This window comes from Sorangium sp. So ce131 (genome assembly GCF_051519095.1).
Taxonomy (GTDB): domain Bacteria; phylum Myxococcota_A; class Polyangia; order Polyangiales; family Polyangiaceae; genus Sorangium.
Window position 1 is genome coordinate 7,137,229 of record NZ_CP150455.1, and the last position, 461,373, is coordinate 7,598,601.

At 72.5% G+C, this 461,373-nt stretch carries 317 protein-coding genes, 2 tRNA genes and 4 pseudogenes (2 of these 323 cut by a window edge); 167 read left to right on the forward strand and 156 right to left on the reverse strand.

The window, feature by feature from the left end:
• Positions 1-454, forward strand: the 3' end of a protein-coding gene (locus WMF43_RS26030) for a PPC domain-containing protein (protein WP_437668648.1). Its footprint begins 1,064 nt before the window's first position; the window shows 454 of its 1,518 coding nt (coding positions 1,065-1,518); the start codon falls outside the window, past its left edge; its stop codon occupies positions 452-454.
• Between the two features lie 136 nt (positions 455-590).
• Positions 591-2,723, forward strand: a complete 2,133-nt coding sequence (locus WMF43_RS26035; RefSeq protein WP_437668650.1) for a M3 family metallopeptidase — start codon at positions 591-593, stop codon at positions 2,721-2,723.
• A gap of 33 nt (positions 2,724-2,756) precedes the next feature.
• Here the strand turns inward: WMF43_RS26035 and WMF43_RS26040 are convergent, their stop codons facing one another.
• Positions 2,757-5,555 carry a tetratricopeptide repeat protein gene (locus WMF43_RS26040; RefSeq protein ID WP_437668652.1) on the reverse strand — a complete coding sequence of 933 codons (2,799 nt, stop codon included), beginning with the start codon at positions 5,553-5,555 and terminating at the stop codon, positions 2,757-2,759.
• 262 nt (positions 5,556-5,817) lie between these two features.
• Between WMF43_RS26040 and WMF43_RS26045 the strand changes: the two genes are divergently transcribed.
• A complete protein-coding gene (locus WMF43_RS26045) occupies positions 5,818-6,033 on the forward strand; it encodes a hypothetical protein (RefSeq protein ID WP_437668654.1) in 216 nt (71 codons plus the stop codon).
• Positions 6,034-6,046: 13 nt separating this feature from the next.
• On the opposite strand, the gene WMF43_RS26050 is transcribed toward WMF43_RS26045, so the two are convergent.
• Together WMF43_RS26050 and WMF43_RS26055 are read right to left on the reverse strand one after the other, a co-directional pair.
• Positions 6,047-7,426, reverse strand: coding sequence for a serine/threonine-protein kinase (locus tag WMF43_RS26050; protein ID WP_437668656.1), 1,380 nt, complete (start codon positions 7,424-7,426; stop codon positions 6,047-6,049).
• Positions 7,423-8,664 carry an FHA domain-containing protein gene (locus WMF43_RS26055; protein WP_437668658.1) on the reverse strand — a complete coding sequence of 414 codons (1,242 nt, stop codon included), beginning with the start codon at positions 8,662-8,664 and terminating at the stop codon, positions 7,423-7,425. Before WMF43_RS26055 ends, WMF43_RS26050 begins: the two co-directional genes overlap by 4 nt.
• A gap of 102 nt (positions 8,665-8,766) precedes the next feature.
• Here WMF43_RS26055 and pilB point away from each other — a divergent pair, with 102 nt between their 5' ends.
• The 6 genes from pilB (at position 8,767) to WMF43_RS26085 (ending at position 16,040) form a co-directional block, all read left to right on the forward strand.
• Positions 8,767-10,467 carry a type IV-A pilus assembly ATPase PilB gene (gene pilB, locus WMF43_RS26060; protein WP_437668660.1) on the forward strand — a complete coding sequence of 567 codons (1,701 nt, stop codon included), beginning with the start codon at positions 8,767-8,769 and terminating at the stop codon, positions 10,465-10,467.
• Between the two features lie 4 nt (positions 10,468-10,471).
• Complete coding sequence (locus tag WMF43_RS26065) at positions 10,472-11,611, forward strand: type IV pilus twitching motility protein PilT (RefSeq protein ID WP_437668661.1); 1,140 nt, start codon at positions 10,472-10,474, stop codon at positions 11,609-11,611.
• 188 nt (positions 11,612-11,799) lie between these two features.
• Entirely contained in the window at positions 11,800-12,495 is a 696-nt protein-coding gene (lexA, locus tag WMF43_RS26070) for a transcriptional repressor LexA (protein ID WP_437668662.1), read from the forward strand.
• Positions 12,496-12,654: 159 nt separating this feature from the next.
• Positions 12,655-12,981: a DUF4398 domain-containing protein gene (locus WMF43_RS26075; protein ID WP_437668663.1), complete on the forward strand. Its 327-nt coding sequence runs from the start codon at positions 12,655-12,657 to the stop codon at positions 12,979-12,981.
• A gap of 62 nt (positions 12,982-13,043) precedes the next feature.
• Positions 13,044-14,144 carry an OmpA family protein gene (locus WMF43_RS26080; protein WP_437684090.1) on the forward strand — a complete coding sequence of 367 codons (1,101 nt, stop codon included), beginning with the start codon at positions 13,044-13,046 and terminating at the stop codon, positions 14,142-14,144.
• A gap of 240 nt (positions 14,145-14,384) precedes the next feature.
• Positions 14,385-16,040, forward strand: coding sequence for a hypothetical protein (locus WMF43_RS26085; protein ID WP_437668664.1), 1,656 nt, complete (start codon positions 14,385-14,387; stop codon positions 16,038-16,040).
• Between the two features lie 194 nt (positions 16,041-16,234).
• Here the strand turns inward: WMF43_RS26085 and WMF43_RS26090 are convergent, their stop codons facing one another.
• Positions 16,235-16,600, reverse strand: a complete 366-nt coding sequence (locus WMF43_RS26090) for a PilZ domain-containing protein (RefSeq protein WP_437668665.1) — start codon at positions 16,598-16,600, stop codon at positions 16,235-16,237.
• Positions 16,601-16,884: 284 nt separating this feature from the next.
• On the opposite strand from WMF43_RS26090, the gene WMF43_RS26095 reads away from it, so the two are divergent.
• Both WMF43_RS26095 and WMF43_RS26100 read left to right on the forward strand, forming a co-directional pair.
• Complete coding sequence (locus WMF43_RS26095; protein ID WP_437668666.1) at positions 16,885-18,507, forward strand: TIGR02266 family protein; 1,623 nt, start codon at positions 16,885-16,887, stop codon at positions 18,505-18,507.
• Between the two features lie 102 nt (positions 18,508-18,609).
• The gene (locus WMF43_RS26100) at positions 18,610-19,521 is read left to right on the forward strand and encodes a hypothetical protein (RefSeq protein WP_437668667.1); all 912 of its coding nucleotides are present in this window, start codon (positions 18,610-18,612) and stop codon (positions 19,519-19,521) included.
• 141 nt (positions 19,522-19,662) lie between these two features.
• Here WMF43_RS26100 and WMF43_RS26105 read toward each other — a convergent pair.
• From WMF43_RS26105 to WMF43_RS26140, 8 genes are all read right to left on the reverse strand, one after another.
• Positions 19,663-19,734, reverse strand: a tRNA-Val gene (locus WMF43_RS26105).
• A 434-nt stretch (positions 19,735-20,168) separates the two neighbouring features.
• Positions 20,169-21,284: an MlaD family protein gene (locus tag WMF43_RS26110; RefSeq protein WP_437668668.1), complete on the reverse strand. Its 1,116-nt coding sequence runs from the start codon at positions 21,282-21,284 to the stop codon at positions 20,169-20,171.
• A 35-nt stretch (positions 21,285-21,319) separates the two neighbouring features.
• On the reverse strand, positions 21,320-22,099 hold the full coding sequence (locus tag WMF43_RS26115; protein ID WP_437668669.1) for an ABC transporter ATP-binding protein: 780 nt from the start codon (positions 22,097-22,099) through the stop codon (positions 21,320-21,322).
• Positions 22,100-22,139: 40 nt separating this feature from the next.
• Positions 22,140-23,915: a single-stranded-DNA-specific exonuclease RecJ gene (gene recJ, locus WMF43_RS26120; protein WP_437668670.1), complete on the reverse strand. Its 1,776-nt coding sequence runs from the start codon at positions 23,913-23,915 to the stop codon at positions 22,140-22,142.
• 84 nt (positions 23,916-23,999) lie between these two features.
• Positions 24,000-25,247 carry a protein translocase subunit SecF gene (secF, locus tag WMF43_RS26125; protein ID WP_437668671.1) on the reverse strand — a complete coding sequence of 416 codons (1,248 nt, stop codon included), beginning with the start codon at positions 25,245-25,247 and terminating at the stop codon, positions 24,000-24,002.
• A 98-nt stretch (positions 25,248-25,345) separates the two neighbouring features.
• Complete coding sequence (gene secD, locus WMF43_RS26130) at positions 25,346-27,499, reverse strand: protein translocase subunit SecD (RefSeq protein WP_437668672.1); 2,154 nt, start codon at positions 27,497-27,499, stop codon at positions 25,346-25,348.
• A 53-nt stretch (positions 27,500-27,552) separates the two neighbouring features.
• On the reverse strand, positions 27,553-27,993 hold the full coding sequence (yajC, locus tag WMF43_RS26135) for a preprotein translocase subunit YajC (protein WP_437668673.1): 441 nt from the start codon (positions 27,991-27,993) through the stop codon (positions 27,553-27,555).
• Between the two features lie 232 nt (positions 27,994-28,225).
• Positions 28,226-29,368: a transketolase gene (locus tag WMF43_RS26140; protein WP_437668674.1), complete on the reverse strand. Its 1,143-nt coding sequence runs from the start codon at positions 29,366-29,368 to the stop codon at positions 28,226-28,228.
• A gap of 424 nt (positions 29,369-29,792) precedes the next feature.
• Here WMF43_RS26140 and WMF43_RS26145 point away from each other — a divergent pair.
• From WMF43_RS26145 to infC, 3 genes are all read left to right on the forward strand, one after another.
• Positions 29,793-29,864: transfer RNA gene (locus WMF43_RS26145), tRNA-Val, on the forward strand.
• A 33-nt stretch (positions 29,865-29,897) separates the two neighbouring features.
• Complete coding sequence (gene thrS, locus WMF43_RS26150; protein ID WP_437668675.1) at positions 29,898-31,964, forward strand: threonine--tRNA ligase; 2,067 nt, start codon at positions 29,898-29,900, stop codon at positions 31,962-31,964.
• Positions 31,965-32,202: 238 nt separating this feature from the next.
• On the forward strand, positions 32,203-32,922 hold the full coding sequence (gene infC / locus WMF43_RS26155) for a translation initiation factor IF-3 (protein ID WP_437668676.1): 720 nt from the start codon (positions 32,203-32,205) through the stop codon (positions 32,920-32,922).
• A gap of 132 nt (positions 32,923-33,054) precedes the next feature.
• Here infC and WMF43_RS26160 read toward each other — a convergent pair whose 3' ends face one another.
• Together WMF43_RS26160 and WMF43_RS26165 are read right to left on the reverse strand one after the other, a co-directional pair.
• Positions 33,055-34,623 (reverse strand): serine/threonine protein kinase, encoded by a 1,569-nt coding sequence (locus WMF43_RS26160; protein ID WP_437668677.1) that lies wholly within the window; start codon positions 34,621-34,623, stop codon positions 33,055-33,057.
• Between the two features lie 159 nt (positions 34,624-34,782).
• Positions 34,783-35,463 (reverse strand): SMI1/KNR4 family protein, encoded by a 681-nt coding sequence (locus WMF43_RS26165; protein WP_437668678.1) that lies wholly within the window; start codon positions 35,461-35,463, stop codon positions 34,783-34,785.
• A gap of 137 nt (positions 35,464-35,600) precedes the next feature.
• Here WMF43_RS26165 and WMF43_RS26170 point away from each other — a divergent pair, with 137 nt between their 5' ends.
• The 6 genes from WMF43_RS26170 (at position 35,601) to WMF43_RS26195 (ending at position 41,883) form a co-directional block, all read left to right on the forward strand.
• Positions 35,601-35,873 (forward strand): hypothetical protein, encoded by a 273-nt coding sequence (locus tag WMF43_RS26170; protein WP_437668679.1) that lies wholly within the window; start codon positions 35,601-35,603, stop codon positions 35,871-35,873.
• Positions 35,870-37,558 carry a hypothetical protein gene (locus WMF43_RS26175; RefSeq protein WP_437668680.1) on the forward strand — a complete coding sequence of 563 codons (1,689 nt, stop codon included), beginning with the start codon at positions 35,870-35,872 and terminating at the stop codon, positions 37,556-37,558. Before WMF43_RS26170 ends, WMF43_RS26175 begins: the two co-directional genes overlap by 4 nt.
• Before the next feature lie 79 nt (positions 37,559-37,637).
• The gene (locus WMF43_RS26180) at positions 37,638-39,143 is read left to right on the forward strand and encodes a hypothetical protein (protein ID WP_437668681.1); all 1,506 of its coding nucleotides are present in this window, start codon (positions 37,638-37,640) and stop codon (positions 39,141-39,143) included.
• Positions 39,144-39,187: 44 nt separating this feature from the next.
• The gene (locus WMF43_RS26185) at positions 39,188-40,567 is read left to right on the forward strand and encodes a protoporphyrinogen/coproporphyrinogen oxidase (protein WP_437668682.1); all 1,380 of its coding nucleotides are present in this window, start codon (positions 39,188-39,190) and stop codon (positions 40,565-40,567) included.
• A 129-nt stretch (positions 40,568-40,696) separates the two neighbouring features.
• On the forward strand, positions 40,697-41,263 hold the full coding sequence (locus WMF43_RS26190) for an FMN-binding protein (RefSeq protein ID WP_437668683.1): 567 nt from the start codon (positions 40,697-40,699) through the stop codon (positions 41,261-41,263).
• On the forward strand, positions 41,260-41,883 hold the full coding sequence (locus WMF43_RS26195; protein WP_437668684.1) for a hypothetical protein: 624 nt from the start codon (positions 41,260-41,262) through the stop codon (positions 41,881-41,883). The genes WMF43_RS26190 and WMF43_RS26195 overlap by 4 nt, the downstream gene beginning before the upstream one ends.
• A 451-nt stretch (positions 41,884-42,334) precedes the next feature.
• Here the strand turns inward: WMF43_RS26195 and WMF43_RS26200 are convergent, their stop codons facing one another.
• Together WMF43_RS26200 and glgB are read right to left on the reverse strand one after the other, a co-directional pair.
• Positions 42,335-42,943 (reverse strand): response regulator transcription factor, encoded by a 609-nt coding sequence (locus WMF43_RS26200; RefSeq protein ID WP_437668685.1) that lies wholly within the window; start codon positions 42,941-42,943, stop codon positions 42,335-42,337.
• 531 nt (positions 42,944-43,474) lie between these two features.
• Positions 43,475-45,721, reverse strand: a complete 2,247-nt coding sequence (glgB, locus tag WMF43_RS26205; RefSeq protein WP_437668686.1) for a 1,4-alpha-glucan branching protein GlgB — start codon at positions 45,719-45,721, stop codon at positions 43,475-43,477.
• 317 nt (positions 45,722-46,038) lie between these two features.
• Between glgB and WMF43_RS26210 the strand changes: the two genes are divergently transcribed.
• The 3 genes from WMF43_RS26210 (at position 46,039) to WMF43_RS26220 (ending at position 48,114) form a co-directional block, all read left to right on the forward strand.
• A complete protein-coding gene (locus WMF43_RS26210) occupies positions 46,039-47,619 on the forward strand; it encodes an aldehyde dehydrogenase family protein (protein WP_437668687.1) in 1,581 nt (526 codons plus the stop codon).
• Between the two features lie 61 nt (positions 47,620-47,680).
• Complete coding sequence (locus tag WMF43_RS26215; RefSeq protein ID WP_437668688.1) at positions 47,681-47,884, forward strand: hypothetical protein; 204 nt, start codon at positions 47,681-47,683, stop codon at positions 47,882-47,884.
• Positions 47,881-48,114, forward strand: coding sequence for a hypothetical protein (locus WMF43_RS26220; protein ID WP_437668689.1), 234 nt, complete (start codon positions 47,881-47,883; stop codon positions 48,112-48,114). Before WMF43_RS26215 ends, WMF43_RS26220 begins: the two co-directional genes overlap by 4 nt.
• Before the next feature lie 318 nt (positions 48,115-48,432).
• Here WMF43_RS26220 and lon read toward each other — a convergent pair whose 3' ends face one another.
• The 4 genes from lon to WMF43_RS26240 form a co-directional block, all read right to left on the reverse strand.
• Complete coding sequence (gene lon / locus WMF43_RS26225) at positions 48,433-50,826, reverse strand: endopeptidase La (RefSeq protein WP_437668690.1); 2,394 nt, start codon at positions 50,824-50,826, stop codon at positions 48,433-48,435.
• 299 nt (positions 50,827-51,125) lie between these two features.
• On the reverse strand, positions 51,126-52,910 hold the full coding sequence (locus tag WMF43_RS26230) for a hypothetical protein (RefSeq protein WP_437668691.1): 1,785 nt from the start codon (positions 52,908-52,910) through the stop codon (positions 51,126-51,128).
• A gap of 33 nt (positions 52,911-52,943) precedes the next feature.
• On the reverse strand, positions 52,944-53,858 hold the full coding sequence (locus tag WMF43_RS26235) for a tetratricopeptide repeat protein (protein ID WP_437668692.1): 915 nt from the start codon (positions 53,856-53,858) through the stop codon (positions 52,944-52,946).
• On the reverse strand, positions 53,855-54,457 hold the full coding sequence (locus WMF43_RS26240; RefSeq protein ID WP_437668693.1) for an RNA polymerase sigma factor: 603 nt from the start codon (positions 54,455-54,457) through the stop codon (positions 53,855-53,857). Before WMF43_RS26240 ends, WMF43_RS26235 begins: the two co-directional genes overlap by 4 nt.
• Before the next feature lie 516 nt (positions 54,458-54,973).
• Here WMF43_RS26240 and WMF43_RS26245 point away from each other — a divergent pair.
• The gene (locus WMF43_RS26245; RefSeq protein ID WP_437668694.1) at positions 54,974-55,474 is read left to right on the forward strand and encodes a hypothetical protein; all 501 of its coding nucleotides are present in this window, start codon (positions 54,974-54,976) and stop codon (positions 55,472-55,474) included.
• Between the two features lie 103 nt (positions 55,475-55,577).
• Here WMF43_RS26245 and WMF43_RS26250 read toward each other — a convergent pair whose 3' ends face one another.
• The 3 genes from WMF43_RS26250 to WMF43_RS26260 form a co-directional block, all read right to left on the reverse strand.
• A complete protein-coding gene (locus WMF43_RS26250) occupies positions 55,578-56,189 on the reverse strand; it encodes a response regulator (protein WP_437668695.1) in 612 nt (203 codons plus the stop codon).
• A 119-nt stretch (positions 56,190-56,308) separates the two neighbouring features.
• A complete protein-coding gene (locus WMF43_RS26255) occupies positions 56,309-61,831 on the reverse strand; it encodes an AAA family ATPase (protein WP_437668696.1) in 5,523 nt (1,840 codons plus the stop codon).
• Between the two features lie 176 nt (positions 61,832-62,007).
• A complete protein-coding gene (locus WMF43_RS26260; protein ID WP_437668697.1) occupies positions 62,008-62,619 on the reverse strand; it encodes a TetR/AcrR family transcriptional regulator in 612 nt (203 codons plus the stop codon).
• 296 nt (positions 62,620-62,915) lie between these two features.
• On the opposite strand from WMF43_RS26260, the gene WMF43_RS26265 reads away from it, so the two are divergent.
• The 3 genes from WMF43_RS26265 to WMF43_RS26275 all read left to right on the forward strand — a co-directional run bounded on the left by WMF43_RS26265 (position 62,916) and on the right by WMF43_RS26275 (position 66,315).
• The gene (locus WMF43_RS26265) at positions 62,916-64,403 is read left to right on the forward strand and encodes a serine/threonine-protein kinase (protein WP_437668698.1); all 1,488 of its coding nucleotides are present in this window, start codon (positions 62,916-62,918) and stop codon (positions 64,401-64,403) included.
• Entirely contained in the window at positions 64,400-65,473 is a 1,074-nt protein-coding gene (locus tag WMF43_RS26270; protein WP_437668699.1) for a hypothetical protein, read from the forward strand. Before WMF43_RS26265 ends, WMF43_RS26270 begins: the two co-directional genes overlap by 4 nt.
• Positions 65,474-65,676: 203 nt before the next feature.
• The gene (locus WMF43_RS26275; protein ID WP_437668700.1) at positions 65,677-66,315 is read left to right on the forward strand and encodes a hypothetical protein; all 639 of its coding nucleotides are present in this window, start codon (positions 65,677-65,679) and stop codon (positions 66,313-66,315) included.
• Positions 66,316-66,352: 37 nt separating this feature from the next.
• On the opposite strand, the gene WMF43_RS26280 is transcribed toward WMF43_RS26275, so the two are convergent.
• Entirely contained in the window at positions 66,353-67,804 is a 1,452-nt protein-coding gene (locus tag WMF43_RS26280; protein ID WP_437668701.1) for a PQQ-dependent sugar dehydrogenase, read from the reverse strand.
• Positions 67,805-68,064: 260 nt separating this feature from the next.
• Between WMF43_RS26280 and WMF43_RS26285 the strand changes: the two genes are divergently transcribed.
• The 13 genes from WMF43_RS26285 (at position 68,065) to WMF43_RS26345 (ending at position 81,443) form a co-directional block, all read left to right on the forward strand.
• The gene (locus WMF43_RS26285; RefSeq protein ID WP_437668702.1) at positions 68,065-68,715 is read left to right on the forward strand and encodes a cytochrome c3 family protein; all 651 of its coding nucleotides are present in this window, start codon (positions 68,065-68,067) and stop codon (positions 68,713-68,715) included.
• A gap of 108 nt (positions 68,716-68,823) precedes the next feature.
• The gene (locus WMF43_RS26290) at positions 68,824-71,853 is read left to right on the forward strand and encodes a Fe-S-cluster-containing hydrogenase (protein ID WP_437668703.1); all 3,030 of its coding nucleotides are present in this window, start codon (positions 68,824-68,826) and stop codon (positions 71,851-71,853) included.
• Positions 71,850-73,193, forward strand: a complete 1,344-nt coding sequence (nrfD, locus tag WMF43_RS26295; protein ID WP_437668704.1) for an NrfD/PsrC family molybdoenzyme membrane anchor subunit — start codon at positions 71,850-71,852, stop codon at positions 73,191-73,193. Before WMF43_RS26290 ends, nrfD begins: the two co-directional genes overlap by 4 nt.
• Positions 73,193-73,726: a DUF3341 domain-containing protein gene (locus tag WMF43_RS26300; protein ID WP_437668705.1), complete on the forward strand. Its 534-nt coding sequence runs from the start codon at positions 73,193-73,195 to the stop codon at positions 73,724-73,726. The genes nrfD and WMF43_RS26300 overlap by 1 nt, the downstream gene beginning before the upstream one ends.
• Positions 73,726-74,388, forward strand: coding sequence for a c-type cytochrome (locus WMF43_RS26305; protein ID WP_437668706.1), 663 nt, complete (start codon positions 73,726-73,728; stop codon positions 74,386-74,388). The genes WMF43_RS26300 and WMF43_RS26305 overlap by 1 nt, the downstream gene beginning before the upstream one ends.
• On the forward strand, positions 74,385-75,572 hold the full coding sequence (locus tag WMF43_RS26310; protein WP_437668707.1) for a hypothetical protein: 1,188 nt from the start codon (positions 74,385-74,387) through the stop codon (positions 75,570-75,572). Before WMF43_RS26305 ends, WMF43_RS26310 begins: the two co-directional genes overlap by 4 nt.
• A complete protein-coding gene (locus WMF43_RS26315) occupies positions 75,569-75,961 on the forward strand; it encodes a hypothetical protein (protein WP_437668708.1) in 393 nt (130 codons plus the stop codon). Before WMF43_RS26310 ends, WMF43_RS26315 begins: the two co-directional genes overlap by 4 nt.
• On the forward strand, positions 75,958-76,776 hold the full coding sequence (locus tag WMF43_RS26320) for an SCO family protein (RefSeq protein ID WP_437668709.1): 819 nt from the start codon (positions 75,958-75,960) through the stop codon (positions 76,774-76,776). Before WMF43_RS26315 ends, WMF43_RS26320 begins: the two co-directional genes overlap by 4 nt.
• Positions 76,773-77,864, forward strand: a complete 1,092-nt coding sequence (coxB, locus tag WMF43_RS26325) for a cytochrome c oxidase subunit II (RefSeq protein ID WP_437668710.1) — start codon at positions 76,773-76,775, stop codon at positions 77,862-77,864. The genes WMF43_RS26320 and coxB overlap by 4 nt, the downstream gene beginning before the upstream one ends.
• A complete protein-coding gene (locus WMF43_RS26330; RefSeq protein WP_437668711.1) occupies positions 77,861-79,519 on the forward strand; it encodes a cytochrome c oxidase subunit I in 1,659 nt (552 codons plus the stop codon). Before coxB ends, WMF43_RS26330 begins: the two co-directional genes overlap by 4 nt.
• Complete coding sequence (locus WMF43_RS26335; protein WP_437668712.1) at positions 79,494-80,159, forward strand: cytochrome c oxidase subunit 3 family protein; 666 nt, start codon at positions 79,494-79,496, stop codon at positions 80,157-80,159. The genes WMF43_RS26330 and WMF43_RS26335 overlap by 26 nt, the downstream gene beginning before the upstream one ends.
• 15 nt (positions 80,160-80,174) lie before the next feature.
• Positions 80,175-80,510 carry a cytochrome C oxidase subunit IV family protein gene (locus WMF43_RS26340; protein ID WP_437668713.1) on the forward strand — a complete coding sequence of 112 codons (336 nt, stop codon included), beginning with the start codon at positions 80,175-80,177 and terminating at the stop codon, positions 80,508-80,510.
• 237 nt (positions 80,511-80,747) lie between these two features.
• Positions 80,748-81,443, forward strand: coding sequence for a hypothetical protein (locus tag WMF43_RS26345; RefSeq protein WP_437668714.1), 696 nt, complete (start codon positions 80,748-80,750; stop codon positions 81,441-81,443).
• Between the two features lie 9 nt (positions 81,444-81,452).
• On the opposite strand, the gene WMF43_RS26350 is transcribed toward WMF43_RS26345, so the two are convergent.
• The gene (locus WMF43_RS26350) at positions 81,453-82,031 is read right to left on the reverse strand and encodes a hypothetical protein (RefSeq protein WP_437668715.1); all 579 of its coding nucleotides are present in this window, start codon (positions 82,029-82,031) and stop codon (positions 81,453-81,455) included.
• Between the two features lie 661 nt (positions 82,032-82,692).
• Here WMF43_RS26350 and WMF43_RS26355 point away from each other — a divergent pair.
• A complete protein-coding gene (locus tag WMF43_RS26355) occupies positions 82,693-83,286 on the forward strand; it encodes a hypothetical protein (RefSeq protein ID WP_437668716.1) in 594 nt (197 codons plus the stop codon).
• A 783-nt stretch (positions 83,287-84,069) separates the two neighbouring features.
• Here WMF43_RS26355 and WMF43_RS26360 read toward each other — a convergent pair.
• On the reverse strand, positions 84,070-84,897 hold the full coding sequence (locus tag WMF43_RS26360; RefSeq protein WP_437668717.1) for a hypothetical protein: 828 nt from the start codon (positions 84,895-84,897) through the stop codon (positions 84,070-84,072).
• On the opposite strand from WMF43_RS26360, the gene WMF43_RS26365 reads away from it, so the two are divergent.
• Entirely contained in the window at positions 84,896-85,045 is a 150-nt protein-coding gene (locus WMF43_RS26365) for a hypothetical protein (protein WP_437668718.1), read from the forward strand. The two genes, WMF43_RS26360 and WMF43_RS26365, sit on opposite strands and share 2 nt — an antisense overlap.
• A gap of 307 nt (positions 85,046-85,352) precedes the next feature.
• On the opposite strand, the gene WMF43_RS26370 is transcribed toward WMF43_RS26365, so the two are convergent.
• A complete protein-coding gene (locus WMF43_RS26370; protein ID WP_437668719.1) occupies positions 85,353-86,870 on the reverse strand; it encodes a phytoene desaturase family protein in 1,518 nt (505 codons plus the stop codon).
• Positions 86,871-87,003: 133 nt separating this feature from the next.
• On the opposite strand from WMF43_RS26370, the gene WMF43_RS26375 reads away from it, so the two are divergent.
• Together WMF43_RS26375 and WMF43_RS26380 are read left to right on the forward strand one after the other, a co-directional pair.
• A complete protein-coding gene (locus WMF43_RS26375) occupies positions 87,004-88,710 on the forward strand; it encodes a protein kinase domain-containing protein (RefSeq protein WP_437668720.1) in 1,707 nt (568 codons plus the stop codon).
• A 215-nt stretch (positions 88,711-88,925) separates the two neighbouring features.
• Complete coding sequence (locus tag WMF43_RS26380; protein WP_437668721.1) at positions 88,926-93,908, forward strand: translocation/assembly module TamB domain-containing protein; 4,983 nt, start codon at positions 88,926-88,928, stop codon at positions 93,906-93,908.
• Positions 93,909-93,922: 14 nt separating this feature from the next.
• Here the strand turns inward: WMF43_RS26380 and WMF43_RS26385 are convergent, their stop codons facing one another.
• Positions 93,923-94,426, reverse strand: coding sequence for a hypothetical protein (locus WMF43_RS26385; protein WP_437668722.1), 504 nt, complete (start codon positions 94,424-94,426; stop codon positions 93,923-93,925).
• A gap of 38 nt (positions 94,427-94,464) precedes the next feature.
• Between WMF43_RS26385 and WMF43_RS26390 the strand changes: the two genes are divergently transcribed.
• A complete protein-coding gene (locus WMF43_RS26390) occupies positions 94,465-95,223 on the forward strand; it encodes a class I SAM-dependent methyltransferase (protein WP_437668723.1) in 759 nt (252 codons plus the stop codon).
• A 66-nt stretch (positions 95,224-95,289) separates the two neighbouring features.
• On the opposite strand, the gene WMF43_RS26395 is transcribed toward WMF43_RS26390, so the two are convergent.
• The 5 genes from WMF43_RS26395 to rpsO all read right to left on the reverse strand — a co-directional run bounded on the left by WMF43_RS26395 (position 95,290) and on the right by rpsO (position 103,126).
• On the reverse strand, positions 95,290-96,357 hold the full coding sequence (locus tag WMF43_RS26395; protein ID WP_437668724.1) for a hypothetical protein: 1,068 nt from the start codon (positions 96,355-96,357) through the stop codon (positions 95,290-95,292).
• A 150-nt stretch (positions 96,358-96,507) separates the two neighbouring features.
• Positions 96,508-98,415 (reverse strand): protein kinase domain-containing protein, encoded by a 1,908-nt coding sequence (locus tag WMF43_RS26400; protein WP_437668725.1) that lies wholly within the window; start codon positions 98,413-98,415, stop codon positions 96,508-96,510.
• Positions 98,412-99,839 (reverse strand): pyruvate kinase, encoded by a 1,428-nt coding sequence (gene pyk, locus WMF43_RS26405; RefSeq protein ID WP_437668726.1) that lies wholly within the window; start codon positions 99,837-99,839, stop codon positions 98,412-98,414. The genes WMF43_RS26400 and pyk overlap by 4 nt, the downstream gene beginning before the upstream one ends.
• Positions 99,840-100,165: 326 nt before the next feature.
• Positions 100,166-102,445 (reverse strand): polyribonucleotide nucleotidyltransferase, encoded by a 2,280-nt coding sequence (gene pnp / locus WMF43_RS26410; RefSeq protein WP_437668727.1) that lies wholly within the window; start codon positions 102,443-102,445, stop codon positions 100,166-100,168.
• Between the two features lie 414 nt (positions 102,446-102,859).
• Positions 102,860-103,126, reverse strand: coding sequence for a 30S ribosomal protein S15 (gene rpsO, locus WMF43_RS26415; protein WP_061619654.1), 267 nt, complete (start codon positions 103,124-103,126; stop codon positions 102,860-102,862).
• 529 nt (positions 103,127-103,655) lie between these two features.
• Here rpsO and WMF43_RS26420 point away from each other — a divergent pair.
• Entirely contained in the window at positions 103,656-105,215 is a 1,560-nt protein-coding gene (locus WMF43_RS26420) for a serine/threonine-protein kinase (RefSeq protein WP_437668728.1), read from the forward strand.
• A 160-nt stretch (positions 105,216-105,375) separates the two neighbouring features.
• On the opposite strand, the gene ruvX is transcribed toward WMF43_RS26420, so the two are convergent.
• Positions 105,376-105,795, reverse strand: coding sequence for a Holliday junction resolvase RuvX (gene ruvX / locus WMF43_RS26425; protein ID WP_437668729.1), 420 nt, complete (start codon positions 105,793-105,795; stop codon positions 105,376-105,378).
• 137 nt (positions 105,796-105,932) lie between these two features.
• Here ruvX and hisS point away from each other — a divergent pair, with 137 nt between their 5' ends.
• The 3 genes from hisS to WMF43_RS26440 all read left to right on the forward strand — a co-directional run bounded on the left by hisS (position 105,933) and on the right by WMF43_RS26440 (position 109,629).
• The gene (gene hisS / locus WMF43_RS26430) at positions 105,933-107,198 is read left to right on the forward strand and encodes a histidine--tRNA ligase (RefSeq protein WP_437668730.1); all 1,266 of its coding nucleotides are present in this window, start codon (positions 105,933-105,935) and stop codon (positions 107,196-107,198) included.
• 77 nt (positions 107,199-107,275) lie between these two features.
• On the forward strand, positions 107,276-108,982 hold the full coding sequence (locus WMF43_RS26435) for a hypothetical protein (RefSeq protein ID WP_437668731.1): 1,707 nt from the start codon (positions 107,276-107,278) through the stop codon (positions 108,980-108,982).
• Positions 108,983-108,993: 11 nt separating this feature from the next.
• The gene (locus tag WMF43_RS26440) at positions 108,994-109,629 is read left to right on the forward strand and encodes a COMM domain-containing protein (protein WP_437668732.1); all 636 of its coding nucleotides are present in this window, start codon (positions 108,994-108,996) and stop codon (positions 109,627-109,629) included.
• A gap of 10 nt (positions 109,630-109,639) precedes the next feature.
• Here WMF43_RS26440 and WMF43_RS26445 read toward each other — a convergent pair whose 3' ends face one another.
• From WMF43_RS26445 to WMF43_RS26455, 3 genes are all read right to left on the reverse strand, one after another.
• Positions 109,640-111,838 carry a hybrid sensor histidine kinase/response regulator gene (locus tag WMF43_RS26445; RefSeq protein ID WP_437668733.1) on the reverse strand — a complete coding sequence of 733 codons (2,199 nt, stop codon included), beginning with the start codon at positions 111,836-111,838 and terminating at the stop codon, positions 109,640-109,642.
• Positions 111,839-111,885: 47 nt separating this feature from the next.
• The gene (locus tag WMF43_RS26450; protein WP_437668734.1) at positions 111,886-114,354 is read right to left on the reverse strand and encodes a tetratricopeptide repeat protein; all 2,469 of its coding nucleotides are present in this window, start codon (positions 114,352-114,354) and stop codon (positions 111,886-111,888) included.
• Between the two features lie 182 nt (positions 114,355-114,536).
• Positions 114,537-115,562: a hypothetical protein gene (locus tag WMF43_RS26455; RefSeq protein WP_437668735.1), complete on the reverse strand. Its 1,026-nt coding sequence runs from the start codon at positions 115,560-115,562 to the stop codon at positions 114,537-114,539.
• A gap of 211 nt (positions 115,563-115,773) precedes the next feature.
• On the opposite strand from WMF43_RS26455, the gene WMF43_RS26460 reads away from it, so the two are divergent.
• Together WMF43_RS26460 and WMF43_RS26465 are read left to right on the forward strand one after the other, a co-directional pair.
• On the forward strand, positions 115,774-117,021 hold the full coding sequence (locus WMF43_RS26460) for an MFS transporter (protein ID WP_437668736.1): 1,248 nt from the start codon (positions 115,774-115,776) through the stop codon (positions 117,019-117,021).
• 189 nt (positions 117,022-117,210) lie between these two features.
• Positions 117,211-117,639 (forward strand): CBS domain-containing protein, encoded by a 429-nt coding sequence (locus WMF43_RS26465; RefSeq protein WP_437668737.1) that lies wholly within the window; start codon positions 117,211-117,213, stop codon positions 117,637-117,639.
• Positions 117,640-117,705: 66 nt separating this feature from the next.
• Here the strand turns inward: WMF43_RS26465 and WMF43_RS26470 are convergent, their stop codons facing one another.
• Positions 117,706-118,659: an SRPBCC family protein gene (locus WMF43_RS26470; RefSeq protein ID WP_437668738.1), complete on the reverse strand. Its 954-nt coding sequence runs from the start codon at positions 118,657-118,659 to the stop codon at positions 117,706-117,708.
• Between the two features lie 386 nt (positions 118,660-119,045).
• Between WMF43_RS26470 and WMF43_RS26475 the strand changes: the two genes are divergently transcribed.
• Positions 119,046-119,495, forward strand: coding sequence for a hypothetical protein (locus WMF43_RS26475; RefSeq protein WP_437668739.1), 450 nt, complete (start codon positions 119,046-119,048; stop codon positions 119,493-119,495).
• An 84-nt stretch (positions 119,496-119,579) separates the two neighbouring features.
• Here the strand turns inward: WMF43_RS26475 and WMF43_RS26480 are convergent, their stop codons facing one another.
• The 4 genes from WMF43_RS26480 to WMF43_RS26495 all read right to left on the reverse strand — a co-directional run bounded on the left by WMF43_RS26480 (position 119,580) and on the right by WMF43_RS26495 (position 125,856).
• Positions 119,580-122,510, reverse strand: a complete 2,931-nt coding sequence (locus WMF43_RS26480) for a molybdopterin oxidoreductase family protein (protein WP_437668740.1) — start codon at positions 122,508-122,510, stop codon at positions 119,580-119,582.
• A gap of 100 nt (positions 122,511-122,610) precedes the next feature.
• A complete protein-coding gene (locus WMF43_RS26485; RefSeq protein WP_437668741.1) occupies positions 122,611-123,984 on the reverse strand; it encodes a sigma-54-dependent transcriptional regulator in 1,374 nt (457 codons plus the stop codon).
• Positions 123,981-125,495, reverse strand: a complete 1,515-nt coding sequence (locus WMF43_RS26490) for an ATP-binding protein (protein WP_437668742.1) — start codon at positions 125,493-125,495, stop codon at positions 123,981-123,983. The genes WMF43_RS26485 and WMF43_RS26490 overlap by 4 nt, the downstream gene beginning before the upstream one ends.
• A gap of 37 nt (positions 125,496-125,532) precedes the next feature.
• Entirely contained in the window at positions 125,533-125,856 is a 324-nt protein-coding gene (locus tag WMF43_RS26495; protein WP_437668743.1) for a hypothetical protein, read from the reverse strand.
• Positions 125,857-126,299: 443 nt separating this feature from the next.
• Here WMF43_RS26495 and WMF43_RS26500 point away from each other — a divergent pair, with 443 nt between their 5' ends.
• The 10 genes from WMF43_RS26500 to WMF43_RS26545 all read left to right on the forward strand — a co-directional run bounded on the left by WMF43_RS26500 (position 126,300) and on the right by WMF43_RS26545 (position 141,200).
• Positions 126,300-128,483: a bifunctional alpha,alpha-trehalose-phosphate synthase (UDP-forming)/trehalose-phosphatase gene (locus tag WMF43_RS26500; RefSeq protein ID WP_437668744.1), complete on the forward strand. Its 2,184-nt coding sequence runs from the start codon at positions 126,300-126,302 to the stop codon at positions 128,481-128,483.
• Positions 128,484-128,698: 215 nt separating this feature from the next.
• Complete coding sequence (locus tag WMF43_RS26505; protein ID WP_437668745.1) at positions 128,699-129,301, forward strand: carbonic anhydrase; 603 nt, start codon at positions 128,699-128,701, stop codon at positions 129,299-129,301.
• 115 nt (positions 129,302-129,416) lie between these two features.
• The gene (locus WMF43_RS26510; RefSeq protein ID WP_437668746.1) at positions 129,417-129,809 is read left to right on the forward strand and encodes a hypothetical protein; all 393 of its coding nucleotides are present in this window, start codon (positions 129,417-129,419) and stop codon (positions 129,807-129,809) included.
• Positions 129,810-129,973: 164 nt separating this feature from the next.
• Positions 129,974-131,212 (forward strand): TolC family protein, encoded by a 1,239-nt coding sequence (locus tag WMF43_RS26515; RefSeq protein WP_437668747.1) that lies wholly within the window; start codon positions 129,974-129,976, stop codon positions 131,210-131,212.
• The gene (locus WMF43_RS26520; RefSeq protein WP_437668748.1) at positions 131,209-132,525 is read left to right on the forward strand and encodes an efflux RND transporter periplasmic adaptor subunit; all 1,317 of its coding nucleotides are present in this window, start codon (positions 131,209-131,211) and stop codon (positions 132,523-132,525) included. Before WMF43_RS26515 ends, WMF43_RS26520 begins: the two co-directional genes overlap by 4 nt.
• A 10-nt stretch (positions 132,526-132,535) precedes the next feature.
• Entirely contained in the window at positions 132,536-135,724 is a 3,189-nt protein-coding gene (locus WMF43_RS26525) for an efflux RND transporter permease subunit (RefSeq protein WP_437668749.1), read from the forward strand.
• A 17-nt stretch (positions 135,725-135,741) separates the two neighbouring features.
• The gene (locus tag WMF43_RS26530) at positions 135,742-136,113 is read left to right on the forward strand and encodes a hypothetical protein (RefSeq protein WP_437668750.1); all 372 of its coding nucleotides are present in this window, start codon (positions 135,742-135,744) and stop codon (positions 136,111-136,113) included.
• A 1-nt stretch (position 136,114) separates the two neighbouring features.
• Positions 136,115-137,479 carry an efflux RND transporter periplasmic adaptor subunit gene (locus WMF43_RS26535; protein WP_437668751.1) on the forward strand — a complete coding sequence of 455 codons (1,365 nt, stop codon included), beginning with the start codon at positions 136,115-136,117 and terminating at the stop codon, positions 137,477-137,479.
• 10 nt (positions 137,480-137,489) lie between these two features.
• Positions 137,490-140,567 (forward strand): efflux RND transporter permease subunit, encoded by a 3,078-nt coding sequence (locus tag WMF43_RS26540; RefSeq protein ID WP_437668752.1) that lies wholly within the window; start codon positions 137,490-137,492, stop codon positions 140,565-140,567.
• A 9-nt stretch (positions 140,568-140,576) separates the two neighbouring features.
• Positions 140,577-141,200: a methyltransferase family protein gene (locus WMF43_RS26545; RefSeq protein WP_437668753.1), complete on the forward strand. Its 624-nt coding sequence runs from the start codon at positions 140,577-140,579 to the stop codon at positions 141,198-141,200.
• Positions 141,201-141,314: 114 nt separating this feature from the next.
• Here the strand turns inward: WMF43_RS26545 and WMF43_RS26550 are convergent, their stop codons facing one another.
• Positions 141,315-141,974, reverse strand: a complete 660-nt coding sequence (locus tag WMF43_RS26550; RefSeq protein ID WP_437668754.1) for a glutathione S-transferase family protein — start codon at positions 141,972-141,974, stop codon at positions 141,315-141,317.
• A 303-nt stretch (positions 141,975-142,277) separates the two neighbouring features.
• Between WMF43_RS26550 and WMF43_RS26555 the strand changes: the two genes are divergently transcribed.
• A complete protein-coding gene (locus tag WMF43_RS26555) occupies positions 142,278-143,528 on the forward strand; it encodes a serine/threonine-protein kinase (protein WP_437668755.1) in 1,251 nt (416 codons plus the stop codon).
• A gap of 548 nt (positions 143,529-144,076) precedes the next feature.
• On the opposite strand, the gene WMF43_RS26560 is transcribed toward WMF43_RS26555, so the two are convergent.
• Together WMF43_RS26560 and WMF43_RS26565 are read right to left on the reverse strand one after the other, a co-directional pair.
• On the reverse strand, positions 144,077-145,138 hold the full coding sequence (locus tag WMF43_RS26560) for a serine/threonine-protein kinase (RefSeq protein ID WP_437668756.1): 1,062 nt from the start codon (positions 145,136-145,138) through the stop codon (positions 144,077-144,079).
• A 186-nt stretch (positions 145,139-145,324) separates the two neighbouring features.
• Entirely contained in the window at positions 145,325-148,021 is a 2,697-nt protein-coding gene (locus WMF43_RS26565) for a protein kinase domain-containing protein (protein WP_437668757.1), read from the reverse strand.
• 165 nt (positions 148,022-148,186) lie between these two features.
• On the opposite strand from WMF43_RS26565, the gene WMF43_RS26570 reads away from it, so the two are divergent.
• Both WMF43_RS26570 and WMF43_RS26575 read left to right on the forward strand, forming a co-directional pair.
• The gene (locus tag WMF43_RS26570; RefSeq protein ID WP_437668758.1) at positions 148,187-149,698 is read left to right on the forward strand and encodes a protein kinase domain-containing protein; all 1,512 of its coding nucleotides are present in this window, start codon (positions 148,187-148,189) and stop codon (positions 149,696-149,698) included.
• 313 nt (positions 149,699-150,011) lie between these two features.
• Entirely contained in the window at positions 150,012-150,515 is a 504-nt protein-coding gene (locus tag WMF43_RS26575; RefSeq protein ID WP_437668759.1) for a hypothetical protein, read from the forward strand.
• 289 nt (positions 150,516-150,804) lie between these two features.
• Here the strand turns inward: WMF43_RS26575 and WMF43_RS26580 are convergent, their stop codons facing one another.
• Entirely contained in the window at positions 150,805-151,962 is a 1,158-nt protein-coding gene (locus WMF43_RS26580; protein WP_437668760.1) for a hypothetical protein, read from the reverse strand.
• Positions 151,963-152,078: 116 nt separating this feature from the next.
• On the opposite strand from WMF43_RS26580, the gene WMF43_RS26585 reads away from it, so the two are divergent.
• The 4 genes from WMF43_RS26585 (at position 152,079) to WMF43_RS26600 (ending at position 156,774) form a co-directional block, all read left to right on the forward strand.
• Positions 152,079-152,561, forward strand: coding sequence for a peroxiredoxin (locus tag WMF43_RS26585; protein WP_437668761.1), 483 nt, complete (start codon positions 152,079-152,081; stop codon positions 152,559-152,561).
• Between the two features lie 131 nt (positions 152,562-152,692).
• Complete coding sequence (locus WMF43_RS26590) at positions 152,693-154,708, forward strand: DUF4139 domain-containing protein (RefSeq protein WP_437668762.1); 2,016 nt, start codon at positions 152,693-152,695, stop codon at positions 154,706-154,708.
• A gap of 272 nt (positions 154,709-154,980) precedes the next feature.
• A complete protein-coding gene (locus WMF43_RS26595; RefSeq protein WP_437668763.1) occupies positions 154,981-155,841 on the forward strand; it encodes a mechanosensitive ion channel family protein in 861 nt (286 codons plus the stop codon).
• Positions 155,842-155,955: 114 nt separating this feature from the next.
• The gene (locus WMF43_RS26600; protein WP_437668764.1) at positions 155,956-156,774 is read left to right on the forward strand and encodes a mechanosensitive ion channel family protein; all 819 of its coding nucleotides are present in this window, start codon (positions 155,956-155,958) and stop codon (positions 156,772-156,774) included.
• A 246-nt stretch (positions 156,775-157,020) separates the two neighbouring features.
• Here WMF43_RS26600 and WMF43_RS26605 read toward each other — a convergent pair whose 3' ends face one another.
• Entirely contained in the window at positions 157,021-157,155 is a 135-nt protein-coding gene (locus WMF43_RS26605) for a hypothetical protein (protein ID WP_437668765.1), read from the reverse strand.
• Positions 157,156-157,346: 191 nt separating this feature from the next.
• Here WMF43_RS26605 and WMF43_RS26610 point away from each other — a divergent pair, with 191 nt between their 5' ends.
• A complete protein-coding gene (locus tag WMF43_RS26610) occupies positions 157,347-157,943 on the forward strand; it encodes a pyruvoyl-dependent arginine decarboxylase (protein ID WP_437668766.1) in 597 nt (198 codons plus the stop codon).
• Positions 157,944-158,018: 75 nt separating this feature from the next.
• Here the strand turns inward: WMF43_RS26610 and WMF43_RS26615 are convergent, their stop codons facing one another.
• Entirely contained in the window at positions 158,019-159,776 is a 1,758-nt protein-coding gene (locus WMF43_RS26615) for a DUF4041 domain-containing protein (RefSeq protein WP_437668767.1), read from the reverse strand.
• A 431-nt stretch (positions 159,777-160,207) separates the two neighbouring features.
• Between WMF43_RS26615 and WMF43_RS26620 the strand changes: the two genes are divergently transcribed.
• Positions 160,208-160,852, forward strand: a complete 645-nt coding sequence (locus tag WMF43_RS26620) for an HD domain-containing protein (RefSeq protein ID WP_437668768.1) — start codon at positions 160,208-160,210, stop codon at positions 160,850-160,852.
• A gap of 79 nt (positions 160,853-160,931) precedes the next feature.
• On the opposite strand, the gene WMF43_RS26625 is transcribed toward WMF43_RS26620, so the two are convergent.
• Positions 160,932-161,885 carry a diacylglycerol/polyprenol kinase family protein gene (locus WMF43_RS26625; protein ID WP_437668769.1) on the reverse strand — a complete coding sequence of 318 codons (954 nt, stop codon included), beginning with the start codon at positions 161,883-161,885 and terminating at the stop codon, positions 160,932-160,934.
• 720 nt (positions 161,886-162,605) lie between these two features.
• Here WMF43_RS26625 and WMF43_RS26630 point away from each other — a divergent pair.
• Positions 162,606-166,553, forward strand: a complete 3,948-nt coding sequence (locus WMF43_RS26630) for a M36 family metallopeptidase (RefSeq protein WP_437668770.1) — start codon at positions 162,606-162,608, stop codon at positions 166,551-166,553.
• A 288-nt stretch (positions 166,554-166,841) separates the two neighbouring features.
• Here WMF43_RS26630 and WMF43_RS26635 read toward each other — a convergent pair whose 3' ends face one another.
• Entirely contained in the window at positions 166,842-168,191 is a 1,350-nt protein-coding gene (locus WMF43_RS26635) for a hypothetical protein (RefSeq protein ID WP_437668771.1), read from the reverse strand.
• A gap of 185 nt (positions 168,192-168,376) precedes the next feature.
• Between WMF43_RS26635 and WMF43_RS26640 the strand changes: the two genes are divergently transcribed.
• The 3 genes from WMF43_RS26640 to WMF43_RS26650 all read left to right on the forward strand — a co-directional run bounded on the left by WMF43_RS26640 (position 168,377) and on the right by WMF43_RS26650 (position 173,328).
• Entirely contained in the window at positions 168,377-170,236 is a 1,860-nt protein-coding gene (locus WMF43_RS26640) for a DUF885 domain-containing protein (RefSeq protein WP_437668772.1), read from the forward strand.
• Positions 170,237-170,434: 198 nt separating this feature from the next.
• A complete protein-coding gene (locus tag WMF43_RS26645; protein WP_437668773.1) occupies positions 170,435-170,671 on the forward strand; it encodes a hypothetical protein in 237 nt (78 codons plus the stop codon).
• A gap of 1,541 nt (positions 170,672-172,212) precedes the next feature.
• Entirely contained in the window at positions 172,213-173,328 is a 1,116-nt protein-coding gene (locus tag WMF43_RS26650) for a glucuronyl esterase domain-containing protein (RefSeq protein ID WP_437668774.1), read from the forward strand.
• 199 nt (positions 173,329-173,527) lie between these two features.
• Here the strand turns inward: WMF43_RS26650 and WMF43_RS26655 are convergent.
• The 4 genes and pseudogenes from WMF43_RS26655 to WMF43_RS26670 all read right to left on the reverse strand — a co-directional run.
• Positions 173,528-173,956, reverse strand: a pseudogene (locus WMF43_RS26655) (MmyB family transcriptional regulator); the annotation flags it as partial.
• Positions 173,957-174,421: 465 nt separating this feature from the next.
• The gene (istB, locus tag WMF43_RS26660) at positions 174,422-175,210 is read right to left on the reverse strand and encodes an IS21-like element helper ATPase IstB (RefSeq protein ID WP_437668775.1); all 789 of its coding nucleotides are present in this window, start codon (positions 175,208-175,210) and stop codon (positions 174,422-174,424) included.
• A complete protein-coding gene (gene istA / locus WMF43_RS26665) occupies positions 175,207-176,694 on the reverse strand; it encodes an IS21 family transposase (RefSeq protein ID WP_437668776.1) in 1,488 nt (495 codons plus the stop codon). Before istA ends, istB begins: the two co-directional genes overlap by 4 nt.
• 127 nt (positions 176,695-176,821) lie before the next feature.
• Positions 176,822-177,229 (reverse strand): annotated as a pseudogene (locus WMF43_RS26670) (helix-turn-helix domain-containing protein); the annotation flags it as partial.
• A gap of 104 nt (positions 177,230-177,333) precedes the next feature.
• Here WMF43_RS26670 and WMF43_RS26675 point away from each other — a divergent pair.
• Together WMF43_RS26675 and WMF43_RS26680 are read left to right on the forward strand one after the other, a co-directional pair.
• The gene (locus WMF43_RS26675) at positions 177,334-178,215 is read left to right on the forward strand and encodes an SDR family oxidoreductase (protein WP_437668777.1); all 882 of its coding nucleotides are present in this window, start codon (positions 177,334-177,336) and stop codon (positions 178,213-178,215) included.
• A gap of 211 nt (positions 178,216-178,426) precedes the next feature.
• Complete coding sequence (locus tag WMF43_RS26680) at positions 178,427-179,356, forward strand: AraC family transcriptional regulator (RefSeq protein ID WP_437668778.1); 930 nt, start codon at positions 178,427-178,429, stop codon at positions 179,354-179,356.
• Between the two features lie 258 nt (positions 179,357-179,614).
• On the opposite strand, the gene WMF43_RS26685 is transcribed toward WMF43_RS26680, so the two are convergent.
• Positions 179,615-182,356: a kelch repeat-containing protein gene (locus WMF43_RS26685; protein ID WP_437668779.1), complete on the reverse strand. Its 2,742-nt coding sequence runs from the start codon at positions 182,354-182,356 to the stop codon at positions 179,615-179,617.
• Between the two features lie 715 nt (positions 182,357-183,071).
• Positions 183,072-185,825: a Kelch repeat-containing protein gene (locus WMF43_RS26690; protein ID WP_437668780.1), complete on the reverse strand. Its 2,754-nt coding sequence runs from the start codon at positions 185,823-185,825 to the stop codon at positions 183,072-183,074.
• 488 nt (positions 185,826-186,313) lie between these two features.
• Between WMF43_RS26690 and WMF43_RS26695 the strand changes: the two genes are divergently transcribed.
• Positions 186,314-186,940 (forward strand): hypothetical protein, encoded by a 627-nt coding sequence (locus WMF43_RS26695; protein WP_437668781.1) that lies wholly within the window; start codon positions 186,314-186,316, stop codon positions 186,938-186,940.
• A gap of 72 nt (positions 186,941-187,012) precedes the next feature.
• Here WMF43_RS26695 and WMF43_RS26700 read toward each other — a convergent pair whose 3' ends face one another.
• Positions 187,013-187,216, reverse strand: coding sequence for a hypothetical protein (locus WMF43_RS26700; protein WP_437668782.1), 204 nt, complete (start codon positions 187,214-187,216; stop codon positions 187,013-187,015).
• 253 nt (positions 187,217-187,469) lie between these two features.
• Entirely contained in the window at positions 187,470-187,994 is a 525-nt protein-coding gene (locus WMF43_RS26705; protein WP_437668783.1) for a hypothetical protein, read from the reverse strand.
• A gap of 226 nt (positions 187,995-188,220) precedes the next feature.
• On the opposite strand from WMF43_RS26705, the gene WMF43_RS26710 reads away from it, so the two are divergent.
• Positions 188,221-189,159: an alpha/beta hydrolase gene (locus WMF43_RS26710; RefSeq protein ID WP_437668784.1), complete on the forward strand. Its 939-nt coding sequence runs from the start codon at positions 188,221-188,223 to the stop codon at positions 189,157-189,159.
• Between the two features lie 81 nt (positions 189,160-189,240).
• On the opposite strand, the gene WMF43_RS26715 is transcribed toward WMF43_RS26710, so the two are convergent.
• The 3 genes from WMF43_RS26715 to WMF43_RS26725 all read right to left on the reverse strand — a co-directional run bounded on the left by WMF43_RS26715 (position 189,241) and on the right by WMF43_RS26725 (position 190,951).
• The gene (locus WMF43_RS26715) at positions 189,241-189,615 is read right to left on the reverse strand and encodes a type II toxin-antitoxin system VapC family toxin (protein WP_437668785.1); all 375 of its coding nucleotides are present in this window, start codon (positions 189,613-189,615) and stop codon (positions 189,241-189,243) included.
• An 8-nt stretch (positions 189,616-189,623) separates the two neighbouring features.
• Positions 189,624-189,851 (reverse strand): DUF2281 domain-containing protein, encoded by a 228-nt coding sequence (locus WMF43_RS26720; protein ID WP_437684092.1) that lies wholly within the window; start codon positions 189,849-189,851, stop codon positions 189,624-189,626.
• 74 nt (positions 189,852-189,925) lie between these two features.
• Positions 189,926-190,951, reverse strand: a complete 1,026-nt coding sequence (locus WMF43_RS26725; RefSeq protein WP_437668786.1) for an FAD-dependent oxidoreductase — start codon at positions 190,949-190,951, stop codon at positions 189,926-189,928.
• 83 nt (positions 190,952-191,034) lie between these two features.
• On the opposite strand from WMF43_RS26725, the gene WMF43_RS26730 reads away from it, so the two are divergent.
• The 3 genes from WMF43_RS26730 to WMF43_RS26740 all read left to right on the forward strand — a co-directional run bounded on the left by WMF43_RS26730 (position 191,035) and on the right by WMF43_RS26740 (position 195,449).
• Entirely contained in the window at positions 191,035-191,904 is an 870-nt protein-coding gene (locus WMF43_RS26730) for a LysR family transcriptional regulator (RefSeq protein ID WP_437668787.1), read from the forward strand.
• A 313-nt stretch (positions 191,905-192,217) separates the two neighbouring features.
• Positions 192,218-193,795: an ATPase domain-containing protein gene (locus WMF43_RS26735; RefSeq protein WP_437668788.1), complete on the forward strand. Its 1,578-nt coding sequence runs from the start codon at positions 192,218-192,220 to the stop codon at positions 193,793-193,795.
• Positions 193,788-195,449: a hybrid sensor histidine kinase/response regulator gene (locus WMF43_RS26740; RefSeq protein WP_437668789.1), complete on the forward strand. Its 1,662-nt coding sequence runs from the start codon at positions 193,788-193,790 to the stop codon at positions 195,447-195,449. The genes WMF43_RS26735 and WMF43_RS26740 overlap by 8 nt, the downstream gene beginning before the upstream one ends.
• A 51-nt stretch (positions 195,450-195,500) precedes the next feature.
• Here WMF43_RS26740 and WMF43_RS26745 read toward each other — a convergent pair whose 3' ends face one another.
• Positions 195,501-196,796, reverse strand: a complete 1,296-nt coding sequence (locus WMF43_RS26745; RefSeq protein ID WP_437668790.1) for an ABC1 kinase family protein — start codon at positions 196,794-196,796, stop codon at positions 195,501-195,503.
• 32 nt (positions 196,797-196,828) lie between these two features.
• Between WMF43_RS26745 and ybaK the strand changes: the two genes are divergently transcribed.
• The 3 genes from ybaK to WMF43_RS26760 all read left to right on the forward strand — a co-directional run bounded on the left by ybaK (position 196,829) and on the right by WMF43_RS26760 (position 200,234).
• Positions 196,829-197,311, forward strand: coding sequence for a Cys-tRNA(Pro) deacylase (ybaK, locus tag WMF43_RS26750; protein WP_437668791.1), 483 nt, complete (start codon positions 196,829-196,831; stop codon positions 197,309-197,311).
• 137 nt (positions 197,312-197,448) lie between these two features.
• Positions 197,449-198,291, forward strand: coding sequence for a hypothetical protein (locus WMF43_RS26755; protein WP_437668792.1), 843 nt, complete (start codon positions 197,449-197,451; stop codon positions 198,289-198,291).
• Positions 198,292-198,368: 77 nt separating this feature from the next.
• Positions 198,369-200,234 carry a protein kinase domain-containing protein gene (locus WMF43_RS26760; protein ID WP_437668793.1) on the forward strand — a complete coding sequence of 622 codons (1,866 nt, stop codon included), beginning with the start codon at positions 198,369-198,371 and terminating at the stop codon, positions 200,232-200,234.
• On the opposite strand, the gene WMF43_RS26765 is transcribed toward WMF43_RS26760, so the two are convergent.
• Positions 200,223-200,744, reverse strand: a complete 522-nt coding sequence (locus WMF43_RS26765; RefSeq protein WP_437668794.1) for a DUF2243 domain-containing protein — start codon at positions 200,742-200,744, stop codon at positions 200,223-200,225. The two genes, WMF43_RS26760 and WMF43_RS26765, sit on opposite strands and share 12 nt — an antisense overlap.
• A 237-nt stretch (positions 200,745-200,981) precedes the next feature.
• On the opposite strand from WMF43_RS26765, the gene WMF43_RS26770 reads away from it, so the two are divergent.
• The gene (locus WMF43_RS26770; RefSeq protein ID WP_437668795.1) at positions 200,982-201,830 is read left to right on the forward strand and encodes a hypothetical protein; all 849 of its coding nucleotides are present in this window, start codon (positions 200,982-200,984) and stop codon (positions 201,828-201,830) included.
• Between the two features lie 124 nt (positions 201,831-201,954).
• On the opposite strand, the gene WMF43_RS26775 is transcribed toward WMF43_RS26770, so the two are convergent.
• From WMF43_RS26775 to WMF43_RS26855, 17 genes and pseudogenes are all read right to left on the reverse strand, one after another.
• Positions 201,955-202,392: an HNH endonuclease gene (locus WMF43_RS26775; RefSeq protein WP_437668796.1), complete on the reverse strand. Its 438-nt coding sequence runs from the start codon at positions 202,390-202,392 to the stop codon at positions 201,955-201,957.
• Positions 202,389-202,769: a hypothetical protein gene (locus tag WMF43_RS26780; protein ID WP_437668797.1), complete on the reverse strand. Its 381-nt coding sequence runs from the start codon at positions 202,767-202,769 to the stop codon at positions 202,389-202,391. Before WMF43_RS26780 ends, WMF43_RS26775 begins: the two co-directional genes overlap by 4 nt.
• 410 nt (positions 202,770-203,179) lie before the next feature.
• The gene (locus WMF43_RS26785) at positions 203,180-203,542 is read right to left on the reverse strand and encodes a hypothetical protein (RefSeq protein ID WP_437668798.1); all 363 of its coding nucleotides are present in this window, start codon (positions 203,540-203,542) and stop codon (positions 203,180-203,182) included.
• A gap of 114 nt (positions 203,543-203,656) precedes the next feature.
• The gene (locus tag WMF43_RS26790; RefSeq protein WP_437668799.1) at positions 203,657-205,078 is read right to left on the reverse strand and encodes an MFS transporter; all 1,422 of its coding nucleotides are present in this window, start codon (positions 205,076-205,078) and stop codon (positions 203,657-203,659) included.
• Between the two features lie 413 nt (positions 205,079-205,491).
• On the reverse strand, positions 205,492-207,033 hold the full coding sequence (locus WMF43_RS26795) for a hypothetical protein (protein ID WP_437668800.1): 1,542 nt from the start codon (positions 207,031-207,033) through the stop codon (positions 205,492-205,494).
• Between the two features lie 79 nt (positions 207,034-207,112).
• On the reverse strand, positions 207,113-215,017 hold the full coding sequence (locus WMF43_RS26800) for an SDR family NAD(P)-dependent oxidoreductase (protein WP_437668801.1): 7,905 nt from the start codon (positions 215,015-215,017) through the stop codon (positions 207,113-207,115).
• Positions 215,018-215,156: 139 nt separating this feature from the next.
• The gene (locus WMF43_RS26805; RefSeq protein ID WP_437668802.1) at positions 215,157-216,434 is read right to left on the reverse strand and encodes an MFS transporter; all 1,278 of its coding nucleotides are present in this window, start codon (positions 216,432-216,434) and stop codon (positions 215,157-215,159) included.
• Positions 216,435-217,114: 680 nt separating this feature from the next.
• Positions 217,115-218,134 carry an SMP-30/gluconolactonase/LRE family protein gene (locus WMF43_RS26810; protein WP_437668803.1) on the reverse strand — a complete coding sequence of 340 codons (1,020 nt, stop codon included), beginning with the start codon at positions 218,132-218,134 and terminating at the stop codon, positions 217,115-217,117.
• Between the two features lie 151 nt (positions 218,135-218,285).
• Complete coding sequence (locus WMF43_RS26815; RefSeq protein ID WP_437668804.1) at positions 218,286-219,083, reverse strand: hypothetical protein; 798 nt, start codon at positions 219,081-219,083, stop codon at positions 218,286-218,288.
• 23 nt (positions 219,084-219,106) lie between these two features.
• Positions 219,107-221,464 carry a DUF2169 domain-containing protein gene (locus WMF43_RS26820; protein WP_437668805.1) on the reverse strand — a complete coding sequence of 786 codons (2,358 nt, stop codon included), beginning with the start codon at positions 221,462-221,464 and terminating at the stop codon, positions 219,107-219,109.
• Positions 221,461-223,608, reverse strand: a complete 2,148-nt coding sequence (locus WMF43_RS26825) for a type VI secretion system Vgr family protein (protein ID WP_437668806.1) — start codon at positions 223,606-223,608, stop codon at positions 221,461-221,463. Before WMF43_RS26825 ends, WMF43_RS26820 begins: the two co-directional genes overlap by 4 nt.
• Before the next feature lie 90 nt (positions 223,609-223,698).
• On the reverse strand, positions 223,699-224,511 hold the full coding sequence (locus WMF43_RS26830) for a hypothetical protein (RefSeq protein WP_437668807.1): 813 nt from the start codon (positions 224,509-224,511) through the stop codon (positions 223,699-223,701).
• Between the two features lie 121 nt (positions 224,512-224,632).
• Positions 224,633-225,712 carry a hypothetical protein gene (locus tag WMF43_RS26835; RefSeq protein WP_437668808.1) on the reverse strand — a complete coding sequence of 360 codons (1,080 nt, stop codon included), beginning with the start codon at positions 225,710-225,712 and terminating at the stop codon, positions 224,633-224,635.
• Positions 225,696-226,451: a hypothetical protein gene (locus WMF43_RS26840; protein WP_437668809.1), complete on the reverse strand. Its 756-nt coding sequence runs from the start codon at positions 226,449-226,451 to the stop codon at positions 225,696-225,698. Before WMF43_RS26840 ends, WMF43_RS26835 begins: the two co-directional genes overlap by 17 nt.
• A gap of 16 nt (positions 226,452-226,467) precedes the next feature.
• Positions 226,468-227,391, reverse strand: coding sequence for a DUF4123 domain-containing protein (locus WMF43_RS26845; protein WP_437668810.1), 924 nt, complete (start codon positions 227,389-227,391; stop codon positions 226,468-226,470).
• A gap of 83 nt (positions 227,392-227,474) precedes the next feature.
• Positions 227,475-227,762, reverse strand: a pseudogene (locus tag WMF43_RS26850) (PAAR domain-containing protein); the annotation flags it as partial.
• A gap of 20 nt (positions 227,763-227,782) precedes the next feature.
• Positions 227,783-230,002 (reverse strand): type VI secretion system Vgr family protein, encoded by a 2,220-nt coding sequence (locus WMF43_RS26855; RefSeq protein WP_437668811.1) that lies wholly within the window; start codon positions 230,000-230,002, stop codon positions 227,783-227,785.
• A gap of 500 nt (positions 230,003-230,502) precedes the next feature.
• Here WMF43_RS26855 and WMF43_RS26860 point away from each other — a divergent pair, with 500 nt between their 5' ends.
• On the forward strand, positions 230,503-231,300 hold the full coding sequence (locus WMF43_RS26860) for a hypothetical protein (protein ID WP_437668812.1): 798 nt from the start codon (positions 230,503-230,505) through the stop codon (positions 231,298-231,300).
• Between the two features lie 242 nt (positions 231,301-231,542).
• Positions 231,543-232,484, forward strand: coding sequence for a hypothetical protein (locus WMF43_RS26865; RefSeq protein ID WP_437668813.1), 942 nt, complete (start codon positions 231,543-231,545; stop codon positions 232,482-232,484).
• A gap of 143 nt (positions 232,485-232,627) precedes the next feature.
• Here the strand turns inward: WMF43_RS26865 and WMF43_RS26870 are convergent, their stop codons facing one another.
• A complete protein-coding gene (locus WMF43_RS26870; RefSeq protein ID WP_437668814.1) occupies positions 232,628-236,509 on the reverse strand; it encodes a serine/threonine-protein kinase in 3,882 nt (1,293 codons plus the stop codon).
• Between the two features lie 467 nt (positions 236,510-236,976).
• Here WMF43_RS26870 and WMF43_RS26875 point away from each other — a divergent pair, with 467 nt between their 5' ends.
• The 8 genes from WMF43_RS26875 (at position 236,977) to WMF43_RS26910 (ending at position 248,988) form a co-directional block, all read left to right on the forward strand.
• Entirely contained in the window at positions 236,977-237,243 is a 267-nt protein-coding gene (locus tag WMF43_RS26875) for a hypothetical protein (protein ID WP_437668815.1), read from the forward strand.
• Positions 237,240-237,383 carry a hypothetical protein gene (locus WMF43_RS26880; protein ID WP_437668816.1) on the forward strand — a complete coding sequence of 48 codons (144 nt, stop codon included), beginning with the start codon at positions 237,240-237,242 and terminating at the stop codon, positions 237,381-237,383. The genes WMF43_RS26875 and WMF43_RS26880 overlap by 4 nt, the downstream gene beginning before the upstream one ends.
• Before the next feature lie 128 nt (positions 237,384-237,511).
• Entirely contained in the window at positions 237,512-238,345 is an 834-nt protein-coding gene (locus WMF43_RS26885) for an SDR family oxidoreductase (RefSeq protein WP_437668817.1), read from the forward strand.
• Positions 238,346-238,940: 595 nt separating this feature from the next.
• On the forward strand, positions 238,941-240,011 hold the full coding sequence (locus WMF43_RS26890; RefSeq protein WP_437668818.1) for a hypothetical protein: 1,071 nt from the start codon (positions 238,941-238,943) through the stop codon (positions 240,009-240,011).
• Positions 240,012-240,495: 484 nt separating this feature from the next.
• A complete protein-coding gene (locus WMF43_RS26895; protein WP_437668819.1) occupies positions 240,496-241,374 on the forward strand; it encodes a hypothetical protein in 879 nt (292 codons plus the stop codon).
• 191 nt (positions 241,375-241,565) lie between these two features.
• Entirely contained in the window at positions 241,566-248,309 is a 6,744-nt protein-coding gene (locus WMF43_RS26900) for an RHS repeat-associated core domain-containing protein (protein ID WP_437668820.1), read from the forward strand.
• Positions 248,291-248,617, forward strand: a complete 327-nt coding sequence (locus tag WMF43_RS26905) for a DUF7716 domain-containing protein (protein ID WP_437668821.1) — start codon at positions 248,291-248,293, stop codon at positions 248,615-248,617. The genes WMF43_RS26900 and WMF43_RS26905 overlap by 19 nt, the downstream gene beginning before the upstream one ends.
• Positions 248,618-248,619: 2 nt before the next feature.
• Positions 248,620-248,988 (forward strand): hypothetical protein, encoded by a 369-nt coding sequence (locus tag WMF43_RS26910; RefSeq protein WP_437668822.1) that lies wholly within the window; start codon positions 248,620-248,622, stop codon positions 248,986-248,988.
• Between the two features lie 542 nt (positions 248,989-249,530).
• Here WMF43_RS26910 and WMF43_RS26915 read toward each other — a convergent pair.
• On the reverse strand, positions 249,531-249,845 hold the full coding sequence (locus tag WMF43_RS26915) for a putative quinol monooxygenase (RefSeq protein ID WP_437668823.1): 315 nt from the start codon (positions 249,843-249,845) through the stop codon (positions 249,531-249,533).
• Between the two features lie 165 nt (positions 249,846-250,010).
• Between WMF43_RS26915 and WMF43_RS26920 the strand changes: the two genes are divergently transcribed.
• Complete coding sequence (locus WMF43_RS26920; protein ID WP_437668824.1) at positions 250,011-250,934, forward strand: LysR family transcriptional regulator; 924 nt, start codon at positions 250,011-250,013, stop codon at positions 250,932-250,934.
• A 7-nt stretch (positions 250,935-250,941) separates the two neighbouring features.
• Here WMF43_RS26920 and WMF43_RS26925 read toward each other — a convergent pair whose 3' ends face one another.
• The gene (locus WMF43_RS26925) at positions 250,942-251,994 is read right to left on the reverse strand and encodes a hypothetical protein (RefSeq protein WP_437668825.1); all 1,053 of its coding nucleotides are present in this window, start codon (positions 251,992-251,994) and stop codon (positions 250,942-250,944) included.
• Positions 251,960-252,433: a hypothetical protein gene (locus WMF43_RS26930; RefSeq protein WP_437668826.1), complete on the reverse strand. Its 474-nt coding sequence runs from the start codon at positions 252,431-252,433 to the stop codon at positions 251,960-251,962. Before WMF43_RS26930 ends, WMF43_RS26925 begins: the two co-directional genes overlap by 35 nt.
• A gap of 95 nt (positions 252,434-252,528) precedes the next feature.
• On the opposite strand from WMF43_RS26930, the gene WMF43_RS26935 reads away from it, so the two are divergent.
• Both WMF43_RS26935 and WMF43_RS26940 read left to right on the forward strand, forming a co-directional pair.
• Positions 252,529-254,106, forward strand: coding sequence for a serine/threonine protein kinase (locus WMF43_RS26935; RefSeq protein WP_437668827.1), 1,578 nt, complete (start codon positions 252,529-252,531; stop codon positions 254,104-254,106).
• Between the two features lie 53 nt (positions 254,107-254,159).
• The gene (locus WMF43_RS26940) at positions 254,160-256,055 is read left to right on the forward strand and encodes a protein kinase (RefSeq protein ID WP_437668828.1); all 1,896 of its coding nucleotides are present in this window, start codon (positions 254,160-254,162) and stop codon (positions 256,053-256,055) included.
• 68 nt (positions 256,056-256,123) lie between these two features.
• On the opposite strand, the gene WMF43_RS26945 is transcribed toward WMF43_RS26940, so the two are convergent.
• Together WMF43_RS26945 and WMF43_RS26950 are read right to left on the reverse strand one after the other, a co-directional pair.
• On the reverse strand, positions 256,124-256,774 hold the full coding sequence (locus WMF43_RS26945) for a TlpA family protein disulfide reductase (protein WP_437668829.1): 651 nt from the start codon (positions 256,772-256,774) through the stop codon (positions 256,124-256,126).
• Positions 256,775-256,988: 214 nt separating this feature from the next.
• A complete protein-coding gene (locus WMF43_RS26950) occupies positions 256,989-258,302 on the reverse strand; it encodes a glycosyl hydrolase 53 family protein (protein ID WP_437668830.1) in 1,314 nt (437 codons plus the stop codon).
• Between the two features lie 322 nt (positions 258,303-258,624).
• Between WMF43_RS26950 and WMF43_RS26955 the strand changes: the two genes are divergently transcribed.
• Complete coding sequence (locus tag WMF43_RS26955; protein WP_437668831.1) at positions 258,625-258,756, forward strand: hypothetical protein; 132 nt, start codon at positions 258,625-258,627, stop codon at positions 258,754-258,756.
• Positions 258,757-258,804: 48 nt separating this feature from the next.
• Entirely contained in the window at positions 258,805-261,237 is a 2,433-nt protein-coding gene (locus tag WMF43_RS26960; RefSeq protein ID WP_437668832.1) for an ATP-binding cassette domain-containing protein, read from the forward strand.
• Between the two features lie 347 nt (positions 261,238-261,584).
• Here the strand turns inward: WMF43_RS26960 and WMF43_RS26965 are convergent, their stop codons facing one another.
• Complete coding sequence (locus WMF43_RS26965) at positions 261,585-265,547, reverse strand: protein kinase domain-containing protein (RefSeq protein ID WP_437668833.1); 3,963 nt, start codon at positions 265,545-265,547, stop codon at positions 261,585-261,587.
• A gap of 643 nt (positions 265,548-266,190) precedes the next feature.
• Between WMF43_RS26965 and WMF43_RS26970 the strand changes: the two genes are divergently transcribed.
• Positions 266,191-268,578, forward strand: coding sequence for a substrate-binding domain-containing protein (locus WMF43_RS26970; RefSeq protein ID WP_437668834.1), 2,388 nt, complete (start codon positions 266,191-266,193; stop codon positions 268,576-268,578).
• Positions 268,579-268,659: 81 nt separating this feature from the next.
• Here WMF43_RS26970 and WMF43_RS26975 read toward each other — a convergent pair whose 3' ends face one another.
• Positions 268,660-269,430, reverse strand: a complete 771-nt coding sequence (locus tag WMF43_RS26975) for a hypothetical protein (RefSeq protein WP_437668835.1) — start codon at positions 269,428-269,430, stop codon at positions 268,660-268,662.
• Positions 269,431-269,639: 209 nt separating this feature from the next.
• On the opposite strand from WMF43_RS26975, the gene WMF43_RS26980 reads away from it, so the two are divergent.
• Together WMF43_RS26980 and WMF43_RS26985 are read left to right on the forward strand one after the other, a co-directional pair.
• Complete coding sequence (locus WMF43_RS26980) at positions 269,640-271,505, forward strand: serine/threonine protein kinase (protein ID WP_437668836.1); 1,866 nt, start codon at positions 269,640-269,642, stop codon at positions 271,503-271,505.
• A gap of 443 nt (positions 271,506-271,948) precedes the next feature.
• Entirely contained in the window at positions 271,949-273,430 is a 1,482-nt protein-coding gene (locus WMF43_RS26985; protein ID WP_437668837.1) for an ammonium transporter, read from the forward strand.
• Between the two features lie 7 nt (positions 273,431-273,437).
• On the opposite strand, the gene WMF43_RS26990 is transcribed toward WMF43_RS26985, so the two are convergent.
• The 5 genes from WMF43_RS26990 to WMF43_RS27010 all read right to left on the reverse strand — a co-directional run bounded on the left by WMF43_RS26990 (position 273,438) and on the right by WMF43_RS27010 (position 278,832).
• Positions 273,438-274,604, reverse strand: coding sequence for an ABC transporter permease (locus WMF43_RS26990; RefSeq protein WP_437668838.1), 1,167 nt, complete (start codon positions 274,602-274,604; stop codon positions 273,438-273,440).
• Positions 274,605-274,625: 21 nt separating this feature from the next.
• Entirely contained in the window at positions 274,626-275,792 is a 1,167-nt protein-coding gene (locus tag WMF43_RS26995; protein WP_437668839.1) for an ABC transporter permease, read from the reverse strand.
• Positions 275,789-276,487, reverse strand: coding sequence for an ABC transporter ATP-binding protein (locus WMF43_RS27000; RefSeq protein ID WP_437668840.1), 699 nt, complete (start codon positions 276,485-276,487; stop codon positions 275,789-275,791). The genes WMF43_RS26995 and WMF43_RS27000 overlap by 4 nt, the downstream gene beginning before the upstream one ends.
• A complete protein-coding gene (locus tag WMF43_RS27005; protein ID WP_437668841.1) occupies positions 276,487-277,713 on the reverse strand; it encodes an efflux RND transporter periplasmic adaptor subunit in 1,227 nt (408 codons plus the stop codon). The genes WMF43_RS27000 and WMF43_RS27005 overlap by 1 nt, the downstream gene beginning before the upstream one ends.
• 165 nt (positions 277,714-277,878) lie before the next feature.
• Positions 277,879-278,832: a LysR family transcriptional regulator gene (locus WMF43_RS27010; RefSeq protein ID WP_437668842.1), complete on the reverse strand. Its 954-nt coding sequence runs from the start codon at positions 278,830-278,832 to the stop codon at positions 277,879-277,881.
• A gap of 220 nt (positions 278,833-279,052) precedes the next feature.
• Here WMF43_RS27010 and WMF43_RS27015 point away from each other — a divergent pair, with 220 nt between their 5' ends.
• The 4 genes from WMF43_RS27015 (at position 279,053) to WMF43_RS27030 (ending at position 283,809) form a co-directional block, all read left to right on the forward strand.
• Positions 279,053-279,820, forward strand: a complete 768-nt coding sequence (locus tag WMF43_RS27015) for a dioxygenase family protein (RefSeq protein ID WP_437668843.1) — start codon at positions 279,053-279,055, stop codon at positions 279,818-279,820.
• 23 nt (positions 279,821-279,843) lie between these two features.
• Entirely contained in the window at positions 279,844-280,533 is a 690-nt protein-coding gene (locus WMF43_RS27020; RefSeq protein WP_437668844.1) for a YceI family protein, read from the forward strand.
• Positions 280,534-280,756: 223 nt separating this feature from the next.
• Positions 280,757-282,838: a sensor histidine kinase gene (locus tag WMF43_RS27025; RefSeq protein ID WP_437668845.1), complete on the forward strand. Its 2,082-nt coding sequence runs from the start codon at positions 280,757-280,759 to the stop codon at positions 282,836-282,838.
• On the forward strand, positions 282,835-283,809 hold the full coding sequence (locus WMF43_RS27030; protein WP_437668846.1) for a Shedu anti-phage system protein SduA domain-containing protein: 975 nt from the start codon (positions 282,835-282,837) through the stop codon (positions 283,807-283,809). The genes WMF43_RS27025 and WMF43_RS27030 overlap by 4 nt, the downstream gene beginning before the upstream one ends.
• Before the next feature lie 122 nt (positions 283,810-283,931).
• On the opposite strand, the gene WMF43_RS27035 is transcribed toward WMF43_RS27030, so the two are convergent.
• The 3 genes from WMF43_RS27035 to WMF43_RS27045 all read right to left on the reverse strand — a co-directional run bounded on the left by WMF43_RS27035 (position 283,932) and on the right by WMF43_RS27045 (position 287,373).
• Entirely contained in the window at positions 283,932-285,101 is a 1,170-nt protein-coding gene (locus tag WMF43_RS27035; RefSeq protein ID WP_437668847.1) for an acyl-CoA dehydrogenase family protein, read from the reverse strand.
• Positions 285,102-285,271: 170 nt separating this feature from the next.
• Complete coding sequence (locus tag WMF43_RS27040) at positions 285,272-285,952, reverse strand: MmcQ/YjbR family DNA-binding protein (RefSeq protein ID WP_437668848.1); 681 nt, start codon at positions 285,950-285,952, stop codon at positions 285,272-285,274.
• A gap of 116 nt (positions 285,953-286,068) precedes the next feature.
• Positions 286,069-287,373, reverse strand: coding sequence for a hypothetical protein (locus WMF43_RS27045; RefSeq protein WP_437668849.1), 1,305 nt, complete (start codon positions 287,371-287,373; stop codon positions 286,069-286,071).
• Between the two features lie 65 nt (positions 287,374-287,438).
• Between WMF43_RS27045 and manA the strand changes: the two genes are divergently transcribed.
• The 6 genes from manA (at position 287,439) to WMF43_RS27075 (ending at position 296,603) form a co-directional block, all read left to right on the forward strand.
• Positions 287,439-288,644: a mannose-6-phosphate isomerase, class I gene (gene manA / locus WMF43_RS27050; protein WP_437668850.1), complete on the forward strand. Its 1,206-nt coding sequence runs from the start codon at positions 287,439-287,441 to the stop codon at positions 288,642-288,644.
• A gap of 91 nt (positions 288,645-288,735) precedes the next feature.
• Complete coding sequence (locus WMF43_RS27055; RefSeq protein ID WP_437668851.1) at positions 288,736-290,199, forward strand: serine/threonine-protein kinase; 1,464 nt, start codon at positions 288,736-288,738, stop codon at positions 290,197-290,199.
• A 514-nt stretch (positions 290,200-290,713) separates the two neighbouring features.
• On the forward strand, positions 290,714-290,878 hold the full coding sequence (locus WMF43_RS27060) for a hypothetical protein (protein ID WP_437668852.1): 165 nt from the start codon (positions 290,714-290,716) through the stop codon (positions 290,876-290,878).
• Between the two features lie 96 nt (positions 290,879-290,974).
• On the forward strand, positions 290,975-292,759 hold the full coding sequence (locus WMF43_RS27065) for a vitamin K epoxide reductase family protein (RefSeq protein WP_437668853.1): 1,785 nt from the start codon (positions 290,975-290,977) through the stop codon (positions 292,757-292,759).
• Positions 292,756-293,700 (forward strand): ATP-grasp domain-containing protein, encoded by a 945-nt coding sequence (locus tag WMF43_RS27070; protein ID WP_437668854.1) that lies wholly within the window; start codon positions 292,756-292,758, stop codon positions 293,698-293,700. Before WMF43_RS27065 ends, WMF43_RS27070 begins: the two co-directional genes overlap by 4 nt.
• Before the next feature lie 446 nt (positions 293,701-294,146).
• Positions 294,147-296,603 (forward strand): substrate-binding domain-containing protein, encoded by a 2,457-nt coding sequence (locus tag WMF43_RS27075; RefSeq protein ID WP_437668855.1) that lies wholly within the window; start codon positions 294,147-294,149, stop codon positions 296,601-296,603.
• Positions 296,604-296,664: 61 nt separating this feature from the next.
• Here the strand turns inward: WMF43_RS27075 and WMF43_RS27080 are convergent, their stop codons facing one another.
• The 8 genes from WMF43_RS27080 to WMF43_RS27115 all read right to left on the reverse strand — a co-directional run bounded on the left by WMF43_RS27080 (position 296,665) and on the right by WMF43_RS27115 (position 304,843).
• The gene (locus tag WMF43_RS27080; RefSeq protein ID WP_437668856.1) at positions 296,665-296,832 is read right to left on the reverse strand and encodes a hypothetical protein; all 168 of its coding nucleotides are present in this window, start codon (positions 296,830-296,832) and stop codon (positions 296,665-296,667) included.
• Positions 296,829-299,102, reverse strand: coding sequence for a peptidase domain-containing ABC transporter (locus WMF43_RS27085; RefSeq protein WP_437668857.1), 2,274 nt, complete (start codon positions 299,100-299,102; stop codon positions 296,829-296,831). The genes WMF43_RS27080 and WMF43_RS27085 overlap by 4 nt, the downstream gene beginning before the upstream one ends.
• Positions 299,103-299,303: 201 nt before the next feature.
• Positions 299,304-300,284 (reverse strand): hypothetical protein, encoded by a 981-nt coding sequence (locus WMF43_RS27090; RefSeq protein WP_437668858.1) that lies wholly within the window; start codon positions 300,282-300,284, stop codon positions 299,304-299,306.
• Between the two features lie 149 nt (positions 300,285-300,433).
• Positions 300,434-301,951 carry a sensor histidine kinase gene (locus tag WMF43_RS27095; RefSeq protein WP_437668859.1) on the reverse strand — a complete coding sequence of 506 codons (1,518 nt, stop codon included), beginning with the start codon at positions 301,949-301,951 and terminating at the stop codon, positions 300,434-300,436.
• A 12-nt stretch (positions 301,952-301,963) separates the two neighbouring features.
• Positions 301,964-302,662, reverse strand: coding sequence for a response regulator (locus WMF43_RS27100; protein WP_437668860.1), 699 nt, complete (start codon positions 302,660-302,662; stop codon positions 301,964-301,966).
• Positions 302,659-303,348, reverse strand: coding sequence for a hypothetical protein (locus tag WMF43_RS27105; RefSeq protein ID WP_437668861.1), 690 nt, complete (start codon positions 303,346-303,348; stop codon positions 302,659-302,661). The genes WMF43_RS27100 and WMF43_RS27105 overlap by 4 nt, the downstream gene beginning before the upstream one ends.
• On the reverse strand, positions 303,345-304,109 hold the full coding sequence (locus WMF43_RS27110; RefSeq protein WP_437668862.1) for a hypothetical protein: 765 nt from the start codon (positions 304,107-304,109) through the stop codon (positions 303,345-303,347). The genes WMF43_RS27105 and WMF43_RS27110 overlap by 4 nt, the downstream gene beginning before the upstream one ends.
• Positions 304,106-304,843: a hypothetical protein gene (locus WMF43_RS27115; RefSeq protein ID WP_437668863.1), complete on the reverse strand. Its 738-nt coding sequence runs from the start codon at positions 304,841-304,843 to the stop codon at positions 304,106-304,108. The genes WMF43_RS27110 and WMF43_RS27115 overlap by 4 nt, the downstream gene beginning before the upstream one ends.
• Before the next feature lie 396 nt (positions 304,844-305,239).
• Between WMF43_RS27115 and WMF43_RS27120 the strand changes: the two genes are divergently transcribed.
• The 4 genes from WMF43_RS27120 (at position 305,240) to WMF43_RS27135 (ending at position 310,406) form a co-directional block, all read left to right on the forward strand.
• A complete protein-coding gene (locus WMF43_RS27120) occupies positions 305,240-306,895 on the forward strand; it encodes a serine hydrolase domain-containing protein (protein WP_437668864.1) in 1,656 nt (551 codons plus the stop codon).
• 249 nt (positions 306,896-307,144) lie between these two features.
• Positions 307,145-307,816: a hypothetical protein gene (locus WMF43_RS27125; protein ID WP_437668865.1), complete on the forward strand. Its 672-nt coding sequence runs from the start codon at positions 307,145-307,147 to the stop codon at positions 307,814-307,816.
• Positions 307,817-308,052: 236 nt separating this feature from the next.
• The gene (locus WMF43_RS27130; RefSeq protein WP_437668866.1) at positions 308,053-308,718 is read left to right on the forward strand and encodes a hypothetical protein; all 666 of its coding nucleotides are present in this window, start codon (positions 308,053-308,055) and stop codon (positions 308,716-308,718) included.
• 263 nt (positions 308,719-308,981) lie between these two features.
• Complete coding sequence (locus WMF43_RS27135) at positions 308,982-310,406, forward strand: sigma 54-interacting transcriptional regulator (protein WP_437668867.1); 1,425 nt, start codon at positions 308,982-308,984, stop codon at positions 310,404-310,406.
• A gap of 30 nt (positions 310,407-310,436) precedes the next feature.
• On the opposite strand, the gene WMF43_RS27140 is transcribed toward WMF43_RS27135, so the two are convergent.
• Positions 310,437-312,194: a hypothetical protein gene (locus tag WMF43_RS27140; protein ID WP_437668868.1), complete on the reverse strand. Its 1,758-nt coding sequence runs from the start codon at positions 312,192-312,194 to the stop codon at positions 310,437-310,439.
• A 48-nt stretch (positions 312,195-312,242) separates the two neighbouring features.
• The gene (locus WMF43_RS27145; RefSeq protein WP_437668869.1) at positions 312,243-316,595 is read right to left on the reverse strand and encodes a protein kinase domain-containing protein; all 4,353 of its coding nucleotides are present in this window, start codon (positions 316,593-316,595) and stop codon (positions 312,243-312,245) included.
• Between the two features lie 29 nt (positions 316,596-316,624).
• Between WMF43_RS27145 and WMF43_RS27150 the strand changes: the two genes are divergently transcribed.
• From WMF43_RS27150 to WMF43_RS27160, 3 genes are all read left to right on the forward strand, one after another.
• Positions 316,625-318,100 (forward strand): serine/threonine-protein kinase, encoded by a 1,476-nt coding sequence (locus WMF43_RS27150; protein WP_437668870.1) that lies wholly within the window; start codon positions 316,625-316,627, stop codon positions 318,098-318,100.
• Between the two features lie 281 nt (positions 318,101-318,381).
• Positions 318,382-319,083, forward strand: a complete 702-nt coding sequence (locus WMF43_RS27155; protein ID WP_437668871.1) for a hypothetical protein — start codon at positions 318,382-318,384, stop codon at positions 319,081-319,083.
• A gap of 770 nt (positions 319,084-319,853) precedes the next feature.
• Complete coding sequence (locus WMF43_RS27160; RefSeq protein WP_437668872.1) at positions 319,854-320,435, forward strand: hypothetical protein; 582 nt, start codon at positions 319,854-319,856, stop codon at positions 320,433-320,435.
• 82 nt (positions 320,436-320,517) lie between these two features.
• On the opposite strand, the gene WMF43_RS27165 is transcribed toward WMF43_RS27160, so the two are convergent.
• Positions 320,518-321,198: a TetR/AcrR family transcriptional regulator gene (locus WMF43_RS27165; RefSeq protein ID WP_437668873.1), complete on the reverse strand. Its 681-nt coding sequence runs from the start codon at positions 321,196-321,198 to the stop codon at positions 320,518-320,520.
• An 80-nt stretch (positions 321,199-321,278) separates the two neighbouring features.
• Here WMF43_RS27165 and WMF43_RS27170 point away from each other — a divergent pair, with 80 nt between their 5' ends.
• The 3 genes from WMF43_RS27170 to WMF43_RS27180 are packed head-to-tail and all read left to right on the forward strand — an operon-like array spanning position 321,279 to position 323,692.
• Positions 321,279-322,061 (forward strand): TVP38/TMEM64 family protein, encoded by a 783-nt coding sequence (locus tag WMF43_RS27170; RefSeq protein WP_437668874.1) that lies wholly within the window; start codon positions 321,279-321,281, stop codon positions 322,059-322,061.
• Entirely contained in the window at positions 322,058-323,098 is a 1,041-nt protein-coding gene (locus WMF43_RS27175; protein ID WP_437668875.1) for an MBL fold metallo-hydrolase, read from the forward strand. Before WMF43_RS27170 ends, WMF43_RS27175 begins: the two co-directional genes overlap by 4 nt.
• Before the next feature lie 54 nt (positions 323,099-323,152).
• Positions 323,153-323,692: an AAA family ATPase gene (locus WMF43_RS27180; RefSeq protein ID WP_437668876.1), complete on the forward strand. Its 540-nt coding sequence runs from the start codon at positions 323,153-323,155 to the stop codon at positions 323,690-323,692.
• Positions 323,693-323,735: 43 nt separating this feature from the next.
• On the opposite strand, the gene WMF43_RS27185 is transcribed toward WMF43_RS27180, so the two are convergent.
• The 8 genes from WMF43_RS27185 to WMF43_RS27220 all read right to left on the reverse strand — a co-directional run bounded on the left by WMF43_RS27185 (position 323,736) and on the right by WMF43_RS27220 (position 335,353).
• Entirely contained in the window at positions 323,736-325,967 is a 2,232-nt protein-coding gene (locus WMF43_RS27185) for an ATP-binding cassette domain-containing protein (protein ID WP_437668877.1), read from the reverse strand.
• Between the two features lie 246 nt (positions 325,968-326,213).
• Positions 326,214-327,701: a hypothetical protein gene (locus WMF43_RS27190; RefSeq protein ID WP_437668878.1), complete on the reverse strand. Its 1,488-nt coding sequence runs from the start codon at positions 327,699-327,701 to the stop codon at positions 326,214-326,216.
• 351 nt (positions 327,702-328,052) lie between these two features.
• Positions 328,053-330,272, reverse strand: coding sequence for a DUF3160 domain-containing protein (locus WMF43_RS27195; protein ID WP_437668879.1), 2,220 nt, complete (start codon positions 330,270-330,272; stop codon positions 328,053-328,055).
• Positions 330,273-330,493: 221 nt separating this feature from the next.
• On the reverse strand, positions 330,494-331,228 hold the full coding sequence (locus WMF43_RS27200; protein ID WP_437668880.1) for a DUF4832 domain-containing protein: 735 nt from the start codon (positions 331,226-331,228) through the stop codon (positions 330,494-330,496).
• Between the two features lie 232 nt (positions 331,229-331,460).
• Positions 331,461-331,850 carry a VOC family protein gene (locus WMF43_RS27205; RefSeq protein ID WP_437668881.1) on the reverse strand — a complete coding sequence of 130 codons (390 nt, stop codon included), beginning with the start codon at positions 331,848-331,850 and terminating at the stop codon, positions 331,461-331,463.
• Between the two features lie 54 nt (positions 331,851-331,904).
• A complete protein-coding gene (locus WMF43_RS27210; protein ID WP_437668882.1) occupies positions 331,905-332,348 on the reverse strand; it encodes a helix-turn-helix transcriptional regulator in 444 nt (147 codons plus the stop codon).
• A gap of 212 nt (positions 332,349-332,560) precedes the next feature.
• Positions 332,561-333,994: an amidase gene (locus WMF43_RS27215; RefSeq protein WP_437668883.1), complete on the reverse strand. Its 1,434-nt coding sequence runs from the start codon at positions 333,992-333,994 to the stop codon at positions 332,561-332,563.
• A gap of 156 nt (positions 333,995-334,150) precedes the next feature.
• Entirely contained in the window at positions 334,151-335,353 is a 1,203-nt protein-coding gene (locus WMF43_RS27220; RefSeq protein WP_437684094.1) for a serine hydrolase domain-containing protein, read from the reverse strand.
• Positions 335,354-335,583: 230 nt separating this feature from the next.
• On the opposite strand from WMF43_RS27220, the gene WMF43_RS27225 reads away from it, so the two are divergent.
• Positions 335,584-336,093, forward strand: a complete 510-nt coding sequence (locus WMF43_RS27225) for a winged helix-turn-helix transcriptional regulator (RefSeq protein ID WP_437668884.1) — start codon at positions 335,584-335,586, stop codon at positions 336,091-336,093.
• Positions 336,094-336,200: 107 nt separating this feature from the next.
• On the opposite strand, the gene WMF43_RS27230 is transcribed toward WMF43_RS27225, so the two are convergent.
• Both WMF43_RS27230 and WMF43_RS27235 read right to left on the reverse strand, forming a co-directional pair.
• Positions 336,201-337,580 carry an SGNH/GDSL hydrolase family protein gene (locus WMF43_RS27230; RefSeq protein ID WP_437668885.1) on the reverse strand — a complete coding sequence of 460 codons (1,380 nt, stop codon included), beginning with the start codon at positions 337,578-337,580 and terminating at the stop codon, positions 336,201-336,203.
• A 513-nt stretch (positions 337,581-338,093) separates the two neighbouring features.
• Positions 338,094-338,870 carry an SDR family oxidoreductase gene (locus WMF43_RS27235; protein ID WP_437668886.1) on the reverse strand — a complete coding sequence of 259 codons (777 nt, stop codon included), beginning with the start codon at positions 338,868-338,870 and terminating at the stop codon, positions 338,094-338,096.
• A gap of 271 nt (positions 338,871-339,141) precedes the next feature.
• On the opposite strand from WMF43_RS27235, the gene WMF43_RS27240 reads away from it, so the two are divergent.
• Positions 339,142-341,277: a DUF6055 domain-containing protein gene (locus WMF43_RS27240; RefSeq protein WP_437668887.1), complete on the forward strand. Its 2,136-nt coding sequence runs from the start codon at positions 339,142-339,144 to the stop codon at positions 341,275-341,277.
• Between the two features lie 79 nt (positions 341,278-341,356).
• Here WMF43_RS27240 and WMF43_RS27245 read toward each other — a convergent pair whose 3' ends face one another.
• Positions 341,357-342,007: a glutathione S-transferase N-terminal domain-containing protein gene (locus WMF43_RS27245; RefSeq protein WP_437668888.1), complete on the reverse strand. Its 651-nt coding sequence runs from the start codon at positions 342,005-342,007 to the stop codon at positions 341,357-341,359.
• Between the two features lie 621 nt (positions 342,008-342,628).
• On the opposite strand from WMF43_RS27245, the gene WMF43_RS27250 reads away from it, so the two are divergent.
• On the forward strand, positions 342,629-345,106 hold the full coding sequence (locus WMF43_RS27250; RefSeq protein WP_437668889.1) for a SpoIIE family protein phosphatase: 2,478 nt from the start codon (positions 342,629-342,631) through the stop codon (positions 345,104-345,106).
• Between the two features lie 466 nt (positions 345,107-345,572).
• Positions 345,573-348,344 carry a Kelch repeat-containing protein gene (locus tag WMF43_RS27255; RefSeq protein ID WP_437668890.1) on the forward strand — a complete coding sequence of 924 codons (2,772 nt, stop codon included), beginning with the start codon at positions 345,573-345,575 and terminating at the stop codon, positions 348,342-348,344.
• An 81-nt stretch (positions 348,345-348,425) separates the two neighbouring features.
• Here WMF43_RS27255 and WMF43_RS27260 read toward each other — a convergent pair whose 3' ends face one another.
• The 13 genes from WMF43_RS27260 to WMF43_RS27320 form a co-directional block, all read right to left on the reverse strand.
• Complete coding sequence (locus tag WMF43_RS27260; protein WP_437668891.1) at positions 348,426-349,940, reverse strand: dockerin; 1,515 nt, start codon at positions 349,938-349,940, stop codon at positions 348,426-348,428.
• A 260-nt stretch (positions 349,941-350,200) separates the two neighbouring features.
• Positions 350,201-351,547 carry a polysaccharide deacetylase family protein gene (locus WMF43_RS27265; RefSeq protein WP_437668892.1) on the reverse strand — a complete coding sequence of 449 codons (1,347 nt, stop codon included), beginning with the start codon at positions 351,545-351,547 and terminating at the stop codon, positions 350,201-350,203.
• A 149-nt stretch (positions 351,548-351,696) separates the two neighbouring features.
• Positions 351,697-353,046 (reverse strand): MFS transporter, encoded by a 1,350-nt coding sequence (locus tag WMF43_RS27270; RefSeq protein WP_437668893.1) that lies wholly within the window; start codon positions 353,044-353,046, stop codon positions 351,697-351,699.
• A gap of 269 nt (positions 353,047-353,315) precedes the next feature.
• Entirely contained in the window at positions 353,316-354,728 is a 1,413-nt protein-coding gene (locus tag WMF43_RS27275; RefSeq protein WP_437668894.1) for a sigma-54-dependent transcriptional regulator, read from the reverse strand.
• Complete coding sequence (locus tag WMF43_RS27280) at positions 354,725-357,796, reverse strand: ATP-binding protein (RefSeq protein WP_437668895.1); 3,072 nt, start codon at positions 357,794-357,796, stop codon at positions 354,725-354,727. The genes WMF43_RS27275 and WMF43_RS27280 overlap by 4 nt, the downstream gene beginning before the upstream one ends.
• Positions 357,793-358,020, reverse strand: coding sequence for a hypothetical protein (locus tag WMF43_RS27285; protein ID WP_437668896.1), 228 nt, complete (start codon positions 358,018-358,020; stop codon positions 357,793-357,795). Before WMF43_RS27285 ends, WMF43_RS27280 begins: the two co-directional genes overlap by 4 nt.
• A gap of 127 nt (positions 358,021-358,147) precedes the next feature.
• Positions 358,148-359,590: a hypothetical protein gene (locus tag WMF43_RS27290; protein ID WP_437668897.1), complete on the reverse strand. Its 1,443-nt coding sequence runs from the start codon at positions 359,588-359,590 to the stop codon at positions 358,148-358,150.
• Positions 359,587-359,979: a DUF4150 domain-containing protein gene (locus WMF43_RS27295; RefSeq protein ID WP_437668898.1), complete on the reverse strand. Its 393-nt coding sequence runs from the start codon at positions 359,977-359,979 to the stop codon at positions 359,587-359,589. Before WMF43_RS27295 ends, WMF43_RS27290 begins: the two co-directional genes overlap by 4 nt.
• A gap of 52 nt (positions 359,980-360,031) precedes the next feature.
• A complete protein-coding gene (locus WMF43_RS27300; RefSeq protein WP_437668899.1) occupies positions 360,032-360,751 on the reverse strand; it encodes a DUF3540 domain-containing protein in 720 nt (239 codons plus the stop codon).
• A gap of 87 nt (positions 360,752-360,838) precedes the next feature.
• Entirely contained in the window at positions 360,839-361,912 is a 1,074-nt protein-coding gene (locus tag WMF43_RS27305) for a pentapeptide repeat-containing protein (RefSeq protein ID WP_437668900.1), read from the reverse strand.
• The gene (locus tag WMF43_RS27310) at positions 361,909-364,581 is read right to left on the reverse strand and encodes a DUF2169 family type VI secretion system accessory protein (protein ID WP_437668901.1); all 2,673 of its coding nucleotides are present in this window, start codon (positions 364,579-364,581) and stop codon (positions 361,909-361,911) included. Before WMF43_RS27310 ends, WMF43_RS27305 begins: the two co-directional genes overlap by 4 nt.
• A gap of 6 nt (positions 364,582-364,587) precedes the next feature.
• Positions 364,588-367,047 (reverse strand): type VI secretion system Vgr family protein, encoded by a 2,460-nt coding sequence (locus WMF43_RS27315; RefSeq protein WP_437668902.1) that lies wholly within the window; start codon positions 367,045-367,047, stop codon positions 364,588-364,590.
• A gap of 251 nt (positions 367,048-367,298) precedes the next feature.
• Positions 367,299-368,096, reverse strand: a complete 798-nt coding sequence (locus WMF43_RS27320; protein WP_437668903.1) for an N-formylglutamate amidohydrolase — start codon at positions 368,094-368,096, stop codon at positions 367,299-367,301.
• 191 nt (positions 368,097-368,287) lie between these two features.
• Here WMF43_RS27320 and WMF43_RS27325 point away from each other — a divergent pair, with 191 nt between their 5' ends.
• Positions 368,288-369,436, forward strand: a complete 1,149-nt coding sequence (locus WMF43_RS27325; RefSeq protein WP_437668904.1) for a hypothetical protein — start codon at positions 368,288-368,290, stop codon at positions 369,434-369,436.
• A gap of 184 nt (positions 369,437-369,620) precedes the next feature.
• Here the strand turns inward: WMF43_RS27325 and WMF43_RS27330 are convergent, their stop codons facing one another.
• The 5 genes and pseudogenes from WMF43_RS27330 to WMF43_RS27350 all read right to left on the reverse strand — a co-directional run bounded on the left by WMF43_RS27330 (position 369,621) and on the right by WMF43_RS27350 (position 374,356).
• A complete protein-coding gene (locus tag WMF43_RS27330; RefSeq protein WP_437668905.1) occupies positions 369,621-370,706 on the reverse strand; it encodes a TauD/TfdA family dioxygenase in 1,086 nt (361 codons plus the stop codon).
• A 129-nt stretch (positions 370,707-370,835) separates the two neighbouring features.
• Positions 370,836-371,666 (reverse strand): MetQ/NlpA family ABC transporter substrate-binding protein, encoded by an 831-nt coding sequence (locus WMF43_RS27335; RefSeq protein WP_437668906.1) that lies wholly within the window; start codon positions 371,664-371,666, stop codon positions 370,836-370,838.
• Positions 371,667-371,729: 63 nt separating this feature from the next.
• Positions 371,730-372,410: a methionine ABC transporter permease gene (locus WMF43_RS27340; protein ID WP_437668907.1), complete on the reverse strand. Its 681-nt coding sequence runs from the start codon at positions 372,408-372,410 to the stop codon at positions 371,730-371,732.
• Positions 372,403-373,402: pseudogene (locus WMF43_RS27345) on the reverse strand (methionine ABC transporter ATP-binding protein). The gene WMF43_RS27340 and the pseudogene WMF43_RS27345 overlap by 8 nt, the downstream one beginning before the upstream one ends.
• A 180-nt stretch (positions 373,403-373,582) precedes the next feature.
• Entirely contained in the window at positions 373,583-374,356 is a 774-nt protein-coding gene (locus WMF43_RS27350) for a class I SAM-dependent methyltransferase (protein ID WP_437668908.1), read from the reverse strand.
• 203 nt (positions 374,357-374,559) lie between these two features.
• Here WMF43_RS27350 and WMF43_RS27355 point away from each other — a divergent pair, with 203 nt between their 5' ends.
• On the forward strand, positions 374,560-376,569 hold the full coding sequence (locus WMF43_RS27355) for a protein kinase domain-containing protein (RefSeq protein ID WP_437668909.1): 2,010 nt from the start codon (positions 374,560-374,562) through the stop codon (positions 376,567-376,569).
• Here WMF43_RS27355 and WMF43_RS27360 read toward each other — a convergent pair whose 3' ends face one another.
• On the reverse strand, positions 376,570-376,752 hold the full coding sequence (locus tag WMF43_RS27360; RefSeq protein ID WP_437668910.1) for a hypothetical protein: 183 nt from the start codon (positions 376,750-376,752) through the stop codon (positions 376,570-376,572).
• 52 nt (positions 376,753-376,804) lie between these two features.
• Entirely contained in the window at positions 376,805-382,294 is a 5,490-nt protein-coding gene (locus WMF43_RS27365; protein ID WP_437668911.1) for an SIR2 family protein, read from the reverse strand.
• A 55-nt stretch (positions 382,295-382,349) separates the two neighbouring features.
• Between WMF43_RS27365 and WMF43_RS27370 the strand changes: the two genes are divergently transcribed.
• The 4 genes from WMF43_RS27370 to WMF43_RS27385 all read left to right on the forward strand — a co-directional run bounded on the left by WMF43_RS27370 (position 382,350) and on the right by WMF43_RS27385 (position 390,510).
• On the forward strand, positions 382,350-382,988 hold the full coding sequence (locus tag WMF43_RS27370) for an NUDIX hydrolase (protein WP_437668912.1): 639 nt from the start codon (positions 382,350-382,352) through the stop codon (positions 382,986-382,988).
• Positions 382,989-383,213: 225 nt separating this feature from the next.
• The gene (locus tag WMF43_RS27375) at positions 383,214-384,200 is read left to right on the forward strand and encodes an aldo/keto reductase (protein WP_437668913.1); all 987 of its coding nucleotides are present in this window, start codon (positions 383,214-383,216) and stop codon (positions 384,198-384,200) included.
• 110 nt (positions 384,201-384,310) lie between these two features.
• Entirely contained in the window at positions 384,311-388,189 is a 3,879-nt protein-coding gene (locus tag WMF43_RS27380; RefSeq protein WP_437668914.1) for an SIR2 family protein, read from the forward strand.
• A 485-nt stretch (positions 388,190-388,674) separates the two neighbouring features.
• Positions 388,675-390,510, forward strand: a complete 1,836-nt coding sequence (locus WMF43_RS27385) for a glucuronyl esterase domain-containing protein (RefSeq protein WP_437668915.1) — start codon at positions 388,675-388,677, stop codon at positions 390,508-390,510.
• Positions 390,511-390,525: 15 nt separating this feature from the next.
• On the opposite strand, the gene WMF43_RS27390 is transcribed toward WMF43_RS27385, so the two are convergent.
• Positions 390,526-392,532 carry a TonB-dependent receptor plug domain-containing protein gene (locus WMF43_RS27390; RefSeq protein WP_437668916.1) on the reverse strand — a complete coding sequence of 669 codons (2,007 nt, stop codon included), beginning with the start codon at positions 392,530-392,532 and terminating at the stop codon, positions 390,526-390,528.
• A gap of 795 nt (positions 392,533-393,327) precedes the next feature.
• Between WMF43_RS27390 and WMF43_RS27395 the strand changes: the two genes are divergently transcribed.
• The 4 genes from WMF43_RS27395 (at position 393,328) to WMF43_RS27410 (ending at position 400,142) form a co-directional block, all read left to right on the forward strand.
• The gene (locus WMF43_RS27395; RefSeq protein ID WP_437668917.1) at positions 393,328-395,346 is read left to right on the forward strand and encodes an RICIN domain-containing protein; all 2,019 of its coding nucleotides are present in this window, start codon (positions 393,328-393,330) and stop codon (positions 395,344-395,346) included.
• Between the two features lie 275 nt (positions 395,347-395,621).
• Positions 395,622-396,995, forward strand: coding sequence for a sigma 54-interacting transcriptional regulator (locus WMF43_RS27400; protein WP_437668918.1), 1,374 nt, complete (start codon positions 395,622-395,624; stop codon positions 396,993-396,995).
• A gap of 161 nt (positions 396,996-397,156) precedes the next feature.
• Positions 397,157-398,875 (forward strand): hypothetical protein, encoded by a 1,719-nt coding sequence (locus WMF43_RS27405; RefSeq protein ID WP_437668919.1) that lies wholly within the window; start codon positions 397,157-397,159, stop codon positions 398,873-398,875.
• A 298-nt stretch (positions 398,876-399,173) separates the two neighbouring features.
• The gene (locus WMF43_RS27410) at positions 399,174-400,142 is read left to right on the forward strand and encodes a hypothetical protein (protein WP_437668920.1); all 969 of its coding nucleotides are present in this window, start codon (positions 399,174-399,176) and stop codon (positions 400,140-400,142) included.
• A 67-nt stretch (positions 400,143-400,209) separates the two neighbouring features.
• Here the strand turns inward: WMF43_RS27410 and WMF43_RS27415 are convergent, their stop codons facing one another.
• Positions 400,210-404,100 (reverse strand): protein kinase domain-containing protein, encoded by a 3,891-nt coding sequence (locus tag WMF43_RS27415; RefSeq protein WP_437668921.1) that lies wholly within the window; start codon positions 404,098-404,100, stop codon positions 400,210-400,212.
• Positions 404,101-404,231: 131 nt separating this feature from the next.
• Here WMF43_RS27415 and WMF43_RS27420 point away from each other — a divergent pair, with 131 nt between their 5' ends.
• The 3 genes from WMF43_RS27420 (at position 404,232) to WMF43_RS27430 (ending at position 407,207) form a co-directional block, all read left to right on the forward strand.
• Positions 404,232-405,644 (forward strand): serine/threonine-protein kinase, encoded by a 1,413-nt coding sequence (locus WMF43_RS27420; RefSeq protein WP_437668922.1) that lies wholly within the window; start codon positions 404,232-404,234, stop codon positions 405,642-405,644.
• A gap of 241 nt (positions 405,645-405,885) precedes the next feature.
• Entirely contained in the window at positions 405,886-406,503 is a 618-nt protein-coding gene (locus WMF43_RS27425) for a pyridoxamine 5'-phosphate oxidase family protein (protein WP_437668923.1), read from the forward strand.
• Positions 406,504-406,781: 278 nt separating this feature from the next.
• Positions 406,782-407,207: a hypothetical protein gene (locus tag WMF43_RS27430; protein ID WP_437668924.1), complete on the forward strand. Its 426-nt coding sequence runs from the start codon at positions 406,782-406,784 to the stop codon at positions 407,205-407,207.
• 125 nt (positions 407,208-407,332) lie between these two features.
• Here the strand turns inward: WMF43_RS27430 and WMF43_RS27435 are convergent, their stop codons facing one another.
• Together WMF43_RS27435 and WMF43_RS27440 are read right to left on the reverse strand one after the other, a co-directional pair.
• The gene (locus tag WMF43_RS27435) at positions 407,333-407,683 is read right to left on the reverse strand and encodes a hypothetical protein (RefSeq protein ID WP_437668925.1); all 351 of its coding nucleotides are present in this window, start codon (positions 407,681-407,683) and stop codon (positions 407,333-407,335) included.
• 203 nt (positions 407,684-407,886) lie between these two features.
• Positions 407,887-409,089, reverse strand: coding sequence for a DNA glycosylase AlkZ-like family protein (locus WMF43_RS27440; protein WP_437668926.1), 1,203 nt, complete (start codon positions 409,087-409,089; stop codon positions 407,887-407,889).
• A 682-nt stretch (positions 409,090-409,771) separates the two neighbouring features.
• On the opposite strand from WMF43_RS27440, the gene WMF43_RS27445 reads away from it, so the two are divergent.
• From WMF43_RS27445 to WMF43_RS27465, 5 genes are all read left to right on the forward strand, one after another.
• Positions 409,772-410,836, forward strand: coding sequence for a hypothetical protein (locus WMF43_RS27445; protein WP_437668927.1), 1,065 nt, complete (start codon positions 409,772-409,774; stop codon positions 410,834-410,836).
• Positions 410,837-411,081: 245 nt separating this feature from the next.
• On the forward strand, positions 411,082-412,080 hold the full coding sequence (locus WMF43_RS27450; RefSeq protein WP_437668928.1) for a hypothetical protein: 999 nt from the start codon (positions 411,082-411,084) through the stop codon (positions 412,078-412,080).
• Positions 412,081-412,266: 186 nt separating this feature from the next.
• Complete coding sequence (locus WMF43_RS27455; protein WP_437668929.1) at positions 412,267-412,881, forward strand: hypothetical protein; 615 nt, start codon at positions 412,267-412,269, stop codon at positions 412,879-412,881.
• Between the two features lie 245 nt (positions 412,882-413,126).
• Complete coding sequence (locus tag WMF43_RS27460; protein ID WP_437668931.1) at positions 413,127-414,485, forward strand: AAA family ATPase; 1,359 nt, start codon at positions 413,127-413,129, stop codon at positions 414,483-414,485.
• A complete protein-coding gene (locus WMF43_RS27465) occupies positions 414,482-415,831 on the forward strand; it encodes a vWA domain-containing protein (protein WP_437668933.1) in 1,350 nt (449 codons plus the stop codon). The genes WMF43_RS27460 and WMF43_RS27465 overlap by 4 nt, the downstream gene beginning before the upstream one ends.
• A gap of 72 nt (positions 415,832-415,903) precedes the next feature.
• On the opposite strand, the gene WMF43_RS27470 is transcribed toward WMF43_RS27465, so the two are convergent.
• From WMF43_RS27470 to WMF43_RS27480, 3 genes are all read right to left on the reverse strand, one after another.
• On the reverse strand, positions 415,904-416,344 hold the full coding sequence (locus WMF43_RS27470; protein ID WP_437668935.1) for a hypothetical protein: 441 nt from the start codon (positions 416,342-416,344) through the stop codon (positions 415,904-415,906).
• Positions 416,341-417,222 carry a TIGR02587 family membrane protein gene (locus WMF43_RS27475; RefSeq protein ID WP_437668937.1) on the reverse strand — a complete coding sequence of 294 codons (882 nt, stop codon included), beginning with the start codon at positions 417,220-417,222 and terminating at the stop codon, positions 416,341-416,343. The genes WMF43_RS27470 and WMF43_RS27475 overlap by 4 nt, the downstream gene beginning before the upstream one ends.
• 195 nt (positions 417,223-417,417) lie before the next feature.
• Positions 417,418-417,741, reverse strand: coding sequence for a hypothetical protein (locus WMF43_RS27480; RefSeq protein ID WP_437668939.1), 324 nt, complete (start codon positions 417,739-417,741; stop codon positions 417,418-417,420).
• Positions 417,742-417,997: 256 nt separating this feature from the next.
• Here WMF43_RS27480 and WMF43_RS27485 point away from each other — a divergent pair, with 256 nt between their 5' ends.
• Positions 417,998-418,276 (forward strand): hypothetical protein, encoded by a 279-nt coding sequence (locus tag WMF43_RS27485; protein WP_437668941.1) that lies wholly within the window; start codon positions 417,998-418,000, stop codon positions 418,274-418,276.
• A gap of 392 nt (positions 418,277-418,668) precedes the next feature.
• On the opposite strand, the gene WMF43_RS27490 is transcribed toward WMF43_RS27485, so the two are convergent.
• Entirely contained in the window at positions 418,669-419,937 is a 1,269-nt protein-coding gene (locus tag WMF43_RS27490) for a peptidylglycine alpha-amidating monooxygenase (protein WP_437668943.1), read from the reverse strand.
• A 433-nt stretch (positions 419,938-420,370) separates the two neighbouring features.
• Complete coding sequence (locus WMF43_RS27495) at positions 420,371-420,865, reverse strand: hypothetical protein (RefSeq protein WP_437668945.1); 495 nt, start codon at positions 420,863-420,865, stop codon at positions 420,371-420,373.
• A gap of 420 nt (positions 420,866-421,285) precedes the next feature.
• On the opposite strand from WMF43_RS27495, the gene WMF43_RS27500 reads away from it, so the two are divergent.
• The gene (locus WMF43_RS27500; RefSeq protein WP_437668947.1) at positions 421,286-422,029 is read left to right on the forward strand and encodes a hypothetical protein; all 744 of its coding nucleotides are present in this window, start codon (positions 421,286-421,288) and stop codon (positions 422,027-422,029) included.
• Positions 422,030-422,060: 31 nt separating this feature from the next.
• Here WMF43_RS27500 and WMF43_RS27505 read toward each other — a convergent pair whose 3' ends face one another.
• Entirely contained in the window at positions 422,061-423,044 is a 984-nt protein-coding gene (locus tag WMF43_RS27505) for an aldo/keto reductase (RefSeq protein WP_437668948.1), read from the reverse strand.
• Between the two features lie 352 nt (positions 423,045-423,396).
• Between WMF43_RS27505 and WMF43_RS27510 the strand changes: the two genes are divergently transcribed.
• Positions 423,397-423,939, forward strand: a complete 543-nt coding sequence (locus WMF43_RS27510) for an EF-hand domain-containing protein (protein WP_437668949.1) — start codon at positions 423,397-423,399, stop codon at positions 423,937-423,939.
• 66 nt (positions 423,940-424,005) lie between these two features.
• Here WMF43_RS27510 and WMF43_RS27515 read toward each other — a convergent pair whose 3' ends face one another.
• On the reverse strand, positions 424,006-426,339 hold the full coding sequence (locus WMF43_RS27515) for an SdrD B-like domain-containing protein (protein ID WP_437668951.1): 2,334 nt from the start codon (positions 426,337-426,339) through the stop codon (positions 424,006-424,008).
• A gap of 951 nt (positions 426,340-427,290) precedes the next feature.
• Here WMF43_RS27515 and WMF43_RS27520 point away from each other — a divergent pair.
• From WMF43_RS27520 to WMF43_RS27565, 10 genes are all read left to right on the forward strand, one after another.
• Positions 427,291-428,442 carry a penicillin-binding transpeptidase domain-containing protein gene (locus WMF43_RS27520; RefSeq protein WP_437668953.1) on the forward strand — a complete coding sequence of 384 codons (1,152 nt, stop codon included), beginning with the start codon at positions 427,291-427,293 and terminating at the stop codon, positions 428,440-428,442.
• Positions 428,443-428,525: 83 nt separating this feature from the next.
• On the forward strand, positions 428,526-429,158 hold the full coding sequence (nth, locus tag WMF43_RS27525) for an endonuclease III (RefSeq protein ID WP_437668955.1): 633 nt from the start codon (positions 428,526-428,528) through the stop codon (positions 429,156-429,158).
• Between the two features lie 6 nt (positions 429,159-429,164).
• Positions 429,165-429,848 (forward strand): uracil-DNA glycosylase, encoded by a 684-nt coding sequence (gene ung, locus WMF43_RS27530; RefSeq protein ID WP_437668957.1) that lies wholly within the window; start codon positions 429,165-429,167, stop codon positions 429,846-429,848.
• A gap of 7 nt (positions 429,849-429,855) precedes the next feature.
• Positions 429,856-430,623 (forward strand): YkgJ family cysteine cluster protein, encoded by a 768-nt coding sequence (locus WMF43_RS27535; RefSeq protein ID WP_437668959.1) that lies wholly within the window; start codon positions 429,856-429,858, stop codon positions 430,621-430,623.
• A 140-nt stretch (positions 430,624-430,763) separates the two neighbouring features.
• Positions 430,764-431,381, forward strand: coding sequence for a glutathione S-transferase family protein (locus WMF43_RS27540; RefSeq protein ID WP_437668961.1), 618 nt, complete (start codon positions 430,764-430,766; stop codon positions 431,379-431,381).
• 10 nt (positions 431,382-431,391) lie between these two features.
• Positions 431,392-432,564, forward strand: a complete 1,173-nt coding sequence (locus WMF43_RS27545) for an AAA family ATPase (RefSeq protein ID WP_437668963.1) — start codon at positions 431,392-431,394, stop codon at positions 432,562-432,564.
• Complete coding sequence (locus WMF43_RS27550; protein ID WP_437668965.1) at positions 432,561-432,989, forward strand: hypothetical protein; 429 nt, start codon at positions 432,561-432,563, stop codon at positions 432,987-432,989. Before WMF43_RS27545 ends, WMF43_RS27550 begins: the two co-directional genes overlap by 4 nt.
• A complete protein-coding gene (locus WMF43_RS27555; protein ID WP_437668967.1) occupies positions 432,986-434,827 on the forward strand; it encodes a hypothetical protein in 1,842 nt (613 codons plus the stop codon). Before WMF43_RS27550 ends, WMF43_RS27555 begins: the two co-directional genes overlap by 4 nt.
• Complete coding sequence (locus WMF43_RS27560; RefSeq protein ID WP_437668969.1) at positions 434,824-438,387, forward strand: bpX6 domain-containing protein; 3,564 nt, start codon at positions 434,824-434,826, stop codon at positions 438,385-438,387. The genes WMF43_RS27555 and WMF43_RS27560 overlap by 4 nt, the downstream gene beginning before the upstream one ends.
• Positions 438,384-440,297 (forward strand): glycosyltransferase family 39 protein, encoded by a 1,914-nt coding sequence (locus WMF43_RS27565; RefSeq protein ID WP_437668971.1) that lies wholly within the window; start codon positions 438,384-438,386, stop codon positions 440,295-440,297. The genes WMF43_RS27560 and WMF43_RS27565 overlap by 4 nt, the downstream gene beginning before the upstream one ends.
• 31 nt (positions 440,298-440,328) lie before the next feature.
• Here WMF43_RS27565 and WMF43_RS27570 read toward each other — a convergent pair whose 3' ends face one another.
• The 3 genes from WMF43_RS27570 to WMF43_RS27580 all read right to left on the reverse strand — a co-directional run bounded on the left by WMF43_RS27570 (position 440,329) and on the right by WMF43_RS27580 (position 445,420).
• Positions 440,329-441,906 (reverse strand): hypothetical protein, encoded by a 1,578-nt coding sequence (locus WMF43_RS27570; protein WP_437668973.1) that lies wholly within the window; start codon positions 441,904-441,906, stop codon positions 440,329-440,331.
• 80 nt (positions 441,907-441,986) lie between these two features.
• Positions 441,987-443,030 (reverse strand): hypothetical protein, encoded by a 1,044-nt coding sequence (locus tag WMF43_RS27575; protein WP_437668974.1) that lies wholly within the window; start codon positions 443,028-443,030, stop codon positions 441,987-441,989.
• 404 nt (positions 443,031-443,434) lie between these two features.
• Entirely contained in the window at positions 443,435-445,420 is a 1,986-nt protein-coding gene (locus WMF43_RS27580) for a protein kinase domain-containing protein (RefSeq protein ID WP_437668976.1), read from the reverse strand.
• 341 nt (positions 445,421-445,761) lie between these two features.
• On the opposite strand from WMF43_RS27580, the gene WMF43_RS27585 reads away from it, so the two are divergent.
• From WMF43_RS27585 to WMF43_RS27595, 3 genes are all read left to right on the forward strand, one after another.
• Positions 445,762-446,718, forward strand: a complete 957-nt coding sequence (locus WMF43_RS27585) for a hypothetical protein (RefSeq protein ID WP_437668977.1) — start codon at positions 445,762-445,764, stop codon at positions 446,716-446,718.
• Between the two features lie 46 nt (positions 446,719-446,764).
• Positions 446,765-447,064 (forward strand): hypothetical protein, encoded by a 300-nt coding sequence (locus WMF43_RS27590; RefSeq protein WP_437668979.1) that lies wholly within the window; start codon positions 446,765-446,767, stop codon positions 447,062-447,064.
• 3,093 nt (positions 447,065-450,157) lie between these two features.
• Entirely contained in the window at positions 450,158-451,162 is a 1,005-nt protein-coding gene (locus WMF43_RS27595) for a PP2C family protein-serine/threonine phosphatase (RefSeq protein ID WP_437668981.1), read from the forward strand.
• Between the two features lie 239 nt (positions 451,163-451,401).
• Here WMF43_RS27595 and WMF43_RS27600 read toward each other — a convergent pair whose 3' ends face one another.
• Positions 451,402-451,617, reverse strand: coding sequence for a hypothetical protein (locus WMF43_RS27600; protein WP_437668983.1), 216 nt, complete (start codon positions 451,615-451,617; stop codon positions 451,402-451,404).
• Positions 451,618-451,874: 257 nt separating this feature from the next.
• Here WMF43_RS27600 and WMF43_RS27605 point away from each other — a divergent pair, with 257 nt between their 5' ends.
• From WMF43_RS27605 to WMF43_RS27620, 4 genes are all read left to right on the forward strand, one after another.
• Positions 451,875-452,720, forward strand: coding sequence for an aldo/keto reductase (locus WMF43_RS27605; protein WP_437668985.1), 846 nt, complete (start codon positions 451,875-451,877; stop codon positions 452,718-452,720).
• 126 nt (positions 452,721-452,846) lie between these two features.
• The gene (locus tag WMF43_RS27610; protein ID WP_437668987.1) at positions 452,847-453,638 is read left to right on the forward strand and encodes a hypothetical protein; all 792 of its coding nucleotides are present in this window, start codon (positions 452,847-452,849) and stop codon (positions 453,636-453,638) included.
• A 99-nt stretch (positions 453,639-453,737) separates the two neighbouring features.
• Positions 453,738-454,136: a hypothetical protein gene (locus tag WMF43_RS27615; protein WP_437668989.1), complete on the forward strand. Its 399-nt coding sequence runs from the start codon at positions 453,738-453,740 to the stop codon at positions 454,134-454,136.
• A complete protein-coding gene (locus WMF43_RS27620) occupies positions 454,133-456,691 on the forward strand; it encodes an NACHT domain-containing protein (protein WP_437668991.1) in 2,559 nt (852 codons plus the stop codon). Before WMF43_RS27615 ends, WMF43_RS27620 begins: the two co-directional genes overlap by 4 nt.
• A gap of 114 nt (positions 456,692-456,805) precedes the next feature.
• On the opposite strand, the gene WMF43_RS27625 is transcribed toward WMF43_RS27620, so the two are convergent.
• The 3 genes from WMF43_RS27625 to WMF43_RS27635 form a co-directional block, all read right to left on the reverse strand.
• The gene (locus WMF43_RS27625) at positions 456,806-458,293 is read right to left on the reverse strand and encodes a thioredoxin family protein (RefSeq protein WP_437668993.1); all 1,488 of its coding nucleotides are present in this window, start codon (positions 458,291-458,293) and stop codon (positions 456,806-456,808) included.
• Positions 458,294-458,406: 113 nt separating this feature from the next.
• Positions 458,407-458,880, reverse strand: a complete 474-nt coding sequence (locus WMF43_RS27630; RefSeq protein WP_437668994.1) for a hypothetical protein — start codon at positions 458,878-458,880, stop codon at positions 458,407-458,409.
• A 119-nt stretch (positions 458,881-458,999) separates the two neighbouring features.
• Positions 459,000-459,422, reverse strand: a complete 423-nt coding sequence (locus tag WMF43_RS27635; protein WP_437668996.1) for a hypothetical protein — start codon at positions 459,420-459,422, stop codon at positions 459,000-459,002.
• Between the two features lie 394 nt (positions 459,423-459,816).
• Between WMF43_RS27635 and WMF43_RS27640 the strand changes: the two genes are divergently transcribed.
• Positions 459,817-461,373, forward strand: the 5' portion of a protein-coding gene (locus tag WMF43_RS27640) for a caspase family protein (protein WP_437668998.1). The gene runs 168 nt beyond the window's last position; the window shows 1,557 of its 1,725 coding nt (coding positions 1-1,557); its start codon is at positions 459,817-459,819; its stop codon lies beyond the right edge, outside the window.

Here is a 461,373-nt window from a genome sequence, read left to right on the forward strand (position 1 = left end):
CGCGGAGAGCGAGGACGTGGCCAACAACGACGCCGCGACGCCGGAAGGCGACCTGGCCTCCTTCGAGAACCAAGGGCGCGGTACGAGCTACGTGGTGGACGGGCAGCTCGTCACAGACGGGGACACCCCGGATGTCGACTTCTACGAGATCCCGCTGCCCGAGAACGTCGAGGCGGGCTGGACGGTCTCCGCCTTCTGCGGGGCGCAGCGCCACGGCTCCGGGCTCCGCGAGCTCAAGGTCGAGCTGCTGAACGGCGACGGCACGGAGATCGGCGCCGATTACACGTCCACCGAGAGCGATACGGAGGAGGCGCTGATCGACGGGCTCGCGCTCCCGGCGACCGTCGCGGAGAACAGGCTGCTCGCCAAGGTGTCGTCCGGCACGCCCGCCGAGGATGTGACGAGCCGCAGCTACAACTGCCTCTTCGCCTACCTGCCGCCGCAGACGAACTGAAGATCTCGCCCCGCCGGCGCCCGCGCCGAATCGAGGCGCTGGCGCCGCGGCGCGCCGCGATCTCCTCGCGGATCGTCGCTGCCGACGGCGACTCCCGCCCGAGCTTCCCGGTGCCCCGTGGTATAGCCGGAGCGCCATGAGGGTCGGCTTCACGCCCGCGCGCACCGGGCTCCTCTCGCTCCTCCTCCTCTCCTGCAGCGCGGGCGCCCCGAGCGGGCCAGCCTCCCCTGCCCCCGCGCTCGGCAGCGCCGCGCCGGCGCCGGCGCCCCCCGCGACGGCGACGCCGCCGGCGGAGCCCCCGGCGCGCGCGGAGTTCGATCCCGTGGCGCTGGGGAGCACCGTGAGCGGGGTGAAGCAGCTCTGTGACGATCACCTGCGCGCGGCGGAGGAGCACCTCGGCGCGATCAAGGCGCTGAAGGGGGCGCCGCCGGAGCAGCTCACCTACGCCGCCACCCTCGGGCGGTTCGACAGCGCGGTGCTCGAGGTGAACAGCGCCGGCGACTTCCCCTACCTGATGGGCGTCGCCCACCCCGACGCGGCCGTGCGCGAGGCCGCGAGGCTCTGCGAGCCGAAGGTCGACCGGTTCACCACCGCGATGTGGCTGGACGGCGATCTCGCCGCCGTCATCAAGGCGTACGCCGACAAGGGCGACGCCCTGCAAGGAGAGCGCGCCCGGCTCCTCGCCGACGTGCTCCGCGACTTCCGCCGCAACGGGCTCTCGCTCCCGAAGGACCGACAGGAGCGCCTGCGCGACCTGAACGAGCAGATCACCCGGATCGGACAGGAGTTCATGGCGAACCTGTCCGCGTCGACCGGCGCGATCGAGATCGCGCCCGCCTCGCTCGAGGGCCTGCCCAAGGAGTACGCGGCGAAGCACCCGCCCAAGGCGAACGGCAAGGTCGAGATCACGACCGACTACCCCGACTTCTTCCCGTTCGTCACCTACGCGAAGGACCGCAAGGCCGCGCTCGAGCTCTTCGTCCTGTTCACGAACCGCGGCGGCGAGAAGAACCTGAAGCTGCTCGATCGGCTGCTCGCGCTCCGCTCCGAGAAGGCGAAGCTGCTCGGCTACAAGAGCTGGGCCGACTACGCGATCGAGCCGCGGATGGCCAAGGCGAGCGGCGCCGTGCGCGCGTTCCTCGATCAGGTCAGGGCCGCGCTGAAGGAGCCCGCCAGGGCCGAGTTCGCGGAGCTCATGAAGGAGCACGTGCGGCTCGGAGGCAAGCCGACGGACAAGCTCCCGCCCTCCGAGCGCTACTACCTGGAGGACCGCGTCCGCGCGTCGAAGTACCAGTTCAGCTCGCAGGCGCTCTCGGACTACCTCGAGATCGGCGCGGTGAAGCGGGGGCTCATGGACATCACCGCGCGGATGTACGGCCTCGAGTACCAGGAGGTGCCCGCGGACGCCTGGCACCCCGACGTGACCGCGCACGAGGTGCGCTCCGGCGGCAAGGTGATCGGGAAGTTCTACCTCGACCTCTACAGCCGGCCCGACAAGTACAAACACGCGGCGATGTTCGGGGTGCGGACGGCGAAGCGGCTCGACGACGGGTCGTGGCAGACGCCGGTCGCGGCGCTCGAGTGCAACTTCCCGAAGCCCGGGGCGCAGCCGGCGCTCATGTCCCACGAGGACGTGGTGACCTTCTTCCACGAGTTCGGGCACGTGCTGCACCACCTGCTCACGCGCTCGGAGCTGGCCTCCTACTCGGGGACCGCGACCGTGCGCGACTTCGTCGAGGCGCCGAGCCAGATGTTCGAGGAGTGGGCGTGGTCGCGCGAGGTGCTCGACCTGTTCGCGAAGCACCACGCGACGGGCGAGAAGATCCCGGACGATCTCTTCCAGGCGATGACCCGGGCGCGCAGCTTCGGGCGGGCGCTCGCGACGCAGCGGCAGCTCACGCTCGCGTCGATCGATCTGGAGCTCCACGCCCGCGACCCGGGCCTCGACACGACCCAGGTCGTGGAGCAGGCGCAGCGCGCCAACGAGTCGTTCACCTTCGTGAAGGGGACGCACCTCCAGTCGAGCTTCGGGCACCTCATCACCTACGACGCGGGCTACTACGGCTACCAGTGGGCGCTGTCGCTCTCGCGCGACGTGCTCACCCGCTTCAAGCAGGAAGGGCTCCTGAACCCCGCCGTCGCGCGCGACTTCCGCGAGGAGGTGCTCGCCAAGGGCGGCGGCGTCGAGGCGAGCGAGCTCGTCGCCCGCTTCCTCGGCCGCCCGCCGAGCCACGCCGCCTACCTCGCTTACCTCCAGGGCAAGGACTGAGCGGGCCGGACGGGGCCTCCCCCGGAGGCTCCGCTACGGCTCGATCGCGACGCCGAGCTCCTCGCGGAGGGCGTGGTAGGCGTCCGAGACCGTGAACGAGAGGAGGTCGCCGACCTTCTCCTCCGCCGTCAGCACGCCCGGCGCGTCCGCGCGCGAGAGCGACGACGCCGCGACCGAGAGGTCGCCGGTGAGCAGGTAGCCGACCCGGGCGGCGCACCGCTCGACCGAGCCCACCCAGTGGGCGAGATCGAGGGGCGCGCGGATCTCGTAGAGCTCGAAGACCGAGGCCTCGAGCGCGTCGCGCTCGCCGTCGGTCAGGCGCTCGTCGAGCAGGGGCATCAGCGCGAGCACGGCGGCCTCGAGCTCGGCGGGGACAGGCTCCGAGGGGCGCGCCAGCTTGACGGCCGCGGCCAGGCAGACGCCGAGCTCCTCGAGCGTGGGGAAGTAGAGCAGCAGGCGGTGCGAGCCGACGTGGTACGCGACGTGGCTGCCCACCAGGAACGCGAGCTCGGCGGCCGTGCGGCCGCGGAGCGCCTCGCCGCCGACGAGGACGCTCGGCTCCTCCACCAGCACCGCGGCGACCCCGATCGGCGCGTCCTTGCGGAGATAGACCGCCGGCGCGGGCATCCCGAGGCACCGGCTGGCCCAGGAGAACAGCCGCACGACGCCCGCCGCGTTCCGCTCGGCGTCCGCGCGCGCCGCGGGATCGAGCTGCGGGAGCTTCCTCTCTCGCGCGCGCTGGGCCAGCCGCGCGCGGATCGCGGCGCCGGCGACCGACGCGAGCACCTCCTCGAGCGCGCGATCGCGATCGGCCGCGCGGAGGAGCTCCCACGACGCGGGGCTCACCGCGCGCGCGGGCTGCACGACGCCCGCCGGCCGGTGCTCCTCGAAGACGAAGCGCTCACGCGCCTCGGCCGCGCCGAGGTACACGGCCACGCTCGCGGCCGCCCACGACTGGTCGGGGCGCCGGAGCTTCTGGAACGTGTCGAACAGGTCGTGGAACACCTGCACGTTGCCGGGATCCAGCACCGCCGCGGCCTGGAGGTGCGCGGCCGCGCGCTCGAACCGCCCCGCGCTCCGCGCGAGCGACGCCGCGCTGAGCCGCCCCGGGATGTCGTCCGGGCGCTCGGCCACGGCGCCCTCGAACGCGTCCAGCGCGGAGCCCGGATCCTCGAGGTGGTCGCGGAAGAGCAGGCCGAGGCGGCGGCAGACCTCCCAGGTGACATCGCTCCGCGTGCGCGGGTCCGCGATGCGCTGCGCCCGGTCGAGCATGCGCCGGTACACGAGCTCGAGCTCGCCCCACTCCTGCCGCGCGGCCAGCAGGATCGCGATGAGGGCGAGCGGATCGAGCAGCGTGGGGTCGGCGTCGAGCGCTCGCTCGAGCAGGTCGATGCCGGTCTGCTCCCGCGTGATCTCGCTCAAGGTCGCGCGCGCCTCGCCCTGCATCATCGCGCGCGCGAGCTCCAGGAGCGATTGCGCCTTCTGACGTGGATCCTCCACGAGATCGACGAGGCGGCGGCGCACGTCGAGCGCCGCGTCGACGTCCCCAGCCGCCCCGTACAGCCGGTCGAGGCCGCGCAGGACGGCCGCGTCGTCGGGGCGGAGCTCGCGCGCGCGCTCGAGCACCTCGCGCGCGCGCCCCGGATCCCCGGCGATGACCTCCCAGCGCTCGGCGTACTGGACGAGCAGCACGAACCGGTCGTCGTCGCCCTCGACGCGCGAGAGCAGCCGCTCCTCGGCGGTGCGCAGGGCGGCGAAGTCGCGCTCGGCGAGGTGGAGCTCGACCAGCGCCTCGAGCGCGGGCCGGTGCTCGGGCGCGAGCGACAGCGCCTTCTCGAAGCTCGCGATCGCGTCGCGGCGCTTCTCCTGGCGCCACCGCGCGTACCCGATGCGCAGGTGCACCTCCGCGCGCGCGTCCCGGTGCGCGGCGCCCACGAGCGCGAGCGCCTTCTTGTACGCCGTCAGCGCCCCCTCCAGGTCCCAGGCGGCGGCGAGCGTGTCGCCGGCCGCGAGGTACTGCGCGACGGGGTCGTCCGGCGCGGGCGCCGGCGTGGTGGCCATCTCCGCCTCGCCCGAGGCCTCGCTCGGCGGCGCCTCGGCGTCCGACGAGGACGCGCCGGCGCCGCCGTCGCGCGGGGCGAGCACCGCGACGGCGCCCCGCCCGCGCACGCGCGCGAAGCACGGGATGGCGCCGGCGAGCTCGGGGCTCCCCTCGACGCGGCGGAAGATCGCCGCCGCGGTGAGGCCGCGCTCCGGCTCGACCTCGTCGAGGTGCTCGACGAAGGCGCGGGTGAACACCGACGGCACCTCGCTGCCGACCTCTCCGATCGGGTGGGCCGCCACGAGGAGCTCGATCCCCGTCCCCTCGGACGCCACCGCCCGCTCCGCGGCGGCGACCACGTCGCGCGACGCCACCCCGGGCCCGTGGTGGCCCTCGATCACGAAGAGCACCGCGCCGCGGGCGCGATCGCGGAACACCGAAGCGATGTCGCCCAGCGCGTCGCCCATGCCGGGGTTCTCGGGATCGAGGCAGAGGAAGAGCTCTCCTTCGGGCGACAGCGCGACGGCGCTGGAGGCATAGAAGAGGAACAGGGAGGACGCCTCGTCGCGGGCGGCTTCGTCCGCGTCGACCAGGGTCTTCCTCGTCGCCGTGAGCTCGTCGAACAGCGCGTCGAGCTGCTCCGCGAGATCCCGCGCAGGATCGACGTCGACCACCCGGAAGCCCGCGTCGTCGAGCGAGAGGCGGGCCCGGATGAGGTCACCGTCCAGCGAGCCCGGCGCCGGCCTCTGATCGCGGTGAAAGCCGGGCGTGGCGACGATCGCCAGGCGCATCAGATCGCCCTCTCCTCATTGCCTGCGCGCATGTAGGTGAGCAATCTATCAGGGCCGCGCCCGAAGCGAAGCGGGTTGCCGCCCTGCGCGCGACGCCGCCTCGGGTAAGGTCCCCTGCGCGACGTATCACTCCGGGAGAGAAATACCGATGAGCGAAGGCAGGGGTGGTTGGTGGACGGAAGCGCTAGGGCGCTACCGCAGAGCTCGCGCCGCCGGACGCGGGCGCTCGAGGGGCGCGCCCGCCGCGGCGCTCGCGCTGGCGGTGGCCCTCGGATCCGGGTGCGGCGGCGTGTGCGACGAGGCGGAGGATCACATGGAGGAGTGCGGCTACCACGGCAGCGGCCTCTCGGACGAGGCGGCGTGCGAGGGCGCCGCCCGGTGCGCCTCCGCGTGCGCCGCGGAGGTCCCCTGCGGCGCGTTCGACGGGACCGACCAGGCCGCGTTCGAGCGCTACATGAAGTGCTTAGATACCTGCTGAGCCGGCGCGGCGCTCAGCAGGCGGCGCGGACGAGCGCGGCGCCGTCCTGGGGCCGCTCGTGGTCCGGGCCGAGGCACCGCAGCGACAGCTCCTTCCAGGGGGAGAGGTCCTCGGCCCCGACCGGCTCGAGGCGCACGAGGACGTCCTCGAGCACGCGGCCGTAACCGTAGACGTCGTCGCGCGGATCGCTCGGGCGGCCCGCGAGCCGCTCCGGGGACACGTACCCCGGGCTGCCGCCGGCGGACGGCGCGCCGAGCGGCCTCGCCAGCCCGAAGTCGGTGAGCACGGGCTCGCCGAGCTCGCGCAGGAGCACGTTGGCCGGCTTGACGTCGGCGTGGACGTAGCCGCGCTCGTGGATGCGGGCGAGCGCGCGCGCGAGCGGCCGCGCCCACCGCGCGATCGGCGCGAGCGCCGCGGCGTCGCCGGAGCGGAGCACGTCCCGCACGGAGCCGCGTGGGATCCACTCGAGCGCGATCCACCCCTCGTCCGGGTCGGCGTCGAACACGCGCACGATGCCCGGGCCCGCGAGCGCCGCGGCGAGCCGCGCCTCGCGCGTGAGGTGCGACCGGTCGCCGCCCCGCCCGTGGTAGACCTTGAACCCGACGCGCCGGCCGAGCACGTCGTCCTCGGCCTCGTACACGACGCCGGCGCCGCCGCGCGCCACCTCGCGGAGCAGGCGGAACGGGCTCCGGGCCGCCGAGGGCGCGACGACGGTCACGTCGTCCGAGCGGGGCGCGGCCGGCCGCTCCGCGCCGAGCGCCGCCCGCCACCGCTGGTGGCGTTCGCGCGCGCCGGGCGCGCCGATCTCGCGGACGAGGACCCGCTCGATCGCGCCGAGCGCCCGCGGGAGCTGCCCCATCGCGGCGTAGAGGTCGGCCGCGAGGACGAGCCCCGCGGTCGACGACACCGGCTGCGCGCGCGCCGCGCGCGGTCCGCTCACGGCATCGCGCAGCGCGGCGCCCTCGAGCACGCGCAGCGCGCCCTGCTCGTCGCCCCGGGCCGCGAGCAGATCCGCGCACGCCACCCGGACCGGATCCGGGAGCACCCGCTCCTCCATGGCCGCGACGAGCTGCGCCACCGCGTCCGCCTCCCGCAGCGTCCCGCGCGCGCGCCGGAGGATCGCGATCACCTCGTCCGTCGTGGGGCCGGCCCGCGTCCCCGCGCTCCGCAGCCGCGCGACGTCGTCGCCGGCGTCACCGCCGCGCGGCGCGGGCCGGGCGCGCGGGGGCGCGCTCGCGCCGGCGGCCGCGCGCGCGCCCCCGGCCGCCCGCCCGCGCTCGCCTGCGGGCGGCGCGACGTCGTCGCCGGCGCCGCCGCCGCTGCGGCTCGACGGCGCGCCGCCCGGCGCCTTCGCGCCGCCGAGGCGCTCCCTGAGCCGCCGCCACAGGCTCACGCGGGCCCGCCCTCCTTCGGGCGGTCGGGCGGGCGGCCGGGCGGCCGACCCGCCGGCGCCCGGTCCGCGGCCGGCAGCCGGAAGACCGCCGTCCCCCCGCGCGTCGCGGCGACCGCGTCGCCGGCGCAGAGCTCGACCGACGCGGCGAGCTGGTAGTCGCCGAGGAACGGCGGCGGCGCCCCCGGCGGCGTCTTCAGCACGACGAACGCCGAGGCGCCGGCCCGGTCGAGGCCGATCCGCCACGGGCCGACCGGCAGGTCGCCGAGCGGGGCCACGAGGCGCTCGCCCGCGATCTCCACGACGCAGCCGCGCTCCTCCCCGGGCGCGATCGCGCACGGCACCTCGCCGCCGAGCAGGATCTGCACCCCGCGGCCCACCGGCAGCGGCGCCGTGAGCCGCGCGCCCGCCAGCGTGGTGCCGTTGCGCGTCCCGAGATCCTCGACCTCGACCCCGGACGGGCCGCGCCGGATCCGCACGTGGATCCTGCTGACGGCGCGGGACGCGACCGCGATCGTCGCCTCGCCCCGGCCGATCGTGACCTCCTCGCCGAGCGCGCAGCGCAGGAGGGCGCCGCCCTGCTCGATCGAGACGATCGGCCCCGCGAGGAGCCGCGCGCGCAGGCCGCGCAGCGCGTCGGCCACCTGCTCGCTGTCGCGGTTCTCGGCCATCCACGCCTCGGCCACCGAGATCGCCTCGCGGCGCTCCGCCATCCGGTCGAGATCCGCGATCCGCCGCAGCGCCACGTCGAGCGCGCGCTGGCTCCGCTCGGCGGTCATCGAGGCGCGGAGCCGCTCCTCGAGCCGGTCGATCGCGCCCGCCGCGGCGAGCACGCGCGCCTCCGACTCGGCGTCGCCCAGGAGCGCGTACGCGTCCGCCGCCCGCTCGAGCTCGCCCGCCGCCTCGAGCTCGCGCGCGACCGCCAGCACCTCGCCCCGCATCACGCTCGCCCCCCGCGCGCGGACCAGATCGAACGCGAGCAGCGCCTTGCGCCCGAGCGCGGCGCGCCGGAGCTCGGGGCTCTCGGCCGTACGGGACGCCGAGGCGCAGAAGGCGATCCGCTTCTCGACGCTCCGCTCCGCGTCGGCGCGGAGCAGGAGCACCCGGGCCGCGTCGTCCGGCATCCCGGCCTCCAGGTACAGCTCGACCGCCCCTGCGAGATCGCCGGCGAGCTCCTTGGCCTCTGCCGCCCTGCGTCGGCCGTCCCCGCGCTTGAGCCCGAACCACTCAAAGAGACTCACGCCACGCCATCCTCGCCATCCGACATCCTACCCTTGATGCGCGCCCGCCCCAACCGCCAGCGTTGACTCCCCTCCTCCCCGCCCGCAGGATTTGCGGCCTCGATGTCGACCACGAACCGCCTCGGCGAACTGCTCGTCCGCGAAAAGCTCATCAGCCTCCAGCAGCTCCGGCAAGCGCAGGAGGAGCAGCGCAAGACAGGACAGAACCTCGGGTACGCGCTCGCCAAGCTCGGGTACATCTCCGACGGCGAGATCACGACCTTCCTCTCGACGCAGTACCGCGTCCCGGCCGTCGCCCTCGACGAGTACGAGATCGATGCGGAGGTCTCGCGCCTCGTTTCGCGGGAGGTGTGCGAGAAGCACAAGATCATCCCGATCTCCCGCTCGGGCACGGCGCTCGTCGTGGCGATGGCCGATCCGACGAACCTCCACGCGATCGACGACATCAAGTTCCTCACCGGCTTCAACGTCGAGCCGGTCGTCGCGTCCGAGACGGGGATCACGGAGGCGATCGAGCGCGCCTACAACGTCGGCCCCTCCTACGACGAGGTGCTGAGCGAGTTCGAGGAGGAGGAGGTCGGCTTCCAGGTCGAGGGCGACGACGTGAACGTCCTCGAGCTGGAGAAGGCCGCCGAGGGCGCGCCCGTGGTCCGGCTCGTCAACGCCATCCTCCTGAACGCCATCAAGAAGGGCGCGAGCGACATCCACGTCGAGCCCTACGAGAAGAAGCTCCGGGTGCGCTACCGCATCGACGGCGTGCTCATGGAGGAGATGCAGCCGCCGATCAAGCTGAAGAACGCGATCTCGAGCCGCCTCAAGATCATGAGCTCGCTCGACATCGCCGAGCGGCGGCTCCCGCAGGACGGCCGCATCAAGCTGAAGATGGGCAAGGGCCGGGAGATGGACTTCCGCGTCTCCGTGCTCCCGACGATCTGGGGCGAGAAGATCGTCCTCCGCCTGCTCGACAAGTCGAACCTCCAGCTCGACATGGTGAAGCTCGGCTTCGATCCGAAGCCGCTCGCGGACTTCAAGTGGGCGATCAGCCAGCCGTGGGGCATGGTCCTCGTCACCGGCCCGACCGGCTCCGGCAAGACGACGACGCTCTACTCGGCGCTCTCGGAGCTCAACCAGATCGGCTCGAACATCAGCACCGCCGAGGATCCCGTCGAGTACAACCTGCACGGGATCAACCAGGTGCAGATGCACGACGAGATCGGCCTCAACTTCGCGATGTCGCTGCGCTCGTTCCTCCGCCAGGACCCGGACATCATCATGGTCGGCGAGATCCGCGACTTCGAGACGGCCGAGATCGCGGTGAAGGCGGCGCTCACCGGCCACCTCGTGCTCTCGACGCTGCACACGAACGACGCGCCGTCGACGATCTCGCGCCTCCTCAACATGGGCGTCGAGCCGTTCCTCATCACGGCGAGCGTGAACCTCGTGCTCGCCCAGCGCCTCGCGCGCAAGATCTGCCCGGACTGCCGCGTCCCGCTGCGCGTGGAGGCGAAGGTGCTCCTCGACTTCGGCTTCACCGAGCAGCAGGCGGCGCGCGCGGAGCTCGTGCGCGGCGCGGGCTGCAAGACGTGCAACGGCTCGGGCTACAAGGGGCGCGTCGCGCTGTACGAGGTCATGCGCTTCAGCGATCCGCTGAAGGAGATGGTCCTCCAGGGCGCGTCCACGGCGGAGCTCAAGACCGCGGCCATCAAGGGAGGGATGCTCACCCTCCGGATGAGCGGGATCGAGAAGGTGCTCGCGGGCGTCACCACGACCGAGGAGGTCGGCCGCGTGACGATGGGGGACTGAGCGCATGACCACCGAGCTTGGCGCGCCGCAGGAGGGCCTCAGGTACACGCTCCAGCAGCTCCTCCGCGCGATGGTGGAGAAGGGCGCGAGCGACATGCACATCACGAGCGGCACGCCGCCGCTCCTGCGCATCGACGGCACGGTGGTGCCGCTCAAGCTGCCGCCGCTCATGCCGAGCGACACGAAGCAGCTCTGCTACTCGGTGCTGAACGAGGAGCAGATGGCGAAGTTCGAGCAGCGCAACGAGCTCGACCTGTCGTTCGGCATGAAGGGGCTCGCCCGCTTCCGCGCGAACATCTACATGCAGCGCGGCGCCGTGGCGGCCGCGTTCCGGCAGATCCCCTTCCGGATCATGAACTTCGACGAGCTCGGCCTGCCGCCGGTCGTGCTCGACATCACCGCGAAGCCCCGCGGCCTCGTGCTCGTGACCGGCCCGACCGGCTCGGGCAAGACGACGACGCTCGCGAGCATCATCGACAAGATCAACTCCGAGCAGCGGCTCCACATCCTCACGATCGAGGATCCGATCGAGTACCTGCACCCGCACAAGCTCTCGCTCGTGAACCAGCGCGAGATCGGCTCCGACACCGCGTCGTTCAAGGACGCGCTCCGTTACGCCCTGCGTCAGGATCCGGACGTCGTGCTGGTGGGCGAGATGCGCGACCTGGAGACGGTCGAGGCCGCGCTGACGATCGCCGAGACGGGGCACCTCGTGTTCGCCACGCTCCACACGAACTCGGCGATCTCGACGATCAACCGCATCATCGACGTCTTCCCGCCGCACCAGCAGTCCCAGGTGCGCCAGCAGCTCTCGTTCACGCTCGTCGCGGTGATGACGCAGCTGCTCCTGCCGCGCGCGAACGGCCCGGGGCGCGTGATGTCGATGGAGATCATGATCCCGAACGCGGCGATCAGGAACCTCATCCGCGAGGACAAGCTCCACCAGATCTACTCGCAGATGCAGATGGGCCAGGCCGGCAGCGGCATGCAGACGATGGCCCAGTCGCTCGCCGCGCTCTACCAGCGCCGGATGATCACGCCGGAGGAGGCGTTCGCCGCCGCCGCCGATCCCGAAGAGCTGCGGGCGATGCTCGAGCCCCGCGCGGCGATGAGCTCGCGGACGACCCTCGGCAAGCAGCCGTAGGGCCTCCCTCGCGCTGATCACGCGCCGCTGCCCTTCGGTTCACCCTGCACGCTCGACGCGCCCTCGGGCTCACCGCGCGGACGGGCGCCCCGCCGTGCGCCCTGAAAACCGCAGCGAAATCGCGGGCGTGAACGGGGTCCCCCACACTTTTTTGACATCTACCCAACCGTTCAGTAGGTTGCGCGTCGATGCAGGGGCTCACCGACCGACAGCAGCAGGTGCTTCACTATATCCGTCAGTCGATCAGCGAGCGCGGGTATCCGCCGACGCTGCGTGAGATCGGCGCGCATATGGGGATCCGCTCGACGAACGGGGTGAACGATCACCTCCGGGCGCTCGAGCGCAAGGGCTACCTCACGCGCGAGGACATGAAGTCGCGCGCCCTCCGCCCGCGCGACCTCGACGGCGCCGGGGGCGGCGGCGGGAGCGCCGAGCTCCGCGGCGCGCTCGTGGCCGGCGGGAGCGACGCCCCCGCGAACGACCAGGAGGACGATCTCGTCGAGATCGCCGTGGTCGGGCGGATCGCGGCGGGCCTGCCGGTCCTCGCGGAGGAGCACGTGCTCGACACGGTGCGCATCGAGCGGACCCTCGTGCGCGGCGGGCGCGAGGTGTTCGGCCTGCGCGTCACCGGCGACTCGATGATCGAGGCGGGCATCTTCAGCGGCGACTACATCTTCGTGCGGCGGCAGCTCACCGCGCAGCGCGGCGACATCGTGGTGGCGCTGATCGGCGACGAGGCGACCGTGAAGTACTTCTTCCCCGAGAAGGACTACGTGCGGTTCCAGCCCGCGAACGCGGCGATGGCCCCGATCCTGGTGCGGGCGAGCGACTTCAAGCCTGCGATGCTGCTCGGCGTGGTCGTCGGCGTGTACCGGAAGCTGTAGCCGTACGCAAACGGACGCGAACCGACGCGAACCAACGCGAACCGACGCGAACCGACCTTTCCTTTCCCCGAGCCGGTTGACGCGCGCCGAGCGCACTTGGTAGCGTCGCCACGACCGGGCAAACGGTCTAAAGGGGCCCGCTCCAGAAAGAACGCGATCGTGACGACGCACGGGCGGCGATTCGGGACATTGATTTCAGGCGCGGGCATGGTGCTCGCGGCGGCTCTCACGAGCGGCTGCGGCGGCACCATCTACGCATTCACGGCGAACTCGGCCTCGAGCAAGCTCGAGACGGCCGAGGCGCTCGGGGCGGAGAAGTACGCGCCGTACGAGTACTACACCGCGCGAGAGCACCTCTGGAAGGCTCGGGAGGAGGCCGCCGCCGCCGACTACGGCGACGCGATCGACTTCGCCGACGTCGCGGAGGAGTACGCGGACAAGGCGATCAACCTGGCGAAGCAGGCGCACGAGGGCGCGGGTCGATGAGCATCCGGAGGACACATCGCGCTTCTGTCCGCCGAACGGGCCGCGCTGGCGCCGTCGTGATCATGGCGTTCGCGGGCTCGGTCGCCTCGTGCTCGCAGGTGCCGGTGATGCGCGGCGAGATCGAGGGGCTCACGAGCATCGCGAACCAGGCGGAGCGCAACGGCGCGCTGCGCTGCGCGCCGCGCGAGCTGGCCATGGCCAAGTCGCACCTCTCGTTCGCCTCGGTCGAGCTCGATCAGGGCTTCTTCGTGCGCGCGAAGGAGCACCTCGACGTGGCGAAGGCGAACGCCCACGCCGCGTACGACCTCTCGCCGCCGCAGAAGTGCGCCGAGCGCGAGTTCGTCGAGGACGCGCCGCCGCCGAAGCCCGGCGACTGCGACGGCGACGGCCTGCTCGATCCGCAGGACAAGAAGTGCCCCTGCGACGCCGAGAACTGGAACGGCTTCCAGGACGACGACGGCTGCCCCGACGATCCGGACACCGACGGCGACGGCATCACCGACTCCAAGGACAGCTGCGTGCTGTCGCCCGAGGACAAGGACGGCTACCTCGACGAGGACGGCTGCCCCGAGCTCGACAACGATCTCGACACGATCCTCGACGCGAACGACAAGGACACCACGGGCCAGAGCTGCGCGAACGACCCCGAGGATCCCGACGGTTACGAGGACGCCGACGGCTGCCCGGAGCCGGACAACGACAAGGACACGGTGGTCGATCTCGAGGACCAGTGCCCGAACGAGGTCGGCGTGGTCGGCGGCGACAAGCCGGGCTGCCCGAAGAAGCCGAGCCTGGTCATCGTCACCGAGAAGGAGATCAAGATCACGCAGCAGATCCACTTCGAGTTCGACAAGGACAAGATCCGGCCGGAGAGCTTCCCGATCCTCGACGCCGTGGTGGAGGTCCTGCAGCAGAACCCGAAGATCAAGATCGAGATCCAGGGGCATACCGACAACAAGGGCGCCGCGGCGTACAACAAGAAGCTGTCGGATCGCCGCGCGGCCTCGGTGAAGAAGTACCTGGTGGCCAAGGGCATCGACGAGGCCCGGCTGACGTCGAAGGGGTACGGCATGGAGCAGCCGATCGTGCCCAACACGTCCGACCAGAACCGCGCCCTGAACCGGCGCGTGCAGTTCGTCCGCACGGAGGCCGCACCTCAGTAGCCAAGCAGCCGCGAGCGCGCCGCCCGGCGCGCCGGTACGCCGATCTCGACCGCACAACCTGGAGCCTGGAGCGGCTCCGATCCTGAGAAGCAAGAGCCCTTCCCCAGCACTTCCTGGAGGTATGACCCCGTGTTTTTTCGTCGTTCACGCCGCGCTCGCCTCGCGTTCGCTCTGACCTCGTTGTTCGTCCTCGGCGCGCCGGCGGCGGCCGTCGCCGCCGGTGAGCGGGACGCGGAGGCGATGAAGCTGCACGACCAGGCGATGGACGAGGACTATCTCTCGGTCGAGTTCGACAAGGCGGAGAAGAAGCTCAAGGACGCCCTGAAGCGCTGCGAGAAGAACGCCTGCACGAAGCCGGTGATCGGCAAGCTGCACATCGCGCTCGGCACGGTCTACGGCGGCGGCAACAAGCTCGATCAGGCGAAGGCGCAGTTCGTGCTCGCGCTCCAGGCCGACCCGAAGGCGGCGCTCATCGACGCGCTGACGACGCCGGAGCTGGCCCAGGCCTTCAAGGATGCGCAGAAGGAAGCGCAGGCCGGCGGCAAGGCGGGCGCGGAGGCCGCGCCGGGCGAGGGCGGCGGGAAGCCTCCGGCGAAGATCGCGGAGGGCGACGTCTCGCACACGCCGGTGGCGGAGCAGGCGGTGAACACGCCGGTGCCCGTCTACATCGAGATCCCGGAGGAGATCGACGCGTCCAAGGCGACGCTGCGGTACAAGCCGTTCGGCTCGCAGAAGTGGAAGTCGCTCGAGATGGGGCGCGTCGGGGACGGCTTCGGGGTCGAGATCCCGTGCGAGGACGTCACGACGACCGGCGACATCCGGTACTACATCATCCTGCGGGACGAGGCTGGCGACCCCGTGGGCACCGCCGGCTCGCTGAAGGCGCCGCACCGGGTGCCGATCAAGAACGAGATCGAGACGGAGCCGTCGCTGCCGGGGCAGGAGCCGCCGAAGCGGTGCGCCGCGAAAGAGGACTGCCCGCCTGGCCTGCCGGGCTGCCCCGAGGCCGGCGGCGGCAAGCGCGGCGACAAGGGCTGGGGCGCGAGTTGCGACGAGACGACCGAGTGCCAGTCGGGGCTCGTGTGCCTGAACGGGACCTGCGAGCAGGGGGCCGAAGGCGGCGCGCCGGACGGGGCTGCCACGGGCAAGGGCAACCGCAACGTGATCGGCCTCTGGGGCCAGCTCGACCTGCTCCTGATCCGCGGCACCGACTACGTCTGCTCGGGCAGCGACGCGGCGTACGCCTGCTTCTATCCGGGCGGCGATGGCAAGCAGTTCTACGGGGAGCCGATCGACCTTCCCGGGACGAACGGGGTCAAGGGCGGGCTCGGGGCAGCCGGGGGCCGCGTGATGGTCTCGTACGACCGCCAGATCTTCTCGAACCTGCCGCTGCTCGCGGGCGTTCGGCTCGGGTTCGCGTTCGGCGGTTCGCCCACGTCCAAGGATGCGCCGGTGACGTGGGCGGGCGACGAGCGGTCGAACCCTCACCTCCAGGCGCTCAGCTTCATGCCGATCCACGCGGAGCTGCGGGCGACTTACTTCCTGCTGGGGGATCGCATCGTCGAGAAGGGCGGCTTCCGTCCGTACGTGTTCCTGTCGCCCATCGGCCTTGCGCAGGTGAACGCCTCGGTCCCGGTGGACGTCTGCGATCGCCGCAACGAGGAGGGCGGGTTGCAGACCGGCATCGGGAGCAACAGGTGCCCGGCGAGCAGCCGCTTGGTCGAGGACCTGGAGGCTTACCAGATCACCGGCCTGAACTTCTCCGGCGCCGGCGCCGGCGTGACCTACGGCATCACCCCGAACCTCGGCGTCTCGGCCGAGCTGAAGCTGATGCTGATGTGGCCCACGCTAGGCCTCGTCATCGCTCCGACCATCGGCCCGGTCTTCGGCTTCTAGCGACGCCTCGCTCCCCCAAGCAGCGCGGGGGGCGCCCCTCAAGAGCCCTCCCCCACGCCGCCCCCAAGCAGCGCGGGGGGCGCCCGCACAGGAGCCGGGCCCAGATCGGCGTTTTCGGCGCGCAGGCGTACTCCCGTACGCCGAGCACCGAAAACGTCGAGATGGGCCCGGATCCGAAGCGGGCGCCCCCCGCGCTAAAGGTCGAAGTTTTCGGTGCCGAGCAGCTGGTAGAGGGCGTAGAGCGCGCCGGCGTCGTGGTGCTCGAAGCGGACGCCGGCGCGGGCCGGTCGTCCCGCGGCGCCGCGGCGGATCCAGGCGATGCGGCCGCGCAGGCTCAGGGGATCCCACAGGTTCGGCGTGGTGACCTCGAGGGTCACCGGCGCCTCGGGATCGAGGAGCTCCGACGCCAGCTGGGCCTCGGTCAGCTCGATGCCGGCGCCGCCCAGCCCGAGGTCGCGGATCCGAACGCCGTGCTCCTCGATCGACTGCCGATCGCGGAGCGTCGCCCCGAGATCGACGCGGCGCCTCGCATGAGCGCGAAAGTGGTCCCGGACAGCCATCCCGGCGCATTCTCCAGTCGGCGCGAACATATCACGACAGACGCGCGCGGACGTTCGTATCGCCGAGCCCTGCAGCACGAAGGGCGGGGCGCGGGACGCGGTGCACGAACGCGCGCGCGCACACGCGCACGCACGCGCACAGCGCGCTCGCTCGGCGGAAGCCATGGCAGCGTTCGGTAAACCGACCGTCGCGTGTTAGCCTTTGGGCCTCGCGGCGAACCTTGGGTAACATACGAACCACATCCGCAGGAGCGAGTCGCGAAGTAGACCGGAGTTCTACCCTGATGGCCCAGGACACACGCAAAGATCCGCGAGCGAGAGTGCTGCAGATGACCGTCCGCTACAAGAGCGCGACGGTCGACGAGTTCATCGAGCACCACTCGCATGACGTGAGCCGTGGCGGCATCTTCATCAAGACGCCGTCGCCCTTCCCCGCTGGCACGCTGCTCAAGTTCGAGATCCGGCTCCAGGACGAGCAGGCCGTCATCGCCGGCGTCGGCCGCGTCGTGTGGAAGCGCGAGGCCGCGCAGGCGAGCGACGCGCACCCCTCGGGCATGGGGGTGAAGTTCATCAAGATCGATGAGAAGTCCAAGGCGGTGATCACCCGGCTCGTCGACGCGCAGGCGGGCGCCGGCTCGGCGTTCGAGGCCGGGATCACCGACCGCTCCGACCTGGGCGACGATCTCCACGAGAGCGCGGCTGCGGCCACGGCTGCGGCCGCGACCGCGACCGCGAGCGCGCCCCAGGCCGAGCCCGCGGGCCCCAAGGCCGCGCAGGTGAAGCGGGCGTCGACGATGCTCGGGCTCGGCTCGATCGGGGCGAGCCCGAAGGGCGACGCGGGCAAGGGCGAGGCCACGAAGAAGGACGACGTCGCGGAGGGCGGCAGCTTCTTCCCGAAGACCAACCCAGAGAAGGAGATGCCGCCGCCCGACGAGCGGACGATGATGAAGCAGGCGGCCGAGCTGCTGAAGCAGGCGCTCGCGGAGGCCGGCGGCTCGCTGGACGACATCAACGCCTCGAAGGAGCCGCTGATCGACGCTCCTCCGCCCAAGAAGGTCGAGGCCGCGCCGGAGCCGAAGGAGGCGCCGGTGAGGCCGCTGGCCGAGCCCGCGGCCGTGCCGGTCGTGGCGGTGGCGCAGCTGGCCAACGAGAGGGACGCGCGCGCCGAGGCGCCCGTCGAGGAGGCCAAGCCCGCGAAGGCCGCCGCCGCGGCCAGGAAGCCGGCCGAGGCGGCGAGCGTGACGCCGACCGAGGAGCCGGCTGCACGACCGGCTCGCCAGGAGCCGAAGGCGGCCGACGAGCGCTCCAAGCCGAAGCCGGCCGCAGCCAAGCCGAAAGAAGAGAAGGCGGTCGCCGCAAAGTCCGCAGCCAGCACGCCGCTCGCGCAGGAGGAGGAGAGCAGCGGCACGGGGCGGCTGCTCACGATCCTGCTGGTCGCGGCGGCGATCTGCGGCGGGCTCTGGCTCTTCTTCGGGTTCGGGCAGAGCGACCCCAAGCCGGCGTCGCCGGCTGCACCGACCACGCCGGAGCAGCCCGCGGCGGCCCCCGTGGTGCCGGCGGAGCCGCCCAAGCCGCAGGAGCCCGCGCCCGCAGCGACGGACACGGCCCCTCCCGCCGTGACGACGGCGCCCGCGGCGACGACCGAGGCGCCCGCGAGCGCCGCCGCGCCCGCTGCCACGGCCCCGAAGGCGACGGCCGAGCCCGCGGCGCCCACCGCGACGGCCGAGCCCGCGGCGCCCACCGCGACGGCCGAACCCGCGGCGCCCGCCGCGACGGCCGAGCCCGCGGCGCCCACCACGACGGCCGAGCCCGCGGCGCCCAAGACAACGGCCGCGCCCGCGGCGCCCAAGCCGAGGCCGAGGCCGGCCGCGCCGAAGCCGCCGAAGTCGGACGACCCTTACGGCTGATCGCCACGCCGCAGGTTCACCGCGGGAGAGAGCGCTGCGATGAGCGGGTCCGGGAATCACGTCGGTGAATCAGGGCTGAGCCGCCCCAAGGCGGCCGCCCCCATGGCTGCGCTCGGCTTGCTGGCAGCGACCGGCATCGTCTGCGGCGCGGTCGCGCTCCGGAGCCCGGCGGCTGTGACGGCGCTCGAGCGAGACGCCATCGCGGCGCCGGGGCCCGCGACGGCCACCGCGCCGAGCAGCGGCGCCCGCGGCGACAAGGGCGCCGCGTCGGCTCCCGCGCCTGCCGCCGCCGCGTCGGCGCCGGCGGGCGAGGAGCCCGAGCCCCCCGCCAAGGCGGAGCCTGCCCGGGCGCAGCCGGCCGAGATCGAGAAGGCCCAGGCCGCGGGCAGCGCTGCGCTCGGCGCGCTCGCGCAGCGTTATCCGGACGACCCTGCGGTCCTCCGGGAGCTCGCGCTCGCTCAGGCCCGCGAGAAGGCGTCCACGGCCGCGCTGCTCACGGCGAAGCGGCTGTTCGAGGTCGCCCCCGAGGCGACGGAGAACGACGAGCTCAAGCAGTTCATCCTGAGGGCCGCCAACGGCACGCCCGACGTCGCCGTCACCGCGCTCGACCTGATGGCCAAGCACATGGGAAGCCGCGGGCCCGACCTGCTGTACGAGGTCGTCACCGCGCCCAAGTTCGGCGACTACCCCCGAGACAGCGCGAGCAAGCTGCTGCTCGAGGGCAGCGTGCGGCAGCTCGCGTCCCCGGCGCTGGTCATCGCGGACGACCTGCGCCGGCTCACGGAGTGCCCCCCGAAGCCGCTGATCGCCAGGGCGCGCGAGGAGGGCGACCTCCGCGCGCTCCACTACATCAAGCAGCTGCTGACTCCGCAGCGGTGCGGGGTCTTCCGGACGCGGAAGTGCATCAAGTGCGGCGGCCTGCACAAGGATCTGCGCGCCGCCGCCAGCGCCATCGAGAAGCGCAAGAACGACAAGGCGGCAGCGGCGCCGGCCGCCTCGAGCGCCGCCCCCTGACGGCCACGGACGCGGCACGCCCAACACGTGGCGCGCTCGCGATCCGCGCTCGTTCCGCCAAGGATTACCTCGGCGAGCACGCCTGCGAGTTCGATAGAAACGCCGCGCGGCGGAACAGCTCGCCGGAAAGACGGGTCGGGGTGGGCGCAGCAGGACTTGAACCTGCGACTTCGTCCGTGTGAAGGACGCACTCTACCGCTGAGTTATGCGCCCGATACCAGCCGGTTGTCACCCGGCCGTTTCGGAAGACGTGGCGCTTTTAACCCAGAGATCGGCGTTCGACAAGAACAACTCGCTGCCGATGTCGAAACTTCTTCAGAAAGGGCCCGGGCGACCCTGGCAGCGGCGAGCGCTGGACGCGGAGCGAGCCGCTCCCCGCCCGAGGTTCAGCCTCCGAGACACACGCACCCGCCGCTGCGCAGCGGGTTTCCTCGACCGCCGCTGCGCAGCGGGCTCCCTGCGCTTCGGCGAATCGGAGGAGAGAATGCGGGGAACGGGGGCAGCGCGAGGCGTCGTCGTTTCGCGCTTGCGCGGGAGGCCTGGATGTGCCGTGCGCCGTCCGCTCCGCTGGGTGCGTCCCTTTGAGCGCGGGGACGCCGGGAGGTCGCGGCGCGCGCGCTCCGCTGGCGTCGCTCGGACGTGGGGCGCTACGGCGAGGGCGGCGGCGTGGTGCCCCCGACCTGGACAGCAGGCTTCTCCTCGTCCTTCTTGATCGAGTAGCGCACGAGCGCGCGGAGCACGTCGTTGCGCTGCACGTTGCCGAGCAGGCTCTTCATGTCCTCGTAGATCGAGGGATCGACGAGGAGCGCGCCGAGGGTCCCCTTGCCCGCCCTCATGTCGTGCACGATGGCCCGCAGGTCGCCCGTCATCGCCGTCACGTTGGCGAGCGCCTCGGCGCCGTCGCCCTTGCCCCCGTACAGCGCGTCGTGCGCGAGGCTGTCGCTCTCGCGAATGCCCCGCAGGGTCATCGCGACCTCGTCCGCGGCGTTCCCGAACTGCTGGATCTGCTTCTGCGGGCCGTCGCCGTAGATGACGTCGTGCGCAAACCCCGGCCCCTCCTTGACGCGCGAGACGACCCCCCTCACCTCGCGCAGCGTGCCCACGAGCTCCGTGCTCACGCGGTCGAGGCTCGCCACGGCCCGCGAGATGCGCTCGGCCTCCTCGGGATCGGTCAGGAAGCGGCGCGGGTAACCATCACCTTCGGTCACCTGCTTCATCAGCGTGTTCACCGAGGCGACGGTCTCGTGGAGATCTTTGTGCAGCTTCTCGTCGGCGATGCTCTCCGTGACCTTCTGGATGTTGGTCAGCGTCGCCTCGGCCTTCTCGGCCATGCCGCTCACCTGCCCCATCACGTCGGTCGGCACCTCGCCTGGAATATTCCCGCCCGGCGGCAGCGACTCCGTGCTCTGCCCCTTCGTGATCTCCAGCATCTTGTCGCCGAGCAGGCCCTTGTTCGCGATCTGGGCCCTGCTGTCGACCCGGATGCGGCTCGACTCGCTCTCGACGATCTCGAGCTTGACGTAGATCGTGTTGTCCTTCGGGTCGGGGCCGTACCCGACCTCTGCAACGTGGCCGATGTCGATGCCGCCCATGCGGATGGGCGCGCCCGGCTTCAGCCCCTGCACGTCGGCGAAGTTCGTGGTGAACTCAACGGACGAGTCGAAGAGCCGCCGCTCGTCGCCTATCAGGAAAATCACGAGTCCGGAGAGGAAGAGCCCCGCCAGCACAAAGAGTCCGACCTTCAGATCGCGCGCTTTGCCCATGCGGGAGGGCATCTTGAGCTATCTCGGGGAGATCGTCACGCGCCGAGAAGGGTCTGGACGTCTTCGTTCACGGGGGCGGTCCCGGTAATGAAATCGGCGACATGCGGATCTTTGGAGGCACGGAACTCGTCCGGGGTGCCCGTCGCGATGACCTCGCCGCGGTAGATCATCGCCATCCGGTCCGAGATCGAGAACGCGCTCTTCATGTCGTGCGTCACCACGATGCTCGTCACGTTGAGGGCCGCCTTGAGCCCCTTGATGAGGTGGTTGATGCGCTCGGTGTTGATCGGATCCAGGCCGGTCGTCGGCTCGTCGTAGAGCAGCACCTCGGGCTGCACCGCGATGGCGCGGGCGAGGCCGACGCGCTTCTTCATGCCGCCGGACAGGTCGCCCGGGCGCATCTGCTCGATGCCGGGAAGGCCGACGAGGGAGAGCGCCCAGTGCACGCGCTCGGCGATCTGCGCCTCCGTCATCTCCTTGCGGTAATGCTCGTGCAGCCCGTAGGCGACGTTCTCGCCGACCGAGATCGAGTCGAACAGGGCGCCGCCCTGGAAGAGCATCGCGATGCGCTGGCGCACCCCGGCGATGCGCTTCTCGCTCAGGGTCGTGAGCTCCTCGCCGTGGAACGTGATGGATCCGCCGTCGGCGTTGAGCAGGCGGATCAGCAGCTTGAGCATGACGCTCTTGCCGACGCCCGAGCCCCCCATGACGGTGAGCGTCTCGCCCGGGTACACCTCGAGGTTCAGGTCGCGGTAGATGACCTTCGGGCCGAAGGCCTTGCGCACATGCGAGAACCGGATCATCGGCTCAGCCACGCGGAGACGCTAGCACGCCGCCGGGACCCGCCGCGAACGCTCAGTGCGGGCCCGAGATGTGCTCGATCCTGATCTCGACGGCGTCCCCGCCGCGCCAGGCGTCGCGGCGGAGGCGGCCCACCACGTCGACGCGCCCGCCCGCGAAGCGCGTCGCGAGCTCGCCCAGCTCGAAGCCGAAGCACGCGATCTCGCGGCGGGAGACGCTGAGCTCCAGCTTGAGGTGGCCCTTCAGGTTCCTCGCCGAGCGCACGGCCGCGCCCGGCACGAGGACGTAGGCCGGGCGGTTCCCCTCGCCGCACGGCTCCAGGCGCTCGAGGTCGCGCGCCACGGCCGCCGGGTCGTCGCGGTCGTCGAGCCGCGCGTGGGCGGCCGCGAGCGCGCCCGCGGCCGGGAGCTCCTGCTCGCGGAAGGCGTCGCACCACGCCGCCCGGAGCGCCTCGACGCGGTCCGCGCGCACCTCGACGCCGGCCGCCGCCTGATGGCCGCCGAAGCCGTCGAGCTCGGCGCGGCAGCGGGACAACGCGTCGTGGAGCCGCGCGCCGGCGGGGCCACGCACCGAGCCGCGCCCCTTCGCGCCCTCGAGGGCGATGACGATCGTCGGCTTGCCGTAACGCGTCGTGAGCCTGCCCGCGACGATGCCGACCACGCCGGGGTGGAAGCCCTGGCGCGCGATGACGATCGCCGGGTCCCGGTCGAAGCCGGCGCGCTCGATCTCGGCGAGCGCGGACGCCAGCATCTCGTCCTGGATCGCGCGACGCTTCATCTGCGCCTGCTCGACCGTGGCGGCGAGCGCGGAGGCGGTCACGCTGTCCTGCTCGAGCAGGAGCTCCAGCGCCACGTCGGGGTCCCCGAGCCGGCCCGGCGCGTTGAGGCGGGGCGCGATCCGGTAGGCGATGTCCTCGGCCGAGGCGCCCCGCCCGAGATCGAGGTTGGCCAGGGCCGCGAGCGCGCGGAGCCCGGGCCGCGCCCCCGCCTGGAGCACGCCGAGGCCGGCGCGCACGAGGGCGCGGTTGTCGCCGGTCAGCGGCGCGACGTCCGCGACCGTGCCGATGGCGACGAGGTCGAGGTACGGGCGGAGATCGAGCGACGAGCCGAGCTTCTTGCGCACGGCGGCGAGCAGCGTGAGCGCGAGGCCACACGACGCGAGCCCCTTGTACGGGAAGCCGCAGTCGGCGCGGTGCGGGTTCAGGAACGCGATCGCGGGGAGCGGCTCGGCGGGCACGAGGTGGTGGTCGATGACGACGCAGTCGATGCCGGCCGCGCGCGCCGCCGCCAGCCGCTCGTGATCGCTCGACCCGCAGTCGCACGTGATGAGCAGCGTGGGCGCGGCGCGCTTCACGCGCTCGAGGGCCGGCGTCGAGAGGCCGTAGCTGCCCTCGGCGCGCGTGGCGAGCAGCGGGGTCACCCGGCCGGAGAGGGCGCGCAGCGCGCCGGTCATGATGGCGGTCGCGGTGATGCCGTCGCAGTCGTAGTCGCCGAAGACGACGATGCGCTCGCCCGCGCGCACCGCGCGCGCGATCCGGTCGGCGCTCGCCTCGCGGTCGGCCATGCCGTCGGGCGACGTGAGGTGCGAGAGCCGCGGGTCGAGGAAGCGCCGGGTCGCGTCGTCCGGCGCCCGGCCGGCGCGGTGCAGGATGTCGGCGACCGTGATCGACAGCCCCAGCTCGCGCGCCATCGCGAGGGCGTCCGGGGACGCCTCGCCGGGATCGGGGAGGCGATCCGCGGCGGGCGCGCCGCCTCGCGCCGCGGGCGAGGCGGGGGTCGGAGCGTCGCGCTCCGCGATCTCCTTCCAGGCCTCCGTCGCCGTGCTCGTCATCGCGACAGCGCGTACACCGGCGCGATGGGGGCGTCTACGGCCTGGGGCCGGGCGGCGCGGGCGAGCGCGACCACGGCGCGGCGATCAGACGACGGCGTCCGCGCGCTTCTGGGCGCGGACGCGGTTGACCTTCTTGCGCTTCAGCGACGAGCCCGCGCCGCCGAAGAACTTGCGGTCGATCCACTCGGTGAGCGGCGCCGCGACGTAGATCGACGAGTACGTCCCGACGACGATGCCGACGACGAGCGCGAACGCGAAGTCCTTGATGACGCCCGTCCCGTAGATGAAGAACATGAGCAGGGAGAGCGTCGTCGTCGTGGACACGAGGATGGTGCGCCCGAGCATCTCGGAGAGCGAGAAGTTGATGACCGCGGGGAAGCTCATGTCGCGGTGCTTCACCAGGTTCTCGCGGATACGGTCGTAGACGACGACCGTGTCCGTGATCGAGTAGCCGACGATCGTGAGCAGCGCGGCGACGGTGGAGAGGGTGATCTCGCGCTGGGTGATGATCATCGCGCCGAGCGCGATGCCGACGTCGTGGACGAGCGCGAGGATGCCGCCCGGCGCGAACCGGATGTCGAACCGGAACGCGATGTACGCCATGATGAAGAAGATCGAGATGAGGATGCTCTTGATGGCCGCGTCGCGCAGCTGCGCGCCGGCCTTCGGCCCGATCCACTCGACCCGGAGCGCCTGATCCGGAACCTTGTCCGCGCCGAGGTGCTGCCGGAGCCCGTCCATCAGCTGGTCGCCCTTGGACTTCAGGTAGAGCTCGACCTTGTGGTCGCGCTCGCTCACGACGAGCGGGTTGTTCGCGCCGGGCCTGAGGTCGACCCCCTCGATCCCCTCGATCTGCTTCTTGATCCCCTCCAGGTCGGGCGGGGCGTCGTAGCGGGCGGAGATCTTGTCGCCGCCGGGGCTGAACTTGACCTCGGAGGCGCGCACGGCCGGCGGGCAGCGGTCCTCGGGGACGGGGACGTTCTCGGGCGGCAGGCACATGTGGTCGCGCACCGCCGCCTTCTGCTGCTCCGAGAGCGCGGAGACCTCGTGCACGCGGATGAGGAAGCGGTTCGGGTTGGCCGGATCCGAGACGGACACGACGTCCGGCGCGTCGAAGCCCGCCTTGGTGACGGCCTCGCGGACCTCGGCGCTGGAGGTCGGGGCTTTGAACGCGACCTCCACCTCGGTGCCTCCCTTGAAGTCGGTCCCGAGCTTCGGCCCCGGCACGAAGAACGCGACGATCGAGAGGGCGAGCAAGAGCCCGCTGAAGCCGATGAAGAGCCAGCGCTTGCTCATGAAGTCGAACTGGCGGCCAGGTTTGATGAGTTCCATCGTCGTGTCTCAATCGGAGAGCCGCCTCGGCGGTCTCGTTCAAAATCGGAGAGCCGCGCCCGCGGTCTCCATCAGGGTGGGCGAGCGCGCTCCTCTTGTCAGCCGAGCGAGAGCGTCTTGATCTTCCGGCCGCGGACAGCCCAGTCGAACATCAGGCGGGTGCACACGACGCCCGTGAACAGGCTGACGGCGATCCCGACGATCAGCGTGACGGCGAAGCCCTTGATGGGGCCGGTGCCGTACTGCATGAGGATGAGCCCCGAGATCAGCGTCGTCACGTGGCCGTCGAGGATGGCGCTGAACGCCTTGTCGTAGCCGACGTCGACGGCCGCGCGCGGGCTCTTGCCGTTGCGCAGCTCCTCGCGGATGCGCTCGTTGATCAGCACGTTCGCGTCGACCGCGATGCCGATGGTGAGCGCTAGGCCGGCGATGCCGGGCAGCGTCATCGACGCGCCGAACATCGCCAGGATCGCGACCTGCAGGACGAGGTTGAAGACGACGGCGATGTCCGCGATGAGCCCGGCGCGGCTGTAGATCAGCACCATGAACCCGAGCACGAGGGCGCTGCTCGCGATCGCGCCCTTCATGGCCTGGTGGATGGCGTCCTTGCCCAGCGACGGGCCGATGCGCTGCTCGTTGGACGGGGAGATCGGGGCCGGCAGCGCGCCCGAGCGGAGCACCAGCTCGAGCTTGCGCGCGTCCTGGAGCTGCTGGTCGGGGTTCTGCGATCCCATCGTGATCTGCGCGCGGCCGCCGCCGATCTTCGTCTGGATGACCGGCGCGCTCTCGACCTTCTCGTCGAGGATGATCGCGAACCGGCGCTTGATGTTCCTGCCGGTGATGTCCTCGAACCGGTCGGCGCCGGTCGGCGTGAACTCCATCGAGACGTACCAGCCGCCGAGGCTGCCCTCGCTCTGGTCGGGGAGCGCCTGCGCGTCGCGCACCATGTCGCCGGTGATCTCGGCCTTGCTGAAGAGGAAGTACGTGCGCCAGCCGATCTCCTCGACGGCGTCCTTCTCCTCGTCGTACTCGTACAGCTTGCCGTAGCCGACCTCGTTGTCCGGCGGGATCTGGAGCGTGCCGACCCACTCGCGCAGCCGCTTCAGCGTGTCGCGCATCTCCTCGTGCTCGCCGCGCACCATCCGGGCGAAGTGGACCGGCTTCGTCTTGTTCGGGCCGACGGGCGCGTTCTCGATCGAGAACGTCAGGCCCTTCGGGAGGTCGGCCTCCTTCGCGCTCTTCGCGATCGGCTCGAAGAAGTCGGTGTCGTCGTCGACCATCTTGAACTCGAGCCGCGCCGTCTGGCTGATGATGTCGCGGATCTGGTCGAAGGCGCGGTCGTCGTCGCCGGGGACCTCGACGATGACGTCCTCGTCGCGCGTCGTGACGCTCGCCTCCTTGAGGCCGAGGCCGTCGATGCGGCGGAGCACCGTCTCCTTGGCCTGGGTCACCGCCCGCTCGCGGATGCCGCTCGAGACCTCGTCGCGGATCCGGAACTTCGCGACGCTGCGGTCCGCCGAGCGCTGGATCTGCAGCTCGCCAAGGAACTTCCTGAGGAACTCGTCGTTGATCTTCTCGGCGTCGGCCGGGTCGTTGAAGGTGATCGTGATCGTGTCGGAGCTCTCGCGCGACTTCTCGATGCGGAGCTTCGACGGGAGCTTCTGCATCTCCTCGATCGTCGGCGGCTTGTCGCCCTCGTGGAACCCGAACGCCGTCGCGAGGGCCGCGCGCAGGTCGTCGTAGTACCGGTCGCGCTTGTCGTTGATCGCCTCGTCGACGTCGACCGTGTAGACCAGGCGGAGGCCGCCCTTCAGATCGAGCCCGCGCACCATGCGGAACGGGATGTTCGAGGTGAGGAAGCGGCTGAACCCGAGCTCGCCGCGCTGCGCCTTGGTCTCCTGCTCCGACCGCTCCTCGGACGACAGCCCCGCCTGATCGGGCCGGCCGTACCGCTCGTCGTGGTAGGTCGGGTAGATGGCGACCGCGGAGCCGAGCGCGAGGAACAGCACGAAGCCCGTCTTCGCCCGCCACGCGAGATCGAGCCACGGCCCGGCGCAGAGCAGCGCCCACGGCACCATCAGCCCGAACGTCACGAGCGCCCAGAACACGTTGTAGTGGGCGGCGACCGCGGCGGAGCCGGCGGAGATCGCCGCCCACGCGAAGACGCTGCGCCGCGAACGGCTGAGCCACGCGCCGAGGAGGCACAGGCCGGCGATGCCGGCAAACCCGTACTGGAAGATGTTTAGGAGCATGGAGTGTGGCGCCGCGGGGGCGGGTAAAACTTCCTGGTGGGCCGAGCGCCGGCCTACGACTTCTTGTCCTTCGCCGGTTCCTTCGCCTTGTCGGCGGCCTTGGCCTCCGCCGCGGCCTCGCCCGGATCGGGGCCCTGGATCGCGCTCTTCAGGACCTGCACGTTCACGCCCGGGGCGATCTCGAGCTTGACCCTCGGGGAGTTCGGGCTGAGGTCGGTGATCCTGCCGAGGATCCCGGACTGGGTGAAGACGCGGTCACCCACCTTGAGGCTCGACTCGAGCTGCTTCTGCTTCTTGTTCTGGCTCCGCGTCATCAGGAAGATGAGCAGCAGCGGCAGCGCCAGGATCAGGAACGAGGAGGCGCCTCCGCCGAACGGCGAGGGCGCCGGCTCCTGGCCGCCAGACGGCGGCGGCTGACCTTCGACCGGCGTCGCGGGCGCGGCGCCCGTTCGCCCGGGGGCGGGATTCGGCTGGAACCAGTTTGAGCTTGCCAAGGTGACGCGTGTCTCCGGGTCCCGACGGGGCTCGCCCGCAAATTACGGGCCTCACCCAACCCCCCGGGGCTCGCCTCCATACCCAGGATCCCGAGGTCGCGCAAGGAGCTAGGCGGACAGCCTCACCCGGACATGACCGGAATCCAGCCCTGCCGCCTTTTCCAGCGCTGCCCCGCCCTGCTGCGCGCCGCGGTCCGCCCGCGGCATGGACGTCAGCGGACGTCAGCGGACGTCAGCCGTCGCTCCCGAAGACCACGTGCCGGCGCGCCCGCTCGCCGCTCGCGATCTCGGCGAGGGAGAGGCGCACCTCGCGTTCGGTGATCGTGCCGTCGATGGTCGCGAACGTCGCGGAGATGATCGGCGGGATGCGGCCGACGCCGGGGAAGCCCGGCGCCCAGGTGAGCGCGTCCGCGAACGCGGCCTTCACGCCGGCGGTGACGGGGCCGGACGGCGCGAGGGGCACGTCGAGCGGCTCGATCACGACGACCGCCCTGGCGCGCCCGAGCGTCTTCACGAGGTCCGCGCCGAAGAACGGCCGGATCGCGCGCAGGCCCACGAGGCCGATGCGCCGGCCCTGCGCGCGCAGGCTGCGCACGACCTCGCGGGCGGCCGGGAACGCGCAGCCCACGGCGAGCACGATCTCCTCGGCGTCGGCCGTGTCGAGGCGCTCGAGCGCGCCGAGGGGGCGGCCGGTGAGCTCGCAGAGCTCCCGCATCGCGCTGGTGAGCGCGAACGGCACACGCGCGGAGAAGCTGCGCTCGGCCCGCTTCCGGGCGACGCCGCGGCTCTGCGGGCGCGGGCCCCCGTCGCCGTCGCTCTCGCCGGGCGCCGCGTCGGTGAACGTCGGCGCGGGCCGATCCCCGCCCAGGAAGCGCGCGGCGAGATCGCGGACCGCGCCGAGCGCGGCGACGTCCGACGGCATCGCGTCGACGAGGTGCAGGAACGGCGTCTCGCTGTCCTCGGCGGCGCGGCGCGCGACCAGCGCCATGTCGGCCGCCTCCTGGCTGCTCCAGGTGACGAGCACGCCCGCGCCGACGTCGAGCGCCGGGGCGAGATCGTCGCGCCCCACGGCGGGCCCGCCGCGCCGCTCGACGACGTGCACCGTGACGGGCGTCCGCGTCGCCGCCGCCTCGCCCAGCGCGGCGAGGGCGCCGACGAGCTCGTGCGCGCCCAGCACGACGCTGGCCCGCTGCCCGGCGCGCGAGCGCGCCACGGCGCTACGGATCGCGTCGGAGGCGCACGCGGCGCGCTCGATCGGCAGATCGCCCGGCACGGCCGCGTGGGCGGCGGACAGCGCGCTCCCCGCGGCCACCTCGACATACGCGATCACCGCCGCCGGATCCGGCGGCGAGCCCAGACCGTCAGGCACTGCCATCCAGCCGTTCGTCACCCGAGCCGCACGCGAGGTCAAGCGCGAGCGCGACGGGATTCCAGGCGAGGAGCGGCTTCACGTGAAGCGACGATCACGTCGCCCACGTCTGGACGTAACTCCGCGAGAGAAGGTTTTTCCAGCGCGCGGCCGCGCTGCCCGCGGTCCGGGATCACCACACCTCGCACGGCCGGCGCGGCGCACGCCTCGCGCGCCCCCACACCCCGCAGAGACCGGCACACGCAGAGACCGGCACACGCCGCGCCCTCGCGGCCGGCCGGCTGGCCATGCGGACCCGGCATGGTCGCGCAGGAAACCGCGAACGCGCGCCAAATCGTCGACGTGAGAAATAGATCGCTTGACGGATTCATTCCCCCTTGATAGGGAGCGCTCTCCGTTTCGTCGGCCCCGCGCCGCCGAGCGGGGACATAGGCGCGTAGCTCAGTGGTAGAGCACTACCTTGACACGGTAGGGGTCGCCGGTTCGAAACCGGCCGCGCCTACAAATCAGCAGGAGACCTAGCCTGCGAGGTTTCATGGCCCTCGATCAGACCGCCCAGGCCGCCTCGGCGGCCCGCACCACGGTGCGCGAGGCTCTCGCCGACGATATCGCCAAGGATCGCACCCTGATCGGCGCCCGGGTCAACGGGCGCCTCCTCGATCTGCACACCCCCTTCCTCCGCGACGCCTCGACCAAAGTCGAGCCGGTCCGGACGAGCGATCCCGACGGTCTGCGCATCATCCGGCACTCGACGGCGCACGTCATGGCCGACGCCGTGCAGCGGCTCTTCCCGGGCACGAAGGTCACGATCGGCCCCGCCATCGAGGCGGGCTTCTATTACGACTTCGACAAGCCGTCCGGCCCCTTCACGGACGAGGATCTCGCGAAGATCGAGGCGAAGATGCGCGAGATCATCGCCGCGGGCCGCCCGTTCCGGCGCGAGGTGGTGAACCGCAAGGCGGCGCATGAGCTCTTCGCGCAGATGGGCGAGACGTACAAGCGCGAGCTCATCGACGCGATCCCGGAGGGCGAGGAGGTCTCGCTCTACCGCCACAGCGACGGCGAGCGCGAGTGGGTCGACCTCTGCGAGGGCCCCCACGTGCCGGACGCGTCGCTGCTCCAGGCCGTCAAGCTGGTGAGCGTGGCCGGCGCCTACTGGCGCGGCGACGAGCGCAACCCGATGCTCCAGCGCATCTACGGCACGGCGTTCCCGAGCCAGGCGGCGCTCGAGGAGCACCTGAAGCTGCTCGCGGAGGCGAAGGAGCGCGACCACCGGAAGCTCGGGAAAGAGCTCGAGCTCTTCATGTTCCACGAGGTCGCGCCGGCGATGCCGTTCATGCTCCCGCGCGGCGCTCAGGTCTACAACGCGCTCGTCCAGTACATGCGCGACCTCTACGTCGACTACGGCTACGAAGAGGTCATCACGCCGCAGATCTTCGACAAGCGGCTGTTCGACACGAGCGGGCACCTGCCGAACTACCGCGAGAACATGTACCTGCCGGTCACGGCGGAGCACCTCGACGCGGCGCGGCTCGCGCTCCGGCTCGGCGTCTCCCCGGGGGAGGCGGACGCGGCGGCGTACCAGGAGGCCGACAAGAAGCGCGACGCGGCCGTCCTGGAGCAGCTCGCGGAGCTCGAGCGGCTCGCGCAGAAGCCGATGAACTGCCCGAGCCACTGCCTCATCTTCGGGCAGCGGCGGCGCAGCTACCGCGAGCTGCCGTGGCGGCTTGCCGACTTCGGGCGGCTCCACCGCTACGAGCGCGGCGGCGTCGTCCACGGCCTCGCCCGGGTCCGGAGCTTCTGCCAGGACGACGCCCACATCTTCTGCGCGCCCGAGCAGATGCAGGAGGAGATCCAGTCGTTCCTGCGCCTGCTGCTCGAGGTGTACGCCGCGTTCCGGTTCGCGAGGATCGACATCAAGCTGGCGACCCGGCCCAAGAAGCGCATCGGCACCGACGCGCAGTGGGACGCCGCGGAGGGGGCGCTCGCGGACGCGCTGAAGCAGGCCGGCCTCCCCTTCGAGATCGCGCCCGAGGAGGGCGCGTTCTACGGGCCCAAGCTCGAGTTCCACGTGGAGGACGCGCTCCGCCGGAGCTGGCAGCTCGGCACGATCCAGGTGGACTACGCCCTGCCCGACCGCTTCGAGCTCGAGTACACCGGCGCGGACGGCGCCGCCCATCGCCCCGTGATGCTCCACCGGGCGATCCTCGGCTCGCTGGAGCGGTTCTTCTCGGTGTACCTCGAGCACATCGGGGGCGCGTTCCCGGCCTGGCTCGCGCCGGAGCAGGCGATCGTCGTGACGGTCAGCGAGAAGCAGGCCGCCTACGCGGCGGAGGTGGTGGCCGAGCTCCGGCGCCGCGGGCTCCGGGCGCGGGCAGACCTCAGCTCCGACAAGCTCGGCGCCAAGATCCGCGCGGCGCGGCTCACGCGCGTGCCGTACGTGGTCGTGGTCGGCGACAAGGAGGCCGAGGGCCGCAAGGTCGCCCCCAGGTCGCGCGACCTCAACAAGGACCTCGGGGCGATGCCGCTCGAGGAGTTCGCCGACCGGCTCGCCGCCGAGGCCAAGCCCCCCCGCCTCGCCGTGCGCGCGTCCGGTTCGTGACCTGCCGTTCCGGCCGGATGCTGAGGCCGGCAGGCCCCCTCCCCACCCCCGTCGAGCCCGCGAGGCCTGGACTCCGGTCCCCCTCGGCGCCGCAACGCTGCTGTGCTTGCTGCCGTTGCCTGCAGCGCCGAGTCGGGCGACATTGGCATGGTGATGGTCGCCGCGACCGGAGCCGGTCGCAGCGCGGCGGTCCGTCGCTCTCGGAAGCACAGAACACAAGGAGGCTGCGAAATATCACATGGCGATGAGACGCTTCGACCCGCGGCAGGCCCAGAGGGGGCCGCAGATCCGCATCAACCAGCGCATCCGCGTCCCGGAGATCCGCGTCATCGGCGATGATGGCGAGATGCTCGGCATCATGCAGACCCACGAGGCGCTGCGCCGGGCACAGGAGAAGGGGCTCGACCTCGTCGAGGTCAACCCGAAGGCGGATCCTCCGGTCTGCAAGATCCTCGACTTCGGCAAGTACAAGTACGACGAGAAGAAGAAGGCCCGCGAGGCGAAGCGCAAGCAGAGTGTGGTGGAGATCAAGGAGATCAAGCTCCGGCCCAAGACGGACGACCACGATCTCGAGTTCAAGACCAGGGCCGCGCACCGGTTCCTCGGGGCCGGCCACAAGGTGAAGTTCACCGTGCGCTTCCGCGGCCGCGAGATCACGCACCCGGAGAAGGCGCAGGAGCAGCTCGACTGGATCGTCCAGCACTGCGAGGAGATCGCCAACGTCGAGGTGCGCCCGATGATGGAGCAGCGCACGATGACGCTGATGATGGCGCCGAAGCCCGCCATCCTGCAGAAGGTCGCCCAGGCCCGCGCCGCCGCCGAGAAGGCCCGCCAGAAGGCGATCCAGGAAGGGCGCGCCGCTCCCCCGCCGATCGACGCCGAGGAGGAGGAGATCGAGAAGCTCGAGAGGCAGCTCGAAGAGCAGGACGACGACGAGGACGAGGACGAGAACGCGTAACGCGCCGGACGAGCGCGCGCCGCGAGGAGCCGCGCGCCCGTCGCAGGCGTCAGGGCTGGAGCAGGCCGCCGCGCCGCACGCCGGCGGCGAGCGCCGCCAGCGCGGCGGCGAGCCGCGCGCCCGTCGCAGGCGTCAGGGCTGGAGCAGACCGCCGAGCCACGCGCCTGCCGCGATCACCGCCAGCGCGGCGACGAGGATCACGGCCTTCACGGCGCCGCCACCGCCCTTGAGCGGACGGGCTGGGTTCGGCTCCAGCTCGCTCGATGTGGCCGGGGCGAGCGGGGCGAACCCGGGTGACGGCGGCGGTGCAGGCGCCGCCGCGAAGGGCGGCGGTGGCGGCGCCGCCGCGAAGGGCGGCGGTGGCGCGGGGCGCTGCGGCCCGGGGGCGACGTGTGTCGGCGACGCCAGGGTGGGCTCGACCCTCCGCTCGCGCGGCGGAGCCGCGGGCGGCTGGTCCGGCGTGACGAGATCGAACGGCTGCTCCGCGTCCAGATCCAGGGGCGGATCGCCGTCGTGTGTCTCCTCGAGCGCGGCGAGGTTGCCGGCCTCGACCGACACCGCGGCGAGAGAGCGCCGCATGAGGTCCTCTCCGGGGGCCGAGACCTTGATCTCGTCGGCCCACTTGCCGATGTCCTCGAACGCCGAGATCTTGAGCGGCTCGCTCAGCCGCGAGGTGCTCGGCGCCGCGTTGTCGTCCGGGATCGACGTGAACTCGAGCAGGGTCTCCTCGATCAGCTTGTCGATGAACGACGCCTTGTCCGAGGCGGGGGCGCGCCTGCGCAGCGCCATGGCGCTGCGGACGTGCTCCGCGATGTCGTAGGCGCTGACCGGCCGGCCGAACTTGTAGAGGAAGGTCGTGAGATCCCTCCCGAACTCGCGCGCCGAGCCGTAGCGGTCGCCGGGCTCGCGGGCGAGCGAGCGCGCGATGATGCGGTCGAGCTCGGGCGGGACCGCCTTGTTGATCCCGGAGAGCGCCGGGATCTGCGCCTGCTGCACGAGCTTGACGGTCTGGTAGTCGGTGTCGCCGAGGAACAGCCGCTTCCCGGAGAGCATCTCCCAGAGGATGGCGCCCACCGCGAAGATGTCGGTGCGGTGATCGACCTCGAGGCCCTGCGCCGCCTCGGGCGAGAGGTAGCTGAACTTGCCCTTGATGATCCCCGCCTCGCTCTTCTCGAGCTGGCTCGTCGCCTTGGCGAGGCCGAAGTCGACGATCTTCACCTCGCCGTACTTGGTGATGAGCACGTTCGGCGGGGACATGTCCCGGTGCACGATCTGGAGCGGGTGGCCGTCGGCCCCCTTGAGCTCGTGGGCGTACGTGAGCCCTTCGCAGAGCTTGGCCGTGATGAACACCGCCGACTCGACCGGGAGGGTGCGGCTCGCCTTGCGCATCGACTCGAGGACGGCCTTGAGGTCGGCGCCGTCCACGTACTCCATCACGATGAAGTACGCGTTGTCGCCGACGCCGATGTCGAACACCTGCGCGACGTTCGAGTGGGAGAGGTGCGCGGACAGGCGCGCCTCGTCGAGGAACATGGCGATGAAGCGCTTCTTCTCGCTGAGGTGCGGGAGCACGCGCTTGATCGCGACCTGCTTCTTGAAGCCCTCGATCCCCGCGCTCTCCGCGAGGAAGACCTCGGCCATGCCGCCCGAAGCGAGCCGCTCGATGACCCGGTAGCGCTGCTGCTGGTGGGCTTCCGTCATGCTCCGCCTAGTACACCACGTCCCGCGCCGCGCGCGGCAACAACCGGTCAATCCCCCCGGTGTGCGCAGCCCCCCACGGCGCCTCGAGCTCGTCGCGCGGCCGCCGGACGTGCGCGCACAGCCGGCGCGCCGCGGCCTGGCCCGCGCGACAGCGCCCGCTCAGCCGGCGAGCGCGCTCCTCGCGGGCGTCCGCGGCGCCGGCACGAGCGGGACCGCGACGGCGCGCGCGCGGCTCCTCGGCGCGACCGACGGCGGCATCGGCGTCAGCGACGTGTGCGACGCGGCGCGGCTGCGGCGATCGTCGAGCTCCGCGGCGAGCATGTCCCTCACCACCTCGAGGAGCTCCGGGAACCCCGAGAGGCGCAGCCCGATGTCGTTGGTCCAGAGGATGACCTCGGGCTCGCCGCCGGTCCCCATCGCCTCGGTGTCCCAGGCGAAGACCGTCTCGGCCGCCGCGTCGATGCCGAACGGGACGAGGGCGCTGCGCGCACCGGCGCGGCCGCGCGCAGCCGGCGCGCGCTCGACGTCGGAGCGGCCGTGCGCCTCCTCGGCCTCGCAGTGCTCGAGCACCATCCGGCCGACGCCGAGGAACGTGCCGCGCGCGAGCGCGCGCACGCCGAGCAGGCTGGCGCCCGCGAACAGCTGCGGCCACCCGTCGTGCCGCGAGAGCAGCTCCCGGTAGCTCGGCGGAAGCGGCATCCCGAGGCGACGCTCGGCGCCCGCGATCGCCGCCTCGGACGCCCCCGCCGGCGGCGCGATCGGCATTCCCCGCCGCGGATCGATCCGCGCGAGCTCCAGCTTGAGCGCGCGGATCCGGTGCATCGACTCGAGCCACTCCATGCGCGCGAACCTACTTGCACCACCCCGGGAGGAGCAAAAAACGCGCGACGCGCGGCGCCGCGCCGCCCGCGCAGTCGACGCACGCCCGCGGATCGCGGGCGCTTGACAGTGCTGTGCGTCGGCGGCACGGTGCTTGCGTGGCCGGCTCGGGCTCCTGGGGATCACTGCGCACCGCGTTCGTGGCGGTGAGCGCGACGTTCGTCGTGGTGTCGCTCGCGACCGCGTGCCTCGACTACGCGGGCGAGGAGCTGTTCGACCAGTGCGACACGCCGGCGGCGCCGCTGCCCGGCTCCGGGTCCGGCTCGGGGGCGACCGCGGGCTCGACCAGCACCGGGCAAGACCCTGCAGACCAGCCGGACTGCGGCGCGCCGACGCACGCGCCGGGATCGGGATCCGGCTCGGGCTCGTGACGGAGGGGCGGCGCGATCGGGCCGCGCTCGCCGCGCTCGCCGCCGCCGCGCTCGCGTCGCGCCTGCTCTTCCGCATCGACTACGACGAGGACATCGACGCGCTCCGCTTCGCGCTCGGCGTGGAGCGCTTCGACGTCGCCGCGCTCCGCCCGCACGCGCCGTACTACCCGGTGGTCATCGCGGCGGCGAAGGGGCTCGCGCTGCTCGGGGCGACGCCGCGCGGCGCGCTAGCCCTGGTCAGCGCCGCGGCGGGCGCGGCCACGGTCGTCTTCACCGCCCTGATCGCGCGCGAGGTGGCCGGGCGGCGCGCCGCGGTGTTCGCCGGGATCCTCGCGCTCGCGTCGCCGTTCCTGTGGCTGTCCTCGCAGAAGCTCCTCAGCGACATGGCCGGCGCCGCGGGGACGACCGCCGCGCTCTGGCTCTGCGCCCGCGCCCGGCGGCGCTGCCGCGAGGCAGCGGCCGCCGTGCCCGCGGCGCCCGGCGTCGCGCCGGCGGGCGAGGCCGCGCTGGCGGAGGCGGGCGAGGCCGCGCTGGCGCATGCGCGCGCGGCGCGCATGCGCACGTGGGCGCTCATGTTGCTCGGCCTCGGGCTCGGCGTGCGCCTCTCGTACTTCCCTGTCGCCCTCGCCTGCCTCGCGGTCATCGCCCTCGGCGAGGGCGGCCGCGCCGCGTGGCTCGCGCGCGGCCGCGATCTCGCGACCGGCGTGCTCGCGTGGCTCGTGCCGCTCGTGCTGATCGCGCCGCCGCGCGACCTCGTCGCGACGACGTGGGTGCAGGGCATCGGCCACTTCACCCGCTGGGGAGGGACGGCGATCACCGTCTCGTCGCCCCTCGATCGCCTCCACGGCGTCGTCTGGGGGATCTGGGCCAACGGGCTCGGCGGGGCGTGGCCGGACGCGCCGCCGGCGCGCTGGCTCGGCGCGCCGCTCCTCGCCGCGCTCCTCGCCGCGCCGCTCGCCGCCGGCGCCGTCCGCGAGGGCACCGCCCCGCTCTGGTGCATCGCGCGCATCGCGCGCGTCGCGCGCGCCGCGCGGGAGCAGCCCGAGCTCTGGGCCTCGGCGCTCGCGTATTTCGCCTGGGCGCTGCTCGGGCAGAACACCGCGTACAAACCGCGGCACTGGCTCCCGCTCGTCCCGCTCCTCGTCGTCGCGCTCGCGGCCGGCGCGGCGGCGCTCTCGCGGGCGGCCCCGGCGGCGGCGCGCCGGCGCGCGCTCCGCGACGTCGCGCCCGCGGCGATCGTCGCCGCCCTCGCGGCGCAGTGGCTGGCGGACGCGATCTCCCTCGCCCGCCAGCACCAGGCGCCCTCGCCGGCCGCCGCGATCGTGGGCTTCCTCCGCGGCGCGGACGGCGATCCACGCCCGGTGGTCACGCGCGACCTCGACCGGATGATCCTGGAGGGCGCGCCCGGCCGCCGGGCGGTGCGCGTGCGCGGCGACCTCGAGCTCGTCCGCGCCGTCGAGCAGGCCGGCCCCGGCGGCGCGCTCATCACGAGCGAGGCGCTCTCGCGCGAGGCGCGCGCCGCGCTCGCCGCCCGCGGCTATGGGGTCTCCCTCCGCTTCGCGCGCCCGCGGTCGCGCTACGTCGACGCGCTCTGGAGCGATCTCGCCCTGCTCGAGGCGCGCCCCGTCGCGCCTCGAGCAAGTCAAGCGCATTCACTCCCGCTGCGCGGCGCGCCGTCCCGCTGAAAACGATGTTGACCTCCGTTTTCAAGGGCGCGAAGACTGCCGCCCTGCCGAGCGCCTGGCCGGGCGCTTGCTCTTCGTCATGAACGCGATCTCGTCCTCGTGGCCTCGCTCTGCGGGCGTCCTCCTCGGCGTGCTGCTGCCCTTCGCTGCCGCCGCGCCCTCCGCCGCGCAGCCCGCGGCCGCGCCGCCCGCCGCTGCGGCCGCCCCTCCCGCGGCGGCTGCGCCGCCCCCTGCTGCGTCCGCGCCCCCTGCGGCCGCTACGCCGCCTGCCGCAGCGTCCGCGCCCCCTGCGGCCGCTGCGCCGCCCCCTGCTGCGGCCGCGCCCCCTGCGGCGGCCGCGGAGGGTCCGGTCCTCGATCTCCCGCCCGAGCAAGCCGCCCTGCCGCCCGACGCGAAGCCGGCGATCGGGCTGGGGGCCGGGCAAGCGCCGGAGCACGAGCTCGTCCGCGGGCTGACCGAGCAGCGGTTCCGGAGCGCCGGGGCGAGCGCGAGCAGCACCTCGGTGGGCGGCTACGGCGAGGTGCACGCCCGCGGCACGACGACCGGCCGCGACGGCGAACGCGCGTGGGTCGCGGACGTCCCGCGGCTCGTGCTCTTCGTCGCGCACGAGTTCCGGGACGACATCCGGTCCTACGTCGAGCTCGAGGTCGAGCACGCGCTCTCCTGCGCGACCTGCCCCGGCGCCGCGGAGCTCGAGCAGGCCTACCTCGAGTGGAGCGTGGCCGGCCGCGCGCTCGGGCTGCGCGCCGGGCTCGTGCTCGTCCCGATGGGGATCATCAACCAGTGGCACGAGCCGCCGGTCTTCCACGGCGTGGTCCGGCCGAAGGTGGAGACCGTCGTCATCCCCTCGACCTGGCGCGAGATCGCGGTCGGCGCGTTCGGGCAGCCGCTCGACTGGCTGCGCTTCGAGGCCTACGCGATGACCGGCCTCGATCCGCTCGGCTTCCGCGCGGGCGGCCTCGCCGGCGGGCGGCAGAGCGGCGGGCTCGCCAGGGCCAACGCGTGGGCGGCCGTCGCGCGCGTCGAGGCGGAGCCGCTGCTCGGCGTCGTGGCCGGCGCGTCGGCGTACGCGAGCGACGCAGGCTCGAACGGCGACGGCGAGTTCTTCCTGCGCGACCGGACCCCGGTGGATCTCTCGGTCCCGGTCCTCGGCTGGTCGATCGACGCGCGCTGGCGCAGGAGCGGCCTGGAGGCACGGCTCCTCTTCGCCGAGTGGCACCTCCCCGAGGCGCGCGCGCTCATGCTCTCGTTCAACGGGAGCGGCGCGCCGAACTTCATCGACCCCACGAGCCCCGTCGGCGCCCGGATCCGCGGCGGCTACGTCGAGGCCGCGTACGACGTGCTCCGCCCGCTCGGCCTCGGCCACGAGCTCCTGCCGTTCGCGCGCGTCGAGGCGTACGACACGCAGTCCGCGGTGCCCGACGGCTTCGCCCCGAACGCGTCGTACGACATCCGCGAGTACACGTTCGGGGTCTCGTACCGGCCGACCCAGGGCGTCGTGCTCAAGACCGACTACCAGCTCCGCGACCGCAGGCTCGGGTTCGATCAGACGCAGCTGAACTTCGGCCTCGGGTTCATGTACTGACCGCGCGCGCGCGCGCACACGTCGAGTCGAGTCGAGGGCACGCCATGTCACTCCGCCCAGCGGACGCGCCGCCCGAGCGCGTCGTCGTCGGCGCCGGCATCTCCGGCCTCTACGCCGCCCTGCTGCTCGCCCGGGCCGGCCGCCGCGTGCGCCTGCTCGAGCGCGCCGCGCGCCCCGGCGGCCTCGCGGGCGCCGAGCTGTTCCGGGGGCTGCCCTGCGACCTCGGCTCGCACCGGCTCCACCCGGCCGCCCTCGAGCAGCCGCTCTTCCGGGAGATGCACGAGCGCTCCCCGCTCCTCTCGCGCCCGCGCCGGGGCGTGCTCGTGCTCGGCGAGCGCCACGTCCCCTACCCGCCGAGCGCGCCAGCGATGCTGCGCGCGCTCGGCCTCCGCGCGGGCGCCGCGATGGCCCTCGGCTTCGCGGCGCAGCGCGGCCGCCGCGCGGCCTTCGCCCGCTGGGACCACGACCGCGCGCGCGCCGGCGAGGACGCCGGCTTCGAGCGGTTCGTGCGCGACCGCGTCGGCGCGGCGGCCTACGCGTCGTTCTACAGGCCCTACGCCGAGAAGGTCTGGGGCATCCCGCCGGCCGAGCTCTCGCAGACCGTCGCGAAGAAGCGGATCAGCACCACGAGCCCGCTCGCGCTGTTCCAGCGGCTCGGCCCCGCTCGCGGCGGCGAGGCGGCGGAGCTCGCGCGGTTCATCTACCCGCCGGGCGGCATCGCGTCGATCATCACGTACCTCGAGGCGCGGCTCGCGGAGGCCGGCGTCGCGGTCTCGTGCGGGACCGGGGTCGGCGCCGCGGACCTCGCCGGCCTCGCGGGCGGCGGCGCGGCGCCCGTCCTGTTCGCGGGGGACCTCCGCGATCTCGTCCCCGACGCGCCGCTCGAGCACCGCGGCCTCTACCTGGTCTACCTCGCGTACCCGCAGGCGCGGCTCGGCGCGCCGGAGACGTACTACTGCCCCGACCCGCGCTTCTGGTTCGGCCGCGTCTCCGAGCTGCAGAACTACGCGCCCGATCTCCGCCGCCCGGGCGAGACGGTGCTGTGCGTCGAGATCCCGGAGGGCGCCTGGGGCCGCGGGCGCGACTTCGCGTCCGGGCGGCCGCTCGAGGAGCTGCTCGATCAGCTCGTGCGCGCGGGCATCGCCCCGCGCGGCGTGGCGCCCGTCGAGGCGCGGCAGCGCTTCGTCCCCGGCGTCTACCCGCTCTACCGGCGCGGCTGGCTGCACGACTGGCGCCGCGCGATGCGCCGCGCCGCCGCGCTCGGCGTGCTCCCCTTCGGGCGGCAGGCGCTGTTCCTGCACTGCAACCTCGACCATTGCGCCGCGATCGCCGCCGACGCCGTGGCGCACGTCGAGGCGGGCCGCAGCCCGGAGGCGTGGGTGGCGGAGGCCGAGCGCTACCTCGACGTGCGCGTGCGCGATTGAGGCGCGCCGCGCGCCCGCAGCGACGCGGCCCGGCGCCACGCGCGCAGCACGGGGCCGAGCGCCTCACGCGCTCCGCACGGAACGCTGTTGACTTTGACTTTCATGAATGACAGGTTCGTCCGAGTCTTGATGCGTTCCCCCTTCTCTGGCCGCACCCTCCACTTCGCCGCAGGGACGGCGCTCGCGTTCGTCCTTGCAGCGTTACCTGCCCACGGCGCGACGTACTGGACGGTGCCCGCTGTCCTGAAGAGCTTCTTCGCGAGCTCGAAGAAGGTCGGCTACCGCAAGCTCGTCCTCAGCGACGCGGAGGTGCAGGAGCTCGGCAAGAAGCTCGGCGCGCCGCTCAAGCGGGAGTGGGTGGTGTACGTCGCGGAGTCCGAGGGCAAGGTCGACGGCTACGCGATCAAGGACGAAGAGAAGGGGATGCACGAGCCGATCGACTTCGCCGTGAAGTTCTCGACGGCCGGCGCGGTGGAGCGGATCGAGATCCTCGAGTACCGCGAGGCGTACGGCGATGAGGTCCGCGGGGATCGCTTCCGCGCGCAGTTCCACGGCAAGACGGCGAGCGATCCGATCACCGCGGGCAAGGACATCGACATCGTCTCGGGCGCGTCGATCTCGTCCCGCTCCGTGGCGCTCGGGGTCAAGCGCGACGCGCTCGTCCTCCAGCTCGCGCTCAAGCGCGGCGCGTTGTGAGGGATTTCACTGCGGCGGCGGGGCGGCTGAGGTCGCTCTCGCTGGGCGCGAAGCTCCTGTACTCCGCGTTCGCCGTCGCGTCGATCGTCGGGCTGCTCGTCTCGTGGCGCCTCTACGGGGCCATGGTGCAGGACGCCGGCGCCGCGGGGTACTACGCCGGCGCGCCGGCCGCGGCGCCCCCGCCCGCCCCGGCGCAAGCGCCCGCCGCGGCCTCGGACGGTCCGGCGCTCGACCTCGGCCCGGAGCTCGACCTCCCCGGGGCGCCGGAGACGCCGCGGGTCCTGGTGGAGCAGGTCTCGGAGCGGAAGCTGCTCGAGGTGACCCATTTCCACCTCTTCTCCGTGCCCGTCTACGTGTTGATCCTCGCGCACCTCTGGCTGCTCGCGCGGCTGCCGCCCTGGCTCCACACCGCGGGCGTCGCGGCGGCCGTCGTCACGAGCGGGCTGCACATCGCGGCGCCGTGGCTCATCCGGGGCGCGCCCGGCGCGGCGGCGCTGATGCCGATCTCCGGCGTCGCCATGCTGCTCTCGCTCGGCGCGATGGCGCTCGTCTCGACCGTGGACATGTGGTTGCCCAGGCGGCCGCGGCGGGGCCCGGCGGGGCCCGACGAGGCGGCCTAAAACACCGATCCTTGTGATCGAGCGAGAAATCAAGCGCCAAGGGCGCCAAGATATTCTCTTCTTCCTGGCGTCCTTGGCGCCTTGGCGTCCTTGGCGCTTCGAATTCTGCTCGTTTCAGGCTGGTTCAACCCGTTTGTCGCGCCAGCGACGTCCCGGCTGAGTTTCAATTCTCCCCTGAGCCTGTCCGCAGCCCCAGGTTGAATTTCAATTCAACCCGGAGCCTGTCCGCAGCCTCCCAGCTGAATTTCAATTCAACCCGGAGCCTGTCCGCAGCCCCAGGTTGAATTTCAATTCAACCCGGAGCCTGTCCGCAGCCTCCCAGCTGAATTTCAATTCTCCCCGGAGCCTGTCCGGAGCCCACGAAGCGCAGGAGCGCAGCGCAGCGCCCGCGCGGCGGTCTCCCGCGGCCGCACGGGAGCCGCGTCCTCGACATCCCTGCAGCGCGGCGCTGTCACTTCTTCACGTTCCGCCGGAGCCAGCGGGCCGTGAGCGACCAGGCGAGCTCCAGCACGTCCTTGCTCTCGAACGGCTTGCTCAGGAGCCGCAGCTCGGGCCGCTTCAGGCGGCGGATCACGTCGTGCCAGGAGTAGTCGGAGTAGGCGCTGCAGATCACCGCCTCGATGTCCGGATACTCCGCCCAGATCCGCTCGATGGTCTCGACGCCGTCCCAGCCCGGGGGCATCCGCATGTCGACGAACATCAGCGCATACGGACGGCCGCTCCGCTGCATCCGCCTCACCTTCTCGAGGCCCTCCTGACCCTGGCACGCTCCGTCCACCTGGAACGTGCTCCGCGGGCGAGACTCCTGCGCCCCGAAGATGGCCGCGTCGAGCTCGTCGAGCGCCGCCGATGCCCCGAAGTCCGGACAGAGGAGCTTCTGGATATCGCGATGGATAGAAGGGGTGTCGTCGATGACGAGGACCCTCCGGATCTCGCCTCCTCGGGTGGGATCCGCGCCCGGCCACGACGAGAGGGGTGGCTGCGAGAGAAAGCGAGAGGTCCCCCCTTGGGCGACCGCCGCCTTGGTGGGATCAAGGAGCCTTGTGTTGCTTCCGCTCATCGTTCTAAGCACCCCGCCTCGGCTCGACGTAAGCCTGTTAAGATAACGCACGTCCATCACGGAACACCAGCAGAATCGTACAGTAAGAACAGATTCTAGCGGCCAGCGCGTTGCTCGGCTGAGGGCTCGGCGCTGCCGGTGAACGTGTCACGTCGTGGCCGCGCCCTCGCTGGCCGAAAGCAGGACGGCGCTCCCGCCTCCCCAGACGGAACAACACCCCCTGCACGATGTGCGGAATTTCCTTAGTAAAGCACTTTCTCGGTCGTGGCAAGCGGGTTTCGCGACCGTGTCAGTGCCAGAGGTGCCGCGCCCGACAGGGCCTCTCCGCAACATTTCGACGCGGAGGAGCGGGCGGGAAGGCGCGGCGCGAGGTGGATTGGCGCGCCTGAGCGACAGGCCCCCACGGCGCCTCCGCGCGGTCGAGCAGGTCTGACGAGGTGGGGGGGCGTGGGAGCGGGAGGAGGCCCGCGGGAATGGGCGCGGCGCCTGCCGCGCGCGCTTCAACGCGGCGCGCGGCAGCGCCGCGAGCGCTCAGCGATGCTCGGTGTGCTCGGGGACGAGCCAGAGCACGGCGAGCGGCGGGAGCGTGAGCACGACGGACTGCGGGAACCCGTGGCACGGGACGTCCTCGACCTCGACCCGGCCCATGTTGCCCACGCCGCTGCCGCCGTACTCGGACGCGTCCGTGTTGAGCGCCTCGAGGTACACGCCGCGGTGCGGGATGCCGATGCGGTACTGATGGCGCGGCATCGGCGTGAAATTGCCGACGAACACCACGTGTGCGCCCGTGGGCGACATCGGATCTCCGGCGCCTTCCGCGTAACGGACGAACGAGATCACGCTCTGCATGTTGTCGGTGCAATCGATCCACCGGAAGCCGTGGTGCTCGTCGTCGAGCTCGTAGAGCGCCGGGTGCTTCTTGTAGAGCGCGTTGATGTCCTCGACGAGCCGCTTGAGCCCCGCGTGGGCGGGGGACGCGAGCAGGCCCCAGTCGAGCTCCGTCGCCTCGCTCCACTCGCTGAACTGGCCGATCTCGCCGCCCATGAAGAGCAGCTTCTTGCCCGGGTGCGCCCACATGTAGCCGTAGAGCGCGCGCAGGTTCGCCAGCATCTGCCAGTAGTCGCCGGGCATCTTCGAGAGCAGCGACTTCTTGAGGTGCACGACCTCGTCGTGGCTCAGCGGCAGGAGGAACTTCTCCGAGAAGGCGTAGAGCAGCCCGAACGTGAGCTGGTGGTGGTGGAAGGCGCGGTGGATGGGCTCGTGCTTGAAGTAGTCGAGCGTGTCGTGCATCCACCCCATGTTCCACTTGAAGTCGAAGCCGAGCCCGCCGACGTACGTGGCGTGGGTGACGGACGGCCAGGCGGTGGACTCCTCGGCGCACAGGATCGCGCCGGGGAAGCGGTCGTGGACCTGGTTCGAGAGCTCCCGGATGAACTCGATGGCCTCGATGTTCTCGCGGCCGCCGTACCGGTTCGGCACCCAGTCGTGCGGGCTCTGCGCGGCGTAGTCGAGGTAGAGCATCGAGGCGACCGCGTCGACCCGCAGGCCGTCGATGTGGAACTGATCGAGCCAGTAGAGGGCGTTGGCGACGAGGAAGTTCCGCACCTCGTGCCGGCCGTAGTTGAAGATGTAGGTGTTCCACTCGCGGTGCTCGCCGAGCCGGGAGTCGAGGTGCTCGTAGAGCGCCGTGCCGTCGAACCGCCCGAGCGCCCACGCGTCCTTCGGGAAGTGGGCGGGGGTCCAGTCGAGGATCACGCCGATCCCCTTCTGGTGGAAGCGATCGATGAGGTAGCGCAGGTCGTCGGGGTCGCCGAAGCGGCTCGTCGGCGCGAAGTAGCCGGACACCTGGTAGCCCCACGACCCGTCGAAGGGGTGCTCCATGACGGGCATGAGCTCCACGTGCGTGAAGCCGAGCTGGGCCACGTACTCGACGAGGTGGTCGGCGAGCTCGCGGTAGGTCATCCAGCGCATCCAGGTGCCTTGCGGGTCCTCGACCGGGACGCGGCGCCAGGAGCCGGCGTGGACCTCGTAGATCGCCATCGGCTTCTTGCGGGAGTCCACCCGGCCGCGCTGGGCCATCCACTCGCCGTCCTGGAACGTGTAGCGGCTCGTGTAGACGCGCGCGGCGTTGGCCGGCCGCATCTCCATCGAGCGGGCGAGGGGGTCGGTCTTGAGCGTGATGTGCCCCTGGGCGGTCTTGACCTCGTACTTGTAGATCGTGCCGTCGCCGAGGCCGGGGATGAAGATCTCCCAGAAGCCGCTGCCCATCTTGCGCATCGCGTGGCGGCGGCCGTCCCAGTGGTTGAAGTCGCCGACGACGCTCACGCGCCGCGCGCTCGGGGCCCACACCGAGAACGACGTCCCGCGGACGCCGTCGACCTCGCGCACGTGCGCGCCGAGGAGGTTGTAGAGCCCCCAGTGCTTGCCCTCCGCGGCGAGGTGCAGGTCCACGTCGCCGAGCGTGGGCCGCGCGCCGTAGGGATCGTCCTCCACGGACGAGGCGCCGTCCGGGAACCGCAGCTCGAGCTGGTACCGGAAGCGTCCGTCCGCCGGGTAGGCCACGCCCGGGAAACGCGCCTCGTAGATGCCCGCGGGGTGCACGCGCCGCGCCGGCCGCTTGCCGAGCGACGGATCGCCCGGGATCACCGTGATTTCGGAGGCGTCCGCGCGAAAGACCCGGACCACCAGGTCGCCCTTGTCCTCGTGCGCTCCGAGCACATGGTGGGGATCCGGGTGCTCGACGGCCGCGATGAGATCGAGTTCTCGTTGTTCCAACATGTCAGGGGTCACGCCTATACCGGCTCCTGTCGCCGACGTCATGCCGAGAGTCCGCCCGCGACGCCAACCAGGCTCGTCCCTACGGGTAGATGCGGCAGCGTTTTGCGGCTTGACCCTGGCGCAACGGCGATGTGCCCACCATTTGTCCGGAGCGCAACAGCGGACGTCGTGGGCTGATTTGCGCGCACATCGGCCGGGAAACGCGGCAAATGCTCAATTGCTGTACCTCTGCAGGAGGGGTAGGTTCCCGGCGCCGAGCGGCGCGCCATGGCGGTGGTCCGGCAGGAGCGCGGGGTCGGCAGGCGGAGGGATCGAACATGGGTCAGGTGGTGAGCGAGCGCGCGATCGGGAGCAACGGCGGCGGTCCTGGCGTGAACGGGCATGGGGGTGCGACGATCCGCAGCTACGCGCCGGCGACCGGGGAGCTCCTCGGGGAGGTCCCGAACATGGGCGCCGAGGAGGTGCGGGCCGCGGTGGCGCGGGCGCGGCGCGCGCAGGAGGCGTGGGGCGCGCTGCCCGTCGAGGAGCGTTGCCAGCGTTTGCTCCGCTTCCGCGACGCCATCGTCGACCGGACCGACGAGCTCGTCGATCTGATCTCCCGCGAGTGCGGCAAGCCGCGCCACGAGGCGCTGCTCCACGAGGTGCTGGTCGCGGCCGACATGGCGACGTACTTCGCGGATCTCGCGCCGAAGGCGCTCGAGCCGCGCGAGCTCAAGCTCCACCTCTTCAAGCACCGGCGCAGCTGGGTCCACTACACGCCGCGCGGCGTGGTCGGCGTGATCTCGCCCTGGAACTTTCCCTTCCAGCTGGCGCTGCGCGACGTGCTGGCGGCGATCGTGACGGGCAACGCTGCGGTGCTCAAGCCGAGCGAGGTGACGCCGCTCATCGCGCTGAAGCAGAAGGAGATCTGGGACGGCGCGGGCATGCCGGAGGATCTCTTCCAGGTGGTCACCGGCTACGGTCCGACGGGCGCGGCGCTCATCGACGCCGGCATCCAGATGCTCGTGTTCACCGGCAGCGTGAGCACCGGCAAGCGCGTGGCCGCCGCCTGCGGCGAGCGCCTCATCCCGTGCGTGATGGAGCTCGGCGGCAAGGCCCCGCTCATCGCCTGCGCCGACGCCGACGTCGAGCGCACGGCCCAGGCGATCGTGTTCGGCGGCTTCGCGAACTCCGGCCAGGTCTGCGTGGCGGTGGAGCGCGTCTACGCGCACCGCGAGATCCACGATCGCCTGCTCGAGCGCGCCGTCGAGATCACGAAGGGCCTGCACCAGGGCGACCCGAGCAAGGAGTTCGTCGACGTGGGCGCGATCATCTTCCCGCCCCAGATCGAGGTGGCCGAGCACCTCATCAAGGATGCGGTCGAGAAGGGCGCGAGCCTCAAGGCCGGCGGCAAGCGCGTGCCTGGCCCGGGTCAGTTCTTCGAGCCGACGATCCTCGCCGGCTGCGATCATGCGATGGCGGTGATGAAGGAGGAGATCTTCGGCCCCGTCGTGCCGTTCATGCAGGTCGCCACCGAGGAGGAGGCGATCCGTCTGGCGAACGAGTCCCACCTCGGCCTGAACGCCTACGTCTTCTCGCAGGACACCGATCACGCCCGCCGCCTCGCCGAGCGCCTGCAAGCCGGCAGCGTTCTCGTGAACGACGTGCTCACGAACGGCGCCCTCCCCGACGCCCCGTTCGGCGGCATCAAGCAGAGCGGCTTCGGCCGGGTGATGGGCGAGGACGGCCTCCGGCAGATGTGCGAGGTGAAGCACATCAACGCCGACCGCATCTCGATCGGCTCGAAGGACCCGATGTGGTTCCCCTACACCGAGACCTCCTACAGCTGGTTCAAGCGCGGCCTGCGCGCCCTCTACTCGAGCGGCAGCCTCCTTCGCCGCATCGGCGAGCTGTTCTAGAGGGGCCGCCGGGGCACAGCCCCCCTTGCTCCTGTGCCCCCTTCCGATCCACGCTGGATCCATGATCTCCCGCCCCGGTTCCTCGCCGAGCGACCCCATCCTCGCGGCCATCGACCGTGCGCCGCGTGTGGAGAGGCTTACGCCCGAGCAGCGTGCCGAGCTCGAGCAAGACCTGGCCGACATCGCGGCGGGCCGAGCGCGCCTCATCGCTCACGAGGATCTGCCGCGGGCGCTAGAAGAGCTGGCGCGCGAGCGGGGCGAATGAGCCTCCGCGTCGTCTGGAATTTCCCCGCGCTGGTGACGTTCTACAACCTCCCGATGCACTCGGCCTTCATGATCGACCGGGCGGTCGTTCGCTTCGCGGAGACGGGCGAAGGCGAGCTCGCTTGGGAGCCGCCTTACCACCTCCTCAGCGCAGGCTTCCACGACGTGGTGCTCGCGATCGATCGCGAGGCGCGGACGATCGCCGTGCTCCGCATCTATCGCGTCCGCTGAGCGCTTCAGCGCTGCCGCCCTCACAAGATGAAGTGAGCGCCGGCGGGGGGCTGTGCGCGGCGGCGCGCGGGTGGGCGCGATCCAGCACCGACCGAGGTGCACCAAGTTCCCAGCGGGCTCCACGTCCCAGGCGCGCCTTGTGTGGCGCGCATCGAAACGTCCCAGGAGGCAAGGCCCGAAGGGAGACATGCCGGGCGGTGTCCCCTGCGCAAGCTCCCTCGCCCCAGTCTTGGCGGATGGCGAGCGCCCACCCGCGCGCCGCCGCGCACAGCCCCCCGCCGGCGCGGCGGCCCGCGGTGAGCCGCCCCTCCCCTCCCGCTACGCAGCCGCCGCCGGCTCAGCCGCCGCCGCGCCCGCCGCCGCCGCAGCCGCCTCGACCGGCGCGTCCTCCAGCGCGGCCGCGATGACCTGGCTCATGTCGTCGACGAAGATGAGCTCCAGCTCCTCCCGCACCTCCTTCGGGATCTCCTCCGCGTCGCGCGCGTTCTTCTGCGGCAAGACGACCCGCGTGATCCCGGCCCGGTGCGCCGCGAGCACCTTCGCCTTGATCCCGCCGACCGGAAGCACCCGCCCCCGCAGCGTGCACTCCCCCGTCATCGCCGTGTCGGACCGCACCCGCCGCCCCGAGAGGAGCGACGTCAGGGCCGTGAACATCGTCACGCCCGCGGACGGCCCGTCCTTGGGCACGCCGCCCGCAGGGACGTGGATGTGCAGGTCCTCCGCCTCGAGCTTCGCCGTGTCGACCCCGAGCTCCCCGGCGTGGCTGCGCACGTAGGTGAGCGCCGCCTTCGCCGACTCCCTCATGACGTCGCCGAGCTGCCCCGTGATCTCGACCCTCCCCTTCCCCGGCATCCGCGAGGTCTCGATGAACAGGATGTCCCCGCCCACCGGCGTCCACGCGAGCCCGGTCGCGACCCCGGGCACGCTCGTGCGCTCCGCGACGTCGCTGAAGAACCGGACCTTGCCGAGGTACTTGCCGAGATCACGCGCCTCGATGACCACGCGCGGGACCTTGCCGTCCGCCGCGCGCGCCACCTCCAGCGCGATCGCCCGGCAGAGCTTCTTGATCTCGCGGCCGAGCTGCCGCACCCCGGACTCGCGCGTGTAGTCGCGCACGATCGCCGCGAGCGCCTCGTCCGTGACCGACAGCGACGCCTCGTCGATCGCGTGCTCCTTGAGCTGCTTCGGGAGGAGGTGCGACCGCGCGATCGCGACCTTCTCGTCCGGCGTGTAGCCGGACAGCTCGATGATCTCGAGCCGGTCCCGGAGCGGCGCGGAGAGCGCGCCGAGGTCGTTCACCGTGCAGAGGAACAGCACCTCCGAGAGGTCGAACGGGAGCTCCAGGTAGTGGTCCAGGAACGTCCGGTTCTGCTCGGGATCGAGCACCTCGAGCAGCGCCGCCTCGGGCGAGCCGCGCCATCCGGCGCCGAGCTTGTCGACCTCGTCGAGCAGCACGACGGGGTTCTTCACCTTCGCCTTCTTCAGCGCGTGGACGACGCGGCCGGGCAGCGCGCCGACGTACGTCCGCCGGTGGCCGCGCAGCTCCGCCTCGTCGTGCACGCCGCCGAGCGAGATGCGCACGAACGGGCGGCCCGTCGCATCGGCGATCGACTGGCCGAGCGAGGTCTTGCCCACGCCGGGCGGGCCCGCGAAGCAGAGGATGTTCGCGCGGGACTTCCCGGTCAGCTTGAGCACCGCCATGTGCTCCAGGACGCGGCGCTTCACGTCGTCGAGGCCGCGGTGGTCCTCGTCGAGCTTCGCCTGGACCGCGTCGAGGTCGTCCTTCACGGTCGCCCGCGCGCTCCACGGGAGGTCGGCGATCCACTCGAGGTAGGTGCGGATCACGTTGTGCTCCGCGCTCTGCGGGCCGACCGACTCGAGGCGCCGGAGCTCGCGGTCGGCGACCGCGCGCGCCTCCTCGGAGAGGCCGGCCTCGTCGAGGCGCCGCCTCAGGATCGAGAGCTCGTCCTCGCCCTGGTCGCCGCCCCCGAGCTCCTTCTGGATGGCCCGGAGCTGCTCGCGCAGGATCGCCTCGCGCTGGCCCTTGCCGAGCTCGCGCCGCACGTCGGCGTCGATCTTCTTCTTCATGTCGGCGATGGCGGCCGCCTCGGAGAGCAGGCCGGCGACCCGTTGGAGCCGCGGGACGACGCGCAGCTCGGCGAGCACCTCCATCTCCTTCTCGGTCGGGAGGCCGAGCGCGCCGGCGACCTGATCGGCGTAGAGGCCCGGCTCGGCCCGGCTCGCGGCGGCGATCTCGGCGAGGTTCGTGCCGATCCTCGGGCCGATCTCGCGGGCGCGCTCGCGCAGCGACGCGGCGAGCAGGCGCGCCTCCTCGGCGTCGCCGAGGAACTCGGGCGCGACGGCGCCCTCGGCCCGCCAGTAGGGCTCGGTCTCGACCAGGGCCGTGAGCGCGAAGCGATCGAGCCCCTCGATCACCAGGCGGTAGCCGTTCGAGACGCGCGTGACGTCGACGACCCGGGCGAACGTGCCGATGTCGTGGAGATCCTCGCGCTGGGGATCCTCGCGCTTCGGATCGCGCTGCGCGATGACGCCGATGACGTCGCCGGCGTGCACCGCGTTGAGCAGCGCCACCGAGCGGGCGCGCCCCACCGGGAGCGTGAGCACGGTGCCAGGGAAGAGCACGCCCGTGCGGAGGGGGAGGAGGGGGAATGGAGATCGAGGCGCGCTGGCGCCGCTGCGAAGCTGGCTCATGCGGACTCCTTGGGCAGCGGCGGCTCGCGCCGTCCTGCCGGAACCGGTGACGGTGGATGTGTGGCGTGAATCGGACGTAATCGGACGTAATCGGACGTAGACGCCGTGGACGACGTGGACGACGTGGACGACCGCGCGCCGCGCCGATCAAGGCGCGCGGCGCGCGGTCGAGACGCTCACGTAGACCGCCGGCGGCGACCGCCCGGGCGAGCTCCGTGAACCGATGAACGGAAAGTAAATTCGTTCATGGCTCCGTCAACCCGCGCTGACGGCCAGCGGGCTGGGCAGCGCGCCGCGGCTCAGAACAGCTGCACGCCGAGCGTGGCGCCGGGCCAGCCGCGCATCGCGTTCACGCCGTCGAAGGGGAAGGTGGTGCTGCCGTAGGGGCTCAGGTCGGCGTCCACGTCGGTCTTCGCGAACGAGAGGTTGTAGGTGGGGCCCCCGAAGATCGCGAGATCCTCCGAGAGGCGCACGCCGAGCAGCGCGCGCGCCTGCGAGATCGCGGCCACGGGCTCGAGCGACGGGAGGTCGTGGAGCCCGTACCCGAGCACGTCGATGTCGGCGTAGACGCGCTCGCTGATCGAGATGCGACCGCCCAGGCCGACCGCGAAGGTGGCGAGGGGGCGGTCGCCCGCGAGGCGGACGCCGAGCCCGTAGACGTTGTGGATGTGATCGCTGCCGTGCTTGAGCCCGGCCATCACGATCCCGGACTCCTGACCCCAGACGTCGAGGTGGAAACGGCCCTTGCGGATGAAGTTGAGCACCCCGAGCGAGAACGTCGACTCGTCGGCGTAGTTGATCACGCCGATCTGCGCGCCGCCTACCTTCCCGTGGGCGACGTTGACGACGCCGATCTGCGTGCCGATCGACGCGCCCGCGGCGACGTTGGCGGCGCTGATCTGCGTGCCGATCGACGCGCCCGCGGCGACGTTGACGACGCCGATCTGCGCGCCGGCGACCGGGCCGACGGCGACGTTCAGCGTGCTGATCTGCGCGCCGTCGACCGGGCCGGCGACGCTGGCGACGCCGATCTGCGCGCCGGCGACCGAGCCGACGGCGACGTTCAGCGTGCTGATCTGCGCGCCGTCGACCGGGCCGGCGACGCTGGCGACGCCGATCTGCGCGCCGTCGACCGGGCCGGCGGCGACGTTCAGCGAGCCGATCTGCGCGCCGGAGAGCGACCTGGCGAAGTTGAGCCCGAACGTCATCTGCGCGCCGCGCGCCGGGCCGGCCACGATGTTGGCGGCGTTCGAGAACTGCGCGCCGCACAGGAACGACGAGGCGATGTTGAACCCGACGCTGAGCTCGGCCCCCGCGATGCCGGCGGTGTACCCGCCGACGAAGTTCAGCGAGTAGCGGCGGACGACATTCGTGCCGGTGATGGTCGACGTGCCGAGGAACGGGGCGGCGTCGGCGCCGAAGAGGACGACGCGGGCGCCCTCGGCCGCGCAGGGCGCGGTCTCCTCGGCCGCGGGTGCCCCGGCCGCGGAGGCCCGGGCCGGGGGCCGCGTCGCCGGCCGCGCCTGCGCCGCGGAGGGCGGCGGCGCGGCGGCGGGAGGCGCTTCGGACGGCGCGGCCGGGCGCTTGCCGAGGGCGGCGGCGAGCTCCGCGGCCTCGTCCCGGACGAGGTTGCCCGCGAGCAGGGCGATCGCCTCGGCGGCGCGGCCGGGGTCCTGGGGGAGATCGATGGTGCGCTCGATGCGGCGATCATCCTCGGCGGCGTAGGTCAGCGTGACCCGGCCATCCCGCTCGCCGCGCAGCACGAGCGTGGGCCGCCCGGCCGCCTTCGCCGGGGCCAGCGTCACGGGGCCGCCGAGCTCGAGGCCGACGGCGGCGCGCACCGCCTCGGGATCGAGCGTCCAGGGAGCGTCCTCGACGACGAGGTCGACGCCGGCGGCGCTCGGCTCCTCGGCGGAGGCGCCCGCGGGAGGCGCGGAGACCGCGACGAACGTGGCCGCGGCGGCGAGCGCGCGGAGGGCGAGCGCGCCCGCGCGGAGGGCCGCGCCGCGCGCGAGGAGGCCGCGCGCAGCGCGCGGCGAGGGGCCCCGGCGAGCGGCGGGAGAGGCGGTGCTGTGTGTGTCCATCGACCGTGCTGTGCCCGCTCGGGGCGCGTTCGTTCACTCGCCGCGGTCGCGAGCAGCGTCGCCGCGCAGCGCATCGATCAGCACGCGCGCGTCGGTCTGCCGGTAGGCGCCGAACGCGCCGCGCGCGAACGGCTCGAGCGCGCGCTGCGCCTCGTCCGCGCGGCCCAGGCGGACCAGGCAGAGGGCGCGGTTGTACTGCGCTTCCACGGAGAAGCGACCGCGCGGGGCGGCGGCGAGGTAGACGTCCCAGGCCGCGAGCGCGGCGGCGGGGTTGCGCTCGACGAAGTGCGCGCGGTGCGCGGCCTGGTAGAGCGCGTCGGCGTCGGGCGCGGCCGGCGGCGGGGCGGGCAGCGGGGACGCCGTCGCGGGCTCGGGCGGCAGGCCCGCCTCGCGGGACGCGGCGGACGGCGCCGGGCGCGCGGCGCGCTGGGGGGCCGGGGTCTTCGCGCGCCGCGGCCGGGCGCTCACCGGCGCCGCGCTGGGAGCGGGCGGCGGCGAGGGGGCCAGCGCGAGCGCCTCGGCGCTCGGCGCGGGTTCTGGCGGCGCGATCGCCTCCGCGCTCGGCGCCGGCTCCGGCGGCGCGGGCGCCTCGGCGCTCGGCGCTGGCTCCAGCGGCGCGGGCGCCTCGGCCTCGGCGGCGCGGCGGGGAGCGGAGCGGGGGGTCGGCGGCGCGGGCGGCGCCTCGGGCACCTGCGCCGCGCTCAGGCCGAGCTGGGACGCGATGTCGTTCCACGTCTCCGGGAACCAGCGCGTGGCCGACGCCCACGCGACCGAGCCGACGAGCACGGCGGCCATCGGGACGAGCACGCGGACCGCCGTGTGGCGGCGGGCGCGCTGCGCCTTCAGGGTCCTCATCACGCGGGCGCGCGTCTCGGCAGGACTGGCGCGCGACGCGGCCGCCTGCTCGCGCAGCGCGCGCGTGGCCTCGCGGAGCACGTCGTCCTTCATGGGGTCCTCTCTTCCAGCAGCGTCCGGAGCTTCTGCTTGGCGTGGAACAGCCGCGTGCGCACCGTCGCCTCCGGCACGCCCAGGATCTCGGCCGCCTCGCGCGAGCTGCGCTCCTCGACCTCGCAGAGCACGAACGTCGCGCGCTGCGCGTCGGGCAGCGCGTCGAGGGCGCGGTTCAGGGCCTGGGCGAGGTCGGCGCGGCCGGCCTCGCGCTCGGGGCTCGACGCGTCCGCCTCCTCCGGCTCCAGGGCGAGCCGCTCCATCGCGGCGCGGCGGCGCGCCGCGGCCCGGACGTGGTGGCGCGCGTGGTTCACCGCGATCGCGATGAGGAAGGTCTTGAGCGACGAACCGCCGCGGAACCGCTGGATCGCCTGCGGCAGGCTGACGAAGACGTCGTGCGCGAGGTCCTCTGCGGCGGCGTCGTCGCCGGTGAGCCTGCGGGCGAAGCCGCGCACGGCGTCGTAGTGCTGGTCGTACGCCTCGCCGATCGCCGCGGCGTCCCCGCGCTGCAGCCGCTCGACGAGCGTGTCCTCCGCGGCCTGCCCGCGCTCCGCGCCGCGAGAGAACAGGAACGGAACGAGGAGCGCGACGGTCCTCATGGGGCTCCACTTCCCCGGCGCGGGGGCCGGCTCGGGGTGAGCGACCCCCGCCGGCTGTCCCGGCGCGAGGCCCGAGGCCCGCGGTGTCCCGTCTCGCTCCATCGGCGCATCGTCATCGTTACATCCAATCGTGCCCCGACGCGTCGCCTGTTTTCTGGCAGGGAGCACCGGAGGGCTGGGGGCGACCGGGGGCACACGCCTTCGTGCCCGGGGAAAACGGGACCGTTCATGCCGGGGTGTCCATTTCGTGCCCGGAGGGGTCCGGAACGTTCAACCGCGGCGGTCGATCGGATCGAACCGGCCCGAGAGCGGCCGCCGGGGCCCGCTCCAGCCGCCGCGCGGGGGGCCTGGGCGGCGGGGTCCCGGAGGGTGGGCGTCGGAGTCGTGCGATCGCCGTCGGGTGATTGAACGGACCGCACGGCGCCGGGCACGGAGGGTCGAACGATCAGCAGGCGCCTCGCGCGGCGGGCGGCGCCGCTGTCTTGGACTCACCGCGCCAATCAGGAGTGATGACCAATGAGCATGCGCACGGCCTTCACCTACGGCCTCGGCCTCTCCCTGTCCCTCTTCGCCACGACGATGAGCGGTTGTTACATCAACACCGGCGAGGACTGCGACTGGGAAGACGAGGAGTGCTTCTGGGACGACGCGCCCGACGCACCCGACGCGCCCGACGCACCCGACGCGCCCGATGCACCTGACGCGCCCGACGCGCCCGACGCGCCCGACGCGCCCGGCATCGGGCGCCCGGACCGCGGCGATGACGGCGACGGCGGCGACAGCAGCGCCGGCGAAGGGGGGGAGCCGGCCGCGTGCGTGGCGGACTGCGACTGCCCGAGCGGCAGCGCGTGCGTCGACGGGACCTGCAAGCTGCCCTGCGCGGCCTCGTGCGAGTGCCCCGAGGGCGAGTCGTGCGAGGCCGGCTACTGCGAGCCCCCGCCCGAGCCGGCCATCTCCTGCGAGGTGGACTGCGACTGCCCGAGCGGCAGCACATGTGTCGAGGGCGCCTGCTCCTGAGCCGCGCCGCGGCGCGCGGGCGCCGCGCCGGCTGCTCGTCCCGAGCGCCTCGATCTGCGCCTCCTGCGCGATCTCCCGATCGCGCAGGAGGCCCTCGTGCTCCCTAGCGCAGCTGGAGGCCCCGCAGGACGTCCTCGGGCAGCGCGTCGACCAGCGCCCGGAGGTGCGCCTCGCGCTCGAGCAGCGCGGCGTGCGCCGTCGCGCGCTCCCGCTCGTGGCGCCACTTCGCGCTCAGCGCCGCCGCCATCTGCCGGACCTCCATCGGCTCGAACGGCTTCTTGAGGATCAGGTACCGGTCGAGCAGCGAGAGCCGGCTCGCGATCTCCTTCCAGGACATGTCGGTGTACGCGGTGCAGAAGACGGCCTGGATGTCCGGGTCCTCCCGGAACATCCGGTGCAGCGTCTCGACGCCGTCGATCCCGGGCGGCATCCGGAAGTCGACGAAGGCCACCGCGAAAGGCTCGCCGCGCGCCCGCGCCTCGCGCACGAGCGCGACCCCCTCCTCCCCCTGGTGCGCCGTCGTGAGCTCGAAATCGAGCTCGACCGCCGGCAGGGACGGCGGCGCGTCGAGGTCGCCGAAGAGCTCGGCCTCGTGCTCCTCCAGCGAGGATCGCGAGGGGCCGGACTTCAGTATCCTCCTGAAATCGTTATGGATTGACGCGTTGTCGTCGACGATCAGGATCCGTGTTCTGTGGAGCACGCTCGCCTTGTTCATCTCTACCTCGGCCCGCGCCGGTCCCCTTTACCTGAATCTGAGCGGGCCGGGTCTGCCATGCACGAGAGATCGGCGCGCCGCCGCGCAGGCCGCGCGGGGGCGTCGAGCGAGGAGGCCCCTCAGGTCCCGGCCTCGGCGTGGATGCTACCGCGCCGGGGCGCCGTGGCCGGGAGCTCGAGCGTGAACTTGGCGCCGTGGCCGGGACCCTTGCTCTCGGCGCGGAGCGCCGCGCCGAGCAGGCGGGCCTCGAGCACGCTCGAGTGCAGGCCGAGCCCCGTGCCTTCGGGCCACGTGGTGAACCCTTGCTGGAAGAGCCGCGCCAGGTGATCCGAGGCGATGCCGACGCCGGTGTCCTCGACCTCCACCGAGCAGCCGCCGCCCTCGGTCGGCGCGCAGCGGACGAGGACGCGCCGGGCCGGGCTTGCGGCGTGGCACACCGCCCGCCGCGCGTTGGTGACGAGGTTCGTCACGATCTGGAGCAGGCGGTGCCGGTCGGTCTCGATCCGCGCCTCGTCCGAGAGCTCGCAGACGACCTCGATGCCGTGGTGCGTGCGCTCGGCCCGGTTCAGCCCGACGCGCAGGGCGTCCTCGACGACCGCGGCGACCGTGACCGGCTCGACGATGATCTTCATCCCGGCGTTCCGCAGCTGATCCGACACGATGTCGCGGATGCGGCTCACGCACTCGCCGAGCTCGGCGACCTCGCTCGCCGCGGCCTCGTGCTCGGCCGCGAGGTGCCGGGAGAGCTCGTCGACGTAGTCGATCAGCCGCTGGCCCCGCGGGTCGCTCTCGAGGAACGCCGCGAGGTCGTGCTGGTGCGACTTCATGAGCTGCGCCACCTGGGCGAGCCGCGCGACCCGCGAGCCCGCGAGCCGCTCGGCGAGCTGCATCCGCAGCACCATGACGCTGTTCAGCGCGTTGCCCACGTTGTGCATGGCGCTGTCCGCGACCTCGGCCATGCCCGCCTTGCGCGCGGCGTCGACGAGCTTCTGCTGGGTGCGCTGCAGCTCGCGCGTGCGCTCCTCCACCATCTTCTCGAGGTTCTCGTAGACGAGGGCGTTGTTGAACGAGACCGCCGACTGCGCGGCGAGCAGGTGGAGGATCTCGAGCCGCTCGGGCCCGAAGAGCCCCTCGAACAGGTTGTTCTCGAGGTAGATGGCGCCGAGCACCCGCCCCTTCAGGAGCAGCGGCGCGCAGAGCATCGAGCGGACCTTGGTGGCGGCCACGTAGGCGTCGTCCCGGAAGGCCGGGTCCCGGGACGCGTCCGCGGAGATCACGGTCTGCCGCGTGCGCACGGCGAGCCGCACCGCGGCGGCGCAGACCTCGGCGCCCGCCTCCTCGAGCGGGACGGAGGGCAACGCGCCGAACTCGGGCGGGTGCGCCACGCCCTTCGCGACGAGCACGAGGCTGTCGCCGCGCGCGAGCAGCAGCGTGCCCCGCTCGGCGCCGGCGCTCTCGACGAGCACCTGCACCATGCTGCCGAGCAGCCGCTCGACGACGAGCTCCTGGGAGAGCACACGCGCGGCCTTGAGCAGCGTCTCCACGTCGAAGACGTCCGCGCGCGCGGCCCGCGCGGCGACCCCGTCGCGCGCGGGCCGGGTCAGCGGGAACTCCTCGGTGAGCAGCGAGACCTTGCGGTCGAGCCTGGCGCGGTCGTAGGCGGCGATGGCGTCCGTGAGGAAGTCGAGCGCGGTGCGCGTCCTGCCGCGCGACATCCAGAAGCGGCCCGCGAGCTCGCACGCGACGGCCTCGATGTTGACGAAGGCGTGCTGGCGGGCGGACGCGATCGCCTGCTCGTAGAGCCTGGCCGCGTCGTCGAGCCGCCCGTCGACGCGCGCGGTCTCGGCCTCGACGAGCAGGTGCTTGTGCTCGAAGTTCGCGGGGCAGCTCTGCGTCCAGCCGCGGAGCCGCTCCCGGCAGGCGTCGAGGTCCTCGCGCAGCCGCGCGCGGCGCTCGCCCTCGGCCGCGGGCAGGAGCGCCGCGAGCGAGAGCGCGCGGTAGAACCGGAGCGCCGCGGTCTGGAACTTCCCGGCGAGGAAGCCGAGGTTCTCCTCCGCCTCGTCCGCGACCCGCAGCGCGTCTTCGGGCCGCCCGTGCAGGGTGAGGCACATGGCCTTGAGGATCTGGTAGTGGCAGAGCGCGTAGCGGGTCTGGTGCGCCTCGCAGTCCTTGAGGAACTGCTCCTCGGTCAGCGCCTCCTCGGGCACGGCCGCCTCCTCGCCCGTGAGGTCCCGGAGCGCGAGCAGGAGGCCGAGGATGCTGTGGGTGGCCACGGTGTGCTTGGTCCGCTTCGCGAAGCGGAGCGAGGCGGGCAGCTCGCCGAGCAGCGCGCGCGCGCTGACGCCGCGGAAGAGCGGGTTGAGGAGCAGGTAGATGAGGAAATAGCCCGCGAACTGCAGGTCGCCCGCGTCGAGGCCGGCGCGGTAGCCGTCCCGGAACAGGGCGTCCGTCTCGGCGAGCGGCCGCACCCACGACTGGATGTTGTTGCCGAGGATGTAACAGGCGCGGCAGAAGTCGCCCTGCATGCGGAACCGGAGGCCGATGTCGGCGGCGAGCCGGCCGAACGCGTAGCCCTGGTGGTAGTCGCCGTAGAAGTGGCCGATCAGGCCGCCGTACATGGCGAAGCCGTAGGACGCCTCGGGGGTCAGGCCGTGCTCGAGCGAGATCCGCACGATGCTGCAGCACGCGAAGAAGTTGAGCTTCTCGAGCTTGAGCATGTAGAGCGGCGCCATCAGCTCGTTGAGCACGCTGACGGCGAGCCGCTGGCCCTCGTCGGCGATCTCCGGCGCGTCGATCAGCGAGGCGGGCGCGCGGCCGGCGAGCAGCTGCTTCACGCGCGCGGCCTCGGCCTCCACGAGCGCCGCGACCTCCGCCTCGCCCGCGCGGGAGGGCAGCGCGACGCCGACGAGGGCGAGCGCCTCCCGCCCGGCCTCGACCGTGTCGGTGAAGCGGCCGCGCATCGTGTACTGCACCATCCGGAGCTTCAGCAGGTCGGCCTTCTCGACCGGCGTCCTCGCGCGGCAGAGCGCCTCGGTGACGAGCTCCTCGGCGGCGTCCACGGCGCCGAGCAGGTACTCCACCTCGGCCAGCTGCCGGAGCAGGCGGAACGCGAGCGCGTAAGTCGACGTGGGCGACGTGGGCGACGTGGGCGACGTGGGCGACGTGGGCGACGTGGGCGACGTGGGCGACGTGGGCGACGTGGGCGACGTGGGCGACGTGGGCGACGTGGGCGACGTGGGCGACGTGGGCGACGTGGACGGCGTGGGCGTGGACGTGGACGACGCGGGCGACTCCGCGAACGCGCCTTCCGGGAGCAGGGCGCGGCCCGCCGCGAGGTAGCGCCGGGCGGCGGCGTAGGCGGTCGCCTGCTTGGCGCGGACGGCGGCCTCCAGGTTGAGCTGCGCGATCGCGCGCCGCTCCTCGGCGTCGCGCACGAGCTCGAGCCCCTGATCGAGCTGCTCGACGATCTCGAAGATGCGCTCGGCCCGGTCCTCCGCGGTCGTGCTCGCGAGCAGCCGACGGCCGATCTTGAGGTGGATCGCCTGGCGCTGCGCCGGATCGAGCAGCCCGTAGACCGCCTGCTGGACGCGGTCGTGGAGGAAGCGGAACCGGCCCGAGGAGGCCGCCTCGGCGGGCGCGACCGCGAGGCCGCCCGTGCTCCCGAGGACGTACTCGTTGCGGATCGCCGGCTCGAGGCGGCGCGCGATCTCGGCCCGCTCGAGGCCGGCGATGACGGCGAGCGTCTCGAGGTCGAAGGTGTTCCCGATGCACGCGGCGAGCGTCAGGACCTCGACCGTGCCGGCGTCGAGGTTGCGCACCCGCCCGCTCATGAGCTCGACGACGTTCTCGGTGAACCCGCGCGCCTCGATCTTCTCGAGATCCCACCGGAAGCGGCGCTCCTCCGGGGAGAAGTAGACGAGCCCGTCGGCCTCGAGGGCCTGCAGGAACTGCCGCGCGAAGAACGGGTTGCCCTCGGTCTTGTGCATGATGAGCCGCGCGAGCGGCTCGACGGACGACGGATCGCGCCGCAGGGTGTCGGCCACGAGCCGGGTGAGCGACGCGAACGACAGCGGGAAGAGCTGGATCGTGTTCACCGTCACGGCGCTCGCCTGGAGGGACTTGAGCGTCATGAGCAGCGGGTGGCTCCCGCTCACCTCGTTGTCGCGGTACGACCCGACGAGGAGGAAGGGGCCGAGGTCCTCGCCGTCCATGAGCCCCTCGAGCAGCCAGAGCGAGCCGGCGTCGGCCCACTGGAGATCGTCGAGGAAGAGGACGAGCGGCTGCTCGCGGGCCGAGAACGCCCGGACGACCCCGCGGAAAGCGAGCAGGAGGCGGTGCTGGGTCTCCGCCGGGCTGAGCTCCAGGGGCACGGGTGGGATGTTGTCCGCGCCGAGGAGGATGCCGAGCTCGGGCAGCACCTCGGCGAGCAGCGACGCGTTCCTCCCGAGGCGCTTCTGCAGCGACGCCCGGGCCTGCTCCACGCGCTCCGCGCTCTCGGCGAGCACCTGCTGGAGCAGGCCCCGGAGCGCCTGGATCACGGCGGAGTAAGGGATGCCGCGGTGGAGCCGGTCGAACTTGCCCGAGATGAAATAGCCGTGCTCGCGGGTGAGCGGCTTGTAGATCTCCTGGACGAGCGACGTCTTGCCGATCCCGGCATACCCGGTGATCATGATCATCTCGCGGCTGCCCTGGAGCACGCGGTCGAAGACGGCCAGGTAACGCTGCGCCTCCCCCTCGCGCCCGTAGAGGCGCTGCGGGATGCGGAACTGACCGGAGATGTCCTGCTCGCCGAGCGGGAACGGGTCGATTCGCCCCGTCGCGCGCAGCGAGCGCTGGCACCGCTTGAGGTCCGTCGAGAGCCCCTCCGCGCTCTGGTAGCGCTCCTCGGCGTCCTTCGCGAGGAGCTTCATGACGATGGCCGCCACGGCGGGAGGCACGGAGTCCTCCGGCAGCGGCGCGGGAGGCCGCGCGAGGTGGGCGTGCATCCACTCGAGCGGCCCCGCGGCGTCGAACGGCAGGCGCCCCGCGAGCATCACGTAGAACACGACCCCGAGCGAGTAGAGGTCTGTGCGCCAGTCGAGCGTCCGGTTCATGCGGCCGGTCTGCTCCGGCGACATGTACGGCAGTCTCCCCTCCTCCACCGCGGTCTGCGCCTGGGGGTGCTCCTTCCGGAGCCGGGTCGCTGCCATGAAGTGGGCGATCCGGACCGACCCGCTCGCCTGATCGACAAAGAAGCTCTGCGGCTGGAGGTGCTTGTGCGTCACCCCGTCGCGGTGCACGGCGGCGAGCGCGTCCGCCATGCTCGCGGCGTGCGCGAGGAACCGGTCTATCTCGAGCGGCGAGCGCAGGAGGAGCCAGTCGAGCGGCGCGAGCTCCTCGTCCTCGAAGACGAGGACGGGCGCCTCGCCGCCGAGCTCCAGCAACGCGGGCTTGAGCACCCGCGCCGGATCGAGAGACCGGGTGATTTCAAATTCGTTGAGCAGCGCGCCCGCCGCCAGAGCAGCCGTGTGACGAGGTGAGTCGATGTGAGCCTTGAGGAGCACGCGCCGCTCGTCGCTCTCGCGCACGGCGCGGACGATGCTCCAACGATCGTTTGTTGTTTGTACTACCTCTTCGCTCCGGTAGCCCACAGTTGCTTGCAAGGCCCTGCTCCGTTCCGACGACGCGCCGATTGACCGGCGGCAAGGCGCGGATGCTAATCCAGCGATCCCCGGCTGTCACAGGAATTCACGGGAAGTCCCGGGAGGACTCTCTGCCTGCGAGATTGAGCGCATCGGGCGAGAGCTCGCTTTGAGAGAGGCGCGCCGCGCCTGCGGATTCAGCGCTTCGGCGCGCGGGCGACGAGGCCATAGAGGACGATCTGGTGCACCGCGCCCATCGTCGCCTCGATCTCCTCGCGCGGGCCCTGGAACAGCCATGGTGGCGAGAAGCTCGCATAGGCCCTGAGGAGCGCGCGCGCGGCGAGCTCGGGCTCGGGGACGTCGAGCTCGCCCGCGCCGGCGCCGCGCTCGAGCAGGTCGCGGAGCAGCGCGCGCTCCTCGTCGAGGAAGCGGGCGTGGGCCGCCTTCACGGCGCGGCTCTGGCAGTGCACGAGGTCGCACGCGTGGGCGCCCGCGTCGGCGAGCTCGAGGAACGAGCGGGCGCGCGCGTCGAACACCGCGCGCAGCCGGTCGCGGAAGGGGCGGTCCTCCGCGGCGGCGGCGGCGCGCATGGCGGCGATGACGGCGCGGTGCAGCCCCTGGGACAGCTCCTCGACGATGGCGTCTTTCGAGGCGAACTCCAGGTACACGGCGCCGACCGCGATCTCGGCCTCGCGCGCGATGTCGGCGACCGTGGTCTTGGCGGGGCCGTACCGGCGCAGGAGCCGCTCCGTCGCGGCGAGGATCCGCTGGCGCCGCTCGCTCTCGCTGCCGGGGTGGCCGTGCTCCATGGCGTGAGCGATCTTCTCTCGGATTCACGCCCGGGGGAAGCGCCCCCGGCGGGAGGCCGCGGCGGCGGGGCGACGCCGCGGCCGCGCCCGGAGGCCGCGGCGACGGACGGCCGGGCGACGCCGCGCCGGCCGCGGGAAGGCGCCGCGCGCGCCGGGAGCCCGACCCGACGGAGCACGGCCCCGAGATTGATCGGCGTCCGCCAGGCGGCTATCGTGGGCTGGCTTTGCGCCGGATTCTCCGCGAAGATCGCGCGGTTCACGCGCTCCGCGCCCCGGCCTGACGAAGGGACCGATCCATGACGAGCACCTCGCCGACACACGACGAAGCCGACCGGCTGGTTCGAGAGGGGCAAGTGCTCGCGGGCAAATTCCGCGTCGAGCGGGTGATCGGCGCCGGCGGCATGGGCGTCGTCGTCGCCGCGACCCACCTCCAGCTGGAAGAGCGGGTCGCGATCAAGCTGCTGCTCCCTTCGGCGACACAGTCCCACACGCTCGCCGAGCGCTTCGTGCGCGAGGCGCGCGCCGCGGCGAAGATCAAGAGCGAGCACGTGGCGCGGGTGATGGACGTCGGGACGCTCGACTCCGGCACGCCCTACATGGTCATGGAGTTCCTGTCGGGCAGCGACCTCGCCGACGCGGTGCGCGCGGGCGGGCCGATGCCCCCGCAGGCCGCCGTGGAGTACGTGCTCCAGGCTTGCGAGGCGCTCGCGGAGGCGCACGCGGCGGGCATCGTCCACCGCGATCTCAAGCCGGCCAACCTGTTCCTCACGCGGCGCGCGGACGGCTCGCCGTGCGTGAAGGTGCTCGATTTCGGGATCTCGAAGGTCGTGACCCGCGGCGACGACCCGCGGATCACCGACACCAAGGCGATCATGGGCTCGCCGCTCTACATGTCGCCCGAGCAGCTCAAGTCGTCCCGCGACGTCGACGCGCGCAGCGACATCTGGTCGCTCGGCGTCATCCTGTTCGAGCTGATCGCCGGCGCGCCGCCGTTCGACGGCGCGACCATGCCGCAGCTCTGCGTGGCGATCATGCAGGGCACCCCGCGCCCGCTCGCCGCGTTCCGGCCGGACGTCCCCCAGGCGCTCGAGGCGGTGATCCTGAGGTGCCTCGAGAAGGCGCCGGAGCGGCGGTTCCGCCACGTCGGGGAGCTGGCCGAGGCGCTCGCGCCGCTCGCGACCGGGCGGGCGCGGCTCTCCGTCGAGCGGATCAGCGGGATCTCGCGGAGCTCGGCGCCCCCGCGGCCGGAGCTCGCGTCGCGGAGCGGGACGACCTCGCCGACCGTGATGAGCACCGCCCCGTCGTGGAGCGGGACGATGCTCGCGCCGCGCAAGCGCCAGGGGGGGCTCGCCCTCGTGCTCGCCGGCGTCGGGCTGTCGCTGGTCACCGCGGCCGGGGTCTTCGGGGTCCTCGCCCTGCGCGCGCGCGGCGGCGCGCCCGCCGCGGAGGCGGCCGCGGGCGCCCCGGCGGCGGCGATCCCGTCGCCGGTCGACCCTGCGGCCGCCTCGCCGGCCGCGTCCGCGGCGGGCGCGCCGGCCGTCGCGCCCGGCGGGGAGGCCGCCCCGCCGCCCGCGGCCAGCCTCGCCGCCGCCCCGGACCTCGCCCCGGCCGAGCCGGCGGCGCCGGGCAGCGCCAGGCCGGCCGCGGCGCTCCCCGCGGGCGCCGCGCAGCGGCCCGCGCAGGCGCCGGCGTCGCGGCCCGCGCGGCCGGCGGCCGGTCCGGCCCACGCCCCCGCCGCCGCGCCGGCGCCGGCCGGCGGCAACCTGTTCGACGATCGCAAGTGAGGACCACCATGACGAGCCTGCCGATGCAGCACCTCGGGCGCCTGCTGGCGCTCGTGATGTTCCTTGCCGCCCTCGCCGGGGGCAGCCGCGACGCCAGGGCCGACACCGCGGCCGCGCAGGCGCTCTTCGACGCGGCCAAGCAGCTGATGGCGCAGGGCAAGTACGCCGACGCGTGCCCCAAGCTCGAGGAGAGCCAGCGGCTCGACCCGGGCATCGGGACCCAGTTCAACCTCGCGGCCTGCTACGAGCAGCTCGGCCGGACGGCGAGCGCCTGGTCGATGTTCCTCGAGGTGGCCGGCGCGGCGAAGGCCGCCGGCCAGCTGGAGCGCGAGAAGGTGGCGCGGCAGCGGGCGGCGGCGCTCGAGCCGAAGCTCATCCGGCTGACGATCACCGCGCCCCCGAGCGCCCCGGCCGATCTCCAGGTGAAGCGCGACGGCGCGCTCGTGGGGCGCGCGCAGTGGGGCATCCCGGTGCCCGTCGACCCCGGCCAGCACACGATCGAGGCCGCCGCGCCGGGGCGGGCGCCGTTCACCAGGACGGTGGAGCTCACCCGGGCGGGGGCCTCGGAGACGGTGACCGTCCCGCCGCTCTCCGCGGGCGCGGCGCCGGCCACGCCCGCCCCGCCGCCGCCGGCGGGCGCAGCGAGGCCGGCGACGGCCGCGGCGAGGCCCGCGGCGCCCGCCGGGTCGGCCGGCGGCGCCGCGCTGGCGCCCGTCGCGGGGAAGGCGCCCGCCGCTCCGGCCGAGCCGCCGACCCGGATGAAGAGCCGGAAGATGTTCGTCACCGGCATCGTCCTGACCGGCGTGGGTGCCCTCGTCACCCTCGGCGGGGCCGTGACCGTCGCCTGCGCGGAGCCCGGGGCGTGCGAGGAGACCGTCTCCGACCCCGAAGAGGAGAAGGCCCTGGGCGGCGCGATCGTCGTCGGCGGGCTCATCACCGCGGGCGTCGGCGTCACCTTCATGATCCTCGGCGGGCGCAAGGTGCCTGTCGCGCCGGCGAAGAGCGCCGCCTCCGCCGCGCCCGAGCTCGTGCTCGGCCCGCGGTACGCCGGGCTCCGCTGGTCGATGTGAATGCCGGCGCGCCGAGCGCGGCGAGCGCCCAGAAGCTCACGCCCGATCGGAGACCGGAGCACGAAACGGTCCCGCTGAAGTCCGCGACGTGGACCTCGCTCCCATTATCCTGCTCGTAGTCGGAGAGGCCGAGCCGGGGAGCTCGATGTCCGGTTGCGCCGGCTGGCGGCAACCTGTTCGACGATCGCAGGGAGAGCCACAGGATGAGTTCGTCGAAACAGCGCCTCGGGCGCCTATTGCTGCTCACGATATTCCTCACCGCCCTCGCGGGGGGTGGTCGAGACGCCCGGGCCGATCCGGTGGCGGCGCAGGCGCGGTCCGCCGCGGCTGCGCAGCCGCTGCCCGCGGGCGCGTCGGCGCCGACCGCCGCACCGCAGACCGCCGCGCCGACCACGACCGCTGCGCCGCAGGCCGACGGCCCCGTCCTGGCGCCCGTCGCCGGGCCGTCGCTTTCGGCGCCGGCCGCGGCGGTTCCGGCGCCGCCGGCCGGCCCGCCGCAGCTCCGGATCAAGAGCCCGGGGATGGTGATTGGAGGAGTCGCGTTGACCGCCGTCGGCGCCGTCTCGACGCTCTTCGGGGCACTCATGATCATCGGCTCCGACCGGGAGCCGGTAACTTACATCGACGGTGAGCCGTCCGAGAGCGGATACGACTTTAGCTACGTCGGCAAGACCATCGGGCTCGGGTTCGTCGTCCTCGGGGTCGGCAGCATGGGAGGCGGCATCGCGCTCGCCACCGTCGGCTCCCGGCGTGTGCCCGTCCCGTCGGAAGAGCGCGCCGCCTCCCGCCGGCCCGAGATCGTGCTCGGCGCGCGGTACGCCGGGCTCCGCTGGTCGATGTGAGCTCCTGCGCGGCGCGGCGAGACACGCTGACCCGGGCTCACTCCGGATCGACGCGGTACACGGTGCCGCCGAAGTCGGCGACGTAGACCTCGCCGGCGCTGTCCTGCCCGAAGCCGGCGATGCTGAAGCCGAGCGCCTCGAGATCGGCCGTGCGATCGACCGGCGCGGTCGTCGCCCCGCCTTCGTACGTCACCGTCCAGATCCTGCCGCTGCAAAAATCGCCGTAGAAGTACGCTCCCCGGAGCCACGGGATCCTGCTGCCGCGGTAGACGTAGCCGCCGGTGACCGAGCAATCCTCGATGACAGCCCCGGCGTGCGGGTACTCGACCTGAGGCAACGTGGTGAGCCCCCCGGGATCGCAGTTCTCCGCCGGGACGAAGCAGTGCTGGCCCTCCATGAGGCGCCAGCCGTAGTTCTTCCTGCCCTGCCCCGCCGGCTCGATGTGGATCTCCTCCCACTTCTGCTGCCCGACGTCGGCGATGTACAGGTCGCCCGTGCACCCGTCGAAGCTGAAGCGGTAGGGATTCCGCAGGCCATAGTCCCAGATCTCGGGCCGGACGCCTTCGCCGGTCATGTTCCCTTCCGGGATGCCGTAGGGGTGCGTCGCGACGTCGATGCGCACGATCTTCCCGAGCAGGGTCGTGAGGTCCTGACCATTGCCGGTGGCCGAGTGGCCGGGGCCGTAATCATTGCTGTTCCCGCCGTCGCCGAGCCCGAGATAGAGGAATCCGTCGCGCGGGCTGAACTCGATGGATCCGCCGTTGTGGTTGTTCTGCGGCTGCTCGTGCTCCAGGTAGGTGGCGACCGGGGTCGGATCGGCGACGTCCGGGGTCTCGCCGCGCCTGAACTCGACGACCCGCGTGTCGCCGTCCGTCACCTTGTCCGAGTAATGCACGAAGAAGCGGCCGTTCGCCGCGTAGTCCGGGTGGAAGGCGAGCCCGAGGAGGCCGCGCTCGCCGCCGTAGGCGATGAGCTCGCGGATGTCGAGGAACACCGCGGGCTCGGGCGCGCCGTCCGCGAGCACGAAGATCTGACCGGGCTGCGACACGACGAAGAGCCGCGTGGGATCCCCCGGCGCTGACTTCAGGAGCAGCGGGCGCGTGATGCCCGACGCGACGGGGGTGAGCTTCAGCGCGCCTTCACCCCCGCTCGGCGGCGAGCAGTCGAGCGCTGTCCCGGCCCCGCCGCCGCCGCTCCCGCCAGCCCCGCCGCCGCTCCCGCCGGCGCCGCTCCCGCTTGCCCCGCCGCCGCTGCCGCCCCCGCTCGCCCCGCCACCGCCGCTCCCGCCGGCGCCGCTCGCGCCTGCCTCGCCGGCGCCGCTCCCACCGGTACCGCTCCCGCCCGCTCCGCCGCCGCCCGCGGCCGAGGCGTCCAACGTCGGCGCCGGCAGGACGAACTCCTGGCTCGAGCAGGCGAACGCCGCGAGCCCCGCCGCCACGGGAACACTGATGGCCACGAGGGACGACGAGGTCGAGCGCGGCAGCTTCATGACGGCATGATATCGCGGATCTCCGTCCCGGGAGGCGGAGATCGGGTGTTTCGCGACCGCACGCGCCGCGAAGCAAGGACTCGGACGCTCGCGCGCCGCGACGCCGCGGCCACGCCGGACGGCGCCGCTCCGGGGGCGCCCTAGCGCGCCGGCCCCGGAGCGAGGGAGACCGCGAGTCCTCGAAACGACCTCGGCGACCGCTGCATCGATGGAGACGGCCGCATCGCCGCACGGTGAGCGAGGCCGGCCCCCACGAGAGCATGGCATCCGTTTTTCCACGCTGGAGCAACACCGCCTTCCGGATCGCCGTCGCGCTCGGCGTGCTCGGCGTCGCGGGGGCCGTCGCGGCGCCGATGATCTACGTGCGCACCGACTGGAACACCGGCCAGAACCTGCCCGTCCAGCAGCCCGTGCAGTTCGATCACAGGCACCATGTGCAGGACGACGCCATCGATTGCCGGTTCTGCCATTACACGGTCGAGCGCGCGGGCACGGCGGGCATGCCGTCGACGGCGCTCTGCATGGGGTGCCACAGCCAGATCTGGAATCAGAGCCCCAAGCTCGCGCTCGTCCGGACTAGCTACTTCTCGGACACGCCGATCCCCTGGAACCGCGTCTACGACGTGCCGGACTTCGTCTACTTCAACCACTCCATCCACGTGAACAAGGGTGTCGGGTGCGTGACGTGCCACGGCCGCGTGGACCAGATGCCCGACGTCCACAAGGCGACCCCGATGACGATGGGCTGGTGCCTCGACTGCCACCGAGCGCCGGAGCGGCACCTCCGCCCGCGCTCCGCGATCGTGGACATGGAGTGGGACGCCGGGCCCGACGCGGAGCGGATCGGCCGGCAGATCGCGGAGGAGCTCGGCGTGCGGCGCCTCGTGCACTGCTCGACCTGCCACCGGTGAACGCGCGCAGGGGCACGAGACCGGGAGAGGAAGCGCGGGAAGAGCAAGCGGTGGACGAAGGGGAGCAGCGGCGACGGCGCCAATCCGAAGACGACCTGAAGAGGGACGATGGCTGAGCGAAACGAATCGACAGGGAGCGCCGCGCTCCAGGGCAAGACGGGCAAGGCGTACTGGCGGAGCCTCGCCGAGCTGCTCGAGGGGCCGGAGCTCCGCGAGGGACAAGACGGCCGCGGCGGCGAGGACAGGCCCGACGTGGTGAGCCGGCGGAGCTGGCTCAAGCTCCTCGGCGCGAGCATGGCGCTCGCCGGCGCCTCCGGGTGCAGCTCCAGGCCCGCGGACCGGATCGTCCCCTACGTGAGGACGCCGCCGGAGGTGACCCCGGGGATCCTCCGGTATTACGCGACCAGCCTGGAGCTCGACGGGTTCGCGACGGGCATCCTCGTCGAGAACCACGAGGGGCGGCCGACCAAGGTCGAGGGAAATCCGGAGCACCCGGCGAGCCTCGGGGCGACCGGCGTCCACGAGCAGGCGTCGGTGCTCGCCCTCTACGACCAGCACCGGGCGCGCGCGGCGCGGCGCGGCGCGACGCCGGCCGCGTGGCAGGCGTTCGTCGAGCAGTTCGGCGGCCCGCGCGGCGACCGCGGCGCAGGGCTCCGCTTCATCCTCAAGCCCACCGGCTCCCCGCTCGTCGCGGACCTCATCGGGCGCGTCCTCGCCCGCCATCCGGCGGCCCGGTTCACGTTCTACGCGCCCGCGCGCTCGCCGCACGCGGCGCGCGGGGCCGAGCTCGCCTTCGGCGCCCCGCTGCAAGCCCAGCGCGACTTCCGGGCCGCGGACGTCATCCTCTCGCTCGACGCGGACTTCCTCGCGTCGATGCCCTTCAGCCTCGCGTACGCGCGCCAGTTCTCCGAGCGGCGGCGCGTCGGCTCGCCGGCGGGCACCATGAACCGGCTCTACGTCATCGAGCCCGGGCTGAGCCCGACGGGGAGCATGGCCGACCATCGGCTGCGCGCGCGGCCGAGCGAGGTGCCGGCGCTCGCCGCGGCGGTCGCGGCGGAGCTCTTGCGCGCGCTGGGCGGGCGCCCGGGCGCGCTCCCGGCGGACACGCTCGGCGCGCTCGGCGCGCTCGATCCGCTGAAGGCGCGGGTGCGGGCGGAGCACCGGCGCTTCGTCGAGGCGCTCGCGCGCGACCTCGCGCGCGGCGCGGCGGCGAGCGTGGTCGTCGCGGGGGAGCGGCAACCCCCGCCCGTGCACGCGCTCGCGCACCTCATGAACGCGGCGCTCGGCAGCGAGCGCGCGGCGTGGGCCACCGCGGCGACCCTGATCACGGCGGGCGGCGCGGAGCAGGAGCTCGCCGCGCTGGCCGACGAGATCCGGCGCGGCGGCGTCGACACCCTCGTGATCCTCGAGGACAACGTGGCCTACACGGCGCCCGCGGATCTCGAGCTCTCCACGCTGCTGCGCGCCGTCCCGAGCCGCGCCTACCTCGGGCTCCACGAGGACGAGACCGCGGCCAGCTGCGACTGGTTCGTGCCCGCCGCGCACGAGCTCGAGGCCTGGGGCGACACGCGCGCCTACGACGGCACGATCTCGATGGTCCAGCCGCTCATCGAGCCGCTCTTCCAGGGCAGGACCGCCGCCGAGGTGCTCGCGGTGTTCGCGGGCGAGCCGCCGATCGGCGCGCGCGAGCTGCTCCGGGGCGCGTGGAGGGCGCGCCGGGGCGGCGCCGATTTCGATGCGTTCTGGGAGGACGCGCTGCGGCGCGGGCTCGTCCCGGGGAGCGCGGCGCCGCGCGAGGCCACGGCGCTCCGGGCCGACGGGATCGCCGCGGCGATCGGGCAGATCGCGGCGCAGGCCCCGGCGCCGGCGGAGGTCCTCGAGGTCGTCTTCTCGGTGGGCGCCAACGTCTATGACGGCCGCTTCGCCAACAACCCCTGGTTGCTCGAGCTGCCCGATCCCATGACCAAGCTCACCTGGGACAACGCCGCGCTGCTCAGCCCCGCGACGGCGGAGGCGCTCGGCCTCGAGAGCGAGGACGTGGTCGATCTCGAGCTCAAGGGACGGACGGTCTCGATACCGGTCCTCGTCGCGCCGGGGCACGCCGACGGCACGGTGTCGCTCCAGCTCGGGTACGGGCGGAGCGGCGCCGAGGTGATCGCGGCCGGCGTGGGCGCCGACGTCTACCGGCTCCGCACCGCGGACGCGCCGTCCTTCGCGGCCGGCCTCGCGGTGCGCAGGCGGCCCGGCGAGAAGCACCCGCTCGCCCTGACGCAAACGCACTTCGGCCTGCACGGGCGCCCGATCGCGCTCTCGACCTCCCTCGCCGTCTACCGGGAGCACCCCGACTTCACCGGGGCGTTCAAGGGGCCGCTGCCGTCGCTGCTCCCCGCGCGCGTGGGGCCCGCGGGCGCGCTCGAGCAATGGGCCATGACGATCGATCTCACGATCTGCACCGGGTGCAGCTCGTGTGTGGTCGCGTGCCAGGCCGAGAACAACGTCCTCGTGGTGGGGAAGGAGGAGGTCCTGAACAGCCGAGAGATGCACTGGCTCCGGATCGACACGTACTACGCCGGGGATCCGCGCGATCCCGAGGTCGTCCACCAGCCCATGCTCTGCCAGCACTGCGAGAAGGCGCCGTGCGAGTACGTGTGTCCCGTCAACGCGACGACGCACAGCCCCGACGGGATCAACGAGATGACCTACAACCGCTGCGTCGGGACGCGGTTCTGCTCGAACAACTGCCCCTACAAGGTCCGGCGCTTCAACTGGTTCGATTACACCGAGCTCCACGCCTACAACGCCGGGCTCGCGGAGCTCCAGCGCAACCCCGACGTCACCGTGCGGGAGCGGGGCGTCATGGAGAAATGCACCTACTGCGTCCAGCGCGTCCGCCGCGCGGAGATCGCGGCGAGCATCGAGCGGCGCTCGATCCGCCCGGGGGAGGTCGTCACCGCGTGCCAGCAGGCCTGCCCGACGCGGGCGATCCAGTTCGACTCGCTCCTCCACGGCGAGACGGAGATGGCGGCGTGGCGGGGCGAGCCGCGGAGCTACGTCGTCCTCCACGACCAGGGCACCCGGCCGAGGAACGTCTACCTCGCGCGCATCAACAACAAGAACCCGGAGCTCGACGAGCCGTGACGCAGCCGCTCCTCCTCGGGAGGCCCACGGACGAGGCCCTCTCCGAGCAGCTCCTGTCGGTCGTGTGGAAGCCGCGATCGAGGCTGTGGTGGGCGGCGTTCGCCCTCGCCGGCGCCGGGACCGCCCTGCTCGCCACGACCATCACCTACACCGTCGTCACGGGGATCGGCGTCTGGGGCAACAACATCCCCGTGGGCTGGGCGTTCGGGATCATCAACTTCGTGTTCTGGGTCGGCATCGGGCACGCCGGCACGTTCATCTCCGCGATCCTGCTCCTCTTGGAGCAGCGCTGGCGCACGAGCATCAACCGGTTCGCCGAGGCGATGACCCTCTTCGCCGTCATCCAGGCGGGCCTCTATCCGCTCCTGCACCTCGGGCGGCCGTGGTTCGCCTACTGGCTCGTCCCCTACCCCTCCACGCTGGCGGTCTGGCCTCAGTACAAGAGCGCGCTGCCGTGGGACGCGGCGGCCATCTTCACGTACTTCACGGTCTCTCTCGTGTTCTGGTACGTCGGGCTCCTCCCCGACTTCGCGGCCCTCCGCGACCGGGCGCCCGATCGCCGCCGCCGGATCGCCTACGGGATCCTTGCGCTCGGGTGGCGCGGCTCCGCGCACGCCTACCGCCACTACCGCATCCTCTACGGGCTGCTCGCCGGCCTGGCGACGCCGCTCGTGGTCTCCGTCCACTCGATCGTGAGCAGCGATTTCGCGACGGCGCTCGTGCCGGGCTGGCACGCGACCATCTTCCCCCCGTTCTTCGTCGCCGGCGCCATCTTCTCCGGCTTCGCGATGGTGCTGACGCTGCTCATCCCGGCGCGCCGGATCTTCCGCCTGGAGAACGTCGTCACGGAGCGGCACCTCGACAACCTGGCCAAGATGACGCTCGTCACGGCCCTCATCGTCGTCTACGCGTACATCATCGAGTGGTTCGCCGCCTGGTACAGCGGCTCGGAGTACGAGATCTACCAGTACTTCGTCGCGCGCCCCTTCGGGCCGAACGCGGCCGTCTTCTGGGCGCAGATCCTCGGAAACGTCATCGTCCCGCAGCTGCTCTGGTCCTCGCGGGTCCGGCGGAGCACCGCGCTGCTCTGGATCATCTCGATCCTCGTGAACGTCGGGATGTGGAGCGAGCGGTTCGTGATCATCGTCATGTCGCTCCAGCGAGAGTTCATCCCCTCGGCGTGGCACGCGTACCGCCCGACGTGGGTCGATATCTCGATGTTCGCCGGGACGATCTCGTTCTTCCTGCTCCTGTTCATGATCTTCCTGCGCCTCTTTCCGTTCATCCCCGTGGCCGAGGTCAAGGAGCTCAACCACGAGCTCAGCAAGGAGGAGCACTGATGCGCGCAGGCCTGCTCGCGGAGTTCGAGACGCCCGAGGCGATGCTCCGGGCGATCGCCGAGCTCAGGAGCCGCGGTTACCGGCGCCTCGACGCGTTCACGCCGTACCCGGTGCGCGGCGTCGAGGAGGCGCTCGGGCTCCGACGCTCGCCGCTCTCGTGGATCCTCCTCCCGTTCGCGATCGCGGGCGCGGCGGGGGGCTACCTCGTGCAGTGGCACAACAACGCCTACGACTACCCGCTGAACGTCGGCGGCCGGCCGGCGCACGCGCCGCCGGCCTTCGTGCCGATCACCTTCGAGATGATGGTGCTCGCGACCGCCCTCTCGGGGCTCGTCGTGATGCTCCTGCTCGCGCGGCTGCCCGAGCTCTGGAGTCCGGTCTTCGACGTCCCCGGGTTCGAGCGCGCCTCCATCGATCGGTTCTGGATCGGCATCGACGCCCGCGACCCGGCGCTGATCCGGCCCATCGCCGAGCGCGATCTCACCGTCCTCGGCGCGCGCGCCGTCGCCTGGGCCGGCAAGGAGCGACGGTGATGCGCCGGCGCCTCCTGCCGCTTGGCTGGTATGCCGCGCGTGCCGCGCTCGCCGCGGCGCTCTGCCTCGCTGCCTGCAGGCGGGACCCGGCGGCGGCGGCGCTCGAGGAGGGCGAGCCCGGCGAGGCCGACGCGCTCGATCTGGAGCGCATGATCCGCCAGAAGCGCTATGTCCCCTACCAGCCGGCGGAGATCTTCCACGACGGCGCGGTCATGCGCCGCCCCCCGGACGGCACGGTGCCGAACGACCGGATGACCGGCGATCCCGCGCTCACCCGCGGGGTCGCGGGCGGCGCCCATGCGGATCGCATCCCGGTTCCGGTCACCCTCGATCTGCTCCGGTACGGCCAGGAGCGATACGAGATCTTCTGCGCCGCGTGCCACGGCGTCGCCGGAGACGGCGAGTCGGAGGTCGCGCGGAACATGACCCAGCGGCGCCCGCCGTCGCTCGTCGACCCGCGGGTGCAGGCGTTCCCGCCCGGCCGCATCTACCAGGTCATCGTCGAGGGCTACGGGCTCATGCGCTCGTACGAGCCGCACATCCCGCTCGCGGAGCGCTGGGCGATCGTCGCGTACGTGAAGGCGCTCGGCAAGAGCCGCGCCGCCGCGCTCGACGCGCTCCCCCCGCCCCTCCGCGAGCGCGCCCAGAAGGAGCTCCCGTGAACCCACGTATCCCCATCTTCCGGGGCGGCCGCGCGATCGTGGCGTGGTCGCTCGGCCTCGCGCTCCTCGGCGGCCTCCTGCTCGTCGCCGGCGCGTTCGTGGACCCGACCCGGCTCTTCTACGCCTACCTCGCGGCCTACACCTACGCGGTGAGCACGGTGGTCGGCGCGCTCATCTTCCTCATGACCTGCCACGCCATGGGCGCGACCTGGCCCGTGGCCGTCCGCCGCCTCGTCGAGGCGATCCTCGGGGCGCTGCCGGCCCTGGCCGTGCTCTTCGTCCCGCTCCTGTTCGGGCTGGGCTCGCTGTACGGCGAGTGGCTCCGGCCCGAGTCGATCGAGGACGAGCACGTCAGGGCGATCGTGCTCCACAAGACGCCGTACCTGAACCTCCCCTTCTTCCTGGTCAGGACGGGGATCTACTTCGTGGTCTGGCTGGTCCTCGCCGCCCTGCTCCGCCACGGGTCGCTCCGCGGCGACGCGCGCCCGGAGCTCGCGCTGGGCGGGCGGCTGCGCGCGATCAGCGTCGCCGGCCTGCCGCTCGTCGCGCTCGCGCTCTCGTTCGCCGCCTTCGACTGGCTCATGTCGCTCCAGCCGACGTGGGTCTCGACGATGTTCCCCGTCTACGTCTTCGCCGGCGGCTTCGTCGCCGCGATAGCGCTGCTCACGGTGATCGCGTTCGCCTCGGACCGCGCCGGGCTCCTGCCCGGGCTGAACACGTCGCATTACTACGCGCTCGGCAGGCTCCTCCTCGCGTTCACCATCTTCTGGGCCTACGCCGCGTTCTTTCAGTTCATGCTGATGTGGCTCGCGGACCGGCCGGAAGAGGCGGAGTTCTACCTCCACCGCGCGCACGGCCCGTGGGGCGCCGTGAGCCTCGCGCTGGTGCTCGCGCGCTTCGTGATCCCCTTCTTGGTCCTGCTCAACTACGGGATCAAGCGCAGGCCGGCCTGGCTGGCGGCGGTCGCCGCCTGGATCCTCGCCGCGCATTACATCGATCTTCACTGGCTGGTCGTGCCCGACGCCCCGGGCGAGCGCGCGCCGTACCACTGGCTCGACCTCGCGGCGCTCCTCGCCGTGGTCGGCCCGTGCGTCGCGCTCGCCGCGCTGCGGCTGCGCGGCAAGCCGCTCGTCCCCGTCAACGACCCGGCGCTGCCGGCCGCCTTCCGATACGAGAGCGTATGACGTCCCATTACCGCCGTCCCGACGTGCGCCAGGAAGACGATCTCGTCCCCTGGCGGCGGATCCTGGCTGTCGCGTTCGCCGTCGTCATCATCTTCGTGATCCTCGGCCTCTGGTCGCGGATGATCCTGCGCGGGCGCGAGGCAGAGCTCCACGCCGCGCGCAGGCGCCTCCAGCCCGCCGAGGAGCCCGCCGGGCAGCGCGGCGAGGTGGCCGGCGTGGATCGGCGGATCTTCATGCGCAGGGAGACCGGCGAGGAGGGGCTCGGCGCGATGCTGAACCGGCGGAAGCGCGAGGAGCTCAGGCGCTTCGGCTGGGCCGACCGGAGCCGCGGCCTCGTGCAGATCCCGATCGACGACGCGATGGGCCTCGTCGTGGAGGAGAGCCGATGAAACGGAGGCACCTGCCCGCCGCGGCGCTCATGAGCTTCGTGTGCTCGCGCGCCCCGCTCGCGGTCGCGGCGGAGCCCCCCGCCGCGCGCGGAGCCGACATCGAGGAGCGCCTCGGGCGCGCCATCGACACGGCGCTCCCGTTCACGGACATGACCGGACGGCGCGCGCCGCTCGCCGAGCATTTCGACGGGCGGCGGCCGGTCCTCCTCGTGCTCGCCTATTACCGCTGTCCGATGCTCTGCGGCCTCGTGCTGCGCGGCCTCGTCTCCGGCCTGGAGAAGCTCGATTACCGCCTCGGCGAGCAGTACCGCGCGCTGACGGTGAGCTTCGACCCCAGGGACACGCCGGCGGCCGCGGAGCGGAAGCGGACAGCCACCCTGGCGGCGCTCGGCGGCGACGCCGCGGGCCGGGCCGACTGGCCGTTCCTCACCGGCGATCTGCCCGAGATCCGCGCCCTCGCCGGCGATCTCGGCTTCCGCTTCGCCTACGACGCGGACACGGACCAGTACGCGCACCCCGCGGCCGTCTTCGTGCTCACGCCGGACGGCCGCATCTCCCGTGTTCTCTACGGCGTCCAGTTCTCCGCCCGCGACCTCCGGCTCGCGCTGCTCGAGGCCAGCGGCGGTCAGGTCGGCACCGCCGTCGAGCGCGTGCTCATGACGTGTTATCGCTACGACCCCGCGAGCCGCCGCTACGGCCCCTACGTGACCGGCTTCCTGCGGCTGGGCGCGACCGCGATCCTGACCTCGGTGTGCGCGATGCTCGCCTTCTTCGGGCGGCGAGCGCGGCAGAAGGGCCGGGAGGGCGCGCGATGAACGAGCTCCTGCGACAGCTGCTCTTCCTGCCGGAGCAGCGCGCCTCGCTGGCGCGCGAGATCGACGGCCTGCACTACGTCGTCATCCTGGTGACCATGGGCGGCGCCGCCCTGATCACGGTGATCGGCGGTTATTTCCTCATCCGGTATCGCCGGCGGATCCAGGACACCTCGCGGCCGCACCCCGGAGTGTTCGCGCGGCCGGCGCTCATCCTGGAGACGCTCGCGCTCTTCGCGCTCGGGTTCATCTTCCTCGCCTTCTGGAACGCCGGCACGCGCCAGTTCATCGACCTGCGCACGGCCCCGGAGGGGGCGCTCGACGTCTACGTCACGGCCAAGCAGTGGATGTGGAAGTTCAGCTATCCGCAGGGAGAGAGCATGATCTCGGTGCTCTACGTCCCGGCGCGGCGGCCCGTCCGGCTCGTCATGACGTCGCGCGACGTCATCCACAGCTTCTTCGTGCCCGAGTTCCGCATCAAGCAGGACGTCCTCCCGGGCCGCGTGACCACGGCCTGGTTCGAGGCGACCGAGCCCGGCGCGTACCCCATCCTCTGCACCGAGTACTGCGGCACGAGCCACTCGGAGATGCGGGGCCAGGTGATCGCGCTCGACCCGGCCGATTACGAGCGCTGGCTCGTTGGCGGCGCGGCGAGCACCCCGGCGTTCGCGCAGGAGGCCGCCGCCCGGGCCGAGGCGGGGCAGGCCGCCGCGGAGCGGCCGATGCCCGCCCGCGGCGAGGACGCCGCCGCCCGGCACGGCTGCCTGCGCTGCCACACGCTCGACGGCACGCCGCACATCGGCCCGACCTGGGCCGGGCTCTACCGGTCCGCCGTGCCGCTCGAGGGCGGCGGCGAGCGGATCGCCGACGAGGCCTACATCACGGAGTCGATCATGGATCCGCTCGCCGCGATGCACCGCGGATTCCAGCCGGTCATGCCGTCGTACCTGGGGATCATCACGCCGCCGGACATCTCCGCGATCATCGAGCTCATGAAATCGATCCGCGACGTGCCGCGCGGGCCCGTCGTGCCCGAGATCCCCGGCGCGGGCGGGACCGGCGGCGCGGCGCCGGGAGGGACCACGCGATGAACGGACCGACACACGAGGGCGCGGCGCTCCCGCACGGCGCGCCCGAGCCCGATTACCTCCGCGCCGACGCGGGCGTGCGCTCCTGGCTGCTCACGATCGATCACAAGCGGATCGGCCTCATGTTCTACGTGATCGTGGTGGCCATGCTGCTGCTCGGCGGCGTCTTCGCGCTCGTCCTCCGGACCGAGCTCCTCACGCCCGAGCGCACGGTGATCGACGCGTCGACCTACAACCGCATGTTCACGCTCCACGGCGTGGTCATGGTGTGGCTCTTCATGATCCCGTCGATCCCGAACGTGTTCGGGAACTTCCTCCTTCCGCTGATGATCGGCGCCAAGGATCTCGCGTTCCCCCGCCTCAACCTGGCGAGCCTCTACGTCTACGCGACCGGCGCCGTGATCACGCTGGCGGCCGCGATCGCCGGCGGCGCCGACACCGGGTGGACGTTCTATCCGCCCTACAGCACGACGACGCCCACGGCCGTCCTGCCGGTCGTGATCGGCATCTTCATCCTCGGCGTCTCGTCGATCATGACGGCGGTGAACTTCATCGCCACGACGCACACGATGCGCGCCCGCGGGATCGGGTGGGGCAGGCTGCCGCTCTTCGTCTGGGCCACCTACGCGACGAGCGTCATCATGCTGCTCGCGACGCCCGTGCTCGGCCTCACGATCCTGCTCGTCGGGCTCGACCACATCTATCATTTCGGCATCTTCGACCCGGCGCTCGGCGGCGATCCGGTGCTGTTCGAGCACCTGTTCTGGTTCTACTCCCACCCCGCGGTCTACATCATGGTGATCCCCGCCCAGGGGGTCATCAGCGAGGTCGTCTGCACCTTCTCCCAGCGGCAGCCGGCGTCGTACTGGGCGATCGCCATCTCGTCGCTCGGCATCGCGTTCATCGGGTTCACCGGGTGGGGTCACCACATGTTCGTGGCCGGGATGAGCGCGCTCGACGCGGGGATCTTCGGCGCGCTCTCGATGTTCGTCGCGATCTTCTCCGCCATCAAGGTCTTCACCTGGGTGGCGACGCTGCAGAAGGGGTCCATCCATTTCAACACCCCGATGCTCTACTTCTTCTGGTTCCTGTTCCTCTTCGTCTTCGGGGGCATGACGGGCGTCGCCGTCGCGACCCAGTCGCTCGACGTGCACTGGCACGATACGTATTTCGTCGTCGCCCACTTCCACTTCATCATGGTCGGCGGCACGCTCACCGCGTTCCTCGCGGCCGCGCATTACTGGTTCCCCAAGATGTTCGGCCGCATGTACTCGGAGCCGATGGGCCTGCTCACGTCCTTCGGGGTGTTCTGCGGGTTCATCCTGACGTTCCTGCCGCAGTTCCTGCTCGGCAACGCCGGGATGCCGCGCCGTTATTACAGCTACCCCGACCAGTACCAGTGGCTGAACGTGCTCTCGACCGGCGGCGCCTACCTGCTCGCGGGCGCGCTCGTGCTCGCGCTGATCAACCTGCTCGTGGCCCTGCGCTGGGGCGCGCGGGCGCCCGACAACCCGTGGCGGTCGCGGAGCTTCGAGTGGATGACGCCGCCCCTCCCGCCCAAGCACAACTTCGCGGTGACGCCGGCCGTCGAGCGAGGTCCGTACGACTACCACCTGACCGAGGAGGAGGCGAATGCCCGAGTCACACCCGCCCGCTGAGCCGCTCGCCCCGGCGCGGCTCGCCATGCAGTTCGAGGATCTCGAGAAGCAGACCCACGCCGCGCATTTCGGCATGTGGATCTTCCTCGCCAGCGAGGTCCTCCTCTTCGCCGGCCTCTTCGGGCTCTACGCCGCCTACCGCGCGATGTTCGGCGCCGAGTTCTCCGCCGGCATCGCGCACAACAGCGCCCCGATCGGCACGGCCAACACGGCGATCCTCCTGACGAGCAGCCTGCTCGTCGCGCTGAGCGTCTACGCCGTACGCCTCGACAACCCCGCGCGGGCCGGCCGCCTGCTCGTCGGGGCCATCGCGCTCGGGCTCGCGTTCCTCACGCTGAAGGGCGTCGAGTACGCCGCGCACTTCCGCGAGGGGATATTCCCCGGCGCCGCCTACCGCTTCGCCGAGCTCCCGACGGACGGCGCCAAGATGTTCTTCACGACGTACTACCTGACCACCGGCCTCCACGCCGTCCACGTCACGGCGGGGCTCGTGGTCCTCGGCTGGCTCGCGTGGGGGTGCTTCCGGCGGCGGTACGGCGCGGGCAACGAGACGCACGTCGAGCTCGGCGGGCTGTACTGGCACCTCGTCGACGTCATCTGGATATTCCTCTGGCCGATGCTCTACCTGATGCACCCCTGAGGGCACGCTGCTCCCATGACCGTCAAGCACCTCTCCTCGCGGACGTACGTGATCGTCTGGCTCGTCCTCATGGCGCTCACGCTGGCCTCGTACCTCCTGTCGCTCGCGCACCTCGGCGAGGCCGACGTCGTCGCTGCGCTCTTGATCGCCACGGCGAAGACGGCGCTCGTGCTGCTCTTCTTCATGCACCTCATCGAGCAGCGGTTCTCGAACGCGCTCCCCATGATCGTGTCGATGCTGCTCGTCGGCCTGCTCCTCACGCTGATGCTCACCGACGTGCTCACGCGCGAGACGATCTCGCGCCGGAACGTCCCGGCGTCCCCGCCGCCCGCTCCGGCGTCCCATCCGTGACGACCGGCCGTTCCGGCGCCCTGCGGGGCTGCTCGAGCCGGGGCGCGACACGCCGTCTCAGGGGCGTCAGGGGGAGCACGACGGAGGCGCCATGACGCCGGCGTCCCCGCATCGGGCGCCGCTCGCCCAGGCTACCTGCGGCTTCATCTCGCTCTAGAATACCCGCTCTCGACGCGGCGAGGCGCGCCAGGCGGAATGGCGCCCGCCCGAGAGGCATTGCACCTGCGAGGAGCGATCATGAAGACCTGGATCGAGCGGGCCGCGCTGTCCTGCGGCCTCGCCGCGGCGGGCTGTACCGGCGGCCCGGCGGACGAGCCCTGGATCCCGGCGGAGCACGGGGTCCTCGGGATGCACCGGGCGACGCTCGGCGGCGCCCCTGGGAGGGGCGATCCGGCGGCGCCGTGCTCCTCGCCGGAGGTCCTCTTCGCCGAGGATTTCTCGGACAACGCCGCGCGGTGGAACCTCGCGGCCGGATGGGAGATCGGGCCGGCGAGGCCGTCGCGTGATCAGCGGGCGGGTATGCCCGATCCGGCGGTCGATCACACGCCCACCGGCGACAACGGGATCGCGGGCGTGCTCCTCGGCGGCAGCCCGAGCATCGCCACGTCCCACCCGCAGCGTTACCTGACGAGCCCCGCCGTGGACGCGGGCGCCTTCGGGCGGCTCACGTTGTCCTTCTGGCGCTGGCTGAACACGACCTACCGCAACAAGGGCCATGTCGAGGTCTTCGACGGGTCCCGCTGGCAGATCGTCTACGAGACCCCCAACGGGGATGTCACCGACGCCGCGTGGAAGCACGTCGCCTACGACATCACGCGGCACAAGAACCCGGGCCTCAGGGTGCGGTTCGGCTACAGCGCCGTCATCGCCTTCGGCGGCGCGCCGATGTCGGGCTGGAACCTCGACGACGTGCAGATCAGCGCGTGCCGTTGAGGGGTGTCCTCACTCCACGATCCGCAGCGCCCCGCCGATGTGGAGCAGGTGGCTCGGCAAATCGTCCGGTGTCTGGACGGCGCGGTATTGGTAACGCAGCGTCAGCGCCGGGTGGAGGTTCTCCCGGTTGCTATCGACCCGCGAGAAGAGCCCGATGTCGAGCCCGAGGCCGACGTCCTGGGCCAACCGGAACCCGCGGCTGCCGCCGCCGATCTCGCCGCCCACCCAGACATAAGGGTCCAGCGCCCGGAAGAAGTTGATCTCCGCGAGCGCCAGCGGCCGCAGCTCGAGACCGAGGGACGCGAGCACGCCCACGCCCGAGGGATACGGCTCGTACCGCGCGCCCACCGAGGCGCCGAACCCGTGCACGTTCACCGTGCCGCGGAGCTCCATCCCGCCCGGCCTCAGGCCGCTCGCGAGCATGGCGGCGACGCCGACCTGGAGCTGGCTGTGGAAGTTCATCTCGGCGAGCGCCTCGGCGAGCTCCTCGGCGAGGCCTGTCCACGAGGGGGTGTGAGCGCGCGCCTCCGCGGGGGCGAGCGCGATGCCGAGCGCGCAGACGGGCGGGAGGAGCAAGGAATTACGCATGGCAGGGCCGACGTTTCTACCTCGGATGGGGCCACGCGACCATACCGAGCTCAACACTGGAATCCACCGCGCCTCGATCCTCCTTCGGAGAGGGGAGTCGGACGGGATCGCCCGCCGGGGGCACCTCGCGCGCACCGCGCCCGCCGCCCGGGGGCGGACCGCTCGCGCCGCCGAGGTCTCCGTGGCTATGACGGACATGGTCCGACCCCTGACAGCGTCTCTTGCCCTCGGCGCCGAGGTCTCTGCGGCTATGACGGACATGGTCCGACCCCTGACAACGTCTCTTGACGGCCGGCCGCTCTGGCTCTCTCCCGCCGAGAAACTACCGCATAACAGTCGTTTTCTGTCGATTATCGTCGCGCCGTACACCCCCTCTCATCCTATGGTTCCGGCCCTGCAAAGCCGGGGCGCGGAAGCGCGCGCGGGCGGCCCGCGCGCCGCGCGTTTTCCACAGGTTTTCCGCGGGCTTTCGCGCCAGGGGGGCCCGCCGTCCGACCCGCCCGGGTTGGGACAATGTCCGTCCGATCGATCCCTTTCCGAACGGGTCGAAGGTGGCTATCCATGGTAAGACATCAGGGACGACGCGGCGCGGACGGCGCGCCCCTCGGACGCCCCGCGCGGGACGCGCACCGAACTGCTTCGATCTGGAGGAGACTTCTTCATGGAAAAGATCTCGCTCACGTACTTTGTCGACTTCGTGCTCAAGGCCGGGACGCCCAAGCTGACGGGCGTCAGGGAGTTCAAGGAGCGGAAGGACGAGATCCACACCGACTTCTACCGGCAGGTGCGCGAGGCGATCGTCGACATGCACAGGAGCGGAAAGCCCACGAGCGTGCTCGATACGTTCCTCGCCGCCCAGCACGACGAGCGGCGCCGTCGCATCTATCCGTCGGTGGTGAACGGATACCGCAAGTTCCTCGCCTCGGGGAAGATGACGTGGTTCGAGCCGCCGGTCGCGACGTACCGCCTCGGCGACCTCGAGATCAACGTCAATCCGGAGCTCGGGCTCGTCATCGACGGGACCCCGCACGTCATCAAGATGTATTTCCGCGGGGAGCCCCTGTCGTCGAAGCGCGTCTCGGTCGTGCTGAACCTCTTGATGAACGGCCTCGCCGAGAGCACGCCGGGCGGCGCCTTCGCCGTGCTCGACGTGCGCAACGCGAAGATCCACACCTTCAAGGTCCCGAACCCGCGGCTCAACCTGCTGCTCCGCGGCGAGGCGGCCTCGTTCGCCACGATCTACACCGGCCTGTGACCCGCTCCACATGAACGTCACCTGCGCGCGGCCACGGCGGCGCGGCCGTGCGGGGCGCGGACGTCGCACCAGGTCATCGCTCGGCCTCCACTCGGCTCGTGGCGCCCACCGCGACACGAACGCTGCCGCGTCCATGCGACCTCCGCCGCTCATCCCGGCGGAGGTCGCTGCGCGGCAGCGCCGCGCGCGGCGCGCGGCAGCGGAGACCTCGCCGGGCGGCCGCGGCAGCCGCGTCGTCAGCGGCGCGGCGGCGCGACGATGACCGCAGCACTGCACACAAGCAATCAAGCTGTAGGAGACCTGCGCCTTTGGCCTTATCGATGCACGAGCCACCGGACCGAAAATGACCGACATAGAGAAAGAGCAGTACGATCCGTCCATCAGTTTCAGTTATCCTCGATCTGCCATGGATCGTCGCGCGCAGATCACTGCAACCCCGCTCCACGTTCCGAGCATTCTTGTTGTCCTCGACCCTGCGTGGCCGGCGCTCTTCAGCCTGTGCCTCACGGTGGCGCCGGGCTGCGGGGTGCTGCTTCACCGCTGCGAGACCGCCACGGTCGCCACGATCGCGGCCGAGCGGCGGCCGCTCGCGATCATCATGTCCAACGGCGTCTACGCGACGGATCCGGTGGAGTTCGAGGCGCTCGCGCGCGACGTCCGATCGACGCTGCTGCGGCTCGACGAGGAGGTCAGCGAGCGCGAGCTGGAGGCGATGCTGAGCGGCGCGCTCCGCGAGACGAGCGCGTCGCGCGACGCGGGCCGGCGCGACGAGGGCAGCGGGCGTTATACGATGATCGGCGCGCAGCGCAGCGAGACCGTGAGCCCGCGGGGCGGGTCGAGCGCCGAGCCCCGATCGGCCCCGAGGGCGGTCGCCCCGAGCGCGGATCCCCGGCTCGCCCAGCGTCGCGGCGAGGTGTCGTCGCCGCAGAGCACCCTGCCGCCTCCCTCGTCGCGCGCCGGGACCCCGCCCTCCGTAAGGGCGCCCCTGATGAGCCGCTCGCTCACACCCGTGCCTTCGTCCGTGGCGCCGCCGTCGTTCCGCGCCCCGCCGTCGACGTCGTCGCGCTCCGTGCCGCCGTCGAGCCGCGGGCAGGCCGGCCCGTACGCTGCGCCCGGCGTCCCCCGCTCGGTTCCGCCGCCGCCCTCGCGCCCGGCCCCGCACCTCGCGCCGGCGCAGCAGGGCGCGTCTGGCGGCCCGATGTCGAGCCCGCCCCCGTCGATGCGCGGCGCGCCGCTCGCCGGGAGCGCGGGCATGATGTCCGGCCCGCCGCCCTCGACGCGCGTGCCGACCGCGGCGCCGCCGTCCTCGCGCGTGCCGACCGCGGCGCCGCCGTCCTCGCGCATGCCGACCGCGGCGCCGCCCTCGACGCGCGTGCCGAACGTGGCGCCGCCGCCCTCGCGCAGGTTCACGCCCCCGCCGCCGTCGACGCGCGCGGCGGGCGGCCCGCCGCCCTCGCGCAGGCTCACGCCCCCGCCGCCCTCGAGCTCGCGCGCGCCCTCCGCGTCGACCCTGCCGAGCCCCCCCTCGGTGCGCGCGACGCAGCCCAGCGTCATCTCGGGCACCGAGCCTCCGCCCTCGATCCGGACGATGCCGCCGCTGTCGGCGCGCATGGGCCCGCCGTCCTCGGCGCGCCCGGAGCTGTCGCCGCGCTCTGGCGTGCGCGAGTGCGGGAGCGAGGAGCTCGACGCCGTGTTCGAGGACCAGAAGCTGCCGTTCGACGCCCTCGCCCGCGGGAGCCGCGGCACGACGACGCGCTGACGCGCTGACGCGCTGACGCGCTGACGCGCTGACGCGCCGGCCGCACGCGCCGCGCCGCAGCTCATCCGACCGCCCCTCGTTCCTCACGGGTCTGTTCACAGATCCCGAGAGATTTCAACGCAACGGCGCAAAGGCGCAAACCAGAAATTTCTCTGTATTTTTGCGCCTTTGCGCCTTTGCGCCTTTGCGCCTTTGCGCCGTTGCGTTGAATCTCTCTTCTCTCGCCGTGATCTCTGCCAGGACTTCCGACAGACCGAACTAGAGCGTTTTTTCCTCGGTCTTTGGTACACGCCCCACAGAGCGGCGGTCACCCTGGCGGGCGCGCGATCCAGGACAGGGTGGACACCGCGGCGCGCTCCAGCAGATCGCCGGCGATCTCGGTCAGATCGGGGCGCGGCGGCGCGCCGAGGTCGCGGCCGAGATCCACGAGGATGCGGTCGACACACTCGATCGCGCTCGACGCGGCGAGCTCCATGCCCGCGCCGCGGCCGCCGGCGGCGCGCCCCGCGAGGTAGAGCCCTCGCACCGGCGTGTGCACCGCCGGGCGCGCGCGGCCGACCTGGCCGGGCGTCTGCGCCGTCCCGAGCGCGCGCTCGCCGCCCGGCGCGCCGGGCGCCTCGGCGCCGTCCTCCACGGTGCCGTCGACGAAGACCACGTCCGCGAGCAGGCCGGGCACCGCGCGGGCGAGCGCGCGCATGAGCCCGTCGACCGAGGCGCCGCCGCCCGCGCCGGCCACCGCGCACGCGCAGAGCAGCTCGTGCCCGGGCGGCGCGAGCGACGGATCGAAGCTCGTCGGCACCACCGCGTAGAACGGGGAGGGCGACGCTCCGTCGCCGCCGTCGAGCCCGGCGAGCGCGCTCGCCGCGACGAGCCGACGGCGCAGCCCGATCTTCACCTCCACCCGCCTCGGCTCGGGCTTGAGCGCCCGGACGTGCGCCACGTACAGCTCGGGGAAATGCGCCTCGCCGACGAGCGCGGAGACGGTGGTCGGCAGGCCGGCCGTGCTCACCACGATGCGGGCGGCCACCGTCGTTCCGTCGGCGAGCTCGACGCCGCACACGCGCCGGCCCTGCACGAGCACGCGGCGCACGGTCGAGCTCGTCCACACCGCGGCGCCGAGCCCCTGGGCGAGGCGGGTGAAGACGTCGGGGATCCGCGCCGCGCCGCCCTCGGGGTACCTCGGTTGCCCGCCGCGGACGAGCTGGCGCAGCGCGACGAGCGCCTCGCCCGCCGACGCCTCGGCGCCGGGCAGCAGCAGCGGGAGGGCGAGCAGCCCGGCGAGCCCGGCGGCGGCCGCGGGGCGCGCGAGGAAGCGGGCGACGTACTGCTCAGCCGTCACGTCGTCGCACGCGGCCAGGTCGGCGTCGCGCATCGACGCCGCGTGCGCGACGAGGCGCGCGGCGCGCGCGGCCTCCAGGGGCGCGAGATCGAGCCCGCGCGCGAGGTCCCGCGCGAAGCCGGCCAGCCGCCGCAGCTCGCCCGGGACGACGGCGCGCCGCGCCCGCGGCCCGTCGCCGCGGGCCCCGCGCGCCGCGCCGGCGAAGGCGAGCGCGGCCGGATCGCGGCCCTCGCAGAACGTGATCGCGTCGGCCTGGCCGGCGCGGCGCAGCACGTCCCCGAGCGGCCCCGCCTCGCCGCGGCAGAGCATGTAGGTGCGCGCGTCGACGCGGAAGCCGTCCCGCTCGTACGCCCGAGCGGAGCCGCCCACGCGGCGCGCGCGCTCGGCGAGCAGCGTCGGGACGCCGGCGCGCGCGAGCAGCAGCGCCGCGGCCGCGCCGGAGGCGCCCGCGCCGATCACCACCGCGCGCAGAGGAGGCTCATCCATGACGTCCCCGGAACATAACGCGACAACGCTGACGAGGTCCCGGAAGCGCGCCGGCGCTGCAGAGGAGGCGCGCCGAGCGTTGACCCTCGAGAGCGGCCCCCCGTAGAGTAGCCTTGCAGCCGACGTGCCCTCTATGAAGACCTGCCCGCAGTGCCACCAGCGTTACCCGGCCGAGAGCGCCTTCTGCTTCATCGACGGCTCGTCGCTCGTCTCCGAGAAGGACCCCCGCATCGGGACGTCGATCGGCGGCCGCTACGTCGTCGAGCAGGCGCTCGGGATCGGGGGGATGGCCACGGTCTACCGGGCGCACAACAAGATCATCGGCACCCCGTGCGCGATCAAGATCCTGAGCCGCGAGTTCGCGCAGGACACGACGACGCGGGAGCGCTTCCGGCGCGAGGCCCGGCACGCGCAGCGGCTCGCGCACCCGAACATCATCGAGATCTTCGACCACGGCGACACCGACGACGGCCTGCCCTTCCTCGTGATGGAGCTGCTCCAGGGCACGAGCCTCGCCGACCTCGTCGAGCGCAGCCGCGTGCCGCTCGCGCGGGCGCTGCCCATCTGGGTGCAGATGGCGCGCGCCCTCGGCCGCGCCCACGACTTCGACGTCGTGCACCGCGATCTCAAGCCCGAGAACGTCTTCCTGATGAAGGGCGACTGGGTGAAGCTCCTCGACTTCGGCATCGCCCGGTGCGCGCAGGACGTGCGGCTCACGAACCTCGGCGAGATCTTCGGCACGCCGCAGTACATGGCGCCCGAGCGCAGCACGACGATCGACGCGGGCCCCCCGGCCGACCTCTACTCGCTCGGGGTGATCATGTTCGAGATGATCACGCAGCGGCTGCCGTTCGACGCGCCCGACCCGGCGAGCTGGATCCTGAAGCACATCAACGAGCAACCGCCGCACCTCCGGGAGCTCGCGCCGGAGATGCCGGAGGCGCTCGACCGGCTCGTCTTCGCCCTCATGGCGAAGGACCCCGCCGACCGCCCCGTCGACGCGTACCGCGTGCTGGCGGAGCTCGAGGAGATCGCGGCCGCGAGCCGGATCGCGCTCCCCCCGCCGCCCGAGGCGCCGGCGCGCGACTCGGCGGTGCGCTCGCGGATCGCCGGGCGCGACCCCTGGGTGAACCGGCTCGATCTCTTCGAGAAGATGACGGCGCGCGCGTTCGGCCCGTCGCCGCCGGCGGATCTGCAGCGGCAGCTCGACGGGCTGCGCGGCCTCGTGCGGGAGCACGCCGAGCTCCGGTCGAGGGCGCTCGACGAGCAGCGGCGCCTCGAGGGCGTCGCCGAGGAGTGGCGCGAGGGCCGGCTGCAGATCGGGCGGGCGATGGACGCGCTCACGGTGGACGCCTCGATCACGCGCGAGGAGGCCCGCGCGTTCCGCGCCCGGGTGGCGCCGCTCAGCGCGGCGACGCAGGCGTACATCCCCGCGGTCATGAGCGCACACAAGGAGGCCGTGCGCTGGGAGGGCCGGAGCGGCTTCCTCGAGCCCTACCTCGAGCTCGCCGCGAGCTACCGGCGGCTCGCCGAGCTCGTCGAGGGCTGGTACACGTCGAGGAAGGCGGATTACGAGGCCGAGAGCGAGGCGATCGCCCGCGAGCAGGAGGTGGCCGAGGTGGACGCGCAGATCAAGAAGCTGCGCGAGCGCCTCGAGGAGCTCGACCGGCACCTGGAGGCGCGGCGCCGGGAGGCGCAGGAGCGCATGGCCGACATCGGCCGCAGGGCCGATCAGATCGAGTCGGACCTCCTCCACATGGCGAGCCGCTTCTGCGCGCCGCTCCGGGCGAAGCCAGAGCTCGGCGCGCTGTTCGTGGAGCTGGAGCGGCTCGCCGGGTGACCCGGGCCGGCGCCCCGCCGCGCCCCGGGGCCGCCGAGCACGGCCGCGCGCGCATCCCGCGTACACCTCCCGCGTACAAACGCGCGCTTCCCGCCTGCGGAGCGGCGAGCGCGGTCGGCGCGCCTCTCGCATACTAAGCTAACGCGGTGACGCCCGACCCCGCACCAGAGCCGCGGCGATCCGCCTCGACGCGCCCGCCGCGCGCGCCGGGACGTATGCGCCGCGCCGCGTCTGCCGCCGCGGCGGCGCTCGGGCTGGCCGCGGTGTTCGCCGGCGCCACGGCGGCCGGGGTCGCGCTCCACCTCGACATGCCGGTCGCGCGCCGCGTCGCCCGGGACGCCACGAACCGGCTCCTGGGATCGCTCTTCCAAGGCAGGATCGTCGCCGACGAGATCGACGCGCTCCGCCTGGACGGCGTGCGGATCCGCGGCGCGGTCGCGCTCGATCCCGCCGGGAAGCAGGTGATCCGCGCGAGCGGCGTCGAGGCGCGCGCCGACGTGCTCGCGATGCTGGGCGGCGCGCTCTTCGGGGCCGGCCCGCTGCGCGTCGAGGTCCCGTACATCCGGGTGGAGCAGGCCGAGGTGCTCGTCGAGCAGAGCGCCGCGGGGGGCGTCACCCTCGGCGACACGTTCACGCCGCTGCCGCCGAGCCGCCCGCCCCCGGCCGCGCCGAGGGAGCCGCCGCGCGAGGTCGTGGTCGCCCTCTCGCGCATCGAGATCGGGCGCGGCTGGGTGCACGGGCAGCTCGCGCCCCCGCGCGCGCTCGACGCCGACGTCAGCCGGCTCGTCGGGTCGGTGCGCGTCGGCCGGGAGGGCGTCGCCGTCGACGTCGAGCAGACGGGCCTCGTGGATCGCGCCCTCCTGCCCGCCACGACCGCGGGCACGGCGAACTACCACCTCCGCGCCGGCGACACGGTCCGGATGTGGAGCAGCTTCGCCGGCCGGCTCGCCGACGTCGAGGTCACCGCGCGGGCCGTGCTCGACGAGGACCACCTCGAGGCGTACGCGAGCGTCCCGCGCGCCACGCCGGAGCAGCTCCGGAGCCTCGTCCCGGATCACCCGCTCACCGAGCCGATCGCCGCGCGCGTGGCCGTGGACGGCCACCTCCCCCGGCTCGACGTCCGGGCGTCGATCACCGCGGATCCCTCCGGCCCGGCGGGCGGCACGGTCGCCGTCGCGGGGCGGCTCGACGTGACGGGCCCCGTCCGGCTCGACGCCGACGTGGACGCGCGCGACGTCGATCTGCGGCTCCTCGGCGTGCGCCTCGAGGCCGCTGCGACCGGCGCGCTCCCAGGCGCCGGCGCCGCGGCCGGCGCGCTCCCGGGCGCCGCCGCGCCGAAGCTGCCAGGCGCCGGCGCGCCGAAGCTGCCAGGCGCCGGCGCGCCGCCGCGATCCGCCGCCGGGCGGAAGGCGGCGGCGGATCGCGGCGGCGCGCCGGCCGCGGCGGCGCCCGCGATCACCGCCGAGGGGCAGGTGCGCGTCGAGCTCGGCGACGAGCTCCGGCTCGCGCTCGAGGCGCGGACGTCCCCCACCGAGCTGCTCGGCGAGCCGGTGCCCGCGGCGGACGTCCACCTCGTGCTCGACCGCGGCGAGCTCCACGCGCGCGCGCACCTCCACGAGCCGGGCGCGCCCATCGACGCCGAGATCTCGCTCCTGCCGCGCGGCGAGGGGATCCGCTTCGCGGCGACGGCCGACGTCCCGGCGATCGCCGCGGCGCCGCGCCTCGCCGGGGCCGTCGACGGCGCCGGGCGCGTGCGCGTCGAGGGGACCCTGCGCGGGGAGGCGCTCGACGCGCGCGTCGAGGGCGCGTTCGCCGGGCTCCGCGCCGGCCCGGATCTCGGGCTCGCGAGCGCGCGCATCACCGGGCGCGTCTCCGGGCCGATCGACGCGCTCGCGATCAACGCCTCGCTCTCGGGCGAGGAGGCGCTCGCCGGCGGCCGCACGTTCGACGAGGTCACGGCGCAGATCTCCGGCCCGCTCGCCGCGCCGTCGCTCCGCGCGGCCCTCACCGACGGCGACGACGCGCTCAGCGCCTCGGCCCGGCTGAGCTCCGCCACGGGCGCCCTCCGCGACGTCGAGCTCGAGATGAAGCACGAGGGCGCCCACGTCGCGGGGAAGATCGCGGCGATCAGCCCCTCGGGCGGCGGCGTCGCCGTCGAGGGGATCGAGCTCGCGTCCTCGGAGCTCGGCGCGCTGCGGGGCCGGCTCGCCGTGCGGGGCGACGACGTCACCGGGCGGCTCAAGGGCGACTCCATCGACCTCGGCCGCGTCGCGCGGGTGCTCGGGATCCCGCTCCGCGTGCGCGGGATCGCGGACGTCGACGTCGCGCTGGATCACCACCCGAGGACCGGGCGCTCGGGCCACGTGCAGCTCGACCTCAAGGGCGGCGAGGTCGCGTTCGTGTCCGGCGTCTCGGCGCGGCTCACCGCCACCATCGACCGCGACCAGGTCAAGGCCGACGGCCTCGTGAGCATCACCGCGGAGGCCCCCCGGGCCCCCGGAGCGCCGAGAGAGCCCTGGGCGCCGCCGCGGTGCGCCGGCCCGATCGCGAGCGTGCGCCTGTCCGGCGCCGAGGGCACGCTGAAGGGCCCCCTGCTGCGCCCGCAGACGTGGGCCGCCCTCGTCGGGGCGGCCGAGGTCGCCGCGGACGACTGGGACCTCCGCTGCCTCGCGCAGCTCATGCCGATCGCCCGCTTCGTCAGCGAGGTGCACGGCAAGCTGACGACCCGCTTCCGGATCTCGCGCGCGCCGGGCGAGCCGTTCCCCTCGCTGCACGACGTGCTCGTGCGGACGCAGGGCCTCGCGCTCGCCGGCCCTCACCCCCTCGGGGCCGAGCGCCCGGCCTGGGAGTCGCGGTCGATCGACGTACAGCTCAGGGGCGCGCTCGACGGCCCGACCGGCAAGGCCACCGCGTCGCTCACCCTGTACGACGGCGGGCTGCTCGGCGACGCCTCCGGCTCGATCGATCTCGACCTCGCCGCGCTCGCCGGGCCGAGCGCGGGCCGGTGGGCGTCGCTCCTCGGGTCCCCGATCGCCGCGAACGTGTCGATCCCGCGGCGCGCGTTCAGCGCGTTCGCCACGCTGCCGTCGTTCGTGCGCGACGCGCTCCCGCCGCTCGGCGGCGAGGTGCGCGTCGACGCGTACGCGAGCGGCACCGTCGCGCGCCCGCGCCTGACGGCGCGCACCCTCTGGTCGGGCTTCACCTACGCCCCCGGGGACCCCCGGACGGCCGCGGACTTCGCGTTCCCCGCCGACCTCGACGTGTGGCTCACGTACGACAGCGAGAAGGCCACGCTGAGGGCGCACGTCGCGCGCGGCGCGGACGAGATCGCGACGGTCACCGCCGATGTGGTCGCCCCGCTGGACGGCCTGCTCTCGCCCCCCTCGCCGCGGGCGCTGAAGGGCACGCGCCCGCCCCCGGCGTGGACGGGCGCCTTCCGCGCGACGCTGCGGCGGGTGCCGCTCGGCGAGATCCCGCTGCTCGGCGACAGCGGCATCGGCGGGTACGTGAGCGGCGAGATCGCGATGCGCGACCTCAACGTCGCGCCGAAGCTGACCGCGCGCCTCTCGCTGCCGGGCCTCTCGATCGGCGACGACGTCGCGTTCGAGCGCGGCGCGCTCTCGGTGCAGATCGACCCCGCGGCCGAGCCCGGGCGCGGGGACCTCCACGTCTCCGAGCTCGTGCTCGAGGGCAAGGAGGGCGGCGCTCTCCGGGCGAGCGCCCGCGCCAGCGTGCGCTTCCAGGACGGGATCCTCCCGGTGCCCGACGGCGAGCGCGCGGACCTCACCGTCTCCGCGGAGCGCTTCCGGCTCGCGGCGCTGCACCCCCTGGTCAGCCGGCTGCTCAGCAAGGTCGACGGCGTGCTCGACGGCGACCTCCACGTCGATCTCGGCTCGGGCGGCGCCGGGGGCACCCTGCGCGCGCAGCTCGAGGTCAGCGAGGGCGTCGTGCACATCCCGGAGTTCGGGCAGGAGCTGCGCGACGTGGGCGCCCGCATCACCGCCGAGGACGGCGTCGTGCGGATCGAGGGCCTCCGCGCCGCGGGCATGACCGGGCTGGCGCAGGGCTGGGCGCTGTTCCGGCTCGCCGGCCTCGAGCTGCGCGACGGCGCCGGGGCGCTCACCATCGCCGAGGATCAGGCGCTGCCGCTCACGCTCGAGGGCGTCCCCCTCGGGACGGCCTCGGGGGCGCTGACGTTCATCGCGCAGAAGAAGCCGGGGGAGCTCGAGGTGCACGCGACGGTCCCGACGCTCCGGCTCTCGCTGCCGGCGACGAGCGGCCGCGACGTGCAGCCCCTGGACGACAACCCCGACATCTCCGTCTCCCACCCGCTCGGTCCGGAGAAGCAGCGGCGCGCGGCGGACGCGCTCCGTTACGCGATGACGTTCGACGTGGACAACGCGATCGTCACGGGCGCGGGGCTCCGGCTGCTCCTGTCGAGCGCCGAGGACGCGCCGCCGCGGGTGGTGATCGGCGAGGACGTGCGCGTGTCGGGCGGCGTCGTCATCGCGCACGGCGCGCTCGAGATCTTCGGCAAGGAGTTCGAGATCGAGCGCGGGCGCGTGCGCCTGCGCGAGGAGGAGACCTCGAACCCTCACCTGAACGTCACCGCGCGCTGGGACGCCCCCGACGGCACGCGCATCTACGCCGACTACATCGGCAACCTCCGGCCGATCACGGACAAGAAGCTGCGCTTCCGCTCGAACCCGCCGAGCTCGCAGCAGGACATCCTGGCGCGGCTGCTGTTCGGCGCCGACTTCTCCGACGGGGCGCAGCCCGTGGGGGCCCAGACGTCGGGGCTGCAGGCGGCGGGCGGCGTCGCCGCCTCGGTGGGCAGCGAGCTCGCGGCCGCGCAGTTCAACGCGCTGCTCAGCGGCATCGCCCCGCTGCGCGGCCTGTCGACGCGGTTCGGCACGACGTCGGAAGGCACGCTGCGCACGAGCCTCGTCTACCGCTTGAACGACGAGCTGACGGCGCAGGCCTCCTTCCAGGAGAGCACGGCGCCGAGCGCGGCGGCGGGCGGGAGCGGCGGGGCCGGGCTGACCCCCGGGAGGGCGGCGGCCGACAGCAGCACGCGGACCGAGCTCACCGTCGACTGGCGCTTCGACAAGCACTGGACGCTCCGCGGCACCCTGGGGCTCGACGAGCGGGACATGACCTCGGGGGTGATCGATCTGCTCTGGCAGTACCGGTACTGAGCGGCGGGCGCCGACTACGCTCCGCTCGCCCCCCGCGCCGGCACCTGGATCTCGCGCCCGCCGATGTGGAGCGTCGGCGGCTCGGCCTCGACGAGCAACGGGGCGAGCTGCACCTGCGCGTGCCTCGAGAAGCGCGCCCAGAGCGCGCCGCCGCGGGCGCGCGCGTACATCACGCCGTCGTCGCCGAGCGCGAGCGTCGCCGGATCGAGCGGCTCCTCGGTCCCGTCGAACAGGAGCAGCGTCACCGCGCCGCCCTCGTCGATCCGGAGCGCGTCGACGAAGAGCGGCGCGTCGTCGACCTGGAAGTAGCACCAGTCGTAGCCGTTCGTGAGGATCGGCCGGCCGTCGTCCGGGTGCCGCGCGATCCACGACCTCAGGCCGCGCTCCAGCGCCGGGTGGTCGACACGGGCGCCGTCGTGCCAGAAGCGGCCCTCGCGATCGAGGCGGATCGAGCTCTCGCGGGACGTCCCGGGGGGCGGCGCGAACCGGAAGAAATCAGGGTGGTCGCCGGGCTTCATGGGTCACCTCGAGCTTGCCTGCATAGTATAGCAAGCCCATGGAAGCCCGGACGGCAGAGGCCAAGACGGACGAGCACCTGCGCGCGACGCGGGCGTACTACGACGAGTTCTCGGCGCGCTACGAGGCCCACCGCGGCGGGCGCGATCGCGGGGGCTACCACGACCTCGTCGACGCCCTCGAGGTCGACTTCGTGCGGCGCTTCGGCGAGGGCGGCGACGTGCTCGAGGTCGGATGCGGCACCGGGCTCCTGCTCGAGCGGATCGGCGCGTTCACGCGCTCGGCGCGCGGCGTCGACCTCTCGCCCGGCATGCTCGAGCGCGCTCGCGCGCGCGGGCTCGACGTCGTGGAGGGGAGCGCGACCGCGCTGCCGTTCGCCGACGAGAGCTTCGACGTCGCCTGCTCCTTCAAGGTGCTCGCCCACGTGCAGGACGTGCGCGCGGCGCTCGCGGAGATGGCGCGCGTGGTGCGGCCCGGCGGCCACGTGATCGCCGAGTTCTACAACCCGTACAGCCTGCGGGGGCTCGTGAAGAAGCTCGGCCCGGCGGGCGCCATCAGCGACCGGACCCGGGAGAGCGCCGTCTTCACGCGCTTCGACGCGCCCCGCGCCGCCGCCGCCCTGATGCCAGGGAACGTGCGCGTCGTCGCCTCGCGCGGCGTGCGCATCGTGACCCCCTTCGCGGCCGCGATGCGCGTGCCGGGGCTCGGACGCCTGCTCCACCGGGCGGAGTGGGCGCTCTGCGACTCGCCGCTCGCCGCGCTCGGCGGCTTCTGGATCGCCGCCGCGCGCAAGGCATGAGCCGCGCGGCGCGGCCGCTCGGGAGCCGCGCAACACGGCCGCTCGGGAGCCGCGCGGCGCGGCCGCTCAGAAGCGACCGAGCAGCCCCGCGGAGAAGCCGCCCGGGAGCAGCGAGATCGTCGGCGCGGCCGTGAAGCTCGGCGGGGGCGGCGGCACGGGGCGCGGGCGGAACGACACCCGCTCCGGCACGAACGTGATCTGCGCGTGGGCGATCCCGGCCACGACGAGCGTCGCGAAGGCGCCGAACGCGACGCGGTTCACGTCCGCCGCGGTGCCGATGCGGCTGTTCAGCAAGTCGATGTCGACGTTCTGCCCCGCCGCGGCGCCGGGCGTGACGTCGACGTTCTCGTAGCTGGAGAGCGCCAGCGCGGAGACGATCGAGGTACCGCCGGCGACGGCCTGGCTCACCAGGAAGAACCAGCCGAGACCCTCGTCGCCGTTCTGGAACTGCCCCACCCCGAAGGGGAGCATCCCGATCCAGCGGGAGTTGCGCTCCACCACCCGCTCGCTCCCGGCGAGGCGCTGGAGCTGGGCGATCCAGCGGCGCTCCTCCTCCCGCCGCCGCGCCATCCGGAGCCGCGCCTCCCGCTGCGCCTCGGCCTTCTGCCGCGTGATCTCCTCGATCCGCGCCCGGCCGCGCGCCCGGGCCGCCGTGAAGCGATCGATGACCTCGGGCGGGAACACCGCCGGGTTCGGCGCGTACGACGGGTTGTCCATCAGGATCTTCTCGATGTACACGTCCGCCTCGGCGGTGCGCCGCAGCGCCACGAGCGCCGCGGCGGCGAGGCCGCGCGCCCGCTCGATCAGATCGGGATCGGTGATCCGGCACGGCTTGCCCTCCGCCTCGGTCGCGCCGCGATCGCAGGGCGCGTTCGCCGGGTCGAGCATCACCGCGAAGCGGCTCACGGCCTCCTCGTAGTGGCCGGCGTCGAAGCGCGTCTTCGCGAGCTCGAACTGCTGCGCCTCGTCGGCGCGCGCCGCGCCCGCGAAGCTCAGCGCGAGCACACCCGCGGCAGCCGCCGCGAGCCGCCGCAGCGCCGGCAGGGCGCGGCGACTCCCGACCGACGGGAAGCGAGCGCCGGGAGAGCTCCCGCCTGGAGTTCGCGCAGCCATGCGGAGGGGGTTCGCCGTCATGTAGCGGAGTTTCGACGGGGATGCTGAGATTTCAGGAGCTGACGCCGGAATGACCGCATGCGCTCCGCCGGAGCTCCGCGGCGCCGCCCCCAAGCGCCCGCGGCCGTCAGCCGAAGCGCCCGCGGCCGTCAGCCGAAGCGCCCGCGGCCGTCAGCCCGGCGGCCAGGTGACGGTGTTCGTCTCGCCGGCCACGATCGTCACGTTGCCGGCGCGCGGCGCTGCGTCCGGCGTCGGGGGCATGAACTGGCAGCGCCCGCTCCAGAACACGTCGCTCAAGGTCACCGTCTGCGGCGCGCCCGCGTAGCCGATCAGGCCGATCTGCGGGCACGCGTACTGCGCGTTGGGCGGCGCGCCGCTCAGGACGACCGTGCTCGGCAGGATCTCCAGCTTGTGGACGATCCGCTGCGGCGCCGTGACGCCGGGCTTCGGCGCGACGACCGTGATGACGCCCGAGTACGGCTTGCAGCACCGCGACGTCGGCACGCTGATGTGGACGGTGTGAGCGCCGATCTTCAGCGGCATGACCCGGTTCGCGCCGAACCAGGTGGTCTCCACGCCGTCGAGCACCAGCTTCGCGCCGCTCGGGACGAGCTGGAAGATGACGTCGCGCACGAGCGGGGCCTCCGCCAAGGCCGAGGAGGGCGGCGCGACGTGCGCCGGCTGAGGGCGGCCGCGGACGCGGGGCGCGGACGCGACGGGCTCGGCGCCGGGGGCGACCGCAGGCAGGTTCGGCGCCGGCATGAGGGGGTCGATGCCCGCAGGCGAAAGCGGCTGGGGCGCCGCGGGCGTGTCCTCGGCCGCCGGCGGCGGCGACGGCACGCTGACCGCGCGGGCGACCGCGAACGCGGCGACGCCGAGCGCCACCGACCCGAGCGCGACGGCCAGGGCGCGCCGCGCGAGCTTCCGCCGGGTGCGGCTCGCGTTGAGCTTCGAGAGCCGCTTGAGGATGGAGAGGTCGTTCGGCGCGAGCGCGAGCGCCCGGTTGTAGTCCGCCGCCGCGCCCGGCACGTCGCCGCGCTTGCGGCCGGCCTCCGCGCGGGCCACGAGGCGCGGGACGAGCCGCGCCACGTGCCGCTCGGCGTAACCCGCCGGATCGGCGAAGTAGGCGGCGAGCTCGGCGCGCGGCTCGACGACGCCGAGCTCCGAGAGCTCCGCCCGGATCTGCTCGGCGAGCGCCCGCGGGCTCGCGGCGCGCGCCGCGACGTCGTGCGCGAGGGCGCCCGCGATGATCCGGCTCCAGCGCGCGCCGACGGCGGGCCGCTCGCGCTCGGCCTCGGGGTAGATCCCCTCGAGCACCTTGCGGAGCACCTGCGCCGGGTTCTTCCCCTCGAACGGCAGGTGCCCCACGAGGCACTCGTAGAACAGCACCCCGAGCGCGAAGACGTCGGTGCGCGCGTCGACCTCGCCGCCCTCGATCTGCTCGGGCGCCATGTGCGCCGGCGAGCCCAGCACCTGCCCCGTCGAGGTGACGCCCTGGGCGTCGAGGATCTTCGCGATGCCGAAGTCGGTCAGCTTGATGACGACGCCCTCGCCGTCCCAGCTGGCGACGCGGTCGCACGGCAGCTCGACGAGCACGTTCTCCGGCTTGACGTCGCGGTGGATGATGCCCGACGCGTGCGCGTGCTCGAGCGCCTCGCAGAGCTCGAGCACCACGGCGGCGCCGATCTCGGCCGGCATCTCGCGGTGGTTGCTCAGGATCTTGCGCAGCGTGGAGCCGCGGAGCAGCTCGACGACGAGGTAACGCTCGCCGTCCTGCTCGCTCGACACGTCGTAGACCTCGACGATGCCGGGGTGGCGCAGCTTCGCCGCGGCGCGCGCCTCGGCGACGAAGCGCGCGCCGACCTCGGCGTTCTCCCGGAGGTGCTTGTGGATGATCTTGACCGCGACCTCGCGGCGGAGCCGCGGGTCGTGGGCGCGGTAGACCGTGGCCATGCCGCCGTGGCCGAGCTCCTCGATCAGCTCGTACTTGTCGAGCTTCGGGAGGCCTTCCGCGCCCCGCTGTCTGGAGAGAGAGTCCTGCTCGCCCGTCGAGCCCCTATCGCGGGCGGGCAGGCTCATTCAACAACCTTCACCCGAATCGCGTTCGTCGAGCCCGAGACCCCGACCGGCGCGCCGAAGATGGTGACGAGCTTGTCGCCCGGCGACACGAAGCCGTTCGCGGCCAGGTACGCCGTGGCGCGCTCGATCATCTCGTCGGAGTTGCGGAGCGCGTCGATGGGAGAGGGCACGACGCCCCAGAGCAGCGCGAGCCGGCGGCGCGTCGTGTCGTTCGGCGAGAAGGCGACGATCGGCACGACGGGGCGCGCCTTCGAGGCGTACCGCGCGGTGAGGCCGCTCTCGGTGAACGCCACGATGAGCCGCGCGCCGATGTCCCGCGCGATGTCGCAGGCCGCGCGCGCCGTCGCCTCGGCGACGTTCGCGCGCTGCCCGGGCTGCTCGCTCGAGAGGTAGCGGTAGAACGCGCTCTGCTCGGCCTCGGTGACGATGCGGGACATCATCCGCACGACGAGCGCCGGGTGCGCGCCGGTCGCGGTCTCCTGCGAGAGCATGACCGCGTCGGTGCCGTCGAAGACCGCCGTCGCCACGTCGCTCGCCTCCGCGCGCGTCGGGCGCGTCGCGGTGACCATCGACTGGAGCATCTCGGTCGCGACGATGACCGGCTTCTGGTGCACGCGCGCCAGGCCGAGGATCTCGCGCTGGATGATCGGCACCCGCTCCGGGTTGAACTCCACGCCGAGATCGCCGCGCGCCACCATGACCCCGTCGGAGGCGAGGATGATCGCCTCCAGGTTGTCGATGGCGCCTGGCGTCTCGATCTTCGAGACGATCGGCGTGGGGCGGCCCCAGGCCTCGCAGATGTCGCGGACGTGCCGCACCTCGTCCGCGTTGCGCACGAACGAGAGCGCGACGTAGTCGACGCCCTGCGCGAGGCCGAAGCTGAGATCCGCCTTGTCCTTCTCGGTGAGCGAGGCGATGCGCACGCGCCGGGCGGGCAGGTGCACGCCGACGCGATCGCGCAGGCGCCCGCCCTGCGTCACGGCGGCGTGGACGCGCTCGCCGTCCACCTTGGTGACGGTGACGACGACCCGGCCGTCGTCGAGCAGGATCACGTCCCCCTGCTGGAGATCGGACGCGAGCCCCTCGTAGAGGATCGGGATCTCGCCGGGCTGGGCAAGGGGGCTGTCCCGGTTGGCTTCTGTCAGCCAGACGGAGGCCCCATCAGCCACCTCGAAGGTGTTGTTGGGGAAGCGACCGGCTCGGATCTTCGGGCCGCAGAGGTCCTGCAGGATCGCCACCGGCTTTCCGCAGGCCTCGGCCGCCGCGCGGACCGTGGCGATGTTCTTGCCATGATCCTCATGCGAGCCGTGGGAGAAGTTGAGTCGAGCGACATCCATACCGGCGCGGATGAGCTGCTCCAGCGTCGTTTGAGAGTCACACGAAGGGCCAATGGTACAGACTATTTTCGCTCTGCGTACGAGCACGGGCGGAGCATGCCACGAGCAGGGGTCGGGACTCTACCCCGATTGTGAACGGGCCATGCGTGCTTCACCGGATTCCAACAAAGCCGCCGGATGGATGCTCCCGGCGCGGCGGTCCGCCAGCCCGCCCCCCCTCGCGGCGTGCGTCATCGCAGCAGCCGCGGGCGCGCTGCGATGCGCCTCCATGAGCGGCAGCAGATCGCCACAAACCGCCGGGAAAGGCGGCGTTCTGGGGAGAGCGGTGAGGTGGCGGGGGTGACGAGGACCGAGCGGCGGGGAGGCTCAGCGGCGCCGCAGCGCAGCATCGCCTCCCCTCGCCTGCTCGCTGGTCAGGACCGGCGCTCCCGGCGCTCCCGCGGCCCGCGGTCGCCGCGGTCGCGATCCATGCCGGGCCGCGATCCGCGATCGCGATCGCCGCCGCTGCGCGGGGGGCCGCCGGGACCGTCGCGGCGCGGCGGCGGGCCGGCGTCGCGGGCCTGCGCCATGCGCTCGCGCGCGCGATCGCCCTCGGCGCCCTCCGGCAGCGGGAGCAGCTCGCGCCGGCTCAGCCGGATCTTCCCGTCGCGGTCGACGCTCAGCACCTTCACGTCGAGCGAGTCGCCCTCCTTGAGGACGTCCTCCACGCGCTCGACGCGCGTGTGGGCCATCTCCGAGATGTGCAGCAGGCCGTCGGTGTTCGGCAGGATCTCCACGAACGCGCCGAAGTCGGTGATGCGCTTGACCGTCCCCTTGTAGGTGGCGCCGACCTCGGGCTCGGCCGTGAGGCCCTTGATGATGTCGAGCGCCTTCTTCACCGCGTCGGAGTCGGACGACGCGACGTTCACCGTGCCGTCGTCCTCGACGTCGATCGCGACGCCGGTCTGGTCGACGATGCCCTTGATGGTCTTGCCGCCGGGGCCGATGATGAGGCGGATCTGGTCGGGCTTCACGCGGACCGTGGTGATCCGCGGGGCGTACTGGCTGAGCTCGGGCCGCGTGGTCGGCAGCGTCTCCAGCATCTTGTTCAGGATGTGGAGCCGCCCCTCGCGCGCCTGATCCAGCGCCTGCATCAGGATCTGCCGGCTCAGGCCGGCGATCTTGATGTCCATCTGGATCGCGGTCACGCCGCGCGCCGTGCCGCAGACCTTGAAGTCCATGTCGCCGAGGTGATCCTCGTCGCCGAGGATGTCCGAGAGCACGGCGTAGCGCTGGCCCTCCATGATGAGGCCCATCGCGATGCCGGCGACGGGCGACTTGATCGGCACGCCCGCGTCCATGAGCGACAGACACCCGCCGCAGACCGCGGCCATCGACGACGAGCCGTTCGACTCCAGCGTCTCCGACACGATGCGGATCGTGTAGGGGAACTGATCCGGCGCCGGGATCATCCGGGAGAGGGCGCGCTCCGCGAGCGCGCCGTGGCCGATCTCGCGCCGGCCGGGGCCGCGCAGCGGCTTCGTCTCGCCGGTCGAGAACGGGGGGAAGTTGTAGTGGAGGTAGAAGCGCTTCCACGTCTCCCCCATCAGGCCGTCGATCTTCTGCTCGTCGGTCGACGTGCCGAGCGTCGTCGTGACGATCGCCTGCGTCTCCCCGCGCTGGAAGAGGGCGCTGCCGTGGACGCGCGGCAGGAGGCCCACCTCGCACATGATCGGGCGGATGCTCCGGCCGTCGCGGCCGTCGATGCGCCGGCCCTCCTCGGTGACGTACGTCCTGACGACGTGCGCCTTGCGCTCCTCGAACTCGGCCTTCACGAGCCGCTCGAGGGGCAGGTACTTCTCGCTGCCGAGCTCGCCGAGCAGCGCCTCGGTGAGCTTCTTCTTCAGCGTGCTGTAGCCGTCGTAGCGCGCCTTCTTGTCGGTCACCCGCGTCGCGGACTTGAGGTCCTCGTCGACGATCTCGGCGACGCGCTTCTTCACGTCCGCCGGCAGCTCGGGCGCGACGAACTCCTTCTTCGGCTTGCCCACGGCGGCGCGCATCTTCTCGATGAGCTCGAGGACCGGCTGCGCCGTCTCGTGCGCGAACATCAGCGCGTCGATGATCTCCGCCTCGGTCGCCTCGGCGGCGCCGCCCTCGACCATCACGATCGCGTCGCGAGAGCAGGCGACGACGAGATCGATGTCGCAGCGCTCGAGGTCGGCGACGGTCGGGTACGCGACGAACTCGCCGTCGAGCCGGCCCACGCGCACGCCCACGACCGGACCGCCCCAGGGGATGTCCGAGATGTGCAGCGCCGCGCTCGCGCCGGTCAGGGCGAGCACGTCGGCCTTGTTCTGCTTGTCGCTGGAGAGGACGGTCGCGATGATCTGCGTGTCCCGCTTGAAGCCGTCCGGGAAGAGCGGCCGGAGCGGGCGGTCCATGAGGCGGCTGGAGAGGATCTCCTCCTCGCGCTGGCGCGCCTCGCGCTTGAAGAAGCCGCCGGGGATCTTGCCGGCGGCGTAGGTCTTCTCGACGAACTCGCAGGTCAGGGGGAAGAAGTCGAGGCCGGGCCGCTCGTCCTGCGACACGGCGGTGACGAGCACCATCGTGTCACCGAAGGTGACGAGCACGGCGCCGTGCGCCTGCTTGGCTAGGCGGCCGGTCTCGAGGGTGAGGGCACGGCCGCCCACCATGACGGATTCACGAACGAACATGGGATCTCAGCTCTTTCTCGCGATCGCGAGGGCCGCTGCGTGCGGCGCTACGCCGAGCGCGAGAGGCTGCTCTTCTTCCTCGGTCCCTGCGCAGGAGGCGAGCTGCTGCGCACGAAGCGAAGACGAAGACGCGCGGCGCCCGCGCCCGGGAAAGACGGGGCCGTTTGCCCCGCCGTTCCATGGTCACTGACGGACCTCCTTAGAGCGTCCGCTTCACTCTCGCCAGCGCAAAAAGCAGGAATTCAGGGGTATGCAGCGCCGACTCGCCGGAACGGAAGGCACAACGAGGAGGAGGGCAGCTGGAAGGGACCCGCCGAGGGCGGCAGGACGGACCGGCGGCCCACAGCAGGGTTCGCTGCGGGCCGGCCTGCCACATCCGCGACGGCGCCGCGAGGGGGCGGCGCCGGTGGGGAGTTACTTGCGGAGGTTGAGGCGGTTGATGAGGTTGCGGTACCGCTCGATGTCGACCCGCTTCAGGTAGTCGAGCTGACGGCGGCGCTGGCTCACCAGCTTGAGGAGGCCGCGGCGGGAGTGGTGGTCCTTCTGGTGCGTGCGGAAGTGCTCCTGGAGCTGGTTGATCCGCTCGCTGAGCAGCGCGATCTGGACCTCCGGCGACCCGGTGTCGCCCTCGTGGATCGCGTATTTCTGGATGATATCGGTCTTCTGGACGGAATGCAGCATGGGTGGCTCTCCATGGCCTCACCGGGGCGCTGCCGAGCGCCCGGGCCGGCGGTTTTCGACCGCGGCGACTGGCCAAGCGACGCCCGACTGCGCGCTCCCGCCCGGAGCGGCGGCAGCCCACGAGGTCGGGCCAGTGAGCAGAGGCGCGCGAGTATACGCAGGCGCTTCGATCCGTCAACGCGGTCGTGATCGGACGGGTCCGTCGTCCGCGCTGCCGCGTCTTGCGTGGCTCGCGCGGCGCCGCGGCCGCACGTCTCGCCACCGCGCCGCGGCCGCACGTCTGCCTGGCGCGGCCGCGCCGCGGCCGCACGTCTGCCTGGCGTCGGCGGCGGCGCGCCTGCCTGACGCCGCGGCGCCGCCGCGCCGCCGGTGGCCCGCCGCAAGGTCATGGCGCGATTTGTCACCCCCAGAACGGCCGATTGGCTACCCTCGGTCCGCGATGCCCGGCACCCTCCGGCCCCCCGAAGACGCCACCCGACCGCAGTCGGACGCACGCGGATCGCAGTCGGACCTGCATATCGCGACCGCGATGACGAGCCTCTCCACCACGGCCAACTCGCTCCCGACCCCCGGGGGCGACAACACGATGCCCAAGGTCTGCCCCACCTGCGGGGTGCGGTACCCGGCCGAGTTCAGGGTGTGCCCGCGCGACGCCACGACGCTCGACGAGTCGGAGGACACGCTCCGCGACGAGCTCGTCGGCAAGACGCTCAACGAGACCTACACGGTGGTGCGCGTCGTCGGCGAGGGCGGTATGGGGCGCGTCTACGAGGCGCGCCACACCCGGATCTCGAGCAAGCGGTTCGCGATCAAGATGCTGCACCCGGAGTTCGCGCGGCAGCCGCAGGTGATCTCGCGCTTCCAGCGCGAGGCCGAGGCCGCGGCCGCCGTGCAGAGCCCGTACGTGGTCACGGTCTTCGACGTCCACCGCACCGCCGAGGGGCGGCCGTTCCTCGTCAACGAGTTCCTCGAGGGCAAGGAGCTCGCCGACTACCTCGCGGAGGTCGGCAAGATGAAGATCGGCCCCGCGGTGCGCATCGTCCGGCAGATCTGCAAGGCGCTCGCCGCGGCGCACGCGAAGGGCGTCGTGCACCGCGACATGAAGCCGGAGAACGTCTTCCTCACCGGCGATCTCGCGGCGCCCACGGCCAAGGTGATCGACTTCGGCATCTCGAAGGTCGACGACGCGCCGGGCGCGGCGCTCACGCAGACCGGCATGATCATGGGCACGCCGTCGTACATGGCCCCGGAGCAGGCCCGCGGCGAGCGCGTCGACCACCGGGCGGACATCTACGCCGTCGGCGCGATCCTCTACTGCGCCCTCACCGGCAGCCGCCCGTTCGATCGCAACGACCCGACCGCGACGCTGACCGCGGTGCTCACCGAGGACCCGCCGCGCCCGCGCTCGCTCGAGCCGAGCATCCCCGAGCCGCTGGAGATGATCATCCAGCGCGCCATGGCGAAGGAGCCCACCCACCGCTACCAGACGATGGAGGAGTTCGACGCCGAGCTCGCGCTCTACGACGCGAGCGAGGCGGAGGTGAAGGAGCTGCCCGCCCCCGGCGCGCCCGGGCCGCGCACGTCGCTGCCGTCGGCGCCGCGCGCCGCGCCGACGATGCAGCTCCGCCAGGCGCAGCAGGTGAGCATGGCGCGGCCGCTCATCCTGCTGCTCTCGGTGCTCGGGCTGTTCTGGGTCGCCGGCGGCCTGATCACGCTGGTGACGGGGATCATCCGCCTGTCGCGCGGCGGCTCGGCGACGGACAACCTGAGCGGCCTCGAGGCCGTCCTGCTCGCGTCCGGGATCGGCCTCGCGCTGATCACCCCCGCCCTGATCGGCGCGAGCCACGTGCGCCGGAACGTCTGGAACAACAGCATGAAGGCGGTCGACCTGGCCGACCACCTGCGCCGGCCGATCGTGGTCGGGCTCTGCGCCTACGGCTTCTCCTCGCTGCTCGTGCGGGTCGTCGAGTCCGTCGTGCTCCGGCGCGCCGCCGGCGTCGCGTGGCCCGCCTGGGACGTCGTCCTGTTCGGGATCGGCGCCGTGGGCGCGATCGGCGCCCACCTCCTGCTCCGCAGCGAGCAGCGCTAGGCGCCAGTGCCGCTCGGCGCTGGTAGAACGCCGAACAGAGCGGCGGTCACCCGCACAGGAGACGGGTCCAGATCGGCGTTTTCGGCGCGCAAGCGCACTCCTGTGCGCTGAGCACCGAAAACGCCGAGATGGGCCCGTATCCGAAGCGGGTGACCGCCGCTCAGCGGCGGCCGTCTAGCCACGCCTGGAGCAGCAGCGCGGCCGCCGCGCCGTCGACGCGCTCCTTGCTCTTGCGACCCGAGACGCCGCCGTCGCGCAGCCGGCGTGCCGCCTCGACCGTGGTCAGCCGCTCGTCGACGAGCTCCACCTCGACGCCGGTCGCGTCGGCCAGCGCCTGGGCGAAGGCCGTCGCCCGCCGCGCCGCGGGGCCCTCCTCCCCGTTCATCTCCAGGGGCAGGCCCACCAGGAACCGCGTGATGCCTTCGTCCCGGGCGAGCGCCGCGAGCGCCTCCAGGAGCGCCCGCCGGTTCCGGCCGTCGAGCAGGGGCCGCGGGTGCGCGAACAGCCCGAGCTCGTCGGTGACGGCCACGCCGACGCGGGCCTTGCCAAGATCGATCGCCGCTGCGCGCGTCTTCTCCATGACTCTCCGGGAGCTCATAGCCCTCGGGCCGCGCGCTGGCGAGGCCCCGGGCGCACGGGAGAGCCGAGGACTGGCTTGACCCGCTCGACGGTACCGACCATAAGCGCCGCGCGATGGAACTGCGCGCGGTTAGGGGGATGAACGACATCCTCCCGGAAGAGGTGGAGCGCTGGCACAAGCTCGAGGCGGCCTTCCGCCTCCACGCGGAGCTCCATGGCTACGCCGAGGTGCGCACGCCGCTGCTCGAGCCCACGGAGCTCTTCCAGCACCAGATGGGCGAGACGACGGACGTGGTCGAGAAGGAGATGTACTCCTTCGAGCGGCACGGCGACCAGCTCACGGTGCGCCCCGAGGGCACGGCGGGCGCCGCGCGCGCGTACGTGGAGCACGCGGTCCACGCCAAGGAGCCGGTCACGCGCTGGTACTACCTCGGGCCGATGTTCCGCGGCGAGCGGCCGGCGAAGGGCCGCTACCGCCAGTTCTACCAGGCCGGCTGCGAGCTCTTCGGCGATCCGGGGCCGCTCTGCGACGCCGAGACGATCGATCTCGTCGCGGGCTTCCTCCACCGGATCGGCGTCGCCGACTTCGTCGTGCACGTGAACTCGCTCGGCAGCGCGGGCACGCGGGCGCGTTACCGCGAGGCGCTGCTCGCGCACTTCGCGCCGCGCAAGGACAAGCTCAGCGAGGACTCGCAGCGCCGCCTCGAGCGCAACCCGCTGCGCATCCTCGACTCGAAGGATCCGCGCGACGTCGAGGCGGCGAGCGACGCGCCGTCGATCCTCGACCTGCTCGACGACGCGGACCAGGCCCACTGGGCCGGCGTGCTCCGCTGCCTCGACGTGCTCGGCGTGCCGTACGTCGTCGACCGGTCGCTCGTGCGGGGGCTCGACTACTACACGCGCACGCTCTTCGAGGTGAAGGCGACCGCCGGCGAGCTCGGCTCCCAGAGCGCGCTCGGCGGCGGCGGCCGTTACGACAACATGGTCGCGGGGCTCGGCGGGCCGAGCGTGCCGGCGATCGGCTTCGCGATGGGCATGGAGCGGCTGCTCACGATGATGCAGGGCGAGGCCTCGCGCCGCCGGCCCGGCTGCTACCTCGCCCCGCTCGGCCAGGTGGGCGCGGAGCGGGCGCTCCTCCTGGCGAAGCAGCTGCGCGACCTCGGGGTCGCCGTCGAGCTCGACGGGCGCGGCGGCCGGCTCAAGGCGATGCTCCGCCGCGCCGACTCGCTCGGCGCGCGGCTCTGCGTGATCCTGGGCGACGCGGAGATCGAGCGCGGCGTCGTCCAGATCAAGGATCTGGTGGCGCACGTGCAGGAGGAGATCCCGCTGGAGGGGGCGGCGCGGGTCCTCGCGGATCGGGCCCTCGAGTTTTCACCCGGCGGCGGCCAGCGGGGAGCGCGTTGACCTCCGAGACGATGGACGGCCACGGCGGCTCGCGCCGGGCGCGGGGCGCGCGGGACGTTGGAGCGCGCGAGGCGGGCGTGCAGAGCAGGCGATGCAGGCGGGCCTGCGCGGCGCTCTCGCTCGCCGCCGCGCTGGCGGCGCCCTCCGTGGCCGCGGCGCAGATCGGCTTCGGCCAGCCCGGCGCGGGGCCGCCCCCCACGAGCTCGTCCCCGCCGCCCGGCACGCCGGAGACCCACGCGGCGCCGACGACGACCGGCGAGAGCCCGATCCAGACCCAGGAGCCCACCTTGCCGCAGGACCCGCTGGCGGTGCCGCCGGCGGTGAAGAAGCAGATCGGCACGAACGACCCCGGGGAGTGGGAGGTCGGGCGCGCCGAGGAGATCCAGCGCGACTGGTACGGGCTGTATTACGGCGAGCGGAGCGGCAGCTACCAGTTCCGGACGCTCTTCCCGCTGTGGGCTGAGCGCAAGATGCCCGGCGATCGCGCCACGATGGTGACGCCGCTCTACTACAACCGCCGGAGCAAGGACGTCGACGCCGACGTGCTCTTCCCGTTCTTCTGGAAGCTCCGGGACGAGAACACCTACACCACCGTCGTCGGCCCGTTCATGCACCGCGAGTCTGCCGGCCGCCCCGCCAGCCCCGGGCGCAAGGCCGAGCCGGGCCGGCACGACAACTGGCTCGCCCCGCTCTTCTTCGAGGGCAAGAGCGACGATGGGAGCGGGTATTTCCACATCCCTCCCTTGCTCACCTTCACGCACCACACGGCGCGGGGCGGCTTCAACCTGGTCGGCCCCCTGTTCTGCAGCTGGAAGGGCGGCCCGGCGTGCGACACGCGCTCCGCGGACGACATCGATCTCGGCCTGGCGCCGCTCTACTTCTATGGTCGCGACGAGAGCAGCGAGTACGAGGTCATCCCGCCGCTGCTCCACTACTACCATTACAGCGACGTCGGAGACCGCTCGACGAACCTGTGGGGTCCGCTGCTCTGGCAGCACTCGCGCGAAGGCGACGTGTTCAACGTCATGCCCTTTTACTGGCACAGCTGGGGCAAGAACTACGACCGCACGACGCTGTTCCCGCTCTTCCACTACGGTTACAAGGGCAACTCGAGCCTTCTCGTCACGCCGCTCTTCGTGAAGGCGCGCGGCGAGGAGGGGGAGAGCACGTTCGCTACCTGGGGCTACGCCCGCTACCGAGGGCGGACGGAGCTCGACATGATCACGCCGCTCTTCTGGCAATACCGGGATCCGGACATCGATCTCACGCGGACGTTCCTGCTGCCGTTCTATTACCGGAACACGGAGCCGCGCAGCGACGACATCGCGGTGTTCCCGTTCTACGGTCGCTTCAAGCGGCACGGGCTGAGCGACACGACGTGGATCACGCCGTTCTTCCGGCACACGAAGGATCTCACCGGCTGGGAGACGGACATCTATCCGTTCTTCTACGCGGGGAGGAACCGGAGCTCGACGCACCTCGTCGTCGCGCCGTTCCTCTGGGACTTCGCGTCTCCGACGTCGCGCACGACGCTGGCGCTGCCGTTCTACTACCGGTTCGCGGACGAGAACTCGGTGTCGCAGCTCGCGCTCAACACCTTCTACAGGGAGCAGAAGGTGCGGGGCGGCACGGAGTGGGAGTTCCACTTCTTCCCCGTGTTCTCGTACGGCGAGACGCCGCAGGGGCACTGGTGGAACCTCCTCTACGGCCTCGCCGGGTACACGCGCGAAGGCACGATGACGAAGATGCGGGCGCTCTACGTCCCGATAAAGCTGAGCGAGTGAGCGGCGTCGCGATGAGCACGCCGACCCAGGAAGCGCCCGCCCTGCCTCGCCTCCGCTGCCTGGGGGGAGCGCCGCCGCCGCCGGAGCTCGCCGCCGACCTGCGCCGGCTCCTGGAGCTGCCCGCGGGGGCGCGGCAGCGGCTCTGGGAGGCGCTCGGGCCGAGCCTGGCCGAGCCGGTGCCCGCCGCGGTGGAGCGGCTCCTCGACGAGTTCTGCCGCCGGCACGAGGTCGACGCCGAGGGGCTCGCGCGCGTGCTCAAGGCGTGCCGCTTCCTGGTCCGCGAGGCGAGCAAACGCGACCTCGACCGCGCCGCCCTCGCGACCGACCTCGCGACGCTCACGCCCGCGTCCGTCGAGGAGGGCGAGCAGATCCAGGCGGTCCTGCTCGCCGGCTACGAGAAGGCCAAGGCGGTCGTGCGGCGGGAGATCCTGCGGGGCGCGCTGCTCGACCACGGCAAGCTGCTCGCCGGCGTCGACTGGCGCATCGACACCATCTCCGCCGCGAGCCGCGGGGCGAAGATCGAGGCGCCGGTCGTCGTGCTCACGCTGAGCTACCAGGAGGGCGGACGGAGCGAGCGCATCACCCTCCAGGCCACCCCCGAGATGCTGCGGGAGCTCCAGCGGGCCTGCGCGCAGATCCTCGGCTGAACGCGCCCGGCTACTTGCCCTCGCGCGCCTCCGCCCGGTTCGCCGTGACGACCTCGGCGATCGCCGACAGCGCGTCCTCGGCGGAGAACGGCTTCTCGAGCAGCGGGCGGCCGGCGGAGGAGAGGAACCGCTCGATGTCGGCGCCGAAGCCGACGCCCGTCATGAAGATGAACCCCTGCGCGAGCGCCGGGTCGCTCTCGCGGATCCGCGTGTAGAAGACGTCGCCGGACATGCCAGGCATGCGCAGGTCGCAGAGGACCACGTCGAAGCGCTGGCCGCCCGCGAGCATCCCCATCGCGGCGTCCGCGCTCGGCGCGAGCGTCACCTGGTGCACGCGGCCGATCTGGCTCTCCAGCGCGCGCGCGAGCGCCGCCTCGTCCTCCACGATGAGCACCCGCGCGCGCTTCGAGACGAGCCGCGGCAGCGGCGACACGCTCGGCGTCGCCTCCTCCGCGCGGCCGGCCGCGGGGAGCGAGATGACGAAGCGCGCGCCGCACGGCGGGTCGCTCCCGGGCACAGGGCTCTCGGCCGAGATCCGCCCGCCCGCGCGCTCGATGATCTCGCGGCTGATCGAGAGGCCGAGCCCGGTGCCCACCTCCGGGCCCTTCGTCGTGAAGAACGGCGCCCAGATGCGCGGGAGGTTCTCCTCGGCGATGCCGGCCCCGGTGTCGCTCACCACGATCTCCACCGTCTCGCCGTCGCTGCGCGTCTCGACCGTCACCGTGTGCTCGCGCGCCGCCAGCTTCGAGCTCGGCTTCGGGATCGCCTGCGCCGCGTTGACGAGGAGGTTCACGATCACCTGGCCGAGCCGGCCGTCCTCCATGAGGATCGGCGGCACCTCGGTCAGGTTCTTCACGATCTGCGCCCGCTCGATGATCTGGCCGCGCGTGAGGCTCAGCGCCGACTCGACCGTGCGGTTCGCGTCGGTCAGCGCGCGCCGCGCGCCGTCGGGCTGCGGCGGGCTCGCGAACAGCTTGAGGTCGCGGACGATGTCGACGATGCGCCGGATCGAGTCGCGCAGCTCCTGGAGCAGATCCGACGCGCTCGTCGCGGCGGCGCCCTCCATGCGGACGTTCGGGCCGCGCAGCAGGCGGTCGAGCATGTCGAGGCCGAGCAGGATGAACGCCGCGGGGTTGTTGATCTCGTGCGCGACGCCCGCGGACAGGGTCCCGAGCGTGGAGAGGCGATCGACCTGGATGAGCCGCGTGCGGGCCGCGTGCTCGGTGCTGACGTCGGCGAGCACGCCCTCGATCGCCACCACGCGGCCGCGATCCGAGACGAGCGGGTACACCGTGCCGCGCGCGGTGATCGCGTCGCCGCCGCGCCGCCGGAGGCGCGCCTCGTAGGAGGCCGAGGGGGCGCCGAGCCGGGCGCGCGCGACCGCGTCCTCGAAGCACATGACGCCCTCCGGGTCGGCGTGGACCTCGCCGAGGAAGCCCGGCGTCTCCAGCGCCTCGGCCACGGGCACGCCGAGCAGGCGCTCGGCGTGGCGGTTCAGGAAGGAGAGCTCGCCGGTCTCGGGATCGAGCCGGAAGATGATGAGCGGCGCGTTGTCGAGCAGGTTCCGGTGCTGCTCCTCGAGCTCGCGGATGCGCAGCAGCCGCTCGGCCGCCTCGCGCTCGCCGGCGACGACGCGCAGCGAGCGATCCAGGCCGGCGCCGAGCGCCTCGGCGAGCTCCTCCAGGAGCGCCGCCGGCGCCGAGGCCGCCGCGGCGGCCTCGCCGTAGCCGACGAGCAGCGCCGCGATGACGGGGCCGCCGGAGGCGCCGGGCGGGTCGGAGCGCGCGGCGGGCCGGGCGGCGCCTTCGCCGCCGGGCCGCGCGATCCGCACCGGGATCGCGACGTACGAGAGGCACCCCTCCGCGGGGCCCATGCCGGAGAGCGCGTCGCCCGCGCGGGCGTCGTCGCAGGAGAACGCCCTGCCCTCGCCGAACACCCGCCGGAACAGCGGCGCCGGCGCGGGGATCCGCGCGCCGAACGGGGCGGTGGCGAGCGCGTCGCCGTGGAAGACCGCGTACGCGCGGAGCTCGCTGTCGGGCTCCGGGAACACCACCGAGAAGAGCTGGAACGGGGCGAACCGGCCGACGGCGCCGGCGAGCTCCTCGAACGGCCTCGGGAGCAGGAGGTTCGAGTGGCGGGCGACGACGGTGAGGACAGCGTTCAGCGCGACGAGGCGGCCGTACCTCTCGCTCGCAGGCGCAGCGTGCATCTCCTCGCCATCTGACCACGGCGGCGCCCGGGGACGAGAGGCATTCTTCATTTTTCTCCGGCGGCCCCGCCGGGGACGGCCGCCGGGGGCGCGGAGCCGGGCGCCGCTGCCCAGGCGCAGCGCTCGAGCAGGCGCAGCGCCGCGTCCCGGCGCTCCTCGCTCACGGCGGGGCCGGCGCCGGCCGCGCCGTCGTGGGCGGCGTACGCGGTGAACATGCGCCGGGCCGTCTCGGCGTCGCCGAGGGCGCACGCGGCCACGAGCCGCAGCCGCTTCGCCTCGATCCAGACGCGCTGGACCGGCAGGTGCGCCGCGAGCGCCCGTTCCAGGCGGTCGGCCGCGTCGTCGAAGCGGCCGTCGTTCAGGTAGTGGCGGCCGAGGAGGTAACTCGGCAGGCCGTCGCCGGGCGCCTGCGCGGCCCAGGTGCCGAGGAGCTCGGCGGCCCGCGCCCGGTCCGGGCTGCCGCCCCTCGTGCCGATGAGCAGCTCGACGACGGCGGCGCGGGCGCGGTCGTCGTGCGCGGCGGCGATCTTGACGTCCAGCGTCCGGAGCCGGTCCTCGTCGACGAGCCGGCCGGCGACCTCGCGGTACCAGGAGACGGCGCGCTCCCGGTCGCCGGCCGCGAGCGCGACGTCGCCGAGCCGCTCCGCCGCGCGGTCGCGGAGGTGGCGCGGGATCGCGGCGTCGCCGGCGATGGCCTCGAGCTCGCGGACGGCGTCTTCTTTCGCCGCGCGCGGCGCCTCGCTGGCGAGGCGCGTCTCCGCGATCGCGACGCGGGTCACGGGGCTCCGGTCGAGCTCGAGGATGCGCTGGTACTCGGCGATCGCGCCGGCGTGGTCGCCGCGCGCGCGCAGCTGCTCGGCCTTCTGCGCGCACGCGTCGACGACGTGGGGGCAGCGGCGCTCGAAGAGGGCGGGGCGGTCGAAGCGGGCCTTCGCCTGCGCCCTGGCGGCGTCGGGGAGCGAGAGCGCGTCGAGATCGGCGTGCCACGCGCGCTCCATGTCGGCCCAGGAGGCGCCGGTGATCTCCGGCAGCGCCGCGCCGCCGTACCAGGCGCGCACCGCGTCAGGGCCGTATTTTTCGTGCACGTAGCCGACGAACGCGCCGCTCACGGTGTAGGCGGTCGACGAGTTCTCGGCGAGGAAGCCGAGCGCGAAGAGGCGCGAGAGCGGCGGCAAGATCCCGAGATCTTTCATGGCCTTGGCCCACGCGCGCGGGCTCAGGTCCTCGCCCTCGCGGGGCGAGCCGGCGACGGCGATCCCCTCGATGAGGCCGGGGTCGGGGAGCCACCCGCCGAGGCGCCCGGCGACGTTGAACGGGCCGCGGGCGAAGGCGCCGGCGAGCACGTGCATCACCTCGTGGCCGAGCGTGGGGTGGGGGTAGCCGGCGGCCTGCAGGTACACCTCGCGGCGCCACGGCTTCGCGATGTACGTGCGCGAGGCGCCCATGAGCGCGCCCTTCTGCGCCGCGCTCTCGAACAGGTACGCGCGGACCCGGAGCGGCTCGCCGGCGGCCTCCGCGGGCGCGCCGAGCCAGCGCTCGCCGGCCTCGACGTGGGCGTCGCACTCGCGGACGAAGCGCTGGACGTCGCCGTCGCGCATGCCGCGCGCGTGGACGACCTCGCAGCGCGTGCCCTCCGCGAGCGCGCCGAGCTCGGCCGCGATGGTCTCGGAGGTCTGGTAGTGGCCGAGGCGCGCGCCCTCGAGGAGGGTCGCGACGCTCACGGCGGCGCCCGCGGCGCCGAGCAGGAGCAGGCCGGGGCGGCCCTGGAGGTGGAACGCGATGCGGCCACCCGCGTCGTGCGCGAGGTGGTGCGCGAGCACGGCCGCGGCGAGCAGGGTGGCGAGGGTGCCGGCGCGGTAGGTGAGCAGCCCGGAGGCGTCGACGACCGTGTCGTAGAAGGTGCCGCTGAAGTAGCCGGCGAACGGGTCGTAGGCGAAGACGATCGGGCTCGTGTAGAAGCGGACGACGCTGACGCCGGCGGAGCCGAGCGGCGCGGCGAGCGCGGCGAGGACCGCGACGATCCGGCGCCGCCACGCGGGCGGCGGGGGCGCGGCGTCGTCCCGCCGGATGCCGGCGGCGATCTCGCCCGCCACGGCGCCCCAGGCGCCGCCGAGCGCCGCGCCGAGGCCGGGCCCGAGGGCGAAGTGCGCGGAGCCGCCGAGCACGTCGCAGAAGCCGGCGCGGAGGCCGTGCGCGAGCGTGGTGGCGTACGCGACGGCCGCGAGGAGGGCGCCGGTCGCGACGCCGCGGCGGAAGGCGAGGTCGGGCTCGGGCCGGTGCGCCGCGACGTCGAGGGCGGCCGCGATCGCGGCGGCGGACGGGACGAGCAGGCCCGCGGCGAGGGCGCTCTCGTAGCCGGGGCCGTCGAAGAGCGGCAAGAGGCCGACGAGCGCCATCGCGACAGCGACGAGCGCGGCGGCGATCCTGACGGCCGGCGATCGCAGCAGCGGGGGCATGGGCGCGGAGGGCTCCAGGGCGGGCGCGGAGAGCTCCAGGGTGGGCGCGGAGGGGTCCACGGGAGGTGGCTTTAGCCGCAGCGGCGCGCCGACGCGAGCGGGAGGCGAGCGCCGGGCCCCGCCCGGTCGCCTCCTGCGATGCAGCCGCCGCCCGTGAGCCGCCACGACCACGCCGGCGGGCGCGGCGCGCGGCGCGGCGCGGCGCGGCGGCGCGGTCCACGGCGCGCGCCGCGGCGGCGCGTCTACCGGCAGGCGGCGGCGAGCGCCGGGTACCGGTACAGCCCGGCGAAGCACATCTCGCTCGTCGAGCTGTCGCCGAAGCCGATCGGGTGCGGCGTGGGGTTCTCGTACGTGCACTCGACGCGGATCGCCTCGCCTGCGGCCACCTTCACGGGGGAGAGCGGGTAGTTCTTCTGATCTCCGAAGGCAAACGGCCCGTCGTGCAGCACCTTGGACCCGGAGGCGCCCTCGTAGGTGACCTTCATGTGTGTCCCGCGCATGTGCATGTGCGGCCACACCGCCGAGATCGTCGAATCGCCGGGGAAGCGGCATGTTCCCTCGACCGTCTGCGACCCGTTCGGAGGAATCGAGATGTCGAATGTGCCGGCGAGCACGAGCTCTGCCACCTGCTCGACGGCGCTCTCGGGCACCTGCTGGACCAGCGTCCCCGATACCCCTTCGAGCGTGCTCGGGTTCGTGTTGAACAGATGCAGGTTCAGCATGAGCTGCGTGCCGCGCGGGATCTTGACCGCGACGCCCTCGGGGAAGGTGAGGTCGTCGGTGCCCACGCCGGAGGCGTGGAGCATGTCGGCGCCGAGCGTCGCGCCACACGCAGACTGCCCGTCAGGGGATCCGCCGTTCGAGCGCAGGAGGAGCGTGTGGTGGGTGCCGGGCGGGGCCAGCGCGCGGAACGCCTTGACGTAGGTGTCCTCCTCGATCGTCTTCCGCGTGCACCAGTATCCCTCGGTGCCCGGCGCGAGCTCCCATGTCCCGTCGATCAGCGTCGTCCAGCCGCCCGAGTCGCCGCCGCCGCTGCCGGAGCCGCTGGATTCGCCGCCGCTGCCGTCGCTGCCGCCGGAGCCGCTGGTTCCGATGCTCCCACCGACGCCGGAGCCGCTCGATCTGGAGCTCGATGATGTCGTGTCGCCGGCGCCGCTCCCCGCAGGGTCAACGACCTCTCCCGCGCAGCCTGACAGGATGACGAGCAACGCGAGGGTGCGGGCGCAGCGCGGGCCGGTTCCCCGCAGCGTTGCAAAGCGAAGAAGCATCGAACAAGGATGCCGGCGCTGGCTCCCGTACGCAAGGAGGCACCGCTGTGCGCCCGGACCTGGGGCGCTCAGGTGCTTGAACAACACGCCTCCTCCGTCGAGGCTGTGCTGCGGCGGTCAACTCCCTCGCTTTACGCCGCGCGTTCTGCTCTGCTCCCGCCCCTCCCCTCGGCTCCCGCCCCGCCCCGCCCCTCTGCTCCCCTCCCCGCCGATGCCCCTCCCCCGCGACGGCCTCTGGCAACACCCTGACTTCCTGCGCCTCTGGGCGGCGCAGGCGGTGAGCGCGCTGGGCAGCCGCGTCAGCCGGACGGCGCTGCCCATCATCGCCATCGTGAGCCTCGGCGCGGACGCGGCGGGCGTGGCGCTCCTCGCGGCGCTGTCCGCCGCGCCGGGGCTGCTCGTGGGGCTCTTCGCGGGCGGGCTCGTCGATCGCTCGCGCAAGCGGCCGCTGCTCATCGGCGCGGATCTCGTGCGCGCGGCGCTGATCCTCTCGGTCCCCGTCGCGGCGTGGGCCGGGGGGCTCAGCCAGATCCAGCTCTACGTGGTGTCCGCGCTGGTGGGCATGGCGACCTCCCTGTTCCAGATCGCCGACAACGCCTACCTGCCGTCGCTCGTCGGGCAAGACCACCTGGTCGAGGCGAACGCCAAGCTGGAGGGGACCGACGCCGCCGCGGAGATCGCCGGCCCGGGCGCCGCGGGCATCCTGATCCAGCTGCTCACCGCCCCGGTCACGATGGTGGCCGACGCGCTGTCGTACCTCTGGTCGGCGGCGCTCCTCGGGCGCATCCGGGCGGCCGAGGCGCCGGCCCTGCCCGAGGGCGACGCGGCCGCGGGCGGCGCCTCGCTGATCGAGGACCTGCGGGTGGGGCTGCGCCACGGCTTCGGCCACCCCGTCGTCGGTCCGACGTTCATGGCCCTCGGCGCCCAGGCCCTCTCCGGCGGGTTCTTCTTCGCGCTCTACATGCTCTATCTCCTGGAGCACCTGCGGCTCGACGCCGCCGCGACCGGGCTGATCATCAGCGTGGGCGGGATCGGCGCGCTCGGCGGCAGCGTGGTCGCGGGCTGGCTCGGCCGCCGCTTCGGCGCAGGGCCCGCCATGATCCTCAGCCTCGCCGTGGGCCAGGCGGGCAGCCTGCTCATCCCGCTGGCCGCGCGGCTCGGGCCGCTCGCCGTCCCCGCCCTCGTCCTGCACCAGCTCCTCGGCGACGGGCTGATGGTCGCGTTCATGATCCACGCGGTGAGCGCCCGGCAAGCCATGCTGCCGCTCCACGTGCTCGGCCGGGTCAACGCCACGCTCCACGTGCTCACGGGCGCGCTGCTGCTCCTCGGCACCCTGGCGGCCGGCTGGCTCGCCGGTCCGCTCGGCCTGGAGACGACGGTATGGCTCGGCGTGGTAGGCGGCCTCGCGGCGCCGCTCCTGCTGCTCAGGCCCGCGATCTGGCGGCTGCAATCGGCGTGACGGGGGCGCGCGGCGACCGATCGCCCGCTGCCGCACGGTGAAGAGCCCTCGCGCTCGCCTCGAGACAGCAAACGCCATCTCCGTACCGGGTGTGTGTCGTGGGCGAAATGGACCGTCGTTTGCTGGACCAGGAGGCGGGACGATGGACGTCTCGACTGCAATCCAGGGTTCGATTCCAGGAGGAAAGCAATGAACTGCTCCGAGCTCATGAAGACCGACGTGGCGTGCTGCAAGACGAGCGAGCCCGTCGAGAACGTCGCCGAGCTGATGCGGGCGCGGAACATCGGTTTTGTTCCAGTCTGTGATGACGGCGGCGCCGTCATCGGCACCCTCACCGATCGAGACCTCGCGATCCGTGTGCTCGCGGAGCACCGTCGCGCGGCGTCGACACGGGCAGAAGACGTCATGACCCGAGAGGTCGTCTGCTGCCGGCCGGACGAGGATCTGAGCCAGGCCGCTCGCCTCATGAGCGACCACAAGAAGTCGAGGATCATCTGTGTCGATGACCAGAAGCACCCGATCGGCGTGATCAGCCTGTCGGATATCGCCGACAGGGACGGCGAGGCGAGGTCGTCAGCGCTGCTGAGCTCGATCTCCCAGCGAGAGGCGCGCGCGTAGAGCCCGGGCGCTCCGTTCACCTGTCGGCGTGGTCCGCCGCGCTGCGGCCGCAGCGCGGCGGTGGATTCAACGGGCGCCCTGGAGATCCCCGAGGAGCACTTCCTCGCCGGGCGACGTGGTCCTGTCCTGCTCGAGCAAGGTCTTGAAGCGCAGGAGGTCCTCCTCCAGGGCGCGCTGCGGATCGGCGCCGAAGAGCGCCGCCACCGCGTCGCGGAGCTCGCCTGCGTGCGGGCTGTACGACATCTCGACGTCGACGCGGGTGCCCTCGAGACACTGCTCGATCCGCACGAGGACCTCGCTCTCGATCGGCTCGCCGGGCAGGCTGCGCCAGGCGACGACCTCGTTCGGCACGAGCTGCGTCAGCTCGGCATCCCACGACACGGGGATGCCCGCCGGTCCAACGGCGGTCCAGCACATGCGGCCGTCGCCCGTCATCTCCACCTGGCGCAGGTGCGACATGAACCGGGGGAAGCTCTCGAACTGGATGAGGGCCAGGAACACCTCCCGGACGGGCGCGCGCACCGTGATCGTCCGCCGGAAGTCCACGGCCTGCCGCGCCACGGCGACATCGAGCCGGCGCCTGGCTGGGCGGCCCTTGATTTCCCGGAACAGCACCGCAGCGCCGGCCACGCCCAGCACAGCCCCGAGCAGGCCGCGGCGCTTGGCCGCGTAACCCAAGAGCCCGATGCCGAGCGCACCCATCAGCGCGCGCGTGGAAAGCGGCCGGCTCGCCTCCGTGGAGACCGTCTCCTGCCGGACCATCGCGCTCGCGTTCGCGAGCACGCCTCGGCTCTGATTCCGGAGGTCGCGGGCGCTCCTGTCGAGCAACACACCCGTCTGGTAGGCAAGGCCCACGGCCTTGTCGCGAGCGCTCGCCCGGCGCTGCGCGCCGCGATCCGGATCGAACGTGTACATCAAGCCGGCTCCGATACCGAGCGCGGCCGCAAGCGCCGCCGCATCCCCGAGATCATGCCGCCTCGGTCGAGTCACCGTTCGCAGCACCTCATCGAAGACGTTCATCGTGGTTCTCCTTCATCTCTCGCCTCGCTGCCCATCGAACGTGTGACAGCGGCGAATCTAGCCCGGTCATGCCGTAGCCAACATCCAGCCTGATGTGCATTGCGAAGTAAGGGTGCGCCGTATAAAGCCGCAGCCCTCGGCGCATGAAGCGGGCTCGGCCATGTGCATCCGCTCGCCTCTTCGCCGCTCTTCGTCGCTCTTCGTCGCTCTTCGTCGCCAGGTTCACATCCCATCTCGGCACAACGCTTGCTGAAACTGCCTCGTTGAACACGGCGAGAAACCGCGACGACGCGGCCGGGCGGCTACGGTACCGGCCAGCCCGGACTCGATGCCCGAGGGGGGGTAGCGCGGCCGCCGTGGAGCAGAAAGGTGATCGAGGTGGCGAGATGAAACACGTTGACGCGGGACGACGGGTCGACCGCCGGATCGGGCTCACGCTCGCGCTTCTGGCGAGCATGGCGCTCGCCGGCTGCGCGGGCCCCAGCGAGCACACTGTCCAGGGAACACAGCTCGCGCCCGGCGCCGATGCGCACATCACCGCGGACGTCGACTCCGACGCCGCGACCACGAGGCTGGCAGTGGACGTCGTTCACCTCGCGCCGCCCGGGCGGATCGAGGCAGGCTGCAAGCACTTCGTCGTCTGGCAGCGCCCGAGCGCCGACACCCCGTGGCGGCGGGTCGGGGTGCTCGACTACGACGCCGACGGCCGTGACGGCAAGCTGGTCGAAACGACCGTGCCGCACGCCAGCTTCGAGCTGCTCATCACCGTCGAGCAGCAGATCAACCCTCAATCCCCGTCGTCGGCCGCCATCGTCGGGCCGACGACCGTGGGGTAGGGCCAGGCCCGGCGGGCGCGGCGTCGCTCGAGGCAAGGGCGGCGCACGCGACCGCGCCGAGGCCCGGCGTCAGCCGCCTCGTCGTCAGAACGGGACGCCCAGGATCTGCGGCGCGCTCGCGTTGACCTGGCTCAGGAGCCACGCCTGCTGGCGATGGGTGTTCTCCTCGATCCGGTCGCAGCTCGCCATGAGCGTGCGGTCGAGCAGCATCATGGCCGTCTTCTTCACGGCGACGAGCGTGATGTGCAGGTCGGCCGCGAGCACGTACAGCTCGTGCAGACCGCGGAGCTGCCCGAGGCGGCCCTCTCTGGCCCGGTTCAGGCGGATCTTCTCCGGCAATGAACCGAGCTCGTTCGCGTCGCCCGCCGGCAGGGCCGGGTCGTACGGCCGCGCCGCCGGCTCCAGCCACGAGAGCGACTGCCGCGAGAACTCCTGGAGCCGCGCGAGCCCCATCGACAGCTCGCCCTCGTTCAGCGCGTGCTCGGACGCGGCGTCACACGCGTCGATGAACCGCTCGTGGGCCAGCCGGAGCAGGCCCAGGTAATCGGCCAGGCGCTGCCGCTCCGGGGCGTCGCCGCCGGGGCGCACGATCGCCGACGCGACCGCCGAGGCCGCGGCGCCGGCTCGCTCGATGACCTGCTCCGCCGCGTGGGCGATCGCGGCGACGGCGGTGCGCGCGGCGCTCACCTTCTGCACCCTGGCCGCCGCGAACTTCACGGCCGGCTGCTTGCTCACCGGGTCCCACGTCGTCATCGTCAGCTCGTTCGCGGCCCGCGGCCGCCCGTCCGGCTCGGCGCCGTCCGTCCCCTCCTCGTCCCAGTACCCGTAGTGAAACGGGATGAACAGGTGCCCCGGGAGGATATCCCCGATCCTGGCCGCCCCGCGCACCCGGCCGCGGCGCGTGGTGACCTCGACCATGTCGCCCTCGCTCACGTCCATGCGCGCGGCGTCCTCGCGGCTCATCTGCACGAACACGTCCGGCGCCGCCTCCTGCAACGCGGGGGACCGGCCGGTCTTCGTCCTCGTGTGGAAGTGGTAGACGAGCCGCCCGGTCGTCACCCACATCGGGTACTCGTCATCGGGCGACTCCGGCGGAGCGCGCCAGTCAGCGGCCTTGAGGATCGCGCGGCCCGCCGGGTCGTTGGCCGCGTACCGCTCGCGCGTGATCGCCGCGCCGGTCTCGATGTCATGCCCGTAGCTCCCGCACTCGTCGGCGCCCGTCGGGAAGCGCAGATCCGTGTACAGCCGCTCCGTCCCGTCCGGGTGCTCGCCGTTCACCGGCCACTGGATGCCGGAGCCGCCGGTCAGCCTGGCATACGTCAGGCCGCTGTAGTCGCAGTTCTGGCCCTCGGTGCACGCGCGCCACGCGTCGAACGCGCCCTCGGGCGTGTCCCACTTGATCAGCGGCTGACCGTCCCTGTCCGTGAAGCCCATGCGGCGGGCGAAATCGATGAAGATGTCGAGATCCGGCCGCGCCTCGCCCGGCGGGTCGACGGCCTTGTACGAGATGTGCACCGTCCGATCGGCGTTCGTGAACGTGCCGGTCTTCTCCCCCCAGATCGCGCTCGGCAACACCAGGTCTGCGAACCGCGTGGTCTCGGTCGGGAAGGCGTCCTGGGCGACGACGAAGAGATCCTCCTTCGCCAGCGTCTTGCGGACGCGGGCCAGGTTGGGCAGCGAGACCGCCGGGTTCGTCGCGATGATCCAGAGCATCCGGATCGACCCCTGCTCCGCCAGCCGGAACAGCTCGGTGCAGTGGGTGTGGGGCGCGAAGGTGGGGATCACGTCCGGCGCCACGTTCCACACGCGCGCGAGGTCGGCCACGTGCGCCGGGTTCTGCATGTTGCGGAACCCGGGGAACTCGCCGTCGGCGCCGGTCTCGCGCGTGTTCTGGGCGGTGGGCTGGCCGTTCGACTGGATCACGCCGCAGCCGGGTTTGCCGATCATGCCGCGGATCAAGACGAGGTTGTTGACCTGACACGCCGCGGCCGTGGCCTCGTGCGCCTGATAGACCCCCTGGAGCACGGTGGCCAGGAGCCGCTCGCTCGTCCCGAGCAGGCGGGCCGCGGCGTCCAGCTGGCCCACGGGGACGCCGGTGATCTCGGCCACGCGCTCTGGCGGGTACGCCGCGACCTTCTCCCGCAGCGCCTCGAACCCGACCGTGTGCGCGTCGATGAACGCCCGATCGATATGCCCGTTCCGGATGATCAGGTGCATGAGCCCGTTCAGCATCGCCACGTTCGTGCCGAGGCGCGGGGCCAGGTGGACGTCGGCCTCCCGGGCGGTGTCGGTGGTCCGCGGGTCGATCACGACGAGCCGGGGAGGGTTCGGACCCCGGCGGCGGTCGAGGACGCGCATCCACGACACGGTCTGCGTCGCGGCGATGTTGTGGCCCACGTGCAGGATGCAGTCGGCGACGTCGAAGTCCCGGTAACTCGACGGCTGCCCGTCGCGGCCGAACGTCTCGCGGAGCGAGCTGCCGGCCGTCGCGGTGCACAGCCGCGTGTTCCCGTCGATGTGGTTCGTGCGGAGCCCGGCGTGGGCGATGACGCTGAGCGTGTAGTACTCCTCGAGGAACAGCTGCCCGCTGTTGTAGAGGGCGATCGCGCCGGGCGTGTACCGCGCGACCACCTCCCTGCACCGGCGGGTGAGGAGCTCCATCGCCTCGTCCCACGTGGCCTCGCGGAACGTGTCGCCGGGCTTCTTGCCGGTGCGGATCAGCGGCCGGGTCAGCCGGTCGGGGCTGCTGTTCGCGACCCAGCCGTGGAGCCCCTTGGGGCCCAGCCGGCCGTGGTTGACCACGTCCTGCGCCCGGCCGCGGACGCCGACGATCCGGTTCCCTTTGACGCCGATGTCGAGCCCGCACCCGTTCGTGCACAGCACGCAGCAGGACTGGACCCACCGCTCCGGCGCCTCGTCCGTCTGCTCGTCGACCCGCGCCGGCCACCGGTGCTCGCCGAAGTACGGCGTCCGCTCGCCCCACGGGCTCATCACGCTGTTCCTTGTCTGGTCCACGCTTCGACTCCTTCCGTGCCGCCCGGGGTCGGGCAAGCAAGGCGGCGGCCGCGGTGCCGGTGCCCCGCGGCCGCACACCGCTGTCCTCCGATGGAGCCCCTCAGGGCCCCTCCTCGCCGTCGCTCCCCCCGCCGAACCAGCGCTGGAGCGTCCGCCGATCGACGCCGAGCAGGGCCGCCGCCCGCTGCTTCTTGCCGCCCGCGCGCCGCAGGACGAGCTGCGCGTACTCGCGCTGGAGCTCGTCGAGCGTCATCAGCCGATCCGCCGCGGCCTCGAGGAAGTCCGGCGCCCCGCGCCGGGCGCGCACGCCCTCGGGGAGGTCGTCCGGGGAGATCCGCGCGCCGTCGCAGAGCGCCGCCGCCCGCTCGATCGCGTTCTCCAGCTCGCGGACGTTGCCGGGCCAGTCGTACGCGAGCAGGCGCTTGACCGCCGCGCCCGAGAACCCGGCGATCGGCTTGCCCGCGTGCGCGGCCGCGCGCGCCAGGAAATGCTCGGCGAGCGGCAGGATGTCGTCCGCGCGGTGCTTGAGCGGCGGGATCGCGATCTCGATCACCGCGAGCCGGTAGAAGAGATCCTCGCGGAACGCGCGCTCGGCGACCGCCGCGCGCAGATCGCGGTTCGTCGCCGCGATGACGCGCACGTCGACGGGCTCCGCCGACACCGCGCCGACCGGGCGGACCTCCCGCTCCTGGAGCGCGCGCAAGAGCTTCGCCTGGAGCGGCAGCGCGAGCTCGCTCACCTCGTCGAGGAAGAGCGTCCCGCCGTCGGCCTCCTGGAACATCCCGGGCCGGTCGCTGCGCGCGTCCGTGTAGGCGCCCTTGCGCACCCCGAAGAGCTCCGCCTCGATGAGCGACTCCGGGATCGCCGCGCAGTTGACCGCCACGAACTTCCTCCCGCGGCGCCGGCTCTCGCCGTGGAGCGCGCGCGCCACGAGCTCCTTGCCGCTGCCGCTCGGGCCGCTCACGAGCACCGTCGCGCGGTTGTCGGCCACGCGCCGCACGAGCGCGATCACCTCCTCGATCGCCCGGCTGCGCCCGACCATCCCCGCGATCGAGAACCGCTGGGCCACCTCCGAGCGGAGCGCGGTCAGCTCGACCGTCATCGCCCGCTGCCCGAGCGCCCGCTCCATGCGCAGCGCCATGTCCGCGGGCTGGAACGGCTTCGGCAGGTAGTCGAACGCGCCGGCGCGCATGGCGCGGACGGCGGTGTCGATCGAGCCGAACGCGGTCATGGCGATGATCGCCGTCCGGGGGTCGAAGCGCGCGATCCGCTCGATGAGCTCGATCCCGTCCATCTCGGGCATGCGCACGTCGGTCACGACGAGGTCGAACTCCCGCTCCTCGAGCAGCGGGAGCGCGAGCAGCGGCGCGGTCAACGTCGCCGGCTCGTAGCCCATGTCGCTGGCGATGTCGGCCACGAGCTTCACCATCTCGAGCTCGTCGTCGACGACGAGCACCTTGGCGCGGGCGCTCACGCGCGCGCCTCCCCCGCGCGCGCGGCCAGGGTCGGCGCGGCGGCGCCCTGCGGCAGCGTGACGCGGAAGCAGGCGCCCCCGTGCGCCGTGGGGACGAGCTCGACCACGCCGCCCGCCTCGCGCACGAGCCCCTCGACGATGGCCAGCCCGAGCCCGGTGCCGCCGCGGTCGCCCCGCGACGTGAAGAACGCCTCGAAGACGTGCTCGGCGAGCTCGGGGGGCACGCCCGGCCCCCGGTCCTCGACCTCCAGCGCCGCCTTGCGGCCGTCGCGCCGCGCGAGCCGCACCGCGATCTCGCCCCCGTGCGGCTGCGCCTGCGCGGCGTTCAGGCAGAGGTTGAACACCACCTGGAACAGGTGGTCCGCGTCGAGCACCACGTGCAGCGGCGCCCCGTCGTCCTCGATCCGGGTCGCGATCCCGCGCTGCCGGCACTCCGGGCCGAGGAACGCGAGCACCTCGCGCGCGACCTGGGCGACGTCGCTCCCGCGGCCGAGGAGCCGCGGCGGGCGCGCGACCGAGAGCAGCCGCGCGACCACGCGGGAGATGCGCTCGGACTGCGTCGCGATCGTCTCCAGCTCGCCGCGGGCCGGCTCGGGCCACCCGGGCTGGTCGGCGAGGCGGCGGGCGCGCGCCAGGATGACGTTCAGGGGGGAGCCGATCTCGTGGCCGATCGAGGCGACCACCTGTCCGACGGCCGACAGCGCGTGCGCCTGCTGCAGCTTCCGCTCGACCGCGGCCCGGGCGGCCTGCTCCTGCTCCAGGCGGGCGCGCGCCTCGGTGAGCGAGGCCGTCATCGCGTTGAACGCCCGCGCGAGGCGCCGGAGCTCCTCGGCGCCCGCCTCGGGCACCGTCACCTCGAGCTCGCCGCGCGCCACCCGCTCGACGCCGGCCACGATCGCGCCGGCCGGGCGTCCGACCGTCGCCCGGCTCGCGAAGGCGGCGATGAGCGCGATGGCCGCGAGCAGCGCGGCGCCGGCGAGCGCCAGCCCGCGGTTCGAGCTCCGCGCGAAGGCGTCCAGGTAGCGGAGCTCCCGGACGACGACGGCGACGACCGACAGCCCGCGCTGCGAGAACGTGACGGTGCGCACGAGCGCCGGCCCGCCGCCGAGCGTGCGTTCCTCCTCCATCTCCGAGCCCGTCGCGAGCGCGCGCCGCGCGAGCGCCGCGAGCTCGGCCGACTCGCCGGCGATGGGGTCCGTCACGAGGATCGGCGCCCCGCGCTCGTCGAACGCGGCGATCCCGAGGATGCGCTCGGCCTGCGCGAGCCGCTCGATGCGCTGCTTGAGCAGCTCGACCTGGCCGCGCTCGACGGCCCCGCCGATCGCCGCCTCGACCAGGCTCGCGTGGTGGCGCAGCTCGGCCGTCGCCTGGCTGCGGAGGAACTGGTGCCGCGTCGTGTGGATCGCCGCGCCGTAGAGCGCCACGGCCAGGACGATCGGCACGAGGAGCATGAGCCAGAGCTGGAGCGTCAGCCCCATCGCGCTCCGTCCCTCGCCGCTTTGCGTGTTCATGCGATCCATTGTCCCAGATGCGACACGATGTCGCACTTCACCGGTCCTCGCAGGTGCCCTCGCGGCAGAGCTGGCCGGATCGGCAGTCGCGCGCGTCCTGGCACCGGAGCACGCAGCGCCCGTCGACGCACTGGTTCCCCGCGCCGCAGATGGCGCTCGAGAGGCACTCGACGCAGCGGGAGTTGACGCAGTACGCGAGGTCGTCGTCGAGGCGCCGACACGCGCTGTCGCTGGAGCAGGGCAGGTTCTCCGGCTCGGGAGCGCAGCCCACGGCCGCGGGACCGGCCATGGAGGCGAGGAGGGCGAGGAGAGCGATGGAGTGGCGGAGCGGGAGTGCGGCTGTCCTTTTCGTCTTCGTCATGCGTCGGCAGGCAGCAACTCTCAAGCCACCTGGGCACGGATGCTGCTCCGCCGCGATGCGGTGATCCCGGAGCTCCTCATCAAGCGAATGTTCCCGGAACGGGTTCGACCTGACCGACCCGCGGCGCGCGCTGGAGGCGTACGAGCGTGACGCGCCGCGACGCCGCTCGCGACGCGATCGAAATGCGATCGAGACGCGAGCTCCCGACGCCGGATCGCCTTGCGCGGCGCCGCGCAATATGATTTGAGTTCAAAGTATTTTGGCGCCGCGATGCCGCGGCGATTTCGCGGGCGGACGCCGCGCGTTCAGCGCGTCCGACGGCCCGCGGCGGCGCGCCCTGCGGCGCGCGGCCGTCCCCTGCGCCGGCGCGCGGAGCGCTCGGCGGGCGGGTCGATCCGCGCCTCGCGAGCGCCGCCCGGGCCACCGCAGAGGAGGGGAGTTCCATGCCTCGACTGCTCATCGTCTCCAACCGTCTCCCGATCAGCGTGCGCGTCGACCGCGGCGCGCTCTGCCTGACCCGCTCCGCGGGCGGCCTCGCCGCGGCGATGCGCGGCCCTCACGAGCGGCTGAACGCGCTCTGGATCGGCTGGCCGGGCGACGTCGGGGTCCTCTCCGCCGAGCAGCGGGAGGACGCCGACGCGGCGCTCGAGGGGCTGCGCGCCGCGCCCGTGCACCTCGGCGCCGCGGAGCAGCGCCGCTTCTACGACGGCTTCTCGAACGGCGTGCTCTGGCCCCTGTTCCACTACCTGCTCGACAAGGTGAACCTGGACGCGGAGCTCGACTGGGAGGCGTACCAGCGCGTGAACGAGCGCTTCGCCGACGTCGTCGCCGCGCAGTACGCGCCGGGCGACGCGATCTGGGTGCACGACTACCAGCTGATGCTCCTGCCGGCGCTGCTCCGGCGGCGCCTGCCGGGGGCGCGGATCGGATTCTTCCTCCACGTCCCCTTCCCGTCCGCGGAGGTCTTCCGCATCCTCCCCTGGCGGCAGGAGATCCTGCGCGGCCTGCTCGGCGCCGATCTGCTCGGCTTCCACACGGCCGCCTACCGGAGGAACTTCGCGGCGTCGGCGGCGCACGTGCTCGCGAGCGATCCGGACGAGGCGGCGATCGAGCACGACGGGCGCAAGGTCGCGCTGGGGGTTCACCCCATCAGCATCGACGCCGCGGAGATCGAGCGGCTCGCGGGCCACCCGGGCGTCCGGGAGGAGGCGGCGCGGATCCGCGCGGAGGCGCGCGGCCGCAGGATCGTGCTCGGGATCGATCGCCTCGACTACACGAAGGGGATCCCGCGGCGCCTGCTCGCGATCGAGCGGTTCCTGGAGCGCGAGCCGGAGCTCGGGGAGCAGGTCCGGTTCATCCAGCTCGCCGTGCCCACGCGGGGGGCGTCCGGCGCGTACGCGGACTTCCGGCGGGTCGTGCACGAGATGGTCGGCCGCATCAACGGGCAGCACGGCACGACGTACGCGACGCCGATCCACTTCATGCACCGCGCGTTGCCGGTCGAGCAGGTGGTCGCCCTGTACCTCGCGGCCGACGTCATGCTGGTGACCCCGCTCCGCGACGGGATGAACCTCGTCGCGAAGGAGTACGTCGCCGCGCGGGTCGACGACGACGGCGCCCTGATCCTCAGCGAGTTCGCGGGGGCCGCGGCCGAGCTGGCGGAGGCGATCACCGTCAACCCGTACGACATCGGCTCGGTCGCCGCCGCCGTGAAGCAGGCGCTCACCATGCCGCGGGCCGAGCAGCAGGTCCGGATGGCGGCGCTGCGCCGGCGCGTGGCCGCGCACGACGTCCACGTGTGGGCGCAGTCGTTCCTGGACGACCTCGATCGCGCCGCGGCGGCGGGGCCCGGGGCGGCCGCCGTGCCGGCGCGGCGGGAGGTGCCCGAGAGCGTCGTCGAGCACGTCCGGCGCGCGCCCGAGCGGGTGTGGATCCTCGATTACGACGGCACGCTGGTCCCGTTCGCGCCGGTGCCGGACCTCGCGGCGCCCGACGAGGAGCTGCTCGCGCTGCTGCGGGCGCTGTCCGAGCGCGACCGCGTGCACGTCGTGAGCGGCCGGCGGCGCGCCGACATCGAGCGCTGGTTCGGCGCGCTGCCGCTCCACCTGCACGCCGAGCACGGCTTCTGGTCGAGGCCGAGGACGTGCGACGACTGGGTCGCGCTCGAGCCCGACGCCGCCGCGTGGAAGGGCGAGATCCGGGCGCTCCTGGAGGACGTCACCCGGCGCACCCCGGGCAGCTTCATCGAGGAGAAGACGGTGACCCTCGCGTGGCACTACCGCGCGGCGGAGCCCGAGCTCGCGGGCGAGCACGCGCGCGAGCTGCGGGCGCGCCTCGCGGAGCACATCGACGGGGGCGCGCTCGAGCTGCTCGGCGGCGCGAAGGTGCTGGAGATCCGGCCCCGCGGCGTCCACAAGGGCCGGGTCGTGCCGCTCATCCTGGACGACGTGCCCGCGAGGGCGGCGGTGATCGCGATCGGGGACGACCGCACGGACGAGGACATCTTCGCGGCGCTCCCGCCGTCGGCGTGTACGATCCACGTCGGCAACGAGCGCAGCCTCGCGGCCTACCGGCTGCCCGACGCGGGGGCGGTGCGGAGGTTATTGCGCGCGTCGATGCCTGCGTGAAGCCACGCTGGACCAGGGTCTCGGCGCCGCCGCCCGTGGCGCGCCCTAGACGTCCAGCCGTCGGAGCGCGCCGGACGCTCAGGCCCCATCGCCCGCTCCGCCCTCTCGCCCGCTCCCCCCTCCGTCTTGCCCGTGGATGCGCAGCTGCGGGAACCCGACGCGCCCTCGTTCCGACTCACGCCCGCGGACCGCCCCCGGGTCCAGGAGCGACGACGATGCATCTTTCCTCCAGCACCACGACGCCCCCTCCGGCCTCGACCCGGCGCCGGCGCGCAACCGCCGCGCTGGATCCGCGCCACACGCTGCTCGTCTCGTGCTTCGACGCCGCGCTTCCCCTCGAGCGGCTGGGGCTCTCCGCGCGGGGGAACCCCTGCGCGCAGGTGCGATCGCCGGCGCACCTCGTGGCGCCCTGGAGCGACGAGGCGACCTCCGAGAACGCGCTGCTCACGCTATCGCTCTCGATGCGGGAGACGCACGACGTCGTGATCTGCGGCCACCTCCGGTGCGCGGCGCTCGATGCGCTCCTCGATCAGGAGCGCGACGCAGCGGCCTCCCGGCTCCTGTCGCAGGTGCCCGCGGCCCAGGCGACGCTCGACCTCGTGCGCCGCAACTACGGCGACCTCGGCGGCGAGGCGCTCCGCGAGGCGGCGGCCCAGGAGAACGTGCTGACCCAGCTCGATCACCTGCTCACCTACCCGCTCCTGTCGCGGGTCGACGGGCCGCGCGTGCACGCCTGGCTCTACGACGAGCGCGACGCGTCGCTCTGGGCGTACTCCTTCGAGGCGTCGCAGTTCGTCCACCAGGTCTCGCCCTGGTGAGGCGCGGCCGCGCGCCTTCCTCCGATCTTGCCCTGATGGCGCGACCGCGGCGTGATCGCGGCGCGACCGCGCGCCCTCCTTGACGCTCGCCCCGACCTCCTCCACCCTCGCTCCGATGCCCCGCGTCCGGCGACATCACCGTGCCCGCAGCGCGATCCGCCGCTGGATCTGCGCGGCGCTCTCGGTGCTGCTCGCCGTGGGCGTCCTCGCGCAGGGGCACACGCTCCAGGCGCTCGGGGTGGCGATCGCGTGCGAGCACCCGAGCCTCGTGCCTTCGTCCGCCGAGGAGCACCACGACCTGGCGCCGGACGACGGCGCGCACGACGACTGCCCGCCCGGCTGCGACGACTGCGCCTGCGGCCGCATCCCCATGACGCTGCCGCTCGGCGAGGTGCTGCCCTACCTCCTCCTCGAGGCCTACGAGATCGTCGCCTGGTCGCCGCCGGAGATGCCCGGGCGCGCCTCCGCCTGCCGCCTCGAGCGGCCCCCCCGACGCCCGCGCGCCTGAGGCGCCCGCGTCAGGGGTCGCACGCACGAGCACGGCCGGAGCGGTCGGGCGCATGAGCGCCTCCGCGCCACGCCGCCGGGGGCTCTGTCCTCACGCGCGATCCTGACCGGGCACAACCGCGGTTCTTCGCGCGAGCGCTGGATGCGCTCGAGGGCTGCCCGTCCATGTTCCGCACGCATCTCCGTCGTCTGCTCGTCATTTCCTCGACCGCCCTCCACCTCGTGATCCCGAAGGCGGCGGCCGCCGCCGAGCCCTCCCTGACCCGGGCTCGGATCGCCGAGCTCGTACACGCCGCGCCGGCCGCGCGCGTCGCCTCTTCCGAGGCCGCCGTCGCCGGCGCCGCCGTCACCGCCGCGGGGGTCGTCTCGCTCGAAAACCCGGTCCTGTCCGGGATGGGAGGGATCCGCTTCAACCCCGACGGGGGCAGGCCGGCCGCTGCCGTGGCCTCGCTCTCGTGGCCGATCGAGCTGGGCGGGCAGCGAGGCGCGCGCGTCGAGGCCGCCAAGGCGGAGCAGCGCGCTGCCTTGACCACCGCCGAGGGCACCCAGCGGCGCCTCCTGCTGGCCGCGCTCCTTCAGCACGCGCTCGTGCTGCGCGACGAGGCGCAGGTCGCCCTCGCCGCCGAGCGCCGCGCGCTTGCCCAGCGGCTCGTCGCCGCGTCGGAGAAGCGCAAGAAGGCGGGGGAAGTGCCGGAGGTCGATGTGATGCTCGCGAGGCTCCAGGAGGGGCGCGACGCCGCCGCCGAGGCGGTCGCCCTGGGAACACGCGAGGCCGACATGCTGGGACTCCTGTCGATGCTGGGTCTGGGGTCGAAGGACAGCGCGGTCACGGGGTCGCTGGTGCCGCCGGAGGCGCCGCCTCCCCTTGCGACGCTGCTCCGCGAGGCCGATCAGCGGGCCGACGTGCGCACCGCCATGGCGGCGCTGGAGGCGGCCAGGGCGCGGTCAGGCCGGGAGCGGGCCGGACGATGGCCGACCGTCAGCCTGCTGGCCCAGTACGAGCGGGACGACCAGGCGAACATCGGGATGATCGGCCTCGCCTTGCCGGTGCCGATCCTGAACGCGAACCGGGCGGGGGTGGCGACGGCCGAGGCTGAAGTCGACGCGGCAACGGCCCGCCTTGCGGCGAGCCGGGCGAGCGCAGCGGGCGAGATCCAGGGGCTTTACGCGCGTTATGTGGCGACGAGGAACGCGCTCGCTCATCTCGCGCCTGCCACACGCCTCTCGACGCAGGCCGTGGCGCTCTCGACGAGAGGCTACGAGCTAGGAGAGAACGACCTCGCGAGTGTCCTCCTCGTGCGCCGCGAGGCGCTCGACGCCCAGGCGGCGCTCCTCGACGCTGAACACGCCCACGCGAACGCCAAGATCGAGCTGCTGGTCGCCGCGGGGAGGGTTCCGCAATGAGCGACGCCAAGGTGAAGATCGAGCTGACCCGCGCGAAGCTCGCGGCGCTGGCAGGGGGAGTTCTGCTCCTCCTCGCCGCCGCGGTGACGGGAACCCTGCTCATCGACCACTCGATTCACGACCACGACGCCGACGAGCACGAGGGACACGACCACGGCAAGCCCGAAACGGCAGCCCATGGGCACGGCGAACACGAGCACGGCGCACAAGGGCACGACGAACACGGCCACGGCGAACACGAAGAGGGCGAGCACGAAGAGGGCAAGATCAAGCTGTCACCCGAGGCGCTCAACAACGCGCGGCTCGAGATCCTGACGGCCGGCCCGGGCAGCGTCGCGGACGCCGTCTCGCTCCCGGGAGAAGTGGCGCTCAACGCCGAAGCCCTCGCCCACGTCACGCCTCGCGTCTCCGGCACGGCGCGCGAGGTGAGGAAGCAGCTCGGCGACACCGTGAAGAAGGGTGACGTGCTCGCGCTCCTCGACAGCCGTGAGTTCGCGGAGCTCCAGCGGGAGCTCTTGACCGCGAAGGAGCGGCTCGAGCTCGCGGAGGCGAACTTCAAACGTGAAGAGGCGCTCTGGAACGAGAAGATCGCCGCCGAGAAGGAGTACCTCGCCGCGAAGCAGGCGCTCGCCGAGGCGAGGATCGAGCATCGCAGCGCCGCCCAGAAGCTCCAGGCGTCGTCCGGCGCGGGCTCCGGCGCGAAGGGCGGCGCGTACGCGCTCATCGCGCCGATCGACGGCACGATCATCGAGAAGCACATCAACATCGGCGAGGTGCTCAAGGACGACACGCAGGCGTTCGTCGTCGCCGATCTCTCGACGATCTGGGTCAACGTCACGGTGTACGCGAAGGACCTCGCCCGCGTCCGCGCCGGCCAGCGCGCCCGCGTGCGGGCCGAGGGCATCGAGGAGCCCGCGGAGGGCGAGATCGCCTACGTCGGCCCCGTCGTCGGCGAGCAGACGCGCTCGGCCACCGCGCGCGTCGTGCTGAAGAACCCCGGCGCCGCGTGGCGGCCCGGCCTGTTCGTGACCGCGGACGTGGCCGTCGCCGAGGTCGACGCGCCGGTCGTCGTCTCGTACGACGGGCTGCAGCGCGTCGAGGGGAAGGACGTCGTCTTCGTCCAGGAGGGCGACGCCTTCGAGGCCCGGGCCATCAAGCCTGGCCGCTACGGCAAGGCGCCAGGCGAGCAGGGCGCCGAGCTCGTGGAGGTGCTGAACGGCATCGCCGCGGGGGAGCGCTACGTCGGCAAGAACAGCTTCCTCCTCAAGGCCGAGCTCGGGAAATCCGAGGCGGGCCACGACCACGCGCACTGAGGAGGACCCGATGCTCACCCTCCTCGCGAAGCTCCTCGCGTTCTCGGTCCGCCATCGCTGGCTCGTGGTCGTCCTCACGCTCGCGGTCGGGGCGCTCGGCGTCTACAACTGGAGCCGCCTGCCGATCGACGCGGTGCCCGACATCACCAACGTCCAGGTGCAGATCAACACCTCGGTCAAGGCGCTGTCCCCCGTCGAGGTCGAGCGGCGCGTCACCTTCCCGATCGAGTGGGCGATGGGCGGCATCCCCAGCGTCGAGCAGGTCCGGTCGCTCTCGCGCTACGGCCTGTCGCAGGTGACGGTCATCTTCAAGGACGGCACCGACATCTACTGGGCGCGCCAGCTCGTGAGCGAGCGCCTCGCGGCAGCCAAGGAGAGCCTGCCGCCCGGCCTCGGCGAGCCGCAGATGGGCCCGATCGCGACCGGGCTCGGCGAGATCTACATGTGGACGCTCGAGGCCTCGCCGGAGGCCCGGCGGCCCGACGGCCAGCCGTACGAGCTCACCGACCTGCGCACCATCCAGGACTGGATCGTGCGCCCGCAGCTCCGCACGGTCCAGGGCGTCACGGAGATCAACTCGATCGGCGGCTATGAACAGCTCTACCAGGTCTCGCCCGATCCCGCGAAGCTCGTCGGCTACGGCCTGTCGTTCCGCGACGTGCTCGAGGCCGTCGCGAACAACAACGCCAACGCGGGCGGCGGCTACATCGAGCACAAGGGCGAGCAGTACCTGATCCGCGCGACCGGGCTCGTTCGAGGCCAGGACGACATCCGTCGCATCCTCGTCGGCCATCACGACGGGGTCCCGATCCGCGTCGGGGACGTCGCCGAGGTGGGCGTGGGCCGCGAGCTCCGCACCGGCGCCGCGACCGAGGACGGGCGCGAGGTCGTCATCGGCACCGCCATCATGCTCGTCGGCGAGAACAGCCGGTCCGTCTCGCAGCGCGTCAGCGAGCGGATGCAGTCGGTCAACAAGTCGCTCCCGGAGGGGGTCACGGCCAAGACCGTCTACGACCGCACCTACCTCGTCGACGCGACCCTGAGCACCGTGACCCGGAGCCTGCTCGAGGGCGCGGCGCTGGTCGTCGTCGTGCTGTTCCTCCTGCTCGGCAACGTCCGCGCCGCGCTCATCGCCGCGTTCGCCATCCCCTTCTCGATGCTCATCGCCATCACCGGCATGGTCGAGGGCAAGATCAGCGGCAACCTGATGAGCCTCGGGGCGATCGACTTCGGGCTCATCGTCGACGGCTCGGTGATCATCGTCGAGAACTGCGTCCGGCGCTTCGCCGAGGAGCAGCACCGGCTCGGGCGGGTGCTCACCCGGGAGGAGCGGATCGAGCTCGCGTACGAGGCGTCGCAGGAGGTCCGGAAGGCGACGATCTTCGGCGAGATCATCATCGCGATCGTCTACCTGCCGATCCTGACGCTCACGGGCATCGAGGGGAAGATGTTCCGGCCGATGGCGGAGACGGTGGTGCTCGCGCTCGCCGGCGCGACGATCCTGTCGATGACGTTCATCCCCGCGCTCGTGGCGCTCGTCCTGACCGGCAAGGTGGACGAGAAGGAGAACTTCCTCTTCCGGCCCGCCAGGCGCGGCTACGAGCGGATCATCGGCTGGGCCCTCGCCCACCGCGGCCCGGTGGTGATCGGCGCGCTCGCCCTGCTCGCGATCTCCGGGTTCGCCGCGACCCGGCTCGGCAGCGAGTTCGCGCCCAAGCTGAGCGAGGGCGCCCTCGCGCTCCAGCCGGCGAGGATCCCCTCGATCGGGATCACCACGAGCGTCGAGATGCAGATGCAGCTCGAGCGCGTGCTCAAGGAGCGGTTCCCGGACGAGATCGAGCACATCTTCGCCCGGACCGGGACGGCCGAGGTCGCGACCGATCCGATGGGCCCCAACGTGTCGGACACCTACCTCATGCTGAAGCCGCGGAGCGCGTGGAAGAAAGCGACGACGCAGGAGGAGCTCGCGGAGGCGATCGAGGAGGTGGTCAAGGAGCTGCCCGGGCAGAACTACGAGTTCAGCCAGCCCATCGAGCTCCGGTTCAACGAGCTCATCTCGGGCGTGCGGAGCGACGTCGCCGTGAAGGTCTTCGGCGACGACCTCGACGTCATGCTCGAGCACGCGCAGCAGATCGGCGGCATCCTCGGAAAGACGCCGGGCGCCGCCGACGTCAAGGTCGAGCAGGTCACGGGGCTGCCCGTGCTCACGATCGACATCGACCGGGACGCCGCCGCCCGCTACGGGCTCAACATCGCCGACGTGCAGGCGGTGGTGGAGGCCGCGGTCGGGGGCATCAGCGCCGGCGAGGTGTTCGAGGGCGACAAGCGCTTCGACCTCGTCATCCGCCTCCCCGAGGTGATCCGCGGCGACATCCGCGCGCTCCAGAACCTGCCCGTTCCGCTCCCGGAGGCGGACGCCCGGGGAGCCGCCCTGCGGCCCGCCTCCACGACCGGGCACGTCGAGCAGCGGACGGCGTTCGTTCCGCTCGGCTCGGTGGCCAGGATCACCATCGAGGAGGGGCCCAACCAGGTGAGCCGGGAGAACGGCAAACGCCGGGTCGTCGTGCAGGCGAACGTGCGCGGGCGGGACCTCGGGAGCTTCGTGGCCGACGCGCAGCAGCGGCTCGACGCCGAGGTGAAGCTCCCGGCCGGCTACTGGACCGCCTGGGGCGGGCAGTTCGAGAACCTCATCGCCGCGCGCGAGCGGCTCGCCCTCGTCGTGCCGGCCGCGCTCGGGCTCATCTTCGGGCTGCTCTTCCTGTCCTTCGGGACGCTGAAGAACGCCTTGTTGATCTTCACCGGCGTCCCGCTCGCGCTGACCGGAGGCATCTTCGCGCTCTGGATCCGCGGGCTGCCGGTCTCCATCTCGGCGGCCGTCGGGTTCATCGCCCTCTCGGGCGTCGCCGTGCTCAACGGCTTGGTGATGGTGACCTTCATCGAGAACATGCGCCATCGGGGCGAGTCGCTCGACGATGCCGTCTTCCACGGCTCGATCGCGCGGCTCCGCCCCGTGCTCATGACGGCGCTCGTCGCGGCCCTCGGCTTCGTCCCGATGGCGCTCGCGACCGGCACCGGCTCCGAGGTGCAGCGGCCGCTCGCGACGGTCGTCATCGGCGGCATCATCTCGTCGACGGCCCTCACGCTCCTGATCCTGCCGGTCCTCTACCGCTTGTTTCATGCAAGAGAGGCCCAGGCGTGACAGAGAGGAGTCCTCGAATGAACCGATCTCACAGCACGGAGAACCGGCCCATGAAGTTTCGTTCCATCTCGCTCGTGCTCTGCATCCTCGCCCTCGGTGCCGCGTCGTGCTCGAAGGAGGCGCCGAGCGCCGGCGAGGCCGCGCCCGCGCAGACGCAGGCGAAGGCGGCGCACGCGCCGCACGCGCCGGCCGACGTGAAGCCCGGATCCCACGAGGACTGGTGCGGGGAGCACGAGGTGCCCGAGTCGCAGTGCACCCGCTGCGACCCGGATCTGATCCCGGCGTTCAAGGCCACGGGCGACTGGTGCGCGGAGCACGGGCTGCCCGAGTCGCAGTGCCTCAAGTGCAACCCCGACCTGAAGATCGTCAGGCCGCCGAAGGGGAGCTGACATGCCCGGCCGGGTTACCCTCGTGGCGCTCCTGCTCCTCGCCGCTCTTCCAGGGTGCGAGGCCCAGGGGACCGGCAACGCCGCGCCGACGAAGGCCGAGGCGAAGCCGAGCGCGGCGTCGGCCGTCGAGGGCGCCATGTGCAAGGAGCACGGCGTGCTCCAGGCGCTCTGCACGAAGTGCAATCCGAAGCTCGCCCCGATCTTCCAGGCGAAGGGGGACTGGTGCAAAGAGCACGAGTTCCCGGAGTCCATCTGCCCCATCTGCCACCCCGAGCGCGGCGGAAAGCCGGCGGCCGACGTGGCGAGCGACGGCGCGCCGGCCGACGGGACGAAGGTCAAGTTCAAGACCAAGGACACGGCCCGGCTCGCCGGCATCCTCACGGCGAAGGCCGTCGAGCGGCAGGGCGGCGGCGGCATCCCCGTGACCGCCAGGATCGTCTACGACGCGCTCAAGGTGGCGGAGATCAACGCCCGCGCCGCGGGGGTCGTCCGGCAGCTGCACGTGGACGTGGGCGCGGAGGTCAAGAAGGGCGCCCCGCTCGCCGTCATCGACAGCGCCGAGGTGGGGGCGGATCGATCGCGGCTGGCCAGCGCGCTGTCGCGCCTCAAGATCGCCGAGGAGAACCTGCTGCGCGAGGAGCAGCTCGAAAAGGAGGGGATCTCGTCGCGCCGGAGCGTGCTCGCCGCGCAGCAGGAGCTCGATGCTGCGCGCGCGGAGCGCGCCTCCTTCGCGGCCTCCCTGGCCGTCGTGGGCGCGAGCGCGGGCGGGAGCGGGGGCTACACGCTCACCACCCCGCTCGCCGGCATCGTGACCCAGCGCAGGGCGACCGTGGGCAGGCTCGTCGGCGTCGAGGAGACCCTGTTCGAGGTGGTCGACGTCTCGAGCATGTGGGCCGAGCTCGACGTCCCCGAGACCGACCTCCCGTCCGTCTCGCCGAGGCAGCCGGTGGTCATCGAGGTCGACGGCATCGAGGGGCGCGAGCTCAAGGGGGAGATCACGTACGTGGCGCCGGCCATCGACCCGTCCACGCGCACGGCCAAGGCGCGCGTCCCGCTCGCGAACCCGGACGGCGCGCTGCGGGCCAACATGTTCGGCCGGGCGCGCATCCTCGCCCCGGCGCGCGCCGCGGTCATGGTGCCCCGCTCCGCGGTGCAGCGCGCGAGGACGGTGAAGCTCGTGTTCGTGCGGCTCGCGGAGGACCAGTTCGAGGCGCGGCGGGTCGAGATCGGCGCGACCGAGGGCGACCTGGTCGAGGTGAAGAAGGGCGTGCGCCCGGGCGAGGAGGTCGCGACCGAAGGGAGCTTCCTGCTCAAGACCGAGACCCTCAAGGAGAGCATCGGCGCCGGCTGCTGCGGCCAGGACTGAGGCGCGGGCCATGCTGAACGCCATCATCACCTGGTCGCTCCGCCACCGAGCCCTCGTGATCCTGGCCTCGATCGGCCTCTCTCTGGCGGGCATCCTCGCGTTCCGCAGCCTGCCCATCGACGCCTTCCCGGACACGACGCCGGTGCAGGTGCAGATCAACACCGTCGCTCCTGCCCTCTCCCCCGTCGAGATCGAGCGCCAGATCACGACGCCCGTCGAGCAGGCGATCTCGGGGCTACCCAGGCTCGAGGAGGTCCGTTCGCTCTCTCGCTTCGGCCTCTCCCAGGTCACCGCCCGCTTCGAGGACGACACGGACATCTACCTGGCCCGCCAGGTCGTCATGGAGCGACTCCAGACCGTGGCGCTGCCGCCGGGCATCGAGCGCCCGGAGCTCGGCCCGGTCGCCACCGGGCTCGGCGAGGTGTTCCACTACGTGGTCACCGGCAAGGGCAAGTCGCTGAGCGAGCTGCGCACCGTCCACGACTGGGTCATCGCGCCGCAGCTCCGCTCGGTGCGCGGCGTGGCCGAGGTCAACGCCTGGGGCGGCGACGAGCGGCAGATCCAGGTCCTCGTCGACCCGGCGGAGCTCACGGCGCGGGGGCTCTCCCTCCACGACCTGGCCGAGGCCCTCGAGCGGAACAACGCCAACGTGGGCGGGGGCAACCTGGACCAGGCCGGCGAGTCCAGCCTGATCCAGGGCATCGGCATCGCGACGCGGGTGAGCGACATCGAGGACATCGTGGTCGCCGCCAAGGGCGGGGCCCCCATCCGCGTGCGCGACGTCGCCCGGGTGGTCGAGGGGCGCGAGATCCGGCGGGGCGCGGTCACCGCGGACGGCCGGGGGGAGGTCGTGCTCGGCCTGGGCTTCATGCTGATGGGCGAGAACAGCCACGACGTCACGACGCGGCTCAAGGCGCGCCTCGACGAGGTCAAGAAGAGCCTCCCGGAGGGGATCGACGTCGCCGTCGTGTACGACCGCACCGAGCTCATCGACAAGGTGCTCGGCACCGTGAAGAAGAACCTGCTCGAGGGCGCGCTCCTCGTCGTCGCGGTGCTCTTCGCCTTCCTGGGCAACCTCCGCGCGGGGCTCATCGTGGCCTCGGCCATCCCCCTGTCGATGCTCTTCGCCTTCGATCTGATGCTGCGCGCCGGCGTGGCGGGGAGCCTGATGAGCCTCGGCGCCATCGATTTCGGCCTCGTCGTCGACAGCTCGGTGATCATGGTCGAGAACTCGGTCCGGCGGCTCTCGGAGGACACGAGCGACCGGAGCACGACGGACGTCGTGCTGGATGCATCCATCGAGGTCCGCAGGCCAACGATGTTCGGCGAGCTCATCATCATGATCGTCTACCTACCGATCCTCGCCCTCGAGGGGTCGGAGGGGAAGCTGTTCCGGCCGATGGCGCTCACCGTGATCTTCGCGCTCGTCGGCTCGATGATCCTGTCGCTCACGCTCATGCCGGCGCTCGCGAGCCTGCTGCTGCCGCGCCGCATGAAGGAGCGCGAGAACGTGCTCGTTCGCCTGCTCAAGCGGGCTTACCGGCCCGCGCTGCAGCTCGCGCTGCGGTGGCGCTGGGCGGTGCTCGCCGGCGCCGCGCTGCTCCTCGGCAACGCGGTCTTCCTCGCGACGCGGCTCGGCGCCGAGTTCGTGCCGCGGCTCCGCGAGGGCACCCTCGTCGCCAACACCGTGCGGCTCTCGGGCGTCTCGGCGGGCGAGTCGATCCGCTACGGCACCCAGCTCGAGCGGGTCCTGCTCGAGAGGTTCCCGGACGAGATCGAGCGCGTCTGGACCCGCACGGGCACCGCGGAGGTGGCGACGGACCCGATGGGGCTCGAGCTGTCCGACATGTTCATCACGCTGAGGCCGCGCGAGGCATGGAAGCGCGCCGCGACGCAGGACGAGCTCGTCCAGGCGATGGAGTCGGAGCTCGCCGGGATGCCGGGCATGCGCGTCATCTACACGCAGCCGATCGAGATGCGCGTCAACGAGATGGTCGCGGGGATCCGGGCCGATCTGGGGGTGAAGCTGTTCGGCGACGACTTCGACACGCTGAAGCAGAAGGCGCGCGAGATCGAGGCCGTCCTCAAGCGGATCCCTGGCGCCGCGGACGTGGTGACCGAGCAGCTCACGGGTCAGCCCGTGCTCGAGATCGAGGTCGACCGCGACGCCATCGCCCGGCACGGCATCGCCGCCGCCGACGTCCTCGATGTGGTCGAGGCCCTCGGCGCGCGGGAGGTCGGGCAGATGCAGGAGGGCGAGCGCCGCTTCCCCGTGGTGCTGCGCATCGACGACCGCTACCGGGAGGACGCCGCCTCCATCGGCCGCATCCTGGTCACGGCGGCCCGTGGGGAGCGTATCCCGCTCGCGCGGCTCGCGAAGATCCGCACGGCCGAGGGAGAGGCCGCGATCAACCGCGAGTGGGCGAAGCGCCGGATCGTCGTGCAGGCGAACGTCCGCGGCCGCGACGTGGGCACCTATGTCGAGGAAGCGAGGGCCAGGCTCGATCGGGAGGTCGAGCTGCCGCCCGGCTACTACGTCCGCTTCGGCGGGCAGTTCGAGCACCTCGAGCGGGCGCAGGCGCGCCTGCTCGTCGTGGTGCCCGTGGCCCTGGGGCTGATCCTGCTCTTGCTCTACTTCACGTACGGGCGGCTGCTCGATGCGGTCCGCGTCTTCACGGGCGTCCCGTTCGCCGCGATCGGCGGCGTCGTCGCGCTCTGGCTCCGCGACCTGCCCTTCAGCATCTCCGCGGGCGTCGGCTTCGTGGCGCTGTCGGGCGTCGCGGTGCTCGGGGACATGGTGCTCGTCTCCACCATCCGGCAGCTCACCGCGACCGGGATGCCGGCGCGGACCGCGATCGAGCTCGCGGCCGAGCAGCGCCTCCGTCCGGTCCTCATGACGGCGCTGGTCGCTTCGCTCGGCTTCGTGCCGATGGCGCTGAACACGGGCGTCGGCGCCGAGGTCCAGCGCCCGCTCGCGACGGTCGTGATCGGCGGCGTGATCTCCTCCACGCTGCTCACGCTGCTCGTCCTCCCGGTGCTCTACAGCGTGGTGGGCGGCCCCGAGCAGGCCGTTTCAACTGCAACCTAGGAGCTTGAGATGACTCGTCCCTGGTTCGCCCTCGCTCTGTACGCCGTCTACATGGCGCTCGCGTTCGGATGGCGGTCGATCCGGCAGCGCCGCGCGACGGGATCGACGGGCTTCCGCGGCATCTCGGGCCCTCCCGGGTCGCTGCCCTGGCTCGGCGGGGTGCTCTTCGCGCTCGCGATGCTCCTCGGCGTCGCGGCCCCCGTCGCGGAGCTCGCGGGCTGGATTGGCCCGCTCGTCGAGCCCGGCCACCTCGTCGTCGGGCTCGGGGCCGTCGCGACCGTCGCGGGCATCCTCGGCACGTTGTGGTCCCAGGGCGCGATGGGCGCGTCGTGGCGTATCGGCGTCAGCGACGCGGAGCGCACGAGCCTCGTGACGGGAGGCCCGTTCGCCGTCGTGCGGAACCCCATCTTCAGCTGCATGATGCTGGCCGCGCTCGGGATCGTGCTGATCCTCCCGAACGCCGCCGCGCTCGCCTCGTTCGTTGCGCTGGTCGTCGCGATAGAGCTGCAGGTCCGCTTCGTGGAGGAGCCTTATCTGCTCCGCACCCACGGCGACGCTTACGCGGCCTACTGCGCGAAGGTGGGGCGTTTTCTGCCGGGCATCGGCACTGGGGACCAGCCGCGGTCGCCGTGAGCCGCCTCGCCGCCCCGCGCGCGGGCTGCCTCGCCGCGGCGGTTCACTGCGGCTCCAGGTGAGCCGTGCAGCCGGACTCGTTGCCTTTGTACTCGGCCTCTGGCCCTCCCCTGTCTACGTCGCCGACGCGGCTTGCTGCTTCGCCCGCCACTTGGTCATGAAGGCGCGGTACGACTCGTCCATCTCACCCCAGATCTTGCGGACCACCTCCTGGTGGCCGGCGAACTCCACATACCGCGCGATCTTGGGGCGGCGGGTCAGCGCGTCGTCGCCCTGCTTGGTCAACATCGCGCCGTAGAACAGCCACGGCGCCAGCACGCAGTCGGCGAGCGTGAGCATGTCCGAGGCCGCGAAGCCGTCCGCGGACAGGAACGACTCCAGCGCGTTCAGGCCCTTGTCGAGCTTCTCGCGCTCCTCCGCCAGGTTGACCTTCAAGCTCGGGTCGGCCGCCGCCCACAGGAGCAGGAGCACGCCCGAACAGTAGAGATCCACGGTGCGGCAGATCAGGCGCACCTGGGCTCGCTCCTGCGGCAAGGCGCCGAGCAAGGACGGCGTCGGGAAGGCGTCCTCGAGGTACTCGCAGATGACCAGGCTCTCCGGCAGGACGAAGCCGTCGTGCTCGAGCACCGGCATCTTGCCGATCGGGTTCAGGCGCTGGAACTCGGGCGTGCCGAGCGCCGCGGGGCGGAGCTCGATCTCGAGCCCCTTGGCATAGGCCTGCATGCGGACGCGAGAGACGAAAGGGGAACCGTTCGAGCCGTGAAGGACGAGCATGTCGTTGCGTCTGCCTCCTGTGGGTGAGGCCCCCTCGTATACCACCGCAGGACGCGCGCCTAGGGGCGAGGGCGACCGACAAGCGCACGGCTGTCGACGGCTCTCCGCGCTCTACCGACACGGAGCCACACGCGGGCGAGACGCCGGCGCGACGCTGCGGCGCCCACCGTCGTTCCGCCGTAGTCAGACCCCCGTGGTCACGGTACGCTGTGGATATGCCCCGGGCCCTGATCCCAGCGCGTTGCCTTCGAGGCTCATCAACGCGCCTGGGACTCGGGGGTGGCACGGAGGTTATCGATCGTGATGCAGACATCTTCTTTCGATCCACAACCCGATTCCCAGAGAAAAGACGCCGCTCGCGCCGCGTGCGCGGCGGCGGAGCGACAGCCTGATTCCCGCCCGGCGTCCTCGCGCGGCGCGAGGCGGGACGGGTCGCGCGCAGGGCCGCAGCGCGGCCGCCTCGTCGCCGGTCGGTACCGGCTGACGCAGCCGCTCGGCCGGGGCGCGATGGGCGAGGTGTGGCGCGCGCACGACGGCGTGCTGCGCGTCGACGTCGCGCTCAAGTTCCTCCTCGTCCCGCCGGGCGGCCGGGCCGCCGACGCGATCGCGCGGTTCCGCTTCGAGGCCGAGGTCGCGGCGGAGCTCGGGCGCAAGACCGACCTCGTCGTCGCCGTGCGCGACGCCGGCGAGGATCCCGCGGCCGGCCCGTATTTCGTGATGGAGTACGTGCACGGCCGGTCCCTGCGGCAGCTCATGCAGGAGCGGGGGCCGATGCCGGCCGTCGACGTGGCGGCGATCCTCTGCCAGGTCGGAGAGGCCTTGTCGGTCGCGCACGGCCTCGGGCTCGTGCACCGCGACGTCAAGCCGTCGAACATCCTGCTCCTCGAGGGTCCGGACGGCCGGCTGCGCGCCAAGATCACGGACTTCGGGGTCGCGAAGCGGATCGGGAAGGAGCGTCCCGTGGACATGCGCCGCCGGACCGCGGACGGCGTGGTGCTGGGGACTCCGGCGTACATGAGCCCGGAGCACACGTGTGAGGGCCGCGCGGATGCTCAGCTCGACATGTGGTCGCTCGCGGTGGTCGCGCACGAGGCGCTCACGGGCCAGCAGCCTTTCCCGGGCCGCAACCTGTCCGCCGTGCTGGCCTCGATCCTGGTCGGCGCGCGGCCCTCGTTGTCGACGCTCTGTCCGGCCGCGCCGCCGGCGCTGGAGGGCTGGTTCGCGCGGGCCTTCGCCCTGAGCCCGTCGGAGCGATTTCCCTCTCTGGACCGGATGATCATGGCGTTCATGATCGCCGCTGGCGCGCCGGCGCCCGCCGCGCCGGCGCGCCAGCGCCGTCCGTGCCTGGCGGCGGCGGCCCTGGCCGGCGCGCTCTGCGTCGGGCTCCCCACCGCGCACCTCCTGGCGCCGCCCGAGGCGCCCGCCGCGTTGTGGACGAGGAGCGGCGTGGCGCAGGCCGCCTCCCGCCTCGCGGAGGCGGCGATGGCGCTCGCGGCGCCGCAGGCGGGGGCGCCGTCGCGGCAGCGGGCCCCGGGAGAGGGTGGGGAGCGCTGAGTGAGCGGATGGTGATCGGTTCGGGGTGCTCGTGCGCTGTGCACGAGCGCTCACGACCTCCGCCGCCAATACGGCTCAAGAGACCCCTGAGCGGCGCTCACCCTCTTTCGTCTTTCGTCTTTCGTGCTCGTCTTTCGTCTCTCGTGATCGTGATCGCTCAAATCCTCTCACGAGGATATGTTGCGTGAAGGGGGGATGGGGAAAGTGGAGAACGGGAGACGGAACAATCGATCACGATCACGATCACGAGGACGTGCACGAGGACGCAGACGAGGGACGAGCACGAAAGACGAAAGACGAAAGACGAAAGACGAACGGTGCCTCCTGCGAGCCTGCGGCGCTCTAGTTCAGCCTGTCCGAAGTCTTGGCAGAGAGCACGGCGAGAGAAGAGAGATTTCAACGCAAAGGCGCAAAGACGCAAAGACGCAAAAATACAAAGAAAATTCTGGTTTGCGCCTTTGCGCCTTTGCGCCTTTGCGTTGAAATCTCTCGGGCTCCCTGGCCAGCCTTGTGAGGCACGGAACTAGCTCACCCCCGAGCGCGCCCCCTCACCGCCATCCCCCGCTCGACTCCCGCTCCCCCACCACCCCCGCCGCCCGCATCGCCCTCAACACCGCGACATTCTCCCTCGTCGCCAGCGGCCCCCCAGCGCCATACCCCGCCGCCAGCGGCCTCAGCGCCTCCGGCAGCAGCTCCGCGACCCTCCCCCCCACGCGCTCCCTCGACGCAGCGTGCCTCTCCCGCTCCGCCGCCCCCCGCAGCGCCCCCGCGAACTCCGCCGCCGTCGGCCACCGCGCCTCGCGATCGCGCTCCAGCGCCCTCGCCACCGCGTCCGTCACCGCGCTCCCCACCCCGTCCCGCTCGGTCCAGAGCGGGGGAACCTCCCGCTCCAGCACGGCATGCAGGATCGACAGCATGTTGCTGCCGACAAACAGCCTCCTCCCCGCCAAGACCTCCCACGCCACAACCCCCAGCGAGAACACGTCCGATCGCCGATCCAACGGCCGCGCGTGCGCCTGCTCCGGGGAAAAATAGCTCAGCTTCCCCTTCACCATCCCCGTCTTCGTCCTCGTCGTCCGACGCAGCGCCCACGCGAGCCCCAGATCGCAGATGCGCGCCCGCCCATCGACGCCCACGAGGATGTTCGACGGCGAGATGTCCCGATGGACCACCTGCAGCAGCTCCCCCGAGCTGTCGCGCGCCTCGTGCGCCGCGTGCAGCCCGTCCGCCGCCTGCGCGATGAGGTCGAGCGCGTCGCCGATCCCGAGCGCATCCGGCGACTTCGTGAGCTGCTTCAACGTCACCCCCACCACCAGCTCCATCGCGATGTACGGCGCTCCCCCCTCGTCGATCCCGCGATCCAGGACCTGCACGAAGTTCGGGCTCGCGACGCGCGACGCGAGCCCCGCCTCGTCGAGCAACATCGACGAATACCCGGACTCGGTCCGCAGATCGGCCCGGATCCGCTTCAGCGCGACGAGCGGCTCGCGCCCCGCCTCCGCAGGCGCCGCGCCGGCCCGGCGGGCGATGAAGACCTCCGCCATGCCGCCCGTCGCGAGCTGCAACAGCAGCTCGTATGGACCAACTGCGCCCAGATCAGCGGATTCCATGATTGATATTCTGGGCGGACGATTATCACGTCAATGGAAATTCATCAACTTCGGGCCTCTCGCGAACGCTCGGCCGAGCCGCTTGTGCGTGGCCTGCGCGGCCGCCCGCACACGCGCGCGGCCGCCCGCGCGGGCCGCCTCATCGCCCGCGCGGCCACCTCTCGCCCGCGCGGCCGCCTCATCACCTCACCCATGCTCCCGGGCGGACGCTCCACGCTCGGCGTGCTCGGCGAGCACGCGCTCGTCGGTCTCGCCCACCGAGCGCAGCCAGCGCGCGGCCGCCCGGTGCCCGGCGGCGCGGTCGCCGTCCGTGAGCATCCCGTAAGCGGCGTCGCGCACCAGCGCGTGGCGGAACGTGAGCTCGTCGTGCCCCGGGTACCGCGAACCGCCGCGCCGGACCACGAGCTCCTCGGCGAGCAGGCTCTTGAGCCAGCGATCGAGCGACTCCGCCGAGGTGCCGCCGCCGAGCAGCTGCCGCACCCCCGCGGGCCAGAAGCTCCCGCCGAAGACGCTCGCCGCGCGCAACGTGCGCCGCGCCTCGGCCGGGAGCGCCTCGATGCGCGTGTGCATCAGCGCCACCAGCGTCGGCGGAATATCCCCGCGGCCCTCGGCGCGCACGCGCACGAGCTCCTCCAGGAAGAACGGGTGGCCGTCGGCGAGCTCGACCAGCCGCGCCACCTCGGCCGCGTCGAGCTCCTCGCCGAGCGCGCTGCGCACGAGGCGCTCGGCCGCCCGCGGGCTGAGCGCGCCGAGCTTGATGTGCTGCACCCCGCGCTGCGCCCACAGCCCGGGGAACGTCTCCATCGCCCCGTGCCGCGCGAAGCCGAGCGCGAGCAGCGGGCGGTCCGCGAGCACCTGGAGCGCCTCGTCGAGCACCGCCACCGATCCGTGATCGCTCCAGTGCATGTCCTCGAGCACCACCACGACCGGCCCCTCCTCGCACCAGGCGGCGAGCCAGTCGAGCGCCGCCCGGCGGACCTGCTCGGCCATCAGGAACGTGTCCTCCCGGGCGGCGTGGAGCTCCGAGCCCGGGTCGTCGTCGAACGGCGTGCCCGCGACCTCGCCGAGGAACCCCGCGACGCGCCGCGCGTCCGCCTCGGGCACGGCGCGCGCCACGTGCTCGCGGATCTTGCGGCGACGCGCCTCGATCGGGTCGCCCGGCGCGCAGCCGGCCGCCGCGAGCACGAGCTCGCCCAGCATCCCGAACGGCGCCCCCGCGGCGACCGGGTCGCCCCGCGCCACGTAGACCGACGCGCGCGCGTCGCTCGCGCGCACCGCCCGGACGAGCTCGCTGCGCAGGCGGGACTTGCCGATGCCCGCCTCGCCGAGCACCAGCGCGGCGCGCGCCACCGGCTCCTCGGCGCTCTGCTCGAACAGCCCGCGCAGCATCGCGATCTCGCGGTCGCGGCCCACGAACGCGGTGGCGCGGCCGAGCAGCGTGCGCTCCGGCGCGGCCGGGTCCCGCTCGCCCTTCAGCGCGAACGACCGCCCGCCGCCCTCCACCTCGAAGCGCGGCGCGACGAGCCCCGCCGTCACCTCGTCCACGCGCACCTCGCCCTGCGCCTCGCGCAGCCGGGCGACAGCGCGGTCGATCACGTCGCCCGCGGGCAGGCGCCCGCGCAGCTGCGCCCGGCCCGTGGCCAGCGCGACCGGGCGCGCGGGCAAGGCCGCCTTCAGGGCGAGCGCGCACTGCGCCGCGCGCGCGGCGAGGTCGAACGCGACCGTCGTCCCCGCGCCGCTGCGGCCGGAGAGCGCCTCCTCGGTCTGCGAGGACAGCACCACCATGCGCGTGCCGCCCGCGAGCCGCACGCGCTCGCCGCCGAACGCGCTCGCGAGGCCCACCACCACCTCGTCGTCGGCGTCGCGGGCGCTCTCGGGCTCCCGCTCCTCGGCGGCGCCCGCGCGGCCGTCTCCCCCGCCGTGTGTGCCCGGCGACGGCCCGGCGCCCACGAGCGGCGCGGCCGCGCCCACGAGCACGACGCTGAGCAGCCGCCGCTCGTCGTCCGTCACCGAGGCCGGCGCGCCGCCGGGGCCCTCGCCGGGCGACCGCGCGAGCAGGGCGCGCGCCTCCGCCAGCGCGGCCGCCGCCGCGCGCCCGTCGGCGGGCCGCGCGGCCGGGTCCTTCGCCAGGAGGCGGGCGACGAGCTCGTCGACGGAGGGCGGCACCTCCGGGCGGCGATCGGACAGGCGCGGCGGCTCCTCGAGGAGGATGCGGCACATCTCCGCGAGCGGGTCGTCGGCGGCGAAGGGGCGCTGGCCGGCGACACACTCGAAGAGCAGGACGCCCAGCGCGAAGACGTCGGCGCGCGCGTCGACGTCCACGTCGCCGCGCGCCTGCTCGGGCGCCACGTAGCCCAGCGAGCCGACGAGGGAGCTCGCCTCGGTGACGAAGGTGGTCGACCGGGCCGCCGTCGCCGACGCCGCGCGCGCGATGCCGAAGTCGAGCAGCACCACGCCGTCGATCCGGCCGTCGCGCAGGAGCACGTTGCTCGGCTTGAGGTCGCGGTGCGCGATCCCGAGGGCGTGCACGGCGGCGAGCGCCTCGGCGATCTGGTGCGCCACGAGCAGCGCGTCGGCCACGGGGAGCGCCCCCTGCGCGAGGCGCGCGTCGAGCGTCGCCCCGTCGAGCCACTCCATGGCGAGCCACAGCGCGCCGTCGTCGTTCGCGCCGTGCGCGATGTGCTGGACGATGAGCGGGTGCTGCACCGCCTCGAGCAGGCGCGACTCGCGCCGGAACCGGGCCGCGAGCTCCGGGGGCGCGACCTTGAGCGCCACAGGCCGGCCGGTCAGCTGGTCGGTGGCCCGGTAGACCGCCCCCATCCCGCCGGCGCCGGCCAGGCGATGCACCTCGAACCGACCCGCGACCAGGGTCCCCTCGCGCATGGCGGGAGCTTATCCGAGAGGACCTGTTGCGTCCGCCGTCCGCGCGCCGGCAGGTGACGCACCGGGGCGTTTGTTGTACGCTGTGCGCGCACGCGCCCGGAGGACTACTTTGCCCGCGGCACACCCCTCGTCGGGCCTGCGGCTCGGCCGAGGAGACGGAAGTCGATGATCGCCGGACAGCAGGTGACGAGCACCTTGAAGCTATCGCGCCAGCTCGGCAAGGGCGCGATGGGGAGCGTGTGGGTGGCCGATCACCTCGCGCTCGGCACGCAGGTCGCGGTGAAGTTCATGTCGCCCGCGTACGCCGAGCAGGGCGGCTTCGTCGAGCGCTTCCGGCGGGAGGCGATGGCGGCCGCGCAGATCAAGAGCCCGCACGTCGCGCAGGTCTTCGATCACGGCGTCACGCCGGACGGCGCGCCGTACATCGTGATGGAGCTGCTCGAGGGCGAGGACCTGAAGCGGCGCATCGAGCGGCTCGGCGTGCTCGCGCCCACGGAGGTCGCGCTGATCGTGGGGCAGACGGCGAAGGCGCTCGGGCGGGCCCACCAGCTCGGGATCGTCCACCGCGACATCAAGCCGGACAACATCTTCCTGCTCGACGTCGAGGGCGAGCCGTTCGTGAAGGTGGTCGACTTCGGGGTGGCCAAGCGCGTCCAGGGCGGGGCCGCGGGGGAGCTCGGCATGACGTCGACCGGGAGCGTGCTCGGGACGCCGCTCTACATGAGCCCCGAGCAGCTGCTCAGCGCGAAGCACGTCGACTACCGCGCGGATCTCTGGGGGCTCGCGGTCGTCGCCTACCACGCGCTCACGGGCCAGGTGCCGTTCCGGGGCGAGACGCTCGGCGCGCTGTCGGTCGTGCTCCACACCGGGATCTTCACGCCCCCGAGCGCGGTGCGGCCGGAGCTCTCCCCGGCGATCGACGCGTGGATGAAGAAGGCGCTCCAGCTCGACCCGGCCGCGCGCTTCTCGTCGGCGCGGCAGATGGCGGAGGCGCTCTCGGGCGCGGTGCTCGGGGTGTCGCACGTGTCGTTCACGACCGAGGGCTCGTCCCTCGGGGACCCCACCACGAGCCGCCCGAGCGCGACCCCGGCCCCGTCGCAGCCGGTGAGCTTCGGCCCCCCGCCCCCGTCGTCCAGCCCGCCGGGCGCGCGGCTCTCGAGCACCGGCACGCCGGGACGCACGCTCGCCGGCATGTCGACGTCGGGGCAAGGGTCGTCCCGGCGATGGGCGCCGGCGCTCGCGGCGGCGGCGCTCGCCCTCGGGGCGCTGCTGTCGGTGGTCGTGTTCCTGATCACGAGGAGCACGCAGGCGCCCCCCGTGACACCCACGTCGGAGGAGCAGCCCCTCCAGCAGCCCACACCCGCCGCACCTCCGGAGGCCCTCCCGGGCGCCAAGCCTGGCAGCGTCGTGGCGCCAGCGCCGGCCAGCGCCGCGGCGGCGCCGGCGCCGGCGCCGGCCGGCGACGCGGCGGCGGTGCCCGCCAGCGCGCCGGCGCCGGCAGCTCCCGGGCTTGGGGCGCCCCAGACGGGCGCGCCGGCGAGCAAGCCCGGCACGGTCGCCGCGCCGTCGCGCAACGCCGCGGAGCCCCGCGGCAGCGCCGCGCCGAGAGCGTCCGCGACGGGCCGCCCCGCGGCCCCCAGGCCTCCCCCGCCGGTCGAAGACACGATCGGCTTCTGACCGCCATTTCGCGCCGATCGCCCCGTCCCGTGCTCCACCACACGCGGAACGCGCCGGGACTGCCATTGCGGTGACGCCCGGATGCGGGCATCGGCCGCGGTGCTCCTGCAAAACCTGGAAATTTCGGCCGGCAGGCGCGAAAGTTTGCGCCACGAGACCGAGGCACCCCGAGCGCAGGTGCGACATCCCGCCTCGCCCTGCTTCCGCGGTTCAGAGAAGAATCGACGAAATCACGCCTGCTCGTGAGAATTTTTATTCTGGCATGAGTCATGCGGGAATCGTCGCCGGGGGCCCGGAGCGGGGAGCGCTCGACGTGAAGGAGGTCTCTTCAATGGCGAAGCTCGTAAATGGCCTCGTGCAGACGCGCGATGAGGCAGAAGCTGCGGCCGAACGCATCATCGACTGCGGCTACACGCGACAGGACATCAGCATGCTGATGACCGACGCGACGCGCCACAGGTGCTTTGCGATCCCGGACGGAAGCACGCCGACGCACACGTTCGGCGCCGCCATCGCGATGAGCGTCGTGGTGCCCGGGCTCGGGTTCGTGGTGGCCGGCCCCCTGGCGGCCGCGGTCGCGACCGCGGTCGGCAGCGGAATGACCGGCGGCCTGCGCGAGATCCTCCTCAGCCTGAGCGTCCCGAAGCACTGGGCGGAGCGCTACGAGGCGGGCGTCAGGCGGGGCGGCATTCTCGTGAGTGTATTCGCTCGAAACGATCGGGACGCCGAGCTGCTCAACCTGGCCCTTGACGATCTCGAGAGGAGCTCGATCCGCCCGATCAGCCACGTGCGCCAGGTCCAGACCATGTATATTTAATGGATCCTGACGTAGCAAAGCGCCCCACGTGCGGAGAGGGCGCTCTACTTTGCCTCGATCGGGCCCAACAGGGGGACGGGAAGACAGGAAGTCACGACTCGATGCTTCCTGTCTTCCCGTCTTCCTGTTCAGCCGAGCACTGTCCCCTCGATCAGGACAGCCTGGAGATCCGATATCTCACGCCGCGCCGATCTCGCGCGCGACGCTCGCCCTCGCCCGCGGCGCTGCGCGCGCTCGCTGACGACGCCAGGGGCGCGCGGCGGCGGCGCGGCGCGCGGCGCGTGCGGGCTCATCCGGCCAGCGATCTGAGCCGCGCGCGCAGCATCAGCGCGCCGATGAAATCCTCCTCGGCGTCGCTCCGGCGGGACCAGCCGAGCGACAGGTAGCGCAGCAGCTCGCCGAACGTCGGTCCGGCCGGCGCCGCGCTCGCGCCGTCGCGCACGACCCAGAGCTGCTCGCCGTCCGCGCCCAGCGCGATCGTGGTGCGTTGCGCCGGCGCGCCGCCGAGCGCGGAGCCCGAGAGCTTGGCGATCGGGTAGAGCTCGCGGCCTGCGGCGGCCTCCCAGCCGGGCTCGCGCGCGAGGGCGCGGAGCTCGTCCTCGCGGAAGAAGCGCAGGGTGCCCTCGACGGCGCCGATCGCGAGCTCGCGGTAGAGGTCCTGCGGGTCCGCCGGATCGGTCCAGTCGTAGGTGCGCGCGAACGCCTCGTAGGCGGCGGGCGGGGCGACGCCGCCGATGGGCGGCGGGGCCGCGGGCGCGCCGCGGCCGTCCTCGCGCCGGAGCACCCGGTTGAGCCGCCGCGTCTCGGCCTCGATCGACGCCGGGCCCGGCTCGACGAGGCGCACGTCGACGCGGCGCTCCGGCGCGAAGAGGGCGCCCATGAGCGCGCCGAGCACCGGCGCGCCCAGCTCGGCCGCGAGGAACGTCGAGCCCCGGTGCGGCCGGATCGCGCGGTCCGTGGCGTCGCGCTCCTCCTGCTCGGTCGCGCCCTCCGGGAGGTCGACGTCGATCTCGAGGAGATCGCTGCGGTCGGGCGTCTGCACGCCGGCCTCGAGGCCCTCCTCCCCTTCCCGGACGAAGTACCGGAGGTAGCCGCTCGCCTCGAAGCGCCAGCCGTCGTCGTGCACGACCTCCTCCGAGAACACGAGCGCGAAGACCTTCGCCTCCGGGTGGCCGAGCTCCGCCGCCGCGTCGAGCACGGCGACCGGCGGCGAGAGCTCGTCCTCGAAGAGATCGGCGAGGTGATCGAGCTCGTCGCCGGCCGCGCCGGCGGGCTCGCCGCTCGCGTAAAACGCCGCCGAGAAGCCGGGCACGCCCGGCAGCGGCGCGACGAACAGCCGCGGCGCGGCGACGTCCCAGCCGCCGAGCGCCACGGCGAAGCCCTGCGCGAGCGCGCGGTCCGGGATCTGGTCGGGTCGGTAGATCAACGCAGCAAACGTGGTGGCCATGGGCGCCCAGGGTAGCCGATCGCCGGCGCCTGGCCTGGCCTGGCCCGCGGCGCATCGCCGCCCGCCCGGTCCCCGGGGCTTGGACGCCGCGCGGCGCATCGGGTAGGAGAGACGCCATGTTCGGCCAATCCACCTTGTCCGTCGGCGAGACCGCCCCTGACTTCGCCTTGCAATCGCAGAAGCGGGAGGTCGTGAAGCTCTCGGACTTCCGCGGCAAGAAGACGGTTGTCCTGTTCTTCTATCCCAAGGACGACACGCCGGGGTGCACCGCGGAGTCGTGCTCGTTCCGCGACCACTACGACACGTTCGCGGAGGCCGGCGCCGAGGTCCTCGGCGTGAGCGCCGACTCGGCCGCGTCGCACGAGCAGTTCGCGCAGAAGCACCGCCTGCCCATGACGCTGCTCAGCGACCCCGGCGGGGAGACCGCCGCGCGTTACGGCGTGAAGTCGCTCTTCGGCCTGCTCCCGGGCCGCGTCACGTTCGTCATCGATCGCGACGGGGTGGTTCGACATGTCTTCTCTTCCCAGCTGCGCGCGACCCGCCACGTCGACGAGGCGCTCGCCGTGGTGAAGCGGCTCGAGGCCTCGCGCCCCGGCTGACGCCGCGCCGCGGAGCGCCCCGCGATCGCGCCCGGTGAGCGTCGTTGACGCCCCCCGGGCGGGCGTTATGGAACCTCCCGGGCGGGGGCGCTCCGTCGGCGGGGCGCGCCTCCGCCGAGTGGGAGGCGGCGATGGACCATGGATTGTCGACGACGGGAGAGCCCGCGGCGGACGCGCCGGAGAGGGTCCGGGAGCGGACCGCGGGGGGCGCGCTCTCGCTGAGGCGCGTCGTGCTCTCCACCGGCGGGGTCGGGTACTTCGAGCACGAGGCGCGCGTGCGAGGCGACGCCGAGCTCCGGCTCGAGGTGCGGCTCGATCAGGTCGACGACGTGCTGAAGAGCATCGTGGTCTACGACGACCGGGGGGTTGCGGGGAGCATTGCGCTGCCCGGGCGGGAGCCGCTGCGGGACCTCTTCCGCGAGCTCCCGTTCGACGAGGGCGCGCTCGAGTCCGAGGCCGCTCTGCTGAACGCGCTGCGCGGCGCCGAGGTGCGGACCTCGGGGCCCGGAGGGGTCGTCGCCGGGCGGATCGTCGCGGTGACGGCGGCGGAGGTGGCGCTGCCGGGCGGCGGCTCGGAGCGCAGGCACCGGCTCGCGCTGATGTCGGACGGCGCGCTGAGGCAGGTCGTGCTGGAGGAGCTCGCGGGCGTGGAATTCGCCGAGGCGCGGCTTTCGGAGCAGGTCGGCGCGGCGCTGCGCGGGCTGGCGAGGCAGCGCGAGCGGAACCGCCGGGAGCTCGTCGTGCGCGCGGCGTCCGCGGCGGGGGAGGAAGAGCGCGTGGTCCGGGTGGCGTACGTCGTCGAGGCGCCGCTCTGGAAGACGACGTACCGGCTCACCCTCCCGGAGGCGCCGCACGGCAAGACCGGCGCGCTCGCGGGCTGGGCCGTCGTCGAGAACCAGAGCGGCGGCGACTGGCGCGACGTGGACTTCACCCTCGTCTCGGGCAACCCCGTGACGTTCCGCCAGGCGCTCTACGAGATCTATTACGTGCCCCGGCCGGAGGTGCCCGTCGACGTCGCCGATCGGGTGCTGCCGCGGCTCGACGAGGGCGCCTCGGCGCTCACGGCGAGGGTCGCGCGGCGCGCGCACCCGGCCGAGGCCCGGGACGCCGCGCCCGCCGGGCCGGCCGCGTTCGCCGCGGGCGCGTTCGCCGCAGGCGCGCCCGACGCCGAGGAGTCGACGACGCAGGTCGTGTTCCACTTCCCCGCGCCGATCTCGCTGGCGAGCGGGCACACGGCGCTGCTGCCGATCGTCGCGCGCGAGATCCCGGCCGAGCGGCTGTGGCTCTACCAGCCGGAGACGAGCGCGCGCAGCCCGCTCGCGGCCGTGCGGCTGCGGAACGACGGCGGCGAGAGCCTGCCTCCCGGGGCGATCACGGTGTACGAGCGCTCGGACCAGGGGGAGGTCGCCCACGCCGGCGACGCCCGCCTCGGGCCGCTGCCGCCGGGGGAGTCGCGGATCGTGAGCTTCGCCGTGGACCGTAAGGTGCGTATCGACCGGGAGGAGCGGAGCGAAGAGGCGCTGTCGCGCGCCAGGATCCAGGGCGGCGTGCTGGAGATCGTGCGCACCGCCCGCCGGGTGACGGTCTACACGATCGCGGGCGCCGCGCGGGAGCCGCGCGTCGTCCTGATCGAGCACCCGCGCCTCGACGGCTGGGAGCTCGCCGCGCCGCGGGAAGGCGTGGAGACGACGAGCGACCGTTACCGGATCCGCCGCGAGGTCGCCGCGGGCGAGACCGCGCGGCTCGAGGTCGCGCTGGAGCGGCCCGTCTCTCACACCATCGCGCTCGCGGATCTCTCCGCGGAGCAGATCGGGGTGTACCTCTCGTCGCGCGAGATCCCCGAGGCGCTGCGCGCGGCGTTCGCGCGGCTCGCGGAGCTCAGGGCCGCGGTCCAGGACCGGCAGAGGGCGCGCGACGCCCTGGAGGCGGAGCTCGCCGCGCTGCGCGGCGAGCAGGAGCGCGTGCGCGAGAACCTCAAGGTGGTGCCGGCGGGGAGCGCCCTCGCGGCGCGCTACCTGGAGGCGCTGAGCGCGCAGGAGGACCGGATCGCGGCGGCGGCGGCGAAGCTCCCGGCCGCGCGCGAGGCGGTGGCCGCGGCGGAGCGGGCGCTCGCCGAGTACGTGCGTGGCCTCTCGCTCGCGCCGTGACGCGGCGAGCGCGCGTCACGTCGCGCCGCCGTCTGAGGTGCACACGCCGCAGGGCTGATGCCTGAACACCTCATCGATGTCATCGCGGTCCGCGCCCGTCGCGTGATATAGCTGGCCGGAAAGGGGGGACGTCGCGCGAGCCAGGCGCAGAAGCGCCTGGCTCGCGCGCACGCCCGACCCGCACATGCGCTTTGTGATGCATGTGCGTCGCGCGCGCATGCGCCTTGCAGGGCATGCCCCCCGCGTGCGGCCAGCGCCGCCAGGAGGATGAGATGGACGAGAGGGTTCAGCGGTACATCGACATGGGCGTCGCGCTCGGGGTCAGCGTCGGCACGAAGGTGGTCGGCGCGATCCTGGTCTGGGTCATCGGGCGCATGATCGTCCGGGCCATCCTGTCGATGATGGAGCGCAGCAGCGCGCTGAAGAAGCTCGACGTGACGCTCGCGCATTACCTGCAGTCGGCCGTGTCCGTGCTGCTCAACATCCTGCTCATCCTCGCCGTGCTCAGCGTCTTCGGCGTCGAGACGACCACCTTCGCCGGCCTGCTCGCCGCGGTGGGCGTCGCCATCGGCATGGCGTGGTCGGGCCTCTTGTCGAACCTCGCGGCCGGCACCTTCATGATCCTGCTCCGCCCGTTCAAGGTGGGCGACTTCGTGACGGCCGGCGGCGTGACCGGCACTGTCCACTCCATCGGCCTCTTCGGCACGACGCTCGACACGCCGGACAACGTCCGCACCATCGTGGGCAACGCCAAGATCTTCAACGACACGATCCAGAACTTCAGCGTCAACCCCGTTCGTCGCGTGGACTGCGTGGCGCAGCTCGCGCACGGCGCCGATCACGAGGCGGCGATGACGCGGCTCAGGGCGCACCTCGCGCTCATCCCCAACGTGGCCAAGCAGCCCGCGCCCTCGGTCGAGATCCTGGAGTTCAACCTGGCCGGGCCCGTGCTGGCCGTCCGGCCTTTCTGCCACACGGATCACTACTGGGACGTCTACTTCGCGACGAACAAGATCATCCGCGAGGAGCTCGGCAAGCTGGGGTTGCCCGTGCCCAGCCAGCACCTCCACCTGAGCCAGCTCCCGGCGCCGCTCGCGCGGGCGGCCGGCGACCACTCCCACCCGGCGGCGTAGCGCGATCTCCGGCGCGGCCGGCGGCGCGCCCGGGCGCGCCCGCCACCCTTGAGGCCAGCGGGCAGATCCTCTACGCCCGGGGCCGCGCGGGCGGTGTCCGCGCGGCCGCCGCCCATGAACATCAGCCTCCCCGACCTCGTACCTTCGTTCGCCACGCTCAAGGCGATCGCCACCGCGATCGGCATCCTCGTCGCCGGCTGGCTCGGGAGCAAGTGGGCGTACCGGCTCGCCGTCAGGGCGCTGTCGCGGACCCACCTGGATCAGGCGCTGGCGCGGTTCCTCGCGTCGATGCTCCGCTACATCGTGCTCGCGGCGACGTTCATCGCGTCGATGGAGACGGTCGGCATCCACACGACGAGCCTCGTGGCGGTGGTCGCGTCGGCGGGCCTCGCGGTGGGGCTGGCGCTGCAAGGCAGCTTGAGCAACTTCGCGAGCGGGGTGCTCATCCTCTTCTTCAAGCACTTCCAGCTCGGCGACAAGGTGAAGGTCGGAGATTTCACGGGCCTCGTCGAGGACATCGGGCTCTTCAACACGACGCTGGTGTCGACGGACAACGAGAAGATCGTGATCCCGAACGCGTCGGTGACCAACGGCGCGATCGTGAACTTCTCGGATCGCGGGTTCTTGCGCGGCGCCGTGACGGTGAACGTGGAGGGCAGGCTGCGCGATCTCGGGCCCGCGATGGAGGCGCTGGTGCGCGCGGGCCGGCGGGCCGGCGGCGTGACGCCCGCGCCGGCGCCCACGGTGTTCCTGACCGACATGGAGGACGGCTCGCTCGATCTCACGTTGACCGCCTGGTACAAGGCGGTGGACGAGGACGAGACGATGCACAACCTGCGCGTCGCGATCCTGGAGGAGCTCGATGCGGCGGGCGTGAAGCTGATGAACCGGACGCAGCTCATCCTCCACCAGCGGAACAAGATGCCTTCGTAGCTCCGCTGTCAGGGGTGCTGGCAGGGGTCAGGGAGAGAGAAGAGAGAGTTCAACGCAAAGGCGCAAAGGCGCAAAGGCGCAAAAATACAGAGAGAACTCTGGATTGCGCCCCGTCTCGGTGCCCTTGCGCTGCGCGGACCAAGCCGGCGCGGACGGCATCGGCGACGCCTGCGAGCTCCAGTGCGTTGCCGTTCAGCGCGGGACCTTCAGCGCCGCGCAGGACACGCGGGACCTTCACGTGGGGCCCTACGCCGGGTACGACGCCACGCTCCAGGCCGATCGCCGCCCGCGCGGGCGCTGGCTTCGGCGCAGGTGATCGGCGTGGACCTGAACGGGGTACACCTGCCGGAGGATGCGCTCGACGGCTATCCCTTCATCCATCACCGCGGCGCCTCATCCGGGCGCACCGCAGCCGCCCGGATGGCCGGTGGGCGCCTTGCTTGCACCCGCCCAGCAATCTACCTTGCCCGCGCGACCGCCGCGGGGCGGGGCGACGTGGGCTGCCCGGGTGGAGCTCACGAGACGATCCTTCGACAGATGGGATGAACGTGCTGGCCAGGAAGACAAAGGGGTTGGTTCTCGGGAGCCGGATCCCGAAGGCGTACATCGTCACGTCCGGGTTCGGGCAGACGGATGAAGGGAGCGGCGAGGATCCGCACGAGACAGGCTCGTTCGACGAGGCCCTGGTCGCCGCCGGGCTCGGGAAGGTCAACCTGGTGAAGTACTCCTCGGTGCTCCCGCCGGAGGCGGAGGAGGTGCCGCTGGAGGTGGCTGCGGAGAGCTTCCATCACGGCGCGGTGATGGACGCCATCGTGGCCGCTGCCAGCGGAGAGAGGGGCGACGTGCTGGTCGCCGCGCTCGGCAGAATGGACGTCTACGATCAGGAGTCCCGCCGCCTCGGCGGCTTCGCGGTCGAGTTCATGAACCGCTGCCCCGGCGGCAGCAGGCTCGAGGCGGAGGCGAAGGCGGAGGACGCGATCAACCGGGCGATGGAGGGCGTGTTCCAGCGCCGGTATCGCGGGAAGGGCTTCCGCTACGAGCGCTTGCCCCCCACGATCATCTCGGGTGTCGTCGAGAAGAAGTACGGCACGGCGCTCGCGGTGATCGGGTGGGTGAGCTACATCCACCCCGTGCTCGGGGAGACGGCGGTCGAGCCGGCAGAGAAGTAGCGCACCTGCCCTGGCGGACGGCGGCGCGGTGATCCGGACCGCGCCCGTCCGTGATGGCCCCGACGCTCGTCGTTGTCAGGCGGTAGCTTCGGCGGACTCGCGCTCAAAGGCCGGCGCCGCTTCGGCCTTCGCCTGTGCCTGCAGCCAGGCGGCTTCGTCGAAGGTCTTGTTCACCATCGCGCGCTCGATGGCCTGCGTCTCGCGGAACTCCCGCGCCTCGGCCGCCAGCGTCCACGTCACCTCCAGCGCCATGCGCTCGATCTCCTGCCGGACGTCGTGGAGCGGGACACGGAAGAACTCCTTGCGAGGATTCACCTTGTTCACCTGGCTCCGGACGAACCGCTGGTGGAGCGCGCGCTCGAGGGCCGGAGCATCCTGGCTCGCTATCATCGCGTGTACGTCGAACTCGAACGGCACGCTCGCGTCGCCGAGCTCCCGGACGCGGTCGAGGGGCTCGAGCCGCCGTGTCATGCCGATCTTGTAGACGTGCTCTCCGAACGATCCCACGTTCGAGATGATGTAGACGTGTCCGGCCTTCGTCTGCTGCGCCATCGAGACGGCGCGCTGGTTCTTCTCCTCCGCCGCGCGGAGCCGCTCGGACAGCTCGAGGAGCTTCTGCTCGTACTTGGCGCGCTCCTCGTCGTTCGACTTCTCCACGTCCCGGCGCGCCTTCTCCATCGCCTTCCGGATCGTCTCCTCCTCCTTCTCCGCCTCCTTCTTCGCTTTCTCGAACTCGCGCTGCGCCCTCTCCTCCTCGCGGATGCGCTCCTTGATCTGTCGCTGCTCCTCGCGCTCCTTCAGCTTGAGCTCCTGCGCGATTACCGCCCACCGGAGCTCCTCGAGCCGCGCGTCGAGGTACGCGGGCAGGATCCGCGCCTCGCGGAAAGCGCGCCCGCCCTGGTTCACCAGCATGAACGCGTCCCGGATCTTCTGCTGCAAGGTCCCGAAGTTGTCGTGTCGAACATCGGCGAGGATCGTGTCGACCTTGCCGTTGAACGCGTCGAGCACGAAGGCGATGGCCGTCGTGCGCCGGTTCGCCTCGGCGTAGTCGCACGTGGCCGCCTCGCCATCGCTGATCATGTCGCGGCACTTGCCGCGCGCGGCCTTGAGGCGCTGTCCTGCCTCGGCGAAGCCGAACTCCTCGGCGAGCTCGTCCAGGAGACCGGCGGTCGGCATCACATACCGGTCGCCGTAACCCTCGATCACGTTCTTCATAGCCTGCGCGGTCTGCTCGAGGCGCTTCGCTTCCCGCTGCGCGGTGAGCGCAGCGCCAGCGATCTCCTCGGCGCGCCGGTTCGCATTGTCGACGAGCCGCGCCGCGTCCGCGGAAGCCTGAGCGAGCGTCGCCTGAACGGAGGCGCGCGCCGCAGCTTGGGCGGCCTGCGCCTCCGCCGAGGCCTGCGCCTTCAGCGCGTCGGCCGCGGCATGCGCCTGCGCGTGCGCGGCGCGTGCGTCGGCGACGAGGCGATCGGCTTCGCGTCGGGCGCCCGTGGTGAGCTCGGTCGCAGCGGCCTCCGCGTGCGCCCGCAGCTGCGCCGCCCAGCCCTCGGTCTGCATGCGTATCGATGCCGCGGCCGCTTCGGCGTCGGCGATCGTCTGGTAGCGGCTCAGGCGCTGGACTTGCTCCTGCAGGCTCGCGATGTGCCGGCTGAGACCTCCGTTCGTGTCGAGCGCCAGCTTGAGCTCGCCTCTCGCCTGCTGGAGAGCGCTCTCCGCCTGCCGGAGCGAGCCCTCCACCTGCCGGAGCGAACCGCTGGTCTTGTGCTCTTTGGACGCGAAGAACGCCGCCGTGGCCAATGCGACCACGAACAAGATGATGAGAATGAGCTCCACGAGGCTCCCCCTGCGGCGAGCTGTGCGCCGCGCCTCCAGATTACGTGAGCAGCACGCGCTACGTCCTGCTTCAAATTTGATGGCGTGGCGCGTCTGCCGACGGTTGGAAGGTCCCTGGGCACGTGTTGCGACAAGGTCATCGGAGATGGCGCGCGCACACACTACGCCCTACGCCACCGCCGCTGTGACGTGGTAGCGTCCGTTCGCTCGTGAGCATGTGAAGCTCACACGGGCCGAGCACGGCGGACGCCCGCGCGCACCTGCCGAGGCTCATAGCTCTTGTCGCGGATCGGCCTCTCATTCAGCGCCGTAGTTCAAAGCGAGGCGGTTCCCTTCGCCAGCCGCGCTGACAGACCGTGCTCCAGCTTCGAGTTCGTTGGGTCGCCCTCTCGCCGTTGCGCGCGCCCGTGGCCGCGGATAAGAGCCGGGTGATGAAGGACTGGGAAACGCTCTTCGTGGAGAAGCTCGAGCAGACCGATCTGGGCAACGATCCGGCCCACGATCTGGCGCACTTCTCGCGTGTGGTCGCCACGGCGAAGGCCCTCGCGGCGGAGGAAGACGCGAGGCTCGAGGTCGTCGTCCCGGCCGCCTGGCTGCACGACCTGGTGAACGTCCCGAAGAACGACCCGAGGCGCTCCCAGGCCTCGCGGCTCTCCGCGGAGGAGGCGCTGCGTTTCCTCCGGAGCGTCGAGTACCCGGAGGCATTCCTCGCGGACATCGCCCACGCCATCGAGGCCCACAGCTACAGCGCCGGGATCGAGCCGAGGACCCTCGAGGCGAAGGTCGTGCAGGACGCCGACCGCCTCGATGGCCTCGGCGCGATCGGCATCGCCCGCTGCTTCGCCGTAGGCGGGCTGCTCGGCGTCCGGTTCTATGACCCCCGGGATCCGTTCGCCACGCAGCGGGCGTGGAACGACCGCGAGAACGCGATCGACCACTTCTACGTGAAGCTGTTCAAGACCGCCGAGACCCTTCAAACCTCGGCCGGACGCCGCGAAGGGGCCCGTCGGGCCGAGTTCATGCGACAGTACCTCGATCGCCTTGCGGTCGAGATCGGCGACAGGCCTCGTCCGTGACGCGCGACGGCGGCATGCCGGCTCGGCCATGGTCACGGCGTGGCGACGTGCCCGACGGGCGCGCCCTCGCTGCTTGAAATCAGCCGGCGACGGTGACCGCCGCCGCGACGGCGAGCGGGATCGTGAAGTTGTCGTCGAGGCGCGACGAGAACAGCTCGGTGGCGGCGCCGGCCAGGCCGGCCACGGCGGCGAGGAACAGCCGCGCGGCGAGCGGCGCGGGGCCGAGCGCCGACAGCACCACGAAGGCGCTCAGCGCGCCCGCCGCGACGAAGGCGAGCGTGCCCTCCAGCGACCGGCCCTCCAGCAGCCGCGTGCGGCCGAAGCGACGGCCAATGAGCGCCGCCGCCGGGTCCGCCACGGCGAGCACCACCACCCCGACCGACTGGGTCTGCCGCGTCGCGAACAGCGCGAGCAGCAGCAGCGCCGTCATGTACCAGGTCGCCGAGTTCACCCGGTAGCGCTCGTGCGGATGGGCGATGAGCCGGAAGAACCGCATCAGCCGCTCGTTGGCCCGCTCGCTCATCCGGCGCGCGACCTCCAGCGACCACGCCGTCGCCGCGAACGCGCCGCTCACCGCCACGAGCCAGGCGCGCTCGGGCAGCAGCTGCACCAGCCCCAGCACCGCGAGCCCCGACCCGACATGCCACAGGCTGCGCGCGTGGTTCGTCGGCCGGACGCTCGGCGGCGCGGCGATGACGCCCCGCAGGGTCAGCGCCAGCGACTCGTACGCGGGCTGCACCTCGCGCTGGAACGCGATCCACGCCGCCTTGGGCGAGGGCGTCCGGGCCGGGGTCGCGCGCTCGACCGCGGCGAGCAGCGCGCGGAGGCGCTCGCGCAGCCGCTCGAGCGCCCCGCCAGCGTCCTCGCGCTCGGTGGCCACCACGAGCGCCCGGAGGCGCGACACTACCCGGTCGACCCGGGCGCGCACCTCGGGCTCGTCGCGGAAGACGAAAACGGCGGGATCGACCTGTCGCAGAAGAGCGCACAGCTCTTCGGAGAGGAGCTTGGTCTCGACGTGCAAGCTGTGGATCACGGGCTGGTTTTGTGAGGCTAGTGCCCGGACGCCGGGGCGCGTGTCACCCCTTTGTCATACTCGCGGGTGAGCCAGATCGCGCGCCCACGACGGAGCACGTCCCCTGGCCGCGCGACCTCCGGACGAGACCGCGAGCGACCTCCGGACGAGACCACGAGCGACCTCCGGACGAGACCACGAGCGACCTCCGGACGAGACCGCGAGCGACCTCCGGACGAGACCACGAGCGCCCCGGCGTCGGGCGCCAACCGATAGGTCCACGAGCGCCCCGGCCTCGACGGACGAGCCCGCGACCCCGCCGGCTTTACGGACTAGCCAGCAAACACGGCAGTACACCCGTCCTCGGCTGCACCGGGCGCCGAGGCCGCCCCGAGGCGCCGCCCCGTCCGCCAGCCATGCGCGCATCTCACCTGGCGCAGGGCGAGCCTGTAGTTCATGGACTCATGAACGACGCCTGAAAGAGCTCCTCTCCGTTCCTGGCTTCACTCCCCCCGACGCAACTCCTGTGAACGGCGACAGTGGAAACCGCATGAGAGGCGCCTTACGGCCCATGACGGAGGCGCGCCGCCGAGCTTCCCCTGCACGCACGCCGCAGGTAGGGTGCCCGCCGTCGCAAGTGCGACCGGCGGGCGCGCGGCGCCCCGGGTGCAGCGTGTGTTGGCGTGTTGCGCGGTGCGTGCTCCGCTCAATCAAGCATCGTTCCTTCGGAGATCTGGAAGCATGAAGGTTTCGGCCCGGTATACCGCGCTCTCGTTCGCGCTGCTCGCCGCCCCGCTCGCCCACGCGCGGGAACGACCGAACTACGACGCCTACTTCAAGGCGCCTCCGGCGCTGCCGGCCAGCGTCGCGCACGTCGCGCCGCCGGCGGGTCCGGGCGGGCTCGTCGCGTCGACCGATCCGCAGCGCGGGGTGCCGACCTTCGTGTGGGCGTCCACGCCGGGCCGCCGCCCGCCCGCGACCCACGGCACCGCGGAGGCCGCCGCCCGCTGGCACCTGGAGCGGCACGCGCGCCTCTACGGCCTGCCCCGCACCGCGCTCGACACGGCCGTGGTGCGCAAGATCCACGACACCGGGCGCGGCGGCGTCGTCGTGACGCTCGGCCAGGACGTCGACGGCGTCCCGGTCTTCCGCAGCGAGATCAAGGTCCTCATGCGGCGCGACCTCGCGCTCGTCGCCCTCTCGGGCAACCTGCACGCGTCCGCCGCCCCGCTGCCGCCCGGCGCCGCCGCGCCCGCGCCCGGCGCGAAGCGCACCCGCGCGTTCTCGGGCTCCCCGGCCCAGGCGGTCGTCCACGCCGTCCGCGACGCGCACCGCCTCGCCATCAAGACGGTCGACCTGCGCGAGCACGCCGCGCCGAAGGGCGGCTATCACCTCTTCGACCTCGCGGACACCACCCACGCGCGCGACCGCGTCGGCGGCCTGCGCTTCACACAGCCGGCGCGGGTCAAGAAGGTGCTCTTCCCCCTCCCCGACCGGCTCGTCCCCGGCTACTTCGTCGAGCTCCTCTCGGGCGACGCCGGCAGCACGAGCTCCGCGGCATACGCCTGGGTGTTCGCCGCCGGCGACGGGCGCATGCTCTACCGGGAGAACCTCTCCCACGCCGCCGCGTTCGATTACCGGGTCTGGGCCGACACCGCGCCCCCGCACACCCCGCTCGACGGGCCGCTCGAGGACTTCTCCCCTCACCCGACGGGGCGGCCCGACGGCTTCCTCCCGCGGTTCGTCGCGCCGAACCTCCTCTCGATCGAGGGGTTCAACACGAACCCGGACGGCGCCGCCGATCCGTGGCTGCCCGCGGACGCGACCTCGACCCGCGGCAACAACGTCGACGCCTACGCCGACCACAAGGCGCCCGACGGGTTCTCCCGGGGCGACACGCGCGCCGCGCTCTCGGGGCCGCTCGCGTTCGATTACACCTATGACCCGGCCGCCGAGCCGCTCGCCGCGCCCGGGCAGGTGATGGCGGCCGTCACCCAGATCTTCTACGTCACGAACTGGCTCCACGACTGGTACTACGACTCCGGCTTCGACGAGGCCGCCGGCAACGCCCAGCGCGACAACCTCGGCCGGGGCGGCGAGGACGGCGACCCGCTGCTCGCCGAGGCGCAGGACGACGCGCCCGGCGAGAGCCGCGACAACGCGAACATGGACGCGACCTACGACGGCGCGTCCCCGCGCATGCAGATGTACCTGTGGACGGGGCCCGACCTCCAGTCGCTGAGCGTCGCGCCGCAGAACGCCAACTACGGCTCGAACACCGCCTCGTTCGGGCCCCGGAGCTACGAGGTGACCGGCGAGCTCGCCCTCGCCGACGACGGCGTCGCGCCCAGGAGCGACGCGTGCGGCCCGATCGCGATCGACCTGACCGGCAAGATCGCCCTCGTCGACCGGGGCGAATGCACCTTCGCGGAGAAGGCGCAGAACGCGCAGCGCGCGGGCGCGGTCGGCGTGATCATCGCGAACAACCGCGACGACGAGGGGGCGCCGCGGCTCTACGGCGACGCCGACGTGGCGACGCCGACGCAGAGCGTCTCGATGGCCGACGGCGCGGCGCTCAAGGCGGCGCTCGCCGGCGCGGTCGAGCCGCTCCTGGTCACCCTGCGCCGCGAGCCCACCGTGGAGCGCGACGGCACCATCGACAACACCATCGTCGCGCACGAGTGGGGCCATTACCTCCACCTCCGGCTGGTCCCGTGCGGCACGCAGATGTGCGGCGCCCAGAGCGAGGGGTGGGGCGACTTCATCGCGCTGCACATGGCGCTGCGCGACGGCGACGACCTGAGCGGCGCGTACCCGCTCTCCGGCTACGGCAGCGCGGCGCTCGGCGACAGCTACTTCGGCATCCGCCGCGCGCCCTACTCCGTCGACTTCGCCAAGAACGGGCTGACATTCCGGCACATCTCGAACGGCGAGCGCCTCCCCGATCACCCGCTCAACGTCGGGGCGCCCGGCAACGCCGAGGTGCACAACGCCGGCGAGGTCTGGGCGAGCATGCTGCTCGAGGCCTACGCCGCGCTGATCCGGCGCGGCGAGGGCCTGACCCCGCCCCGCCCGTTCGAGGAGAGCCGGCGGCGGATGTCCGACTACGTGGTCGCCGGCATGAAGCTCGCCCCGGCCAACCCGACATACACCGAGCAGCGCGACGCGCTCCTCGCCGCGGCGCTCGCCGGCGACGAGGGCGACTTCCTGGCCCTGGCGGAGGGGTTCGCGCGGCGCGGCGCCGGCACGTGCGCCGCGTCGCCGCGCGCCGACTCGAACGACCTCACCGGCGTGGTCGAGAGCTTCCGGGTGCAGCCCGAGATCTCGCTGGTGCGCGCGGAGCTCGACGACAGCGCCGCGTCGTGCGACCGCGACGGGCTGCTCGACGCCGAGGAGTCCGGCACGATCGCCATCGAGATCGCGAACCGCGGCGCGGCGCCGCTGACCGACGCGGTGGCCTCCATCGAGGCGCCGGGCGGCGGGGTCACGTTCCCGGACGGCGGCCGGGTGTCGTTCGGCGACGTCGCGCCGTTCGCGACCGGCACCGCGAAGGTGGCGGTGAGGCTGGATCGCTCGGTGAAGCCGGCCGAGGACCTGAAGCTCAGCCTCACGCTGAAGAGCGCGGAGGCGTGCTCGCCGAGCCGCGTGGAGGCCCTGGTGCGGCGCGTGAACTACGATCAGATCCTGGCGTCGTCGGCGGTCGACGACGTGGAGACCCAGACGACGGCGTGGACCGTCGACGGCTTCGCGAGCGAGCTCGTCTGGGCGCGCGCGGAGGGGGTCGCGCCGAACCGGGTGTGGCGCGGGGTCGACGTCGGGACGTACGCCGACGCGGCGCTCGTGTCGCCGCCGCTCGAGGTCAGCGCGACCGAGCCGTTCGTGCTCACGTTCGCGCACCGGCACCAGTTCGAGATGAGCGACGGGACGTTCTGGGACGGCGCGGTGATCGAGATCAGCGTCGACGGCGGCGAGACGTGGGACGACATCGACCGGTTCGCGGATCCCGGCTACGGCGGGAGGCTCACGAGCGAGTCCGGCAATCCGCTGGGCCGGCGGAGGGCCTATGTCGCGCGCAACGCCTCGTGGCCGGCGACCGACAAGGTGACGGTCGATCTCGGGACGGCGCTGGCCGGCAAGACGGCGCGGGTGCGCTTCCGGATCGGCACGGACCAGGCGGCGGGCGACGTCGGCTGGGAGGTCGACGACATCGGGTTCGCGGGCATCACGAACACGCCGTTCGCGACGATGGTCGAGGACACGGCCTCATGCCAGGCCGCGCCGGTCGCGGACGCGGGGGAGGACCAGGCCGTCGCGATCGGGGAGGAGGTCGCGCTCGACGCGTCGGGGAGCTCGGATCCCGACGGGGACGCGCTGACGTTCTCCTGGGCGCAGACGGCGGGGCCGGCGGTGAAGCTGAGCGGCGAGGGCGCGCTGGCGGCGTTCGTGGCGCCCGAGGTCGCGGCGGCGACGACGCTCACGTTCGAGGTGACGGTGAGCGACGGCGTTCTGGAGGCGACGGACCAGGTGAACGTCATGGTGGATCCGGCGAAGGAGGTGCCCGTGGAGGGCGGGTGCGGGTGCGCTGTTCCCGGGGGATCGGCGGCAGCGGATCCGAGGTGGGCGGCGGCGGCGCTCGGGGCGGCGGCGGCGGGGACGGCGCTGCGGAGGTGGAGGCGGCGGCGAGGGTGAGACGGGAGGCGGGGATCCGAGGCGGACCGGCCCCTGGGGAGGGGGGTCGTGGCGCGGCGCGGGGCCCCGCCGAACTCGCCTGAGACATCTCCCCTCCGGCGGAGCCGGAGGAGAGATGTCTCAGGCTCAAACATCGGCCCTCCCCGCGCCGCGCCACGACCCCCCTCCCCAGGGGCCTACCGATTTTCTGGTTCGGGCCCTCTCGTGAACATCAGCGCTCGGGCGCCAGGAACACCTCGACTGGGGCGGCCAGCTCGGAAAGGGCGCGAATTCGGGAAGGGCGCGAGCTCACTCGAGCTCGTTCTCGATCTGCAGCTCCTGCGGGACGTCGATGGATCCATCCTTCTTCAGGGTCACCGGCAGGCTGAAGCGGGAGAACACGCCGTCGGCGTCGAGATCGCCGGTCGCGCGGACGACGGCGCTGCGGCCGTCCTTGGCCGTGAGGATCTCGTAGCTGTAATAGCTGGGCTCACGCACGTCGAAGCGCAGGGCCTTCCACGTCGGATGGCTCCAGTCCTGCTCGGTGGGGATGTGCTTCGTGCCGCTCGGCACGGCGCTGGGCGTCGGCGGGGCGGACGCGGGCATGCGGCGCTTCGCCGGGGGCATCGACAGGACGTGCGCCGCCAGCAGCGTCGCAATGGAAGAGACGTTGGTCTTCGCCTCTGCGGCCTTGGCGCTCGCCAGGTACTTGCGGACGCCGTGGACGCCGAGCGCGGCGAGCGTGCCCAGGGTGGCGGCCTGGGTCGCGACGTCGCCGTCGGCGCGCACCTCGACGGTGAGCCTGCGGCCCTCCTTCGTCGCGCGCACGCCGGGGAGGCCCTGGGCCACCGCAGGCTGCTTGAGGATCGCGTCGACGGTCGCCGCCATGTCCGACGCCAGCGCCTCCGTGCGGGCATCGACCTCCGCCCGCAGGGCCGTGTGGGCGGCGTCGCTCTCGAGCGCCACCGTCGCGCTCTCCACGACATCGTCGCCCCCGGCCGCAAGATCGACCACGGCCACGAGGACCGCGCCGCGGCGCTCGGCGAGGGCCCCCGCAGCGCGCGGAGGGAGCGACGCCGGCGCGCCCGACGCCACGCGCGCAGCGGCCTGCGCGACGGCGGGCTCCGCGCCGACGAGCATCAACCTCCCCGCGCTGGCCGCGACCGCACCGGAAGGCAGCCGCACCGCGGGCGCACCGGCAACCGACGTCCGCGTCGCCCCCTCGAAGAAGGATTCGATGCACGCGACGGCCGCGGCCGGCGGCCGATCGAGGGCCACCGCGAGGACAGGACGCTCGAGGCCGTCCGGGGCACTGGCGCGGGCGCTGACCGCTATCTCCTGCACCACCTCGACGGGATCGAAGCCGCAGCGCTGGATGAGCTCCTTCCAGCTCGCGCGGAACCCCCGGAGCTCGGGCACGTCGGAGGCCATCACCTGCCGGTAGACCTCGTAAACGCTGCTCGCCCGGAGCCGCTCACCGCTCAGGTAGACGACGCTCGCGGCGTCGTCGGGGATCGCCGCGAGCGCAGGGCGCTCCGGGGCGGGCGGAGGCGCGTCGACGGCAGGCGCCGCCGCGGCCGGCCGGGGGGGCGCGCCGGCGGGCTTGCCCGCGGGGGCGCCGCCGCAGCTCAGCGCGGCGAGGGTGGCAATCAGCGACAAACAGCGCGGCGAGCGAGACATGGAAGGGACCTCCGCGGGCGGATATCACGGAAAGAAGCGTGTCGGAAGCGAGGACGGATGCGTGACATCCCCCTCGCGCGGTGAGCTCACACGCCTGGCAGACGCGCGTGCGTGCGCGGTTCGAGGCCGTTGGCGCTCGGCGCCGCCCATGCAAGAGCAGCGTCATGCCCCTGCGCGCGCTCCGCCTCTTCGCCCTCGTCCCCCTGGTCGCGTGCGCCGGCGAGGCGCCGCCCCCGGCCCTCGCGCCGGCTCCCCTGTCCGCGGCGGCGCCGAGCGCGCCGCCTGCGGCCGCGCCGGGCGAGGCGCCCGCGGCGGGCAGGCGGCCGCCGGCCTGGGTGCAGCGCAGCAACGAGCACGCCCAGGTGCTCCTCGACGTGCTCGCGAGGTTCTCGCCGGAGCACGCCGGATCGCTGGGGATCGCCCGGGTGGATCAGGAGATCACCGACCTCTCGCCGGGGGTCGAGGCGCGGGAGCGCGCCGCCTACCGCGCGGCCCTCGTGGAGCTCCAGAGCCGGCGAGAGGCCGAGAGAGACCCGGCGGTCGCCGAGGACCTGCAGATCCTGGTCGACGCGGCGGACAGGGCCATCCGCGCATCCGAGCTCGAGGAGAAGCACAGCGTGAGCTACGTGCACGTCACGGGGCTCGTGTTCCAGGGCATCGCGAGCCTGCTGGACGACCGGATCTCACCGTCGCGGCGCGCGTCGGCCCTCACCCGGCTCCGGCGTTATGCGGGTCTCGACGCGGGCTACACCCCCATCACCCAGCGGGCCAAGGCCGGGCTCATCGAGGACCTCGCGAAACCTGGATTGCTCACCCCATCCAGGATGGAGATCGAGCGGCATCTCTCCACGAACGCGCGCGTGCGGGAGGGCATCGGTGAGCTCTTCCGGAAATACGCCATCGCCGGTCACGAGGAGCCGCTCGCCGCGCTGACTCGCCAGCTCGAGGCCTACGACGCGGCGCTGCGGACCGAGGTGCTCCCGAAGGCGCGGACCGGCTTCGCGCTGCCGCCGCCGCTCTATGCGTTCGCGCTCGAGGCGTTCGGCGTCGATGTCCCGCCCGCGGAGCTCGCGCGCCTCGCCCACGCGGCCTTCAACGACCTCCAGGGCCAGATGCAGAAGCTCGCGCTGCGCGTCGCGAAGGCGCGCAACCTGCCGAGCTCGGATTACCGCGACGTGATCCGCGCCCTCAAGCAGGAGCAGCTCGTGGGCGAGGCGATCTTGCCGCATTACCGGGAGCGGCTCGCCCAGATCGAGGCGATTATCGCGAAGGAGCGCCTCGTCACGTTGCCCGAGAGGCCGGCGCGCATCCGGCTCGGCACGGCCGCGGAGAGCGCGGAGTCGCCGGCGCCGCACATGCGGCCGCCGCGGCTGCTCGACAACCAGGGTGAAGAGGGGGAGTTCGTGCTGCCGCTCAGCCTGCCCGCGCCGCCCGGCACCTCGGAGGCGATGCGCAAGATCGACGATTTCACCCATGCAGCGGCCTCGTGGACGCTGACCGCCCACGAGGCGCGCCCCGGCCATGAGCTCCAGTTCGCGTCGCTCGTCGAGCGCGGGGTGTCGATCGCGAGGGCGGTGTTCGCGGAGAACAGCGCCAACGTGGAGGGGTGGGCCCTCTACGCGGAGGCCATCCTGCTCCCGTACATGCCGCCGGAAGGCCAGCTCGTCTCCCTGCAGTACCGACTGCTGCGCGCCGCCCGCGCCTTCCTCGATCCGGAGCTCCAGGCGGGCACGATCACGCCGGAGGCCGCGCGCGCCTTCCTGGAGAAGGAGGTCGTCCTGTCGGCGCCCTTCGCGCAGTCCGAGGTCGAGCGCTACACGTTCCGGGCGCCCGGGCAGGCGACGTCGTACTTCTACGGGTTCACCAAGCTGATGGACCTGCGCCACGAGGTCGAGTCCCTGATGGGACTCCGCTTCAACGCGCAGCGGTTCCACGACTTCGTGCTCGCCCAGGGCATCCTGCCCCCGAAGCTGCTGCGCAAGGCCGTGATGGAGCGCTTCGTCCCGGCGCAGGCCGCGCGCTGAGGAAAACGTCCCCCTCGCCCGCCCTCCCGCTCCGCCTACGGCAGATTCCGGATCAATCCGTCAGGAGAGACGCCCATGGATACGCCGGTTCACCGCGGAACGGGCAGTGTCCGCGGTCCGGCTCGGGGTCCCCCCTTGCGGCCCGCCTCGTCGGCTCCAGGAGTCGAGGGAAGGAACAGAGAACGCTGGAGGTGGTGCATGAACACGAACGAGAAGGCGACGACGGAGCAGCGTAAGGAGGCCCCTGAGGGCCAGTCCGCCAAGCCCGAGGACAAGGCGGATCGCCCCTCCGGGTCGGGGACGTCGGAGGCGCCGGTCAATCGCGGCGGCGCGCTCTCCCCCAAGGAATCCGCCGAGGAGCGCGAAGACGAGGCGTCGGACGAGTCGTTCCCGGCGAGTGATGCCCCGTCCTGGACGCCGACCGGCACCGGGTGACCGCAGGCCTGCCCCCGGGAGGCAGGGCGACCCAGGTTGCGGCACCTCCGATCAAGCTCGGACCCAGGTTGCGGCAGACCCGACCAGGTTGTGGTCGCCCGCCTGGGCGACCGGTCAACTCCTGGCCTAGGCGCTGCAGAAGCTCAAGCGCGAGGTGGAGGAGCGGGCTCGCATCGCCACGGAGCTGCGGAAGACCGAGCTCGACCTCCGCGACGAGCTGTGTCCGGTCCGATCGGACACCCACGTCTCCGTACGGCCGTTCGCGAGCCGTGCAAGCGAATGTTCAGCCGTGACTCTGTGGTCTCGAACAGCTCAGGTCGATCGACTCCAGCGCGCCGGAGGTGATCTCTGAAGTTGCTTACCGCGTCAAGTACGGAGGGCGCTGCGCCCCCCACCGCGTGATGACGCCGGTCGATCTGCTGGCGCGGCTCGCTGCGCTGGTACCGCCGCCCAGATATCCGCTCGTGATCTCCAACGGCGTGCTCGCGCCACACGCCACGTGGCGCAGCGCGGTGGTGCCCAAGCCGCCGGGCGTCGTGCACGCTCACGACCTTCCGGCGAGCGGGAGCGGGGCTGTGAAGCGCGATGGGGCAACGCCAAGGTGGTCCCGGAGACGATCCGGATGGATCACATCGATTACGCACCTGTTGAACATTTGCATCCTGACCAGACGCCGCGCATCCTGACCAAACGCCGCCCGCTCCGGTCGTACGATTTCCAGCGATAAGCGTGATCGAACCGCCCTCCGCTGGGAATGGGCGTCTGATGGTGTCGTTGCGGCCAGCCTTCTCCCAACCTCTCCCCCTAACGGCCCTCCTCCCCCTGTTCGCCGCGTGCGGCCCCAGCACGAGCGATGCGGGCGTCGGCGGCTCGGACCCGACGGGCGGCGGGGACACGACGCTGGTTGGGGTCGAGCCTCCCGGCGCGGACTGTCCCGTGCCCAACATGCCCGCCTTCAGCGATCTGAAGGCGTATGACAAGCTGCACGACTCCTTCACCATGATGGATGGTACGAAGGTGACGACCCGGGCGCGAGGGCTCGCTCACGTGCCATTGGCATAGTCACAGCGCAAATTCGCACGCTTGACGAAAGCAGCGTCACCAGCGCGAAAACACAAATATTCACCTACCGTCCACCATAAGCACGGCTGTTTTCCCGCGCGTCACGCACTACGTGTCATGCGCCGCGTGTCGCATTCCGCCACTGCACTCGAAACATGGAGGCCTTCATGTCTGTCCGTTCTCGTGCCTCGTACAAATTAACCGCTCTCGCGGTCCCCGTCCTCGCCCTCTTGAACCTCTCTGGCTGCTCTTCAGAAACAGGATCCGGCGGCGCCGGGGGAGATGCTCTGGGCACAGGCGGCGGGTCACCGAGCGGGAGCGGGGGAGTCACCACGGGTGGAGGCTCCGCGACCAGCGGTGCTTCCGCGACCGGCGGAGTCGCCAGTACGGGCGGCGGTGCTCCGACGGGCGGATCCGGCACGGGCGGCTCCCAGAGTAGCGGGACAGGCGGCGGCGCCTTCACGTGTACCCTGCCCACTTTGCCTGAACCGAACGGCCTGACCGAGGTAAACCCGAAGCTCCCGGATCCGTTCACGTTCTTCGACGGAACGAAGGTCACCACCAAAGAACAGTGGGAGTGCCGCCGCAAGGAAATCCTGGCCATGGCAGCCAAGTACCTCTACGGTCCAGTTCCCTCCGAACCGGATGAAGTGACCGGGACCGTATCCGGAGGCACCGTTTCAATCACTGCCAAGGTGGGTGAAAAAACGGAGAGCTTCTCGGCGAGCATCAGCGGATCCGGCGACGTGATCGCCCTCAAGTTGTCGGGCGGGATTTTCCCGTCAGGAAGCAAATCGCTGTCGTTTGGAAGCGGATTTGAAGGCAAGATCAGAAATCTCTTCGGCCTGTCCGAGCTCAACACCAACATCGCCAACGGATGGATGATCGACCGGGTGATGGACGTGCTGGAACAGAACCCGGGCAGCGGCCACGATCCCACAAAGGTGATGGTGTCGGGGTGCTCCGGATGCGGGAAAGGCGCTTACCTGGCGGGTGTCTTCAGTCGTGCACCGGTGGTTGTCATCGTGGAATCGGGCGGCGGTGGTGTAGCCAACCTGCGCCAGGCAGAGTGGTTCAGGCACGGTGAAGGTGGTTCTGTCTGGCAGTGCTCAGATGCCAAGCCGCAGAGCATCGACAACCTCGAAGACAGCGGCATCTGCGGACCCTGGGTGACCAACGCGGCCCGCTGGCTCCGGAATGATCCCTCGAAGGTATACAACCTCCCCTTCGATACGCACATGATCCTGGCGACCATCGCTCCACGGCATCTGGTGCACTTCACGAATGCCAACGGCAGGAACTCATGGTGTCACCTGGGTGGAACCTGCGAAGCGCTCTCCGCATGGGCAGCAAAACCGGTATGGAATGCGCTCGGCGTTCCAGAGCGCATGGGTTTTCAGATGTACAGCGCAAACCACTGCGGCGCATCGGGCTCTCAAACCGCCCTCGCAGGCGAGATGTTCAAGCGAGCATTCGAAGGCAATACCAGCGCAAACACGGACGTGCTGAACATCCTGGACAATGGCGTTCAACAGCCGGTCAGCGAATGGAAAGACATGTGGGTTGACTGGGACATGGAGACGGTGCTGGAGTAGTGATGCCCTCGGGGGGCATGGAAGCCGTTCTGGCCTTGCCCCCCATTCGGCGTGATCATGGGCAGAGAATCGAGCGGCGTTCCCTCGACCAGCTCGATGTGAGGCTTCGAGACCTTCGCGTCGACGTGGTGAGCCTCCGCTCGCCGCGCGCGCCCACCGCGGCGTGGCGGAGCCCGGCTCGGCCGGCTGAGCGCGCCGCTCAGTCGGCGCGGGCGGCGGCGAGCGCCCTGATCCGGGCCGCGTCGTCGGCCGAGAGGGGCGTGTAGACCAGCATGGCGAGGTCCGGCCGGCCATCGACCGCGAACGCCGAGAATTCGAGCACGATCTCTCCGAGTACAGGGTGGCGCAGGCGCTTCACGCCCTCGCAGGCGCCGTGGACCTCGCTGTCGCGCCACATCGTGGCGAAGTCGGGGCTCTTTGCGCAGAGCTCGTCCACCAGCGGCTGCACGGTCGCGGCCGCCCCGGCGCGGGCGGCGTCGCCCCGGAACACGCCGACGACGAACCGCGCGGCGCTCTCCCAGTCGAAATGGGCCGCGCGCGTTCGGGGATCGAGGAAGAGCAGGCGGAGCACGTTGCGCTCCGCCGGCGGCAGCGCGCCATAGTCGGTGAGCACGGCGGCCGCTGATCGACGTCAACTACTCTTGCCGGTCAGCGACAACTATTTTTGCCGGCCGCAGCCAGGTCCTTCCTCTCGTCGCCGTCCCACTTCGCCCCCCTCGCTCTCGTTCGTGTAGTTGTCGTCACCTCCGCCGTAGTTGTCGTCGCGTTCCCCGCCCTGCTCCCGCCGCTTCCTCGCGCACTTCCTCCTCGTGTAGTTGTCGTTCCGTCGGCCTCACATTCCCTCGCGCCCACGCCATCGAGGCCTCGGCCGCGCGCCCGCAGTGGCGACGCGGTGCCCCGACGCGCCCCCGCGCCCCCACCGCCGTCCCAGCGCGCCACGGCCATTCCGTTCATCCGCCCTCCTTTGCCACTCGCATCGCTCGTCCTCCCGCGCCCACGCCATCGAAACCTCGGCCGTGCGCCCCCCGTGGCGGCACGGTGCCCGACGCGCCCCGCGCCCCCACCCCGTCGCAGCGCATCGCCGCGGTCTCTCTCATCCCTCGTCCTCGCTGTTCCTCTTGCCTGCGTTGCGCTTCTTCGCCTCCTCTGCCCGCACGCTCTTTCGCTCGATCTCGATGATCGTCGCGTGGTGCACGATCCTGTCGACCGCCGCCGCGGTCGCCATCGGCGTCTTGAAGATCCGGTCCCACTCGATGAAGACCAGGTTGCTCGTGATGATCAAGCTTCGGCGCTCGTACCTCTCGGCCATCAGCGTGAAGAGCACCTCCGCCTCCTCCGCCGTCTGCTGCACGTACCCCAGGTCGTCGAGCAAGATCGCGTCGAAGACGTCCAGCGCCCGCAGCGCGCGCGGCAAGCTCAAGTCGCGCCGGGCTGCCAGAAGGTGCTGCACCAGCTGGTAGGTCGGCGTAAACAGCACGCTCCTGCCCGTATCGATGAGCGCGTGGCCGAGCGCGCAGGCCAGATGGCTCTTGCCCACGCCGGGCATCCCGAAGAGCAGCACGTTGCCGGCGTGGTCCACGAAGTCGCCTCGCGACAGCTCCTGCACCCGCAGCAGCGCCGACTGCGGCACGCGCGTCTTGTCGAGCGTGTCGAAGGTCTTGCCCGGCGGCAGCTTCGAGGCGCGTCGCAGCCTGTCGGTGCGCCGCTCCTTGCGCCCTGCGGCCTCGAGCTCCAGCACCTCGGCGACCACCCCGAGCGCCTCACCGTGGCCGCCGGCCACAAGCCGCCGCACCAGCTCGCCGGCCGCCGTCGGCAGCTTCCACTCCGACAGCAGCGCCGTGATCCGAGCCCCCATCTCGGGCGTGTACGTCAGGGCGCTCATGACGCGCCTCCGGCCGCGAGCAGCGCGTCGTACTGACCGAGGTCGGGCGCGCCGATGCGCAGCGCGGGCACCGCCGGTGTCTCCGGCTGCGCCAGCGCCTTGACCGCAGCGTAGTCAAACGCTTCGCCCCGCTCAAGCAGCGCCGAGAGCGCCTGTTCCACCGCCCGCTCCCCCGTGCTCGCAGCCAGGTGCAGCACGCGCACATACTCCACGTCGGCGCGGTCGCCACGCCGCTCGCGAAGCGCGTCGTAGGCCCGCCGGAACACGAGCGACGGGAACAGGTCCTCGCGGTAGCGATACGCCGCGAAGGCGCCGGGCTTGCGCACCAGCGACCAGATCACGTGCCGGTAGTCGATGCGATGGCCGTACTCGCCGCGCAGCCGCGGCATCGTCTCGACCAGCTTGCCGGCGTACCGGACCTCGACGACATCGGCGAACAGCCGCGCCTCGACCTCGTGCCCGATGAGCCGCGAGGGCACCGAGTAGATCCGACCCGCGACCGGGATGGTGCTCCACTTGCGCACTGCGACGACTACCCGCGTGTACTCGGGCACGCGGCTGGAGGGCAGTGGCCTGAGCGCCGCACGCTCCTCGGCCAGCCGCGCCTCACGGCCTCGGTGAAACTTCTCCTCGACGACGCGCCCGACAAATGCCATGTACGCCTCGACGGTCAGGAAGTCGCGGCTGCCACGTAACAAGAGCGCCTGCTCCAGCGCGCTCTTGAGCAGGTGGTGCGCCTTCTCCACGACTCCATTCTCATGCGACTCGCCGGGCTGGATGCGCGAGGCCTGAAGGCCGTAGTGCTCGACCACCTCGGCGAACCGCCGTGTCAACGTGCGACCACCCGTCTTCACCAGCTCGTGCGTCGCCGCCGAGAGGTTGTCCAGACGAACCCTCTCGGGCACTCCGCCGAGCGCCCACAGCCCGCCCTGCAGGCCCTTCACGAGCGCCTCGAACGTCTCGCCGAACGCGAGCTCGACGAAGCGCCAGCCGCTGTAGGCGAGCACGAGCTGGAAGAACAGGTGCACGAACAGCTCGCCGGCGATGGTGACGCCGAGCTCGGTGGCGTGGGTGAAGTCCATCGATGCCATGCGCCCCGGCGTGTGCTCCTGCGGGAAGTAGACTTCCTTCTCCGGCCCGTGCTGCGCACGCCACTCCCGTACGCGCCGCTGGAGCGTGCGTAGCTGCCCTGGCTCGAACACGCCCGGCTTTCTGCGCGCAAGCTCCTCGAAAATCGTCTTCGCCTCCAGCTCCCCCTCCTTGTCCGCGACCAACAGCGGCTCGATCTCCGTCGCCCACACCTCGACGAACGGGTCCGGTCGCGTGCGCCATGTCCGCGGTTGCTTCGTCTCCGAGGGCAGCGGCCCGCGCTGCCACGTCCGCGCCGTCCTCTCGCTCATCCCGGCCGCCGCAGCGGCCGCCTCCAACGTCTTGCCTTCCATCCGCTTCTTTCTCAGCACGCGGACCTGCCTGTCGCTGACCATCCGGGCTCCTCGAGCCCCGGCACCCGGCCGGAGCCCTCAGCTCCGCACCGTCGCACAGGCCGTCCGCACGGCCGCCACACCGGCAAATCTAGTTGTCGCCAGGCGGCAGAAGTAATTGTCGCTGATCAGCCGCCGCCTGGTTCCAGGCGACCACGTCCCAGGTCGCGGTGCGGATCATGGCGGGGCAGGCGTCCAGCGCGTCGAGCACGCGCTGCAGCCGCGGCGTCACCCCTCCCGACGGCTGGTAACGGACCTCCGGCGGCCGGCCGAGCCCGAGCAGGAACAGGTGCTCGCGCTCCACCTCGGTCAGCATCAGCGCCTTGGCCAGCCGGTCGAGCGCCTGGGCGGAGGGCGCGCCGCCGCGGCCCTGCTCCAGCCAGCTGTACCAGGTGGCGCTGATCCGGGCGCGCTGCGCCACCTCCTCGCGCCGAAGCCCGGGCGTGCGCCGCCGGCCGCTGGCATAGCCGAGAGCCGCCGGATCGAGCCGGGTGCGCAGTTCGCGGAGATAGGCGCCGAGCGAGCCGTTGTCGGGCATAGGGGATCCAGCCTGTTGAGGGTTATACCTGGATAAGCTCTCAGCTTTTACCCCGAAGACGCGCCCCCCAACAATGGCCGGCGAACGGTTCAGGAGGTGTTGTGATGCGCGTGTTTGTAACGGGCGCCACCGGCTGGGTGGGCAACGTGGTGGTGGACGAGTTGCTGGGCGCCGGGCACCAGGTGCTCGGCCTCTCGCGCTCGGAGGAGAGAGCGGCGGGGCTCGCCGCGAAGGGCGCGGACGTGCTGCGCGGCACCCTCGACGACGTCGACCGGCTCGCCGAGGCGGCCGGCAACGCCGACGCGGTCATCCACCTCGCCTTCAACCACGACTTCTCGAGGTTCGCCGAGAGCAGCGAGCAGGACCGGCGCGCGATCGAGGTGATGGGCGAGGCGCTGGTCGGGACGGACAAGCCGATCCTCGTCACCTCGGGGTTGGCGCTGATCGCCCCCGGCCGGGTCGCGACGGAGGCGGACATGCCGCCGCTCTCCGATCCCAGCTTTCCCAGGAAGACCGAGGCGGCGGCGGCCGCGCTCGCCGAGCGCGGCGTGCGGGCCGGCACGGTCCGGCTCGCCCCCACGGTGCACGGGATCGGCGACCAGGTCTTCATGGCGATCCTGGCGGGGCTCGCGCGCGAGAAGGGCGTGTCGGCCTACATCGGCGACGGCGCCAACCGCTGGCCCGCGGTGCACGTGTCGGACGCGGGCCGGCTCTATCGCTTGGCGCTGGAAGCGGGTGCGCCGGCCCGCGTTTATCATGCGAACGCGGAGGAGGGGATCCCCTTCCGCGCGATCGCCGAGGCGATCGGCCGCGCGCTCGACCTGCCGGTCGAGCCGCGCCCGCGCGAACATTTCGGCTGGTTCGCCGATTTCGCCGGGACCGACGCGCCCGCGTCGAGCGCCCGCACGCGCGAGCTCACCGGCTGGGAGCCCACCGGGCCGACCCTGCTCGCCGACCTCGCCCAGCCGGCCTATTTTGCCGGATGAGCTGCGCTTGAACAGGAACATCAGTTCTGGCCTCGTCGCGGCGCCGGCATAGCGGAGCCGCGCTGTGCGGCGAGGTCTGCGCGTGTCGCCCCTGCCCCTCGCCGGCGTACCCCATGGTCCACGACGCGACGGCTGCCCGAAGTTCAGCAACTTCGGTCAGGCAGGGAGGGCCGCCCCTCGCTACCCTGCCTCTCGCCGAGGAGATACCGCATTGAACGACGCCACCGCGAGCGCCTACTTCGCGAGGTTCCGCAGGGTGCTCGAGCACATCGACGCCCACCTGGACGAGGACTTGACGCTCGATCGGCTGAGCGGCGTCGCCGCGTTCTCGAAGTACCACTTTCTACGGCAATTCTCGGAGAGCTTCGGGATCGGCGTTCACGAGTACGTGAAGCTCGTCCGCCTGCGGCGCGCGTCGTACCGGCTCGCCCTGGAGGGGCAGGATCAAGCGCGGATCATCGACGTCGCGATCGCGAGCGGGTACGAGAGCCCCGAGGCGTTCGCGCGCGCCTTCAAGAAGGCTTTCGGGCAGACCCCGTCCGAGTTCCGGGAGCAGCCCCGATGGGATCCCTGGCACGCGACCCACGAACGCTTGAGAGAGACAAGGACCCTCCCCATGCAGGCCGACGATCGCGCCGGCGACGTGAAGATCACCCGTTTCGAGGAGACACGTGTCGCCGCCCTCGAGCACCGGGGCGACCCGAAGCTCATCCTGGAGTCCGTGCGGCGATTCATCGCGTGGCGCAAGGAGAACAAGCTGCCGCCGAGGGTCAGCGCGACCTTCAACGTCCTCTACGACGACCCGGCCGGTACCCCGCCGGAGGCCTACCGCGCCGACATCTGCGCGGCGACCCGCCGACCCGTGCCAGAGAACCCGCTCGGCGTCGTCGAGAAGACGATCCCCGGCGGGCGCTGCGCCGTCCTGCGGCACATCGGAGGCGACGACACGCTCTTCCACGCCGTGAGATACCTGTACGCGACCTGGCTCCCCGCGAGCGGCGAAGAGCCGCGGGACTGCTCGTGGCGGAGCACGACCGCATCACGCCGCGATGGCAAGGGCAGCTCGTCCTCGACCTCGTCCCCGACCCGGCCCAGGTCACGCTCAAGATCGTCGAGAACGCGGGCCACTTCTCCTTCTTGAGCCCGTTCCCTCCCCCGATGTGTAGCCCGGGCTTCCTGCCCGCCAGCGACCCCATCGGGTTCGACCGCGAGGCGTTCCACCGGAAGCTCCCGGAGGACGTGCGCGAATTTCTGGACAAGGTGCTGCGGGGGAGCCCGTCATCACCCCCACGTCCGGAGGGCGATGTGCCATGAGCACGAGCTCACGTGGGATGTCGCCTGAAGGCCGGGAGCTCCGCCCGGCGGGGCGCCGCTGGGATCGCGCGAGGGTGCGCCGGCGTCAGGGGGTGTAGATCTCGACGGTCGCGTCGGTGTGGCCCAGGGCCATCACCCTGCCGTCCGCGAGCAGGGTCGTCACGGTGGGATACAACATGCGGGCCTGGTTCATCGGCCCCGTCACGGTCCAGGTGTTCGAGGCCGGGTCGTAGATCTGCGCGCTCCGGAGCGCGCCGCTGTCGTTCTCCCCCCCCGCGATCAACACCCTGCCGTCGCTGAGCCGCACCGCGCCGTGCAAGGATCGGTTGATGATCGAGGGGCCGGCGGACCAGGTGTTCGACACCGGGTTATAGATCTCGGTGGTCGACAGGTCGCCCGTACCGACCCCCCCGTACCCTCCGACGACCAGCACGTTGCCGTTGTCGAGCCGCGTGGCGGTGTGATCCACGCGGACGGCGCTCATGTCGGGCCCGGGCGTCCACGTGTCGGTCGTCGGGTCGTAGATCTCGGTCGTCTTGACATAGCCGAGGCTCAACCCCCCGGTGACCAGCACCTTGCCGTTCCCGAGCAGCGTCGCGGTGTGAGCGATGCGGCGCATGGTCATGGGCGCGGTGAGCGACCACGTGTTGGTCGCCGGGTCGAAGAGCGCGGTGGTCGACAGCACGGTGCCAGTGGTGTCCGATCCGCCGGCGACGAGCACCTTGCCATTCTGGAGCAACGTCGCGGTCGGTATGCACCGGACGAGATCGACGCTCGTGGAGGTCACGTTCGACCACGAGTTGGTGGCGGGGTCGTAGAGCTGCGCGGTTACCGACGCAGGGGCGGCGTAGTCGCTCCCCACGACCAGCACCTTGCCGTTCCCGAGCAGCGTCGACGCGTGACCCCTCCGGGGCGATGCCATGTTGGGCGCGGAGGTCCAGGTGTTGGTCGTCGGGTTGTACAGCTCGGCGGTGCTCACGGTCACGTTGCTGGCGTTGACGCCGCCCGTCACGAGCACCCTGCCGTCCTGGAGCCGCACAACGGAGCTGTCGAAGTGGCCCCCGGCCGTGGACGCGACATACTTCCACTTCTCGGCCTCGTGGTAATAGAGCTCGGCGCTCGCCAGGTACTCGGTGGTGATGGTCCCGTACCTGAGGCCGCCCGTGATGAGCACCTTCTTGTTGTCCAGCAGCGTCGCGGTGTGCTGGGCGCGCTTGCTGCTCATCGTCCTATCGATCGTGATCCAGGTGCTGGTCAGCGGGTCGTAGGACTGAGCGCTGTCGGTCGCCGTGCTGGCCGCGGTGGTTCCGCCCGTGACGAGCACCTGGCCGCCGTCGAGCAGCGTCGCCGTGTGGGAGCTGCGCGGGGTGGCCATCGACGCGGTCGGGGTCCAGGTGAACGTCCCAGGGTCGTAGATCTCGGCGCTCGACATCTCGTTCGAGGTCGGGCGGTAGCCGCCCGCCACGAGCACCTTGCCGTTCAGGAGCCGCGTCGCCGTGTGGAAGGCGCGGTTCCCGCCCAGCGATCCGGTCGACGACCACGTATTGCTGTTCGAGTCGTAGAGCTCCGCGCTCGACAGGTAGCTGCTGTTGCGGCCGCCGACGACGAGCACCTTCCCGCCCCCGAGCGACGTCGCCGAGTGCGCCTGGCGGCTCGTGGCCATGGGCGCGGCCGACGACCAGCTGTTCGTGTTCGGATCGTAGAGCTCGGTGCTCGCCAGGAAGGCAGAGCCGGCGCCGATGCCGCCGACCAAGAGCACCTTGCCGTTGTCGAGCGGCGTCGCGGTGTGCCCGAAGCGCGCCGCGACCAGGGACCCGGCCGACGACCAGCTGTTCGTGTTCGGATCGTAGAGCTGGGCGCCCGCGATGGGCGCGTTGCTGATGCTGCTGCCGCCCGCGATGAGCACCTTGCCGTTGTTCAGCCGCGTCGCCGTGTGGCTGCGGCGGGCGGTGGTCAGCGACCCGGCCGACGACCAGCTGTTGGCGACCGGATCGTAGAGCTCGGCGCTCGCCAGCACGGCGCTGCCGATGGAGCCGCCCACGACGAGCACCTTGCCGTTCTGGAGCAGCGTCGCGGTATGCGCGCTGCGCGCCGCGCTCATCGAGGACGCCGACGCCCAGATCGGGTCGACCAGCGCCGGCTCGCCGCCCGCGTCGGCCCACAGCTCGATCGTCGCCCCGCGCACCGCGAGCCGCGCCGCGATCGGCCGCCCGCCGCGCGCGTACGCCGCCGGCGCCGTCACGCGCAGCCGCGCCGCGCCGGCCTCGTCGACCACCTCGACCGCGTCGCCCTCTTGCCGCAGCGTCGCGCCCTCGACCTCCCACGCCGCCGCGGGCGCGTCCGCGCGCGCAACGCCCGCGTCGAGCAGCAGCCACTCCTCGTAGCCCTCGTCGATCGCCGACCAGAACGACGTGCCGCCCTTGCGCGGATACGCCACCGCGCGCTCGGCGAGCTCGCCCTCGCCCTCGGCCTCGAGCTCGCGCACGCGCGCCTCGAACCCGCCGGGCAGATGAAACCGGATCTCATCCTCGCCGCGGGCCGGCAGCGCGGCGTGCAGCCCGCCGCGGCGCTGGAGCGCCGCCTGGATGTCGAGCTCGCGGCCCGGATCACGCGTCGAGGCGAGCCCGAAGCCGCCCTCGACCGCGACGAACGCCTCGCTGGCCTCGAGGACCTGCGCTGCCTGGTCGGGGAACTGCCGCCGCAGGTCGTCGCCCGCGGGCGCCTCGGGGCCGAGCGCGCAGCCGGCGCCGCCGGCCGACAGCGTCCCGCCGAATAACCACGTTGATAAGATAAACAGCCACCGTTGAAAGGGGGATTGGAAGCGCATCGCGGATCTCCTCTTGAACCATCCGGCCCTAGAGACGGCACACCTCGTGCCTGCGCGCCCCCATGTGCAGAAAGCGTACCAGTCGATGTCAGCCAGATAAAGCGTCGCGGTTCACGATTGACCTCCGCGAACAGCGGAGAGGCCTTGCGCCTCCAAGGCGTCGCGCCGCTGCTGTCGACCCGTGCCAGCGTGCCAGCGTGCCAGCGTGCCAGCGCGCCCTCCGTTGATGGGTGCTCGACTCTGTGCGACAGTAAGCGAGGCTTGTCGCGTCCTCTGGTGGATCACCGTGACAAGGCGCCGACTGCCATCGATCGGCAGTCGGCTCCGCGACGCCGAGCAAACCGTATCGGTGTCAAAATCGACCAAGATCGATCAGATGACGAAGGCCTCGGGGCGCAGGACGACCCGAGCAAGGTGAGGCAACATCCGACCCCGCCGCCACGGATGTGAACGCTCACACTGCTGGCATCAACACGAATCGACAGGCCCGCGGGTATCCTCGAGCCCGAGGGAGGACAAGGCTGGCGGGGCTCGTCCGGAGCGCCGCGTCATGAGGGACGGGCGCCGGACCGCGGTCATCGCCGGGGTATCCGCTCGGCGACCTCTGGCCGGTGGACGGTTGATCGCGTAGTGCTGGCGTGGAGGGGAGCCGATGGGCAGCCGAGCCGAGTGGAGCGGCGGGGCGCCGCCGTGATTGCGCGAGGATGCGCCGGCGTCAGGGGGTGTAGATCTCGACGGTCGCGTCGGCGTGGCCCGCGGCCATCACCCTGCCGTCCGCGAGCAGGGTCGCCATGCTGAAATCGAGTATACGGCCCTGGTTCATCGGCCCCGTCATGGTCCAGTCGTTCAATGCCGGGTCGTATATCTGCGCGCTCCGGAGCACGTCGCTGCCGGCGTTCCCCCCCGAGACCAGCACCTTGCCGTCGTTGAGCCGCACCGCAGCGTGCCCGGCTCGGGGGCTGAGGAGGATCGTGGTGGAGACGGCGGACCAGGTGTTCGACCCCGGGTCATAGATCTCGGTGCTCGACAGCTCATTCACACCGACCCCCCCGTACCCTCCGAAGACCAGCACCTTGCCGTTCTGGAGCAGCGTGGCGCTATGCTCCGAGCGGATAACGGTCATGTTGGGCCCGGCCGTCCACGTGTCGGTCGTCGGGTTGTAGATCTCGGTGGTCTTGAGATAGCCGTTGCCATAACCCCCGGTGACCAGCACCCTGCCGTTCTGGAGCAGCGTCGCGGTGTGGCCGATGCGGCGCTCGGTCATGTTCGCGGCGGGCGACCAGGTGTTGGTCACCGGGTCGAAGAGCGCGGTGGTCACATGCACGCTGGCAGTGGTCGTCCCCCCACCGGCGATGAGCACCTTGCCATTCGGGAGCAACGTCGCGGTAGGTGCGAAGCGGGCGAGATCGACGCTCGTGGAGGGCACGTTCGACCACGAGTTGGCGGCGGGGTCGTAGAGCTGCGCGGGCACCGACGTAGGGACGGTGTAGTCGGTCCCCACGACCAGCACCTTGCCGTTCCCGAGCAGCGTCGACGTGTGGGTCTTCCGGGCCGATGCCATGCTGGGCGCGGAGGTCCAGGTGTTGGTCGTCGGGTTGTACAGCTCGGCGGTGCTCACGACCACGTTACTGCCGTTGATGCCGCCCGTCACGAGCACCCTGCCGTCCTGGAGACGCACCGCGGAGCCGTACAAGTGGCCCCCGGCCGCCGACGCGACATACTTCCATTTCTCGGCCTCGTGGTAGTAGAGCTCGGCGCTCGCCAGGTACTCGGTGCTGATGGTCCCGTACCTGAGGCCGCCCGTGATGAGCACCTTCTTGTTGTCCAGCAGCGTCGCGGTGTGCTGGGCGCGCTTGCTGCTCATCTTCCTGTCGACCGTGATCCAGGTGTTGGTCGCCGGGTCGTAGGCCTGAGCGGTGTCGCTCGCCGTGCTGGCCGCGGTGGTTCCGCCCGTGACGAGCACCTGGCCGCCCTCGAGCAGCGTCGCCGTGTGGGAGCTGCGCGGGGTGTCCATCGACGTGGCCGGGATCCAGGTGAACGTCCCAGGGTCGTAGATCTCGGCGCTCGACATCTCGTTCGAGGTCGGGCGGTAGCCGCCCGCCACGAGCACCTTGCCGTTCAGGAGCCGCGTCGCCGTATGGAAGGCGCGGTTCCCGCCCAGCGATCCGGTCGACGACCACGTATTGCTGTTCGGGTCGTAGAGCTCCGCGCTCGACAGGTAGCTGCCGTTGCGGCCGCCGACGACGAGCACCTTCCCGCCCCCGAGCAACGTCGCCGTGTGCGCCTGGCGGCTCGTGGCCATGGGCGCGGCCGACGACCAGCTGTTGGACCCGGGATCGTAGAGCTCGGCGCTCGCCAGGTAGGTCGAGCCGGCGCCGATGCCGCCGACCAGGAGCACCTTGCCGTTGTCGAGCGGCGTCGCGGTGTGCGCGAAGCGCGCCGCGGCCAGGGACCCGGCCGACGACCAGCTGTTCGTGTTCGGATCGTAGAGCTGGGCGCCCGCGATGGGCGCGTTGCTGATGCTGCTGCCGCCCGCGATGAGCACCTTGCCGTTGTTCAGCCGCGTCGCCGTGTGGCTGCGGCGGGCGGTGGTCAGCGACCCGGCCGACGACCAGCTGTTGGCGACCGGATCGTAGAGCTCGGCGCTCGCCAGCACGGCGCTGCCGATGGAGCCGCCCACGACGAGCACCTTGCCGTTCTGGAGCAGCGTCGCGGTATGCGCGCTGCGCGCCGCGCTCATCGACGTCAGCGTCGGCGTCCAGATCGGGTCGATCAGCGCCGGCTCGCCGCCCGCGTCGGCCCACAGCTCGATCGTCGCCCCGCGCACCGCGAGCCGCGCCGCGATCGGCCGCCCGCCGCGCGCGTACGCCGCCGGCGCCGTCACGCGCAGCCGCGCCGCGCCGGCCTCGTCGACCACCTCGACCGCGTCGCCCTCCTGCCGCAGCGTCGCGCCCTCGACCTCCCACGCCGCTGCGGGCGCGTCCGCGCGCGCAACGCCCGCGTCGAGCAGCAGCCACTCCTCGTAGCCCTCGTCGATCGCCGACCAGAACGACGTGCCGCCCTTGCGCGGATACGCCACCGCGCGCCCGGCGAGCTCGCCCTCGCCCTCGGCCTCGAGCTCGCGCACGCGCGCCTCGAACCCGCCGGGCAGATGAAGCCGGATCTCGCCCTCGCCGCGGGCCGGCAGCGCGGCGTGCAGCCCGCCGCGGCGCTGAAAGCTTGCCTCGATGTCGAGCTCGCGGCCCGGATCACGCGTCGAGGCGAGCGCGAAGCCGCCCTCGACCGCGACGAGCGCCTCGCCGGCGTCGAGGACCTGCGCTGCCTGCTCGGGGAAGTGCTGCCGCAGGTCGTCGCTCGCGGGCGGCTCGGGGCCGAGCGCGCAGCCGGCGCCGCCGGCCGACAGCGCCCCGCCGAACAGCCATGTCGATAAGATGAACAGCCACCGTTGGAATGGGGATTGGAAGCGCATCGCGGATCTCCTCTCGATCGATCCGGCCCTGGAGACGGCACTCCTCGTGCCGTCGCGCCCCCGTGTGCAGAAAGCGTACCAGCCGATGCTCGCGTAGAGGCGCGCTCATCTCGCCGGATCGGCGCGCGCTCAGCCTACGACAAGGGGAAGCCGCCCCTGTGAGAACACCGATGTCGCTAGACTAGGCATCGGAGCAAACACCTCCATTCCCGAATGTCAAACAGATAAACCCGTCGCGGTTCATGGTTGACCTCCGCGAACAGCGGGGAGGCCTCTCGCCTCCAGAGCGTCACATCTCTGCTGTTGGTCCGTGCCAGCGTGCCAGCGTGCCAGCGTGCCAGCGTGCCAGCGTGCCAGCGCGCCCGCCTCTTCCGGCGGCGTGATCGTCGGTCCACCGACGCGCGTCGGCCAGCAACGTGGCGCACAACGCCGCGGCCAGCGCGATTCAGGCGCGGAGGACGAGGCGCGCACCTTGCTATGCTGACGTCATGGCAAGGCATACGATCTTAAGTTTCTCGATCATGGCGGCCGTGCTCGCGGCGGCCGCATGCGGCGACGACACCGGCGGGGGCGGCGGGGGCGGCGGCGCCACCTCGGGGCCGGGCTCCACGAGCAGCACGTCGGCCGGAGGCGGGGCCCCCGACGACAAGGACCCTGCCGAGGTCACGTCGGCCGACGAGTGCTTCTACGAGGGCGTCGGCGGCAGCGACGCGTTCCGGTGTTCGACCGCGAGGGTCGAGCTCGCCGAGCCGGTCCCGGTCGCCGCGATGACGTTCGTCGTCGAGACGAGCGAGGGCGACGTCTTCGATGTCTCGGACCCGGACCAGCCGCGCGGCGTCAAGGTCGAGGTCGAGGCGGGCGGCGGCGACGGCGCGGGAGGAGGCGGCGGTTCCGGCGGCGGGTCGGGGGAGGTCGCGACCGCGCTCGTCGTCTACGTCGACTCTCCGCCGCCGCACGCAGACCCGGCGTGGATCGACGTCCAGGTCCGCGTCGGCGGAGAGCTCGTGGGCGCCCATCGCTTCGAGGATCTCACGTTCGCCTGCGTCGCGTACTCGCAGGACAACTGGTGCTGGGAGTCCGAGCCGGTCACCCTGCCCATGGACGACGCGGAGTGAGCTCGTCAGCACGCGACGGCGACGGCTGATTCCCGAGCCGACCATCGAGGGCGGCTCGGTACACGAAGGGCGTCACGCTGGTTCCACGAAGACCGTGGCCATGAGCTCGTCATGGCTGGTCAACTTGTACATGACGCGCTCCACGCGATATTTCGACTCGCGCCCGTCTTTCTCGAGGAGCAGCAGCTCTCCCTGGCGAGGGATGACGGGCCCGTGGAAGACCTGAAGCAGCTCCCACGATGTGAGACAGATCCGGTGTACGGGGTGTTGAGCCATGAAGGGGACCCGAGCGTAGCGTATCCCGAGGCGTTCCGGTCCAGCATCAAACGGCGGGGCGTGTCCTGAGGCGACTCGGTACTAGCTAGTTCCGTGCCTCGCGAGTCTGGCCAGGGATCTCGAGAGATTTCAACGCAAAGGCGCAAAGGCGCAAACCAGAATTTTCTTTGTATTTTTGCGTCTTTGCGCCTTTGCGCCTTTGCGTTGAAATCTCTCTTCTCTCGCCGTGATCCCTGCCCAGACTTCTGCCGAACTAGGCCTCCGAGAGGCCCCCCTCCAGCCACTTCCGCGCGCTCTCGGCGGTGAGCTTGAAGCTCGCGGGCACCCTCGACTGCTTCACGGTCTCCCCCGCCTGGTCTCGCCCGGTCAGGATGGCGTGCGGGTCGTCCTCGTCGGGGACGATGTCGAGATCCACCCGGATCCGCGCGCCGTCCTCGACCACCGCCGTCACGCTCCGGTGCAGCATCGCCCGGCGCTGCTGGACGTGTCGCGCCACGACCTCGTTCGCCGTCTTCACCAGGGTGGCGAAGGCGCTCGCGTCGAGGGGCTTCGGGTTCTTCTTGTCGCGGCCCATCGTCCACGGCCCGACGAGCGCCGGCTCGCTCTGGCCGTCGCAGGTCATCTCCACGGCCCACCCGTCGTCGTCCTCGTTCTTGATGACCCGCGCCGTCCACCCGCTCCCCCGCCACAGCTTCGGGTCCTGATCCTCGGGCCGGATCCGGGGTGTCTGCTCCGCGTCATCGTGCGCCTCGTCCGTCACGTCGTGTGTCGTGGCCATGGGGTCCTCGGGCGCGCACTGTGCGCCTGACACCCCCCGCCCGTCCAGTAGAGAGCGAACCGCGGCGGGCGAGCGGCCCGGGGCGTTCCGGCCAGGCCTCGGCGTGGGCGTAGGCGTGGCGCAGTTCGCGAGCTGAGCGAACCTGCCCCGGCGCGAGCAGAGCGCCGGCGCGGACCGACCGCCGGCGCGTGCTGGCCGGCCGCTGCGGAGCTGCGACACTCGCCGCATGGACGTCCCCCGGCGCCTCTTCCTGGGCCTCTGCGCCGCCGCCCTCGCCCCAGGCCGCGCCCTCGCGGACACCGCGGCCGCGGGCGCCGCCCCGTCTGCCGCGCAGCGTCCTCCCCCGCCCGCGCCTCCCCCGCCCGCCTTCGACGTCCGCGACCTCCAGGTCCCCGGCGACCGCACCCTCGGCCGGCGGTTCACGCTGCTCGTGCCGAGGCACCTCGCCCCGGGCGAGCGCGTCCCGCTGCTCGTGCTCCTCCACGGCCTCGGCGAGACCGGCGACGAGCGCCTCGGCGCCCACGCCTGGCTCGAGCGCTACGGCCTCGGCTCGGCCTACGAGCGGCTCCGCCGCCCGCCGCTCGGCCGCACCGCGCGCCGGAAGGACTGGACCGACGCGCGGCTCGACGAGGTGAACGCCGCGCTCGCCGCGCAGCCGTTCCGCGGCCTCGCCGTCGCGTGCCCGTTCACGCCCAACGTGCACAAGGCCCCGAACCCCGCCGCCGCCCTCGACGGCTACACGCGCTGGCTCGCCGACGTCGTCCTGCCGCGCGCCCGCGCCGAGGCCCCCGTCTTCGACGACGCCGTCCGCACCTCGCTCGACGGCTGCTCGCTCGGCGGCTACATCGGCCTGGAGGTCTTCCTCCGCAGACCCGAGCTGTTCGGCGCCTGGGGCGGCGTCCAGTCCGCCATCAGCGCCCACCGCGCCCCGGGCTACGCCGACCGGCTCGCCAAGGCCGTCGCCGCGGCGGGCCCGCGCGACCTGCACCTGCTCACCAGCAAGGGCGACCCGTTCCACGACGCGAACAGCGCCCTCGCCGCGCAGCTCGCGAAGCGCTCCCTCCCGCACACGTTCCGGGTGCTGCCCGGCCCGCACGACCAGCCCTGGCTGCGCGAGGCCGGCACCATCGAGATGCTCCTCTTCCACGACCGCCGGCCCCGCTGACCGCCGGCGCAGCGCCCGGGCGCCGAGGGCAGGCGCGAGCGCCCGTGTCGTGCCGTGCGCGGCGCGCGGCCGAACGCCAGGTCACCCGATGCGCTTCACGCCGTACGCGTCGAAGGCGACATCCTGGCTCACGATCGGGATGTCCTCGACGAGCGCTTGCGCGATCATGAGTCGATCGAATGGATCACGGTGGTGAAATGGCAAGCTGCTGACGCGCGCGACGCGTCGCAGAGAAATATCGAGGAGCGCGATGTCGTTCATCATCATGTGTTGATTGATGAACACCTCGATGTCGCCGGGGATCGTGAGCTTGCCGAGGCTCACCTTGATCGCGATCTCCCAGGGGCTCGCCGCGCTCATCACGAGCTCGTTCGCGGGCTCCTCGAGGGCGCGCTGCGCCTCCACGCTGAGCTGCGGATCGTTCGCCAGAAACCACAGGAAGACGTGCGTATCCACCAGCAACCTCACCGCTCGTACTCCGCGAAGTCGTCGAGAGGAGCGTTGAAATCCGGAGCAATCCAGATCTGCCCGGCGGCGCCGCCCGCCCTCCGCCGTTTCCCGGATCTCCCGGCAGGCATCGGCACTGGAACGAGCTGCACCGCAACCCCGCCATGCACGATCACGACCGCCTCGCCACCGCGAGCGACGCCCATCAGCTCGTCGAGGCGGGCGAGCGCTTCGTCCAAGGACACCTGCATCATATGGCCTGGATTGTAGCGCAGCAACAGCAGGAGCGGGACCGGAGAGCGCCTCGGGAGAAGCGCCATCAGCGCGCTCGCCCCGGCGCGGCCGAGCTTCCCCACGTCGCCGCGGCGCCCGTGCGGGACGAGCTCGGCCCGCGCGCGAGGCTCACCACCTCGTCGGCGCAGCCCCAGCCGAGGGTCACGCCCGCACCGCCGTGGCCATAAACGTGGATGAGCCGGATCCCGCCGTGCAGGCCGGCCGCGTCGACCGCCACCCGGGCGCCGCCGTGCCGCGCCGGGCGCAGGCCGACGGCCTGCTCGAGCACCCGGGCCCCGGCGAGCTCCGGGACCAGGGCGATGCACCGCGCGAGGATCGCCTGACCCGTCGCGGCGCTCGGCGCGACGTCCGACACGCCGGGCTCGAAGGTGCCGCCGAGCACGACGTCGCGGCTGCGCGGGTGGACATAGGTCGCGCCGGCCGGGTTGTCCTCGTCGCGCACCGACGTGCGCAGGCCCGGGTTGCTGACCAGGACGACCTGCCCGCGCACCGGATGCACCCCCGCATCGTCGGCGAGCCCCCCAGCACCCAGGCCGGCGGCGTTGACGACGACCGGGGCCAGGTCGGCCACGTCGGTGAGGCGGTCGATGCGCCGCCGCAGCAGCACGCCCCCGCCGCCGGTCACGCGCTGCACGAGCCAGTCGAGGTACGGGCCCATCTCCATCGTCGGCACGGTGAACCGCCACTCTCCGGCGAACGGCGCCGGCACGTCGGCCGGCCGGACCACCCGGAAATCGCGGACCGCCGCCGCCCACCACGGCGGCCGCGCAGAAGGCGCCCGCAGCAGCATCCGGGTGGGCCGCATCACCACGCCCGACACCCCGTGCACCGCCTGCGCGGCCAGCTCGTCGAAGGTCCGCCGGGCCCAGTCGAGCACCCGGGGATCACCGACCGTATGGGTCGGATACCAAACCGCCGCGGCGATCCGCGAGACCGTCCGCGCCGGCTCGTCGGCGGTCACCACCGCCACCCGCGCCCCCGCCTCCTGCAACCGCGCCGCGCACGTCAGACCAACGATGCCGGCGCCCACCACCACCACGTCATGGTTCATGCGCCTAGCGAACGGCGGGCGGGCTCGGCTGTCCAAGACCAGCTGCTTACCGGTTCATAAGGATCGCTTATCATCGGACGTTCATGGACCTGCGCCGGCTGCGCTACTTCGCCGTCCTCGCCGAGGAGCTGCACTTCACCCGGGCCGCCAGCCGGCTGCGCATCGCGCAGCCCGCCCTGAGCCAGCAGATCCAGGCGCTCGAGCAGGAGGTCGGCGCCGCGCTGGTCGACCGCGGCGGCCGGGGGTGCGCGCTCACGCCGATCGGCCGGCTGGTCGCCGACGAGGCCGCGGCGCTGCTCGCGCAGGCCGCGGCGGCGCGGGAGCGGATCGACGCGGCGGTGCGCGGTCAGGGCGGCCGGATCCGGCTGGCGTACACCCGGTCGGCCCGGGGCGGCCGGGTCGACGCCCTCGTCGCCCGCTTCCGGGCCGAGAACCCGTACGTCGAGGTGGTGGCCGAGACCGGCTGGACCGCGCCCAACGTGGCCGGGTTGCTCGCCGGCCGGCTCGACGTCGCCTTCGTGCGCCCGCCGGTGACCGAGCCCGGCCTGCGCTGCCGCTTCGTCGACACCGAGGAGCTGCTGCTCGCGGTCCCCGCGGATCACCCGCTGGCGCAGCGCCGGACGATCCCGCGCGAGCTGGTCTTCGGCGTGCCGGCGGTGATGTGGCCCCGGGAGAACGGCCCCGGCATGTACGACCGCATCGTCGGGCAGGTCTGGCCGCGCGGCGGGTTCAACCTCGTGCGGCACGAGCCCGACGACGAGCAGCTCCTGCGCGCCGTGGCCGGCGGCGCCGTCGTGGCCGCCGTGCCCGCGGGCCGCGCCCGCGCGCTTCGGGTGCCCCGGGTGCGGCTGCGCCGCTTCACCGCGCCGGTGCCCACCGTGGACATCGCGCTGGCCTACCCGGCGCGGGCCGTGAACCCGGCGGTGATGCGCCTGCTCGCCCTGCTGGACTAGGTCCGGACGTCACACGTTCTGGCCAGGGAGCCCGAGAGATTTCAACGCAAAGGCGCAAAGGCGCAAACCAGAATTTCTTCTGTATTTTTGCGCCTTTGCGCCTTTGCGCCTTTGCGTTGAAAATCTCTTCTCTCGCCGTGATCCCTGCCAAGACTTCTGACAGGCGGAACTGGCAGGCGCGCGCCGCCGTTCCCGCGCGAACGCGCGAGACGCGACGGGCGCGGACACGCCGCGTACATCCCCTCTCGCATGGCCGCCCTGGATTTGAGGCGCCCCGCCGGACATGCGCAGTCCCGCGCTCTAGACTGGATCGATGGGGGGAACTCAACCGGACCAAACAACCGCTCTCGACCAGCAGCGGGCAGCCTCCGGCATCGCAGGCCTGGACTCCATCCTGCATGGCGGATTCCCGCGCGAGGAGATGCACCTCGTCCAGGGCGCCTCCGGCACCGGCAAGACCACGCTCGCGCTGCAATTCCTGCTCGCCGGGGCCGACACGGGGGAGAGCGGGCTCTACATCACGCTCGCCCAAACCAAGAGAGGTCTGGAGGCGATCGCCCGCTCCCACGGGTGGTCGCTGGAGGGCGTGACCGTGTACGCTCTCTCGCCCGACGACATCGCGGAGAGCCTCGCCGCTGACCAGACGGTCCTGCGCACGGCGGACGTGGAGCTCGGTGAGCTCACCCGGCAGCTGCGCCAGGTGATCGAGCAGACCCAGCCCCGCCGGGTCATCTTCGACTCGATCGGCGTGATCGGCCTCCTGGCCGGCAGCGCGCCGCGCTACCACCGCGAGATCGCGGTGCTCCGGCAGTTCCTCGTCGCGCGGGGGTGCACGGCGCTGTTCCTCGGCGACTGGCCCTCGGAGAGGGAGCTGGAGAGCCCCCCCAACACCGAGTTTCACAGCCTGGCCGGCAGCGTGATCCACCTAGAGTACACCGCCCCGGATTACGGCGAGGTCCGGCGGCGCCTGCGGGTGATGAAGGTCCGCGGGACCGCTTTCCGGAGCGGTTACCATGACTTCCGCATCCGGACGGGCGGGCTGGAAGTCTACCCGCGCGTGGAGGCGCACCAAGGCGGGCAGTACGACGAGTTCCGGTGCATTCGGAGCGGGATCGCGGCGCTCGACGAGCTGCTCGGGGGCGGGCTGGAGCTGGGCACCGCCTGCCTGTTCATCGGTCCGTCCGGCGCCGGCAAGAGCACGCTCTGCGCGGTCTACGCGTGCGCCGCCGCCCGAGGGGGCGACGCCGCCGCCATGTTTCTCTTCGAGGAGCGCCCGCAGACGCTGAAGGAGCGGTGCAGAGGGGTGGGCATCGACCTGCAGCCTCACGAGGACAGCGGCCGGCTGGCGATCGAGCAGCTCAATTCGGCGGACATCTCCGCGGGAGAGTTCGCGCACCGGGTCCGCGCGGCGGTGGAGGGCAACCGCGCCAGGCTCGTCGTGATCGACAGCCTCACGGGGTACTTCAACGCGATGGGGAACGACTCGGCGAACTCGGTGCAGCTGCACGAGCTGCTCAACTTCCTGAGCGGCCGCGGGGTGCTCACGCTCGTCGTGGTGACCCAGGAGGGCTTCACGAGCGTCGGCGCCATACCGAGCGTGGACGTCAGCTACCTGTCCGACTCGCTCCTCGTCCTGCGTCTCTTCGAGGTAGACGGCGGCATCCGCAGGTGCGTGGCGGCCGTCAAGAAGCGCCGGGGCGGTCACGAGACGACGATCCGGGAGCTGTCCATCAGCGCCGAGGGGATACGTGTCGGCGAGGAGCCGCTGCGGGAGCTCCGCCACATCCTCGGCGGCGTCCCCGAGCCGCCCAGCGCTGGCCAGGTCCGGAGCAGCAGCGGAGGCGTGACGCGGACCGTGGTGCGGCGCGACGAGGGAGGCAGCGGTGGATAACGCCTGCGCCAAGCCGGATACCCCGCCGTGCGACGAGCGCGTCCTGGTGGTGGCGCCGGTGGGGCGGGACACCCCGCTGCTGTGCGAGGTCCTCCGCCGGTGCCGGCTCACGCCCCTCCCGTGCCGCGACATGGCGGAGCTCACGGGCCCCCTGCGGGAGGGCGCGGGGGCGTTGCTGCTGACCGAGGAGGCGCTGGCGCCCGCGGCCATGCCAGACCTCCTCGCGGCGCTGTCCGCGCAGCCCTCGTGGTCGGATCTGCCCGTGGTCCTGCTGGCGGACGCGGTGCCGCTCGCGCGGTCCAACCAGCAGGCCATCGCGGCGCTGCGCTCGGCCGGCAACCTGACGGTCCTGGACCGGCCCGTCCGGGAGCTGGCGCTCGCGACGGCCGTCCAGGCGGCGCTGCGGGCCCGGCGGCGGCAATGCGAGGTCCGCGATCTGGTCGCGCGGGAGCACGCGGCGCGGCAGGCCGCGCTGGCGGCGCAGCAGGAGGCGGAGGGCGCGGCGCGGATCAAGGACGAGTTCCTCGCCACGGTGTCCCACGAGCTCCGCAACCCGCTGAACGCGATCCTGCTCTGGACGCGCCTGCTGCGCAGCGGCCGGGTGAACGCGCTGAAGATGCAGCAGGGCCTGCAGGCGGTCGAGCGGAGCGCCAGGGCGCAATCGCAGCTCGTCGAGGATCTGCTGGACGTCTCGCGGATGCTCGCGGGCAGGATGCACCTGAACCTCCAGGAGGCGGATCTGGCGCAGGTCGCCGGTGCGGCGGTGGACGCCATCCGCCCCGCCGCGGAGGCCAAGCACATCCAGCTCGACGCCGCGTACGACGCCCAGGCTGGCCTCGCGCGCGTCGATCCCGATCGCCTCCAGCAGGTGCTCTGGAACCTGCTGAGCAACGCCGTCAAGTTCACGCCGCCGGGCGGGCGCGTCTCGCTCCGGGTGCAGCGCGGCGGGGGCGAGGTCCGCATCGTGGTCGAGGACACGGGCAGCGGGATCCGCCGCGAGCTCCTCCCGCACATCTTCGAGCGCTTCTGGCAAGCGGACATGACGGCGCAGCGGCGACAGGGCGGGCTCGGGCTCGGGCTCGCCATCAGCCGCCAGCTCGTCGAGCTGCACGGGGGCACCCTCTCCGTGGACAGCCTCGGCGAGGGGCTCGGCTCGGTGTTCACGGTGGCGCTCCCCGTCGGCGCCGTGGACCGGGCCGACGCGCTGGCCGCGGCGGGCCCGCGCGCGGCCAGCGCGGCCGCGGCTGCGCTACCGCTGCACGGGCTCCGGGTGCTCCTCGTGGAAGACGACCCCGACACGCGCGAGGTGATGGCCTACATGCTGGGAGAGCAGGGGGCCGAGGTGACGGCCGTGGCGTCGAGCCAGGCGGCGCTGGACGTGCTGTCGGCGGCGACCGCCGGAGGCAGACCACACGTGCTGGTGAGCGACCTGGGGATGCCGGACATGGACGGCTACGAGCTGCTCCGCCGGCTCAGGGCGATCGAGGCAGAGCGGGGCGAGCCCGCGCTCCCGGCCGCGCTGGTCACGGCCTACGCCCGCACCTACGACCACGCGCGGGCGCTGGCGGCGGGTTTCGGCGCGCACCTCGCCAAGCCGGTCGAGCCGGAGCTGCTCTCCGCGGCCATCGCGCAGCTCGCCAGGGCGGTCGGCTGACGCCGCGGCGGCAGAGCGCGGGCGCACCTGCGCGCAGGGAGGCCCGGCGGCTCACTCGAGCAGCCCCGCGTCGCGCAGGAACGCCGCCTCGACGGCCGCGTAATCCACCTCCACGTCGAGCCGCGCGAGCACCGAATAGAACCCGAACTGGAGCCGGTTCATGAACACCATGCCCGGCGGCAGCTGCACGAAGCCGCTGTCCTTCACCAGGATCTGCTGCTTCATCGCCTTCACCCCCTCCGCGAGGCTGAGCACGTAATCCCTCGTCACCCGGAGCGGCGACCCGAAGAGCGGCTCGAAGCACCGCCGCGAGTAGGCGAGCGCGAGCTCCTCGAACCGCCCGCCGCGCGTGCCCAGGATCCGCGCGGCGCTCCGCGCGAACGCCGCCTCGTCCCTGCGCAGCGCGGCGACGTGCATCGCGCGCGCGTGCTCCAGCCGGGCGCCGTCGATCGGCTCCACGCAGCCGAAATCGAGGAACGTGACGGCGCCGTCCAGGTGAAAGAGGTAGTTGCCGGGGTGCGGATCCGCGTTGAACATGCCCCCGACGAGGTTGCCCTTGAACACGAACCGCCAGAGCGTCTCGGCGTACACGCGCCGGGTGTGCTCGTCGCGCGCGCCGGCCTCCTCGAGGGTCGCGCCGCGCGCGAGCGCGGTGGTGAGCACCCGGCGGCTGGAGCGCGCGCCGATGACCTCGGGGATGCGGATGCCCGGGTCGCCCCGGTGGAGCGCCGCGAACCGCCGCTGCCGCTCCGCCTCGAGGCCGTAGTCGAGCTCCTCGAGGAAACGCGCCTTGACCTCCGCGAACACGCGCTTCGCGTCGAGCGCCTTCGGCGCCACCGCGCCCACCGCCGCCTGGATCATGCCGGCGTTCTCGAGGTCGGCGGCGAGCGCCCGATCGATCCCCGGGTGCTGGACCTTCACCGCGACCTCGCGCCCGTCCGCGAGCGCGGCGCGGTGCACCTGGCCGATCGAGGCGCTCGCGAACGGCGCGTCGTCCCAGGCCGCGAAGAGCTCGCCGAGGGGCGCGCCGAGGTCCTCCTCGACGACCGCGCGGATGGCCTCGGGCGGGGACGTCGGCGCGGCGGCGCGGAGCGAGCGTAGCGCCCCCTCGAAGGCCTCCCGCTGGCCCTCGGGGAGGATGCCGTCCACGTAACTCGCCATCTGGCCGACCTTGGCCGCGAGCCCGCGCAGCGTGCCCAGCACCTCGACCACCTGCTCCGCGGCGCGCTCGGCCGCGGCCTCGCCCCCGCGCGACAGGAGCAGGCCCGCCCCGGTGCGGGCTCCGAGGCCCGCCAGGCGGGCGAAGCGGTTCAGGCGGCCCTCGGGGACCTTCTTCCCTGTCGTCATCGAGGCGAGCCGCTTTTACCATGGACGTGCTCATGAAGACGAACGCGGCACGCATCCTCGACGGGCTCGGCATCCGTTACGAGCTGCGCACCTACGAGGTGGATCCCGAGGACCTGAGCGCGACCACGGTGGCCAGGAAGATCGGCCTGCCGCCGGAGCAGGTGTGGAAGACGCTGGTGGCGCGCGGCGATCGCCACGGCGTCTGCCTCGCGGTCGTGCCGGGCAACGCCCAGCTCGATTTGAAGGCGCTGGCGCGGCTCACCGGGGACCGGAAGGTCGACACCGTGCCGCTCAAGGAGGTCCAGCCGCTCACGGGCTACGTGCGGGGCGGGGTCACGGCGCTCGGCGCGAAGAAGGCCTATCCCGTCTACGCCGACGAGACCGTCGCGCTGTTCGATGTCGTCTCCGTCTCGGCCGGCGTGCGGGGCACGCAGATCCTCCTGTCCCCGGACGACTACCTGCGCGCGACCGGCGCCAAGGTGGGGCCGATCGCCCTCCCCGGCGGGGCCGATTGAGCGCGCGCGCCGCCGGGAACGCGGTATGGTATGCGGTGTGAGCAGCCGTGAGCAGCAGCGCGGTCGGACAGCCGGGGAGGCACCGGGCCCCGCGCGCTGCCGAGCGCCTGGCCGCCGTCCGGGCGGGTAGCGAGGACATGACCCGAGTTGCCTGGGATCCGAGGGAGCTGAGCAGCGCCGAGCTGCGCCGGCGCTGCGCGCGCTGCCGCCCGTGGGAGCTCGGCCTCGGGGCGGTCCAGCTCGCCGCGTCGACCGCCGCGGGCGGCGCGGTGCTCGCCGCGGCCGCCGTCTGCATCCCGGGCCTCGTGCAGTGCATCAGCGTGGGCCCGGCGCTCGCCGCGGGCATCGTCGTCTGGGAGGCGCTCGGGGCGGGGAAGGCGTGGCTGCCCGGCGCGGCGTGCCGCGAGGAGCTCGCCTTCCGCGACTGGCAGGCGGGGCTGTCCCCGCAGGTGGGGCCGCGGACGCTCCGGCGCTGGGCCGAGCGCGCCCTGGCGCAGCAGCCGGCGCCGGACTGGCTGCTCGTGCTCGAGGGCGTCGCGCCCGGCTCCAGCGCGCGGCGCTGGGCCAAGATCGAGATCGCGCGGGCCCCGTCGTCCGCCGCTCCGTTCCGGGCGCAGGCGAGCGGGCGCGCGCTCGTCCGCGGTGACGGGACCGGCGAGGCGGCGCCGCGCGAAAGGCACCTCGCGCCGGACGAGCTCGACGACGTGCTCGAGTCGCTCGCGGCGTTTCCAGACGGCCTCTCGCCAGATCGCTCTTCTTCTTCGCCGCCGCCGCCGGCGGCGCCGCGCGACGCTCCGCCGCCCGCGCGGCGCGGCCGCTGCGATGTGCTGGTCGCGAGGCGGGCGCCGTTCGCCGCGGTGCAGCTGTCCTGCGAGCTCCCGTGGCCCGACGCGGCCCCGCAGGAGCCCTCGGCGGCCCTGCTCCGCAGCCTCGTCCGGGTGGCCTGGCCCGAGGACGGCATCGCCTCTCGCCCCGCGTGAGCGCCCCGCGCCGGCGCTGCGCGCGGCCGGGATGCTTCGTTGCGGCGCGTGGAGCGCTTCGCTAGGCTGCTTTTTGTTTGATAGGCCAGACGCTTGACCGCAAGTACAGGCTCTTGCGCCTCCTCGGCGAGGGGGGGATGGGCGCCGTGTACGAGGCGGAGCACGCGGCGATGCACCGGCGCGTCGCGGTCAAGGTCCTGAACGGCCGGCGCCTCGCCCCCGGGCGCGGCGGGGTGCAGCGGTTCCGCCGCGAGGCGGTGGCGGCGGGCGCGATCGACGACGCGCACATCGTCCAGGTGCTCGACGCGGGCACCGACGAGGAGACGGGCACCTCGTACATCGTCATGGAGCTCCTCCAGGGGGAGGACCTCCAGCAGCGCATCGATCAGACAGGCGCCCTGCCCGCCGACGTGGTGTTGCGCATCGGCGCCCAGGCGCTCGCGGGCCTGCAGCGGGCGCACGAGGCGCACGTCGTCCACCGCGACATCAAGCCGGCGAACCTCTTCCTCGCCGAGCGGCCGGGCGGCGAGCTCACGGTCAAGGTGCTCGACTTCGGCATCGCGAAGATCGTGGCGGATCCGCTGCTCATGCCGCACACCGCGGGGCTGACGAACACCGACAGCTTCCTCGGCTCGCCGCTCTACATGTCGCCCGAGCAGGTGCTGAACAGCCGCGACGTCGATCACCGGACCGACCTCTGGTCGCTCGCCAGCGCGCTCTACTGCGCCCTCGCCGGCCACGCGCCCCACCAGCAGGTCGGCACGGTCGGCAGGCTCATCTTCAGCATCTGCAGCAGCCCGCCCCCGCCGCTCCACGAGGTGGCGCCCTGGGTCCCGCTCGAGGTCTCCCGCGTCCTCCACGGCGCCCTCGCGCTCGAGGTCGAGAAGCGATACCCGAGCGCCGCCGCCATGCTCGAGGCGATCCGCCCGCTGCTCCAGGGCGGCGCCGAGCTCCACGAGTCGATGATGCTCCCCGCGGTCAGCGCGCGGCGGCTCACGTCCTACGCGCCCACCCTCGAGCAGGCGCCGCTCGACGAGGAGGCCGGGGTCGAGGCCGAAGGCGCCGCGGGGAGGACCGATGTCGCCGAGGGCGACCGCGCGGCGCCGGTCGACAGCGAGGCTCCGCGGAGCAACAAGGCCCCTCCGGCGCGCCCGGAGGCGACGCTGGTCGCCGGGCTCGCGTCGGCGCGCCCGGAGGCGACGCTGGTCGCCGGGCCGGCGGCGGCGCGCCCGGAGGCGACGCTGGTCGCCGGGCTCGCGTCGGCGAGCGCCGGGAAGCCGGCGACGGCGGGCGAGGTGCCCTCCGGCAACAAGGAGGTGAATCCGGCCGCGACCCGCCCCGGCGACTCGTCAGCGCCGGTGGAGACCTCGCTCGACGATCAGGGCGCGCCGCGGCGGGCTCCGGGAGCGGGAAGCTCGAGGCGAGCGCGGTGGGCGAGGCCGATGACCACGGCGCTGACCGGCGTGGTGCTCCTCGGCGCGCTCGGCGTCTTCAGGGCCTACAAGGGCCCGGAAGGCCTCCCGTCGCAGGCGGGGAGGACCGGAGCCGCGGCGCCGCTGGAGCCAGAATCGCTGCCCCCGTCGAGCCTGGGGGTCTCCGGCGTGTCGCGAGCGCCCATGGTCGCGCCGGCGGCCCCGTTCCGGCGAGTTCAGCTCGCGGTGATTCCCGGCGACGCCTCGGTCGAGGTCGACTCCAGGCCTGCGCGGGTGTCCGGAGGGCGCGTCGAGCTCGAAGGCGCCCTCGGGAGCGTGCACCGCGTCCGCATCTCCAAGGGCAAGGAGCAGAAGCAGGTCGATATCTTCATCACGGAGCTCGGCGCACACCCGCCGAAGGTGGAGCTCCGGAGGGTCCCGGCCCGCCCGACGAAGGCCACGCGCCCGCCCGCAGCGCCGCCAGGGCCGCCCGACGAAGGCGCACGCCCGCCGCTCCCCTCATCCGGTTGACAGCTGAGGCGCCGCACCGCGAGGCGCTCCCCGCATCAGGCGTAGCCCGAGCGCGAGGAGCAGGGCTCCGAAGGCGAGGAACGCGAGATCCCACCCGAGCTGACCGGGCCCTGGACGGACATGGTGAATCTGGAGGAGGTGATGGTCGATCACCCCCTCGACGAGGTTGAACACCCCCCAGCCCGCGGCGGCGGCGCCCGGGAGGATCCGCCCGGGCAGAGGGTCTCCTCCGGCGCGCAGGGCGCGCCAGAGCTTGCCGACTCCTGCCACGGTGAGGCCGAACGCGACAACGCTGAACAGGCCGTCCGCGACGATGTTCCTCCTCACGTCGTCGATCGTCGCGCCCGGGTGGCAGCTGAAGCAGATCAGGTGGTGCCACTGGAGGAGCTGGTGAAAGAGGATGCCGTCGATCAGGCCGCCGGCGCCCATGCCGAAGAGCACGCCCGCCACCTTCACGGCGCGTGACGTCCTCGCGGCGACACCGGTATCGAACGGGCGGGCTTTGCTCATGATCGCCTCCGCGAGCGCAGCCATGCGAGCGCCAAACCACGGTTGAGCGCCGCGGAGGACGGAGCGCCCGGGCGGAGGCTCGATGCGGGCTCCCTCCCGCCGGCCTACATCCGGCCCTGCGATGGTGGTGATCTCGGCGATGTCAACTGGCCAACTCGCCCTTGGCATGGAGTTGGCACATGGCTCGGCATCCCACGTTTCGCTGAAATCATCGAAAGGTACCCGATGGAGAATCCAATGAACCCGGAACGCGCCGAAGCCACGTCGGAAACGGAGCACCAGGGTGGCCCGAAGCCGGTCCCCTACACGTACCATGATGGCCGCGAGGACTACCTCCATGTCGGCCGCCAGGAGGGCGCGCCGGACGACCAGCCCGAGGCGATCGTCCCTCGCTTCGAGGCGACGCCTTCTCCTGCCCCGGGGACAGCGCTGCCCCCCGAGGCGACGGCGCTGCCCCCCGAGGCGACCGCCATGCCGCCCGGCGTGACGCCTGGAGCCGCCGAGGCAGCGCGTTCGCCAGCGACGTCGGCGGCGGCGCCACCCGAGGCCACGGCGCTGCCGCCCGAGGCCACGGCGCTGCCCCCGGAGGCGGCGCCCCGGTCGCCCGAGCCGCCGCCGCGCGCGGCGGCGCAGCGCCCTCAGGAGGGGGACAGGATGCGCGAGATCGTGACGCGCGGGCTGCGCACCGGCGCCGTGATGACGGCGGCGACGATGTGCACGATGATGGCAGCGTCGACGTTCAAGCGCGGGTCGCCCTGGGCGTCGATGAACGCCATGGCGACGGCGGTCGGGCTCGGGGGGCGCCGCGCGAGCGACCGGTTCGACCCGGTGGTCACGCCCGCCGGCGTCGCGGTGCTCGCCGGGGGCCTGCTCGTGTGGGGCATCGGCTACGAGAAGGCGCTCGAGGCGACCCGGCAGCGCAGCAGCGCCCTCACCGGCGCGCTGTCCGCGCTCGGCGGCTTCCTGTTCGACGAGCTGGTCTTGCCCGACCGGCTCATGAAGAACTTCCGCGACAAGATGGGCGTGCTCGGCACCCTCAGCAAGTACATCGCCCTGGGTGTGGCGAGCGCCGCGGCCCCGCGGTGAGCACGCAGGACGCCGGCGGGACCGCGCCCGGCTCGGCGTGAGGCACACGTCGCGAGCCGGGCTGCCGGGTTGGGCGCTGTTCTCGTCGGCGCTCGGGCGACCGCCTGGCTCGCGTCGCTCGAGGTCATCCGGCGCGGCCCTGCGGCGGATGGACACCGGTCGCCGCCCAGTAACGACGCAGCTCCACCATCACGGCGCGATTCATCTGGAGAGCCGCCACGGTCGTACGCCCGCTGGCTGTGCACCCGGCGACGAGCGTCGCCCCGTCACGCCACTCGAAGTGCTCCTCCCAGACGTCTTGGATGGGATGAAAAAGGGGAGAGCTCTCTCCGGTTGCCGGATCCGCCGCGTGCGTGCGCGCCGCTTTGTGGCGATTGCACGTCGGGCAACAGAGGCAGAGGTTGTCGAGCGTGGTCGTGCCACCCGCGAAGCGAGGCACGACATGGTCGATCTCGAACGTCACGCCCATCAGGCTCTCGGCGCAGCGGCAGAACGCGCACCGGCCGGCGTCGCGAGCGAGGATCAGCTTTCGCAGCCGGACGGGAATCCGGCCGGCGGTCACGCCGCAGCCGTGCGGTGGCGCCCGAGCTGGGCGAGCGTATAGGCAGCCCTGGCCTTCAGGAGTGCGATGCGGTCGGCCTCCTCCAGCAGCGCGTCGAGCTCCTGCCGCTCGCTCTCCCCGAGCTCACCCCGGGTGTTCTTGCGCAGGAGCGCCCTCATCCGTCGCTGGCGTGCAGGGGCGACCACGGAGCTGGACAGCGCCACGAGCTCCGTCTCGCTCATCCCGCGCAGCGCCTCGATCCCGGGCTGTCCGGACGGCTCGCCGACAGGCATCGCCGCCTCACGCAGGAGCGTCTCCGCGAGCTCGGCTTGCGCCTTCCGGGGCAGGCGCCGCGCTGCGGCAAGGATCTCCTCGAGCTTCAAGGGGTCCGGCCTCATCGCGGATCATGGTACCACGGGATCGCGCTCCGGCTCCTCCATCCTGCGCGCCGCCTGGTCGCCGCGAGCCCGGCGCCGGGCGCCTCCGCGTCGCGCTCACGGCCTCACCTTCTCCGTCACGGCGCGCCCGCCGTCGGCCACCCCCGAGAAGGCGACGTGCTCGACCCCGAGCGGCCATCGCAGCTGCACGAAGACGCTCTTGAGCTGCGCGCTCACCCCCGCGATGCGGGTCGACGCGACCGCCCTGCACCCGCCCTCGCGCCTCGGCAGGAGTCCTGGCAGGGATCACGACGAGAGAAGAGAGATTTCAACGCAAAGGCGCAAAAACAGAGAAAAATTCTGCTTTGCGCCTTTGCGCCTTTGCGTTCGAATCTCTCGGGATCCCTGGCCGAGACTCGTGACGCTCGGAACTAGCCCCCGGCGGACGTGCGCTCTCCCGCGCTCTGCTCCACGTGCTGCGGCAGCGCGCCCGCCGGCCTGGCCTCCTCCGGCGGACCGTCGCTCGCCTCCGGCTGCTCCTCCGGCGACGCCCCCGCCGCCGCGCCGGCGCCGGCGCCGGCGCCGGGGTCCCTCGACTCGAGGGAGCCCGCAGGGCCGCCGCGACCGGACTCTTCGTACGGGCCGCCGCCGATCGTGCCCGGCGCGCGCAGCTCGGCGTCCTTCGGGTGCGGCCCGTCGAGCCGGAAGATCCCCTTCGATTGATCGACCTCGTCGACGCGCCCCTTCCCCTGCGCCAGCGGCTCGTCGCGTCGCTCCTCGTCATCGCGCCCCATGGTTTCCCTCCCTCGCCCGGCGCGCGGTGCGCTCCCGGTGCACACGCAAGCGTCAGGTATCGCCCGCTGCGTGCATGCGAGGTGCCGGCGCGCCGCTCACGCCTGCTGCGCCGCTCACGCCGGCCGCGCCGCCCGCGGTTCCTCCGCGGCGCCCTTCCCCGCCCCGCCCCCCTGCCCCCCCGCGAGCCTGTCCACCGCGACCGGCTGCGTGAGCTGCTCGGCGGGCGTCCCCGCGGCCATCTGCTGGGCGATGATGAGCTCCCGCGCCTGCTGCCGCAGCAGAGGCAGCCGCCGCGCGAACACCGCGGCGGCGACGATGCAGCAGACGCCGCCCGAGGCCACGGTCGCGGGCGCGCCGATCCGGTCCGCCAGCGAGCCCGCGAGCAGCGCGCCGAGCGGGGCCATCCCCATGAACATCATCGCGTAGACCGCCATGACACGCCCGCGGAGCGCGTCCGGCACCATGGCCTGCACGAGCGTGTTCGAGCCCGCCATCTGCACCATCATCGAGAACCCGACGGGCACGAGCAGCAGCGCCGACAGCCAGAAGGTGCGCGACAGCGCGAACAGGACGAGCGCCGCCCCGAACCCCGCGCAGGCCGCGGCGACCCACGCGCCGAGCCCCCGGAGCCGCTTGCGGCCCGCGAGGACCAGCGCCCCGAGCAGCGCGCCGATGCCCGACGCGCCCATCAGGGTGCCGAGCCCCCGCGCCCCGCCGCCGAGGATCCGGTCGGCGAAGATCGGCATCAGCACCGCGTACGGCATCGCGGTGACGCTCACGACGCCGAGCAGGACGAGCAGCGCGCGGATCGCGCCGGTACGCGCGACGAAACGGAAGCCCTCGGCCGTCGCCGCGAGCGCCGACGGGCGCGGCCCGGCGGGCGGCGGGCGGGGCGGGACGCGCATCGCCAGCAGGCTCGCGATGACGGCGAGGAAGCTCACCCCGTTCGCGAGGAAACACCACGCCTCGCCGATCGCGCCGACCAGGACGCCCGCCACCGCGGGGCCGATGATGCGCGCGCCGTTGAACATCGACGAGTTCAGGGCAATCGCGTTGGCGAGGTCCTCCCGGCCGACCATCTCGACCACGAACGACTGCCGCGCCGGGATGTCGAAGGCGTTGACCGTGCCGAGCATCACGCCGAACGCGAGGATGTGCCAGACCGCGATGTGCCCGCTCAACGTGAGCGCGGCCAGCCCGAGCGCGAGCACCATCGCCGCCGACTGCGTGGCGACGAGGATGCGGTGGCGCCTCCGCCGATCCGCCACCGCGCCGCCGATCGGGGCGAGCAAGAAGACCGGGATCTGCGTCGCGAACCCGACCGTGCCGAGCAGCAGCGACGAGCCCGTCAGCCGGTAGACGAGCCAGGACTGGGCGACCGACTGCATCCAGGTGCCGACCAGCGACACGAGCTGGCCGGCGAAGAACAGCTGGTAGTTGCGGTGGCGCAGCGCGCGCAGCAGCGACGGGCCGGAGGCAGCCGCCCGCCCCGCGCCGCCCCCCGGCGCGCCGCCTCGGCCGTCAGGCGGCGCCATGGCCGCCGCGGTTCTCCCGCCGATCGATCGTGGGTGGCCAAAGGTATGACAAGGAACCCATCTCGCTGTGGTCCTCCCGGGTACCTCCTAGAGACGACGGGCCGCCCTGGCCACCCCGCAGCTCGCCTCGCTGCCTGCGCGAGGCCGCTGGCCAGCGGCTGGCCCGAATCTGCCGCTCCCGGCGGGGCGTGCGCTGCGGCGGCGCGTCGCGACGAGCCCGTCGGCGCGCGCCGGAGCGGGCCGAGCGGTGCGGGGGGAGCCGCGGCGAGCCGGCGCGGAAGCAGAGCTACTTCGCGGAAGGCCTGCTCGTCCACGATCGGTCGGACGCGGCGCCCGGCCCGGCGCTCGACGCGCGGGCGTGACCTCCGCGCCGGCGCGCGCCGGCGCGGCGTGAGCCCGCCTTCGCCTCCGGTTCAGCGAGACGACGCGGGCAGGCTGGCGCCGTACCAGGTCGTGGTGATCTCGGGCCAGTCGCCGACGACGGCCACGTCCTCGTGAGCCGGCTCGTAGCGGTACTGCTCGATGACCTCCTCGGGCCAGACGCGCCCCTGCGTCTGGTGGCAGGTCTGGCACGTGATGGTGTTCGGACCCCATCTGTGCGACTTCAGCAGGAAGTTCGTGGGATCGTCGCCGGGATCGCCGTTCGCGTAAAGCGCGGCGATCGCGGTCAGGTTGTCCTCGCGGTGCTCCCAGGCCTCCTGCCCCAGGAACCAGGACTCGTACCCGAAGTCCATCGAGACGTCCCACCTGGCGCTGAGCAGGCCTCGAGCGAGATCCAGCTGTCCGACCTTGAGCGCATAGTCCACGGCGCCGAGGAGGAAGGACAGCCGGTTGAACGTCATCTTGGGCCGATCGATGCAGGAACGCACGCCCGGGAACTCCGCGCAGTGCTCGAACCCCTGCATGTAGGCGCCGAACCCCTCCGCGAGGTTCTCGGGCTCGTCGAACATCATGAGGCCCACGCTGGCGCTGTGGAACGCGCGGTTGATGGACAGCCACAGGCGGTGCTCCGCGTCGAGCGCGCGCACCGCCTCCGCGTCGCCGTGGACGAGGGCCAGCCAGCGGCGGGCCGGCACTGCCCATCCGCCGAGGATCGACGACAGACGGAACTGCGGGTTGCTCTCGGGATCTTCCAGCCAGGCATTCTCGACGACCTCCGCCATCTCCACGGCCCGCACCACGAAGTAGCTGCTGAGCAGGAAGCTGTAGAGGATGGTGGGGTCATTGTAGGGAGCCTCGCCGCCGACCCAGATGTTGGACGCCCCGAGGTAAGCGTTCGTCGCCAGGTTGTTGGGCTGCCGGATGAACTCGCTCAGCAAGCTGTCGACCGCGAGGTGGCGGTTGCCTTCGTGGTAGTTGAAGGCGTCGATGAAGAAGAGGTGCGACGGGAGGTTCTCCTCGAGCACGGGCGTCAGGTAAGGCTTCTCGACCCGGCGCAGCCGGGCCTCCGCCTCGCCCAGGGCGTAGGTGATCCATCGCTCGCCGGCGCCAAGGTCGACCGCCCGGTGGAGGAAGTACGAGGCATAGATCCCGTGCTTCACCTGGTCCGTGGTGACCCCGCGCCTCCCCGGCTGCGACCTGAGGAAGTGGTAGGCGCCGAGGATCCTCGCGAGATCCGCGTCGCCCGGATCGTCGAGGTAGGCGTTCAGCAAGATCCTCTCGTACGACGGGACGGGCTGTGCCGACGTGACCGGGATGTACGTCTCGTAGTCGGACAGCGAGCCTGTCGCGTCAGGGTCCTCGTTGCTGATCGGCTCGAGCTCCAGGTCGAGCTCGCTCAACCGACCCGCGAGGCCGCGGAGAGCGCTCGTGACGTCATGATCTCCTCCGCGCGACGATCCGGCCGCGAGGTGCGGCGCGGCGAGCTCGTGGACGGAGAGCGCTGAGGGCTCGGAGTAGGCGGCGCCCGAGGACAGCACCAGCGCCAAGAAAGGACCGAAGGATGAGTAACGCATGGCTCCTCTAAGGGTATGGCGGTGAGATCACCGATGTTGTCATCCGAGCTGCCGGGGCGTCCGGCAGCTCGGGCTGGCTTCACTGCACGGCGAGCTGGCGAGCGGCGCGGCTGCTGCTCGCCACGCGAGCGGGGGCTTCGGCGGCGGCGCCGGGCAGCGCGCTCGCCTCGCCCTCTGCGACCCGCGTCATCAGCGAGATGAAGTCCTCGGCGATCGAGGTGATGGTCTCCTCGCGGAACCTGTCGCGATGGTGGGCGATCGTCACGACGATGCGCCCCTCGTGCCGGAACAGGTGGACATAGAACGCGAGGCGCACCTCGTCGGCCGGCTTGCGCACGTGCTTGCCGTGCGCGTCGCCGATCCCCTCGCGCGCGAACCGGAACCAGCTCTTCTCACCAGCCTCGCCCGCGTACTCGGTCAGATCGAAGTTGAACCCGACCTGCGGCGCGTACCGCTCCTCGATCTTCTCGCGGACCTCGGCGCTCCGGTTCACGAAGCGGAGGGCGCGAAGCCCGATCCCGGCGTTCGGCACGCCGAGGCGCTGCTCGCGGACGGCCGCGATCTGCTCCAGCGCGGGCTTGCCCTGCGGGAGCTCGAACAGGACGGCCCCGAGCTCCGAGATCTGGCCGAAGAGCTCCGGGACCTCGACGTCCGGGAATACCCCCGTCCGCGCGTGGGTGGTGAGCTCGACCCAGAGCGACTCGGCGCCGGTGAGCCTCGAGAACGCCTTGACGAGAGCGTAGGTCCCGAGATCGGTGAGCTCGACGTTGTGGGCGCGGCAATACTCGTTGATCCGCTCTTCCGTGTCGCGCTCGAGCGTCGTGTAATGGACGCCGTAGTCCTCGATCCGCCGCTGCCCGCTCGGCGTCTTCTCGTCCGCGATCTCGCCGCGCCGCGCCCTGTCGATCGTGGCCAGCCAGTACGGGATCTGGCGGACGGCCTCGCCGTGCGCAAAGTCGTGCATCCGGCGCGTCCAGTCGAGCAGCGTGTAGGACTTGACCGGCAGCCTCACGGCCTCGCGGTTCAGCACCTTGAGGTAGATGCTCGGGAGCTGGCCCGCCAGGAGCCGCTGCGACCAGCCGTCCGAGATGTAGTGGTGGAAGACGAGGAAGAAGCGATGGGGGTTCTCGTCGTCGATCTGGTAATAGGCAGCGCGGTACAGCGGGTCGCCGCGCCTGAACGTGAGGCTCTTGTGGAGCTCGTTGTTGAGCTCGGTCATGCGAGCGACGCCGGCCTCGTACCCGAGCCCTCGCAGATCGTGCTCGACGATGCGCACGCCGTCCCCGAGCGGCATGATCTCGGCCTGCATCCCGGAGTCGCCCGGGAAGACCTGGGCGCGGCAGCCGTCGTGGTGCGTGAACAGGATGTTGAGCGCGGTCCGCAGCGCCTTCCGATCGAACATCGACGCGTCGATCTCCAGCATCGCCCCGACGTTGAAATGCTCGGTGTGCCCCTCGTGCATCCAGTGGAGCACCGACGTGTTGAGCGCGGGCAACCGGCCGTTGACCTCGCGGTTCACCACGACGTCCGGCGATCCGGGATCCCAGTACAGCTCGTCTCCGCTCTCCGCCGTGTCCCGCACCTTCAGCTGCTCGGCGATGCATTTCGCCATGGCGTCGACCGTCGGGTGCTTCTGGACGAGCGTCGCCGACAGCTTCATTTTCAGGGCGCCTTGCAGCCGGCTCACGAGGTCCATCGCCATGAGCGAGCTGACCCCGTAGTCGAACACGTTCGCGCCGCGATCCACGCCGCTCGCGGACTCGAGGCCCAGCACCGCGGCCAGCTGCGCGCTGACCTGATCCGCGAGCAGGGTGAGCTGCTCCGCCGCGGGAGCCGCGCTCAGCCTGTCCACGAAGTCGGCCTCGGCGCCCGCGGCCGAGGCGCCGAGCAGGCTCCGGAACACGGTCTTCCGCGCCGGATCGAGCTCGTGCTTGAAGACGGAGGACCAGTCCACCTCGAACACGCCCGCCTGCGGCGCGTGCCAGCTCAGGAGCCGCGCCATCGCCGAGAGCGCGGGGGACGCGTCGAGCGCGGTGAGCCCCGCCTCCCTCATGCGGCGGATATCCCTCTCGTCCAGGTTCGCAGCCATGCCCGAGCCGGCCCACGGTCCCCAGTTGATCGACAGCGCCGGCTTGCCGAGGGCCCGGCGGTGGTGCGCGAGCGCGTCCATGAACGCGTTGGCCGCGGCGTAATTGCTTTGCCCTGCCCAGCCGATGACCGACGCGATCGACGAGAACAACACGAAGAGATCGAGGTGCGCGGCCTCGGTCTGCATATGCAGGTTCCACGCCCCCTTGATCTTCGGGGCGAGCACGCGCGCGAAGCGCTCCTCGCTCTGGCCCGCGATCATGCCGTCGTCGAGCACCCCGGCCGCGTGCACGACCCCGGCGAGCGGCGGCAGGCGCTCGGCGATCGCGCCGAGGACACGCGCCACGTCGGCCGGCTCGGCCACGTCGGCCCGCATCGTCGTCACGACCACGCCCTCTGCCCGCGCCGAATCGATGGCGGCGAGCGCGCTCCCGGCAGGCTCGCTCCGCCCGATGAGCACGATGGAGCGGGCGCCTTCCGCGACGAGCCAGCGCATGACCTCGAGCCCCAGCCCGCCCAGCCCGCCTGTCACCAGGTAGGTGCCGCGAGGGTTGACGACGGCGCGCTCGAAGCCCGGCGCCACCCGCTGGTCTGCGCCGTCGAAGGACAGGGTGGCGGCGCCGCTCCCCTCCTCGCCTCGAACGTACGAGACGAGCGCGTCCGCCTCCGTGCTCGCGAACGACCTCGCGCGGATCGGATCGAGCGCGCCGCGGTCGGCCATCTCGCACAGCTCGCGCAGCATCTGCCCGCACAGGGCGGGGTTCTCTGCGAGGAGGACGTCGAGATCGACGCCGCGGTACGTGATGTTCCTCGCCACGATCTGCTCGAGGACGGCCGAGCTCGACGGGATCGGCGCTCGCCCCAGCTCGACGAACCGGCCCATCGGCTTGAGCACGGCCAGGGTCTTGCTCACGAGCTGCCCGCCGAGCTGGTTGAGCGCGACGTCCACCCCGCGCCCCCCGGTCGCCGCCAGGATCTCGTCGACGAACGTGTAGGTGCTCGAGTCGACCACGACGGCCACCCCCAGCGCGCGGAGCCTCGCGCGCTTCTCCGCGGTCCGCGCGGACGCGAACACCGTGGCCCCCGCGCGTCGCGCGAGCTGGATGGCGGCCAGCCCGACCGCGTCCGCGCCCTCGTGGACGAGCACGCGCTCGCCCGGCTGCAGGTTCGCGATGTGCGTCAGCGCATAGTGGGCCCTGAGGTACACCGCCGGCAGCATCGCCGCCTCGTCGGCGGACAGGCGGCGCGGCTTGGGGACGAGCAGCTCGCCTCGCGCCACCACGTGCGAGGCGAGCCCTGGGCCCGCGAACCCGACCACCTCGCTCCCCCGGGCGAACACGCGCGCTCCGGGACCGGCGTGCGTCACGACGCCCACGCAGCCGAAGCCGGGCTCGAACGACAGGGGGCTCATGCCCTCGGCCTGCGCCCCGATCGCGCGCTCGATCTCGCGCTGCGTGACGGCCGCGCGCTCGACCTTCAACGTCACGGCGTCGAGGCCTGGCTCGGGCAGCGCGAACGACAGGGCGATCAGCCGGCGCCCGTCCGCCGAGCTCGGCTTGCTCGCGATCCGGAACGGGCGCCCCTGGGCCGGCAGCCGCGGTTGCTCGGCGTACTCGCAGAGCTCCGCCTCGCCGAGCTGTTTCAGGCGATTGCAGTAGATCGCGCCCGGTCGCAACGCGATCTCCTGCTCGTACTCGCCGGCGAGCAGATGAATGACGAGCTCGGCGACGAGGCTGTCGTCGGCGTGCGCGGCCAGATCCACCAGCGTCGTGGCGTGGGCCGGGAACTCCGAGGCGAACACGCGGGCAAAGCCCCACAGGGCGCCCTGCGCCGGCTGCGGCGCCGGATCGGACGCCTCGATCTGGTGCGCTCCCTGGCTCACGAAGTAGACGGGCGGAGGGCTGCGCCACGACACCCGGTCGAGCGCCTGTGCAACGAAGAGCGGCACCACGGCGGTGTCGCGGCAACTCTCGAGCACCTCCGGCGCGGTCAGCCCCTCGCACGGCCGCCCGCCGAGGCCCCGCAGGTAGAGGATGCCACGGCACGTCGCGGCGCACTGCTCGAGGATCGGCAAAAGGTCGTCGCTCGATCGGATCTCTCCGGGGATCCCGCGCGCCTCCGCCGCCGGAGAGCCGAGCGCCGGGATGACAAGCACCGACTGCCCCCGCCGCTCGAGCTCCCTGGCCACGCGCGGCCCGACGCCCGTCCCGTCGCCGAGGAGGATCCACGTCCCTGCGCCGGCGACGGCCCCGCCGTCCTCCGGGCGCGCGTCGGCCCGCTTCTCCCAGCAGAAGTGATACAGGAGCGACGCGGCGTCGCCGGCGCTCGCGTCCTCTGCACGCGTCGCCTTCAGCTCGATGCCGCGGGCCTCCACGGTGATGGTGCCGTCGGGATCAGCCAGGACGACGTCGCCACGCATCACGCCGGCGCCGCGGTGGGTGACCGTCGCGTAGGAATAGGAGTCGTGCCGCGGCCGCCGGTGGTAATGCAGCGTCGCGATCTTCACGGGCAGGTGGCTGGTATCGACCCCGGGGAGCAATGCCTGCAACGCCGCGTCCATCAGCACCGGATGCAGCAGGTAGCCCTCGCCCTCCGCGGCCCAGTCCTCCGGTACGGAGATCTCCGCCAGGATCTCGTCCCTGCTGATGACCCAGGCGCGCTGTACCGCCTGGAAGTGCCCCTGGTACGACAGGTCCATGCGGCGGCAGTGCTCGTAGAAGCTCGCCTTGTCGAGGGGGGAGGGGCAGCGGGCGCGGAGCTCCGCCACCGGCACGCGATCGGCGGGCGCCGCAGGCTCGATGTCGACCATCACGGCCTCGCTGTGGACCATCCACTGACCTGACTGCGCGTCCAGAGCGCTGATCACGAGCGAGCTCTTGTCGGCTCCCACGCTGCTCTCCAGCCAGGTCGGCCTGTCCCGGTGAAGGAAGAGCGCCCGCTTGCACTCGATGTTCTCCAGGGTGATCCGAGGGCGGCCGTACTGCTTGCCGGCCAGGGCGAGCGCCATCTCGATGTAGCCAGCCCCAGGGTACACTGGGTCTCCGTCGACCTGATGATCAGCCAGGTAGGACTGCTCCCCCAGATCGATCGCCTGCTGCCAGATCGGCGAGCTCGAGCTGAGCTTGCCGCCGAGCAAGGGGTGACCTGCCTCCGAGAAGCCGCCGCGGTGACTCACGTTCTTGATCCGCGCGCGCCGGATCTCCTCGGGCTCGTTCCAGTACTTCGCGTGCTGCCAGGCGTAGTTCGGCAGGGGCGAGAGCCGCCCTGCGCCGGGGTAGAGCCGCCGCCAGTCCACCTCGTGGCCAGCGACGTGCAAGCTCGCCAGCGCGCGGGCCATCATCGCCACGTCGTCCTGATCGCGCTTGAGCGTCGTGGCGACCGCCCCCTCCAGGCCGCTCCGGGCGAGGTTCTTCTCGATCGACGGGGCCAGCGCGGGGTGAGGGCCCACTTCCAGGAACATCCGCACCCCGTCCCGAGCGACAGCGTCGATCGCCGCCTTGAACAGGACGGGATCGCGCACGTTGCGCGACCAGTACTCCGGGCCCCAGTCGCCGGCGCGCGTGAGCTGCCCCGAGACGGTCGAGTAAAGAGGCGTATGAGGTGTCCTGACCACGATCTTGCCGAGCGCCTCGATCAGCGGCGCCTTCAGCCGGTCCATGACCGGGCTGTGGTAGGGAACACCCACCTTGAGAAACCGCGCGAAGACCCCCTCGGCCTCCAGCCGCGCGGCGATCGCCGCGAGCGCCTGCTCGTCTCCCGCGAGCGTGATGGCGTCGTCGCTGTTGATCGCCGCCACCGAGACCTTGGCCTCGAGGCCCGCGAGGTACGCCGGCAGCCGGGCCTCGCTCACGCCGACGGCGAGCATCTTCCCCATCCCCTCCGTCGTCGCCTGCAGGCGGCTCCGGTGGTAGACGACGTGCACGGCGTCCTCGAAGCTCAGCGCTCCTGCCACGTACGCGGCGCTCACCTCACCGGCGCTGTGCCCGACCACGGCGCTCGGCGTGATGCCCCAGGTCTTCAGGAGCTCGCTCAGCGCGACCTGCACCGCGAAGATCCCGGGCTGAGCGATCGCGGTGTCGGCGATGCCGTCCTTGTCGCCGGCAGCGAGCACCTTCTCCAGCAGCGACCAGCCGGTGTACACCTCCAGGGCGCCGCTGCACCGCTCGAAGGCCGCCCGGAACGCGGGCTCCGCGCGGTAGAGCTCGCGCCCCATGCCCGCCCACTGGGTCCCCATCCCCGAGAACACGAAGCCGATCCGCGCGCGATCCTCCGTGGAAGCACGGCCGCTCACGCAGGACGGCGACGGGCGGCCCTCGACGAAGCTCTCGAGCCCTTGCTGGAGCTCCGCCACGCTGGATCCCGTCACCGCCAGGCGGACCTTGTGGTGCTCGCGCCGGACCGCCGCGGTGTAGCAGATGTCATGCAGCTCGGAGCGGCCCGCGTCCCCGCCGTCCGCGACCGCGGCCGCGGTGGACGCGAGGAATGCCGCGTACCGTCCGGCGAGCTGCTTCAGGCCCTGCTCGGTCTTCGAGCTGACCACCAGCACCTTGGCGTGGCCGTTGACGACGGGCGCCTGCGTGGCGCTGCGGTCGGCTGCTTGCGGCGGCTCCTCCAGGACCACGTTCGCGTTGGTGCCGCCGAACCCGAAGGAGTTGACGATCGCCTTGCGCGTGCCGCCCTTCGTGTCAGGCCACGGCAGCCGAGAAGCGGCGACACGAAGCTTGAGCGCTTGCAGATCGATCGCCGGATTGATCTCGTGAAAATGTAGATTGCCCGGGATGACGCCGCGTTTCAGGGCGATGACCGTCTTGATCAGCCCGGCGATGCCCGCCGCAGGCTCCATGTGGCCGATGTTGCTCTTGACCGAGCCGATCACGCACGGGTCCGCGCCGTCGCGCCGCGCGCCGAGGACGGCGCCCAGCGCATTGACCTCGATCGGGTCGCCGACCGCCGTCCCGGTGCCGTGCGCCTCCGCGTACTGGATCTCCGCGCCGCCGATGCCGGCGCGCTCGAGCGACCGCGAGAGGAGCGCCTGCTGAGCATCGCCGCTCGGCACCGTGATGCCGACGGTATGACCATCCTGGTTCACCCCAGACGCCTTGATGACCGCCAGGATGTCGTCCCCGTCGCGCTGCGCGTCGGACAGCTTCTTCAGCAGGACGACGCCCGCGCCTTCGCTGCGCACGTAGCCGTTGGCCGCCCTGTCGAAGCTCTTGCACCTCCCGTCGGGCGACAGCATCGACGCCTTGCAGAGCGCCATGGTGATCTCCGGCCGCAGCAGGATGTTCACGCCGCCGGCCACCGCCAGCTGGCAGTCGCCGTCGAGGAGCGCCTTGCACGCCATGTCCAGCGCGACGAGCGACGAGGAGCACGCCGTGTCGAGCGTCACGCTCGGGCCCCGGAAGTCGAAGGCATACGAGATCCGGTTGGACGTCAGGGTCATCGAGGGGCCGGTCGCGGAGTGGCTGTTCATCAGGCTGTGGGCCCTCCCGTCGAGCTGCAGCTGCTCGTAGTCGTGCATGAACTGCCCGACGTAGACGGCCGTGTCGCTCCCTCGCAGCGCGCGGGCGCTCAGGCCGGCGTTCTCCAGCGCCTCGTACGTGAGCTCGAGCAGCCACCGGTGCTGCGGATCGATCTGGTTCGCCTCCGCCGGGGAGATGCCGAAAAAGAGGGGGTCGAACAGGTCGATGCCCCCGATGAACCCGCCCCGGTCGACGTACATCCGGTTCTTCTTGTCCCGATCCGGATCGAAATACGCCTTGCTGTCCCAGCGGTCTTCCGGGACCGGAACGATGCCGTCTCCGCCGGCCATCAGGAAATCCCAGAACGCCTCGGGGCTGTTCGCTCCTCCTGGGAAGCGACACGCCATACCGACGATGGCGATATCGCTGGACATCTTGATCCGATGCGTCAGATGACTCGAATTTTTCATGGACTCCCCAGATTCGGTCGTCGCTTCGAATGGCGCTGCTCGACCGCTGGCCGCGCATTCGGGCCGGCGGTCCTCGTGGGTGGGCGCGGGCGTCCGACGGCTGTCATGACGCCGGAACGCGGACGGTCGCCTGCGGGTACGCCGGAAGATCCCCCATGCGACGGACACGCGGGATCAGCAGGCCGACGCCGGAGACGGCGGCGATGACCAGCCCCGCGCCGCTGATCACCTGGCCGACGGACGTCGCGTCGATCAGGTACCCCGCGATGGTCCCCGAGAGCGGGGCCAGGCCGTAGAGCGCGAACATGACGAAGCTCATGACCCGCCCCATGTACTCGGGGGGCGTCCGGGTCTGGAACCACGTGGTGCCCGCGACCATGGTGAAGCCGAGCCCCCCGCCCAGGAGGAGCAGCAGGGCGCCCGCGGCGACCCCGCTGTCCACGCGGCCGAGCGTGGTGAAGGCGATGCCCGCGACGAGATCACAGCAGAGCACGATCGCCCCGAGCCGCCTGGCGCTCGGCTTCGTCAGCGCCGCCAGGATCACCCCGAGGATGGTCCCGCAGCCGATCATCGAATAAAGGACGCCGAGCCCGCGCTCGTGCATGCCCAGCGTGAGCTTGGTCAGGAGCGGCAGCCCCACCATCAGGGGCCCGTGGAGGAAGAAGGAGACGAGCACGAGGTACCCGATCACCAGCCGGATGCCCGTTTGCCTCCAGCAGAACCGGACGCCCTCGCGGAGGAGCTCCAGCACCCGCACCGAGGGCGACGGCGCGACCGCGACCTTCATGAAGGACATCAGCACCACGGCGACGAGCACCAGGCTGGCGTCGACCGCGAACGCCGCGGCGATGCTCGCCGGCTCCGGGCTGCCCTCGGCCACCCCGCTGAGGCGCCGGCTGAACCAGAGCAGCCACCCGGCCAGGATCGGCCCCACCATCTGGGCCACCTGCAGCGTGCCCATGATGACGCCGTTCCCGTGCCCCAGCTCGGACGGCTTCAGGATCGCGGGCAGGAGCGACTGGCTCGCCGGCACGCCCACGGCCCCCAGGGTGCCCAGGACCACCGCATAGACGGTGAGCAGCCACAGCGGCACGAACGAAAGCCACGTCAGCACGGCCAGGCTCGCCATGACGAGGACGAACGCGATTCGGCTCACGAGGAGCGTCCTCATCGGAGAGAAGCGATCCGCGAGCCCGCCGCCGGCGAGGATGAAGAAGCCGTTCGAGATGCTGCCCGCCGCCAGCACCGTCGTCATGCTGATCGGGTCGTCGTTCGCGATGGTCAGCACCAGCCACGGCAGCGCGATCGTCGTGAAAAAGCTCCCTATTTGCGAGAACGCGACACTCGCCCAATGCAGCCTGAAATTACGATTCTGTAACACAGGACGATCTATGCCTTGTGGACCACCAATAAGCAAAACGACTCGATATGTCAAGAACCATTCGCGGCGGCGGGAGCGACAGGACGCGACAGGACGCGACAGGAGATATCGTGGGTGAATCCGCTAGGGCGGCAGCTTTCGCTCCCATCTGCTCTTGTCGCCATGCTGGCGGGAGCAGGTTTTGGACGGCGTCCCCTCGGTGTCGATGGCTCTCGCAACACCCCGGAAATACTGCTGCACATCCGGCGCGCTCGCCGGGAAAGGGCCGCCCGCCGATCCCGCTGTCCAAGCGAGCTCCTTGCGCGCGTTTCGCTTGAGAGCGCCCCGCATTCCGGGCTCGTTTCGAGTCCGAGGCGCCTGCGTGAGCCGCGCGTCACGCGACGCCGCAAACACCTCGTGCGGCAGCGACGCCCGCCGTCCCCCGGCGGAGAGCGGCGCCGCGCTCTCTCACGCTCCCATGATTAGATCGGAGCGCCAGTGTGTTAAGTAATGTGAAATAATCTTATTTTCTGAGGATCAGCATAGCTCTCCGGCCGGCGCGCCTCCAGCTCGCAGGCGGCATGGACCTCATGCACGCCGTGCATCGGACTCGCAGGGTTCCGGATGTCGCCCGCGCTTCGCGCGGCGGGTAGGCTGCCGAGCTCGTCTCGCGGTTCCGCGAGGAGCTCAGGCGCGCGGCGTCACTTCACGTCGTACGCCGCGATCGCGTTGTCGAGGAACAGCGGGAGCAGCACCCGGCTGCGCTTCGTGTCGAAGCCGAGGTCCGCGGGCCCCTTGACGTCGGGCACCAGGACCTCGAACGCGCCGCCGGGCTTTCCGCGGTAGAGCGCGTTGCTCTCCCAGCTCGTGACGAACAGCGTGTCGCCCGCGGCGACCAGCCCGTCGAGGAACCCTTTGGGCATCTTCTGCGCGTCCTGCTTCTTGCCCTTGTCGTCGACGCGGTAGAGCTCCCCGCCGGCCAGGCTGGCGATCCAGACCGCCTTGTTGAGCACGGCGAGCCCGTTCGGCTGGCCGAGCTCCTCGCCCTTGGCGACGCTCCTCGCCTTGCCGTTCTCGATGACCCAGACGCTCTCGGACTTCGTCGGCTCGGGGATCGGCTTGTCCGTGAACTTGACGCCCGTGTCCGTCGCCCAGATCTTGCCGTCGCCGGAGGCCACGACGTCGTTCACGAAGGTCGCGCCCGGGAGCTTGATGTCGGCCTTCGGCTTGCCCGTCTTGAGGTCGAACTGGCGCACGACCGTGATATCCGCGACGTAGAGCGTGTCGCCCTGGATCGCGAGCCCCTTCGGCGCGTCCAGCTTCACGCCCTTCTGCCCCCCGGCGATCCAGCTGAGCTCGAGGACCTTCCCCTCCGGGCTCACCTTCGAGATGAAGCCGTTGCCGTCGGCCGCGCCCGGCGGCCCATTGACGTTGCTCACGAGGTACACGTCGTCTGCGGCGTCGTAGAGGACCGACTCCGGCGAGGAGAAGCCGACGTCCTTCACGAGGACGGCGGGCTGGATCGCCTTCGGCGCTTCCGCCTGCGGCTTGGCCGGCTCCGCCGGCGCCTGCGCCTCGCTCGCGGCGGGCGCCGCGGCCGGGGGCGTCTCCTGCGCGGCCGGCGCCGGGCTCGGCTCCGGGGAGACCGCGGGCTGCTGCGGGGCGCCGCACGCCGCCAGCGAGACCAGCGCAAGGGATGAGAGAAGGGCTTTACGCGTCACGATGAGACCTCCGAGATGATCGTGGGACCTCCGGGCGGGCGCGGGTGCGCCGCCCGTGAGGCGGCTCCCCTATTACCACCGAACGCGTCCGTTCTGGTCGCCCGCGCGGACCGCCCGTTTCCGCTCCGCCGCGCCGCTCGGCGATCCGCCGTCACCGAGGCGGCGCGGCCGGAGCGATCTGGCGCGCCAGCGCGAGGGCTTCGAGCGCGAACGTGTGCGGCTCGAATTGATCCATGGAGAGGTGCGCCGCGGCGATGAGGCGAGCACGAAAGCGCTGGTAGAGAGGGAGCTTCGTCGCGAGGTCGGCGGGGAGGTACACGAGCATCGGGGCCTTGTCCGAAGGCCCCTGGAGCAGCGCGCGGAGGTGAGGCGCTCCGGCGAACATGCGCTTCTGGTAACGGCGGTGCTGGAGCAGCGCGCGCTCGATCTGCGCGTCGAGGTAGCCTGGCGGCACCGCGCGGCGGACCCGCCCGAAAGCCTGGCGGATGCGGTCCGTGAGCCCCTCGACGACGGCGGGCGCGGCGAGCAGGCCTGGGGTCTTCAGGAAATCGTTCGCGGCAGCGACGGCTGCCTTGAGCGGCTCGTCCCCGCCGGCGAACGGCGTCGCCGTGGTCACGGCGGCCTTCAGGGCCTCGAGCTCGTCGAACGGAAAGCGCAGCTCTCCCGCGACGAGCACGAGCGGCGGGGCGAACTTGCCGTCCTCGCGGACCGCGTCGGAGAGCGCCGCGGCCACGCCGTGGCCGTCGGTCGCGGCGGAGCGCGCGAGGATCAAGAACACGTCGTGGCGGTCCTCCGTGGGGACGGCCTGGCCGGGCAGCTCGGGCCCGGCGGGCGCTGCGGCAGGCGGGTCCCGGACGGCGTCGTCGACGAGGCGCTGCCAGGGCGGTCGCTTGCGAATGCGCGCCGTGCTCTTGGGGTCAATCCAGACAAGCTCCAGGGTCTCGGGCATGGGGCAGGCTGCTCCTCGGTGGCTCAGCGGCGCACCGTCGACGGGCTCACGATCCCGAGCGCCGCCGCGCGCAGCGCCGCCGGGTGGGTCTCCTGCTCATCCGCCGCGGGGTGCACGTGGGCGAGCATCCGGACACGGAGCCGCTGCGCCGCGGGCAGCCTGGCGGCGAGCTCCTCGCACAGGTACGCCGGGATGGGCCCCTCGGCCAGGCCGTGGAAGAGCGCGCGCACGTGCGGCGCGCCGAAGAGGGCCCGGCGCTGGAAGTGGCGGCCGCCGAGCAGCGCGCGCGCCGCGAGCGCGTCGAGCTGGCCCGCCGGCAAGAGGCCGTGCGCCTCGAAGGTCTCGCGGATGCGCGCCTCGAGGCCCTCGGCGACGAGCGGCGCGCCGGGCAGCCCCGGCGTGCCCAGAAACTCCTTCACCAGGTCGAGGACCGCCCTGGCCTCCGGATCTGCGCCGGCGTGGGGCGCGGCCGCGGAGAGCATCGCCTTGAGCGCCTCGAGCTGGTCGAACGGAAAGACGAGCTCTCCTGCCAGGAGGACGATCGGCTGCAAGAGCCGCCCGTCGCCGAGCGCGGCCCTGGCGAGCGCGGCCGTGGCGCCCTCGGCGCTGATCGGGCCGCGCGCGAGGATCTCGAACGCCTCGCGCCGATCCTCGAGGTCGGCCGTGGCCTCGGCGTGTGTGGGGTCGTCGAGATCCTCGTCGAGCGGCTGCTCGTCGAGCGCCTCCAGGACGGGCGCGTGGCGAGGGTCCTTGCGGAGGCGCGCGAGGCACGGTGGATGGAACCAGACGAGGTGCAGCGCGTCGGGCGCGGCGGCGCGCGGCGCGGGTGACAGGGGCGGCGTCCGCGCGGCGCCCTTCGCGGGCGTGGTGATGGGCAGGGGCGGCAGGGGCGACAGGGGCGGCGCCACGGGGAGCGGCGTCGCGGTCGCCGAGGTGAGCGGCGTGAGGGGCACCGGCGGCGCCATGGGGAGCGGCGTCGCGGTCGCCGAGGTGGGCGGCGCGAGGGGCACCGGCGGCGCCATGGGGAGCGGCGTCGCGGTCGCCGAGGCGGACGCGGGAGGGATCGACGATGCGGCGGCCGCGGGCATCTCCGGGACCGCCGGCATGGCGATCGTCCCCGTCCCGTCGTCGGATGGCGCCGGCGGCATGGGCATCGGCGGCGGGCGCGGCGCGCCCGGAGGGCGGAACGGCAACCCGACGCCATCCGGGGAGGACTCGTGCGGCGCCCGGGGAGCCTGCACCGCCGCAAAGGGCAGGGGCGAAGTCCGCGCCGGGGTCATCTCGGGGGACACCGCGATCGTCCGCCTCTCGGACTCGGCGTCGAGCGCAGCCTGCTGGGTCGCGCCGACGGCCGCGTCCCGGAGCTGCGTGATGCGCTCCCAGGTCAGCGGTAGCCCGGGCTCCTCCATGGCCACGAGGACCCGAGCGGGCTGCGTCGCGTGCTCGAGGCGGATCTGGCCGCGCCACGTCATCGTGCAGAGCCCGCGCGAGGCGTCGATCCAGAGCGTGTCGGCCCGCATCGCCACCCCTTGCGGCGCGCCCCAGCCCTCGACGAACGCGCGCGGTTGGAGCCCGGGGAGCCGCGTGACGAGCCGCGCGTGCTGGAAGTGCAGGTTCTCGAGGGTGAGCCGCTCGTCGGCGTGGAGCGCCTGCACCTGCTGGTCCCTCGGCGCCGCCTGGAAATGCTCCGGATCGAGGTCGCCGGGCAGGACCTGATCGCGCCAGCTGTCGGGCAGCCGCGCGGCCGCGACAGGGCCGAGCAGCGCGCGGCGCGAGGGCCAGCCCCTCGCGATCGGACCGAACCCGATCGGCGCGACGGGATCACTCGCCGATGCGATCTCGAGACCCGGCGGCTGAAGGTTGGGCAGCGTGACGCGCCCGTAGATGTCGCGCACGTCAGGGCGCACGCCGATGGGGTTGGGCGTGTGAGGCCCTCCCGCGGCCCGCTCGTAGACGAGCGGCATGCTGGCGAACCGGGGACCTTCGCGGAGCTCCCCCTGGAGGTCGAACTGCCGGTCGCAGAAGACCTCGATGCGCTTGTCCACCTCGCCGACCGCGAGCCGGACGAAGAGCGAGCGCACCGGCTGGCGCCCGGGCGCAAACGCGTGGCCGACGAGGAGGACGTCGGCGTGCGGCTTCATCGGGATGAGGTCCGCGGGCGCGTAGATGCCGAGGCTCGCGCCGCCGGGGTACGGCTGCTCGGCGGCGGCGAGCGGCTCCTGCTCCCCCGCGAGCACCGCCTCGCCGGGCCGCAGGACGAAGGTCGCCCGGCAGACCACCGTGAGCACCGGCTTGCTCGGCGGGCGGTGCCAGACGAGCCAGCCGACCGGCACGTCCGACAGCCCGAGGACGGAGACGCTGCTGTCCGTGTGCTCGCTCATGCCTCTCTGGGTTCCTCCGGCGCGGTCGTCCGGGCGTCGGCGGCCGATCCCGGCGACCCGCCCTCGTTGATCAGCACCAGCGTTCCCGAGATGGTGACGCCGCCAGCGTCGATCCGGAGGAAGCCGCCGGGCCCCTTGAGGGTCACGTCCGCGGCCCCCTCGGCCACGAGGACCGTGCCCGCCTTCTCGTGGAGCTCCATCCCCGCCTCGAGCGCGCAGCGCCCGTCCACCTTCTCCTGCTGCTCCGCGGCGCAGAGGGACTGCGCGCCGACGTGCTCGTTCCGGCGCCCGTTCACGGTCAGGCTGAAGTCCTGGTGGACGAGCTCCAGCTTCGCCCTCTTGACGACGGCGTGCCGGTCCTTGCCGACCCGGCCGATCTGGTCTCCCTGGGTCCGCTCGCGCTCGTCGCCCTTGACGCGCTTCGCGAGGCCCTCAAGGGCCGCCGTGGTGCGGGCTCCGGAGATCTCCTCGGCTCGATCCCCGCCGGTCACCTCGATCCGCGCGCCGAGCGTCGTGTCCGTCTCGTTCCCTGCGACGGTCTTCGCCCGGTCGTTGCCCACGGTGATCGTCTCGTCGTGCTTGACCAGGCGGCGCAGGTTCTTCTGCGCCTGCATGGAGACGAGCTCGCTGCCCGCGAGGTCCTCGAAGAGGATCTCGTTCCATCCGGCCGATCCGGAGGACGTGTCGCTCTTCCAGCCGCTCCGGGTCTTGTTCTCCGGGAGCCTGTACGGGACCGGGTTGGTCGTGTTGTGGAGCCGCCCCATGACGACGGGCTGCTCCGGATCTCCGTTCAGGAAGGCGACGAGCACCTCCTGCCCCACCCTCGGGAGGGCGAGCGCGCCGAAGCCCGTGCCCGCCCAGCCCTGGCTCACGCGGATCCAGGTCGAGCTCGAGTCGTCCCTCGCCCCCTCGCGGTCCCAGGGGAACTGCACGCGCACCCGCCCGAACTCGTCGGTGTGGACCTGCTGGCCGGCGGGCCCGACGACGGTGGCGCTCTGCACGCCGTGGATCTGCGGCTTTGGCGTGCTCCGGGGCGGGCGGTAGGGCACGCTGGCGAAGACCGCGCTCACGGACATGTGCCAGGCGTCCACCGGCGATCCTTCGATGAAGACGTGGGTCACGAGCAACCGCTGGCTGTCGGGGAGCTCGGGGTGGGGGTGCTGCCCGATCGAGAAGACCATGCCAGGCCAGAGGTCGACGGTGTTGGTCGCGAACGAGACGCGGCGTTTGTCGACCCGCGCCGCGTCGAGGGCGCGCTGGGCGAGCGCGTCGCCGGAGGGCTGGTCGTGGCGGTAGGACCCCTTGTCGTCCGCGGCGGGTGTATCGGCGGCTCCCGTGGACGCCACCAGGAACGCGCCCGGCCGGTAGTCGAACTGCTCGTGGCGCTCCTCCGGCGCCGGGGCCTTTTCGGCTTTGCCGAGCAACGGGAAGGGCGGGTTGCGGAAGTCGACGTCGCGGACGGTATACGCGCCAGGGCGGACGTCGTGAGAGAGGCGGATCCTGGTCACGAGCTCGTGGTCCGCCGCCTCGGTGGGGTGGTCGACGTACGGGAGCGGCGGGGTGGCGCGGGGCGTGCGTGTATGGAGCGCGTCGTCCAGCAGGAGGCGCGAGCCGCCCGCGTCGTCGTTCGGGAAGGTGAACGCGATGCCGGCCTCCTCGAGGAGGCGGCTCAGGAAGTCGAAGTCGGTCTCGCCGTACTGCACCTTGTACTCGAGCTTCGGGTACCGATCGCGGTCGATCTGCCAGGCGGGGTCGATGTCCCACTCGGCGAGGAGCCTGTCGGCGATGTCAGGGATGGAGAGGTGCTGGAAGATGCGGTGGCCACGGCGGTGGGTGAGCAGCCATGGCCGCGGGACGATGTGGAGGTGGTAGGTCGACTTGCCGGTCGGTTCGGCCCTGGCGAGCTGCATGGAGCTGCAGAGGCCTGACCAGCGGCGGGCGCCGCCGAGGGAGGAGAAGGCGAGGTCCCGGGCGGCATGGAAGGACGCCGGCTGGCCGACGATGGTGTCGAGATCGATGCTGGGGTCTTCGGAGGTGGCCGTGATCGAGACGGTGAACAGGGTGGAGATGCCCTCATGGACGGCGAAGTGCCTGACCGAGAGGGAGGTCTCGCCGGAGGCAACGGTGAGGTCTAGTATCGGCATACCGAATTCGCTCTCGCGCAACCCTCAACACCGCCCACGTCGAGCCCTAAGCGGCGGCGCGCGGCGGAGCTCCTCGCAGCGAAAAGCCGCTCAGGGCACGGTGAACTCCGACGTCTTCGTCAGCACCTGGCCGACGTTCAGGGATTTGTCATCGAGCCTTTCCATGAAGTTGCAGAAGGTGATACGCATGATGTACCTTCGTCCCGGCTGGCCGGAGAATGCCCCGCTCAGCCTGAACCGCCTCGAGGCGCTGGGTCGGAGGGCAAGCGCGCCGGCGCCTTCGAACGGCTCGATGTGCGTCGGCTCAACGAAGACGATCTGCTCCGACCACATCGAGCCCGGATCAGGAACCGCCGGCCAGACCGAGACGCGCAGCCAGCCGTTCCCTTGCGTGACCACGTGGGAGGGCGAACGAAACCAGAGCTCTTCCGTTCCGATGTTCGACAGCTGAAGCTCGACGCTGAGGCCGCTCGTGGCATCCACTGCTGGAGACAGGAGCTCGGCCCGAAGCACCCGCTGCGGGCGCGTCATGACCTCCCGAACGAGATCGTCAAGGCGATCGAAGACCTGCTGCAGCCTCGGGTCTACCGGCGCCGCGGGCCCCACCAGCTTCTCGATCTCCGCGGTCCGGGTCGTGATGCGCACCGACCTGAACCGCGCCCCCTCGGGCATCCTGTCTCGGTGGTCAGGCAGCAGAGCGAAGCCGGCCCTGGTGAACACCTCGCCGATCGATCTCAAGGTGCTCACAGCGAGAGTCGCCTGATACACGCCGATCTCGGGCAGTTCAGGGAAACGCTCGTTCGTGTGCGAGATATAGCGCGCCTCACCGTCAGCCTTGACGGTCAGCACCTGAGGAGCCTCCGGCATGTCGCCGACCACGTAGGTCAACGCCGAGAATTCCATCGCGTCCCTCTTTTCATGCTTCCCCGGTCTGCACCCCGTGATTCCAGACCAGCAGCCGATGAGCCCAAGCAAGAACGACACCAGCAGGGAGGACCCTGGGTAGCTCATGCGGCAGCTCGGATCACGGCCCCGGCGGGATGATTTCATACAGGTCACCTCCAGCGTTGTCATTGAGGAAGCGCAGCATCCACCGGTAGTGACGGTTGAGCAAGATGGTGTTCCCGGAGTGCGACATCAAGTTCTCCTCGCCCGATGGCACGGGTGCGGGTTGCCGGTACTGTGTGCCGGCCGGCGCCGGATCGTTGCAGCTGGTCACATACTCATCGTATTGCCCAATCATATGCCCGGCCTCGTGTGCGTAGGTGGTGGAGGGCGCTTTGGGTGGGTAGGCCCACTCGCTGGTGTCATAGAGCGTCCAGCTGGTGATCGAGGGTGACGCCGGGTTCGGATCAGGAATGATCTTGACCCGCCAATGCTGCCCGGCGGCAAAATTCAAGTCGAATCGGAACCCGATCTTGCAGCAATCGAATGTGCAGTCGCACGACGCGCCGCGCTGGCAGCTGCGCCGGTGAAACTTCTTGCTGGTGAAGCCGTTGTTCCAGATCGTCTCGGCCTGAGTCTTCACCAGCGCCTCGAAGGAAGATTTGATGGCGTCGGTCACGCTGGCGTCGCCATGCGACAGGAGCTTGAGCGATTGGTGCACCGTGCTCGCTTCGAGCCTGGCGTCGTAGATCACCTTGCGCGGCGTCGAGCCGCAGCTCGCAGGGACAGGTCTGTCCGTGTTGATGAGGATCCAGTCCGTCGTCGGTCGCTGACGGAACGCGAACGTGTTGCTCGAAATCCCCGTGACGGTGGCCCCCGGCACGTGGATGCGGAACTGCATCTGATCGGTGCGCCAGCTGGCCGACGCCGCCTTGGCTACCCAGGTCGCGTCCACGCGCCCTCCCGCCACGCGCGTGTTGATGGTGGACACCGAGCTCGGCGTCCCGCCGGGGTTCGCCAGGAGCACCTCGACCGTCGCTGGTCCGTCCGGCGGAGCCGGCGTGATGACCGCCTCCATCCTGGCGTTGTCGCCGCAGTACGCCCGGGTGTCGACCCAGACGGCGGTGTACGTGCAATTCAGCGGGCAGGCCTGGACCACAGGCGGCGGCGGCGCGGGCGCCGGCCTCGTCGGCGTCGGCGCCTCATTGCAGCAGCCCATTGGCCCGCCTCCCCTCGAGGTACTCGAGCGCCCGTTCCAGGTAGATCGCCACCCGCTTATGCAGGCGCGCGACGCGTCGCTCCGCGCTCTTGATCGCCGTGTCGTGCAGCGTGGCCTGCACCCATGGAAACAGCGGATCTTCTGCGCAGCCATGCCCGATCCCGAACATCATCCCCGTGATGAGGACGACCCCTCGATCCGTCCCCAGATCGTACCGACCCGCCGTCTCGGCACCTCGGCGGATCAGCCGTCGTAGCAGCGGCTCGCCGAGATATGCGCAGCGCTGCGGGTAGACCCGCGCCATGGTGTCGAGGGCCACCTCCTCCACGCGGAGCGCCGCGACGGGGGGATCCTCGCGAAGGAGGTGCCGAAGATTGCGCAGCGCCTGGAGGGAGAGCGTGCGCTCGGGATCGACGTTATCGAGGTACGAGAGCATGGCGTCGTAGAGACGGTCGACCCGGGACGCCTCGTCAGGGATGCTAGGATCCTTGAGGATCGCGCCCGCCCACGGCTGCAGCGGATCCGTGTCGAACATGCTGCCGAACATGAACATGAGCTCGACGTAGAACCGCAGGAGCCCCGGGTTGGTCACGCCGTAGGCTCGCGCCCGCTCGACCCCGAGCCGAATGGTGCGGCGCACCCATTCGTCACCGATGACCGCTGCGTGCCTGGGCGCAAAGCGATGCAGGTGGATGACCATCTCGTCCTCGAAGCGCTCGAGCCCGAGCGTTCTCTTCATCTCCCCGAGCTGCTTTTCATGCACCCGGATCATCGCCCACCTCCAGGCTCGACACCTCCGCTCGGGCCGTCAGGACGACCGGCGCCGCTTGTGCCCCGAACCGCAACACCTCTCCGTCCTTGCCCTCGGCCAGGAAAGCCCCGGTCTCGCCGAAGAACTGCGCCTTCTGCCGCGGCGTGCACGTCGGCAGGAACAGCCGGAGCGCCCGCGGATCATAGAACCGGAAGTACATCCGGTCCCCGGTCTCGTCGTTCACCACCATCAAGAACCGCCGCAGATGCGTCCGCACCTCCTTGAACGGCCGCCGGCATGTGAGGTAAATCCCCCACCCTTTCCCCCACCCCTCCAGCACGAGTTGCTCGAGGAGCCGCGCTCCGTTTGGCAGCCGCACCAGGTACGGCGCCTGCATCGCCAGCGCCTCCCCCTGGATGCCCTCGTACAGCGACTGATACTCCTCCACCGACTCCCGCAGCACCTCGAGCACACGCAGGCCGCGCGACGCGTCGAGCACGCCATAGAGCGGCTCCGGCTCCGCCTGCAGCGCCGCGAGCACGTCTTGCTGGAGCGGCGTCGGCCGGTCCAGGCCGCCGCCCTTGAGCCCGCTCTCGCGCCGCGGCGGCGTCGCCCCCTCGAAATAGACGACGAACACCGTCCCCCCCGCGCGGATCCAGCCTCCGTTCTTGACCTCGCCCTCGTCCACCCGCTCGCCGTCGAGCCAGGTCCCCTCCTGGCTCGCGAGGTCCGCGACCCGGCACGTCGCGCCGTCCCAGCGGATCTCGCAATGAACCGCCGACAGGGCCCTGTCCGCCGCTACCACCAGATCTGCCCGCTCGGTCCGCCCGATGCGAAGGGCACTCCCGGGCTCGATCACGGCCCTGTTCGCCGGAGCGGCCTTGGCCCAGCGGGCCTCCACGATGGCGCGCCGCCCTCGTTGCGTCACACCGAGCCCCGGTCCCTGTTCTTCTCGCACTCCTCACAGAACGGCGCAGTGGCCGCCGAGAGCGCGACCCCCTGCGGCGACGATCCGATCATCACCGTCGGACAACCGAGCACGATCGCCCCGCCGTGCTCCATCGGATCCCCGAGCCGGGCCGCCGGCTTGTTGCCGATGAGCACCGACGCCTCGCCCCTCGAGATCCTGTCCGGCGGTCCGACGCACACCGCCATGTCCCCTTCCCGCGCCGCCGGCATGAACCCGATCAGCACCGTCGGAGCCCCGGCCGGCAGGATCGGCCCGCCGACATGCGGCACCGGCCCCGGCTCCACCTTGGGGCATACGTGCATGTCCGTCACCCGCGCTGCAGGCGGCATCGCCCTCCCCCTTCCTCCCCTTACTGTCCGATCCCCGTCCTGCTCACGTCGTCCGGCTGGGGCCGCGCCGGTTCGGCCACCTGAGCCTCCCGCGGCTCCTCGGGCTCGGCCGGGCTGGCGCCGCTGCCCGAGCCCGCGGCCCCGCCGCTGTTGATCCTCACCAGATTGCCTACGATCGTCACCCCGCCCGCGTCAATCCTGATGAACCCGCCTGGCCCCTTGATGGTCAGATCCGACGCCGCCTCGAGCACCAGCGCCGTCCCGGCCTTGAGGTGGATCTCCTGGCCGGCCTCGAGCGCGTAGTTCTTCCCCACCTTGCCGTGCTGATCGCCGGCGACGAACAGGGACTGTGTCCCGCCCACCGCCTCGTTCCGGCTCCCGTTCACCTTGAGGTGGCAGTCCTTCTCGACGAGCTCCCGCTTCTCCTGCTTGACGATGAGGTGCTGCTCGCCGCCGACCCAGAGCAGGAGATCGCCCTCGCACCGCTCGACCTCGTCGCCCCGGACGAGCTTGCGGAGCGCGCCGCCGACGACCGTCGTGCGGTCCCCGTCGGTGAGCTCCACCCGGTCGCCGCGGGTGAACTCCGCCCGGTTCCCCTGGGTCACCTCCGTCTCGTTCGCCTTGACCAGCTTCTGCCGGTCGTGGCCGACGGTGATCGTCTCGTCGTTCTTGACCAGCCGGCGCTGGTCCTTCTGCGCCTGCATGAAGACGAGCTCCTGGCCCGCGAGGTCCTCGAACATGATCTCGTTGAAGCCCCCGCCCCCGAGGGAGCTGCTCGTCTTCCACGTGCTGCGCGTCTTGTGCTGCGGCAGGTCATAGGGGACGCGGCTATGGCTGTTGAACACGCGCCCGACGATCACGGGCTGATCCGGATCCCCTTCGAGGAAGCCGACCAGCACCTCCTGACCGATGCGCGGGATGGTGATCACCCCGAACCCGGTGCCCGCCCAGCCCTGGCTCGCGCGGATCCAGGAGGAGCTGTTGTCGTTGCTCCTCCCCTCGCGATCCCAGGGGAACTGGACGCGGACGCGCCCGAACTCGTCCGTGTGGATCTCCTGCCCGGAGGGCCCCACGACGATGGCGCTCTGCACGCCGGTGACGAGCGGCTTCGGCGTGCCCTTCAGCGGGCGGTACGGCACGTCCGCGAAGACGGCCTGACCCGTCTGCGTCCACTCGGCCCCCACGGCCCCGTGGATCTGGACCTCCGTCACGAGGAGCTTCTTGCCGGCGCCGAGCGCCGCGTGGGGGTGGTTCTCGATGGAGAACACCGTACCTGGGGCGAGGTCGAGCGCGTTGGTCTCGAACGTGACCTTCCGCCTCGTGGCGCGCCGCCCGTCGAGCGCCCGCTCGGCGAGCGCATCGCCGTATTTCTTGTCGTAACGCGCGACCCCCTTGTCGTCCGAGGACGGCGTGTTGCCGCGCCGGTCCTGGCCGCCGCCCTCGATCAGGAGCGCGCCCGGCTGGTAGTGGTACTGCTCGTATTTGTCCTCGGGCGCGGGCGCCTTGGGCGCCTCGCCGAAGAGGGGGAAGGCGGGATTGCGGAAGTCGTAGTCGCGGATCGTGTAAGCCCCCGGCTCGACCTCGTGGCTAAGCGCGACGTCGGTGACGTACTCGTTCCTGGCCGCGTCGTTCGGCGCGTCGAAGAACGGGAGCGCCGGGGGCGCCCGGGGCGTGGCGAGGTGGAGCTTGTCGCTCAGCCTCGGCGCCGAGCCGCCGGCCTGGTCGTCGGGGAACGTGAACGCGATCCCCGCCTCCTCGAGCAGGCGGGACAGGAAGGTATAGTCGCTCTCCCCGTACTGGCACCTGTACTCGAGCTTGGGGTACTTGTCGCGGTCGATGCTCCACGCCGGCGCGATGTCCCACTCGTCGAAGATCCTGTCGGCGATGTCCGGTATCGCGAGGTGCTGGTAGATGCGGTAATTCCGCCGCTGGGTGAGCAGCCACAGCGCCGGCACGATCTGGAGCTGGTACGTGGAGAGGCCGGTCGTCTCGGCCTGAAGCTGCTCGATCTGATTGCACACGCCCGTCCAGAGGCGTGCCCCGGCGCGGGCGAATTCAAGCCCGTTCTCGATGCGGAAGGTGGCCCGCTTGCCGACGATCGACTCTAGATCGATGTCCGCGTTCGGCGAGCGCGCCAGGATCGACAGCGAGAAGAGGCCAGAGATGCTCTCCAGGACGTCGAAGCGTCGCACGTCCAGCGACGTCTCTCCGGATTCGAACGTGAGCTCAAGCCGCGGCATCAGATCACCTCTCGCGTTGAAGCGCTGCGCCGGGCCGGCATCCTAACGGCCGCGCGATCGGTTGTCCAGCATGGCTTCGCGGGGCGCTCGACACGCGCCGACGACGGGCTGCGCCCGTCCCGACAGGGCGCTGACGGCGCCTCACGCGGGCATTCGATGCGCTCGCGGCTCGTGCGACGCCTCGATAACGTTAACGTTCCGCTCCGGCGCTGCGCCTACGTGCCCTCATCCGGCCATCACGTCCTTGAAGGCTCGTGCTGCGATCCTGTACCATGGGGCGCGATGAACCGCGGCTGCACGGGCGCTGCAGGTGCACGTAGACGAGTTCGTCAGCGTTCGGGCGCCCGCGTGACCACGTCGAGGAGGACAGTCCAGGCCGTCCGGGGCGCAAAGAACGAATTCGGGGCGGCCGCCTGGATGCGGCCCGGCGGAGCGCGAGCGGCACGCCGTGCCTCTCGAACAGACAAGCGGGAACCTCAACCACCTTTGGTGTCACGAGCATGTGCGTTCCGCTATGGAAGAGAACAGCCGAGTGGGAGCAGCTGCGGCAGTTTCACATTGACATAGAGAGGATCAAACCCAGTTTCTATAGAGATTCAGGAGGATGGGTAACGATCGGCATCGGATACCTCGTCGACGTTCCCGGCGGCTCCCTCACGGCGCGACAAGCCGAAGCGGGGAGGTTCATCAACGCCAACCACTCGCACTTCAGGACCGCGACCGGAGATCTGGTGACCCAGAGACAGGTGTGGGATGACTGGGAGCTAGTGCGCAGCGGCACGATTAACAGCGGTGCGCTCCGGCTGCTGCCGCCGTGGATCGAGCGGCTGTACCATGCGAGGACGCGAGGGTTCCTCAATACGATGTACAATGGGCGGAGCTTCTCCAGGTGCCTTCCGTCGGGGATCCAGATGGCGCTGGTGGATGCGCGCTACAATCCATCCGGGGTGCCGGTGTTCGCCAGGGAAGACGGAGCCGATGGAAGGGCAGAAGGAGAGGGAGAAGAGCAACAGGAGGAAGGAGCGGTGAGAGATCAGGTCCGGCGGATGTGGAGAGCGTTGAATAGAGACTCTCCCACAGCAGCGCAGGACTACGATCCAAGCCTCGCGTTGCAGCTGTTCGAGCAGATCTGGGAGGGGCGGGGGGGAAGGAATCACGAGAGATACCAGCGCAGACACCAGTGGCGCGTGGCTCGATTCCGGGAGGGGGTCGAGGAGATGCTCGCCGAAGACGAGCAGCGCGCTCGAGAGGACCGCGAGTTCGACCAGCTGATAGATGACCTGGCCAACGGGAGATGACGAGCACGGCGTGGGCGTCATGTGCCCCGCGCGGGTCAGCGGTCCCGCGTGCCGCCGCGCGGCTCGGGCGCTCTGTGGACGGCTTCACACCCCTGGCGCGCACGCCCCCGCCAACGTCACGTCACCCCTCACATTTTGTGAATCGCCTAACATAACGCACCGCTCCACCGCTGCGCGGGCGGCTCCTGTCAGCCGTGCGGAGCGTGCCCGGCCGGGCCGGACTTGGGCTATAGCCTCCCCCCATGACCCGATCCCGCCTCGTCGCCGGCGTGTTCTTCCTCGCCGGCCAACTCTCCGTGCTCGGCGGCTGCAGCGCGCCCAAGCCGGAGCCCGAGATTGCCTCCTCGGCCCCGCAGAGCGGCTACGCCGAGCGTTACCCTGCCGAGCTCCAGGCGACCGCCGCGTCGTTCTCGGAGCGCGAGGACGGCGCGAAGGGCGTGACCGGCCAGTTCGGCTCCTACCCGGATCAGCTCAAGGAGCCGGACTGGAAGGTGGTCGTCGAGGTCATCGAGCAGGCCGACGCGTCCGGCCGGAGCTACGACTACGTGGAGCGCGTGCGCGCCGTCGACGGCGCGCTGGGGTTCTTCAACGACAACAAGGAGGACCTCACCCGCAAGGTGAGCGGCGCGGCGCAGTACGTCGTCAAGCAGAAGGGCTGCGACGTCGACGTCACCGGCGCGACCTCTCATGCGCTGGAGGAGGGCGTCGAGCGTCAGATCGAGAAGTACGTCCGCGACCGCAACGAGGCGCATCGTCGCATCGATCGCCACCGTTCCTCGCTGGGCAAGGAGAACGCCGCCGCGCTGGAGAAGCAGGCCGACGCCGTGGCCTTCGCGAGCTACGTCGTCCACATCGATCTGGTCGAGCACAAGCTGCGGCTCCGCCGGATGCTCGAGGAGATGGAGGCGATCAAGGTCTCGATCGACGACTCCATTGCCCAGGAGCGCGCCTTCCAGTCCTCTGGAGCCCGCACCGAAGAGGAGAAGAAGGCGTCCGAGGCCCGCATCGAGGAGCTGGGCCGCAGCAAGGCGATGCTCGACTCGTCCGCGACCCAGGCGAAGGAGATCGACAAGTCTCTCGAAGAGCGCATCGAGGCAGCCCAGAAGAGCTACCGCGAGGCCCTGGACAAGCTGATCGCGACCCTCCGCAAGAACGCCGGCCTCCCCCCCGCCACCGAGGACTGAGCTCGCCGCCCCCTCGTCTTCCCTCTCCCGTCCCCCGTCCCCCGTCCCCCGTCTCTCGTCTTTCGTGCTCGTCCTCGTGATCGTGCTCGTGCTCGATCATCTCGCCGTGCCGTGCACGCCCTCCCTCCCCGTCCCTCTCCCCCCTACCCCAACCACCTCTCCGCCATCGCAATCGTCCTCTGGTTGTCCGGCAGCGTCAAAAACCGCTCCCTCCACACCGGATCACTGATCTTCCCCGCCCTCTCCATCAACCTCTCCCGCGCCGCCCTGATCACCGCCGCGCAGTCCCCCTCCATCCCGTTCGCCGCCAGCGCCTCCGCGTACACGAGCCGCACCGCCGACTCCCCCTCCTCGATCGCCCCGATCGCCCTCAGCATCGAGAACGCCTCCCCCGCCGCCGACAGCCCCTCGTCGAACCTCCCCATCCCGAGCAGCGCCTTCGCCCTCGCCGCCACCGCCGCCGCCCGGAGCGGCGGCGCGCTCTGCAGGATCTCCGCCGCCGTCCTCGCCTCCCGCTCCGCCCCCTCGTAATCCCGCGCGATCAGCGCGATCCGCGCGAGGTACGTCCGCGCGCTCCCCTCGATCCGCGGCTCCCCGAGCCGCTGCGCCAGCGCGATCGCCTCGCGCGCCGTGCGCTGCGCCTCCTCGATCCTCCCCCGGTGCCCGAGCACGTGCCCCAGGTTGCTCAGCGTCGCCGCCACGAGCTCGTTCAGCCCCATCCGCTCCGCGCCGGCCAGCGCGCTGCGCAGCACCTCCTCCGCCCCCGCGAAGTCGCCGAGCTCGGCGTGCATGTAGCCCACGTTCATGCGCACCGCGCACGCGTTCCCCCGGTCGCCCGCGCGCTCGAACGCCGCCAGCGCCGCCTCCAGCCCCGCGAGGCACGCGCCCGGATCCCCGTTCACGAGCGCCCGGACCGACCTCGCCTCGTGCAGCCGCGCGACCACCTCGACCTCCCGCGCCGCGAGGTCGGTCCCGTCGCCCTCGATCGCCTCGATCATCGCGTCCGCGAACGCGTAACGCCCCCCGAACACGAGCAGCAGCGCGCCCTCCCCGAGGCACATGTGCTTCGCGACCAGCGCCCCCTCGGCCACCGCCTCGGTTTCCTGCGCGGCACCCATCCAGCGCTCCACCCGGTCGAACCCGCCGAGCTTGCCCGCCGCGACCGCCACCTGCTTGATCGCCGAGAACCACGCCGCCGTCCCCGCGGGCAGCCGCTCGACCGCCTCGGTCCCGCGCTGCTCGGCGAGCGCGAGCTCCCCGCGCCAGACGTGCGCCTCCGCCTCCACGAGGCGCAGCTCGCCGAGCGTCTGCGCGCCCGGGCCACACGCGATGCCCCGCTCGGCCCGCTCGATCGCCGCGGCGAGGTCCTGCGCCCGGAGCGCCTGCTCGGCCGCGCGGCAGTAGGCGGCGGCGGCCCGCGAGAGCTCGACCCCGCGCTCGAAGTGCTCGGCGAGCGCCATCGGATCACCCGCGCCCGCGCGCTCCAGCCAGTGCCCCGCGAGCCGGTGCCCGAGCCGCCGATCGCCCTCCGTCAGCATCTCGTAGGCCGCCTCCCGCACGATGGCGTGCTGGAAGCTGTACTCGACCTCGCCGGGCAGGCTGCCCTCGCCGCGGCGGGCGATCACCTCGCGCTGCTCCAGCTCGACGAGCTTCGGCGCGACCAGCGCCCCGCCCGCCAGCGCCGCCACGCCGCCCTGCCAGAACGTCTGCCCGAAGATGCTCGCCGCCCGCAGCACGCGCCGCGCCTCCACGTCGAGCGCCTCGATGCGCGCCTGCACCATCGCCAGCACCGTCTCGGGCAGGTCCGCGCCCTTGCCGTCGGCGATCGCGCGGATCTGCTCCTCCAGGTAGAACGCGTTGCCGTCGGCGCGGTCGACGATCGTCGCCACGAGGTCCGGCGGCACCTCGTCGCCGAGCACCTGCCGCACGAGCCGCTCGCTCGCGCGCCGCGGCAGCCCGGAGAGCTGCACCTCGTGCACGCCGCGCCCCGCCCACAGCTTCGGGAACAGCTCGCGCACCTCGGGCCGGCCGAGCGCGAGCACCATGAGCCGCTGGTCGCCGAGGTTGCGGAGCGCCGAGTCGACGAGGTTGACGCTGGGCAGGTCGCCCCAGTGCAGGTCCTCGAGCACGAGCAGCACCGGCCTCGCCGAGCACTCGGCGCGGAGCAGCTCCTCCCACGCGAGGCGGATCTGGTCGCTCATCAGCACCGGGCTCCGCCGCGCCGCCATGAGCTGCACGCTGTCGCCGTCGGGGAACGGCGCGCCGATGAGCTCGCCGAGGAACGCTGCGACGCGCGCGGAGTCCCCGCCGCCGTAACGCTCGACGCGCGCGCGGATCTTGCGCTGGCGCGCCTCGATCGGCTCGCCGTCGAAGAGGCCCATCGCGCGCCGGAGCGCCGAGGCGAGCAGGGCGAAGGACGAGCCGGCGCCCATGGGATCGCCGCGGCCGAGCCACACCTCCATGTCCTCGCCGCGGTCGCGGAGCCTGCGGACGAGCTCGGTGCGGAGGCGCGACTTGCCGGCGCCCGCGGGCGCGGTGACGAGCACGGCGCTCGGCGTCGACTCCTCGACGCAGTGCGAGAACGCCGCCTCGAGCAGCGCGAGCTCGCGGTCGCGCCCCACGCACGGCGTGGGCTTGCCGAGCAGGGGCGGCGTGGAGGCGAGCGCCTCGCGCTCGCCGTGGAGGCGGAGCCCGGCCGCGTCGCGGGTGATGTCGAAGCGGGCGCCGAGCAGCCCCGCGGTCACCTCGTCGAGGCGCACCGCGTCGGCGCCGGCGGGGGCGTTCGCGGGCGGCAGCAGGTGGACGGCGCGGTCGATGAGCTCGCCGACCGGCAGCCGCGCGGAGATCTCGGCGCGGCCGGTGACGAGCGCCACCGGGACGCAGCCGAGCAGCGCGCTCAGGGCGAGCGCGCAGCGCGCCGCCTGCGCCGCGAGGTCGGTCGGCGCGCCCGCGGCCGAGAGCACGATGAGCGGCGAGCGGGACTCCAGGATCTCGAGCTCGCCCTGGTAGCGCTCGGCGACGGCGATGAGCGCCTTGCTGCGCTCCAGGTCCTCTTCCTGCGAGCGCGTCGCCTCGGCGTCGCCGGTGACGTCGCGCGCGAGCACGAGGCACATCATCTTGCGCTCGTTCGTGGTGAGGATCTCGTTGCCGCGCAGGGTCGTCGAGGGCCGGCTGCTGCTGACGGCGCCGCCGCCGAGCTCGTCGAGGGCCTTGAGCTCCGCCGCGACCGCGTCGCCGTCGCGCGGCCGCACGTCCGGCGGCTTCGCGAGCATGCGGGCGACGAGATCGTCGAGCGCCTCGGGGATGTCGCCGCGGAGCTCGCGCAGGCGCGGCGGGTCCTCGAGGATGATCTTGATGAGCACCGACAGCCCGTCGGCGCCCTGGAAGGCCGAGCGCCCGGTGAGGCACTTGAAGAGCACGCAGCCGAGCGAGAACACGTCGGCGCGGGCGTCGATGTTCGGCTCGCTGCGCGCCTGCTCCGGCGACATGTACCCCGGCGTGCCGAGCATGGTGCCGGGCATGGTGAGGTGCCGATCGATGGCGCCGAGGCGCACGACGCCGAAGTCGATCAGGGTGACGCCCTCGATGGCGCCGCCGACGAGGAGCAGGTTGCTCGGCTTGATGTCGCGGTGGACGACGCCGGCGCGGTGGATGACGCCGAGCGTGGAGGCGACGCTCGCGCCGAGCGCGAGGCTCTCGGAGAGGCTGAGCGGCTTCCTGGCGAGGCGCTCGGTGAGCGTCTCGCCGGTGAGCCACTCCATGGCGAGGTACGGCTGCCCGACCGTGGTGGCGCCGTGGGCGACGTAGCGCACGATCCCCGGGTGCCGCAGGGCGGAGAGCGACTCGAGCGCCTCGGCCTCGCGCGCGAACCGGACGGCCTCCTGGAGGGCCCGGCGCTGCAGCACCTTGAGCGCGACCGGCTCGCCCGTGGCCAGATCGACGGCGCGGTAGACGTCGCCCATCCCGCCCGAGCTGGCGAGGCGCTCGATCTGGAAGCGACGGTCGATGACGTCTCCCACGCGCATCCCGGCTCCCCGTGTTACCTGAGATCTCGCATGAGCCGGCTTACACCGGTGAGTAGACGAACTCGGCGCCGATCGCCAGCGGCACCGGGCGGGGATCGCGCGGCGCGACCGTGCTCGAGGCGGCGCGATCGCCTCTCATTCCAGCAACTTCGCCCGGCGGCGCGGATCGCGCTTGACAAGCCGAGGCGTAGTTGTAGGGCGGGACACCGATGGCACCAGGCGCTGACCGCCGGCGGCCGCCCTGGGGCCCTCCTCCGGCCGCCCGGGGGCGTTCTCCGCGCGGACCACGCCCCGCTGGGTCCGGCGCGGCGCTCGGGGTCGGCGCCGGGGAAGTACGACCCTCATTTTTGTCACGGATGTGGCGAAACGCCCTTGGCCGGCGCGCGGGGCGTCACGATGGCTCATCACTCCGGTGACGGCTCCTTCAACTCGGCTGCTGTGGCATGCGGCGTGCTGCTTCGAAGGGCATGAAGACGAAGCTGTCCAAGAAGCAAAAGAAGAAGCTCAACAAGGTGGGCCGGAAGGTCCTCAAGGCGGCAGCTGGGGCGTCGAGCTTGGCCGCGGCGTTCGCGGCCGGGTTGTACGGCGGCAGGGCGAAGGGCTACTTGACGGGCGCCGGACATACGGTGACCAGCAAGGTGAAGGGCTGGGCGAGCGCGATCAAGACATCCAAGCTGGCCAATGGCATCTCGGGAGGAGCTCACCCGGAGGTTGAGCTCATGCAGTCGCCATGAAGAAGAAGACCCGTCGTGCCCTTCGAAGGGCGGTGAAGGCGGTGTCGGCGGCGGCCGCGCTGCTCGCCGTCGAGACGATCGGCTCCGCTGCGGGGAGCCTGCTGAAGGATGCGCTGAAGAAGAAGCGGCGCGACCGCTGATGCGCGCGGCCACCGGGGCGCACGTCCGCGGGCCGCCGGGCGGGAGACGCTCGCTTCGCCGGCGGCGGTTTCGCCGCCGAAACGAGCGTCTCGCGCCCGGCGCCGTCCTGGGGTAGGTTCCGCGCCCGATGGATACCCGAACTTACTTCCAGGGAAAGAGCGTCCTCATCACCGGCGGATCGAGCGGCATCGGGCTCTCGTTCGCGAGGCTCGTCGCGGGGTACGGCGCGGAGGTGACGCTGGTCGCGCGCCGCCGGCCCCTCCTCGAGGAGGCCGCGGTGAGCATCCGGCGCGAGCACCCGTCCGCGAGCGTCGACGTCCTGGAGCTCGACATCAGCCGCGCGGACGACGTCGCGCGGGTGATGGAGCCGATCCTGGCGGCGCGGCCGGTCGACCACCTCATCAACAACGCCGGGGCGGTGATGCCGGGGCGGTTCCTGGAGCTCCCGCTCGAGGAGTTCCGGGGGATGATGGACGTCAACTTCTTCGGGGCGGTCCACCTGTGCAAGGCGGTGCTGCCGGCGATGGTCGCGCGCGGGAGCGGGCACGTGCTCAACGTGTCGTCGCTGGCGGGCGTCATCGGCATCTACGGCTACACGCCGTACGCGGCGAGCAAGTTCGCCCTGATCGGGTTCTCGCAGGCGCTGCGCGCGGAGATGTGGCCGCACGGGGTGCGGGTGAGCGTGTGCATGCCGCCCGACACCGACACGCCGCAGCTCGCGTTCGAGAACCGGTACAAGCCGGCGGAGACCAAGGCCATCGCGGGCAACGTGAAGACGCTGGAGCCGGACGCGGTGGCGCGCAGCATGGCCGACGGCATGGCGCGGGGGCGGTTCGAGATCTATCCCGACGTGGGGTCGCGGGTGAGCGCGATGGCGCAGGGGGTGATTCCGGGGGTGGTTCGGTGGGTGTGCGACAGCGCGCAGCGGAAGGCGGGGGCGCCTGGGGCGGGGGGCGGCTGACGCTACGGAGCGTGGTGCCCAGTCGCGCGCGCCGGCGGGGGGCTCCGCGCGGCGGGGGCGGGTGGGCGCTGGCCAATCGGCAAGACTGGGGACGAGGGAGCTTGCGCACGGGACACCGCCCGGCATGTCTCCCTTCGGGCCTTGCCAGCTGAGGCGTTTCGTTGCGCGCCACATAAGGCGCGCCTGAGACCTCGAGCCCGCTGAGAGCTTATGGTACCTCGGTCGGTGCTCGACGCGCCCACCCGCCCCCGCCGCGCGGAGCCCCCCGCCGGCGCTGAGGTGGGCGGGCGCAGGCGGGTCTCCTTGGTTACGAGGCGCTCTGCGAACCCGGCTGCACATGTTCCCGCGCGGCGACGCGAAGGCAATCGCGTTGCCATGACTTACGCCGAAGAGCAGTCATTTATCTGCGATTCGACATCGCGCCTGCGCTGAGCGAACGGCGCCTCGCCCGCGGCGCCAACTGGCGAAAACTTGCGTGACGGAGCCGGGTCGAACAGGGCATACTGCGCCGCCGTGACAACCTGGTAACGACACTCCGGCGGATTGGGGCCGCCAGGGTGCCGGCGCCGCAGCCTCGTGCCGGAGGACTGGACACATGGGCAGGCCCATAGGGCATTGTGCCGCTGGAATCATCTTTCTCATCAGCTCCGCGCTCTTCTTCGCCTGCGGCGACGGGCCCTATATCGGTGGAGAGTGCGCGACCACGGATCATTGCCAGTCGGACGAGCAGTACGTGCCAGGTACGATCTGCATCGAAGGGGACTGCAAGTGCGGCGAGCCGGGCAAGGTCGTCTGCTGCGCGCGCGGCGAGAAGGAGCCGAGCTGCTTTCTCGAGTGCCGCTACTGCAACGAGTGCGCGGAGGATACGGCCGAGTGCTCGGGGGTTCCCGTGCCGGCCGGGGGTTGCAAGAGCGATACGGAGTGCGCCGGACCACCGGACCCACGGTGCGGCGTGGGGCGGTGCGTGGACGGCGCGTGCGCGGTGGATATCCACGAGGGACCGCTCGGCTCGCAGGTTCGCGGCGATTGCAAGGTGGAGGAGTGCACCGCCGAGGGGCGCGTGGTCAGCGTGCCGGCCTACGACGTCTACGACGACGGCAACCAGTGCACGCTCGACGTGTGCGAGGTCGACGTGCCACGCAACCTGTTACTCGAGGGGGTCACCTGTCCGGCGTCGGGCGCGGGGCGATGCCATGAAGGCGACTGCGTGCAGTGTTCTGCTGAAGATCCGACGCTTCTGTGTCCTGCTGGGTTGGTGTGCTACGGCGTGTGGTGCGTACCACGGCACTGCGAGAACGGCGCAAGAGACTCCGGGCTCGGGGAGACCGGCTTCGACTGCGGCGGCCCGTGCCGGCCTTGCCAGCCGAGCGACCGCTGTCGCGCCGCCACGGACTGCGTGAGCGGCGTGTGCACCAACGGGAGCTGCATGATCCCGACGTGCAGCGACGGCGTGAAGAACGGCGAGGAAGCCGGCGTCGACTGCGGCACGACGTCGTGCCCGCGCTGCGCGCCAGGCCGGGGCTGCAAGACCGGCGCGGACTGCACGAGCGGCGTGTGCTGGAGCGGGCTCTGCGAGGCGCCCACGTGCAGCGACGGCGTGATGAACGGGGACGAGGAGGGCGTCGACTGCGGCGGGCAGGGGTGCGCCGGGCCTTGCCCGGGCTGATGCCAGCTGGTTTCCGAAGGAGGACCCCTGCGAGCGGACGCGCTCGGGACACGTTCCGGCCTCCTCCGGCGTCGCTGGGGGGCCGGCGCCACCCCGACGGGCCCTCGCTGGCACAAGGGCATGGCCGGAGACGCGAGCGTGGAACCCGCGTCGACGATCGCGCTGCCACGGCGACGTGCTGCGTGACACTACGTGTGCCCCGCCGTTTACAGGGGAACATCCGGAATGACACTACGTGTGCCCTGCCGTTTACAGGGGAACATCCGGAATGACACTACGTGTGCCCTGCCGTTTACAGGGGAGCGTCCGGAGTGACACTACGTGTGCCCCACCGTTCACAGTGCGGGGTGCCGGCGAACCTGCGTGGCTGCTCTGGCAGCCGCTGCACGTTCCGGCCGGGGACCCAGACGTCCCTTTCTTGCTTCCGGCGGCGTCCCGGTGCTGCCGCGGTTCACGGTCGCTCGCCTGCAGGTACATCTCCGGGATGGCCAAAGCCAAGACCAGGAAAGAAGACAGCGGGAAGGCGCCTGTGTCGCCTCCCACGGCAAAACACTCCTACCGCGCTTGTTACAAGCGCTTCACCCCGGAGGCGCTCGCGATCCCGGACCGGGAGGTCGAGCTCTGTCGCGCGGACGTGCGCATCGCCTTCGCCAACGTGAAGCAGGGCGTCGAGGCGGTCTGCGCCGATCCGGAGCGGGTCCGCAGGGCGCTGCCCGAGCTGCCGCTCGACGACGTGCTCGCGCTGCCGGACCTCGGCCGGGCGCTCGTGTTCGCCTCGACCCGCGTCACCGCCAGGCCGGCGAGCTCCCGCCACATCGAGGCGAAGCTCAAGATCGTGGCCGAGCTGCGCGAGCCGATGCTCTCGCTCGCCGAGACCCTCGCCAGGCGCGGCCTCCTGCCGAAGGACGTCGTGGCGGAGATCCGGGCCGGCAGCGGCAAATACGATATGGCGAGCGACGGCATGGCGCTGGCCCACCTCTACGAGGAGCACGCGGACGTGCTCCGCGGAAAACACCCCTTCACCGAGGGAGAGTTCGCGGAGCTGCAGGCGGCGAGCGAGTGGCTGCTCGACAACCTCACCCCCGATGGCGCCCGCCGCCCCGCCTCGAGGCAGCGCGGCGAGGCCGAGAAGATGCGCGACCGGCTCTGGACGCTCATGGTCCGCCGGCACGCGGACCTGCGGAAGATCGGCTACTACTTCCACGGCGACGCCTTCGAGGACGTGACGCCGAAGCTCCAGTCGCGCATCGCGAGCAGCGCCGCGCAGGCGGTCATCGAGGAGATCGAGGAGGACGACGGCGAGGTCGAGGAGGAGGACGCCGACGCGGAGGTCGAGCAGCTCGCTCCCGCGCCGACGCCGTGAACCGGTCGGGCGAAGATCATCCTCAGTTCCATCGCTCGTGACGTCGCGTCACCAGGGTGCGGTGCATACCGCCATGGCGTGATCGAGCGCGTCCATCCCAGAAACGCCGCATCCACCGCCGTCCCGTGTGGCGGTCCGACGCTTGACACGAATCGCAGCGCCGTGCGCTTCTCCATGCAAGGGAGGCCGCGATGGCGCCGGTTCCGCAACAGGTTGTGCGGGCGTTGATCCCGCTCTTGATGTTCGTGACCTGCGTGCTCGCGCAGGCGGGGTGCACGTGCATGTCCGAGCCTCCGCCCGTGCGTCCTCACGGCATCATCGCCTGCCGGACGCGCGACCCGGGCGAGCCGCCACGAACCGGCCGCCGATCGGGCGTTCCGACCGTCGCCGCGGGCGCCATCCCGGGGACCTTCTCCGTCACGAGCACGGGCGAAGCGACGTACGTCATGTCGCTGATCGCCGTCCCTGGGCGCGCGGGCGTGGAGCCACAGCTCGCGCTCCACTACGACAGCGCCGCCGGTGAGGGAGTCCTCGGGGTGGGCTTCTCCATCGCCGGGTTGCCCGCGATCGCTCCTTGCCCGAAGAATCGAGCGCAGGATGACGACGAGATCCGCGCGGTGACGTACGACGGCGACGACGCGCTCTGCCTCGACGGAAGGCGCCTCGTCGTCGTGGGAAGAGCGCCGGGCGCCGTCGAGTACAGGACTTTGCCCGACACGATGGTCAAGGTGGTCGGGCATTACGATGCAGAAGACGACGCACCCGCCGAGGCGCTCTTCTTCGAGGCGCACCTGCCGTCGGGGCTCGTCATCGAGTACGGCAAGAGCGAGAGCAGTCGGCCGCTCGCCCTCGGCGGCGCCCCGCGCGCGTGGCTCGCGACCAAGGCGCGCGACGGCCGCGGCAACGCCATGACGTACGATTATTGCGTCGCGGAGGCCGAGGAGGGCTTCGCGGCGGAGTACGCGATTGACGAGATCCGGTACACGAGCTTCGAGGGCGAGCCGGCGCTCGACCCCTCGCGCGCGGTGCGGTTCGTGTACGCGACGAAGGAGCCGGCCGAGGTCCGCAGGCGTTATGCGGGCGGGATGGCGCTCCAGAGCTCGCTGCGCCTCGACGAGATCCAGATGCTCGGCGCGGGCGACACGCTGGTGCGGCGTTACGCGCTCCGCTACGAGGCGAGCCCGACGACGCGGCGGACGCTGCTCACGCAAGTCGAGGAGTGCGCGGGCGACGGCGTGTGTAAGCCGCCCACGCGATTTCAGTACAGCCGCGGCGAGACCGGGTTCAAGCGGATCGCGACGGACGTCCTCAAGCCCACGTCCGATCGGGCCAGCCCGATGCTCGCGGACATCGACGGGGACGGGCTCGACGACCTCGTGGTGCCGGACACGAACCCGGCGCTCAGCACGCCGTCCAATCCGATCACCGACTGGCGCGTCGCGCGCAACCTTGGACCGACGGCGTCGCCGGCCCACCTGGGCCCGGCGACGCTGGCCTTCTCCGAGGAGTGGCCTGCCGTCGTCGATCCGCTCGGGCCCGCGGACCCGTCGACGCTTCAGCCGGAGCTCGGGACGGCGGTGGACTACGACCAGGATGGCCGCACGGACATCCTGCTCCATGACGTCTACGGCACGAGCGACACCTTGCTCGTGCTCCTGAGCCGGCCGGATCGGACGTTCGAGGTCCACGACACCGGCATCCGCCGGCCTTTCCCGCTGCGCGGCGCCCGCGAGCCGCCGGTCCTGCGCAGCCCCGGCGGCTCGGTGCACCTCGCGGATGTGGACGGCGACGGCGTGTCCGATCTGATCCTGTGTGAGGATCACGGCCAGGAGTTGACGGAGACCCCGTTCGATCCGGAGTGGACCGTCCACCTCTGGAAACCCGCGCGCGGCGCGGGTTCTGTGGGCTTCGACGTGGCGGGGGAGCGGATCGCGCCGCTCGACGGCACCCTCTGCGACACGGAGCTTCACACCGTCGATATCGACGCCGACTCCAGGGTCGACCTGGTCGTCCCGTTCGTGCTGACGAGCGGCGGCGCGGAGAGGATCCTCGCCTCGACGTATTCCGCGCTCAGCCGCCGGCATGACCGGAGCTGGGCGGTGACCGACACCGAGCTGCCCACGCTGGCTGCGGGCGGCCGCGTCGTGTTCCTCGACGTGAACGCCGACGGCCTGCCCGATGCCGTCGAGTCCGGCTTCAGCGATGCCGCGCTCCGCACGTACGTGAACACGGGGCCGACCTTCGTGGACTGGCCGACCCGGAGCCTCATGGATCTGAGCCTCGGCGATCTGCTCGGCATTCCCGATCAAGACCTGTTCTTCCCGCTCGCCGTGCCGCTGGACCATGACGGCGACGGGAGGCAAGATCTCCTCATGCCTGTTCCTCCAGGCATGCTGCCGGGCTCATCGCTCGACCTGCCCTCCTGGGCGATCTTGCGGGCGACGGGCGACGAGTCGGGACCGGCGTTCACGCTGGTGGACCCGCGGATCCCGTTCGAGGCGCGGGTCGGGGAGGCCACGACGCTGGCCAATCCGCGCGGGCCGCGCGTCGGGGACCTCAACGGCGACGGAGCGCAGGATGTGGTGTTGCCAATCGGCGGGGTGTTCACGATCTTCCGGAACCTCGCCGCCGACCAGGATCTCCTCGTCGCGATCTCGGACGGGATGAACGCGCACGAGCCGGGTGAGGCGGGGTTCGTGCCGAACGTGAGCGTGTCGTACGGGCACCTCACGGATGTGTCGGTCACGAACGACCTGGATGCGGGAGATCCGGAGCGGGAGGGCCTGCTCTACGTGGCGCGGGACGACGCGGCGAACGGGTGCGACTATCCGCGCCGCTGCGCGGTGGGGCCGAGGCGGGTCGTCAGCGGCTACGGCCTCAACAACGGCGCGGATCGGCTGCGGCGGTTCGAGGTGCGCTACCGCGACGGGCGCTACCACCGGCTCGGGCGCGGGTTCCTCGGGTTCGGGGAGCGCGTCGTGGTCGAGGTCGACACCGGGGCGGCAGCGGCCGAGCGCTACGACAACGTGACGTTCGATGAAGAGCTCCAGGTCTTTCCGTTCGCGGGGCGGGTGAAGCAAGAATGGCGCTGGGCTCCGGGGCTGCCGGGCCAGCCCAGGCCGGACCAGATCGAGATGTCGTTCCTCGACGTGAAGCGGGAGCTGGTGCCGACGAGCGAGGGCGCCAGCTACTTCACGCTCCCGACCGAGCGCCAGCTGCGGCGGGCGCAAGGGGTCTATCCGCCGGAGAGCGGCGAGGCGCCCACGGCCCGGGCGTACGTCGAGCAGGTCGAGCGCGGCGGCGGCGACCACGGGGCGACGACCGTGCGCGACTCGGTCGCGACGGTGACGGACTTCGATGCATTCGGCAACGTGCGCGGCGAGGAGGTCTCCTCCCGCGGGGTCGACCTGACGCTGGAGGTCACGCGCACGTACAAGAACGACACCGAGCGGTGGGTACTCGGGCAGCTCCAGACGGAGAAGGAGTGCAGCACGGCCGCGGGGAGCTCGCAGTGCCGCACGCTGGCGCGGACGACGGCGGACTACGGAGAGGTCGAGACGGAGTCGATCGATAGCGACGAGGGCATTACGGACACGAAGCTCGACATCGTGTACGCGCGGGACGCGTTCGGGAACATCACAGGGGTCGCGGCGGAGGACGCGTTCGGGCACCACCGGTCGTGGAGCACGGAGTACGACGCCGAGGGGCTCTTCCCGGAGAAGCACGTGAACCCCGAACGCCACACCACGCGCGTCGACTACGATCCGGATCTCGGGGCGCTCGTCAGGCTCGAGGATCCGAACGGGCTCGTGACCGAGTGGAAACACGACGGCTTCGGCCGGCTCGGGCTGGAGATGCGGCCGGACGGCACGCAGACCACGGTCGCGCTCTCGCGCACCAAGGACGGCGGGCCGGCGGGAGCTGCATGGCGCGTAACGCAGCGGACCACGACCGCCGGGGGCGCTGACGACGAGATCGAGGTAGACAGCCGGGGACGGCCGATCCGGTGGTGGTGGCACGGGCCTTCCGTGGACGGCGCGAGGGACGCGCCGCCGCGCTTGATGCAGGAGATCGCCTACGACGCGCGCGGCGAGCACATCGCGCGGCGCTCGGTGCCGGTGCGCGAGGGGACGCCGGAGCGCGAGATGCTCTACGACGTCTACAAGCACGACGCGGTCGGCCGGGAGGTGCGGCACACGACGCCGTGGAAGGCGGTGGTGGAGACCGAGCACGACGCGCTGCGGGTCCGGGTGACCGATGCGCTGGATCACGTGACCGTGGTCGAGAAGGACCCGCTGGGACGAACGGTGGCCGTCACCGACGCGGCGAGGGGCGTCACGCGGTACGGGTACGGGCCGTTCGGGGTGCTCACCACCGTCACCGATCCGGGCGGCGCGGTCACGACCACGGCGCACGACGCGTTCGGCCGCGTCCGGCGGCGCGAGGACCCGGATCGGGGCACGACGGTCGTCACCAACGATGGGTTCGGGGAGGTCATCACAAGCGCCGACGCGCTCGGGCGAGTGACGACGTTCGCGTACGACGGGCTCGGGCGCCCCCGGTCGCGCCTCGACGAGCACGGCGCCGAACGAAGCACGACCACGTGGACCTGGGATACGGCGGCGCATGGCATCGGCAAGCTGGAGACGCTCGCGAGCCCCGATGGTCAGAAGACGTATACCTACAACGAAGATGGGAAGCTCGAGACGGCGACGCTCCGCATCGACGGGGAGCGCGCGGCGCTGAAGAGCAGGCTCGACTATGATGATTTCGGCCGCGTCGAGACCATCACCTACCCCGCGCCCGCCGGCGCGGCGCCGTTCTTCGTCAGGCACGACCATGACCCGCACGGCCACGTGCTCGCCGTGCGCGACAGCGCGACCCGCGCGGCCTACTGGCGCCTGACCGACGTCGACGACGCGGGCCGCTTCCGCGAGGAGGCGTTCGGCAACGGCGTCGTCACCCAGCGGAGCTACTACGCAGACAAGCAGCGGCTGAAGAGCGTGCTCACCCAGAGCGGCGCGGACGCGGTGCAGGACCTGGACTACGGCTACGACGACCGGCTGCACCTCACCCGGCGCACCGACGCGCGCCAGCCGCAGCACCGGCACGAGCGATTCCGCCACGACGCGCTCGCGCGGCTGACGTGCGCGTACTTCAGCGCCACCGAGAGCGCTTCGGCGCCCTGCGAGCTCGAGTACGACTACGCGCCCGACGGCAATCTCCGCCTCAAGTCCGACGTTGGCGCGCTGCGCTACGACGATCCGCTGCACCCGCACGCCGTCACCGGCGAGGGCACGGCCACGAGCAGCTTCAGCTACGACGCTGTAGGCAACCAGATCGCGCGTCCGGGCGGCGTGACCGTGCGCTACACGCCCTTCGACCTGCCGGAGCAGATTACACAAGGCGCCAGCGTCGTGACGTTCGCCTACGACGGCGACCAGCAGCGGATCCGCAAGACCACGCCGGACGAGGAGACGATCTACTTCGGCGACCTGTACGAGCGCGTCACCGACGCGGCGACCGGAAGGGCCGAGCACCGGTACCACGTCCACTCGCCGGAGCGGGTGGTGGCGATTGTGACCCGCGGCGGAGAGGCGCCGGGCACGCGGTACGTGCACGTCGACCACCTCGGCTCGGTCGACGCGCTCACGGACGAGGACGGCGCCGTGGTCGAGCGACGGAGCTACGACCCGTTCGGGCAGCGGAGAGACCCGGTGTGGGGGCGGCCGCCGCCAGCGTCGTTCGAAAGCACGACGACGCGGGGGTTCACCGGGCACGAGGACGATGACGAGCTCGGGCTCGTCAACATGAAAGGCCGCGTCTACGATCCGCGGGTCGGGCGGTTCTTGACCACCGATCCGATCGTGCAAGCGCCGCTGTCGGGCCAGAGCTGGAACCCGTACAGCTACGTGCGTAACAGCCCGCTCAGCTACGTGGATCCGAGCGGTTTTCAGGCGGAGTATGAGCGGCCGCCAATCGATCCCGAATACCACAAGGATCCCGAGGTGCAGAGGATTCAGGGGGCCGGATGCTGGGGGATTGAATGCAGCCACCCATTTTATCACCGGGCAGAAAGCCCATCGATAGAAGGCTCGCGCGAGGCCGCGGAGGTCGGCGCGACAGCGGCGCCCGTCGACGTGGGCACGACCGGCACCTCGTCCGGGCACATGCCGCAGCCGATGACCACCGCCCCGGAGCACACGGGCGCGGGCGGCGTGGCCACCCTCGTTGGCCAGGGCATGCTGGGCGTGGCGGAGGGCACGCGCGACATCGGGGTGGGCATCGGGCGGCTGCTCGTGCTGAACGCGCTGACGCTCGGGATCTACAGCGGCTACGAGTTCGCGGACGCGATGTGGAGCGGCTACGAGGAGGACGGGCTCCTCGGCGCGGTGAACGCCGTCAACCCGCTCTACCACATCGGGCGGGGCGGCGCGGATACGGCGCTCGCGATCGGCCGGGAGGATTACCGCGGCGCGGGCGCGGCGGGGACAAAGACGCTGTTCCTTGCGGCCGCTACCGTCTTCGGCGCAGGAAGAGGACTGGGAGCAGCGGTCGAGGAGTCGGCGGTTGCGACGGGGGTTGCAAGGGCGGCTCCGAGAGGGTACTCGGTCGCGTTTGAGACGATGATCCCCAAAGTCGGAGCAGGCTCTCGCGGCGCGCATTTCAAGGCTGCCAACGACGCTCTCCTTGCTGACACAAGGGCGAGTCCGGAGCTAGCGTCCGCCATTCGAGATCTCGGGATTGAGGTCCCAACGAGCAACGCCGGCACAACACTTCAACGATCACCCCCCGGATGGACCTGGCATCACGTCCCGGAACGACCTGGCGTGATGCAGCTGATTCCCACCTCGCAGCATCAGGGCGGACCATGGCAGCCGCTAGTCCACCCCGGCGGGGTGGGTGGATTCAAACTGTGGGGCTCAAACTTCTAACTGCGAGGGCGGACGTGACGCTTGACGAGGCCGTGAGACAATTGGACGCGCTAGACGAGGACGCCATACTCTGTGTTCGACGACCGTGGACCTCATCCTCCGAGTGCATTTCTGCCGCGCCGGACGAGAAGCTCGGCGTCCCGAGGCATGTCAAAAACGCAGGGTTCGAGTACTTCTTAGAGGTGCATGTTGCGCATGAAATTCTCGGCATCTTTGAGGACAGACGACCTACCCATGACGAAAAGGTTCGCCTTCTAATCTACTACGCTGAGAACGATGCCTACCCCGATTGGGTTTATGAACGCTGATCGTGGCGTTCCGTGAGCGGACTGGGCGGCCCCTGAACCGCGGGGTTGAAGGGCCGAAGGGCCGCATGTTCGCCGTGCGCGACAGCGCGACCGGCTCGGCCTACTGGCCCCTGACCGACGTCGACGACGCGGGCCGCTTCCGCGAGGAGGCGTTCGGCAACGGCGTCGTCACCCAGCGGAGCTACTACGCGGACAAGCAGCGGCTGAGGAGAAGTCCGACGTTGGCGCGCTGCGCTACGACAATCCGCTGCACCCGCACGCCGTCACGGGCGCTCGGGCGGGTGACGACGTTCGCGTACGACGCGCTCGGACGCACGACCTCGCGCCTGGACGAGCACGGCACCGTGCGGCGGACGACCGCGTGGCCATGAGGGGGCCAGCGCTCGCTTCACACACGCCTCCATGATATATCGTGCGCTGATGGCACGACCCAACGGAGCGCTCGCGGCGCTCGTGTTCCTGCCCTCGGTGGCCACGACGGCGTGTCAGGCAACCAACCAGCGTCAGGCCACGACCGCCCCACTGCCGGATGTCGTGCAGCGAGACGCGATGCGCGGCCCTCCACCGGGTGCTTCGACATGGGGCTGTCCTTTCCCCGACGAGGCAGACAGGAACAACATCCACGCGGGCAGCGCCCAAATCATGGTGTACGTCGGGACCGACGGCTTTGCTCGCGCGGTATACCTCCTTGAGGACTCCGGAAGCGGCTTCGGTCAGTGGGCAATGCAGTGCGCCGCGACGCGGCGTTATGCACCAGGGCGAGACAGATCCGGAGCGCCGGTGAGCACGTGGACGCCGCCGATCACCGTCCGCTTCGTGAGGTAACCATAACACCGACGACTGATCCCACGCGCCCCCCCGGCCCCTATCCGCCTGCTCCTCGCCGCGGAGGAGCACGTCGTCCACGCGTCGCTCAGCCGCCGGCTCCCGGCCCCGCGACGTCAGTCAACGCGTAGTGCCGCATCTCCTGGATGCGCTCGTAAAACGGCCTCACCTTCGCGAAGAACGACGGGAACGCCGCCGCCTTGCGGAAGCCCTGCAGGTGGCCCTCCAGCGAGTCCCAGCGGATGCGCACGACGAAGCTCGTCGGCTCCTCGACGCAACGGGAGACCTCGTAGTCGAGGCAGTTCTCGGAGGCCCTCAGCTCCGCGGCCGCGTCGCGGTAAGCCGACAGGAACGCCTGCTCTTGCTCCGCGGGGATCGTATAACGGATGTACTCGATGATCATGCGCTGCTCCCTGGGATGGAGGACCGGGCTGGGCGGCCGGAGCGCCCCGTCGCGGCGCGCCCCGCCACGCGCCAGGAATAAGCGCCGACAGGACGGCCGTCGAATCGACAGTCGGCGCGCCATCCCATAGACGCCGTCGATGGATCCCCGTGGTATCCATCGAACATGCACCTGCAGTCGGTGGACACCCACCTCGTCGTGGCCCTGCACGCCCTGCTCCAGGAGAGGAGCGTCACGCGGGCCGCGCGCCGGGTCGGCGTGACGCAGCCCTCGATGAGCCACGCGCTCTCGCGGCTGCGCGCCCACTTCGACGATCCGCTGCTCGTCCAGGTCGGCAGGCAGATGACGCTGAGCGCGCGGGCGGTGGACCTGGCGCCGAAGGCGGCCGAGGCCGTCGCGCGGCTCGAGCAGGTCTTCAAGCCGGTCGAGCGGTTCGACGCGAGATCGTCGAGACGCACCTTCCGGCTCGCGGCGACCGACAACCTCGAGCTGCTCGTGCTCCCGCCCCTGGCCAGGATCCTCGCCGCCGAGGCGCCGCACATCAACCTGCGCTGCCGGAACATCCCGGCGGACTTCGACGAGCTCCTGCGGCGCGGCGAGCTCGACGCGAAGCTCGGACGCGGGGGGCCGGTGCCCGACGGGTGCCGGTCCACGCTGCTCGCGGCCGAGGAGATCGTCTGCGTGATGCGACGAGGCCACCCGGCGTCCCGGAAGACGCTCACCGCGGCGCGCTACGCCGCCTGCGAGCACCTGATGGTGTCGCCGCACGGGGAAGACCAGAGCGCCATCGATCACGATCTCGCGGAGCGAGGGCTGCGCCGGCGGGTGACCCTCACCGTGTCCCATTTCCTGGTCGCGCCGTTCATCGTCTCCGGCTCCGACCTGCTGCTCACCGTCTCCGCGCGCGTCGCCGAGGCCCTTGCCCGGAAGCTCGACCTCGTGGTGCGGCCGTGCCCCGTCGGGACCAAGCGCTACACGCTGACGCTCGTCTGGCCAGGTCGCGCCGAGGACGACGACGGCCACCGCTGGCTCCGCGCCGCACTCCAGAGGGCCGTCGCGGACTGCCCCGCTCGCGGCGGCCCCCCTTGAGACCGCCTCACGGAACGCAGTACGCCACCGCGCGCCCGCCCTGCTCGGCCGCGGCGCAGCCCGTGTAGCCCGCCGCCCGGCAATCGACCTCCGCGGGCGTGCCGAAGCCGCAGTACCGGAGGACCGAGCCGTCACACGCCTCGTCGTCGCCCATGTCGCACGCGCCGCCGACCAGGCCGCACGAGGCCGCGCCGGCGAACTGCCCGCTCTGGATGATGCCGCAGCCCTGCCCGGCCGGCTCCACCGCGGCGCAGTCGCGGCGGCTCAGCTTGCCGCCCGCGCAGGTCTCGAGCACGGCGCCGTCGCACCGCTGCGAGAAGAAGCTGCACGCCTCGCCCGTGCCGACACAGCCGAACGCGCCGCGCTGCTCGTCGAAGCCGCAGGTCTCCCCCGCGATCGAGAACACCTCGTCTCCCTCAGGGCCGTTGACGCGCACCAGGTTGTACTGGCTCGGGCAATGGACGCGCGTCAGGAAGCCAGCAGAGCTGCACTCGATGAGCACGTTCGGGTCGTCCGGATCACACTCCGGCGACGTGGTGGCATAGTCGCACGGCTCGGCGCCGCACCCGGCGACGAACGACGAGGTGCAGGAGAGCCCGGCAGCCGCGCAGTCCATCGCGGCGAGGGGCGCGCCCAGCTCGTCGCAGTACACCCAGGCGTCCCCCTCGCACAGGTCCGAACCGGGCATTTCCCCGCACGCCGCCCCGAGATCCTCGACCGCCGGCGTGCACGCGCGGACGCCGGCGCAGTCGGCGGCAGCGAGCTTGCACTCCATCGCGGCGAGCCCGAGCCGCCGCGGGCCGATCGTCGCCCACGCCCAGCGCGCGTCGAGCTCCTGGGAGAGGCACGCGTGGATCCCCAGCGGGACCCCGCCGTCGGCATCACACGCGTTGATCCGGAGGCACGCCTCGACGTGCGGATCGAGGCCGAGCGGGCCGCCGCCGCTGCCGCCGCTGCCGCCCTCACCACCGATCCCCCCTCCCCCGCCCGTGCCACCGCTGCCAGGGTCGCCGCCGCCGCTCCCTTCATGCTCGCTGTCTCCACAGCTCGACAGCAGCACGGCCAATAGAACGATACTCGCGCGACGCAGGGCGTGAAATTCGGACATCACAAGATGTTACCACGCTGTCGGGAGCCGGGACAAACAAGCCCGCTGCACCTGAGGCCGCCCGGCGCGCGCGCCCGCCGGACGCGGCGACCAGGGCCACCTCACGCCGGCGGGCGGTGACGCCGCCGCGGCCCTCGACGACCGCCTCACCGGCCACGTGCGGTTCGTGCCCCGGCGCTCGAGGAACGATTCTTCTGACACCGATCATGTTGATGGAGCGATCAATTACGCGCCAAGGACGCCAAGGACGCCAAGATATTCTCTTCTTCTTGGCGTTCTTGGCGTCCTTGGCGTCCTTGGCGTCCTTGGCGTCCTTGGCGTACGACTCGGACACACCACGCCCTTTGCGCACATTTCCATCAGCGAGATTAAATTCCACTGTCCAGACCACTGGAGATGTTTCATCTTTACCGGGCTGTGACCGTTGAAATGGCTCGATGTCCGGCCCTGACGGACACACGCCCCCTCTACGCACCAACACCACGCATGAGCGCTCCCTTCACGTTCGGCCGTTATGAAGTGGTTGGCGCGATCAGCTCCGGCGGGATGGGCGCCGTGTACCTGGCGAAGCAAATGGGCCCTTTCGGGTTCGGCCGCGATGTGGCGCTCAAGGTGATGCTCCCGGAGCTGGCGAGGAATGTCCCGAACGCCGCCCGGATGTTCGTGGAGGAGATGCGCGTCCTCGCGAGCATCAACCACAACAACGTGGTCCGGATCCTCGATTTCGGCGAGGAGCGACACGTCCTCTACATGGCGATGGAGTACCTGCCGGGGGTGACCCTGGCCTCGCTCCGGGCCCAGGTCGGCGCCGCGGGGCGCGCGTTCCCGCCGGATCTCGCGGCCGCTCTCCTCGCCCAGGCGTGCCGGGGGCTCCACGCGGCGCACGAGCTGCGCGACGAGCTGGGCAATCCGCGCAACCTGGTGCACCGCGACGTGACGCCGCAGAACGTCATGTGCTGCCACGACGGCGCGGTGAAGATCATCGACTTCGGGATCGTCTGGGCCAAAGATCGGCTGGTCGAGGCCACCGCCTGCCCTCAGCTCAAGGGCAAGCTCGCCTATATGTCGCCGGAGCAGGCCGCGGCGGCGTCGCCGCTGACCCGGAGGTCCGATGTGTTCTCGATCGGGGTGATCCTCCACGAGCTCCTGAGCGGTCAGCCGCTGTTCCGGCGCGACACCGACGTCGCCACGATCATGGCCGTCATGGAGGCGTCCGTCCCCTCCCTGCGCGCGACGCGGGGAGACGTACCGCCGCGGCTCGACGACCTGGTGCTGCGCACGCTCGCGCGCGATCCCGCGCTCCGGCCGGAGAGCGCCGCCGCCATCGCGGACGAGCTCGACGCGATCCTCTGGGAGGCCGGCGGGCGCTTCGCCCACCCGGAGGCCGCAGCCCGCTGCCTCGAGGCGCTCGGGGCGAGCCTCGCCGGGCGTCCCCCCGAGCCCCTCGACCAGGCGCCCTGGTTCGCCCAGGCCCCCGGCGCCGCGCCGACGGCGCCTCTGGTCGCCCCGGCCGATCACCGGGCCGTCGCGCCGGAGCCCGACGGCTTGCTGGAGATCGCCGCCCCGCCGGACGGGACCTACCAGCAATGCGCGCTCCCCGACGGGCGGAGGCTCGTCCTCCAGTCGCTCGCGCTCGACGAGCGCCGCCGCATCCCGACGCCGCTCGTCCTCGCGGCCGCTCCGGCGCTCCTGCCCGCGCCGCTGCTCGTGTCGCCTCGCGCGAACGCGCTCTACATCGAGGTGGACCGGCGCGCCGCGCTCGCCGGCGAGCCGCGCGCGAGCCTCTACCACAACGCTGGCGACCCCTCGACGCGCGTCGAGGGCCTCCAGATCCCCGAGACCGCCCGGAACATGTGCTTCGACGTGGGGCACCGCCGCGCGCGGGTGCAGCGCATCCACGTCGGCAGCACCGCGGCGAGCGGCGGCGCGCGGCGGCCCCTCCTGGAGATCGCGCCATTCCACGTCGCGATCGCCACGGGCAAGGCCCCGAAGCAGCTCGTGGTCCTGTCGACCGTGGAGCCCGCGGACGGGGCGATCCACCTCGTGTGCGTGAGCATCTTCTGAGGCCCTCGCGGCCTCGAGCGCGGTGAACCCCCTGGCATCATGAGGTGATGATCATGCTGACGCTGGTCCAAAAGCCGGAGTCGACGCAACCGATACCCCCGGGACCGACCGGAGGTCCCCCGCCGGGCCCGCCGCCGCGAGGCCCGCTCCGCGGCGCGCCGCCGGGCGCGTCGCTGAGCGCCGTCCAGGCCAACGTCAGCTACCAGTTCCTCATGAACCAGGACCCGAACGGCGGCTGCGAGCCGATCGAGCTCGGTCACGGGAAATTCGCCAAGGTGTACAAGGGCAAGCAGCTGAGCGCCGGCCAGCACGTGCGGTTCGTCGCGATCAAGGTGCTCCACGACTACGCGAAGAGCGCCGAGGAGCGGCTCTTCAAGCAGGAGATCGAGCTGCTCAAGGAGATGACCGCCGACGTCGGCGTGAACGTGGTCAGCACCCTCGACATCATCCAGCTCGAGCCGATGGTGATGTGCGGCTGCGGCAACATCTACCACCCCGCCTGCCCGAAGGGGTGCGGCGTGCCCCTGGAGCGCAAGGACAACCCCACGGAGAGCCACCCGGCGCTGCACTGCGCGGCGTGCGGCTACGAGCTCTCCGGCCGCTACATCAACGAGCAGTACTTCGAGCTCCTAGAGCACCCCGCGAAGCGCTGCTGCCCGCAAGGCCCCCACGCGAAGGCCGGCAGGATCCTGAACTTCGTCGATCGCGAGGCGATCGTGATGGAGCTGCTCGAGGAGAGCCTCGTCGATTTCGTCGGGCACCGCCGGGGCGACCTGCAGGCCTTGTGCGCGCGGTACGGCCAGCCCTGGATCGAGCTCGACGGTCGGGCCCAGCGCGGCGATCCGTGGCACAGGCGGGCGCGCACCTGGATCGAGGACGTGTGGCGGCAGGACCGGCCCCACGTGCTCTTCCACAAGGCGATCCTGCTCGAGAAGGTCCGGATGATGGTGGAGCTCGCCGAGTCGGTCGCCTGGCTGCACAGCGAGAAGAGCATCGTGCACAAGGACCTCGCCCCCGACAACCTGATGATCAGCGCCGCCAGCGCCGAGGCCGCGGTGCGGCAGCGCGAGGCGACGATCGACTTCCGCGACGTGCTCGAGGACATGATCAGCTCCCCGCGATCCCACGTCCGGGTCATCGACTTCGGCCTCTCCGACAAGAACGAGCTGACGCGCAGCTGGTACGAGGACGAGGTCGCCGGGGGGAGCATCAAACACCCCTTCCTCTCGCCCGAAGCCTGCCGCCACAAGTTCCGCATCGCGCAGCCGCTCGCGTTCGAGGGCGGCCGCTTCAGGATCCCGAAGCCCCTCGCGACGGACCTGATGGAGACCGATATCCTGGCCGACGAGCGCGACCCGCGGCACAACCATGATCTCGAGATCATCCGGATCGAGCGGGATCAATCGAACGGCGAGCTCATCGCTTCGTTCCGGGGCGAGCCGCCGCTCAACGACAAGAACCAGCAGTTCCACCTCGTGCGCCAGCTCGGCGAGGCGCACGATCTCTACGCGGTCGGCGCGCTCTTCTACTTCATCCTGACCGAGCAGCAGCAGGACGTGGAGGCGCTCGGGAAATTCGTGGGCTCCCTGGAGGACGTCCCTTTGCCGCTCACGCCGAGGGCGCTGGCGAAGAACGATCACTACCTGAAGCGCCGCAACGCCATCCCCGAGAAGTTCTGGCAAGACGAGCTCATGGTGCTGATCCTCCGCGCCATGGTGCGCGGCCGGCCGGAGAGCCTCAAGGTGAGCCGCATCGCCCGGGACGCGACCGCGGCGCGGCACCTCCTGCGCGAGACGAAGAAGATCTACCATGGAATCCAGCAGGAAATCCTCTCGGCGACGCGCGTCGCGAGGCTCCAGCGGCTCCTGCTCATCGGGGCGGCGGCCGCCTTCGGGGTGGTGACCTGCCTGGCGGCCCTGCTGATCGTGGTGACACGCCACCCGGGATGAGACACCCGTCGCGGCCGCGCATCTCCCGATGCGCCGCCGCGGAGGTCGAGGCGACGCTGGAGCCGGCGTCAGCGCGCGGGCTCGTCGAGCAGCGCGCGGACGCGCTCCTCGACGACCGCGAACTCGGGGGTACCGGGCTCCAGCTTGCCCCCGAGGTGCACGTGGCGCACCAGCCCCGCGCGATCGAGGAGGAAGCTGACGCTCGTGTATTGTCGCTTCGGATGGCCATCGATCCACCAGCGCTTCAGCGTGCGCCAGTCCGGGTCGATCGCGACCGGGAAGTTGTACCCGAAGTGCTCCAGGTAGCCTTCGACCGCCTCCGGATCCAGGGGCTCGGGGTCCTTGTGGTGGTACATCCCGATGACGACGAGCCCTCGCGCCCGATAACGCTCGTCCAGCGCCTTGAGCGCCGGGGCGGTGGCGCTGCAGAACGGGCAGCTCGGCGACATGAACCAGCGGACGAACACGACCTTGCCGCGCAGGTCCGCCGGGGTGAGCGGCGCCGAGTTGTACCAGGGCCCCACGTCCCACGCCGGCGGCGGCGATCCGACGACGCCCGATACATCGTGGTCGAAACCCGGATCACCCCCCGACGTGAGCGCGGCGCTCCCAGGGGTCGGCGCAGGCGCAGCGGGCCCCGCGGGCGCGGCCGCAGGCTCCGGGGAGGCGCACGCGAGGGCCAGCGCGGCGAGGGGCAGCGAAAGCAAGCGAGTGAACATGGCGGCGCTCCCTCGCGGGACGATGGCAGCCCGGCGCGAGCGAGTCAATGCGCGCGTCGACCAGAGCGCCAGCGCCGCGCCGCCGCGTGCCCCCGCCCCGCGCGGGGAGTCCCCTCGCCGGAAATCGGGCGAGCGACGCCGCTCTCGTCGACCCGCGACGAGGCCGCGAGCGGGAGCGGCGGTCCGAGAGCTCAGCCTGGGCTGAGGCACCACGTCACAGGCCGAAGCTCGCCTTGATCGCGTCGAACTCCGCGAAGTCGTCGCTGTTGGCCCTGTACGTGCCGCCCTGCTGCGACGTGAAGAGGGACGAGCCCCATGAACCGCTCTGCGCCGGCTCCCAGATGAACGTCCCGAGCCCTCTGCCGTCCGGCAGGTCGTGCATGATCTGATTGGCCTTCGTGCGCTCGGGGTTGTATTCCGCGATCGCGAATGACAGATCCGGGAATGTATCGGCCAGGGTGTTGAACGTGTTCTGCCAAACTTCAGGTCGCCCCTGGAATGCCGTGTAGCAGGAGAGCCCGAGGACGTCGAACGCGACGCCTCGTGTCTTTGCGCTGTTGACCCACCACGTGACCCCGTCGACGTCATCGGTGTTCTCGACGTGCAGCATGATCTTGATGGTGTCATCAACCTCCTTGACCCCGGCGATGCCTGCCTTGAGCAGGGCGGCCAGGTTGTCCCAGTTCTGGTTCGTCGCTCGCCCGGTGAGGCCCTCCGGATTGACGACCGAATTGCTGCCCCAGCAGTCTGTGCTCGAGGACGGCACATGGATGAGCATGCCCGGCGTGATCTCGTTGCCGATCTGCACCATGTCCGGGCGCGCGCCCGCGGCGACGAGCGCGGCGACGACGTCCTTCGTGTAGTCCTTCAAGAGGCTCGTCATCTCGGCGATCGATCGGGCATTCCGCCAGGCCTCGGGGATGATCTGTTTGCCGGGATCGGCCCAGGTGTCACTGTAATGGAAGTCGAGCAGGAACCCCATGCCCGCAGCCTTGATCTGCTTGCCGAACTCGATCGTGTGGTCCTTGTCGCAATACGCCTCTTCCTTCACGCAAGAGCCGCCGGTCCCGAAGGCATATCCGTAGGGAGCGCTCGGGTCTACGAACGTCCGGAGCCGGATGTAATTGAATCCGTGGTTCTTGAGCAGCTCGAGCATCCCCTTTTCGTTCCCGTCCGTGTCCGTGTACGTCGCGCCGTTGTCGACCGCCTCCTGGATGCTGGAGATATCAGCGCCCAGGATGAAGCTGGGCTCGAACACCGGCATGCCGCCCATGCCCCCCGAGGCGGAACCCGAGGTGGAAGAGGACGAGCTCGTTGCGCTGGATCCACCTCCCCCGCTCGAGCTTCCGGCCGTCTCGCCGCCGCCGCCGCCACCTCCGCCCGAGGCGGCTTCCCCCTGACCAGCGCCGCCGGCATCATGTCCACCCGAGCTTGGTCCGGCATCGGTACAGTGGCAGAGTAAAAACGGGACGAGGAACGCGCCAATCCTGGCGCAGGAAGGGATGGTGAAACGAATCGTGGTCATCATGCCATCATCATACCCGAGCCCGATCGCAAGGGTCACGCGGCAATCGCTCCGCTCATGGGCGGCGCGGTGCACGACGGTCGTGGTCGTGTCCGAGCTCCAAGCGAGGTTGCGTATTCCGGTCCGACGTGACGGCCGACTCGGCGCACACATGACGGCTCGTTCCGACGGATGTGACCGGGCGCTCCGGGGCGCCCGGCGCGGTGTTCCGACGCACCTGGCGGCGCGCTCCGGCACGCGCGACGGACGTTCCGAGGGTTCCGCCGGTGGGGGCGACCCGTCCCGCGCGCTTGACAAGCAATAAGCATGCGCATATGCGTTGCTCATGCAGCGCGCGGCCGTGGCCGGAAACGAGATCTTCCAGGCGCTGGCGGACCCCAGCCTCCGGACGATCGTCGAGCCGCTCACGCGCGGCGAAGCGGCGGTGAAGCACCTCACGGCGCGCTTCGACATCTAGCCGGATCCACCTCGTTCGATATCGATGCTCGATGACATGATCGCGAACATGGCCTCTTCCAGACAACACACCGCAGACAGCCACGACCTGATCCGCGTCCAGGGCGCCCGCGAGAACAACCTGAAGGACGTGAGCGTCGAGATCCCCAAGCGGCGGCTGACCGTGTTCACCGGCGTCTCGGGATCGGGCAAGTCGTCGCTGGTGTTCGGCACCATCGCGGCGGAGTCGCAGCGGCTCATCAACGAGACCTACAGCGCGTTCGTGCAGGGGTTCATGCCGACGCTGGGCCGGCCCGAGGTCGACGTGCTGGAAGGGCTGACGACCGCGATCATCGTCGACCAGGAGCGGATGGGCGCCAACGCCCGCTCGACGGTCGGCACCGTCACGGACGCCAACGCGATGCTGCGGGTGCTGTGGAGCCGCCTCGGCAAGCCGCACGTCGGCTCGTCCAACGCCTTCTCCTTCAACGTCCCGTCGGTCCGCGGGGTCGGGGCGATCTCGATCGAGAAGGGCGCCGGGAAGAAGACCGAGAAGCGCGAGTTCGTGGTCAACGGGGGCATGTGCCCGCGATGCGAGGGCATGGGATCGATCTCCGACTTCGACCTGTCCCAGCTCTACGACGACAAGAAGTCGCTCAACGAGGGGGCGCTCACCATCCCCGGCTTCAGCATGGACGGCTGGTACGGCCGCATCTTCAACGGCTGCGGCTTCTTCGACGCGGACAAACCGATCCGCAAGTTCACCAAGAAGGAGCTCCACGACCTGCTCTACAAGGAGCCGACGAAGATCAAGGTCGACAACGTCAACCTGACGTACGAGGGGCTGATCCCGAGGATCCAGAAGTCGTTCCTCTCCAAGGACGTCGACGCGATGCAGCCGCACATCCGGGCGTTCGTGGAGCGCGCGGTCACCTTCACCACATGTCCCGAGTGCGGCGGCACCCGGCTCAACGAGGCCGCGCGGTCCTCCAAGATCAAGGGGATCAACATCGCCGACGCCTGCGCGATGCAGATAAGCGATCTGGCCGAGTGGGTGCGCGGCCTGGGCGAGCCGTCGGTCGCGCCGCTGCTCTCGACGCTGCGGCGGACGCTCGACTCGTTCGTGGAGATCGGGCTGGGCTACCTCAGCCTCGACCGGTCGTCCGGCACGCTGTCGGGCGGTGAGGCGCAGCGCACCAAGATGATCCGCCACCTGGGGTCGTCGCTCACCGACGTGACCTACGTCTTCGACGAGCCGACGGCCGGGCTGCACCCCCACGACATCCAGCGGATGAACGGCCTGCTGCTGCGGCTGCGCGACAAGGGCAACACCGTCCTCGTGGTCGAGCACAAGCCGGAGGTGATCGCGATCGCCGACCACGTCGTCGACCTCGGCCCCCGCGCCGGCGCCGGCGGCGGCGAGGTGGTCTTCCAGGGGACCGTCGACGGGCTGCGGGCCAGCGGCACGCTCACCGGGCGCCACCTGAGCGACCGGGCCTCCCTGAAGCCGTCGGTGCGGAAGCCGTCGGGTGTGATGAAGGTGCGCGGCGCCCGCACGCACAACCTGAAGAACGTCGACGTCGACATCCCGCTCGGCGTGCTGGTGGTGGTGACCGGCGTGGCCGGGTCGGGCAAGAGCTCGCTGATCCACGGCTCGGTGTGCGGCCGGGACGGGGTGGTGTCGGTCGACCAGACCCCGATCCGCGGGTCGCGGCGGAGCAACCCGGCGACGTACACCGATCTGCTGGAGCCGATCAGGAAGGCGTTCGCGAAGGCGACCGGCGCGAAGCCTGCCCTGTTCAGCGCCAACTCCGAGGGCGCCTGTCCGACCTGCAACGGCGCCGGGGTGATCTACACCGACCTGGCGATGATGGCCGGCGTCACCACGGTCTGCGAGGACTGCGAGGGCCGGCGGTTCCAGGCGTCGGTGCTGGAGTACCGGCTCGCCGGGCGCAACATCGCCGAGGTGCTCGACCTGTCGGTCGACGACGCGGTCGGCTTCTTCGGCGCCGGCGAGGCGCGTACGCCGGCCGCGCACGCGATCCTGCAGCGCATGGCCGACGTGGGGCTCGGCTACCTGCGGCTCGGCCAGCCGCTCACCACGCTGTCGGGCGGCGAGCGGCAGCGGCTCAAGCTCGCGACGCACATGGGCGCGGACGGCGGCGTCTACGTGCTCGACGAGCCGACCACCGGGCTGCACCTGGCCGACCTCGAGCAGCTGCTCGGGCTACTGGACCGGCTGGTCGACGCCGGCAAGTCGGTCATCGTGATCGAGCACAACCAGGCGGTGATGGCGCACGCCGACTGGATCATCGACCTCGGGCCGGGCGCGGGGCATGACGGCGGGCGGATCGTGTTCGAAGGGACACCGGCCGACCTGGTGGCGGGGGGGGCGACGCTGACTGGAGAGCACCTGGCGGCGTTCGTGGGGAGCGGTTCGAAGGGGGGTTCAGGAGCGGGGGCTGAGCCGAATCGGGGGCGTCGTCAGAGGAAGTCCCAGTGAGAGGCGAGGCGGCCTGACGAGCACGAGCACGAGCACGAGCACGAGCACGAGCACGAGCACGAGCACGAAGACGAGCACGAGAGACGAAAGACGGGAGACGAAAGACGGGAGACGGCAGTGCGAACACGAGGACGCCTCGCGACGAGCGGCCACGCTGCGGTTTCCCTAGTTCCGCCTGTCACACGTCTTGGTAGGGATCTCGGCGAGAGAAGAGAGATTTCAACGCAAAGACGCAAAGGCGCAAAGACGCAAAAATACAGAGAAATTTCTGGTTTGCGCCTTTGCGCCTTTGCGTTGAAATCTCTCGGGATCCCTGGCCAGACCTGTGACGCTCGGAACTGGCGCGCTCACGCGGACGCGGCGATGCCCTCCTCGAGCCACTCCCTCGCGAGCTCCAGCGTCCGCGCATGCTCATCGACCCGCCCCAAGAAACTCTCCCTCCTGCCGGAATCCCCGATCTGACCCGCCACCTCGAGCAGCCTCGCGCGCGCCGTCGCAATGGCCGCTCGGGCCGCCGGGAGCTCGCCCAGCGCATACAACGCCTCCGCATACACCAGCCGAGCCAGCGATTCCCCCTCCTCGGTCATCCCCAGCGACTCGAACAGCTCCAACGCCGCGCGCGCCTCCGCGAGCGCCTCGGATGACCGGCCCCGCGCGAGCAGGACCTGCGCCAGCGTCGCCCGCGCATACACGAGCAGCGGCATCGCCTCGCCCAGCTGCGCTATACCACGCCGCGCCTCCGCCTCGGCCTCGGCAAGATCTCCCGCGCACCGCAGGATGTGCGCAAGGTACGCGCGCGAGACGCCGCCAGTGAGCCGCCGATCGCCCTGCGCCTCGAAACACGCGATCGCCTCCTCCTCGGCCACGCGCGCCTCGTCGAGCGCGCCGAGCCGGCAGAGCAGAGCGCCCAGCTGGCCCCTCGCCATCGCCATGCAGCCGTCGAGGCCCATCCGCTCCGCGTCGGCCAGCGCGGAGCGAAGGAGCGCCACCGCGTCGTCATACGCGCCGAGCAAATACTCCTGGAAACCGAGGTTGATCCGGTCGAAGCAGGCATTGCGAAGATCCCCCGCGCACTCGTGGTACGTCACCGTGCGCAGGAATAACGCGCGGGCGGCGCCGAAGCGGCCCGCGTACAGGTGGCGGTACGCGCGCTCGCACAGGACGGCGCCGCTCACCGTGGGATCGTCGCGGAAACGCTCGGCTACGGCGTCGATCCGCTCCTGCAGCGGCGCGGCCTCCGCGTAGAGACCCGCGAGCATCAGGTACAGCGCCGTGCCCGCGGTCGCCGTCACCAGCGCGCCGGTCACAGCCTCCCCGGTCCAGGCGTCCGCGAGCGCGCGCGCGCGCTCGGCCAGGCGGTCGTGCTGCCCGAGCCGGCCCATCACGATCGCCGCCGTGCGCATCGCGGCATACCAGGGCGCGCTGCGCCGGGGCAGCGCCTCCGCGGCCATCGCCGCCCAGCGGGCAGCCTCGGTGAGCTCGCCGCGCCAGTGGTGCGCCTCCGCCCGCAAGAGGAGCACCTCCCCGCGCGCCTCGCCGGAGAGGCCGAGCTCCAGGGCGCGCTCGGTCCACGTGAGCACCGCCACGAGATCGTTCGCCGCGAGCGCCTGCGCCGCGGCGCGGTGATAACACGCGGCCGCGCGCAGCGGCTCGCCGCCACGATCGAAATGCTCGGCGATCACCGCGGCCGAAGGCTCGGCGACGCGCTCGAACCACTCGCCCGCAAGCCGGTGCCCGAGCGCGCGATCCTGGTCCGTGAGCATCCCGTACGCCGCCTCGCGCACGAGCGCGTGGCGGAAGACGAGCTCGCGCTCGCCCTGGAACCGCGCGTCCGCGCGCGCGCCGATCCACTCCAGCCGCTCCAGCTCGTCGAGGTGCTCCGCGAGCTGAGGGACGCCGTCCGGGCCGCCGAGCAGCGCCTCCACCGCGCCCTTCCAGAAGACCTGACCGAACACGCTCGCGGCCCGGAGCACCCGCCGCGCCGCGCCGTTCAGGCGCTCGAGGCGGGACTGCACCATCGCCAGCACCGTCTCCGGAAGCACGTCGCGGCTCCCCTCCGCCGTCGCGCGGATCAGCTCCTCCAAGTAGAACGCGTTGCCCTCGGCCTGCGCCACCACACGCGCCAGCGTCTCGTCGCTCACCCGCTCGCCGAGCACCTGCCGCACCAGCCGCGCGCTCGCCCGCGGGCTCAGCTCCTTCACGCGGATCTCCTGGAGGTTCCTGCCGGCCCAGAGCCCGGGGAACAACGCGTGCACCTCCGGGCGCGCCAGGGCGAGCACCAGGAGCGGGCGGTCCTCGAACCGGCGCAGGGCGTCGTTGACGAACTGGACGGTGGGCAGGTCGCCCCAGTGCAGATCCTCCAGCACGATGAGCAACGGCTGCGCCGCGCACGAGGCGCCGACGAAATCCACCCAGGCCCGGCGCATCTGATCGCCGATGAGCCGCGCGTCGTTGCGGGCGACGCGCAGCGGCACGTTGTCCTCGTCGGGGAACGGCGTGCCGACGAGCTCGCCGAGGAACTCCGCGACCCGCTGCGCGTCCTCCCCGCGCACGCGCTCGGCCACCCGCGCGCGCAGCTTCTCCCGGCGCGCCTCGATCGGCTCGCCGTCGCGGATCCCGCACGCGCCCTGGAGCGCCAGGCGGAGCATCCCGAACGCGGCGCCGCTGCGGAGCGGGTCGCCCCGGCCGATCCAGACCGCGACGGGCTCGTCGCGCTGCCCGACGCGGCGCACGAGCTCGTAGGCGAGGCGCGACTTGCCCACGCCCGCCGGCGCGACCACGAGCACCGCGCGCGCCCGCGACTCCTCGACGCACTCGGCGAGCATCCCCTCGAGCGTGGAGATCTCCCAGTCGCGGCCCACGCAGGCGGTGGGGCGGCCGAGCAGCATCCGCGCGCCCTGCGCGAGCGCCTCCTCGCCCCGGAGCCACAGGCCCGCCTCGGTCTCGACCACCTCGAAGCGGGCGTCGAGCAGCCCGGCCGTCACCTCGTCGATGGCGATCGGCGCCCTACGCCCGGACGCGGGCGCGGACAGCGCGGGGGCGCCGCGGAGCGCCGGCGCGGGCTGCGCCACCATCCGCGCGGCGCGGTCGATGAGATCGCTGGCAGGCAGCCCGCCGGTCACCTCGACGCGGCCGGTCGCGAGCGCCATGGGGCGGTCGCGGTCGGCCGAGCGGAGCGCGAGCGCGCACCGGGCCGCCTGCGCCGCCAGATCGGTGGCGACCCCGCCCTCCCGGAGGGTCACCAGGATCGAGCCGTCGGTCAGGAGCTCGAGGAACCCGCCGAGCGCCTCGACGTGCCGGCACAGCTCCGGCGAGACCGCCGCGACCAGCGTCTCGGCGTCGGCGAACGGCGCGCGGCGCCCCGCGTCGGTGGAGCGCTGCGGCGCCGAGGCCATCAGCGCCACCGAGACCACCCGCCGCTCCTTGCGGGTCAGCGACGAGGGGCCGCGCGAGCTCGCGGGCGCCGGCGTCCGCAGGAGCAGCGTGGGCGAGAGGCCCATCGCCGAGAGCTCGGCGGCGACCGCCGCGCCGTCGCGGGGGCGCTCGGCCGGGTCCTTCGCGAGCATCCGGGCGCAGAGCGCGTCGAGGTGGGGCGGGACCTCGGGGCGGAGCGCGCTCGCGCGCGGCACGTCCTCGAGCAGGATCTTCGCGAGCACGGCGAGCAGGTGCGCGCCGGAGAAGGCCGGCTGGCCGGTCAGGCACTCGAAGAGCACGCAGCCGAGCGCGAAGACGTCGGCGCGCGCGTCGACGCCCTGGCCGCTCCGGGCCTGCTCGGGCGCCATGTACGCCGGGGTGCCGAGCACGACGCCCGGCTGCGTCATGCGCGTGATCGCGGCGAGCCGGGCGACCCCGAAGTCGAGCAGCTTCACGCGCGCGGGGTCGCGGTCCACGAGGAACAGGTTGCCGGGCTTCAGATCGCGGTGGACGATCCCGCGCGCGTGGATCGCCCCTAGCGCGCCGGCGGCGCGCTCGACCAGCGCGACGGCCTCGTCGATCTCGAGCGGCTTTCGCCGGAGCCGCTGCTCGAGATCCTCCCCCTCGAGCCACTCCATGGCGAGCCAGGGCGCGCCCGCGGGCGTGCGCCCGTGCGCCACGTGGCGCACGACGCCCGGGTGCGAGAGGTCCGCGAGCACCACGGCCTCGCGGGACAGGCGCTCGTCGTCGGTGGCGCCGTGATCCTGGAGGAGCACCTTGACGGCCACGTCCTCGTCCGAGAGCCGATCGAGCGCGCGGTAGACGGCCCCCATGCCGCCCGCGGCCACCCGGCTCACGATCTCGAACCGACCTCCAAGCACATCCCCTGCCTGCATGGCGCAAGTATCGGCGTCCTCGGCCGGCGAAGTCCAGGAGAGCACTCCCCCGCCGCGGCCGCCCGCTCAGCGGCCCTGGATGCGCGCGGAGCGCCGCCGGTTCCCGTCGCCTCGAGCGGTCTCCGGGAGGCGCCAGCGCTCGAGGCCGCGTGCCGCGCGGGGCGGCGGAGGTCCCGAGGCGCCTCCTGGGATCCATCACCGCGAAGGAGCGTGTCGGCAGCAGCGCCGAGGTTGCTTTGATCTCCGCCCGATCGGCTCGGCTCGACACGGCGCTTGCCTCGCGCAGCGCGAGACAGCCCCGGTCATGTCCTCGGTCGGTGATGCGCGCCGGGAGCCGCCTGCGATCCCGCTCGTGCAGGCCAGACAGCCACCGTGGTCACACCCACGGCATGCATTGGCATGGCGCGCGCGAGCCGCTCCGCAGCGCTCCCTCGGCGCTGCCCGCACGCGACGAGCGCCCGCGCCGCACGGCGCCGGAAGCGTCAGACAGCGATGTCAGCCCTTGACAACAGGCCTCGAGATCGCGCCTTCTGGCGCTAACGCTCGCCGTGCTCTCGGTTCTGGATGGGGATGCGGGCGCCGAACACGCATGAGCAATGGCCTGGATCTCTTCGCAACGCTGCATCGCATAGTGCGAGACGCCGTGGATTGCTTGCCTTCTGCGCAGCGCGGGAGCCTGCTGCTCCGCCAGGGCGAACGCCTCGTCTACGCAGCCGCGACGGGCGCCCGGGGCGCGCTCCCGGGCCCGCTGACCCTCCACGCGGACGCGGGACCGGCCAGCGCGCTCGCGCCCCTCGCCGCGGCCGAGGGGCCGCGCGTCGTCCCGGCCGCCGCGTGGTACCGGGCCCACCTGCCGGACGGGCCGGCGCTCGACCTCCTGCCCCAAGGCGCGGCCGTTGCCCTCACGCCCGTGCGCGTCCACGGGCAGCCGATCGGCGTGATCGCCCTCGATCTGCCGGCAGAAGCGGCCCCAGCCGGCGAGCCCCGCGCGCGGCTCGTCGGCCTGGCCGACGCCGCGAGCGCCGTGCTGGAGCGGCGCGAGCTCTACGACGACAGGGCGCGATCGGCCTACGAGACACGCCTGCTCGAGGACGTGCTGAACGCGGTGGCCGCCCGCGCCAGCCCGCATCGGCTCGTGGAGATCATCTCGAACGGGATCAAGAGCGTCCAGCTCGCCCCGCGGTGGCGCGCCGTGACGCTCGTCATGCTGGACGAGGCCGCCCGCGGGGGCGCGCCCGCGGGCGCCCCGGGGCAGGACCGCGTCTACCGCGTCTACCGCGTCCCGCGGCGGGCGCCGGTGGCCTACTGGAACAACATCCGCGACGGCGCCCTGTTCGCGGGGCGCCACCTCGGCGTGCACGTGGACTTCCGCATCGGCATCGCCGACCGCGCGGCCACCCTGAACGCCCTCGTCGACGAGGGCATCCGGAGGCGCGTGCACGGCATCGCCGTGCCCCCGGTCGACCCCACGGGCCTCGAGCCGGCCATCCGGCGCGCCGCGGAGGCCGGGATCCCGGTGGTCGCGTTCGACACGCCGCCCGCGGAAGGCAGCCGCGCGGCCGTCTACATCGGCACCGACAACCTGTCGGCCGGCCGGCTCGCCGGCGAGATGATGGCGCGGCTCCTCCCGGGCGGAGGCAACGTGGCCGCCCAGGTGGCCTCCGCCCGCACCATCAACGGCATGGAGCGCGTCGAGGGGCTCCGCGCGGCGGTCGCCGACAGGGCCATCGCGGTAGAGCCCCCGTCCGAGGATCTGTTCGATACGTCGCTCGGGCTGCGCCTCGCCGAGGAGGCCTTGCAGCGCCGGCCGCTCGCCGGCGCCTTCGGCGCCTGCGCCCAGAACGGCCCGTCCTTCGCCATGGCCGCGAGGGCCCTCGGCCGTGGCGGGGAGCTCAAGGTCGTAGCGTTCGATCTCCTCATCGAGACGGTCGCGATGCTCAGGGAAGGCCTCATCCACGCGGCCGTCGTCCAGCGCGAGCACGAGATGGGGTATCGCTCGGTGCAGGTGCTCCACGACATGATCTCGAGAGGCGTCGAGGCGACCCTGGCCGGGCTCCCGCCGCCGCGCGACGGCGCGCGGCGCTCGCCGCGCTTCATCGACACCGGCGTCGACGTCGTGACGCTCGAGCGCACCCCTTGGTCCTGCGCGCTCTCCGACTACATGACCCTGGACACGAGCCGCCGGGCGGCGAACCGGCGGCGCGAATGCGCCGGGGCCAGCCGGTCGATGGAGATCCTCGTCGTCGGCGTGAACGCGGAGGAAGTGGACTCCGTCGAGGAGAGCGCCCGCCTCGAGCAGGGCTCGCTGGTCGAGCGGGCCCTCCGCACCGCCAAGTCGGTCGTCCTCGACGTCGGCGCGGGCGGCCTCGACCGCAGCGCCGACGCCGCCGAGGCGCGCAGGAGCGGGACGCGCACGCTCGTCGGCGTCCCGCTGCTCGCGCGCGGGGGCGCGTTCGGCGTGCTCGTCCTCGACAGCGAGCGAAAGGACGCGTGCTCGCCCGAGGATCTCGCGCTCATCGAGCGCGTCGCGGACACCCTGGCCGTCGCGATCGAGAACGGGCAGCTCCTCCAGCGGATCACCGAGCGGACCCACGAGCTGGAGCGGTCAAACCAGCAGCAGGAGTCGCTGCTCAGCACGATCGTGGAGCTCTCCAGCCCGGTCGTGCCCATCGCGCACAACATCCTGGTGATGCCCATCGTCGGGACCATGGACACGCGGCGCTCCGGCCGGTTCATCGAGTCGATGCTCCACGAGATCGCAGAGCGCCACGCGCGCGTGGTCCTGATCGACGTCACCGGCATGGCCGCCGTCGATTCCGTCGCGGCGCACCACCTCGTGACCGCGGCGCGGGCGGCGAGGCTGCTCGGGGCCGAGGTCGTGCTCGTCGGCATCACGCCGGCCGCGGCGCGGACGATCGTGGACCAGGGCATCGACCTCGAGGGCGTCGTCACCCGCTCGACGCTGGAGCTCGGGTTCACCTATGCGCTGTCGAAGACGGGCGGCCGGATCCATTACAGCCAGCCCGCGTGACTCCGCCCTCCGGTCGCGCGCCGCCCCGCGGTCCTCCCCCGTGGCTCGGCGCCGCTCGCCTCGCGCGCCCGCGCGCACGGCTCACTTGCAGGCGACCGTGACCTCCGCGCTGTAATCGCTGGTCAGGCTGTCGCGGGCGACGCGGACGCGGTACTTCACGTGGACGCCCGGCGCGGCTTGCCCGACCGCGTGCTGGTACGTGGTCTCGTCGTTCACCGTGCCGACGAGCCTGTACCCTGCGCTCTCCGGCGGGACCGGCGAGCCGCGGTAGAGCTTGCCCACGGACGCCTCGACGAGATAACGCGCGCCCGGCTCCCCGGTGCCGCGCCAGCGGAGGTGATTGACCCGGTTCGGGTGCGCCGTCACGGCGAGATCCGCCGGCGCGGCGAGCCGGATCGAGGAGGACGAGATGCGGCCGCTGCTCGGCGGCGCCGGCGAGGAGGCGCCGCTCGCGCGCCGGCTCGACGCGGCCCCCGCCCTCGCGAGCGCGCTCGCCTGCCGCTTGCGCTGCAGCAGATCGACCACGGGGCGCACCGCCCTCGCCGCCTCCGCGCTGGCCGCCTTCCTCGCGTCGAGGGCGGCCGCGAGCTCCTTCCTCGCGTCGGCGCGGCTCCGCTCGGCGTCGACCAGCCCCGCCATCGCCCGCTCCGCCGCGCCGCGCGCCTCGGCGGCGGCGCCCTCGCTCCGGCGCAGCCGCTCGGACAGCAGCCCGAGCTGCTCCCGCGCGCCCGCGATCCGGCCGAGCGCGCGATCGTCGAGGCCGTAGAGGCCACGGCACGACCGCGCGACAGCCTCGAAGTCCTTCAGCCAGCGATCGAGCTCCGCGAGCTCCCTCGGCAGCCAATCCGCCATTGCCGACCTCCTGCGCCGCGCGGCGCAGCGCGGCTCGTCATGGCGAGGAGGATGGCACTCTCCGGCGAAGAAGGGAACTCCACACGCTCGGGCGGAGTCCGGCGCGCGCGCGTCGCTCGCAGAGAATGAATCGGCATTGAAACCACGAGGAAACACGGGTCCGGATATTCATCCGCCGAGGTTCCGTTCGATACTCCAGCGGTCCTGGCATGTGCCCACTCCCTGCGCTCCCCGAAGGCCTTCCCAAGGAAGGCGATACCGTCGCTGGCAAGTACCGGGTTGAGGGGATGCTCGGCGCCGGCGGCATGGGGTTCGTCGTGTCCGCGGTCCACGTGGCGCTGCGGCAGCGCGTGGCGGTGAAGTTCCTGTCGCCGACGGCGGAGCAGGTGCTCCCGGACGCGGGCGCGCGCTTCCTGCGCGAGGCGCGGTTCGCGATGGCGATCCAGAGCGAGCACGTCACCCGCGTCCTCGACGTGGGGACGCTCGACGGCGGCCTCCTCTACATCGTGATGGAGCGCCTCTCGGGGGTCGACCTCTCGCAGCTGCTCAGGTCCCGCGGCGAGCCGATCCCGGCCGCGGACGCCGCCGGGATGGTCCTCCAGGCCTGCGAGGCCATCGCCGAGGCGCACTCGCTCGGGATCGTCCACCGCGATCTCAAGCTCACGAACCTCTTCGTGACGAGCTACGCGGACGGGTCGCCGCTCGTCAAGGTGCTCGACTTCGGCCTCTCGAAGCTGATCGCGCCGGACCTCGGCGGCGCGCTGGAGTCGAGCCTCACCGTGACGAGCGTCATCGTCGGCTCGCCGCACTACATGTCTCCCGAGCAGATCCGCAGCCTGAAGCACGTCGATACGCGCACCGACATCTGGGCGCTCGGCGTGATCCTGTATCAGCTCGTCTCCGGCCGGCGCCCGTTCCGGGGGAGCAGCCTGCCCTCGATCTGCATGAGCATCGCCGCCGACGCGCCCCGGCCGATCCGCTCCTTCCGGCCGGAGGTGCCGGCGGAGCTCGACCAGCTCATCCTGCGCTGCCTCGAGAAGGACGTGAACCGGCGCGTGCAGACGGTCGCGGAGCTCGCCGAGGGGCTCGCGCCGTTCGCGCCGCAGCAGGCGGTGGTGTCCCTGGGCCGCCTGCTCAAGCTGAGGCCCAGTTATCCCGGGCTGCCCGCGCCGTCGTCGAGACCGACGCCGCCGCCGCCCAGCGTGTTGCCCGAGCCGCCGACGGTCCCGAGCGGCATCTGGGCGTCGGTGCTGGGCGGGCAGGAGCACGGCGGCTTCCTGCCGTGGCTCCAGAGCTTCGACGCGTTCGTCCGCGGCGCGGGCGCCCAGCTCGGCCTCGACGAGGGGCACGTCGCCGCGGTCGCGGACGCCCGGGCGGGCCTGGAGAGCGCGGCCCTGCGGGTGGACGACGCCGAGGCGCTCGCGGGCGAGGCCGAGCGCACGGTCGCGCGGGTGGACGCCGAGGTCGTCGAGGCGGAGCGGCGCTGCGCCGGGGCCCAGGCGGCGCTGGACGCGGCCCTCGAGGCCCGCCCCAAGGTGCTGGCCGACGTGCTCGGCGTCGTGGGGCCCATCGCCGAGCAGCTCCGGCGCCACGACCGGATCCCCGCCGCGCTGCTCCGGCAGATGGGCCTGCTGCCGGCCGGCGCGCCGCGCTCGAGCGAGCCCTCCGGGGCGGAGAGCGGCCGCCCGCCGGCCCGCGCCGCGCCGCCGCCCGCCTCCGCGGGGCCGGCGTCGTCCGCTCCTGCGAGCTCGCAGGCGCCGCCCGCGCTCGAGCCTCCGAGGCGCCTCTTCGTGCTGGTGCAGCCCAACCGCACCAACGTGCTCGAGTGGCTCAGCGGCAACGAGCCGGGCACGAGCTACGTCGTCGAGGCGGCCGTGGGGAAGCTCTACCGGGGCGCGCCGGTCGACCCGGAGCCGAGCGCGTACAAGCCGATCGCCACCGTGACGGATCAGACCACCTACCGCCACGTCGTGGGGGCCGTCCCGCCGGGCGTCCGGGTCAAGTACCGGATCCGCGCCGGCCACGGCAGCTTGCTCAGCGGGTACAGCGCCGAGGTCACCGTCGCCTGCAAGTGAACGCGGGCGGCGATACCGGCGCTCGTCAAAGCGGTTCCGGGGGGAGGAAGTTCCAAGCGGGACGCGCCGGCGGGTGGGGCCGCGCTCGCCGACGTGGCGCGGGCGGGCGCTGGCCATCCGGCAAGACTGGGACATAGGAGCTTGCGCTGAGAACACCGCCCGGCATGTCTCCCTTCGGGCCTCGCCAGCTGGGACGTCTCGTTGCGCGCCACATAAGGCGCGCCTGGGACCTCGAGCCTCCTGAAACCTTATGGCACCTCGGTCGGTGCTCGACGCGCCCGCCCGCGCCACGTCGGCGAGCGCGGCCCCACCCGCCGGCGCTCACCATTGGACCTGGAGAAGGGGGGCGTTCGGTCGGCGGGAGGGTGGGCGCCGCGCGGCGCACGCGAAAACATCAAGAAACGCAGATGGGGTTACACATTGTTCCAAGGAGCGTACTTCCGATGGCCGATCCTACCCTTGCCGAGCTCACGAGGCAGCTCGCGGATACGCAGCACGCGCTCGCGCACACGCAGACCGCGCTGAACCTCGTCTGGATCCTGATCGCCGCCTTCCTCGTCATGTTCATGCAGGCGGGGTTCGCGCTGCTCGAGACGGGGCTCACGCGCGCGAAGAACGTCGCGCACACGATGGGGATGAACTACCTCGTGTACGCGATCGGCATCCTCGGGTTCTGGTCGGTGGGGTTCGCGTTCCAGATGGGCGGCGTGGGCGCGCTGGCCACGCTCGGGGGCGACGCCACGCTCTCGAGGGAGCTCGCCGTCACGATCGACGGCAAGGAGCTCGGCCTGCTCGGGCTCAAGGGGTTCTTCCTCACCCCCGAGTGCTTCACCCCGGCCGTGGCGGCGATGTTCCTGTTCCAGATGGCCTTCATGGACACGACCGCCACCATCCCGACCGGCGCGATGGCGGAGCGCTGGAAATTCACCTCCTTCGTGCTCTTCAGCTTCGTGATCTCCACCGTCATCTATCCCGTCTACGCGAACTGGGTGTGGGGCGGCGGGTGGCTCTCGGCGCTGGGCAGACACTTCGGGCTCGGCCACGGACACGTCGATTTCGCGGGCAGCTCGGTCGTCCACCTGACGGGCGGCACCGTGGCGCTCGTCGGCGCGAGGATGCTCGGGCCGCGCCTCGGCAAGTTCGGCCCCGACGGGTCGGTGCGCCCGATCCCGGGCCACAGCATTCCGCTGCTCGTGACAGGCACCTTCATCCTCGCGTTCGGGTGGTTCGGCTTCAACGCCGGCTCGACCCTGGCCGGCACCGACGTCCGGATCAGCATCGTCGCCACCAACACCATGCTCGCGTCCGCGGCCGGCGCGTTCTCGTCGTACCTCTATGTCTCGAGGCGCTTCGGCAAGCCGGACGTCACCATGCTCTGCAACGGGATGCTCGCCGGCCTCGTGGCGATCACCGCGTCCTGCGCGTTCGTCGCAGCGCCCGCGGCCATCGCGATCGGCGCGATCGCCGGCGTGCTCGTCGTGTGGGGGGCCGTGTTCGTCGAGACCCGGCTCAAGATCGACGACCCGGTGGGCGCCATCGCGGTCCACGGGATGAACGGCACCTGGGGCGTCCTCGCGCTCGGCCTCTTCGCCGACGGCACCTACGGCCACGGGCTCAACGGCGTCGCCGGCCCGGTCCGCGGCCTGCTCTACGGCGACGCGCGCCAGCTCGCCGCGCAGTGCGTCGGGCTCGCGGCCAACGTGCTTTACGTCGGCGCGGTCGCCACCGCGGCGCTCCGCACGATCGACAAGCTCGTCGGCAACCGGGTGTCCGAGGAGGTTGAGCTCACCGGGCTCGACGAGCCCGAGATGGGGATGGAGGGGTACGCGGCGGCCGCGGGGCCCTACCGGCCGGCCGAACCGGCCGGCCTGCCCGGCGCCGAGCCGCCGGACCTCGTCGGGGTGCCGGCGGAGACGCCGCCGTGAGCGGGGATCACCCCCGCATCGCCAGGATCGGGCTCATCCGCGCGGCGCGCAGCGCCGGGAAGAAGCCGCCGAGCAGGCCCATGATCATCGCGACCAGCACCGACGCGATCATGATCCCCGGGGTCGGCTCGAACGTGAACACGATCTCGGAGAAGCTCGCGAAGTTGACGATCGAGAAGCGCACGAGGCCCATCGCCAGCGCGGCGAGGCAGCCGAGCACGCCGCCGATCGCCGCGAGGAAGATCGACTCGAGCAGGAAGGACGTCAGGATGCTCAGCCGGGAGAAGCCGAGCGCCCGGAGCGTGCCTATCTCGCGCTGCCGGTTCGCGATCGACGCGTGCATCGTGATCATCGCCCCGATCATCGCGCCGATCGAGAAGAACACCGCGATCATCACGCCCATCGCCGTGATGAAGACGCGGGTCCCCTCGGACTGCTTCTCGTAATAGTCGCTCTCGCGCATCACCTCGAGGCCGAGCTGCCGGTTCTGCTCGATCGACGCCTCGAAGGCGTCGAACTTGCTGGGCGAGGCGAGCCGCGCGCGCACCGAGGACACCGAGCCCTCCCGGCCGAACGCCGCGCGCACCGTGTGCACGTCGCCCCAGACCTCGGACTCGTACGAGGAGCCGCCGTCGGAGAACACCCCGACCACCTTCACCGGCCGGTTCTTGCGCAGCTCGAACGACCCGCCGATCGAGAGGCCCTTGAAGCGGCCCTCGATCGCCTTGCCGACGACGACCTCGTCCGTGCCCGGCTGGGCCGGCCGGCCCTCGACGATCTTCACGCTGGGGCGGAAGGCCAGGACGTCCTCCGGGACGCCGCGCACCTGGACGTTGGAGACGCCGTCGGTGCCGAGCTTGTCGAGGAGGAAGACGCCCACGATCTCGCCAACGCCGTCCGGCTTGCCGTCCGGCCGCTTCGCGACCTCGGGGCTCGCCAGCACAACGCCGATCTGCTGCTCCTCGATGCCGCTCACCAGCTCGGCGTCCGAGCCCTTGCGCATGACGACCGCGACATCGCCCTGCGCCGACCGGCCGAGGGTGCGATCGATGCTGTTGGCGAGCATCAGCACCGAGGCGAACACGAACACCACGAGCCCGAGGCCCCCGGCGGTCGCCAGCGTCGTCGTCTTGCGGACCGTGAGGTTTCGGAGGTTGTAAGCGACCGGGATCATGAGAGATCTTCCCTCCGCATTTCAGGCCACGCGCCGGAGCGCGTCCGTGACCGACAGCTTCGAGGCGCGGTAAGCCGGGATGAGCGAGGCGACCAGCGACAGCACCATGGCGAGCCCCAGGGCGGCCACCGCGGTCGCCGGATCGATCCGGAAGTACGGGAACATGCTGCCCATGTTCTCCTCCAGGAAGCGGCCCATCCCGAGCTCGACGATGGGATAGGAGAGCGCCAGCCCCACCACCCCCGCGAGCAGCCCGATGGTCGCCGCCTCGCCGATGATGAAGAGCCGCACGTGCTTCGGCTCGAACCCGAGCGCGCGCAGCACGCCGTACTCCCGCGTCCGCTCCCGGACGCCCATGGCGATCGTGTTGCCGAGGATCATCATCATGATCGCGAGGATGATCACGGACACGACGTTGAGCGCCGTGAGGACCGCCGACATCATCGCCATGAACGAGAGGTTCATCGCCCGCTCGCTCATCGTCGCCGTCTGGATGTCCTTCTCGTCGAAGATCTTGTCGACCGCCGCGCTGATCGCCGCGCTCTGCGACGGATCGTTGATGCGCGCGACGATCCAGCCGACCTGGTCGCGCTGCCGCTCCGGGATCGACTCGTTCAGGTAGTCCCAGTGGAAGATGAACTGGGATCGATCCACCGATTTGCGCGTCGCGCGGTAGACCCCCGAGACGGTGAACTGCCACGGTCCCGGGTGGATCGTCCCCTCCAGCATCACCGTGTCGCCGATCTTCACCCCGAGCTTGTTCGCGAGCACGTCGCCGACGATCGCGCCCTTGCGGTCGCCGAGCCAGCGCTCCATGTCCTCGGGCGAGACCACCATCTCGTCGTAGACCTTGAAGAAGGTCCTCGAATCGACCGCCATGCTCGCGAAGAAGTTGTTCGCGTCCTTCGGGTCCTTGCCGCCGAACCAGTTCATGTAGCTGGCCTCGGTGACGCCGGGGACCTCGCGCATCGTGTCGATGTAGCGCTTCGGCAGCGGGAGGATGAACGACACCTTGTGCCGCGTCCCGATCCGGTCCTTGGCCGCGTAGTCGGCGGCCACGTTCCACGCCGTGAGCACCGTCCGGAGGAGCACGAACGCGAGCACCGCCACCGCCGCGCCGACCACTGTGAGGAAGGTGCGGAACTTGTTGCGGAGGACGTTCCTCGCGGCGACGGAGAGCAGGCTCATGACAGGTTTCCCTTGTCGAGGCGGCGGGTGACCGTCGCGCGCTCGGCCGCCTGCGGGTCGTGGGTGACCATCAGGATCGTCTTCTTGAACTCCTTGTTGAGCTTCTCAAGGAGCGAGAGGATCTCGTCCGCGCTCTTCCTGTCGAGATCCCCGGTCGGCTCGTCGGCGACGATGATCGTCGGGTCGTTGACGATCGCGCGCGCGATCGCGACCCGCTGCTCCTGCCCGCCGGAGAGCTGGCGGGGGTAGTGGTTCATCCGCTCTTCAAGGCCGACGACGCGGAGCGCGGTCTGCGCGCGCTTGCGCCGCTCGGACCGCGAGAGATCGGTGAGCAGGAGCGGCAGCTCGACGTTCTCGGCCGCGGTGAGCACCGGCATCAGGTTGTACGCCTGGAAGATGAACCCCATCGTCCTCGACCGGAAGCGCGCCAGCTCGCCGTCGCTCATCCGGGTGAGGTCCTGCCCCGCGACGCGCGCGGTGCCGCGCGACGGCCGGTCGAGGCCGGCGATCAGGTTGAGCAGCGTCGATTTGCCCGAGCCCGAGGGGCCCATGAGCGCGTCGAACGACCCCTCGGGGATGTCGAGCGTGATCTCGTCGAGCACCACGATCGGCTCCTTGTCGCGGAAGTACGTCTTGCCGACGCCCTGCAGCTCGACAATGGGCTTCGGCTTCCCCTCGCGATACGCTTCCGTCATCAGCTCCCCTTCTCTTTCTCCTTGACCTTCTGCCCATCGGCGAAGTCGGGCGGCGGGCTCGCCACGAGCCGGGTCCCCGGCGTCGGGCCGTCGAGCAGCTCCAGGCCGCCCGGCGCGGGCCCGCCCACCTTGACCGGCACCATCTTCGCCTGGCCCTCGTGGACCACGAACACGACCTTGGCCCCGGCCCGCTCGACGAGCGCGGCCTCGGGCACGACCCGCTTCGGCGGCTCCTTCATCGCCTGTTCCGACAGGGCCTCGGAGAGGAAGCTCACCCGCGCGCTCATGTCGGGGATCACGTCGGTCGCCGCGTCGACGAACTTCACCTTGACCGGCACGGTGGCCTTGGCGCGGTTCACCCGCTTGCCGATCTCGAGGGTCGTGCAGCGGTGGCGCTTCGCGGGGTACGCGTCGAGCACGATCTCGCACGGCTTGCCGGGCGCGATCATGTGGAGGCGCGTCTCGGGGACGTCGGTCTCGACGACGAGCGACCCGAAGTCGGCGATCTCGACGACGATCGGGTTCTCGAGGCCGACCATCTCCCCGACCTCCGGCGGCTTGGCCACGACGGTGCCGTCGATGGGCGCGCGGATCTTCCGGTCGGCGAGCGTGACGCGGAGGCTCTCGGCGTCGGCGGCGGCGGCCTTGACCTCGGCCTCGGCGGCCTTGGCCGAGGCCTCGATGGCCTGGATGCGCGCGGCCATGTCCTCCACGGTGGCGCGGCCGATCGCCCCCTGGTCCACGAGCGACCGCTCCCGCGCCTCCTGCTGCCGGATCTCGACCAGGCTGGCGCGCGAGGCGGCGGCCCGCGCCCGCGCCGCGGCGACCTTCGCCTCGGCCGCGGCGATGAGGCTGCGCTGGTCCGCGTCCTCGAGCTCCGCGAGGACGTCTCCCGCCTTGACGACGTCGCCCTCCTTGACGTGGACCCGGGCGAAGCGGCCCATCACCTTGGTGCCGACCCGGGAGACGACCTGCGGGACGACATACCCGGTCGACGTGACGGTGATCGACGCCTGCGCCGGCGAGACCAGCGCGACCTCGGTGAAGGACACCTCGGTCTTGAAGACCGCGCTCTGCGCCCTGGGGACCACGTACGCGGCGGCGGCGCCCGCCGCGGCGAGCGCGGCGACCACGATGAGCGCGGTGCGCGCCGGGCTCCGCCGGTCGGGGTCGACGTCACGTCGAATACGGAGCGACGCAAGCTCGGAGGTGAGTTGATCAGCCACGGCGGCCCCCTTTACCACGCCTCGCAGCGCGCAGGTGAATTCGTGCAGAGCGGCGGTTTTCTTAACACTGCGCCGCCGGCGAGCAGGAAATCGACGTGGGTCGACGTGGGGTGACAAGAAAACCGTCCAGAGCGCAATGCGCGCGAGTGCGCCCATCGGGATGGGTCAGGCCGCGGGCTCGCGCCGCCCGCGGGCGCCGAACGCGTCGAGCAGGTAGTCGCGGAAGGCGCGGACCTTCGGCGGCAGGAAGCGCGTCCCCGCGTGCACGAGGAAGAGGGTTGCGTCGCTCTCGAGCACGTAGCCCTCGAGCACGGGCACGAGCGCCTTCGCCTCGAGATCGCGCCGCACGTTGACCGTGGGCAGGAGGGCAATCCCCGCCCCGGCCAGGGCGACCTCGCGGCAGAAGGAGTAGTCGGACGCCGCGATCGCCGCGCGCACCCGGATCTCCGCCCGCTCGAGGCCGTCGCGCGACCGGAACGCGAGCGTCGCGCGGCCCCGCGTGGTCTGGGCGAGGAGCAGCCGGTGCGCCTCCAGGTCCTCGGGCCGGCGCGGGGGCCGGTGCTTGCGGAGGTAGGCCGGCGCCGCGAACAGGCGGGACTCGAGCGGCTGGAGCTTGTGGGCGATCAGCGACGAGTCCGGGAGGCTCGCGGCCGCGCGCAGCGCCACGTCGATCTGGTCGGCGTCGAGGTCGAGGAAGGCCTCCGTGAGCAGCATCTCGAGCGAGATCTCCGGGAAGCGCTCCGCGAAGCCGGCCGACAGCGGCGCGAGCAGGCTCAGGCCGAGATCGAACGGCGCGGTCACGCGCAGGTGCCCGGTCGGCCTCTCGCGCGCCTGCTGCACCGCCGCGCGCGCGTCTTCCAGCAGCTCCAGCGCCTGGCCCACCCGCAGCCGGTAGGCGAGGCCGTCCTCCGTCGCCTGCACGAGGCGCGGGCTGCGCCGGAGCAGCTCGACCCCGAGCGCGTGCTCGAGGCGCGTGATACGGCGGCTGACGCTGCCCTTCGTCTCGCCGATCGCCTTCGCCGCCGCCGTGATCGACGCGAGATCGACCACCAGGCAAAAGGCCCGCAGGTCGAGCAGGTCCGCGTCGAGTGTTTCCGTTCTGGAAACCTTTCGTTGCATCGGCCGATGATTGTACCACAACGGGAAACGACCTAGGGTGAGCTCCATGGATCGCCGGACCGCGCTCACGCTCCTGCTCGCCGCGGGCGGCGCGGCGCCTTTCGCGGGCGCTTGCCGGCCCTCGACGGAGAGCAGCCCCATGCCCGAGACCCGAGGACCCGAGAGCCGAAGCCACGAGACCCGAGGACCCGAGAGCCGGGGAGGAGCCCGCGAGGGCCGCATGCCCGCCGTGTTCCTCGCGCACGGCTCTCCCTTCCTGCTCGACGACGCCGCGTGGGTCGCGGAGCTCGGCGCCTGGGCGCAGGGGATGCCTCGCCCGAAGGCGATCCTGATGCTCTCGGCCCACTGGGTGGACGCGCCCGTGACCCTCGGCGCCACCGAGACGGCGCCGCTCGTCTACGACTTCTATAACTTCCCCGAGAAGTACTACCAGGTGAAGTACCCCGCGCCGGGCGCCCCCGCGCTCGCGCGGCGCGTCCGTGAGCTCGTGAGCGCGCTCGGACAGCCCGTCGCGGAGGATCCGCGCCGGGGCCTCGATCACGGCGCGTATGTGCCGCTGATTGGTATGTATCCCGGCGCCGACATCCCGGTGCTCCAGATCTCGCTGCCGGCCCTCACGCCGGCCCCGCTGCTCGAGCTCGGGCGTGCGCTTGCGCCGCTGCGGGACGAGGGGGTGCTCGTCATCGGCAGCGGATTCTTGACCCACAACCTGCGCGCGGCAGACTGGCGCGGCAATGCGGTCACGCCGGCCTGGGTCAGCGAGTTCGATGCCTGGTGCGCCGAGGTCCTCGGGCGCCGGGACGTGGACGCGCTGCTCGACTACCGGAGGCGCGCGCCGGGCGTGCGGATGGCGTTACCAACCCATGAGCACTTCGTGCCTGTCGTCGCCGCGATGGGCGCGTCGATCGACGTGAGCGAGCCGGTGGCATTCCCGATCACCGGCCTCACGTACGGCGCGTTCACGAAGCGTTCGGTGCAGTTCGGCTGATCGACTGAAGGAGGACTCTTCTCATGATCATCGCTCGTATCCTGGTCCCCGCGGCCCTCATGATCTCGCTCGCCGCGTGCGAAGACCCGACGAAGGACAAGCCCAGGGCGACCGTCTCGTCCGCCGCGCCGGCGGCCCAGCCCGCGGCGGAGACCCAGCCCGCGGCGCAGGCCCAGCCCGCCGCGCAGGCGCAGCCCGCCGGCGCCGCCGAGACGCTCCCGCTCGACGTGGCGGCGTCGACCGTCGGCTTCGTCGGCTCGAAGGTCACGGGCAAACACGAGGGCAAGTTCGAGAAGATCTCGGGCTCGATCACGCTCGCCGGCGGCAAGGCCGAGGGCGGCAAGATCGCGATCGAGGCCGACACGGCGTCGGTGAAGACGGACGCGGAGAAGCTCGACGGCCACCTGAAGTCGGCCGACTTCTTCGACGTCGAGAAGTTCCCGAAGGCGACCTTCACCTCGACGCAGATCAAGGCCGGCGGCGAGGGCGGCGCGACGCACACCGTCACCGGCGAGCTGGATCTTCACGGCGTGAAGAAGAGCATCTCCTTCCCGGCGAACATCACCGAGGGAGCCGACGCCGTGTCGGGGACCGCGGAGTTCGTGATCAACCGCAAGGACTTCGGGATCGTCTATCCGGGCAAGCAGGACGACCTCATCCGCGACGACGTGCTGCTCAAGCTGTCGCTCAAGGCGCCGCGCAAGAAGGGCTGAGGGCGGGACGGCGCTCGGGCCCCTGCCACTGGTGCCTTGCGGGGCGCCTGTGCTTGGGGACCGGCCCCCCCCGAGGAGGAAGTCGCCGCGCGGCGCGGGCGACGGGCCGAACTCGCCTGGGGCGTCGCGTCTCCGCGTGCTGCACACGCTGGAGACACGACGCCCAGGTTGTGCTGCGCCCGAACTCCGACTACGTGTGTAGCCGGAAGCCGGGGAGCGACGGATGGATGTGACAGAGCCGCCTGAGCCGTTCGCGGGCCTCTCGCCGCAGGAGAAGGCCGCAGCCATCTTTCGAGAGGCGGATTTCGAGGTCGAGCAGCGGGTGGGCGTGACGCCGGGGACGGTCGACTGGTTCGCGGTCCCGAGGACCGGCTTCATCCGTCCGCGGACATATTTCCGGGCCCTGACTCAGCCGCCGGAGGATCCCGACGCGGTGCTCGCCGAGCTGGAAGCCGCGCGCGAGGCGACCGAGGCTGACCGCGCCGTCGCCATCATCATGGCAGGCTCGCTGCCTCGCGGTTATGAGCCTGATCTCGCTCGCCGAAGATCGAACCTGCTCACCTTTCGTCGCTGGATCTTCGAAATCCTGGACGTCAGGCAAGAGTTACAGGGTTTCGTGCAGAGCCATGAGCGCTCCCATCAAGGCGCCCCGTACCTCCCTCGCCGCGCGCGGCTGGACTCGGGGGAGACCGTGCAGGTCGAGCCGTACATCGATGCCTGGGCGCAAGCCGAGACGGGGCCATCCCTGATCCTCGGGGGGCACGATCATGAGAGTGGGGAAGCCGTCCTGTGGCAAGCGCTCTATCGCGCAGCTGTCCGGCATCTCAAGGAACCGGACACATCAAGACCGCTCCTTATATCCTACCGGCAGCGATCGCTCACGAGATTGGGAATTCTCCTGGGCTTGCTCATCCCGGCGATCGTGTTCCCAGAGCACTTCAAGGCGGATGAATTGCCGCCGGGTGTCCGGAGCCTTCGGTTGGACGACTTTCTGCTCCACCAGGAGGCGCACAGCGCCGTGACACTTCACCTGCTGCCGCCCTCGGCCGACGAGATCGACCGATGGTTTGAACAGCACATCGAGGATCCGACATCGGCCGATCGGATGCGGACGGCGCTCCGCAGCAACGACGACTTCCGCTCGCTGGCGCGCCGGCTGCCCAACCTTCCCTTCCTCCTGAAATCGATACAATCCCGGACACCGCTCGAGACGAACGCCACGACCGACGCGTGGATCGCCTCCGTTGTGGCGGCGTATGTCGAGCACGTTATCGACTCCATAGATCGGCAGCGTGAGGACAACACGAACGCATGGATCCAGCAAGCGGCTCTCTTGGAGTTCGCGCTGGGTTCTTATTACATCGGCGAGGACGCGGCCAACCAGATTTCTTACTATGGGTGGACCGATGAAGACGGTCGCCGCTTCACCAACAACCTTGTCCGAGACTGCCTTATCGCGCGCGAGATTACCCGTGACGTACGGGCGGGCAATGAGGAAATCCTCCTCCGCTATCAGTTGCCCCATTTCGTCTTCCTCTTCCTCACCGTCATCGCCCCGGAGATCGCTGCCCGCCTCACGGCCAATGCGATCGGCCGCATGGAGCAGAAGATCCAGGAGGAGGTCGAGAGGAAGCTGCACCTCACCTTCGCCCATCACCTCAACCGCCCGGTGGGAGCGATGCGTCAGTGCGTCGAGGATCTCCGCGAAGGGCTCACTCCGGAGCAAGGCGTCGCGCTGGGACGCCCCCTCTCCCGCCTCGAGGAAGAGATCTCTTATCTCGGCAACCTCGCGGAGAGGACGCGGCTTTGGCAGGACGAGCCTACGGGGACCAGGGAGGCCATCGCGGCCGGGGCGCTGGCGGATGAGGTGCTTGCCCCTCTCCGGCAGCGCTACCCGGCGGTCTCCGTGGATCTGGATATCCCGATGGATCTCCGGATCAGCGCGCTGCGCGAAGCGCTCCGTGAAGCGCTGCATTGCCTCCTCGAGAACGCCTTCCATGCCGCCGTCGCCGCCTCCCGCCGGCCGTCGCCGCGCGTCGCGGTGCGCGCCTACCGTCTGGGAGAGAACATCCGTATCGAGGTGCGGGACAACGGGGCCGGCGTCGATCCAGGCGACCGCGAGCGCATCTTCGAGCCGCTCGTCACCACGAAGACCGGCGGCGCTGGAAAGCCGCGCGGGACGGGCCTCGGGCTCGCGATCGCCCGGCGCTACGTCGAGTGCATGGGCGGCCGGCTCGGGCTCGATCCGGGCCAGGAAGACACGTGCTTCTTCGTGGATCTGGTGGCATGGAGGGAAGCGCCATGAACGAGAGCGCACCGAAGCGGATCCTGCTCGTCGAGGACGACGACCAGAACGCAGAGGACTACACCGGCTGGCTGCAGGCGAAAGGGTACGAGGTCGCACGCGCCGCCGCCGCCGAGGACGGCGTCGCGCTCGCGAGCTCGGTGCGGCCCGACGTGGTGCTGCTCGATCTGCAGATCCCGTCGCAGCCGGGACGCGCGGACGCGAGCACCGACCAGGGCCTCAAGGCGCTCGAGGGGCTGCTCCGGGGGGACCCGTTCCGGCCCGTGGTCGTCGCCACCGCGCACAGCCGCAACCGGGAGCTGATGCGCGAGGTCATGCAGCGCAACCGCGGCGGGCAGTTCCTGTTCAAGGACGAGCGAGACCTCCGCAACGCCCTGTTCCGCGCCGTCGCGATCGCCCTGGAGAGCCCGGTCTACGTCGCCAGCCGCGCTGTGCGCGCGTTCGAGGCGCTCGTCGCGCAGAGCCACAAGGAGGAGGTCTACCGGGACTTCCTGAAGAAGAACTGGCGCGTGATCCTCGGCCCGAAGTACCGGGACTGCCGCTCACCCCACGAGGTGGGACGCGGCGCCAAGGTGGACCTGATGTTCGTGCGGCACGACGGTTTCCCGGATCTGTGGGAGCTGAAGCGCCCCGATCAGCCGGTGTTCCAGGCCTACAACAGCCGCCTCCACCAGAGCGAGGAGTGCTCGCGCGCCGTCGGGCAGCTCATCGAGTACATCGATCTGGCCGAGAAGGAGCGCGGTGGGCCGGGCAGCTACGAGGCGCTGCGCGGCGTCCACGTCGACCTGCGCCGGCCGCGGGGCTTCGTGGTCATCGGTCGCCGGAAGGACGACCGCGAGCGCGACCGGCTCGCGCTGGAGAACCGGTTCCTCGCCGGGATCACCGTCTTCACCTACGACGACGTGATCGAGGGCGCTCGCGAGATCCTGACCTTCCTTCGCGACTACCGGAACGGTGACGCAGACCCCTGAAGCGGCCCCCCTGGTCCCGCGAAGGCGGGAGGCCCCCGGCGAGGGAGGCCGCCCAGCTCGGCAAGAAGGGCCGAGGCAGAGCCCCGGCGGACGCCGCGTCGATCCCCGCGAGCGCGGCGCCTTCACAACATCGATGCTTCGACGTCCAGCCCGAGGAGCGCGCGCCCCTGGGCCTCGCGGGTATGCGGCGCGACCAGCGCGTGCTGCGTGACGGCGTGGACGTCGCGGAAGCAGCGCTGGAGGGGGCTCTTCGCGTAGAGCGCCGCGGCGCCGCCCGTCGTGTAGGCGAGGTCGACGGCGCGCGCCGCGCTGAGGGCGGCGCTCGTCGCGGCGAGCCGGAGGCGCGCTCGCTCCTGGATCGTCATCGGCTCGCCGCCGAGCACGGCGTCCCAGGCGGCGCGGACCGATTCGAGGAGATAAGCCCGCGCGGAGCCCAGCGTGGCCTCGGCCTCCGCCACGGCGAGCGCCGTCGACGGCCGCGCCGCGAGCGGCTTCGTCGCCCCGGCCTCCGTCTTCGTCGTCGCGAGCACGACGAGCTCATCCACCGCGCCTCGCGCGATGCCGAGCGCGGTCGCAGCGACCGCCGCCGCGAGGAAGCCGAAGAACGGGAATGCGAACAGCCGACCCGGATAACTCGGCGCCGTGAGCGGGAGACGGATACAGCGGCTGCTCGGCACGAACACGTCGGCGACCTCGAAGTCGTGGCTCCCGGTGCCGGCGAGCCCGGACACGCTCCAGGTATCCAGGATCTTGCACTCGGAGGCGCGGAACAGCGGGACGATGCACTCGGGAATGCCCGCCGGCAGCCTGCGCGGCGCTGCCCCGTCGAAGACCACCGCGGCGCCGCCGAGCCAGTCGCAATGGTGGCATGCGCTGGCCATCGCCCACCGCCCGGTGACACGGTAGCCCCCGTCGACCTCGACGGCGCGACCGGTGGGCGCGACGACCCCCGCCGTGACGGCCTGCGGATCCGCGTACATCTCCTTGCCGCCGTCCACCGGGACGTACGCTTCGAACACGCCGGTGCTGCCGCAGATCATCGCGCACCAGCCGGCAGCGCCGTCGGCGCGCGAGAGCTCCTCGATGACGAGCAGGGCCGTCACCGGGTCGGCCTCGATCCCGCCGACCTCGCGCGGACGGCACATGCGAAAGATCCCCGATTCCCTGAGCGCCTTCGCGACGGGGTCGGGCAGACGGCGCTCGCGCTCTCCCTGCTGCGCGTGCTCCCTGATAAGCGGAGCGAGGCTGCGCGCCTTGTCGACGAGCGGTGCGGACTCGGCTGTGGGCATCATGGCCATGGATCCCTTGATATCGCGACGGAGCGCGACGATAAGATACGATACAGACACTCTGTAACACGGTCGCCCCCCCGGGACGGGCACAGCGGCGCCGCATCACCCACCACAACGGTGCCCGCCGCGCGCCGTGGTCAACGTCTGGGCGCGTCGGCCGGTCAGGCAGATCAACCCTGCTTCCGGGGCTGCGCTCGCCTCGCCGGCGACGTTTTCTTCCCGGGCGCCGCGGCCTTCGCCGGCGTGTTCTTCTTCCCTGGCTTCGCCGGCGCCGCCGCCTTCCTGGACGGCGCCGCCGCCTTCCTGGACGGCGCCGCCGCCTTCCTGGACGGCGCCGCCGCCTTCCTGGACGGCGCCGCCGCCTTCCTGGACGGCGCCGCCGCCTTCCTGGACGGCGCCGCCGCCTTCCCCTGCCCGTCTCGCCGGCCCGCCGCAGCGCGCTTCGCCGGCGCCGCCTTCGCACGAGGCGCCGGGGCCGCGCTGCCCAGCGCCTGCGACAGGCGCTTTGGCGCCACCGCGCCGTAGCTCTCCTCGATCCACTCGAGCATCATCGCCTCGGGCACATCGTCCTTCGGCCCGAACCGCGCCGTCACCCACCCGCTCTTTCCGAGGTTGTACCCGGTCGGCTCCGCGAACGGCAGCATGAGCGCGACCTTTCCCGACTCCGGCAGCTTGGCAGTCACGATGAGCTTGCCTTCGTGGGTGTTGAGGAAGGCGAAGATCTTCCCGCGCACCTTGAAGACACGGTCGCCCCACGGGAACTCCTCCGCCGACTCCGGGTAGGCGAGCGCGGCGTCGCGCAGCCTCGCGAGGACCGGCGTGAACCTCGCGTCGTCCTTGGTCGCGTTCATCCGCCGAGAGTACGGCGTAAGACGGAGCGGCGTCCAGAGCACGGAGGGGGACCGCGCTGGGAGAGGTGCCGCAAGGAGTCACCGGCTCCCGCGAGGCTGCCCTGCGGAACCGCGCGTCACTTCGGGCCGCCGGACGCCGGTGGAGCGGCCTTGGCGAGCTCGTCGTCGATCTTGCCGCCGATCGCCCGGAGCGTCGCCCCGAGCTTCGGGCCCCGCGCCGCCGCCGCGCCGGCGACGATGGGGCGGAGCTTCGCGTAATACGGAGCCGCCTTGTCGAGCGCGGCGCTCAGCGTCTGCTTCGCCGGCATCAGGTACCGAGGCGCCGCGCTCCCCTCCGGGATCAGCGCCGCCCGGAGGAGATCGTCGCGGTTCATCATCGCGAGGAAGGCCGCGGCGTCCTCCAGACAGTCGCCGGTGCAGGAGGACTTCACCCCGAGGGAATCCACCCAGACGAACGGCTTGTCGCCCCTGTCGGAGAGGGCGAACGGGAGCACCTCGAGCGCGCCCTCGTCGAGGCACGGCGCGCCGTCACACTTCTTCCGCGCCTCGTCCACGAAGGCGTTCAGGATCTCCGAGTACCCGACGAGCGCGACGCCCCGCTTCCGGGCCATGAGCCGCCCGTACATCGACGGGTCGTCATGGTAGGAGTCGGATCTGCAGACCCCCCCGGCGCAGAGGCCGCGCAGCGCGAGCAGCGCCTTCAGGCCGGGTGTCCCGCCGACGGCCAGCGGATCCCCGGCCGGGAGCGCCTTCGCGACGTCGCCGGCCGCGTCGACCTGAGCGTCGAAATAGAGCTCGCCCAGCGTGCTGCTGCCCATCAGATCCACGAGCAGCCCGGCCGCAGGCAAGCTCGCCTTGGCGAGCCGCTGGAGGTCGCTGAACGTCTTCAGCCTCGGCGCCGCATCCCTCGTCGTGAAGAGGAAATTGGAGCAGAGCCAGTGAGGCAACGCCACCCAGCCGTCGCCCTTCTTGCCCACGCTCACGGCGGCCGGGTGGAAGTCGGCCTCGTTCAGCCCGACGGACGCAGGGAGCGGCTGCAAGCTCGGGAGCAGGTCGTCGAGGAAGACCGAGTCGATCTCGATCACGTGCGCGTCCGACTGGACGATCGAGTCCTTCTCCGCCGGTTTGTAGTAGTTCCCGAGATCCACGAGCTCCAGCGCCGTGTGGGGGCGCTCCTTCTTGAAGGCGGCGGTGACCAGCTCCTTCATGCCCTTGTAATCGGGGACGTAGGGATAGAGCGCCACGCGGAGCCGGCGCGGCTCGGACGCGGGCGACTCCACCGGAGCTGCGGTGTTCGCCGGCGCGGGCGGCTGCGCCGGAGACGCCGCCTCCGCGGGCGGCGCTGCCGGCGGGGGCGCCGCGCCGCTGCAGCCGACGGCGAGCGCGCTGGCCAGGCCCAGGGACGTGTGGATCTTCTTCATGGCGCGCAATCCTACTGCACCGGCGCGCCCGCGATCCTGTAGGATCACGCCCTCGCAGGCCCGCCATGTTCCCGCTCGAAAACCGCGTTCAAGACTACGCCTGGGGCTCCCGGACGGCCATCGCCTCGCTGCTCGGACAGGCCCCCTCGGACAAACCGCAGGCCGAGCTCTGGATGGGCGCGCACCCGGCCGCGTCGTCGCACATCGAGCTCGACGGGCGGAGGGAGCGCCTGGTCGACGCCATCCCCGAGCGCGCGGAGGCCTTCCTCGGCGCGTCGGCGATCGAGCGCTTCGGCCCGCGGCTCCCTTTCCTGCTCAAGGTGCTCGCGGCCGATCAGCCGCTCTCGCTCCAGGCGCACCCGGACGAGGCGCAGGCGCGGCGCGGGTTCGAGGCGGAGAACGCGGCCGGCGTCCCGCTCGACGCCCCGGAGCGCACCTACCGCGATCCGAACCACAAACCCGAGCTCATCTGCGCGCTCACCCCGTTCGACGCGCTCTGCGGGTTCCGGCCGGCCGACGCCCTGGCGGAGGTCCTCGAGCTGCTCGCCGGGGGGCCGGGGGACGCGCTCGTCCCGCGCGGTAACGGGCCCATCGACGCGGCCGCGGTCGCGCGGCTCGTCGAGGGCCTGCTCGCGCTCGAGCCGGCGGCGCGGCGGGAGCTCGTCGCGTCGGTGGTCGAGGCGTGCGGGGCCCGCGCGCGGGCAGGCCAAGGGTGGCTCGCGCGGCCCTGCGCCTGGGCGCTCCGGCTGAACGAGCTCTATCCGGGCGACGTCGGCGTCGTGATCGCGCTCCTGCTCAACGACGTGCACCTCGAGCCGGGCGAGGCGCTGTACCTGCCGCCGCGCCGGCTGCACGCGTACGTGCACGGGGTCGGCATCGAGATCATGGCGAGCTCCGACAACGTGCTCCGCGGCGGGCTCACGCCGAAGCGGGTCAACGTGGGCGAGCTCCTGCGGGTGCTCGACTTCTCCCCGTGGCGCGTCGATCGCGTCACGCCGCGCCTGGCTGGCGCGGAGCTGTTCTACGACACCCCCGCGCCGGAGTTCCGGCTGTCGCGCATCGAGCTCGACGCCCCCGCCGCGTGGCGGAGCACCGAGCGGCGCGGGCCCGAGATCGTGCTGTGCACCCGGGGACAGGCGCGGCTGGCCGGCGCGCAGGGCGAGGCGCGCGACCTCCGGCAGGGGGAGTCGACCTTCATCCCGTTCGCCTCGGGGATTTACACGATCGAGGGACAGGGCCAGCTCTTCCGGGCCACCGTCGGCGGCGGATGATCCCGCGGGCGCCGCAGCGCGGGCCCCGCGCAGCGGCGGGTTGCGCGGGCGGGCCGGGCCGCAGGATGATGCCGCCGGCGGGAGGCCTCGCATGGACTTGACCGGTGTAGAGTGCGGCGTCTTCGAGGTCTGGGGGCCGATCGGCGAGGGGGGCATGAGCCGCGTCTGGCTCGCCCGGCACCGCGAGCTCTCGTCGCCGGTCGTCCTGAAGACGTTGCTCGACACCGCCCACCACCCCGGCGACGCGTTCATGCGGCTCCGGAACGAGGCGCGGCTCACGGCGCGCATCCCCGACCCGCGGGTCGTGCGCGCGGTCGACGTCGGCATCCACGACGGCGTGCCGTACCTGGCCGAGGAGTACGTCGACGGCCTCGACCTCGCCGAGCTCCAAAAGCGGCGCGGCGAGGCGCTCGGCCGCGGGCTGCCGCTCTGGTTCGTGGCGCTCGCGGTCCGCGACGTCGCGAGCGCGCTGCACAGCGCGCACCAGACGGGGGTGCTCCACCGGGACGTGAAGCCGTCGAACCTCTTCGGGTCGCCGCAGACCGGCGTCCGGCTCGGCGATTTCGGCGTCGCCGTGGGCCAGGGGCGGGCGCACGTGGTGGCGGGCGGCACGCCCCGGTTCATCGCGCCCGAGGCGCTGCGCGGCGAGACCCCTTCCCGGCGCTGCGACGTGTACTCGCTCGGCGCGACCGCCTACGACCTCTATTACGGGCGTCCGCCGCTGGTCGAGCTCCGGGACATCCTGGGCGACGGCGAGGTGCAGTTCCCGAAGGCGCGCACGCCGGAGGAGGCCTATTTCCAGCACTTCCTCGCGAGGATGCTGGAGCGTACCCCGGCGAAGCGGCTCGCGTCGGCGAGCGCGCTCATCCGGAAGCTCGGCGCGCTGGCGCGCGATCTCCGCCCCTCGCCGCAGGTGGTGCAGCTCGAGCGGGGGGCGCTCCAGGTCGGCCCGGTGCGCATCCGGTGCATCCTGGGCGACATCGCCCAGGCGTCGGCCGACGGGATCGTGAACTCGGCGAACGACGAGATGAAGATGCGGAGCGGCGTGGGCGGCGCGCTGCGGCGGCGGGGCGGGCAGCGCGTCGAGGACGAGGCGATGCGCGACGGGCGCCGGGCGCTCGGCGAGTGCATCGCGACGGGCGCCGGGGAGCTCAGCTGCCGCTATGTGCTCCACGCGGTGAGCGCGTGGAAGGAGGCGTCCTGCATCGCCCGGGCGACGCAGCGGGCGCTCCTGCTCGCCGAGGAGCTCGGGCTGCGGACGCTGGCGATCCCGGCGCTCGGGACCGGCGTCGCGCGGGTGCCGCCGGAGGCGAGCGCGTTCGCCGCGTTCGCGGCGCTGCACGAGCACCTGCTGCTCGGCGGCAGCCGCCTGCGGCAGGTGACGTTCGTGCTCTACGACGCCGAGACGCTGGAGATCTTCATCGAGCAGCTGAGCGGGATGTTCCTGGGGGGCGCCGAGCTGGGCGAGGAGGACGAGGGGGGGCGGGAAGGCCGGGGGGCGCGGGACCGGGACGGGCTGGACGACACGGTGTTCCTGAGGGGCGGGAGCGAGTAGCTCGGATGTCCTAGGTCGGCCTGTCAGAAGTCTCGACAAGGACCACGGCGAGAGAAGAGAGATTTCAACGCAAAGGCGTAAAGGCGCAAGGACGCCGCGCGAGCGAGTGATCCTCGAGCAGGATCGCGCAGAGCCGCTCGACGACGAGCTGCTCGATGGCGATCTCTCGTCGTCGAGCGGCGCGTGCGTCAGGGCGAGAACGCGGCACCACCTGCACGTGTGCCTTCAACCGTGCTCAAGAGAAGCGTCCAGCGGCATTGAAAGAAAGAAGTGAAGAAGTGTAAACGACAGCCGGGTAAGAGGCCCACTTACCCCTCCAAATCGGGGTCGATGAACGCGTATCGACAACCCAGGACGTGAGAGCAGAAAATCGTCACTTGCCCCGTGGAGCCGCCCGGCGATATGCCTCCATGACCACCCCCGAACGCGACATGAGCCGGCCTCGGCCGGGTCGCTCTTCAGGGTCATTCCGAGGTCGGCGCCAGCGCGCCGACCCACCGAAAGGAGCAGGGCGATGAAGGACGTGAAGGTCGAGAAGAAGGTCAAGAAGATCAAGGAGCTGTTCGTGCAGGATCTCGCCAGGATCCAGGGCGGCGAGACGCAGCAGGCGCGGCCGAACTGTCCCAAGTACACGACGCAGGCCTGCGGCGAGGAAGCCGGCGGCTGTTCCGGCTGCTGAGCTTCTCCTCCCGGGCTCGGCCCGCGCGCGACCGGCTCGCCCGCGGGCCGAGCCCATTTTCCCGCCACGGTTTTTCGCTACGTTGAGCTCCCCGCGATGATCCCCGCCCGCACGCGCGACCTCCTGGCCCCCGCCGACGGTCCGGCCGAGGTCCTCGCCGAGGTCGCGAGGCGGCGCCGGATCCGCTGCTCGCGGCGACACGCCCGGGAGCTCGTCGCGCGGCACGCTCACCCCGGCTCGCTCCTCGCCCTGGTCGACGCGGCGCGCTCGCTCGGGCTCTCGGCCACGGCGGGCCAGGGCGCGCTCGACGTGCTCGACGAGGCCGAGCCGGGCGAGCTCCCCGCCGTGCTCCACTTCGACGCCGGACCCCACGGCGGCTTCGGCCTGCTCGAGGAGGTCACCGCGGCCGGCTACCGGCTCTGGGACTCCCAGCAGGGCAGCCGCGCGATCGCGCGCGACGAGCTCGCGGCGATGTGGTCGGGAGTCGTTGTTTTCCTTGAGAAATCCGGCGAGACGGCGGCGCCTTCGGCCGAGCGCGGCTACCTCGGCCGGCGCGTCCGGGAGCTCCTCTTCGAGCAGTGGCGGCTCCGGCTCGACCTCGCGGGCCCGCGCACCTCGCCGGACGTGCGCGCCGTGCGCGCCGCGCTCGCCGCCGCGGCGCTCGCCCTCCTCGCGCTCGCGGCGCTCCGCCAGCCCGCGGCGCTCCAGGCGGGCTTCGCGGCGACGGCCGCGCTCGCCGCGGCGGGCTTCGCGGCCATGTTCGCGGCGCTCGCGTGGACCCCGGGGAGCGGCCCGCCGCCGCTCTGCGGCGCGCGCGGGGGCGCCGGCTGCGAGAGCGTGCTCCTGTCGGAGTACGCCGCAATCGCCGGCGTGCCCCTGTCCGGGCTCGGGCTCGCGTTCTTCGGCGCGATCCTGCTCGGGCTCGCCTCCGCCGCGCTCTCGGCGAGCGCCGCGCCGCTCTGGACCGCCGGCGCCTCGCTCTGCCTCGCCCTGCCCGCCTCGGCGGCGCTCGTCGCGGCGCAGGCGCGCGGGAGGCACGCCTGCGCGCTCTGCATGACCGCCCACGGCGCGACCGCCGCGGGCGCCGCCGTCTTCGCGTGGCTCGCGCTCTCGGGGGCGCTGCCGGCGCCGCCGGCCCGCGACGTCGCGGCCGCGGCCCTGGCGCAGGCGCTCTTCTTCGGGTTGCTCCTCTCGTCGACGGTGCCCCACGTCGCCCACGCGGCCGATCTCGACGCCCTCCGGCGGAGGTTCCGCCGCCTCGCCGGCTCTCCCCTCGCCTCGCTCGCGGCGCTCGCGGCCGAGCCGCGCCTGCCGATCGACGGCGCCGCCGCGGGGGTGCTCGTCGGGGACGCGGCCGCCCCCCACGCCGTCGTGGCGCTGGCGCACCCGTCCTGCCACCTCTGCGGCCCTGCCCTCGACGAGCTCGCGGCCCTGGTCGAGAGGCACCCCGGCCTCGTGCGCGCCCACGTCGGCGTGGCCCCGCGCGATCCGGCCGACCCCGCCGACCGCGCGCTCTGCGAGGCGCTCGCGGCGATCGGGGTCGCCCGCGGCGGCGCGGCGCTGCTCGCGGCGTTCCGCGCCGCCAAGCGGGACCTCCCGCGGCTCTTGAGCGGCGATCCCGCCGCGGCGCTGGGCGGCGAGCTCGGCCTGGACGCGGCGGAGATCGCGCGGGCGAGGGCCGGGGCGCTCGCGCTCGTCGGGGGCGCCGGCGCCCTGAAGGACCGGTATGCCGACGGCTTTCCGGCGATCTTCTTCGACGGCCGGCGCTGCGAGGCGCCGCTGCGGCACGTGGACGCCTGGTGCGCCCGGCCGGCGCTGCTCGAGGAGCTCCCGCCGGCGCGGGGCGGGCTGGAGGAGAGCGTGAAGGAGGATGCACCATGAGCGGTCATCGCGGAAGAGGGCCGGTGATCGTGGTCGGCTCGCCGGACGACGATCACGTCGAGGCCGTGGCGAAGCGGCTCGCCGAGGAGGGCGTCGAGGCGGTCGTGCTCGACACGTTGTCCTTCCCGGAGCGGACGCGGATCTCGCTCGGCGACGATCTCGCGGACGTCGTCGCCGACGGGCGCGCGATCGGCCGCCCCGGGGCCGTCTACCTGCGCGGGATGTACGCCCACCCGCTCGCGTTCGGCGTCGACGCGCGCGAGGCGATGGAGCACGACTGGGCGTCGACGCTCACCGCGTTCCGGGAGAAGGCGGCGATGCTGCGGGGCCTGCTCTCGCGCTGGGAGGAGGCGGGCGTTCCCCTCTACAACCCCCCCTCGTCCGAGTGGCGCTGCGTGAAGCCGATGCAGCTCGCGGCGCTCAAGGCGGCGGGGCTCCCGGTCCCCGAGACGCTCTGGAGCAACGACCCCGAGGCCGTCCGGCGCTTCTCCGCGGGGCGGCGGATCGCCTACAAACCCGTGCTCGGCGGCGCCGCCACGCGCGAGATCGGGCCGGAGGACCTCACGGACGAGCGGCTCGCCGCGCTCGACGCGGCGCCGGTCACGTTCCAGGAGCTCCTCCCGGGCGAGGACATCCGCGTCTACGTGCTCGACGGCGAGGTCATCGCGAGCCTGCGCATCGCCACGAGCGCGCTCGATTACCGCCAGAACGAGGAGGAAATCGCGCGGATCGACCTCCCGCCCGAGGTCGAGCGCCAGTGCCTCGCGGCGGCCCGGGTGCTCGGCCTGCGGTGGACGGGGATGGACCTGAAGCGCGACGCGCGCGGGACGCTCCGCATCCTGGAGCTCAACGACTCGGCCATGTTCCTCGGCTTCGACGCGCGCGCGGGGACCGACATCCTCGGCCGCCTCGCGAGCGCGCTCGCGCGGGCGGCGCGTTAGCGCCGCGCCGCCGAAGGTCGAGCCCGCGGTGACGAACGGTCGCGCCCCGGTGCTTTCCTCGGGAGTTCGGCGGGACGTCCGACCGACGGATGAGCTGCATGAACACCGTGGGATGAGCCGTTGTTTTACGAGACGCGATGGGAAAGCCGTAACACCCCGGAGCGCACCTCCGCGCTCATCGAGCAGGCGCTCTCGTCTGCGATGGCGACGGCCGACATCGAAGAGCGGGCTCGCGCTTACATCTCGCGGTTGCGTCGAGATTGTCATCCTCTTCTCCCTGCCGGCTTATGTTGGCGCACCAACCGCCCCACGACCGTCATGGGTCGAGCCATGCGCGGCCCGAGCTGGCGTCGATGCTCGGTAGCCCCTTGACAGGGAGGCCGTTCATCGCGCCTGCTGGCTTGAGCCCTCGCCGTCGTCGGGGTGGGTGACGGGGCGAAGAGCGCATGAGCACCGGTCTGGATCTCTTTGCAACGCTCCATGGCATCGTGGAGCAAGCCGTGGGCAGCTTGCCCCACGCGCGGCGCGGGAGCCTGCTGATCCGAGACGGGGATCGGCTGGTCCACAGGGCCTCCGTCGGCCTCGACGGCGTGCTCGCGAGTTCGCCGCAGGTCCTCGTCGATGCGGGGCCGGCCAGCGCGATCTCGATGCTCGAATCCCCGGACAGCGCTCGAGTCGCGGCGGCCGCCGACTGGTACCGAGCGCACCTGCCGGGCGCCTCAGCGCTGCACCTCGTGCCCGCGGGAGCGGTCGTGGTCCTCACCCCGGTGCGCGTGCATGAACAGACGATCGGCGTGCTCGCCGTCGAGCAGCCGGACGGGCAGGCGCCCTCCGGCGAGCGCTGGGCGCGGCTCGTCTCGCTGGCGGACAGCGCCGGCGCGGCGCTGGAGCGGCGAGAGCTCTACAACGACAAGGCTCAGACGGCCCAGGAGGTGCGTGTGCTCGAGGCGGTGCTGAACGCCGTGGCCACGCGGACCAGCCCGCATGAGCTCGTCGAGATGATCTCGAAGGGCATCAAGAGCGTGCAGCTCAGGCCGCAGTGGGGCTCCGTGCACCTCGTCCTGCTGAGCGACGCTCCCCGCGGGGGCTCCTCCTCGCGCGGCGCCGCCACGGACCGCGAGATCCGCATCTACCACCTCCCGCGACGACCGTCGGTTGCGTACTGGCACAACATCCGTGACGGCGCCCTCGTCGCAGGGCGCAGCCTGGGCATCCACGTGGACGTCCGCACCGCCAGCACCAGCGCCGGCGGCGACGTCGCCCAGCGCGATTTCCTCGACGAGGGCATCGACCGGCGCGTGGACGGCATCGTCGTGTCGCCGATGAACCCGCAGATCCTCGAGCCGGCGATCCGGCGCGCGACGGCGGCCGGGATCCCGGTGGTCACGGTCGATACGCCGCCCGTCGACGACAGCAGCGCTACAGCCTACATCGGCACCGACAACGTGGCTGCGGGGCGGCTCGCCGGGGAGCTGATGGCGCGGCTGCTCCCGCACGGAGGCAAGATCGGCGCGCAGGCGTTCTCGATCGGCTCCGTCAACAGCATGGAGCGCATCGCGGGGTTCCGCGCGGCGGTCTCCGGCACGTCCCTCGACGTGCAGCCGCCGACCGAGGACCTGTACAGCCTGGCGGAAGGGCTGCGGCTCTCGCGGGAGGCCGTGGAGGCAGGCATCGCCGGCGCGTTCGGCGTCTCCGCCGCGAACGGCCCGTTCTGGGGTATGGCCGCGAGGGCGCTGGGACGGGAGGGCAAGCTCAAGATCGTCGCCTTCGATCTCCTCAATGACACGATCACGATGCTCAGGGAGGGCACCATCCACGCGGCCATTGTCCAGCGCGAGCACGACATGGGCTATCGCGCGGTGCAGCTGCTCCACGACATGGCGCTGGACGGCGTCGAGGCGACCCTGGCCGGGCTGCCGGCGCGGGCGGTGGCCGGGAGAGCGTCCACGCTGCGCTTCATGGACACCGGGGTCGACGTCGTGACCCTCGAGCGCACGCCCTGGTCTCTCGCGCTCTCCGATTACCTGGCCCTCGACGCGACCCGCAAGGCGACGAGGCGGAGGCGCCGGTTGATCCAGGCCGGCCGCCCGATCGAGCTCCTCGTCTCCGGCTTGAACGCTGGGGACGAGGGCTTCCGCGAGGAGCGCGCCCCCCTCGACGCGGAGTCGCTGGTCGGGCGGGTGCTGAGCACTGCCGGCGCGATCATCGTCGACACGCGCTCGAGCGAGCTCCACGACGCGCCCGATGTCGTCGAGGCGCGCGCGAGGGGGGTGCACACCCTGGTCGGCGTCCCGCTCCTCGCGGGCGGGACCGCCTTCGGCGCCCTCGTCCTGGAGAGCGAGCGTCGCGCGGCGTGCTCGCTCGAGGAGCTCGCGGTGATCGAGCGTGTCGCCGACACGATGGGCGTGGCGATCGAGAACGCGGAGCTCGTCCACCGGATCACCGAGCGGACCCACGAGCTCGAGCGGGCGAACCGGCAGCAGGAGTCGCTGCTCGACACGATCCGCGAGCTCTCCAGCCCCGTCGTGCCCATCGCGCGGAGCATCCTCGTGATGCCGCTCGTCGGGGCGATGGACGCGCAGCGGTCCGGCCGCTTCATCGAGTCGATGCTGCGGGACATCACCGAGCGTCAAGCGCGCGTGGTGCTGGTCGACGTCACGGGGATGGCCGCCGTCGACGCCGCCTCGGCGGAGCACCTCGTGCGGGCGGCGCGGGCGGCGCGGCTGCTCGGCGCCGAGGTCGTGCTCGTCGGCATCACGCCGGCCGCGGCGCGGCTGATGGTGGAGCAGGGCGTGGACCTCGGGAGCGTCGTCACCCGCTCGACCCTGGAGCTCGGGTTCACCTACGCGCTGTCGAAGACAGGCGGCCAGATCACCTACCGCGCCACCTCTGCACCGTGGTGAACGCGGCGCCTGCATGACGCTCGACGGCGCGCGGGCACGGACAGGGGCGGGAGGCGAAGGACTAGCCGAACAGCGGCGCGAGCGCCGTGGCGCCGGCGGCGGCCGCCAGGGCGGCGAGCACGACCGCGAGGATCACCGTCGCGGCGAGCGTTCCGCGGCCCTTGCGCGCCACGATCGCGCGCACCTCCGGGGTCAGCACGAGATCTTCGTCGCGCTCCGGGTCCATCATTGCTCGATCTGGTTCTCGACGAGCGCGCGGTACCGCCCCCCGTCGAGCGCGACCAGCTCCTCGTGGGTGCCCTGCTCGACCGCGCGCCCCCGCTCCAGCACCACGATGTGGTCTGCCCTCCGCACCGTCGAGAGGCGGTGGGCGATGACCACGAGCGTGCGGCCGGCCGCCTCGCGCTGGATCGCCTCGGTGATGGCGCGCTCGTTCTCGGCGTCGAGGTGGCTCGTCGCCTCGTCCAGGAAGAGCACGCGCGGATCGCGGTAGATCGCCCGGGCGAGCTGGAGGCGCTGCTCCTCGCCGCCGGAGAGGCGGATGCCCGTCTCGCCGATCCTCGTCGCGAGGCCGTTCGGCAGCGCGAGCAGGTCGTCGAGCCGGGCCGTCCGCGCGGCGTGGACGAGGCGCGCCTCGTCGGGCTCGGGGTCGCCGAGCGCGATGTTCTCGGCGAGCGTCCCGTCGAAGACGTCGGTCTTCTGGAAGACGTACGCCACCGCGCGGCGGAGGCGCGCGGGCGGGATCACCTCGATCGGCTGGTCATCGTAGAAGATCCGGCCCTGCTCCGCCCGGTAGAGCCCGAACAGGACGTGGGCGAGCGTCGTCTTGCCCGCGCCGGAGCGGCCCACGATCGCGGTCATGCGCCCCGCCGGGATGGTGAAGCTCACCCCGTCGAGGGTCGGCGGCTCGTTCGGCGACCCGTAACGAAACGTCACCCCGTCCAGGCGGATCCCGGGCGCGCGCGCGAACGCCGGCGGGGGCAGCGCCCGCGCCGGCGCCGCGGCGCGATCACCGCCGCCCTCGCGGGCGACGCCGGCCCCGGCCGCGCCCTCGCCGCCGGCCTCGAGCGCCTCGGGCTCGGCCTCGTGGACGATCTCGACCCGCCGCAGCGACACCACGACGTCCTGCAGCTCGTGCACGAACAGGACCAGGCTCTGCATCGGCGACATGACCAGGCCGAGCACGGCGAGCGTGGCCATCATCTGCCCCAGGGTCAGCGCCCCCGCGAGCACGAGATCGGCCTCGTAGAGCAGGATGCCGAGGTACATCGCCTGGCTCACGAGCATCGCGCCGCCCTGGTGGAGGGTGTCGAGGCGCCAGATGCGGCGGCTCGCGGCGAAATCGCCCGCCTGGAGCCGCTCCCACGCCGTCCGCGCCTGCCGCTCCGCGCCGCAGGCCTTGAGCGTCTGGATGCCGCCGAGCATCTGCATCTCGAGCCGCGCCGCGTGGGCGCTGTAACGGAACCGGTCGTGATCGAGCCGCGTCCGCTGCGGCAGCAAGGAGAAAGTCCAGGCGGCGTACAGGGCGGCGCCGCCGAGGAAGATGGCGAAGACGCCGGGATCGTAGGTGAAGAGGAGCGCGCCGTAGCCGACCAGCATCAGCAGATCGAGGAGCGCGGACGAGGACGCCCCCTGGAGGACGCGGCGGATCCGCTGGTGATCCTCGATGCGCTTCAGGATGTCGCCGCGGTGGCGGTGGGCGAAGAACGCGATCGGGAGCGAGAGGAGCTGCTTCCAGAAGGCGGTCAGGAGCAGGACGGAGTAGCCGCTCGAGAGGAGGAACAGGGCGGCGCCGCGGAGCATCGTGAGCGCGATCTGCGCGGCGAGCAGGACCGCGAGGCCGGCGCCGATCGCGGCGAGCAGGCTCGTGTCGCGGTGGCCGAGCGCCTTGTCGACGAGCCCCTGGAGCAGGAACGGCTGGGCGAGCCCGAGGAGCTGGAGCAGGAGCGTGGCGAGCAGGATCTGCGCGAGCAGGGCGCGGTAGCGGCGCATGCCGCCGAGGAACCGCCGGAGCCCGCTCTGCCGGCGCGGCGCGGGGCCCTCGGGCGGCTTCCCCCGGAAGACGTCCTCCGTGGGCTCTAGGAGCAGCAGGATCCCGCTCCAGTGGCCCGGGAGCTCCTCGCGCGGGATCCGCCGCAGCCCCAGCGCGGGATCGCCGACGATCACCTCCCGGGGCCTGACCGCGTAGAGGACGACGAAGTGGTTGCCGTCCCAGTGCGCGATCGCCGGGAGCATCCCGCCCTCCTCGTCCTCGAGGTCGCCTGGGTCCTCGACGAGCACGCCCCGCGCGCGGTAGCCGAGGCGCGCCGCGGCCTCGGTGAGGTCGAGCAGCGACGTCCCGGAGGCCCGCACGTGGGACAGCTCGCGCAGCGTCGAGAGCGCGTGCTTCGCGCCGTGGTAGGCGGAGATCATCTCGAGGCACGCGGGCCCGCAGTCGGACTCCTCGAGCTGCCGCCGGATGGGATACCGCCGGAACGGGAGCAGCCCGGGGTGGCGCACCCGCACCGGATATCACGGGAGATCAGGCGGTTCCAGCGCCGCGCGGCGCGCCAGGCCGCCGCGTGGATGCCGGTGGATCGACGTGCTGAAGGTGCGATCGCGCCACGGCACGTGCGCTGCGCCGGCGGCCTTGCATGTCCCCGGGACAGGGGGGAAGTCCGTCGTGAGGCTGGCGCGAAGGGCGCCTTTCCCCGAGGCGTGTCACCGCTGGACCGGCTCGGACAGCCAGCGCACCAGCGCATCGCCCTCGAGATCGAGCAAGGCATCCTCGACCTTGACCGGTCCAATCGCCCGCGTGCGCTCGACGATCGCGCGCTCTTCCTCGGTCGTCGGCGGGCGCCCGATCCGCCGCGCGAAGAGGCGTCCGAGCAGCTCCGCGATCTCCGTCTCCATCTCCTGCCTGCCCTCCCGCCTGCCCTCCTTCCTGGCTTCGTGCAGGATGAGATTACGGATCAGGTATTTGGTGCCCGGCGCGCGCCGGAGCACTTCTATCATGGGTACATTCCAGATGTCCTCGATGTCCTCGAAGTCCTTCGCCGGCATCATGGCCTCCTTCAGCAGATTGTGTCTCCAGGGATCGACGGCCGCCATCATGAAAAATGCCGAAATGAGATCGGTCCGCTCCTCGTAATTCGCTGCCCTCGCGCAGATTTCCGCAACGATATCCCGCATCGCCGCCTCACTTGCGTCGCTGGCGAGCGGGGCGAACACGAGCCAGAGCAGGCTGCCGCGCGCTCGGAGCTCGGCGATCGTGCGCTGGTAGACCGCGTCGATCCTGAACTGAACGCCGCTGAAAGGACGCCTCGGCCAGGCCGTGCGACGCCTCCCCATCGCGGGCAAACGCCGCCTGCCGCCCGAGAGGACCACGGCGACGCTCTCGATGGGTGGCACCGGCTCTCCGGGCGCGTCGATGCGAAGCGCGGTGAACAGGAAGCCGAGGTACTCGAACATGCGATCCGGAACGTCGTCGCGCAGCGAGAGGCAGAACTCGACATGAAGCACGCGCGGCTCGCCGTCGACGCGCAGGTGCAAGGCCCTGTCGAGGCGGCGCTCCAGCTTCGTGACCTGCGTGTCGATCCAGCCCAGGGCCTCGACGGAGCGGCCCCCGGCGACGAAAGCGCGCGCCAGGTCGTCCGGACGTCGGCGGGCGATGTGGCGCAAAGCAATATCGGCGTCTCCCATGCTGCGCGCCGTTCGCAGGGCGTGTGCCAGGCGGAAGAGGGCGCGAAACCGCGGTGCTTCGGGGCTCGGCGCGCGCGCCGAGGGTGGCGGCGCCATGGCGAACTCCGGGCGCGCGACCGCGGCGCCCCGGAGCGCCGCCCTCCCCTCCTCTACTGCCGCACCGGCAGTTCGATGACAAAACACGCCCCCTCGCCAGGCGCGCTCTCCGCCGTCACCACCCCGCCATGCGCTTCGACAACGCTCTTTACGATCGACAGCCCGAGCCCCGTCCCGTCGCGGCGCTCGTCCGTCGTGAAGAACCGATCGAAGATCCGGGGGAGGTGCTGCGGCGGTATCCCCGGCCCCCGGTCGCGCACCGAGATCCTCGCCGTCCTGCCGCCCTGACCGCCCTCGACCGTCACCACGACAGGCTCCCCCGGCGGCGAGAACTTCACCGCGTTGTCCACCAGGTTGAGCAGCGCCGTCTCCAGATCCGCCTGCCGCGCCCGGATCATCCGCGCGGGCGTCTCGTACCGCAGCGCGACCGGCTGATCCGGGGTGCTCGCGCGCTCGGCCACGCGCGCGGCGAGCGCCTCGAGATCCACGATCGTCATCACCTCGCTCGACGCGTCGATGCGGCTGAGCTCGAGCAGCCGCGACACCAGGCGATCGAGCCGCGCCACGTCGAGCTCGATGTTGCGCAGGAAGCGCCGGCGGGCCTCGAGGTCGTCCGCCGCGCCCTCGTCGAGGAGCTCGGCAGCGCCGCGGATCGACGTGAGCGGCGACTTGAACTCGTGCGCCACGTCGGCCGCGAACTCGGAGATGTACCGCAGACGCGCCGCGAGCCGCTCGTTCATCGCCGAGAACGACTCGCCGAGCTCGCGGATCTCGCCGCTCCCGGAGGTGGGGACGACGACGTCGCGCTCGCCGGCCGCGATGCGCTTGGCGGCGCGCGAGAGCTTGCCGAGCGGCCGCGAGATCGACCACGCGAGGGCGAGCGTGACGAGGCCCGTGAAGAGGCTCGCGACCACGAGCACACGCAGCAGGCCCGAGCGGATCCGGTGGAGCTCGACGAGCACCGGGCGCGTGGAGCGGGCCACGTAGACCGCCCCGAGCACCTCGCCGCCAGCGCGGATCGGCTCGGCCAGGAAGAGGATGACCACCGGCTCCCGCTCCCGGACGCGCGTCCAGGTGGCGCGCCGGCCGGCCAGCGCCTCGCGGACCTCGGGGCGCAGCGGCACGTCGGGCCAGCGCTCGCGCGGCCCGTCCCCGGAGCGCGCCGAGGAGCGCGAGGGCCGCGCGCCGTCCGTCAGATCCTCGCCGCCCGGGAGCCACGTCGGCCCGGGGGGCTCGGGGCCCTCGGGCGGGCCGTTCTCGTGCGAGTCGGCGACCACGGCGCCCGCGCCGTCGAGCAGGCGGATGCGCGTGCGCGTGTGCCGCGCCGCGTGCGTCAGGATCTCGGCGTGCTCCGGCGCGCCGGGGGCGACGCCGCGGCCGGCGTCCGATCGCAGCATCGCCGCGACCATGACCGCCTGGTTCGCCATATCGCGCTCGAGCGAGGCGAGCAGCTGCCGCTCGTAGATGCGCGCGAACTCGAGCCCGGCCACGGGCACGAGCAAGACGACGAGGTTGACGACCAGGAGGCGGACGCGGATGCGGCCGAGCTCGCGGAGCAGGCGCTCGATCATGGCGGCGGCCGGCTACGCCCCCTGCGCCTTGTAGCCGACGCCGTGCACCGTCGCGATCGGATCGCCGCCGACCGCGCGGAACTTGGCGCGGATCCGGCGGACGTGGGTGTCGATGGTGCGCTCGGTGATCAGGTTGTCGTAGCGGTAGGCGCGCTGCATGAGCTGCCCGCGCGAGAGCACGACGCCGGGCCGCTCGAGCAGCGCGCTCAGCACGCCGAGCTCGGTCGCGGTGAGCGGCACGATCCGCCCGAGGTAACGGGCCTCGTGGCGGTCCATGTCGACCTCGACCGGGCCGTGGCGGAGCACCGCGGCGCGCGGCTCCGCCGGCGCGGGCGGCGCGGCCGGCGCCTCGGCGCGCCGGAGGAGGGCGCGGACGCGCGCCACGAGCTCGCGCGGCGAGAACGGCTTGATGAGGTAGTCGTCGCCGCCGAGCTCGAGGCCGACGATCCGGTCGACCTCGTCGGCGCGCGCGGACAGGAAGAGGATGGGCGTGCGGCTCGCCGCCCGGACGCGCCGGCACACCTCGAGGCCGTCGATCTCGGGGAGCATGACGTCCAGCACCACGAGGTCGACCTGGCCCGCGCCGGCGGCGTCCATCGCGGCGCGCCCGTCGGCCACCGCGGTCACGGCGTAGCCCTCCTTCTGCAGGGCGTAGAGCAGGACCTCGCGGATGTGCGCCTCGTCGTCGACGACCAGGATGTGCTTGCTCACGTCTCGATCGATGCCTCCGGGGCGCCGCCGTCCTGCCCGCCGATGGCCACGCCGAGGCCCTCCACGCGCGCCCAGACCTCGGACACGATACCAGAGGCCCCCTCGACCGAGGACCCGGCGAAGCGCGCCAGGACGAGCTGCGTGCGGAGCGCGTGGACGAGGTCCGCGAGCTCCTCGAGGGCGCGCGCGTCGCGGTCGCGCATGGCGCGCAGGCGCCGGATGTTGTCGAGGTGCAGGTGCGCCGTGGCCAGGGCCCGGCCGCCCGCGCCGCCCTGCTCCAGCGCCGCGACGCGCTCGGCGGCGGCGGCCTCGTCGAAGCCGACCCGGCGGAGCAGCGCGTCGAGCTCGGCGTGGCGGGCGGCGGCGCGCGCGACCTCGGCCTCGATGCGCGAGGCGGCCTCGCGCGACAGGAGCGCCTCGAACGCGGTGCCGGCGCAGGCGTCGACGCCCTCGCGCAGGGCGCCCTGGACGCGCGCCGCGGCCGAGGCGGCGCGCGGGCGCTCGCCGCCCTCGCCCCGCGCCGAGGTCGAGGTGAGCGCGACGGGCGCCCAGATCGGCCAGAGCGGCACGCAGAGCGCCGCGGAGAGGGCGGCGCGGCGGCGCCCCTCCAGCGACGCGCGGTACACCGCGACGGCGCACGCGAGGCCGGCGAGGAGGTAGAGGGCCGCGAGGTCGCGGAGGCTCATCGGAGATCCCCCTCGGGGGCGCCGCGCTCGACGTCGCCGGGCGTGAGGTCGGCGCAGGCTTGCCGGCCGGCGTCGTCGAGCTCGCCGAGGCAGCACGGGTCCTCGTCGTAGAGGCCGAGCGAGGAGCGGCCGCTCGTGATGAGCGCGTCGGCGAAGCTCCCCTCGCGGGCGCGCAGGAACGGGATCGCCTCGGCGCGCGGCCGGAGCAGGTAGGGCCGGAGGATCCACGCCGCCTGCCCGCCGACGGCGAAGAACATCGCGACGAAGGCGGCCGCGGTGAGCGCGCGGCCGTCGCCCGCGCCGATGCCGCGCACGAGCACGCCGAGCGCCGCGAGGCCCGCGAGGGCGTAGGCGAGCGAGGCGGCGAGCGCGGAGTCGTGGTAGCCGAGGCCCGCGTCGATCAGGAGCCAGAGCGCGGGCGCGAACGCGAGCAGGACGAGCGAGGAGCGGGCCGCGGACGCGAGGGCGAGGGCGACGATCGACCTGAGGGGCCACGGGCGGCCGAGGACGGCGGCGAGCGCGTGGAACGCGGGGGCGCAGAGCGCGAGCGTGATCATCATCGCGAGCGGGACCTTGAGCGCGGCGTAGAGGATCTGCTCCCGGCCGCGGAAGCTGCCGACGACGCCGCCGAACACGGCGGAGCCGAGGCCGATGGCGCCGAGCGACGCGAGGGAGATCGCGCGGAGGTCGCGGTCCTCGCGGCAGCTCGCGGCGATCTCGGCGGGGGCGCGGAGGAGGCGGCCGAGGATGGCGGCGCTCACGAGGCGCCTCTGCTGAAGACGGGGAGCACGTCCAACCAGACGCGCAGGGAGAGCGCGACGGCAAAGGCGGCGAAGCCGAGGAACGCCGCGCCGGAGGCGGCCCGGCCGAGGAGGTTGCCTTTGCGCGCGAGGGCGGCCTTGAGGTCGCGCAGGAGGACGCGCAGGCCGATGGTGCCGCCGACGGCGAGGCCGAGCAGGGCCATGACGGCCGCGGTCCCGCCGTTCTCGCTCGTGACGACGAAGAGGGCGGCGGCGGGGGCGAGGCCGCCGAGCGCCAGGCCGGTCGCGGCGGCCGCGCGCGCGGTGGCGGAGAGGGCGCGCGGAGGGTCGAGGGGGGCGTTGAAGAGCGTGAGCACGATGGTCAGCGCCGGGACGCCGAGGCAGGCGACGGCGACCATCGCCGCGGGGACGCCGAGGGCGTGCTGGACGAACGACGCGCCGCCGTGCCGCGCGCCGAGCCCGACGCCATAGAGCGAGGCGAGGCCGAGGCCGACGCCGAAGCGGGAGAGGCTGTCGCGGAGGCGCTCCGGCGGGAGCTCGCCGAGCAGCGAGGCTGTCCAGCTGGGCGGGGCGACCGGCGCGGGCGCGGTGGGATCCGGGGGGGCGGCGGCGCTGGCGGAAGCAGCGGTGACCGCCGGGGGCTCCTCGCGGTCGGGGGTGTGCTCTGGAAGGGCGGAGTCTCTGCCGGATTCCGGCGCAGAGGGGATGGATAGATACGAAGCTTGCGCTTGCACGCGGACCTCCGTGGTGGTGAGCGCTGCGACGGGCGGTCTCCCAGGCCGAGGCTGGCGCTGGCCGCCGCCGCAGACGTCGATGGGAGTACCCGGCAGGCGAGGCGCGGCTGCGCCCGCGAGAAGGAAGGATCGCGGAGAGGTTGTGGCGGAGTTGTGGCAGCGGGGTTTGGCGGAGCCTCGGGGATACCCCCGATCGCTGGCGCGCCCCCAGTGTGGCCCGCGGTGCGACCCGCGGTGTGCCCCGCTGGGACGGAGTGCGCAGATCACCTCCTCCGAGCCGGACGCCGCAGGTATGGCGCGGTCGCTTTTTTCCGTCTCCCCCTACGTAAAAATCAGCCGCCCCCCAGGTTTCAATTTGAACGAGCGCGATCGGGGCTTGATAATGCTCGCTTAGAGTTGCGGACCATTGCAGTTCCCCTCAGCGTTCGCCTCGCGACGGCCGTCGTGGCCGCGTCGATCCCGCTCGCGAGCGGGTGCGCGGCGCCCGCGCCCCCGCCGCGCCCCGTCGCGGCCCCGGCGCCGGCCCTCACGCAGCGCTTCGCCAGCGGGCCCGCGCCGACGCCGCGGTTCCTCGATCCGGCGCGCGCGCAGAAGCTCCGCGCGGCGGCGCCGGAGGTGCAGGCGCTCGCGCAGCGGACCGCGGATCGGGAGCGGCTGCCTGCGCTCGCGCTCGGCGTGGTCATCGACGGCGAGCTCGCGATCCGGAAGGTCATCGGCGTGCGCGACGTCGTGCACGGCGGCGCGGTCGACGAGCACACGCGCTTCCGCGTCGGATCCGTCACGAAGACGCTGACGGCGGCGGCGATCCTGCGGCTCCGCGACGAGGGGCGGCTGTCGCTCGACGCCCCGGCGGCGCGTTACCTGCCCGCGCTCGGCGGCGTCGTCTACCCGACGCGCGACTCGCGGCCGATGACGGTGCGCGATCTGCTCACGCACAGCTCGGGGCTGCCCCGGCTCGGGGTGTTCTCCCCGGCGTCCACGGAGCGCGACGTCACCGAGCGCGAGATCCTGTCCACGCTCGACGGCTTCGGGCTCGAGAGCGCGCCGGGCACCGAGACGTCGTACTCGAACCTCGGCTACTCCCTGCTCGGCCTGCTCGCTGGCCGCGCCGCCGGCGTCCCCTACCGGCGCTTCATGAACGACGCGCTGCTCGCCCCGCTCGGCATGAGCGAGACCGCCTGGGACGCATCGCAGGTGCCTGCCGGCGCGCTCGCGTCGCCGCACGTGCGCTCGGGCGGCGCGCTGACGCCGATCCAGCCCTGGCGGCTCGGGGCCTCCGAGGCGGCGGCGGGGCTCTACGCGAGCCTCTCCGACATGGGCCGCTTCGTCGGGTTCCAGCTCGCCGCCTGGCCCGCGCGCGACGAGCCCGAGGCGGCGGCCCTGCGGCGGAGCTCGGTGCGCGAGTCGCACATGATGGCGCGCAACGGCTCGGCGTTCCCGGCCGCCGGCGGCGAGGACGGCCCCGGGCTCGGCTGGCAGGTGCGCGAGGACTGCGACCTCGGCCACGTGGTCTTCCACAACGGCCTCATCGACGGCTACTCCGCCTCGGTGGTGCTCCTCCCGCAGCGCGGCGTCGGCGTGGTCGCGCTCGCCAACGTGGCCGGCGCCGACCTCGAGTCGCTGAACCGCAAGGTGCTCGGCAAGCTCGACGCGACCGGCGCGATGGTCGCGCGCGTCGTCCCCCCCTCCCCGTCCGTGCGCCGCGCGGCCCAGGCGGTCGCCTCCGCGATCGGGCGCGCGCAGCCGGGCAGGATCGACCGCAGCCTCCGGCCAGGCTGGTTCTCCGATACAGACCACCAGACCTTGCTGCAGGAGCTGCACGACGTCGGCCAGCGGATGGGCGCGTGCGCGCTGGACGGCTCGGCCGTGGTGGAGAGCGCGACGTCGGCGCGCTTCGGCCTGCAGTGTCAGCACGGCGCGCTCTCGGTCGCCGTGCGCGTCGACACGTCGCCGGACCCGCTGATCACGTCCGTCAGCCTCGACGAGCACACGGGGTCGACCGCCGCCCTGGAGAGCGCGCGCTCCCGCTTGAAGCTGGCGCGCTGCCGCTGAGATCGGGCGCCAGGCTCGACAGCAGCGGTGTCACAGCTGAGGCAGATCGCCTCACACGATATCGCGGCTGAGCTTGCTCTGGCGTCGTGAGGAGTTGCCCTGTTTTCCGCGGTGTCCGACGGGTGGCTCGGGCCGTGCATTCGGCCGGCACCGCTCATCAAGAGCTCTGATGCTCACAAAGGCTCCGGATCGTTTCCGGAGGTCGCTTGATCGCTGCGCCCGCTTGGGGGGGCAGTGAGGAGAATGAATATGCGAACTCTCGTTCACTCTGTTGCGCTCTCGGCTGTGATCGCCTTCGCGGGGCTCGGATGCTCGCACGAGTCGCAGCCTCCGCGCAGCGCGGATGACGCGTCCGGCGCCGGCTCGCAGGGCACCACGGGAACGCAGTCGCCGTGGGGCTCGGGCGCGCAACCTGGCAGTGGAACCAACACGGGCTCTGGCGTCGGGACGAGCGGCGCCAGCGGGACCCAGGGACCTGGCAGCGATCCGTCCTCGGTCGGAGGCACGGGCTCCAGCCTGGGCTCTGGCACCACGGGCTCGGGCACGGGGGCGTCCGGCCTGGGCTCCGGCACCACGGGCTCGGGCACGTCGGGCGCGACGGGCTCCGGCACCACGGGCTCCGGCACCACGGGGGCCACGGGCTCGGGCACCACGGGCTCCGGCACCACCGGCACGGGCGCGACGGGCTCCGGCACCACGGGCTCGGGCACCACGGGCACGTTGCCGGGCGCCGGCACGGGGACCTCGCCGGGGACCGGCACGGGCATCCCGGGCGGCTTCCAGGGCGGCACGAGCTCGGGCAACCAGCAGAACAAGCGCGGCACGGGTACCGGCACCGGCAGCGGGACGCAGAGCCCGGGCGCTGGCGCGCCGGGCAGCACCCCGGGTCAGGGCACCGGGAGCCAGGGCGGCACCCGCTGATCAGGGCGGTACCCGCTGATCCGGCGGAATCGCAGCGATCGCCAGGTCGTCGTGGGACCTGCCGATCACCGCGATCCCCACCGGCGCGGGCGCCCGTGGCCATCACGGATGGCCGCGCTCGAACAGGAAGGTGGGAAGGCAGAAACGGATCGAGGATCCTTCTGCCTTCCCGTCTTTTTGTGCGTCACTCCCTCCCTCCAGGAGATCCGAGGACAACCGGGCGGCGTGGAGCGGCCATGAGCATGACGAGTTCCGAGGAAGCGCTCGCGCGCCTGCGTCGCGCGGGCCTCGCGACAGAGGTCGACGCCGCGGCGTTCGCCGCCGCGTGCGCCGAGCAGCGCGGCGGCGGGGCGCCGCTCGACGTGGAGGTCGCGCTGTCCGCGCTCGCGTCGATCCGCGGTGCGCGCGACCCCTCGGCGGCCAGCGAGATCGACCGCGCCTTCTTCGTGGACGAGGACGCCGCGGCCGACGCGGCCGTCCGCGCGGCCGTGCGAGCGACCTTCGCGCGGTGGCTCCGCTGCGCCATCCCCGCGGCGGTCGCGTCGAACCTCGACCGGCTCGTCTCCTACGTCGGCGACGTGTGTTTCCTGGCCGGGCACGCCGACCCGGAGGGCGAGGCGCCGGGCCTCTACTCCATCGACGCCTTTCGCCCGCCCGACGACGCGCCCTTCTCGCTCTTCGCGCTGCGGCGCGACGGCGCGCCGCTCCACGAGCTCGGCGCGCCGGTCCAGCACCACGTGCACCCGGACACGGAGGCCGCGGCCGCGGGCATCTTCCGCGTGGACGGCCTCACCCGGAGCTACCGCGAGCACGCGCCGGCGTGCGCCGTCTGCCGCGACCAGCTCCGGAGCGCCGCCGCGCGGGGCGTCCTCCCGGACGCCTTCCGGCCGCTGCTCGGCTGATCGCCCCGCCGGCCGCCGCGCGGATCACCTCCAGGGCCCGCGCGGCCTCCGCGCGCGCCGCCGCCGGGACGACAGCCACAATGTAATGGGCGTCGCGCGACGCCTCGCTCGCGGGGCAGCGCGGCCATTTGGTCCGCGCTGCCCCTCAAGCGAGGCGCGCGCTCGTGGTAGATCGGAGGCCGCGTCATGCGGATCCCGGTCGAGCTCCGAGCGCCTCCCCGGCGTGTGTCCCCGCCGGCGCGGAGAGGGGGCGCCTAGCCGCGATGCGGGAGGACTCGACCACGCTGGTCCGCACGAAGCGGCGCGCCGGACCGGGCGCCGAGCCGCGGCCGTCCCTCTTCCTCGTCCTGCAATGCCAGCGGCCCCTGGATCCACCCGCGCGGCTCTCGCTCGACGGGGTCGACGAGGTGTCGTTCGGGCGCGGCGCGTCGCGCTCGTTCCGGCGGCGGAGCGAGGGCGGGCGCGCGCTGCTCGAGGTGCGCCTCGAGGACGGCTGGATCTCGTCGCGGCACGCGCGGATCACGCGCGACGGCGGCCGGCTCCGCCTCGAGGATCTCGGCTCGACCAACGGCACCTTCGTGAACGGCGTGCCCCAGCGGAGCGCCCCGCTCGCCGAGGGGGACCTGATCGAGCTCGGGCACACCTTCTTCCTCTTCCGCGAGGTCCCCGCCGCGGACGACGCGACGGGCGACGCGCCCCCGGCGGACGGCCAGCCGTTCGGGCTCGCCACCTTCGCGCCCGCGCTGGCCGAGCGCTTCACGGCGCTCCGGGCCATCGCGCCCGCGAACATCCCCGTCGTCCTCCAGGGCGAGAGCGGCACCGGCAAGGAGGTCATCGCGCGCGCCATCCACGCGCTCTCGGGCCGGCCGGGGCCGTTCGTCGCCATCAACTGCGGCGCGCTGCCGGACAGCCTCGTCGAGTCCGAGCTGTTCGGCCACAAGAAGGGCGCCTTCTCCGGCGCGGCCGAGGACCGGCCCGGCCTCATCCGCGCCGCGGACAGGGGCACGCTCTTCCTCGACGAGATCGGGGACCTGCCCCCGGCGTCGCAAACCGCGTTCCTGCGCGTGCTGCAGGAGTCCGAGGTCGTCGCGGTCGGCGCGACGCGCCCGGTGAAGGTCGACCTCCGCGTGGTCGTGGCCACGCACCGCGATCTGCCGGCGATGGTGGAGGGCGGCGATTTCCGGGGCGATCTCTTCGCGCGCCTGTCGGGCTTCGTGCTCGAGCTGCCGCCCTTGCGGAAGCGCCGCGAGGACCTCGGCCTGCTCATCGCGGCGCTGCTCCGCCGCGCCGCCCCGGACCGCGCGGCGGAGGTCTCGATGAGCTGCGAGGCGGCGCGCGCGCTCCTCCTGCGCGAGTGGCGGCTCAACGTGCGCGAGCTGGAGAAGTGCCTGGCGACCGCGGTCGTGCTCGCGGGCAGCGGCCGGGTGGAGCTCGACCACCTGCCGCCGCCCGTCGCGGCCCCCCGCGGCAGCGTCCCGCCCGAGGCGCCGCGGCCGGAGGCCGCGCCGAGCGAGCGGCAGCGGCCCGCCGCGGAGGACCAGGAGCGGCGCGAGGCGCTGATCCGCCTCTTCCGCGAGCACCGGGGGAACATCAGCGCGGTGGCGCGGGCGATGGGCAAGGGCAGGACGCAGATCCACCGCTGGATCGCGCGTTATGGCATCGAGCCCGCCGACTACCGGGACGGGTGAGCGCTCGGCGGACGGCGGACAGCAGAGCGCTCAGGGGATGCCGAAGAGCTCGGCGGAGGACGGAGCGGCCTCCGAACCGGGGCAGAGCGGCGCGTTGACGAACAACGCGCCGTGCACCGCCGTCGCGAACGGGGCGTCGCGGATGACGTCCGACGGGTGGTTGAGAAAGACCGTGATCGGATGGCGCCATATGCCCCCGCGCCTGCCCTTGCACTGCTGGAAATCGCGGTCGCCCTCCACGAGCCCCCCGTCGTCGACGGAGCACTGGTGAAGCGCGGGGCAGTCCGTGAAGGAGCGCGCGTCGCCGCAGGCGCCGACCGAGTGCGCGACGCAGTCTTGTTCCGCCCCGGCGCCGGCGCAGAGGCGGTGCCCCACGTAGGCGGCCTGCTCGGTCCAGTACTCGCCCGTGCAGGCGAAGGCGTGGTTGTACACGACCCCCCCGGAGGCCTTGGCGCCATGGAAGACGCCGTCTTCCGTCACCTCGTTCATTCCCTCCTCGAGGCTGGGGTGGAGCGGAGAATTGCCCCACAGCCTTCCGTAGAACGCGCCCTCGCGCCAGCGGAAGACGCTCGCCTCCGGCGCCGGGTACACCGCGGGCTCGAACTCCGCCTCGCGGCGGGAGATGGCGCCGGGCGGCGGATCGGGGTCCACCCGCAGGCGGCTCGCGACGCTGAAGCCGCGGCGCCTCGGGACCAACGCGGCCACGCCCCTCGCCGGATCCGCGACGCCGGGGCGGACGCTCGACGGGCCCCTCATGACGCTGAAATGACCGCTCGATGGGCACACGAAATGGAGCGCGGGCTCGCTGCGCCCGCTGCAGCGCACCTTGCTCTGCTCGAGATAACCGGTCGAGCCGGTATCGCAGCCGCGGATGCCGTCGCAGACGCGGATCACCGTGTCGCCGTCGGGCAGCCCCGCGGCGCTCGACGGGTCGTCATCGCAGTCGCCCAGGGGCTCGGTGCCGGCGCCGAGGAACACGTACGAGTACGGGGTGCAGGAGCCGACGTGCCCGGCCGTCCAGCCGCAGTCGCGCGACGCCCCCGAGGCGTCGGTCGTGCACCGCGCGAAGCTCGGAATGAGATCGCCGTCCTCCGTGACGGTCACCACGCGGACGGAGGGCGCCGGCGTGAGCAGCCCCGGCCGGTGCTCCGGGAAGGCCTGGCCGCGCATCGAGAGCGTGACGTTGCGGCCCTCCGCGTTCACGCGCGAGATCAGGCACGCCGAGACGAGCTCCTGGCACTTCGCCCCTACCCCGCCCACGGCCCAGTGGGGGCATATCCCGATCTCGCCGGGAAATGTGTATTCCTCGCCCGTCGACGTGTCGGTGTACGAGACGCTCTGGCCCCGCTCGAGGGCGCAGGAGACGAGGTATTTCATCACGTCGCGCGTGGCTTCGTGGCGCAGCTGGAAGCGGAGCGCGGGTTCGCCGCGGACGTCGTCATAACTCTCGGTCGAGAGCGCGACGTCCACCATCACGGGATTGGCGCGCGGGTTCGCGATCAGCGCGTTGCGGGTGAGCGCCTCGGCGGAGAGGCCGTTGGCCCACACGCCCTGCACGGCGTCCATGACCGACTCCAGCACGGTGTCGGTCACCACGCTGATCGACCCGCTGGCCGACCCGCTGGCCGACCCGCTGGCCGACCCGCCGCTCGATGAGCCGCCGCTGGCCAGCGCGCCGCGCGGCGCGCTGGCCAGCGCGGGGGCGTCGTCGCCGGCGACGGCGCACCCCGCGCCGGCGGTCGAGAGCCCGACACAGAGCACAAACAACCCAGGGATCCGGTAGGTCATCACGCGGTCAGATTCCTTTCTTGTCGTCCCGGGGAGCCGGCCCTCGGTTCACGCTGCGCTGGTCGATCCCGGCGCGAGGAGCGCGCGCTCGATCTCGTCGAACCGCTGCTCCCAGAAGCCCGCCGACACGGACCTCGCCTCCGCCAGGAACACGCGCGCCTCGCCGGCAGCGCCCGCCCGGACGGCCGAGAGGACCGCGCCGAGCAACGCCTCGACGTGCTCGTGGAGGATCGCGGTGTGCCGCGCCTCCTCGACGAGCGCGCGCCACGCCGTAGCGTCGAACCGACCGGCTGCCCGGTCGTCCAGGGCCAATTGCACCAGGCGTGCCAGCGTCCGGGCGCAGGGGGTGAGGTCGAGCTCGGGGACGCTCGCGCGGGCCTCGGCCAGGCAGCGGGCCGCATCCTCGTGCTCGCCGCGGGCGAGCTGGATGCGGGCGAGGAGGAGGAGGTCGTCCGGCGAGGGGCGCTGGTTGAAGTAGCGCCGCTGGAGGTCGAGGCTGCGGCGCGCGAGCGCGAGGGCCTCGTCGAGCGCGCCCATCCAGTAGCGCAGCTCGGACAGGTTCAACGTCGCCCAGCGCTCGAGCTGGGCGTGGCCGAGCTCGCGGGCGAGGCGGACGGCCTCCCGCTGGTCCGCGACGGCGCGGCCCTCTTCGCGCCGCTTCACCCACATGAAGACCCGGTTGATGTAGGCGCCGCACAGGTGGAAGACGTCGCCGGCGCGCAGGCAGGCCGCGACGGCGGCCTCGCCGTGGCGCTCGGCCTCGTCGAGGCGGCCGGCCACCGAGAGCGAGGGGACGAGCACCAGCCGGGCGATGACGTGCGCCTCGTGGTCGCCGAGGGCGAGCGCGTCCCGGGCGGCCTGCTCCACCCTGGGGATCCCCTCGTCGACGCGCTGGCCGCGGCAGTCCGAGCGGCCGCGCGCGAGCAGGCAGCGCGCGTCGAGCCGGGCGTCGCCGAGCCCTTCGCAGAGCTCCGCGGCGCGCGCGGCGGCCGCGGCGGAGGCGGGGAAGTCCTCGAGCCAGTCGAGCGCGGTCGCCTCCTCGAGCAGGAGCTCGGCCGCGCGGCCCCGGTCGCCCGCGGCCTCGGCGAGCGCCCGGGCGGCGCGCAGATCGCCGAGCGACTCGTCGAGGCGCTGCAGGCGGTACCGCGCCCGGCCTCGGCCAGCGAGCGCCGGGGCGCGCGCCGCGGCGTCGCCATCGTCGAGGAGGCGCAGGGCCGCGGTGAAGCGCTGCTCGGCCTCGACGACGTCGTGCCGGGCGAGCGCCTCCTCGGCGAGCGCGGCGTGCGCGGCGGCGGCGGCGGCGGCGTCGCCCGCGGCGGCGGCGTGGCGGGCGATCCGGGCGCGCGCCCCGGCGGCGGGCGGCGCGTCGAGCAGGCGCCGGAGGACGGCGGCGTGCAGCGCGCGGCGGCGGGCGGGCGGGACGTGCGCCTCGACGGCCTCGCGCAGCAGCGGGTGCCGGAACGCGTACCGCGGCGGCGACGCCGAGAGGGTGACGAGCACGCCGGCCCGGGCGAGGCGCGCGAGGCCGACGCCGGGGTCGAGCGCGCCGGGCGGCGGCGGCGCGCCCGGCGCGTCGAGGGCGGCCTCGAGGTCGGCCGGGGTGAGGTCGTCGCCCACGACCGCCGCGCGCTCGAGCACGTCGACGAGCGGCGGCGGTAGGGCCGCGAGCGCGCGCGCGGCGAGGCGCTCGCCGAGCGGCGCGGCGGACAGCGAGAGCAGCTCGTCCGGCGCGAGGGACCAGCCCTTGCCGCCGCGGGCGCGCCGGATCGCGCCGCCGGCGCGCAGGGCGCAGGCGACCTCGACGAGGTCGCGCGGGACGCCGCGCGCGAGCGCGTGCAGGTGGTCGAGCACGGCGCGGGGGATGAACTCCACCGGGCGCAGGAGGTCCTGGAGCAGCGCGCCCGCGGCATCGGCCTCGAGCGGGCCGAGGTCGATCGCGAGGCGCCGGGCGGCGCGCTCCCCGAGCCCCGGGCGGAGCGACGCGATCGACGGCCGGGCCGCGAGCACGATCGCGAGGCGCGCCGGGTTGCCCTCCGCGGTGGCGAGCTCGATCGCGTCGAGCGCGGCCGCGTCCGCGAGGTCGGCGTCGTCGAGCAGCAGCGCGAGCGGGGCGGCGGCGGCGAGGGCGGCCGCGAGCGCGCGGGCCTCGGCGTGGCGGCGCGCGCCCGCGGCCGAAAGGAGGGGCGCGGCCGCGGGATCCCGGGCGGAGATCTGCCCGAACGCGAGCCCCACGGCCGGCCAGGCGCGGGCGGCCTCCGCCTCGCCCAGGCGGCGCGCGAGCGCCGCGCGGACAGCGCTCGCGTCGAGGTCGCCGCTCTCGGGCAGATCCAGGGCCGCCCGCAGGAGCGCGGCGAGGGTCGCGCCGCGCTCGGCCGCCTCCGGCCGGAGCGCCGCCGCGGTATGGACGGTGGCGCCGCCGGCGCGGAGCGCAGCCGCGAGGGCGCCGAGGAAGCGGGTCTTGCCGTGCCCCTCCGCGCCGAGCGCGGTGACGAGCGCCGGCCCGCCGCCGGCGAGCGCGTCCTGGGCGGCGGCGAGGGCCGCGGCGAGCGCGGCGTCGCGGCCGCGCAGGGGGGGCTCGCCGGGATCGGCGGGCGGGGTGTCGCGCGGGTCGGGGGGCGTGTCGCGCGGGTCGGCCGGGGTGTCGCGCGGGTCGGGCGGCGTGCGGGGCGCGCTCTCCGCGAGCGCGCGCTGGGCTTCGACCGTAAGGATCGCCGGCGGCGCGGTGCCGGCGTTGCCGGGGGCAGCACGCCAGGTCTCGGCGGTCTCCAGGGCGGAGCCCGCGAGCGTGACGCCGCGAGTGCCCTCGCGGACCCGGAGCAGCGCCAGGTGGATCACGAGAGGCGGCTCCGCGAGGCCGGCCGCGGCGAGGCGTCGGGCCGCGCGCACCGCCGCGTGCACCCCGGCGCCCGGCGACTCGGCGGTGGGGAAGGCGAGCACCGTGTGCTCCCCGCGAAAACGCGCCAGGACGCCCCCTTCCGCGCGCGCGCTCTCGGCGAGTGCGTCGGAGTGCTCGCACGTGCGCAGGGCGAGCAGCGCCACGGACCGGCGCTGGCCGGGGGCGGCAGTGCGCACGTCCGGGCTGCCAGTGCGCACGTCCGGGCTGCCAGTGCGCACGTCCGGGCTGCCAGTGCGCACGTCCGGGCTGCCAGTGCGCGCGTCCCCGCCCCCAGTGCGCGCGTCCCCGCCCCCAGTGCGCGCGTCCCCGCCCCCAGTGCGCGCGTTCCCGCCTCCAGTGCGCGCATCCTCGGGGCCCCCAGTGCGCGCTTCCCCGCCCCCAGTGCGCGCGTTCCCGCCTCCAGTGCGCGCGTCCGGGCTGCCAGTGCGCGCGTCCCCGCCCCCAGTGCGCGCTTCCCCGCCCCCAGTGCGCGCATCATCGGGGCCGCCAGTGCGCACGTCCCCGCCCCCAGTGCGCGCGTCGGCCCCACCGGCGCGCCCCCTGGCCGAGGTCCCGCGCGCCTCCAGCGCCGCCGCGAGCGCGCGCGCCGCGTCGCCCGCGCGGGCCGGCCGGGCCTCCGGATCCTTCGCCAGGCAGCGGAGCACGGCCTCGTCGGCGGCCGGCGGGAGCGGCGCGAACGTCGAGGGCGGCTCCGGCCGACGCGCCACGTGGGCCTGCCGCACCGCCGCCGGCTCGCCCACGAACGGCGGCCGGCCGGTGAGCAGCTCGAACATCACCACGCCGAGCGCGTAGACGTCCGCCCGCGCGCCCACGGCGCCCGCGCCGAGGCACTGCTCCGGCGCCATGTACTCCGCCGTCCCGAGGATCGCGCCGGTGCGCGTGAGCTCGGCGCCGAGCGCGCCCTGCGCGTCCTCCGCGGCGGGCGCGTCGCGCGCCGGCGCCGCGAGGCCGAAGTCGATCAGCGCGACCCCTCCGCCTGACCGCAACCACAGGTTCTCGGGCTTGACGTCCCGGTGGACGAGGCCGGCGTCGTGCACCGCGTCGAGCGCCGCCGCGATCGCGCCCACGATCGCCGCCGCCGCGTCGAGCGGGGCCGCGCCGGCGCCCGGCAGCTCCGCGAGGTACGACGCGAGCGAGCCGCCCTGGAGCCGCTCCAGCGCGAGGAACGGGCGCCGATCGGCGGCGTGGCCGCTGCCGAGCAACGCGGGCACCAGCGGGGGCGCGAGGCGGGCGAGCGCCGCGGCCTCGCGCGCGAACCGGCCGTCGTCCTGCCGCCGCGCCACCTTGAGCGCCACGGCGCGGCCGTCGCCCTCGCGCGTCGCCGCGTAGACGCGCGCGAACCCGCCCTGCCCGAGCAGCCGCTCGACGCAGAACCCGGGGATCCGCGGGGGCGGCTCCGGCTCGACCGGCTCGATCGCAGCGCGCGTCGGCGCCGCGAGGGGGTGCCCTGGACACGCCGCGCCCGGGCGCGTGGGGACGCGGCGATGGCACTCGGAGCAGCGCATCAGGCGCGAGTATACTGAGAGCGCCCACCATGGAGACGCGCGCCGAGCTCATCCAGGAAGAGACCGCCGTCATCTCGGGTCGTCCGCTGGAGCTGTCGAGGAGCGCCGCCGGCGACGCGCTCCCCGCGGGCGCGGTCGTCGCGGGGTACCTGCTCGACGACGTGCGCCTCGGGGGCGGCTTCGGCGTCGTGCACCGCGCCTGGCCGCTCGACGGCGGCGCGGCGGTCGCGCTGAAGGTGCTCCGCCGCGAGCTGTCGCTCCTGCCCGCGATGCTCCGGCGTTTCCAGCAGGAGGCGGAGGTGCTCGCGCGCCTCGAGCACCCGGCGATCGTCGAGGTCCGCGGCGTAGGCGCGCTCGATGACGGCCGGCCGTACATCGTGATGGAGTGGGTGGAGGGCCGGAGCCTCGCGGCCGAGCTCCGCGCGCGCGGCGCGTTCTCGCCGGCCGAGGCGGTCGCGCTGCTCGAGGAGGTCCTCGGCGCGCTCGCGGCCGCGCACGCGATCGGCGTCGTGCACCGCGACGTGAAGGCCGAGAACGTCATGGTCCGCCCCCGCGCCGGCGTGAGCGGCGCGCTCGGCGTGAAGCTCGTCGATTTCGGCATCGCCAAGCTGCTCGAGCCGCTGGGCGGCGGGCGCGGCGGCAAGAGCAGCAGCCTGGTCCTCGGCACGCCGCTCACGATGGCGCCGGAGCAGATCCTCGGCGGCGCGGTGGACGCGCGCACCGACGTCTACGCGGCGGGCCTGCTCGCCTACCAGCTGGTGACGGCCGAGCTGCCGTTCCAGGGCGCGGACGCGGTCGAGACCGAGGAGATGCACCTCAGCGCGCCCCCGCCCCGCCCGAGCGAGCGCGCGCCGGTGTCGGCCGCGTTCGACGCCGTGGTGCGCCGCTGCCTCGCCAAGGCCCCGGCGGACCGCTACCCGGGCGTGACCGAGCTGCTCGCCGACCTGCGCGAGGCGGTCGCTGCGCCGGCGACCGGGGCTGCCGCGGCCGCGATCGGGGGCGCCGCGCCGGCCTCCAGAGGCGCCGCGCCGGCCTCCGGGGGCGCCGCGCCGGCGAGCGCAGGCCTCGACGAGCGCCGCGGGCCGGGTGTCGCGTTGCTCGTCGAGGCCGGGCTGGCCGCGCCGGACGACGCCGGCGACGAGGCGCTCGCCGACGTGGAGCGCCTGCTCGAGGCGGCGCGGGCGGCGCTCTGCCGGCTCGGGGCCACGCTCGTGGTCGAGAGCGCCGACGCGCTGCTGGCGACGCTGCCCGCCCCTGACGAGCATGCCCGAGAGCGGGCGCTCGGCTGGGCGCTCGACCTCTGGGCGGAGCTCGGCGCGCGGGCCGACGCGAGCCCCGAGGTCGTCCCCCGCCTCGCCCTGCACGCGGCCGCGCCGGAGGCGCTGCGCTCCTGGACGCCCGGCGCGACCGGGGCGGGCGTCTTCATGACCGACGCGTTCGCCGAAGGGCTCGAGCGCGCGCCGCCCCCTGCCGCCGGCGGTGCGCTGCGCCGGGTGGCGCCCTGACCGCCGCGGCGGGCTGACCCGGACACGCGCGGCTGCCACTGCCACAGGCGGTGTGACAGGGTCGGTGTGACAGGGGACGGTCTGGCCAGCGGCAGGCCGGGCGCTTGCGCGGAGCCGCCCGGCCGCGACGCGCGACGGCTCGCCATCTCGGCGCGGCCGCGCTCGCTGGTCCCGCTCTTGCGATGGGCCTCGGGCGGAGACGCCGCCGCGGCCGGGCCACATTGGGGTCCGATGGGCGGACAGGCAGCCTCCGCTCGAGAACAAGAAAAGGAAACCTCACCATGCCTATCGTTCGATCCACGATCACCCTCGCTGCCCTCCTCGCCGTCTTCGCTCCTGGCTGCGCCGTCGACGCGACCGACTTCGATCCCGCGGTGGACGCGCTCGCCGAGGGCGCGCCCGCCGCCGAGGCGGAGGACTGGACCATCGGCACGGTCACCGTCAACCCGACGTGGGACTCGGGCGCGACAGCCAACCTCGCGGTCCGTTACGTCAAGTGTCAAGTCGAGTACGGCCCGGAGTACATGTTGACCGGCCTCGACGTGTACGAGGGCAACGTCGGCCAGTTCATCGGCAGGATGCGGGGGCAGTGTAGGCAGTACGATCTTACGGACGACACCCTCCCGCAGGGGGCGTCTGGAACGAAGAACTTCTTCCTCTCGGGGTTCCAAGACACCGTCCTGCACGCCATCGACATCCCCTCGATCGACGCCTACCCCACCGGCGTGACGCTGACGGTGAACAACGCCAGCGGACACGTGAAGAACATCAACATCCAGTACGCCGAGAAGACGACGGCCGGCCAGGCGATCGCGTCGAGCTCGCCGCTCTACACGGCCGACGCGCTCGGGTACGGCGGGGACGAGGTGCTCCTCTCCTGTGAGGACCAGGAGGTGATGACGGGGATGCAGCTCAGTTATGACACGACGAACGGCCACATCAGGAAGCTGGAGATCTTCTGCAGGACGCTGGACTTCATCTGAGCGGGCCGGCGCAGCGCCCCTCGCGGTCCCTCGCCTCCCCCTCCCGCCGGCGTGCACGTCGGCAAGCGCGCGGCGATCCCGGCGCCCCCTCGATCCGCAGCCGCTCGCGGCCCCCGCCCGAGCCCCCATCCCGATCGCTCCCCGCGAGCACGTCCCCCAGCGTCGCTCGTCTGCGCAGCCGTCCGAGGGCCCTCCGTTCCTCCCCTGCCCTGCTTCTCATGAACGATTCCCTGCGCCGCACCTCCCTTCGATTGCGGTAGGCCCGCTGGGAGGGTGGCCGCCGCGCGGCGCAGGGGACGGGCTGTTGTCTGAGCCCACAGGACGTCGTGTCTCCGCAGTGCGCAGCACGGAGGGGACACGACGTGCAAGGCGAGTTCAGCCCGTCCCCTGCGCCGCGCGGCCACCCTCCCAGCGGGCCGGTCAGCTCGCGAATGCGTACACACGCCACGCAACCGGTGTCCCTGTCACCGACACAGGAAATGTGACATCGCCGATGTGCCAGCGGACAGCTGGACCTGTGGCAGCCACCCCCCGGAGCGGGACCGTCGCGCGACGCGCGGCGGCGGTCGCGCCGCCTGATCCCGGCCCGCTCTCAGCTCGAAAGGCCGCTCCCCTTCGGTGGCCGTCCGTGGAGGTCGAGACCTCCGCGCGCGCTGGCGCCGCTGTTGCAATGCCTCTCCGCCAGAGGCGCCGCCGCGACCGGACCCACGCTGGGTCCGCTGCGTGAACCGGCCGCCTCCGCTTCGAGAGCCAAGGAAGGAACTACCACCATGCGCACCGCTCGCTCCATGTTCACCCTCGCCATCACCACGGCCGCCGCGCTCGGCGCCGTCACGCTCAAGGCCGGCACCGCCGCGGCCGCGAGCGCCTGCCATGACTTCTCCGGCCTCGCGGCCGGGACGACGTTCGGGGTCGGCGCTGTCGTCCCCGCGCTCAACGCCACCGCCGCGTTCACGCCGTTCGAGTTCCCCGGGGGTGGCTGGACCTTCGGCGGCTTCGCGGAGATCGTCGCGTCGAACAACGCGGCCGGCTCGCCCGCCCAGGAGCTCGAGGAGAACAACATCAACCTCGCGCTCGTGTTCAACACGCCGTCGGACTGGGTCCGCTTCCGTTACGCCGACCTCGGAGGGAACGTGAACCTCGCCGTGAACGGCGATTTCGTCAACGTGCCGAACCTCAGCGCGCTGAACGGCGTCGTCCTGGGAGGGGCGCTGATCGACGTCAACTTCGTCGTGGGCGCCGGGATCGAGCGCGGCAGGGTCACGATCACCCCGCTGGCCGGGGCCGTGATCACCGACGTCCGCGTGGGAGGACAGGAGTTCTACCTCGACGACCTGTGCCGCCACTGGTAGCCCCGGACGCAGGCCCCGGCGCGGCGCGCTCCGCGCCCGACGCGCCCGTGAAGAGGGGGATCCTCATGCCGCTTGCCCCTCGTCATCGCGTCGCGCCGCGCGCCTTGCGCGGCCGGCCGCCCACGGGGCGAGGGCTCGGCGGTTTTTGCTTGGTCCGCTTCTCTCGAGGTGCCCGCCCCGGCAGGCACATCACCCGCGCGGCGACGGACATGCCCTCGACAAACGCCTCGCGCGTCGCGGCGGCGTACTTCAGGCCGCGCGCCGAGGCGTACAGGGTGTCCGCGAGCTGGCGCCCGGTCACCCCCGCGGGCGCGTAGGCGTCCACCAGCCCGGACGCGCGCAGGGCCTCCGCCACGGCCTCGACGAACTGCCCCTCACGCTCGGCGACCATGGGGCCGACGAGATCCTTCGTGGCGGCCGCGAGGTCCGCCGCGTCGGACCCGAGCGCGCCCACGAACCGGCCGGTCCACGTGTCGAACGCGGCCACGAGCCGCTCCTCCAGCGGGCGCTCCGCGTCGGCGAGCGCGGCCGCGACGGCGGCGAGCGAGGTGTCGAGGAAGTACTCCACCGACGCGCGGAAGAGCTCCTCCTTCGCGGCGAAGTGGAGGTAGAGCCCCTGTCGCGAGACGTTCGCGGCGCGCGCCACCTCGTCCATCGACGTCTTCCGGAATCCGAAGCGCAGGAACACCGTCAGCGCCGCGTCCATCAGCTTGCGGCGCCGCTGGTCGTCGGCGGATCTGCCCGTGGAGCTCTCTTCGCTCACGATGACCAAGCTTGACAGGATGGCCTCAACTTGTCAACCATCACCTTGACAAGATGAGCCCGGATTGTAAACATCGTCCGGTGCGCTCGCCCGACCATCTGCCCGATGTCGCGCCCCCGGAAGGCGGCGGCGCCGCCTCCCCCGGCGAGCCGGCCGCGACGCCGCCGCCTGCTCCCCAGCCCGGCCTGGCGGCGGCCGGCCGCGCCCTCCGGGGCGCGAAGATCGGCGCGGTGGCCGCCGTGGTCGCGCTCCTCGTCGCGGCGCAGCGGGCGGGCCTGCTCGAGATCTTCGGCGAGCCCGCGCGGATCAAGCAGGCGCTCGTGGAGCTCGGGCCGTGGGGTTATGTCGCGTTCGTGGCGGCGTACGCCGCGCTCCAGCCGTTCGGCGTGCCGGGTACGGTGTTCATCCTGGCGGCGCCGCTCATCTGGCCTTGGCCGGTGGCGTTCGCGCTCTCGATGGCGGGCACCATGGCGGCGAGCGTCGTCGGCTTCTCGTTCGCGCGCTTCGTCGCGCGCGACTGGGTAGCGAGGCGGGTGCCCGCGCGCTTCCGCGCCTACGACGAGGCCCTCAGGCGGCGGGCGTTCTTCACGGTGTTCATGCTCCGCCTCGTCCTCTGGATGCCGCCCATGCTCCACGTGTTCTTCGGCGTCTCCGGGGTGCGCTTCTCGACCCATTTCTGGGGCTCGCTGGCCGGGTATCTCCTTCCCTTGCTGGCGACTGCGTACTTCGGAGAGCGGGTCTTCGACGCCCTGCGCGACGCGCCCCCCTCGGTGTGGATCGGCATCGGCGCCGCGCTGATCGCCGTCACGGTCTTACTCTGGCTCGCCAGGCGCTGCGCCAGGCAGGAGGTCGTCCCGTCATGAACGATTCTCAGCGTCGCAAAGGGCTCCGGATCGAGCGCGCCCGCGCCTCCGCTCAGTTCAAGGACGGCAAGTTCCGGAACCCGTCGGGCGCCGGCCCGGCGATGAATGGCTCGGCGTGGCCCATCCTCGGCGAGTACTTCTTCGGTCGCGAGCGGCGGGTGCCGCCCGGTCCGCTGCCCCTCGTGCGGCCGCACGAGGCCTGGACGCGACGGAGCGCGACCGGCCTCAGGGTCACGTGGCTCGGCCACAGCACCGTGCTGCTCGAGATCGACGGCCGCCGCGTCCTCACCGATCCGGTGTTCGGCGAGCGCGCCTCCCCCGTCTCGTTCGCGGGCCCGCTGCGCTTCCACCCCGTCCCGGCCGCGCTCGAGGAGCTGCCGCCGCTCGACGTGGTCCTCCTGTCGCACGACCACTTCGATCACCTCTGCGCTCCGACGATCGAGGCGCTGGCTCGCACGCGTGTCCCCATCGTCACGGCCCTCGGCGTGGGCGTGCACCTCGAGGCGCTCGGCGTCGACCCCGCGCGGATCACCGAGCTCGACTGGCACGAGCGCGCGGTGGTGGGCGGCGTCCGGTTCACCGCGACGCCCTCGCAGCACTTCTCGGGTCGCGGGCCGACGAGCGGCAACAAGACGCTCTGGGCTTCGTGGGTCATCGAGGCAGAGCGGCGCAAGGTCTTCTTCTCCGGCGACACGGGGCTCACCCCCGAGTTCGCGGACGTCGGCCGGAGCCACGGTCCCTTCGACCTGGTGATGCTCGAGGTCGGCGCGTACCACCCCGCGTGGGGGGCGATCCACCTCGGCCCCGAGAACGCGCTGACCGCGTTCCAGATGCTCGGCGGCGGCACGCTCCTGCCGGTCCACTGGGGCACGTTCGACCTCGCCCTCCACGGCTGGGACGAGCCGGCCGAGACGTTGCTCTCCCTGGCGGCCGAGCGCCGCGCGCGCGTCGTGACGCCGCGCATCGGCGAGGCCTTCGAGCCCGATCACGACCGCGCGCCGATCCCGTGGTGGCGCGCGGTCGCCGGCGCTCGCTGACGGGGGCGAGGCGCTCCCTTGCTTCGCGGCCGCCCGGCGGGGTAGCCTCCGGCAATGGCGCGAATCCATCTCATCATCGGTCCGGTGGGCGCAGGCAAATCGACGTTCGCACGGCAGCTTTGCCGCGAGCACTCCGCCGTCAATCTGAACCTGGACGAGTGGATGGCGCAGCTGTTCAGACCCGACCGGCCGGAGTCGGGGGTCATGGAATGGTACATCGAACGCACCGCGCGTTGCGTCGAGCAGATCTGGAAGCTCACGAGGAACATGATCGACGTGGGCACGAACGTCGTGCTGGAGATCGGCCTGATCCTCCGGCGCGACCGCGACCGGCTCTACCGACGCGTGGACGCCGCAGGGTACGCGTTGACGATCTACGTGCTGGACGCGCCCCGCGAGCTGCGCCGCGAGCGGGTGGAGCAGCGCAACCGCGAGAAGGGCGACACGTTCTCCATGGTGGTTCCGCCTCCTATCTTCGACCTGGCGAGCGACATGTGGGAATCGCCCGAAGAGGCCGAGTGCCGCGGACGCGACGTCCGGTTCATCGACACCTCGGGTCAGGCGGCGGTCCCTCCTCGGGCGAGCGCGACGTGATCGCGACAGCTGGGCCGCCCGCTCTGTGGCCGCTCCGCTGTCGTCAGATGAACCGCGCCGTGATGCTCCGCGCGCAGCCCTTCAGCTCCTGCGGCGGCCCCTCGAACAGCACCTCCCCCCCGGCGCTGCCCCCCTCCGGGCCGAGGTCGATGATCCAGTCGGCCTGCCGGATCACGTCCAGGTGGTGCTCGATCAGGACGACCGTGTTCCTGGCGTCCACCAGCCGGTCGATGATGCCCATGAGCAGCCCGATGTCGGAGAGGTGAAGCCCGGTGGTGGGCTCGTCCATCACGTAGATGCTGCCCTGTTTGTGGAGCTCGGTGGCGAGCTTCAGGCGCTGCCCCTCCCCGCCCGACATCGTGCTGAGCGGCTGGCCCAGCTTCAGGTATCCCAGGCCCACGTCGTTCATGGCCTGCAGCACGGCCTTGACCTTCTTCTCGGTGAAGAAGGCCAGGGCTTCCTCCGCGGTCATGTCCAGCACGTCGCTGATCGTCTTGCCGCGCAGCGTGTACGCCAGCACCTCGGCCTTGAAGCGCTTGCCCTCGCAGATCTCGCAGGTGGAGGTGATGCCCTCCATGAACGCCAGATCGGTGTACACCACGCCCAGGCCGTTGCAGTTCGGACAGCAGCCCTCCGAGTTGAAGCTGAAGAGCGAGGCGCTCACCTTGCTCGCCTTCGCGAACGCCTGCCGGATGTCGTCCATGATCCCGGTATAGGTGGACGGGGCCGAGCGGCTGTTCGCCGTCACGCGGGACTGATCGATCACGATCGCGTCCGGGTGCTGCTCCAGGAAGACCTCGTTGATCAACGTGCTCTTGCCGGAGCCGGCGACCCCCGTCACCACGGTCAGCACCCCCGTGGGGATGTTCACCGTGACGTTCTTCAGGTTGTGCAGGGTGGCGTTCTTGATGGGCAGATGCCCGGTGGGTTTCCGCACCTTCTGCTTGATCGGCAGGTGCTGCTTGAGGAACTTCCCGGTCAGCGTGTCGGCGCCCTTGAGGGCCTCGTAGCTCCCCTCGAAGACCACCCTGCCGCCGTGGGCCCCGGCCTTCGGGCCGATGTCCACCACGTGATCCGCGATGGCGATCACATCGGGATCGTGCTCGACGACCAGCACGGTGTTGCCCTTGTCGCGCAGCTTCTTCAGCAGGGTGTTCAGGCGGGCGACGTCGCGCGCGTGCAGCCCCACGCTGGGCTCGTCGAGGATGTACAACATGTCGGTCAGGCTGTTGCCGAGATGCCGGATCATCTTCACGCGCTGCGACTCGCCGCCGGACAGGGTCGAGGTCTCCCGGCTGAGGCTCAGGTAACCCAGCCCGATGTCCACGAGGTGCTGCAAGCGCTCGGTGAGCCTGGCCGAGAGCCTCACGGCGACCGGATCGGTGAAGCCCTCCAGGAGCTTGATCAGCTCCGTCGCCTCCAGGTCGGAGAGCTCGGCGATGTTCCGGCCGTTGATCCTACAGTTCAGCGCCGGCTGGTTGAGCCTCGCGCCGTGGCACGCCGGGCAGGTCTGCGAGGTGGTGAACTGCTCGAACACGGCCCGGTTGCGGTCGGACATCGCCGCCGCGTCCTTCTTGAGGTACATGCGGGTGAAGCGCTCGACGAGGCCCTCGTACTTGGAGCCGAACTCGCCGAAGGAGACCTTCACGTCGGCGCCGTACAGGAGGGCGTGGAGCTCGTTGTCGCTGTAGTCCTTGATCGGTTTGTCGCTGTCGAAGAGGCCCGAGAGCGGGTACATCTTCCACATCCACTTGCCGACCTTGAAGTCCGGGTGGAGGATCGCGCCGCCGTTCAGCGACTTGCTGCGATCGAGGAACCTCTCCAGATCGAGCTGAACGGTCTTGCCGATGCCCTCGCACTCCGGGCACATCCCCTGCGGGGTGTTGAACGAGAAGGCGTAGGCCGGCCCCGCCTGGGGCTCTCCCACCCGCGAGAAGAGCAGCCGCAGCAACGCGGAGATGTCCGTGTAAGTCCCCGCGGTCGAGCGCGAGCCGCCCCCGACCCGCTTCTGATCGATGATGATCGGCGCGTTCAGGTGCTCGATGCGGTCGACGTCGGGCTGGCCGTAACGCGGCAAGAAGCCCTGCACGAACGCGGTGAAGGTCTCGTTGAGCTGGCGCTGCGCCTCGGCGGCGATCGTGTCGAAGACCAGCGAAGATTTCCCGGAGCCGGACACGCCGGTGAACACCGTGATCTTCTGCTTCGGGATGTCCAGCGAGACGTCCTTGAGGTTGTTCTCGCGCGCGCCGCGGACCTCGATGAACTGGCGTTCCATCACGTCACCTCGTGGCTAGGAGGCGCTGGAGCGTCGCTCATGGCCGCGCAGGCGCCCGGGGCGCCGCCGCGCGTGCTGCCAAAACGCCCCTCACGCCTCGACATCGGCCGGGTCCTCTAGCCCGCGGGGGAAGGGAAAGCAAGGCGGTCGAGGGGCCGCCGGTAGCTGGTCAGTCACCTGGTCAGTGAGCGCCGCCCTCCCGCGTGAACGGCGCGGTCACGCCGTTCGGGATGCGCGGCTACCAGGTCAGTGGGCGCCGTTGGCCCGCGTGAACGGCACGGTCACGCCGTTCAGGATGCGCGTCGTCTCGCAGACCCGGCGCCACGGCTCATGGTACGAGAAGATGGCGCCCGTGCCCGCGGGATCCGGCACGGTGAGCTCGGTGCCCGCGGCGGGCAGGCCGATGGGCCCGCCGGCGGGGATGGGCGGTGAGGAGAGGAACGGCGAGAGGCCGGATTGCACACCCGGCGGGCGCGGGTGGATGTGCGTGAACGGCGTCGCCAGCTCGGTCGGGCTGTGGCAGCCGTTGCACGTGGCGAGCGCGAAATGGTGGCGCTCGATGGGATTCAGCGGCGTCGTCGCGGTGTGATCCCAGAACGGCCCAGGCCCGGGCGGGGGCGAGGTCGACTCGCCGCCGAGCAGCGGGACCGGGATCGGCGTCTGGGTGAAGTCGATCAGGTTGGGCGAGCCGGTCCAGAGCGCGTTGGGGTCGAGGTAGCCGTCGAGCGCGCCCGACGCGTTCAGGCTGTCGTCCGGCGTCTGCTTGGTCGTGTCCGGCAGGAGCAACGCGGCGTTGGGCCCCAGGCCGACCTGCTGGAGCGTGCTCTCGCGGAGCTTCCAGTCGGGCCCGAAGATGATCTCGTTGGTGCGCACCTGGGCGATGGCGCTGCCGAAGTTGAGCGCGCCGGGCTCCGCCCCCGGCGAGGTGATGTCGGTGAGCAGCGACTCGAGGTAGGCGAGGTACGGGGGCGAGCCGATCGGCCCGAGGGACGGGTCGCTCAGCTTGTGAAAGGCGCTCGCCCAGTCGAAGGTCGTGGCCGGAGCCCCGCCGCGCTGCGACGGGAGGCTGTACTCGAGGATGACCGTGGCCGGGAGCGGGTTGCCGCTCGGCAGATCGAAGAGGCCGAAGACGAACCGCACCTCGCCGGCGCTCGGAGGGCCGCCGTAGAGCGGGGACGGGTCCTGCAGATCGGCGCGGTTGAGGATGGCGAGGAGGCGGAAAGGCGCCCTCCTGATGTCGAGCGGGCAGGCGCCCGGGCCGACGATGGGCGCCCCGGCGGCGCAGCCGCTGGCGACGAGCCACGGATCGATGAGCGTGGGCCGGATCCCCGGCCGCGCCGGCACGGCGAAGCCGTTGACGACGTTCGGCACCTCCCACGCGTGCAGCCACTCGGCCACGAATTGGTGGACCGGCGTCCCGCCGGCCATCTGGCGCATGAGCATGCCGAAGGTCCACGCGGCCGGGGAGCCGCCGGAGGGGCAGGAGCCGGACCAGGTGGTGCGGCAGACGTCGTCGACGACGGCGACATCGCGGATGAGCAGCTCGCGGTCGAAGTCGACGGGCAGCGGGAGCGGCGGCCAGAGCGCCGGATTCAAGTAATCGCAATCGGTGACGAGCGACTGCGCCGCCTCGCCGAGCGGACCGTCATCCCCGGACCCCGAGATCCCGGCGTCGAGGGTGCAAGCCCCGATCGCGAGGCCGGCCAGCGCGCACAAACTCGATGTTCTTTGCATGGATAAGAAGGCACCTTTCTCGCGTGGGCCGCGGCTCCATGCCCGCTGGAGCGCACGGCGCGAACGCCCCGGCTGGAGCTCCAGGCGGGGGGGAACTGCTATAGATGCGGAATACCAGTATGTACAGTGACTTGGATCACGGGATCTTGGAGTCTTCGTGACGGCCCCGAGCGCAGGAGGGTGTCGGCGCATGTGGTTGCATGAATTGTCGTAGGCAGTCGGACGTGCGCCTACCCACTTCACGCGAGGACACGAGCGCTTCGCCATCGGCCCAAGCTTGCTCGGGCCTCCGGCGCGGCCGGCAGCCCGATCAGCCGACCGATCGCCTCGTGAAGCGCGGGGTCCCCGCGCTCACTCGCTCAGTAACGGAGCGAGCCAGGGCACGGCCGGCAGGTCGCCGTAGACTCGGGTCTTCCATTCCTCGTCGGTGAGGCGCACCAGGCCCTCTTCGAGGACCTCGTGGTAGGCGGAGACGACGCCCGCGTACGCGCGGGGACCCTGGCAGGACTCGACGGTCACCACCATCAGGCGCGGCGAGCCGGTGCCCACGTGAAGCACGCTGGGCGGGCGAGAGACCGGCAAGTCGCCGCCGATGTCGGTGTGCACGTCGGTGATGGCGGGATCCATCTCCACGGCCTGCAGCGGGTCGAAGTGGAGCTCGCTGTACCAGCCCGTGTGGCCGAGCACGGTCCCGTCGCAATTCACGTTGGCCGTGACGGCCCGGTTGATGAACGCGAGGTGCTCCTCGGTGTGCGGCTGGCCGCTGCGCTGGGCGCGCGCCATCTCGGCCAACGTGAGGTTGATGCGCGCGACGCGCGCAAAGTAGTCCTCGACCTGGCTGCCGAAGCTCGGCTCGAGGTCGAGCGCGGCGGTGAGCGCTTGCGCGCGCTCGGCGAAGCCGACCACGGCCTCGAAGAACTCGGGGTAGGGATCGACGTAGGCGTCCGGATACTCGCACGACGCGTTCGACGTGTACGACTGCTTCACGTAGAGCACGTTGTTGTGGCGGAGCTGCGCCCACGAGCTGAGCTGCGTGTTGAGCAGCCGGCGGCCCCAGGCGTCGCTGCGGGCCACCGCGGGCAGGTCCTCCGCCGGGGCGCCCGCTCCGGGCGACAACGTGCGGAGCGCGCCGAGCCAGCTCGTGTACAGGCTGCCCTCCCAGTACTGCTCGGGGTGCTCGTCGACCAGCACGCGCAGCGCGGAGAGCTCACCGGGATAGCCGGCTTCGGCGTCGAGCTCGTCGCCGAGCAGGCCGATCGCCTGGTCGTTGCCCAGCGCGGCGAAGGCCACGTCGAGCGGGTCGGGCACGACGCGCGTGGGCAGGCGGTCGTAGACCAGGTTCGAGAAGACATGGCTGTCGACCGTGTAGCGCTGACCGAACAGCGCGAAGCTCAGGTTCAAGGGGAAGGTGCCCGCGCCGCCGGCCTGGCGCCGCATCACGTGGCTGGCGATCCGCTGCTCGCCGAACTGACCTTCGACGAGCGCGCCGGCGAGGGACGCGTCGTCGACGGCGGCGATCCCTTCGGGAGCGTTCAACGCGGTGAGCAGATCGTCCACCTCCGGCAGCGTCATGTAGTCGTGCTCGCCCACGAACGCGCTGATGGTCGCGTCGATCGACAGGTATTCCGCGAACGCGCTCGGGTCGAGGAGCCGGCGCAGCGCGATGGCGCTCTCGACCTGCCTGCGCCGCAAGAGCTGGCTGCCGTCGCTTTGCGTCTCGATCAGACGAAAGTCGATGCGGCCGAGCCAGATCATGCTGCGGAAGTAGCTCTCCAGCTCCCGATCGCCGGCGTAGTGTCCGCGCGGCTTGAACTGGGAGAAGTCGATGCTCCGCGTCACGCCGAACAGCACGCGTTCCTGTATTCCGTCGGCGTCCATGGCGGCGTCGACGAAGCTCTGTACCCCTGGATGCTCGCGGGGGTCGACCTTGCCGCCGTTCAAGAGCGACACAGCCACGCCCAGATAGAAGTTCAGATCGGAGGCCACCTCCGGATCCAGCGTGTCGGCCGTTTCGATCAGCGAGCTGCGGATCGCGGTCAGCAAGCGCTCGAGTCGAGGCCGCAGCGCCTCCTTCTCCAGCTGCTGGAGGATCTTGTCGTGCGAGCGGTAGATGGCTTCCAGCACCATGTCGCTGCTGATGAACACCGGCAGATCCGCCATGTAAATCTGGGAGTAGCCAAGGGCAAACGACGGGAATCGGCTGTCCGCGCCGATGGCGAAGCCCGTTTGCGCCAGGCGCTCCTTCGGAGCGTCGGGAGACGGGTAGAAGGCGGCCAGAATCTGGTCTAGGCTCGCCGCGGTGAGCGGGTCGTAGCCGAGGTCAGGCTCGAACTCGACGGCGTGGCTCGCTCGCAGCTCGTCCGCGGTCGAGCGCCGTGCCTCCTCGAGCCTCTTTACCAGGGCGTCAACACCGGCCGGCGCGGAGACCGTGACTTCGGTGCCAGGGTCAAGCTCGCTCGGCACATCGGCGATGGCGCCGGGATCAGGGCCGCCGGGTCCACTCGAGCAGGCGCAGAGCAGCGCCAGCAGCGGCAGCGCCCCCCTCGTCCCGCGCCCAAACCAGCTCATCATCGTTCGCGTCATGTCATGCCTCCCGCTCCCCCGGTCCAAATGTGCCACGACAAAGCGGGGGAACCGAGACCTGCGAACAGCAACAGACATGCCAAGCGTAGCGAAGCCCCCTCCAGGAGGAACGGCCCTCGGCCGGATGGACTGCGCCGCTTCCCGCCGCGATAACGGTGACCTCCGGCTGCCGCGCTGAGGAGCTGCCGTGTGCCCCGCGGGCAGAGGGGTTACTCGACCACCCGGACCGTGGCGTCGAGCAGGTTTACGCCGTTCGCGCTGTCCCACGTCGCGCCGCTCGAGAGCCGGATCGCGTAGCGTGGATCGTCGCGCAAGCGCTCGGACCCGTCCGGGAGCCACAGGCCCAGCTGATAGTCGCCCGGGGGGAGATCGGCCGGAACCTGCGCCTGCAGGCAGAGATCGCTCCCGGCGCCCGGCGCCCAGCGGCGCGGCTCGGCGTCGACCTCGAGGACGTGCCACGCGGCGCCCTGCTGGAGCACGAGGTAGACCGGGCGCGGATTGAAGGCCCGGGCGTACCCGTCGTTGAACACACGCCCCCGGAGGGGCAGCGACTGCCCGCGGGCGACCTGTCCGGGGGACTCGTGACCCATCACGGCGAATCGGTAGCCGAGGCGGCAGGCGATGGTCTCGAAGCAGCCCTCGGCCTTCCAGTCCGCGATCACGTCGGGGTGATAGTCGGTGTGGAGGAAGCTCCAGTGATGCAGGGAGAGCTCGGCGAGCGCCGAGGCGCACTGGCTGCGTGGGGGGTTGAGACCACACGTCTCGCCCCCGACGGGCACGAACGCGGAGTCCTCGATGGCGTACTCCCTCTCGCCCGGCAGCTGGTAGGTGCCGGCGTCGTCGTCGCTCGCGAGGAAGCAGTCGTTCTGGTGCCCGACGCGCGACAGCGGCGCCCCGGAGAACGCCGTCCTCGCGGGCGCGCCGTCCATCGTACGATGAGACACGGTCGATGCCACCGGCGCTGCGTGCCCGAGCGCGAGGCACGGAGCGAGGGGCTGCGCCGGGCTCGTACACTCGTGCCCAACGTGGACAGCGAGCCGTCTGCCTCGCTGCACGCCGGCGGCCCGCTGCTCGGCATCGTCGATGTCGCCAGGCTCGTCGGCGCCTCTCGTAAGACGGTATTGGCTGTGGTCGCCGGCCTTCCCCTTCCATGGGCGGCGCGCGACGGACGGCGCGCTACTGAAGCGGCTGGTACAGCTGGATGAGGTTCCCGCAGGTGTCCGACAACACCGCGATCATGACCGGGCCCGCCGCCGTGGGCTCCCTGGTGAACGCGACCTGGCGCTCCTTGAGGCGCGCGAACTCGGCCTTGAGGTCCGTCACCTCGAACGCCGTGAGCGGGATGCCCTGCGAGAACAGCGCCTGCTGGTACGTCTTGGCCGCCGGGTTGGCGTTCGGCTCCAGCACGAGCTCGATGTCGTCGGGCCCCTCCGGCGAGACCAGCGTGATCCACCGGTACTCCCCGAGGGGGATGTCGTGCTTCTTCTTGAAGCCGAGCACCTCGGTGTAGAACTTGAGCGCTCGGTCCTGGTCCTCGACTATGATGCTGTTTAGCTTGATCTTCATCGATCACCTCGCTGAAGGGACGGTTCGAGGGCGACTCTGCCAGGACCGCCCGGCTCAGGCTTCTCGAAAATTGCGAAACGCGCCCGGTGGGAGCCGCCCCATCAGGGTGAGGCACCCCGGGACGAGCTCCCACCGGAGCTCCCCCGGCACCTGGACCATCGCGCGCAGACGCCGGCGGTACACCGAAGGCGGCACGCCGATCCGCTGCGCGAAGAGGGCGCTGAAGCTGCCCAGGCTGGAGAACCCGACCTCCATGCACACGTCCGTCACCGAGTGATGCCCGGCCGCGAGGAGCTGCTTGGCGAGCTCCAGCCGGCGGCGGATGCGATACTGGTGTGGCGTCACGCCGAACACCGCCTCGAACTGCCGGATGAAGTGGTACGGGGAGATCGCCGCCCGCCGCGCCACGTCCTCGATCGACAGCTGCGGCTCGTGCACCTCGGCGAGCAGATCCCGAGCCCGGCAGAGGTTCCTCAGCGCGTCGTGCCCCAGCAGCATCGGCCGCGCCACCATAGGACGCGGCGGGGACGGGCACAAGCGACCCCGATCACCCCGCCGGAGGGCCGACGCCGGGCAGCCGGGCGCCGCGCGGTCTTACATCGGGGCACGGCGTACTGCGCCGGAGGAGATCGGCCGGCCGATGACTTCCACCGTCGCGCCGGGCGGCGCCCTCACTTGCCCGAGAGCACGTCGAGCGCGCGCTCCAGCTGTCAACGGACGACGACCGCCTCGGGGCGGCGCTGCTGCCACGGCAGCGCCTGCTCGAGCTGCGCCGCCAGCTGGAACAGCGTCGCCTCGTCGCCGTACCGGCCGACGAGCTGGACGCCGATCGGCAGGCCGCAGCTGGTCTGGCCGAGCGGGAGGCTCATGGCCGGTTGCCCGGTGACGTTGAAGAGGGGCGTGAAGGGGATGACGTCGAAGAGCTTCTCCAGCCAGCCGAGCGCGCCGAGGCGCGCGTCGTTGGCGTCGAGATAGCCAATCGGCGGCGGCGGCGTGGCGACGGTCGGCGTGAGCAGGACGTCGTGATGCTGGAAGAAGGCCGCGACCGCGCGGCGGGCCGTGTTGCAGAGCTGATTCGCGTTGTAGACGTCGATCGCGGTCAGGCGCCTGGCGTGCTCGACGGAAGCCAGCGTCGTCGCCTCCAGCACCTCCGGCCCCAGCGGGACGCCGAGCGCCTCGGAGAGCGTCAGCGCGCCGTGGGCCACGAAGCAGGTCCAGATCGTGAGCTGGGACCTCAAGAACGCCTCCCAGTCCAGAGGAGGGCTGGCCTCCTCGACGACGTGCCCCAGCGAGGCGAGCTCCCGGCCGACGGCCACGGCCGCCTGCACATGCTCCGGATCCACGGGGGATCCCGACCAGGATCGCGTCGTCACCGCGACGCGCAGGCGCCCCGGCGGCGCGCCGATCTCCTTGGAATAAGGCCGGCTCGGGGGCCCGATCTCGTACTTGTCCCCCACGCCGGCGCCCTGCACCGCGTCGAGCAGCGCGGCGGCGTCGCGCACCGTGCGGGTCACCGCGAACTCGACGGCCAGGCCGCTCAGCATCTCGTCGAAGTCGGGTCCAGGCGGGGTGCGGCCCCGCGTCGGCTTGAGCCCGACCAGGCCACACCAGCCCGCGGGGATGCGGATCGACCCTCCCCCGTCGTTGGCGTGCGCCACCGGCAGCGCGCGCGCGGCGACCAGCGCCGCGGAGCCGCCGCTCGAGCCGCCGGCGGCGCGGGCGACGTCCCACGGGTTGCGGGTCGGGCCGCCCGCCACAGGCTCGGTCGAGGCGTTGAATCCGAACTCCGGCGTCGCCGTGCGGCCGATCGCGGCGAGCCCGGCCCGCCGGAAGCGGGCCATCAGCTCGGTGTCATGAGGAAAAGGGATCCCCGGCCCGGTCAGACGGCTCCCGAGGCGCGTGGGCACGCCCGCCGCGTGGATCGCGAGATCCTTGATCGCGAACGGGACGCCCCGGAAAGGCCCGTCGGCCTCGCAGGAAAGCGGCGCGTCAAACAGATCTCCGACCAGCGCGTTCAGCGCGGGATTGACCTGCTCGACAGCCTCGCGCGCCGCCCGCTGCACCTCCTCGGCCGAGACCTCCCGGGCCGCGATCATCTGGGCCAGCCCCGTCGCGTCGCGCTCGGCGTAGTCCGAAAGCTTCATTGATGTCGCTCCTCCTCGTCCCCGGACAGGAACGGAGCCTAGAAGCTAACACCCTCGAGACCGGCGCGCGCCGCGGTTCACGCCCTCACCGCGCGGGACGGATGTAGGGAATACGTGGGGCGTGTCCGCGGCGGCCGTCGCGCCGCCGCGTTTTCCTCACGCCTCGGCCGCCTCGTAGGTCGAGCGCCAGAAGTCGACGAAGGCCGGCGGCGCGCTGGGCGAGTCCATCATGCGCTGGGTCAGCAGCACGCCGATCACGCCCGTCTCTGGATCCCAGTAACACGAGGTGCCATAACCGCCGTCCCACCCGAAGCCGCGCGGGTCGCCCGGCGCCGGCCTGGTGACGATGGAGAGCGCGTAACCCCAGCCGCGGCTGTCCCAGAACCCCGGGCTGAACGGCGAGACGGCCTTCTGCTCCGGGGTGATGTGGTCCGTGGTCATGAGCTCGACCGAGCGCGCCGAGAGGAGCCGCTCGCCCCCGTGCTCGCCCTTGTTCAGCATCATCCGGGCGAAGGCGAGGAGGTCGTCGGCCGTGGAGACGAGGCCTCCGGCGGCCGAAGCGAAGCCGGGCGCGCGGCTGAACCGGCTCTCCGGGCCGGCGGGGTCGAAGACGCCGAAGCTCCCCGTCTCGGGGTTTCGCGCGTAACACGCGGGCAGGCGATGAATCTTGTCGGCCGGCACGCTGAACCCGGTGTCCTTCATGCCCAGCGGCTCGAAGATGCGCTCGCGCAGGAAGTCCTCCAGCGGCTTGCCCGAGGCCCTGGCGATCAGCACCCCGAGCACGTTCATGGCCGTGTCGTACATCCACGCTTCGCCCGGGTGGAACATCAGCGGCAAGGAGCCCAGGCTCTCCATCCAGGCATCGGGGCTCGGCGCGGACGGGAGCTGCGGCCCCACCGCCACGCCCTTCTCCATCATGGCCTGCACGATCGGGGTGTCGCCCGGCGTCATGATCGCGCCGATGCCCATGCGCAGGCTGAGGATGTCGCTGACCAGGATCGGGCGCCTCGCGGGCACCGTGTCGTCCACGCGGCCGCCGAGGGCCCTCAGGACCCTGCGGTTCGCGAGCTCCGGCAAGAGCGCGTCCACCGGCTCATCCAGGCGAAGCGCCCCGTCCTCGACCAGCATCATGGCCGCTGCGCCCGCGATCGGCTTGGTGACCGAGGCGATCCGGAAGATCGTGTCGCGCCGCATCGGCGCGGCGTCACCGAAGGACATGGCGCCGATCGCGTCGGCGTATGTGTCACCGCCCCGGCTGACGAGCGCGACGACGCCGGGCAGATCGCCCCGCTGCACGTGACCCGCCATCACCGCGCGCATCCGCCCGAGCCCCGCCTCGGAGAACCCTCGTTCGCCCATCCCTTGCTCCTCCTCTTCGGGGCGACAGCCGCCGCCCACCCCTGCGGCCACGAGCGCCGCGATCCCCGCCAGCACGCGGCGGCGATCGACGCCCTTCACCGTCGCGCGCTTCGCTTGATCCCACATCGTCCGCTCCTGGTATGCCTTCGCAACCGGTTTCAAAAAGCAACTAGTTGCAGGATAGGAGCACCGGTGCGAAAGTGCAACCGGTTTTTTCAGGGAGCCGCTGGATGAGCGCCACGCACCGATCGGGCTGTCCGATCAATCTCTCGCTGGAGGTCTTCGGGGACCGCTGGAGCCTTATCGTCCTGCGCGACATGATGTTCGGCGGACGCCGCCACTTCCGCGAGTTGCTCACCCGATCGGAGGAGGGGATCTCGTCCAACATCCTCGCCGATCGCCTGAAGTCGCTCCAGGACGCGGGGATGATCACGAAGACCGACGATCCCACGCACAAGCAGAAGGCGGTCTACAGCCTGACGGACAAGGCGATCGAGCTGGTCCCCCTCTTCGCGCACCTCGGCGCCTGGGGCCGCCGGCACCTGCCGGTGAGCGAGGAGCTCAGCATCCGCGCGCAGCTCCTGGAGGAGGGCGGTCCGGCCCTGTGGGACCAGTTCATGGCCGAGCTGCGCGAGGCCCACCTCGGCGTGCCGGCGAAGCGCGACGGGCCCGCCGTCGCCGAGCGGCTGCAGGCGGCCTACGAAGCGGTGTGCGCGCGCCGGGCGGCGCGGGCGCGATGAGGCGAGGGGCGCCGGGCTGACCGGCCCCGGCGAGGGGGCCGGTCGTGGGAGCAGCGATGTCGTCCGGCGGCGCGGCGCCGCCGGAGATCGGCCTGGATTGGCCGTCTTTACTGGGTGAACAGCTCGAGATCGATGGACTCTGCCATCTTCTCGTAGCCCTGGGGGTTCAGGTGCAGGTGGTCCCCGGTGTCGTACGTGGAGAGCAGCTTGGTGGGGTCGTTGGGATCGCGCACCGCGGCGTCGAGGTCGATCACCGCGTCGAACTTGTTGCTCGTGCGGATCCACTCATTGACCTCATCACGGGCTTGCTGGTGCGCGGGGCTGTCGTACCCCTCATTGCCGCCGAACGGCAGGATGGGCACCCCGTAGACGAGCATGTCTGCCGCGTGGGCGTCGTCGATGAAGTCGCTGAAGGCCTCGATCAGGCGGGAGGCGACGCCCGCGTCGGAGCTGCCGCCGATGTCGTTCACCCCCTCGTAGATGATCAGGTAGCGAGCCCCGCGCTGATCCAGGACGTCGCGCTGGAAGCGCTGGATGGCGGTCGGCCCGAGGCCGCCGGTCAGCACGGTGTTCCCGCCGATCCCCATGTTCAGCACGGCGACGTCGGCCGTCTCCTCGTTGGCCCGCAGCCGGCGCGACAGGTAGTCGGGCCAGCGGGTGTTCTCGTTCGTGATCGAGCCGCGGCCGTCGGTGATGGAGTCGCCCAGGACGACGAGGGCCGAGGCGTCGGGATCCACCACGTCGAGGCCCGTGATGTAGTACCAGTGATCGGTGGTCACCGGCGAAGCGAACGCCGCGTCCGAGACCGCATCGCCGGTCTTGATGTACGAGGTGGTCCTCGAGCCCGGGTGCCCGGTGATCTCGGTCGGCACATTGCCGAACTGGATGGTGAGCGAGATCCTGGTGAGGGGCGCGAGGGCGTAGTCGATCGGGTCCGAGAAGATGGCCTGGCCCTGCGGGATGGTCACGGAGGCGGCGCCCGAGAACGTCAGGGCCTTGTCGGTGCCCGCGTCGATGGCGCCGGCGGTCGCCGCATTCGCGATGTGGACGGCGTTCATGGTCACCGGACCGTTGCCGAACTCGTTCGAGAGCCGCAGCCGGATCCGGCTGCCGCCGATCGAGGTATAGACGACCTGGCGCAGCGTGTTGTTGGAGAGGCCCGGCTCGGGCGGGTTGTTGTGCGGCTCGGTCAGCTGCGGGCCGGTCCCCCAGGTCCCGACCCATCGCGCCTCGCCCGGGGTGCCGCCGCCGCCGCCGTCGCCGCTGCCGCCGCCGCCCTCGCTCCCGGAGCCGCTCGACGCGGTCGCCCCGCCCGCGCCCTCGCCCGCGCCGCCGCCGCCGGAAGCGTCGGACCCGCCGGAGCCCGTCGTCGCGCTGCCCGTGCCGGTCGTCGTGCCGGACCCGCCGGTCGTCGCGTCGTTGCCGGTCGAGTCATCGCCGCAGGCGGCGGCCGACAAAAACAAGAGAGCCCAAAGAATTTTTCTCATGTGCCTCAACGCTCGAAAGGTTGCTTCGTTGGTGTTCGCTCGTGGGAGCGGCGCCGCGCGAGGAGAAAACTTCTTTGATCTCGACCCGCAGCGGGTCCGGTCCGCCGCCGCGTACAGCGGCGTCCGGACCGACAGGAGAGCCCATGTCGATGGCAGCGCTGCCCGCCGTCGGCGCCGACGTGACGCGCGGGAGAGCGCGAGTCGGCGCCATGCTCCTCACACGCGACACCTGATGTACCACACGAGGACTCGAGAGACTACCCTTTCATCGCCGGGAGAACGCGCGGGTGGTGCCATCAGATGACGCCGTGTTACCTTCGGTAACACCCGGCGCGGTCGCGCTACGATAGGTAACACCAATCCAATGGGGCTATGGCGATCGCCCGTCCTTGCGACACACCACGTCTCCAGCTCCCGACGCCGCGGGGCATCCTGTCCAGAACCAGCATGGGCAAGGTTGTGCCGCTGGAGCGGCGCAGGAAGGGCCCCGGCCCGGTGCGGGTCGGCCGGCGGTCAGCGGGCGCCGTGGATGGGCGCGCCGAACGGAGCGCCCGTCATGCCGCCGTCGACCACGATCTCCGCCGCGGTGACGTTGGAGGACGCGTCGCTCGCCAGGAACAGCACGACCGCGGCGGCCTCGTCCGCCTCGCCCATCCTCCGCAGCGGGACCGTCGCGGCGATGCCCTTCTCCAGCGCGTCCATCGCCGCGGCGTCGGGCGCGAACTCCGACCAGATCCCCGTGCGGTGGGCGCCGGGCGTCACCTGGTTCACGCGGATGCCGCGCGGCGCGAGCTCCGAGGCCAGCACCCGGGTCATCGAGCGGACGGCGCCCTTCGTGGCCGCATAGGCCGAGAAGCCCGGCATGCCCATGACCGCGTGCACCGAGCCGTTCAGGATGATCGACGCCCTGTCGTTCAGGTGAGCCGCGGCCGCCTGGACGGTGAAGAAGGCCCCCGTCAGGTTCGTCTTGATGATGCGCTCGAACGCCTCGAGGCTGGTCCCGCCGACCGGGGTCGCGCCGACGACGCCGGCGTTGGCGAAGACGATATCGAGCTTGCCGAACGCCTCCACCGCCCGCGAGACCGCGCGCTCGATGGCCGGCACGTCCTGCAGATCGGCCTGGACCGCGAGCAGATCCGGGCCGAGCTCGGCCGCCGCGGCGTCGAGCGTCCGCTGGTTTCGGCCGGTGATCGTCACCTTCGCCCCTTCCGCGATGAACAGGCGCGCCGTCGCCAGCCCGATGCCGCTGTTGCCGCCCGTGATGAATGCCGTCTTCCCCTTCAGTCGCATGGTGCTCTCCGGATTGGATCGTGGATGCTCGCGAGCCCCCCGCGACGATAGTACAGGTGTCTGGAGGAGAGAGTAGCCCCGGGTCGGGGTGTCCTCCACGCCCCCGATGCGACACTGGCACACACGCGGGTGGACAGCGCAGCCTCGTGTTCGCGTGGGACGTGAGCGCTGCGACACCTCACATGGACATCGCCATTTTCTCCCGCCGCGGGACGCCGTCGGACATGTGATTTGGTTTGCCCGGCGGGCTCGACCCGAAAGAGAATGCAGCATGCTTGATCAGGCTTGTGGCTCACCGGCGATGGGCGACCGCGCCGCCCCTCTGAGCTCCGCCAGCGCGAGCCGCGCGCGAGCGGGCGCCCAACGCACGTCGCGCGCGCGGCTCCTGAAGGGCTCGGCGGTCGCCGTCGCCTGCCTGCTCGCCGCGTGTGGCGAGCCCTCGACGGCGCGTGAGCCGGAGTCGGCGTCCGGCAGCGGCGGCGCGGGGGCGTCCGGCAGCGGCGCCGGGGAGCCCGCGGGCTCCGGCGGCGCGCCGCAGCCCGCGGGCGCGGGGGGCAGCGGTGGGGCCACGGCGAGCGCGGGCGCCTCGACGGGCAGCGCGGGCGGCGGACCCGGCGCGTGCGAGCAGGGCACGACGAGCACGGCCTGGGCGACGGGCTGCCAGAGCGCGCCGGCGAGCTGCACGGCCGGCGCCTGGACGGCGCCGCGCGACGGCGGCGAGACCCGCGAGCCGCTGCGCCACGAGTCCGAGCACTTCGCCTTCTACTGGCCGGAGGGTACCGACATCACGCTGGAGCAGGCGCGGGCGGCGGCGGACACGCTCGAGACCATCTGGGACAGCTACTTCGGCAGCCCCATCTTCTTCCCCGAGCCGTACTGCAGCTCGGCGGACAAGTGGAAGGCCGCGGTCCACTTCGACAACGACTTCCCGCTCTGGGGCGGCGGCTGGACCCGGAACGGCATCAGCTACATGGGGATGTGGGTCGGCCCGGGCGCCGCCAGGGACCCGTGGGGGCTCGCCCACGAGTTCATGCACGGCGTGCAGTCGATGACCCAGGCGTTCCCGGACTGCGGCGGCACCGGCTGCTGGATCTTCGAGAGCCACGCGAACTGGATGCCGCACCAGATCTGGCGCGACAACGTGCACTGCTCGGAGATGCTGCCGAACATGCCGCACCTCTATTACGGCAACACGCGCGACCGCTACTGCAACTGGCAGTTCTTCGAGTTCCTCAAGGACAAGCACTGCTACGACGCCGTGAACGACATGTGGGCTTATCAGGCGCCGAGCGGCCAGCGCGACCCGTGGCAGAAGCTGATGCTGAGCCGGGGCTGGGACATCGAGCAGCTCAACGACCTGTTCGGCGAGTGGGCGATGCACAACGTCACCTGGGACTACCGGGATCCGCCGCCCGCGGACGGCGGCGATCAGGCCAGCGTGTACCGCCGGGCTTACGGCGCGATCGAGGTCGACCTGACGTCGCGCGGCCGCACGGAGCGGCGGCTGCGGCTCACGCGGCTCGAGGCGCTCGACGAGGGCTGGGCGGAGCGCCGCCGGTTCGTCTCGCCGTACCACTGGGCGCCGCAGCGCTGGGGGTACAACGTCGTGCGCCTGCACCCCGAGCCGGGCGCGACGAGCGTGCGGGTCGTGTTCCGGGGCGTCGCGCAGGAGGGCGCCAGTTCCGGCTGGCGCTGGGGCCTCGTGGCGACGGATCCGGAGCTGACCGAGGCGCGTTACTCCCCGCTGCAGCGAGGGGCCGACGGCGAGCTGAGCTTCTGTGTCAGCCCGGGCGAGAGCGTCTACCTGGTCGTGGTGGCGACGCCGACCGAGTACCAGAAGCTGGTCTGGACGAATCCCTCGGACGGCCCGGCGTACCCCTCGATCTATCGCTATCCGTACATGGTGGAGGTGGGCGGCGCGTGGCCGGCCGGCTTCGAGGGCGGTCGGATCGCGGAGTGCCCGTCGGGCACGGTGAGGCACTCGAACGGCGGCGGCTGCGCGCCCCCGGGCACGCCGCCCGGCGTCTACGTCGGCCCGTACGCCAGGATCGTCGGCGGCGAGGTGAGCGGGGACGTGCGCGTCGAGGATCACGCGACCATCGTGAACGGCACGATCTCCGGCGGCCGGATCGGCGCGCTCAGCCTGGTCGGGCAAGGCGGCGCGGGCGTCCAGGCGCGCGGGTTCAACGTGAGCGGCTCGGCGCTCGTGCAGACCACGTTTTATCCGCTCGGCTGGTTCGGCGGCGGCCAGTCCGTCTCCGGGACGGCGCACCTGCTCGGAGACGTCGAGTTCGTCTCCACGTCGAAGTCGAGCGATACGTTCTACGGGTTCGTCCCGAACGACTGGAGCGGCGTCTCCTCGGCGACCGAGGTGACGGTCGCGCCGCCGTACACCTGGCGGCCTTGACGCCGCGGCCCGGGGATCCTCGCGCGCCGCGCGGCCTCGGGCTGCGCCCGGCCTCCGGGCGCGGCCCCGCCGGGCGGGATCACGGCGCGTCGAAGCGGTACGTGGTCGCCTGCGCCGAGGCGCGCTGGCCGAACTCGTCGCGGAAGGCCGTCAGGGCGCGGTAGCCGCTCGTGTCGAGCATCTTCCGGAACTCGAGGTGCGTGACGAGGCAGAACAGGCAGGCCTCCAGGTAGCTGACGTCGCGATCCTGGGGCAGCCGCGCGCGCGCGGCCTCGACGTTGTCGTCGAGCCAGGTGAGCATGTTGAGCAGGCTCTGCTGCGGCTTCGCGAGCTGCGCGTCGTCCTTGGGCACGCCCGCGAGCTGGCTCATGATCAACGTCACCTCGGTGGACATGGCCTGTACGGCGAGCTCCTGCGCGTTCGCCGTCAGCGCGTCGGTGAGGTGCTCGGGCCAGACCACGCGGCGCTGCGCCGGCGCCCGGCGCGCGAGCTCGCGGCAGATGTTGAGCGAACCGAACCATTCGGTCGCCCCGGTCCGCAGGATCGGCAACCGCAGCGCGGGGTTGCCCGCGTAGTCGGCGGCGTTCACGGAGCGCAGGTCGGGCACGACCTCGAAGGCGTAGGCGACCTCGAGCTCCGCGGCGAAGAGGCGCGTGACGCGCGTGAAATGGGAGCTGGAGCGGCCGACGAGCGTCGGCGTGCGGCTGGGGTCGAGTGTGGGCTCGGTCACCCGATCTAGCTACCACAGGCCGCGGCCCGGAGGCCAGGGAGGGCGCGCTCAGCCCTTCACATGACGATATCTCCTTCGGTCCCGGTGAGGGTGCAGCTCAGGACAGGGCCATTTCGCTTGCCCGTCTCGAAGTGGGCCGTCTCGTGCCGCTCATGGACTCTCTTTGACGGACCACTCCAGGACAAACGGAGGATCATTCCAGTTATGATACGGAGAGACCCTCCGGTTGGCAAGGTCGTCCGGTCGAGTGGGCTCGCGAGGACCGCAACCCTCGGTCAGGTCGCGCCAACCTTGCGTGTCGCCGCGTGCAAGGTGAAGCCATCCAGCGAGGCGCACAGCGGCTTGTCGTAGGCGAGCGCGCTCGGTGACAGTGGCGACAGCGCGACGCGTGCGCGTGCGCGAAGCGCGCGTGCCGGCGTGCGAAGAAGTGCTTGTGGTCACCTGGGTGAACAGAAGCGTTGGCTCCGGTCGAAGAACGACGTACAATGCTGCGATCATGTTAACGTTCGGATCGAGACAGGAGGCCTCGCAGCGTCCCTGCAAAACGTCCGTGGAGGTCGGGCAGCTTTGCGCCGCCGTTCCGCGGCGCGCGGCGAGCTCCTGCGCGATGAGCCGCAGGCCATGACGAGTAGGCGCCCGACAATCGCCCTGTTGATCGACAACATGGCGGGCGACTACCAGTCGGAGGTGCGGTCCGGCATCGAGCGCGCCGCCGAGGCGCACGGCGTCAACCTTTTGATCGCGTTCGCGTTCGGAGAGCTGATCCCCCCGCACGGGTCGACCGACGCCGCCAGGAGGAGCCTCTACCACATCATCGGTTCGGAGATCGTCGACGGCATCATCGTCGCTTCGTCGACCCTCTGCCATCTCGTCAGTATCGACGCCGTGCGGGAGTTCTGCCGATCTTCGTCGTTGCCGCTCTGCAGCATCGGGATGGCGATAGACGATATCCCGAGCCTCATGGTCGACAACTCCCTCGGGATCGAGATCTCGGTCCTGCACCTGGTCGACGAGCACGGGTGCAAGAGGATCGCGTATATTAGCGGTCCCACCAACAATGAAGAGGCGCTCCTCCGCGCCAGCGGTTACCGGAGGGCGCTCGCGGCGCGCTCCATTGCTTACGATGAGCGCCTCTTCATGTCCGGCGCGTTCACGGTGGCCAGCGGGCACGCCGCGATCCGCGAGCTCCTGGATCGTGGGGTCGATTTCGACGCCATCGTCGCCGCCAACGACTGCATGGCGCTCGGCGCGATCGACCTGCTCAAGGAGCGGGGCATCGACGTGCCCGGCGATATCCTGGTGTGCGGCTTCGACGACATCCGCACGGCGCGCTTCACCAAGCCGTCGCTCTCCACCGTTCGCCAGCCCATCAAGGAGCTCGCGGGGCTCGCCGTGGAGACGGTCCTCCAGATGATCGAGGGCGAGCCTGTCCCGGTGCTCCGGCTGGTGGGCGTAGAGCTGACGCGGCGCGTGTCCTGCGGCTGCGGGCGCCAGGGGGGGCCCTTGCTTCTCCCTCCCGGGGCCGCCGCGTGGAGCGATCCGAGCTCGCTCGCCGGCCAGCGGGCGTCCCTGGAGCGCGCGCTCGCGCAGGCGGTCACGATCTCGGCCCGCTCGCTCGACGGATGGGCGGACAGGCTGCTCTCGGCGCTGGAAGAAGAGCTCGCCGGGGACAGGGGCCGCTTCCTGCGTGGGCTCGAGGAGCTCCTTGACGCGGCCCGGCGCGAGGGGGTGCTCCTCGAGCAGTTCCAGTCCGTGATCTCGCTCCTGCGCGCGCGGCTCCAGCGGGCGCCGGAGCAGGGCGGCGACGCCGCTCTGAACGAGACGCTGGAGCAGATCTGGCACGCTTCCCGGATCGCCATCGGAAGCGCGTCCGTGCATGTCGAGGGGGAGCAGCGGCTCAAGGTGGAGCTCGCCGCGATCGACCTCAACTACGGGATGAGGCACTTCTCCACGTGCCTGAGCCTGCCGGTGCTCCGGTCCATGCTGGCGGCGGATCTGCCGAAGCTCCAGTTCTCGCGCGTCGCCGTGTCGCTCTTCGACGACGCGCAGCGCTCCACCATGCGGCTGTTCTTCTGGATGGAGGGCGGCCGCGAGGTGGAGGTGCCGCCCGTGAGCTTCCCGGCGCACCTCCTCGCGCCCCCGGGGTTCCTGAGCGCCGATGAGCGCTGGAGCGTGATCACGTTCCCGGTCGCATTCGGCGGGGTCGAGAAGTTCGGCCTCGGGGTGGTGGACGACCAGGCGAACGAGATGATGTACGACGCGTTGCGCCTCCAGCTCGGCTCGGCGGTGAAGACGGCGACGCTGCACCGGGAGGTGGTGCGGCAGGTGGAGCTGCGCGAGCGGCTCGAGCAGGAGAAGGTCCGCGAGGAGAGCCGCGTCGCGGCGCGCATCCAGACGACGCTGGTGCCGGAGCAGCTCTCGGTCGAGGGGCTCGAGCTCTGCGCGACGATGAAGCCTGCCGCCGAGGTCGGCGGCGATTACTACGATGTGATCGCGACGCCGGACGGGGGCTGGATCGGGATCGGCGACGTGGCGGGGCACGGGCTCGCGGCGGGGCTCATCGTGCTGATGATCCAGAGCATGGTGTCGGTGATGGCGTCGAGCCCCGCGGCGGCGGGCCCGCGCGGGATCGTGTGCGCGGTCAACCGGGCGGTGTACAAGAACGTCCGCGACCGCCTGAAGCGGGACGAGCACGCGACGCTCCTGCTCATGCGGTACACGCGCGACGGCCGCGTGACGTTCGCCGGCGCGCACGAGGACATCCTCGTCTGCTCGCCGCGCACGAGGCGCTGCGCGAGGATCCCGACGAGCGGGGTGTTCATCGGCGCGCTGCCCGAGATCGACGCGATGACGCCGGACGCCGAGCTCGTGCTGGAGGACGGAGACGTCCTCGTGCTCTACAGCGACGGCGTGACCGAGGCGCGCAACGAGCATCGCGAGCAGTTCGGGCTGGACCGGCTCTGCGCCACCGTCGAAGCGTCCCAGTCCGCGCCCGTGGAGGTGATCCGCGATCACATCCTCGGGGCGGTCGAGGGTTGGTGCCCGAGCCTGGACGACGACATCACGATCCTGGTGGCGCGGTACCGCAAGCCCGGGTAGCCGGAGGCCGGCGGGGCCGCGCTGGCTCGTTCAACGCCGGAGGTCCCGGCGACCAGCGACTCGCGGGCGAGCTGGATCGAGCGCGCGTCGAGTGCGCGCCGTGGCGTCGCGTCGGTGCCCGGCATGAATACCGGCCGAGCGAACGCATCGAAGCAGCCGTATGCATGGCTTCAACGACCCCACGCCCCCCGTGCGTCCGTCTCCATCTACCACCGGCGGCCCGCCACCCGGCGGCCCGCCACCCGGCGGCCCGCCACCCGGCGGCCCGCCACCCGGCGGCCCGCCACCCGGCGGCCCGCCATCCGGCGGCGCGCGGCGCCCGCCCCGCGCCGGCGAGCCCGCGGCGCGCGCGCTGCGGCGGCCCTGCGGCGCGCCGGCTCGCCGCCGCGGCGCGGGAGTCTCTATCGCGCTCCGGCTCTGCCTCATGGCGCTCACCGCCGTGTTTTCCGCCGGTTGTGCGGGCGACATGCAGGACGAGCTCGACCCCGCCGAGGCCGAGCTGCGCGCCCTCTTCCCGGAGCAGGCCGGGCTGGTGCTCGCCGCAGGCGGCGCCCTGGCGCGCGGCGAGCACGGCTATTCCGTGGCGGCGCGCGACGAGATCGGAACGGAAAGCGGCGCATCGGCGCCGGGGCTCGCGGTCCACCTGCCCGAGCACGGGAGCGACGAGGTGCGGATCGAGCTGCCGGACGGCTTTCACGTGCGCGTCCGCGAGCGCAGGGGGCTCGGCGCCGGGCGGCTCGTGGGGACCCGGGAGGTCGCCGGCGGAGATGCCGTCGCCTATGCGCACGACGGTGGGTATTCCTTCTGGACGGCCGCGCGCGGGGGCTACGAAGAGTGGCTCCTCCTCCGGCCGGGCACGTTCCGGCCGGATGCCCCGGTCGCCGTGTGGTCGGTGCAGGGCGCAACGCTGCGGCGGCGCGGCGAGGCGATCGAGCTCGCGGACGAGGCCGGCGTCGCGCGCCTCGCCGTGACCGCGCCGTCGGCCTACACGCGCGGCGGCCGGAGGGTCTCGACGCGCCTCGACGCCGCGGGCGCGACGCTCTCGCTCTGGGTCGACGCGCCGCCGGAGGAGGCCGTGCTGGTGGACCCGCTGTGGGTGGCGACCGGGACGATGCTCACGTCGCGCGCCGAGCACACGGCGACCTTGCTGGACGACGGCAGGATCCTCATCGCGGGGGGATTCCTGGGCGAGGACGTCGGGTTCATTTGCGATCCGGCGTACTCGACGACGCCCCTCAGCAGCGCGGAGGTCTACGATCCCGCGACGGGCGCGTTCCTTTCGGCCGCCCCGATGGCTGCTGCGCGCGGCGATCACACCGCGACGCGCCTCGCGGACGGGAGGGTGCTGGTCGTCGGCGGAGAGGCCGAGGGTCCGAGCGCCGAGATCTACGATCCCGCGCTCGATGCATGGCGAGCGGCCTCGTCGCCGTCGGTGTCGCGGGCGAGACACACGGCCACGCTGCTCGACGACGGGCGGGTCCTCCTCGCCGGCGGAGCCACCGGGTCCACGGCGACGGCGAGCACCGAGATCTACGACCCGGCGACCGACACATGGGCCCCAGGCCCCGCCATGCTGAGTGTCCGCGCCGGTCACCAGGCCACCCGGCTGCTCGATGGACGCGTGCTCGCCACGGGCGGCATGTCCGGGCCGGTCGCCGGCGCCGTCGAGATCTTCGACCCGGTGACGGCGACCTGGTCGGCCGCGGCGCCGCTAGATCCCATTCGCTGGCTGACGGCGACGCAGCTCCTCGACGGACGTGTGCTCGTCACGGGCCTCGCGGGCGCCGCCGCGGTCTACGATCCTGCTGCGGATGCGTGGACCGCGGCGCCGGGCAAGTGGGGCGACACGCCCGAGACGGGCTCGTGGGATGACTGGACCTACATGACCGGGCTCGGCGTGCTCGGCGAGGCGGCGGCGCGGCTCTCCGACGGCCAGGTCATGATCAGCGGAGGCATCGAGGCGATCTACTATGCGTTTCCCTGGGGAGGGACCATCTGCAGCTCGGTCTATCTGGAGCACGCCCACACGGTCTACAATCGGGTCCAGCTCTACGATCCGGTCACCAACACGTGGTCGCCGGGCGGCTCTATCCCAACTCCGCGAGGTTATCACTCCGCCACGTCGCTCGATGACGGCGGGCTCCTCGTGGCGGGTGGGTACACGCTCCTCTGGTCGACGCACGAGGGCGAGAGCACCCGCAGCGCCGTCGTGTACACCGGCGCCCCCTTGATGAACGGCGCGCCCTGCTCCGCCGCCACGCAATGTGCGAGCGGGATCTGCGTGGACGGCGTGTGCTGCGCGTCGGCGTGCAGCGATGGTGAGTGCCGCGCCTGCTCCATCGCGGCCGGAGGCACGCAGGACGGGGTGTGCACACCCGCCCACGGCGTCCCGTGCGACGACGGCGACACATGCACGATCGGTGATTCCTGCGATGCAGGGGTGTGCGCCGGAGCTCCATCGAGCAGCGCGGAGTGCGCCGCTGGCGAGGGGGGCGCCGGCGCTGGCGACGGCGGCGCTGGCTCTGGTGAGGGGGGCGCCGGCGCTGGCGCTGGCGCCGGAGCAGGAGGCGCTGGCGGCGCTGGTGCCGGAGCAGGAGGTGCTGGTGCCGGAGCAGGAGGCGCTGGTGCCGGAGCAGGAGGCGCTGGTGCCGGAGCAGGAGGCGCTGGCGCTGGAGCAGGAGGCGCTGGTGCTGGAGCAGGAGGCGCTGGTGCTGGAACAGGAGGCGCTAGCGCTGGCGAGGGGGGCGCCGACACTGGCGACGGCGGCGCTGACGCTGGTCCTGGAACAGGAGGCGCTGGTGCCGGAGCAGGAGGCGCTGGTGCTGGAACAGGAGGCGCTAGCGCTGGCGAAGGGGGCGCCGACACTGGCGACGGCGGCGCTGACGCTGGTCCTGGAACAGGAGGCGCTGGCGCAGGGGGCACCGGCAATGGCGGCGTCGGCGCAGGAGGCGCTGGCACCGGCAATGGTGGCGCTAACGCTGGTGCAGGAGGCGCTGGTGCTGGAGGCGCTGATGCTGGCGAGGGGGGCGCCGGGACCGGTGACGGCGGAGCTGCCGCCAGCGCGGGTGCTGCCGGCGCGAACGACGTCAGTCCCGACACGACCCCGCCTTCCGGCAGCGGCTGCAGCGCGGCGGGCTCGGGCTTCGACTGGCAGCCTGCCGCCGCCGGGCTCGCGCTGCTCCTCGGCTCGCGCCGCAGGCGGGCCCGCCGAGCGCCGCCCCCTCGCGACGCCGTGTAGGAAGCGCTTCACCGGAAGACGACCGAGAGCTCGCGGCCGTCGCCGGCGAGCTCTCGAGCACATGCTCGGCGCCGCGGCCCCTCAGGGCACCGACATCTCGAACGACACGCTGTAGTTCGGCTGCGCGGCGCGCGTGGTCGAGCCGACGAACGGATCGGAGTCGCGGAGCTGACCCCAGGTGGGGAACCCGTTCGGCCTCGGGGCTTGGTTCGTGGTCATCGCATACCCCACGATGAGGCCGCTCGCGGGCAGGTCGCTGGCGGCCGTGATCTTCACCGAGTCGCCGTCGATCTCGACGGAGCTGATGTTGATCTTCGTGTTGCCCTGGCGGAGCTCGAAGCCGCGCCCGTTCGCCCAGGCGGTCGGCGCGGGCAGCCGCTCGTCCCACACGAGCGGCGGCACGGGCACGTGGAAATGCACGGTGACCACGCGGCCGCTGCGCTCGACGCGCGTCGGCTGCAGCGGCTGCCAGTCGCGGCCCATCACGACCTTCTCGAAGTAGATCTGCCCGTACTTCTCGCCCATCTGCTGGTAGCCCGCCGCCGACAGGTGGACGCCGTCGCCGAAGCCCGGGAGGTGGTACTTCGGGCCGGTGCACACGATGTCGCCGGGGTGCTCGACCCCGAGCCGCCACTGCGTCAGCGTGGAGACCGCCCGCTGGTTTGCGCCGCTCGGATAACCGTGCTGCTGCGAGATGAACAGCGGGATGTTCTCGGTCTGTCCGGTGAGCGCCTTGAGATCGGCGTTGTAGTCGCTCCAGAGCTTGACGACCTCCTCCCCGTACGTCGAGCTCCCCGAGTCCGTCTCGCCGTGCGTCAGGAAGATCGCGCCGACGCCGTACGTCTTGCCGGCTGCCTGGGCGAGGCGCGCGATCGCGGCGACCTCGAACAACGTCGCGGCGTAGGCTCGACCCGTGGTGCCGGTGTCCGTGGCGCCCTTCTTGAGGGCGACCATCCCCTGCCCGCTCTCGCCGACGACCGTGTGCACGCTGACGTAGTCGCGGCCCGCCGCTGCGTCGACGAGGGTCGTGATCTGGTTGGCCATCGGGACGTGCCCCGTCTCACCGTAGATGTTGCCCGGGTAGGGCGCGGGATACCCGGTGGCGAGCGGCCGGATGGGCTCGACGAGGTCGACCATCGTCAACGCGGCGTTGTTCGGATCGAAGGGCGGCACCCTCGCGTTGCCCAGCGAGAGCTTGAGGTTGTTGAAGGGCTGGGTGGTCGACATGACGGGCGTCGTGCCGACGGACAGGCTCTGACCGGTGCCGATGATCCCGGCCCAGTCCCACGGGATCCTGGTCTCGCTGCCGGGCTCGCCGCCGCCGGCGCCCCCGCCGGCGCCCCCGCCGCCCGCGTTGTTCCCGCCGTCTCCGGTGCTCGGCGCGCCGCCGTCGCCCCCGCCCCCTCCGCTGGACGCGCTGCTCGCGCCGCCCGAGCCGCTCGTGCTGGAGGAGCTGCTCGCGCCGCCCGCCCCGCTCGTGCTGGAGGAGGCCGCCTCACCCCCGCCGCCGCTCGAGCCGTTGTCGTTCGACGATCCGCAGCCCGCCAGCGCGAGCAGGAATGTGGCAGCAAGGCTGTTCATCAACATCGTTCGCATGGGACACTCCACGACGGTGTTAGGCTATTCTCTTGGATGTGCGAAGAGGATGGCACGGTGCCTCCGGGACATCCGCCCCGGGACAGGCACGCAATGACAGCCTGTGATCCTCTCCGTCTTTGTTACACGCCCCCCAGAGTGGCGGTCACCCGCACAGGAGACGGGCCCAGGTCGGCGTTTTCGGCGCGGAGGCGCACTCCTGTGCGCTGAGCACCGAAAACGCCGAGATGGGCCCGTATCCGCAGCGGGTGACCGCCACTCTAAGGGGAGAGGGTGAGCGAGCGGGCGTCGAGCGCGACCTCGTAGTAGCCGTGGTCGTCCCACGCGAGCGCGCGGCCGCCCTGCTTGAGCGTGCCGCCGTCCACCCGCACGCGCACGTACTTGCCTGGCGGGAAGTGCTCGGGCAGCGCCCATGTCCAGGTCGTGTCGCTGCCGGACGTGGCGCGCGTGGCCGAGGAGACCACCTTCTGCCCGACCCAGTAGGCGCCGACGTTCACGACCGTGTCGAGCCACAGCTCAGGCTGCGCCTTGCCGTGCCTCATGCTCCCGGTGATGGCGGCGAGGTCGACGTCCGCGTACCAGTGGGCGTCGGTGGGCAGGATGGTGTGGAACAGGAAGATCACCCACTTCCCGGTCGACAGCGCCGCGTCGAGGTCGGCGTTGAACGCGCTGGCGCTCTCTCCTCCGACCGCCATCTCCGTCGGCAGGTTCCAGGCGTTCGAGCTGTCCCTCGGCGCGATCATGCCGCTGTTGACGCCGCGGTTCAGGAAGAACCTCTCCCGCGCCGGATCGACCCAGCCCCCGTCGCCGAAAGGAGAGGCCATGGTCCAGACGTTCTGACCGTAGTTCTCGACGATGTAGTCCGTGCACGCGTCGATCTCCGCGAGCAGGGTGCCGGCCGACCCGCCGGCGCACTCGGTCATGTTGGCGTGGCAGTGGTGCGCCGTGTGGTTGCCCAGCTCGTGGCCGTCCGCGGCCGCCCGCGTCCACGTCGCGTCGAAGTTCGGGAGGTCGTTCCTGCCGCTGTTGATGTAGAACGTCATCGGGACGCCCTCGGCCTGGAGCGCCGCGTAATGGGTGATGTGCGACGGCTGGGAGTCGTCGAACGTGTACGAGGCGGCGCCCCTGAACCCCGCCCAGTCGAGCACGACGAGGTTGCCCGGGGCGCCTGACGGCCGGGGCACGCCGCGGCCAGGCGGCGCCGGCAGTCCCGAGGGCTCGCCCGGACTGACGTCGCCGCCGCCGCCCCCGTCACCGCCGCTGCCGGCGCTGCCGCCGTTACCGCCGCTGCCGCCGTCACCGCCGCTGCCGCCGCCGCCGTCACCGCCGCTGCCGCCGTTACCGCCGCTGCCGCCGCCGCCGCCGCCGCCGCCGCCGTTACCGCCGTCACCACCCCCGTTGCCGCCGCCGCCGCCCGGGCCAGCGGAGGTCGTGGTGTCCCCCGTGCCGGTCGTCGAGCCCCCACCGGTGCCGGAGCCGGACCCGCTGCCGCTCGCGCTGCTGGACGCGCCGCTGGTCGTCGAGCCGGTCCCCGGGTTCTCCTCCTCGCCGCCGCAGCATGCCAGGAACGCCGCGAAGATAACCGGGAATGAGAGCGGGATACGCATGCTAGCTCCTGCTGAAGTGAAGTATCTTGCAGCCTCGACGCGCGGTCGTGATCACGAGGCTCGGGCGAGCGCCTGCCATCGCTGCTGCTGGATTGGGACGGAGGCGCGCTGCGGCGCTCCGCGCGACGAGGGCTCGGCGCCCCGCGCCGTCACGCCTCGCGATCGAGCTCCTCCCAGAGGCGCACGTCGCTCCGCTCCTTCAGGAACAGCCCGCCGACGACCACGGTGATGAGCGCCACCCCGATCGGATAGAGGAGGCCCGCGTAGATGTTGCCGGTCGCGACCGTCACCGACGACGCGATGAGCGGCAAGAGCCCGCCGAACACGCCGTTGCCGACGTGGTACGGGATCGACAGCGACGTGTAACGCACCTTGGCCGGGAACGCCTCGACCAGGTAGGCCGCGATCGGGCCGTAGACCATCGTGACGAAGAGCACGAGCACGAAGATGAGGGCGGTGAGCACGACCGGGCTGTCCGCGTTCTGCTTCATCGCCCAGAACACCGGGAAGAAGCCGATCGCGCCGCAGAGGTTGCCCGCGAGCATGATCTTCTTCCGGCCGATGCGGTCGGAGAGCGAGCCGAAGAACACGAAGAACGGCATGCCGAGCGCGAGCGCGGCGGCGACCACGATCGTGGCCGTGATGAACGGGACCTTCAGCGTGTTCTGCAGGAAGTAGAGCGCGTAGAACTGCCCCGTGTACCAGACGACGCCCTGGCCGGCCGTCGCGCCGAAGAGGGCGATGAGGATGACCTTCCAGTTGCGCTTGTTGCCGAGGCTGTCCTTGATCGGGGCCGTCGACGTCTTCCCCTCCGACTTGAGCTTCGCGAAGATCGGCGACTCCTTGAGGCGCGCGCGCACGTAGAAGGACACCGCGACGAGCAGGACCGACAGGAGGAACGGGACGCGCCAGCCCCACTCCTTGAAGGCGTCCTCGCCGAGCGCGACGCGCGTCCCGAGGATCACCGCCAGCGAGACGAACAGGCCGAGCGTCGCCGTGATCTGGATGAACGAGGTGTAAAAGCCGCGCTTCTCGTCGGGCGCGTGCTCGGCGACGTACACCGCCGCGCCGCCGTACTCGCCCCCGAGCGCGAGCCCCTGGACGAGCCGGATCAGGACGAGCGCGAGCGGGGCGGCGAGCCCGATCGTGTCGTAGGTGGGCAGGAAGCCGATCAGCGCCGTGGCGCCGCCCATGAGCAGCAGCGTCACGAGGAAGGCGTACTTGCGGCCGACGATATCGCCGATGCGCCCGAACACGAGCGCGCCGAACGGGCGGACGACGAAGCCGGTCGCGAACGTCCCCAGCGTGAGCAAGAAGCCCGCTGTGGGGTTGTCCTTCGGGAAGAAGTGGGTGGAGATGATCGCGGCGAGACTTCCGAAGATATAGAAGTCGTACCACTCGATCATCGTGCCGCCCGCAGAGGCGAAGATGACCTTCCAGAGCGTGGAGCTGCTCACGACCTCGCGCTTGCTTTCGCCGGCGCGGCCCCCAATGGTCACGGGAAGCGTCTCAGGAGATGTCTGTGCCACTCGACCAGCCCCTCGGCGTAAGGAATTTTTGAACCCTGATTTGCATGACCTAAATACCACGGGCAGAGTTCAGGGAATACCCTCCGTGCCGCCGGTGGAGCACACGGTGGGTCTCTCGCGGGGCCGCCGCGCTACGATCGGTAACACCCGGTGACGCGGCGCTACGATCGGTAACACGCCGGACCGGCGGATCGCGGCGACCGGCGCGGCGCGGGGCTTGCGCGCGCCGCGTCAGCGGCTCAAGAGCGCGGCCGGGGGATCCCGAGCCGCTGGCGCCGCTCCCACAGCGCCTTCCGGCTGATGCCGAGGCGGCGGGCGATCTCCGTCTCCGTCAGCTCGTGCTGGTGCTCGAGGACGAAGCGGCGGAAATAGCCCTCGAGCGAGTCGGACAGGGGCTCTGACTCGCGCACGTCCGCGGGAGGCGCGGTCGAGGCCGGCCGCGGGGGCGCGTCGAGACCGAGCAGGGCCTCCCCAATTTCGCCGCCCTCGGCGAGGACCATGGCGCGGTGGATGGCGTTCTCCAGCTCCCGGACGTTGCCCGGCCAGGGGGCCGCCGCGATGGCGGCGCGCGCCTCCGGCGTCAGCGCGAGCGGCGCCTGGCCCCCCGCCCACGCGCGCCGCCGGAGCAGCGCCTCGGCGATGCACACGGCGTCGCCGGGCCGCTCGCGCAGCGGCGGGAGGCGGATCTCGAGGACCCGCAGCCGGAAGTAGAGATCGCTCCGGAACGAGCCCTCGCGCGCCATCGCCGCGAGATCCCGGTGCGTCGCGGCGATCAGGCGCACGTCGACGCGGCGGGCGCGGGTCGCGCCGACGCGCCGCACCTCGCCGGTCTGGAGGAAGCGGAGGAGCCGCGCCTGGACCCGCGGCGGCAGCTCGCCGACCTCGTCGAGCAGGAGCGTGCCGCCCTCCGCGGCCTCGCAGAGCCCCGCGCGCGCCGAGAGCGCGCCAGGGAAGGCGCCGCGCTCGTACCCGAAGAGCTCGCCCTCGATCAGCCCCTCGGGGATCGCCGCGCAGTGGACCGGGACGAACGGGAGCTGCCGCCGCGGGCTCAGCCGGTGCACGGCGCGGGCGAGCGTGTCCTTGCCGGTGCCGCTCTCGCCGAGCACGAGCAGCGTCGCCTCGCTCGGCGCGACCTTGCGCACCTGCGCGAACACCTCGCGCATCGCCGCCGAGCCGCCGACCAGGCCGTCGAGCTCGTCGTCATCCGACGTGGGCGCCGCGGGCGCCGTGAGCGCCGCGGCCGGCGCGGGCGGCACCGGGGACGGCCGCGGCGCGGCGTCGTCGGGCGCGCTCCGCGCGGGCCGGGCGCCGGCGAGGTGGTGCTCGACGAGGGCGACGAGCTCGTCGTGATCGAACGGCTTCGAGAGGTAGTCCGCGGCGCCGCGCTTCACCGCGTCGACCGCCGCCTTCACCGTGGCGTAGCTCGTCATGAGCACGACCGGCGCGCCGCCGCACCGGCCGACGAGCTCCGTGCCGGGCGCGCCGGGCAGGCGCACGTCGGCCAGCACCAGATCGAACGCGCGCAGATCGTGGCCCGCCTCGGCCTCGGCGATCGACCCCACCTCGACGACGTCGTGCCCGTGGCGCGCGAGCAGCCGCCGGAGCTCCATGCGGATGACGACCTCGTCCTCGACCAGCAGGATCCGGCTCACGGCTCCGCCTCCTGCCCGCGCCGCGCCTCGCCCGCGCCCGCGCCGGCGCCCGCGCCGGCGCCCGCGAGCGGGAGCTTCACGACGACCGTCGTCCCCTGCCCCACCGCGCTCCGCAGCGCGAGGGTGCCGCCGTGATCCTGGACGATCGATCGCGAGAGCGGCAGGCCGAGCCCCGTGCCGCTCGGGTCGCGCTTCGTCGTCACGAACGGCTCCAGCACGTCGGCGAGCAGCTCCCCCGGGATGCCGCTGCCGTGGTCCTCGACCTCGATCACGATCTGGCCCGCCTCGATCCGCCCGCGGACGGAGACGGTCGCGCCCTCCTCGGAGGCGTCGCGGGCGTTCGCGAGCAGGTTGACGAAGACCTGCACGAGCTCGCGCCGATCGCCGATGACGACGAGCGACTCGGGGCAGGCCTGCTCCACCCGGACGTGCCGCGCCGCGCGGTCGAGCCGGATCAGCCGCTCGGCCTCGGCGACCACCTGGGCGATCGCCACGCGCCCGACGCGCGCGCGCGGGATCTCGCCGGGGGACGGCACGGCGCCGGTGCGGCTGTGCTCGAGCAGCGATCGCAGGATCGCCTCGATGCGCGCCGCCTCGCCGAGGATGAGGCCGGCGCGCGCGCGGATCTCGTCGCGCTCGGCGCCGTCGGCCTCGGCGCGGAGGTTCTGCGCGAGGCAGGTGATGCCGGTGAGCGGGTTGCCGACCTCGTGGGCCACGCCGGCGGCGAGGCGGCCGAGCTGGGCGAGGCGGTCGCGGTGGGCGAGCTGCGCCTCGAGGGCGCGCTGCTCGGTGCGATCCTCGACGAGCAGGACCACGCCCCCCGAGGCGGCGCGCGCGTCGATCGGGTCGAGCGCGGCGCGGTGGACGCGCAGCGAGCGCGCGCGCCCGCCCACGTGCGCCGTGATCTCGTCGGCGCCGGCCTCGCCGGCCGAGGCGGCGGCGGCGGCGCGGGCGAAGAGCTCCGCGAACGGGGCCGGCAGCCGGCCGAGCGGCGCCCCGACGAGATCGCGCTCCTCGACGCCGACGAGCGCCTCGAGGCGGCGGTTGACGAGGCTCACGGCGCCGTCGGAGCCCACGGCGCAGACCCCGAGCGGGAGCTGCGCGAGCACCGAGCGGAGCCACCGGCGCAGGAGGTCGAGCTCCTTCGCCGCGCCGACGAGCCGCGTCTCCCCGCGCGCGAGGCGCCGCTCCAGCCACCGGAGCTCCTCGGTGAGCGCGCCGCGCGCGGCGCGGCCATCGTCGGCCGGATCGCGCGCCTCCGCGGCCGCGCGCGCGAGCACCGGGCCGACGAGCGGCGACAGGTTGCGGTGCAGGCGCTCCTGGAGGGCGTGCAGCTCGGTGGGCCGCGTCTCGTCGCGCGGGATGTCGAGCTCGATCCGCGCGCGCGTGACCTCGACGCCGGCCGCCTCGCGGCCGAGCAGGCGGGCGAGCCGCTCCTCGAGCGCGCCCACGCTCGACGCCACGGTCGCGCGCTCGACCGACGGGCCGATCTCGCGCCGCCTGCAGAGGCGCGCGGCCTCGCGCTCCTCCTTGGCCGGCGGGCGCAGGAGCGAGACGAGCCCGAGCGCCCCGGCGTTGACGGCGAGCGACACGAACGTGGGCAGCGACCAGGTGTCCCGGGCGGCCGCGCGCGCCGCGTCCAGGGCGCCGGCGGCGTGGCCGCCGTGGTCCGCGCCCTCGCGCAGGAGGTCGAGCCACGCGGGATCGATCCCGGGGATCGGGGGCAGGAGCGGCGCGAGGCAGGTGGCCGTCCAGGTCCCGATGCCGGCGAGCAGCCCGGCGATGAACCCCGCGCGCGTCGCGCGCTCCCAGAAGAGCACGGCGAAGAGCCCCGGCAGGAGCTGCGCGAACGCGACGAACGACGCGATGCCGCTCTCGACGAGCAGCCCGTGGTGCGGCTGCGCGCGGTAGAACAGCCACCCGCTCACGAGGATGGCGGTGAGCAGCCCGCGCCGGAGCCACAGGACGCGCGCGTAGACGTTGCGGCGCAGCGTCCTCCGGGCGAGCGGCAGGAGCAGGTGCGTGGCGCTGTCGTTGGCGAGGGCGACGGCGGTGACCATGACCATGGCGCTCGCCGCGGAGATGCCGCCGATGAAGGCGGCGAGCGCGAGCCAGCCCTGGCCGAGCAGCTGGGGGACGAGCAGCACGTAGCTGTCGGCGGGCTCCGCCGGGGCGAGGCGGGTCCCGGCCCAGAGGACGGGCAGGACGGGCAGGTTGAGCGCGAGCAGGAAGAGCGGGAAGGCCCAGGCGGCCTTGGCGAGCGCCCGGTCGTCGGCGCCGCTGGCGAACGCCATGTGCCACTGCCGCGGCAGCAGGAAGGCGGCGGCGAAGCTGATGACGAGCATCGAGGTCCAGCCGCTGTCCTCGCGCACGGGGCGGCCGAGCGCCTCGACCTCGGCGGCGTGCTCGCCGAGCCAGCCCGCGAGCCCGGCCGCCCCGCCGAACGCGCCGACCACGGCGGCGACGCCGACGGCCGCGAGCACGGCGAGCTTCGCCGCCGACTCGAACGCGACCGCCGCCGAGAGGCCGTCCTCGCGCCCCCGCTCGGCGGACGGGCGGGCGCCGAAGAACGCGGTGAAGAGCGCGAGCAGCGCGCAGAAGACGGCGCCGACGGCGTCCTCGTGCCCCGGCCCCGAGAGCACGCGGACCGACTGCTCGGTCGCGCGGAACTGCTGCGCGACGTAGGGCATGCTGGCGACGAGGGAGAAGGCGGCGACGAGGGCCCCCGCGGCGGGGCTCTGGAAGCGGAAGGCGAGGAGGTCGGCGAACGAGGAGAGGCGCTGCTCGCGCGTGATGCGCAGGACGCGCGACCAGAGGAGCGGGGCGGCGATGCACGCGAGGGTCGGGCCGAGGTAGACCGCGAGGAAGACGAGCCCGTGGCGCTGGGCGAAGCCGACGCCGCCGTAGTACGTCCACGACGAGGCGTAGACGCCGAGGGAGAGGGCGAGCACGAGGGGGTGCCGCGCGAGCGCGCGGGGGAGCCGCTCGCGCTTCGCGGCGAGGGCGACGGCGGCGAGCGCGGCCAGCCAGGCCACCGTGGCGAGCAGGAGGACGCGCACGTCGATCATGGCGGCGGCTCTCGCTCGGCGCGGTCGCCCTCGCCGCGGCTCTCGCGCGTGGCGAGCGCGGCGAGCGCGATCAGGGCGATCCACACGGCGAGGACCGCGGCCACCGCGAGCAGGCCGCGCGCCCAGAGCAGGCGCGCCGGCGACACGAGGAGGAGCGCGCCCACCAGCACGAGCACGAGCGCGCGATCCGCCGCGCCCGCCTCCGCGTCGTGTCCTCCGCTCATCGGAGGGTAAGGCTACTCAGGACCGCAACGGCTGAACACGTGCGGCTTATGACGCGCTGCGTTACGAGATAAGGCGAAGAGGTCGCGGCGTCGATCGTGTCGATCGGCCGGGCGGCCCGGGTCGCGTTCAGCGCGATTGCAGGAAGTACCTGCGCGCGGCGTCGCAGAGCTCCGGCCAGCGCTGGGCGAGGGCCGGATCGGCGGCGAGGCGGGCGGCCCAGAAGGCGTCGAGGGCGGCGCGCGCGGCGGGGGTCGGGACTCCGTAACGCGCCTGCGTGCTCTCCACGTACGCGGGGTACAGCTCGCACGCGACGACGAGGCCGGCGTACTGATTGAGCGTGAGCGGGGGCGGCGAGCGCATGCTGCCGGGGTCCCCGCCGGCCGTGGGGCCTGGCGCAGAGGCGGGCGGGACGCTCGGCCGGGCGCTCGCACCGGCGGCCGGCTGGGCGCTCGCACCGGCGGCCGGCTGGGCGCTCGCAACGGACGCAGGGGGCTCGCGCGGCGGGTTCTCTTCGAGGCTCACGGCGCGCTGGAACGGAAGTGCCGCATTGAAGCGCGCAACGGGCGGCTGCGGGCGCTCCTCGGATGCCGCTGCCGCGTGGATGAAGGGAAGCGCCGAGTGGACGGGCCTTTCCGCCTCGGGACTCCTCTGGCCCGCGGGCCTGGCCTCCGCGCTCGGCAGCGGCGGCTCCGTCGGAGGAACCGGCGGCTCCGTCGTGCGAGCCGGCGGCTCCGTCGTGCGAGCCGGCGGCTCCGTCGTGCGAGCCGGCGGCTCCGTTTGAGGAGCCGATGCGGCCACGGACGCGGGTGTCGATCCGGCGACGGGTGTCGATCCGGCGACTGGTGCGGACACGAACGGCAGCACCCCGCCCGGCCGGGAGAGCGGCGCGAGCGACTCGACCAGCGCCGGCGCGCTCGTCTCCGTCAGCGATCCGACCAGCCCCGGCGCAAGCGTCTCCGTCAGCGACCCGACCTGCGCCGGCGCGCTCGTCTCCGCCAGCGACCCGACCAGCCCCGGCGCAAGCGTCTCCGTCAGCGACCCGACCAGCCCCGGCGCGCTCGCCACCGCCAGCGACCCGACCAGCCCCGGCGCGCTCGCCACCGCCAGCGACCCGACCAGCCCCGGCGCGCTCGCCATCTCGACGGCCGCCGCCGCCTCCGCCTCCGCCGCCGCGGCCGCCTCCGCCTCGCGCTGCGCCGCGGCTCGCCTCGCCTCCGCCAGCCGCTCCTCCAGCGCGCGGTGCACGTCCTGGAGCACCCCCAGCGCCTCGGCGCCCTCGCCCTCCGGGCCGAGGACACGACCGATCGCCAGGACCAGCTCGCGCGCGGCGCGCAGCGCCGGCTCCTCCACCGCGCGGCCGGGCAGGTGCCGCCGGGCGAAGGCCGGAAGGTCGTCGTCCTCGCAACGCGCGAGGTCCGCGAGCCGGGACGCCACGCGGCGCCGCTCCGGATCGAGGCTGCCGCCCCGCGGCGGGCGCATCGCCTCGTCGAGCTTCGCGAGCGCCTCGGCGAGCCGGCCCCCCTCGCGCGCGGTCGCGTCGCCCTCGGCCGTCGAGCGCGCGTCCCTCACGGGGAGAGCACGAGGACGGTGGTGACGCTCGGCACGATGGCCATGCCCACCGTGTTCGTGCTGTTCTGCAGCGAGAGGCTCGTCAGGCGCGTCATCGGCGCGCAGCCGACGATCACCGTGAAGGCCGCGGTGATGTTGCGCGACGGGCCCATCACCATCCCGGACGCCACGCCGAGCGCGACGCCCGGGTTGTCCCCCATCGTGAGCGGCGCGAAGGTCAGCATGTTGTGCGCCGGCGCGCACGTGGCGAGCACGTTCGGCACGAACAGCACGCTCATCGGATGAAGCGAGATGTTCGGGTACGGGATCGGCACCGGCGCCGGCGTCGGCGTCAGGCACACGTCGGGGAACGCCAGGCACATCCCCCCTGCGGTCGTCTTCGCGAGCATCGCTTCTCCCCTCGTCCTTCCTGGCGCCCGCCGCGCCGCGCGGCGCGGCGCCTCAGCCGATCTTGACCTGCTCGCCGTCGAGCTTCGCGAGCGTCCGCGCCGCGACGATCGTGTTCTCCCCCCGCACGGCCGCGAGGCCCTCCGCGCGGACGTCGATGACCCCCGCGCGCACCTGCTCCAGCGCCTCGATGAAGCGGAACGCCTGCTTCGCGCGCTGGACCAGGCGGTCGGCCCGCGCCTCGAGGCGCTCGGCGACGACGACCGCCTTCTGGAGGTGCACGTCGAGCGACCGGCCGACGAGCCCCATCTCCTCGATCGCCGCCACCGCCGCCTGCGCGCGGACCTGGAGCTTGCCCGCGAACAGGCCGACCTCCTTCGCGGCGGCGATCTCGATCTGGTCGCCCGCGCCGAGCCCGAGCCGCCCCGTCGCCTGCACCTTCAGGTCGCCCTCGACGGCGATCCGCGTCGTCGCGCCCGCCTCGCCCTCGAGCACCGCCAGCACGAACACCTGATCGCCGTCCGTCGCACAGAGCACACGATCCCCCGCGTCGGGCGCGGTGAGGCAGCTCTTCGCGCGCCGCGCGAGGACCGGGCCGCCGCCGAGCTCGACCAGGAGGCCCGACGCCGTGCCCCGGACGACGCCCGTCTCCAGCGACGGCGCGCGCCGCGGCGAGGCCCCCGCAGCCGGCAGATCCACCGCGGCGAGGACGTCCTCCTCGGCGCTGTCGTCGTGTGCCTCCGTCACCGGCTCGCGGGACGCCCTGCTCTGCATCTCGGGTCTCCTCGGCCTGGCCCCGCCCCTCCGGGGCGAGCGCGCCGCCAGGCCAGTTTCGCGGCGCTCGCGGGGAAGATCAACGGCTCACTGGCGCTCTGCATCGCGCTCACCGCCGCGCCGCGGCGCCCAGTCCTCGAGCGCGGCGAGCTTCTCGTCGTCGCCGAGCCAGCCGGCCCCGCCCGGCACCCGCGCGCCGTCGCGCCGGGCGCGGTGCAGCTTCGTGCGGAACATCGACGCCTGCGAGAAATCCGCGCCGGAGAGGTCGCAGTGCGACAGATCCGCATACGCGAGCTTCGCGCCGACGAAACGCGCGCCGGGGCACGAGGCGAAGGCGGCGTACGCCTCGACGAGCTCCGCGCCGGAGAAGTCGGCCTCCGCGAGCGCCGCCCGCTCGAGGATCGCATTCCGGAGCATGGCCCGCGGGAACCGCGCCTTCGCCGCGTTCGCCTCGCCGAAGAGCGCCTGCGCCAGGATCGCGTCGGAGAAATCGCAGCCCGAGACGTCGGCCCCGGTGAAGTTGCACTGCGTCGCGTCGCAGCCCGCGAAGCTCGATCCCGCGACGCTGCCGCGCATGAACTGCGTGCGGAAGAGCCTCGTCCCCTGGAACGCCCGCGCGCCGAGCTGGGACTCCAGCAGCGTCGTGAGCGTCAGGTTCGCGCCGTCGAGCAGCGCCGTGCGCAGGTCGAGCTTGTACATCGTCGCCTTCTCGAGGTTCGCGCGGGAGAAGTTCGCGCCGCCGGCCGCGACCTCGATGAGGTTCGCCCGGTCGAGGTTCGCCCCCTCGAGCGAGGCGCGCGCGAGCGAGCAGCTCGCCCACGTCGCGACCTGCGCCTCCGCGCCGGACAGCGCCGCGCCCTCGAGCGACGACTCGGCGAAGCTCGCGGCGATGAGCCTCGCCCCCGCCAGCGTCGCCCCGTCGAGGCGGCACCGGAAGAACGTCGTCAGGTGCAGATCCACCCTCGCGGCGTCCACGCCCGACAGGTCGCACTCCGTGAACGTCGACTCCTTGAGGAGCGCGCCCCGCAGCGCGCGCGGCAGGCGGACGCGGTCGAACACCGCGCCCGAGAGATCCGCGCCCGTCAGGTCGAGCCCGGAGAGGTCCGCGGCCTGGATCGGCTCGCCGTGGCGGACCTTGTCGAGCAGCTCGTCGCGGTTCATGTCGCGCCCCCCGCGGCCTGCGCCCCGTGCCGGTCGAACCGGGTGAAGTCGACGGCCGCCTCGGCGAACGTCGTCCGGTCGTCCCCGCGCGCGCGGGTGAGATCGGCGCGGCAGAGCTGGGCGCCCGTGAAATCGGCGCCGGCCACGCGCGATTTCGAGAGGATCGCCTCGGTCAGGTTGCACCCGCGGAGCGAGGCGCGGTCGAGGTTCGTCCGGATGAAGAGCGCGTTCTTCAGGACGGCCTGGTCGAAGATCGCGCCCGTCGCGTCCGCCTCGGAGAGGTCGACCATCGTCATCTGGGCCCGATCGAAGCGCGCGCCGCGCAGGTCCGTCGTCCGGAAGCAGGTCTTGTCGAGCACGGCGTCGCGAAAATCGGCCTCCGGCAGGGCGCTCTTGTGGAGGGCGACCCCCTCGGAGAAGCGCGCCCCCGCGAAGCGCACCCGCGCCCCCGTGCAGCTCATGAGCGTCGCCTTGTTCAGCTGTGCCCCCGAGAAGTCCGCGCCGTCGAGCGCGCACTCGAGCAGCATCGCCCGCTCGAGGTTCGCCCCGGCGAGGTTCGCCCCGGCGAGGCTCGTCTGGAGGAACATGCAGGCCACGAGCTCCGCGCCGGAGAGATCCACGCCGTCCCACGCCACCTGCAGGACGTCGGCGCGCTCGAGCCTCGCGCGCGCGAGGCGCGCCCCGGCGAGCTTCGCGCCCATCAGGACCGCCTCGGTCAGATCCGCGCCCTCCAGCGCGGCGCCCTCGAGGTTCGCCTTGCCGAGGTTCGCGCCCCGGAGGCGCGCGCCCGACAGATTCGCGCCCGTCAGGTCGGCCTTCGCGAGCACCGCGCCCTCGAGCACCGCGCCGGAGAGGTCGCACCCCCTGAGGTCGGCCCCCTCGAGGAGCGCGCGCTGAAAGCTCAGCCCCCGCAGGTCGAGCCCGCGGAAATCGGCGCCGGTGAGATCGCGCTCGTCGAGGGGCTCGCCCGCCTCGCGCGCCGCGTCGACGACGACGCGCGCCATCAGGGCGGCCTCGGGGGTCATCGGCGGGGCCGCGGGCAAGAGGTGCGCCCCGCGACGGTAACCGTCGCGCGCGGCCAGCTCCAGGCGGACCAGCTGCTCGTGGAACGCCGGATCGGCGAGCATCGCCTCGAGCTCCACGTTGGGCACGCCGCCGCGGCGCCCCGCCTCGGCCAGCTCGGCGTACTGCGCGATCTGCGCCCGCGCCGAGAACGCCGGCGGGCCGCCAGGGGGCTCCTCCTTGGTCTCGGCGCGCCGGAGCGTCTCCTCGGAGACCCCCAGGTCCGCCGCCTGCGCCTTCGTGCGCGCCTCGGCCTCGGACTTCATGCGGGCGGCCCTGGCCTCCTCCTCCTCCAGCTTGCGGGACGCGGCGTCCAGGTACACGACGAGCGCGTCGAGGTCGTCGACCGGCGGAGGCGGCTCCTCGTCCGGCAGCGGCGCGTCGAGGCCGTAGCGCGCCGGATCGATGCCGTCCGCCAGGAGCTCCTCTCGGCGGCGCTCCCGCGCCCGCTCGGCGCCCCGCCGCTGGTTGCGCGCGGCCAGGTTCTCGCTCCTCATCCACTGCATCATGTCGAACCCGCCGATGTTCGCGGCCACGCCGGACTCGCGCGGCGGCATGAGATCGCTGTCGCTGAGGCCCGCGATCGCGCCCCGGTCCTTGTCGAGCCGCCGGGCGAGCGCCGCGCGGTAGTGCTCGATCGGCCGGGGGCGGCCGATCTCCTCGCAGGCGACGACGAGGTCGACGATCTCGGCCGCGTCGTCCTCGGTCACGGGCATCGCGCCGTGGAAGATCACGGCGCCGAGGTTGGCCGAGGGGAAGAGCCACACCGTGTCGCAGCGGACGGGGAGCTCCAGGAACACGTCGCCGCCCGCGTCGCGGCGGGTGACGAACACGCGGGCGCAGAGGCCGGGGAGCGCGCCCTCGATGCGCGGCCGCGCCGGGTGCATGTTCTCGACGAGGAACGCCTCGTCGCCCCGGAAGGGCTCGGCGCTCCACTGATCGCTCGGGGCGACGTTGAAGAACGAGGGATCGACGTCCGGCGGCAGGCCGGGCGCCCACTTCTCCGCGTAGTCCGCGCCGTACGTGCCCGCGCGGGCGCGGCGCTGGGCGAACGTGACGTCCATCGGGAGGAAGGACGCCGGGCCCGGGCGGTCCGACGGCGAGCGGATCAGCGCGCCGTAGTGCTCGACGTTCGGGAGCGGGCGGACGCGCTGCCCGCCCCGCTCGACCTCCTCGATCCCCTTGCCGTAGGGGTTCGCCGCGTCCTTCGGCCCGCCGAGCGCGTGCGCCCAGTCGACGGGCATCTCCGAGAACGGCTCCGGCTCGGTGAAGCCGTGGCCGGTCCAGTGCCGGTCGCCCAGCACGGCCAGGCGCTTGTCGATGGAGCCGAGCCGCGCGCGGACGAACGACGCGGCGACGCGGCGGCCCTCCGGGGCGTGGCACCGGCCCGCGACGAGCAGCTCGCCGCGCGCCTTCGCCATGCCGTCGTCGAGCGGGAGGCCGCCGAGCGCCGCGGTCGCGGCCTGCCAGAAGGTCATCTCGTCGAGCAGGGCGCGCGGCGCGTCGAGGGGGAACGCGACCATGGCGCCCACGTGGAACCTGAGCCGCCGCGCGATCTCGACGACCCGCGTGAGCACCGGCGCCTTGAGGGGTTTGACGACTCGCATCGGCGCTCAGATCTTCGTGACGAAGGCGGAGATGACCTTGATCGGGGCGGTGCTGATGTTCGCCGAGCCGCTCAGCGCCAGGATCAACGCGGCCTCCGCCAGCTTCAGGGCGGCGGCCTTCTTGTCCATCCCGATGAAGTCGAGCTTGATCCCCACGAGCTCGAGCTTGACCCCGTACAGCGTCTGGTAGAGCGCGGCGTGGTCGGTCTTCAGGATGCCGCTCGCGCCCTTGTACAGATAGAGCTCGTGCTTGGCCGACGAGAGGTCGAACGTCGCCCCGAGCACCTCCCACTTCGCGTTGGAGGCCGAGATCTTCGCGTCGGGCGCCTTGATCACGAAGCTCGTGTCGCTCGACAGGTCGACGTTCCCGCCGAAGTGGCCGTTCCAGGTCGTGGCGACCTCGGTCTTCCAGCTCTTGTAGTCGTCGAAGCTCTGGGCCGTGACCTTGTGCGTCCACGGACCGGTCACCGTGGACGAGCCCTCCGGCTCGATCGTCTGCGTGTACTTGCCGTGGACGTCCTGCGTCGTCTCGCCCGTGATGGTCTGCTTCGTCACGCCCGTGATGGTCTGCTCCATCCCGCCGGTGATCGTCTGCTTCATGCCGCCGGCTTCCACGGTGTCCACGCGGCCCGTCTTGATCGTGGTCGTGCGCGTGGCGTAGTACGTCTCGTTCGCCGCGCCGGTGACCTGGAGCGTGTAGGTCGCCCCGACGCCCGCCCAGAGGTTGCCCACGACCATGCTGGACTTGTTCCCGCCGACGTTCTCCCAGGAGTCGCCGCCGATCCAGGACCCGCCGTTCGCCGCCGTCGTCTCGAGGTAGCTGAACGAGACGCTGACGAGGCTGCTGCCCGCGATGGCCGGGTCGGCGTTCTCCGGGGACAGGAACGACCCGATCTGCGTCTCGCCGTCGCCCGTGTAGACCGACCCGTGGCCGGCGCTCGGGACGCCCATGTAGATGCCGGTGCGGTTGTTCGGCGTGTGGAGGAAGATGAACTCCTTGCCCTGCTCGTCCTCGAGCACGAGCTGGTTGCCGCTCCCGGTCCGGATGATGTTCTGGCTGTGGTTGCGCTCCCCGACCACGCTCGGCCGGTGCGCGTTGGGCACCACGCCGGCGATGAACGGCCGGTCCGGGTCGCCGCCGAGGAAGGCGATCATCACCTCGGTGCCCTTGCGCAGCGGGAAGTGGAAGCCCTCCGTGGTCCCGCCGTGGGGCTGCATCATGCGCACGCGCGTCGAGACGCGCGCGTCGGGCAGCCCGCTCGTGTCGAACTCGAAGCGGACGAGGTAGCGGCCGTCGCCGTCGATCTGGGCGTACTGGCTGTCGGCGGGGCCGCAGACGACGGCGTTCTCGAAGCCGTAGATGCGCGGCCACGGCGTCGTCTGCGGCGCGCGGAACTGCACGTCGGCCGGGATCGCGAGCAGCTTCACGCCGTACGTCTCCTTGTCCGAGAGCCGCGTCAGCCGCGCGAGCTCCGGCGTGATCCCGGCGATCGACCCGGCGTGGTGCACCTCCAGCGCGAGCCAGTTCTCGCCGACGTCGCTCGGCTGGTCCTCCAGCAAGAACCGGTACCCGGCGCGCGGGCCGAGCACGTCGCCGCTCCCCCGCAGGGTCACCTCGCGGCAGCCGATCGACTGCGCGCGCACCAGCGCGAGGCGCTCGGCGTCGCTCTGCACGAAGACGCGGTAGCCGTACTCGCGGATCGCGCCCAGGCCGTTCGCGGTGATGCTGCTCTCGCCCTTCACCGACGCGGACGGGTTCGTGTAGTTGTAGTCGGCGATGGTGACGCTCTTCGGGAGCCACTGCACGTCCTGCTCGAGGTGGTGCAGGCCGATCGGCGCGGTCACGTCGTCGCCGAAGAGGGGGACGTAACGCACCGCGCCGCCGCCCGGGAAGTCGTCGTGCAGCCCGCGGTCGTCGACGATGACGAGGACCTCGCTCGAGCCGTCGTCGGGGTGCTCGAAGAAGTAGTAGAGGCCCTCGCGCTCGAGCCACCGGTGGAAGAACGCGAGGTGCGTCTCCCGGTACTGCGCGACGAACTCCTCGATCGGGTAGTCCCCCTCGTCGATCGAGAAGCGGAAGTCGCTGGCGGCGAGCCCGCCGCTCTGGAGCGTCGCCGAGAGGAACTCCTTGACCGGCTGGTTCGTGAAGACGTGGCTGCGCCAGAAGTGGCGCAGGAGCCAGAGCTTCGGCACGAGCAGCGCCTGGTAGAGCGCGCGATCGGCGTTCTGGTGCAGGAGGCGCACGCTCGCGAGGACGCCGTGCAGGACGAACGGCTCGTTCCCCGCGCCGCGGCTCGTGCGCACGGTCGCCCGCTCGCCCACCGCCTTGCGCACGTCGGTGTTCGCGGGGACCGAGAAGAAGAGCTCGAACTCGTACGGCTGCGAGACGTGCTCGGTGCCCCGGAACCCGATGAACGTGGCGCCGGCGAGCGCCGAGCACGTGAGCGAAAATTCGTCGTGGCGCATGGAGAGCCTCCCCGTCCCTGGCCTTGGTGCCGAGGGCGGAATGTCGGTGCTCCGCGTCACGGCGTCAACGAGCCCATGCTCGTCGACGGCGCGGTGGATGCGGTGGATCCAGCGTGGGATGTGCGCGCACCTGCACGGTGTGTCTCGGGACGGTGACGGGTCGAGGGCACGCGCGGCGGGTTCATCGCGCGGCGGACGCGGGGCTCATCGCGCGGCGGGTGCGGGGCTCATCGCGCGGCGGGTGCGGGGGCTCATCGCGCGGCGGACACGGCCGTGAGCGCGGAGACGACGCCGCGCGTGAAGCGCCGAAGGCGGGCGACGTCCTCGGGGCGCGGGGTGAGGGCGCGCGCGTCGCAGTAGAGCCGGCGGGAGATCTCGATCTGGAGCGCGTGCACCCCGTCGCCCGGGCGCGCGTGCCGCTCGAGCGCGTGGCCGCCGGGGAACGGGTCGTCCAGCGCGAGCGAGAGGCCGTGCGCGCGCGCGACCTCGGCGACCGCGTCGCGCACCCAGCCGGCCGCGCAGGCGCCGCCGCGGGTCCCGAGCACGACGTCGGCCGCGCCCGGGAACAGGGTGTCGGGGTACGTGTGCGCGGAGACGAGGACCGCGACGCCGTGGCGCTCGCGCGCTGCCGCGAGGCGCGCGGCGACCTCGGCATGGTACGGCGCGAACACCTCGCGGACGCGGCGCTCGACCTCGGCGCGCGGCGGCGGGCTCTCGAGCCACTGCTCGCCGCTGGCGGAGCGCCGCCGCACCTCCCGCAGCCCGTAGGGGAGCTTGTCCTCGTACGGCGTGGGCACGCGCGGGGCGGTGTTGAGGTCGATCACGTAGCGGCTCAGCGTGGCCACGACGAGCGCGGCGCCCTCGAGCGGGGCGTCGCCGAAGAGCACGTCGGCCGCGATGTCGGCGTCGGCCGCGAGGGCGCGCTCCGGCACGCGGGTGAAGCGCGCCGCGGCCTCGTCGACGCAGAGCCCCGCGTGCGGGACCTCGACGACGACCGGCCCGGGCGCTCCGGGCTCGTGGACGCGGAAGGGAGGCGGCGGCGCGGACATCGTTGCTCCGGGGGTGGGCGCGGCCGGGTGTAGGCGCGGGGCGCGCGGGACGGCAAGGGATCTCGGCGCGCTCGCCGGGATCACCGGACGGCCGCTCCTTGCGGCGAGGCCCGGTGTCGGCGAGGAGACGACGCCGCGGCGGCGCCGGGTTTTTCGCACGGGCGTCGCCGATTGCGCTCTCATGGCGGGCCATGGGACACCGGTTGTGGCTGCTCGTGAGCCGCTATCACCTCGACGCCGGGATGTCGTCGCTCCTCGTGGACGTCGTCGCGACGGCCGGCCTGCTCGTCATCGCCGCCATCGCGCTCCGGCTGTCGCTCCGGCAGCGCCGCGCCGCCGCGCGGGCCGGGGCCGCGGTCAAGGGCGACGCCGCGCTCACGCCCGGGGAGGCCGTCGTCGTGGGCACCGTGGAGCTGGCGCAAGGGGCGGACGTCGCCGTGCGCGTCGAGGTCGAGCAGCACGGGACCGAGTCCGAGAGCTCCGGCGTCTGGAGGCACCTGTGGTCCGAGACCGGCCGCAGGGTCCACGTCCACCCCTTCTACCTTCGCCACGCCTCCGGCGGCCTCGTCCGCGTGGAGCCGGGCGAGGACGTGGCGCTCGTCGACGCGCTGGACGGCATGATCCGGGTCGATCCCACCCGGCGCGTCCGGATCGCCGAGATCGCGCCCGGCGAGAGGGTCTTCGCGCGCGGCGAGCTCCGCCGCGCGCCGGATCCCGAGGCGTCGGCCCAGGGCTACCGCGAGAAGGCGCTGGGGTATGTGCTCGTGCCCTCGCGCGGGCAGCCCATGCTCGTCTCGTCCGAGCCGCTCGGCGAGCGGTTCGCGCGCCGGGCGGCGTTCCACCGGCGGTGGGCCGTCGTTGCGGTGGTCGCGTGGCTCGCGTTCAACGCCGCATTCGCGGGCTTCCACGCGCGCCGCTGGCTGGGCGAGACGGTGGATGTCCGCGTCACGCAGCTGCGAGAGGACGACAGCGATGACGACCATCCCCGCTTCGAGGTCGCGATGCGGGCCGCCGACGGCGTCGTCTTCTCGGACGAGGTGTCCCATGCCACCTTCGGCCGGCTCCGCGGGGTCGAGCAGCTGAAGGCGCGTTATGTCCCGTCATGGCCGTCAGCCAGCGCGGCTGGCCCCGACGTAACGGCCCACTCCGCCGCCTACGTCGCCTTTCCGCTGCTCGGCGCCATCGCGCTCGCCTACGCCATCCGCGCGCAGGCCACGAAGCCCTGGTACGAGAAGAAGCTGAACGAGCAGGGGAGCGGCAAGCTGACGGGCGGCGGGTCTGGCGCGCGCAAGGCCACGAAGCGCCCGGAAGGTCGCCGACAGAAGCCCGCTTCCGGGTGACGGCGAAGGCGCCGGGCGCACTGCCGCATGTTTGTCGCTGATATACCGCCCCGACGTAGAGCAGGTCTTAGAGCACCGTTCACATTGATCGAGCGGGAGATGAGCCGCCAAGGACGCCAAGGACGCCAAGGACGCCAAGAGATAGACATGTCCCGGCGCCCTGGCGGTTCGCCGTTCGACGCGCTCACCCTGCCTCGAGCGGCACCACGGGCCGCATCCCCGGCACGACGATCCCCCCGCGGTCCCCGGGCGTCAGCGACCCGAACCGCTCACGGAACACCGGCGGCAGCGCCCGGGCGCCCGGCGGCGCGAGCCATAGCCGCAGGAGGTGCCGCTTGCGGTCCGGCTCGGGCCAGTCCTCGAACGCCGTCCGGTCGTGGAGCAGCGTGTGGTTGTGCACGAGCTGGATGTCGCCAGGCTGGAGCTCCATCGTCAGGTGGAGCGCGGGGTCGTTGGCGAGCGCGTCGAACAGGTCCAGCGCCTCGACCTGCCGCGCCGTGAGCGGCGGGACGTCGGGGAAACGGCGCGCCGACTCGATGTATTGCCGCTGGTAGATGGCGGTGAGCAGCCCGGCATGCCAGCTCAGCACGGGGATGCGGAAATAAGGCCTCTCGCCCGCCGGCACCTCGCCCCGGCGGTCCGTCTCGATCGGCGCGAACAGGACCTCGGCCAGATCCGGGCGCGCCCGCCGCACCTCGTTGTACAGCGTGATCGAGCTGACGAGCGCCGAGAGCCCGCCCACCCGCGCGGTCCGCAGGCAGAGCAGCGCCACGACGTCGCACGAGTCCGTGTGGAAGGTCTGCCGCTCGCGCGTCTGGTAGATGCGCACGCTCGGGTCCTGGCTCGACAGGCCGAGATCCTTCACGTGCCCGAGGACATGGCCCTTCGCGTTCTGCGACCGCGCGCTCCCCAGGTGGCTGCCGATGCCGAGGAACGCGATCGCGGCCGCGCGGGCGTCCTTCCGGTCGAGCCACGGGCCGCGGAGCCCGCGGAGGAGGGCGAAGCCGCGGCCTTCGAGCACCTCGGCGAGCACGCGCCGGAGGCGCGCCGCGAGCGTCGGCAGCGGGAAGTCCTCGCGGCGCATCCGCGCCGGATCGGCGCCCGACTCGGCGAACCGCCGGACCGCGGCGTCGACCTCCTCGACCTCCGCCGGCGTGAGGTGCTCGATCCAGGCGTCGCTCCGCGCCAGCTCGGGGCCGTACCAGGCCGCGGGGGCGTCGATCCTCGCCGGGAGCCGGGACAGGTCGACGATGGGTGCGGTGGTCTCCACGGCGCTCCTCCTCAATCCCTCGGCCACGATGCGCGGGGTCCGGCGAAAAGGAAAGTCAAACCGATCGGAGGATGTCAAGTGTTCATCGCGACGGGGGAGCGCTCGTGAGGCAGCCGCGGCGACGCTGCGTCAGAGCGCCGGCACCACCGCGCCGCCATACGTGGACTCGATGAAGCGCCGCACTTCCTCGGAGCGCAGCGCCTTGATCAACGCCTGCACCTCGGGCCGCGCCTCATCGCCCTTCCGCACCGCCAGCACGTTCGCGTACGGGTTGTCCTTGGCCGACTCGCGGGCGAGCACCTTCGCGTCCAGCTTCAGGTTCTTCTGCGCCTCGAGGAAGTAGTTGCCATTGATCACGGCGGCGTCCACGTCCGCCAGGGTGCGCGGCTGCTGCTCGGCGTCGATCTCCCGCAGCGCGAGCTTGCGCGGGTTGTCGATCACGTCCTTCACGGTCGCGGCGATGCCCACCCCCTCGCGGAGGCGCAACAGCCCGTTCTGGGCCAGGAGCTGGAGGGCCCGGCTCCCGTTGGTCGGGTCGGCCGGGATCGTCACCTGCGCGGCCTCGGGCAGGTCCTCGAGGCGAGCATGTTTGGTGGAGTAGAGGGCCAGCGGCTCGAGGTGCACCGCCGCCGCGCTGGTCAGCGAGAGGTGGCGGTCGGCGCTGAACCGCTCCAGGTAGGGCACGTGCTGGAAGTAATTGGCGCCGAGCTGGCCGTCCGCGAGCGCGATGTTCGGCTGGACGTAGTCGGTGAACTCGACCACCTCGATGGCCACGCCTTCCCGCGCGGCCAGCGGGGCGGCCGCCCGGAGGATCTCCGCGTGAGGCACGGGCGTGGCGCCGACCTTCAAGGTGCGTGCGCCGCCGGCGCCGGCGGGCTCGTCCGGCTTCTTGCAGGCGGAGAGCAGCGCCACGACGGAGAGCAGGAGGGCGGAGAGCACGATCGCTGGGGTTCGCTTCATGGTCAGTCCTGGAGAGGGTTCACGCGCGTGAGGCGGCGCGGCCGAGGCGCCTGGGAGAGAGGGTCAATCGCGAGCCCCGGCGCCCCGGGAGCTCGTTCGGTCGAAGCGGGACGCGAGCCTGTCCCCGAGCAGCTGGACGGCTTGCACCAGGGCGAGCAGCACCACGAGGCAGCCCAGCATCACGTCGGTGCGAAAGCGCATGTAGCCGTACTTCACGGCCAGATCGCCGAGGCCGCCGCCGCCCACGGCGCCCGCCATGGCGCTGTATCCGAGCAGGCTGATCACCATGAGCGCCGCGCCGCGCACGAGGGACGGCAGCGCTTCGGGCAAGAGCACCCGGAGGATCACCTGCCGGTGGGTGGAGCCCATCGCCACCGCCGCCTCCACGAGCCCTGGATCCACCTCGCGCAGGCTCTGCTCGACGACGCGCCCCATGAAGGGGATCGCCGCGACCACCAGCGGCACGATCGCGGCCGTGGTGCCGATGGTGGTGCCCACGAGCAGCCGGGTCAGCGGCACGATGGCCACCATGAGGATGATGAACGGCACGGAGCGCCCGACGTTCACGATCGTGCCGAGCGACCGGTTCAGCAGCGGCCGCTCCCAGAGCCCGCCCCGGTCGGTGATCACCAGCAGCACGCCGAGCGGGAGCCCCGCGAGCAGGACCATGATCGCGGCGACGGACGTCATGTAGAGCGTCTCGACGGTGGCCACCCACAGCGACTCGAGGAGCTCGCTAGGCATGCGCGATGAGCTCCGGCGAGAACCCCTGCTCGCGCAGGTGGCCGAGCGCCTGCTCCAGCGCCTCCGGGGCGCCGGTGAGCTCGACCAGGAGCCGGCCCACCGGGGCGCCTCCCACACGCTCCAGCGTGCCTTCGAGCAGGGTCGAGTCCACGCCGAAGCGGCGCGCCAGCAGGGCGAGCACGGGCTGAGCGGCGGAGTCCCCGGCGAGGGAGAGGCCCACGAGGCGGCCCCCGGGACGGACGGGCCAGTCGCCCGCGGCGAACCGCGGGTAACATAACGCGTTCAGCCGGGTGCCGGGGCGCGCGAGCAGGTCGGCGACCTTGCCCTGCTCCACCACCCGGCCCTGCTCCAGCACGGCCGCCGAATCGCAGATCTGCTTGAGCACTTCCATCTGGTGCGTGATGAGCAGGATGGTGAGCCCGAGCTTTCGGTTGATGTCCCGCAGCAGGCCGAGCACCGCGCGCGTCGTCTCCGGATCGAGGGCCGAGGTGGCCTCGTCGGACAGCAGCACGCGCGGCCGCGGCGCGAGCGCCCGGGCGATCCCCACCCGCTGCTTCTGCCCGCCGGAGAGCTGGGCCGGGTAAACCTGCGCCTTGTCCGAGAGATCGACGAGCGACAGGAGCTCCTTACACCCGCGCGCGGATGTGGTCCTGGGGCCAGCCCGCGATCGCCAGCGGATAGGCGATGTTCCCCGCCACGGTCTGCGAGGAGAAGAGGTTGAAGTGCTGGAAGATCATCCCGATGCCCTGGCGGGCCTGCCGGAGCTCCCGCGGGCCGAGCGCCAGCATGTCCCGGCCCTCCACCCGCACCTCGCCGGCGGTGGGCCGCTCGAGCAGGTTGACGCAGCGGATGAGGGTGGATTTTCCGGCGCCGCTATGCCCCAGCACGCCGAGCACCTCGCCCGGAGCGACGCGCAGGGAGACGCCCGCGAGCGCCGCGATCTCGCGGCTGCCCTGCCGGTATACCTTGCTGACGTCACGCAGCTCGATCACGCCCGACGACCACCTCCGCGCCCGCCCCGCTGCGGCCTCGGGGAGCGGGCCGGCGCCGTCGGCGGCTCGCAGGACAGGAGCAGCCGCGCCGCCGTGCGGGAGCGGCGCGCCAGCATATAGCGGCCTGCTCCTGCGGGAGCAACACCGGGGCACACGATTGCTGCCCACGCAGCAGCGCGCTCACCCGGGCGGCGAGCTGGGCGGCACACGTGGAGACGACGTCGCGTCGCCGGAGACGACGAGCCGGTATCCGAGGTCCAGCGAGCCCTTCTCCGCGAGGTGCCCGTGCCGCCGGTGCCAGCGCCCGCTCTCGAGGTCGTCGGCGAGCCGGCGCAGGCCCGCGTCGACGTCGTCCAGCCGGCTGAACGCGGAGATCGCGCCTCGCGCGCCCGCGTCGAGGTAGGCGTGCGGCCGGCTCCAGTACGCGCCGAGGAAGCCGTCGGTGCAGTCGCTCGGGATCGGCACCGGCTCGACGCTGGCGCCGCCGAGCGCGTCGCGGAGCTCCTCGATCGCCGGGAAGAGCGCGCGATCGAGCGTTATCAGCTCCGGGAAGTAGTCTTGTGTCAGCCAGAAACCGCCGCTGCTCGAGTCCCACGTCAAGATCACGATCCGGGGCGCCACCCGGCGCATCTCGCGGAGTCCCCGACGCCAATCTGCCCAGTGGTGCATCGTCAGGATCGCCATCGCGGCATCGAAAGAATCATCCGGGAAAGGAAGGCTCTCGGCGCTGGCCTGGACGACCTCGACGCCCGGCGTCCGGCGCTGCGCGATCATCGTGGCGGACGGCTCCACCGCGACCAGGCGTCTTCTATCCGTAGGCTCGTAGGAGCCCGCCCCGGCGCCGACGTTCACCACCGTGGAGGCGCGCCCGAGTCCCCTGTGGATGCTGGCGGCGATCCTCGGATCCGCGACCCGGTATCTATCGTAGCTTCGTCCGATCCGGTCGTAGTCCATGGTGTCCTCCCGTCGCGCCTCCGCCCGGCGATCCGGGCTCACGCGCGCTCGCCGAGCCGCGCTGCTGCGCTCTCGACGTCGCTTCATGATGCAAGAACTTGACCGCGGCGCGCCGTACCCCGGGGATTTCCAGCAACGGTCGCGCGGGGCTACACTGCGGACCGCCCGGAGCGCGCCTGCACCCCGGGGGTGCTCCTCCTGCCATGACCGCCGCCCCGCCCATCGCCGTCCCGCTCGCCCCCGGCACCGTGCTCGGGGGCGACTTCCGCATCGTCCGGCCCCTGAGCCAGGGCGGCATGGGCGCGGTGTTCGTCGCGGAGCAGCTCTCCACGGGCAAGCCGCGCGCGGTGAAGCTGATGCACGCGCAGATCGCGCAGGACGCCCGCTTCCGCGAGCGCTTCGAGCAGGAGGCCCGGGTCGGCGCGCGCATCGAGAGCGAACACGTGGTGGAGGTGGTCGCCGCGGGCGTGGATCCGGCGACGCAGACGCCGTGGCTGGCCATGGAGCTGCTCGACGGGTCGGACCTGGCCGCCGTGGTGGGTCAGCGCGGCGCGCTGCCGCCCGACGAGGTGCACGAGATGATGGGGCAGCTCTGCCACGCGCTCGCGGCGGCGCACCGCGCGGGCGTCGTGCACCGCGACCTCAAGCCTGAGAACGTCTTCGTCGCGCGCCCGCGGCAGCAGAACGTCCGCTTCAAGATCAAGGTGCTCGACTTCGGGGTCGCGAAGGTCGTGGCCGAGACGCGGGCCATGTCGGCGATGACGTCCTCGGTCGGCACGCCGCTCTGGATGGCGCCCGAGCAGACCGAGCTCACGCAGCGGGTCACGCCGGCGTCGGACGTGTGGTCGCTCGGGCTGATCGCCTTCTTCCTGCTCACCGCGCGCCTGTACTGGCTCGAGCCGAGCCGCGGGCGGAGCGCCTCGGTCATGTCGCTCATGCGCGAGGTGCTGTTCAACCCGCTGGAGCCGCCGTCCGCCCGCGCCGCGCACCACGGCTGCGCGCACCTGATCCCGCCCGGCTTCGACGCCTGGTTCGCCCGCTGCGTCTCGCGCGAGCCCCACGCGCGCTTCGCCGACGCGGGCCAGGCGATGGCGGCGCTGGATCCGGTGCTCGCCGCCGCGTCGTACAGGTCCGCGACCTCGTCGCACGGCCCGCCGGTGCCGGTTCAACCCATGATGCCCGCGCACTCCGTGCCCGCTCACTCCATGCCGGCTCACTCCATGCCGGCTCACTCCATGCCGGCTCACTCCATGCCGGCTCACTCCATGCCGGCTCACTCCATGCCGGCTCACTCCATGCCGGCTCACTCCATGCCGGCTCAACCCCCGTACACCGCCCCCACCTACCCGGGTATCGCCCGCACCGATGTCGGCGGCATGACCGGCGGCACCTTGGCGCCGGCGCCCAGCTCACCTCCGCGCAAGGCATCCTCGGGTCTCGTCCTCGCGATCGCCGGCGGCGGGCTGCTCGTCGTCATGGCCCTTGTCGTCGGCGGTGTCCTGTTGCTCCGGCGAATGGCCGCCGACGAGCCCGACGCAGCGCCACCGCTGCCGTCGTCCCAGGGCGGCCCCGGCGCGACCACGAGCACCCCGCCGCGGCCGTCGTCGAACCTGACGAGCCCCCCGACGAGCAGCCCTGTCGACGTGGCCGGCACCTACGATATCACCGCCTCGCGGAATCCGGGCGGACAGGGCAGCTACGCCGGCAACGTGCTCTTGTCGAGGACCGGGGACACATACCGGATCGCCTGGATCATCACGAAAGGATCCGGCTACGAGGGCATCGCCTTCGTGCAGGATCAGACCCTCGCCGTGGGATGGGCCAACGGCGGCCAGTACGGCGCGGCCGCCTACCGCATCGACGGCGAGCGGCTGCACGGCCACTGGATCTCCACGGACCGCCCCGGCCAAGTGCAGGCCGAGGAGCTGCAAGGCCCCGCGGGGCTCAGCGGCAGCTACCGTATCGCGCACGGCGCTCGCCAGGGGACGGTGCTCATCGCGCCTGCGGGCGAGACCTACGCAGTAACCTGGACCCTGAGCACGGGTGTGTTGAAAGGCGTGGGCATCCGCTCCGGCGATCAGCTCGTGGTGGGATGGTCGCCGGGCCAGCAGGTGGGCGTGGTGAGTTATGCGATCCAGGGCAAGCAGCTCACCGGGCGCTGGGCCACCCTGGGGGGCACGCTCGCCGGCAGCGAGACGCTGATGCGGCGGTGATCAGCGTGAGTCGCGGTGCTGGCCGCCGGCGAGCACGATCCCCCAGGGGAAGGCGAGGATCACGACGGTCCGGATCGCCGTCGCGAGGGCCGACGGGACGCCCGCCACGCCGATCTTGGCCAGGATCGCCGTGGCGACCGCGGCGACGGCGGAGAGGAGCGCGTAGATCCAGAAGGGGGTCATGGGTCGCCGGCGAGCGTGCCCGACGAGGGAGGAGGTGTCGACACGGAAGATCCTAGAGGCTCCGCAAGCCAGCTGGATGCTCAAAAAACTTCAAGGCAGAAGCGACGGCGCTGTGCGGAAGCTCAAGAGCGTGCGCGAGCTTGTCGAGCGCGCTCCGCCTGAGCTCGTCGATACCATCACACTGCTGAGCCACCAGAGCGGCGAAGAAAATCAGCGCGAATCGGGTGCCCCGCTCTGGGATGATCCATGCGACCCGACGCATTCTTAGCTCCAAGCCGTCTCTGGCAAGCGACTCGGCCAGATTGTCTACGAGCGAGGCAATCGGGTCGAGGTCGACCGCATCGAACACGTTCGCGACGACACGCACGAACTCGGGCCGCTCGCCAGGCCCCAAGATTCCTTGGCAGCTCACGATCAAGAAGGCGACCTCCACGGCGAGCTTGAATACTGACTCTACTTCCCCCCTCATCTTCATCGAGACCGTCAGGTCAGGCGACCTCGTACCAACGTCGTCCTCTTCGGGGTCGGGACCGACGCCATAAAGGCGAGCTGCCTGCGCGAGGTGCGGGCTCAGGGTGCGGAGCAATGCATGCGGTGCACGCGGATCTATCGTTTTGACCGTTTGCCTCGAAGGACGTTCATACAGCGGTTCACTTTCGCGGACACGGCACAAGGACGGAACGTAAGGATCGAGCTCGCCGGGTTCGAAACGGCAGAGCCCGGTCGCGTACCAGAACGCTCGCCCCGTGTCGCCACCGAGCTTGTAGCGACCGCTCGGCGTGAACGCGGCCCAGCCTTCCGGAACGCACAGGAGGACGGCGAGGCATGCTCCGGTCGCGACATCCCACAGCCGCACCGTGGAGTCGCCCGAGCCCGACGCAAGGATGCACCCGTCGGCGCTGAAAGCGACGCTGGCGACGCCGCTCTGATGGCCTCTCAGCACGAGCCGCGGGGCGCCCCTCGCCGCGTCCCAGAGCCGCACCGTGGAGTCACCCGAGCCGGAAGCGAGCATCGTGCCGTCGGGGCTCCACGCGACGCTCATGACCCAGCCCTGATGCTGCTTGAGGACGAGCCGACAGGCGCCGGTCATCACGTCCCACAGCCGGATCGTCGCGTCGTACGAGCCTGACGCGAGCGTCGCACCGTCGGGGCTCCAGGCGACGCTCCGGACAAGGCCCTGGTGGTCCGCGAGCACGTGCCGCACAGCAGCGGTGGCGCCGTCCCACAGCCGGATGGTCGAATCGCCGGAACCGGAAGCGAGCATCTTCCCGTCGGGGCTGAAGGCGACGCTCCAGATGGCGGCCTGATGCCCCCTGAAGACAAGCCGGCAATCGCCGGTCCCGGTGTCCCACAGCCGCAGGCCTGACTCCTGCGAGCCGGTCGCGAGCGCCGCACCGTCCGGGCTCCACGCGACGCTCAGGACATGGCTCGCATGAGCCTCCAGGGTGAGCCGCGCGGCGCCGCTGGCGACGTCCCACAGCTGGACAGTGGTGCCTTCGGAGCGCGAGGCCAGCGTCGCGCCGTCAGGGCTGAAGGCGAGGCTCCAGACGCGCGCAGGCACATCGATCCCGCGACGGATCGTGCTGGTCGTCATATCCCACAGCCGGATGCCTGAGGCCTGCGATCCCGTCGCGAGCATCCCCCCCGTCCGGTCGAGCGCGACGGACCACACCACATCGAGAGGGCTCGCGAGCACGAGCCGAACAGCGCCGGTCGAGGCATCCCACAGCCGGATCGTCCCGTCGAGGCTCGCGGAGGCGAGCGTCGCGCCGTCGGGGCTCCACGCAACACCTGCCACGAGTCCCCCGTGTCCCCTGAGTACGAGCCACGCCGCGCCGGTCGAGGCGTTCCACAGCCGCACGGTCGAGTCGTAGGAGCCCGACGCAAGCGTAGACCCATCCGGGCTCCAGGCGAGCGTCACGACCCAGCTCTTGTGTTCCTTGAGGACAAGCCGGGCAGAGCCCGTCGCGACCTCCCACAGCCGGATGGTCGAGTCGTACGAGCTCGACGCGACCGTCGCGCCGTCCGGGCTCCACGCGACGCACTGGACGCGGCGCTGGTGACCGGAGAACACGGCGCGAGCCGAGCCGCTGCCGGCGTCCCATAGCCGGACCGTGAAATCCTCATGCGCCGACGCAAGGGTGCTCCCGTCAGGGCTCCACGCGATTCCAGGCACCGCCCCCGGATACCCCTCGATGACGTTGACGACAGCGCCGCTCGCGACATCCCACAGCCAGATCGTCGCGTCCTCCCAGCCCGAGGCGAGCTTCGCTCCATCGGGGCTGAAGGCGACGCAGCACACCCTGCCTCCATGACCTCTGAGGACGAGCCGGGCGGCGCCGCGCGCGACGTCCCACAGACGAATCGTGCCGTCCTCGGAGCCAGACGCCAGCGTCCCGCTGTCCACGCTCCACGCCATGCTCTGGACGCTGCCCTCATGACCAACCAGGACGACCCGCACGACGCCGGTCACCAGATCCCAGATACGGACCGATCCGTTCGCGTGACCCGACGCCAGGAAGACGCCGTCCGGGCTAAAGGCGACGGCACTGCAGTCCGATGCCGGCGCGATCATCGGCTCCACGTGCGCCGGCTCCGGCATCGCCGCGCCCGCCGTCACACAGCCGTCGAGCGCTCCTTCGCTGAGCTCCGCGCCGACGAGCTCCGCGGCGCGCAGGCGTGCCCCTGCGAGCGACGCGTCGCGGAGGTCGGCGCCGAGCAGGCGGGCAAATGAGAGCTCGGCAGCCCGGAGGTTCGCGCCTCCGAGGCGCGCCCGGGAGAGATCCGCCCGCTGGAGCACCGCGCGCTCGAGCGAGGCGCCCCGCAGATCGGCCTCGACCAGCCGAGCCCCGGTCAGGTCAGCGCCGGTCAGGTCGGCGCCCCGCAGGTCCTGCCGTGACAGGTCGCGGCCGCGCAAGTCGTGCCCGGCCAGGTTCACCCCGACGTGCGCCTCGACTCCGAGCCGCTTGAGCACGAGCAAGGCGTTCTTCTTCGCGACCTCTTTCGAGCCAGACGCGAGCGCCGCGCGGGCCCATGTCACCGCGGTGTCAGCGCCAGCCAGCGCCGCGAAGAAGTCGGCCATCAGCTCCGACATCTCGCGCAGGCTGAGCGACGCAGGTTCGCCTGCTGCCGCGACGTCCTCCGCCGCCCGCCGCGCGACGAGCCACTCCAGCACCGACTGATGGACGAACGAGAAGCTCCCCTCCTCGTCCCTCACCAGCAGCGTCCCCGCGCCGATCTCGTGCGCGACGACGCCGGCATCCAGCTTGCTCGCGGCGAGCTCCTGCGCGGCCAGCAAGAGCTCGGGCGACAGCGCGCTCACGTCCGCGGTGCGCTCGCCGCGCTGCCAGAGCTGTACAGCGAGCTCGGTCACCGCCTGCCACCGCTGCTCGAGCGTGAGGCCTACCTGCGCGCCCCTCGGGTGCGCCCGCTCGTCCTCCTTGCGCAACCACTGTTCGAGCAGGAGCCTGTAGAGCTCCGCCGACGTGACCTCCCCCTTGCTGGCAGCGGCCTCCGTCAGCTTGCTCTCGTCGATGCCCGCGATGAAGCCCAGCATCCTCGGGTTCCTCGCGAGCCCGAGCAGGTCTTTCACGCCGCCGAGCAGCTTGAAGCGCCGCTCGGCGACGCCCTCGCCGCCGAGCCGGTTCACCAGGAAGCGGCGGATCTGGTCCTCGGTGAACGGCGACAGCTTCGCCAGCCGGTAACCGGGCAGCGATCCAGCCCGCTTCGCGAGCGCCGTCTCCACACGCCGGTCCGACAGGAAGTGCTGCGTGCGGCTCGTGACGACGACCTTCGCGTTCCCGGATGCCGCCTGGATCAGCGTATCGAAATGCTCCTCGGCCCTGTCGAAGCTCACGCGGAGGGCGAGCTCGTCGAAGCCGTCGAACAGGAGCGCGATGCGCCCCTCGGAGAGCATGTAAAGGAACGCCTCCATCTGGAAGCGATCGAAGCGCGCCCTCGCAAAGTGCTGCGCCAGGAGCTCCTCGAGCGTGCGTCCCTTCTCCAGCGATCGCATCTCGACGAGGACCGGCACGACCGGTCCCCTGCCGGCGCCCATGCGCCGCGCGAGCTCGTGGAGCAGGAACGTCTTGCCCGTGCCGAAGTCGCCCAGCAGGACGACGAACCGGCCGCGCGGTGAATCCAGCCACTCCGCCACGGTCGAGAGCGCGTCCGCCTCCTCGAGCTCGTCGAGTCCCACCTTGAAATTGAGGCGCTGTTCGACGTAGAGCGACGGCGGGTACACCAGGTCGCTCGAGAGCCGCTGGGTCTGCCGCTCGAGATAGTGCGTGAAGTCGAGCAACCCCTGGTACTCGATGAAGCTCTCCAGGTTCACCCGGGCCCGCTCCGCCGCGCGGACGAGCGACTCCGGCGCAGTGTTGCCCCGGTAGACGAGGGTCGAGACGAGCCCTGGATCATCCCTCCGGTACGGCGCGTCGATGCGCTCCAAGAACGCTTGAAGCATCTCGTCAGTCACCGGCTGCTCGATCGCGGCGACGGGGTGCGTCCGCACGATGCGCCCCCTGCGCGCCGAAACGCGCAGGAGGGCACCGAACGGCGGAGGTGCCGGCAGCCGCTCGATGCTCGCGTCCTCCGGTTCTTTCAGGCGGCATACGCGCTCCACGCGCGTGAGGAAATCGCTCTGCTCCATGCCCTGGGCCCCGACGATCACGCCGTCGCAGCCCTCGCTGCCCCCCCGCGCCACCCACCGCAGCATCGCCGCCACGCGGGCGTGCGCGCTGTCCGGGCTCTCGTAGGCGACAATCCTGACCCCCGCGGCCTCGAGCCTGCGCCGCCGAAACGGCGTCACGGTGTCCTCGGGGAGGAGCGCGAAGTGCGGTGGCGGCTGCTCGCCGGCCAGCGCGCGGATCTCGCCGAGCGCGTGGTCGAGGTTGTCGTCGGCGAAGCTGAAGCCGACGAAGAGGATCGGGCACGCGTGGAACAGCGCCTTGATGGCCACCTGCAAGCCTGGCGAGGCGAAGATCACGCGGTCGTACTGCTCGCGCGTGAACACCCACGTGTCCCGCTCGCGGAGGGTCCCGTGGAGCTTGAGGATGTAGCCGCGGCGGGCTGCGATGTCGGCAGGCGCTCGCGCGAGGACGTCCCACTCCCCTTCGAACGCCCGCTCGAGGAGGCGATCGAGGTTCGTGGTGAGCACGGCCCGAAGCTTGGGCCTCATCGACGCGATGACGCGCGCGATCTCGGGCACGTCGCGCCCGCCGTCATCGAGGGCCTGCTCCACCGCGGCGCAGAACTCCGGCGCTCCGAGCGCGAGCTTCACGGCCGACAGCGCCTCGATGTACCGCTGCTTCTGCGCGAGCTCCTCGATCTCCGCAAGGATGCCCGCCGATGCGCCGCGCGCCCGGAGGCGCGCCGCCATCTGCTCGGTGAGCCTCCGCCAATCCGGGAGTCCCGCCGCAGCGGGGACGTCAGCGCCGACGAACAGGACGAGCTGTCCACTCTCGTATGCCCTGCGGAGGTCCTGGAGCACCGGATCGACCGGCGCCTCCATAGGGCTGCTCACTGGATCCGCAGGCGTCTTCATCGGCGCTACCGTACATCGTCCGGGGTGCCAGGATCGCGGTGCTATCCTCCCGGCCGTGCTCCCTTCCTACGATCTCGCCGCCATCATGGCCCGCCTCGCCGGGCGCGAGCCCTCGCCCGACGCGCCCACCGAGGAACGCCAGGCCGCGGTCGCCGCGATCCTCCGGGCGCCCGAGGGCTCTCCCCCATCCGCGCTCGGCCCCGCGGGGCCCGAGGCGCCGGCGCCCGCCGAGGCCGAACTCCTCCTGATCCGCCGGGCCGAGCACCCCGCCGACCCCTGGTCGGGCCACATGGCGCTCCCGGGCGGGCGGCGCGACGCGACGGACGCAAGCCTGCTCGCCACCGCGATCCGCGAGACGCGCGAGGAGGTGGGCATCGACCTCGAGGCGCACGGCACCCTGCTCGCGCGCCTGCCCGACCTCCCCGCGGTCGTGCGCGGGCGGCGCGTCGGGATGATCATCGCGCCGTTCGTCTTCGCGCTGCGCTCCACCCCGGCGCTCACCCTGAGCGACGAGGTGGCCGAGGCGATCTGGACGCCGCTCGGCCCGCTCGCGCGCGGCGAGAGCGCGTCGAAGTACGCGTACACCCACGAGGGGACGGTCATCGAGCTGCCTTGCCTGCTCGTGGGCGAGCGCGTCGTCTGGGGGCTGACCTACCGCATGCTGGAGCAGCTCTTCGAGGTGCTCCACGCGTGAGCCGCCTCGACCGGCCAGGCCCGCTGTCCGGTGCGAAAGACGGCCAGTCGCTGGAGGCCGTGGGGATGCGCGCACCGTGAGCCCATTGGCCCGCTGCGCTGACCACGGCGCGCGATGGACCGGCTTGTGTCGGCACGCCGCGCGGTGTATTTCGGGGTTCACCGAGAAAAAAAAGATTCCTCTATGTCGAAGTCTGGCTGTCCGAACGGCGGAGGAGCTCGCAAGATGAAGACCATCGATTTTGGCGGCACCGGCACGCAGGTCAGCGCGTTGTGCCTCGGCTGCATGTACTTCGGGACGAAGACGGACGAGCGGACCTCGTACGCGCTCCTCGATCAGTATTACGAGCGAGGCGGCCGCTTCCTGGACACGGCCAACAACTATGCCTTCTGGGTGAGCGGCGGCGTCGGAGGGGAGAGCGAAAGCCTCCTCGGCCGCTGGATGAAGGAGCGAAAGAACCGCGGCGAGATCTTCCTCGCGACGAAGGTCGGCGGCAAGCCCACGGTCCCCGGAGCAGGGCTCGAGTCCGCCGAAGGGCTGAGGGCGAACGTCATCGTCCGCGCGGTGGAAGAGAGCCTGTCTCGGCTCGGCACGGACGTGATCGACCTGTATTACGCGCACGTCGATCAGCGGACGGTGCCGCTGGAAGAGACGCTGGAGGCGCTGGACCGGCTGGTGAAACAAGGGAAGGTCCGGCACCTCGGCTGCAGCAACATGACGGCGTGGCGCATCGCGGAGGCACGGACGCTCAGCCGGATCAACGGCTGGTCGCCGTACCGCTGCGCGCAGCAGTGGCACTCTTACCTGCGGCCGCGCCCCGGCACCGGCGGGATCGAGGTCCCGGAGCGCGGGTTCACGTTCCAGGTGAACGTGGACGACGATCTCCTCGATTTCTGCAGGATGAACGAGGACTTCACGATCGTGGCGTTCTCCTCGCTGCTGCTCGGCGCCTACACCCGCCCGGATCGCCCCCTCCCCGAGAAGTTCATCGGCGCCGACACGGACGCGCGCCTGCGCGTGCTGGAGAGTGTCGCGCAGGAGACGGGCAGCACGCGAAACCAGGTCGTCCTGGCGTGGCTCCGCCAGGGGAAGCCCGCGATGGTGTCGATCATCGCGGCCAGCACGACCGCGCAGCTGCAAGAGAACCTGGGCTCGCTCGATCTCGTCCTGAGCGACGAGCAGATGCAGCGGCTGACCGACGCGCACGGCTGAGGCGCGGCGCCCCCGCGCGCATGGGAACGCGCAGCTGAGGTCGCGGGGCCGCGGGCTCGAGCCGCGAGGGTTCACGCCGCGCGCCGCCTCGCGTAGCGTCGGCCGAGCGCATGCGACCCGACGACCTGCCAGACTGCATCCATATCGAGGCCTTGCGGGAAGCGCTGTGGCGCCCCGAGAGCCGCGCCGCCGCGCTCGTCGGCGCCGGCATGAGCCGCAACGCCGATAAACTGAGCCCGGCCGTGCCCGATTTCCCGTCGTGGACGGAGATCGCGTCCGGGCTCAGGAGCGCCGTCGACCCAGGGACCTCCGAGCTGGACCCCCTCCGGCTCGGCCAGATGGTCGAGGACACCTGCGGCCGCGGGCGCCTCGACGACCTGCTCCTCGATCTGATCCCCGACGGCAAATACGAGCCTGGCCCGCTCCATCAACGCCTGCTCCAGCTGCCGTGGGCGGACGTCTTCACGACCAACCACGACACCCTGCTCGAGCGGGCGCGCCGCCGCGCGCCAGAGCGCAAGTACGAGATCGTCGAGGCTCCGGCCGATCTCACCCGCGCCGAGCGGCCGCGGATCGTGAAGCTCCACGGGAGCCTCCCCGCGCGCCGGCGCTTCATCTTCACCGAGGAGGATTACCGGCGTTACCCGGCGGATTTCGCCCCGTTCGTGAGCCTCGTCCGGCAGTCGGCGACGGAGAACGTGCTTTGCCTCGTGGGCTTCTCGGGCTCCGATCCGGACTTTCTGCAATGGGCCGGCTGGCTCCGCGATCAGCTCGGCGCGACGGCGCCCAGGCTCTACCTCTGCGGCGTCCTCGACCTGACGACGCTCACGCGGAGTTACTACCGGCACCTTCAGGTCATTCCCGTGGACCTCGGCCCGCTCTTCCCGCCTCGCGACTGGCCCCTCCCCGGCGAGCGCCACCGCGCCGCGCTCGCGTGGCTGCTGGAGAGCCTGCACGCCGGCGAGCCGATCGACCTGAGGCGGTGGCCCAGGCTCGACCCGCCGGCGAGCGCGGTCGCGCTGGCCGCGCCCTCCCCGCCCCTCCTCGCTCCCCCGGCGGCGCCGGAGCCCCCGCCGCGCCTCGATCGGCCGCGCGGCGCGCTGGATCAGGCGACGCTCGCGGAGCTCCTGACGTGCTGGAAGGGCGAGCGCGCGGCGTATCCGGGCTGGGCGGTCTGCCCGGAGCCTGCGCGAATCGCGCTCTGGCAAGCCACCTCGCAATGGTTTCGTCTCTTCGACGGCGACGGCGGCGCGCGCCTCCTCGCGGAGCTCCCCCTCGCCGCGCGGGCCGAGGCGCTCCGCGAGATCGCCTGGCGGGCCGAGACGGCGCTCGTCCCGCTGCCGGGCGCGCTCCCGCCGCTCATCGAGCAGACCCTCGAGCGCATCAACCCGCTCCCGCGGCTCATCGATCTCCCCGGCGCGTCCCTCACGCCGAGCGCGGCCACGCCGTCGCTCCGGTGGGATGACCTCGCCGAGGTGTGGGTCGAGCTCGCCTTCTCCCTCGTGCGCCATGCCTGGCAGCTCCAGGACGCCGCGCTCCACGAGCGCTGGATGGAGCGCCTGCGGCGGGTCGCGGCGGTCCGCTCCACGTGGCGGGCGCGGTGGTGGTACGCGACGTGCTGGCACCACCTGATACGGCTCGAGGCCGACGAGGCGCTCCAGGCGTCGCGCGACTGGCCCGGAGATCCATCCCTTCCCCTCTGGGAGGCCAAGCGCGCCGCGGTGCTCGCCGAGCTCGGCCTGCTGGAAGAGGCGCGGGAGATCGCCGCCCGGGCGCTGGAGCGCGTGCGGCTCGGCCGCGATCGGGCCCGCGTCGATCACAGGAGCCTCTCCGAAGAAGGATGGCTCCTGCTCCTGCTTCAGGTGATCGCCGTCTATGCTCCCGATCTGAGCGATCCATACAGAATGAACGACAGGCGAGAGCGCCGGTTCCGCGAGCTCGCGCGCGACGACGGCAATCCCTGGGACGACCTCCACGCGCGGGAGCACGCGGTGCTCGAGGAGGACACCAGCATGCGGGTCCAGAGGGCGCGAGGCTTCGACCCGGGGGCCGCGCGCGGGGCGGCGAGCTGGTCGTCCGGGCGAGCGAGCGCGTGGGCGCTCCTCGACACGCTCCATCACGGGCCCGAGCTGATCTTCGCGCAACCGGCGCTCCGCGCGGCCCTGCGCCAGCTCTGGAGCACGTCGCCCCGCCTCGTCGTGGGCCTCCTCATCCGGGCTGGAGCCAACAGCGCCCTGGACGAGGGCGAAGCGCGCTCGGGGCTGCTCGATCGCGCGGCGATCGCGCGCCTTCCCGCGGCGGAGGTGGACGTGCTGTATGCGTGGCTGTCCTCGGCGCTCCCCGCCGCGCTGGCGCGCCGGGCCCAGGATCCCAGCCCCAGGGTCCACGACGACCACGGGGACCGGCGGCGCATCGAGGGCGCGGCCGAGGTGCTCTCCCGGCTCGCGTTCCGCCTCAGCGAGGCCGAGCTGACCGCGCTCTTCGAGCTCACCCGCACCCTGTCCACGTCGGCCGTGTTCCAGCGGGAGTTCATGCTGCACGCCCCGCTCGAGCGGCTGCTCCGCCGTGTCCTTCACGCGGCGACCGCCGAGCAGCTCGCCTCCTGGATGGGCGCCTTGCTGGCGTTCCCGATGCCCGAGGAGCCTGGCGTCAAGGTCAGCGAGCTCGCGTCGTGGGCGGAGCCGTTCTCGCTGCTTCGCTGGAGCGACCTCCCCCCGCTCACCCCTTCGGACGGCGCGCGGTGGACGCCGGTCGTGGGCCGCCTCCTGACCTGGGCGAGGGAGGGTTCACCGGAGCTGCGGCGGCGCTCCTCCCGGAGGCTCGCCGCGCTCGCGTTCGCCGGCGCGCTCACCCAGGACCAGCTCGAGAGCCTCGCGGGCGCCGTCTGGAGCCGGACCGACGCGCACGTCACGCCGGCGGACATCGGCGTCTCGCCGTCGGTCCTGCTCAGGCTCCCCGAGCGGCGACCGGGGGAAGCGCGCGGCATCGTCCTCGGCTGCTTGCGCGACGCCCGGCACATGGCGCCCTTCCTCCAGTCCCTGAAGGAGACCACCGCCCCGATCGCCGAGGTCCACGAGGGCGGCGTCGCGGCGCCGCGGATCGCGTGGACGGCGGAGGAGGCGCTCCTCCTGCTCGACAAGCTCATCGCCTTCTGGCAGGCCGAGAGCCCCTCGCCGCCGGAGCTCGGCCCCCTCCGTGGCTGGCGCGCGCGGGAGACGATCAGCGACGTGAGCGCCACGGTGGCGACGGCCCTCGTGCCCTACCTCGATCCCGCCGATCGCCGGGCGCGCGAGCAGGTGATGGCGCTCGCCGGGCCGCTGCGCCGGCACGAGACGGCCGCCGTGGTTCTCTTGCCGTCGCTCCTGCTGCTCGGGGTCGCCGAGCCCGACCACGTCGCCGTCGACCTGCACCGCGCGTTGCTCGGCGTCCGTGGCGAGGACGTGAGCGACGGAGTCTCTGCCCTGTTGATCTGGATCGATCTCGGCCAGGCAGGCCGGCTCGCGCCGCCCCCTGCGCACCTGCTCGACGTGCTGGTCGCCTGCGTCGAGACGGGGCGCCATCCGGGCCTGCCCCACACGCTTGCCGGCGTGACGGCGCTCCTGTCCCGGAAGCGGCCGCCCCTCGAGGCGCGCCACCTGGAGGCGCTCTCGCGCGCCCTGCGCTGCTTCATCGAGACGACGGACCTCGACCGGACGCCCGGCGACGGCGCCGCGGCGGATGATCTGCCGCTCGACGCGGTCGAGCGCATCGCGGTCGTCGAGCGCGCCTCGGCGCTCGCCGCCGCCCTGGCGACGGTCCACCACGCGGCGGGCGCGGCCGAGCCCACCGCGATCGCGGCGTGGCGCGAGCTCGCCGGCGTCCATGTCCTGCCCGAGGTGCGGCGGCCTTGGCGCGCTCGCGTGCGCGCCACGGCCGGCATGCCGAGCGGTCTCGCCCCTACCGTGCTGGTCCCTCTCGAGGGGCCGCCGGCGCCGGCGCGCTCCGCCTAGTTCCGCCTGTCACGAGTCCTGGCAGGGATCACCGCGAGAGGAAGAGAGATTTCAACGCAAAGGCGCAAAGGCGCAAACCAGAATTTTTGTGTATTTTGCGTCCTTTGCGTCCTTGCACCTTTGCGTTGAAACTTCTCGGGATCCCTGGCCAGACTTGTGACGCTCGGAACGAGGACCTCGTTGCCCACAGTCGGGCGCCGGAGGCTCGGCGAGCTGGCGCGCCTCGCGGGCTGGAGCCCATGTCGGGGAGACGCGCAAACCGACATACCGTCGCTTTTCCAGGAGAGTGAACGAACATCTTGCGGTTCCGGATCCAGGCACGTGGTCGGCACAGGCTCGCGGGCTCAACCGTGATCAAAAGCGCGCTGGCCGGGAATTCTGGGCTCTAACAAGGGATCGAGGGAGCTCGCAGGCGTCTCGCGGGTTCACATCTTCAGCTTGAGCAGAAGCCCGCGACTCAACCGGTCCCACCATGGAGAACCTTAATGCGTATCACTCGCTTGCTTGGCTACGTCTCCGCTCCGCTCGCTGGCTGCCTGATCGCCTGCACCGTCGGGTCCTATGATGAGGAGTACAGCGAATCTCTGGACTCCGAGCTGACCAGCGCGGACGGGTCGGTGTCGGCGGACATCATCCTCCGGTCGCAGTGGTCCAGTGGATACTGCGCTGACGTGTCGCTCACGGGCACGGCCACGAGCTGGACCGTGGTCGTCGGGCTCAACGGCTCGACGGTGAACAACTCGTGGAACGCGACCACCTCCTCGTCGGGCGGGCAGCTGACCGCCCGCAACCTGAGCTACAACGGCAGGCTGTCCACGACCGCAGCGACGACCTTCGGGTTCTGCGCGAACGGCAGCGGGAGGCCCACCATCGTCTCGGTCACCGGCAGCGGCGGCTCGAGCACCACGACGACCACGTCCTCTAGCAGCAGCTCTTCCTCCAGCAGCAGCTCGAGCGCGTCCTCGAGCTCCTCGTCGAGCAGCGGAACGGGCGGCGCGGGCGGCAGCGGCGGCGCCGGCGGCAGCGGCGGCGCCGGCGGCAGCGGCGGCGCCGGCGGCAGCGGCGGCGCGGGTGGCTCCGGCGGCGCAGGCGGCTCCGGCGGCAGCGGCGGCGCGGGCGGCAGCGGCGGCGCGGGCGGCAGCGGCGGCGGCACCACCGGCACCGGCCCCGTCGAAGACAGCGGCGCGAGCTGCCCCAGGCCGGCCTTGCCTGCCGCGTCGGCTCTCCCGGCGTTCGAGACGCATCAGGATCCGTTCCTGAACGTGAGCGGCTCACGGATCACGAGGAAGTCGGAGTGGGCTTGTCGACGCGCAGAGATCAAGGCGCAGGTCGAGGAGTACGAGTCCGGACCGAAGCCCGCGGTGAACAAAGACAATGTCACGGGGTCGTTCTCGGGGAACAGGCTGACGGTCGGCGTCAACGAGGCGGGGAGGAGCGTCTCCTTCTCCATCGACATCAGCCGGCCTTCCGGGGCGCCTGCGGGTGCCATCCCGCTCGTCATCGGCGTCGGCGGCAACAACCTGGACACCAGCGTATTCACGCGGAACGGCGTGGCGACGGCCAACTTCGACAACAACGGGATGGGCGCCCAGAGCGGGGGCGGCTCGCGCGGGACGGGCAAGTTCTACGACCTCTACGGCAGGAGCCACGCGGCGAGCTCGATGATCGCGTGGGCCTGGGGCATCAGCCGGGTCATCGACGCGCTGGAGAAGACCCCGGCGGCCAACATCGACACGCGGCGCATCGCCGTGACGGGCTGCTCGCGGAACGGCAAGGGGGCCCTCATGGCGGGTGCGTTCGACGAGCGCATCGCGCTGACGATCCCGCAGGAGTCGGGCGCCGGCGGCTCGGCGAGCTGGCGCGTCTCGCAGGCGCAGTCCGCCGCCGGGGAGAACGTGCAGACCCTGTCCAACGCGGCGAACGAGCAGCCGTGGTTCCGCTCGAACTTCGGCACGAACTTCGGCAGCCGGGTGAACAACCTGCCGTTCGATCATCACATGGTCATGGGCCTCGTCGCCCCGCGCGCGCTGCTCGTCATCGACAACCAGGTCGACTGGCTCGGCATCGACAGCACCTTCACGGCCGGGTCCATCGCCCACGCGATCTGGGAGGGGCTCGGCGTGCCCGACAAGATGGGCTACTGGCAGACCAGCTACCATACCCACTGCGCGTTCCCGTCCTCGCAGCGCGCGGTCCTCGAGGCGTACGTGAAGAAGTTCCTCGTCGGCGGCGGCACCGACAGCACCACCGTGCTCCGGGCCGACGGGGCGAGGGCCGACCTGGCCCGGTGGATGAGGTGGACGACGCCGCGCCTCGAGTAACGAGGACCCCGCGCGTCAGAACCCCCCCTCGATCGCGAGCCCGGGCATCGTGATGGGGCCGAAGGTCTCCGGGGTGCACCCGCGGTCGTCGCAGCTCACGTCGAACACCTCCTTGGTGAGCGTCGCGTTCTGCAGGTCGAAGACCAGGCCGAGGTAGCTCCGCGCGCCGAGGGCCCAGCGCTTCGACAGGCGCATGTCGAGCCGGTAGAACGGGCGGATGCGGTCCGGGTGCTCGCTCGCGGCGCGGCCGGGGGCGATCTCGTCGGCGGGGAAGCCGGTGTAGAAGACGTGGCGGATGCCGCCGCGCCAGCCCTTGCCGAGGTCGTAGAGCAGCGCGACGTGCGCGACGTGCGTCCGGTCGTAGGCGGACGGCAGCGTCGCCGCGCCGCGCGTGCGCGTGGAGCGCGACAGGGTGTACGACGCGAGGAAGAACAGGTTGCGGCGGAGCGCGCCGCGCGCGCCGAGCTCCAGGCCGTAGGTGTCGCCGAGGCTGCGCGTCAGGAAGCGCTCGGCGCTGAGGGTCGAGCCGCGGCCGGTGCCGATCGGATCGCTCAGGCCGAAGGTCACCTGGCGGAAGCCGGTGGCGCTCAGCTCGACCGGGCCGAGGCCCACCTCGACGCCGAAGCTCGACTGCAGGCTGCGCTGGAGCCCGCCGGGGATGCCGCCGATCTGGAGCGCCGGCAGCGGGGCGAGCCCGGGCAGCTGCGAGGCGACGCCGATCGCGGGGATGAGCCGCACCCGGTCGCCGACGCCGAAGCGGCCGACGATCCTCGGGTCCACCGCGAGCGCGCTCTGTCCGAGCGAGGTGTAGTGGTCCACGCGCACGCCGGGGGTGATGGTCGAGCGGTCGTCGAGCACGAGCAGCGCGTCGGCCCACGCGCCGAGGGCGAGGTCGAGCCGGCTGCGGAAGAGCTTGGGGAAGCTCTCGTCGAGCTGGGCCGTCCCCTCGGCGGGCTCGTCGTCCGGCGGCTGGAGGTGGGGGACGATGTGGTAGCGATCGACCGCGGCGTCGACGCCGGCGCGCAGGAGCGCGCGCCCCGCGAGGAGCGGCCGGGCGAGGCTCACGCGCGCGTTGAGCTTCCAGGCCTGCGCGAGCTCCACGCCGACCTGGCGCGACTGGTCGAGCCCGAGCGTGAGCGCGGCCCGGAGCCGGGCGCCGGCGGCGTCCTCGCGGTCGTAGCGCAGGTCGACGCGGTGGAAGTCGCTGTCCAGGAGGACGGTGGTCGGGTCCTCGGCGTCGCCCTCGTCGATGCTGGCGAGGTAGTCGTACGCGCCGAACGCGAAGACGGTGAAGCGCTCCTCCGGGCTGAGCCGGAACGTCTGCCGGTGCTGGTAGTCGGCGTAGCCGACGTCGACGCTCGGCGCGAGCGCGGAGACGAGCGCCGCGCCGGCGGCGTAGTGGCCGCCGAAGAGGACGTGCCGGTCCTTGTCGATCGGCCCCTCGATGACGCCGCCGAGGTCGACGAACCGGAGGCTCCCCTCGCCGCGCCACGAGTCGGGCGGCGGCCCGCTCTCGGCCTCGATCGCGGCGCCGGCGAGCCGCCCGATGTCGGCCGGGTACGGGCCGAGGTGCATCTCGAGGCGCTGGACGATGGAGGCCGGGATGACCCCGGGCCCGGCGCCCACGTGGAACAGGAGCGGCACCTGGATGCCGTTGAAGAAGTAACCGACGTTCCCCGGCGGCGCGCCGCGGATGTAGTAGTAGGGCAGCCCGCTCGCGATGGAGGTCACGCCCGGCTGGACCTCGATGGCGCGGAAGGGGTCGCCGAGGGCGCCTGGCAGCTCCCGGATGTCGCGCCGCGAGAGCGAGACGGAGCCCGGCGGGGCCCGGTCCCCCTCGACGGTCACCTCGATGCCGGCGGGCGCGGCGGCCGCCTCGGGCGGCGCTGCCGGCATGGCAGCCGCCTCGGGCGGCGCTGCCGGCATGGCAGCCGCCTCGGGCGGCGCGGCGGCCGTCTCGGGCGGCGCCGCCGGCGCGGCGGCCGTCTCGGGGGGCGGCGCAGCCTGCGCAGCGGCGGGCACGTCGGCGGGCGGCGCTGCCGCCGCCCCGGCGGGCGGCTGGCCAGCGGGGGCTGCAGGCTGCGCGCGTGTTGCGTCAGCGTGGAGGCTGGCGGCTGCGAGGAGCGTGATGGTGAAGAGTGCGCTGGGAGATCTCACGCGGATGCCGCGGATGCGCCGCCGGGGGACCGGGGTGGCCAGCGCTCGGGCGCTCCCGGGTTAGCAAAGCCAGCCGCGCGGCGAAAGCCCGGTGGGTAGTACGGCTTGGATGGCAAGGACGAACTGCCGCGCCGACGTCGCGGGGACCGAGCGGACCCAGCCCGTCCCCGCAGGGCGAAGGCGAGCCTTGGCGGTCCTGGCTGCGCGGGCGCCACAGCTCACGGTGTCACCTTCGACGTGCGCATGTCATCACCTTATACCATCACAAACACACGAGCTCGCCATCCGGACATGGGTGGATCCTGCCTTATCCAGGACCGCTCTCGGACACGGGCGGCGCTCATCCTGCCCCAGCCCACCCTCATCACTCAGCATCAGATAGTATCCCACCTTCGTGAGGGACAGGCCCGCTCGCAATAAGCAACAGTCTTGACAAAGGTCCTGACTCGGAACAAGAAGTCCCCTGCCCGAGTTGCCTGCCGCATACAGAATAAACTTATCCGCTCTGCGCGCATCTCGAAGTTCATCAGCAGCGGCAACGGCCAGCACGGCGGCCACGCGGGAGCCTTAAGCGCCCGGCGCGCGCCGCGACCGACGCGAGCGCGGCGTCGAGCAGCGCGGGCTCGCAATTCACTTGCTTAACAGGACCAGGAGAACAAGATGAGATTTCGGACCAAGGGGGCCTTGCTCGCGGCGGCGACGGGCATCCTCGCCGTGTCGTGCGTCATCGACCCCGAGGAGGCGTACGACGCCGAGGCCGAGGAGGGAGCCTCGCTCGACGGCGCCATCACGGTCGATACGAGCGCGGTGTATACGCTCGTCGGCACCCAGAGCAACAAGTGCGTGGAGATCCGGGACGGGAGCACGGCCAGCTCGGCGGCGGCGCAGATCGCCACCTGCAACGGCACGACGCGACAGCAGTTCCGCGCGGAGGCCGCGGACAGCGGGTACTACCGCCTCAAGAACGTGAGCAGCGGCCTCTGCCTCGGGGTCAACGGCGCGTCGACCGCGGACGGCGCCACCATCGTCCAGTCCACCTGCGGCACCGGCGGGAGCCAGCAATTCTCGTTCACCGACATCTCCACCGGCGTCCAGCGGGTCAGCATCCGGAGCAGCGGCAAGGCGCTCGACGTCATGGGGCGGGCGACGACGGACGGCACCGGCCTTCAGCAATGGAGCTGGGCGAACGGCGAAAACCAGAAGTTCTCGCTCAGGCCCGTGGAGAGCAGCTCTAGTAGCTCCAGCAGCAGCTCCAGCAGCTCCAGCAGCAGCTCCAGCAGCTCCAGCAGCTCCAGCAGCAGTTCCAGCAGCTCCAGCAGCTCCAGCAGCAGCTCGGGCACCGGTGGAGCGGGCGGCGCGGGCGGCTCGGGCGGCGCCGGAGGGACCGGCGGCGCGGGCGGCTCCGGTGGAGCCGGCGGCGCGGGCGGTGCTGGCGGCGCGGGCGGCTCGGGTGGAGCCGGCGGCTCGGGCGGTGGGGGAAGCACGAGCGGCGCGCAGTACTACGTCGCGACGAACGGGAGCGACAGCAATCCCGGCACGGAGGCGCGGCCGTTCAAGACCGTGGGCAAAGGGGTGAGCGCCGCCAACGCGGGGGATACGGTCTACATCCGCGGCGGCACCTACACCGGCTGGTCCAACGGGATCCACCCCACGAAGTCCGGCACGGCGACCGCCTGGATCACGTTCCGCAACTATCCGGGCGAGCTCCCGATCCTCGACGGCAACGGCAGCGACGGCTCGGGGTTCGAGCCGGTCAACACGGCGGTCCGGTACATCCGGGTGATGGGCATCGCCGCGCGCAACTACACGTCGAGCGGCTTCTCGAACGGCTGGAACAGCCCTTCCAGCAACATCGAGCTCAAGTACACGATCGCGGAGAACAACGGCATCAACGGCATCGCCTTCTACAAGGCCACCGGCGTGCGCATCGAGAACAGCATCGTCGCGCACAACGGCAACAAGCTCCCGTCCTGGTCGAGCGGGGTCAACCTGTTCCAGGTCGGCGGGACGGCCCTCGACAACGTGGTGCGGGGCAACGTGTCGTTCGAGAACATCGACATCTCCAGCAACCGGTCGGACGGCAGCGGGTTCATCCTGGACGAGAACAGCACGGGCGCCACGTTCGAGAACAACATCGGCTTCCGCAACGGCGGGTCGTGCATTCGTCTGACGAGGAGCCCGAACGCCGTGATCGCGAACAACACCTGCTTCGGCAACGGCATCGACCCGAACGTCCAATATCATCACGAGATCTTCTTCTCGGACGCGGGCTCGCGCGCCGGCGCCGTGGTGCGCAACAACGTCGCGGTCGCGTCGAGCGGCAACCAGGCCCTCTTCGGCGCGACGGGCGTCACGCAGTCGAACAACCTGCTCCTGAACGGCGGGGCCGCGGCGCCGTTCTTCACGAGCACGTCGGGCGTGCTCGACTTCCACTTGACCAGTGGCGCGACGCAGCTCATCGACGCGGGCACGAGCACGTCGGCCCCCACGGACGACATCGGGTTCGATCCGAGGTGCCTGAAGCAGCAACCGGGGCAGCCGGTCACGTGGTGGCAGTACGCGCCCGATTACACGTACATCGCCAGCGTGGGCGGCGTCGAGGGCTGCTTCCGCCCGGTCGCGCGGCCCCAGGGCGCGGCGCCTGACATCGGCGCCTACGAGCGCCCGAGCGGCGGGTGATGCCCGGAGGGTCGCAGGACAGGTCGACGTCCCGGTTCCGGACGCCCCCCGGCCTCTCCGGCAGGTGATCGACCCCTGGAAAGAACCCGATCGGCCTGCGCAAACACCACGCCGACCCGTTCCCGGAAGCCCGGGGGCATCCCGGGCAGGTCGACGACCCGTTCCCGAAGCCCCGGGGCATCCCGCGCGGGTCGCCGCCCCGTCGAGCGCCCCCCGGAGCCTCCCCCTTTGAGCCCGCCAGCAGCCGCCCGCGGCCCCGTGGTAGCCTCGGCCGGATGTCGCACGGCCCGCCGTCGCCCGCCTCGCCCGACGAGACCCGCGCGCTCGTGTCCCGCTCCAGGGAGCTCGTGTTCCGGCGCTTCCGGCTCAAGGTCCTCGAGGGCCCGGAGCGCGGCCTCACGCGGGTCTCGGACGAGCCCGAGCTCGTCATCGGCACCGCGCCGGGCACGCACCTCACGCTCTCCGACCCGACCGTCTCGCGCCACCACTGCTCCATCACCGCCACGGCCGACGGATTCCTGCTCCGGGACCTCGACAGCAAGAACGGCACGACCATGGCCGGGTACCGCGTCCGCTCGGCCTACCTCAAGGCGGGCACCACCCTCGGGGTCGGCGAGACCACGCTGCGCTTCGACCACCTCGACGAGGAGGTCCGCCAGCCGCTCAGCGACGAGGAGCGCTACGGCCGCGCCCTCGGGCAGAGCGCCGCCATGCGCCGCCTGTTCGCCCTCTTGCCCAGGATCGCGGGGAGCGCCTCCACCGTGCTGATCGAGGGCGAGACCGGCACCGGCAAGGGCCTCGTCGCCGAGGCCATCCACCAGAGCAGCCCGCGCGCGGGCGGGCCCTTCGTCGTGGTCGACTGCTCCGCCATCCCGCCGAACCTCATCGAGGCCGAGCTCTTCGGGCACGTGAAGGGCGCGTTCACCGGCGCGGTGGCGTCGCGCCCGGGCGCCTTCGAGGCGGCGCGCGGCGGCACCGTCTTCCTCGACGAGATCGGCGAGCTGCCGCTCGACATGCAGCCCAAGCTGCTCCGCGCGCTCGAGGAGCGCGTCGTCAAGCGCGTCGGCAGCCTCGATCCGGTGCCGCTCGACATGCGCGTCGTCGCGGCGACCCACCGCGACCTCCGGAAGGAGGTCAACCGCGGCCGCTTCCGGGCCGATCTGTTCTACCGCCTCAACGTGGTGCGGATCCGCATCCCGCCGCTGCGCGAGCGGCTCGAGGACATCCCGCTGCTCGTCGCCCATTTCTACGAGCAGCTCGTCACGGACGGCGATCCGAGCCCGCCCGCGGAGCTCATCGAGGCGCTCTCGCAGCAGGACTGGCCCGGCAACGTGCGCGAGCTGCGGGCCGCCGTCGAGCGCGCCGTGCTCCTCGGCGACGCGGCGCCGTGGCGCGACGGCGGCGACGAGGACGACGAGCGCGCGCCGGACAGCGCCGCGCCGTCCGCGCCCGAGGGCGCGTTCGACCCGGCGCTCTCGTTCCGCGCCGCCAAGGAGAAGGCGACGGCGCGCTGGGAGCGCGCGTACCTCCGGGGGCTGCTCCGCGCCCACGGCGGCAACCTCTCGGCGGCCGCGCGTGCGGCGCGCATGGACCGGAGCCACCTGCACGAGCTGCTCCGCCGCCACGATCTGTCGGCGCGCGACGAGTAGGCACGCGCCTACACCTTGTGGGCGCGCGCCTACAGGGACAGGAACACGCCGCGCGCAAAGCGCCGCCGTGAGGACGGCAGCGCCGGCGATCTGCGAGGCCCGCCGCCCGGTACGGGCGCTGCCCGCCCGGCACGGGCGCTGCAATGCGGAGCCGCGACACCATGAAAACACAAGACATTCCCCATTACCTCCTCGTGGCACTCCTCGGATCGAGCCCCGCTGCGCTCGGCTGCGTCGCGGCGGCGGACGACACGCCCGCCGCGCTCGGCGAATCGGCGCAGGCCGTGCTCAGCGGCGACGAGCCGCCGGCGCCGGCGCCGGCGCCCATCCCCCAGATGCCTCATGTCATCTCGTTGAACGGCCTCGACGGCCGTTTCATGCAGGACCCCCGCGTCCTCCGCCTCCTCGGCGACCTCAAGGCCGCCCCCCTCTCCAGCGCGTCCGAATTGATCTTCACCAAGGTGACCGGCGTGGAGAACGAGCAGCTCCGCGACGCGATGGCGTACACAATATCTTGCGCCCTGAGCCACGGCCAGAAACTCATTGTAGGGAATCAGCAACGGACAGCCCTCTATCAGTTCAACGGTCTCCACGGCCTCGCCCCGTCCTGGGGCGACCAGCGCGGGCTCACCCAGGAAGAGCAGCGCTGGGTAAGCGCGTGCCTGCTCGCGCACGCCAACAAGCTCGGCGAGCCGGTCCGCATCTCGCTGCGCGCGCCGCGCCTGACCATCACCCCCTCTGAGGCGACGGCCTACACCGCGCAAGAAGCCGCGTACTTCGGCGACCTCTTCGCCCCGGATCCGAAGAGATTCGCGTGTATCGGCGCGACGAGCAGCGCGGTGGCGAGGAAAGGAGGGCGGACTTGCCATGAATCCGCGCAGGAGTGCCAGCTCCAGGTCCTCGGGCCCTGCGCCGAGCATTGCTCCAGAGACGGGGACATCTTCGGGCAGTGCGGGGACGGCGGCGCGACATACCCGGAGGTCATCACGGTGTACAACGAATCGAGCCACGATGTCGCCCCGACCAGGCCTGGGGCGACCGGGGTCGGGGTCTTCCGTGCGCTGAGCACCTGGGTGCTCGATCGCAACCGCAACGGGTGGGACGGCGACGCCGCGATCAGCTTCTCCGTCACCGGCGACACGCCGGTCGTGGGCGACTGGACCGGCGGCGGTCGCTCGAAGCCCGGCGTGTTTCGCGACGCCGACGGGATGTGGTTCCTCGACGTCGACGGCAATGGGTGGTCGCCCGGCGTCGATCGGCAACTCCAGTTCGGGCTGCCCGGCGACGTGCCCGTGGTCGGCGACTGGACCGGCACGGGACAGACGCGCGTCGGCGTCTTCCGGGACGGCGTATGGTTCTTCGATCTCAACGGCAACGGGTACGACCCGTCCGATCGCGTCATCCACTTCGGCGATCCGGGGGACACGCCGGTCGTGGGGAGCTGGGACGGCAGCGGGCAGACGCGCGCCGGCGTCGTCTGGGTGCTGTCCGACGGCATGATGTACTGGCTCCTCGACATGAACGGCAACGGGATGGACAGCGCCGACCGAGTGCTCCAGTTCGGCCTGCGCGGCGACGTGCCCCTCGTGGGCGACTGGACCGGCACGGGGCGGACGCGCGTCGGCGTCTTCCGGAACGGGGAGTTCCACCTCGATCTCAACGGCAATGGATATGACGGCGAGCTGCCCATCCGGCTCGGCCAGGCAGGGGATAAGCCCGTGGTGGGACGCTGGAGCGGGACCGCCCGGAGCCTCGTCGGCGTGTGGCGGCCGTCGAACGGGATGTGGTTCCTCGACATGAACGGCAACGGCTGGGACGGCGCCGACCGCGCGCTCCAGTTCGGGCTGCCCGACGACATCCCCGTCACCGGCGCGTGGTGATCGCAGGGCGGGCGCGCGCCGAGCCGCGCCACGGCTGGGACGGCGCCGCGTCGCTCCCGAGCCCGTCGAGCAGCGCCGGCGCCGCGGAGAGGCCGGCCGGCCGGCCCTCCGGGGGCCACCGTAGGCGCGCGCCTACAGCTGTGGGCGCGCGCCAACAGGGCGGCGGCGCGCCGCGCGCCCTGCCCGGCGATCCGCGAGGCCTGCCGCCCAGCGCGGGCGCTGCGGGCACCACGCTGCCGGCACGGGCTGCCGGCACGGGCTGCCGGCACGGGCGCTGCAACAGCGCGTCGCGGCACCAATGACGAAACAAGGAACTCCCCTGTACCTCCTCCTGGCACTCCTCGGATCGAGCCCCGCTGCGCTCGGCTGCGCCGCCGCGACGGACGACCCCTACCCCGCGCTCGGCGAATCGGCGCAGGCCGTGATCAGCGACGGCGAGCCCCCGCTCCCCGCGCCCTCCGGCAACCACCCCGACGTCATCTCGCTGAACGGCTTCTCCGGCACGTTCGCGCAAGGCCCTGTGTTCCTTCGCCTTCTCCACGGCGTCAAGGCGCGCAGCCTCTCCGCCGCGTCCGGCTCACTCGCCGCGAACGTGAGCAGCAGCGGCGCGAACAGAGGGTCGCTCCTGCAGGCAATGGCCTACCTGACGTACTGCGCTCTGAGGAACGACCAGACGCTCGTGATCCCGAACCAGCTCAACGGCGGGAGCTACGCTTTCAAGGGGGGTCACGGCCTCGCCCCCGCCTGGTATGCCGACCGCGCGCTCTCCGGCGACGAGCAGCGCTGGGTGAGCGCGTGCCTGCTCGCGCACATGAACAGCCAGGGCAAGCAGGTCGCGATCTCGCTGCGCGGGCCGCGTTTCCCGGCCGCCCCCGAGGAAGAGAGGGCCTACGGCGAGCAGGAAGCGGCGTACTTCGGCGACCTCTTCCTCGACGCCCCGGAGCGGTTCGCGTGCAGGGGCACCTCGACCAGCGTCCTGTTCGAGGGACAAGGGCGCACCTGTCACCTCGACGAGGAGGCGTGTGGGCTCACGCTCCTCGGATCCTGCAAGGACCGTTGCCGCGAGGATCGGGACACCTACGGCGACTGCCGCGGGACCGCGCCGAGCTCGGGGCCGTACGGGGAGGTCGTCACGGTGAACACCGCCTCTCCCCCCAAGTCCTCGCCGGATAACGTGCCCACCGGAGAGGTCGACCCGATCGGCGGCGCCCCCGCCGGGGAAACGGCGCCTATCGGCGTCGCCGATCCGGATCCACGGCTCGACTGAGCCCGGGCGCGACGCGCGCGGCGAGCGCCTCGCGCGGGCGGCGGCGGCGGCGGTAGCGCCCAGCGGCTCACCCGTCGAACCCCAGCGCGGCGAAGCGCCGGGCGAACGAGAAACCCTCCGGGAGCAGCGGCCGGGCCTCGGCGAAGGCCGCGCGCGCGTCGGCCTCCCGGCCGGCGCGCCGCGCGGCGCGCGAGAGGAAGTAGAGCGCCTCGATCCGCTCGATCGGGAGCAGGCCGCGCGAGCGCGCCAGCGTCTCCTCCCAGCTCGCGCCGCCGGGCGCGCCGATCGCGAGGCCCACCGCGTCGAGCAGGGCCTGCGCGTTCGGCGCCGACGGGCCGGGCGGACAGCTCGCGCGGATCCACGCGACCTGCGCCGCGGCCTCGGCGTCCTCGCCGCGCGCGGCGTGCAGCCGGGCGAGCATCAGCGAGAGCTCGATCACCGGGCGCTCCATGAAGCGCTCCTCGAGCGCGCGGCCGCGCCGGGCGAGCTCCACCGCCTCGTCGTCGCTCCCGTTCCAGAAGAGCTGCTCGGCGAGGTTGCCCGTCGCCGCGCGCTCGGGCCACGGGTTGCCCACCTCGCGGGCCAGCTCGACCGCGCGCCGGAGGTCGTCCACCGCGCGCTCGACCGACTTCTTCACGGTCCAGACGAAGAACCGGTTGCAGTACGCCACGCAGAGGTGGACGTTGTCCTTCGCCGAGGCCGCGAGCGCGATCACCTCGTCGAAGCGGGCCTCGGCCTCCTCGATCCGGCCCTCCACCACGAGCGCGCAGGCGAGCAGGAGGAGCGCCACGACGCGCGCCTCGTAGTCCCCGTCCGCCTCGGCCAGCGCCGCGCCGCGGCTCAGCTTGTCGACCGCCTCCGGGATGCGCGCGCCCCGCCACGCGCAGCGCCCCTCGGCCACGACGAGGCGGCGCGAGAGCCGGCGGTCGCCGAGCCGCGCGACGATCGGTCGCGCCTCGTCGACGCGCTCCGCCGAGCCGGCGAAGTCGTTGTCCCAGTCGAGCGCCGCGGCCTGCTCGAGCAGCGCCTCGCAGAGGAGCACGTCGGCGCCCGCCGCGCGCGCGGCGGAGGCCGCCGCCGCGAGGTCCTCGAGCGCCTCCCGGGCGCGCGAGATCCGGTAGCGGGCTGCCCCCCGCAGCGTGAGCGCGCGCGCCCTCGCCACCCCGCCGGCGCCGCCGGGCGCCTCGCCAGGAGCCTCGCCGAGCACCTCGATCGCGCGCGTCGCGTGGGCGTCGGCGGCCACGTGCTCGTGCGCCGCGAGCGCGCCCTCGGCGAGCCGGATCGACGCGGCCGCGGCCTCCTCGCGCGCGCCCGCGGCCGCGGCGTGCTGGGCGAGGCGCTCGAGCGCGTCCGGGCCCGGATCCGGCGCGCGCCGCCACACCTCGAGCGCCGCCTGGTGGACCCGATCCCGGTGCGACGGGTCGAGCATCCCGTACAGCGCGTCGCGGAGCGCGGCGCTCCGGAAGGCGAACCCGTCGGGCGCGCGCTGCTCGAGCAGGCCGTGGTCGCGCAGCGCGCGCAGGCCGGCGCGCGCGTCGACGGGCGTGGTCGCGCCGCCGCCGCGCTCGAGCGCGCGCTGGACGCCCTCGAGCTCCGCGGCGCTGAACGTGACGCCGAGGACCGCGCACAGCCGGGCGCAGGCCGCGATCTCGCGCGGCAGCAGATCGAGCTGGCGGGTGGCGAGCCATTGCCACGCGGGCGAGGGCGGGAGGTGATCGAGCGCCGCGGTGGCGAGGTAGAAGCTGCCCGTCCGCGCGCGCCGGCGCACCATGCCGGCCTCCTTGAGCGCGGCGGCGAGCTCCACGAGCGCCGCGGGGTTGCCGCCGGCCCAGCCGTGGAGCCGCTCGAGCGCGGCCGCGGGCGGGTACTCGGCGGGCGCGAGCAGCGCGGCCGAGAGGCGGGCGCCGGCGGCCGCGTCGAGCGGGGCCAGGGTGAGCGCGTCGTGCCGGGCGGCGCGCGCGCCGAAGCCCCGGCGCGCGGCGGCGAGCCGGGGCTCCGCGGCGACGAGCACCCAGAGGGCCCCGCGCTCGCCGTCGAGCGTCGCGACCTCGAGCGCGTCGAGGAGGCCGTCGGGCGCCCAGTGCGCGTCGTCGAGGACGACCGCGACCGGCGAGCGGCGCGCGCGGGCGCGCAGCGCGGCGGCGAGCGCGCGCGGGCCGGGCTCGTCGCCCGGCGGCGCGCCGGCGAGCGCCTGGCGCAGGAGATCGTGCAGCGGCCGCGCCGGGTCGCCGGCGACGGGCGGCTCCGCGGCGGCGGCGATCACCGCCGCGTCGGGCCGGAGGTGCCGGACCCGCGCGGCGGCCTCGGCCGTGAGGCGCGACTTGCCGAGGCCGCGCTCGCCGAGGAGCGTGAACAGCCCCGGCGCGCCGCGCGCGAAGCAGGCGCTCGCGCTCGCGGCGAGCGCGTCGAGCGCGTCGTCGCGGCCCACGAGCGGCGGTCCGGCGCGCGCGCGCAGCGGATCCACCTCCGCGCCGGCGCCCGCGGGGGCGCGCGCCGCCGGGAGCGCGCGGGCGGCCGCGTCGGTGAGCGCGACGGCGGGGCCCGGGCCGTCGGGGATCCAGGTCTCGGGCTGCTCCACCGCCGCGCCGTAGACGGCGGGCGGGCCGTCGCCGCGCGGACGGCTGCGAAGCGCGGCGAGGTGGACCGCGGCGCGCGCGCCCCCGCCGCGGGTGAGGTCCTCGGCGGCGGCGAGCGCGGCCGCGAGCGGCGCCTCGACGTCGGCGCCCGAGAAGACCGCGACGAAGCGCCGGCCGCGGCGCCGCGCCACGAAGCCCGCGCGCCGCGCGACCGCGGCGCTCACCTGCGCCGCGTCGGCCGCGGTCTCGACGGCGACGAGCGCCATCAGCCGGCGGCCCTCCGCGATGAGCGGCGCGGGCGGCGCGGGTCCCGCAGCCGGCTCGGGGGCCTCGGCGGCTCCGGACGACCCGACGGCCCCGAGCGCGGCGGGCGGCGTGGGGCCGCGCGCGGCCGCGAGCGCGCGCCCGAGCGCCTCGGCGCTGGCCGGGCGCTCGGCGGGGTCCTTCGCCAGGCAGGCGAGGACGAGCGCCTGCACCGCCTCGGGGGCGCCCGCCTCGGCCGGCAAGCGCGGCGGGCGCAGGTGGAGGTGACCGTGCTCGATCGCGCTGCGGTCGCCGACGAACGGCGGCCGCAGCGCGAGGAGCTCGTGGAGGATCACGCCGAAGGCGTAGAGGTCCGTCCGCGCGTCGCCCGCGGCCTCGCCGCGGATCTGCTCGGGGGCCATGTACTCGGGCGTGCCCACCGCCACGCCCGAGCGGGTCCGCTCGGGGCCGGCCCACGCTGCGCCGTCGCCCGGCGCGTCCGTGCCGTCGCCCGGCGCGCACGCCCGGCCGAAGTCGAGCAGCGTGGCGCGCACGGCAGGGCCGGTCGTGTCGATCGCCACGTTGTCGGGCGAGAGATCGCGGTGCACGACGCCGCGGGCGTGCACGGCGCCGAGCGCCGCGAGCACCGCCCCGGCGACGGCGAGCGCCCCCTCGAGATCGGCCGCCTCGCGCGCGTCGGCCGCCTCGCGCACGTCGGCCGCCGCGCCCGCGCCCGCGCGCGCGGCGCGGGCCTCGATCCACGCCGCGAGCGTCGGCGCGCGCACCCGCTCCATCGCGAGGTACGGGCGGCCGTCCTCGAGCTGACCGCTCGCGAGGAGCGCGGGCGCCGGCGGCGCGCCCGCGCGCGACATCGCCGCCGCCTCCCGCGCGAAGCGCGCCCGCGCGAGCGCCGTGCCGGCGCGCGCCACCTTGATGACGGCGGCGGCGCCGTCGTCGCGGCGCGTGGCCGCCCAGACCACGGCGGACCCGCCACGGCCGAGCTCGCCGCTCACGGCGAACCCCTCGACGCGCGGCGGGACGCCGCCGCCCGCCGCCGAGGCCGCGGGCGGCGTGAAGCCGTCGCGAGGGCACGGGCGCGCGGCGGGGATCCGGATGTGGCAGCGTGGGCAGCGAGGCAAACGACCTCTCGATCGGTGACGGCGGCGACGGCGACAGGAATGCGCGCGCCGAGGAGGGAGCACGGGCGCGGCGCGCCCGGAGGCCCGCGAGCGCGGCCGGGGCGCGGCCCGCATGCTACGATCTGCCTCTTGTGAAGCGGGACGCCACCGAGCCTGCGCCGATGGTCACGGTCGTGGCGCGGGGGCGCTCCTCCGGCGGCGAGCGGCGCGCGCTCTCGTCCGGGGATCGGGTCGGCGACTACGTCGTCGCGTCGCTGCTCGGGCACGGCGGCTCCGGCGCGGTGTACCGCGTGGTCGCCGCGGCGGGGGGCGGCCCCGCGCGCGCGCTCAAGGTGCTCCACGCCGACCTCGCCTCGAGCCGCGAGGCGGCCCTCCGCTTCGAGCGCGAGGTGCGGGCGATCGCGCGCATCCGGCACCCGAACGTCGTCGCCGTCCACGACGTCGGCGAGCTCGCCGACGGGAGCCCCTACTTCGCGATGGAGCTGCTCGACGGCGTCGACCTCCGGGCGCACCTCGCGGCCGAGGGGCGCCTGTCGGTGGACGAGACGCTCTCGATCCTCGATCCGCTCGCGGACGCGCTCTCGGCGGCGCACGCGCAGGCGATCGTGCACCGCGACATCAAGCCCTCGAACGTCTTCCTCGCGGACGCCGGCGGGGGGGCGCGGCGCGTGGTGCTCCTCGATTTCGGCGTGGCCAAGCTGCTCGACGAGTCGGGGCCGGCGATCACCGGCTCGCGGCAGACCGTCGGGACGCCGACGTTCATGGCGCCCGAGCAGATCCGCGGCCTGCCGACGGACCAGCGCACCGACGTCTACGCGCTCGGCGCGCTCCTCCACGTCCTGCTCACCGGCGAGACGCCCTTCCCGGCGACGTCGGCGCTGCTGCCGCAGCTGCACCTCCACGCCCGCCCGCCGCGCCCGAGCGCGCGCGCCCCGGTCGACCCCGCGATCGACGAGGTGGTGCTGCGGGCGCTCAGCAAGGACCCGGGGCGGCGCCAGCAGAGCGCCGCGGCGCTGCTCGCCGAGCTCCGGAGCGCCGCGGGCCGCGCGGCCCTCCCGGCCGGCGCCGAGCGGCCGGCGGTCGCCCTCCACGTCGAGGCGCGCGCCGACGGGGCGGCGCTGGACGACGCGGAGCCGGGCCTGCTCGACGATCTGGAGACGATCCAGCCCGCCGCCCTCGCGCGCCTCGCGGAGCGCGGCTTCCGCGCCGCGGTCGAGGCCGGCCACGCGGCGCTCTACGTCCTCGATCCGGGCGCGCTCCCCGGCGGCGAGCGCGCCGCGCGGCGGTCGGCGGTCGAGGCGGCGCGCGCGCTGCTCGGCGCGCTCGCGTCGCGGCCGGCGCGCGACCCGCGCGTGCACGTCGCGCTCTGCCTGCACGCGGCCCCGGCGCGCTTCGCCGGGGGCGCGCCGGCGGGAGGCCCGCTGCTCGACGTCGCGGCGTGGCTCCCGGAGGGCCTGCCGGCCGGCCTCTTCGCGACGCCCGCGCTGCTCGAGGGGCTCGGGATCGAGGCGGCCCCGGCCGGCGCCGTGGCGCGGCTCGGCTGAGCCCCCTCCCCGCCGTCGCCGCGCGCCGGTGACGGGGACTTCGCCGTTCTCCTGCAGACGCCGTTATCCTGCCGCGTCGCTGTCCCTATCACGCAGAGCTCACCACTCAGCCGATCATGCCGCGCCGCGACCTCGGCCTGGCATCTGCCCTCCTCCACGGCGCCCTCGCGTGCTCCAATCGCACCTCCGCGTGAGCGCGACGTCCGGCAGCGGGACGCGCGCGGCGTGATAAAGCTGAGCGATGGGCCGAACCTTCTCCGAGCTCGACGACGAGCTCGCCGCCTTCATCACCGAGCAGCACGTCTTCTTCGTCGCCTCGGCGCCCTCGGGCAGCGGTGGGCACGTCAATGTCTCGCCGAAGGGAAACGACACCTTCCGCGTCCTCGACCCGCGGACGGTGGCTTACCTCGACCTGACCGGCAGCGGCGTGGAGACGATCGCGCACCTGCGCGACAACGGCCGCATCACGCTGATGTTCTGCGCCTTCGCCGGCCCGCCCCGCATCGTCCGCCTCCAGGGCCGCGGCGAGCCCATCTTCCCCGAGGACCCGCGCTTCGAGGCGCTGGCCGGCCTCTTCCCGCGGCTCCCCGGCGTCCGGTCGGTGATCCAGGTCGCGCTCGATCGCATCGCGACGTCGTGTGGTTATGCGGTGCCGCTCATGACGTTCGAGCGCGAGCGAGACACGCTGTCGAAATGGGCTGTTCGGAAGGGTCCGGAGGGCCTCGTGCGCTACCGGCAGGAGAAGAACGCGACGAGCATCGACGGCCTGCCGGGCCTGCCCGCGGCGTCGGCTTCGGACCAGGGCGCCTCGTCCGGCGCGGCGTCGTCGAGCGGAACACTTCCCTCGCGGGAGCGCTGACACGTTGCGAGGCAGGAGCGCGACGGCGCCTTGACGCCCTCGGATCGTCTTGCTCTCCTGCGGCCCTGCGCCTCCCGATTGCGCTCGCGCTGCTGTGCACGGCTTGCTCGTCGGTCCGTACGGCCGATCTGGGATATGCGCACTCTCTCACGACGGGCCGTCACCAGGCAGCGGCGCGCGTCAGAGAGCTCACGGGAGACGAGCACCTGCTCGACGGTCCCGAGCTCCGCGCCCGGGTCGGTCCCGACGCGCAGCAGGTCGCGTTCGGCCTCGGGCTAATGTACATCCCGGTCCGCCTCGGTGCGCCTCTCCTCCCGCACCTCGGCGCGAGCCTCGCCCTCGTCGAGCTCGGGCACGTCGACAGCACGCTCGCGATCGGCTTCGGCGCCCCCTCCGTCGAGCTCGGCGTGACCTCGTTGTTCGACGGCGACGCGTCGCTCTCCCGTTGCCGGGAGCTCATCATCTGGCCCGCAGTGCACGCGCACAGCCGGCCCAGGTACCAGCTCAAGCAGGAGAGCTTGGGGCTCACCCTGACGACCGGCGCCGAGTACGACGTGCGCGCCACCCCCCAGCCGAACGAGCTCCTCTGGACACTCACCCTCGGCATCGCCAAGGTGACCCGCCTCGGCCCCTGCGAAGAGCGAGCGCCGTGTCCCGGTCCCCTGGGCTGTGGAGCAACGGCGGCTCCTCCGTGGGGCGACTAAAGCACCGAACAGGCCAAAAGGTTCCTGAATTTGGTGAGTTGCAAAGCCCGACCGCTCTGCCGGGAGTTCCGCTGATTTCTTCGGGACTCCAGCGCGATCGGCGCTCTGCGCTCGCCCTCCGCGCATCAGCGCGTCGACACGTCCATGAGGCGGGCCGCACACCGGCCGTCCTGGCAAAGACAGCCGCCGCCGCAATCCATCGTCCCTGCCCGGCACTCTTCCGTGCAGACCCTCCCAGGCTCGCAGGCGGGCGCGCTGGCCTTCGCCACACAGGCGGCGGGATGGCATCCGCAGACGGGCACGCAGTCCGCGTCGCTCTGGCACGGATCGCTGCCCACGACGATGTTTTCGGGCGTCGGCGGCGTCGTCGGCGTCGGCGGCGTGGTCGGCTCCTGCTCGGGAGGCGGGCTCGATCCGGGCGGCGAGGAAGCTCCGCACGCAGCGCCGCAGAGCGCGGCGGCCAGGAGGATTCCCATCGAACGATCAGAGAGGTGTCTCATGCGCGTGCTCTCCCATGAACCACGGCCAGAATCCAGGGAGACACGGCATCCGGCGGATCGCGGAACGTGGTCCGCGTGTCGCCGGACAGGCGCACGATCGGAGCCGGCGCGCGCGTGACCAGCACAGGAGGATGAGTCTCCCGGGCAGCCATCGCCGGTGAGCGCTCGCCGCGCGCCGGCTACCTCGCCTTCGCCCTCCGCGGCCTCCGCACGCGCGCCGCGCCGCACGCCGCCGCGTGCCGGCGGAGCGCCTCGTCGAGGGCGTCGTCGTCGAGCGGCACGCCCCGCTCCCGGAAGATCTTGTCGACCCGCAGCACGTCGCCCTCCACGCGCGCGTCGATGCGGCCGACGAGGCGCCCCCGGTGGAGCAGCGGGCAGACGTACCAGCCCCACCGGCGCTCGGCCTCGGGCTTGTAGACCTCCCACACGTACTCGAACCCGAAGACGTGCTTCACCAGACCCCGGTCCCACAGCAGCGGGTCGAGCGGGCCGAGGATGCGCAGGCGGTCGTCGACCGGCGGGAACACCCGGCCGCGGAAGCCCCGCGGGGCCAGGAAACGCCGCGAGGAGCCGGCGATCTCCACCTCCTCCAGGATCCCCTCGCGCACGAGCTCGTCCGGGAGCGCGGAGGTGCGCACGCCGGAGAGCGCCGACCAGTGCGCCCCGCCCGCCCGCGACAGGAGCCCCGCCGCCTCCACCCGGTCGAGCAGCGCCCACCGCGCGAAATCCTCGGGCGCACCGGCCTCGTGGTCGAGCTGCGGCAGCGCGCGGCGCGGCACGTCGTAGCGCTTCTCGTCCCGCCCGCCGCGCCCGCCGCTGCCGCGCGGCGCGCGCCCGCAGACCACGACCTGGCACCGCGTCCAGAGCACCTCCAGCGCCATCGCGGTCGCGCGCCCCGTCCCCTTCCAGCCGCTCCAGTCGAGCGGCTGCACCGCCCCGTGATCCGTGAGCTCCCGGGCGCTCACCGGCCCGCGCGCCTCGACCTCGGCCAGCACCTCGTCGATCACGCGCTCGGGCAGCCTGCGCAGCCGCTCGGCGACCCGCCACCACGGCGTCTCGGCGGCGCGCTCGCGGTAGTACGGGAACGCCTCGGCCGGCAGCAGGCAGCGCTCCTTCGCGAAGTGCTCGAACGCGTGCCCGGGGAACAGGTGGCGGTAGACGTCGCCGCGCGCGATGCCGTCGACCCGCGCGAGCGCCACCAGATCGGCGTTCGTGCCGATCACGTCGAGCGGGTCGAGCTGGATGCAGCGCAGCCGCCGGATCAGCGCGCGGATCCCCTCCCCACCCGCAGGCAGCTCGCCCGTGGCCAGCCCGAGCTGGCCGACGAGGTACACCCGCGCCTCGTCGGGCGAGATCATGACGGCGGGGGGCGGCTTGGGCACAGGGCGTTCGAGCTCCGCCGCGGACGCACCGGCGCCGGGCGGCGGCGTGGGGCCCGCAGTATACCCCAGCCCGCAGGCGCGAACGCGCCCGCGCCGTTCCCTCGGGTCGACCCCTGCCCGACACCTGCGCCGCCGGCCGCTGCGAGCCCCCCCGGCGCTGCGGTCCACCCGACGCTGCGGTCCACCCGACGCTGCGACCCACCCCGGCGCTGCGACCCACCCCGGCGCTGCGGTCCACCCGACGCTGCGACCCACCCCGGCGCTGCGGCCGCCGCGGCGGCCTCCCTCGCCGCCGTGGCCCGCCTCCAGGGCCGGCTCCGCCCCAAACACACACGCGCTGGACCCCGCGTTGCGTACACGGACTGTCCGCCCCCGGAGAATCGGAGTCTCACCCATCACACACCGAAATCGAAAAAGAGCTGAGAATTTTTTACAACCGGTCGTAATGCATCCATTCATGGCGCCTGAGCCGACGATTGGGCTTTCCTGCCCTCAACGACGCAAGTATGTAGTTGGCGTTGGCGCGTGCGGTCGCCGCTCCTCCGCGGTCGCAACGGCGCCGCGCGCTCCGCCCGGATCGCCTCCTCGATATCGTCGTGCAATGAGCGCGCGACGCGGCGCCGGGGGCGGCGCCCTGCCTGGGAGCGCGGATCGAAGCAACTCCAGAGGAAGGGTCGTGATCATGAAGAAGCATCATGCCGTGCTCGCGTCCGCGCTCGCGGTCGCCGTCCTCGGGAGCTTCGCGGGCTGCTGGAGCAACGGCGCACTCGAGGTGTTTTCGTGCGAGGATCCCTGCTACGGCCTGGAGCCGTTCGAGTGCGACGACCCGTGCGCGCCCTGCCTGGGCAGGTGCATGGCCCTCCAGCCCCTCGGCTTCGACGATCCCATCCTCCTCTGGACCGGCGACACGCGCGGCGGCGCGCCTGCGCCGCAGTGCCCGACGGAGGCGCCGAACCTCGTGTTCGATGGGTACGGCGACTTCAGCCAGGCGCTCGTCGACTACCGCTGTCCAGCCTGCCGCTGCACCGAGGCCTCCTGCGAGCTGCCGCAGGCCCTCGCGGGGAGCTCCTCGACCACGTGCGACGGGCAGGACCGCGTGGTGTTCGCCGCCCCCGGGGAGTGGGACGGCGCGTGCGCGGCGCCGGCCGCGGGGGGGCCGGAAGAGCTCGGCTCGCTCCTCATCGAGGCGCCGACGGTGCGCGCCTGCGAGCCGGTGGCCCTCGCCCCGGAGGCGCCGGTCGAGCAGCCTGCGCCCTGGGCCCTGCAGGCGCGCGGCTGCGCCGGCTGGGCGGGAAAACACACGTGCAGGGATCCCAGGAAGCTGTGCGTCGCGTCCCCGGATCCGCAGCCGCCGGACTTCACGATGTGCATCCGCTACCTGCGCAACGACACGCCGTCCTGCCCGCGGGCGTACCCCGAGCCGCGCACGTTCTACCGGGACTTCGAGGACAGGCGCGACTGCTCGCCGTGCGCGTGCAAGCCGACCGAGGGGAGCGCGTGCACCGCGCTGGTGTCCGCCTACGGCGACCGCGCCTGCGGAGAGCTCCTCGGCTCGGAGACGGTGACGCTGGCCGGGCCGAAATGCGTCGCGGGGCCGGACCTGCGGCTCGGGAGCATGTCGGCCGAGTGGCTCAGGGACGATCCCGGCGCGTGCGCCCCGAAGGGCGGCGAGCCCACGGGCGAGGTGAAGCAGCTGCAAGCCGCCCACTTCTGCTGCGAACCCTCCGAGCCCATCGCCGTCCCCTGACGGGCTCGGCGGCGCGCAGGCCGCCGCCCGTCCGACGCGCGCTCGCGCAGCCGCCCGCGCCCGACGCCCCGGAGCCGCCTGGGACAGGGCCCGAGTGGCCCCGTGACGTCCGACCCTCCGAGCTTGCGAACGTGATGTTCCATCCACCCTGCCCTGTTCTCTTCGCGGACAGAGGGCGCGGTGAGCTCTTCGCGGGCAAAGGCAGTCGTGTGGAGGTATAGGTGAGCGCTCGGAAGGAGAGCGGAATGCGAATCGCACGGTGGTGCTTCTGGATTGCGCTCGCAGCGGCTGGCTGCAGCGCCGATGGCGGCGGGTTGGGCCCGGGGGACGCCGGCGGGCGCGGGGACGACGCGGGGAGCGGCGCGGGAAACGGCGCCGGGAGCGGCGCGGGAAACGGCGCGGGAAGCGCCGGCGGCCAGGACGACGACTGGCTCGGCGGCGACGAGGGCGAGGGCGGCGGGGACGGGAGCACGGAGAACGACTGCACCGAGCGGGCGGCCCTCGTGTACGTGCTCTCGGCGGAGAACGATCTCTACAGTTTCCGGCCCGATCGCAAGGAGTTCACGAAGATCGGCTACATCGATTGTCCGACCCAGATGCAGCCGAACTCGATGGCGGTCGACCGCAACGCGACCGCGTGGGTCAACTACGTGGAGGGCGACGACAGCGCGGGGACGTTGTTCAAGGTGAGCACCGAGGACGCGCGCTGCGAGCCCACCTCGATCGCGCTCGGCCCCTCGTGGTCCCGGCTCGGCATGGGCTTCTCGAGCGACGCCGCGCGCCCGTCGGAGGAGCAGCTGTTCCTGGCGAGCGTCGCGGACGGCGCGCAGAGCCTCGGCCTCGGCAGGCTCGACGGCGACTCGATCACCCACATCGGGCCGTTCACCGGCCCGCTGCGCGACGCCTCCGCCGAGCTCACCGGCACCGGGGACGGGCGCCTCTTCGGCTTCTTCACCACCTCGCCGATCCAGCACGCGGAGATCGACAAGACGACCGGCGCGATCATCGACACCACGCCCCTGCCGGACATCGAGGTCCCCGGCGCGTGGGCGTTCTCGTTCTGGGGCGGAGACTTCTACTTCTACACCGCCCCGACCGTGGGCACGAATCCGTCTCGAACATCCAACGTGACCCGCTATCGCCCCTCGGATGGCTCGGTCGACACGGCCTACATGACCAATGTCGGCTTCCGCATCGTCGGCGCAGGGGTGTCGACCTGCGCCCCGCTCGAGCCGCCCCGCTGAGCGTGTCACGCGCCCGCCGGGGCGAGCGAGCCAGCGAGCCGGCGCGGGCATGGAACCCGGCGATTCGCCCTTGTTCTCCTCGAATCGCTGTTCTCCTCGGCGCGCGACGCGGACGGCTCTACCGATCCGGCGTCCCCGGCATCACATGGGGCGTGCCCGCTCGGGCGTGGAGGTCTCGCGATGCGGATGAGGCTGCTTCTGGTGCTCTCTCTCTCCCTCGCTGCCGGGTGCGGATCGACGCCGTCCGCGCCGGGCGACTACGCCGCGCGCGGGGACATCTTCAGCGCTGCCGGACCGAGCGAGTTCCTTCTGGTCTCCGCCCGGGGCGAGATCGTCAGCGCCGACGTCGAGCCGGGGCAGGTCGTCGGACCGGACGTGAACCTGGGGCTCTACGACCATGGGAAACCCGGGCGCCCGGGCGACGAGCGCGCCGAGCAGGCGATCCGGGGCATCGCCTTCAACCGGGCCGTGAGCGTCGCCGCGACGGGGCAACGCGCCGCCGGCGTGGTCGGCGCCATGCCGCTGGAGCTCACGGTGACCCGGGCGGAGGCAGGGCTCCGCGCCCGCGGCCTCCTGGCGGGCGCCCTGTCCGACTACCGGCTGGACGAGCGGCAGCTCACCGGCGTGGTCGGGCGCTGCAGCTACGATCTCGCGCGGGCGGGACGGGTCTACGAGGGGTCGCGCAGCTGCGGAGGCCAGCCGCACCGGGTGACGGTCCTCGTGCCGCGGGCGCTCTCCGCGCCGTCCTCGTGGGGCGACGCCGCGCTCGCGACCGCCCTCGGGCTGCTGCTGGGCGCCTGAGCGCGCCGCCGCCCGCCTCGCCGTCGCGCGTTCGTGACAGGCCACGCGGCGTGTAGGCAATGACAGGCCGCGCAGCGGCTGCTAGAGCTCGGATCGCACGGGCAGGGAAAACGCGCCGGATGCCCGCCGGGGACGGCGGGGTCGAGCCGCTGGGATCCCCTGCCCTCAGCGTCCTTTTCGCGCGCCTCGCGCGCCGCACCACCCTCGATCCACCCTCGATTCACCCTCGATTCACCCTCGATTCCGTGACGAAGCCCAGATCCGATGGCAATGCGCCCGGCAGGCCGGCCGCCGCCGTTTCCCCCAGCCTCCTCGAGGGGCGATCCGCGCCCATCCCGGTCGGACCGCGGCTCGAGGCCGTGCTCGAGCTCGCCTACCGCGCGCGGCGCCCGGTGCTGCTCGAGGGGCCCACGGGCATCGGCAAGAGCGAGCTCGTCCGGCAGCTCGCCGAGCGGCTCGGCATCGCCACCGTGGTGCTCGATCTGAGCCTGCTCGAGCCGCCCGATCTCGTGGGCCTGCCGGTCATCCGGGACGGCCGGACCGCCTACGCGGCGCCCTCGGTGCTGCCGCAGGACGGCGCGGGCATCCTGATGCTGGAGGAGCTCAACCGGGCGGAGCGGTACATCCAGCAGCCGGCGCTGCAGCTGCTCAGCGCCCGGCGGCTCCACGAGTACGAGCTGCCGCCGGGCTGGGTCTGCTTCGCCGCGGTGAACCCCGAGTCCGCGGACTACCAGGTGACGCCGCTCGATCGCGCCCTCCGCGCCCGGTTCCTCAACCTGAACGTCCGCGCCGACCGCGCGTCGTGGCTCGCCTGGGCGCAGGTGAACGGGGTGCACCCGGGCGTGATCGCGCTCGCGCAGGGGCACGAGCGCATCCTCGACGACGTCCCGCCGCGCACCTGGACCTACGCGTCGCACGTGCTCGGCGCGCTGCGCCCGGAGGAGCTCGCCGACGGCGTGCTCCTGCGGGACGTGCTCGGCGGCTACCTGCCCCCGAGCTGGGTCGAGCTGCTGCTCGCGTCGAAGGAGTCGTGGTCGTCGCGGCTGCCGTTCGATCTGCGCGCCCTGCTCGCCGACTACGGCGCGAATTCGCCCGCGGGCAAGGCGCTGCGCGCGGCGCGCGAGCGCGGGGAGACCGACCGCTTCGACGAGGTGACCACGCGGCTCGCGCCGCTGCTCGAGGGCCCGGAGGTGGGCGTGCTCGCCGCGCAGCGCAAGCTGTCGCTCGGGGCGTTCGAGGCGCTGCTCGCGGACCTGCCCGGCGACCACCGCGAGCGCCTCCAGGACGCGCTCGGCGGCAACGCGACCGCGACGGTCCTCATCGACGTCCGCCCCGAGGAGCTGCTCCAGAACTACGCGGGCGGCGCCGCCGAGCAGAAGGTGCTCGCGTGGCGGGCCGATCCGCTGCGGCAGCACCGCGTGGGCCTCCTCGTGACCGCGCTGTCGGCGCACCTCGCGCAGCAGGCGAAGCTCGTCGAGGTGCGGCGGAGCAACGTCGCGCGGGCGTGCCTCGGGCAGCTGCTCGCGCAGCTGCCGGAGCGCTGGGCCCTCCGGCTCGCGGCGGCGCTGAAGAAGCACGGCGTCACGCCGATCCGGCCGCAATGAAGGGGGCCAGGGAGGCCGAGATCCGGGGGCGCGCGACCGCGGAGGGCGCGCGAGGGCCCGCGGAGCGCACGCGGGAAGCCGCGACGCCGGCGAGGGGGGCCGCTGCGCCGGCGCGGGAACACGCCGGGGGCGCCGAGGTGCCCGAGGACGCGCTCGCGGCGTGGCTCGACGCGTTCGTGCGCGACCCCGGATTTCTCGAACGATATCCGTGTTATGCGGCGATCCTCGCGCGGCTCGCGCCGGTCGCGGACCCCTCGGTCAAGCGCATGGCGGTCTCGCTGTTCGAGGGCCGCTTCTTCCTCCACGTCAACGTGGAGTCGTTCATGAACGAGCCGCTGTTCCTGCGCGGCGTGCTGCTGCACGAGGTGCACCACGTGGCGCTCGGGCACCTCTGCCACCCGAAGTTCGCGGGGGCGGACGAGCCGGAGCTCATGGATCTCGCGCTGGAGATGTCGGCCAACGAGTACATCGAGGAGCCGCTGCCCGACCCGATCCGCTGGCAGCCGTACGCCCCGCTCGGCCTGCGCGCCGGCCAGAGCACGCTCGAGCGCTACGAGCTGCTCGTGAGCGCCGCGCGGGAGGGAAGGCTCGCGCAGCGCGGCGGCGAGGCCGTCGACGACCACCGCGTGCTCCGCCGCCCGTCGCGCGAGCCGGGCGCGGTGGAGCAGACGCGGCAGCTGCTGCTGCACGCCGCCGAGGAGGCGGGCGAGCTCGCGGAGGGCGGGGACCCCGCGGCGTTGCCCGGCATGCTGGTCGCGGGCAAGTCGCCCGGCCGGCTGATCGAGGAGCTCACGGACGTGCTCGGCCCGCGCGTGTGCCCCCTCGACTGGAAGACCGCGCTCCGGATGTTCGTGGCGCGGGAGCGCGCGCCGGTGCACACGTACGCGCGCCCGAACCGCCGCTTTCCGGGCCGCGTCGGCGAGGTGCCCGGCAGGACGTACGCGCCGCGGGCGATCGCGAAGCCGTCGCTGCTCGTGGCGATCGACACGTCGATGAGCATGCGCCGCGACGAGCTCGAGGAGATCGCGCGCCAGCTCCAGGCGATGAGCGAGGAGGCGCGCATCACCGTGGTCGAGTGCGACACGGAGGTGAGCCGCGTCTACGCCTTCGAGGGCCGCCTCGGGGACGTGGCCGGCCGCGGCGGCACGGACCTGCGCCCGGTGTTCGCGCCGGAGTTCCTGGCCGCGCGCCGCGTGGCCGGCGTCGTGTATTTCACGGACGGCGCCGGGCCGACGCCGCCGGCGCCGCCGCCGCTGCCGGTTCTGTGGATCCTGACGAAGCCGCTGGAGTTCACGTGCCCGTGGGGCGAGCGGGCGTGGCTGGAGCGGAAGCCGCGGCGGGGGTGAGCCCGTCGCGGCGCAGGGCGCGCGGGACGTGCGGAACGTGCGGAACGTGCGGAATGTCGGAGAACGGCGCCGTCACTTGATCTGGTAGTGCAGCGCCCTCGCCTCGACCGCCATGCCCCTCGGGTCGCCCGGAACATAGAAGTACAGCTCTTTCTCGGAGCGTTTGCCGAGGTAGTCGATCGTCGCCTCGACCCGCTCGGGTTCCCCGGCTCCGGGCGGCGTGTACCGGAGCTCCACGCCGAGGTCGCCCAGCGTCTGCCTGCCTTCGTTCTTCACCCGGACCGGCAGGACCCACATCCCGCCTTGCTGCTCGGCCCGATCCGGCAGCGCCTGGACCTCCGGAACGACCGAGCCCTCGGAGTTCGTCAGCCCCGCGTACACCAGGAACACGGCCAGGGCCAGGATCAACGCCGTGCTGACCGCGAGCGAGACCCACTCGGCCAGCAGCCGTTGAAAGCGCCTCTCCTGCCGGCCGCGGCCGGGGCCTTGCGCCTGCTCCCGCGCGTCGCTCACACCACCAGCCTTCCCGCCGCGCCGCCGACGATCGCCGGCAGGCCGAGGGTCACCACGCTGGCGACGAGCGTCGGCAGGTCGCCCGTCGTCTCGCGCTCGCCGATCAAGCAGAGCAGCGCCGTCGCGACCAGCAGCGACACCGCGCACGTCATCAGCGTCTCGAACGCCCGGCTCTGAAACACGCTCTTGACGTACACCTCGTGCTTCTCGAACCCCGAGGCGAACAGGATGACGTAACAGAGCGCCACGCTCACCCCGAGCATCGCGAGCTGCCGCCACGGCGAGAGCCGCGACGCGATCATCACGACCTCCTCCGTCGACGCGATGTTCAGCGTGAACAAGAGGGAGCCCGCCGCCGCCGCGGAGAAGTCGCGCAGGTCCGCCCGGAGCTGGAGCGCCTCGGGATCCCCCTCGGGGGCCTTCTCGTCCTGCTGGTCGTCCCCCGTGCGGGATTTGTCGCGGACCTGGGCGTTCGCGAACGCGACCCCGAGGCTCACCGCGGCTGCCTGCAGGAGGACCTTGCCGACGACCTCGCGGGGCGCGCTGTCGAGCGTGATCTCGCCGACAAGCGTCAGGATCGCGGCCGAGAGGACGATCCCGATCCCGACCGACGTCACGGCCTCCATGACCGTACCGAGGAGGGTGTCCTCGTTCCGGAAGCCGGACTCCAGGGAGCACAGGAAGGTCACGACCAGCGTCAACGCGAGGATCGCCCCGAGGTGCCACTCCGGGAGCATCATCCCGCGGAACCACATCTCCATCGTGTACAGGAGGGGCATTCCCACGATCGATCCGCCGGCGACCGCCGCGGTCAGATCCTTCCCCTCCTTGCGCCACCCGTGCGGGTCGCTCTTCTGCTGTGCGCTCGACTCGGCCACGTCGCCGGTCCCTTGTACACCATGTTCGCCCCGTCGAGCGGCCCGCCGAGGGCGCGACAGCTCACCCCGGACGCCTCGGCGTCTGGCGCAGAGGTCGCGCAGCTCGGGCTTCAGGTCGAGCGGGACGTCGACCGTTTTACGTGGACGGTCGAGGGCTTTCCGGCACCTCGCGTCCGCAGCCCCGTAGGGGCCGTTTCAGGAGAGCACGTCGGCGGCGGTCTTCGCCCCGAGGACGTTGTCGATCCAGCGCTCGAGGGTCACGGTGTCGTCGCACGCTCGGATGCGGGCGCGATCGTCCTCCGTCAGGGGGATCCCAGCTCGAGCGACCAGCCGCAGCAGGGCCTCGCGGAGGCCCTCTAGCTTCCCATCGCGGAGGCCCTTGAGCTCGCCGTCCCGGAAGCCCTTGAGCTCGCCCATCTCGATGAGCTTCTGGGCGAACGGGGGGAAAGTCGCCTTGCCTTCGGTCTGCCGCTCCATGACCAGCGCTTCCAGAGCCCGCCGCATGGGCTCGCGCAGCACGTTCCAGATGATCTTCAGCGGCGCCAGTTGTACGCCGCCGGACGGCGGGCAGCTTTCCGTCGCGGATCCACGGCCCCACAACGCCGGCCGGAGCGGGGGCCCTCGCCCGCCGGGAGATCCAGGCGCGCGTCCTTAGGGCCGGGGAGAGCACCTCGCCGACCCTCTCGTTTTGTCCGCCCGGGTCCGCTCGGATCGCGAGTAGGCGCCGCCCCGCGCTCAGCATCGTCGACCCCGGAGCCGCAAGGGGGTAGTGCCCATGGCGATGGCTGGGCGCTTTGCTTCGGGAAGCCAGCGAGATCTCTGTGCGGGGAGTGGGATTGCAATGAGCGTCAAGGGCCTCGTTGTCCACTTTCGGCGCGACTTGGATGACGATGAGGCGCAGCGAGCGATCAATGCTTTGATGATGATCAAGGGCGCTGTCAAGGTGGCATCTGTCAAGGCCGGTTACGAAGACGAACTGAACCGGCAGCGGGTCAAGCGAGATTTGCTAAGCAAGATTGACGGGCTTCTGAGGGATGACGAGGCCACGATCTAGCTGCCGACAAACCCGCGTCATCGTGGCGCCGACGCAACCTGCCCGCCGCGCCGCAATTTACCTACCGCGTCAAGTACGGAGGGCGCGGCGGCACCCTCCGCGTGATGACGCCGGTCGAGCTGCTGGCGCGGCTCGCGGCGCTGGTACCGCCGCCCAGAGTTCCGCTCGTGATCTACGACCGTGTGCTCGCGCCGCATGCGATGCAACGCAGCGTCGTGGTACCGAAGGCGACGGGGAAGGCGTGTGAGGGCGGGGTGGCGCGCGGATCGAAGAGACCCTCGAAGGCGCCCGGCGGCGCGCGCGGTGCTCCTGTTCGCCAGGCTTACGAGCGCTCTCACCGAACGGCGCGCGCCTCCGCTTGGGCACAGGCCGCGCGTCTTGCACGAGCTGGCCTATTTTGTCGTCACACAGGACGCGTCGTCCGTCGGAGTAGTCAACTCTATCTCTTGAGACGGATAGTACATCACGAAATTATAACACATCTCATCCACCGTCCGCTCCCCGAATTCCACGGCCCTGTTGCCCGGGTTGTCCCACGCGCAACGCGTCCTCACGGTGTCGCCGCCTCGAAGGATGGTATCGTTGTCGTACCAGATCTGGTTGTCGAAGTTCCACGGATCGGCGAGCCCCAGGTTGCTCGGCTCGCTGCCGTCCGTGGGCACCGTGTTGCTCGACAGGTGCTTGCCGAGATTGTGCATGTGCGGCATAACACTGATTACCGAAATCGCCCCCATATCCCGCGGGAACTGGTAATCGCAGCTCACGTCGAGCGAGCCGTGAGGCGGGATGTTGATGTCTTCTGTGCCGAACGAGAAGATGCCGGCGTCGTTGGGGCGGAGCTCCGTCGTCGTGCAGACGTTGAAGCCGGTGCTGTCTTGCTGCCCGTCGAGGCCCTTGATGTTGCTGTAGTGCACCTGGACTACGAAGTGTGCCGTGCCTTCCAGCGGGAAGCCCGCCTCCAGCGGCAGCTCCGTGGCCGTGCCGCCGGGCGCCCAGACGGACAAAAGAGCCCCCTGGATGTCGCCCCCCTCACAGGGCGTGGGCGTCGAGGGAGACGCCTCATCCGCCTTGAAGAGCAGGATATGGTGTACAATGGTGCTGTTGTCGATCTGGGGTGCGATCCCGACGAGGTGTCGTTTCTGGCCGATCTCTACATCGACCCCATAACACATATACTGGTCCTGGACGTCCTTCGGCATGACGTAAGGCGCGGACGGCGCTAGCAGGACATCCGGTGTGCAGCTCAGGGTCGGAGGGTCGATGGTTCCGCCGCCGCCCGGGTCGACGCACGTGTCTTTACCGGCCGGCATGCCGGCGGCGATCCATTGATCGAAGATCGCGAGCTCCGCGGCGGTCAGGCGCTCGGTTGGGGGCGGAGGCATGGGGCGCGCGGTGTCGCGGGCGCGTGCGGCGACGAGCTCGTAGACCTTCTTGTTGGGATCGCTCACCGCGGGCGCGAGCAGATCGCTCCGGTCGACCAGCGGGAACGGCGCGCCGAACTTCGGGGACGCCCCGTGACAGGTCTGGCACTTCGTGGAGAGGATCTTGTCGACGTCGCACGGCAGCGCTTCCGCGTTGCCGTTCTCGGCGTCGCTGCACGCGACGACCACGAGAGCGGATAGGAAGGACAGCGCCGAGAACAAATAACGACTACGATCCATGCGAGCTCCTCGGGGAAAAGAATTGGGTGGAAGAAGAACGCGCGCCGCGAGCTCCCGAGAACAGCGGGAGACTTGGCGCGTGAGAGCACCGGCGACCCAGGTCTACGGACGGGCCGGCGACCTGGCGTCGGTGCTACTTCGGTGAGTGCCCGCCCGCTCTGAGACTGTTCAACGGTGCGCTCACGCGGAAGGTATCGAGGCGCTCGCGCGCCAGGAGGCGCGGTGCCGTCTGGTCAAAGCTCGGCTGCGGACTAGGGTCGCGCGCGGGGATCCATCTACGGGGCGCGCCCGAGCCCGCTACTGAGGCTCAGCGGCGTGCTCGGGCCGAACGCGCCGTGGCGCCCCGCCGTCGTGGTGTACGGCCGCGGAGGCGTTGCGGCGGCGAAGGCAGCCCACGACGCCCCGAAGCGGAAGAGGCGGAGCCCGTCGCCCGCTACTGCGCCCGACGGAGCGTGGCGACGCCCTTCCAGGGCGGCGTCTGCGCGTACACGATGAGCTCTCCCTGGCTCGAGAACTCGCACACCGCCTCGTAGGCAATCCCCGCCTCGTCGTAGGAGATCAGCTTGAAGCGATCCCACACGGGGTCGCGGATCTCGTAGGCGCGGTCGACGTGGAGGCCGGGCGAATCCGCGAGGATGCGCTTGCCGTCGAAGCGGACGATCAGGTGCGCGTACTGGAACTCGAGCATCGACGCGAGCATCGGCTCGAGCGGGACCTCCGGCTCGAAACGGACGAGCCGGAAGCTGCCGCGCAGGCGCGCGTCGATCGACGCGATCGCGGCCGCCGTGTCGGGCCCTTGGACGGCGCTGGAGCCGCAGCCGGCGGTCTGCGCGGCGAGGGCGGCCGCGCAAGCGACGGCGAGGAGGCGGGGAACGGCGCGGAAGGCCCCGGAGGGACGCAGGGAGGGACGGCTCGCCGGGGGCGACATGGGGCGGAGCTTAGGGCGAGCAGACGAGCCGCGCAAAACGAAGCAGGAGCGCGCGCTCGGCGGAAGTCCGAACAAACCTCCTTTCACCTCGTCCGCCGCTTCCACCTCGATCGCCCCACCCGCCTCGCCCGCCTCGCCCGTCTCTTCCGCCGCGATCACCTCACCCGCCTCCCCAGCCTCCTTCCACCTCACCCGTCTCGCTCACCTCACCCACCTCGCGACGCGCCTCGCGCGCCGCGCCGCCCTGCGGCATCACGCCGGTCGACGCGCCGCCGAGGTGATCCCCAGGCCACGCGCGCCTTGCGCGGATCTCGCGCGCTCCACACAATCAACCGAGCGAGCCGGCCAGCACACGACGTCCCGGTCGGACGGCGCCGCGCGCCCAGAGCGACGCGCGGGCGCGCTCGCCAAGGGGGAACCATGACCGATGTCCTGCGAGGCACCGATTTCGTCGCACGCCTCCCCGAGCGCGCCGGGCGCGCTCGCGAGGACGCCATCCTCGAGGCGGTGCGGGCCGGCCGCCTGGCGCCGATCTGCTGGGCCCCGGTGCACAGCGAGCACGGCGGCCGCCGCGCCACCTTCTTCGTGAGCGCCGACGCGCTCCGGATCGGCGACGCAGAGGACTCCGTCCGCATCAACGCCACCGCGCGGACGACGCAGCAGATCGCGGATCTGCTCGAGTGCGCCATGCCGACGACGCGGATCTGCGACCTCGTCTGGGAGCAGGCCAGCGTGCGCATCAAGCCGTGCATCGGCGCCCCGGACGCGGCGATGGCGAGCACCGCCCGCATGCTCGATCACCACCGCCGCGTCGAGGAGCAGGTCGCGGGCCGGACGGGGCTCATCGAGAACGTGGGCAAGCACTGGGTGCTCACCAATCGCCTCGCCGGGAGCCGCGACCGGGCCGCCAACTACGGCTGGTACGACCAGGGCGCCGCCCACAGGCACGGCGCGCACGCCCTGTGGCAGCCGCTCGGGCTCGCGCACGACCTCGACCACGTGGACTACTCGCAGGTGGTCCGCCTCGTGCGGCGGCGGTGCCTGATCGACGATGCCGAGCGCGACCTGCTCGAGGTATTGACCGACCCGGCGCTCGCGCGCCTCGCCTCGTCCGAGGGCCCCCTGCGCGTGCTCAGGCAGCCCGGGGTGCCGGAAAAGGCGTGAGCGCTCGCCGTCGACCCCCCGGCCCCGGCGCTCACCGGTTCACGAGCTGCATGCCGGGCTCCGGGTAACGCAGCCCGGCGGCCGCGCCCTTCGGCATCACCTCGTCGAGGCGCCGCAGGTCGCCCTCGGAGAGCGCGATCGCCTCCGCGGCGACGTTCTCCTCGAGGTAGCTCCTGCGCTTCGTGCCGGGGATCGGCACGATGAAGTCCCCCTGCGCGAGCACCCAGGCGAGCGCGAGCTGCGACGCCTTCACGCCCTTCTCCTTCGCGAGCGCCTCGACCTTCGCGACCAGATCGAGGTTCTTCTGGAAGTTCTCGCCCTGGAAGCGCGGCGAGATGCGGCGGTAGTCGTCCGGCGCGAGGTCCTCGAAGCGCTTGATCTGCCCCGTCAGGAAGCCGCGTCCGAGGGGGCTGTACGCGAGGAAGCCGACGCCGAGCTCGCGGCACGTCGCGAGCACGTCGTCCTCCGGCTCGCGCGACCAGAGCGAGTACTCGGTCTGCACCGACGCGAGCGGGTGCACCGCGTGGGCGCGCCGGAGCGTCGCCGCGCCCGCCTCGGAGAGCCCGATCGCGCGCACCTTGCCGGCCTTCACGAGCTCCGCCATGGCGCCGACGCTCTCCTCGATGGGCGTCTTCGGATCCACGCGGTGGAGCTGGTACAGATCGATGACGTCGACGCGCAGCCGCTTGAGGCTCGCGTCGCAGGCCGCGCGGATGTACTCCGGCGTGCCGTTGATGCCGCGGGCGGTGGCGTCCTTCGGATCGCGGACGACGCCGCACTTCGTCGCGAGGACGACGCTCCCCCGGCGGCCCTCGATGGCCCGGCCGACGAGCTCCTCGTTCGTGAAGGGGCCATACATGTCGGCCGTGTCGAGCAGCGTGACGCCGAGCTCGAGCGCGCGATGGATCGTGGCGATCGACTCGGCCTCGTCCCGGGGGCCGTAGAAGTCGCTCATGCCCATGCAGCCGAGGCCGAGGGCGGAGACCTGGAGTGGACCGAGCTTGCGCGTGTGCATGGTGGGCTCCTTGCCGCGGCGGAGGTCCGCGGCCGTTCGACGCTCGCCACCGTAAGAGTTAGAGCGCGCTCGAAGTCAAGGGGGAGACCGGACCGCGGCGGACCGGAGCCTCCTGAGCCCGCGCGTCGCCGCCGGCGTCGCCGCGCGGGCTCAGGAGCTTCAGGTCAACGGAGCTGGGTGCTCTCTGCGAAAGGTCGCGGGGGTCGCTGCGGGACACCGCAGGGCCTGCGGGGACGGTCACCGAAGAGGCCGGCAAAAAAAGATCGGAGGGCGCGTAGGGCGGGCCGGGGTGGGCGCGTCCTAGGAGCAGAAGCCAGCAAGAACGGCTGGCCCTTGAAGGAGCACGACCTCGATGACCTCCCCCCTCTCCTCGAACAAGACCCACAGCGCGATCCGTCGCTTCGTCCTCGGCAGCTTCCTCTCGGCGGCTGTGCTCGCGGGCAGCGGAGCGGCCTACGCAGCGAGCAGCGCGGGCGGGACGGCGGACACGCCGGCGCCGCGCCACGACAAGGGTGCCCGGCGCGAGATCCGCCCCATGAACCCGGCCGAGCGCATCAAGCGCTTCGACAAGAACGGCGACGGCAAGCTGGCCGTCGCCGAGCTCCCGGAGAAGGCGCAGAAGCGGCTGGGCAGCGCCGACACGAACAAGGACGGCTTCCTGTCGGCGGACGAGCTGAAGGCGCGCGCGGAGCAGCACAAGAAGACACGGGAAGCGCGGCAGAAGGAGCGCTTCGCCCGGAAGGACAAGAACGGCGACGGCTTCCTCACCAGAGACGAGGTGGGCGACAAGCGCTGGGAGAGGGTGAAGGCGGCCGACGGGAACCGCGACAACAAGCTGAGCGCCGACGAGCTGCGCGCGGCGCACGCCGCGCGCAAGCAGAAGGTCGCGCGGTAGCGCCGCACGCCGGCGCGCGCCGCGCGCCGCGCGCCGGCCTCAAGGCCTGCTCGCCTGTCGCAGGTCCTAGTGACCGCGGCAGCTGTGGCCGTGGTGACCGTGGTGGCCGTGGTGGTCGTCGCGATCGTCACAACGGACGTCATCGCGGCTCGGCGCGCAGAGGCGACCGTTGTTGTACGCGTCGAGCTTGTCGGCGAGCGGCTCGCCCGTCTCCCACGGCGAGCGGCAGCCCCCGTCCCTGACGTTGCTGCCGAGGCGGTTCCTCCGGAGCCACTGATCCGCCGCAGCGATGGTGGCCTCGATGCAGCTCGACTGGTTGCCGATACCGACGTTGAGCTTGGCGACGATCAGGTGCTTCGCGAGGATGTACGTGACGTCGCCCCGGGTCGGACGGCTGATGATGTCGAGGAGCTGGGCCTTCGTGTACGTCTTGCCGCCGATCGTCAGGTGCGAGACGCGCCACGAGCCGGGGTGGGTCTTCCAGTAGCCGGGGGTGCCGGTGCCGGGGGACGCGCACAGGCAGGCGCCGCAGTCGGCCGCGCAGCTCGAGCAGTCCTCGACCCCCGCCTTGCAGACCCCATCGCCGCAGACGGGCGGACACGCCCCGCAGTCGGCCGCGCAGCTCGAGCAGGTCTCGCCGACCTCGCAGACGCCGCTGCCGCAGACCGGCGGGCAGATGCCGCAGTCGCTCGGGCACTCCAGGCAGTTCTCGCCGGCCTCGCACGTGCCGTTGCCGCAGACCGCGGGGCAAGCGCCGCAGTCGCCGGCGCAGTTCGCGCAGTCCTCGCCGTTCTCGCAGACGTTGTTGCCGCAGATCGAGGGACAGGCGCCGCAGTCGTCCGAGCAGGTGCCGCAGTCCTCGCCGGCCTCGCAGGTGCCGTCGCCGCAGACCGGCGGGCAGGCGCCGCAGTCGGCCGAGCAGCTCCCGCAGCCCTCGCTCGCGTCGCAGGTGCCGTCGCCGCACGTGGGCGGGCAGACGTCGCAGTCGGCGCTGCAGCTCGCGCAGTCCTCGCCGGCCTCGCAGGTGCCATTGCCGCACGTGGGCGGGCAGACGCCGCAGTCGACGGCGCAGGTGGAGCAGCTCTCATCGCCGCCGCAGACGCCGTTGCCGCAGGAGAGCTGGTAGCCGAAGTCCACGTCGAGGAGGTCCTGCGCCCAGCCGAGCGAGACCGTGCCCACGTTGTCGAGCACGCCGTCGGGGTCGGCCGTCGGCTCCTGCCCGGCGAGCGGGCCGCTCGTCATGAAGTTGTCGGCGGTGACGACCACCGAGTAGGTGCCCGCCGGGAGCGTGTCGAAGAGGTAGAAGCCCGGCTGTCCGGTGTAAGGGCTGTCGCCGGTGACCGTGAAATCGACCAGCTGGCCGTCCTGGAACAGCTCGACCTGGACGCCGTTCACGCCGAGCTCGCCGATCTCCGGCTCGTAGAGCCCGTCGGCGTCGCTGTCGAGCCAGACCGTGTCGCCGATCGACGAGTACGTCACATAGCCGAAATCGGCGTTCGTCACGTTCTCTCCCGCGTCGAGGGACACCGCGAGCGGATCGTTGTCGGTCGTCAGCTGGTGCCCGAGCGGGAGCGTCGCGTCGTCGACGCCGACGACGTAACAGCCCGCGTCGAGCTCGCCGAAGCGGTAGGCGCCCGCCGCGTCGGTCGCGGTCGTCCCGAGGGCGTCTCCATCGGCGGATCCGTCGCAGTTCACGTCGCCGAAGAGGTCGACGACGACGCCGGCGATGCCGAGCTCGGAGCCGCCCTCGATGCCGTCGGCGTTCGCGTCGAACCACACCTTGTCGCCGATCGAGCCCTTCGGCGTCGTGTAGCAGACCTCGAGGAGAGGCCGCTGGGACAGGTCCGTGTGCGCGCTGCCCTTGTACGAGGTCTTCCCGTTCTCGTCCTCCTCGAGGAGGATCCCGTAGTTCGGCGAGACGCCGCTGACCCACTGTTGAACCAGCTGCGTGAGGTCGAGCTCGCGCCACGCCGAGCCGCCGGACACGAACGACGTGAACGACGTCGGATCGATGCCGCCGAGGTTGTTCCAGGTGACCGTGTCCTCGCTCCAGGGGGCGAGCACCTCGTGAGCGCGGACGGTCTGGGCCGTGCTGCTGTAGGTCAGGACGTAGAACTTGGCCGACGTGATGAGCGAGCTCGCGGGGATGGCGCCGAGCTCGAAGCCGAACAGGGCGCGTTTCTCACCGACCTCGCTGGAGTACCCCGTGTTCACCTCGAAGGGGCTCGAGACGTGATAACTCGGGGCGAGGCTCCAGATCTCGGCGTTGTACACGTCGCCGAGGACGCCCCGCTGGATCACGGTGCACGTGGGCGTCGGCGCGCCCGTGCTGGCGAGGCTCGTGGCGGTGATGAGCAGCGTGGCGAGGGCGGCGGAGGAGGCGATCGTTATCTGCTTCAATGGTGGCTCCTTTCAGGTCCTTCTTGGGATCAAACCGCGATGGAGCGTCATCCGAGCCGCGCGCGCCGTGACACACGGGTCAGGCGAAGGTCGGCTTCGCGGGCTCCGGTCGGGCCGCCCCCCGCTGGCTGATCACGATCGGATCAGGTACGCGAGGCGTCGGCTTGAACCGGAGCGCGGATACGCACAGGTCCATCGTTCAAGTTATCAATGCGGCAATCGAGCTGTCCAGGCATTTGCGGGGGAAAGCCCCCGAAAAGAACATCCCGCCGCGGTCTACGATCCTGATTCGCGGCCTCACGGTGACGGTTCTTGGCGCCTCGCCTCAGGCCTTCACGCTCCACAAAAAGGAGCGCCGTGCCCGAGGGAGATCTCGGCGCAGCCGGCGGCATCGCTGCGTGCCCGCAGCGCGCTGCATCACTTACTTGGAGCTCACCGGACTCGGATCGAATCCAGCGAGGTTGGTCCCGATTGGATGCCGAATGCGCACAGGACCATTGTTCAAAGTAATGAATGTGTACTTCGCATGTCCAGATCTTTTTTTGAGCGGGGATAGGTTTTCGTTTCGCTCGGAGGCTGCTCTCGCCGCGCCCTGGCTCGCGTCGCGCAGGGCGCTGCGGAAGTAAGCAGCGGAGACGGAAGTGGCGACGGGTTCGGCTCGTCCACCACGCCCGCGAAGGTGGACTCGAATCGGTCCAGGACAACATATCTCCTTCGATGACCGGTTCATCCGCACGCCTGGCTTCTGCGGGAGCAGCGGGCCCGAGAGAGGCACTCTCCGGGGCGCGGCGCCATGCATCCCGGACGTCTCATCTCGAGCGCAATGAACGAACAGCACCCGGCGCGGGCTCGGGGCTCGCGTGGACCTCGCCCCGGCCCGTGGGGGGCGCGCCGGATCCTGGCGCTGCGGGGAACTTGGCCCACGCGCGCCCCCCCTGGCATCTCCGCGCGGTGCGATCGCGTCTCTTTCTCGCGCTCGCCGCCGCGCTCTCCGTGTGGGTCGCGCCGGCGACGGCTTCCCCGGCTCCTCGCGGCGTCCGCCACCTCCACGTGGCCGGCGGCGCGGTCCACGCCACCGTCGGCGCGTCGAGCAAGCCGGTGCGCCTCACGCTCGACCCCGAGCTCCAGCGCGCCGCCGAGCGCCTCCTCGCCCGCTCCGGCGCCCCCGAGGCCGCCATCGTCGCCTCCGACGTCCGCACCGGCCGCATCCTCGTCTGGGCGAGCCGCGGCGAGCGCGACTACGTCGCGACCCCGCTCGCGCCGAGCGCCAGCCTGTTCAAGCTCGTCACCGCGGCGGCGCTCCTCGAGGGGGGCAAGGTCAACATCGCCACGCCCGTCTGCTACACGGGCGGAGAGAGCGCCATCCGCGCGCGGGATCTGGAGGGGCGCGGCGACACCTGCACCGTGTTCGGCGAGGCGCTCGGCCGCAGCATCAACGGCGTCTTCGCCCGCCTCGCCAGCCAGCACCTCACGGCCGAGGATCTGCGCCGCAAGGCCCGCGATCTCGGCTTCGACGGCGAGGTGCCCATCGACGTCGCGGTAGCCCCGAGCACCATCGAGATCCCGGCCGACGCCCTCGGCCGGGCGCGCGCCGCCGCGGGCTTCTGGAGCGGCCGCCTCAGCCCGCTCGGCGCCCTGTTCGCGATGCAGACGATCGCCAACGACGGCGAGCGCGTCCCCTTCTCGCTGCTCGCGTCGCCGGGCGCCGCCGCCCGGGGCCGCGACGGCGCGGGACCACTCGCCGAGCGCGGCGCCGGCGGGCGCGGGCTCCGGCCGGACGTCGCGCGCACCCTCCGGTCGATGCTCGAGGTCACGACCCGGCGGGGCACCTGCGCCAAGGCGTTCCGCAAGCCGGACGGCACCCGCGCGCTCGGCGCGATGCCCGTCGCCGCCAAGACCGGCACGCTCGTCGGCGGCCGCCCGTCGCGGATGTTCTCGTGGTTCGCCTCGTTCGCGCCGTCCGATCGCCCCGAGATCGCCGTCTCGGTGATGCTGGCCAACGACATCACGTGGCGCACCAAGGCGAACCTCGTCGGCCGCGAGCTGCTCGAGATCTACTTCGGCCAGAAGCGCGCGGCCGGCCCCGTCGCCCGCCGCCGCTGACGCCCGCGCCCGCCGCCGCTGACGCCCGCGCCCGGCGAGGTCGAGCTGCGGCCTCATCTGGGATATCCTGCGGCGCGAACCGCATGGACGCCCGACGCCGCATACCCCTCCTCCTTCAACGCCTGCGCGAGGATCACCCCGACGCGCGCTACGAGCTCAACTGGGACACGCCGCTCGACCTGCTCGTCGCGACGATCCTCGCGGCGCAGTGCACGGACGAGCGCGTCAACCGGGTGACCGCGACGCTCTTCAAGAAGTACCCCACTGCGCAGGCCTACGCCAACGCCCCGACCGAGGTGCTCGAGGAGGAGCTCAAGCCGACCGGCTTCTTCCGCCAGAAGACCAAGACCGTCCAGGCCGCCTGCCGCGAGCTCGTCGCGCGCTTCGGCGGCAAGGTGCCGGAGACCATGGACGAGCTCACGTCGCTGCCGGGCGTGGCCAGGAAGACGGCGAACGTCGTGCTGAACACGGCGTTCAACCTCCCCTCGGGGATCATCGTCGACACCCACGTCGCGCGCGTCAGCGGGCGGCTCGCCCTCTCGAAGCGCGACAAGCCCGAGCAGATCGAGGAAGACCTCATGCGGCTCGTCCCGGAGGAGCAATGGACCTTCTTCGGCCCCGCCGTGGTCCTGCACGGCCGCTACACCTGCGTCGCCAGGAAGCCCAAGTGCGCCGAGTGTCGGCTCGGCGATCTCTGCCCGAAGGAAGGGGTCTGATCCGCGATGAAGATCGACCTCCCCGACTCGTGGCGCCGCGTGCTCGCGGGCGAGCTCGAGAAGCCCTACTTCCAGCAGCTCGCGCGGTTCCTCGAGGCCGAGCGCGGCGCGCACCGCGTCTTCCCGGCCGAGGAGGACGTCTTCGCCGCGTTCAAGCTCACGCCGTACGAGGACGTCCGCGTGCTCTTGCTCGGCCAGGACCCGTACCACGACGAGGGGCAGGCCCACGGGTTGTGCTTCTCCGTGCGCCCCGGCGTCCAGCCGCCGCCGTCTCTGGCCAACATGTTCAAGGAGGCGATCACCGACGTGCCGGGCTTCGAGGTCCCGCGCCACGGCTGCCTGAGCGCCTGGGCCGCGCAGGGCGTGCTCCTCTTGAACACCGTGCTCACCGTCCGCGCGCACACGCCCAACTCGCACAAGAATCAGGGCTGGGAGACGTTCACGGACGCCGTGATCAGGAAGGTCGACGAGCGGCCCGACGGGGTGGTGTTCGTGCTGTGGGGCGGCCACGCGCAGAAGAAGGCGAAGCTCATCGACGCGCGTCGCCACACCGTCATCAAGGCGGCGCACCCGTCGCCGCTGTCGGCGCGGAGCGGCTTCTTCGGCAGCAGGCCGTTCTCGTCCATCAACGCCGCCCTGCGCGCCCGCGGCGCGCCGGAGATCGACTGGCGGCTCCCGGAGATCGAGTAGCGCCGCGATGAGCCAGAAGCGGCGCGCCCTGCCCGTCGCCCCGCGCGCGACGCGGTACACCCCGGCCGTGCTCGAGGGCATCGCCGACGGCGAGCGCGCCGCGCTCGCGCTCTCGCTCGCCGACCGCAGCGAGGCCGGCGCCGTCCGGGCGGCGCGCGACGCGCTCGCGCGCGCCGAGGCGCTCGAGGAGGCCGCGGCCGCCGCCGAGCCGCCGGAGCGCCCGATCGCCTGCCGCGCCGGGTGCTCGACCTGCTGCGTGAGCAAGGTGCTCGTGATGGCGCCGGAGGTCCTCCGCATCGCGGCGCACCTGCGCGCCTCCCGGACCGAGGCGGAGCTCGCCGCGCTGCTCGATCACGTCCGGGCCGCCGACGCGGCGACGCGCGGCCTCTCCCGCCTCGAGCGCGCCGAGGCGAAGGTCCCCTGCCCGCTGCTCGACGAGCGCGGCGCGTGCTCGATCCACGCGGTCCGCCCGATCGTCTGCGCCGGCTGGAACTCCCTCGACGCCGCGGCGTGCGAGCGCCACTTCGCCGCCCCGGCGGAGGTCCCCCCGGCGCCCATGCACACCGCGAGCTACGAGGTCGCGAACGCCGTGCTCGCGGGCCTCGGCTGGGCCGCGAAGGAGCAGGGCCTCGACGCCGCGCCGCTCGAGCTCATCGCCGCGCTGCGCATCGCGCTCGAGCGCCCGAACGCCGGCGCGCGGTGGCTCGCCCGCCTCCCGGTCTTCGCGGCCGCCCGCGACGCCGAGTGGCAGGAGGACCGGCGCCGCGAAGGCTGACGCCGCGCCGCCGCCGGGCCGACACCACCCCACCGTTGGCACGGCGGAGAATCCATCTACTCTAGCCCGCCGCCGAGGCCGCCGCCGGCGCGGCGCCTCACGCAGCAACGCTACCAACCGACCTACGAAAGGAGTCTCCCATGAAGCTCTACGGACATCCCATGAGCACGTGTACGCGCAAGGTGCTGACGGTGCTCGCCGAGAAGGGCCACGCGGCAGAGCTCGTGGTCGTCGACCTGATGAAGGGCGAGCAGAAGCAGCCCGAGCACCTCGCGCGCCACCCCTTCGGCGTGATCCCGGTGCTCGAGGACGGGGACTTCTCGCTGTACGAGTCGAGGGCGATCATGCGGTACCTCGACCAGAAGCTCCCGGGGGCTCCGCTGACGCCGACCGAGCTCAGGTCGAAGGCGCTCATGGATCAGTGGCTCAGCATCGAGCAGTCGTACTTCTCCACGCCCGTCATCAAGATCCTCTTCCAGCGGATCTTCCTCCCGATGCGCGGCCAGCAGGGCGACGAGTCGATCGTCGAGTCGGCCACGACCGAGGTCGCGAAGGTGCTCGACGTGGCCGACAAGGCGCTCGCCAGCCGGGAGTACCTCGCGGGCTCGAGCTACTCGCTCGCCGACATCGCGTTCATGCCGTACCTCGGGAGCCTCGTGGCGTCGAAGGCCGAGGCGCTCATCGCGAGCCGGGAGAACGTCGCGGCCTGGTGGAAGCGCCTCAGCGCGCGCCCGTCCTGGGTCAAGGTCGCGGGCTGACCCGAGCCGCATGGACGCCGTGACCGACCTCGCCGCGGCCCGGGAGGCCGTGCGCCGCGCCGTCGCCGCGAGCTCCGAAGGGCTCGTGGGGCGGCGGGCGCTCGTCGAGCTCGTGGCGCTCTCGGCCATCGCCGGCGAGCACGCGCTCGTGCTCGGGCCGCCCGGCACCGCGAAGAGCGAGGCGGTCCGGCGGATCGCGCAGGGCCTCGGCGGCAACTACTTCGAGTACCTGCTCGGGCGCTTCACCGAGCCGAGCGAGGTCTTCGGCCCCGTGAGCCTGCGCCGGCTGAAGGAGGGCTTCGTCGAGACCGAGACCGCGGGGATGCTCCCCGAGGCCGACGTCGCGTTCCTCGACGAGGTCTTCCTCGGCTCGACCGCGATCCTCAACACGCTGCTCGGCCTGCTCAACGAGCGCCGCTTCCGGCGCGGGCACACGACGGTGGCGTGCCCGCTGCGCGTGTGCGTCGGCGCCTCGAACCAGCTGCCCGACCACGAGCACCTCGCGGCGTTCGCCGACCGCTTCCTCGTGCGCGTGTTCGTCGAGCCCGTGGGCGACCCGGAGCTCGAGGCGCTGCTCGAGGCCGCGTGGTCGCACGGGCAGGCGCAGCGCGCGCCCGAGGCCTCGCTCGCCGACCTCGACGCCCTGGCCGCCGCGGCGCGCGCCGCGGATCTCGCCGCGACGCGGCCGCTGCTCGCGCACGCGCTCCGGCGGGTCCGCGGCGCGGGCGTCGAGCTCACGGACCGGCGCGCCGCGCGCGTGCAGCGGCTCGTGGCCGCGGCCGCGGTGCTCGCCGGGCGCGGCCGCCCCGACGAGCGCGACCTCTGGCCGCTCGTGTTCGCGATCCCGACCGAGGCCGGGCAGCGGATCGCGCGCGACGCCCTGCGCGACCTGCTCGCGCCCTCCGAGAACACGAGCCTGCCCGCCGCCGCCGAGGAGGGCTCGCTCGGCCCGCGCGCCCGCGCCGCGCGCCTCGCCGCGCAGGCCGAGCGGCTCCTCGACGGGCCGCGCGGCGACGAGGGCGCGGGCGCCTTCCGGCTCAAGCTCGAGGCGATCGCGCGCGAGATCGACGCGGGGTTCTCCGCCGAGGCCACGCCGCCGGAGCTCGCGCGCGCCCGGGAGCGAATCGTCGAGCAGTTACGAGAACTTCCAGACGACGACGCGGAGGTCGCCGCGCCGCGATGAGCCTCGTGCCGGTCTCCTGGACGCCGCGCGAGCCGCCGCTGCCCGCGAGCGCCGTGGCGGCGTGGGGGGAGCCCGCCCGGGCGCTCGGCGCGCGGCTGCTCCGCCTGGACGACGCGTCGCTCGCGCGGCTGCGCGGCGCCGCGGGGCCGCGCGCGATCGTCGTGCTCGGCGACGCCGCGGACCTGCCGTGGGTCGACGGGGTGGTGTACCTCGGCACCGACGCGGACGCGCCCGCGCTGCTCCTGCCCACGAACGCGCGGCCGAGCGCCGGCGCGGCGCTCTTCGCGCGCGCGCTCGCGCGGCGGTTCCCGGCGGCGGCGCCGCCGATCGCGGTGCTGCCGGGGCCGGGGCAGCTCGTCCCGTGCGCGGCGGCGTCGCCGCTCGCGCGCGGGCGCGTCGCGCGCTGGCTGGCGGAGGCGCCGTGATCGCGCTGCCGCGCGCGCTCGCGCCGTGGAGCGCCGCGCTCGCGATCTTCCCGCGCGAGATCGCGCTCTCGCTGGGCGGCGTCGTCGAGAAGCTCTCGCTGCTCGTCGGCCCGCGCCCGCGCGCGGCGCCGGAGGGCGGCGCGGACGACCCCGACGGGCTCGGCGGGATCGGGCGGCGCGGCGCCTACGAGCGGCTGCTCGCGACCGACTGGGCGCTTGCGGAGGAGGTGCCGGACGAGTTCCTGCGCCGCGCCGCCGCGGCGGAGCTCCTGTTCGTCGAGCGCGCCCACCGGAGCCCCGCGGCGGCGCGGCGGTGCGTGGCGCTGTTCGACGCGGGCTGCGACCAGCTCGGCGCGCCGCGGGTCGTGCACCTCGCGGCGCTCGTGCTGCTCGCCCAGCGCGCGCGCGACGCCGGGGCGAGCTTCGCGTGGGGCGTGCTCCAGGACGAGGCGTGCGCGCTCGTCGAGGAGGTGACGGCGGCGAGCGTGCTCGCGCTCCTCGGCCGCCGCAGCGCCCGCCGGCCGAGCGAGGGCGACGCCCGCCGCTGGCGGTCCGCGCTGGAGGCGGCGGGCGGCGCCGGCGCCGCGAGGCGCGCGGGCGGCGCGGCCGGCGGGACGGGCGCCGGCGCGGGAAGCGCGGCGGCCGCGGAGACGTGGCTCATCGGCGCGCCGGCGGCGGCGCGCGCGTGCGCGGAGCTCGCGAGCCGGCGGATCGAGGTCGAGGACGGGCTGGATCCGCGCGCCCCCGCGGGCGTGGCGGTGCGCGTCGCCGGGGCCGGCGTCGCGCCGCGCGAGGTGCACCTCGCCCTGCCGCCCGCGGACGTCGCCGTGCGGCTCCTGCGCGACCCGTTCCAGGTCGCGACCGCGGTCCCCACGCGCGCGGCGGGCGCCGCGGTGGCGCCGGCGTCGAACATCGTGTTCGGGCAGGATGGGAGGCGGCTCTTCCTGTACGGCGAGCGCGGCGCGCTCGTGACGTTCCCTTTCCCCCAGTCGCCGCGGGTCGTCACCCCGCCGAAGCCGCGCCTGTTCTGCCCGCCGGGGAACCAGCGCCTCGCCGGCGTCGGCCAGACCCAGGGCCACCGCAAGACCATGCTCCTCACGCACGACGGCGGCGCGCTGTTCGTGCACGAGATGTCGAAGCGCGGCGGCGCGTCCGTGCGCAGCGCCGCCTTCGCCTCGGCGTGGGGCGGACCGCCGCCGTTCAACGATGTCGACACGAAGCTCGCGCTGCTCTGCCCGCTCGCGGAGAGGCTGCTCCTGTGCTGCGACCCGCGCGGCCGGCTCCTCTGCCTCGCGGGCAGCCAGGTGAACGTGCTCCAGGAGCGCGTCCTCGCCATCGCCCATCGCGCCAGCGACGTGGTGGCGATCACCGCGGACGACCCGCCGCGCCTGCTCACCTTCGCGACCTCCCCCGACGGCGCGGCGCTCAAGGTGAAGGAGGCGTCCGGCCCGCGCCGCGGAGGCTGCGAGGGCGCCGTGCTCGGCCCGACGGGCCTCGCGGCGCTCCAGACCTCGCCGCTGGAGTGGGCGGTGACGCGGCTCCAGGACGGCGCCGATCGCCGCGTCTCGGTCCGCGAGGGCGACGAGGTGATCGGCGTCGACGATCACGGCGGAGCGGCCGGGCCCGGCCTGATCGTCGTCGACCGGACGCGCACCCGCGTCGAGCGCGTCGGCGCGGCGGGCGCCGAGACGTGGGTGACCGCCGACGCGCCCATCGCGCACGCCAGCGCGAGCGTCGCGGGCCCCCAGGTCGCCTTCACGACCGCCGCGGGCACGCTGAGCGTCTACTCGATCGCGGCGCGCGCGCTCGTCCTGCGGGCGGCCCTGGAGGCGCGGTGAGGCCGCGGCGGCTCGTCCACCGCGGCGTCGTCCGCGCCGCCGGCTTCCTCGTCGACGAGGCGCGCGCGGGCGAGGCGGCGGCGCGGCGGCGCGTCGTCGCGCTCGCGCCCGCGCGCGTCCGGCGCATCGCCGCGGGCCTGCTCGTCGAGCTCCGCGCGCCCGCGTGGGTCGACTGCGCGCGCGCGCCCGGCGCGCCGCTCGTGGCGCTCGGCGGCGCGCTCTCCGCGGCGCCGCTCGACCGCGACGAGCTCGCGGCGCTCGCCCCGCCGGCGGGCGCGGCCCTGCTCGTCGTCGGCGGCGCCGTGGTCGTCGTCGGCCCGGACGAGGGGCAGCCCGAGGACCCGGCCGCGTGGCTCGACGTGAGCGCCTTCGGCCTCGCGGAGGTCGCGCCGCTCGGCGATCCGCTGGTCGAGCCGGCGACGGCGATCGCGGGGCCTCCCCCGGTGGACCTCCGCCGCGCGCTCGCGCTGGGCCCGCTGCCGCGCGAGGCCGCGCAGGTCGCGCAGGCGCTCGCCCGCGGCGGCGCGGCCGGCGCGCCGCCGCCGCCGCCGCCCCCGGAGCTCCTGCGCCGCGCCCTCGCCGGCGTGGCGCGCCTCGCGCGGGCGGTCGCCTTCCTGTCGGCGCTGCTCTCCCGCCGGCGCGGGCGGCCGGCTGCGAAGGGCGCCGTCGTGCTGGTCGCGCGGCGCGGGCGGACGCAGGGCGCCTGGCTCCGCCGGCTCGGGGCGGCGCTCCAGACCGCGGCCGCGCGGTGGCTGATCCGGGCGCGCCTCGCGCCCTTCGTCGGGCGGCGCCAGGCCGAGTACCTGGCGCAGACGCTGGACATGTTCGACGCCGGCGACCTCGACCGCGCGCTCCGGCACGCGATCCCGATCGCCGGCGGCCCCGGCGGCGCCGCGGGCCCGCCGGCGCTGACGGTGCCGACGCCGCGCGAGCAGCTCGGGATCGCGCTCGCGCAGACCGGAGCGGCCTCCTCCCTCTACCTCGGGGACGACCTGCTCTCCGCGCTCCGAGCGCGGTACCGCCGCGCGCTCGAGCGCCTCGCCGCGGAGGGCCGCCACGAGGAGGCGGCGTTCGTGCTGGCCGAGCTGCTCGGCGCCAGCGAAGAGGCGGTGTCGTTCCTGGAGCGGCACGGGCGGCTGCAGCTGGCCGCGGAGCTCGCCGAGGGGCGGGAGCTCGCGCCGGGGCTCGTCGTCCGCCAGTGGATCCTCGCGGGCAACGCGGACCGCGCCGTGCGCATCGCGCGCCGCACCGGCGCCTTCGCGGACGCCGTCGCCCGGCTCGAGCCCGCGCACCGCGAGCGGGCCGCGGCGCTGCGGCTCCTCTGGGCCGATCACCTGGCCTCGGCCGGCGCGTACGCCGCGGCGGCGGACGCCGCCTGGCCCGTCGAGCCGGCGCGCCCCCTGGCCGCCGCGTGGATCGATCGCGGGATCGAGGTCGGCGGCCTGACCGGCGCGCGCATGCTCGCCCGCAAGGCGCGGCTCGCCCCCGAGGCGTTCGCGGACGTCGCCGCGCGGGCGCGGGCGCTGCTCGACGACGACGGCGCGGAGGCGCGGCTCGCGCACGCCGCGTTCGGCCGGGAGCTGCTCGAGGGCGCGCCCACGCCGGAGACGCGCCTGCTCGCGCGGGCCTGCGCGCGCGCGCTCCTCCCTCGCCGGGGCGAGCCGGCCGAAAAGCGCCTCGTCGAGCGCCTGCTCGCCGCCGCCGGCGACCCGCTGCTCGCGGCGGACGCGCGCGGGCTCGCCGGCGGCGGCGCCGCGGCGCCGGACGACGTGCGGCTCTCCGCCGCGTCGAGCGCCGCGCGCGGCGCGAACCGGCGCGACCGCGACGGCGACCTCGTGGTGCTCGGCGCGGAGGGCGATCCGCGCGAGGGCGACGGGAGCGCCGGGCGCGCGCTGCCGTGGCGCGGGGCGCTCTTCGCGGTGCTCGACGGATCGAGCGGCGTCGACGCGCAGACGACGCCGTCGGAGCTGGTGGCGCGGGAGGTGCTCGACGAGCTCTCCGCGAGGCCGGTCGCGGCAGACCTCCTCGGGGAGCGGCTCGGCGAGGCGCTCGCGGCGGCAGGCAGCGCGCTCTGGCGGAAGGTCCAGTGGCTCGATTCCATGGAGGTGTGGGGTTATCGCTGCGCGGCGACGGTCGTCGCGCACGCGGCGGACCGCCTCTGGATCGCCCACGTCGGCACCACGCGCGTGTACCTCTTCCGCGCCGGCCAGCTCTTCCGGGTGACGCGCGATCACACGCTGGTCGAGGACCTGCTCGCCAGCGGCAAGCTCACGGCCGCGGAGGCGGAGACGTCCGAGTACCGCAACATCATCACGAAGACGCTCGGCGCGGCCCAGGCGGTGGAGCCGGACGTCCTGTACGTCACCTTGTGCCGCGGCGACCGGCTGCTGCTCTGCACCGACGGCGTCCACCGCGCCGTCGACGACGGCGCGATCCGCGCGTTGCTCGCGAGGCACGCGGATCCGCGGCAGGCGAGCAAGGCGCTCGTGCAACGAGCGCGCGCGCAGCAGGGGCAGGCGCGGGATCCTGCGGGGCAGGCGCAGGCCGAGGACGACGCCACCGCCGTGGTCGTGGACTTCAGCGGACGCGGCCTCCCCGTGGCGCTGCCCGAGGTGGACGTGCGGCCGGTGCGCTGCGCGGACGCGCCGGCGAGCCGGGTCGTCGCGCGCCGCGCCGGGGACGCCGGCGCGCTCCCGGTGCTGGACGCGGCCCTCTTGCCGGGCGGCCGCGCGCTCGTCGCGCTCGGCGAGGCGGGGGTGCGCCTCCTGTCCCCTGACGGCAGGACGCTGGTCCATTTCGCGCAGCCCGCGCACCGGCTCGTGATCTCCGACCACGGCGATCGCGCCCTCGCGCTCGCCCCGCGCGGCGAGGCGCACCGGATCGCGCGGATCGACCTCGTCGGGCGCCGCGCCCGCGCGTGGTGCGACGCGCGCCTCGCGTGGTTCGCCGCCGACTTCGACGGCGCCGTGTGGTTCGTCGGCGCGCAGGGCGGCGCGCACGCGATCGACGCGCTGGACGACGGGTGGCAGGCGCTCTTCCGCCTCGACACGCCGGGCGGAGGCGCGGGCGCCGTCGCGCGCGGGGCGCGCGCGTGCAGCTTCCTCGCGGGCGCCGAGGTGTGGACGTACGAGCTGCCCGCGCTCTGCATGAGGGCGCGCTGGCAGGTCGAGGCGCGCGAGGCGCTGCGCGGAGCGGCGCTCTCTCCGCGGGGCGTGGTGGCCGCGTGGAAGGCCGGCGAGGACGGCGGCGCGCTGGAGGCCGGGCTGCTCGAGCAAGGCAGACCCTGGCGAGCGCTGCCGCTCAAGGCCACGCGGCCCGAGGGCGACGCGGCGGCGTCGGACGAGCTGGCCGCGTTCGCGCACCGGTCGGACGCGGGGTGCGAGGTCGTGGTCTTCGGCGTCGCGCGGTGGGTGGAGCGGGCGCGCGTCGCGCTCGAGGGCGCGACCGCGGTGCGCCTGCGGCTCCAGGGCGACCGGCTGGTCGTCGCCGACGACCGCGGGAGGCTGCTCGCCCTCGCGACCGACAGCGGCGAGGTCGTCGCCGAGTGGCGCGTGTCGTGAGCGCGGGGCGCGCGGGCCTCCTCGGGCGGCTGCGGCGCCCGCTGCGCGCCTTCCCCGCGCCCCCCGGGCCTCCCGCGGCCAGCGACGCCGGCGTGGGCCGCCGGGAGCGCCTCGCCCTCGGCGCCGTGCTCGCCGTCGCGCTGCTCGTGCGCCTCCTCTACCTCCACGAGCTGCGCGGGGACGTCCTCTTCGAGAACCCGCCGCTCGACGAGGAGCGTTACGCCACCGCCGCGCGGCGCCTCCTCGGCGGCTCCCCCTTCGACCGCCGCCCCTTCTGGCAGCCGCCCGGCATCCTCTTCGTGCTCGCCGCCGCCTTCCGCGTCGCCGGGGACGGGCTCTACGCGCCGCGGCTGCTCCAGGCGCTCGCCGGGACGGCCGCGTGCGCGCTCGCCTGGGCCCTCGCCCGGCGCCTCTTCGGCCCGCGCGTGGCCGTCGCCTCGGCCGCCGTCGTCGCGCTCCACGGGCTGCTCGTCTTCGCCGGCGGCGAGCTCCTCCCCGCCGCGTGGGCCGGGCTGCTCGACCTCGCGGCGCTCGTGCTCCTCCTCGACGCGCCGAGGAGCGTCCTCCGGGCCGCCGCGGCCGGCGCCCTCCTCGGCCTCGCCGCGCTCTTCACGCCCGTCGTCCTCCCCTTCGCGGCGCTCGCGGCGCTCGTGCTCTTTCGCACCCGCGAGCGCCGCGTCGTCCCGTGGGTCTTCGCCGCGGCCGTGCTGGTCCCCCTCCTCCCGGTCGCCGCGTACAACTATCTCCGCTCGGGCGAGCTCGTGCTCATCTCGACGAACGGCGGCCTGAACTTCTTCCTCGGCAACAACGACCGTTACCTCGAGACGCTCGCCATCCGCCCCGGCCCGCGCTGGACCGAGCTCACCCAGGAGCCGTGGCGCGCCGCGCGGATCTCCGAGCCGGGCGCGGCGTCCTCGTGGTTCTTCCGCCGCGGCCTCGCGTTCTGGGCGGCCCACCCGATCGACGCGCTCGGCCTCTATCTCCGCAAGCTCTGGCTCTTCTTCCACGCGGTCGAGATCCCCCGCGACACCGACCTCTACGCCGTGCGCGCCGAGTCGCGCGTGCTCCGCGCGCTCGTCGGCCCGCGCGCGACCGGCTGGCCCGACGTCGCGCTCCTCCCGCTCGCGCTCGTCGGGATCGCCGCGAGCCTGCGGGATCGCGCGCGGCTGCTCCTCCCCCTCGCCTTCGTCGCCGCGCAGGCGGCGGTCTACGCGTTCTTCTTCGCCTCGGCCCGCTACCGCGTCCCGAGCGTCCCGGTCCTCGCGATCTTCGCCGCCGCCGGCGTGGCCGCGGTCGCGCGGGCAGCGCCGCGGGCGCGCGCGGCCCTGATCGCGGCCGCGGCTGCCCTCGCGCTCGCCTGCGCGGTCCCCGTCCCCGAGGCGACGATGACGCCCGCGGGCGAGCGCGACCTCTACCGCGGCCTCGCGCACCGCCGGCTCGGCGACGTGGACCGGGCCGCCGTGCACCTCCGCCGCGCGGCGCAGGCGGACCCGGGCGACCCGCGGCCGTGGCTCGAGCTCGGCAACACGCTCGACGCGCTCGGCCGGACCGTCGAGGCGGCCGACGCCTGGGAGCGCGCCGCCGCGCTCGACCCGTGGGACCTCGCGCCGCGGCGCATGGCGTCCGCCGCGCGCGCCCGCGCGGGCGACCGGGCCGGCGCGATCCGCGCGCTCGAGGCGAACATCGCCGCGGGCAAGCGCGCGCCGCAGGACTACGCGGTCGAGCACATGCAGCTCGTGGCGCTCCACCTCGACGGCGGCGACACCGACGCCGCGCTCCGCGCCCTGCGCGCCGCCGCCGCGGCGAGCCCGGGCCACGCGCGCTCCCGGGCCCGGGAGATCGCGCGCGCGCACCGCGCGACGCTCCCCGACCCGGCGTTCTGGGCGGCCTTCGACGCGCTCGTGAGGTGACGGCGCGGCCGCCCCGGGCGCGGCCCGGCGGTCAGGGCTTCCGCCGGTGGAGCGTCAGTCGGCCGATCCGCCGCTCGACGGCGTAGTCGCGGGCGACCAGATCGCGCAGCTCGGGGAACCGCTGCAGCGTCCCCTGCGAGTCGACGGGCTCGAAGGCGTTCGTGTCGCCGTTGCCGACGATCACGTAGGCCGGCGGGTCGATCGCGAGCTGCCGGAGGAGCGCCGCGCGCCGCGCCTCGAGGCCGGGGATCCGCGCCGAGAGCGGCGCCTCGGTGAGCATCAGCTTGTGGAACGCGTAGGGCGTCGTCGGGTGCCGATCGGCGAGCGCGTAGATCCCGGGAGAGAACGCCCAGACGAGGATGCCCTCGTCCGGGCGCGTCTGCTCCCGGACGACACGCGCGGCCTCCTCCTCGGTCACCATCGAGAAGGCGCCGGGCTGGATCGCACGCAGGTAGCCGGGTCGGCTCGTCCGCCCGGCGAGGTGGGCGGCCCCGGGCGCGTACGCTTCCCACCACGCGGCGCCGCTCCGCGCCGCGAGCAGGGCGACGGCGGCGAGCGCAACGACCGCCGCCGCGCGGGCCCGCCCGCGGCGGCGCGCGGCGCGCAGGGCGGCCGCGACGCCGTACCCACCCGCGACCGCGAGCGGCGGCGCCGCGAGCAGGTAGTGGTACCCCGCGAGCTGCCGCTGCGCGGCGATCGCGGCGAAGGTCGCGCAGGTCCACGCCGCGAGCCACGACGCCTCGCGCGCACGGCGGCGGGCGAGCGCGAAGAGCCCCACGGCCGCCGCCGCGAGCGGCAGCGCGGCGACGTCGGCGAGCGTCGCCGCGAGCCGCGGGAGGACAGAGCTCCACGGCGGCGCGATCAGCGCCGCGTACGCGCGCTGGTGCGCGAAGACCGCGCCGGTGAAGGCCCCCGCCGCGCCGTGCGCGCCGAACCACGCGAGCGCGGCGGCCCAGGGGACCGCCGCGCCGGCGAGCAGCCATCCGACGCGCCGGAGCGCTCCGAGGCCGCGGGTGTGCGCGACGAATACGATCGCCCAGGCCGCCGCGATCGCGAGCGCGGGGACCTTCATCAGGCCGGCGACGCCGGCGAGCAGTCCGGAAGCGAAGGCGAGCCGCTCGCGCCCCAGCGCCCGCAGCGCGAGCCACGCCGACCCGATCATCGGCAGCGCGAGGATCTCCTCGGCCTGCGCGCGCGACCAGAACCCGCCGAACCCCGGCGCCCAGGCGAAGGCGAGGAGCAGCGCCGCCGAGGCCACCCCCGCCGCGCGCCCCCACGCCCGGGAGGCGCAGCGGCAGGAGAAGGCGAGCGTCGCCGCGAGCCACGCCCCCTCGAGCCAGAAGAGCGCGCGGGGGAGCTCGTCCGGCACGAGCGCGAGCAGCGAGAACCAGTACAGGAACAGGGGCGGCTTGCTGTCGAAGAGATCGCGGTACGGCAGCCAGCCGCGCGGCGCCCAGCGGCCGAAGCACGCGAAGAGCCCCTGGTCCGGCCCGAGCGGCTCGGGCAGCCGGATCGCGAAGACGATCACGAACAGGACCGCGAGCGCGATCCCCGCGAGCGTGGCGCCGCGGCGAGGGGGCAGGAAGGGGCGCAGGAGGCGGCGCGACACGGCGCTCGTGGGGGCGAGGCCCGGCCAGCCCCTCGCGGGGCCGGCCGGCTTCGGATCGGGCGTTGGGGGTCCGGACTAGATCAGTGGCAGCCCGGCGACCAGTTGTGGAAGCCGAGCGAGCTGCAGGAGCCGCCCGTCGTGGATTGCGAGCTGTCGTGGTAGATCGCGTTCCCCTGGAGCTCGGCGTCGTCGTTGCAGTTGTGCGCGCCGCCGTTGACCGAGGTGCTGTCCCAGTCGTAGTGCGTCGTGCAGCCGCCGTTCGACGAGCCGGTGCTCGTCGACGTCTCGGAGTAGAAGAAGCGGGTGTGCGTGCCGTCGTCGGTGCGGAAGCCGCTCATGGTGCAGTGGGTGGCCATCGACGACGAGCTGGCACAGGAGCCGTGGTTGCAGCTGTCGGCGTTGAAGACGATGCTGCTCGACGTCCAGCCGCGGAGGTGGACCCCGGTGTGGTTTCCGAGCCCGCCCGCGAGGTTCTTGTTCCGGATCCGGTAGTCCCACTTCACGACGGAGCTCCCGCCGCTCACCACGTTCACCTGCGGGGAGAGCGTGCCCTCGATCGTCGTCGGGGCCGCCGGCGCGTCGTTCGTGAGGCCCGGCTTCTCGGGGGCCTCCTCGACGCCGAGCCCGATGTCGATCCCGGTCAGGCGGAGCTGGTCGAGGCTCTCCGGCAGCTTCAGCTTGCGGAACGCGGGGACCGCGGCGCGCATGAGCTGGATGTCCTTCACGCGGCCTGCCTCGTCGAAGCCCTCGACGTGCGGCATCGCCCAGCTCGCGTCGATGAACGAGTCGCCGCCCATCCGCATCTGGAAGATCTGCCCGTTCGCGTCGCGGACCAGCGCGTCGACCTGGTAGGTCGGGAGCTCGGGATTCGCGGCCAGCTCCTCGGCGCTCGGCGGGATCTCCATCTTCGGACCGAGGCGCATGTCATAGGTGATCGTGCGGCCGTCCTTCTCGAACTTCACGACGAGCTTGCCGGCCGCCTCGTCCACCTCGACGATGTCGAGGCGCTCGCCGGCCACCGACTCGGCGGCGTCATCACCCGGCTCCAGCGCGGGACCACAGGCGCCGGCCAGGGACATGAGACCGAGCGCACTCAGGATCGCCACCGTACGCAGCTTGTTCATAAATAGTCTTTCCTTATGGGGTGTGGTGGCATGAGGCGCACGATCTCGTCGCGCCCCCCATGCGCCGGCCCCGCAACCTCGCGCGGAGCATCAACGCCGCGAGAACAGCGGAACTGTGTCCCACCGTACGGACGTACCTCTCGGGGCTCAAGTTAAGTTTTGTGTGCGTGATGCCCTGTTTCGTCCATGCGGGGGCGTGACGATTTCTTGACGGCTATTTGTCGGGATTCGACGCGTTCGTGCGGCCTGACGCCAGAAGCCTTGCATCCCTGCGTGCGCGGCCACGCGGATGCACTCTGCGCATCACGCGGACGAAACAATGGCAGAGGGAGAGATCGATGAGCGCCCGGCAAAGGAATCGACGTCGAATTGATGCGACGCTGTGGACATGAACGCGGCGCTCCTCACTCCGCGTCGAGCGCGACGCCGACCCGCACCGACGCGCTGGCCTTCTCTCCCACGTAGAGGAGCAATCCCTGGCAGAGCACGCCGCCCTTGAGCCAGTCGCGGTTCTCCGCGGTCCGCCCGTCGAGGAGCGTCGCGCCGGCCTCCAGCACCCGGATCGCGACCTCGCCGCGCACCAGCTCTCCGGTGGTGACCGGCAGCCGCGCGATGGGCTCGCCTCGCGTGGCCGGATCCTGGGTGAAGGGGATGCAGATCTCCTCGCCCGTGGCGTTGCGGCGCATGCAGGCTTGTGCGGCCGGGTGGGTCTTGGCCATGTCCTCGCTGAACCTGCTCTCGCCCTCGGGCCGCCGGGCGACACCGGTGAGCCGCAGCCACCAGGAGCGATCCGGGAGCGGGGCGTCCTCGCACGGCGCGGGCTGGCAGGTCATCCCTTTGGCGAGGCAGTCGCCCTGTTTTCTGCAGCACGGCGTGACCTCGAGCGGCTTCGGAGGGTCGGCCGCGGGCGGAGGGTCGGGCCGCACCGGCGCCGAGCTTGGCGCCGCGGGGACGGTCGGGAGCGCCGCCTCGTCGGCCTCCGGCTCGGCGCGATTGGCGAGCATCGCCGCGCCTGCGGACGCGGCGACCCCGAGCGCCAGCCCCAGCGCGACGAGGAGCGCCGAGCGCGCCGTCTTGCCGGGCGGCTGGGCCTCGTGGCGGGGCGGCGCGGGCGCGGCGTAGGTGCTCGACGTGGAGACGGGCGTCGCCGCGGACCGCCGCGCGCTGACGGACGGAGGCGACGGTGTGAACGTCGGGGCGGAGGGCCGCACGGCCGCGGAGGGCGGCGACGGCATCGGCGTCGTGCGGTGCGGATCGCTGGTGCGGTGCGGGTCGCTGGAGCGCGGTCCGGCTGAGGAGGTCCGCGCGGGGTGCACCTGGAACTCGGTCGGCCCGAGGTGCAGGTCCGTCGCGCTCGCGCGCGACGGCGCGGCGTACGGCGGCGCGGCGTGCGGCGGCGCGGCGTACGGCGGAGCGGCGTGCGGCGGCGCGGCGTACGGCGGCGCGGCGTACGGCGGCGCGGCGTGCGGCGGCGCGGCGTGCGGCGGCGCGGCGTGCAGCGGCGCGCCAGGTCGAGGCCGCGCCGCCGCCGCGGCGGCCTCGACCCTGGGCAGCAGCGCGGCGCCGCTGGCGGGCCGCTGCCGCGGCTGGATGGCGAGGCACACGCGGAGGACCTCGGCCCAGAGGGCGTCCGGCGCGGGCGGCGGCCAGGGGCGATGTCCCTGCTCGGCCGCGAGGTAGGCGTCGACGAACGCCTCGACCGGCGCGTCCGGCGCGAGCCCGGTCGGGTGGGCTCCGCAGACGAGCTCGCACGCGAGCACCCCGAACGCGAACACGTCGCGTGCGAACCCTTCGCGCAGCGGGAGCCATCGCCCCGGGGCGAGCAGCTCGGGCGCCATGTACGCCACGGTGCCGATGACCGAGCCCGTGGCGGTCAGGGGCCTCGGGTTGCCCGCGGGCGCGGCGATCCCGAAATCGATGAGCCGCACGCCGCCCGGGACCTCGGCCGCGCCCCAGAAGGCGTCGGTGACGAGGACGTTGGCGGGCTTCAGGTCGCGGTGGACGAGGCCGAGGCCGTGGACGTGGGCCAGCGCGGCGGCGAGCTGCGCCAGCGCGGCGCCGCGCTGGGCGAGCGACATGCGCGCCGCGGCGCCGGTGAGCGCCTCGCCCTGCACGAAGTCGAAGACGAGCCCCACGACGCCCTCCGCGGGCACCTCGAAGAGCGCGCGGCAGGGCACCAGGGCCGGATGCGCGGCGCCGGCGACGGCCCGCGCCTCGCGCCGGGCGCGCTCCGCCGCGGCCGCGTCGAGGTCGCCGAGGAAGAACAGCTTGAGGGCGCGGAGGCTGCCGTCGAGCGGATCGTGGACCTTCCAGACGGCGCCCTGCCCTCCACGGCCGAGGGGCTCGATCAGGGTGTAGCGATCGACGCGGACGCCGGGGTGGAGGTGCACGAGGCCATTGCTACCGCAGGGGGCGGGTGAACAGAAGGGGTGAGGCGGATGAGGCTGGACCGGCGGGCGGGGCGCCGCGAGCGGGAGGCGATGTCGTGACCGCTGGCGGGCTCCGCCGGCGGCAGAGCCGCGAGACGGATCCGGGACGTGTTCCAAGCGATTACAGCGCTGGCCCGGATCTGACTGCCCTCTCGAACGAACTCGACCCCTCCTGCATGAATGAAGGGCTCGATCTCAATAATCGTGACAAAAGTGACGGCGAGTAAGCAACGGGGCTGCGCGGCGCGCTCACGCGTTATGCGCTGGGTCTTCATGCGCGTGCGTGGCAGTCTCCCGCCACCGTGCGCAACCGCTTCGACCAGCTCGCCAAGCAGATCGGCAAGGAGGCCCTCGGCCCTTCCGGCGCCACCGTCGCCCACGACGAGATATCCCCGGAGACCCAGCACGCCGACCTCCGCCATGAGCCCGACCCTGCGCATGAAGCCGAGCGCGCGCGTCTCGGCCTCCTGGGCCGGCTCGCGGCCGTGCTCTGCTTGATCGAGATCTACGGTCACGCTCCGGACGGCGAGGAGTTTCGTGCCTGCCTGGCGAAACATATCGCCTTCTGGCAGCAGCGCGCGCGCAAGGGCCGCGTGCACCGCAAGCGGCAGGAGAAACAGCAGCGCTCCCCCGGAGTGCTCGTCGAGCCCTTCCTCTGGATCATCACCGCCGGTGCGCCGACGGCCCTCCTGACCAAGCTCAAGCTCACCCGCGCGCCCGGCTGGCCGGCCGGCGTCTACTTCTTCGGCGAGGACGTCCTCCGCGTGGGGTTCGTCGTAGCGAGCGAGCTGCCCCGCGATCGGTCGACGCTCCTCGTCCGCCTCATGGCGGCAGGCCCGCTGCTGCGGCAGGCGATCGAAGATCTCGGCAGGCTGCCCGCGGACGCGCACGAGCGTGCCGTGGCCGAGCAGATCCTGCTAAACTTGCAGCACGCGCTCGGGAAGAAGCCGAGCCGGACCCCCGAGGAGCAGGAGTTCATCGTGACCATGCACAACACCTGGGAGAAGGCGCGGGAGCTGGGGCGTGCCGAGGGGCGCGACGAGGGGCGTGCCGAGGGGCGCAACGAGGGACGCGCCGAGGGGCGCGCCGAGACGCGAGCAGGCGCCGTGCTCACCGTGCTCCGTGTCCGCGGCATCGCCGTACCGGACGCTGCGCGCGAGCGCATCCTGGCCCAGCGGGATCCAGGCCAGCTGGAACGCTGGCTCGAGAAGGCCGCCGTCGCTGCATCGCTCGACGAGGTGCTCGACGAGCCCAGCTGACCGGAAGCTGCCCAGCTCGAAACAGAGCGGGGCGAGCCGGGTGGGAGTGGCCCTGGATGCCAAAACGCGCGCTCAGAAAAAGCCGAGCCGGATGCCCGAGGAGCAGGAGTTCATCGCGACCATGCACAACACTTGGGAGAAAGCGCGGGAGCTGGGGCGTGCCGAAGGGCGCGCCGAGATGCGAGCAGGCAATGTGCTGATCGTGCTCCGTGTCCGCGGCATCGCCGTACCGGACGCTGCGCGCGAGCGCATCCTGGCCCAGCGGGATCCAGACCAGCTGGAACGCTGGCTCGAGAAGGCCGTCGTCGCTGCATCCATCGACGAGGTGCTCGACGAGCCCGGCTGACCGGAAGCTGCCCAGCTCGGACCAGAGGGGCTGAGCTTGGTGGGACTGGCTCTGGATGCAAGACCGCGCTGGCCGTCCCGTCTGCCTTCGGTACCCACCCCGGCGGATCAGGCCCGAGCGGTAGCTCTCTGCCAGCAGCTCGCGGCGTTGCCTTCCCTCCCCCGTCGCCGCGGTTGAGACCGCCTTTCGACGGTCTACCGGCACTACGCCGAGGCCGTGCCGAACCGGCCGAGGTAAGGGGCTTGCTCGCGCATCGAACCGACAGACCCACGCGCGTTTGGCGTCGTACGCCACCGCGCCTTCAATCGGTACCGGCGGCGCGGCTCGCAGGTTCGGCAGCGCATCGAGCAGCGCTTCGGCCCCCACCCGCCATCGAAAGGACAATCTCTTCATCTCGGAAGGCTTTTCCGGGCGCTCGCGGCGCTCGACGACGCGGCCATGATCGTGACGGGACCGTTCACGCGATCGACTCGTCTCAGCTTCGGAAGGGCCGTAGTGCGGGTGGTAGTCATGCTCAGCGGCGCGGAAGCTTCAATGGGGCCGCCGCCTTTCAGCCGCGGAAGGTGGGGCAAGCGCCGTCTCGATTCGGTGCGCGACGCCGCTTGAATACGGCCGCCGCCTTTCAGCGAAAGGCCCGTCTGCGCGCAGAAGCCCCGGCTGGCGAGCGAACTCTTCAATGGGGCCGCCACATTTCAGCCGCGGAAGTCGATTCTATATCCTCAACTCGACCATGTTCTACATCGAGCTTCAATGGGGCCGCCGCCTTTCAGCGGCGGAAGGTCGTGCCGAACGGCGGGCGGATGATGGCCGAGCGGCCGCTTCAATGGGGCAGCCGCCTTTCAGCGGCGGAAGGATACGAAGGGTGGGGAGCGCATGCTGGTCTTCATCACGCTTCAATGGGGCCGCCGCCCTTCAGCGGCGGAAGGGGCGTCCGAAGATGGCGCAGTTCTTCCGCGACGACCTGCTTCAATGGGGCCGCCGCCTTTCAGCGGCGGAACGTGCCGCGTTTCGTCCAAAACCACGAAGTCGGCCGGCGGGCTTCAATGGGGCCGCCGCCTTTCAGCGGCGGAACGTTCGGCAAAGTATGACGGTTGATGCGAAGCATTCGATGCTTCAATGGGGCCACCGCCTTTCAGCGGCGGAACGCGCCGGGTGCTCGTGATGTGCCCGCCGCACCTCCAGCTTCAATGGGGCCGCCGCCTTTCAGCGGCGGAACGGCTGAGAAGCTCTGGGGGCTGGTGCGCGGCTTCGTCCGGCTTCAATGGGCCGCCGCCTTTCAGCGGCGGAACGCTGGTACGACGAGGAATATAGGGCGTGCGTGGGTCGCTTCAATGGGGCCGCCGCCTTTCAGCGGCGGAACGCGAAGTGTGTGGAGGGCCAGCCGTGGCCTGACGATCCGCTTCAATGGGGCCGCCGCCTTTCAACGGCGGAACGCGGTCTACACGGCGCGCGCGGAGTTCTCACGCGACGGGCTTCAATGGGGCCGCCGCCTTTCAGCGGCGGAACGAAGAAACCCTCACCATCTACCTTGCGTGCCACATCAGGCTTCAATGGGGCCGACGCCTTTCAGCGGCGGAACGGCTGGGACAGGACTATTTCCGCGACGGCTGGATCATGCTTCAATGGGGCCGACGCCTTTCAGCGGCGGAACGTCGTGGGAGATTTGCCGCCGGCGACGCATCGGGAGGCTTCAATGGGGCCGCCGCCTTTCAGCGGCGGAACGCTGGTGTCCGCGGTCGCGCGCGTCTTCGAGCCGGGCTGGCTTCAATGGGGCCGCCGCCTTTCAGCGGCGGAACGCTGGAAGGGGTGATAACGCGCCCCTCCGTGGTGAGGCTTCAATGGGGCCGCCGCCTTTCAGCGGCGGAACGTGCCCTCGCAGGATACGAGACATTTCGCGTACTTGCAACCCGGTTTGCGAGAGGTTCCCGTTCCACCCCCCGCCGGGGTCACCGGAGGCGCTCCGCGCGCCCCCGGCTCCCCCCGAATCCTGCGTCATTTCAAACACCTGCCAGCCTTGCGAGCGCCCCCCGGGTTTTTCGCATCACTCACCGCTCGCAGCCGGTCCGCCCTCCTCCTTACTACCACGCCCCCTCCTCTCCTCGCCCAGCCCTTCCGCCCTTCCAGGGCGCCTTGCCACTCTCTCCCCCACGTCGCCCGCTCGCCCCCCCGGTCTCCGGCGCTGCTTCCCCCACCTCGCGCCGTCTCCCCCCCGCCTCCCGTCATGTCATTCCCTACCCCGCCCCGGTCGTCCCCCACCCCGCTCCGGTCGCCCCCCCACCTCGCCGCACTCACCCCCCACTTCGCCGGCCTCATCCCCCGCGGGGCGCTCGCCTTCCGAGCTGGGGTGTGTCCTCCGCCGCCAGGGAACGCGTCCCTCGCCGCGGGGGGATACGTCACTCCGGCCGCGAGCGCCGATACACCAAGCTGGGGGGCCCCTCTCCCGGACCCCCGCCGTGCCTCTCCCGACCCGGGTTTCCCCCTCTCCACCCGCCGAGCCTCCGCCACGGGACGCGCGCGGCGCCTCCCCGAGCAAGCTCCAGCTCCTCTCGGCGCATTGACAACGCTCTCGGCACCTCCCGGCCGTGCGCATGGCCCCTGTTCATGGCCAAAGCTCACAACCGCCCAAGAGGTCGAGCCGATGCTCCTCTGCGCGTGGGGCTCTGCAAGAACAAGGTCGCCGCCACGCCCGTCGCCCATGGCTCCTCCGACGACGATCTCGCCGAGGGGGCGCCCTGCTCCAGCGCGGCCCCGCCCTCGGCTCGCCTCGTCGCCACCGCCGTCGCGACAGACACCGGCCTCATCAACGCTCTCGACGCCCGGGAGAACACATCGCTCGTAGCTCCCAGGTTCCCCTTCACCTCGGGCCCCCTCGAGCGCCTCACGCGACCCTGCGCAGAAGGGTTGGCCGTGGAGGGTCGGCCGCGACGACGTGCATCGCGCTGCGCAGAGCGCCGCGAGCGGCCGGCTTCGTCCTTGCCGCCATCCTTGCCCCGATACGCCCTGCCCGCGGCATCCGTCACGCGACGGCGCCGTTTCTCGACCCGCCGAGCCGGCGCCCTCCCGCAGACCGCGCCCTCGGGCTACGATGCATGCATGCCCGTGTACCGCTCGTCCGCCGCCGAGCACGCCGCGCCGATCGCCATCGCGGCGCGGACCGACGTGGGGCGCCACCGCGAGCACAACGAGGACGCCTTCCTGATCAGCGATCTCGCGCGCGGGCTCTCTTACGGGACCGCCTCGGCGCCCGTGGTCCCGGCGGCGCCCGCGGCCCCGGCGGCCCAGGTCGCCGTGGAGCCGCCGCTCGCCCTCTCGCTCGCCGTCTACGACGGCTCGGGCGGGGCCTCGTCGCCCGACGCGGCGAGCCGGCTCGCGGCGCGCACGGTCCACGCCTCCCTCGCCCGATCCGCGCCGCGGACGAGCGACGCGCTCGAGCGCGGGCTGCTCGCGGCCCTCGCGGAGGCGGGGCGCGCCGTGCTCGACAACGCCCGCCGGAGCGCGCAGCACCGGAACAGCGGGACCACCGCCACCGTGGCCGCGCTGTGCGACGAGCGCCTGCTGCTCGCGCAGGTCGGCGACAGCCGGGCCTACCTCCTCCGGGGCGGCGAGCTCGCGCAGATCACCCGCGACCAGACCCTCGTCCAGTCGCTGCTCGAGAGCGGCAAGATGAGGCCCGAGGAGGCCGCCACCTTCGAGCACCGGGGCGTCATGCTCCAGGCGCTCGGGCTGCGGGAGCACCTCAGCATCGCGCTCTCCGCCGTGGAGCTCCGCCGCGGCGACACGCTGCTGCTGTGCACCGACGGGCTGAGCGACCTCGTCGACGACCGGCAGATCGCCGCGGCCCTGGACGCCCACCCCGACCCGGCCGCCGCCTCCGGCGCGCTCATCGACGCCGCGCTCCGCGCCGGAGGCCGCGACAACGTGACCGTGCTGGTCGCGCGATTCGACGGCCTCTGGCTCGCGCCGCCGTCCGACGGCGGCGCGCTCGCGATCGACGAGATCGCCCGCTTCGACGGCCGGCGGACGCCCGGGAACGCCGGCTCAGGGGATCACGGCAGCCGCCGCCCCGGACCGGCCCCGCCCGGGCGCGGCGGCGGCTGACCGCGTCGCCGCCCGCCCCCGTCGCCGCGCCGCTGCCTGTCCCCGTCGCCGCGCCGCCGCCCGCCCCCGTCGCCGCGCCGCCGCCCGCCCCCATCGCCACGCCGCCGCCTGCTCCCGTCGTCGCGCCGCCGCCCTCGCCCGTCTCGCCCGACGACCGGAGCGCCAGCTCGGCGCAGCGATAGTACAGCGTCGCCGGGTTCCGGTCGGTCATGACCTGAATGCGCTCAAGCGTGCAGTTCTCACACGCGATGTCCGCGAGCGTCACCGTCACCGAGTACTCCCCTCCGCCACGCCGGTCGGCGACGCCGTCCATCACGCAGCCCCCGATCCACCGCCGGATCACAGAGATCGCGCTCGTTCGCCGGGTCCGGAAAATCGTCGAAGCCGTCGTCGTCGAACCTGATCCGGAGATGGCCGGCAGCGAACACGAACGAGCCGATCAGCACGCGGCGCATCGACCCATCTCCCTCCAGAGGTCGCGGCGAATCCACACAGCCGCTCACCGGCTGGCTACCTCGTCCTGAATCGAGGAATTTTCCATGGTTTCAGGCCAGCGGCGGGCGCCGCAAACAACCGGCCTCGGCGCCTCGAGAGCGCTCGCGGGCTTGCCTCCCACGGCGATTTCAGCGATTCCACGCAGGGCGGGGGCGCACCTCGGACGAGAGAGGGACGTTGCGCGCCTCCCGCGGTCTGAAGCGGAGGGTCATCGTTCATGGAACAGCGCAACCTGGGGTTCACGGGCGTGGCGGTGCCGGTCGTCGGACAGGGCACCTGGCAGATGGAGGGGGACGACGAGGCGGGCTGCATCGACGCCATCCGCCGCGGGCTCGACGCGGGCATGACGCACATCGACACGGCCGAGATGTACGGCTCGGGCGCGGTCGAGTCGCTCGTCGGCAAGGCGATCGCCGGGCGCCGCGACGAGGTGTTCCTCGCCTCCAAGGTGCTGCCCACGAACGCGAGCTACGCGGGCACGCTCGCCGCCTGCGAGCGCAGCCTGAAGCGCCTCGGCACCGACCGGCTCGACCTCTATCTGCTCCACTGGCCCGGGTCGCACCCGCTCGAGGAGACGTTCCGCGCCTTCAAGGACCTCAGGGCCCAGGGTAAGATCCGCTATTTCGGCGTCAGCAACTTCGACCAGGCGGAGCTCTCCCGCGCGATCGCGATCGCCGGGATGAACGAGATCGCCTGCAACCAGGTGCTCTATCACCTGCTCGAGCGGGCGATCGAGCACCGGGTGCTGCCGCTCTGCGAGCGGCACAACATCGCCGTCGTCGCCTACAGCCCCTTCGGCTCGGGCCGGTTCCCGTCGCCGAACACCCCGACGGGCAAGGTCCTCGCGTCGATCGCGGCCGCCCACGGCGCGACGCCCTGGCAGGTGGCCCTGCGCTTCCTGCTCCGCCGCCGGTCGGTCTTCGTGATCCCGAAGGCCGCGCGCGCCGCGCACGCGCTCGACAACGCGGCCGCGGGCGATCTCCAGCTCACCGCCGAGGACATCGCCCGGCTCGAGACCGCATTCCCGCTCCGCCAGGATCGCGGCGTGCTGCCGACGCTGTAGGGCGCCGTTAGCTGCCGGGCGCCTCCAGAGGAGGGCGCGCGGAGAGCGAGGAGCGCAGGGCATTTCGCCCGCCGCGAGGAGCGCTCTTCGCTCCTCGCCTGTCGCCGGACGTGACATGATGAGCCCATGCGACCGACGAACTTGGTTTCATTGCTCCTTGGTCTCCTCCTCGCCGCCTGCGACAACACCGTCGAGACCCCGCCCGGCGGCGGCGGAGCGGGCGGCGGCGGCGGCGCGGACAGCTCCAGCGGATCTGCGACCGGCGGCGGAGGCGGCGACGGCGGCGGCGGCAGCGCGCCGCTCGCCTGCGGCGGGCGCGCCGGCGCGACGTGCGACGCGGCGACGGAGTTTTGCGATCACCCGGACGACCTGTGCGGCAGGGCCGACGGCGAGGGCCGGTGCTCCGCCCGGCCCGAGGTGTGCCCGGCGGATTGCCCGGGCGTCTGCGGGTGTGATGGCCAGTTCTATTGCAACCAATGCGTCGCGCAGCGGGCCGGGGTGGACGTCGCGGCGGGGGACACCTGCATGGCGGGCGGGGAGTACTCCGCGTTCTACTGGCCGGGCGGGCTCGATCACGTCGTCGTGCGCAAGTCCGATGAGGCGGCGGGCCGGTGCGTGCTGCTCTACATCGATGCGCCGACCGAGAGCGCGGCCGGCCTGGACGTCGTGCTCCCGGAGGGCTGGGGCCTGTCACGCGCGCTCGTCACGGACCGGGCCGAGGACTGCAAGGGCTCGGACCCGCAGCCCTCCGACACGGCCGTGAACGCGACCGCCGCCACCGGGAGCTTGTCGTGGCGCGAGACGGGGGCGGTCGCCCCGTGCGCCGTCGACGTAGACGTCACCCTCACGTTCCCGGAGGAGCCCGCGACCGAGCGCCTGCGCGCGACCGGCGTGGCCGTCGAGGGCGCCTGTCCGTAGCGGCGAGCGCGGCCTGAGGGCGCGGCGCCGGCGCCGCGCTGGCGGCTCTGACGCCGCGCCGGCGGCTCGCTGACGCCGCGCCGGCGGCGCCGGCGGATCGTGGTAGCTTCCGGCGCATGGCTGAATCGGATCGCACAGAGCAGCGGCGGGCTGCCCCGGCACGCGGTCCAGATCGCGTACGAGTCGGTCAAACGAGCGCTCACCGCGGGAGAGGGGAAACTGACCAAGGCGCATGTCAAGGCGGGCATCCAGGTCATCGCGCAGCAGCTCGGCCGCGGCTTGAACACAGAGCATCTGCGCATCCTCGGGGTCGTGAGGGCACGTAAGCTGCTCCCCGGCGACCAGGGGGCGGCGACGCTGTTCGCGGACGGGCGCATCCTCGCGTACCCCCCGGCGGAGGACAGCAACCTGCCCCGCTTCGTGGTGCATCCGCTGCTCGAGCGCGACGTGGACCGGGTCGCTGCCGCCGTGGACGAAGGAGGGAACGCCGACGCATGACGCCGGGCGACGGCCGGTATGCCGGGGCGGCGGCCGCCCTGGTCGAGCGGCTGGAGCCGCTCTTCCCCGGCATCGGGATCGTGGTGGTGCCGTCGGCGCAGCACGCGCTGATCGCCGGGCAGCTGGCTCCGCGCATGGCGGCGCAGGTCGTGGCCCTCGACGAGGCGACCGCACGGACGCCTGGACTGCCGCGGATCGTCGTCCCGGGGCTCCCTGCCGACAGGGCGAAGGCGGCGCAGCTCCTCGCGCTGCTGAACGGCCGCCGGGACTTCATCACGACGCACGGCGCGCTCGTGGTTCTCCTGGTCTCGTCCTTCGAGCTGACCGACGTTCAGCGGCATGCGCCCGACCTGTACTCTGCGCGGCTCTTTCTCGAGGAAGTGCGGTTCGAGCCGGATCAGAACATCGATGTCGAGGCCGCACGGGCTTCGCTCGCGCGATACTACGGGGAGCGCTTCGGTCGGCTCGATCTGAGAGGATTCATCCGGTCGGAGGCCGAGGACGTGTCGTTCTCCGTGGAGGAGATCTTCCAGGAGATGAGCGCGGCGACGATCAGCCAGGCGGATCTTCCGCAAGGTGGCCTCCACGGCGGCGAGCTTCCCGTACGTGAGTGGCTGCGCACGTTGCCGCGGGATTTGCCCATCGTCCTGCTCGCACATCCCGGGTCGGGCAAGACGTTCCTGCTCCGCTGGCTCTCGCTCGCCGCGACGAGCCGCCCTCCCACGGTCGGCGTCGCAGAGGCGCCGCTGCCGTTGCTCGTCTCGCTGGCTGCCTATGCACAGGCGCCGCAGCCGATGACGCTGCTCGAGTATGCGGAGCAGATGCTGCTGCGGGCGGGTGAGCCGGCCGCACACCTGGTAGAGCGCGCGGTGGCCGAGCGTCAGGCGGTCTTCCTGCTCGACGGCGTGGACGAGGCGGGCGACGAGGCCGCTCGGCGCCACGTGCTCCGGGCCATCCGGGAGCTTCAGCAACAGGCGCCGAGCTGCAGGATCATTGCGACCAGCCGGTTCGCCGGGTACGAACCTGGGGCCCTCGAAGCACATCAGCTCGTCCTCTCGTCCTTCACCGAGGATGAGATTCGTGGATTCCTGGTGCGATGGTGCGAGCTGTACGCCGTCGCTCGGCTTGGCTCATCGGATGCCGCGCGCAACGCGGGGCGCGAGGAGGGACACCGGCTTGCAGCGGACGTGCTCGGCAACCCTGGCGTGCGCTCGCTGGCGGGCAATCCGCTGCTCCTGACGGTGCTCGCCATCGTGCATCGAGCCGGCGTGCGCCTGCCTGACCACCGGGTAGAGCTCTACGCGCACGCGACGCGGGTGCTGGTCGAGCGATGGAACCGGGTGCGCAGCCTCGCCGGCGCGGGTGCGGCAGCGCCGCTCAAGGCGGTCGATGCGGTCCGGCTGCTCGGTCCGCTCGCGCTCCGCATGATCGAGCACGGCGCATCGACGGTGAGCGAAGAGACGCTGCGCACCCATGTGGAGCAAGCGCTCGCGACCGGCACGTTCCGCGGAGTCTCCGGAGCCGAGGAGGTGATTTCGCTGTTCCGCGACGCGCTCGGGCTGCTCGTCGAGCAGGCGCCCGGCACGTACGCGTTTCTGCACCTGACGCTCGCCGAGTACTTCGCCGCCTGGGAGCTCGTCCGCTCCGACGCGCTGGAGCGGCTCGCGGCCCATCCGAAGCGCGCTTACCTGGCCCGGCACCGAGAGATCTTGTTGCTCGCCGCCGGCGAGCTCGGCGTGCTGCGCGGCGATGACGGCCGCCTGGACCGGCTGGCGCAGAGCCTGGTCGAGAGCGCCGGAAGACGTCCGGGTAGACCATCTCCCGGAGTGCCCTCGTTGCTCGCCGGGTTGCTCGCGGACGATCCCCACCTCTCCACGTCGGCCGCAGAGCGGCTCGTGAACGAGCTCATCCCCGCATGGTGGTTCGAGCGGTCCTACGAGAGCCGCGAGTTATCTCTCGTCGCCGAAGAGGCCCTGTCGCTCCTTGGAGAGCGAATCATGCATGGACGCTTCGGCGCCCTCATCAAGAACGCCGCCCAACGAGCTTACGAGGGCGGATTCCCCGAAGAAGTCTTCGACTCACTCGCTCGCAGCCGATCGTCGAATCCATGGCTACCCTTCATAACCTTCTTGAGAATCACAGGGGTCGACTATGGCCCACACATCCTACGGTGCCTGGCTTCGAGCAAAGTAGATCCGGACTTCGTGGCATTCATACTGCTCCGCACGAGCATCGCCAGAGTCGGAGAATCCTCCATCCATATCCGATTCCGCGCCAGTCGACACCTGGACGAACGGGCTCGCGCCGACGGAATCCCCATCGGCCTGAACATCGCGCTCTTCGTCTGGACGGGCAGCGGTGGGTTGTTTGACGTCGAAAGCCATGTTCTCCCGTGGAATGAGGCGTCCCGCACCGACGAGCAGACCGACACCGAGGTCACGCTCGAGGTCGAGGTGAGCAGGCAGAAGCCGCTCGGCGAGGCGCCCTTTGACGCCAGGGTGCGACTCTGGCTATTTACCGCCGCGCCCGCGGCGCCCCGTTCGATCCCGGAATAGGCGCCGCCGCAGAGGAACACACCGGCCAAACCTTCGCCGCGGCGCCCGTGCGGTGCGCCGCCCGCAGCCATCGGCCACGCCCGGCCCCGCCGCGGCGCGCGACCGCCGCCCGCCTCACCGCTTCTTCCCGCCCCCCCTCGCCTTCTCCGCCGCCGCGAGCCGCCGCCGCGCGTCGTCGAGCGCCGCCTGGCTCGTGTGCCCCTTCGGGAGCGCCTCGTACCCGGCCACCTCCTCGCGCAGCGTCGCGATCTGCTCCGCGCTGCGCCCGAGCTTCTCCTGGATCTCGGCGCGCAGCTTCAGGTAACGCAGCCGGCGCGGCCCGTAGGCGCGGCCGATCGCGCGGTCCACCGCGGCGAGCGCCTCCTCCTCGCGGCCCATCGCGTGGAGCACCTGCGCGAGCCGCGCGGGCGGCTCGTAGGACGCGGGCATCTGCGCCTCGCGCTGCTTCAGCATCGCGACCGCCTCCTCGCCGCGCGAGAGCGCCTGGTACGCCGTGGCCCGGCCGTAATCGTAGGCGGCGGCCGCCTCGGGCGTCTTCGCCTCGCTCGCGGCCCGCTCCAGCACCGCGAGCTTCGCCTCGTTCGCCGCGCGGGCGCCGGCCGCGTCGCCGAGCGCCGCGAGCCCCTCGGCGAGCAGGCCCCACGCGTCCGCTCTGTCGTCCGCGCTCGCGTCCGCCGGCGGGCTCGCCACGATCTGCCGCAGCCGGGCGACGGCCGCCTCGCGCGCGGCCCGCTGCGCGCCCGCGTCGGGGAGCGCGGCCGCGCAGGAGAGCAGGATGCTCGAGAAATCGGCGGGCAGCGCCGCGCCCTTCACCTCGCCGACGTGCGCCTTGCCGAGGTCCACACACGCCGCGGCGTCCTTCTTGCGGTAGAGCGTCGACAGGAGGCCGAGCAGCGCGTCGCTGCGCCGCGGCCAGGCCTCGCCCCCCTTCGCCAGGGCGCGCTGGTAGGCGGGCACCGCGGCCGCGTAATCGCCGGCGCTCTGGGCCCGCTTCGCCTCGACCAAAAGGCGGTTCGGGTCGTCCGCCGGCAGCGCCGCGGCCGCCTGCGCGTCCAGCGCCTGGAGCGCCTCGCGGAACAGATCGCGCAGCTCCTGCACCGAGGCCGCGCCACGCCAGAGCCCGACCACCTGCCCGTTCGCGGGCTCGAGCACGAAGAACGTCGGCCACACGGTCACCTCGTGCCGCTCGAGGAAAGGCGCGTTCTCCGGGCGGTCCGTGTCGATGTCGGCGAACACGATGCGATCGGCGAACGGGCGGAGCGACGGATCGGTCAGCACGTAATGCTTCATGCTCAGGCAGGTGTGGCACCACGGCGCCCACGCATCGACGAACAGCGCCTTGCCCTCGGCGCGGGCTTTGTCGCGCGCCCGGGGCAGATCGTCGCTGATGAACTCGAGCGGCGGCCGCGCCGCGCTCGGCTCCGGCTTCGCGGCCGGCTGCGCGGCGGCCGCGGGCTCCGCGGCGGCCGCCGGCTGCGCGGCGGCCGCCGGCTGCGCGGCGGCCGCGGCCGACGGCGCGCGCGGCGGCGGCTCGGGGGCGCAGCCGGCGAGGGCGACGAGGGCGGCGGAGAGGAGCGCGGGGAATGAGGCCGGGGCACGCATGCCGGCATCGTAGCCTGCTCGCCGAGGCCACGACAGCGATTCACGACGGCGCTCGTACGTTGTCGCCTATCGCGATCGCGACGCCCGTTCCAGCGCGGGCGAGCACGAGGCCGCTACCCCGCTCGCGGCCACCAGCCGTTGGGGCAGTCCTCCTCGGCGTCGACCGCCTTCATGCGCAGCACACACCCGCACGTCGAGCGGCCCTGCGCCCGGTGAACCTCGAGCAGCCTGCCGCAGGTGTACACGTCGTCGCCGCGCATCACCGCGAGGCCGCCGGGGCATCTCCGGCAGACGGAGAGCCTCGCCTCCACCTCCGGGCGCGCCAAGAGCCCGACGCCGAGCGAGGTCCTGAGCACGGACAGGGCCCCTTGGGCGGCGGCCCGCGCGCGCGTGATCGCCCCGGAGAAGCGGCTCACCTCCACGTCCGTATCCCAGGGGATGCCGTGCGGGCACTCGAAATCGACCTCCCCGCCGGGGACCTCGAAGTCCTGCAAGACGGCCAGACGGAACTTGCGCCCGCTCTCCCGGTCGCGGCAGAGCCGGCAATGACCCCCGGACTGGCACGCTGCGGTGTCGGCGTATCTCATGGTTCATCCTCCGCGCAGGGGTCGACGGCGCGGAGGGCGAGGAGCCGCGGCGCCGCAGCGCGCGCCGCCCCTCGCCCTCCACGCTCGCCAGTTCGCCCGCTCGCCGAGAGGGGCGAGACTCAGACGTTGTCCTTGAGTCCCACCGAGATCGTGTCTTGCGTGCCGTTCAGGATGCTCAGCTCGACCTTGACCGCCCCGTTGCTGTTGTTGTCGCCCTTCTGGAAATGGTCGTGCGGGATCGCGATCGTCATGCTGGAAGGCGTGTACCGCGGATCCGGCGTGTCCCCCCTCATCACCGTGAAGGAGAGCTCGAAGTACCCGGTGTCGGTGGCGCAGAGATCGCCGCCGGTCGAGGTGTTCTTGTTCTCGATGTAGCCGCTGAAGGTCGGCTCGGCCGGCGTGAGCCGCTTGTTGAAGGCGTCGATTCCGGGCGCGCCCGCGCCCCCGGAGCCCTGGGGATAGATGCAGTGCTTGCGCACGACCGCCACCTGGAGGTTGTAAGGAGAGAAGTTGTTGATCGTCATGTTGGCGCCGTGTCCCATGGTGTTCTCCTCGTGGTTTGCTGTCGGTATCGCAGCGTCGACCGCGCTCGTCGCGGCGTCCGCTGCCGGTGAGAGTCGGTGAAAGTCCATTGCAGGAGGAGTGCCAGCGCGCGTTTCCTTGTTTCATTGCTGCCGCGAGGGTCACGCGCTGTGCGCGCCCGTGTGCGCCCCTCAGCCGCACGCCGCCCGGACGTCGGCCGCACACCCGCCGCACACCCGCCGCACACCGGCCGGACGTCGGCCGCACACCCGCGCCTCGCACGGCGCGGCATGCGCTCGCGGCCACGCTGCCATCTGGTGGTATGCGCCGTGCTGTGCGCCTTGCTGAACGACCGCCGGCGTTCGATGATGGCCGGCAATTTCCGATGGCCCTCACGACCTCACGGAGAAGACCATGACCGACAAAGCCCACGCCGATCCATCCGAGGTTCCGGATGAAGTGAAGCCCGTCCTCGCCGCCACGAGGGAGCTGCTCTCCCGGATCGGCGGCGTCGCGCTCCTGATCGGCGTCGAGAGCTACCGGGACCACGACGAGGACGGCGGCAAGGATCTCCTGGCGGGCCGCAACGACGTGCTCGCGTACTGGAAGGTGTGCCGCCGGCTGGGCTACACGCACTTCCGGGTGCTCACCACGCCGGCGCTCGATGCGGAGGACCTGATCCGGGCCGAGCGGGAGCTGGTGCCCGAGCTGCACCCGGGCGAGGACGAGGCGGAGACCAGGCGCCGCGTCGAGCAATGGCTGTCGAGGGGGAGGCAGGGCGCTTTCGCGCCGATGGAGATCCATGATGCGGCCATGTCCCCGCGGATCGAGGACGCGGGCGCGCCGAGCGTCCGCCTCGGGGAGGCGACCTCCCTTCAATGCAAGGAGAGCGCGCGGTGGCTGGCCAGCATGCTGGTGTTCACCGTGAAGCTCGAGTGGGAGCGGTGGCGGCGCGAGGAGGAGCTCATGGCGCTGCCGGGCTTCATGGCGTACTCCGGGCACGGCGCGCAGAAGGACGGCGAGCTCGTCCTGTGCCCGAGCAACACCGGCCCCGCGCTCGAGCACGCCATCTCGTTCTCGGAGCTGCGCGCGATCTTCGAGGAGGGCGAAGACCTCCCCGGCGGCAAACGCCCGGCCGACAACCTCACCGTGGTGCTCGATTGCTGCTTCGCGGCCGCGGGCGGTCCGGCCGGCAAGGCGCAGCGGGGAACCAGCCTGACGCCGGCGGGATCGCCGGAGGGGAAGGCGCCCGCCCGGACACCCGAGCTCGCGCGGAGCGTGTTCTGCGCGTCCGGTCGCGACGAGCCGTCCTACCAGGCGATGCTGGGCGGGCACTGGCACGGGGCGTTCACGTGGGCGTTCACGGTGGCGCTGGAGCAGTGGAACATCGAGCAACAGGGGCAGTTCAGGCGAAGCACCATGTCGCACGCGGAGCTCCTGTTCCGGGCGAGGACGCTGCTCTCGGCGCTGTCGTTCCGGCAGCACCCGATCCTGGTGGACCAGCTCGGGAACCTGCCCGTGTTCCACCACGGCGCGGCGGCGGGGGAGGCGACGAGCGCGGAGCCGGACGCGAAGCGGCCGGGCGTGCAGCTCGATCCGTCCTCCGGCAAAGACTACGCCTGGTACCAGCTCCTGTCGAAGGATGGCCTGGTCCTGCTCGACATCATCGCCACCAGAACAGCGGGAGGCGGCTTCGCCTCAGGTACGGAGTACTGGAGGATCCACACGAGCAATGTCCCGCCCGAATGGGGCAAATACAACGGCTCCGCCTACTGCACGGATGCGTTCGTGGGGCTCACCTTCAAGAAGCAGAGCGCAAACTGGACGAAGGACGGCTCGGGCCTGCCGTTCAAGGCGACGGATGCGTCCTTCACGAGCCCGGTGAACCTGGCCGCTGGTGACTGGAAACAGTACAGCGATTCCGGTCGCGACTTCCAGATGACTCAAGGAGAGGAATATGGCTTGCGGGTG

What these genes read in the sequence shown, in the direction of transcription:
- WMF43_RS26035 (WP_437668650.1), top strand. Translation starts at nt 591, where the DNA reads ATGAGGGTCGGCTTCACGCCCGCGCGCACCGGGCTCCTCTCGCTCCTC.
- WMF43_RS26040 (WP_437668652.1), bottom strand. Translation starts at nt 5,555, where the DNA reads ATGCGCCTGGCGATCGTCGCCACGCCCGGCTTTCACCGCGATCAGAGG.
- pilB (WP_437668660.1), top strand. Translation starts at nt 8,767, where the DNA reads ATGTCGACCACGAACCGCCTCGGCGAACTGCTCGTCCGCGAAAAGCTC.
- WMF43_RS26065 (WP_437668661.1), top strand. Translation starts at nt 10,472, where the DNA reads ATGACCACCGAGCTTGGCGCGCCGCAGGAGGGCCTCAGGTACACGCTC.
- lexA (WP_437668662.1), top strand. Translation starts at nt 11,800, where the DNA reads ATGCAGGGGCTCACCGACCGACAGCAGCAGGTGCTTCACTATATCCGT.
- WMF43_RS26080 (WP_437684090.1), top strand. Translation starts at nt 13,044, where the DNA reads ATGGCGTTCGCGGGCTCGGTCGCCTCGTGCTCGCAGGTGCCGGTGATG.
- WMF43_RS26085 (WP_437668664.1), top strand. Translation starts at nt 14,385, where the DNA reads ATGAAGCTGCACGACCAGGCGATGGACGAGGACTATCTCTCGGTCGAG.
- WMF43_RS26090 (WP_437668665.1), bottom strand. Translation starts at nt 16,600, where the DNA reads ATGGCTGTCCGGGACCACTTTCGCGCTCATGCGAGGCGCCGCGTCGAT.
- WMF43_RS26095 (WP_437668666.1), top strand. Translation starts at nt 16,885, where the DNA reads ATGGCCCAGGACACACGCAAAGATCCGCGAGCGAGAGTGCTGCAGATG.
- WMF43_RS26100 (WP_437668667.1), top strand. Translation starts at nt 18,610, where the DNA reads ATGGCTGCGCTCGGCTTGCTGGCAGCGACCGGCATCGTCTGCGGCGCG.
- WMF43_RS26110 (WP_437668668.1), bottom strand. Translation starts at nt 21,284, where the DNA reads ATGGGCAAAGCGCGCGATCTGAAGGTCGGACTCTTTGTGCTGGCGGGG.
- recJ (WP_437668670.1), bottom strand. Translation starts at nt 23,915, where the DNA reads ATGACGAGCACGGCGACGGAGGCCTGGAAGGAGATCGCGGAGCGCGAC.
- secF (WP_437668671.1), bottom strand. Translation starts at nt 25,247, where the DNA reads ATGGAACTCATCAAACCTGGCCGCCAGTTCGACTTCATGAGCAAGCGC.
- secD (WP_437668672.1), bottom strand. Translation starts at nt 27,499, where the DNA reads ATGCTCCTAAACATCTTCCAGTACGGGTTTGCCGGCATCGCCGGCCTG.
- WMF43_RS26140 (WP_437668674.1), bottom strand. Translation starts at nt 29,368, where the DNA reads ATGGCAGTGCCTGACGGTCTGGGCTCGCCGCCGGATCCGGCGGCGGTG.
- thrS (WP_437668675.1), top strand. Translation starts at nt 29,898, where the DNA reads ATGGCCCTCGATCAGACCGCCCAGGCCGCCTCGGCGGCCCGCACCACG.
- infC (WP_437668676.1), top strand. Translation starts at nt 32,203, where the DNA reads ATGGCGATGAGACGCTTCGACCCGCGGCAGGCCCAGAGGGGGCCGCAG.
- WMF43_RS26160 (WP_437668677.1), bottom strand. Translation starts at nt 34,623, where the DNA reads ATGACGGAAGCCCACCAGCAGCAGCGCTACCGGGTCATCGAGCGGCTC.
- WMF43_RS26165 (WP_437668678.1), bottom strand. Translation starts at nt 35,463, where the DNA reads ATGGAGTGGCTCGAGTCGATGCACCGGATCCGCGCGCTCAAGCTGGAG.
- WMF43_RS26180 (WP_437668681.1), top strand. Translation starts at nt 37,638, where the DNA reads ATGAACGCGATCTCGTCCTCGTGGCCTCGCTCTGCGGGCGTCCTCCTC.
- WMF43_RS26185 (WP_437668682.1), top strand. Translation starts at nt 39,188, where the DNA reads ATGTCACTCCGCCCAGCGGACGCGCCGCCCGAGCGCGTCGTCGTCGGC.
- WMF43_RS26190 (WP_437668683.1), top strand. Translation starts at nt 40,697, where the DNA reads ATGCGTTCCCCCTTCTCTGGCCGCACCCTCCACTTCGCCGCAGGGACG.
- WMF43_RS26200 (WP_437668685.1), bottom strand. Translation starts at nt 42,943, where the DNA reads ATGAGCGGAAGCAACACAAGGCTCCTTGATCCCACCAAGGCGGCGGTC.
- glgB (WP_437668686.1), bottom strand. Translation starts at nt 45,721, where the DNA reads ATGTTGGAACAACGAGAACTCGATCTCATCGCGGCCGTCGAGCACCCG.
- WMF43_RS26210 (WP_437668687.1), top strand. Translation starts at nt 46,039, where the DNA reads ATGGGTCAGGTGGTGAGCGAGCGCGCGATCGGGAGCAACGGCGGCGGT.
- WMF43_RS26215 (WP_437668688.1), top strand. Translation starts at nt 47,681, where the DNA reads ATGATCTCCCGCCCCGGTTCCTCGCCGAGCGACCCCATCCTCGCGGCC.
- WMF43_RS26220 (WP_437668689.1), top strand. Translation starts at nt 47,881, where the DNA reads ATGAGCCTCCGCGTCGTCTGGAATTTCCCCGCGCTGGTGACGTTCTAC.
- lon (WP_437668690.1), bottom strand. Translation starts at nt 50,826, where the DNA reads ATGAGCCAGCTTCGCAGCGGCGCCAGCGCGCCTCGATCTCCATTCCCC.
- WMF43_RS26230 (WP_437668691.1), bottom strand. Translation starts at nt 52,910, where the DNA reads ATGGACACACACAGCACCGCCTCTCCCGCCGCTCGCCGGGGCCCCTCG.
- WMF43_RS26235 (WP_437668692.1), bottom strand. Translation starts at nt 53,858, where the DNA reads ATGAAGGACGACGTGCTCCGCGAGGCCACGCGCGCGCTGCGCGAGCAG.
- WMF43_RS26240 (WP_437668693.1), bottom strand. Translation starts at nt 54,457, where the DNA reads ATGAGGACCGTCGCGCTCCTCGTTCCGTTCCTGTTCTCTCGCGGCGCG.
- WMF43_RS26245 (WP_437668694.1), top strand. Translation starts at nt 54,974, where the DNA reads ATGAGCATGCGCACGGCCTTCACCTACGGCCTCGGCCTCTCCCTGTCC.
- WMF43_RS26250 (WP_437668695.1), bottom strand. Translation starts at nt 56,189, where the DNA reads ATGAACAAGGCGAGCGTGCTCCACAGAACACGGATCCTGATCGTCGAC.
- WMF43_RS26260 (WP_437668697.1), bottom strand. Translation starts at nt 62,619, where the DNA reads ATGGAGCACGGCCACCCCGGCAGCGAGAGCGAGCGGCGCCAGCGGATC.
- WMF43_RS26265 (WP_437668698.1), top strand. Translation starts at nt 62,916, where the DNA reads ATGACGAGCACCTCGCCGACACACGACGAAGCCGACCGGCTGGTTCGA.
- WMF43_RS26275 (WP_437668700.1), top strand. Translation starts at nt 65,677, where the DNA reads ATGAGTTCGTCGAAACAGCGCCTCGGGCGCCTATTGCTGCTCACGATA.
- WMF43_RS26280 (WP_437668701.1), bottom strand. Translation starts at nt 67,804, where the DNA reads ATGAAGCTGCCGCGCTCGACCTCGTCGTCCCTCGTGGCCATCAGTGTT.
- WMF43_RS26285 (WP_437668702.1), top strand. Translation starts at nt 68,065, where the DNA reads ATGGCATCCGTTTTTCCACGCTGGAGCAACACCGCCTTCCGGATCGCC.
- WMF43_RS26290 (WP_437668703.1), top strand. Translation starts at nt 68,824, where the DNA reads ATGGCTGAGCGAAACGAATCGACAGGGAGCGCCGCGCTCCAGGGCAAG.
- WMF43_RS26300 (WP_437668705.1), top strand. Translation starts at nt 73,193, where the DNA reads ATGCGCGCAGGCCTGCTCGCGGAGTTCGAGACGCCCGAGGCGATGCTC.
- WMF43_RS26305 (WP_437668706.1), top strand. Translation starts at nt 73,726, where the DNA reads ATGCGCCGGCGCCTCCTGCCGCTTGGCTGGTATGCCGCGCGTGCCGCG.
- WMF43_RS26315 (WP_437668708.1), top strand. Translation starts at nt 75,569, where the DNA reads ATGACGTCCCATTACCGCCGTCCCGACGTGCGCCAGGAAGACGATCTC.
- WMF43_RS26320 (WP_437668709.1), top strand. Translation starts at nt 75,958, where the DNA reads ATGAAACGGAGGCACCTGCCCGCCGCGGCGCTCATGAGCTTCGTGTGC.
- coxB (WP_437668710.1), top strand. Translation starts at nt 76,773, where the DNA reads ATGAACGAGCTCCTGCGACAGCTGCTCTTCCTGCCGGAGCAGCGCGCC.
- WMF43_RS26330 (WP_437668711.1), top strand. Translation starts at nt 77,861, where the DNA reads ATGAACGGACCGACACACGAGGGCGCGGCGCTCCCGCACGGCGCGCCC.
- WMF43_RS26335 (WP_437668712.1), top strand. Translation starts at nt 79,494, where the DNA reads ATGCCCGAGTCACACCCGCCCGCTGAGCCGCTCGCCCCGGCGCGGCTC.
- WMF43_RS26340 (WP_437668713.1), top strand. Translation starts at nt 80,175, where the DNA reads ATGACCGTCAAGCACCTCTCCTCGCGGACGTACGTGATCGTCTGGCTC.
- WMF43_RS26345 (WP_437668714.1), top strand. Translation starts at nt 80,748, where the DNA reads ATGAAGACCTGGATCGAGCGGGCCGCGCTGTCCTGCGGCCTCGCCGCG.
- WMF43_RS26350 (WP_437668715.1), bottom strand. Translation starts at nt 82,031, where the DNA reads ATGCGTAATTCCTTGCTCCTCCCGCCCGTCTGCGCGCTCGGCATCGCG.
- WMF43_RS26355 (WP_437668716.1), top strand. Translation starts at nt 82,693, where the DNA reads ATGGAAAAGATCTCGCTCACGTACTTTGTCGACTTCGTGCTCAAGGCC.
- WMF43_RS26365 (WP_437668718.1), top strand. Translation starts at nt 84,896, where the DNA reads ATGGGCCCGCCGTCCTCGGCGCGCCCGGAGCTGTCGCCGCGCTCTGGC.
- WMF43_RS26360 (WP_437668717.1), bottom strand. Translation starts at nt 84,897, where the DNA reads ATGCGCGCCGACAGCGGCGGCATCGTCCGGATCGAGGGCGGAGGCTCG.
- WMF43_RS26370 (WP_437668719.1), bottom strand. Translation starts at nt 86,870, where the DNA reads ATGGATGAGCCTCCTCTGCGCGCGGTGGTGATCGGCGCGGGCGCCTCC.
- WMF43_RS26375 (WP_437668720.1), top strand. Translation starts at nt 87,004, where the DNA reads ATGAAGACCTGCCCGCAGTGCCACCAGCGTTACCCGGCCGAGAGCGCC.
- WMF43_RS26380 (WP_437668721.1), top strand. Translation starts at nt 88,926, where the DNA reads ATGCGCCGCGCCGCGTCTGCCGCCGCGGCGGCGCTCGGGCTGGCCGCG.
- WMF43_RS26385 (WP_437668722.1), bottom strand. Translation starts at nt 94,426, where the DNA reads ATGAAGCCCGGCGACCACCCTGATTTCTTCCGGTTCGCGCCGCCCCCC.
- WMF43_RS26390 (WP_437668723.1), top strand. Translation starts at nt 94,465, where the DNA reads ATGGAAGCCCGGACGGCAGAGGCCAAGACGGACGAGCACCTGCGCGCG.
- WMF43_RS26395 (WP_437668724.1), bottom strand. Translation starts at nt 96,357, where the DNA reads ATGACGGCGAACCCCCTCCGCATGGCTGCGCGAACTCCAGGCGGGAGC.
- WMF43_RS26400 (WP_437668725.1), bottom strand. Translation starts at nt 98,415, where the DNA reads ATGAGCCTGCCCGCCCGCGATAGGGGCTCGACGGGCGAGCAGGACTCT.
- pnp (WP_437668727.1), bottom strand. Translation starts at nt 102,445, where the DNA reads ATGTTCGTTCGTGAATCCGTCATGGTGGGCGGCCGTGCCCTCACCCTC.
- rpsO (WP_061619654.1), bottom strand. Translation starts at nt 103,126, where the DNA reads ATGCTGCATTCCGTCCAGAAGACCGATATCATCCAGAAATACGCGATC.
- WMF43_RS26420 (WP_437668728.1), top strand. Translation starts at nt 103,656, where the DNA reads ATGACGAGCCTCTCCACCACGGCCAACTCGCTCCCGACCCCCGGGGGC.
- ruvX (WP_437668729.1), bottom strand. Translation starts at nt 105,795, where the DNA reads ATGGAGAAGACGCGCGCAGCGGCGATCGATCTTGGCAAGGCCCGCGTC.
- hisS (WP_437668730.1), top strand. Translation starts at nt 105,933, where the DNA reads ATGAACGACATCCTCCCGGAAGAGGTGGAGCGCTGGCACAAGCTCGAG.
- WMF43_RS26440 (WP_437668732.1), top strand. Translation starts at nt 108,994, where the DNA reads ATGAGCACGCCGACCCAGGAAGCGCCCGCCCTGCCTCGCCTCCGCTGC.
- WMF43_RS26445 (WP_437668733.1), bottom strand. Translation starts at nt 111,838, where the DNA reads ATGCACGCTGCGCCTGCGAGCGAGAGGTACGGCCGCCTCGTCGCGCTG.
- WMF43_RS26455 (WP_437668735.1), bottom strand. Translation starts at nt 115,562, where the DNA reads ATGCTTCTTCGCTTTGCAACGCTGCGGGGAACCGGCCCGCGCTGCGCC.
- WMF43_RS26460 (WP_437668736.1), top strand. Translation starts at nt 115,774, where the DNA reads ATGCCCCTCCCCCGCGACGGCCTCTGGCAACACCCTGACTTCCTGCGC.
- WMF43_RS26465 (WP_437668737.1), top strand. Translation starts at nt 117,211, where the DNA reads ATGAACTGCTCCGAGCTCATGAAGACCGACGTGGCGTGCTGCAAGACG.
- WMF43_RS26470 (WP_437668738.1), bottom strand. Translation starts at nt 118,659, where the DNA reads ATGAACGTCTTCGATGAGGTGCTGCGAACGGTGACTCGACCGAGGCGG.
- WMF43_RS26475 (WP_437668739.1), top strand. Translation starts at nt 119,046, where the DNA reads ATGAAACACGTTGACGCGGGACGACGGGTCGACCGCCGGATCGGGCTC.
- WMF43_RS26490 (WP_437668742.1), bottom strand. Translation starts at nt 125,495, where the DNA reads ATGAACACGCAAAGCGGCGAGGGACGGAGCGCGATGGGGCTGACGCTC.
- WMF43_RS26495 (WP_437668743.1), bottom strand. Translation starts at nt 125,856, where the DNA reads ATGACGAAGACGAAAAGGACAGCCGCACTCCCGCTCCGCCACTCCATC.
- WMF43_RS26500 (WP_437668744.1), top strand. Translation starts at nt 126,300, where the DNA reads ATGCCTCGACTGCTCATCGTCTCCAACCGTCTCCCGATCAGCGTGCGC.
- WMF43_RS26505 (WP_437668745.1), top strand. Translation starts at nt 128,699, where the DNA reads ATGCATCTTTCCTCCAGCACCACGACGCCCCCTCCGGCCTCGACCCGG.
- WMF43_RS26510 (WP_437668746.1), top strand. Translation starts at nt 129,417, where the DNA reads ATGCCCCGCGTCCGGCGACATCACCGTGCCCGCAGCGCGATCCGCCGC.
- WMF43_RS26515 (WP_437668747.1), top strand. Translation starts at nt 129,974, where the DNA reads ATGTTCCGCACGCATCTCCGTCGTCTGCTCGTCATTTCCTCGACCGCC.
- WMF43_RS26520 (WP_437668748.1), top strand. Translation starts at nt 131,209, where the DNA reads ATGAGCGACGCCAAGGTGAAGATCGAGCTGACCCGCGCGAAGCTCGCG.
- WMF43_RS26525 (WP_437668749.1), top strand. Translation starts at nt 132,536, where the DNA reads ATGCTCACCCTCCTCGCGAAGCTCCTCGCGTTCTCGGTCCGCCATCGC.
- WMF43_RS26530 (WP_437668750.1), top strand. Translation starts at nt 135,742, where the DNA reads ATGAACCGATCTCACAGCACGGAGAACCGGCCCATGAAGTTTCGTTCC.
- WMF43_RS26535 (WP_437668751.1), top strand. Translation starts at nt 136,115, where the DNA reads ATGCCCGGCCGGGTTACCCTCGTGGCGCTCCTGCTCCTCGCCGCTCTT.
- WMF43_RS26540 (WP_437668752.1), top strand. Translation starts at nt 137,490, where the DNA reads ATGCTGAACGCCATCATCACCTGGTCGCTCCGCCACCGAGCCCTCGTG.
- WMF43_RS26545 (WP_437668753.1), top strand. Translation starts at nt 140,577, where the DNA reads ATGACTCGTCCCTGGTTCGCCCTCGCTCTGTACGCCGTCTACATGGCG.
- WMF43_RS26550 (WP_437668754.1), bottom strand. Translation starts at nt 141,974, where the DNA reads ATGCTCGTCCTTCACGGCTCGAACGGTTCCCCTTTCGTCTCTCGCGTC.
- WMF43_RS26555 (WP_437668755.1), top strand. Translation starts at nt 142,278, where the DNA reads ATGCAGACATCTTCTTTCGATCCACAACCCGATTCCCAGAGAAAAGAC.
- WMF43_RS26560 (WP_437668756.1), bottom strand. Translation starts at nt 145,138, where the DNA reads ATGGAATCCGCTGATCTGGGCGCAGTTGGTCCATACGAGCTGCTGTTG.
- WMF43_RS26565 (WP_437668757.1), bottom strand. Translation starts at nt 148,021, where the DNA reads ATGCGCGAGGGGACCCTGGTCGCGGGTCGGTTCGAGGTGCATCGCCTG.
- WMF43_RS26570 (WP_437668758.1), top strand. Translation starts at nt 148,187, where the DNA reads ATGATCGCCGGACAGCAGGTGACGAGCACCTTGAAGCTATCGCGCCAG.
- WMF43_RS26580 (WP_437668760.1), bottom strand. Translation starts at nt 151,962, where the DNA reads ATGGCCACCACGTTTGCTGCGTTGATCTACCGACCCGACCAGATCCCG.
- WMF43_RS26585 (WP_437668761.1), top strand. Translation starts at nt 152,079, where the DNA reads ATGTTCGGCCAATCCACCTTGTCCGTCGGCGAGACCGCCCCTGACTTC.
- WMF43_RS26590 (WP_437668762.1), top strand. Translation starts at nt 152,693, where the DNA reads ATGGACCATGGATTGTCGACGACGGGAGAGCCCGCGGCGGACGCGCCG.
- WMF43_RS26595 (WP_437668763.1), top strand. Translation starts at nt 154,981, where the DNA reads ATGGACGAGAGGGTTCAGCGGTACATCGACATGGGCGTCGCGCTCGGG.
- WMF43_RS26600 (WP_437668764.1), top strand. Translation starts at nt 155,956, where the DNA reads ATGAACATCAGCCTCCCCGACCTCGTACCTTCGTTCGCCACGCTCAAG.
- WMF43_RS26605 (WP_437668765.1), bottom strand. Translation starts at nt 157,155, where the DNA reads ATGGATGAAGGGATAGCCGTCGAGCGCATCCTCCGGCAGGTGTACCCC.
- WMF43_RS26620 (WP_437668768.1), top strand. Translation starts at nt 160,208, where the DNA reads ATGAAGGACTGGGAAACGCTCTTCGTGGAGAAGCTCGAGCAGACCGAT.
- WMF43_RS26630 (WP_437668770.1), top strand. Translation starts at nt 162,606, where the DNA reads ATGAAGGTTTCGGCCCGGTATACCGCGCTCTCGTTCGCGCTGCTCGCC.
- WMF43_RS26640 (WP_437668772.1), top strand. Translation starts at nt 168,377, where the DNA reads ATGCCCCTGCGCGCGCTCCGCCTCTTCGCCCTCGTCCCCCTGGTCGCG.
- WMF43_RS26645 (WP_437668773.1), top strand. Translation starts at nt 170,435, where the DNA reads ATGAACACGAACGAGAAGGCGACGACGGAGCAGCGTAAGGAGGCCCCT.
- istB (WP_437668775.1), bottom strand. Translation starts at nt 175,210, where the DNA reads ATGAGCGCCCTGACGTACACGCCCGAGATGGGGGCTCGGATCACGGCG.
- istA (WP_437668776.1), bottom strand. Translation starts at nt 176,694, where the DNA reads ATGGTCAGCGACAGGCAGGTCCGCGTGCTGAGAAAGAAGCGGATGGAA.
- WMF43_RS26675 (WP_437668777.1), top strand. Translation starts at nt 177,334, where the DNA reads ATGCGCGTGTTTGTAACGGGCGCCACCGGCTGGGTGGGCAACGTGGTG.
- WMF43_RS26685 (WP_437668779.1), bottom strand. Translation starts at nt 182,356, where the DNA reads ATGCGCTTCCAATCCCCCTTTCAACGGTGGCTGTTTATCTTATCAACG.
- WMF43_RS26690 (WP_437668780.1), bottom strand. Translation starts at nt 185,825, where the DNA reads ATGCGCTTCCAATCCCCATTCCAACGGTGGCTGTTCATCTTATCGACA.
- WMF43_RS26695 (WP_437668781.1), top strand. Translation starts at nt 186,314, where the DNA reads ATGGCAAGGCATACGATCTTAAGTTTCTCGATCATGGCGGCCGTGCTC.
- WMF43_RS26700 (WP_437668782.1), bottom strand. Translation starts at nt 187,216, where the DNA reads ATGGCTCAACACCCCGTACACCGGATCTGTCTCACATCGTGGGAGCTG.
- WMF43_RS26705 (WP_437668783.1), bottom strand. Translation starts at nt 187,994, where the DNA reads ATGGCCACGACACACGACGTGACGGACGAGGCGCACGATGACGCGGAG.
- WMF43_RS26710 (WP_437668784.1), top strand. Translation starts at nt 188,221, where the DNA reads ATGGACGTCCCCCGGCGCCTCTTCCTGGGCCTCTGCGCCGCCGCCCTC.
- WMF43_RS26725 (WP_437668786.1), bottom strand. Translation starts at nt 190,951, where the DNA reads ATGAACCATGACGTGGTGGTGGTGGGCGCCGGCATCGTTGGTCTGACG.
- WMF43_RS26730 (WP_437668787.1), top strand. Translation starts at nt 191,035, where the DNA reads ATGGACCTGCGCCGGCTGCGCTACTTCGCCGTCCTCGCCGAGGAGCTG.
- WMF43_RS26735 (WP_437668788.1), top strand. Translation starts at nt 192,218, where the DNA reads ATGGGGGGAACTCAACCGGACCAAACAACCGCTCTCGACCAGCAGCGG.
- WMF43_RS26745 (WP_437668790.1), bottom strand. Translation starts at nt 196,796, where the DNA reads ATGACGACAGGGAAGAAGGTCCCCGAGGGCCGCCTGAACCGCTTCGCC.
- ybaK (WP_437668791.1), top strand. Translation starts at nt 196,829, where the DNA reads ATGAAGACGAACGCGGCACGCATCCTCGACGGGCTCGGCATCCGTTAC.
- WMF43_RS26755 (WP_437668792.1), top strand. Translation starts at nt 197,449, where the DNA reads ATGACCCGAGTTGCCTGGGATCCGAGGGAGCTGAGCAGCGCCGAGCTG.
- WMF43_RS26765 (WP_437668794.1), bottom strand. Translation starts at nt 200,744, where the DNA reads ATGAGCAAAGCCCGCCCGTTCGATACCGGTGTCGCCGCGAGGACGTCA.
- WMF43_RS26770 (WP_437668795.1), top strand. Translation starts at nt 200,982, where the DNA reads ATGAACCCGGAACGCGCCGAAGCCACGTCGGAAACGGAGCACCAGGGT.
- WMF43_RS26780 (WP_437668797.1), bottom strand. Translation starts at nt 202,769, where the DNA reads ATGAGGCCGGACCCCTTGAAGCTCGAGGAGATCCTTGCCGCAGCGCGG.
- WMF43_RS26785 (WP_437668798.1), bottom strand. Translation starts at nt 203,542, where the DNA reads ATGGGGCGCGATGACGAGGAGCGACGCGACGAGCCGCTGGCGCAGGGG.
- WMF43_RS26790 (WP_437668799.1), bottom strand. Translation starts at nt 205,078, where the DNA reads ATGGCGCCGCCTGACGGCCGAGGCGGCGCGCCGGGGGGCGGCGCGGGG.
- WMF43_RS26795 (WP_437668800.1), bottom strand. Translation starts at nt 207,033, where the DNA reads ATGCGTTACTCATCCTTCGGTCCTTTCTTGGCGCTGGTGCTGTCCTCG.
- WMF43_RS26800 (WP_437668801.1), bottom strand. Translation starts at nt 215,017, where the DNA reads ATGTCCAGCGATATCGCCATCGTCGGTATGGCGTGTCGCTTCCCAGGA.
- WMF43_RS26815 (WP_437668804.1), bottom strand. Translation starts at nt 219,083, where the DNA reads ATGCCCGAGACCCTGGAGCTTGTCTGGATTGACCCCAAGAGCACGGCG.
- WMF43_RS26820 (WP_437668805.1), bottom strand. Translation starts at nt 221,464, where the DNA reads ATGAGCGAGCACACGGACAGCAGCGTCTCCGTCCTCGGGCTGTCGGAC.
- WMF43_RS26825 (WP_437668806.1), bottom strand. Translation starts at nt 223,608, where the DNA reads ATGCCGATACTAGACCTCACCGTTGCCTCCGGCGAGACCTCCCTCTCG.
- WMF43_RS26830 (WP_437668807.1), bottom strand. Translation starts at nt 224,511, where the DNA reads ATGGAATTCTCGGCGTTGACCTACGTGGTCGGCGACATGCCGGAGGCT.
- WMF43_RS26835 (WP_437668808.1), bottom strand. Translation starts at nt 225,712, where the DNA reads ATGGGCTGCTGCAATGAGGCGCCGACGCCGACGAGGCCGGCGCCCGCG.
- WMF43_RS26840 (WP_437668809.1), bottom strand. Translation starts at nt 226,451, where the DNA reads ATGAAGAGAACGCTCGGGCTCGAGCGCTTCGAGGACGAGATGGTCATC.
- WMF43_RS26855 (WP_437668811.1), bottom strand. Translation starts at nt 230,002, where the DNA reads ATGCCGCGGCTTGAGCTCACGTTCGAATCCGGAGAGACGTCGCTGGAC.
- WMF43_RS26860 (WP_437668812.1), top strand. Translation starts at nt 230,503, where the DNA reads ATGTGCGTTCCGCTATGGAAGAGAACAGCCGAGTGGGAGCAGCTGCGG.
- WMF43_RS26865 (WP_437668813.1), top strand. Translation starts at nt 231,543, where the DNA reads ATGACCCGATCCCGCCTCGTCGCCGGCGTGTTCTTCCTCGCCGGCCAA.
- WMF43_RS26870 (WP_437668814.1), bottom strand. Translation starts at nt 236,509, where the DNA reads ATGCGCGTGGGAGACGTCATCGACCGTCGCTTCCAGATCGAGCGCCTC.
- WMF43_RS26875 (WP_437668815.1), top strand. Translation starts at nt 236,977, where the DNA reads ATGAAGACGAAGCTGTCCAAGAAGCAAAAGAAGAAGCTCAACAAGGTG.
- WMF43_RS26880 (WP_437668816.1), top strand. Translation starts at nt 237,240, where the DNA reads ATGAAGAAGAAGACCCGTCGTGCCCTTCGAAGGGCGGTGAAGGCGGTG.
- WMF43_RS26885 (WP_437668817.1), top strand. Translation starts at nt 237,512, where the DNA reads ATGGATACCCGAACTTACTTCCAGGGAAAGAGCGTCCTCATCACCGGC.
- WMF43_RS26890 (WP_437668818.1), top strand. Translation starts at nt 238,941, where the DNA reads ATGGGCAGGCCCATAGGGCATTGTGCCGCTGGAATCATCTTTCTCATC.
- WMF43_RS26895 (WP_437668819.1), top strand. Translation starts at nt 240,496, where the DNA reads ATGGCCAAAGCCAAGACCAGGAAAGAAGACAGCGGGAAGGCGCCTGTG.
- WMF43_RS26900 (WP_437668820.1), top strand. Translation starts at nt 241,566, where the DNA reads ATGGCGCCGGTTCCGCAACAGGTTGTGCGGGCGTTGATCCCGCTCTTG.
- WMF43_RS26915 (WP_437668823.1), bottom strand. Translation starts at nt 249,845, where the DNA reads ATGATCATCGAGTACATCCGTTATACGATCCCCGCGGAGCAAGAGCAG.
- WMF43_RS26920 (WP_437668824.1), top strand. Translation starts at nt 250,011, where the DNA reads ATGCACCTGCAGTCGGTGGACACCCACCTCGTCGTGGCCCTGCACGCC.
- WMF43_RS26935 (WP_437668827.1), top strand. Translation starts at nt 252,529, where the DNA reads ATGAGCGCTCCCTTCACGTTCGGCCGTTATGAAGTGGTTGGCGCGATC.
- WMF43_RS26940 (WP_437668828.1), top strand. Translation starts at nt 254,160, where the DNA reads ATGCTGACGCTGGTCCAAAAGCCGGAGTCGACGCAACCGATACCCCCG.
- WMF43_RS26945 (WP_437668829.1), bottom strand. Translation starts at nt 256,774, where the DNA reads ATGTTCACTCGCTTGCTTTCGCTGCCCCTCGCCGCGCTGGCCCTCGCG.
- WMF43_RS26950 (WP_437668830.1), bottom strand. Translation starts at nt 258,302, where the DNA reads ATGATGACCACGATTCGTTTCACCATCCCTTCCTGCGCCAGGATTGGC.
- WMF43_RS26955 (WP_437668831.1), top strand. Translation starts at nt 258,625, where the DNA reads ATGCAGCGCGCGGCCGTGGCCGGAAACGAGATCTTCCAGGCGCTGGCG.
- WMF43_RS26960 (WP_437668832.1), top strand. Translation starts at nt 258,805, where the DNA reads ATGGCCTCTTCCAGACAACACACCGCAGACAGCCACGACCTGATCCGC.
- WMF43_RS26965 (WP_437668833.1), bottom strand. Translation starts at nt 265,547, where the DNA reads ATGCAGGCAGGGGATGTGCTTGGAGGTCGGTTCGAGATCGTGAGCCGG.
- WMF43_RS26975 (WP_437668835.1), bottom strand. Translation starts at nt 269,430, where the DNA reads ATGGCGGATTGGCTGCCGAGGGAGCTCGCGGAGCTCGATCGCTGGCTG.
- WMF43_RS26980 (WP_437668836.1), top strand. Translation starts at nt 269,640, where the DNA reads ATGTGCCCACTCCCTGCGCTCCCCGAAGGCCTTCCCAAGGAAGGCGAT.
- WMF43_RS26985 (WP_437668837.1), top strand. Translation starts at nt 271,949, where the DNA reads ATGGCCGATCCTACCCTTGCCGAGCTCACGAGGCAGCTCGCGGATACG.
- WMF43_RS26990 (WP_437668838.1), bottom strand. Translation starts at nt 274,604, where the DNA reads ATGATCCCGGTCGCTTACAACCTCCGAAACCTCACGGTCCGCAAGACG.
- WMF43_RS26995 (WP_437668839.1), bottom strand. Translation starts at nt 275,792, where the DNA reads ATGAGCCTGCTCTCCGTCGCCGCGAGGAACGTCCTCCGCAACAAGTTC.
- WMF43_RS27000 (WP_437668840.1), bottom strand. Translation starts at nt 276,487, where the DNA reads ATGACGGAAGCGTATCGCGAGGGGAAGCCGAAGCCCATTGTCGAGCTG.
- WMF43_RS27010 (WP_437668842.1), bottom strand. Translation starts at nt 278,832, where the DNA reads ATGCAACGAAAGGTTTCCAGAACGGAAACACTCGACGCGGACCTGCTC.
- WMF43_RS27015 (WP_437668843.1), top strand. Translation starts at nt 279,053, where the DNA reads ATGCCCGCCGTGTTCCTCGCGCACGGCTCTCCCTTCCTGCTCGACGAC.
- WMF43_RS27020 (WP_437668844.1), top strand. Translation starts at nt 279,844, where the DNA reads ATGATCATCGCTCGTATCCTGGTCCCCGCGGCCCTCATGATCTCGCTC.
- WMF43_RS27025 (WP_437668845.1), top strand. Translation starts at nt 280,757, where the DNA reads ATGGATGTGACAGAGCCGCCTGAGCCGTTCGCGGGCCTCTCGCCGCAG.
- WMF43_RS27030 (WP_437668846.1), top strand. Translation starts at nt 282,835, where the DNA reads ATGAACGAGAGCGCACCGAAGCGGATCCTGCTCGTCGAGGACGACGAC.
- WMF43_RS27035 (WP_437668847.1), bottom strand. Translation starts at nt 285,101, where the DNA reads ATGATGCCCACAGCCGAGTCCGCACCGCTCGTCGACAAGGCGCGCAGC.
- WMF43_RS27040 (WP_437668848.1), bottom strand. Translation starts at nt 285,952, where the DNA reads ATGAACGCGACCAAGGACGACGCGAGGTTCACGCCGGTCCTCGCGAGG.
- WMF43_RS27045 (WP_437668849.1), bottom strand. Translation starts at nt 287,373, where the DNA reads ATGAAGAAGATCCACACGTCCCTGGGCCTGGCCAGCGCGCTCGCCGTC.
- manA (WP_437668850.1), top strand. Translation starts at nt 287,439, where the DNA reads ATGTTCCCGCTCGAAAACCGCGTTCAAGACTACGCCTGGGGCTCCCGG.
- WMF43_RS27055 (WP_437668851.1), top strand. Translation starts at nt 288,736, where the DNA reads ATGGACTTGACCGGTGTAGAGTGCGGCGTCTTCGAGGTCTGGGGGCCG.
- WMF43_RS27060 (WP_437668852.1), top strand. Translation starts at nt 290,714, where the DNA reads ATGAAGGACGTGAAGGTCGAGAAGAAGGTCAAGAAGATCAAGGAGCTG.
- WMF43_RS27065 (WP_437668853.1), top strand. Translation starts at nt 290,975, where the DNA reads ATGATCCCCGCCCGCACGCGCGACCTCCTGGCCCCCGCCGACGGTCCG.
- WMF43_RS27070 (WP_437668854.1), top strand. Translation starts at nt 292,756, where the DNA reads ATGAGCGGTCATCGCGGAAGAGGGCCGGTGATCGTGGTCGGCTCGCCG.
- WMF43_RS27075 (WP_437668855.1), top strand. Translation starts at nt 294,147, where the DNA reads ATGAGCACCGGTCTGGATCTCTTTGCAACGCTCCATGGCATCGTGGAG.
- WMF43_RS27080 (WP_437668856.1), bottom strand. Translation starts at nt 296,832, where the DNA reads ATGATGGACCCGGAGCGCGACGAAGATCTCGTGCTGACCCCGGAGGTG.
- WMF43_RS27090 (WP_437668858.1), bottom strand. Translation starts at nt 300,284, where the DNA reads ATGGGAGACGCCGATATTGCTTTGCGCCACATCGCCCGCCGACGTCCG.
- WMF43_RS27095 (WP_437668859.1), bottom strand. Translation starts at nt 301,951, where the DNA reads ATGATCGAGCGCCTGCTCCGCGAGCTCGGCCGCATCCGCGTCCGCCTC.
- WMF43_RS27105 (WP_437668861.1), bottom strand. Translation starts at nt 303,348, where the DNA reads ATGAGCCTCCGCGACCTCGCGGCCCTCTACCTCCTCGCCGGCCTCGCG.
- WMF43_RS27125 (WP_437668865.1), top strand. Translation starts at nt 307,145, where the DNA reads ATGCGAACTCTCGTTCACTCTGTTGCGCTCTCGGCTGTGATCGCCTTC.
- WMF43_RS27130 (WP_437668866.1), top strand. Translation starts at nt 308,053, where the DNA reads ATGAGCATGACGAGTTCCGAGGAAGCGCTCGCGCGCCTGCGTCGCGCG.
- WMF43_RS27135 (WP_437668867.1), top strand. Translation starts at nt 308,982, where the DNA reads ATGCGGGAGGACTCGACCACGCTGGTCCGCACGAAGCGGCGCGCCGGA.
- WMF43_RS27140 (WP_437668868.1), bottom strand. Translation starts at nt 312,194, where the DNA reads ATGACCTACCGGATCCCTGGGTTGTTTGTGCTCTGTGTCGGGCTCTCG.
- WMF43_RS27145 (WP_437668869.1), bottom strand. Translation starts at nt 316,595, where the DNA reads ATGCGCTGCTCCGAGTGCCATCGCCGCGTCCCCACGCGCCCGGGCGCG.
- WMF43_RS27150 (WP_437668870.1), top strand. Translation starts at nt 316,625, where the DNA reads ATGGAGACGCGCGCCGAGCTCATCCAGGAAGAGACCGCCGTCATCTCG.
- WMF43_RS27155 (WP_437668871.1), top strand. Translation starts at nt 318,382, where the DNA reads ATGCCTATCGTTCGATCCACGATCACCCTCGCTGCCCTCCTCGCCGTC.
- WMF43_RS27160 (WP_437668872.1), top strand. Translation starts at nt 319,854, where the DNA reads ATGCGCACCGCTCGCTCCATGTTCACCCTCGCCATCACCACGGCCGCC.
- WMF43_RS27175 (WP_437668875.1), top strand. Translation starts at nt 322,058, where the DNA reads ATGAACGATTCTCAGCGTCGCAAAGGGCTCCGGATCGAGCGCGCCCGC.
- WMF43_RS27180 (WP_437668876.1), top strand. Translation starts at nt 323,153, where the DNA reads ATGGCGCGAATCCATCTCATCATCGGTCCGGTGGGCGCAGGCAAATCG.
- WMF43_RS27185 (WP_437668877.1), bottom strand. Translation starts at nt 325,967, where the DNA reads ATGGAACGCCAGTTCATCGAGGTCCGCGGCGCGCGCGAGAACAACCTC.
- WMF43_RS27190 (WP_437668878.1), bottom strand. Translation starts at nt 327,701, where the DNA reads ATGCAAAGAACATCGAGTTTGTGCGCGCTGGCCGGCCTCGCGATCGGG.
- WMF43_RS27195 (WP_437668879.1), bottom strand. Translation starts at nt 330,272, where the DNA reads ATGATGAGCTGGTTTGGGCGCGGGACGAGGGGGGCGCTGCCGCTGCTG.
- WMF43_RS27205 (WP_437668881.1), bottom strand. Translation starts at nt 331,850, where the DNA reads ATGAAGATCAAGCTAAACAGCATCATAGTCGAGGACCAGGACCGAGCG.
- WMF43_RS27210 (WP_437668882.1), bottom strand. Translation starts at nt 332,348, where the DNA reads ATGCTGCTGGGGCACGACGCGCTGAGGAACCTCTGCCGGGCTCGGGAT.
- WMF43_RS27215 (WP_437668883.1), bottom strand. Translation starts at nt 333,994, where the DNA reads ATGAAGCTTTCGGACTACGCCGAGCGCGACGCGACGGGGCTGGCCCAG.
- WMF43_RS27220 (WP_437684094.1), bottom strand. Translation starts at nt 335,353, where the DNA reads ATGGGCGAACGAGGGTTCTCCGAGGCGGGGCTCGGGCGGATGCGCGCG.
- WMF43_RS27225 (WP_437668884.1), top strand. Translation starts at nt 335,584, where the DNA reads ATGAGCGCCACGCACCGATCGGGCTGTCCGATCAATCTCTCGCTGGAG.
- WMF43_RS27230 (WP_437668885.1), bottom strand. Translation starts at nt 337,580, where the DNA reads ATGAGAAAAATTCTTTGGGCTCTCTTGTTTTTGTCGGCCGCCGCCTGC.
- WMF43_RS27235 (WP_437668886.1), bottom strand. Translation starts at nt 338,870, where the DNA reads ATGCGACTGAAGGGGAAGACGGCATTCATCACGGGCGGCAACAGCGGC.
- WMF43_RS27240 (WP_437668887.1), top strand. Translation starts at nt 339,142, where the DNA reads ATGCTTGATCAGGCTTGTGGCTCACCGGCGATGGGCGACCGCGCCGCC.
- WMF43_RS27250 (WP_437668889.1), top strand. Translation starts at nt 342,629, where the DNA reads ATGACGAGTAGGCGCCCGACAATCGCCCTGTTGATCGACAACATGGCG.
- WMF43_RS27255 (WP_437668890.1), top strand. Translation starts at nt 345,573, where the DNA reads ATGCAGGACGAGCTCGACCCCGCCGAGGCCGAGCTGCGCGCCCTCTTC.
- WMF43_RS27260 (WP_437668891.1), bottom strand. Translation starts at nt 349,940, where the DNA reads ATGCGAACGATGTTGATGAACAGCCTTGCTGCCACATTCCTGCTCGCG.
- WMF43_RS27265 (WP_437668892.1), bottom strand. Translation starts at nt 351,547, where the DNA reads ATGCGTATCCCGCTCTCATTCCCGGTTATCTTCGCGGCGTTCCTGGCA.
- WMF43_RS27280 (WP_437668895.1), bottom strand. Translation starts at nt 357,796, where the DNA reads ATGATCGACGTGCGCGTCCTCCTGCTCGCCACGGTGGCCTGGCTGGCC.
- WMF43_RS27285 (WP_437668896.1), bottom strand. Translation starts at nt 358,020, where the DNA reads ATGAGCGGAGGACACGACGCGGAGGCGGGCGCGGCGGATCGCGCGCTC.
- WMF43_RS27295 (WP_437668898.1), bottom strand. Translation starts at nt 359,979, where the DNA reads ATGCTCGCGAAGACGACCGCAGGGGGGATGTGCCTGGCGTTCCCCGAC.
- WMF43_RS27300 (WP_437668899.1), bottom strand. Translation starts at nt 360,751, where the DNA reads ATGCAGAGCAGGGCGTCCCGCGAGCCGGTGACGGAGGCACACGACGAC.
- WMF43_RS27305 (WP_437668900.1), bottom strand. Translation starts at nt 361,912, where the DNA reads ATGAACCGCGACGAGCTGCTCGACAAGGTCCGCCACGGCGAGCCGATC.
- WMF43_RS27310 (WP_437668901.1), bottom strand. Translation starts at nt 364,581, where the DNA reads ATGCGAGTCGTCAAACCCCTCAAGGCGCCGGTGCTCACGCGGGTCGTC.
- WMF43_RS27315 (WP_437668902.1), bottom strand. Translation starts at nt 367,047, where the DNA reads ATGCGCCACGACGAATTTTCGCTCACGTGCTCGGCGCTCGCCGGCGCC.
- WMF43_RS27320 (WP_437668903.1), bottom strand. Translation starts at nt 368,096, where the DNA reads ATGTCCGCGCCGCCGCCTCCCTTCCGCGTCCACGAGCCCGGAGCGCCC.
- WMF43_RS27325 (WP_437668904.1), top strand. Translation starts at nt 368,288, where the DNA reads ATGGGACACCGGTTGTGGCTGCTCGTGAGCCGCTATCACCTCGACGCC.
- WMF43_RS27335 (WP_437668906.1), bottom strand. Translation starts at nt 371,666, where the DNA reads ATGAAGCGAACCCCAGCGATCGTGCTCTCCGCCCTCCTGCTCTCCGTC.
- WMF43_RS27340 (WP_437668907.1), bottom strand. Translation starts at nt 372,410, where the DNA reads ATGCCTAGCGAGCTCCTCGAGTCGCTGTGGGTGGCCACCGTCGAGACG.
- WMF43_RS27350 (WP_437668908.1), bottom strand. Translation starts at nt 374,356, where the DNA reads ATGGACTACGACCGGATCGGACGAAGCTACGATAGATACCGGGTCGCG.
- WMF43_RS27355 (WP_437668909.1), top strand. Translation starts at nt 374,560, where the DNA reads ATGACCGCCGCCCCGCCCATCGCCGTCCCGCTCGCCCCCGGCACCGTG.
- WMF43_RS27360 (WP_437668910.1), bottom strand. Translation starts at nt 376,752, where the DNA reads ATGACCCCCTTCTGGATCTACGCGCTCCTCTCCGCCGTCGCCGCGGTC.
- WMF43_RS27365 (WP_437668911.1), bottom strand. Translation starts at nt 382,294, where the DNA reads ATGAAGACGCCTGCGGATCCAGTGAGCAGCCCTATGGAGGCGCCGGTC.
- WMF43_RS27375 (WP_437668913.1), top strand. Translation starts at nt 383,214, where the DNA reads ATGAAGACCATCGATTTTGGCGGCACCGGCACGCAGGTCAGCGCGTTG.
- WMF43_RS27380 (WP_437668914.1), top strand. Translation starts at nt 384,311, where the DNA reads ATGCGACCCGACGACCTGCCAGACTGCATCCATATCGAGGCCTTGCGG.
- WMF43_RS27385 (WP_437668915.1), top strand. Translation starts at nt 388,675, where the DNA reads ATGCGTATCACTCGCTTGCTTGGCTACGTCTCCGCTCCGCTCGCTGGC.
- WMF43_RS27395 (WP_437668917.1), top strand. Translation starts at nt 393,328, where the DNA reads ATGAGATTTCGGACCAAGGGGGCCTTGCTCGCGGCGGCGACGGGCATC.
- WMF43_RS27400 (WP_437668918.1), top strand. Translation starts at nt 395,622, where the DNA reads ATGTCGCACGGCCCGCCGTCGCCCGCCTCGCCCGACGAGACCCGCGCG.
- WMF43_RS27405 (WP_437668919.1), top strand. Translation starts at nt 397,157, where the DNA reads ATGAAAACACAAGACATTCCCCATTACCTCCTCGTGGCACTCCTCGGA.
- WMF43_RS27410 (WP_437668920.1), top strand. Translation starts at nt 399,174, where the DNA reads ATGACGAAACAAGGAACTCCCCTGTACCTCCTCCTGGCACTCCTCGGA.
- WMF43_RS27425 (WP_437668923.1), top strand. Translation starts at nt 405,886, where the DNA reads ATGGGCCGAACCTTCTCCGAGCTCGACGACGAGCTCGCCGCCTTCATC.
- WMF43_RS27430 (WP_437668924.1), top strand. Translation starts at nt 406,782, where the DNA reads ATGTACATCCCGGTCCGCCTCGGTGCGCCTCTCCTCCCGCACCTCGGC.
- WMF43_RS27435 (WP_437668925.1), bottom strand. Translation starts at nt 407,683, where the DNA reads ATGGGAATCCTCCTGGCCGCCGCGCTCTGCGGCGCTGCGTGCGGAGCT.
- WMF43_RS27445 (WP_437668927.1), top strand. Translation starts at nt 409,772, where the DNA reads ATGAAGAAGCATCATGCCGTGCTCGCGTCCGCGCTCGCGGTCGCCGTC.
- WMF43_RS27450 (WP_437668928.1), top strand. Translation starts at nt 411,082, where the DNA reads ATGCGAATCGCACGGTGGTGCTTCTGGATTGCGCTCGCAGCGGCTGGC.
- WMF43_RS27455 (WP_437668929.1), top strand. Translation starts at nt 412,267, where the DNA reads ATGAGGCTGCTTCTGGTGCTCTCTCTCTCCCTCGCTGCCGGGTGCGGA.
- WMF43_RS27465 (WP_437668933.1), top strand. Translation starts at nt 414,482, where the DNA reads ATGAAGGGGGCCAGGGAGGCCGAGATCCGGGGGCGCGCGACCGCGGAG.
- WMF43_RS27485 (WP_437668941.1), top strand. Translation starts at nt 417,998, where the DNA reads ATGGCGATGGCTGGGCGCTTTGCTTCGGGAAGCCAGCGAGATCTCTGT.
- WMF43_RS27490 (WP_437668943.1), bottom strand. Translation starts at nt 419,937, where the DNA reads ATGGATCGTAGTCGTTATTTGTTCTCGGCGCTGTCCTTCCTATCCGCT.
- WMF43_RS27495 (WP_437668945.1), bottom strand. Translation starts at nt 420,865, where the DNA reads ATGTCGCCCCCGGCGAGCCGTCCCTCCCTGCGTCCCTCCGGGGCCTTC.
- WMF43_RS27500 (WP_437668947.1), top strand. Translation starts at nt 421,286, where the DNA reads ATGACCGATGTCCTGCGAGGCACCGATTTCGTCGCACGCCTCCCCGAG.
- WMF43_RS27505 (WP_437668948.1), bottom strand. Translation starts at nt 423,044, where the DNA reads ATGCACACGCGCAAGCTCGGTCCACTCCAGGTCTCCGCCCTCGGCCTC.
- WMF43_RS27510 (WP_437668949.1), top strand. Translation starts at nt 423,397, where the DNA reads ATGACCTCCCCCCTCTCCTCGAACAAGACCCACAGCGCGATCCGTCGC.
- nth (WP_437668955.1), top strand. Translation starts at nt 428,526, where the DNA reads ATGGACGCCCGACGCCGCATACCCCTCCTCCTTCAACGCCTGCGCGAG.
- ung (WP_437668957.1), top strand. Translation starts at nt 429,165, where the DNA reads ATGAAGATCGACCTCCCCGACTCGTGGCGCCGCGTGCTCGCGGGCGAG.
- WMF43_RS27535 (WP_437668959.1), top strand. Translation starts at nt 429,856, where the DNA reads ATGAGCCAGAAGCGGCGCGCCCTGCCCGTCGCCCCGCGCGCGACGCGG.
- WMF43_RS27540 (WP_437668961.1), top strand. Translation starts at nt 430,764, where the DNA reads ATGAAGCTCTACGGACATCCCATGAGCACGTGTACGCGCAAGGTGCTG.
- WMF43_RS27545 (WP_437668963.1), top strand. Translation starts at nt 431,392, where the DNA reads ATGGACGCCGTGACCGACCTCGCCGCGGCCCGGGAGGCCGTGCGCCGC.
- WMF43_RS27550 (WP_437668965.1), top strand. Translation starts at nt 432,561, where the DNA reads ATGAGCCTCGTGCCGGTCTCCTGGACGCCGCGCGAGCCGCCGCTGCCC.
- WMF43_RS27575 (WP_437668974.1), bottom strand. Translation starts at nt 443,030, where the DNA reads ATGAACAAGCTGCGTACGGTGGCGATCCTGAGTGCGCTCGGTCTCATG.
- WMF43_RS27595 (WP_437668981.1), top strand. Translation starts at nt 450,158, where the DNA reads ATGCCCGTGTACCGCTCGTCCGCCGCCGAGCACGCCGCGCCGATCGCC.
- WMF43_RS27600 (WP_437668983.1), bottom strand. Translation starts at nt 451,617, where the DNA reads ATGCGCCGCGTGCTGATCGGCTCGTTCGTGTTCGCTGCCGGCCATCTC.
- WMF43_RS27605 (WP_437668985.1), top strand. Translation starts at nt 451,875, where the DNA reads ATGGAACAGCGCAACCTGGGGTTCACGGGCGTGGCGGTGCCGGTCGTC.
- WMF43_RS27610 (WP_437668987.1), top strand. Translation starts at nt 452,847, where the DNA reads ATGCGACCGACGAACTTGGTTTCATTGCTCCTTGGTCTCCTCCTCGCC.
- WMF43_RS27620 (WP_437668991.1), top strand. Translation starts at nt 454,133, where the DNA reads ATGACGCCGGGCGACGGCCGGTATGCCGGGGCGGCGGCCGCCCTGGTC.
- WMF43_RS27625 (WP_437668993.1), bottom strand. Translation starts at nt 458,293, where the DNA reads ATGCGTGCCCCGGCCTCATTCCCCGCGCTCCTCTCCGCCGCCCTCGTC.
- WMF43_RS27630 (WP_437668994.1), bottom strand. Translation starts at nt 458,880, where the DNA reads ATGAGATACGCCGACACCGCAGCGTGCCAGTCCGGGGGTCATTGCCGG.
- WMF43_RS27635 (WP_437668996.1), bottom strand. Translation starts at nt 459,422, where the DNA reads ATGGGACACGGCGCCAACATGACGATCAACAACTTCTCTCCTTACAAC.